The 461373-nt window shown below is 72.8% G+C and carries 381 protein-coding genes and 8 pseudogenes (2 of these 389 cut by a window edge); 221 read left to right on the top strand and 168 right to left on the bottom strand.

What is annotated here, in order from left to right:
• Nucleotides 1–257: the start of a response regulator transcription factor gene (locus tag ACQEVZ_RS45715; protein ID WP_433386089.1), read on the bottom strand. It extends 409 nt beyond the left edge of the window; only the first 257 of its 666 coding nucleotides appear in the window; it begins with the start codon at nt 255–257; its stop codon lies beyond the left edge, outside the window.
• Between the two features lie 224 nt (nt 258–481).
• Between ACQEVZ_RS45715 and ACQEVZ_RS45710 the strand changes: the two genes are divergently transcribed.
• The gene (locus ACQEVZ_RS45710) at nt 482–1162 is read left to right on the top strand and encodes a helix-turn-helix transcriptional regulator (protein ID WP_433380020.1); all 681 of its coding nucleotides are present in this window, start codon (nt 482–484) and stop codon (nt 1160–1162) included.
• 24 nt (nt 1163–1186) lie between these two features.
• On the top strand, nt 1187–1846 hold the full coding sequence (locus ACQEVZ_RS45705) for a response regulator transcription factor (protein ID WP_433380017.1): 660 nt from the start codon (nt 1187–1189) through the stop codon (nt 1844–1846).
• A 28-nt stretch (nt 1847–1874) separates the two neighbouring features.
• Here ACQEVZ_RS45705 and ACQEVZ_RS45700 read toward each other — a convergent pair whose 3' ends face one another.
• Nucleotides 1875–2963, bottom strand: coding sequence for a hypothetical protein (locus ACQEVZ_RS45700; protein WP_433380014.1), 1089 nt, complete (start codon nt 2961–2963; stop codon nt 1875–1877).
• A 98-nt stretch (nt 2964–3061) separates the two neighbouring features.
• Between ACQEVZ_RS45700 and ACQEVZ_RS45695 the strand changes: the two genes are divergently transcribed.
• Genes ACQEVZ_RS45695 through ACQEVZ_RS45675 form a run of 5 tightly spaced genes read left to right on the top strand, consistent with a single transcriptional unit; the run spans nt 3062 to nt 9539 of the window.
• The gene (locus tag ACQEVZ_RS45695; RefSeq protein ID WP_433380011.1) at nt 3062–4852 is read left to right on the top strand and encodes a hypothetical protein; all 1791 of its coding nucleotides are present in this window, start codon (nt 3062–3064) and stop codon (nt 4850–4852) included.
• A gap of 50 nt (nt 4853–4902) precedes the next feature.
• Entirely contained in the window at nt 4903–5316 is a 414-nt protein-coding gene (locus ACQEVZ_RS45690; protein WP_433380008.1) for a winged helix-turn-helix transcriptional regulator, read from the top strand.
• Nucleotides 5317–5354: 38 nt separating this feature from the next.
• The gene (locus ACQEVZ_RS45685) at nt 5355–6308 is read left to right on the top strand and encodes an AAA family ATPase (protein ID WP_433380005.1); all 954 of its coding nucleotides are present in this window, start codon (nt 5355–5357) and stop codon (nt 6306–6308) included.
• 1 nt (nt 6309) lies between these two features.
• Nucleotides 6310–7434 (top strand): DUF58 domain-containing protein, encoded by a 1125-nt coding sequence (locus ACQEVZ_RS45680; protein ID WP_433380002.1) that lies wholly within the window; start codon nt 6310–6312, stop codon nt 7432–7434.
• Nucleotides 7431–9539, top strand: a complete 2109-nt coding sequence (locus tag ACQEVZ_RS45675; protein ID WP_433379999.1) for a transglutaminase TgpA family protein — start codon at nt 7431–7433, stop codon at nt 9537–9539. Before ACQEVZ_RS45680 ends, ACQEVZ_RS45675 begins: the two co-directional genes overlap by 4 nt.
• Nucleotides 9540–9630: 91 nt before the next feature.
• Here ACQEVZ_RS45675 and ACQEVZ_RS45670 read toward each other — a convergent pair whose 3' ends face one another.
• The 5 genes from ACQEVZ_RS45670 to eccCa are packed head-to-tail and all read right to left on the bottom strand — an operon-like array spanning nt 9631 to nt 16855.
• Nucleotides 9631–10716, bottom strand: a complete 1086-nt coding sequence (locus ACQEVZ_RS45670; protein WP_433379996.1) for a hypothetical protein — start codon at nt 10714–10716, stop codon at nt 9631–9633.
• A 48-nt stretch (nt 10717–10764) separates the two neighbouring features.
• Complete coding sequence (locus ACQEVZ_RS45665; RefSeq protein WP_433379993.1) at nt 10765–11208, bottom strand: hypothetical protein; 444 nt, start codon at nt 11206–11208, stop codon at nt 10765–10767.
• A gap of 13 nt (nt 11209–11221) precedes the next feature.
• Complete coding sequence (locus ACQEVZ_RS45660) at nt 11222–12517, bottom strand: hypothetical protein (protein WP_433379990.1); 1296 nt, start codon at nt 12515–12517, stop codon at nt 11222–11224.
• 44 nt (nt 12518–12561) lie between these two features.
• Nucleotides 12562–12873: a hypothetical protein gene (locus tag ACQEVZ_RS45655; protein ID WP_433379987.1), complete on the bottom strand. Its 312-nt coding sequence runs from the start codon at nt 12871–12873 to the stop codon at nt 12562–12564.
• A gap of 28 nt (nt 12874–12901) precedes the next feature.
• The gene (eccCa, locus tag ACQEVZ_RS45650) at nt 12902–16855 is read right to left on the bottom strand and encodes a type VII secretion protein EccCa (RefSeq protein ID WP_433379984.1); all 3954 of its coding nucleotides are present in this window, start codon (nt 16853–16855) and stop codon (nt 12902–12904) included.
• Nucleotides 16856–16984: 129 nt separating this feature from the next.
• On the opposite strand from eccCa, the gene ACQEVZ_RS45645 reads away from it, so the two are divergent.
• The gene (locus ACQEVZ_RS45645; protein WP_433379981.1) at nt 16985–17326 is read left to right on the top strand and encodes a hypothetical protein; all 342 of its coding nucleotides are present in this window, start codon (nt 16985–16987) and stop codon (nt 17324–17326) included.
• A 40-nt stretch (nt 17327–17366) separates the two neighbouring features.
• Nucleotides 17367–17633, top strand: a complete 267-nt coding sequence (locus ACQEVZ_RS45640; RefSeq protein ID WP_433379978.1) for a hypothetical protein — start codon at nt 17367–17369, stop codon at nt 17631–17633.
• 61 nt (nt 17634–17694) lie between these two features.
• Here ACQEVZ_RS45640 and mycP read toward each other — a convergent pair whose 3' ends face one another.
• Entirely contained in the window at nt 17695–18981 is a 1287-nt protein-coding gene (mycP, locus tag ACQEVZ_RS45635; protein WP_433379975.1) for a type VII secretion-associated serine protease mycosin, read from the bottom strand.
• 118 nt (nt 18982–19099) lie between these two features.
• On the opposite strand from mycP, the gene ACQEVZ_RS45630 reads away from it, so the two are divergent.
• The 4 genes from ACQEVZ_RS45630 to ACQEVZ_RS45615 all read left to right on the top strand — a co-directional run bounded on the left by ACQEVZ_RS45630 (nt 19100) and on the right by ACQEVZ_RS45615 (nt 50477).
• Nucleotides 19100–19480: a YbaB/EbfC family nucleoid-associated protein gene (locus tag ACQEVZ_RS45630; RefSeq protein ID WP_433379972.1), complete on the top strand. Its 381-nt coding sequence runs from the start codon at nt 19100–19102 to the stop codon at nt 19478–19480.
• On the top strand, nt 19477–19809 hold the full coding sequence (locus tag ACQEVZ_RS45625; protein WP_433379969.1) for a hypothetical protein: 333 nt from the start codon (nt 19477–19479) through the stop codon (nt 19807–19809). Before ACQEVZ_RS45630 ends, ACQEVZ_RS45625 begins: the two co-directional genes overlap by 4 nt.
• Before the next feature lie 15 nt (nt 19810–19824).
• Complete coding sequence (locus tag ACQEVZ_RS45620) at nt 19825–49929, top strand: DUF1707 domain-containing protein (protein ID WP_433379966.1); 30105 nt, start codon at nt 19825–19827, stop codon at nt 49927–49929.
• Between the two features lie 122 nt (nt 49930–50051).
• Nucleotides 50052–50477 (top strand): hypothetical protein, encoded by a 426-nt coding sequence (locus ACQEVZ_RS45615; RefSeq protein WP_433379962.1) that lies wholly within the window; start codon nt 50052–50054, stop codon nt 50475–50477.
• A gap of 143 nt (nt 50478–50620) precedes the next feature.
• Here the strand turns inward: ACQEVZ_RS45615 and ACQEVZ_RS45610 are convergent, their stop codons facing one another.
• The gene (locus ACQEVZ_RS45610) at nt 50621–51175 is read right to left on the bottom strand and encodes a CGNR zinc finger domain-containing protein (RefSeq protein ID WP_433379959.1); all 555 of its coding nucleotides are present in this window, start codon (nt 51173–51175) and stop codon (nt 50621–50623) included.
• A gap of 78 nt (nt 51176–51253) precedes the next feature.
• Between ACQEVZ_RS45610 and ACQEVZ_RS45605 the strand changes: the two genes are divergently transcribed.
• Nucleotides 51254–52213: an EamA family transporter gene (locus ACQEVZ_RS45605; RefSeq protein ID WP_433379956.1), complete on the top strand. Its 960-nt coding sequence runs from the start codon at nt 51254–51256 to the stop codon at nt 52211–52213.
• Nucleotides 52214–52421: 208 nt separating this feature from the next.
• Here the strand turns inward: ACQEVZ_RS45605 and ACQEVZ_RS45600 are convergent, their stop codons facing one another.
• Nucleotides 52422–53420 carry an alpha/beta hydrolase gene (locus tag ACQEVZ_RS45600; protein WP_433379953.1) on the bottom strand — a complete coding sequence of 333 codons (999 nt, stop codon included), beginning with the start codon at nt 53418–53420 and terminating at the stop codon, nt 52422–52424.
• A gap of 282 nt (nt 53421–53702) precedes the next feature.
• On the opposite strand from ACQEVZ_RS45600, the gene ACQEVZ_RS45595 reads away from it, so the two are divergent.
• The 9 genes and pseudogenes from ACQEVZ_RS45595 (at nt 53703) to ACQEVZ_RS45555 (ending at nt 61594) form a co-directional block, all read left to right on the top strand.
• Nucleotides 53703–53843, top strand: a complete 141-nt coding sequence (locus ACQEVZ_RS45595; RefSeq protein WP_433379950.1) for a hypothetical protein — start codon at nt 53703–53705, stop codon at nt 53841–53843.
• Nucleotides 53840–54175, top strand: coding sequence for a hypothetical protein (locus ACQEVZ_RS45590; RefSeq protein ID WP_433379947.1), 336 nt, complete (start codon nt 53840–53842; stop codon nt 54173–54175). The genes ACQEVZ_RS45595 and ACQEVZ_RS45590 overlap by 4 nt, the downstream gene beginning before the upstream one ends.
• Nucleotides 54176–54511: 336 nt before the next feature.
• Nucleotides 54512–54664: pseudogene (locus tag ACQEVZ_RS45585) on the top strand (peptidoglycan DD-metalloendopeptidase family protein); the annotation flags it as partial.
• Between the two features lie 121 nt (nt 54665–54785).
• Nucleotides 54786–55448 (top strand): TetR/AcrR family transcriptional regulator C-terminal domain-containing protein, encoded by a 663-nt coding sequence (locus ACQEVZ_RS45580; RefSeq protein WP_433379944.1) that lies wholly within the window; start codon nt 54786–54788, stop codon nt 55446–55448.
• 363 nt (nt 55449–55811) lie between these two features.
• Nucleotides 55812–56903, top strand: coding sequence for a DUF4185 domain-containing protein (locus ACQEVZ_RS45575; protein ID WP_433379941.1), 1092 nt, complete (start codon nt 55812–55814; stop codon nt 56901–56903).
• 43 nt (nt 56904–56946) lie between these two features.
• Nucleotides 56947–58278 (top strand): ABC transporter substrate-binding protein, encoded by a 1332-nt coding sequence (locus ACQEVZ_RS45570; protein WP_433379939.1) that lies wholly within the window; start codon nt 56947–56949, stop codon nt 58276–58278.
• Between the two features lie 82 nt (nt 58279–58360).
• A complete protein-coding gene (locus ACQEVZ_RS45565; RefSeq protein WP_433386085.1) occupies nt 58361–59323 on the top strand; it encodes a carbohydrate ABC transporter permease in 963 nt (320 codons plus the stop codon).
• Between the two features lie 10 nt (nt 59324–59333).
• Nucleotides 59334–60155: a carbohydrate ABC transporter permease gene (locus tag ACQEVZ_RS45560; RefSeq protein WP_433379936.1), complete on the top strand. Its 822-nt coding sequence runs from the start codon at nt 59334–59336 to the stop codon at nt 60153–60155.
• Nucleotides 60152–61594 carry a mannitol dehydrogenase family protein gene (locus ACQEVZ_RS45555; RefSeq protein ID WP_433379933.1) on the top strand — a complete coding sequence of 481 codons (1443 nt, stop codon included), beginning with the start codon at nt 60152–60154 and terminating at the stop codon, nt 61592–61594. Before ACQEVZ_RS45560 ends, ACQEVZ_RS45555 begins: the two co-directional genes overlap by 4 nt.
• Before the next feature lie 217 nt (nt 61595–61811).
• Here the strand turns inward: ACQEVZ_RS45555 and ACQEVZ_RS45550 are convergent, their stop codons facing one another.
• Both ACQEVZ_RS45550 and ACQEVZ_RS45545 read right to left on the bottom strand, forming a co-directional pair.
• Nucleotides 61812–63380: a DUF4185 domain-containing protein gene (locus ACQEVZ_RS45550; protein WP_433379930.1), complete on the bottom strand. Its 1569-nt coding sequence runs from the start codon at nt 63378–63380 to the stop codon at nt 61812–61814.
• Between the two features lie 101 nt (nt 63381–63481).
• Entirely contained in the window at nt 63482–64579 is a 1098-nt protein-coding gene (locus tag ACQEVZ_RS45545; RefSeq protein WP_433379927.1) for a glycoside hydrolase family 172 protein, read from the bottom strand.
• 243 nt (nt 64580–64822) lie between these two features.
• Here ACQEVZ_RS45545 and ACQEVZ_RS45540 point away from each other — a divergent pair, with 243 nt between their 5' ends.
• From ACQEVZ_RS45540 to ACQEVZ_RS45505, 8 genes are all read left to right on the top strand, one after another.
• Nucleotides 64823–65794 carry a LacI family DNA-binding transcriptional regulator gene (locus tag ACQEVZ_RS45540; RefSeq protein ID WP_433379924.1) on the top strand — a complete coding sequence of 324 codons (972 nt, stop codon included), beginning with the start codon at nt 64823–64825 and terminating at the stop codon, nt 65792–65794.
• Between the two features lie 70 nt (nt 65795–65864).
• Nucleotides 65865–67382 carry an FGGY-family carbohydrate kinase gene (locus ACQEVZ_RS45535; RefSeq protein WP_433379921.1) on the top strand — a complete coding sequence of 506 codons (1518 nt, stop codon included), beginning with the start codon at nt 65865–65867 and terminating at the stop codon, nt 67380–67382.
• Between the two features lie 2 nt (nt 67383–67384).
• Nucleotides 67385–69874: a GH116 family glycosyl-hydrolase gene (locus ACQEVZ_RS45530; protein ID WP_433379918.1), complete on the top strand. Its 2490-nt coding sequence runs from the start codon at nt 67385–67387 to the stop codon at nt 69872–69874.
• Entirely contained in the window at nt 69871–71511 is a 1641-nt protein-coding gene (locus ACQEVZ_RS45525) for a fucose isomerase (protein WP_433379915.1), read from the top strand. Before ACQEVZ_RS45530 ends, ACQEVZ_RS45525 begins: the two co-directional genes overlap by 4 nt.
• Nucleotides 71512–71627: 116 nt before the next feature.
• Nucleotides 71628–73265, top strand: coding sequence for an FAD-dependent oxidoreductase (locus ACQEVZ_RS45520; protein WP_433379912.1), 1638 nt, complete (start codon nt 71628–71630; stop codon nt 73263–73265).
• Nucleotides 73262–74095 carry an alpha/beta fold hydrolase gene (locus ACQEVZ_RS45515; protein ID WP_433379909.1) on the top strand — a complete coding sequence of 278 codons (834 nt, stop codon included), beginning with the start codon at nt 73262–73264 and terminating at the stop codon, nt 74093–74095. Before ACQEVZ_RS45520 ends, ACQEVZ_RS45515 begins: the two co-directional genes overlap by 4 nt.
• The gene (locus ACQEVZ_RS45510) at nt 74092–74901 is read left to right on the top strand and encodes an SDR family NAD(P)-dependent oxidoreductase (RefSeq protein ID WP_433379906.1); all 810 of its coding nucleotides are present in this window, start codon (nt 74092–74094) and stop codon (nt 74899–74901) included. The genes ACQEVZ_RS45515 and ACQEVZ_RS45510 overlap by 4 nt, the downstream gene beginning before the upstream one ends.
• A 118-nt stretch (nt 74902–75019) precedes the next feature.
• Complete coding sequence (locus ACQEVZ_RS45505) at nt 75020–76624, top strand: diguanylate cyclase (RefSeq protein ID WP_433379903.1); 1605 nt, start codon at nt 75020–75022, stop codon at nt 76622–76624.
• 61 nt (nt 76625–76685) lie between these two features.
• Here the strand turns inward: ACQEVZ_RS45505 and ACQEVZ_RS45500 are convergent, their stop codons facing one another.
• On the bottom strand, nt 76686–77375 hold the full coding sequence (locus ACQEVZ_RS45500; protein ID WP_433379900.1) for an IclR family transcriptional regulator: 690 nt from the start codon (nt 77373–77375) through the stop codon (nt 76686–76688).
• Between the two features lie 181 nt (nt 77376–77556).
• Between ACQEVZ_RS45500 and ACQEVZ_RS45495 the strand changes: the two genes are divergently transcribed.
• The 13 genes from ACQEVZ_RS45495 (at nt 77557) to ACQEVZ_RS45435 (ending at nt 92002) form a co-directional block, all read left to right on the top strand.
• Nucleotides 77557–78495 (top strand): 3-carboxyethylcatechol 2,3-dioxygenase, encoded by a 939-nt coding sequence (locus ACQEVZ_RS45495; protein ID WP_433379897.1) that lies wholly within the window; start codon nt 77557–77559, stop codon nt 78493–78495.
• Between the two features lie 179 nt (nt 78496–78674).
• On the top strand, nt 78675–80363 hold the full coding sequence (locus ACQEVZ_RS45490) for a bifunctional 3-(3-hydroxy-phenyl)propionate/3-hydroxycinnamic acid hydroxylase (protein ID WP_433379894.1): 1689 nt from the start codon (nt 78675–78677) through the stop codon (nt 80361–80363).
• Nucleotides 80356–82071: an FAD-binding protein gene (locus ACQEVZ_RS45485; protein WP_433379891.1), complete on the top strand. Its 1716-nt coding sequence runs from the start codon at nt 80356–80358 to the stop codon at nt 82069–82071. The genes ACQEVZ_RS45490 and ACQEVZ_RS45485 overlap by 8 nt, the downstream gene beginning before the upstream one ends.
• The gene (locus ACQEVZ_RS45480; RefSeq protein WP_433379888.1) at nt 82068–82901 is read left to right on the top strand and encodes a coniferyl-alcohol dehydrogenase; all 834 of its coding nucleotides are present in this window, start codon (nt 82068–82070) and stop codon (nt 82899–82901) included. The genes ACQEVZ_RS45485 and ACQEVZ_RS45480 overlap by 4 nt, the downstream gene beginning before the upstream one ends.
• Nucleotides 82898–83761: a branched-chain amino acid ABC transporter permease gene (locus ACQEVZ_RS45475; RefSeq protein WP_433379885.1), complete on the top strand. Its 864-nt coding sequence runs from the start codon at nt 82898–82900 to the stop codon at nt 83759–83761. The genes ACQEVZ_RS45480 and ACQEVZ_RS45475 overlap by 4 nt, the downstream gene beginning before the upstream one ends.
• The gene (locus ACQEVZ_RS45470) at nt 83758–85602 is read left to right on the top strand and encodes a branched-chain amino acid ABC transporter ATP-binding protein/permease (RefSeq protein WP_433379882.1); all 1845 of its coding nucleotides are present in this window, start codon (nt 83758–83760) and stop codon (nt 85600–85602) included. The genes ACQEVZ_RS45475 and ACQEVZ_RS45470 overlap by 4 nt, the downstream gene beginning before the upstream one ends.
• Nucleotides 85599–86318 (top strand): ABC transporter ATP-binding protein, encoded by a 720-nt coding sequence (locus ACQEVZ_RS45465; protein ID WP_433379879.1) that lies wholly within the window; start codon nt 85599–85601, stop codon nt 86316–86318. Before ACQEVZ_RS45470 ends, ACQEVZ_RS45465 begins: the two co-directional genes overlap by 4 nt.
• Nucleotides 86319–86362: 44 nt before the next feature.
• Nucleotides 86363–87580 carry an ABC transporter substrate-binding protein gene (locus tag ACQEVZ_RS45460; protein ID WP_433379876.1) on the top strand — a complete coding sequence of 406 codons (1218 nt, stop codon included), beginning with the start codon at nt 86363–86365 and terminating at the stop codon, nt 87578–87580.
• Between the two features lie 40 nt (nt 87581–87620).
• The gene (locus tag ACQEVZ_RS45455) at nt 87621–88469 is read left to right on the top strand and encodes an alpha/beta fold hydrolase (RefSeq protein WP_433379873.1); all 849 of its coding nucleotides are present in this window, start codon (nt 87621–87623) and stop codon (nt 88467–88469) included.
• Nucleotides 88466–89239, top strand: a complete 774-nt coding sequence (locus tag ACQEVZ_RS45450; protein WP_433379870.1) for a 2-keto-4-pentenoate hydratase — start codon at nt 88466–88468, stop codon at nt 89237–89239. The genes ACQEVZ_RS45455 and ACQEVZ_RS45450 overlap by 4 nt, the downstream gene beginning before the upstream one ends.
• A 1-nt stretch (nt 89240) precedes the next feature.
• Nucleotides 89241–90158 carry an acetaldehyde dehydrogenase (acetylating) gene (locus tag ACQEVZ_RS45445; RefSeq protein WP_433379867.1) on the top strand — a complete coding sequence of 306 codons (918 nt, stop codon included), beginning with the start codon at nt 89241–89243 and terminating at the stop codon, nt 90156–90158.
• A complete protein-coding gene (gene dmpG / locus ACQEVZ_RS45440; RefSeq protein WP_433379864.1) occupies nt 90155–91171 on the top strand; it encodes a 4-hydroxy-2-oxovalerate aldolase in 1017 nt (338 codons plus the stop codon). The genes ACQEVZ_RS45445 and dmpG overlap by 4 nt, the downstream gene beginning before the upstream one ends.
• A 78-nt stretch (nt 91172–91249) precedes the next feature.
• Nucleotides 91250–92002, top strand: coding sequence for a hypothetical protein (locus tag ACQEVZ_RS45435; RefSeq protein ID WP_433379861.1), 753 nt, complete (start codon nt 91250–91252; stop codon nt 92000–92002).
• Here the strand turns inward: ACQEVZ_RS45435 and asnB are convergent.
• A complete protein-coding gene (gene asnB / locus ACQEVZ_RS45430) occupies nt 91975–93825 on the bottom strand; it encodes an asparagine synthase (glutamine-hydrolyzing) (protein WP_433379858.1) in 1851 nt (616 codons plus the stop codon). The two genes, ACQEVZ_RS45435 and asnB, sit on opposite strands and share 28 nt — an antisense overlap.
• Between asnB and ACQEVZ_RS45425 the strand changes: the two genes are divergently transcribed.
• From ACQEVZ_RS45425 to ACQEVZ_RS45410, 4 genes are all read left to right on the top strand, one after another.
• The gene (locus tag ACQEVZ_RS45425) at nt 93824–94132 is read left to right on the top strand and encodes a hypothetical protein (RefSeq protein WP_433379855.1); all 309 of its coding nucleotides are present in this window, start codon (nt 93824–93826) and stop codon (nt 94130–94132) included. The two genes, asnB and ACQEVZ_RS45425, sit on opposite strands and share 2 nt — an antisense overlap.
• 246 nt (nt 94133–94378) lie before the next feature.
• Entirely contained in the window at nt 94379–94540 is a 162-nt protein-coding gene (locus ACQEVZ_RS45420) for a hypothetical protein (RefSeq protein WP_433379852.1), read from the top strand.
• Nucleotides 94537–94866: an STAS domain-containing protein gene (locus ACQEVZ_RS45415; RefSeq protein WP_433379849.1), complete on the top strand. Its 330-nt coding sequence runs from the start codon at nt 94537–94539 to the stop codon at nt 94864–94866. The genes ACQEVZ_RS45420 and ACQEVZ_RS45415 overlap by 4 nt, the downstream gene beginning before the upstream one ends.
• A 119-nt stretch (nt 94867–94985) precedes the next feature.
• Nucleotides 94986–95369, top strand: coding sequence for a hypothetical protein (locus ACQEVZ_RS45410; protein ID WP_433379846.1), 384 nt, complete (start codon nt 94986–94988; stop codon nt 95367–95369).
• A 479-nt stretch (nt 95370–95848) separates the two neighbouring features.
• Here ACQEVZ_RS45410 and ACQEVZ_RS45405 read toward each other — a convergent pair whose 3' ends face one another.
• The gene (locus tag ACQEVZ_RS45405) at nt 95849–96058 is read right to left on the bottom strand and encodes a hypothetical protein (RefSeq protein ID WP_433379843.1); all 210 of its coding nucleotides are present in this window, start codon (nt 96056–96058) and stop codon (nt 95849–95851) included.
• Nucleotides 96059–96220: 162 nt separating this feature from the next.
• Here ACQEVZ_RS45405 and ACQEVZ_RS45400 point away from each other — a divergent pair, with 162 nt between their 5' ends.
• The 15 genes and pseudogenes from ACQEVZ_RS45400 to ACQEVZ_RS45330 all read left to right on the top strand — a co-directional run bounded on the left by ACQEVZ_RS45400 (nt 96221) and on the right by ACQEVZ_RS45330 (nt 120798).
• Complete coding sequence (locus ACQEVZ_RS45400; protein ID WP_433379841.1) at nt 96221–96874, top strand: choice-of-anchor M domain-containing protein; 654 nt, start codon at nt 96221–96223, stop codon at nt 96872–96874.
• A 29-nt stretch (nt 96875–96903) separates the two neighbouring features.
• Nucleotides 96904–97548 (top strand): choice-of-anchor M domain-containing protein, encoded by a 645-nt coding sequence (locus ACQEVZ_RS45395; protein WP_433379838.1) that lies wholly within the window; start codon nt 96904–96906, stop codon nt 97546–97548.
• Nucleotides 97549–97629: 81 nt separating this feature from the next.
• The gene (locus tag ACQEVZ_RS45390; RefSeq protein ID WP_433379835.1) at nt 97630–99510 is read left to right on the top strand and encodes a TIGR03773 family transporter-associated surface protein; all 1881 of its coding nucleotides are present in this window, start codon (nt 97630–97632) and stop codon (nt 99508–99510) included.
• Nucleotides 99507–101030 (top strand): anchored repeat ABC transporter, substrate-binding protein, encoded by a 1524-nt coding sequence (locus ACQEVZ_RS45385; protein ID WP_433379832.1) that lies wholly within the window; start codon nt 99507–99509, stop codon nt 101028–101030. The genes ACQEVZ_RS45390 and ACQEVZ_RS45385 overlap by 4 nt, the downstream gene beginning before the upstream one ends.
• On the top strand, nt 101030–101863 hold the full coding sequence (locus ACQEVZ_RS45380; RefSeq protein ID WP_433379829.1) for a choice-of-anchor M domain-containing protein: 834 nt from the start codon (nt 101030–101032) through the stop codon (nt 101861–101863). The genes ACQEVZ_RS45385 and ACQEVZ_RS45380 overlap by 1 nt, the downstream gene beginning before the upstream one ends.
• A gap of 26 nt (nt 101864–101889) precedes the next feature.
• The gene (locus tag ACQEVZ_RS45375) at nt 101890–102585 is read left to right on the top strand and encodes an anchored repeat-type ABC transporter ATP-binding subunit (protein WP_433379826.1); all 696 of its coding nucleotides are present in this window, start codon (nt 101890–101892) and stop codon (nt 102583–102585) included.
• Complete coding sequence (locus tag ACQEVZ_RS45370) at nt 102582–103487, top strand: anchored repeat-type ABC transporter permease subunit (RefSeq protein WP_433379823.1); 906 nt, start codon at nt 102582–102584, stop codon at nt 103485–103487. Before ACQEVZ_RS45375 ends, ACQEVZ_RS45370 begins: the two co-directional genes overlap by 4 nt.
• 27 nt (nt 103488–103514) lie before the next feature.
• The gene (locus tag ACQEVZ_RS45365) at nt 103515–103724 is read left to right on the top strand and encodes a hypothetical protein (protein ID WP_433379820.1); all 210 of its coding nucleotides are present in this window, start codon (nt 103515–103517) and stop codon (nt 103722–103724) included.
• A gap of 312 nt (nt 103725–104036) precedes the next feature.
• Nucleotides 104037–104603, top strand: coding sequence for a HEAT repeat domain-containing protein (locus tag ACQEVZ_RS45360; protein ID WP_433379817.1), 567 nt, complete (start codon nt 104037–104039; stop codon nt 104601–104603).
• A gap of 367 nt (nt 104604–104970) precedes the next feature.
• A pseudogene (locus ACQEVZ_RS45355) lies at nt 104971–105109 on the top strand (IS5/IS1182 family transposase); the annotation flags it as partial.
• 271 nt (nt 105110–105380) lie between these two features.
• Nucleotides 105381–110177: an amino acid adenylation domain-containing protein gene (locus ACQEVZ_RS45350; RefSeq protein ID WP_433379814.1), complete on the top strand. Its 4797-nt coding sequence runs from the start codon at nt 105381–105383 to the stop codon at nt 110175–110177.
• A gap of 23 nt (nt 110178–110200) precedes the next feature.
• A complete protein-coding gene (locus ACQEVZ_RS45345) occupies nt 110201–113395 on the top strand; it encodes a non-ribosomal peptide synthetase (RefSeq protein ID WP_433379811.1) in 3195 nt (1064 codons plus the stop codon).
• Nucleotides 113392–118659: a non-ribosomal peptide synthetase/MFS transporter gene (locus ACQEVZ_RS45340; RefSeq protein WP_433379808.1), complete on the top strand. Its 5268-nt coding sequence runs from the start codon at nt 113392–113394 to the stop codon at nt 118657–118659. The genes ACQEVZ_RS45345 and ACQEVZ_RS45340 overlap by 4 nt, the downstream gene beginning before the upstream one ends.
• 198 nt (nt 118660–118857) lie before the next feature.
• Complete coding sequence (locus ACQEVZ_RS45335; protein WP_433379805.1) at nt 118858–119814, top strand: cyclase family protein; 957 nt, start codon at nt 118858–118860, stop codon at nt 119812–119814.
• Nucleotides 119815–120057: 243 nt separating this feature from the next.
• The gene (locus tag ACQEVZ_RS45330) at nt 120058–120798 is read left to right on the top strand and encodes a hypothetical protein (protein ID WP_433379802.1); all 741 of its coding nucleotides are present in this window, start codon (nt 120058–120060) and stop codon (nt 120796–120798) included.
• Between the two features lie 162 nt (nt 120799–120960).
• Here the strand turns inward: ACQEVZ_RS45330 and ACQEVZ_RS45325 are convergent, their stop codons facing one another.
• The 3 genes from ACQEVZ_RS45325 to ACQEVZ_RS45315 form a co-directional block, all read right to left on the bottom strand.
• Complete coding sequence (locus tag ACQEVZ_RS45325) at nt 120961–121368, bottom strand: DNA-binding protein (RefSeq protein ID WP_433379799.1); 408 nt, start codon at nt 121366–121368, stop codon at nt 120961–120963.
• A gap of 351 nt (nt 121369–121719) precedes the next feature.
• Nucleotides 121720–122736: an FUSC family protein gene (locus ACQEVZ_RS45320; RefSeq protein ID WP_433379796.1), complete on the bottom strand. Its 1017-nt coding sequence runs from the start codon at nt 122734–122736 to the stop codon at nt 121720–121722.
• Between the two features lie 111 nt (nt 122737–122847).
• Nucleotides 122848–123723 (bottom strand): NAD(P)H-binding protein, encoded by an 876-nt coding sequence (locus ACQEVZ_RS45315; protein ID WP_433379793.1) that lies wholly within the window; start codon nt 123721–123723, stop codon nt 122848–122850.
• An 81-nt stretch (nt 123724–123804) separates the two neighbouring features.
• On the opposite strand from ACQEVZ_RS45315, the gene ACQEVZ_RS45310 reads away from it, so the two are divergent.
• Nucleotides 123805–124533 (top strand): TetR/AcrR family transcriptional regulator, encoded by a 729-nt coding sequence (locus ACQEVZ_RS45310; protein ID WP_433379790.1) that lies wholly within the window; start codon nt 123805–123807, stop codon nt 124531–124533.
• A 69-nt stretch (nt 124534–124602) separates the two neighbouring features.
• On the opposite strand, the gene ACQEVZ_RS45305 is transcribed toward ACQEVZ_RS45310, so the two are convergent.
• Nucleotides 124603–125277, bottom strand: coding sequence for an alpha/beta hydrolase (locus tag ACQEVZ_RS45305; RefSeq protein WP_433379787.1), 675 nt, complete (start codon nt 125275–125277; stop codon nt 124603–124605).
• Between the two features lie 110 nt (nt 125278–125387).
• On the opposite strand from ACQEVZ_RS45305, the gene ACQEVZ_RS45300 reads away from it, so the two are divergent.
• Nucleotides 125388–125726 carry a winged helix-turn-helix transcriptional regulator gene (locus ACQEVZ_RS45300; RefSeq protein WP_433379784.1) on the top strand — a complete coding sequence of 113 codons (339 nt, stop codon included), beginning with the start codon at nt 125388–125390 and terminating at the stop codon, nt 125724–125726.
• Nucleotides 125727–125736: 10 nt separating this feature from the next.
• On the opposite strand, the gene ACQEVZ_RS45295 is transcribed toward ACQEVZ_RS45300, so the two are convergent.
• The 7 genes from ACQEVZ_RS45295 to ACQEVZ_RS45265 all read right to left on the bottom strand — a co-directional run bounded on the left by ACQEVZ_RS45295 (nt 125737) and on the right by ACQEVZ_RS45265 (nt 133502).
• Nucleotides 125737–127326, bottom strand: a complete 1590-nt coding sequence (locus ACQEVZ_RS45295; RefSeq protein WP_433379781.1) for a dipeptide ABC transporter ATP-binding protein — start codon at nt 127324–127326, stop codon at nt 125737–125739.
• Nucleotides 127323–128624 (bottom strand): hypothetical protein, encoded by a 1302-nt coding sequence (locus ACQEVZ_RS45290; protein WP_433379778.1) that lies wholly within the window; start codon nt 128622–128624, stop codon nt 127323–127325. The genes ACQEVZ_RS45295 and ACQEVZ_RS45290 overlap by 4 nt, the downstream gene beginning before the upstream one ends.
• 20 nt (nt 128625–128644) lie before the next feature.
• Nucleotides 128645–129457 (bottom strand): ABC transporter permease, encoded by an 813-nt coding sequence (locus ACQEVZ_RS45285; protein WP_433379775.1) that lies wholly within the window; start codon nt 129455–129457, stop codon nt 128645–128647.
• The gene (locus ACQEVZ_RS45280; protein ID WP_433379772.1) at nt 129447–130391 is read right to left on the bottom strand and encodes an ABC transporter permease; all 945 of its coding nucleotides are present in this window, start codon (nt 130389–130391) and stop codon (nt 129447–129449) included. Before ACQEVZ_RS45280 ends, ACQEVZ_RS45285 begins: the two co-directional genes overlap by 11 nt.
• On the bottom strand, nt 130375–131133 hold the full coding sequence (locus ACQEVZ_RS45275; protein ID WP_433379769.1) for a DUF1684 domain-containing protein: 759 nt from the start codon (nt 131131–131133) through the stop codon (nt 130375–130377). Before ACQEVZ_RS45275 ends, ACQEVZ_RS45280 begins: the two co-directional genes overlap by 17 nt.
• Complete coding sequence (locus ACQEVZ_RS45270) at nt 131130–132764, bottom strand: ABC transporter substrate-binding protein (RefSeq protein ID WP_433379766.1); 1635 nt, start codon at nt 132762–132764, stop codon at nt 131130–131132. The genes ACQEVZ_RS45275 and ACQEVZ_RS45270 overlap by 4 nt, the downstream gene beginning before the upstream one ends.
• A gap of 108 nt (nt 132765–132872) precedes the next feature.
• The gene (locus tag ACQEVZ_RS45265) at nt 132873–133502 is read right to left on the bottom strand and encodes a GntR family transcriptional regulator (protein WP_344511822.1); all 630 of its coding nucleotides are present in this window, start codon (nt 133500–133502) and stop codon (nt 132873–132875) included.
• A gap of 155 nt (nt 133503–133657) precedes the next feature.
• On the opposite strand from ACQEVZ_RS45265, the gene ACQEVZ_RS45260 reads away from it, so the two are divergent.
• The 4 genes from ACQEVZ_RS45260 to ACQEVZ_RS45245 all read left to right on the top strand — a co-directional run bounded on the left by ACQEVZ_RS45260 (nt 133658) and on the right by ACQEVZ_RS45245 (nt 137379).
• Nucleotides 133658–134488: an SMI1/KNR4 family protein gene (locus ACQEVZ_RS45260; RefSeq protein WP_433379762.1), complete on the top strand. Its 831-nt coding sequence runs from the start codon at nt 133658–133660 to the stop codon at nt 134486–134488.
• 140 nt (nt 134489–134628) lie between these two features.
• Nucleotides 134629–135942: a condensation domain-containing protein gene (locus ACQEVZ_RS45255; RefSeq protein ID WP_433379759.1), complete on the top strand. Its 1314-nt coding sequence runs from the start codon at nt 134629–134631 to the stop codon at nt 135940–135942.
• Between the two features lie 409 nt (nt 135943–136351).
• Nucleotides 136352–136900 carry a DUF4262 domain-containing protein gene (locus ACQEVZ_RS45250; RefSeq protein ID WP_433379756.1) on the top strand — a complete coding sequence of 183 codons (549 nt, stop codon included), beginning with the start codon at nt 136352–136354 and terminating at the stop codon, nt 136898–136900.
• A gap of 125 nt (nt 136901–137025) precedes the next feature.
• Nucleotides 137026–137379, top strand: a complete 354-nt coding sequence (locus ACQEVZ_RS45245) for a hypothetical protein (protein WP_433379753.1) — start codon at nt 137026–137028, stop codon at nt 137377–137379.
• Nucleotides 137380–137398: 19 nt separating this feature from the next.
• On the opposite strand, the gene ACQEVZ_RS45240 is transcribed toward ACQEVZ_RS45245, so the two are convergent.
• Both ACQEVZ_RS45240 and paaZ read right to left on the bottom strand, forming a co-directional pair.
• A complete protein-coding gene (locus ACQEVZ_RS45240; protein ID WP_433379750.1) occupies nt 137399–138028 on the bottom strand; it encodes a TetR/AcrR family transcriptional regulator in 630 nt (209 codons plus the stop codon).
• A gap of 114 nt (nt 138029–138142) precedes the next feature.
• Nucleotides 138143–140179, bottom strand: coding sequence for a phenylacetic acid degradation bifunctional protein PaaZ (gene paaZ, locus ACQEVZ_RS45235; protein WP_433379747.1), 2037 nt, complete (start codon nt 140177–140179; stop codon nt 138143–138145).
• A gap of 167 nt (nt 140180–140346) precedes the next feature.
• Here paaZ and ACQEVZ_RS45230 point away from each other — a divergent pair, with 167 nt between their 5' ends.
• The gene (locus ACQEVZ_RS45230) at nt 140347–141822 is read left to right on the top strand and encodes a glycoside hydrolase family 43 protein (RefSeq protein ID WP_433379744.1); all 1476 of its coding nucleotides are present in this window, start codon (nt 140347–140349) and stop codon (nt 141820–141822) included.
• Here ACQEVZ_RS45230 and ACQEVZ_RS45225 read toward each other — a convergent pair.
• Nucleotides 141817–142905 carry an NADH:flavin oxidoreductase/NADH oxidase gene (locus ACQEVZ_RS45225; RefSeq protein ID WP_433379741.1) on the bottom strand — a complete coding sequence of 363 codons (1089 nt, stop codon included), beginning with the start codon at nt 142903–142905 and terminating at the stop codon, nt 141817–141819. The genes ACQEVZ_RS45230 and ACQEVZ_RS45225 overlap by 6 nt on opposite strands.
• Nucleotides 142906–143051: 146 nt before the next feature.
• On the opposite strand from ACQEVZ_RS45225, the gene ACQEVZ_RS45220 reads away from it, so the two are divergent.
• On the top strand, nt 143052–144659 hold the full coding sequence (locus ACQEVZ_RS45220) for a methyl-accepting chemotaxis protein (protein ID WP_433379738.1): 1608 nt from the start codon (nt 143052–143054) through the stop codon (nt 144657–144659).
• On the opposite strand, the gene ACQEVZ_RS45215 is transcribed toward ACQEVZ_RS45220, so the two are convergent.
• Nucleotides 144649–145221 carry a hypothetical protein gene (locus tag ACQEVZ_RS45215; RefSeq protein WP_433379735.1) on the bottom strand — a complete coding sequence of 191 codons (573 nt, stop codon included), beginning with the start codon at nt 145219–145221 and terminating at the stop codon, nt 144649–144651. The two genes, ACQEVZ_RS45220 and ACQEVZ_RS45215, sit on opposite strands and share 11 nt — an antisense overlap.
• A gap of 227 nt (nt 145222–145448) precedes the next feature.
• Here ACQEVZ_RS45215 and ACQEVZ_RS45210 point away from each other — a divergent pair, with 227 nt between their 5' ends.
• On the top strand, nt 145449–146654 hold the full coding sequence (locus tag ACQEVZ_RS45210) for an RNA-guided endonuclease InsQ/TnpB family protein (RefSeq protein ID WP_433379732.1): 1206 nt from the start codon (nt 145449–145451) through the stop codon (nt 146652–146654).
• A 14-nt stretch (nt 146655–146668) separates the two neighbouring features.
• On the opposite strand, the gene ACQEVZ_RS45205 is transcribed toward ACQEVZ_RS45210, so the two are convergent.
• Genes ACQEVZ_RS45205 through ACQEVZ_RS45185 form a run of 5 tightly spaced genes read right to left on the bottom strand, consistent with a single transcriptional unit; the run spans nt 146669 to nt 151342 of the window.
• On the bottom strand, nt 146669–148069 hold the full coding sequence (locus ACQEVZ_RS45205) for a hypothetical protein (protein WP_433379729.1): 1401 nt from the start codon (nt 148067–148069) through the stop codon (nt 146669–146671).
• Nucleotides 148066–148842: an ATP-binding cassette domain-containing protein gene (locus tag ACQEVZ_RS45200; protein ID WP_433379726.1), complete on the bottom strand. Its 777-nt coding sequence runs from the start codon at nt 148840–148842 to the stop codon at nt 148066–148068. Before ACQEVZ_RS45200 ends, ACQEVZ_RS45205 begins: the two co-directional genes overlap by 4 nt.
• Nucleotides 148839–149528 (bottom strand): hypothetical protein, encoded by a 690-nt coding sequence (locus tag ACQEVZ_RS45195; protein ID WP_433379723.1) that lies wholly within the window; start codon nt 149526–149528, stop codon nt 148839–148841. The genes ACQEVZ_RS45200 and ACQEVZ_RS45195 overlap by 4 nt, the downstream gene beginning before the upstream one ends.
• Nucleotides 149525–150046 carry an RNA polymerase sigma factor gene (locus ACQEVZ_RS45190; protein ID WP_433379720.1) on the bottom strand — a complete coding sequence of 174 codons (522 nt, stop codon included), beginning with the start codon at nt 150044–150046 and terminating at the stop codon, nt 149525–149527. The genes ACQEVZ_RS45195 and ACQEVZ_RS45190 overlap by 4 nt, the downstream gene beginning before the upstream one ends.
• A 45-nt stretch (nt 150047–150091) precedes the next feature.
• A complete protein-coding gene (locus tag ACQEVZ_RS45185; RefSeq protein ID WP_433379717.1) occupies nt 150092–151342 on the bottom strand; it encodes an MFS transporter in 1251 nt (416 codons plus the stop codon).
• 74 nt (nt 151343–151416) lie between these two features.
• Between ACQEVZ_RS45185 and ACQEVZ_RS45180 the strand changes: the two genes are divergently transcribed.
• Nucleotides 151417–151917: a MarR family winged helix-turn-helix transcriptional regulator gene (locus ACQEVZ_RS45180; RefSeq protein ID WP_433379714.1), complete on the top strand. Its 501-nt coding sequence runs from the start codon at nt 151417–151419 to the stop codon at nt 151915–151917.
• A gap of 11 nt (nt 151918–151928) precedes the next feature.
• Here ACQEVZ_RS45180 and ACQEVZ_RS45175 read toward each other — a convergent pair whose 3' ends face one another.
• From ACQEVZ_RS45175 to ACQEVZ_RS45150, 6 genes are all read right to left on the bottom strand, one after another.
• A complete protein-coding gene (locus ACQEVZ_RS45175) occupies nt 151929–152633 on the bottom strand; it encodes an MIP/aquaporin family protein (RefSeq protein WP_433379711.1) in 705 nt (234 codons plus the stop codon).
• A gap of 102 nt (nt 152634–152735) precedes the next feature.
• On the bottom strand, nt 152736–152897 hold the full coding sequence (locus tag ACQEVZ_RS45170) for a hypothetical protein (RefSeq protein WP_433379708.1): 162 nt from the start codon (nt 152895–152897) through the stop codon (nt 152736–152738).
• A 19-nt stretch (nt 152898–152916) separates the two neighbouring features.
• A complete protein-coding gene (locus tag ACQEVZ_RS45165) occupies nt 152917–153543 on the bottom strand; it encodes a TOPRIM nucleotidyl transferase/hydrolase domain-containing protein (RefSeq protein WP_433379705.1) in 627 nt (208 codons plus the stop codon).
• Nucleotides 153544–153602: 59 nt separating this feature from the next.
• Complete coding sequence (locus tag ACQEVZ_RS45160; RefSeq protein WP_433379702.1) at nt 153603–154202, bottom strand: hypothetical protein; 600 nt, start codon at nt 154200–154202, stop codon at nt 153603–153605.
• A 28-nt stretch (nt 154203–154230) separates the two neighbouring features.
• Nucleotides 154231–154788: a hypothetical protein gene (locus ACQEVZ_RS45155; RefSeq protein WP_433379699.1), complete on the bottom strand. Its 558-nt coding sequence runs from the start codon at nt 154786–154788 to the stop codon at nt 154231–154233.
• Between the two features lie 115 nt (nt 154789–154903).
• Entirely contained in the window at nt 154904–155866 is a 963-nt protein-coding gene (locus ACQEVZ_RS45150; RefSeq protein WP_433379696.1) for an aldo/keto reductase, read from the bottom strand.
• A 59-nt stretch (nt 155867–155925) separates the two neighbouring features.
• On the opposite strand from ACQEVZ_RS45150, the gene ACQEVZ_RS45145 reads away from it, so the two are divergent.
• The 5 genes from ACQEVZ_RS45145 to ACQEVZ_RS45125 all read left to right on the top strand — a co-directional run bounded on the left by ACQEVZ_RS45145 (nt 155926) and on the right by ACQEVZ_RS45125 (nt 160223).
• Nucleotides 155926–156363, top strand: coding sequence for a hypothetical protein (locus ACQEVZ_RS45145; RefSeq protein WP_433379693.1), 438 nt, complete (start codon nt 155926–155928; stop codon nt 156361–156363).
• 30 nt (nt 156364–156393) lie between these two features.
• Complete coding sequence (locus ACQEVZ_RS45140; protein ID WP_433379690.1) at nt 156394–157029, top strand: class I SAM-dependent DNA methyltransferase; 636 nt, start codon at nt 156394–156396, stop codon at nt 157027–157029.
• Between the two features lie 81 nt (nt 157030–157110).
• On the top strand, nt 157111–157662 hold the full coding sequence (locus ACQEVZ_RS45135) for a hypothetical protein (protein ID WP_433379687.1): 552 nt from the start codon (nt 157111–157113) through the stop codon (nt 157660–157662).
• Between the two features lie 726 nt (nt 157663–158388).
• Nucleotides 158389–159303 carry an NAD-dependent epimerase/dehydratase family protein gene (locus tag ACQEVZ_RS45130; RefSeq protein WP_433379684.1) on the top strand — a complete coding sequence of 305 codons (915 nt, stop codon included), beginning with the start codon at nt 158389–158391 and terminating at the stop codon, nt 159301–159303.
• Nucleotides 159300–160223, top strand: coding sequence for an RNA polymerase sigma-70 factor (locus tag ACQEVZ_RS45125; protein WP_433379681.1), 924 nt, complete (start codon nt 159300–159302; stop codon nt 160221–160223). Before ACQEVZ_RS45130 ends, ACQEVZ_RS45125 begins: the two co-directional genes overlap by 4 nt.
• Nucleotides 160224–160226: 3 nt before the next feature.
• Here ACQEVZ_RS45125 and ACQEVZ_RS45120 read toward each other — a convergent pair whose 3' ends face one another.
• Nucleotides 160227–160778, bottom strand: coding sequence for a TetR/AcrR family transcriptional regulator (locus ACQEVZ_RS45120; RefSeq protein WP_344507206.1), 552 nt, complete (start codon nt 160776–160778; stop codon nt 160227–160229).
• A 70-nt stretch (nt 160779–160848) separates the two neighbouring features.
• On the opposite strand from ACQEVZ_RS45120, the gene ACQEVZ_RS45115 reads away from it, so the two are divergent.
• A complete protein-coding gene (locus ACQEVZ_RS45115) occupies nt 160849–161814 on the top strand; it encodes an alpha/beta hydrolase (protein ID WP_433379677.1) in 966 nt (321 codons plus the stop codon).
• Nucleotides 161815–161840: 26 nt separating this feature from the next.
• On the opposite strand, the gene ACQEVZ_RS45110 is transcribed toward ACQEVZ_RS45115, so the two are convergent.
• Complete coding sequence (locus ACQEVZ_RS45110) at nt 161841–162365, bottom strand: RICIN domain-containing protein (RefSeq protein ID WP_433379674.1); 525 nt, start codon at nt 162363–162365, stop codon at nt 161841–161843.
• A 134-nt stretch (nt 162366–162499) separates the two neighbouring features.
• Between ACQEVZ_RS45110 and ACQEVZ_RS45105 the strand changes: the two genes are divergently transcribed.
• Nucleotides 162500–163009 carry a macro domain-containing protein gene (locus ACQEVZ_RS45105; RefSeq protein ID WP_433379671.1) on the top strand — a complete coding sequence of 170 codons (510 nt, stop codon included), beginning with the start codon at nt 162500–162502 and terminating at the stop codon, nt 163007–163009.
• Nucleotides 163006–163770, top strand: a complete 765-nt coding sequence (locus ACQEVZ_RS45100) for a nucleotidyltransferase domain-containing protein (protein WP_433379668.1) — start codon at nt 163006–163008, stop codon at nt 163768–163770. Before ACQEVZ_RS45105 ends, ACQEVZ_RS45100 begins: the two co-directional genes overlap by 4 nt.
• Here the strand turns inward: ACQEVZ_RS45100 and ACQEVZ_RS45095 are convergent.
• Nucleotides 163746–164684, bottom strand: a pseudogene (locus ACQEVZ_RS45095) (DUF2332 domain-containing protein). The gene ACQEVZ_RS45100 and the pseudogene ACQEVZ_RS45095 sit on opposite strands and share 25 nt — an antisense overlap.
• A 39-nt stretch (nt 164685–164723) precedes the next feature.
• Between ACQEVZ_RS45095 and ACQEVZ_RS45090 the strand changes: the two are divergent.
• Both ACQEVZ_RS45090 and ACQEVZ_RS45085 read left to right on the top strand, forming a co-directional pair.
• Entirely contained in the window at nt 164724–165092 is a 369-nt protein-coding gene (locus ACQEVZ_RS45090; protein ID WP_344507196.1) for a hypothetical protein, read from the top strand.
• A complete protein-coding gene (locus ACQEVZ_RS45085) occupies nt 165089–165853 on the top strand; it encodes a hypothetical protein (protein ID WP_433379665.1) in 765 nt (254 codons plus the stop codon). Before ACQEVZ_RS45090 ends, ACQEVZ_RS45085 begins: the two co-directional genes overlap by 4 nt.
• Nucleotides 165854–166173: 320 nt before the next feature.
• Here ACQEVZ_RS45085 and ACQEVZ_RS45080 read toward each other — a convergent pair whose 3' ends face one another.
• Nucleotides 166174–166857, bottom strand: a complete 684-nt coding sequence (locus tag ACQEVZ_RS45080) for a hypothetical protein (RefSeq protein ID WP_433379662.1) — start codon at nt 166855–166857, stop codon at nt 166174–166176.
• Between the two features lie 153 nt (nt 166858–167010).
• On the opposite strand from ACQEVZ_RS45080, the gene ACQEVZ_RS45075 reads away from it, so the two are divergent.
• Together ACQEVZ_RS45075 and ACQEVZ_RS45070 are read left to right on the top strand one after the other, a co-directional pair.
• Entirely contained in the window at nt 167011–168150 is a 1140-nt protein-coding gene (locus tag ACQEVZ_RS45075; RefSeq protein ID WP_354905295.1) for a sensor histidine kinase, read from the top strand.
• Nucleotides 168147–168824, top strand: coding sequence for a response regulator (locus ACQEVZ_RS45070; protein WP_433379659.1), 678 nt, complete (start codon nt 168147–168149; stop codon nt 168822–168824). The genes ACQEVZ_RS45075 and ACQEVZ_RS45070 overlap by 4 nt, the downstream gene beginning before the upstream one ends.
• 149 nt (nt 168825–168973) lie before the next feature.
• Here ACQEVZ_RS45070 and ACQEVZ_RS45065 read toward each other — a convergent pair whose 3' ends face one another.
• From ACQEVZ_RS45065 to ACQEVZ_RS45055, 3 genes are all read right to left on the bottom strand, one after another.
• Nucleotides 168974–170062, bottom strand: coding sequence for a hypothetical protein (locus ACQEVZ_RS45065; RefSeq protein WP_433379656.1), 1089 nt, complete (start codon nt 170060–170062; stop codon nt 168974–168976).
• Between the two features lie 359 nt (nt 170063–170421).
• A complete protein-coding gene (locus tag ACQEVZ_RS45060) occupies nt 170422–171657 on the bottom strand; it encodes a hypothetical protein (protein ID WP_433379653.1) in 1236 nt (411 codons plus the stop codon).
• Nucleotides 171645–172169, bottom strand: coding sequence for a SigE family RNA polymerase sigma factor (locus tag ACQEVZ_RS45055; protein WP_433379650.1), 525 nt, complete (start codon nt 172167–172169; stop codon nt 171645–171647). Before ACQEVZ_RS45055 ends, ACQEVZ_RS45060 begins: the two co-directional genes overlap by 13 nt.
• Nucleotides 172170–172362: 193 nt before the next feature.
• Between ACQEVZ_RS45055 and ACQEVZ_RS45050 the strand changes: the two genes are divergently transcribed.
• Nucleotides 172363–172530 carry a hypothetical protein gene (locus tag ACQEVZ_RS45050; RefSeq protein ID WP_433379647.1) on the top strand — a complete coding sequence of 56 codons (168 nt, stop codon included), beginning with the start codon at nt 172363–172365 and terminating at the stop codon, nt 172528–172530.
• Nucleotides 172531–172613: 83 nt separating this feature from the next.
• Here the strand turns inward: ACQEVZ_RS45050 and ACQEVZ_RS45045 are convergent, their stop codons facing one another.
• The gene (locus ACQEVZ_RS45045; RefSeq protein ID WP_344515840.1) at nt 172614–173795 is read right to left on the bottom strand and encodes an FAD-dependent oxidoreductase; all 1182 of its coding nucleotides are present in this window, start codon (nt 173793–173795) and stop codon (nt 172614–172616) included.
• A gap of 543 nt (nt 173796–174338) precedes the next feature.
• Here ACQEVZ_RS45045 and ACQEVZ_RS45040 point away from each other — a divergent pair.
• From ACQEVZ_RS45040 to ACQEVZ_RS45030, 3 genes and pseudogenes are all read left to right on the top strand, one after another.
• Nucleotides 174339–175064 carry a hypothetical protein gene (locus ACQEVZ_RS45040; RefSeq protein ID WP_433379644.1) on the top strand — a complete coding sequence of 242 codons (726 nt, stop codon included), beginning with the start codon at nt 174339–174341 and terminating at the stop codon, nt 175062–175064.
• A 337-nt stretch (nt 175065–175401) separates the two neighbouring features.
• Nucleotides 175402–175734, top strand: a pseudogene (locus tag ACQEVZ_RS45035) (IS1380 family transposase); the annotation flags it as partial.
• Between the two features lie 510 nt (nt 175735–176244).
• Entirely contained in the window at nt 176245–176730 is a 486-nt protein-coding gene (locus tag ACQEVZ_RS45030) for a VOC family protein (RefSeq protein WP_433379641.1), read from the top strand.
• A 152-nt stretch (nt 176731–176882) separates the two neighbouring features.
• Here the strand turns inward: ACQEVZ_RS45030 and ACQEVZ_RS45025 are convergent, their stop codons facing one another.
• Both ACQEVZ_RS45025 and ACQEVZ_RS45020 read right to left on the bottom strand, forming a co-directional pair.
• The gene (locus ACQEVZ_RS45025) at nt 176883–177218 is read right to left on the bottom strand and encodes a hypothetical protein (protein WP_433379638.1); all 336 of its coding nucleotides are present in this window, start codon (nt 177216–177218) and stop codon (nt 176883–176885) included.
• 687 nt (nt 177219–177905) lie between these two features.
• The gene (locus tag ACQEVZ_RS45020; RefSeq protein WP_433379635.1) at nt 177906–178586 is read right to left on the bottom strand and encodes a hypothetical protein; all 681 of its coding nucleotides are present in this window, start codon (nt 178584–178586) and stop codon (nt 177906–177908) included.
• A 354-nt stretch (nt 178587–178940) separates the two neighbouring features.
• On the opposite strand from ACQEVZ_RS45020, the gene ACQEVZ_RS45015 reads away from it, so the two are divergent.
• The 3 genes from ACQEVZ_RS45015 (at nt 178941) to ACQEVZ_RS45005 (ending at nt 183515) form a co-directional block, all read left to right on the top strand.
• The gene (locus ACQEVZ_RS45015) at nt 178941–180167 is read left to right on the top strand and encodes a sensor histidine kinase (RefSeq protein ID WP_433379632.1); all 1227 of its coding nucleotides are present in this window, start codon (nt 178941–178943) and stop codon (nt 180165–180167) included.
• Between the two features lie 28 nt (nt 180168–180195).
• Nucleotides 180196–180882 carry a response regulator gene (locus ACQEVZ_RS45010; RefSeq protein ID WP_433379629.1) on the top strand — a complete coding sequence of 229 codons (687 nt, stop codon included), beginning with the start codon at nt 180196–180198 and terminating at the stop codon, nt 180880–180882.
• A gap of 926 nt (nt 180883–181808) precedes the next feature.
• On the top strand, nt 181809–183515 hold the full coding sequence (locus ACQEVZ_RS45005; RefSeq protein ID WP_433379626.1) for a hypothetical protein: 1707 nt from the start codon (nt 181809–181811) through the stop codon (nt 183513–183515).
• A gap of 334 nt (nt 183516–183849) precedes the next feature.
• Here ACQEVZ_RS45005 and ACQEVZ_RS45000 read toward each other — a convergent pair whose 3' ends face one another.
• From ACQEVZ_RS45000 to ACQEVZ_RS44970, 7 genes are all read right to left on the bottom strand, one after another.
• Nucleotides 183850–184233 carry a VOC family protein gene (locus tag ACQEVZ_RS45000; protein WP_433379623.1) on the bottom strand — a complete coding sequence of 128 codons (384 nt, stop codon included), beginning with the start codon at nt 184231–184233 and terminating at the stop codon, nt 183850–183852.
• A 138-nt stretch (nt 184234–184371) separates the two neighbouring features.
• On the bottom strand, nt 184372–184665 hold the full coding sequence (locus ACQEVZ_RS44995; RefSeq protein ID WP_433379620.1) for a hypothetical protein: 294 nt from the start codon (nt 184663–184665) through the stop codon (nt 184372–184374).
• A 117-nt stretch (nt 184666–184782) separates the two neighbouring features.
• Nucleotides 184783–185247: a nucleoside monophosphate kinase gene (locus ACQEVZ_RS44990; protein WP_433386082.1), complete on the bottom strand. Its 465-nt coding sequence runs from the start codon at nt 185245–185247 to the stop codon at nt 184783–184785.
• A gap of 313 nt (nt 185248–185560) precedes the next feature.
• Nucleotides 185561–186028 (bottom strand): SAM-dependent methyltransferase, encoded by a 468-nt coding sequence (locus tag ACQEVZ_RS44985; RefSeq protein ID WP_433379617.1) that lies wholly within the window; start codon nt 186026–186028, stop codon nt 185561–185563.
• Between the two features lie 58 nt (nt 186029–186086).
• Nucleotides 186087–186464, bottom strand: coding sequence for a DUF4267 domain-containing protein (locus ACQEVZ_RS44980; protein WP_433379614.1), 378 nt, complete (start codon nt 186462–186464; stop codon nt 186087–186089).
• Nucleotides 186465–186496: 32 nt separating this feature from the next.
• Nucleotides 186497–186754: a hypothetical protein gene (locus ACQEVZ_RS44975; RefSeq protein ID WP_433379611.1), complete on the bottom strand. Its 258-nt coding sequence runs from the start codon at nt 186752–186754 to the stop codon at nt 186497–186499.
• Nucleotides 186755–186980: 226 nt separating this feature from the next.
• Nucleotides 186981–187883 carry an NADP-dependent oxidoreductase gene (locus ACQEVZ_RS44970; RefSeq protein WP_433379608.1) on the bottom strand — a complete coding sequence of 301 codons (903 nt, stop codon included), beginning with the start codon at nt 187881–187883 and terminating at the stop codon, nt 186981–186983.
• A gap of 105 nt (nt 187884–187988) precedes the next feature.
• Between ACQEVZ_RS44970 and ACQEVZ_RS44965 the strand changes: the two genes are divergently transcribed.
• Both ACQEVZ_RS44965 and ACQEVZ_RS44960 read left to right on the top strand, forming a co-directional pair.
• Nucleotides 187989–188387 carry a winged helix-turn-helix transcriptional regulator gene (locus ACQEVZ_RS44965; RefSeq protein ID WP_433379605.1) on the top strand — a complete coding sequence of 133 codons (399 nt, stop codon included), beginning with the start codon at nt 187989–187991 and terminating at the stop codon, nt 188385–188387.
• A gap of 315 nt (nt 188388–188702) precedes the next feature.
• A complete protein-coding gene (locus tag ACQEVZ_RS44960) occupies nt 188703–189311 on the top strand; it encodes a hypothetical protein (protein WP_433379602.1) in 609 nt (202 codons plus the stop codon).
• Between the two features lie 21 nt (nt 189312–189332).
• Here the strand turns inward: ACQEVZ_RS44960 and ACQEVZ_RS44955 are convergent, their stop codons facing one another.
• Genes ACQEVZ_RS44955 through ACQEVZ_RS44945 form a run of 3 tightly spaced genes read right to left on the bottom strand, consistent with a single transcriptional unit; the run spans nt 189333 to nt 193343 of the window.
• Nucleotides 189333–190562 carry an NAD(P)/FAD-dependent oxidoreductase gene (locus tag ACQEVZ_RS44955; protein WP_433379599.1) on the bottom strand — a complete coding sequence of 410 codons (1230 nt, stop codon included), beginning with the start codon at nt 190560–190562 and terminating at the stop codon, nt 189333–189335.
• The gene (locus ACQEVZ_RS44950; protein ID WP_433379596.1) at nt 190555–191943 is read right to left on the bottom strand and encodes an NAD(P)/FAD-dependent oxidoreductase; all 1389 of its coding nucleotides are present in this window, start codon (nt 191941–191943) and stop codon (nt 190555–190557) included. Before ACQEVZ_RS44950 ends, ACQEVZ_RS44955 begins: the two co-directional genes overlap by 8 nt.
• A complete protein-coding gene (locus ACQEVZ_RS44945; protein WP_433386079.1) occupies nt 191940–193343 on the bottom strand; it encodes an FGGY family carbohydrate kinase in 1404 nt (467 codons plus the stop codon). Before ACQEVZ_RS44945 ends, ACQEVZ_RS44950 begins: the two co-directional genes overlap by 4 nt.
• 113 nt (nt 193344–193456) lie before the next feature.
• On the opposite strand from ACQEVZ_RS44945, the gene ACQEVZ_RS44940 reads away from it, so the two are divergent.
• Nucleotides 193457–194038, top strand: a complete 582-nt coding sequence (locus tag ACQEVZ_RS44940) for an HD domain-containing protein (protein WP_433379593.1) — start codon at nt 193457–193459, stop codon at nt 194036–194038.
• A gap of 31 nt (nt 194039–194069) precedes the next feature.
• Here the strand turns inward: ACQEVZ_RS44940 and ACQEVZ_RS44935 are convergent, their stop codons facing one another.
• From ACQEVZ_RS44935 to ACQEVZ_RS44910, 6 genes are all read right to left on the bottom strand, one after another.
• Entirely contained in the window at nt 194070–194303 is a 234-nt protein-coding gene (locus ACQEVZ_RS44935; protein ID WP_433379590.1) for a cold-shock protein, read from the bottom strand.
• Between the two features lie 229 nt (nt 194304–194532).
• Entirely contained in the window at nt 194533–195165 is a 633-nt protein-coding gene (locus tag ACQEVZ_RS44930) for a hypothetical protein (protein ID WP_433379587.1), read from the bottom strand.
• 13 nt (nt 195166–195178) lie between these two features.
• Nucleotides 195179–195700, bottom strand: coding sequence for a DUF3592 domain-containing protein (locus ACQEVZ_RS44925; RefSeq protein WP_433379584.1), 522 nt, complete (start codon nt 195698–195700; stop codon nt 195179–195181).
• Between the two features lie 51 nt (nt 195701–195751).
• Entirely contained in the window at nt 195752–196024 is a 273-nt protein-coding gene (locus ACQEVZ_RS44920) for a dihydrofolate reductase family protein (protein WP_433386076.1), read from the bottom strand.
• 273 nt (nt 196025–196297) lie between these two features.
• A complete protein-coding gene (locus tag ACQEVZ_RS44915) occupies nt 196298–196513 on the bottom strand; it encodes a hypothetical protein (protein WP_433379581.1) in 216 nt (71 codons plus the stop codon).
• A gap of 336 nt (nt 196514–196849) precedes the next feature.
• Nucleotides 196850–197896, bottom strand: a complete 1047-nt coding sequence (locus tag ACQEVZ_RS44910) for an NAD(P)-dependent alcohol dehydrogenase (protein WP_433379578.1) — start codon at nt 197894–197896, stop codon at nt 196850–196852.
• Between the two features lie 167 nt (nt 197897–198063).
• Here ACQEVZ_RS44910 and ACQEVZ_RS44905 point away from each other — a divergent pair, with 167 nt between their 5' ends.
• From ACQEVZ_RS44905 to ACQEVZ_RS44885, 5 genes are all read left to right on the top strand, one after another.
• Nucleotides 198064–198651 (top strand): helix-turn-helix transcriptional regulator, encoded by a 588-nt coding sequence (locus ACQEVZ_RS44905; RefSeq protein WP_433379575.1) that lies wholly within the window; start codon nt 198064–198066, stop codon nt 198649–198651.
• Nucleotides 198652–198744: 93 nt separating this feature from the next.
• Entirely contained in the window at nt 198745–199272 is a 528-nt protein-coding gene (locus ACQEVZ_RS44900) for a MarR family winged helix-turn-helix transcriptional regulator (protein WP_433379572.1), read from the top strand.
• A 71-nt stretch (nt 199273–199343) separates the two neighbouring features.
• On the top strand, nt 199344–200009 hold the full coding sequence (locus ACQEVZ_RS44895; protein ID WP_433379569.1) for an SDR family NAD(P)-dependent oxidoreductase: 666 nt from the start codon (nt 199344–199346) through the stop codon (nt 200007–200009).
• 417 nt (nt 200010–200426) lie between these two features.
• Nucleotides 200427–200552 (top strand): hypothetical protein, encoded by a 126-nt coding sequence (locus tag ACQEVZ_RS44890; protein ID WP_433379566.1) that lies wholly within the window; start codon nt 200427–200429, stop codon nt 200550–200552.
• A gap of 48 nt (nt 200553–200600) precedes the next feature.
• Entirely contained in the window at nt 200601–201236 is a 636-nt protein-coding gene (locus ACQEVZ_RS44885) for a LysE family translocator (RefSeq protein WP_433379563.1), read from the top strand.
• A gap of 167 nt (nt 201237–201403) precedes the next feature.
• Here the strand turns inward: ACQEVZ_RS44885 and ACQEVZ_RS44880 are convergent, their stop codons facing one another.
• Together ACQEVZ_RS44880 and ACQEVZ_RS44875 are read right to left on the bottom strand one after the other, a co-directional pair.
• Complete coding sequence (locus tag ACQEVZ_RS44880) at nt 201404–202102, bottom strand: hypothetical protein (RefSeq protein WP_433379560.1); 699 nt, start codon at nt 202100–202102, stop codon at nt 201404–201406.
• A gap of 162 nt (nt 202103–202264) precedes the next feature.
• The gene (locus ACQEVZ_RS44875) at nt 202265–202726 is read right to left on the bottom strand and encodes a hypothetical protein (RefSeq protein WP_433379557.1); all 462 of its coding nucleotides are present in this window, start codon (nt 202724–202726) and stop codon (nt 202265–202267) included.
• 338 nt (nt 202727–203064) lie between these two features.
• Between ACQEVZ_RS44875 and ACQEVZ_RS44870 the strand changes: the two are divergent.
• Nucleotides 203065–203423 (top strand): annotated as a pseudogene (locus ACQEVZ_RS44870) (carbamoyltransferase C-terminal domain-containing protein).
• Nucleotides 203424–203433: 10 nt separating this feature from the next.
• On the opposite strand, the gene ACQEVZ_RS44865 reads toward ACQEVZ_RS44870, so the two are convergent.
• The gene (locus tag ACQEVZ_RS44865) at nt 203434–204291 is read right to left on the bottom strand and encodes a hypothetical protein (protein WP_433379554.1); all 858 of its coding nucleotides are present in this window, start codon (nt 204289–204291) and stop codon (nt 203434–203436) included.
• A gap of 270 nt (nt 204292–204561) precedes the next feature.
• A complete protein-coding gene (locus ACQEVZ_RS44860; RefSeq protein ID WP_433379551.1) occupies nt 204562–205110 on the bottom strand; it encodes a hypothetical protein in 549 nt (182 codons plus the stop codon).
• 204 nt (nt 205111–205314) lie between these two features.
• On the opposite strand from ACQEVZ_RS44860, the gene ACQEVZ_RS44855 reads away from it, so the two are divergent.
• Complete coding sequence (locus tag ACQEVZ_RS44855) at nt 205315–205797, top strand: hypothetical protein (RefSeq protein ID WP_433379548.1); 483 nt, start codon at nt 205315–205317, stop codon at nt 205795–205797.
• A gap of 248 nt (nt 205798–206045) precedes the next feature.
• Here ACQEVZ_RS44855 and ACQEVZ_RS44850 read toward each other — a convergent pair whose 3' ends face one another.
• On the bottom strand, nt 206046–206315 hold the full coding sequence (locus ACQEVZ_RS44850) for a hypothetical protein (protein WP_354902506.1): 270 nt from the start codon (nt 206313–206315) through the stop codon (nt 206046–206048).
• Nucleotides 206316–206686: 371 nt separating this feature from the next.
• The gene (locus ACQEVZ_RS44845) at nt 206687–208657 is read right to left on the bottom strand and encodes a BTAD domain-containing putative transcriptional regulator (protein WP_433379544.1); all 1971 of its coding nucleotides are present in this window, start codon (nt 208655–208657) and stop codon (nt 206687–206689) included.
• A gap of 105 nt (nt 208658–208762) precedes the next feature.
• Here ACQEVZ_RS44845 and ACQEVZ_RS44840 point away from each other — a divergent pair, with 105 nt between their 5' ends.
• On the top strand, nt 208763–209641 hold the full coding sequence (locus ACQEVZ_RS44840) for an alpha/beta fold hydrolase (protein WP_433379542.1): 879 nt from the start codon (nt 208763–208765) through the stop codon (nt 209639–209641).
• 120 nt (nt 209642–209761) lie between these two features.
• Here the strand turns inward: ACQEVZ_RS44840 and ACQEVZ_RS44835 are convergent, their stop codons facing one another.
• The 3 genes from ACQEVZ_RS44835 to ACQEVZ_RS44825 are packed head-to-tail and all read right to left on the bottom strand — an operon-like array spanning nt 209762 to nt 212072.
• Nucleotides 209762–210637 (bottom strand): hypothetical protein, encoded by an 876-nt coding sequence (locus tag ACQEVZ_RS44835; protein ID WP_433379539.1) that lies wholly within the window; start codon nt 210635–210637, stop codon nt 209762–209764.
• 10 nt (nt 210638–210647) lie between these two features.
• The gene (locus ACQEVZ_RS44830) at nt 210648–211913 is read right to left on the bottom strand and encodes a Dyp-type peroxidase (protein WP_433379536.1); all 1266 of its coding nucleotides are present in this window, start codon (nt 211911–211913) and stop codon (nt 210648–210650) included.
• Nucleotides 211914–211928: 15 nt separating this feature from the next.
• The gene (locus ACQEVZ_RS44825) at nt 211929–212072 is read right to left on the bottom strand and encodes a hypothetical protein (RefSeq protein ID WP_433379533.1); all 144 of its coding nucleotides are present in this window, start codon (nt 212070–212072) and stop codon (nt 211929–211931) included.
• A 177-nt stretch (nt 212073–212249) separates the two neighbouring features.
• Between ACQEVZ_RS44825 and ACQEVZ_RS44820 the strand changes: the two genes are divergently transcribed.
• Together ACQEVZ_RS44820 and ACQEVZ_RS44815 are read left to right on the top strand one after the other, a co-directional pair.
• Nucleotides 212250–212825, top strand: coding sequence for a hypothetical protein (locus ACQEVZ_RS44820; RefSeq protein ID WP_433379530.1), 576 nt, complete (start codon nt 212250–212252; stop codon nt 212823–212825).
• A gap of 56 nt (nt 212826–212881) precedes the next feature.
• On the top strand, nt 212882–213676 hold the full coding sequence (locus ACQEVZ_RS44815; RefSeq protein ID WP_433379527.1) for a hypothetical protein: 795 nt from the start codon (nt 212882–212884) through the stop codon (nt 213674–213676).
• Here the strand turns inward: ACQEVZ_RS44815 and ACQEVZ_RS44810 are convergent.
• Entirely contained in the window at nt 213663–214883 is a 1221-nt protein-coding gene (locus ACQEVZ_RS44810) for a M48 family metallopeptidase (RefSeq protein ID WP_433379524.1), read from the bottom strand. The genes ACQEVZ_RS44815 and ACQEVZ_RS44810 overlap by 14 nt on opposite strands.
• 222 nt (nt 214884–215105) lie before the next feature.
• Nucleotides 215106–215777, bottom strand: a complete 672-nt coding sequence (locus ACQEVZ_RS44805; RefSeq protein WP_433379521.1) for an HAD family hydrolase — start codon at nt 215775–215777, stop codon at nt 215106–215108.
• An 89-nt stretch (nt 215778–215866) separates the two neighbouring features.
• Here ACQEVZ_RS44805 and ACQEVZ_RS44800 point away from each other — a divergent pair, with 89 nt between their 5' ends.
• Complete coding sequence (locus ACQEVZ_RS44800; RefSeq protein WP_433379518.1) at nt 215867–216001, top strand: SDR family oxidoreductase; 135 nt, start codon at nt 215867–215869, stop codon at nt 215999–216001.
• A 52-nt stretch (nt 216002–216053) separates the two neighbouring features.
• On the opposite strand, the gene ACQEVZ_RS44795 is transcribed toward ACQEVZ_RS44800, so the two are convergent.
• A complete protein-coding gene (locus ACQEVZ_RS44795; RefSeq protein ID WP_433379515.1) occupies nt 216054–217442 on the bottom strand; it encodes an NAD(P)/FAD-dependent oxidoreductase in 1389 nt (462 codons plus the stop codon).
• Nucleotides 217443–217523: 81 nt separating this feature from the next.
• On the opposite strand from ACQEVZ_RS44795, the gene ACQEVZ_RS44790 reads away from it, so the two are divergent.
• Genes ACQEVZ_RS44790 through ACQEVZ_RS44780 form a run of 3 tightly spaced genes read left to right on the top strand, consistent with a single transcriptional unit; the run spans nt 217524 to nt 220058 of the window.
• Nucleotides 217524–218357: a hypothetical protein gene (locus ACQEVZ_RS44790; RefSeq protein WP_433379512.1), complete on the top strand. Its 834-nt coding sequence runs from the start codon at nt 217524–217526 to the stop codon at nt 218355–218357.
• 48 nt (nt 218358–218405) lie between these two features.
• Nucleotides 218406–219056, top strand: a complete 651-nt coding sequence (locus tag ACQEVZ_RS44785) for a HEAT repeat domain-containing protein (protein ID WP_433379509.1) — start codon at nt 218406–218408, stop codon at nt 219054–219056.
• Between the two features lie 6 nt (nt 219057–219062).
• Nucleotides 219063–220058 (top strand): HEAT repeat domain-containing protein, encoded by a 996-nt coding sequence (locus ACQEVZ_RS44780; RefSeq protein ID WP_433379506.1) that lies wholly within the window; start codon nt 219063–219065, stop codon nt 220056–220058.
• A gap of 28 nt (nt 220059–220086) precedes the next feature.
• On the opposite strand, the gene ACQEVZ_RS44775 is transcribed toward ACQEVZ_RS44780, so the two are convergent.
• Genes ACQEVZ_RS44775 through ACQEVZ_RS44765 form a run of 3 tightly spaced genes read right to left on the bottom strand, consistent with a single transcriptional unit; the run spans nt 220087 to nt 226296 of the window.
• A complete protein-coding gene (locus tag ACQEVZ_RS44775) occupies nt 220087–221691 on the bottom strand; it encodes an SCO2524 family protein (protein WP_433379503.1) in 1605 nt (534 codons plus the stop codon).
• 1 nt (nt 221692) lies between these two features.
• Nucleotides 221693–225073, bottom strand: a complete 3381-nt coding sequence (locus ACQEVZ_RS44770) for an NACHT and WD repeat domain-containing protein (protein WP_433379500.1) — start codon at nt 225071–225073, stop codon at nt 221693–221695.
• A 32-nt stretch (nt 225074–225105) separates the two neighbouring features.
• Nucleotides 225106–226296 (bottom strand): MFS transporter, encoded by a 1191-nt coding sequence (locus ACQEVZ_RS44765; RefSeq protein WP_433379497.1) that lies wholly within the window; start codon nt 226294–226296, stop codon nt 225106–225108.
• Between the two features lie 59 nt (nt 226297–226355).
• On the opposite strand from ACQEVZ_RS44765, the gene ACQEVZ_RS44760 reads away from it, so the two are divergent.
• The 3 genes from ACQEVZ_RS44760 (at nt 226356) to ACQEVZ_RS44750 (ending at nt 228286) form a co-directional block, all read left to right on the top strand.
• Nucleotides 226356–227342: a transcriptional regulator gene (locus ACQEVZ_RS44760; protein ID WP_433379494.1), complete on the top strand. Its 987-nt coding sequence runs from the start codon at nt 226356–226358 to the stop codon at nt 227340–227342.
• Between the two features lie 7 nt (nt 227343–227349).
• The gene (locus ACQEVZ_RS44755) at nt 227350–228000 is read left to right on the top strand and encodes a hypothetical protein (RefSeq protein WP_433379491.1); all 651 of its coding nucleotides are present in this window, start codon (nt 227350–227352) and stop codon (nt 227998–228000) included.
• A 103-nt stretch (nt 228001–228103) separates the two neighbouring features.
• A complete protein-coding gene (locus ACQEVZ_RS44750; protein WP_344507035.1) occupies nt 228104–228286 on the top strand; it encodes an antitoxin in 183 nt (60 codons plus the stop codon).
• 314 nt (nt 228287–228600) lie between these two features.
• Here the strand turns inward: ACQEVZ_RS44750 and ACQEVZ_RS44745 are convergent, their stop codons facing one another.
• The gene (locus tag ACQEVZ_RS44745) at nt 228601–229089 is read right to left on the bottom strand and encodes a hypothetical protein (protein WP_433379487.1); all 489 of its coding nucleotides are present in this window, start codon (nt 229087–229089) and stop codon (nt 228601–228603) included.
• 564 nt (nt 229090–229653) lie between these two features.
• Between ACQEVZ_RS44745 and ACQEVZ_RS44740 the strand changes: the two genes are divergently transcribed.
• Nucleotides 229654–230910 (top strand): LamG-like jellyroll fold domain-containing protein, encoded by a 1257-nt coding sequence (locus ACQEVZ_RS44740; RefSeq protein ID WP_433379484.1) that lies wholly within the window; start codon nt 229654–229656, stop codon nt 230908–230910.
• A 191-nt stretch (nt 230911–231101) separates the two neighbouring features.
• On the opposite strand, the gene ACQEVZ_RS44735 is transcribed toward ACQEVZ_RS44740, so the two are convergent.
• Nucleotides 231102–231290 (bottom strand): hypothetical protein, encoded by a 189-nt coding sequence (locus ACQEVZ_RS44735; protein WP_433379481.1) that lies wholly within the window; start codon nt 231288–231290, stop codon nt 231102–231104.
• Nucleotides 231291–231334: 44 nt separating this feature from the next.
• Nucleotides 231335–232129, bottom strand: a complete 795-nt coding sequence (locus tag ACQEVZ_RS44730; protein WP_433379478.1) for a FadR/GntR family transcriptional regulator — start codon at nt 232127–232129, stop codon at nt 231335–231337.
• Here ACQEVZ_RS44730 and ACQEVZ_RS44725 point away from each other — a divergent pair.
• From ACQEVZ_RS44725 to ACQEVZ_RS44680, 10 genes are all read left to right on the top strand, one after another.
• Nucleotides 232023–232427 (top strand): flavin reductase family protein, encoded by a 405-nt coding sequence (locus ACQEVZ_RS44725; protein ID WP_433379475.1) that lies wholly within the window; start codon nt 232023–232025, stop codon nt 232425–232427. The two genes, ACQEVZ_RS44730 and ACQEVZ_RS44725, sit on opposite strands and share 107 nt — an antisense overlap.
• A gap of 95 nt (nt 232428–232522) precedes the next feature.
• Complete coding sequence (locus ACQEVZ_RS44720) at nt 232523–234061, top strand: acyl-CoA dehydrogenase family protein (protein ID WP_433379472.1); 1539 nt, start codon at nt 232523–232525, stop codon at nt 234059–234061.
• A complete protein-coding gene (locus ACQEVZ_RS44715; protein ID WP_433386073.1) occupies nt 233968–234594 on the top strand; it encodes a fumarylacetoacetate hydrolase family protein in 627 nt (208 codons plus the stop codon). The genes ACQEVZ_RS44720 and ACQEVZ_RS44715 overlap by 94 nt, the downstream gene beginning before the upstream one ends.
• An 11-nt stretch (nt 234595–234605) precedes the next feature.
• Entirely contained in the window at nt 234606–235529 is a 924-nt protein-coding gene (locus tag ACQEVZ_RS44710; protein ID WP_433379469.1) for a VOC family protein, read from the top strand.
• 405 nt (nt 235530–235934) lie between these two features.
• Nucleotides 235935–236354: an AMP-binding enzyme gene (locus tag ACQEVZ_RS44705; protein WP_433379466.1), complete on the top strand. Its 420-nt coding sequence runs from the start codon at nt 235935–235937 to the stop codon at nt 236352–236354.
• Between the two features lie 53 nt (nt 236355–236407).
• Nucleotides 236408–237640 carry a vanadium-dependent haloperoxidase gene (locus tag ACQEVZ_RS44700; RefSeq protein WP_433379463.1) on the top strand — a complete coding sequence of 411 codons (1233 nt, stop codon included), beginning with the start codon at nt 236408–236410 and terminating at the stop codon, nt 237638–237640.
• A gap of 72 nt (nt 237641–237712) precedes the next feature.
• The gene (locus tag ACQEVZ_RS44695; RefSeq protein ID WP_433379460.1) at nt 237713–238228 is read left to right on the top strand and encodes a GNAT family N-acetyltransferase; all 516 of its coding nucleotides are present in this window, start codon (nt 237713–237715) and stop codon (nt 238226–238228) included.
• A 7-nt stretch (nt 238229–238235) separates the two neighbouring features.
• A complete protein-coding gene (locus ACQEVZ_RS44690; protein ID WP_433379457.1) occupies nt 238236–238541 on the top strand; it encodes an antibiotic biosynthesis monooxygenase family protein in 306 nt (101 codons plus the stop codon).
• A 321-nt stretch (nt 238542–238862) separates the two neighbouring features.
• Entirely contained in the window at nt 238863–239378 is a 516-nt protein-coding gene (locus ACQEVZ_RS44685; protein WP_354902582.1) for an RNA polymerase sigma factor, read from the top strand.
• Nucleotides 239375–239971 carry a hypothetical protein gene (locus ACQEVZ_RS44680; RefSeq protein WP_433379453.1) on the top strand — a complete coding sequence of 199 codons (597 nt, stop codon included), beginning with the start codon at nt 239375–239377 and terminating at the stop codon, nt 239969–239971. Before ACQEVZ_RS44685 ends, ACQEVZ_RS44680 begins: the two co-directional genes overlap by 4 nt.
• Nucleotides 239972–240044: 73 nt before the next feature.
• Here ACQEVZ_RS44680 and ACQEVZ_RS44675 read toward each other — a convergent pair.
• Nucleotides 240045–240230: pseudogene (locus ACQEVZ_RS44675) on the bottom strand (hypothetical protein); the annotation flags it as partial.
• Nucleotides 240231–240317: 87 nt separating this feature from the next.
• On the opposite strand from ACQEVZ_RS44675, the gene ACQEVZ_RS44670 reads away from it, so the two are divergent.
• The 5 genes from ACQEVZ_RS44670 to ACQEVZ_RS44650 all read left to right on the top strand — a co-directional run bounded on the left by ACQEVZ_RS44670 (nt 240318) and on the right by ACQEVZ_RS44650 (nt 244073).
• Nucleotides 240318–240725, top strand: a complete 408-nt coding sequence (locus ACQEVZ_RS44670) for a GntR family transcriptional regulator (protein WP_344507007.1) — start codon at nt 240318–240320, stop codon at nt 240723–240725.
• Nucleotides 240726–240736: 11 nt separating this feature from the next.
• Nucleotides 240737–241627, top strand: a complete 891-nt coding sequence (locus ACQEVZ_RS44665) for an ABC transporter ATP-binding protein (RefSeq protein ID WP_433386070.1) — start codon at nt 240737–240739, stop codon at nt 241625–241627.
• Nucleotides 241624–242565, top strand: coding sequence for a transporter (locus ACQEVZ_RS44660; RefSeq protein WP_433379449.1), 942 nt, complete (start codon nt 241624–241626; stop codon nt 242563–242565). The genes ACQEVZ_RS44665 and ACQEVZ_RS44660 overlap by 4 nt, the downstream gene beginning before the upstream one ends.
• 144 nt (nt 242566–242709) lie before the next feature.
• Nucleotides 242710–243333: a maleylpyruvate isomerase family mycothiol-dependent enzyme gene (locus ACQEVZ_RS44655; protein WP_433379446.1), complete on the top strand. Its 624-nt coding sequence runs from the start codon at nt 242710–242712 to the stop codon at nt 243331–243333.
• A 212-nt stretch (nt 243334–243545) separates the two neighbouring features.
• On the top strand, nt 243546–244073 hold the full coding sequence (locus tag ACQEVZ_RS44650) for a hypothetical protein (protein WP_433379443.1): 528 nt from the start codon (nt 243546–243548) through the stop codon (nt 244071–244073).
• A 161-nt stretch (nt 244074–244234) separates the two neighbouring features.
• Here the strand turns inward: ACQEVZ_RS44650 and ACQEVZ_RS44645 are convergent, their stop codons facing one another.
• A complete protein-coding gene (locus ACQEVZ_RS44645) occupies nt 244235–244693 on the bottom strand; it encodes a hypothetical protein (RefSeq protein ID WP_433379440.1) in 459 nt (152 codons plus the stop codon).
• 201 nt (nt 244694–244894) lie between these two features.
• Here ACQEVZ_RS44645 and ACQEVZ_RS44640 point away from each other — a divergent pair, with 201 nt between their 5' ends.
• Entirely contained in the window at nt 244895–246169 is a 1275-nt protein-coding gene (locus ACQEVZ_RS44640; protein WP_433379437.1) for an RNA-guided endonuclease InsQ/TnpB family protein, read from the top strand.
• Here the strand turns inward: ACQEVZ_RS44640 and ACQEVZ_RS44635 are convergent.
• A complete protein-coding gene (locus ACQEVZ_RS44635) occupies nt 246141–246977 on the bottom strand; it encodes a peptidoglycan-binding protein (protein ID WP_344506997.1) in 837 nt (278 codons plus the stop codon). The two genes, ACQEVZ_RS44640 and ACQEVZ_RS44635, sit on opposite strands and share 29 nt — an antisense overlap.
• A 58-nt stretch (nt 246978–247035) precedes the next feature.
• Between ACQEVZ_RS44635 and ACQEVZ_RS44630 the strand changes: the two genes are divergently transcribed.
• Complete coding sequence (locus tag ACQEVZ_RS44630) at nt 247036–247584, top strand: DinB family protein (protein ID WP_433379433.1); 549 nt, start codon at nt 247036–247038, stop codon at nt 247582–247584.
• A 164-nt stretch (nt 247585–247748) separates the two neighbouring features.
• On the top strand, nt 247749–248255 hold the full coding sequence (locus ACQEVZ_RS44625) for an NUDIX hydrolase (protein ID WP_433379430.1): 507 nt from the start codon (nt 247749–247751) through the stop codon (nt 248253–248255).
• Between the two features lie 56 nt (nt 248256–248311).
• Here the strand turns inward: ACQEVZ_RS44625 and ACQEVZ_RS44620 are convergent, their stop codons facing one another.
• Nucleotides 248312–248845, bottom strand: a complete 534-nt coding sequence (locus ACQEVZ_RS44620; RefSeq protein ID WP_433379427.1) for an IclR family transcriptional regulator domain-containing protein — start codon at nt 248843–248845, stop codon at nt 248312–248314.
• Between ACQEVZ_RS44620 and ACQEVZ_RS44615 the strand changes: the two genes are divergently transcribed.
• Together ACQEVZ_RS44615 and ACQEVZ_RS44610 are read left to right on the top strand one after the other, a co-directional pair.
• Entirely contained in the window at nt 248799–249668 is an 870-nt protein-coding gene (locus ACQEVZ_RS44615; protein WP_433379424.1) for an amidohydrolase family protein, read from the top strand. The two genes, ACQEVZ_RS44620 and ACQEVZ_RS44615, sit on opposite strands and share 47 nt — an antisense overlap.
• Nucleotides 249665–251065, top strand: coding sequence for a nuclear transport factor 2 family protein (locus tag ACQEVZ_RS44610; RefSeq protein WP_433379421.1), 1401 nt, complete (start codon nt 249665–249667; stop codon nt 251063–251065). The genes ACQEVZ_RS44615 and ACQEVZ_RS44610 overlap by 4 nt, the downstream gene beginning before the upstream one ends.
• A gap of 14 nt (nt 251066–251079) precedes the next feature.
• Here the strand turns inward: ACQEVZ_RS44610 and ACQEVZ_RS44605 are convergent, their stop codons facing one another.
• Complete coding sequence (locus ACQEVZ_RS44605; protein ID WP_433379418.1) at nt 251080–253428, bottom strand: putative bifunctional diguanylate cyclase/phosphodiesterase; 2349 nt, start codon at nt 253426–253428, stop codon at nt 251080–251082.
• A gap of 137 nt (nt 253429–253565) precedes the next feature.
• Here ACQEVZ_RS44605 and ACQEVZ_RS44600 point away from each other — a divergent pair, with 137 nt between their 5' ends.
• From ACQEVZ_RS44600 to ACQEVZ_RS44590, 3 genes are all read left to right on the top strand, one after another.
• Nucleotides 253566–254330 carry a hypothetical protein gene (locus ACQEVZ_RS44600; protein ID WP_433379415.1) on the top strand — a complete coding sequence of 255 codons (765 nt, stop codon included), beginning with the start codon at nt 253566–253568 and terminating at the stop codon, nt 254328–254330.
• A 146-nt stretch (nt 254331–254476) separates the two neighbouring features.
• The gene (locus ACQEVZ_RS44595; RefSeq protein ID WP_433379412.1) at nt 254477–257122 is read left to right on the top strand and encodes a BTAD domain-containing putative transcriptional regulator; all 2646 of its coding nucleotides are present in this window, start codon (nt 254477–254479) and stop codon (nt 257120–257122) included.
• A gap of 94 nt (nt 257123–257216) precedes the next feature.
• Entirely contained in the window at nt 257217–258173 is a 957-nt protein-coding gene (locus ACQEVZ_RS44590; protein WP_433379409.1) for a hypothetical protein, read from the top strand.
• On the opposite strand, the gene ACQEVZ_RS44585 is transcribed toward ACQEVZ_RS44590, so the two are convergent.
• Nucleotides 258146–260167 (bottom strand): LuxR C-terminal-related transcriptional regulator, encoded by a 2022-nt coding sequence (locus ACQEVZ_RS44585; RefSeq protein WP_433379406.1) that lies wholly within the window; start codon nt 260165–260167, stop codon nt 258146–258148. The two genes, ACQEVZ_RS44590 and ACQEVZ_RS44585, sit on opposite strands and share 28 nt — an antisense overlap.
• The gene (locus tag ACQEVZ_RS44580) at nt 260143–260754 is read right to left on the bottom strand and encodes an ATP-binding protein (RefSeq protein ID WP_433379403.1); all 612 of its coding nucleotides are present in this window, start codon (nt 260752–260754) and stop codon (nt 260143–260145) included. The genes ACQEVZ_RS44585 and ACQEVZ_RS44580 overlap by 25 nt, the downstream gene beginning before the upstream one ends.
• 367 nt (nt 260755–261121) lie before the next feature.
• Here ACQEVZ_RS44580 and ACQEVZ_RS44575 point away from each other — a divergent pair, with 367 nt between their 5' ends.
• Complete coding sequence (locus ACQEVZ_RS44575) at nt 261122–264694, top strand: hypothetical protein (RefSeq protein ID WP_433379400.1); 3573 nt, start codon at nt 261122–261124, stop codon at nt 264692–264694.
• A 16-nt stretch (nt 264695–264710) separates the two neighbouring features.
• Here the strand turns inward: ACQEVZ_RS44575 and ACQEVZ_RS44570 are convergent, their stop codons facing one another.
• From ACQEVZ_RS44570 to ACQEVZ_RS44560, 3 genes are all read right to left on the bottom strand, one after another.
• Complete coding sequence (locus ACQEVZ_RS44570; RefSeq protein WP_433379397.1) at nt 264711–265322, bottom strand: sulfatase/phosphatase domain-containing protein; 612 nt, start codon at nt 265320–265322, stop codon at nt 264711–264713.
• Nucleotides 265323–265411: 89 nt separating this feature from the next.
• Entirely contained in the window at nt 265412–266539 is a 1128-nt protein-coding gene (locus tag ACQEVZ_RS44565; protein WP_433379394.1) for a HAMP domain-containing sensor histidine kinase, read from the bottom strand.
• Nucleotide 266540: 1 nt separating this feature from the next.
• A complete protein-coding gene (locus tag ACQEVZ_RS44560) occupies nt 266541–267194 on the bottom strand; it encodes a response regulator transcription factor (RefSeq protein ID WP_344506965.1) in 654 nt (217 codons plus the stop codon).
• Between the two features lie 120 nt (nt 267195–267314).
• Here ACQEVZ_RS44560 and ACQEVZ_RS44555 point away from each other — a divergent pair, with 120 nt between their 5' ends.
• From ACQEVZ_RS44555 to ACQEVZ_RS44545, 3 genes are all read left to right on the top strand, one after another.
• Nucleotides 267315–268184, top strand: coding sequence for an ABC transporter ATP-binding protein (locus ACQEVZ_RS44555; protein ID WP_433379389.1), 870 nt, complete (start codon nt 267315–267317; stop codon nt 268182–268184).
• Nucleotides 268181–269179 carry an ABC transporter permease subunit gene (locus ACQEVZ_RS44550; protein ID WP_433379386.1) on the top strand — a complete coding sequence of 333 codons (999 nt, stop codon included), beginning with the start codon at nt 268181–268183 and terminating at the stop codon, nt 269177–269179. Before ACQEVZ_RS44555 ends, ACQEVZ_RS44550 begins: the two co-directional genes overlap by 4 nt.
• Before the next feature lie 70 nt (nt 269180–269249).
• Complete coding sequence (locus ACQEVZ_RS44545) at nt 269250–269876, top strand: DUF4328 domain-containing protein (protein ID WP_433379383.1); 627 nt, start codon at nt 269250–269252, stop codon at nt 269874–269876.
• A gap of 47 nt (nt 269877–269923) precedes the next feature.
• Here ACQEVZ_RS44545 and ACQEVZ_RS44540 read toward each other — a convergent pair whose 3' ends face one another.
• A complete protein-coding gene (locus tag ACQEVZ_RS44540) occupies nt 269924–271405 on the bottom strand; it encodes an MFS transporter (RefSeq protein WP_433379380.1) in 1482 nt (493 codons plus the stop codon).
• A gap of 161 nt (nt 271406–271566) precedes the next feature.
• On the opposite strand from ACQEVZ_RS44540, the gene ACQEVZ_RS44535 reads away from it, so the two are divergent.
• On the top strand, nt 271567–271983 hold the full coding sequence (locus tag ACQEVZ_RS44535) for a Fur family transcriptional regulator (RefSeq protein WP_360559461.1): 417 nt from the start codon (nt 271567–271569) through the stop codon (nt 271981–271983).
• Between the two features lie 35 nt (nt 271984–272018).
• The gene (gene katG / locus ACQEVZ_RS44530; RefSeq protein WP_433379376.1) at nt 272019–274241 is read left to right on the top strand and encodes a catalase/peroxidase HPI; all 2223 of its coding nucleotides are present in this window, start codon (nt 272019–272021) and stop codon (nt 274239–274241) included.
• A 53-nt stretch (nt 274242–274294) separates the two neighbouring features.
• Here katG and ACQEVZ_RS44525 read toward each other — a convergent pair whose 3' ends face one another.
• The 3 genes from ACQEVZ_RS44525 to ACQEVZ_RS44515 form a co-directional block, all read right to left on the bottom strand.
• Entirely contained in the window at nt 274295–275248 is a 954-nt protein-coding gene (locus ACQEVZ_RS44525) for a hypothetical protein (RefSeq protein ID WP_433379373.1), read from the bottom strand.
• Nucleotides 275249–275327: 79 nt separating this feature from the next.
• Nucleotides 275328–276647 (bottom strand): condensation domain-containing protein, encoded by a 1320-nt coding sequence (locus ACQEVZ_RS44520; protein ID WP_433379370.1) that lies wholly within the window; start codon nt 276645–276647, stop codon nt 275328–275330.
• The gene (locus ACQEVZ_RS44515) at nt 276647–276973 is read right to left on the bottom strand and encodes a PadR family transcriptional regulator (RefSeq protein WP_354903339.1); all 327 of its coding nucleotides are present in this window, start codon (nt 276971–276973) and stop codon (nt 276647–276649) included. The genes ACQEVZ_RS44520 and ACQEVZ_RS44515 overlap by 1 nt, the downstream gene beginning before the upstream one ends.
• 196 nt (nt 276974–277169) lie before the next feature.
• On the opposite strand from ACQEVZ_RS44515, the gene ACQEVZ_RS44510 reads away from it, so the two are divergent.
• Both ACQEVZ_RS44510 and ACQEVZ_RS44505 read left to right on the top strand, forming a co-directional pair.
• A complete protein-coding gene (locus ACQEVZ_RS44510) occupies nt 277170–279473 on the top strand; it encodes a cellulose binding domain-containing protein (protein ID WP_433379366.1) in 2304 nt (767 codons plus the stop codon).
• Nucleotides 279474–279660: 187 nt separating this feature from the next.
• Complete coding sequence (locus ACQEVZ_RS44505) at nt 279661–280461, top strand: leucine-rich repeat domain-containing protein (protein ID WP_433379363.1); 801 nt, start codon at nt 279661–279663, stop codon at nt 280459–280461.
• Between the two features lie 52 nt (nt 280462–280513).
• On the opposite strand, the gene ACQEVZ_RS44500 is transcribed toward ACQEVZ_RS44505, so the two are convergent.
• The 3 genes from ACQEVZ_RS44500 to ACQEVZ_RS44490 form a co-directional block, all read right to left on the bottom strand.
• On the bottom strand, nt 280514–281830 hold the full coding sequence (locus ACQEVZ_RS44500) for a PH domain-containing protein (protein ID WP_433379360.1): 1317 nt from the start codon (nt 281828–281830) through the stop codon (nt 280514–280516).
• Entirely contained in the window at nt 281743–282150 is a 408-nt protein-coding gene (locus ACQEVZ_RS44495; RefSeq protein WP_433379357.1) for a caspase family protein, read from the bottom strand. The genes ACQEVZ_RS44500 and ACQEVZ_RS44495 overlap by 88 nt, the downstream gene beginning before the upstream one ends.
• Nucleotides 282151–282229: 79 nt before the next feature.
• Nucleotides 282230–283168, bottom strand: a complete 939-nt coding sequence (locus ACQEVZ_RS44490; RefSeq protein ID WP_433379355.1) for a hypothetical protein — start codon at nt 283166–283168, stop codon at nt 282230–282232.
• Nucleotides 283169–283433: 265 nt separating this feature from the next.
• Here ACQEVZ_RS44490 and ACQEVZ_RS44485 point away from each other — a divergent pair, with 265 nt between their 5' ends.
• The gene (locus tag ACQEVZ_RS44485) at nt 283434–284648 is read left to right on the top strand and encodes a pectate lyase (RefSeq protein WP_433379352.1); all 1215 of its coding nucleotides are present in this window, start codon (nt 283434–283436) and stop codon (nt 284646–284648) included.
• A 61-nt stretch (nt 284649–284709) separates the two neighbouring features.
• Here ACQEVZ_RS44485 and ACQEVZ_RS44480 read toward each other — a convergent pair whose 3' ends face one another.
• The 11 genes from ACQEVZ_RS44480 to ACQEVZ_RS44430 all read right to left on the bottom strand — a co-directional run bounded on the left by ACQEVZ_RS44480 (nt 284710) and on the right by ACQEVZ_RS44430 (nt 299962).
• The gene (locus ACQEVZ_RS44480) at nt 284710–285699 is read right to left on the bottom strand and encodes a CBM35 domain-containing protein (RefSeq protein WP_433379349.1); all 990 of its coding nucleotides are present in this window, start codon (nt 285697–285699) and stop codon (nt 284710–284712) included.
• An 88-nt stretch (nt 285700–285787) separates the two neighbouring features.
• A complete protein-coding gene (locus ACQEVZ_RS44475) occupies nt 285788–286228 on the bottom strand; it encodes a DUF3592 domain-containing protein (protein WP_433379346.1) in 441 nt (146 codons plus the stop codon).
• Between the two features lie 162 nt (nt 286229–286390).
• Nucleotides 286391–288820, bottom strand: coding sequence for a tetratricopeptide repeat protein (locus ACQEVZ_RS44470; RefSeq protein WP_433379343.1), 2430 nt, complete (start codon nt 288818–288820; stop codon nt 286391–286393).
• A gap of 132 nt (nt 288821–288952) precedes the next feature.
• Nucleotides 288953–291544 carry a LuxR C-terminal-related transcriptional regulator gene (locus ACQEVZ_RS44465; RefSeq protein ID WP_433379340.1) on the bottom strand — a complete coding sequence of 864 codons (2592 nt, stop codon included), beginning with the start codon at nt 291542–291544 and terminating at the stop codon, nt 288953–288955.
• Between the two features lie 4 nt (nt 291545–291548).
• Entirely contained in the window at nt 291549–293669 is a 2121-nt protein-coding gene (locus tag ACQEVZ_RS44460; RefSeq protein ID WP_433379337.1) for an MMPL family transporter, read from the bottom strand.
• A 60-nt stretch (nt 293670–293729) separates the two neighbouring features.
• Nucleotides 293730–294404, bottom strand: coding sequence for a C40 family peptidase (locus tag ACQEVZ_RS44455; RefSeq protein ID WP_433386067.1), 675 nt, complete (start codon nt 294402–294404; stop codon nt 293730–293732).
• Between the two features lie 2 nt (nt 294405–294406).
• Entirely contained in the window at nt 294407–295468 is a 1062-nt protein-coding gene (locus ACQEVZ_RS44450) for a mandelate racemase/muconate lactonizing enzyme family protein (RefSeq protein ID WP_433379334.1), read from the bottom strand.
• Nucleotides 295465–296208, bottom strand: a complete 744-nt coding sequence (locus ACQEVZ_RS44445) for a serine hydrolase (protein WP_433379331.1) — start codon at nt 296206–296208, stop codon at nt 295465–295467. Before ACQEVZ_RS44445 ends, ACQEVZ_RS44450 begins: the two co-directional genes overlap by 4 nt.
• Nucleotides 296205–297953 carry an ABC transporter substrate-binding protein gene (locus ACQEVZ_RS44440; RefSeq protein ID WP_433379328.1) on the bottom strand — a complete coding sequence of 583 codons (1749 nt, stop codon included), beginning with the start codon at nt 297951–297953 and terminating at the stop codon, nt 296205–296207. The genes ACQEVZ_RS44445 and ACQEVZ_RS44440 overlap by 4 nt, the downstream gene beginning before the upstream one ends.
• 19 nt (nt 297954–297972) lie before the next feature.
• Nucleotides 297973–298959 carry an ABC transporter permease gene (locus tag ACQEVZ_RS44435; protein WP_433379325.1) on the bottom strand — a complete coding sequence of 329 codons (987 nt, stop codon included), beginning with the start codon at nt 298957–298959 and terminating at the stop codon, nt 297973–297975.
• 7 nt (nt 298960–298966) lie between these two features.
• Nucleotides 298967–299962 (bottom strand): ABC transporter permease, encoded by a 996-nt coding sequence (locus ACQEVZ_RS44430; RefSeq protein ID WP_433379322.1) that lies wholly within the window; start codon nt 299960–299962, stop codon nt 298967–298969.
• 285 nt (nt 299963–300247) lie between these two features.
• Between ACQEVZ_RS44430 and ACQEVZ_RS44425 the strand changes: the two genes are divergently transcribed.
• From ACQEVZ_RS44425 to ACQEVZ_RS44415, 3 genes are all read left to right on the top strand, one after another.
• Complete coding sequence (locus tag ACQEVZ_RS44425) at nt 300248–302212, top strand: N-acetylmuramoyl-L-alanine amidase (protein ID WP_433379319.1); 1965 nt, start codon at nt 300248–300250, stop codon at nt 302210–302212.
• 95 nt (nt 302213–302307) lie between these two features.
• A complete protein-coding gene (locus tag ACQEVZ_RS44420; protein ID WP_354903358.1) occupies nt 302308–303600 on the top strand; it encodes a C39 family peptidase in 1293 nt (430 codons plus the stop codon).
• Between the two features lie 11 nt (nt 303601–303611).
• Entirely contained in the window at nt 303612–305204 is a 1593-nt protein-coding gene (locus ACQEVZ_RS44415) for a glycoside hydrolase family 10 protein (protein ID WP_433379315.1), read from the top strand.
• Between the two features lie 720 nt (nt 305205–305924).
• On the opposite strand, the gene ACQEVZ_RS44410 is transcribed toward ACQEVZ_RS44415, so the two are convergent.
• Entirely contained in the window at nt 305925–307082 is a 1158-nt protein-coding gene (locus ACQEVZ_RS44410) for a lysylphosphatidylglycerol synthase transmembrane domain-containing protein (protein ID WP_433379312.1), read from the bottom strand.
• Nucleotides 307083–307319: 237 nt separating this feature from the next.
• Between ACQEVZ_RS44410 and ACQEVZ_RS44405 the strand changes: the two genes are divergently transcribed.
• The 5 genes from ACQEVZ_RS44405 to ACQEVZ_RS44385 all read left to right on the top strand — a co-directional run bounded on the left by ACQEVZ_RS44405 (nt 307320) and on the right by ACQEVZ_RS44385 (nt 311955).
• Nucleotides 307320–307538, top strand: coding sequence for a hypothetical protein (locus ACQEVZ_RS44405; protein ID WP_433379309.1), 219 nt, complete (start codon nt 307320–307322; stop codon nt 307536–307538).
• Between the two features lie 71 nt (nt 307539–307609).
• A complete protein-coding gene (locus ACQEVZ_RS44400; RefSeq protein WP_433379306.1) occupies nt 307610–308698 on the top strand; it encodes a hypothetical protein in 1089 nt (362 codons plus the stop codon).
• A 556-nt stretch (nt 308699–309254) separates the two neighbouring features.
• Nucleotides 309255–310091 carry a hypothetical protein gene (locus ACQEVZ_RS44395; RefSeq protein ID WP_433379303.1) on the top strand — a complete coding sequence of 279 codons (837 nt, stop codon included), beginning with the start codon at nt 309255–309257 and terminating at the stop codon, nt 310089–310091.
• A 68-nt stretch (nt 310092–310159) separates the two neighbouring features.
• The gene (locus ACQEVZ_RS44390) at nt 310160–310606 is read left to right on the top strand and encodes a hypothetical protein (protein WP_433379300.1); all 447 of its coding nucleotides are present in this window, start codon (nt 310160–310162) and stop codon (nt 310604–310606) included.
• 683 nt (nt 310607–311289) lie between these two features.
• Nucleotides 311290–311955, top strand: coding sequence for a hypothetical protein (locus ACQEVZ_RS44385; protein WP_433379297.1), 666 nt, complete (start codon nt 311290–311292; stop codon nt 311953–311955).
• Between the two features lie 360 nt (nt 311956–312315).
• On the opposite strand, the gene ACQEVZ_RS44380 is transcribed toward ACQEVZ_RS44385, so the two are convergent.
• Both ACQEVZ_RS44380 and ACQEVZ_RS44375 read right to left on the bottom strand, forming a co-directional pair.
• Nucleotides 312316–312852, bottom strand: a complete 537-nt coding sequence (locus ACQEVZ_RS44380) for an SMI1/KNR4 family protein (protein ID WP_433379294.1) — start codon at nt 312850–312852, stop codon at nt 312316–312318.
• Between the two features lie 659 nt (nt 312853–313511).
• Nucleotides 313512–314015, bottom strand: a complete 504-nt coding sequence (locus ACQEVZ_RS44375; protein ID WP_433379287.1) for a hypothetical protein — start codon at nt 314013–314015, stop codon at nt 313512–313514.
• A gap of 137 nt (nt 314016–314152) precedes the next feature.
• On the opposite strand from ACQEVZ_RS44375, the gene ACQEVZ_RS44370 reads away from it, so the two are divergent.
• The gene (locus ACQEVZ_RS44370; protein ID WP_433379284.1) at nt 314153–314662 is read left to right on the top strand and encodes a hypothetical protein; all 510 of its coding nucleotides are present in this window, start codon (nt 314153–314155) and stop codon (nt 314660–314662) included.
• A gap of 437 nt (nt 314663–315099) precedes the next feature.
• Here the strand turns inward: ACQEVZ_RS44370 and ACQEVZ_RS44365 are convergent, their stop codons facing one another.
• Complete coding sequence (locus ACQEVZ_RS44365) at nt 315100–315492, bottom strand: SRPBCC family protein (protein WP_433379281.1); 393 nt, start codon at nt 315490–315492, stop codon at nt 315100–315102.
• A gap of 46 nt (nt 315493–315538) precedes the next feature.
• Between ACQEVZ_RS44365 and ACQEVZ_RS44360 the strand changes: the two genes are divergently transcribed.
• Both ACQEVZ_RS44360 and ACQEVZ_RS44355 read left to right on the top strand, forming a co-directional pair.
• Complete coding sequence (locus tag ACQEVZ_RS44360) at nt 315539–315817, top strand: hypothetical protein (RefSeq protein ID WP_433379278.1); 279 nt, start codon at nt 315539–315541, stop codon at nt 315815–315817.
• A gap of 324 nt (nt 315818–316141) precedes the next feature.
• A complete protein-coding gene (locus ACQEVZ_RS44355) occupies nt 316142–316402 on the top strand; it encodes a hypothetical protein (protein WP_433379275.1) in 261 nt (86 codons plus the stop codon).
• Between the two features lie 166 nt (nt 316403–316568).
• Here ACQEVZ_RS44355 and ACQEVZ_RS44350 read toward each other — a convergent pair whose 3' ends face one another.
• Entirely contained in the window at nt 316569–317024 is a 456-nt protein-coding gene (locus tag ACQEVZ_RS44350) for a YybH family protein (protein WP_433379272.1), read from the bottom strand.
• An 88-nt stretch (nt 317025–317112) separates the two neighbouring features.
• Between ACQEVZ_RS44350 and ACQEVZ_RS44345 the strand changes: the two genes are divergently transcribed.
• The 14 genes from ACQEVZ_RS44345 to ACQEVZ_RS44280 all read left to right on the top strand — a co-directional run bounded on the left by ACQEVZ_RS44345 (nt 317113) and on the right by ACQEVZ_RS44280 (nt 328869).
• Complete coding sequence (locus ACQEVZ_RS44345) at nt 317113–319419, top strand: transglycosylase domain-containing protein (RefSeq protein ID WP_433379269.1); 2307 nt, start codon at nt 317113–317115, stop codon at nt 319417–319419.
• 72 nt (nt 319420–319491) lie between these two features.
• Nucleotides 319492–320049, top strand: a complete 558-nt coding sequence (locus ACQEVZ_RS44340) for a Pvc16 family protein (RefSeq protein ID WP_344506896.1) — start codon at nt 319492–319494, stop codon at nt 320047–320049.
• A gap of 1 nt (nt 320050) precedes the next feature.
• The gene (locus ACQEVZ_RS44335; protein WP_433379265.1) at nt 320051–321478 is read left to right on the top strand and encodes a phage tail sheath family protein; all 1428 of its coding nucleotides are present in this window, start codon (nt 320051–320053) and stop codon (nt 321476–321478) included.
• An 8-nt stretch (nt 321479–321486) separates the two neighbouring features.
• Nucleotides 321487–321930 carry a phage tail protein gene (locus ACQEVZ_RS44330; RefSeq protein ID WP_344506892.1) on the top strand — a complete coding sequence of 148 codons (444 nt, stop codon included), beginning with the start codon at nt 321487–321489 and terminating at the stop codon, nt 321928–321930.
• Nucleotides 321927–322313: a hypothetical protein gene (locus ACQEVZ_RS44325; protein ID WP_354903375.1), complete on the top strand. Its 387-nt coding sequence runs from the start codon at nt 321927–321929 to the stop codon at nt 322311–322313. Before ACQEVZ_RS44330 ends, ACQEVZ_RS44325 begins: the two co-directional genes overlap by 4 nt.
• The gene (locus ACQEVZ_RS44320) at nt 322310–322474 is read left to right on the top strand and encodes a DUF6760 family protein (RefSeq protein ID WP_344506889.1); all 165 of its coding nucleotides are present in this window, start codon (nt 322310–322312) and stop codon (nt 322472–322474) included. The genes ACQEVZ_RS44325 and ACQEVZ_RS44320 overlap by 4 nt, the downstream gene beginning before the upstream one ends.
• On the top strand, nt 322471–322926 hold the full coding sequence (locus ACQEVZ_RS44315) for a hypothetical protein (RefSeq protein WP_433379260.1): 456 nt from the start codon (nt 322471–322473) through the stop codon (nt 322924–322926). Before ACQEVZ_RS44320 ends, ACQEVZ_RS44315 begins: the two co-directional genes overlap by 4 nt.
• Complete coding sequence (locus ACQEVZ_RS44310; RefSeq protein WP_433379257.1) at nt 322923–323357, top strand: phage tail protein; 435 nt, start codon at nt 322923–322925, stop codon at nt 323355–323357. Before ACQEVZ_RS44315 ends, ACQEVZ_RS44310 begins: the two co-directional genes overlap by 4 nt.
• Nucleotides 323358–323384: 27 nt before the next feature.
• Entirely contained in the window at nt 323385–324134 is a 750-nt protein-coding gene (locus tag ACQEVZ_RS44305) for a LysM peptidoglycan-binding domain-containing protein (protein ID WP_344506885.1), read from the top strand.
• The gene (locus ACQEVZ_RS44300; RefSeq protein ID WP_433379254.1) at nt 324131–325696 is read left to right on the top strand and encodes a VgrG-related protein; all 1566 of its coding nucleotides are present in this window, start codon (nt 324131–324133) and stop codon (nt 325694–325696) included. The genes ACQEVZ_RS44305 and ACQEVZ_RS44300 overlap by 4 nt, the downstream gene beginning before the upstream one ends.
• 20 nt (nt 325697–325716) lie before the next feature.
• Nucleotides 325717–325992, top strand: coding sequence for a PAAR domain-containing protein (locus ACQEVZ_RS44295; protein ID WP_433379251.1), 276 nt, complete (start codon nt 325717–325719; stop codon nt 325990–325992).
• On the top strand, nt 325989–326444 hold the full coding sequence (locus ACQEVZ_RS44290; RefSeq protein ID WP_433379248.1) for a GPW/gp25 family protein: 456 nt from the start codon (nt 325989–325991) through the stop codon (nt 326442–326444). The genes ACQEVZ_RS44295 and ACQEVZ_RS44290 overlap by 4 nt, the downstream gene beginning before the upstream one ends.
• Complete coding sequence (locus ACQEVZ_RS44285; protein WP_433379245.1) at nt 326444–328348, top strand: putative baseplate assembly protein; 1905 nt, start codon at nt 326444–326446, stop codon at nt 328346–328348. Before ACQEVZ_RS44290 ends, ACQEVZ_RS44285 begins: the two co-directional genes overlap by 1 nt.
• Nucleotides 328345–328869 carry a phage tail protein gene (locus ACQEVZ_RS44280; protein WP_433379242.1) on the top strand — a complete coding sequence of 175 codons (525 nt, stop codon included), beginning with the start codon at nt 328345–328347 and terminating at the stop codon, nt 328867–328869. Before ACQEVZ_RS44285 ends, ACQEVZ_RS44280 begins: the two co-directional genes overlap by 4 nt.
• A 54-nt stretch (nt 328870–328923) precedes the next feature.
• Here ACQEVZ_RS44280 and ACQEVZ_RS44275 read toward each other — a convergent pair whose 3' ends face one another.
• Nucleotides 328924–331827 (bottom strand): BTAD domain-containing putative transcriptional regulator, encoded by a 2904-nt coding sequence (locus tag ACQEVZ_RS44275; protein ID WP_433386064.1) that lies wholly within the window; start codon nt 331825–331827, stop codon nt 328924–328926.
• 111 nt (nt 331828–331938) lie between these two features.
• Between ACQEVZ_RS44275 and ACQEVZ_RS44270 the strand changes: the two genes are divergently transcribed.
• From ACQEVZ_RS44270 to ACQEVZ_RS44255, 4 genes are all read left to right on the top strand, one after another.
• The gene (locus tag ACQEVZ_RS44270; RefSeq protein ID WP_433379239.1) at nt 331939–333282 is read left to right on the top strand and encodes a hypothetical protein; all 1344 of its coding nucleotides are present in this window, start codon (nt 331939–331941) and stop codon (nt 333280–333282) included.
• The gene (locus ACQEVZ_RS44265) at nt 333279–335543 is read left to right on the top strand and encodes a CHAT domain-containing protein (protein ID WP_433379236.1); all 2265 of its coding nucleotides are present in this window, start codon (nt 333279–333281) and stop codon (nt 335541–335543) included. The genes ACQEVZ_RS44270 and ACQEVZ_RS44265 overlap by 4 nt, the downstream gene beginning before the upstream one ends.
• A 296-nt stretch (nt 335544–335839) precedes the next feature.
• Nucleotides 335840–344659, top strand: a complete 8820-nt coding sequence (locus ACQEVZ_RS44260) for a hypothetical protein (protein WP_433379233.1) — start codon at nt 335840–335842, stop codon at nt 344657–344659.
• Entirely contained in the window at nt 344659–345675 is a 1017-nt protein-coding gene (locus ACQEVZ_RS44255) for a hypothetical protein (protein WP_433379230.1), read from the top strand. Before ACQEVZ_RS44260 ends, ACQEVZ_RS44255 begins: the two co-directional genes overlap by 1 nt.
• Nucleotides 345676–345858: 183 nt before the next feature.
• On the opposite strand, the gene ACQEVZ_RS44250 is transcribed toward ACQEVZ_RS44255, so the two are convergent.
• On the bottom strand, nt 345859–346518 hold the full coding sequence (locus ACQEVZ_RS44250) for a GntR family transcriptional regulator (protein WP_344506867.1): 660 nt from the start codon (nt 346516–346518) through the stop codon (nt 345859–345861).
• Between the two features lie 16 nt (nt 346519–346534).
• On the opposite strand from ACQEVZ_RS44250, the gene ACQEVZ_RS44245 reads away from it, so the two are divergent.
• Nucleotides 346535–349309: an FAD-binding and (Fe-S)-binding domain-containing protein gene (locus ACQEVZ_RS44245; RefSeq protein ID WP_354902010.1), complete on the top strand. Its 2775-nt coding sequence runs from the start codon at nt 346535–346537 to the stop codon at nt 349307–349309.
• Nucleotides 349310–349371: 62 nt separating this feature from the next.
• On the top strand, nt 349372–350094 hold the full coding sequence (locus ACQEVZ_RS44240; RefSeq protein ID WP_433379226.1) for a class I SAM-dependent methyltransferase: 723 nt from the start codon (nt 349372–349374) through the stop codon (nt 350092–350094).
• Nucleotides 350095–350109: 15 nt separating this feature from the next.
• On the opposite strand, the gene ACQEVZ_RS44235 is transcribed toward ACQEVZ_RS44240, so the two are convergent.
• On the bottom strand, nt 350110–350421 hold the full coding sequence (locus tag ACQEVZ_RS44235) for a DUF4387 domain-containing protein (RefSeq protein WP_433379223.1): 312 nt from the start codon (nt 350419–350421) through the stop codon (nt 350110–350112).
• Nucleotides 350421–350654 (bottom strand): hypothetical protein, encoded by a 234-nt coding sequence (locus ACQEVZ_RS44230; protein ID WP_433379220.1) that lies wholly within the window; start codon nt 350652–350654, stop codon nt 350421–350423. Before ACQEVZ_RS44230 ends, ACQEVZ_RS44235 begins: the two co-directional genes overlap by 1 nt.
• 73 nt (nt 350655–350727) lie before the next feature.
• On the opposite strand from ACQEVZ_RS44230, the gene ACQEVZ_RS44225 reads away from it, so the two are divergent.
• The gene (locus ACQEVZ_RS44225; protein WP_433379217.1) at nt 350728–350904 is read left to right on the top strand and encodes a hypothetical protein; all 177 of its coding nucleotides are present in this window, start codon (nt 350728–350730) and stop codon (nt 350902–350904) included.
• A gap of 6 nt (nt 350905–350910) precedes the next feature.
• Here the strand turns inward: ACQEVZ_RS44225 and ACQEVZ_RS44220 are convergent, their stop codons facing one another.
• Genes ACQEVZ_RS44220 through ACQEVZ_RS44200 form a run of 5 tightly spaced genes read right to left on the bottom strand, consistent with a single transcriptional unit; the run spans nt 350911 to nt 359090 of the window.
• A complete protein-coding gene (locus ACQEVZ_RS44220; protein WP_433379214.1) occupies nt 350911–351750 on the bottom strand; it encodes a hypothetical protein in 840 nt (279 codons plus the stop codon).
• Nucleotides 351741–354959 (bottom strand): hypothetical protein, encoded by a 3219-nt coding sequence (locus ACQEVZ_RS44215; RefSeq protein WP_433379211.1) that lies wholly within the window; start codon nt 354957–354959, stop codon nt 351741–351743. Before ACQEVZ_RS44215 ends, ACQEVZ_RS44220 begins: the two co-directional genes overlap by 10 nt.
• Nucleotides 354956–356080 carry a hypothetical protein gene (locus tag ACQEVZ_RS44210; RefSeq protein WP_433379208.1) on the bottom strand — a complete coding sequence of 375 codons (1125 nt, stop codon included), beginning with the start codon at nt 356078–356080 and terminating at the stop codon, nt 354956–354958. The genes ACQEVZ_RS44215 and ACQEVZ_RS44210 overlap by 4 nt, the downstream gene beginning before the upstream one ends.
• A 26-nt stretch (nt 356081–356106) precedes the next feature.
• Nucleotides 356107–357240, bottom strand: a complete 1134-nt coding sequence (locus ACQEVZ_RS44205; protein ID WP_433379205.1) for a caspase family protein — start codon at nt 357238–357240, stop codon at nt 356107–356109.
• Nucleotides 357237–359090 carry a hypothetical protein gene (locus ACQEVZ_RS44200; protein ID WP_433379202.1) on the bottom strand — a complete coding sequence of 618 codons (1854 nt, stop codon included), beginning with the start codon at nt 359088–359090 and terminating at the stop codon, nt 357237–357239. Before ACQEVZ_RS44200 ends, ACQEVZ_RS44205 begins: the two co-directional genes overlap by 4 nt.
• A 184-nt stretch (nt 359091–359274) precedes the next feature.
• Here ACQEVZ_RS44200 and ACQEVZ_RS44195 point away from each other — a divergent pair, with 184 nt between their 5' ends.
• On the top strand, nt 359275–359832 hold the full coding sequence (locus ACQEVZ_RS44195; RefSeq protein ID WP_344506844.1) for a TIGR03086 family metal-binding protein: 558 nt from the start codon (nt 359275–359277) through the stop codon (nt 359830–359832).
• 54 nt (nt 359833–359886) lie between these two features.
• Here ACQEVZ_RS44195 and ACQEVZ_RS44190 read toward each other — a convergent pair whose 3' ends face one another.
• Nucleotides 359887–360180, bottom strand: coding sequence for a hypothetical protein (locus ACQEVZ_RS44190; RefSeq protein WP_433379199.1), 294 nt, complete (start codon nt 360178–360180; stop codon nt 359887–359889).
• A 127-nt stretch (nt 360181–360307) separates the two neighbouring features.
• Nucleotides 360308–361288, bottom strand: coding sequence for an ArsR/SmtB family transcription factor (locus tag ACQEVZ_RS44185; RefSeq protein ID WP_354901989.1), 981 nt, complete (start codon nt 361286–361288; stop codon nt 360308–360310).
• Nucleotides 361289–361355: 67 nt separating this feature from the next.
• Between ACQEVZ_RS44185 and ACQEVZ_RS44180 the strand changes: the two genes are divergently transcribed.
• From ACQEVZ_RS44180 to ACQEVZ_RS44165, 4 genes and pseudogenes are all read left to right on the top strand, one after another.
• Nucleotides 361356–362594, top strand: coding sequence for an MFS transporter (locus ACQEVZ_RS44180; protein ID WP_433379195.1), 1239 nt, complete (start codon nt 361356–361358; stop codon nt 362592–362594).
• 132 nt (nt 362595–362726) lie between these two features.
• Entirely contained in the window at nt 362727–363260 is a 534-nt protein-coding gene (locus ACQEVZ_RS44175) for a hypothetical protein (RefSeq protein WP_433379192.1), read from the top strand.
• Nucleotides 363261–363309: 49 nt separating this feature from the next.
• A complete protein-coding gene (locus ACQEVZ_RS44170; RefSeq protein WP_433386238.1) occupies nt 363310–363438 on the top strand; it encodes a hypothetical protein in 129 nt (42 codons plus the stop codon).
• A pseudogene (locus ACQEVZ_RS44165) lies at nt 363378–363641 on the top strand (transposase); the annotation flags it as partial. The gene ACQEVZ_RS44170 and the pseudogene ACQEVZ_RS44165, both read left to right, overlap by 61 nt.
• A 94-nt stretch (nt 363642–363735) precedes the next feature.
• Here ACQEVZ_RS44165 and ACQEVZ_RS44160 read toward each other — a convergent pair.
• The 3 genes from ACQEVZ_RS44160 to ACQEVZ_RS44150 all read right to left on the bottom strand — a co-directional run bounded on the left by ACQEVZ_RS44160 (nt 363736) and on the right by ACQEVZ_RS44150 (nt 366783).
• Nucleotides 363736–364035, bottom strand: a complete 300-nt coding sequence (locus tag ACQEVZ_RS44160; RefSeq protein ID WP_433386061.1) for a GNAT family N-acetyltransferase — start codon at nt 364033–364035, stop codon at nt 363736–363738.
• Nucleotides 364036–364091: 56 nt separating this feature from the next.
• A complete protein-coding gene (locus tag ACQEVZ_RS44155; protein WP_433379189.1) occupies nt 364092–364535 on the bottom strand; it encodes a hypothetical protein in 444 nt (147 codons plus the stop codon).
• A 127-nt stretch (nt 364536–364662) separates the two neighbouring features.
• A complete protein-coding gene (locus tag ACQEVZ_RS44150; protein ID WP_433379186.1) occupies nt 364663–366783 on the bottom strand; it encodes a diguanylate cyclase domain-containing protein in 2121 nt (706 codons plus the stop codon).
• Between the two features lie 285 nt (nt 366784–367068).
• On the opposite strand from ACQEVZ_RS44150, the gene ACQEVZ_RS44145 reads away from it, so the two are divergent.
• The 3 genes from ACQEVZ_RS44145 (at nt 367069) to ACQEVZ_RS44135 (ending at nt 369648) form a co-directional block, all read left to right on the top strand.
• Nucleotides 367069–368451 (top strand): carbohydrate-binding protein, encoded by a 1383-nt coding sequence (locus ACQEVZ_RS44145; RefSeq protein ID WP_433379183.1) that lies wholly within the window; start codon nt 367069–367071, stop codon nt 368449–368451.
• Between the two features lie 91 nt (nt 368452–368542).
• The gene (locus tag ACQEVZ_RS44140) at nt 368543–369121 is read left to right on the top strand and encodes a copper resistance CopC family protein (protein ID WP_433379180.1); all 579 of its coding nucleotides are present in this window, start codon (nt 368543–368545) and stop codon (nt 369119–369121) included.
• Nucleotides 369122–369249: 128 nt separating this feature from the next.
• Nucleotides 369250–369648 carry a hypothetical protein gene (locus ACQEVZ_RS44135; RefSeq protein ID WP_344506819.1) on the top strand — a complete coding sequence of 133 codons (399 nt, stop codon included), beginning with the start codon at nt 369250–369252 and terminating at the stop codon, nt 369646–369648.
• A gap of 10 nt (nt 369649–369658) precedes the next feature.
• Here the strand turns inward: ACQEVZ_RS44135 and ACQEVZ_RS44130 are convergent, their stop codons facing one another.
• The 4 genes from ACQEVZ_RS44130 to ACQEVZ_RS44115 all read right to left on the bottom strand — a co-directional run bounded on the left by ACQEVZ_RS44130 (nt 369659) and on the right by ACQEVZ_RS44115 (nt 372571).
• Entirely contained in the window at nt 369659–370465 is an 807-nt protein-coding gene (locus ACQEVZ_RS44130) for an alpha/beta fold hydrolase (protein WP_433379176.1), read from the bottom strand.
• 50 nt (nt 370466–370515) lie between these two features.
• Nucleotides 370516–371676: a DUF1996 domain-containing protein gene (locus ACQEVZ_RS44125; RefSeq protein ID WP_433379173.1), complete on the bottom strand. Its 1161-nt coding sequence runs from the start codon at nt 371674–371676 to the stop codon at nt 370516–370518.
• 106 nt (nt 371677–371782) lie between these two features.
• Nucleotides 371783–371926, bottom strand: a complete 144-nt coding sequence (locus ACQEVZ_RS44120; protein WP_433379170.1) for a hypothetical protein — start codon at nt 371924–371926, stop codon at nt 371783–371785.
• A gap of 327 nt (nt 371927–372253) precedes the next feature.
• Nucleotides 372254–372571, bottom strand: a complete 318-nt coding sequence (locus ACQEVZ_RS44115) for a hypothetical protein (protein ID WP_433379167.1) — start codon at nt 372569–372571, stop codon at nt 372254–372256.
• Nucleotides 372572–372674: 103 nt separating this feature from the next.
• Here ACQEVZ_RS44115 and ACQEVZ_RS44110 point away from each other — a divergent pair, with 103 nt between their 5' ends.
• The 3 genes from ACQEVZ_RS44110 to ACQEVZ_RS44100 all read left to right on the top strand — a co-directional run bounded on the left by ACQEVZ_RS44110 (nt 372675) and on the right by ACQEVZ_RS44100 (nt 374144).
• A complete protein-coding gene (locus ACQEVZ_RS44110; protein WP_433379164.1) occupies nt 372675–373226 on the top strand; it encodes a hypothetical protein in 552 nt (183 codons plus the stop codon).
• A 74-nt stretch (nt 373227–373300) separates the two neighbouring features.
• Nucleotides 373301–373747 carry a GNAT family N-acetyltransferase gene (locus ACQEVZ_RS44105; RefSeq protein ID WP_433379161.1) on the top strand — a complete coding sequence of 149 codons (447 nt, stop codon included), beginning with the start codon at nt 373301–373303 and terminating at the stop codon, nt 373745–373747.
• Between the two features lie 4 nt (nt 373748–373751).
• The gene (locus tag ACQEVZ_RS44100; RefSeq protein ID WP_433379158.1) at nt 373752–374144 is read left to right on the top strand and encodes a hypothetical protein; all 393 of its coding nucleotides are present in this window, start codon (nt 373752–373754) and stop codon (nt 374142–374144) included.
• Nucleotides 374145–374210: 66 nt separating this feature from the next.
• Here the strand turns inward: ACQEVZ_RS44100 and ACQEVZ_RS44095 are convergent, their stop codons facing one another.
• On the bottom strand, nt 374211–375197 hold the full coding sequence (locus tag ACQEVZ_RS44095) for a zinc-dependent alcohol dehydrogenase family protein (protein ID WP_354901965.1): 987 nt from the start codon (nt 375195–375197) through the stop codon (nt 374211–374213).
• A gap of 236 nt (nt 375198–375433) precedes the next feature.
• Nucleotides 375434–375661, bottom strand: a complete 228-nt coding sequence (locus tag ACQEVZ_RS44090; RefSeq protein WP_433379155.1) for a hypothetical protein — start codon at nt 375659–375661, stop codon at nt 375434–375436.
• A 159-nt stretch (nt 375662–375820) separates the two neighbouring features.
• On the opposite strand from ACQEVZ_RS44090, the gene ACQEVZ_RS44085 reads away from it, so the two are divergent.
• The 6 genes and pseudogenes from ACQEVZ_RS44085 (at nt 375821) to ACQEVZ_RS44060 (ending at nt 384792) form a co-directional block, all read left to right on the top strand.
• Complete coding sequence (locus ACQEVZ_RS44085; RefSeq protein WP_344506801.1) at nt 375821–376579, top strand: SDR family NAD(P)-dependent oxidoreductase; 759 nt, start codon at nt 375821–375823, stop codon at nt 376577–376579.
• Between the two features lie 23 nt (nt 376580–376602).
• Nucleotides 376603–376992, top strand: a complete 390-nt coding sequence (locus tag ACQEVZ_RS44080; RefSeq protein ID WP_344506799.1) for a MerR family transcriptional regulator — start codon at nt 376603–376605, stop codon at nt 376990–376992.
• Nucleotides 376993–377418: 426 nt separating this feature from the next.
• The gene (locus ACQEVZ_RS44075; protein ID WP_433379150.1) at nt 377419–378417 is read left to right on the top strand and encodes a multicopper oxidase domain-containing protein; all 999 of its coding nucleotides are present in this window, start codon (nt 377419–377421) and stop codon (nt 378415–378417) included.
• A 23-nt stretch (nt 378418–378440) separates the two neighbouring features.
• Nucleotides 378441–382376 (top strand): ThuA domain-containing protein, encoded by a 3936-nt coding sequence (locus tag ACQEVZ_RS44070; protein WP_433379147.1) that lies wholly within the window; start codon nt 378441–378443, stop codon nt 382374–382376.
• Nucleotides 382376–383594: pseudogene (locus tag ACQEVZ_RS44065) on the top strand (cupredoxin domain-containing protein); the annotation flags it as partial. The gene ACQEVZ_RS44070 and the pseudogene ACQEVZ_RS44065, both read left to right, overlap by 1 nt.
• A 235-nt stretch (nt 383595–383829) precedes the next feature.
• Nucleotides 383830–384792, top strand: coding sequence for a hypothetical protein (locus ACQEVZ_RS44060; RefSeq protein WP_433379144.1), 963 nt, complete (start codon nt 383830–383832; stop codon nt 384790–384792).
• 41 nt (nt 384793–384833) lie between these two features.
• Here the strand turns inward: ACQEVZ_RS44060 and ACQEVZ_RS44055 are convergent, their stop codons facing one another.
• Together ACQEVZ_RS44055 and ACQEVZ_RS44050 are read right to left on the bottom strand one after the other, a co-directional pair.
• A complete protein-coding gene (locus ACQEVZ_RS44055; protein ID WP_354901958.1) occupies nt 384834–385547 on the bottom strand; it encodes a hypothetical protein in 714 nt (237 codons plus the stop codon).
• Nucleotides 385544–389503, bottom strand: coding sequence for a CHAT domain-containing protein (locus ACQEVZ_RS44050; RefSeq protein ID WP_433379141.1), 3960 nt, complete (start codon nt 389501–389503; stop codon nt 385544–385546). Before ACQEVZ_RS44050 ends, ACQEVZ_RS44055 begins: the two co-directional genes overlap by 4 nt.
• 89 nt (nt 389504–389592) lie before the next feature.
• Here ACQEVZ_RS44050 and ACQEVZ_RS44045 point away from each other — a divergent pair, with 89 nt between their 5' ends.
• The gene (locus ACQEVZ_RS44045) at nt 389593–390414 is read left to right on the top strand and encodes an NAD-binding protein (protein ID WP_433379138.1); all 822 of its coding nucleotides are present in this window, start codon (nt 389593–389595) and stop codon (nt 390412–390414) included.
• Here the strand turns inward: ACQEVZ_RS44045 and ACQEVZ_RS44040 are convergent.
• A complete protein-coding gene (locus tag ACQEVZ_RS44040) occupies nt 390405–392738 on the bottom strand; it encodes a glycoside hydrolase family 3 C-terminal domain-containing protein (protein WP_433379135.1) in 2334 nt (777 codons plus the stop codon). The two genes, ACQEVZ_RS44045 and ACQEVZ_RS44040, sit on opposite strands and share 10 nt — an antisense overlap.
• 326 nt (nt 392739–393064) lie before the next feature.
• Between ACQEVZ_RS44040 and ACQEVZ_RS44035 the strand changes: the two genes are divergently transcribed.
• From ACQEVZ_RS44035 to ACQEVZ_RS44015, 5 genes are read left to right on the top strand one after another with little or no spacing between them, the layout of a single operon-like run.
• On the top strand, nt 393065–394732 hold the full coding sequence (locus ACQEVZ_RS44035) for a hypothetical protein (protein WP_433379132.1): 1668 nt from the start codon (nt 393065–393067) through the stop codon (nt 394730–394732).
• A gap of 13 nt (nt 394733–394745) precedes the next feature.
• Nucleotides 394746–395708 (top strand): ABC transporter permease, encoded by a 963-nt coding sequence (locus tag ACQEVZ_RS44030; RefSeq protein ID WP_344506779.1) that lies wholly within the window; start codon nt 394746–394748, stop codon nt 395706–395708.
• Complete coding sequence (locus ACQEVZ_RS44025) at nt 395705–396631, top strand: carbohydrate ABC transporter permease (protein ID WP_344506777.1); 927 nt, start codon at nt 395705–395707, stop codon at nt 396629–396631. The genes ACQEVZ_RS44030 and ACQEVZ_RS44025 overlap by 4 nt, the downstream gene beginning before the upstream one ends.
• A gap of 3 nt (nt 396632–396634) precedes the next feature.
• Nucleotides 396635–398533 carry a beta-galactosidase gene (locus ACQEVZ_RS44020; protein ID WP_433379127.1) on the top strand — a complete coding sequence of 633 codons (1899 nt, stop codon included), beginning with the start codon at nt 396635–396637 and terminating at the stop codon, nt 398531–398533.
• Nucleotides 398530–400791: a glycoside hydrolase family 95 protein gene (locus tag ACQEVZ_RS44015; protein ID WP_433379124.1), complete on the top strand. Its 2262-nt coding sequence runs from the start codon at nt 398530–398532 to the stop codon at nt 400789–400791. The genes ACQEVZ_RS44020 and ACQEVZ_RS44015 overlap by 4 nt, the downstream gene beginning before the upstream one ends.
• 14 nt (nt 400792–400805) lie before the next feature.
• On the opposite strand, the gene ACQEVZ_RS44010 is transcribed toward ACQEVZ_RS44015, so the two are convergent.
• Together ACQEVZ_RS44010 and ACQEVZ_RS44005 are read right to left on the bottom strand one after the other, a co-directional pair.
• Entirely contained in the window at nt 400806–401198 is a 393-nt protein-coding gene (locus ACQEVZ_RS44010; RefSeq protein ID WP_433379121.1) for a hypothetical protein, read from the bottom strand.
• Between the two features lie 73 nt (nt 401199–401271).
• Complete coding sequence (locus ACQEVZ_RS44005) at nt 401272–401697, bottom strand: MarR family winged helix-turn-helix transcriptional regulator (protein WP_433379118.1); 426 nt, start codon at nt 401695–401697, stop codon at nt 401272–401274.
• 72 nt (nt 401698–401769) lie between these two features.
• Here ACQEVZ_RS44005 and ACQEVZ_RS44000 point away from each other — a divergent pair, with 72 nt between their 5' ends.
• Complete coding sequence (locus tag ACQEVZ_RS44000) at nt 401770–402603, top strand: SDR family NAD(P)-dependent oxidoreductase (RefSeq protein ID WP_433379115.1); 834 nt, start codon at nt 401770–401772, stop codon at nt 402601–402603.
• Here the strand turns inward: ACQEVZ_RS44000 and ACQEVZ_RS43995 are convergent.
• The gene (locus ACQEVZ_RS43995; RefSeq protein WP_433379112.1) at nt 402551–403099 is read right to left on the bottom strand and encodes a hypothetical protein; all 549 of its coding nucleotides are present in this window, start codon (nt 403097–403099) and stop codon (nt 402551–402553) included. The two genes, ACQEVZ_RS44000 and ACQEVZ_RS43995, sit on opposite strands and share 53 nt — an antisense overlap.
• A gap of 77 nt (nt 403100–403176) precedes the next feature.
• Between ACQEVZ_RS43995 and ACQEVZ_RS43990 the strand changes: the two genes are divergently transcribed.
• On the top strand, nt 403177–403917 hold the full coding sequence (locus ACQEVZ_RS43990) for an ArsR/SmtB family transcription factor (RefSeq protein WP_433379109.1): 741 nt from the start codon (nt 403177–403179) through the stop codon (nt 403915–403917).
• On the opposite strand, the gene ACQEVZ_RS43985 is transcribed toward ACQEVZ_RS43990, so the two are convergent.
• The gene (locus ACQEVZ_RS43985; RefSeq protein WP_433379106.1) at nt 403914–404348 is read right to left on the bottom strand and encodes a MerR family transcriptional regulator; all 435 of its coding nucleotides are present in this window, start codon (nt 404346–404348) and stop codon (nt 403914–403916) included. The genes ACQEVZ_RS43990 and ACQEVZ_RS43985 overlap by 4 nt on opposite strands.
• Before the next feature lie 59 nt (nt 404349–404407).
• On the opposite strand from ACQEVZ_RS43985, the gene ACQEVZ_RS43980 reads away from it, so the two are divergent.
• Nucleotides 404408–404605: a hypothetical protein gene (locus tag ACQEVZ_RS43980; RefSeq protein ID WP_433379103.1), complete on the top strand. Its 198-nt coding sequence runs from the start codon at nt 404408–404410 to the stop codon at nt 404603–404605.
• Between the two features lie 5 nt (nt 404606–404610).
• Here ACQEVZ_RS43980 and ACQEVZ_RS43975 read toward each other — a convergent pair whose 3' ends face one another.
• From ACQEVZ_RS43975 to ACQEVZ_RS43965, 3 genes are read right to left on the bottom strand one after another with little or no spacing between them, the layout of a single operon-like run.
• Entirely contained in the window at nt 404611–405633 is a 1023-nt protein-coding gene (locus tag ACQEVZ_RS43975) for a GGDEF domain-containing protein (protein WP_433379100.1), read from the bottom strand.
• A 22-nt stretch (nt 405634–405655) separates the two neighbouring features.
• Nucleotides 405656–406816 carry a methyl-accepting chemotaxis protein gene (locus ACQEVZ_RS43970; protein WP_433379097.1) on the bottom strand — a complete coding sequence of 387 codons (1161 nt, stop codon included), beginning with the start codon at nt 406814–406816 and terminating at the stop codon, nt 405656–405658.
• A gap of 45 nt (nt 406817–406861) precedes the next feature.
• Nucleotides 406862–408139: a DUF1479 domain-containing protein gene (locus ACQEVZ_RS43965; RefSeq protein ID WP_433379094.1), complete on the bottom strand. Its 1278-nt coding sequence runs from the start codon at nt 408137–408139 to the stop codon at nt 406862–406864.
• Between the two features lie 90 nt (nt 408140–408229).
• Between ACQEVZ_RS43965 and ACQEVZ_RS43960 the strand changes: the two genes are divergently transcribed.
• Nucleotides 408230–409492, top strand: coding sequence for an ROK family transcriptional regulator (locus ACQEVZ_RS43960; RefSeq protein WP_433379091.1), 1263 nt, complete (start codon nt 408230–408232; stop codon nt 409490–409492).
• Between the two features lie 173 nt (nt 409493–409665).
• On the opposite strand, the gene ACQEVZ_RS43955 is transcribed toward ACQEVZ_RS43960, so the two are convergent.
• The gene (locus tag ACQEVZ_RS43955) at nt 409666–410478 is read right to left on the bottom strand and encodes a universal stress protein (RefSeq protein ID WP_433379088.1); all 813 of its coding nucleotides are present in this window, start codon (nt 410476–410478) and stop codon (nt 409666–409668) included.
• Between the two features lie 87 nt (nt 410479–410565).
• Complete coding sequence (locus ACQEVZ_RS43950) at nt 410566–411363, bottom strand: hypothetical protein (protein ID WP_433379085.1); 798 nt, start codon at nt 411361–411363, stop codon at nt 410566–410568.
• Nucleotides 411364–411522: 159 nt separating this feature from the next.
• Between ACQEVZ_RS43950 and ACQEVZ_RS43945 the strand changes: the two genes are divergently transcribed.
• From ACQEVZ_RS43945 to ACQEVZ_RS43935, 3 genes are read left to right on the top strand one after another with little or no spacing between them, the layout of a single operon-like run.
• On the top strand, nt 411523–412734 hold the full coding sequence (locus ACQEVZ_RS43945) for a sensor histidine kinase (protein ID WP_433379082.1): 1212 nt from the start codon (nt 411523–411525) through the stop codon (nt 412732–412734).
• On the top strand, nt 412731–413375 hold the full coding sequence (locus tag ACQEVZ_RS43940) for a response regulator transcription factor (protein WP_344506745.1): 645 nt from the start codon (nt 412731–412733) through the stop codon (nt 413373–413375). Before ACQEVZ_RS43945 ends, ACQEVZ_RS43940 begins: the two co-directional genes overlap by 4 nt.
• Before the next feature lie 4 nt (nt 413376–413379).
• The gene (locus ACQEVZ_RS43935) at nt 413380–414345 is read left to right on the top strand and encodes a hypothetical protein (protein WP_433379078.1); all 966 of its coding nucleotides are present in this window, start codon (nt 413380–413382) and stop codon (nt 414343–414345) included.
• A gap of 72 nt (nt 414346–414417) precedes the next feature.
• Here ACQEVZ_RS43935 and ACQEVZ_RS43930 read toward each other — a convergent pair whose 3' ends face one another.
• Nucleotides 414418–414852 carry a VOC family protein gene (locus ACQEVZ_RS43930; RefSeq protein WP_433379075.1) on the bottom strand — a complete coding sequence of 145 codons (435 nt, stop codon included), beginning with the start codon at nt 414850–414852 and terminating at the stop codon, nt 414418–414420.
• A 93-nt stretch (nt 414853–414945) separates the two neighbouring features.
• Here ACQEVZ_RS43930 and ACQEVZ_RS43925 point away from each other — a divergent pair, with 93 nt between their 5' ends.
• Nucleotides 414946–415581, top strand: coding sequence for a 2'-5' RNA ligase family protein (locus ACQEVZ_RS43925; protein WP_354901919.1), 636 nt, complete (start codon nt 414946–414948; stop codon nt 415579–415581).
• A gap of 4 nt (nt 415582–415585) precedes the next feature.
• On the opposite strand, the gene ACQEVZ_RS43920 is transcribed toward ACQEVZ_RS43925, so the two are convergent.
• Nucleotides 415586–416632, bottom strand: coding sequence for a class I SAM-dependent methyltransferase (locus ACQEVZ_RS43920; protein WP_433379072.1), 1047 nt, complete (start codon nt 416630–416632; stop codon nt 415586–415588).
• Nucleotides 416633–416729: 97 nt separating this feature from the next.
• Nucleotides 416730–418001: a phosphopyruvate hydratase gene (gene eno / locus ACQEVZ_RS43915; protein WP_433379069.1), complete on the bottom strand. Its 1272-nt coding sequence runs from the start codon at nt 417999–418001 to the stop codon at nt 416730–416732.
• 124 nt (nt 418002–418125) lie between these two features.
• On the opposite strand from eno, the gene ACQEVZ_RS43910 reads away from it, so the two are divergent.
• Entirely contained in the window at nt 418126–419043 is a 918-nt protein-coding gene (locus ACQEVZ_RS43910) for a MerR family transcriptional regulator (protein ID WP_433379066.1), read from the top strand.
• Nucleotides 419033–420073 (top strand): trypsin-like peptidase domain-containing protein, encoded by a 1041-nt coding sequence (locus ACQEVZ_RS43905; protein ID WP_433379063.1) that lies wholly within the window; start codon nt 419033–419035, stop codon nt 420071–420073. Before ACQEVZ_RS43910 ends, ACQEVZ_RS43905 begins: the two co-directional genes overlap by 11 nt.
• Here the strand turns inward: ACQEVZ_RS43905 and ACQEVZ_RS43900 are convergent.
• The 3 genes from ACQEVZ_RS43900 to ACQEVZ_RS43890 form a co-directional block, all read right to left on the bottom strand.
• The gene (locus ACQEVZ_RS43900) at nt 420050–420976 is read right to left on the bottom strand and encodes a hypothetical protein (RefSeq protein ID WP_433379061.1); all 927 of its coding nucleotides are present in this window, start codon (nt 420974–420976) and stop codon (nt 420050–420052) included. The two genes, ACQEVZ_RS43905 and ACQEVZ_RS43900, sit on opposite strands and share 24 nt — an antisense overlap.
• Nucleotides 420977–420986: 10 nt before the next feature.
• The gene (locus tag ACQEVZ_RS43895; RefSeq protein ID WP_433379058.1) at nt 420987–425000 is read right to left on the bottom strand and encodes an NACHT domain-containing protein; all 4014 of its coding nucleotides are present in this window, start codon (nt 424998–425000) and stop codon (nt 420987–420989) included.
• 63 nt (nt 425001–425063) lie between these two features.
• Nucleotides 425064–425288 carry a hypothetical protein gene (locus tag ACQEVZ_RS43890; RefSeq protein ID WP_433379055.1) on the bottom strand — a complete coding sequence of 75 codons (225 nt, stop codon included), beginning with the start codon at nt 425286–425288 and terminating at the stop codon, nt 425064–425066.
• A gap of 224 nt (nt 425289–425512) precedes the next feature.
• Between ACQEVZ_RS43890 and ACQEVZ_RS43885 the strand changes: the two genes are divergently transcribed.
• Genes ACQEVZ_RS43885 through ACQEVZ_RS43875 form a run of 3 tightly spaced genes read left to right on the top strand, consistent with a single transcriptional unit; the run spans nt 425513 to nt 438811 of the window.
• Complete coding sequence (locus ACQEVZ_RS43885) at nt 425513–430312, top strand: amino acid adenylation domain-containing protein (RefSeq protein WP_433379052.1); 4800 nt, start codon at nt 425513–425515, stop codon at nt 430310–430312.
• Nucleotides 430299–433523 (top strand): non-ribosomal peptide synthetase, encoded by a 3225-nt coding sequence (locus ACQEVZ_RS43880; protein ID WP_433379049.1) that lies wholly within the window; start codon nt 430299–430301, stop codon nt 433521–433523. Before ACQEVZ_RS43885 ends, ACQEVZ_RS43880 begins: the two co-directional genes overlap by 14 nt.
• The gene (locus ACQEVZ_RS43875; protein WP_433379045.1) at nt 433520–438811 is read left to right on the top strand and encodes a non-ribosomal peptide synthetase/MFS transporter; all 5292 of its coding nucleotides are present in this window, start codon (nt 433520–433522) and stop codon (nt 438809–438811) included. Before ACQEVZ_RS43880 ends, ACQEVZ_RS43875 begins: the two co-directional genes overlap by 4 nt.
• Here ACQEVZ_RS43875 and ACQEVZ_RS43870 read toward each other — a convergent pair.
• Together ACQEVZ_RS43870 and ACQEVZ_RS43865 are read right to left on the bottom strand one after the other, a co-directional pair.
• Nucleotides 438778–439668, bottom strand: coding sequence for an NAD-dependent epimerase/dehydratase family protein (locus ACQEVZ_RS43870; protein ID WP_433379042.1), 891 nt, complete (start codon nt 439666–439668; stop codon nt 438778–438780). The two genes, ACQEVZ_RS43875 and ACQEVZ_RS43870, sit on opposite strands and share 34 nt — an antisense overlap.
• Before the next feature lie 7 nt (nt 439669–439675).
• Nucleotides 439676–440503: a helix-turn-helix domain-containing protein gene (locus ACQEVZ_RS43865; RefSeq protein ID WP_354905537.1), complete on the bottom strand. Its 828-nt coding sequence runs from the start codon at nt 440501–440503 to the stop codon at nt 439676–439678.
• Between the two features lie 64 nt (nt 440504–440567).
• Here ACQEVZ_RS43865 and ACQEVZ_RS43860 point away from each other — a divergent pair, with 64 nt between their 5' ends.
• The 4 genes from ACQEVZ_RS43860 to ACQEVZ_RS43845 all read left to right on the top strand — a co-directional run bounded on the left by ACQEVZ_RS43860 (nt 440568) and on the right by ACQEVZ_RS43845 (nt 444690).
• Nucleotides 440568–442208 carry an FAD-dependent oxidoreductase gene (locus ACQEVZ_RS43860; protein WP_433379038.1) on the top strand — a complete coding sequence of 547 codons (1641 nt, stop codon included), beginning with the start codon at nt 440568–440570 and terminating at the stop codon, nt 442206–442208.
• Nucleotides 442209–442276: 68 nt separating this feature from the next.
• Nucleotides 442277–443260, top strand: coding sequence for a LacI family DNA-binding transcriptional regulator (locus ACQEVZ_RS43855; protein WP_433379035.1), 984 nt, complete (start codon nt 442277–442279; stop codon nt 443258–443260).
• A gap of 94 nt (nt 443261–443354) precedes the next feature.
• Entirely contained in the window at nt 443355–444215 is an 861-nt protein-coding gene (locus tag ACQEVZ_RS43850; RefSeq protein WP_433379032.1) for an SGNH/GDSL hydrolase family protein, read from the top strand.
• Between the two features lie 34 nt (nt 444216–444249).
• Nucleotides 444250–444690, top strand: a complete 441-nt coding sequence (locus ACQEVZ_RS43845; protein ID WP_433379029.1) for a VOC family protein — start codon at nt 444250–444252, stop codon at nt 444688–444690.
• 31 nt (nt 444691–444721) lie between these two features.
• Here the strand turns inward: ACQEVZ_RS43845 and ACQEVZ_RS43840 are convergent, their stop codons facing one another.
• The 4 genes from ACQEVZ_RS43840 to ACQEVZ_RS43825 are packed head-to-tail and all read right to left on the bottom strand — an operon-like array spanning nt 444722 to nt 447561.
• Nucleotides 444722–445123 carry a PPOX class F420-dependent oxidoreductase gene (locus tag ACQEVZ_RS43840; protein ID WP_433379026.1) on the bottom strand — a complete coding sequence of 134 codons (402 nt, stop codon included), beginning with the start codon at nt 445121–445123 and terminating at the stop codon, nt 444722–444724.
• A gap of 52 nt (nt 445124–445175) precedes the next feature.
• Nucleotides 445176–445319 carry a hypothetical protein gene (locus ACQEVZ_RS43835; RefSeq protein WP_433379023.1) on the bottom strand — a complete coding sequence of 48 codons (144 nt, stop codon included), beginning with the start codon at nt 445317–445319 and terminating at the stop codon, nt 445176–445178.
• Nucleotides 445316–446260 carry a carbohydrate ABC transporter permease gene (locus ACQEVZ_RS43830; RefSeq protein ID WP_433379020.1) on the bottom strand — a complete coding sequence of 315 codons (945 nt, stop codon included), beginning with the start codon at nt 446258–446260 and terminating at the stop codon, nt 445316–445318. The genes ACQEVZ_RS43835 and ACQEVZ_RS43830 overlap by 4 nt, the downstream gene beginning before the upstream one ends.
• A complete protein-coding gene (locus ACQEVZ_RS43825; protein WP_433379017.1) occupies nt 446257–447561 on the bottom strand; it encodes an ABC transporter substrate-binding protein in 1305 nt (434 codons plus the stop codon). The genes ACQEVZ_RS43830 and ACQEVZ_RS43825 overlap by 4 nt, the downstream gene beginning before the upstream one ends.
• 316 nt (nt 447562–447877) lie before the next feature.
• On the opposite strand from ACQEVZ_RS43825, the gene ACQEVZ_RS43820 reads away from it, so the two are divergent.
• Nucleotides 447878–450106, top strand: coding sequence for a glycoside hydrolase family 97 catalytic domain-containing protein (locus ACQEVZ_RS43820; RefSeq protein ID WP_433379014.1), 2229 nt, complete (start codon nt 447878–447880; stop codon nt 450104–450106).
• A 73-nt stretch (nt 450107–450179) separates the two neighbouring features.
• On the opposite strand, the gene ACQEVZ_RS43815 is transcribed toward ACQEVZ_RS43820, so the two are convergent.
• The 3 genes from ACQEVZ_RS43815 to ACQEVZ_RS43805 all read right to left on the bottom strand — a co-directional run bounded on the left by ACQEVZ_RS43815 (nt 450180) and on the right by ACQEVZ_RS43805 (nt 452544).
• Complete coding sequence (locus tag ACQEVZ_RS43815; protein WP_433379011.1) at nt 450180–451148, bottom strand: anti-sigma factor RsbA family regulatory protein; 969 nt, start codon at nt 451146–451148, stop codon at nt 450180–450182.
• Nucleotides 451145–451945 carry an MEDS domain-containing protein gene (locus ACQEVZ_RS43810; protein WP_433379009.1) on the bottom strand — a complete coding sequence of 267 codons (801 nt, stop codon included), beginning with the start codon at nt 451943–451945 and terminating at the stop codon, nt 451145–451147. Before ACQEVZ_RS43810 ends, ACQEVZ_RS43815 begins: the two co-directional genes overlap by 4 nt.
• Before the next feature lie 197 nt (nt 451946–452142).
• Nucleotides 452143–452544 carry a CBM35 domain-containing protein gene (locus tag ACQEVZ_RS43805; protein ID WP_433379006.1) on the bottom strand — a complete coding sequence of 134 codons (402 nt, stop codon included), beginning with the start codon at nt 452542–452544 and terminating at the stop codon, nt 452143–452145.
• A gap of 237 nt (nt 452545–452781) precedes the next feature.
• Between ACQEVZ_RS43805 and ACQEVZ_RS43800 the strand changes: the two genes are divergently transcribed.
• Nucleotides 452782–453849, top strand: coding sequence for a lysylphosphatidylglycerol synthase domain-containing protein (locus ACQEVZ_RS43800; RefSeq protein ID WP_433379003.1), 1068 nt, complete (start codon nt 452782–452784; stop codon nt 453847–453849).
• Between the two features lie 27 nt (nt 453850–453876).
• Here the strand turns inward: ACQEVZ_RS43800 and ACQEVZ_RS43795 are convergent, their stop codons facing one another.
• Nucleotides 453877–454875: an intradiol ring-cleavage dioxygenase gene (locus ACQEVZ_RS43795; protein WP_433379000.1), complete on the bottom strand. Its 999-nt coding sequence runs from the start codon at nt 454873–454875 to the stop codon at nt 453877–453879.
• Between the two features lie 445 nt (nt 454876–455320).
• Here ACQEVZ_RS43795 and ACQEVZ_RS43790 point away from each other — a divergent pair, with 445 nt between their 5' ends.
• A complete protein-coding gene (locus tag ACQEVZ_RS43790; RefSeq protein WP_433378997.1) occupies nt 455321–458551 on the top strand; it encodes a GH92 family glycosyl hydrolase in 3231 nt (1076 codons plus the stop codon).
• 171 nt (nt 458552–458722) lie between these two features.
• Here ACQEVZ_RS43790 and ACQEVZ_RS43785 read toward each other — a convergent pair whose 3' ends face one another.
• On the bottom strand, nt 458723–459622 hold the full coding sequence (locus ACQEVZ_RS43785; RefSeq protein WP_433378994.1) for an alpha/beta hydrolase family esterase: 900 nt from the start codon (nt 459620–459622) through the stop codon (nt 458723–458725).
• Between the two features lie 41 nt (nt 459623–459663).
• Entirely contained in the window at nt 459664–460083 is a 420-nt protein-coding gene (locus tag ACQEVZ_RS43780) for a hypothetical protein (RefSeq protein ID WP_433378991.1), read from the bottom strand.
• Between the two features lie 112 nt (nt 460084–460195).
• Between ACQEVZ_RS43780 and ACQEVZ_RS43775 the strand changes: the two genes are divergently transcribed.
• A protein-coding gene (locus tag ACQEVZ_RS43775; RefSeq protein ID WP_344505238.1) for a PLP-dependent aminotransferase family protein crosses the window boundary here: on the top strand, nt 460196–461373 show its 5' portion. It continues 238 nt past the right edge of the window; 1178 of the gene's 1416 nt are visible here — the first part of the coding sequence; the start codon lies at nt 460196–460198; its stop codon lies beyond the right edge, outside the window.

Raw genomic sequence — 461373 nt, 5'->3', positions numbered from 1 at the left:
GCCACCCGGTCAGCGAGCGCGTCCCGCGCCGTGAGAAACAGCACCGGCACGCTCCAGCCCTGCTGACGGCGGGCGTGGACGTAGCCGATCGCGTCGCCGTCGGGCAGCATCCGGTCGAACACCAGGCAGTCGAAGTCCAGCTCGCGCAGCGCCCGGTCCGCCGTCGCGATGTCCCGGGCGACCTCGACGTCCAAGCCGTCGGCGCGCAGCTTCGCGGCCACCGCGACCCGCAGATTCTCGTCGTCCTCGACGATCATCACCCGTGTCATCGAAACCTCACGTATGCCAGCAGATTGTTGATCGTGTGCGAAACGCTTCCAGCCGGATCGGGGCCAACACCGCGCGAGGCGAACGGGTGCAGAGCAACGCCCTGAACGCTAACGCCTCCGCGGCCAGAGATCACGCCCCCAATGCGATCTGGCAGGAACATGACGGGCCGCGCCCGTGCCTGGAACCACTGTCGACGGAGGCTTCAACCACCATGAACACGCTGAAAACCCGCGCGCCCGGCCTGGTCACGGCCGGCGGTCCGGCCAATGTCCTCGGCGGCATCGACGCGCTGCTCGGCTCGGCCGTCAGCGACGTGCTGATCATGAGCAACGGCGCGTCCGCCGGGCCGATCGGCGCGTTCCGGCGGGTCGACCGCGACAACCTGCGCCGTGGAGTGCGGTACCGGGTGCTGTTCCCGGATTCGGCGCGGCTGTCCCGCAGATTGAGCAACGCGGCGCTGGCCGGTGCGGAGGTGCGCACCGACGCCGAGGTGCCGGTGGATGCCGTGGTGATCGACGGGACGACCACGCTGTTGTCCGCGGACCGGTCCAGCACCGTGGGCTCCGCCCAGGTCGCGGTCCTCCGGCTGCCCAGCGTGGTCACGGCCACGACGGAGCTGTTCGAGCGGATCTGGCCGGTCGCGGTGCCGCTCATCCCGGTGGACCTGCCCGACGGCGTGGACGGCGGCGACGGCCTGACGCCGACCGCCCGGGAGCGGGCCCTGCTCGCGCTGCTCAACGCCGGCAGCACCGACGAGTCGGCCGCGGCGCGGCTGGACATCTCGGTGCGCACGGTACGGCGGATGGTGGCCGACCTGATGAACCGGCTCGGCGCGCGCAGCCGGTTCCAGGCCGGAGCGAAGGCCGTGGGCCGGGGCTGGCTGTTGGACTGAGTGCAAGATCGGTACCGTGCCCCTGTGCGGGTACTGATCACCGAGGACGACGACAACTTGCGGATGGCGCTGCAGGTGGCGCTGCGCGGTGCCGGCTTCGCGGTCGACGCCGCGGAGGACCTGCCGGCCGCCGAGGAGGCCCTGTTCGTCAACGCCTACGACTGCGCGGTCTTCGACCGGATGTTGCCGGCCGGTGACGCGCTGCGGTTCGTGCACGGCCGGCGGGAGCAGGGCTGGCAGGTGCCGGTGCTGTTTCTCACCGCACGCGACAGCGAGTCCGACCGGATCGACGGCCTGCGCCTCGGCGGTGACGACTACCTGGTCAAGCCGTTCGCGATGGCGGAGCTGGTGGCCCGCGTGCGCAGCCTCTGCCGGCGTGGCCCGGCGGGGCGGCCGGCGGTCCTGCGGTGCGCGGACGTCGAGCTCGACGGCGGCCGGCACCGGGTGACCCGGGCCGGGGTGCTGCTGACGTTGACGCGCAAGGAGTTCCTGGTGCTGGAGCGGCTGATGTCGGCGCCGGGCCGGCCGGTGTCGCGCCAGGAGCTGATCTCCTACGCCTGGGACGAGATGGCCGACCCGGCCTCCAACGTGCTCGACGTCGTGGTCGCGCAGCTGCGCCGCAAGCTCCGCGACCCGCCCCTGATCCACACCGTGCGCGGCACCGGCTACCGCATCGGCGCGTGACGGAGCCAGACCCGCACGGGGCAAGGCTTCACCGGGCGGTGACGACGCCGAGCGGCAGGGTCGCTGCCACGCCCCAGGCGTGCCGTCCGTCGAGGCGTTCCGGGTCGACGCCGCGCTCGCGGACCAGCCGGGTCAGCTCCACCCCGGCACTGTCCAGCGCGGCCGTGCTCGTCGCCGCGATCCGTACCAGAGCAGTCACCGCGGGAGCGGTCCCGACCGGCGTGCGGTGCGCGGTGACGGCCACGGTCACCGCCGCCTGCGGCGCCGCGGTGAGCAGCCGGCCCAGCAGGTGCGTGGCGACCGCCGGGGCCAGCTCGCCCCAGCCGCCGAGCCGGAACACCGCCTGTTCGACCGGTCCGCTCTGCCACTGCCGCCACTGCTCCCGGACGGTGCTCCGGCCGCCGTTGACGTGGGCGAGCGCGGCCAGGGTGCCCAGCGCCTCGTGCTCGGAGAGCGTCCTGGCCGGCAGGCCGTCGCGGCGGAACCGGCGCTGCACCCGCCGCACGGTGTTGCCCAGCGCCTGCCCGAGGTCGGCGTCGCGGTACACCTCGGCGGTGCGCAGGGCCTGCACGGCGACCCAGATCCGCGGCGGGCGGGTCCGGTTCATCCCGGCGTGGTGGACGACCTGCACGGCGAAGGCGAACGCCTGCTCGTCGTGCGCGGGCAGCAGCGTCGCCGGCGCCGGTATCGCCTCGGTCAGGTTGTGCGCGGCCGAGGCCGGCAGCAGGACGGCGGTGATCCCTTCGGCCCGGCTGATCATGAACACGGCGGGGTCGCCGGCGCTGGTGACGCCCACGGCCTCCGGAGCGATGCGGTCCAGCAGGGCACGGCCGGTCTCACCGGCGGCGGGCAGGTCCCAGCCGCGCTCACGCATGCGGTAGCGCAGCGCGAACACCAGCCATTCGTACAGCCAGCGACCGCGCAGGCGCACAGCGGTCAACGCTGTGATGGCGACGGCGGCCGCCGCGACCGCGACGATCGTCGGCCACGACTCGTCCAGGGCCAGGGCGACGGCGATCAGGACCAGGTTCCAGCACATGAGCTGCAGCACCCCGACCCCGCCGAGCGCGGGGACGCCGGACCGCTCGCCGGTCGGGGCCAAACCGATACTCGTCACCGGCTGAGCCTGCGCGGCCGGCCCGCGGTTGCAAACGGCGCTGCAGGTTGCTGCCACGATGGGGCACACGCGGGTCGCCGGGCGTTACAGTCCGCGGTGTGGAAACGACGAGCTCACCCGTCCCCGGCCGTCGCACCCGCCTGAAGTTCACGGCCCTGGCTGTGAGCTGCGCGGTCCTGGTCGGTTTTGCGGCGATGCAAACCTCGGCGGCGTCCGACGTGGAGTTCACCCAGGTGGGCCACTGGGTGTACAACAGCACCTTCGGCTCGGCATTCCACGTCGACGGGTCGGCCGGACAGGTCGATGCGCAGGTCAAGGTGCCCGCCGGTGACCCGGGCAGCCAGGTCGTGCAGAGCGAGGACTCCGGATACGTCGTCCAACGCTCGCGGATCACCGTGTTCAGCAAGTCCACGCTGAGCGTCGAGGAGACACGCACGCCGCCGGCCACTGAGCTGCCGGTCGTGCTCGAGGTCGCGGGCGGCCCGTACCTGGTGTACCGCAACGCGGGCCAGGTGGCCAGGCTCGGCGACCCGGTCGCGACGGTGGCAGCGGGCGGGCCGCTGTCCCGGCCTGCGGCGACCGGTGACGGCACCGTCTGGCTGCACCGGATCGACAGCGGCTCGCTCTGCGAGCTGGCGCGCGACGCCAGCCGGCTGGCCTGCCACGCGCAGCTGACCCAGGGTCACAGCGGTGCACTGACCGTTGTCGACGACCACCCGGTGCTGCTCGACACCACGTCGGACGAGCTGCGCACGGTCGGTCAGGACGGCTTCGGCGAGCCGGCCGCCATCGGCGTCGACCTGCCCGCGACGGCGCAGGTCGCCAGCAGCGCCGTGGCCGACCGGCTCGCGGTTGTCGACCCCGAGCGCAGCCAGCTGCTGCTGATCGACACCGCGGGGCTGCAGAAGCGTCCGGTGGCCAAGCCGATCGTGGTCGACCTGCCGAAGGACGGCAGGTTCGCCGAGCCGGTCACCACCACGAACGTCGTCGCCGTCGTCGACCACACCCGCAACGAGGTGGTGACCTACGACCGCGGCGGCACCGTCAAGGACCGCAGGAAGCTGCCCGGCGGCGGCACGCCCGCACTGACCAAGGGCGAGGACAACCGGATCTACGCCGACAGCGGGGACGGCTCGCACGTGCTGGTCGTCAACGGTGACAACGGTTCGATCGTGAGCGTGGACGTCGACAACGCCAGCAGCACACCGCCGGCGGTGACGGCCACCAGCGACGCCGCGGCGCCCTCCACCGAGCCGTCCACTGGGCCTTCGACGGAGCCGACGACCGGGCCCGCCACGCCGCCGGCCACCGGTGGTGCGCCGGCCAACCCCGGATCAGGCACGACCCCGCGCGTCACGCTCGTCCCGGCGGCCGCGCCGGCGGTCACGGTGAGCCTTGCGTCCGGCACGTACACCGTCAGGTGGAACCAGCCGAACCTGCGCGGCGGCTCGCTCGTGCACTACGTGGTCACCGCGCAGGGGCAGGGCAGCCGCACCGTGTCGGGTCAGTCCACCCAGTACACCGGGATCTCCGGCACCGTCACGGTCCGCGCGGTGACCCGGTTCGGCTCCTCGACGGTGCAGGGCAACGCAGGCTCCGCGACGGTCCCCGCCCCGCCGGCCCCGGTGTCCGCGCCCACCATCGACATCGTCCGGGTGCGCAGCGTGTCGCTCAACCTGATCGTGAGCGTCAGCGCCACCAGCAAGGGCGGGTCGGCGACCTGCAAGGCGGCCATCGGCAGCCGGAGCACGTCGGTCGCCTGCACCGGGTCCACGGACATCACCATCCCGAACGTGTCCTGGATCGGGGCCATCACGGTCACGGCCACCATCACCAACGCCGCGGGCAGCCGCTCGGACTCCTGGACGGGCGTGCCGCAGGTCGGGTAGGTGCGGCGCGCCCGAGGATCGAACCGTCGAGGACAGAAGGAGGCACGTGCGTGTCGGTCGCCGACATCGCGGTAGGCCCGCAGACCGGCACGGACGTGCCTGCCGAGCCGCGGGCCGCGGAGGACAGCGGCATCCGCGACCTACTGGCCCGGCTGGGGGACCGGTGGACGGTGCTGGTGCTGGTGGAGCTGTCCCATGGGGTGCGCCGGTTCCGGGAGCTGGAGCGGGCGGTCCCCGGCATCTCGCAGCGGATGCTGACCGTGACGACGAAGCGGCTGTGCAGGGACGGCCTGGTGGAGCGGACCGCGTACGCGACGATCCCGACGCAGGTGGACTACCGGCTGACGCCGATGGGGCGCAGCATGGCCGGCGTCATCGACGCCCTCGCGGAATGGTCACGCGAACACATGGACGAGATCGGCGCGGCCCGCGCCCGCTGGGACGCCACGGCGTCGCCGATCTAGTCATGCCTGGAGGTAATTCTGTAGTGTACGGTACAGAAATGACCGTGACCCCCGGAGCGGCCTACCAGCTCATCGCCGACAACGTGCAACAGGTCATCCACGGCAAGCCGGACGTCGTCCGCCTGGCCGTGGCCGCGCTGTTCGCCGAAGGGCACCTGCTCATCGAGGACGTGCCCGGCGTCGGCAAGACGACCCTGGCGCGGTGCATCGCGGCCAGCGTCGGCGGCCGGTGGCACCGCATCCAGTTCACCCCCGACCTGCTGCCGAGCGATGTCACCGGCGTGATGGTGTACCACCAGAGCGACGAACGGTTCCAGTTCCATCCCGGCGGGATCTTCGCCAACGTGGTGCTGGCCGACGAGATCAACCGCGGCACGCCGAAGACCCAGGCCGCGCTGCTGGAGGTCATGGCCGAACGCAGGGTCACCGTCGACTCCGTCGGCCACGAGGTGCCGCGTCCGTTCCTCGTCGTCGCCACACAGAACCCGATCGAGCTGGAAGGCACGTACCGGCTGCCCGAGGCGCAGCTGGACCGGTTCCTCATGCGGCTGTCGGTCGGGTACCCCGACCACGACGCCGAGGCCCGGGTCGTCATGGCGGACTGTGCCGGGGTGAGCCCCGACGACCTGACCGCCGTGCTCGACATCGCCGACGTCCGGCACGTCATCGGCGAGGTGCGGAAGTCCACAGTGGACCCCGAGGTGGTGTCCTACGCGGTCCGGCTCGCCGCTGCCAGCCGGGAACACCCCGCGGTGCGCTACGGCGCCAGCCCGCGCGGCAGCATCGCGCTGATCCGGGCGGCACAGGCGCTCGCCGCGACCTACGACCGGGACTACGTGATTCCGGACGACGTGAAGGACGTGGCGCATCCCGTCCTCGGGCATCGCCTCGTGCTCACCGCCGACGCGGAGCTCAACCAGCGGCAGACCGGACAGGTGGTCGACGAACTCCTCGCCGACACCGCGGTGCCCACGGCCGCCGCCAGGCAATAGCGTGCGACTCACCCGCCGCGGCGTCGCCGTCCTCGCCGGCGCCGTCTGCAGTTACGCCGCCGGTGAGGTCGCCGGCTTCGCCTACTTCCGCGGTCTCGCCGGCGTCGCCGCCGGGTGCCTCCTCGCGGCCGCGGCCACCACGCTGCTCCGGCCGCGCGTCGAGGTCAGCCGGACCGTGTACCCGGACCGGATCGAACGCGGCCGGCCCGCACTGGCGACGCTGCTCGTGCGCAACCCGACCCCGCACAGGCAGCGCGGGTTTGCCGCCGTCGACCGGGCCGGCACCGCGGCGCACGAGATCCAGGTCCGGCCCCTCGCGGCGGGTGTGGACACCACGTACCACTACGAACTGCCCACCACCGTGCGAGGGCGGCTCCAGGTCGGCCCGCTGGCGGTGCGGCTCAGCGACCCGTTCGACCTCGTCCACGCCGAACGCGCCGTCGGCGGCATCGCGAGTCTCTGGGTGTACCCCCGCCGCCACCCGGCACGCCCTGCCCGCGTCGGACATCCACGGCACCACCATGACGGCCCGATCACCGACCCACCGCTGCGCGGCTCCGCCGACATGCGGGCCGTCCGCGAATACCAGCCCGGCGACGAGGTGCGGCATCTGCACTGGAAGGCGACCGCCCGGACGGGTCAGCTCATGGTGCGCGAGTACGCCGACCCGGCCAGGACCAGATTCACCGTCGTGCTCGACACCCGGCCGGCCGCGCTCAGCCCTGCCGCGTTCGAGGAGGCCGTCGAGGTGGCGGCGTCGCTGCTGTACGCGTCCGCCGCCGCCGGGCAGCCGTGCCGGCTGATCACACCGGCCGGCACCGACACCCCCGTCGACAGTGGCCTGCGCGTCGCCCGGACCCTGCTCGACGAGCTGTGCGTCATCGCCCAGGACGCCACGGACGAGGCGCCGCTGGTGCCACCACCGCTCGCCGCGACCCGGCCCGTCGGCGCGATCGTCGTCATCACCGGCCTCGACGCCGACCTCGGCCCGGTCCGCCGCTGGCGCCTCGACACGGTGATCCGGCTCGGCTTTTTGAAACCAGCCGCCGGCCCCGGATCGATCACCGCCGTCGACGCCACCGCCGCCATCGCCGAGTGGAACGCGTCGCGGGCAGGCACCTCATGAGACTCGCGACCGTCGGGCTGCTCGGCTCGACCGCGGCGGCCGGCCTGCTGTTCACGCCCGTGTTCGGCCTGCGGGCCCTGGCGCCGCCGATCCTCGTGGTCGTCGTGGCCGCCTACGGCTGCGTCGAGCTGGCAGCGCGCCGGCCGGGCCTGGCGTCGTGGCGGCCGCTGCTCGTGCTCGGCACCGGCCTGCTCGGGCTGGTCGAGTCGGTGCTGTTCCCGACCACCGCCGCCGGCCTGCCCACCACGGCAACGCTGCGGGCGCTGCAGCGCGGGGCAACCGAAGGCTGGCTGCTCACCCTGCAGTCCACGTGGCCGGCCCGGCCCGACCCCGAATTGCTGCTGTTCGTCCCCCTCGCCGTGCTGCTCGCGGCGGCGCTCGGCATCGAACTGCTGCTTCGGCTGCGCCTGCCCGTGGCGGCGCTGCTGCCCGGGCTGGCGGTGGCCGGGCTCGCGCAGGCGTACCAGGCCCTGACCGGCGCCACGGCGCTGCTCGTCGCGGTCTGCTACGCCGCCCCCGCCGCGCTGCTGCTGTGGGCGGACCGCCCGAACCGGCCCGCCATGCGACTGTCGCGTGTGGACATTCCGCTCGCGGCGACGACCGTCCTCGCCATCGTGGCCGGCACCGTCGCCCTCGGCAGCCTCGATCCGGCCGGGCGGACGCCGTACAGCTTGAAGAACAACCACTCGGTGCCACTGCAGTACCGGCTCAGCAACCCGCTGCAGGAGATCGCGCAGCGGCTGTCCGACCCGGACCGGGAGGTGTTCCGCTACCACAGCGACCGCTCCGCCGACCGGTGGAGCCTGGTCGTGCTGGACGGATTCGACGGCGTCAACTGGTCCATCGATGCGCGGCTGTACCGCCTCGGCAGCCACCTGCCGGCAGCTTCGGCTGGCATGGTCCGGTCGGCCGACGTGCGTGTCGGGGACCTGTCGGGGCCGTGGCTGCCGAGCCAGTCGACCCCGCTGACGGTCGACGGTCTCGCGCCGTTGGTGAACCCGGCCGCGGGAACGCTGCTGCTGAACAAGACCGCCGGCGGCGACCGCCGGTACCGGCTGACCTGGTCGGAACCCGCGGTGAACGCCACCACCCTCGGCGACGGCACCCTCGACACCACCGCCGGTGGACTCGGCCGGCCCGCCGCCGTGCCGGCAGAGCTCGAGCGGCTGGCGAAGGAGGCGGTGCCCGGCGCGCGCCCCACGTTCCAGTCCGCGCTGCAACTGGAGAAGTACCTCAGCGAGCACTACCAGGTGGTGCGCACCGGCAACGCGCCGACGGGCAACGGCTGGCCGCAGCTGCAACGGTTCCTGACCGAGAGCATGCGCGGCACCAGCGAGCAGTTCGCCGCCGCGTACGTGGCCCTCGCGCGGCTCAACGGCATCCCGGCCCGTCTCGTCGTCGGCTTCCGGGGCGCCGAGGTCGCCGGCGACACCTTCATTGTGCGCAACCGCGACGTCCTCGCCTGGCCGGAGGTACCGGTGGCCGGCGTGGGATGGGTGCCGCTGGACCCGACCGCGGCCGTGAGCGACACCGCGAAGCCCGGCAAGGCGCCGGCCCCCATCGACGCGGCGGTCGAGCAGGCGCGGGCCCAGGTCGACGCCACACCCAGCAACGCGCCCGCGCCGCCACCGCAGCAGCCCTCCGGCGGCCGGTCGGGCGGCTCCGGCGCTGCGTGGGCCGGTCTGGTGGTGGCTGCGGTGCTGGGAGGGTTCCTGGTCCTCTGGTTGTTCGGGGTGCCGCTGGCGGTGGCGGTGCGCTCGGCCCGCCGTCGCCGCCGGACCGGCACCGCCGGCGTGGCCGGGGCCTGGGCCGAGGCGCGCGACCGGCTGCGGGCGCACGGCGTGCCGTACGGGATCGGGATGACGCCGCGGGACTTCGCCGGGGTGACCGGCCGGGTGGTGGGGGAGCCGTCGGTCGAGGCGGTCGCCCGGCTGGGCAGGCTGTTGGACACGACGGTGTGGTCCGGCCGACCGGTGACCGACGAAACGGTCCGGCTGGCCTGGGACGAGGTGCAGACGGTCCGGCGGGTACTGGCCGGGCGGCCGTGGCAGGCCCGCCTTCGGGCCGCGGTGGATCCCCGGGTCCTGCGTGCTGTGTCGAGGTAGCGCCGGGCGGTTGGCTGGGGTCGCTTCCGGAAACGCATACCGGGCGGGACGCGGAGTGCGCCCCACCCGGTGTGCGTGAGCAGATTGCGGCTCAGCGGTCCTCGTCGTTGCCGGACCGGCCGCGTAGCTTCGGCGGCACTCCATCGGAGGCGGCCGCCGGCCGGCGCCGGGTGGTGGCCCGGGACGCGAGGTGCTGACCCGGACCAGCGCCCGGCCGCAGCGCGCCGCCGGCCTGCTGGCCGACCATCGCCGGCGCCACCGCCGGGGGGACCGCGGCGCCGACCGGCCGGGCCGCCGCCGGAGTGAGCACGCCGGGCCGCGCCTCGGCGGCCAGGACCGGAGCCCACCGGCCGACGACCGGATTCGCCACCGACGCGAGGCCACCGCCGGGCGCACCCGCCCAGCCGAACCCGCCCAGCCCGCCGACTCCGCCCGGCATCACCGGGTTCGCCGCCGGCGGCACCGTGCCGAGCGACAGCCCGGAGGAGAGGTCTGGCAGGGCGGCGCTCGGGGCGCCGGCCAGCGACAGCCCGCCGACGAGGTCGATCCCCTTCCCCGCCACGTCGAGGCCGGCGTCGACCAGGTCGACCCCGGCAGAGGCCGCGCCGATGTAGTCCGTCAGGCTGTTGCCCTCCTCCGACGCCACCACATTGATGGCGGGAACGGCCTGCTGCACGGCGTTGGTGATGACATCCGTCGCGCCGGCCACCAGGTCGTTGGGCAACTGGCCGAGGCTCGACGCGAGCTGGAACATCGCCCGGCCCTGCGTCGCGGACAGCGCGGCAACCTCCGCGGCGGCCGCGGTGGCGCACCCGGCGGCCAGGCCCCACGTCAGCGGATTTGCCAGGAACTCCAGGTACTTCGGGTAGAGGTCCAGCGTGATGACCGCGTGGGCCGCGCGGATCGCATTGGCCGTTTCGAGCATGGTCGTAGGCACCTGCGCCGCGTCGAGCCGCTCGGCCCAGCCCCGGAGACTGGCGATGGCCTCCTGGACCTGCACAGCGTGGGCCTGACCGTTCGCGTCGACCCACTCCGGGTCGAGGGCGCCCACTCGTTTGCTCCACTCCGACACGGTCTTCCAGAGCCAGAGACTCGTCTCCTCGAAGCCGCTCGCCGTTGTCTCGGCCCACGCGGCCCTCGGCAGCTCCGCGTTGATGGCCGCCACGATCGCTTCCATGACATTGGTCCTTTCTTCAGGCGGTAGGTTGCTGGACGCCGCTGGACCTCACGCGCTCGCGGCAGGTGTATCGGCGGTTGCGTCGGTGGAGTCGCCCGACTGACCGAGGGCGCTCGCCTTCTGGGCGAGGTCGATGACCTTCCCGCCAAGATTGACGGTCTTCGTGAGGACCCCGAGGATCTCTGTGATGTCTGCGGCACTGGGAGCGTTGATCGTGATGGCGCTGGCCTGATCGGCGGTGTCGTACTTGGTCGACGCCAGTTGGACCGTCGCGGCGTTGGCCACCGACTGCTCGATGCCCTGCACCATGCGGGCCAGGAACCCAGCGGTGGCGGCGTGGCCCACAAGGTCGAGCATGATGCCCGTGGGGATCCCGACCATGAGCGGCGGAGCTCCTGCGAGCGCCACCATCGATTCCGGCACGGGCTCAGGGGTATAGCTGCCGTACGAGGCCATCGCGTCCGGGTTGCCTTCGATGTCTCCTGTGATCATGGTCGTCTCCTCCTCAGTTTCCTGCGTGGTGGTCCGGTGTGCGGTCAGGCCGGTGTACCTGCCACAGCTCGTCGTCGAGCACCTGGTCGTCGGATGGCGCGGGCACCGCAGCCGGCTGGATGCCCTTCACCGGCCTGCCCCGCCCGGGTTGGACGATGCCGGGGGTGGCTCTGCCGGTCAGCGCCACGCCGGGTGCGCCTGCGGGCTTGCGTGCCTTGTATCCGTTGCTTTGCGCGGCTGCTCCAGGCTTGACCCCGCCCGGCTTGCCACCACCGCGCGGGTTCGCGCCCTGGGTGGTCGGCGGGTACATGCCCGGCATTCCCGACGCCATTGCCCGGCTGCCGGCCGTACCCCCGGCACCCGTCGCGGCCGACGGCACGGGGGGTGTCATCGACGCGTCGTGTGGGCCGGTGGACAGCGGGATTCCCGGTGATGCGAGGGCCGACAGTCCGCCCGCGCCGCCGATGCTGCCGCCGGCGAAGCTGGGGGAGCCGCCGAGGTCGCCGGGGGAGTACGCCGGGTCCTGGTACACGGGATCGTAGGCGCCGGCGTCGATGTCGCCGGGTGACGGTATGTTCTGGCTCTGCCCGTCCTGCGTATCCGTGCCGCCGCCACCCCCGGAGCCGGCGTCCTCGGTCGACGCCGGCGATCCGATGTCGTCCGGCTCGAACTGCTCCGGATCGCCGATGTCCTCAGGTGCGGGCGCCTCGACGTCACCCGGACCCCCGACATCGCCCCCCACGCCCCCGGCGCCGGAACCCAGCCCGCCGCCCAGGCCCGAACCGCCGCCCCCACCCAGCGAACCTCCGCCGCCGATCGGGCCCGCCCACGGGCTGCCGACCGCTGCCTTCATCGCGGTTTCAACCGCCTTGAACAGTGGTTCGAGACTCTCGGTCGCATCGGTCATCTCGTTGAGAACGGCCACGTACCAGTTGATGTCGCGCTTGTACGGGTAGCTCTCGTAGTTCCTCATGTAGTCGTCGTAGTTCTTCCAGACGGCTTCGACCCGCGGGAAGGTGGTTTCGAGGCCGGCGATCAGCGCTTCGATGTGCCGGACCACGTCCGAATCCGTGATGGTGCCGGCGATGCCGGACGGCACGTATCTGCCGGCCCAGCTGCGTATGGAGGTGATGGTCGGCGACAGCTTCTCGACAAACTCGGTGCCGGAGGTGTCCGGCCAGTGCTCGACGAGCTGATTCTGGCCGTCGCGCAGCATGTCGGCCGTGTCGGCGAGCCATTGCCTGGCACTCGTCCAGGCCGTGGCCGCGGCCCGGAGCTGCGGAATGCGCTCGTGGTATTCGGCGGCCATCTTGTAGTACATGTCATCGACAACGCCCATCTGGTCTCACCTTCTCAGCGCTGTGTGTGGTCGAACGGAGCCAGCAGGATCGCCCTGGTCTCCTCGTCGGCGTCGATGTAGTCGACCGTGCGGTCGCGTGTGAAGACGCCGATCGCCTCGATGCCTGGCTGTGCAAGCTCGATGAACGCCAGCATCTGCTGGGTGCTCAGCCGGTGCGCCGCGGTCAGGTCGGGGTGCGGGTCGCCTGCGGGCGCCTTCGGCTCATCCTGATCGAGGACCCCCGCACCGGGGCCGCCATGTTCCTGGACCAGGGCCACGAACTTCGCGACGCCTTCCACCACCATTTCGAGCCTGTCGGGGTCCATCACTCACTCCTGATCTGATTGACAGCCATCAAAATCGCCCGGGTGCGAGCCAGGTGATCTGGACGAGGTCCTTCTGGCCGCGGCGGTCGACCAGCCAGCCGCGACCGGGCGGCAGCACCTGGGCGCGCATCCCGCCGAGCAGCGGGCCCTCGTCCCGGTCGCCGGACATCATCAGGCCGGGCGAGCCGACCTCGCGGACCCGGGCGAGGAACGGTTCGAACAGGCCCCGCCCGGCCCCGCCGCTGCGCCGTGCGAGGACCACGTGCAGGCCGATGTCGCCGCCCTGCGCGACCAGCGGCAGCAGCGCCATCAGCGGGTGGTCTTTGTGCGTGGCGACCATGTCGTAGTCGTCGATCAGCACGAAGATCTCGGGCCCCTGCCACCAGCTGCGGTCGCGCAGCTGCTCGGGGGTGACGTCTGTGCCCGGCAGCCGCTTGCGCAGCGCCTGGGCCACCTCGGCCAGCAGGCCGGCGCTGTTGTCGTCGTTGGTGCCGTAGCCGAGCAGGTACTCCCCGCTGACGTCGCCGAGCAGGCTCCGGCGGTGGTCGATCAGGATGATCCGGGCCTCGGTCGGTTCGTACGTCTCCTCGATCCGCCGGGCCAGTGTCCGCAGGAACGAGGTCTTGCCGCTCTGGGTGTCGGCCAGCAGGAAGAAGTGCGGGTCGGCGGCGAAGTCCAGGCGCATCGCAGTCAGGTCCCGCTCGCGGATGCCGACGGCGAGCCCACCCTCGGTCCCGGCCTGTTCGTCGTAGGGGAGCAGGCCGGGCAGCAGCCGCACGGAGGGCGTCGGCTCGCCCGGCCACGCCGTGCTGACCGCCGTGACGAGCGCCGCGGTGGCGTCGGTCAGGTCGTCGGCGGACGGGACCCCGTCGATCCTGGGCAGCGCGATGAGCAGCTGGTGACCGCTCATCGCGATCCCACGCCCTGGTGCGTCCGCCGGTACCCGTCCCGCCGCCTTCCGGTCGATCAGGGAGTCCATCGCGTCGCCGAGGCGCAGCTCCACGCGGCTCGCGAACAGGTCTCTGGTGTTCATCCGCACGTCGAACGAGCGGGCGCAGGCGGCCACGATGTGCACGCCGTACGCGAGTCCTCGGGCGGCGACGTCGCCGATCGTTTCTTCGAGGTCGGGGAAGTCGTTGCGCAGCGTCAGCCAGCCGTCGACCACGAGGAACACGTCGCCGTGCGGGTCGTCGGCGAGCTGCCCCTGGGCGCGCAGCTTCCGGAAGGTGGCGATGCCGTCGACCCCGCGCTCGGCGAAGTCCCGCTCCCGCTGCGCGAGCAGCCCGGCGACCTCGGCGACGGTGCGCCGGACGACGCCGGTGTCCAGTCGGCCGGCCACGCCGGCGACGTGCGGCAGGCCCGCGATCGAGGCGAGCGTGCCGCCGCCGAAGTCCAGGCAGTAGAACTGCGCCTCCCGCGGCGTGTGGGTGAGCGCGAGGCTGGTGATCAGCGCCCGCAGGGCGGTGCTTTTCCCGGTCCGCGGTGCGCCCATGATCAGCACGTGCCCGGCCGCGCCGGACAGGTCCAGCTTCAGCGGGAGGCGTTGCTGCTCGAACGGGCGATCGACGATGCCGAGCACCGCCTGCAGGGCGCCGGCCATGGTCGCCGAGTCGACGGTGAGGCCCCGGTCGGGCTGCACGGACAGCGCGGGGAGCAGCTCGTCGAGCGTCGGCGACTCGCGCAGCGGCGGCAGCCAGACCTGGTGCGCGGGGGTGCCCTGCCCCTCCAGCCGGTCGACCAGGATCTCCAGGAGGGTCTCACCGATCAGCGTGTCGGCCTCGATCGGCTCCGGCGGCGCCTCGTCGTCGACCTCCGCCGCCTGATACGCGGTGGTGTAGTCCTGCAGCACCAGCGTCCTGCCGGTCGCGGACGGCACCCGGGCGCCGGCGAGGCGCTGGTACACGCCGGACACGTACGCAGAGCGGAAGCGGTCCATAGGGTCGGTGCCGACCTTGAGGTAGCCGTGGCCGGGCGCCCGGGGCAGCCGGAACGCGTCGGTCACCCCGAGCACCGCGCGGCTCTCCGACTCCGAGAACGTGCGCAGGCTGATCCGGTACGACAGGTGCCCCTCCAGCCCGCGCAGCCGGCCCTCGTCGAGCCGCTGCGACGCCAGCAGCAGGTGCACCCCGAGGGACCGGCCGAGCCGGCCGATCTGCACGAAGATGTCGATGAAGTCGGGCCGGGCCGACAGCAGCTCGGAGAACTCGTCGCAGATCACCAGCAGCGTCGGCACCTCGGGCAGCGGCGCGCCCGCCACCCGGGCCTTCTCGTAGTCGCGCAGCGACGAGAAGTGCCCCGCCGCGCGCAGCAGCTCCTGCCGGCGGATGAGCTCACCGTTGATCGCGTCGGTCATCCGGTCGACCAGGTGCAGCTCCTCGGCCAGGTTCGTGATGACGACGCTGGTGTGCGGCAACGCGTCGAGCCGGGTGAACGTGGCGCCGCCCTTGAAGTCGACGAGTGCGAAGTTCAGCGAGTTCGGCGGGTGGGTGACGGCCAGCGCCAGCACCAGGGTGCGCAGCAGCTCCGACTTGCCCGACCCGGTGGCACCGATCAGCAGGCCGTGCGGGCCCATGCCTTCCTGCGCCGACTCCTTCAGGTCCAGCTCGATCGGGGCCCCGTCGGGCCGGATGCCGAACCTGACCCGCAGCCGGTCCCGGTCGGGCCGCGGCACCCACGTCATCGCCGGGTCGTAGGCGTACGGGTCGCCGAGTTCGAGCAGCTCGGCCAGGCCCAGCTCGGCGGACATGGGTGCCTCGCCGCGCGCGCCGCCCGCGGTCAGCCGCAGCGGGGCCAGCTGGCGGGCCAGTCCCTCGGCGGCGACGGCGCCGAGCGTGTCCGCCCGGCCCAGCGGGGCCTCGCCGTCGATGGTCTCGCTGACCATGTCGCCCTGCGGGTCCAGGTGTAGCACGACGGTGGTGCGGTCCAGTGCTCTCGGCGGCGCGGTGGTCAGGTCGACGACGGTCACGCCCTCGACGCCGCCGCCGGTCATCAGGTGTTCCGAGACGGCGACCGAGCCGCCGTCGATCACGATGACCAGGTGCGGGCCGGGCAGGCGGACGTCGGAGTCCGGGTCGAACCGGGGCCGCTTCACCAGCTCGTCGTCCAGCATCGCCTCCAGCTCCAGGACCGTCGGCGCCACGAGGCGCAGCGGGCCGAGCGCGTCGGTGCGGTCCGGGTGCAGCGCGTGCGGCAACCACTTCACCCACTCCCAGTCGGTTCGCTGCTCGTCGCCGGCGCAGACCGCGATCCGCAGGTCGTCCGGTGCCTGCAGGACGGCCAGCTGGGCGAGCATCGCGCGCGTCAGGCCGAGCACCGGGGCGCGCTCGCCGCGCAGGTAGACCCGGCTGAACCCGTTGACCGCCATGGCGATCGGCAGCCCGTCGACGGTGGCGTACGTGGTGACGAACCGGCGCAGCGCCAGCGCGGACAGTGGCTCGAGCTCGTCGAGGGGCTTGGTGTCGGGCGGCACCAGCACGGTGGCGGGGCTCTGCGCGCCGCAGCCGATGCGGGCGAGGCCGAAGTCGGGGTCGTGCTTGCGCCGTTCCCACAGGCGGTGACTCGCCGCCAGGGACCACAACGTGGCCGGGTCGGGGTGCAGGTACTCCATCGCCTCGCGCTGCCGGCGCACCGAGCGTCGCAGCCGCAGCCGGTGCTGGGCCAGGTGGCGCAGGTATTGCCGCCGGGCGTATGCCATTTCCCGCCGGCTCGGGCCGCCGCCCTGCAGCAGCCCCATGCCGACCATGGCGAGCATGCCGACGCCCATGAGGCCGTACGTGATGTACCGGATCGAGCCGTTGATCGAGCCGGAGTACATCAGCATCATCGAGCCGGTCATAGCCACCATCGGCAGCACCATGAGCAGCTGCGTCCACTGCCGGGCCGGCGGCGGTGGGATCTCCGGCGGGGGCTGCAGGATCAGCTCGCCCGCCAGCATCTCCGGCGCCGGCCGGCGCACCGGTCTCCTCACCACAACTGTCGCCACGAGGGTGATCGTCCGTGAGCAGCGGCACCGGTTGGGACCGATGGCAGGAAAGTGCCGCCCAGCCGTCGCCGCGACGGCGGCGAAATACCGTTTCCGCACAGTCATACCTGAGCGAATTCGGAGGGACACATGACTGGTAGCGAAAGGGTAAGCGTTCACGGCGATTTCCTGCATCGCCTGAACACGTTCGCCGGAACCACCGCGGACGACCACCTCAGCGTCAGCCGGGTCCACAGCAAGGGCGTTCTGGACCTCCTGCACCAGGGTCTGGGCGGGACGGCGCTGCCGGCGGGCCTCAACCTCGGTGATCACCGCGACTCGGACTTCAGCAGCCGGGTCTACCAAGGGGTGCAGCGGCTCGGCGAGGTCGGCGGCCTGGCCCTGCGGTCGTACACCAACGGAGACGACGCGGCGCACGCCCAGATTCAGTCGCACGGCTTCGGCACCGACAAAGTGATCAACCCCGTCTGAGAGGAGCGTTGCCATGCATGTTTTGATCGACAGTTCACTGATGGACCTCGCAGCGTCATCCGCCCAGGACGCCGCGAGACAACTCAGCGACCAGGCGAACGACCTGTTCCGCATGGCGGCCGGCGCCGGCGAGTACTGGGACGACAAGCACCAGCTGGAGCACCTCGACAACAACCAGTTCCAGGTGAAGCAGACCGGCTACCACACCGACGGGCTGCAGACGGAGAGCGGGGGATGGAGCGGCGTCGGCTACGCCGGCCGGGAGACGTCAGCCAGCGTCGGCCGGGACATCGCATCGTTCATGTAGATCCCGCTCACTGTGTCTGGTGCCCGGTGCGCTGTCAGCGCACCGGGCATCTGCGTCCGGTTCACCGGTCGCCGATGAGAAAGATCTGCTCCGGCGGTTCGACCGGCGTCGGCGCGCTCGGCACTGCGGCGGCCCGTCCCGCCCGCCAGCGGCGCCGTCGCCCCCGCGGCAGGGTGACGGCGACCAGCAAGGTCAGCGCGATCCCGCCGGCCGCCGCGACGGCCAGCCACTTCGCCGTTGCCGCCGTGCCCAGCTCCCACGCGGCCCGGTCGATCCGCTCCTGGTCCGGTGGCCGCGGGACGAACGGGGACTGCGCCGCCGCCGGGTCGAGGTCCAGCCCGTCGGTCACCGCACGGTACGGGTTGACCAGGCCGGCGCCGTACCGGTCGCTGCCCAGGCCGCCGCGGGCCGGGCTGGCGGTGGCCATCAGCCGCTGCGCCACCTCGGGCGCGGTGAGCTTCGGCCAGGCGGCCCGCACGAGCGCCGCCGTCCCCGTCACGAACGGCGCGGCGAAACTGGTGCCGTCGTCATAGGTGTGGCCGTCGACCCTCGTCGCGGCCACCACCTTGACCCCTGGTGCGACGAGGTCCACGTACGGGCCGATCTGTGAACCGGGCGGCCGGGCACCGTCGATGTCGATCGCCCCGACGCCAAGCACGCCGTCGTAGGCGGCCGGGTACGACGGCAGCTCGGTGTGGTCGTCCTGCTGCGCGTTGCCGGCCGCAGCGACCACGAGCGCGTCGCGGGCCACCGCGTAGGCCACCGCCTGCCGGATCACCGGGAAGTCGTCGTGACCCGCGAGGGACAGGTTGATCACCTTCGCGCCCTGGTCGGCGGCGTAGCGGATGCCGTTGGCCACCACCTGCGGGTCGATCCGCAGCGACTGCCCCTGATCGCCGACGTCCCGGTCGTTGATGCGCACCGGCAGGATCTGCGCGTCGGGCGCGACGCCGTGGAAGCCGACCCCTGGGACCGGGTCGGCGGCGATGATGCTGGCGATCCCGGTGCCGTGGGACACGCAGTCGAACGAGCCCGGCAGCGCACCGGCGAGGTAGAAGTCCCGGCCCCGCAGCACCTTGCCCGGCCTGCGCAGCTGCGGATGGTCGGCGTCGACACCGGAGTCGACGACCGCGACCAGCACGCCGGCGCCCCGGCTGTGCGGCCAGGCCCGCTCCGGATCTAGGAGCTGCTGTGCCCACGGCTGCGCCTGGATCTGGTTGCGGGCCTGTTCCGGACTGTGGCAGGCACCCGCCGGTGGTGCCGCCCGCGCCGGGCTCGCGCCGCCGGCGACCTGCAGCGCTGCCACGGCCAATGCGGCGGCAGCCATGTGTACTCGGCGTCGTCTCACCCCCGGATCGTCCGGCAGGCCGTTTGCCGACATCCGCGCGTGGCCGCAACAGGCCAGGCGGCCGCAGCGGGCGGGCGCCCACGTGACACTGGCCCGGAAGCGATCAAGGGAGGGCGCCGTGGACCCGTCACAGCACCTGGACATGTATGCCGAACACAAGAAGATGGCCGAGGACATCCGGGCCATGCGGGACCGCATGGCCAAGGTCCGGGGGACCGCTGAGTCCGACGACGGCCTGATCAGTGCGACGGTGGGCGCCTCCCATGAGCTGCTGGAGCTGCACCTGGACCCGCGCATCTACCGCGCCCCCGACTCGGCCGCGCTGGCGAAGGCCATCGTCGAGACCGTGCACCGGGCCATGGCGGTCGCCCAGGGGGAGTGCTTCGCCATCGTCCAGCACTTCCTGCCGGAGGAGGCCACCCCCGAGTCCACCGACCTGCGGTTCGATCCGCTGCTGACCGCGCTCGACGAGGAGACCGCCCGAGGTGAGCAGCGGTGAGTGACGTCGACCGCAACGGCGACGGCTACATCGACATGTGGGTCGGGCCGACCGAGGCTGTCGCGGAGCAGGTGCGCACGGCGGGCACGAACTTCGAGTCGGCGCTGAAGGGCGCCCCCGCCACCAACACCGGGATCGGCGCCGGCCCGCTCGGCACCGCGTTCAAGGTGGTGATCGGCAAGCCGATTGACGAGACCAAGGACGCCGGCACCAAGGTGCCCCCCATCTACTTCACCATCGCGGACCTGCTCGGCGAGGCCGTGCACAAGTACGTGGCCGGCGACAGCTTCGCCGCTGCCGCCCTCGCCACCGACGGCGACGAGGCCTGACGTGAGGGCTGCGGCATGACCGTCACGGAACCCGGCTGCGAGCTGTGGCACCACATGCTCGAACGCAGAGGCGACCGGAAGCGCCTCTTCTGGCCGGACGACGACGTGGACGCCATCAACGCCAACGCCGACGTCTGGGACACGGTCACCGACAACGCGGCCAACGCCCTCAGCCTCGCCGCCACCGCGGCGAACAACCTCAACCAGCGCGGTGTCTGGCAGGACTCCATGGCCGCGGCCTGGAAGTCCCACATCGTCGACGTCAACACCGCGAACAAGGACTTCGTCGACGCCTTCGCGGGCATCGCCGGGTCCTACCGCAGCTATGCCACGTACGTCGACAAGGTGCGACAACAGATCAAGGACTTCGTCGACAAGCAGGACGGCATCTTCCGCAGGATCCACTGGATCGCCGGCACGGGAACGGCCATCGCCAGGGACCGGTTCGCGGAGGCTGTGGTCGGCAAGGTCGAGGCGATGGTCAAGGAAGCGGCGGGCAACCTCTACATGCCCGTCGAAGCGCCCGAGGAGCCCGAGAAGCCGGACCCGGGCCGCAGCAGCCTGCTGATGGGCATCCCTCTCGGCCTGTACGACTCGTACAAGAGTCTCATCCTGGCGACCGGCGGCCTCATCGGGTACGGCGAGGGCGGCTGGAGCTGGTACAACGCCATCACCGCCTGGGACGGGCTGTACACGCTCATCGGCGCGGCGGCCACCTACACGTCGTGGCAGGGCATTCTCCTCGACCAGACGGTCGGCTTCCCGACCTTCGCGCGTGGCGAGCTCGGCTCGGTGCTGTGGGCCACCGGCAAGACGATGACCGGTTTCGACGAGAAGGGCGCGAGCTGGACCTACCACCTGGCCTACACCGCCGCCACCATCAGCACCTTCGTCGGCACCAAGGGCGGCGCAGGCATCGCGATGCGGGTGATGCGGCCCCTGCGTGCCACCGGTCTCGGAAGCCGGGTCTACCTCGCCGCGGCCGCCGTCCGCGAGTTCCACCCCGTGCAGACCGCAGCCGTCCGCACCCTCGACAGGATGCTGCCCGAGCAGTTCCGGGCCGACGCCGGCAGAGTCCCCGGTCACCTCGACAGCGGGTCGCGGCCTGGAACTGCTGGAAGTGGAGCGGGCGCGGGCACCGACGTCCCGGCGAGGTCCGCCGCGTCCTCGGAAGCCCGCGCGCCCGGGAGTGCCGCGTCGACCACCGAAACGCCCGCCCGCCGTGCCGCTGGGGAGCCGGAGGCGGCACGGCAGCAGCGGCCCGCCACTGCGGAGGAGCCCGCTGCCGCATCACAGGCGCCATCGCGTTCGCAGAGCGGTCCGCGCCCTGGTCTGCCCGGCAACGCGGGCCCACATCAAGGCCCGGCCACGCCGGCGGTCAACGCGGGTGGCGGGGCCGGCCACGGCGCGGTGCACCCGGCCGAAGGGAATCCGTCGCCGGGAGGCGTGCCATCCGCCGCCGGGACGGGCGGTGCGCCGGCGCACGGTGGGTCCCCGGCAACGCTGTCCGGAGCTCACCTCGGCTCGGGCGCGGATGTGACGCCGGGTGCCCACCCGAGACAGCCCGGGCAGCCCGGCGGGGAGCCGTCCCGCGCGCCCGTCGACGCTGCCGCCCGACAGGTTGCCGGTGAATCTCCGGCGCGGCCGGAGCCGGTCGCGCGGCCCGAGGCGGGCCGGCCGCCGCATGCGAGCGAGCCCGGGGTGGTCGGCTCCCACGCCGCGAGCGCGGAGTCGCCTCGAGGCGGGCGGACGCCGGAGGTGGCCGGGGACGCCGCCGGCCCGGCCGCGAGGCGCGATGCGTCTGGTGGCGCGGACCGGCCGGTGGCCGCCGAAGGCGCGCGGCCGGCGGCCGAAGGGCCGGCGCGGGCCGACGACGCGGCCGTGGTGAGGGATGCGGCGAGGAATCGGCATTGGTGGTCACGGTTCCTGCCTGGCTCGCGGGGGCCGGAGGTGGTGACCGCGTACGGCGCGGAGTGGGCCCGGCAAACAGACGGCTCGTTCCGGGCGCGGGGCGAGTCCTTCCTGGACGTCGCGGGCCGGGCGGAGCCTGTGCGGCTGTCCGAGGGCGCCCTGAGCGTGATCGACCGCAACGGACAGCTGCGGCTGGTGACGGACGACGGCCACATCTACCACCGAGGACTTCCTCGGGAAGGGAAGCTGTCTGAGACGTGGTCGGAGCATGGCGCGCCGAGCGACATGGTGGTCGAGAGCATCGAGCAGGGCGTTTCCCTGAAGCTCCCCGACGGCAGCGACCTCGTGATCACGAAGGGCGACGCGATCCGTCACGTGGACGGGACGGAGCTGGTGTATCGCAGCCACGCCACCGGGCTGACGTATGTGCCGGACGGCAACGGCAGATGGGTCGACGCGCGGGCGCGCCCCGCCGAGGTGGACGCATGGCTGGCCGGCGCGCACCACAGGTTCGACACAGCGCGAATCATGCACGACATCGACGCGCAGGCGGACAGGATGCGCGGCCTGCCGCGACCGGAGCTGGGCCGGCTGGCGCGGACCGGCAACGCGGCGGAGCGCATGGCGGCAGTGTACGAACTGTTGCACCGCGCGGATCCCAAGAAGTATCCGCGGTGGACGCAGGTCGAAGCGGTCAACGGGTTCATGAACGGCCGGACCGTCAACATGCTCGCCGGCGAGGGCAAGTCGATGGCGTACCGCTTCCATGCCGTGGTGAAAGCGGCGGAAGGCGAGGTCGTGCACTTCCTGACCTCTCGTGACACGCTGGCGACGCGGGAGTTCCGCGAGTTCGAGCACCTGCTGCGGGACCTTGACTTCGACCTGCACCGGATGAACCCGGAGGGCGATGTCCCGGTGGCCAGGCGCGGCCGCCCGACTGTCTACGTCGGGACGGTGGACGACGCCGCGTTCAGCTACCTGCGGGAGAAGGAAATCCGCGGAACGCTGGCGATCGTCGATGAGATCGATGAGGTGCTGGTGTATGCCGACAGCAGGTTCGTCATCAGCGACGGTGTGCTGGTGCCGGCCACCGACGCGATCCGTGCCCAGGTGGTGTGGGCGCGGGACCTGGTCGAAAGCGGGTGGCTGACCGGGCGTGACTTCGGGCGCATGCCTGGTGACTGGGCACCGAGCCCGCTCCACCTGACCCCCGAAGGCCTGGCGAAAGTCCAGGAGGTGCTCCACGGCGCGCGGCCGACGGCCGAGCAGCTGCACCGGCTGCACAATGCGGCGAAGGCCAAGTGGGACCTCAAGGTGAACAAGCACTACCTGGTCTCCGGCATGGAGGCAGGGGAGAACCGTCGCATCATCATCATCTCCAACGCCACGCACAAGCTGATGAACGACCCGTCGGCCACGACGGCGGGCCACGGCCTGCGGGAAAGCCGGTGGAGCGATGGCCTGGCCCAGGCGGTGGAGGCCAGGGAAGGACTCGTGATCCGCGGCGACGCGCGGATCAGCAAACAGGTCACGGCTGGCGAGCTCTTCAAACGGTACGAGACGGTGGTGGGTGCCTCGGGCACCGCCATGGGTCACGGCGAGGTGTTCGGCCGCCGGGGACTGTCCCCGGTCGTTCACGATGTCCCTTCGTACTACACGTCGAAGCTGGTACGGGAATCGGACGTCGTGTCCGCGACGCGGGCGGAAACGTTCGACCGGATGGCCGAACACACCCGCGACATGCACTTCGGCGGGGAAGGCGGCAAACCAGACGGCGCTCCGCAGGTACTGATCGGCGTCGAGAACGGTGACGTCTGGCAGCTCTCCCGACGGCTGTCGGCGCTCGAGGTTCCGCACGTGGCCGTCGACGCCCGCTGGTTCGAGCTGAAGGGGGTCAAGGCCGAGGAGGCGCTGCAGCAGATCTTCGACGAGGCGGGTGAGCGGGGCAAGGTCGTCGTGATCAACATGCAGGGCGCGCGTGGCGTGGACATCAGGCCCACCGTGGCCGCCCTCGAACAGGGCGGCCTGCACGTGCGGATCTCGGGCCACTCCGAGGTGTCGCATTCCATCGACATCCAGGCCGAACGGCGCGCCGCCCGCAGCGGCGAACCGGGCCACGTCACGTTCTACACCTCGCACGAAGACGCCGTGTTCCGGCAGTCGCACCATCCCGAGGCACCCGTGGTGGTCATGGAGTTCGAGGCCGCGGTCGAGCACCAGCACGCGGTGGCCGCGGAGTACAAGGCCAACGTCTCCGAGGGCAACCTCGCCAAGCTCGACGTGGCCAACGAACGCCTCGGCATGGCGCAGCGGCGCCTCGTCGATCTCGTTCCCGATCTGCAACAGACCGCCGCGGCCATTCATCAGCACCGCATCATCGGCCTTTCCGGGGTGCCGAAGTTGGCCAACGCCGCACCGCAGCAGCAGCCTCCGCAGGCACCGGGCGTCACCGCCGGCGACCCCAGTGCGTCCACACCCCACGGCGGCACCCCCGCCGACGGCTCCGGCGTCGAGGGGGACCAGAGCCAGGCCCCAGCGCAGACCTCCGGCGACCAAACGCCACAACCCGCGCACGACTCGCCCGCCGGTACACCGCCGGCGTCTGGGGAAGCGTCCTCGGGTGCCGCCGTGGTCAACCGCCCGGTGACCGCGGCTGAGGCCCGTGCGCACTGGCACGACATGCTGCCGCTGCTCGCGGACCGGCCGGGCGCCGAGTACGCGCGGGCCGAGCTCAGGGATCAGCTGTTCGGCTGGTTCGCCGACGGCGACGAGCCCGGCCACGCGATCGCCCAGATCGCCAGGGTCATCGGCGCCGAGTTCCCCGGCAACCAGCATCCCGTGGCCGCCTCGCTCGACGTGCTCGCGGAGCTGCACGAGCTGAGCGCGGCACCGACCGCGAGGATGCCCGCGACGCTGTCGGCTGCGATCGGCGCGTCGGTGGCCGACATCCTGATGACGGCGCCGATCGCCGCTGGCCTGGTGCGGTCGGAGGCGACCCGGCGGCTCATTGCCGAGGTGCAGGAGACGGGCACCGTCGCCAAGCCGGACGGCGGCCAACTGATCCCCGTCAGCCCTGCGGTCCTGCCGCGCCGCGAACAGGCAGAGGCGGTCAACCGCGCCGCGGACCGGGCGGAGGCGAAGGGCCGGGCCGATGTCGCGCGCCACCTGCGGCAGATGGCCGCACAGGTCGCGACCGCGGCGGATCGCCGCCCCGCGCCGCGACAGGCGCCGGAAGCACCGCAGGACCAGGCCGACACCGCCCTTGTGGGGGCCGGGCCGGCCGGACCACCCATCACCGCGACCTTCGTGCCCGGCACACGAACCACGGAGGGAAGGCTGTCGCAGCCGGCCCCGGACCTGATCGCGGCGTCGTTCCGGGACGCGATGCGGCAGCAGGCCGTGAGCGACTCCGTCATCAGGGCGGTGCGGCTGGTCGAGCAGCCCGATGGGGACGGCGGCGCCCGCTTCGACGCGGCCGGCCGGGTCATCGCCGGGGTTGTGGAGGTGGAGCTGCGGGACAGGTCCGCGTTGACCGCGACGGTGACCGTCGGCGAGCCCGGGGCCAACCTGCGGGCCGGTTCGCTGCTTCCGGTCGGCCGGTCCGCGCAGGCGCTGACGTCAGACCTGACGGTGGTGCTGTCCACAATCCATCCCTACGACGAGAACCTGGTCACCACGCTTGTCCACGAGCTGTGGGAGGCCATCGCGATCCTGGGGCGCGGTCCGTGGCAGTCGGTGAGCAGCACGCCGCAGCCGGACGTGCTGACGTCATCGGTGGCGCCGCTGCCCGATGACGCGCAGCTGGCCCCCCATGACATGGGCGGCGTCGGCGACATCCAGCATTTCGTCACCCGCGTCCTGGCCGCCACCAGCCCGGCGGAGCGGGCCGCGCTGATCAGGGATCTGACCGCGCACCTCGACCACATGGGACTCGGCGAGACCGCACCGAACGCGGCCGCGTTGTGGGCGCTGATCGACGCCGTCGTGCCCATCGACGAGCTGACGCCGGAGCAGCGGCGCCTGTACCTGAGCCTGCGGACGCCGGGCTGGCAGCAGCGGGCGATGGAGGCCGGGGCCAGCGAGCACGAGGCCGTGATGAACGCGCTCGCGGAGCTGTATACCGAGCCGGGCACCGACGCCCCTGCCAGGCTGGCACTCGAGCGAGCGTTCCTCGTGCAGATGCTGTACGCCGGTGGCTGGCGGCAGGGCGGCCCGCAGCCGATGCTGTCCGAGGACGCGCAGCGGCTGTACGAGCGGCTGGCCGCCTGGCACGGCACCGGATACCGGCCGTCGACCGTGCCGCAGGAAGACCTCGCAGCGCAGACCCGCGAACCGCTGCCGGACCTGGACGCGCTGCACGAGCTGGCGGTGGCGGTCGACACCTACCGCAGTGCCAGTGACGGCGACGACGCCCAGCGCGCCCGCGCCGACTTCGAGGAGCGGCTCGACGAGTTCCTCCGCGGCAACACCACCCGGATCGCCACGACCCTGGCCGCCGACGGCGTCGCCGAGCACCGGATCGGGCTCGACGCCACGCTCCGCCAGGCGCAGCGGGAGCACCAGGGCTCGCTCCTGCTGGAGCAGTCCAGCGCCAAGCTGCGCGAGCAGGCCGTCACCGAACGGGCCGAGGCCGCACGGCTGACGCAGGACGGCGACACCGACGGGGCGCGCACACACGAGGAGCTCGCCGCCCGGCACGAGAAGCTGGCCGACCAGCACCTCGTCACCATCAACGAGCTCAGGAACAGCGTGTCCGCCGGCGTCCACAGGGCGAACGCCGAGCATCAGCGGGCAATGGCGGGGGCGCGGGAGCAGTGGCTCGGCCCGCAGCCGGCGGCCATCGACCCGCTCTCCGGGCTTGACGCCGGGCTCCAGTGGGCGGTCGCCGACGCGCTCGCCTCGATTCCGTTCGTCAACGCCCGCCCCGGCCAGCCCGGTGTGGTGACGGTGACGCTGCCCGGCCATGCGCCGATGGACCTCACGATCCGGTTCGGCCCGTCGGTCGGCGTGGGCGTGGACGTCACCGTGCCGCTCCACCCGGCCGACGCGGCCCTTCGCGACCCCCGGCGGGTCATCGCCGAGCGGACCGTCACGGCGGTCGCCGAGGCGGTCCTCGCACACGGCCCCGACGGACGCGGGCGGATCGGGGGGACCTCGACCGCGACCCTCGCCTGGGCGCTGCTGGACCAGCTGGTGCAGCGGGACGCCGCACTGCGCGCGGCCGAGCTGCTGGCCGACCCCAGGGCCCCCGCCGCCGTACGTGCGGCCACCGAGGAACTGCTGCACGAACTGCGGACCGAGCTGTACCGCAACGAACGCCGCCTGGCCGAGCAGTTGCAGGCCGCCGACGTCGCGGACCCCGCACGGTATGTGCGGCTGCGGACCGAGATCGGTGCGTGGGCGGCGCCGTCCGGCTGGAGCGCCGAGGCGATGGCGCTGCTGAACCAGATCCGAGCGGCGGGCCCGCCGGCTGCCTCCGCACAGGCCAAAGCGCCCACGCAGGCCGAAGCACCCACGCAACCGGTCACCGCAGCGCAGCAGCCGGATCGGGCGGCACCAGTCCAGCAAGACAGTGACCCGGCGGAGCCGGTAGAAGCCACCGACGCGGCGGCGCAGTCGGTCGGGCACCTGTCCGGGTTGACCGTCGAGCAGCTCGCCGACGAGATCGGTGGTCTCGCGCCGGACAGCCCGCTGCTGCCGGCGACGCGGCGCGCGCTGGCGCTCGCCGTCCTGCGCCAGGCCGTCCACGCGGCCAACCTGCAGAGCGACGCCTTCATCCTGTTCCGGCAGGACGGCACGCCGACACTCCGCGTCCGCCGGGCCCCCGCCCGAGCGGCCGGTGAACGGTTCCTCGACGCGAGCCGGCTCGTCCGGGAGCTCGCCGACCTCAGCGCCCACGTCGATCACCACCAGCTCCGCGTCACCGCCGCCGTCCGGCTCACGACGCTGCTGGGGCGCGGCCGCCCAGGCCCGTTCGGCCGCCGCACCGCCAAAGTCGAGGCTCGCACGCAGCGACAGGTCACCGCCGCCGTGGCCGAGCTGGCCGCGGATCCCCGCGCGCCGCAGCACACCCGCGACGCCGCCCGTCAGACGCTGGCGAGCCGGCTGCGGCACCGCCCCGACGCCGCCGATCCCGCCGTGCCGCCGTTGCTGTCCCCGCCGGCCCGGTCGGTGTACGAGCTGCTCTCCACGGCCGTGCGGGACCAGGCCTCGCTGACGCTGCCCGCCAGGCCCGGACCCGAGCTGGGCACCGGCGAGGTCGACGCCGCGCACGCCGAGCTCCGGCAGGCCCCGTCGGACGCGCACCGGGACGCCCTCGCCGGTGCCGTCGACCGGCTCCTGGATCGCCATGAGGTCGAGCGCGACCTGTACCTCGGAATCCTGGACGAGGCGGCCGCCGAGCACGTTCGAATGATCGAGCACCTGCGTGCGGCGCAGACCGCGGTGCGGGAGCCCGGGCAGCCAGGCCTCGACGCCGTGCTCGTCCAGGCGCGGCGGCACTGGCAAGGCGTCGAGCAGCGCCGCGCCGAGCTGTACGCGGCCGTCGAGCACGCCGACGAGATCATGGCGACGATGCGGCCGCTGCTGGCCGCGCGCCCGGGCGCCGATCAGGTGCACACCGAGCTGCGCAACTGGCTGTTCGGCGTCCTGGCCGACGGTGTGTCGCCGCAGGTCGCGGTCACCCAGTTCGCCATCGCCATCGGTGCCGCATTCCCGGGCGACGCCGACCCGGTGGTCGGTGCGCTCGACTCGCTCGCCGCGCTGCACGCGATGCCCGCGTCGCCGACCAGGGTGATTCTCGAGGCGACCGCGGAGATCCTTTCGGCGGCACCGGCCACGCTCGCCGCGGTGCGGTTGCCGGAGACCCGGAGGCTGATCACCGCCGCCGAACGGGTGGGTGCGACGGTCGATCCGTACAGCGCGCTGCGGCTCGGCAACACGGACCCGGCCCTCGCCGCCGTTCACAGCGCCGTGCAGCGGCTTTCCGACGGGGCCGACATCGCAACGCTCGAAGTGCTGGGCGGCGCACTGGCGACCGCGGTCACGATGATGACCGCTGCGGCGGAGGGCCTGCGGGTACGCCAGGCGGTCCACCAGAAAGCGGCGACGGCAGCATCCACGCCGCAGACGCCCGGCGAGAAGGAGACGCCGGAGCAGGAGGAGCAGCGGCAGAACCGCGAGCGGCACGGGCGCATGCTCCGCTGGTACGAAGCGGCGGCGGTGGAGGCCCAGACCATCGCCGACGCGCTGCGTCAGGCCCGCGACGCGTGGTATTCGACGATGGACCGGCTCGACGACCCGGCCACCGTCGCGCGCGAAACCGCGGCGATCATCGCCGCCACCGCAGTCGCACACGCGCGGTACGAGCCATACCAGCAGGCGCTGCAGCCCACCCGCCCGATCCAGGAGGCGCTGCAGTCGGCGGTGGCGCACGGGCGGCTGCCGCAGATGGCGGAGCTGGTGGCGGTCATCAACAGGTACCTGCCGGAGGACGCGCATCTGCGCCCCGAGGAGCTGGAGCGGGTGCTGCGATCGGCGTGGCGGGGCGTGGCCGGCGACGACGGTCAGATGCTGGCGATCGGCATCGACGAATCGAACATCATCGGGTTCAAGGTCCGCTTCAACCACGGTGAGCTGGTTGAGGTTGCCGACCCGATGACGACCATCACCGAGTTGATGATCGGCCAGATCCCGACCTTCGTGCAGAACAGCCGCGTCCTCGCCGACGCGCGATCCCGCAGCTTCGGCTGGTCCGGCAGGGTCGACCTGGGCGGCATCGTCGGCGACTTCCTGACGCAGGTGCAGCATCTGATTCCTGCGGAAGCCCCGTTCCAGTGGCTGCAGTGGATCCGGGCCGGCGCCATGTGGGGGGAGCTGTTCGCCAAGGACCACGTCATCGCCGAGGGCAACGCCGGCGGGTCGCGCGCGAGGTCGAAGAAGGTCGTCGGCGCCGACTTCACCATGCCTGGCGGGGTCATGGACAACCGAGGCGAGTCCACGGAGTACGACGCCGACGGAAGCTGGGAACTGCAGGTGCGGGCCGGCGAGACGCAGGCCTGGCAGGACGTGGCGTTCGAGCCGGTGGGGAAGGCCCGCGTCCAGCTCGCGATCGCGCACCCGTTCACCGAGCCGATCCAGGACGACGAGCTGGCGCCGCCGGACGAACCCGAGACGGACATCCCCGAGCACGCGGTGCTCGCGCTGGACGGTCTCAACGAACTGTACGACCAGGTGATCGCGGCGCTCGGCGACCGGGCGCCGACGGGAGGAGTCGCCCGGGAGCAGGTGCGTGCGCTGCTGCTGGAGGTGTACCCGGCGCGGCTGCAGCAGACGATCAACGGTCCGTTCGAGCTGAGCGCCGTCATCACCGACGACGGCGGGAACCCGGCGACGGTCAGCATCCGCACCGACGAGCACCGCAGCCGGGCCGAACGGGTCGGCAACCGCAGCCGGAAGGTGCATCTGGAGTGGCTGCGAGTCACCTTCTCCCAAGCGTCGGCCGAGAGCGGGCTCAGCGGTTCGTGGCAGGGGGGCGCCACCGTCGGGCTGAAGTGGGCGATGAACCAGCTCGGCGTCGCCTGGCTGGCCGAGCGGTTCGCCGGAGAGTCCGCCCGTATCGCCTTCTCGGCCGCCGGTGGCACCGGCCGGCAGGTGTCGGCCGGTGCCGGCGGGAACGCGATCCACCCGAGCGTGCAGCGCTACTCCGGGTACACGCAGACCTACAAGATCCCGGTTACGCACATCGCCACCGTCGATCTGGGCGACAGGGCACCGCAGCCGAAGCACTGCATCACCGAGGGCAGCGGGCTGTTCGTCATCCCCGAGCCGTACGCGTACCGGGCCGGGCTCCCGGTGTCCGCGGCGGCCAAGGACGAGCTCCGCAGTAAGAAGGCCGGCAAGCTCGTGCTCGTCGACGATCTGGACGAGAGCGCGCCGCCCGGGCGGCTCGGCGAGGCGCCCAGGTGGCGGACGGCCGACGGCGCGCTGATGCCCGGCGTGGGCCAAGGGCTGGCGCAGGATCTCAAGGGCGTGGACGGCGACGACGAGCTGCGCGAGCTGGTGACCAAGGGCTTGCAACCGGGCGGGAACCGGCCGGGCGGGGTCAGGCCGTTCCTGCCGTCCGATCCGAAAAAGGCGGCAGCGATGCTGCAGGAGCTGTCGGCGATGCGCCTGGAGGGCTCCTACGACCAGGCGACGCAGGACGGCGTCTTCATCGTGCTGGTCAACGAGCACGGCGAGCGCGAGACGCTGCGGGTGCAGATCAAGGAACGGCAGGTGCGGTACCTGGGGCACAGCCGCGCGTGGACCGAGGTCAACCTCGACATCGACTCGGAGTCGGCGAGCCGTGGCCGCGGGCAGACCGGGCAGCTGAAGCCGTTCGGCGTGAGCGCCGGCATGGCGGGCGATCACGCGGGCCACCGCGACGTCGACTTCGACAGCGCCGGCGCCGGGTACGGCTACACCCGTCGCCGCGGCGGCAGCTTCAACGACGGCGAGACGGCCAACCAGGTGCTGCTGGGGGAGAGCGGCGCGGACGGCACGGCGCGGTTCGAAGTGGTGATCGACATCATCGCGTCCGTGGAGCATCCGGACGGACACTGGGCCGAGCTGGCCCGCGTCAACAACCAGCAGGTCGAGCTCGTCACCTCGGTCGGTCACCTGCCGGAGGCGACGACCGAACGGGTGCTGACGCCCGAGGGCCCCGCGGTCACCCCACAGTCGGTCCTGAACCGCGCGGCGATCCGGCACCTCGACGCGACCGGGATGCTGGACGCCGGCCTGCGGGCGCTCGGTGGCGGGCCGCGCACGGGCACCGGCGCGTTCGCGCACCTGGTCTCCGCGCTGAACGTGCGCAGCCTGGTCGCCGCCGGGGCGACGCTCTTCAGCGGGGCGTTCGGCCAGGGTGTCGGCTACCGCACTGACCTCATCGGGTACGAATCGTCCGAGCGACGCAGTGGCTGGCGCAACATCGCTGACAACTCGCACGCCACTGTGATGATCGAGGCGGTCGCCGGTGCGTCGACCTTCAGCGGTGCCGGTGACGGGGTCGTCGGCGACATCCACCTGGCGCTGCGCAGCAACAGCGCCGGCATGTCGCGGGACACCGAGCACAGCGGTGACGCATCCGGCGGTCGAGGGCTGCACACCGGCGATGACCGCGTGCACGGCAACGACAGCGCTGGTATCAGCGGGAGCCGGTCGCACGGCGCCTCCCACACGCTGACCCAGATCACCGGTGAGGAAGGGCTGCTCATCTATCTGGGTCAGCACTACACGTACACCATGCCGGTCGATTTCCAGGTCAGCGGAGTGCGCCACGACCAGGGCCACGACGGTACCCGGGCGGAGCAGCTGCTGCCCCGGACGGTGGTGTACTCGCTGCCCGAACGCGACGCCCTCGACCTGTACGGCATGGGCGACCTGCCGGTGCCGCTGCACCAGTTGACCGATGCGCTCACCCGGTACGCCAACGGCAAACTGGAACTGGACCGTGCCTCGGCGGTGCGGATCGTCAACCGGTTCCAGCGGGACCTGCGCGACGCCCAGCTGCGCGTCGGTGAGAACGCCTACCCGGCCAACCTGCCCGACCCGGGCCTGCCGCGCACCGAGGAGTTCGCCACGAACCTGCACGCTCGGCTCGCCGGGCAGTTCCCGGAGGTGCCGGCCGTCGAGGGTGCCGAGCTGCCGGCGTACGCGGCGGCGCTGGAGGCGGCGATCGCCGACGATCCGCGGCTGCGGGCGATGCCGGAGGGCGGGGTGCTGCCCGAGCACCTGCTCGCCGGGGTCGGGCAGAACCGGTTCGCGCTGATCGACCTGAACGGCGAGGAACTCTTCACCGAGGTCATGCGCGGCATCGAGGCGGTCTCGCCGGGCGCCGAACGGCGCAACATCGGGCTGTGGCGCAACTTCTACGGCCGTCTCGCCGGGCGGCGCTGGTGGGGCAAGCTCGAGGACATGCTGTCCCCGGGCGGCTGGGTGGTCCCGGTGCCGGTCATGGCCGGCAACCTGACCGGCGAGGAAGTCACCGTCCGGATCAAGGCGAGCCTCGGCGACGGCGAGGCGATCGGCAAGAGCACCGACGTCGGGCGGATCCTGCAGCGGTACGCGTACGAGATGAAGGACCGCGGCGAGTCCGTCGGCTGGTCGCGCGGTGCGAACGCGAGCGGGTCGGGCGCCGGACCGAAAGGCACCGAGCCCGACGGCATCTCCGGCGGTGTGAGCGCCGGCAATTCGCGCGGCCGGCGTGGCTTCGTCGGCGAGCAGCTGACCCGGCTGCAGCGGCAAGCCTCGTTCGGCCCGGCGGTGCGGTTCAGGCGTCCCGCAACCGTCGTGGTCGAGGTCACCCGCAGCCGCCCGCAGCTGCTGGACCGGGCGGTGCTCGGCGTCGTGGACCTGCGGCACCTCCGGTCGAGGCCGAAGGCCGCGTGGCAGCGGGAATTGCGCGGCGAGGCCATCCAGCTGGTGTCGGCGGAACAGGTCGACGTCGGCACCTCGGCGCGGCCGAACCTGGCGGAGCTGGACCTCGCCGCGCCGGCGAACCCGCATGCGGTGCGGCTGCCGTACGAGTTCAGCGTCGAGAGCAGCTACAACGGCGGCCTGGCGCAGCAGATCATGCATCACCTGGGCAAGCTGGGCTGGCTCGGCTCGGACGCGAAGCGCCTCCGGCTCGACGTGGAGCGGGCGTTCCTGCCGCTGATGTACAACGCGCTGCTGGAGAAGATGCACGATCCCGGCGGGCACCTGGTGCTGCGGCTTCCGGTGCCGACGGCGCCGCTGTGGAACCAGCCGTTCAGGCGCATCGGCACGGCGACGACGGTCATCGAGATCGTGGTCGAGGCCAAGTTCCTCGACCCCCGGGTGATCCGCGAACTCGCCGAGATGATCGAGATCGGCATCGTGGACCGGGCACAGCACACCAGCGGCTGGAGCATCAGCAAGGGCTGGAGCGCCGGCGGCAGGTTCGGCTTCTCGTTCCCGGCCAAGCCCTGGAACGTCCTCGGGAAGTTCGGCTTCACGATGCCGAACTGGGGTCGCGACGGCAGCTACGGCTTCGGCGGCTCCGACGAGCACACGTGGGTCCAGGGCGACCGCGACGAGACGAGCCTGTTCGCGAAGGCGCTCGGGCACCTGCTGGCGTTCCGGGTCGATCACGTCGTGACGCTCAGGATGGTGGAGCACAAGCGCCGGGGCAGCGGGATCGAGCGCAAGGTGGCCCGCGAGGTCCAGCTCCAGCCGGCCAGCAGCGGCCGCACGTACATCACGATGTTCAGCCAGGACGCCAAGAAGTTGCTGAAGCGCTGGCAGGAGGACACGAACCGGCCGTGGCCGTGGTGGATCGCCGCGCAGCAGCCGATGCCACCCGGCCGGACCGAGCGCGTGCGGTCCTGGTTGCGCAGGGCCGACGTCGCGGTGCCCGCGTTCGACCTGACCGACCTGTTCGCCGACGCGGTCGGCCACCCCGAGTTCAGACCGGTCAACCCGCTGCCGGCGATCGTCGCCACCGTGCGGGACCGGATCGGCCGGCGCGACAGGGTGGTGCACCTGCACGCCGCGCAGCCGCCGGCCGGAGCCCTGGACCCGACCTGGGTGGCGTCCGAGATCGCCCGGACAGCCGGCGTTCACGTTGTCGTCGAGGTACGGCACCGCAACGGCCTGCTGCGCCGGTTCCGGGCGACCCCCGACGGCGGGGTGCGCCCCGAACTGCCGCTGTCCGCCGACGATGCCCTGCCGTTGCCCCGGACGGCTGTGGCGGCGCCCGTCGCGGACCCGTCGGCACGGCCGGCTGGGGGACCGCACACCCCGGCGGACCCCGGCGCGTTTCCGGCGCCCGCGCCCGCCGAACCCCGTCGCAGCCTGATCGACCGGGTGCTCGGCGGCCACCCGGTGCCCGAGCCGGACGCCGCTGCGGAGCGCCGGGCCGAGGCCGTGGCCGCGGGGCGCCAGGCCATGGCGGAGGCCGCCGTCGCCGCAGCAGTGCCCGAACTGACCGGCTCCGGCCTGCTGGACCGGGCTGACCTGGCCGATAGTGACGCGGCGGCGGTGGTCGTCCGCACGACCGACGGCGAGACCGTGCACCTGTCCGTGGCCAACGAGGTGGCCGCGCTCGCCGGCACCGACGCGGTGGGCGAGCGCCTCCGGCTCCTCGCGGTGACCATGCTGACCACAGCCGTGGCGGCCGTGCTCAACGGCCGGCTCGGCGACCCGTACCGCACCGCCGCCCAGGTGCTCATCCACGGATACGAGGCAGCGCCGGTGGAGGAGCGCGACGACTGGCGGCGCGCGCTGCTGGACCTCGCCCCCGCACTCACCTACGCGGACCTCGTCACGCTCTTGGAGCGGCCGCTCCCACGCGGGGTCGCCGAGGCATTGCGCGCGCCGACGGTCGAGGCGGCGATCACCGAAACCCTCGCGCTGTTGACCGGCCCGGGCATGCCGCTCGCCGCCGAGATCGCGCCGGGACCGGCGGGCACCATGCTGCTGACCGGGCCCGACGGCCCGGTCCGTGAGATGCGGGCTGAGCAACTCGCCGCCCTGCGCGAGCGGCTGGTGGCCCGCATGGCCCGCGGGGCCGACGTGCACCGGATCCGGGCCGACGCGGCCGCGATCCTCGGGGCCGACGCCGACCTCAACAGCGGCTCCGGCTGGTCGCGGGTCGAGGGCGCGCTGGTCGCGCTGGGCCGGCTCTGGACGGACGACCCGGGCACGGCCGCGGCGGACGTCGCGCCGGTGCCCGCGCCCGGCGACCCGCGCACGCCCGCGCAGGTGGCCGTGGAGCTGGTTGCGGCCGAGGTGCTCGCCGACCACGCGTCCACCACCTGGCGGCGGGGTGCCCTCCCGCCGGCCGCACGGGCGCTCGTGGACCAGCTGGACCCACTCCCGGAGACGGTGCCGTCGCCGGCCGCGCGGCGCTTCCACCGTCCCGGGAACCTGGCCGGCCTGACGCATCAGCGACCGTGGACGGACCCTGCCGTCGACTGGTCCGCCGCGCTGCACAGCGAGACGGCGCTGCGGGCACTGCTGCGCGAGGCGGGCCTCTCCTGGTACGACGCGCGCCTGCTGCTGATCGACCTCGGCCTGCTGCCCGCGGACGCGCGTCCGATCAGGCTGCGGGACGTGTCCAGGATCGTCGAGGCGGACAGGGTCCGCTCGGACATCGCGGCCGCGCTGCAGGCGACGGTCGACCACGCGGTGCGGGAGTTCGAACGGCTGGCACGCGGGCTCGCACCCGCGGACTCCAGCGCGCGGAGCCAGCGCCGGGCCGAGCTCATCGCCGAGCACGTCGCCGCCGGCACGATGACACCGGAGCTGCGGGCGACGTTGATCGAGCAGATCTTCGCCGACGAGATCCGCGCCCGGCAGTGGCAGATCCTCGGCCAGCACTATGGGCCGTACGAACTGCGCGCGATGCCGTCGTACCACCTGGACGGGCAGGCACCCCGCTCGGCCGATCCGGACGGCATCACCGTGCCGACTATTACGCTCGACCGGATGGTCGACGGGCAGCCGGTTGTCGTCCACACGTACCGCCTGCGCACCGGTCCCGTCACCTTCGGCCAGGACGCCACGTACCGCAGCAACACGTTCACCCGCAGTCTCTTCCGGCCGGAGACGCTCCGCCCGACCAGGACCCCGGGACCACAGCCGGTCGCCGGGCCTTCGCCGGTCGATCCGCAGATCGCGGCGACGTGGGTGCCCGGCACACTCGACACCTGGGGCATGACACCGCCGCAGGACACAATTCCCCGCGACCGCGTGCGCCGGACCGAGACGTCGGCCGGGATCGCCGAGGCACTGCAGGAACAGCTCCAGCGGGTGAACGACACCGGCTACCGCGACGCGATCATTCACGAGGTACGTCTACTCCACGCCGGCGATCATCCGACCGCGGACACCACTCACCAAGCGACCGGCGATGTCGTCGCCGGCGTGCTCGAGGTGCAGCCGTGGTCGCCGTACGCATGGAGCACCGATCGGCTGCGGGTGACGGTTGCGGTCGGCTACGCCAGTGGTAAGAGGGCGATCTCGTACGTCACATTGCCGTCCGTCGCAGGTCAGCCGGTCAATGTGACGGTGGTGCTCTCGTGGCAGCACCCCGCCGGCGACGGACTGCTCGGCACCCTCATGCACGAGCTGGGAGAGGTCGACCGACGCCTGCGTCGCCACCGTGTGTGGTGGCGGCCCGACGCCGCGCCACGAGGCAACCTGCTCGCGAAGGGGGCATCGGACGCTGAGGCCGGGCTGTCGGATCATGACTGGGGCGGCATCGCCGGCCTGGTGGAGTTGACCGGCCGGATTCTTGCCACGCCGGCTGGCAGTGCGCGCCGGGTCGAGCTGGTCGGCGACCTGGCCGCGCACCTCGAATACCTGGACCTGAGCCAGACGAACGAGGACTCGGCCGCGTTGTGGGCTCGGGTCGACGCGGAGCTGCGCATCGAGCGGCTCATACCGGCACAGCAGGAGCTGCTCCGGAGCCTGCGCGAGCCCGGCTGGCGGCACAGCGCCATCATGGCCCCGCCGGCCCCGCTTGCGCTCCCGTCCGGCGCGACGGCCCAGGACGACCTGGGTGCGCTGCCGCGGCCGTTGCCGCCGCTGGCCCACAAGCGTTCACGAGCAACCGATCTGGTCGCCGACCGGTCCACCGGGAAGCCCCAGCCGCAGGACAATCCTGGCTCCCCGGGCGATGAATGGCTGGCTGCGGTCAGCGACCAGCAGGGGTTCGGTGACCCCCCAACGGTCATGTCCCCGTGGGCGATGAACCGTCAGATGTTCACCGGCGACTACTTCGCGATCTGGCGGGGCACGATGAGCACCGCCGATACGACGGCCGCCGAGTTCAACGAGCAGCTGCGCCGCGGACCGGCGCAATACGGCGAGGCCCCGGTCAACGGCGCGCCCTACGCCTTCGTCGCTGACCCCGCCGCGGCCGCGACGGACTCGGACGGCACCGCGGGCAGCGTGGTCCGGGCGCTCCTGCCGAAGTCGGCGAAGATCGCGAGCTACGAGGCGCTCAAGGCGGTGGTCGAACCGCAACCGTATGTGTTCGGCAAGCGGATGGCCTTCGCCGACGTGGCGAGACACGCGGCGGCCGCCGGAATCGACGCGGTCGTGTTTCCGGGCGGAGTACGCCGGGGAGAACTCACCACGGACGGCATCCTGGTCGTCAACCGGTCCATCCTGATCGTGGAGGAGGAGCCGGGGAAGGCCGAGCCGGCGGGCTACGACGGCGGCGGTACCGACCGTGGAGAGCCGGCATCGGATGCCGACCGTAGGGCGGTCGAGCAGTGGTACGCGACGCTGGTCGCCGCTGGCCGGCTCACCGTGGACGAGTTCGACGTGCTGGCCGTCGCCGCGTATGCCGCCCGGACGCTCGCCGACCTTGACGTTCTCGTCCGGGACATGAGGCGTGCGCTCCGCCCGACGGATCAGGACCGCGTGGCGGCCGCGGAGCTGCTCGGTGAGCAGGTCGGGGCGGGGTGGCTCACGCTGACCGACTTCCAGAACTGGCTGGAGCTCGTCCAGGCCGCCCGCACCCTCGACGAGCTCGAGACCCTGCTCGCCGGGTTCCCCGATCTGAGCCCGCCACCGGTCGATCCGGCGCTGCCTTACAAGCCGTCCCGGGCCAGAAACCTGGTTCCCGACGAGTTCGCCGCCGACCGGCTCGACCGGCGGTTGATGCACCAACCGTACAAGTACAGCGGCGCGTGGGACTGGGACTGGCAGTACGCCATGATCGCCGCCTGGCAGGGGTTCGACGGCACCCCGACCGTCGTCGACCGGCAGACGATGAAGAGCCTGCGTCGCAGCGGCGACTTCATCGAGGTGTGGCACGGCGCGACGCGGGGGCCCGAGGGGACGGCCGCCCAGGTCCACGACGACTTCCGGCACGGTCCGGTCGCCTACGATCACACGTTCGTCCAGTACTACGGCGAGTGGCGGATCGACGGCTACCTCTGCGCCATGCGTGCCCGCCGTACCATCGCCGACCGTACACCGGACAGCAACCTCCGGGTGCTCATCCCCCGTGCGGCGAAGATCGGCGACTACCGGCGGGTCGCCTACGACTCCGGCCTGCTCGACTCCAAAGAGCTTGTCCGCTACCTCAGCCGACATGCCGCCGCTGCGGGATATGACGCGATCATCATTCCGGGGGTCACCGAAAAGGACGATGTCTACGTTCTCCTCAACCGGGAGATCGCGATCGTGGAGGAGGCAAGCACCAGGCCGGGCCCTGCGCTGCGACCCGCGGAGCCGACGGTGGCTGCGACGTGGGTGCCCGGCACGCGTGCCGAGGAACGGAGGCTGCTGCCGGGGCCGAGCGCGGTGGAGCTTGCGGGTTCGTTGCGTGCACGTCTTGCGCGGCAGCGAGTGAGCGACTCGGTGATCCGCGAGATGCGGCTCGTGGATGCTGGGGCCGGCGTCGACGCGGATGGTCGCGCGGTTGCTGGTGTGGTTGAGGTGGACCTGCGGGATGGGTCTGCGTTGACGGTGACGGTGGTGGTTGGTGATGCGGGGGAGCGGGCCAGGTCCGAGTTCCCGGAGGGGGAACGGGCGTCGGTGATGACGGCTGTCATCTCCGCGGAGCTGCTCGATGGTGGTGATCAGGTCGGTGCGTTGGTGCATGAGGTGTGGGAGGTGGTTGATCGGCAGGGGCGTTCGTGGTGGCCGGTCGGGTCGCGGCGGGACCGGTTGACGGCAGAGGGTGGTGCTCCAGGTCGGTGGGCGCGGTTGTCTGCTCATGATCATGGTGGTGTGGGTGATCTGCAGGATCTGGCTGCGCGTGTTGTCGCGTCGGTGGATGTGGTGGAGCGGGTGGCGTTGATCGCGGACCTCGCGGCGCATCTGGAGCATTTGGGGCTGGGTGCTGGTTCGCCGCGTGCGGCGAGGCTCTGGCAGCTGGTCGATGCTGAGGTGTCGACGGAACATCTGTCGCTGGCGGTGCTGGAGTTGTTCGAGAGTCTGCGTGAGGAGGGCTGGCAGGACGCCGCCAAGGCCCGGTCCGTCACGGCGTCCGCCATTGTCGGTGTGCTGCCCGACCTGATCGAAGCCGGCCTGCTGGAGCACGCCGAGCTGGGTTTCGGCGACGCGTCGATGACGGTGCGCACGACCGCCGGCGAGACCGTGAACCTCGACGTGTCCGACGAGCTGGCCGGCGCGGCGCTCGCTTCAGAGCGCGCAGTGGAGCGAGCAGTCGAGCCGGCCGAGGAGCTGCGGGTGCCGGCGGCGGCCGCGGCGCGCTTCCACGCTCCCAGGAACCGGGCTCGCTTCACGAGCACCCGGCCGTGGATCGAGCCGACCGACGAGTGGACGGCCGCGGTGCGGAACGAGAGCGCGCTGCGGGCGCTGATCCGGGCATCGGGCCGGTCGTGGTACGACGTGCGGCTGTTCTTGCTCGACCATGGCCTGCTGCCCGAGGACGCGCGTCCGCTCCGGGTTCGTGATGTGGCCAGGGCCGTCGACGCCAATGAGGTGCGCGAGGACATCGCCGGCCGCCTGCGGGCGGTGCTCGACGACGCGGTGCGGGAGTTCGAGCGGCAAGCTTTGGGGCTGCGGCCCGCGGCCACCAACGCGCGCAGCGATCGGCGGGCCCGGGCGATCGCGGAGCACGTTGCCGCCGGCACGATGACCGCGGAGTTGCGGGCGTCGTTCATCGAGCAGGTCTTCGCCGATGAGGTCCGGGCCCGGCAGTGGCAGATTCTGGGCGAGCACTACGGTCGGTACCAGTTGCGGGCGTTGCCGTCGTACGGCCTGAACGGGCGGGATCCCCGGTCGCAGTGGGCCGGTCCGACGGTCACGTTGGACCTGATGGTCGACGGGCAGCCGGTCGTCGTGCACTCCTACCGCGTCGACGCCGGGTCAGATCGGCAATGGGCGCATCAAAACGCCACGTACACCCGGGGGCTGTTCGAGGCGGACGACCTCCGCCCGACCGACCCGCCTCGGGGCGCGGAGCCGACCCCACCGAGTCGGGCCGACCCGGTCGCACCGCAGCAGCGGGCCGCGCTCGCCGAGGTGGCGGAGATCCTGTCACAGGAACCCGGCTGCCAGGCCAGTCTGACACTGGGTGACGGCACGGCGCGGCTCGAAGTGGAGGCGAAGGGCCAGCCGGTCCGCGTGGTGGTCACGCCGGACGACACAGCCGAGGAACAGCCGGGCGAGCAGTCCGGACCGGCGGTCGATCCCGTTCGTCTGCAGACGCTGCTCTACGCGATCGACCAGGCCGGTCGGCTGGAGCGTTCGCCGCTCAGGGACCGGCTGCTGGTCGGTTTCCTCGTTGAGGTGTACGCGCTGCTTCACCGAGGCCCGGGGCTGGATCGTTTCGACGCCGGGTTGGGGCCCGTCGAGCTGGAGTGGCTGCGGCAGCTGCGCCGCCCCCGGCCCGAGGGGGAGGAGTGGGCGTTCGAGTCGGAGGTGCTGCGTCATCTCACCGGCGTATCCGATTGGGCCACGGTGGGCACGACCGGCGCACTGTCGGCGCGGCTGACGGAGGTGGCCCACCGGGAGGAGCGCGACGACCAACTGCTGCGGCAGGCACGGTCGGCCGCCCAGGCGTTGTCGGCGACGCAGTGGCAGCGCGCGGCCGACGCAGCCGGGATGGACCAGTCCGACCGGACGGTGCTGCTGGACACGGTGGAGCGGGCCCAGCAGGCGTTGACCCAGGTGCAGCAGGCGTTCGCCGGGCCGGTTGGAGCGTTGGAGGCCATGCGCGCGGATGAGCGGGTGGTCACCCGGGGAGCGGTGCCGGACGCGGGGGCCCGCTCGGAGTACGAACGCACCCGGGCGGCGCTGGAGGAGTACGTCGCCGCGGCAGGACTGGCCGTCGACACCGTCGATCTGCTGGAGCAGTCACCACGCCTGCGGCGGACGGCGGCCGGTGGCGAGGCCGAGACCTGGGTGGAGGATCTGGTGTCCTCGACCCGGCAGCTACTCCTCGACGCTCTGGGTCGCCTGGGTGGCCGCGAACAGTGGCAGCTGGCGCAGCGATGGCAGCAGCTCGAACGCCTGGCGCAGGCATACCTGAGCGGCGCGGACCTGGAAGTGATCAAGGGTCTTGCCGAGTTCTACAAACACGATCCGGTCGGGCCCCGCCCGGCGCCGCCTGCAGCAGACCCGGCTGAGGAGGAGGCGGCGCGGGCCGAGTACGAGAATCACTGGCAGCGGCTCCTTGCCCGCTGGGACGCTGGGCACGCGGGGATCCGAGCCGAGCTGGCTCGCCGCGCGCAGGACGGCGAGGTGGCGGCGGCGTGGGCCGCGGAGCTCGCTGCGATCGAGGACCTGGCCGGTGTCAGGAACGCCAGCACCGTGGTCGCGGACGCCGACCAGCGCCTGCAGGAGGCGGTGGCCGCGGCGAGCAGCGCCCAGCAGGACGCGGTCGCAACGGCCCGCCGGAAACTCGACCGGGAGCTGTTCAGCGCCGGCAACGCCACCGCCAGGGCACGTCGCCACTACCAGGAGGCGGTCGCGGAGCACGCCGTGGCCGCGGACCCGGACGTCACAGCGGCGCAGGCCGCGCTCGCCCACGCGACATCGCAGCTCGACCAGGCCCGCGGCCGTCGGCGTGCCGTGCAGGCGACCCTTTCCCGTTCGCAGCACTGGACGCAGCCGGGCAGTGGCCGGCCGGCGACCAACCGGGTCGAGGTGGCGCAGCGGCGCCAGGCGGTCCGCGACGCGGAGCGCGGCCTGGAGCAGGCGCGCGCCCAGGTCGAGCAGTACGCGCTGAAGCGGCGCGACGCCGCCGTGCGGGCGGCGCAGGACGACGACGCGAAGGCACGCGAACGGTTCAACGCAGCTGTCGCGGACGCCGAGCAGCGCTACCAGGACGCGGTCCGGGCGGCCCGGGACGAGTACACCGGCCGGTTGGCGCAGCTACCGGGCGGGCAGCTGCCGATGCGGCGGCTGGCGCTGGCGGAGCACGACCTGCAGCGGCTGCGGGCCGAGTACGAGGCGGTGCGCGTGAGTGCGCAGCGCGCCCTGGATCAGGCCGAGGAGACCGCAGACTTCACTACGGGCGACGCGAAAGCCGCCTACCTCGTGGCGCTGTGGGACGCCGAGCATGCCTTCGAGCGGACCCGTGCCGACGTCGAGGCGGTGTGGGCGTCCGAGCTCGGCACCGCGCGGAACCAGCTTCGGCAGGACCGGAAGCAAGCCAAGGGGACGCCGGACCGGCGCGCCGCCCTCAGTGACGCGAACGCGCGCTATGAGAGGGCCGTGGCCGCCGCGAACGCGACGCGGATCGCGGCGCGGTCGGCCATGCACTCCACGTGGGAGCTGGCCGTCATGGACGCCGACGCGACGCGCAACGACGCGGTCGTCGCGGCCGAGCGTGACAAGCGGGCCGCGAGGGGCGCGTTCGACCGGGCGATCGAGCAGGCCGAGCGGCCGTACCGCACGGCGGAGGAGTTCGTCGCCGATGCGCGCGACACCGGGGGCGCCCCGGCCGGTCCGGCGGAGGGCGACCGGGCCGCACGGCAACGAGCCAGGGCAGCGCGGCGGGCGGCGGACGGATTGCCGGTGGGCAGCGCCGAACGGGCGGAGCGGCTGCTGGAGGCGTCGCTGGCGGAGACGTTCCCAAGCCTCGCTGGACGGGTCCTCGACCAACCCGACCACCTGCCGCTGGCACGGCACGTGTTCGGCGACCCGACGATGGTGATGGTGTCGCCGGACCGCTGGGCGCAGCTGGTCGGGTACATGCAGCGGGTCGACTCGGCCGGGTGGCGGTTCGGGCCGGTGGCGGGCCTGCGGCGCCTGGCGCGCCACGTGACGCTGCAGCAGCGCCTCCGGCGGGAACTGGCCGATGCGGACGTCCGGGCAGGGCTGCCGTTGGCGCTGGCGCCGGCCGTCGATCTGCTGGAGCCGCCGCTCACACCGGCCCGGCTGCGTGAGTGGGAGGAGCACCTCCAGGCGGCGGACCTGGCCCTGTACCTGCGCCGGCAGGGCACGCCCGTGCAGGACGCCGACGTGGCGGTGCTCGTGCGGGCGGTGCGGCTGGCGCACCAGCAGGACGCCGAGCCCGATCGGCGCAGGGCGCGGTCGCGGGCTCGCCAGCAGGCCCGGTCGGGGTGGCGGGTCCGCCCTCAGACGGTGGTCCGGGCGCGGGAGCTCGTGCGGGCGACGCCGCGCAGGGCACCCCTGCAGCGCCCGGTCACGGTGGCGGACCTGGGCGAGCTGGTGATCGCGTACCGGGGCGCGGGCACCCCGCTCACACTGGACAGTCTCAAGGAGACGGTCGAGGTCGCGCGGCGGGTGCGCAACCCGTACACGGTGCGGGGAGCGCGGATCGACTCCCGCAAGGCCCGCAACGACGAGGCCAGGCACCTGGTGGCGTGGCTCACGACGACGTCGCCGGCGCAGGCGCGGCGGCTGGTGGACCTGCGCCGCGCGCTGCTGCCGCAGCCCGAGCGCGGCTTCGACCAGGACCGGACCGCGGAGCACTACCGGCCGGTGCTGGCCAGGTTCCTCGGCCGTGCCACGGTGGCAGCGGCGGACATGCGGCTCCTGGCCGGCTTGGTCGACGCCGCCGCCCGGCACTCGCAATGGCGGGCCTGGTCGGAGGCGACGAGGCTGGCCAAGGTCGCCGAGAAGGCCGCCGAGTCGTGGGAGCGACGGCCCGCCACCACCCGGCCGGCCTTCGCGGAGGTCGGCAAGGAGGAGGCCGAGGAGGCGGACCACAGCCTGCTGCTCGGCGGTGAGCTGATCGAGCCGGAGTGGCTGGACGCGTTCGTGGCGTTCGTCAACGGGCTCCTGCCGGACGGGACGGTTGACCGTGACGCGGTCAAGCGCACCCTGGACTCGGATTTCGTGCGCGTGTTCGACGACGGCCTTGAGCTCCCGGTCGGGCCGTACACGGTCCAGATCTTCGGTCAGGCGACCGGGCAACCGCAGACCGTGCCGGACAAGGAGTCCAGGCGGGCACACGAGCGGCGCGTGTTCACCTACAGCGACGACATCCGTGGGCGCGGCAGCGCCAGCATCCGCCAGGTCGGCGGGTCGGCCGTGGTGCAGTACGGGGACGTCACGATGGCGCTGCCCACCTTCGGGCACACCTGGGGGCGCGGCCAGGGCCAGTTCACGCGGTCGACCTCCAACCACAACCAGTTCACCCGGGTCAAAGAGTCGTTCGTGCAGCAGCACATCCGGGCGGTCCTGGGCGTACGGATCGCCGCCGGGGACCGGGCCACGCCGCTGGCGCGGTTCCAAGACGGCGACGTCGGCGTCGGGTTCTGGGTGCCCGAACACCGGGCACCGGCTGAGGACCTCCGACGGATCGACGGTGCGAAGGCCGGCGACTTCGGGCGCGGGCTGCGGGCGACCGATTTCGCGACGCTGCGGGTCATGCTGCTCGCGCAGGTCAAGGACGCGCTGCGGGAACAGTTGGGCGACGCGTACGAGGCCTGGCGGGACGAGATCGACCAGAAGATTCTTCCCAACGTCGTCGGCACGTACCTGCAGCGGGTGATGCCGGGCGACCGCGTGCCGGAGACGACCCTGACCTTCCGTCTCGGGCAGGGCGCACGGCGGCTGAGCGTGGCCCTGGTCAGCACCCAGCTCAACGCGGTGACCCTGCTGGGCGGGCGCAGCAACGACGAAGCCCGCTTCGACGTGCACGACGTCGACTGGCGTACGTCCAGCGCCGAGGACACCAGCTCCCACGGCGATGCGGTCGGCGCCGAGGGCAGCTACCGCCGCTCCGGCGACGTCGCGCTCGGCGGGCGGGCGTCCGGGCGGCGGACCGTCACCCGGACCGGGCGGCAGGCACGCGCCCGGCGTTCGGCGGTCACCCGCTCCAAACGCGTCGTGGGCGACCTGGCCGTGGTCAGGCTCGATCTCGGCCTGGAGGTGCACTGTGCCACCGAGGCCGGCCGCAAACCCGTCCAGCCGATCGAGGGGCAGGCACTGATCACGCTGCCGGCCCAGGAGGTGGAGGCGCTCGGACTGCTGAGCGCACCCGACCCGGCCGCCGAGCAGACCGAGGAGGCGCGCGGCCGAGCCAGGCAACTGCAGGAACGCCGCAACCAGGAGGCCGATGACCGCGAGCCCGTCGCCGGCAAGAAGGTCTTCGGCACCGACCTCGGCACGCAGTTCCCGCTGGCCTTCTGCTACGTCGAGGGGATCGAACGCCTCGAAGACCTCTACGACGACCTCGTCCCGAACCTGGTCATGCACAGCCTGCTGCCCGAGGAGGCGCAGCCGGAAAACCAGCCCGAGGAGGCGCAGCCGGAAAGCCAGCCCGAGGAGGTGCAGCCGGAGCACCTCGCCGACGACGCACGGCCGGAGAAGCCGAGCGCGTGGCAGCACCTGGTGCGCCGCACCATGGCCGAGCCGGACCAGGCCTTCCTCAACCGCGACGATGTCCGCTACGCCAACTGGGCCAGGGTGGTCGACGCCCTCAGCCGGCACTACCTTGCTCCCCGCGCGCCGGACCTGACCAACGCCCGGACCCGTCCCGTCGTGGGGATCCAGCTCGACCGCCCCGGCAAGCCCAGCGACCCTCTCACCCTGACCCTGGCGGCCGAGCTGCATCCTGATCGCAGCACGCACCTGGGCAAGTACCCGTTCCAGCTGCAGCTGGCCCGGCTGGCCGACTGGACCACGGCCCGCCGCCTCGTCCGGGACCGCGCCACCGACGTCACCGCCGGTGGCAACGCCCGGATTCCGTGGCCCAGCAAAGGCGTGGTGTCCAGCCTGGGTGACCTCGGCAGGCTGTGGACCAGGTCCGGGATCGGCCGTCGCGGCACGATAGCGATCACCTCGCACCTGCAGGAGGTGGACGCGCAGAAGACCGATTCTCACCGCTTCGCCGTCCCCGCGACCCTCACCTGGCGGCTGGAGGGCGCCAGGCACGCGGACGGAACCGAAGGCCACGCAATGGTCGTCTTCAACGTCCTGCAACCGCACTACCTGGCCGACCCGCAGACCCCGAAGCCCGGCGACGTACGGAAGGCGATCGACGCTGCCCGCGCGGTCAACGCGACCGCACCGGACGCACCCTCGGTGCTGGCCGGTGCGGCCGCCCTGGGCGTGCTGGCCGCCGGCGGGTTCGAGCAGGTTCAGCAGCAACTCATCGAACTGCTCGGCGTCCAGCACCGCGATGCCGTGCTGGACGCCTTCACCCCGGCCGTGTGGGAGGCGATGCAGCAGCCGGGCCTGCAGACGGAGACCCAGCTGCAGGTCGGCACCCTGCCCCCGATCAAGATCCGGATCAGGCCGGCCGGGCCCGTGGTGGCGCTGGCACCGGTCGACCCGTACTACCGCGGCTTCACCGAGCGCCAGGTCGGCGACGAGGTCGCAGCAGATACCCAGGCACACCAGGGCACCCAGGTCGTCGCGGGGCTCTGGCACAAGGATCCCAAGGACCGCTTCGATCCGGACGCGCTGCGCGCGGGCTGGAACGTCGACAACACCTTCGCCCGTACCGGTGGCCGCCTGCGCTCACAGGGCCAGATCAGCACCCAGGGCGAGCTGCGTTCCCACTTCCGCGACCCGTACCAGCGTGAGCAGGACGCGCTGGTGTGGACGGCCACCTCGGTCGAGATCACCGTCCCCGGCCACCCCGGCACGGCGGCGGTGACCGCCGAACTGCTCGCGGTGGTGCCCAACCCCCACCTCCGCGACCAGGCCTTCGAGGACCCCAATGGGGTCCGCGCCGAGCTCACCAAGACCCCGGCGCAGCTGGGTGACGCCGACCTGCAACCCTCGTGGGCCTACCAGCAGGGCATGCTGGACGAGGGCAGCTTCCCGGTGCTCGTGCGCGGCGCGGCCGGCACCGAAGCCGGGCTGCACCGGCTCCGCGAGGCCGTGGAGCAGGAGGCTCGCGCCGCGGGCGGGGCCGAACACGGCGCCGAACTCGTCGGCCTGGTCAACACCGCCGGGGAGCTGCAACCGAAGTCCGCCCGCATCTGCGACGGCGGCGACTCCACCACGTACACCACCCGGTCCGGCGCGCGCTACACCGTCACGATGTCCGCGGCGGTCGGGCGGTCGCGCCGGCTGCCCCGCCGCGACCAGTTCGCCGGCGGGCAGTGGTACACCCGCAGCAATGTCACCGAGATCGAGACGAGCGGGCACGCCCGGCGCAACCGCAACACCGTGACTGCAGGCGGTGAGCTCGACGCCGGCGTGATCGCCGGCCGCGGCACGGCAAGCTGGGTCCACACCACCCGGACGGACAGCACGCGCGGCCGCTACCGCAACCTGCTGGGCATGCTCGGCCGCCGCTTCGGCGCTCTCGTCGCATTCGAGACCGAGCTCATCTTCACCATCAGCGTCTACAGGGGAGAGCCCGACCTCGAGGCGGCCCGGCGGACCGCTCGGCAGAAGCGGATCTTCGTCGAGGCCCACGTGCCGAAAGGCCTGTGCGTTCCCGCCGGAGCCACCCCCCACCGCTACGGCTTCACCCTGCCCGACCGGCTCCCCGGCGGCGCCCTGCCACCCTACGTGCTCGGCATCCGAGCCATCTGGACCCAGGCCCGCACCGTCGCCGCCCCCCGGCCCATCAAGATGAAGATCGGCGCAACGGCCAAGGTCCTCAACAAGGAGAACCTCGGCGTCCACCTCGACGCGATGCTCGACGGCGGCGTCACGTTCGACGCCGTCGAAGCGGCCGGCATGACCGTGCCGTTGCACGGCCCGATCGCCGCCCGGCTCGGCGACGTCGTCGAGATCACCTGCGCGGGCGACGGCGAGGTCGAGCGGTACGCCCACATCACCACCGGATACACCCAGTTCACCGACACCTCGACCCGTAACGCGCTCACCGGCTCCGGCCGGGTCCTGGCCGGCAGGCCCGGGCTGCGGCTCGGACCCCTCCACATCCCCTCGTTCAAGGTGGGCCTGCAGGTCAGTGCCGGCAACGAGTGGCGCAGGAACCGGTACTCGACCAAGGTGGACTACTCCGACATCCGCAACTGGGCCCGCCTCAAGGACAAGCTGTACGCCATCACCAGCGAGGTCCACTTCGAGGTCCCCGGCGGCCGCGGCCAGCAGCCGACCACGACCACGGGCCTGGTCAAGCAGATCGTCACGCTCGCGGAGGCCCTGGACATCGGTGTTCCCCTGCACGTCCTGGACTCCGTCACCTCCGGCAGGCCGGCCAGGCAGCTGCATCGGTGGATCGTCCAGGCCTACTCGACCCGCTCGCCCCAGCAGGCCCTCGCCGATGCCGCAACCGCCGCGTCGAAGGCCTGGAATCTCCGACTGCGCCCGGGCCCGGCGCCGGATCGCTCCAGAGTGGACAGGGTGGCGGCCGAGCGCCACGAACGGCTCTACTCTGCCGCCGCGCGGATGGTGGCGGCGCAGGGCCCAGCCTCCACCCGCGGCGACTGGCCGCAGGTACGCCGGGAGCGATGGCACGAACTGGAGCTGACGCTGACCGCGCCGGCCGCGGACGACCTGCCGGGCACCGCGGACCCTGCCCGGCAACTCGTCGCCCGGCTCGACGAGACCGGGCAGCCGATCGGCATCGCCGAGGCGGTCCTGGACTGGGACCGCCGGCTCGCCGGCGCCGGGCCCGCCGCGGTCGCGCTACCCGGCCCGGTGCACGCCGTCGTCATGGAACTGCTGGAGGAGCTCGTCCAGCGACTCTCACCCGGCCGGCCTCCCGTATACATGGATGCCGGCGCCGTGGACCTGAGCGGGCTCGCGCACGAACTGGCCGACCAGCTGCGATCCGGAGCACCGCCACGACCCAGGCCCCTGTGGGAGCCGCGGCCGCTCGGCGTCGCGCTGCCACTGCCGGGCGCCACCGAGCAGCTGGCCACGGCGGCCCAGCTGGCCGCGGAGGCGACCCCGACCCCGCAGGAGCTGACCGCGAGGGCCGACTTCGCGGTCCACCCTGATGCGGCGGTGGAGGCGGTCGACCTGCTCGCCGGGCACGGCTGGCGCGAGCGCCACGACGGCATCCAGCCCGGCACCCACCTGGTGTCCGCCCAGCGCTGGGAGGGCGGCGGCTGGCGGCCGGTCGGACTCGCGGAACGGGCCGCCGAGATCCGGTCGGCCCTGCGCGAGGTGCCCCTTCCACAGCCACTCGGCCCATCGACGGAGACCGGCTGGATCGCGCTGCCGGCCGAGGCGGCGCTCGTCACCGCGGAGCTGCTGGACGAGCTCGGTGTCCGGTTGCTGCCGGGGCGTTGGATCGGCACCGTCCCGCTGAGCACACTGGCCCTGCTGGAGTTCGTACGGACACGCCTGCGCCGTGCGGCGATCGAGCTGTGAGCGAAACGGAGGCGACGATGCTGGTCGCGCGTTCGGTGGCAGAGTGTCACCTGTACATGGCGCTGCACCCGTGTGAGCGGTGCGGCGAGTCGGACTTTCTGTGGTCGAGTCACGCCCGTGGGATGGACGACTCCTCGGTGTACGAGGGAGAGTGCCCGTCGTGCCGGTCGCCGCGCCGGTTCGCGTTCCAGCTCGGGCCCGACTTCGTGCCGCCGCCCGCCTACGGCGGCCCCGAGCCGTCCCGGATCATCGACCCCGCCGAGTTCCTGACGATGGGTGAACGGGCGGCGGGGTTTGCGGTGGTACGGCCCGACGCGTCGCAGCGGGACCGGGCCGGTGCGCGGGAGGCCGCCGCCGACGCGGTCGCCGCCGTCGAAGAGGTGCTCAAGTTCCTGCCGCCGTCCGCCGACGCCGTGCCCGAGGCCGCGTTCAGCTCCGATCCGGGCCGGGAGTTCTACGCCGCCGACCCCGCCCGGTTCCAGCGGGACCGGCTCGAGGCGGAGCTTCAGGAGTACCGCCAGGCGTTGAGCGCGCTGAACGACGCCTGACGGCGCCCACGCACGTCCCGGACACCGGCTCCGGCGGTCGGGCCGGGTTGGATCCCGCTCCACGCGGTCGATGCCGCGACGTTCTACCGGGCTCCGTCGACCGCGGTCCACGGATGGCGACCGGACCGGGCGGTCACGTGAGGTCAGCCGTCGGCACCGCCGGCGGCGGCCTTGCGGGCCCGGTACGCGCCGACCGCCGCCTTGTTCCCACAGCTGTTGTCGCAGAAGCGTTTCGAGCGGTTCTTGGACAGGTCGACGAAGACATCGCCGCAGCCCGGGTAGGCGCACACGCGCAGCCGGCTCAGCTCGTTGCTGCGGACCACGTCGACAAAGGCCATCGCGGCCTCGACGGCCATGCGGTCGGCCAGCGGCGCGTCGGACGGCGTGGCGTGCAGGTGGTACGCATACCCGTCGTGCTTGACCAGCTGCGGCAACGCCTGCGCCGCACGGAGCAGCTGGTTGACGATGCCGACGACGCGGTCCTCCTCGGCATGCCAGAGCTCGCGCAGCCGCGGCCGCAACGCCCTGACGTCCGCCAGTTCGGCGTCGGTGCGCTCGTGCCGGCCGGTCCAGCCCTGCTCGGCGAAGAACGCGTCGAGCGCGGCGACGTCACCCAGCAGCTCGCCGTCGCTGCCGTCGGTGTTGATCAGTGCGGCGGCAGCGATGAGCGCGATCTCGGTGTCATGAGCGAAAACCATCTTGACCCCTGTCGCCCGTGTACCTAGTGTCATGAGTGTAGCCGCTATAGATCATGACATCGACCGAGGGGAGGCGTCATGCAGCGCCGACACACCGCCGGGCTGGGACTGGCCCTGTTGTCCGCCGTCACGTTCGCGACGTCCGGCACGTTCGCCCGGTCGCTCATCGACGCCGGCTGGTCGGCCGGGGCCGCCGTCGCCGCCCGCGTCGGGGTCGCCGCCCTCATCCTGGCCGTCCCGGCCGTGCTCGCGCTGCGCGGCCGCTGGCACGTGCTGCGCCGCAACCTCAGCACGCTCGGCCTGTTCGGCATCCTCGCCGTCGGCGCCGCCCAGGCCTGCTTCTTCAACGCCGTGCAGTACCTGCCGATCGGGGTGGCGCTGCTGCTGGAGTACCTCGGGATCATCCTCGTCGTCGGCTGGATGTGGGCCGCGCACGGGCAGCGTCCCCGCCGGCTCACCGTCGCCGGCGCCGTCACCGCCGTGCTCGGGCTCGTCTTCGTCCTCGACCTCACCGGCAACGCCGACCTCGACCCGGTCGGTGTCCTGTGGGGCCTGGGCGCCGCCGTCGGCCTCGCCGGCTACTTCGTCCTTTCCGCGCGCACCGACAACGAACTGCCCTCGGTCGCGCTCGCCAGCGGCGGCATGGCAGCCGGTGCGCTCGCACTCCTCGCGCTCGGTGCCGCCGGAGCGATGCCCCTGCACGCCGCGTTCGGCCCGGTGACCTTCGCCGACCACAAGGTCAGCTGGCTGGTACCCCTCGCCGGGCTGTCGATCGTGGCGGCCGTCGTGTCCTACGTCGCCGGCATCGGCGCGGCCCGCATCCTCGGCGCCCGACTGTCCTCATTCGTCGGGCTGACCGAAGTCATGTTCGCCGTCCTCATCGCCTGGGCGGTCCTGGGCGAGTTGCCCAGCATGATCCAGCTGGTCGGCGGCCTGCTCATCATCGGCGGCGTCGTGCTGGTCCGCATCGACGAGTTCCGCACCCCCGAGCCGCGGACGCCGTCGGCAAAACCGACCGACCCGGTGCCCGTGGCCTGAGCGACGACGCCGGCATGCCGACGCGGTGCCGACCCCGATCCTGAGCCGAGCCCCACGGCCGCGTCCGTCCTGCTCCAGGTCCATCGCGCGGCTGAGCTTCTTCCACCTGGTCAGGTCGGCTCGCAGCAGCTCGTGGTGGGCGACGATGTCGCGTTCCGTGGCGGGCACCAGGGAACGCGACACCGGAGCACGGAGGCACGGCAGGCGGTCAGCCCGCGCGGCGGAGCCGGGCGAGCATGCCGTTGAGGTCCTGGGTGAACAGTTCGTGCCGGAAGTAGTGGCCGCCCGGGACCTCGTGCCACTCGTGGGGGATGCCGGCGTTGCCGAGCGCGGCGCGGAACTCGCGCTGGCCGGCGAGGACCTGGGTCTCGTGCACGATGTCGAACGCGTCGACCGGGTTGGGGGAGGTGCCGGCGGCCAGGAAGACGCGCTTGTTGTAGTAGCTGGGGATCCGCTCCATCGGGTTGTCGGCGCTGACCCGGGCCTCGTCCCAGAGCGGGGCGCCGTAGACGGTGCCGCCGCCGAGATCCAGCGCCGCGGATGTGGCGTTGGCCCAGTGGACGATGAGGCCCGCGTCGCGGCGGATGCTGGCCGGGCCGGAGTGCGAGCTCACCGAGCAGAAGTGCCCGTAGTACTTCGCGGCGTACTTCAGCGCGCCGAAGCCGCCCATGGAGAAGCCGGCGACGGCCCGCCCGTCGTACTCGGCGAACGTGCGGAAGTTCTGCTCGACCCACGGCAGCAACTGTCCGATGTGGAACGTCTCCCAGTTGCGGGGGCCGGACATGGTGCTGACAGGGTTGCTGTACCAGCCGGTCGAGGCGTCGGGCATCACCACGACGACCTCGCGGCCGGCGGTCAGGTTGACGATGTTGTCCTGCATGTGGAAGGTGCGGAAGTCGGGGCCGCCACCGCCGTGCAGCAGGTACAGGACCGGGTACCGCTTGCCGCTGGTGTGGTAGCCGTCCGGCAGCAGGATGTTGACCGCGGGGTCCCATTCGATCGCGTCGGTGGCGAAGCGGTAATACTGCAGCCGCCCGCCGTTCTCGTTCCGGTCGACGATGCGCAGACCGTGGCCGTCGCCCGCGGCGTTTGCGGCGCCCGGTCCGGCCAGGGCCCCGGCGAACGCGCCGGCCGCCGCGGCGCCGGCAGCCCCGGTGAGCAGCCGCCGCCGCGTGATGGTGGGACGGGATCCGAGATTGCTGTCCATGACACTCCAATGCTGGTCGCTACGGAGGCGCGTTGATGTACCGGAGGGACGCATGCAGCGGCTCCGGAGAAGAAATCGATTTCGCCCTCGCCTGCAAGCTAGAAGCCCGTCAATCTCCTGTCAAGGCAAGGGATTGACAGGATTCCAAAGTAGGTGGCAGCAACATGCCATTGACAACCCGCAGGGTCCCGCGCATGCTCCATGCAATCGATTGCCCTTCCGTTGAGCCGGGTGACCGCCAAACGCCCGGCTCCGGACCGCCGCATCTCGCAAGGAGTTGCCGTGCGCATCAGGGACACCCGCCATCGAACAGCCGCAGCGCTCGGAGCCATGCTGCCGACCGCCACCGCGCTCGCCGCCGTCACCACCGCACCGGCCCGCGCCGCCTGCCCATCCATCCGCCAAACCACGATCCCGCCGTGATCCGCGTCGTCTACCAGGTCGGCCTCAACCGCGGCGTCTCCGAAAGCGTCATGCTCGCTGGCTTCGAGGCCGGCTGGATCGAGTCCCACATGAACGACCTGCCGTGCGGCGACAAGGACGCGCTCGACGGCTTCCAGCAACGTCCGAGCTTCGGCTGGGGCACCCCGGAAAGGAGCACACCGATGAGCAACCTCACCCGACGACTCCTCATCCGCATGCCGCTGGTCGCCGCCGCGGCGGCGCTGATCGCCGGGCAGGCCACCGCCGCCACGGCCGCCGCACCCGAGCGCCGCGTCGTCGAGTGCGCCGCGGACCTGTTCGGACCCGCATGATGGCAACGATCCCGTGGCTCGCCGACGTCCTGCGCGCCGCCGGCGTCCAGGTCGTTGAGCACGGCGACTGGCGCAACCGCGCGGTCTACGGCAGCTTCGACCCGATCGGCGTGCTGTGGCACCACACTGCCGCACATTCCAGCGCCGACAACCCGCACCCGGCACTGGACACCTGCATCTACGGGCGATCCGACCTGCAGGGGCCCCTCTGTCACGCGGTCGTGGACTACTTCGGCGTCTTCCACGTCATCTCCGGGGGCCGGGCCAACCATGCCGGCGCCAGCCGCGGCAGCGGACCGATCCCCGCCGGCGACGGCAACACCATGCTCGTCGGCTGGGAGATCGACCAGCGATCCGGTGGGCCTGTCGACCCCCGGCCAGCATCACGTGTTCTACCGGATGGGCAACGGATCGCTCGCACACCACCATATCGACGACGGTGACGGCAGCCTGCACGCCGACAACTGGGGCGGCAACCTCGCACCCTGACACCAATCGTCCGAACGTCTGCGACCTCCGGTCCGCCCGCCACGGCCGGGCACCGGAGGTCGCTTGCGTGGGAGCGTGCCCGTCCTCTAAGTTTTGGCCCCTCACTTAGAAGGGTGCCCAGGTGAAGACTGGTGGACGAGTCGCGACCTTCACCCTGCAGGACGTGATCCGGGCAGGCGTGGACATCGGCCTGCCCGCCCTGACTGTGCAAGGGGTCGCCGACACCCTGGGCGTCAGTGCCGCGGCCGTCTACCGGCACGTGGCCGGCCGCTCGGCCCTCGAAGGGCTCGTCGGTGAAGCGATCCTGGACCGCCTCGAGATCAGCGACAATCGCGACGACCCGGCGGTCGCCCATCTGGTCGGCTTCGCCGTGCAGCTGCGCCGATTCGCGCTGCGGCACCCGGGATCGGCGCAGTACTTCCTGCGCATGTTCCCACGCGGGCCGTCCGGCACCCGGCTGCTGGAACAGCAGATCGCGGCGCTGGGCCGGCGCGGATACGATCCCGCGACCGCCACCGCGTTCAGCGGCGCGATCGCCACCCTCTCCCTCGGCGCCGTCGTTGCCGAGCAGGAGCGCGCGATCGGCCTGCGGGATCTCGAGGCCACCAAGGCTGCCCTCGCCGAGCTCGCCGGCTCGCGGGTGCTACGGCAGGCGTCGGCGGCCATCCCGGAGCACACCCAGGAGGACTACTTCGTCTTCATGCTCACCGCCGCGGCGACCGGCCTCGTCAACCAGTTTCCGCCCGGCAGGCCCATCACCGTCACCCCGAGCGACCAGCCCTGATGCGCACGGCGACGACGGCCCGTGCGGCGGGGGGCGTAATCGATTTGCAACAGAGCCCGCCGCCGCCCGGCCCGCTGCTCCGGCAATCGGCGCTGACCTCGGAATTCGCGGCCGTCCACACCTGATCGCCAGCTGGGAAACGGGCGAAACGATCCGACAGCCAACGAAAACTTGGCGCCGAGATGCAATCGGTTTCAAGCATAAAGGGCCAGGTCGGCGCGGTATTGAGGACTGGTCAAATCGGTTTCTTGACGAAACCGATTTCCGAGAGTTTACTGCTACGAAACCTGATCCGGGCAAGGAGGCGTGGAGATGCGGGCGGTTCGGCACCGTGGTCGCAGGCGCATCGCTACGTGCGCGTTCTTGCTCGTCCTGGCGGGCTGCACCAAGGAGACCGAGCCGATGATCCCGACCGGCAACCCGCCACTGGTCCTCGGTGGCGTCGTGAACGTGCGGCGGGTCGGGCAGATCACCGGGCCGGACTCGCCCAACCGCACGGACCGGTTCGAGATCGCGGGCCAGGATCTCGGGTCGATGTTTCAGGCACACGGCAGGACCTGGCTGGTCTTCGGTGACACCTTCGGCCGGCGCGAGCCGGGTCTCACCGGGGGTGGCGGGACGGAGTGGCGGTCCAACACCCTGGGGTACACCACGGACCGCGACCCGACCGACGGACTGAAGCTCGACGGCTACATCGTCGACGACATCGGCTGGGCCAAGGAGCTCATCGACTCCAAAAAGGTCGACGGGGTTGAGATGACCACCATCCCGACCTACGGCTTCACGGCCAACGGCGCTATGTATCTGGCGTACATGTCCGTGCGGCACTGGGGCGAGCCGGGGGAGTGGGAGACCAACTACGCGGGCTTCGCCAAGTCGACGGACCGCGGCCAGACGTGGGCCAAGCTGGACGCGCCGAAGTGGCCGGGCGACAGCAACTTCATCCAGGTCAGCACCGTGCAGGTGCACGACGAGATCTACTTCTGGACCGTGCCGCACGGCAGGTTCGGCGGGGTCAGCCTGATGAAGGTCCGCGAGCGGGACGTCGAGCGGCAGGACGCGTACCGCTACTTCACCGGCGTCGACGCCGACGGCGCACCGCAGTGGGCCGCCGACCCGGCCGCCGCCCGGCTCGTCGTTGACGACACGGTCGGCGAACTGTCAGTGACCTGGAATCCGTACCTGTCCAGGTGGCTGATGTCCTACACCCACGGCGGTGGCAAGGGCGCGGTGCTCCGCGAGAGCGCCACGCCGTGGGGCCCATGGGGCGACGCCATCACCCTGGTCTCCGCTGAGGAGGTCCCAGGGCTCTATGCGCCGTACATGGCATCGCATTACACGACCGACGGCGGCCGCACCATCTACTTCGCCCTGTCGGTCTGGGACCCCTACAACGTGTTCTGGTACCGGGCTGACCTGGTGCGATCCGATCGGAAACAGCCTCCACATTCCTGATTCGCGCAACACCCCGAATCGCGCAACGTACAAGGAGTGGCACGTGACTCGTTTGACGATAACGGCAGCCGTGACCGCCGTGGTGCTCGCCGCGAGCGCGCTCGCCGGCTGTAGCAGCGACAGCGGCGACGACGCGGGCAACGGCAAGACCGTCGTGACGTTCTGGCAGCAGAAGTTCGAGGACTATCAGCAGGCCTGGTTCAAGAAGTACGTCGACCAGTACAACGCCTCGCAGACCAAGGTGAAGATCGACTACCAGGTCGTGCCGTCGGACACCTGGCAGCAGAAGCTCAAGGCCGCGCAGGCCGCCGGCAAGGCGCCGGACGTCGCGACGACCAGCTACGGCAACATCGCCGCCGGTGTCGCGCAGGGCCAGTACGCCGATCTCGACGGGCTGCTGCCAGCCGACGCGTTCACCGACATCAAGGCCAACGTCAAGAGCTTCGTGACGATCAAGGGCAAGCACTACGCGTATCCGATGCTGGTCGAGCCCTCCACGGTGCTGTACTACCGCACCGACCTGGTCAAGGCCGCCGGCCTCGACCCCGCCAGCCCGCCGAAGACCTGGGCCGACCTCATCACCTGGGCCGGCAAGCTGACCGCCGGCAACGTCAAGGGCATGACGATCGCCTCCGCCGCGCCGGACCTCGGCTGGTCCAGCTGGGGCCTGCAGTACAACGCGTGTGGCCACCTGCCGATCGCGGACGACTGGTCCAGGTCCACCGCGACCGAGCCGTGCTTCGTCAAGCTGCTCGAGTTCTACAAGGCGCTCTACCAGGGCGGCTTCATGCCGAAGCAGCCGAAGGTCGGCTACGCCGACGGCTCGCCGTACGGGCAGGGTGAGGTTGCGATGATGGCCGGCGGGTCGTGGGTGATCGGGCAGCTCAAGAAGGAGTTCCCGGACATGATCGCGAAGACGGCGGTCGCGGCGTTCCCGACGATCGACGGCGACGCGACCAAGCCGACTGCCACCCTCGGCGGCTGGACGCTCACGGTGGACGGCAAGTCGAAGGCGAAGCAGCAGGCCGCGGACTTCGTGAAGTACCTGGTCGCCGGGGACCCCGCCATCATGGCCGACTTCTTCGGTGTCGGTGGTTTCTCCAAGTACACCGTCCGCACCTCGGTGGACACGGCCCTGGCCGGTAAGAGTGAGGCCACGGCAGACCCGTTCATCAAGATCATCTCGGAGCAGGTCGTCAAGTACGGCAAGCAGGAGCCCGCCTACCCGTGGGACATTGCGCTCGCATTCGGCACCGCCATCGAGTCCGCGATGAAGGGCAGCGCCGACATCCCGACGTCGCTGAAGACGGCCGAGAAGGCGATCAACGACGTGATCGAGAAGCAGCAGCTCAAGGGCACCCAACCCATCAGCTAGCCCAGCCACCCGCGTCCTGGGAGCGCACGTATCCCGCGCTCCCAGGACGCCCCGCCGTCAAGGGGAATCGCCCGTGTCGACAATGAGCCCGGCGAACATCGCGCAGGTGGCGCCGGCACCAGAAGGAGCGGCCGCGCACCGGCGCCGCCGCACCCGGCTGCGCTCCGCGCGCGGACGGGACAACCTCACCGCGTATCTGATGATCGCGCCGATGGTCATCCTGCTCGGCATCTTCGTGGTCTGGCCGCTGTGCTACTCGTTCTACCTCAGCACTTTCAAAATCAATTTCTACAAGCCGTCGGAATTCGTCGGCATCGACTTCTACAAGTACGTGCTCACCAGCCCGCGGTTCTACACGGCACTGGGCGTCGGGCTCTACTACGCCGTCATCACCGTGCCGGCCGGCCTGGTCCTCGGGCTGCTGCTGGCGAGCTTCATCAAGACGCTGAGCGGCAAGGCCGCCGCGTTCATGAAGACGACCGTCTACCTGCCCGCGGTGGTATCGACGGTGGTGGCCTCGGTGCTGTTCACCTTCATCTACCAGGACGACGGCATCGCCAACTGGCTGATCAGCTTCCTCAGCATCGGCCCGGTGTCGTGGCTGCAGGACCCCGACCTCGCGCTGCCGGCCGTCGCCCTGCCCGGCCTGTGGCTCAGCTTCGGCGTCACCACGCTCATCCTGCTTGCCGGCCTGCTCGACATCCCGCAGAACTACTACGAGGCGGCCGCGCTCGACGGCGCGAACTTCTTCCAGCGCACCTTCCGCATCACCATCCCCCTGCTGAAGAACGTGCTGCTGTATCTGCTGGTCACCGGCTTCACCCTCGCGATCCAGCTGTTCGAGCTGCCGCTGATCATGACCAGCGGTGGCCCAGTCGACGCGACGATGACGCCCAACCTGTACATCTTCAACAGTTTCCGCGACGGCACGCCCTACTCGACCAGCTTCTCGCTGACCGCCTCGCTGCTGCTGTTCGTCGTGCTGGGGCTGATCTCGCTGGGCATCTTCCGCCTGATCAACTCCGACAAGTCCCTCGACGGGTGAAAGGCCAGCGATGAAGAAGTCTCCGGCACAGCGCATCGCCTCGGCCGTCCTGATCGCGCTCATCTCGCTCAGTGTGTTCTTCCCGCTGGCCTGGATGGCGATCGCCGGCTTCAAAGGCCGCACCGAGATCCTGCGCTCACCGTTCCAGTTCTTCCCCGACATGTGGAACTTCGACAACTACGCCGACATCGCCACCGACCCGCAGTTCTCCCGCGCGATGGCCGTCACCTTCGTCGGTGCCGTCATCTTCACTGTGCTGAGCCTGGCGGTGAATTCCATGGCGGCGTACGCCTTCGCCCGGCTCGAGTTCCACGGCAAGAGCTTCTGGTGGCTGTACTGCATCATGCCGATGTTCATCCCGGCGATGGCGATCCTGCTGACGTCGTTCATGGTCGTGAGCAAGCTCGGCATGCTCAACACGATGGCCGTGCTCATCATCCCGGGCGTCGCGTCCGCCGGGCAGATGTTCTTCCTGCGCCAGTACTACCTCGGCATCCCGGTGGCGCTGGAGGAGGCGGCCCGCATCGACGGCGCCACCCGCTGGCAGATCTTCCTCAAGATCTTCCTGCCGCAGTCGGGCGCGCCGTTTGCGGTCATGGGCATCGCCGCGTACCTCGCTTACTGGAACGCCTACGTGTGGCCGATCCTCACCATCACCGACCCGAACCTGACCCAGATCATGCAGCTGCTCGGCAACTTCCGCTCCGACCGCGGCCCCGAGTGGGGGCTGCTGATGGCTGGCTCGACCCTCGCCTCGCTTCCGACGATCGCGTTGCTGCTGATCTTCCAGCGGTTCATCGTCAACGGCGTACGCATCTCGGGCATCAAATGACGGTCCCGTACGATCGTGAAGGCCTGACCGCCGGGATCGTCCACGTCGGCGTCGGCGGGTTCCACCGCGCGCATCAGGCAATGGTCATCGACCGTCTGCTGGAGCAGGGGCTGGCTCGTGACTGGGCGATCTGCGGCGTCGGCATCCTCCCCGCCGACGAGCGGATACGCGACGTCATGCGCGCTCAGGACGGCATCTACACACTGGTGACCCGCAATCCCGACGGCACCGCGGACGCCCGCCGGATCGGCTCGATCATCGAGCATCTGCACGCACCCGACGACCCGGAGGCGGTCGTCGAGCGGATGGCCGCCCCGCAGACCAGAATCGTCTCGCTGACCATCACCGAGGGCGGCTACGCCCTCGACGCTGTCACCGGACAGTTCGCGCCGGAGGACGCCCGCCTGCTCGACGAGGCCCGCCTGCGCGGCCGCGACGCGCCGCGCAGCGTCTTTGGCTTCGTCACCGAGGCCCTGACCCGCCGGCGGGCCCGCGGCGTGCCCCCGTTCACCGTCATGTCGTGCGACAACATCCAAGGCAACGGCGACGCCGCCCGGCGGGCCTTCGCCGGGTTCGCCGCCATCGCCGACCCGGACTTCGGGGACTGGATCGACCGGGAGGTCGCATTCCCGAACGCGATGGTCGACCGCATCACGCCCCGCACCACCCCCGAGGACGTCGCCGCGGTTGCCGCCGAGTTCGGCGGCGCCGACGCCTGGCCGGTCGTCGCCGAGCCGTTCTTCCAATGGGTCCTCGAGGACCACTTCCCGGCCGGGCGCCCGCCGTTCGACGCGGCGGGCGTCCACCTCGTAGCGGACGTCGAGCCCTATGAGCTGATGAAGCTGCGCCTGCTCAACGCGAGCCACCAGGCGCTGTGCTACTTCGGCCGGCTCCTCGGCCACACCTACGTGCACGAGGCCGCGCATGACCCGCGCATCGTCGCGCTGCTCACCGCCTACATGGCCGACGAGGGCGCGCCGACGCTGCAGCCCGTACCCGGCATCGACCTCGCCACCTACCAACGCACCCTCATCGAACGCTTCGCCAACGCCCACGTGCGTGACACGATCGCCCGGCTGTGCGCAGACTCCTCCGACCGGATCCCGAAGTGGCTGCTGCCGGTCGTGCGCGACCAGCTCGCCGCCGGCGGCCCGGTCCGCCTCGCCGCCGCCATCGTGGCCAGCTGGGCCCGCTACGCCGAGGGTGTCGATGAGACAGGCGCCGCCATCGATGTCGTCGACCGGGCGCGCGAGCAGGTGATGGCGGCCGCGGCCCGGCAGCGTGCCGAACCCCTGGCGTTCCTGCGCCAGCCGGACCTCTTCGGCGACCTGGTCGACAACGAACGCTTCATCCGTGAGTACAGCTGGGCGCTGGACGCACTGCACCGCCAGGGCGCCGCCGCGACGCTCGACGCCCTGAACCGCGGCAATACCTATTGATTGCGTATGGGTGTTGTGCGCGGCGGCTGCCGCCGCAGGCTGATCACGTGCAAGATCCCGGACCAGGTCGTACCACTCGGCCTGGTCTGAACCCGCCCGCAGGGCCGTCAGCTGGTCCGGGACTGGTTCGAGGTCGGCCTGTCCCTGGCCCTCTGGGGCGTCGCACACCCTCGGGCAAGGCGGCCACGCCCTCGCAGGACATGACCGCCTGCCGATTTCAGCCCTTCATGAGTCCAACGTCGTCGAGCTGGATCCAGATGTCGCCGTGGTCCGTCCAGACGCCGCCGAACACCACGACCGAGGTGCGGTTGCCACTGTTGAAGTTCACGGTGTACCGCGTCCACGGCCCCACAGCCGTGAAGTGCGACTCGGAGATGACCGCGCCGTTGGTGCCGCGGGCGCCGAAGTACCCGTTGTCGCTGTTGGGTGAGGTGCGGAGCCAGCCGCTCAGACGGTAGTTCGTGTTGGCGGTCACCGCGACGGTCTGATGGATGTCCTGCCAGCCCTGGTTGTACCGGGCGAACGCGTTGTGGCTGCCCGAATATCCCCAGAACCCGTTGTCCAAGCCGCAGTTGCCGGCGCAGGCCCAGAACCCTCCGGTACCCGAGCCGTTGAGAGCCTCACGCTCGAAGCTCGGGTCACCCATGAGGTTCGGGTTGACGATCTGCGCGGAGGTGTTGATCTGCACCTTCATCAGGTAGACGTTGTACGGGTCCCACTGCGACATCGTGAAGTAGATGGTGCCGCCGGAGCTCCACGGGTGCATGTACCCGCCGTACAGGCCCGGGTAGTCCGCCGAGCTGACCACGACCTGCGCCGCGCTCCACGGCCCCTGCGGGCTGGTCGCGCTGCGCATGATGATGTCCTCGGCCTGCAGGTACATCATCAGCCAACGGCCGCTGTAGCTGTCGAAGCGCACCGACAGCTCCGACACCGGCGCGCTCACGATCGCGGTTGCCGCCGCCTCGTTGCCGGTCACCCAGGTGCTGCCGTTCCAGTACTGGTACGCCGCCTGGTTGAGCATCTGCGCTTCGGCCACCCGGGCCACGTAGGCGCTGCCGCCGCGCCCGCTGGGGGTCCCGTAGACGTAGACGTAGCCGCCGTTACGGGCGAATGCCTGCATCTGGAAGTGGCTGTTGAAGGAGGGGTTGTCCCAGTTCGGGGTGCCTGTGTTCACCCAGGTCTCGCCGTTGTCGTCGGAGTAGGCGATGCGGGCGTAGTTGGTGTCCCATGCTCCGGGTGGACCCCAGTGGTGCACTGACATGTAGGACACGTACTGACGGGTGCCGACCGCGATGCCCGCCGTCGGGATCTTGGTGACCTCGCCGGTGTTGTCCGGCTGGTGCAGGCCCGGCAGGATCTCCCGGGCCCGGCCGTCGGGGGCGGTGACGGCGGTGTCGAAGTGCATGCCGTCGGCCAGGTTGGTGTCGCCGGAGCGCAGCAGCACGTTGCTGCGCCAGTTCAGGTCGCCGGGGCCGAACGCGGCCCCGCCGGGCCCGACCCAGCCGTCGCCGAACGTGTCGCCGAACAGGGCCATGGTCTGGCCGGCGCCGTTGTCCCACAGGATGCCGAGGTCGGTGGACTTGACGTTCCACCGGCCGTAGGTGTCGTTGGGCCCGTTCGGCCCGGTGAGCTTCTCGACCAGGCTCGACGGCGTGTGCGCCGAGGTGGCCAGGGCCGGTGCCGGGAAGGCGGTCAGCCCGGCGGCGGTGAGGGCGAGGACCGCCGTGGCGGCGGCGGCTCTTCGCAGTGTCGTGTTCTGGTGCGGGGTGGTTCCAGCGTGCACGGCGTGCTCCTTACTCGGCACGGGATCGAGCGCTACCGGATGTAGCCCTGCCGGACACGGCACGGCAGGTGCTCGACTCCCGCGGTCGGTGGAGGCGCTGCTCAGTCCGGAAGCCTCGGTGGTGTCGCGCCGAGGTCGGGTACTGCTGCGGTGCCGAGGTGGATTTCCAGGTCGTCGGCGCTCGGGGTCGGTGGTCGGTTGGTGGTGGGGCGGTCGAGGTAGAACAGGGAGGTGGAGGCGATGTCGTCGCGGAGTGGGAGGTATCGCCAGCCGGAGCGCCAGCCGAGGGCTTGGACTTCGATGCGGAGTCGGGTGGCGAAGTGGATGGGGTCGGTGATGTGCCAGCGGTAGAGGCCGAATCGTTGCTGGCTGGCGTAGAGTCCGTCGGGGCGGATGACCTGTGGCATGCCGAGGTAGGGCGTGGAGTAGGTGGTGTAGCCGTTGCCGGGAACGTCGAAGTTCCAGGCGCCGCCGAAGTAGTCTTCGGTGCCGGTGCCGCAGATGGTGGGGTATTCGTCGTCGTCGTCGAGGTAGAACTTGACTTCGCCTTCGCCCCACCAGCCGTTGCTGTTGACGCCCCAGGCGATGTAGGTGCCGACGTAGTGGCCGGTGCCGGTGATGTTGTCGAGCAGGGTGTGGGTTTTGAGGTATTCCAGGGGGTTGCTGCGCCGCCATTGGGCGTGGAAGTAGCCGTCGTCGGTGTGGTCGCCGTTGAGTTCGTAGGTGATCTGGTAGTAGATGCGGACGGGTACCGGAGACAGGTTTTCCACGGTCCAGCGGGCGCTGGTGCGGAACGGCATCGGCCAGTAGGAGTTGAACCCGCCATGTGGGTTGGCCGCGATCATGGCGGAGCTCACCTGGGCGAACTGGCCCCAGCCGTTGCAGAAGAGGTCGCCGTAGGGGACTTCGACGGCGGGTTCGTCGGCGCCGTCCCAGTAGGCGCGTAGCAGCAGGGTGCGCCAGTTGTCGGTGTGTGTGGTGATCCAGATGTGGGTGATCTTCCCGGGGCCGTCGATCTCGGCGAGGGTGAATGTGTCGCCGGGGGCGATGTCGACGCTGGGGGAGATCTTCCAGCCGGGGCCGAGGTCGCGTGCGCAGGGCGCGCCGGTGCCTTCGGTGGCGCGGCCGCCGCCGCCCGCCGACCCGTCGAAGTTCTCCGGGCTGATCGAGCGGGTGCGCACAGAGCGCAGACGCGACACAGGCGCAGGGTAAGCGGTCATGGTTTTCACGGCTCCTCGGTCGGGCAGCGTGATCGTCAGCGTGCGGGGGATGCCGTACCCTCGTACGAAGTGGGACGGAGGCCGCGTAATCGATTTCACGGCAATGTAGGCTCTTGTCACTAGCGTGTCAATGTGAACGGGTCACGGGCGGTGCGCGACGATGCGCCCGCCTGGCTCAGCATCGCCGGACCAGTCGCGCCAGGGGCGTGGATGGGGGAATTCGTGTCAACGATCTACGAGGTGGCAGCGCTGGCCGGGGTCTCCCCGGCGACGGTGTCGCGCGTGATGAACGGCATGAACGTGTCACCGGAGCGCTCAAAGCGCGTGCGGGAGGCGGCCGAGGCCCTGTCGTTCCGGCCCAACCGCGTCGCGCAGGGCCTGCGCCGGCAGCACTCCGAGGTCATCGCACTCGTCATTCCCGACATCGAGAACCCGTTCTTCACCTCGATGGCCCGTGGTGTTGAGGATGTAGCCCAGGCCGCCGGTTACTCGGTGATGCTGTGCAACACCGACGAGGACCACGACAAAGAAGCCAGATACCTCGACATCGCGGTCAGTGCCAACATCGCCGGGGTCGTCCTGGCCGCCGCCGGTGACCGCAGCGACGTCAGCGGACTGATCGAACGCAACCGGCCGGTCGTCGCCGTCGACCGCGGCCCACACGGCTTCGACATCGACGCGGTCACCGTCGACAACCGCGCCGGCGGTAAAGCCGCAACCAAGGCGCTGCTCGACAACGGCTTCACCCGCATCGCCTGCATCACCGGTCCCCGCGACGTCGAAACCGCAGCCCAACGCGCCGACGGCTGGACCGCCGCACTCTCCGCCGCCGGCCTCGCAGCAGACGAGTCGCTGCTGCGCTACGCCAACTTCCGCATCGACGGCGGCGAACGCGCCATGACGGAACTGCTGAACCTGCCCGAACCGCCCGACGCAGTGTTCGTCGCCAACAACCTCATGAGCGTCGGCGCCCTGCAGGTACTCTCCCAACACGGCATCCTCCCCCCACGGACCGGCATGGCCATCTTCGGCGACCTGCCCTTCATGCCACTCGCACCGCTCCCCATCACGGTGGTGCACCTGCCCGCCCGGCTGATCGGCACCACCGCCGCCACGCTGCTGCTGGAGCGCATCAACGGCGACGACCAACCGGCCCGCACCATCGTGCTGCGCAACCGTCTCGCGCAGCTCTGACGCCGTCCGTCCGGCACCACGGCGGTGGTTCGGCATTGACGATGAAATCGATTTCTGACATCTTGGTGCCATGTCGAACACCGCCACGATCGTCGGCATCGACGTCGGCACTTCCAGTACCAAAGGTGTGCTCGTCGCACTCGACGGCACCATCCTGGCGACCGTCTCCCGCGCCCACGAGGTCAGCACCCCGCGGCCCGGACACGTCGAGATGGACCCAGCGATCTGGTGGGACGAGGCCGTCTCCATCACTCGGGAGCTGCTGACCGCGACAGGCCAGACGCAAGGCCAGGACATCGTCGCGGTCGGGGTCAGCGGCATGGGCCCATGCGTCGTGCTCACCGACGAGACCGGCACCCTGCTGCGCCCCGGCATCCTCTACGGCGTCGACACCCGCGCGACCGCACAGATCGCCCGGCTCACCCACGAGCTCGGCGGTGCCGCCGCGATCCGTGCGCAGACCGGCTCCGCGCTGTCGACACAGAGTGTCGGGCCGAAGCTCTCCTGGCTCGCCGAGCACGAGCCCGATGTCTGGGCCCGCGCCCGACGACTGTTCATGCCGGCCAGCTGGCTCGGGTGGAACCTCACCGGCGCCTATTACCTCGACCAGCACTCGGCCAGCCAGTGCACCCCGATGTACGACGCAGCCAGCCAGGACTGGCACCAGCGCTGGGCCGCACCCCTCGCCGGCCCGCTGACCCTGCCACCCCTGGTCTGGCCGGCCGACGTCATCGGCACCGTCAGCGCGGACGCCGCGGCACAGACCGGCCTGGCGGCAGGAACCCCGGTCATCGCCGGGACCATCGATGCCTGGTCCGAGGCCGTCAGCGTCGGCGCGCAACAGCTCGGCGACCTCATGCTCATGTACGGCACCACGATGTTCCTCGTGCACACCACTGCTCTGCACAACACCTCACCGGTGCTGTGGGGCACCACCGGCGCGTTCCCGGGCACCCGCAACCTCGCCGCAGGCATGGCGACGTCCGGCGCGATCACCTCCTGGCTGCACGACCTCTTCGGTGCCCCCGGCCACCCGCAGCTGCTGGCCGAGGCGCACGAGTCCGGCGTCGGCGCACGCGGCCTGCTGATGCTGCCGTACTTCGCCGGTGAGCGCACCCCGATCGCCGACCCGGACGCTCGCGGCGTGATCGCCGGACTGACCACCGCGCACACCCGCGGCGACCTGTACCGGGCGGCGCTGGAAGCCACCGCGTTCGGCGTGCGGCACAACATCGAGGCGTTCGAGCACGCCGGTGCACGCATCGACCGGATCGTCGCCGTCGGCGGCGGCACCCGCGGCGGGCTCTGGCCGCAGATCGTCTCCGACGTCACCGGCCGCCGGCAGCTGGTGCCGGAGAAGACCATCGGCGCGAGCTACGGCGCGGCGTACCTTGCCGCCGGCGCCGTGACAGGACCCAGCGAGACGGCAGACATCGAACGCTGGAACCCGATCGTCGAGCGGCTCAAGCCCGACCCGCGGGCGACCGAGGCCTACGACCGGCGCTACCGACAGTACCTCGAGCTCTACCCGGCAACCTCGACGATCGCGCACGCACTCGCCCAGGACGAGCAACGAGGACAGTCATGAGCATGGCCACCGGTCACCGGATCCTGGACGGTACAGCAGCCGCGGCGGCGTTCCCGCTGGGCGGCATCGGCACCGGCAATGTCTCCATCGGCGCCCGCGGTGAACTGCGCGACTGGGAGCTGTGCAACGCGCCGGACAAGGGCGCCCGGCTGCCGTTCACGGGCTTCGCCATCCGCACCGCCCGGGCCGGCGCCGAACCGGTCACCCGGATCCTGGAGTCCCGCCTGCCCGCGCCGCACGACGGCGACCAGGGTTACGACGCCGGTCGGCTGGCCGGCCTGCCCCGCCTGCGCGGCAGCCGGATGCAGGGGCAGTACCCGCTGCTGCGGGTGGACTTCGACGACGACGACCTCGGCGTCGAGGTGTCCCTGACTGCGTTCACGCCGCTCGTGCCACTGGACGCGGACGCGTCCGGCATGCCGTGCGCGGTGCTGCGGTACACGGTGACCAACCCGTCTGACACCCCTGTCGACGTGACCGTCGTCGGATCTCTCGCCAACCCCGTGGGCGTCGTCGGGCGCAACGTGTTCCACTTCCCCGAGTACACCGGCCAACCGGGCAACACCTGGCGTGACGACGGGCGTCTGCGGGGAATCCTCTTCGGCACCGACCTCGGCGCGGACCATCTGCGCTTCGGCAGCGTTGCACTCACCACCACCGACACCGACACCACCGCCAAACCGCAGTGGCTGAGTGGCTTCTGGCAGGACGGCGTCCAGGTCTTCTGGGACGACCTGCGCGACGACGGTCGCCTCGACCCGGAGACCGAGTTCAGCCTCGACCCGCCACCGCACCCGGACTGGTTCACCCGGCTGCGGGTCGGCTCCCTCGGCATCCCGGCCCAGCTCGCCGGGCACGCCACCCGCGACTTCGAGTTCCTGCTCACCTGGCACTTCCCGAACCGGCCGCGTGCCTGGCAGGGCAACATCCGGCTCGACGACACCCGGGCCGGCGAGGTCGTCCGCAACCACTACGCGACCCGGTTCACCGACGCCTGGCACGTCGCGGAGCGCCTCGCCGACGATCTGCCGATCCTCGAGGCCGGCACCCGGGCGTTTCATGCCGCGCTGTTCCACAGCACCCTGCCGCCCGAGGTCGTCGACGCGGCCGCCGCCAACCTCACCGTGCTGCGCAGCACCACCTGCTTCCGGCTCGAGGGCGGAGTCTTCGCCGCCTGGGAGGGCAGCTTCGAGCACTCCGGCAGCTGCGAGGGCACCTGCACGCACGTGTGGAACTACGCGCAGACGGCGGCGTTCCTCTTCCCGGAGCTGGAGCGCAGCGCCCGGCGCACCGAGTTCCTGCACGAGACCCGTGACGACGGCCGGATGAACTTCCGGGCCAACAGCGTGTTCGGCAACGAACCATGGGACTTCCACGCCGCTGCCGACGGCCAGCTCGGCGCGGTGATCCGGCTGTACCGCGAGTGGCGCTTCAGCGGTGACGACGACTTCCTCAAGGAGGTGTTTCCCGGCGCGCGGCGGGCTCTGGACTTCGCGTTCGGTGCCTGGGACTCCGACGGTGACGGTGTACTGGACAGCAAGCAGCACAACACGTACGACATCGAATTCTTCGGCCCGAACTCGCTGTCCAACTCGCTGTTCGCCGCGGCGCTGCACGCGGCAGCCCGGATGGCGCAGCACCTCGGCGACACGGACACCGCCACCCGGTTCCGCGACGCCGCGCACCGCTGCGCCGAACGCATGGACGCGCTGCTGTTCAACGGCGAATACTACGAGCAGCGCATCGACGACGTCGACGAGCACCGGTACCAGTACGGGCGGGGCTGCCTCAGCGACCAGGTGTTCGGGCAGCAGCTGGCGCATGTCGTCGGGCTCGGGCACGTACTGCCCGCCGAGCACGCCCGGTCGGCGATCGCGGCAGTCCACCGGTACAACTTCCGTAGCGACCTGACGAAGCACTACAGCGTGCAGCGCACCTACGCCCTCGACGACGAGGCCGGACTGCTGCTGTGCTCATGGCCGCACGGCGGACGCCCGCGCATCCCGTTCGTCTACTCCGACGAGGTGTGGACCGGCATCGAATACCAGGTCGCCAGCCACCTCATCTACGAAGGCCTGGTCGAGGACGGGCTGTCCGTCGTCCGGGCGGTCCGCGACCGGCACGACGGCCGGCGGCGCAACCCGTGGAACGAGGTCGAGTGCGGCAACCACTACGCCCGCTCGCTCGCCAGCTGGGCGCCGCTGCTCGCCCTCAGCGGCGTCGACTACGACGCGCCGGCCGCCACCCTGACCATCCGCCCGCGCCTGGACACGCCGACGCTCAGGAGCATCTTCACCACCGGCACCGGCTGGGGCGAGGTCCACCTCACCCCAGCCGGCGCGCGGATGGTGCTGCACGGCGGCTCGCTCGACCTGACCAGGCTCGTCATCGAGCACGCGACGCTCGGTCGCCTGCAGGCCACCGGCGTCAGCCTCGAGGCGGGCGGCGCGCTCGACCTACCAGCACACCCGATACCCCCGGAGGAACAATGACAAGTCCCTACACGCTGCCCGTACCCCTGCGGCGGCCGGACACCGAACCGGCGACGGTGTACCTGGTGGCCAGCGGCGACCTCCGGCCGAGTGCCAACCTCCGCTGCTGGCCCACCCAGCAGCAGTTCGAGGCCGATGTCACCGCGGCGCTGGCACGGCTTGGCTGGCGGGCCGTGCGCACCCACCCGTTCGACGAGGCGAAGGGGCACGGGTTCATCGACAGCCAGCGCCTCGGCATCGAGGTGTTCAAGAACATTCCGTCGGACGCGCCGCTGATCGTCGCCGAGGCGGTGTGGCAGTACAGCCACCACGTCCTGGCCGGGCTTCGGACCCACCGGGGTCCGATCCTGGTGGTGGCGAACTGGTCGGGTGCGTTCCCGGGCCTCGTCGGTCTGCTCAACCTGACCGCCAGCCTCACCAAGGCCGACGTCCTGCACTCGGCGCTGTGGAGCGAGGACTTCACCGACGAGTGGGCGGTCAGCGGGCTCCAGGAGTGGCTGGACACCGGCACCGTCACGCACGACCTGTCGCACGTGCGCGATCTGCCGCCGCTGGACGAGCACCGGCCCGAGGTGCTGCTCGGCGCCGCCCTCGCCCGGCAGCTGCAGGACGAGAAGGCCATCATCGGTGTGTTCGACGAAGGCTGCATGGGCATGTACAACGCCATCTTCGACGACGAGCTGCTCAACCCCCTCGGCATCTTCAAGGAACGGCTGTCGCAGAGCGCCCTGGTCGCAGAGATGGCCCGGGTTAGCGACGAGGAGGCCGCGGCGGTCAAGGAGTGGCTCGATGCGCGTGGCTTCACGTTCCACTTCGGCACCGACGAGGCGACCGAGCTGACCGAGGCGCAGGTGACCAGCCAGTTCAAGATGTACATCGCGGCGGTGCGGATCAGCGACGACTACGGGCTCGACGCGGTCGGCATCCAGTACCAGCAAGGGCTCAAGGACGTGGTGCCAGCCAGCGACCTGGCCGAGGGTCTGCTCAACAACGTCGACCGGCCGCCGGTGCGCAGCCGCGACGGCAGTCGCGAACTGTACGCGGGGGCGCCGCTGCCGCACTTCAACGAGGTCGACGAGGGCGTGGCCGTCGACGCCCTCGTCACGAACCGGCTGTGGAACGCGATGGGCTTCGACCCGGCGACGACGCTGCACGACATCCGGTGGGGCGAGGAGTACGAGGGCGAGTTCGTCTGGGTGTTCGAGATCTCGGGCTCGGTGCCGGCGTCGCACAACGGCGGCTACGACAAGAGCTACAGCATGCGGCAGCCACCGATGTTCTTCCCCCTCGGTGGCGGCACGCTGAGCGGGGTGTCGAAGCCGGGCGAGGTCGTGTGGTCACGGGTGTTCATCATGGACGGCGACCTGCACGTCGACATCGGCCGGAGCACGGTACGTGGCCTGCCCGCGGACGAGACGCAGCGGCGCCTGGACGCCACCGACCGGCAGTGGCCGATCATGCATGCCGTCCTGCACGGCATTGGCCGCGACCAGCTGATGGCTCGGCACAAGGCCAATCATGTACAGGTCGCTTACTGCCCGGATGCTGACGCGGCCGACCGTGCGCTGCTGGCGAAAGCGGCACTCTTCGACGAGCTGGGCGTGATCGTGCACCTGTGCGGTGACGTCAAGATCTGACCACTGGCGGGGTTGACAACACGGTTGCATGCGTTGAGGGTGTGTAGATATAGCGCCGCGCGGAACAGTATTTGCACACCCTCTGATCCGGGTCGCAGGAACGGAGCAACCCCCATATGACCGACACCTACGATGTGGTAGTGCTGGGCACCGGCGCGGGCGGCCTGTCCGCAGCGGTCACGGCCGCCGCGCTGGGCGCGTCTGTCGGCCTGTTCGACAAAACGCCGACCGTCGGCGGGACCACCGCCGTCTCCGGCGGCGTCGTCTGGGTCCCCGCCCACGAGCGCCCCGACGCACCTGCGTCGCTGCCTGCCGAGGACGCGCTGGCCTATCTGGGCGCACTGTCCAACGGCACGATCGACGAGCAGCTCGCGGAGGTCTTCGTGCGGTCCGCCCCGGCCGCCGTCGGGTTTCTGGAGCAGCACACGCCGCTGCGGCTGTCCGTCACCGCCGGGTTCCCCGACTACAAACCCGAACTGCCGGGCGGCAAGCCGGAAGGCGGCCGGTCGTTGAGCCCCGCGCCTTTCGACGCCGCCGGCCTCGGCGAGTGGGCTGATCGGCTGACCGCATTCCCCAATGACTACAGCAACGTCGGCTTCGATGCGGAGACGCGGGCGCGGATCTGGGGCGACCGGGCCACGGCGAGCGACGGCGTGGCCGCCGACGGCAGTGACGTGAGGGTAGCCGGTGCCGCGTTGGTGGCCGCGTTGCTGCGCGGACTGCTGGACCTCGGCGTCGAGCCGCTGACCTCCACGCGGGCGGTCGACCTGGTGGTGCGGGACAACACCGTGACCGGAGTCGTCGTCGAAGGGCCGCACGGCCGCCGGGTCGTCCACGCCCGGCGCGGCGTGGTCATCGCCACCGGCGGGTTCGAATGGGACCGCACCCTGGTGAAGGCGTTCCTGCGGGGTCCGATGAACGGCCCGACCTCACCGCCGAACAACACCGGCGACGGCCTGCGGATGGCGATGAAGGCCGGCGCCGCCCTGGGTACCATGGCCGAGGCGTGGTGGGTGCCGATCGTGCGGATTCCCGGCGACACGTTCGGCGGCCAGCAACGCCACCGGAGCGTCAGGCTGGAGCGCACCCGCCCGCGCACCATCATGGTCAACCGGCACGGTCGCCGGTTCGCCAACGAGGCCAGCGACTATCACAGTCTCGGCGGCGCGTTCCATCAGTTCGATCCGGCCCGGTTCGAATACCCGAACCTGCCGGCCTGGATCGTCTTCGACCACACGCATCTGGCGCGCTACGGATTTCTCGGCGTCACCGCCGAGGATCCTGTACCCGACTGGTTCCACCGCTCCGCGACCCTCGCGGAGCTCGCCGGCGCCGTCGGCATCGACGGACCAGCCCTGGACGCGACCGTCGCGTCGTGGAACCGCGACGTCGAGCACCTGCGGGACCCCCGCTTCGGGCGCGGGCAGAGCGCCTACGACGGGCACTGGGGCGACACCACCGCCCCGACCGTCGCCGCGCGGACACTCGGCCCGGTCGACACGGCACCGTACTACGCCGTGCGCGTCGACATCGGCTGCATGGGGACGAAAGGCGGGCCGCGCACCGACGACAACGGCCAGGTCCTCAACCTAGACGGCCAGCCGATCGGCGGCCTGTACGCCGCCGGCAACGCGATGGCCGGGACCACCGGCATGGCCTACGGCGGCGCCGGCGGCACCATCGGACCGGCCCTCACCTGGGGGCACCGCGCCGCGCACCACGCCGTCACCGGTTCGAAAGCGCCGATGGCATGAGACGCGGGACGATTGTCGTGGACGGGCTCACCACCGGCTTCGTGGAGGCCGGCGAGGGTGAGCCGGTGGTGCTCCTCCACGGCGGAGAGTTCGGCGCCGATGCCGAACTCGCGTGGGAGCACACCATTGCGGCGCTCGCCGAGCGCTACCGGGTGGTGGCGCCGGACCAGCTCGGCTACGGCCGGACCGCCAAGGTGATCGACTTCGTGCACGGCAGACGGATGCGGATCCGGCATGTCGCACGGTTCTGTGACGCGCTCGGCATCGAGTCCGCTACGTTCATCGGCAACTCCATGGGTGCGGTGAACCTGCTGGTCGACGCCACCTCCGACGTCCCGCTCCTGCCGATCCGGGGCATCGTCGCGATCTGCGGTGGGGGAGAGATCCTCAGCAACGAGCACGTGGACGCGCTGTACGACTACGACGCCACCTTCCCCGCCATGCGCCGCCTGGTCGCGGCCCTCTTCCATGACCCGTCCTACCCGGCCGACGACGACTACGTCCGGCGGCGGTTCGAGTCCAGCACGGCGCCCGGCGCCTGGGAGACCATCGCAGCCGCCAGGTTCCGGCGCCCGGACGCCGCCGTTGCGAGCGGGGGACGTGCGGAGCCGGACTACGGCCGCATCACCGTCCCGGTCCTGTTCGTCGAGGGCGGCGCCGACAAGCTCAAGCCACCCGGTTGGGCCAGGCGCCTTGCCGGCCAGGTGCGCGACGGGCGCAGCACCGTCATCGACGACGCGGGTCACTGCCCCCAGATCGAGCAGCCGGCCGAGGTGAACCGCCAGATCCTGGACTTCCTGGCCGACCCGAGCGGCGGCGGTTGCGGATGAGTGGGCAGCTGCGTTCAGACGACTACACCGACCTCATCCGGCTCAACGGTCAGGTCCACGTCGTCGTCGGCGTCGGGCCGGGCATAGGCCGGGAGACCGCCGTGGCACTCGCGACCGCCGGCGCCGCCGTCGTCTGCGTCGACGTGGACGAGGCCCAGGCGACCGCGGTCGCCGAGGAGGTCGGCGGCGCCGCCGCGGTCTGCGACATCACCGCGCCCGACGCCTTCGCCCAGGTCCTGGCAGACGCCGAGCGACGGTTCGGCCGTGTCGACGGGGTCACCGACGTCGTGGGCCTCGTGCGGTGGAGGCCGCTGACCGACGCCGGTGACGACGACTGGCGATGGCAGAGCGACGTGGTCGCCGCGCAGGCCGTGCGAGTCCTGCGGACCTCGGTGCCGTATCTGCGGCGGGCCGGCGGAGGATCACTGACCTACATCGCGTCCGTGTCCGCGTTCACCAGCGCCCCGGGCCACGGCCTGTACGGGATGGCGAAGTCCGCACTGCTGTCGATGGTCCGCACGGCCGCCGTCGAACTCGGACCGTACGGAATCCGGGTCAATGCGGTGTCACCCGGAGCGACGCTCACCCCGCGGATGGCGGCCGACCCGCGGTTCGAGAGCGCGAACCGCGCGAACGCCGCGCGGACACCGCTGCGCAAGCTTGCCCGACCGCACGACATCGCGGCCGCCGTGCTGTTCCTCTCGTCCCGGCTGGCCGGCCACGTGACCGGCCACGACCTGGTGGTCGACGGTGGCCTCACCAACATCTGGCCGCTGGAACCGCCGGCCGCGGAGGGAGCTTCGTGAAGGGGCCAGCGTGGCCGCCGTTCGATCGGGTCGCGGTCAGGTATGACGCCGTCGTGCCCTTCTTCGCCGGACTTCCAGCGCCGCTCAAGTCCGTGTAGCGCTTGCCGATGTGGCCGGCATGCGCCTCGGACAAGCTTCGGCGGGCCGCCCGTCGGGCCTGGGGCGGCTGCTCATCGCCGGCCTGGTCTGCGCTGAAGGTGCGGTTGTAGCCTGCGATGCGGCTGAGGTGTTCAGTCTTGCCGCAGCGGCGACCGTCAGCTGGTGCATCATCGTCGGTAACCTGACCCTGTTCACGGTCATCTCGCACCGCGTGGTGACCGCCCTCCCTGCCGGTGACCCGCGCAGGCTGTTCTGGAAGGTGAGCAGGCTCGCCGGTGGCCTGTGCACCCTCGGGTACGCCGTCCATCTCGTGACCGTGCTGGACCGACCGGAGCAGGGACTGGGCGAGCACGGCATCGCCCAGGCCGCCGCGTTCGTCGGCATGCTGATGCTGGCGCTGGGCCTGTTGATGTTTCCGGTCGCGCGGGAGAGCAGGGCCCAGCACGGCATGTTCTGGCTCGACGTGGCCACCGTCATGGTGGCCGTCGGCGCGGGCGGGGCGTATTCGGCAATTGGTGCCACCGCCGCCGACCATACGGTCGATACCGTGTTCCGGGTCGTGGTCAGTCAGGTGCTGATGATGGTCGTGACGCTCGCGGTGGTGAAGCTGGCGGTATCCGGAACGGGCCCGCTCAGTCGCTCCGCCACCGTCTTCGCCGCGACAGCCGCGCTGCTCGGCGGTGTCTCTGGAACGCTGCACGACCAGCTCGTCGCCTCCGGGCGGTCCGGGATCTACCTTGCGATATTTCTCGCGACGAACGTTGGGCTGACAGCGGTGGCGTTGGCGCAGCAACGATCCGTGTCGTCGCCCGGTGGTGCCTCCAGACGGAGACGGCCCTTCAGCCGCTTGCCGTACCTGGCCGTGGCGTTCGTCTTTGTTCTGCTGTCCTTCTCGTTGGTCCGGGACGGCATCGGCGTACGGACATGGGTGGTGGTCGGCGCGGCGGCGCTCGTGACGGCGCTGGTCATCGTGCGGCAGCTAACCTCGTTCGCCGACAACGCCCGGCTGCTGTCCGCACTGGAGCGCAGCCTGGCCGAGCGTGAAGCCCTGACGCGGGCGCTGCACAACATGGCGTACTCCGACACCCTCACCGGTCTCGACAACCGTCCCATGTTCATGCGCACGCTGGACGCGGCACTGCAGGCCGAGCGCGACTCCGGCCGATGCGTGGCGGTGGTCCTCATCGATCTCGACGATTTCAAGCCGGTCAACGACCAGCATGGCCATGCAGCAGGAGACGCCGTGCTGCGCGAGGTGGGAGCCCGGTTGCGGGCGTGCGCCCGGGAGGAGGACGGCGTCGCGCGTCTCGGTGGTGACGAGTTCGCCCTGGTCCTGGACTGGGCGTTGACGTCCGACGCCCTGGTGGCGCTGGCCACCCGGGTCCGTGACGCGGTGGCGCAGCCGATCCAGGTGGCCTCAGGTGTCTGGACTGGCGTCGGGGCGAGCATCGGCGTCGCTACTGACCGCGGCGGCACGTGCAGCTCCGATGAGCTCCTCCAACGGGCCGACCAGGCGATGTACGTGGCGAAGCGCGGCGGTAAGAACGGCTTCCACCTGGCGGGCGCGCTGCCGCGCGACGTGGAACGGTTTGTGCCCGAGGGCGTGAGGAGCAGCCCGGTGTAGCCGTGCGCGACCCGTCCCGGCGGCTGGAACCGGGAGATGTGTCCTCCGATGCCGCCGGGCGCTATGCGGGCAGCGCCTCGCCGACCTGCCTGGCGGCGTTGAGGATGGACGCCTCGGCGGCCTTGGCCTGGTCCTCGCGGTAGGTGATGAGATTGAGGCAGGCGCGCGGGCTGCAGTTCGGGATTGGCGCCGCGACGCCGTAGCAGCCGATCTCGATCTCGCCGACGCTGGTGGCGTAGCCGCGCTCGCGGGCCAGCGCAACCTCGGCCGGCTCGCCGGCCACCTGCGGCCCGGCGGCCAGCAGCGCGTAGCCGGCCGCGCCGCGGTTGATGGGGGTGCGCATCCCGGCCTTGAAGGCGATGTGGTGCGACGTGGTCGTCGGCTCGACCAGCTCGATCGACACCGCTTCCGCGCCGTTGGCGACGAAGAGGGACACGGTGCAGCCGAGCTCGTCGGCCACCTCCCGCATGACCGGGATCGCGAGCTCCCGCAGGGTGGGCAGGTATGCGTCGGCGAGGGTGGCGAGGCGGGGACCGGCCCGGTAGAAGCTGTCGGCGCTCTGGCTGACGAAGCCGAAGTCGGCGAGGGTCTGCAGGAGCCGGTAGGCGATCGAGCGGTGGACGCCCAGCTCCGTGGCGAGCTGCTGGATGGTCACGCCGTTGGGCGACTCGACCACCGAGAGCAACGCACGCAGCCCGCGGGCGAGGGTCTGGCTGCCCACCTGGGTGCGCCCCGTCGACTGTTCCGTCATGCCACATCCCCTTGATCGAGCCGGTCCGCCGGACGCTGGCGGGCGGACCCACAGCTTCCCACGGGAGGTGTCTGCCGTTGACCGGCTCTACCGGCCGTGCGTAACCTTCGTACAAATAACGAGCAGGCTGATGTAAATAACGATACACCCCGACCCATCTCGGGTCGAGAGGGGACCCGCCATGCCACTCGCGCTGTGTACGACATCCCACTCGCCGCTGATCGGCCTCCACGACCCGGATCCGCAGGTGCGGGCCGAGGTCGACGGGGTGCTCGCCGAGGCCCGCGCGTTCGTCGCCGGCTTCGCCCCGGACCTGGTGGTCGTCTTCGCTCCCGACCACTACAACGGCTTCCTCTACGACATGATGCCGTCGTTCTGCGTCGGGGCGGCGGCGAGCTCGGTGGGTGACTACGGGCTGCCGTCGGGCCCGCTCGATGTCGACCGCGACGCCGCTTACGCCATCGCCACCGCCGTGCTCGACGCCGGCGTCGACGTCGCCGTCTCCGAGGACATGCAGGTCGACCACGGGCTCGTGCAGCCGCTGACCTTCCTCTTCGCATCCCTGACCGTCGTCCCGGTGGTCCCGATCTTCATCAACTGCGTCGCGGAGCCGCTCGGGCCTGCCGTGCGGGCCCGGCTGCTGGGTGCCGCGGTGGGGGAGGCCGCACGGGACCTCGACCGCCGCGTCCTCGTCGTGGGCTCGGGTGGGCTGTCGCACGATCCGCCGGTGCCCCGGCTGGCGGAGGCGCCGCCTGAGGTGGTCGAGCGGTTGAAGCGCGGACGCAACCCCACCCGGGAGCAGCGGGCCCAGCGCGAGGGCCGGACCATCGCGGCGGCCCGCGACTTCGCGGAGGGTCGTGGCCCCTACCGCCCGCTCAACCCGGCGTGGGACGGGTTCGTCCTGGACGTCCTCGCTGACGGCGACTTCGGTGCCCTCGACGGTCGCGACAACGACTGGTTCGTCGAGCAGGGCGGCCACTCGGCGCACGAGGTGCGCACCTGGATCGCCGCCTACGCGGCGCTGGCCGCGCAGGGTCCCTATGCGGTCCGCTCCACGTACTACCGCGCCATCCCCGAGTGGTTCGCCGGATTCGCCACCACCACGGCGCTGCCCCGCTGACCGCGGACTGACGAAGAGGACCGCCCCGTGGTCCGGCCGCGGGGCGGTGCCTGACGCTGCGTACAAAACGCCGCGTGACCTGCGGATGGCAGGCTCGAAGTGATCTCTTGACGCTGACGTAATCGCTCGTTAACGTTCGACTATCGCAACAACATGTGCGATAGATACACGAGGTGAAGATGCGCGACGTTGAGATCCCCTCCGTGACGCACGACCCCGCAGATGTCTCGCAGCCGCTGGGCACTGCCGGCGGTCGCGTCGACGTCGTCGTGGTCGGCGCCGGCCCCGTCGGGCTGACCCTGGCGAACATCCTCGGAGCGAGAGGCATCCAGGTGCTCGTCGTCGACGAGCGGGCCGCCCTGATCGACTACCCCCGCGGGGTCGGGATCGACGACGAGTCCCTGCGCACGTTCCAGTCCATCGGGCTCGCCACGCAGGTCCAGCGGCACACCATCCCCAACCAGATTCTCCGCTTCGTCAACGGCAAAGGCCGGCTGCTCGCCGAGATCGCACCCAGCGGCCAGGACTTCGGCTGGCCCAAGCGCAGCGGCTTCGTCCAGCCGCTCGTGGACGCGGAGCTGCTCGCCGGTCTGGTGCGGCACGCGTCGGTCGAGGTCGCCTGGCAGCTGCGGATGGAGTCGTACGAGGCCGGCGGCGACGCGGTGACCGTGCGGCTGCAGGGGACCGGCGGCGAGGCCCGGGAGGTGCGGGCGCGGTACCTCGTCGGCTGCGACGGCGGCCGCAGCAGCACCAGGCAGCTGCTCGGCACGACCTTCGAGGGCACGACCTCCTCGACCCGCTGGGTCGTCGTCGACATCGAGAACGACCCGCTGGGCTCGCCGAACAGCTACGTGGGCGCCGATCCGGCCCGGCCGTTCGCGTCCATCTCGATCGCGCACGGCATCCGCCGCTTCGAGTTCATGGTGATGGCCGAGGAGACCGACGAGCAGGTCGAGCGCCCCGAGTTCCTGCACCGGCTCCTCGCACCGTTCGTGCCCCGGCCGGCGGAGGTCCACATCATCCGGCACCGCGTCTACACGCACCACTCGCGCATCGCCGGCACCTTCCGCAAGGGCCGCGTCCTGATCGCCGGCGACGCCGCGCACCTCATGCCGGTCTGGCAGGGGCAGGGGTACAACAGCGGCATCCGCGACGCGATGAACCTCGGCTGGAAGCTGGCCGCGGTCGTGGCCGGGCACTGCGGCGAGGACCTGCTCGGCACGTATGACGCGGAGCGCCGGGGACACGCCAAGGCGATGATCGACCTGTCGACCACGGTCGGCCGCATCATCTCGATCCGCAGCCGCCCCCTGGCATGGCTGCGCGACCGGGTGGCCGGCGCCGCGTCGCTGCTGCCGTCGCTCAAGCGCTACATCGTCGAGATGCGCTTCAAACCCATGCCACGGTACGAGAGCGGCGCGATCGTGCCGGCGGCGAGCCCGCAGTCGCCGGTCGGCCGGCTCTTCATCCAGCCGCAGGTGGAGACCCTCGAGGGCACGGTGTTGCTCGACGACGCCCTCGGCGCCTGGTTCGCCGTGCTGTGCTGGAACAACGACCCGACGGCGATCCTCGACGACGAGGCGCTGCACATGTGGCGCGGGCTCGGTGCCCGGCTGGTCGCGATCGTGCCGAAGGAGCAGCTCGGCCGCACCGCCTTCCCGCCGGAGGTCCTCGTCGTCGGCGATCTCGGCCGCCTGAAGACGTGGTTCGACACGCACACCGAGTCGGTGGTGTTCCTGCGCCCCGACCGCTGCGTGGCCGCCGCGTCGATCGCGCAGGAGGCGTCGGAGGTGTCGCGAAAGCTCGCGAACGCGCTGGTCCTCAGCGGGCCGCGCCGTGCCACGGTGGAGGTGACCGATCATGGCTGATCGCAACGGGTACGACCACACGGTCGACGTCCTGGTCGTCGGCTCGGGTGCCGGCGGGCTGACCGCGGCGCTCACCGCCGACGCACGTGGACTGTCGACGCTGGTGGTCGAGAAGGCCGACCGGTTCGGCGGCTCCAGCGCACTGTCCGGCGGCGGGCTGTGGGTGCCGGGCGCGCCGGCGCAGACCCGGGCCGGCGTCCACCTGGACCGCGACGACGCCCTCACCTACCTGCGGCACATCACCGAGGGCACGGTGAGCGAGGCCCGGCTCCAGGCCTACCTGGAGCACGCCGCCGCCATGCTCACCTTCCTGGAGGGCACCAGCGAACACCTCCAGTTCGTGTGGAAGCCCGGCTACCCCGACTACTACCCCGAGGCGCCCGGCGGCTCCACCGAGGGCAGCGTGATCAACATCCCGCCGATCGACCTGCGTCGGCTCGGCGCGGACGCCGCGCTTCTGCTGCCCCCGCACGCCGTCGCGCCGAGCGGCTTCTGGATCGGGCCCAACGAGCTCGTCGACTTCTACCGGCTGCGGCAGACCTGGAAGGGCAAGCGGGTCTTCCTCCGCCTGCTCTGGCGGATGGTGCGCGCGCGGCTGTCCGGCGAGCGGGTCGTGACCATGGGCCAGGCCCTGATGGCCCGGCTGATGCTCGCGTTCCGCGAGAAGCGGCTCGACCTGTGGCTGGAAGCACCGATGACGTCGCTGATCACCGACGGGACCGGCCGGGTCGTCGGCGCCGAGGTCAGCCACCGCGGGACGGTGCGGCGGGTCCGGGCCCGGGGCGGCGTCATCCTGGCATCCGGCGGGTTCGACCACGACCCGGCGCTGCGCCGCGCGCACCAGCCGTTCGCCGACCCCACCCTGAGCCTCGGTGCCACCGCCAACACCGGCGACGGCATCGTCGCCGCCCAGGCTGCCGGCGCGGACACCGCGCTCATGGACAACGCCTGGTGGTACCCGGCGGTGGCCTGGGGCGGCGGGCGGGTGCAGTTCAGCCTCAACGAGCGGATGATGCCGGCCCAGTTCATCGTCAACGGCGCGGGCGACCGGTACATCAACGAGGCCGCACCCTACGAGGACTTCGGCCACGCGATGATCGCCGGCGAGGCGGCCGGCGTCCGGCACATCCCGTCCTGGCTCATCACCGACGACTGGTGCTGGCGGCGCTACGTCGTCTTCGGGCACCTGCCGCTGCCCAGAATCCCCTTCGCGCCGGTCCCGACCGGACGGAAGCTGCCCCGCTCCTGGCTCGCGTCGGGCTCGGTGGTGACCGGCCGGAGCATCGACGAGCTCGCCGAGCGGATGGGGGTGCCGGCCGACCGGCTCCGCCGCACCACCGAGCGCTACAACACGCTCGCTGAGGCCGGCCGCGACGACGACTTCCACCGGGGGGAAAGCGTGTACGACCGCTACTACAGCGACATCACCTTGCCCGTGCCCAACCTCAGACCCCTCGGCGCCGGCCCCTACTACGCCTTCGCCCTGATCCTGTCCGACCTGGGCACCAACGGCGGCGTGCTGACCGACGAGCGCGCACGCGCACTGGACACCGGCGGTGCGGCCATCCCCGGCCTGTACGCGACCGGCAACGTCGCCGCGACGATCATGGGCCGCAGCTATGCGGGAGCGGGTGCCACCCTCGGCCCGGCGATGACGTTCGCGTACGTCGCGGCCAACGACATCGCGGTGCACGGGGTGACCGGATGAGCCGGGGATACGCCGGACGGAGTGTCGTGGTCACCGGCTGCGCGTCGGGCATCGGCGAGCGCCTCGTCCATCTGCTGCACCGGCGCGGCGCCCGGGTGACCGGCCTGGACCGGACCCCGACGACAGCGCCGGTCGACCGGTTCGTCCGCGTCGACCTCGCCGACTCCGCCTCCATCGGCGCGGGGGTCGAGGCGGTCGACGGCCCCGTCGACGCGCTGTTCAACGTCGCCGGTCTGTCCGGCGCCGCCGACCCGGCAACGATCGTCGGGGTCAACTTCGTCGGCACGAGGGAGCTGACCGAGGCGCTGCTGGAGCGGATGGAGCCCGGCGCCGCGGTGGTGAGCACCGCGTCGATCGCCGCCTCGCACTACCTGGAGCGGCGCGAGCTGGTCGCGGGGCTGCTCGCCACGCGGGACCGGGCCGAGGCCACCCGCTGGTGCCGGGACCACGCGGCCGACATCGGCACCGGCTACGCCGTCTCGAAGGACGCGATCGTCTGGTACACGATGACCCGCGCCGTCGCGCTCGCCGCCGGTGGCATCCGGATCAACTGCGTCGCGCCGGGGCTGACCGCGACCCCGATCCTCGACGCCTCCCGGGCGGCCCGCGGCGACGCCTTCCTCGAGGCCATCCCGAAGCCGCTGGGCCGGATCGCCGAGCCCGAGGAGCAGGCGAGCGTCCTGGCGTTCCTCAACAGCGACGACGCCAGCTACGTCAGCGGGCAGGTGATCTGGGCCGACGGCGGATACCTGGCCGGCGTCGCCACCGGGCAACTGCCGCACCGCACAGGAAGCGTCGGCACCGCCGCACCGTCAGGAGACCGACCTTGACCGAGATCATCGCTGGACTGACCACGGGCGCGATCTACGCGATGGTCGCCCTCGGCTACAACGTGACCTTCCTGGCCTCCGGCGTGCTCAACTTCGCGCACGCCAACCTCATGGTCCTCGGGATGTTCGTGGCGTACTGGGCGCACAGCATCGGCGGCCTGCCGACGGTGCTGGTGTTCCTGATCGCCTTCCTCATCGCCGGCGCCGTCGGGCTGGTCGAGGAACGGTTCGCCATCCGGCCGCTGCGCAACACGTCCGGCAGTGCCGAACTGGTCACCATGATCGGCGTCGCCACCGTCATCACCGGGGTCATCGCCGTCACCTTCGGCACCGACGCGCTGCGCGTGCCGTTCTTCGGACCGGAACAGACCGTCGTCCTGCTCGGCGGCCGGGCACAGCCGCTCGACCTGATCATCGTCGCGGCCGCCATCGTCCTCGCGGCCGGGCTGCACCTGATCACCCACCGCACCAGGGTCGGCCTTGCGGCACTGGCCCAGACCGACGACCGCGAAGCGGCGCAGCTGCGCGGCATCAACGTCGGCGGACTGTCGATGTGGGGCTTCGCGGTGGCGTCGGCCGCCGGCGGCCTGCTCGGACCGTTGCTGGTCTCCAAGACCTTCGCCGCGACCTCGCTGGCGCTGGTGCTGGCCGTCAAGGGCTTCGTCGTGCTGGTGCTCGGCGGGGTCGGCAGCCACCGCGGGGTGCTGATCGCCGCCTTCGGCATCGGCCTCATCGAAGCGTTCGGCGCCCGCTACATCGGGCCGCTCTACCGCGACGTCGTCGTCTTCGGTGTGTTCGCGGTCGTGCTGCTGGCGTTCCCGCAAGGACTCTTCGGCGATCGGAAGGTGAGAGCGGTATGACCCAGGGCACTGCGGTACGCCCCCTGGCCGGTGCGTGGGCCGTCGCGGTCGGGCTGATCATCGCCCTGCCCTGGCTCGGCGCGAGCGGCGCGACACTGCGGCTCGTCACCCTCGTGGCGATCCTCGCCCTGGTCGTCAGCGGGCTCAACCTCACTCTGGGGTACGCCGGCGAACTGGCACTGGCGCAGGTCCCGATCTACGCGGCCGGCGCCTACGCGACCGGCTACCTGGCGACGGCGGTGATCAACGACCTGCTCGTCGCGATGGCGGCCTCCGTCCTCGTCGCCGTGCTCGTGGGCGTGGTCACCGGGCTGCCCGGGCTGCGCCTCGGCGGCCGGACCCTCGCGATCACCTCGTTCTTCGTGGTCCTGCTCATCCCGTCGATCGTCAACGCGTTCGGCGACCGCCTCGGCGGCTACGAGGGGATGATCGGCATCCCGGCACCGGCGGTCTTCGGCATCGACCTCGACGGTCCGGCGTTCTACGTCGTCGTCATCGCCGTCACCGCGCTGTGGTTCGTCATCTTCCGCAACATCGCGGTGTCCCGGCACGGCGCGTCGCTGCTCGTGCTCAAGCAGAGCCCGATCCTCGCCGCCGCCGTCGGCACCTCGCCGCACGGCACCAAGATCGTCGCGTATGCGATCGGCGCGGTCCCCGCCGGGATCGCCGGTTGCTTCGCCGCCTACGTCGACGCCTACCTGTCGCCGCTGACCTTCGGGCTCGAACTGTCGATCATCATCCTGGCCGCCGGCATCCTCGGCGGGCCGACGAGCGTGTACGGGGCGATCATCGGCGCGGCGATCATGCAGATCGGGCCGCTGCGGGTGACCGTCTTCGACAAGTACGCCCTCGTCGCGTACGGCGTCTTCCTCATCATCGGCGGGCTGCTGCTGCGCAACGGGCTCGCCGGCGTCACCACCAGGCTCGTCGGCCGGCTCAAGGTGCGCCGGCGCCGCGAGGCGGCGACCGCCGACCCGCACGCGGCCGACGGCACGGCGGTGGACCTGCCCGCCGTCGATGGTCAGCCGCTGGCGGTGCGGGGCGTCACCAAACGGTTCGGCGGCAACCTCGCCGTCGACGGGGTGTCGTTCGACGCCCTCCCCGGCCAGATCACGGCACTCGTCGGGCCCAACGGATCCGGCAAGACCACGATCATGAACCTGATCTCCGGGTACTACAGCGCCGACGCGGGCACGGTCACGCTCGGGGACCGGGTCGTCTCCGGCCTCCCCGCACACCGGGTGGCCCGGCGCGGCGTCGGCCGGACGTTTCAGACCCCGCTGATCCCGCAGGGCCTGACCGTCGCCGACACCATCATCACCGGCCGGCTCGGCAGCCACCCGGTGTCCCTGCTCGCCACCGCGCTGCGGCTGCCCCGGCACTGGAAGGCGCTGGCCGAGGAGCGCCGCGGCAGCCGCGAGATCATGCGGGCGCTCGGGCTGGACCGGTACGCCGACCTGCCGGCCGCGGAGCTCGCGCTCGGCACCCGCCGGCTGCTGGAGCTCGGCCGGGCGATCGCCGGCGGCAGCGCGCTCGTGCTGCTGGACGAGGTCGCGTCCGGGCTCGACGAGGAGGACATCCAGGGCCTGGTGCGGGTCCTGACGAAGATGCGGGCCGCCGGCGTCACGGTGGTCCTCGTCGAACACAACTTCTCACTCGTCAAAGCGGTCGCGGACAGCATCGTGGTGCTGGCCGAGGGGCAGGTCATCGCGACCGGCACACCGGCGCAGATCGCCGCCGACCCCACGGTCGTGCGGACCTACCTGGGTGCGGGCGGCGAGATCACCGGCACGCGGGTGACGGCCGAACGCACCGCCGGCGAGAAGGCGGGCCAGGCATGAGCACGTTGGAAGTGCAGGCCATCGCCTGCGGCTACGGCGACCTGCGCGTCGTCACCGACGCCACCCTCAGCGTCGACGCCGGAAGTGTCACCGCGCTGCTGGGCCGTAACGGCGCCGGCAAGACCACGACCCTGCGGGCCATCGCCGGGCTGAACAGGATCACGTCGGGCCGCGCCATGCTCGACGGCGCCGACCTCGCCACCATGCCGGCCTACCGCCGGGCCCGGGCCGGCATCGCCTACGTCCAGGAGGGCAAGCGCATCTTCCGGTCCCGCACGGTCGAGGAGAACCTGCTCCTGGGCACGTACGCGGCCAGCAGCACCACGCGCGGCCGCGAGCTCATGGGGGAGATGTACGAGCGGTTCCCGCTGCTCGCCGAGCGGCGCAAGCTCCGGGCCGCGCAGCTCAGCGGCGGCCAGCAGCAGATGCTGGCCATCGCACAGGCCCTGATCGCCGACCCCCGGGTCCTGCTGCTCGACGAACCGTCCGCGGGCCTCGCACCCGCGATCGTCGGGCAGGTTCTCGACGTCATCCGCGACCTGCGTACGCGCGGGCTCGCCGTCCTGCTGGTCGAGCAGGCGGTGGAGTTCGCGCTCGCCGCGGCCGACCGGGTCGTGGTCCTCAACCTCGGCCGCACCGTCCATTCCGGTCACGCCACCGATACGGGCCTTCGCGAGGCGATCCAGCGCGCCTACATGGCCGAGGACGTCTTGTGACGGGCCACACCCCCGCCCCCATTCCCCCCGAAAGAGGCAAGGTCATGCAGTCATCCGGAAGGTCCAGCAGATACCGCTCGCTCCTCGCCGCCGGTGCGGCGCTCGTCCTGCTCACCGCGGGCTGCGGCGACGACGCCGCCGACAAGGGCGCCACCGAGAACTTCGACGTGCTGTTCATCGGTGGTGTCACCGGCCCTGCCGCGACGACGGTCGCGGCCACCACCAAGGCGCTCGACGCGGCCGCCAAGTCCATCAACGAGAACGGCGGCGTCAAGGGCCGCAACGTGGTCATCAAGGTGAAGGACTCCCAGGGTGACGCGCGCCGCGCCGTCAGCCTCCTGCAGGAGGAGCTCTCCGGCAGCAACCTGCCCGACGTCGTGATCCCCAGCGGCACCAGCGCCGAAGCGCTCGCCATGGTGCCGCTGCTCACCCGCAGCAAGATCACGTCTGTGGCCTTCGGCGCCAGCCCGTTGCTCAACGACCCGCAGAAGTACCCGTACCACTTCCAGAGCGTGCCCAACAGCGCGGCCCAGCTGACCGGGCTGCGCAAGCACCTGGAGTCCAAGGGCGCCAAGCGCCTCGGCCTGCTCGTCTCCCAGGACGAGTACGGCAAGGGCGTCGTCCAGGCGGTCAAGACCCAGCTGGAGGGCAGCGGCATCGAGGTGAAGAACTTCGAGTTCGTGCCGACCGACATCGACCTGTCCGTCTCCTACCGGCGGATGCTCGACGCGAACCCCGACTTCGCCTACATCGACACCACCGGCGACGCGGCGACCCGGCTGCTGCAGGCGCGGGTCCAGACCGGCGCCGTGAACATCCCGACGATCGCCGGCAGCGGCATGTCGCTCACCGCGGGCGGTCCGTTCAAGTACGGCTCCCCGGAGGCCAACAAGAACCTCGAGATCCTCGTGTTCAAGGTCGAGGTCGCCGTGCCCGAGGCGCAGCAGTCCCCGGTCTTCAAGGACTTCCTCACCCGGTACTCCGGCGGCCAGCCGATCCAGAACAGCCTGTCGACGCCGTCCCTGGCCTGGGACCAGCTGCGCCTCATCGCGGCCGCCGCGTCGAGCGACGGCGCGCTCAAGGACCTGCCCACCTCGCTGGTCCAGGCCGTCTACAACCTCAAGGTCCCCGACGGGTACTGGCTCACCGAGAAGCAGTACACGTTCACGAAGGACAAGCACACGCCGACGCCGACGCCGGACGACTTCCCGTTCATTCCGTCCTCCGCCCAGGTCAACGGCCAGTACCAGGTCGGTTCCTAGCCTCTTTCCGTCCCCGTCGAAGAGCCCGGAAAGGACAGCGATGACACTCTGGACCGACCTTGCCACGACCGCCTTCCGCGTCCACACCGTCCAGGTCGGAGCGTGGTCGACGCGCGTGCTGGAGGCCGGCACGGGTGAGCCGCTCGTCCTCATGCACGGCACGGGCGGTCACCTGGAGGCGTACGCACGCAACGTGCCGGCGCTCGCCGGACGCTTCCGGGTGATCGCCTACGACTTCCCCGGCCACGGGCGCACCACCCTCGCCACCCGTGACCTCGAGATCGCCGACTACACCACGCACCTGCACGGCCTGCTCGACACCCTCGGCGTCGAGCGCGCGCACCTCAGCGGCGAGTCGCTGGGCGGCTGGGTCGCGGTCAAGTTCGCCGCGGCCCACCCGGACCGGGTCGCCCGCCTCGTGCTGAACACCCCCGGCGGGACGATGGCGACGCCGGAGGTGATGGAGCGCATCCGGACCCTCAGCCAGGCCGCGGCCGACGACCCGACCCCGGAGCGCATCCGGGCGCGGCTGGCGTGGCTGATGGCCGAGCCGGCGTCGGTGACCGAGGAGCTCGTGGCGATCCGGCAGGCGATCTACGCCCAGCCCGGGTTCGCCGCGTCGATGCGGCACCTGCTGTGCCTGCAGGACCCCGACATCCGCCGGCGCAACCTCATCACGCCCGCGGAGCTCGGCGCGGTCACGGCGCCGACCGTGGTCGTGTGGACCAGCGACGACCCGTCGGGGCCTGCCGCGGCCGGCCTGGAGATGGCCGAACAGCTGCCGCACGGCCGCTTCGCGCTCATCGACCGGGCCGGGCACTGGCCGCAGTGGGAGCAACCGGACGCCTTCCACCGCATCGTCCTGGAGCACCTGGCGGTCGCCGCATGAACCCGGTCGTCGCGGCGGCGGACCGGCTCGAGCGGGCGGCGCGCACCGGCGTGCCGTGCGAGCCGGTCACCGACCTCATCGGCGGCACCGACATCGGCGTCGCCTACACGGTGCAGTCGATCCTCACCGCCCGGCGGCTGGCCGGCGGGGCACGGATCGTCGGGCGGAAGATCGGCCTGACCTCCGCGGCCGTCCAACGGCAGGTCGGCGTCGACCGGCCCGACTTCGGGGTGCTCTTCGACGACATGCTGTGCGGGCCTTCGGTGTCGATGGAGCGGCTGCTGCAGCCCAAGGCCGAGGCGGAGGTCGCCTTCGTCCTCGCCGCCGACATCGTCGACGCCGACCCGGTGGCCGTGGCGGCGGCGGTCGGGCACGCCGTCGCGGCGATCGAGGTGGTCGACAGCCGGATCGCCGGATGGCGCATCGGGATCACCGACACCGTCGCCGACAACGCCTCCAGCGGCGTGTTCGTGCTCGGCGACATCCCGCTGCGGCTGGAGGAGTTCACCCCCGCCGACGTGCCGATGCGGATGTACCACAACGGGGCACTGGCCAGCGAGGGCGACGGCCGGGCCTGCCTCGGCGACCCGCTCAACGCCCTGACCTGGCTGGCCCGCACCGCGCTCGAACTGCACGCGCCGCTGCGCCGCGGCGACATCGTGCTCTCCGGCGCCCTCGGGCCCATGGTCGCCGTCGGCGACGGCGACCGGATCGAGGCCGAGATCGGCCCGCTCGGCCGCGTGTCCGCGACGTTCACGAAGAAAGGCTGAGATGGCTCACCACGTAGCGATCATCGGATCGGGCAACATCGGCACCGACCTGATGATCAAGATCAAGCGCGCCGGGGGACCGCTGGAGGTGGCGGCCATGGTCGGCATCGATCCCGGGTCCGACGGCCTGGCCCGCGCCCGCCGGATGGGCGTGGCCACCACCTCCGACGGGGTCGACGGCCTGATCCGGATGCCGGAGTTCGGCTCGGTCGAGATCGTGCTCGACGCGACCAGCGCCGCCGCGCACCTCGCCAACGCCGCGGCCCTGGCACCGTACAACCGGCGGATCATCGACCTGACCCCGGCGGCGCTGGGCCCGTTCGTCATCCCGCCGGTCAACCTCGAGCAGCACCTGGCCGCGCCGAACATCAACATGGTGACCTGCGGGGGCCAGGCGACGGTGCCGATCGTGGCGGCCGTCTCCCGGGTCACACCGGTCGCCTACGCCGAGATCGTCGCCACCGTCGCGTCGCGCTCGGCGGGCCCCGGGACCCGGGCCAACATCGACGAGTTCACCGAGACCACCGCCCACGCGCTGGAGTCGGTCGGCGGGGCCCGCCGCGGCAAGGCGATCATCATCCTCAACCCGGCCGACCCGCCGCTCATCATGCGCGACACCGTGCTGTGCCTCATCGGCGACGCCGACCACGACGAGGTCCGCGCGTCGATCGAGCGGATGGTCGCCGACGTCGCCGTGTACGTGCCGGGGTACCGGCTCAAGCAGGCGGTGCAGTTCACCGCGGTCGACCCGGACGAGGTGCGGCTCCTCGCGCCCGACGGGGCCCGCTGGAAGGTCAGCGTGTTCCTGGAGGTCGAGGGGGCGGCGCACTACCTGCCGGCGTACGCCGGGAACCTCGACATCATGACCTCGGCCGCGATGCGGGTCGCCGAGCGCATCGCGCTGGGGGTGGCGGCGTGACCGGGATGTATCTGCAGGACGTGACCCTGCGGGACGGGATGCACGCCATCCGCCACCGCATCAGCCCGGAGCGGGTGGGCGCGATCGTCGGCGCGCTGGACCGCGCCGGCATGGCCGCGATCGAGGTGACCCACGGCGACGGGCTCGCCGGGTCGAGCCTCACCTACGGCCCCGGCAGCCACACCGACTGGGAGTGGATCGACGCCGCCGTCGCCGCCGCGTCCCGGGCGACGATCACCACGCTGCTGCTGCCCGGCGTCGGCACCGTCGCCGACCTGCGCGAGGCGCACGCCCGTGGCGTCACCTCGGTGCGGGTCGCGACGCACTGCACCGAGGCCGACGTCGCCGCCCAGCACATCGCCGCGGCGCGCGACCTCGGGATGGACGTCTCCGGGTTCCTCATGATGAGCCACATGCTGGAGCCGGCCGAGCTGGCCGCCCAGGCCCGGCTGATGGAGTCCTACGGCGCGCACTGCGTCTACATCACCGACTCCGCCGGCCGGCTGACCACCGAGGACGTGCGGGCCCGGGTCCGGGCCTACCGGGAGGTGCTCGGCGCCGGCACGCAGATCGGCATCCACGCGCACGAGAACCTGTCGCTGTCGGTCGCGAACTCCCTCGCCGCGGTGGAGGAGGGGGTGTACCGCGTCGACGCGTCCCTGGCCGGCCAGGGCGCCGGTGCGGGCAACTGCCCCATCGAACCGTTCGTCGCCGTGGCCACGCTGCGGGGCTGGGACGTCGGCTGTGACCTCCTGGCGCTGCAGGACGCGGCCGACGACCTCGTGCGGCCGCTGCAGGACCGGCCGGTGCGGGTCGACCGGGAGACCCTGACGCTGGGGTTCGCCGGGGTGTACTCGAGCTTCCTGCGCCACGCGGAAGCGGCGGCGACGACGTACGGCGTCGACCCGCGCAGCCTGCTCATGGAGGCGGGCCGGCGCGGGCTCGTCGGCGGACAGGAGGACATGCTGGTCGACATCGCGCTGGAGATGACGGCTGTCCGCACGTCAGCCTGACGCCTGGGCGTCCGGTCCGGGCGGCGCTCAGGTGGCGGCTGTCGACCGAGGGAGTTCGTGTCGCGTACGGTCCGACGCATGCCTGCCCGCACGAGATCCGGTGCCGCGAGGTCGTCCTGGGGAGACCGGGCGGCGGTGGCGGTCGCGGTGGTGCTCATCGGGGTGGTGATGTCGGCGGGCCTGTGGCAGGTCATCAGGTTCGCCCGGATCTGGGTGAACGACCCGGGACTCGCCACGGTCTGTCTGGCGATCGGCGCCGTCGTCGTGCTGGGCCCCATGCAGGCACACAGGTGGGTCGCCGCACGCCGGCAGGATCGAGCCGACCGGTTCCGGCGGCTCACGGAACGCCCCGCCCGGCACGACCTCGACGGCTACCGGCAACTGCTGGCCGCGCTGCGCCGACGGTCACCGATCGCGCTCGCGCAACTGAGCAGCCGGCCGGCGCTGATCGACGGGCTGTTCTTCCACGCCCGGCGCGGTGACCTCCGGCGCGAGCTGCAACCCTTCGCCGACCGGCTACGCAAGCGTCCCAACCCGGTGACCCGGGCCCTCGCCAGCTTGCACCCCGACGGCCACGTGCGCGAAGCCGCAGTGTCGGCGATGGTCGAACGACCGCGGCCCGAGTACGTACCGTTCCTCGCCGAGCGGGCCGTCGAGTGGGTCGAGCCGGTGCGCCGGCGGGCCTTGGCCGGACTGCACAGGATGCTCACCGAACAGCCCGCCCGGTACCGGCCGTTGGTGGCGCGGGAACTGCCCCGGTTCGCCGCCCGTCGGCACGGCCCTGCGCTCGCGGCTCTCCTCGATCAGGTGAGCGCCAGCCGGACCGGGTAGCGGCGCAGCCACAGGTTGAGGCCGAGCAGCAGCTCGACCGACCGCCGGCTCATCCCGAACCCGCTCTCCTCCAGCGGGGCGGCCAGCGTCTCCCGGATCCGCGGCGGATTGATCAGCTCCGCGATCGGTGCCTGCGGGTCGTCGACAACCTCGATCAACGACTGGCGCAACGTCTGTTCGTACACCGGATCCTGCGTCGACGGGTACGGGCTCTTCCGCCGGCGCAGAACCGACTCGGGCAGCAGGTCGGCGACGGCGGCGCGCAGCACGCTCTTCTCCCGGCCGTCGAATGCCTTCATCGACCACGGCGTGTTGTAGACGTACTCCACCAGCCGGTGGTCGCAGTACGGCACTCGGACCTCCAGCCCGTGCGCCATGCTCATCCGGTCCTTGCGGTCCAGCAGGATCTGCAGGAATCGGGTCAGGTGCAGATAGGAGATCTCGCGCATCCGGTGCTCGGCCGGCGACTCGTCGGACAGGTGATCGACCTCGGCCAGTGCCTGCCGGTATGCGGCGTCCCGGTACCCGTCCAGATCCAGCGCGCGCTCCAACTCCGGGGCGAACAGCCCCTGTGCGCTGCCCGGTCGATCCGGCAGCGTGGTCAGCCAGGGGAACCCGTCGGCGTTGACCGCGGTGGGGTCGTGGAACCAGCGGTACCCGCCGAACACCTCGTCCGCCGACTCGCCGGACAACGCGACGGTCGAGTGCTCCCGCACCGCGCGGAAGAGCAGGAACAAGGAGGTGTACAGGTCGCCGAGGCTGGTCGGGATGTCGTTGGCGACCATGACCTCCGTGCGGTACAACGAATCCGTCAAATCGCCGCTGTTCAACACGATGTCGGCGTGCTGGGAGCCGACGTGCTTGGCGACCTCGTGGGCGTAGGGCGTGTCCGGCTCCGGCCGCATCGCGTCCGGGTGGAAGTGCTCAGTCTGCCCGACGAAGTCGACCGCGAACGAGCGCACCGACCCGAGCCCCTGTTCCCGCATCCCGAGAGCGGCGAGCGCGGTGACCGCCGACGAGTCGAGCCCGCCGGACAGCAGGGTGCACAGCGGTACATCCGCTATCAACTGCCGACGGATGATGTCTTCCAGCAGGTCTCGCACGGTGTGTACGGTCGTGTCGAGGTCGTCCGTGTGCGGCCGCGCCGACAGCCCCCAGTAGCGGCGCGTCCGAGTCCCATCCCGGTCAACGACGACAACGTGACCCGGCCGGACCTCGCGCACCCCGCGATAGACGCCGTGCCCCGGCGTTTTCACCAGCGCCAGCAGCTCCCGCAGCCCGTCAAGGTCCACCTCGGCCGACACGTCCGGATGGGCCAGAATGCTCTTCGGCTCCGAGGCGAAGAGCACCCCGTCCGGCGTCGGATGGAAGCACAGCGGCTTCACCCCCATGCGGTCCCGGACCAGCAACAGGCGCTGCTGGCGGCCGTCCCACACTCCGAAGGCGTACATGCCGTTGAGCCGTTCGGCGAAATCCTCGCCCCATTCGAGGTAGGCGTGGAGCACGACCTCGGTGTCGGAGTCGGTCCGGAAGTCGTGCCCGAGCGCGCGCAGCTCCGCGCGCAACTCCCGGTAGTTGTAGACCTCCCCGCTGTAGGTGAGGGCGACGGTCGGCTGCCGGTCCTCTTCGGCGAGCATGGGCTGGACGCCGCCCGCCAGGTCGATCACGGCCAGCCGGCGATGGCCGAAGCCGCAGTGCTGATCGAGCCAGAGCCCTTCGGCATCGGGTCCGCGGAGCGCGGCGGTGGCCGTCATGGCCCGGAGCGCCGACTGCTCATGGACGAGATTCCGGTCGTACGCGACCCATCCGACAATTCCGCACATGGTTGGCCCGTACCCGTCCAACGCCGGGCACAATCGCCCGCAACGCCTGACTTGCCACGCGCAGGCACTGGAGCGGTTGCGAGCCCTCGAGCCCGACCTCCGGCGGATGCGCGAGGCCGTGAACGGGGCCGAGGAGGTGGTGAGGCTCGCGCCGGCGCGGTGGAAACGCCGCCGCGACGTGGAGCGGTTCCGGCACGCGATCGACCACCTGGAACCGATCGTCCTGGAGTGCCGGGACCTGGCCCGGTGGGCGGCCGACGGGCGCCGCACGGCCGCCGACTACGCCGACCTCGTCCTGGCGTCCTGATCGTTGTCTGCCGGGCGGACAGGCGCTGGTGGGACGCCGGGAGCCCACCACCGCGTCATCGGGGGTGCGGCGCCGCACCCGGCAGGAGAACCCAGTCGGCCGGGCGGTGTGGAGGCAGTCCGGCCCCTGCCTCGTCGCACAACTGTCACACGAATGAGGGGTGTCCTCCATGCCGCGCGGCGAGGATCGCGACAGCGGCTCCGGGCGGAGCCACGCCGTGCAGCAAGCCCTGGGGGTGTCGACGTCATGCCGTTGATCGGCGGCCGGTACCGGCTGATCGCCGAGGTGGGCACCGGCGGCATGGCGTCCGTGTGGCGGGTCGTCGACGTCAGGCTCGAACGGACTGTTGCGATCACCGTCGCGACGGTGATCGCCGTGCTCGCCACGGACCGGGCAGACACGGCGTGACCCGCGGCCGTTCGCTACGGTTCGACGCGGTCGTCGAGGATCCCCGCGACATGGGACACCTGGCGCTGTACATCGCGATGCTCACCGGCACGCTGGGTCGGCGCCCGATCCACGTGCACGTCGACCTCGCCCGGTGCCCGTCGGTCGACGCGGCCGGCGTCGACCTCCTCGTCGAGCTGCACCGCCGGCTGCGCGACCTCGGCGGACGGCTGACCCTGCTGAGACCGTCGACGCAGATACGGCACCTGGTGCAGCTGTCCGGACCGGATGCCCTGCCCGAGATGGTCGGCGGAGGCGCGCCGGCGCCGGGTGAGCCGTCACGGTAAGCGTCGTACGATCGTCACAATTCCGATGGGCGACCGCCATGCGCTCCGGTGAGCATGACATGCACGGGGCGGATCGCCGTCGTTCGCAGACCGCCCGTGACCGGAAGGGCGGGGCTCGCATGACGGTGCTGCACACACAGGACGGCACGGACTTCAGCCTGGTGTGCGACGGCTGCGGGCTGGTTGTGGATCATCTCGGCGCCAGTCTGCATTCCTGGACACTGACCTGGAGCCTGTTCAGCCGGCACGGCTGGATCGGTACACAGACGCCCGGCGGACCGCATGGATGCCCTCGATGCGTACGGGTGACGGGACGGTCTGCTATCGACGACGAGGAATCCGAACGCATCCAGCCGCCGGATGGCGCCGGCACCGATCAAGAGGCGTCTGACAGAACCCGGAGTCCGGCGCCGTCGCGGGCACGCCGGGCAGCGTCGTCATTGTTCTCACACGGTGACCGCAGCAGCGTTGATCCGCTCATGACGCAGCTGCCGGCACCCTGACTGGCGCGAGGTTGGCTCGGCTGCGGGATGGTCCGTTGCCGCGGACGCTGCCGTTTGTCAAGCTGAGTCGCTGGTCAGAGGGCAGAAGATGCCGCTCCCGGACGTCGGCGACGACTGGCGTGAGGATGTGCGTGCGTTGACGTTCAGGTGGCGCGCGATCATGCTTCGCCATCCCTGGGCTCCGAGCCTGATCGGGAGGCCGATGCTAGGGCCTGACGTCCTCGCCATCTGACCAGCAGCCGTTGCGGCGCGGATCAGCTGAAGGATGCTGGCGCGTTACTGGCCGAGTAGTGCCCGGTGCCGCTGCCCGCAATGCCCCAACCAGCCGGGGCGGGTGTACTTGGTGCTGCGCGACGTCCGCATCGAGTTCGCCGCGGGGCTGGATTCTAGTGACGCTCCCGCTTGCCCTCCCGGGCTGATCCTGACGCGCTTGGCGTTCTGGGCCATCCGCTGATAGACCACATTGGACAATCGGCGTTTCAAGCAGCGCAGGGCTTCCAGCGCTCGAGCTGTTCTGCGTCCTGCGCTGTGATCACGTCGATCAGCACCTGCTGACGCATCCGCCAGGTGTCCGTCGCCTCGCCGATGGTGAACGGGTCATACCACGGCGGGATGAGATGGCCGGCAAGGTGGGGTGTCGGGGAACCGGCGGGGTGGCTTGTCCTGTGTGGACACTCGCCACTGGTCACGAGAACCTCCCTGGATCAGTACCCGCGGAGCCGTTCGACGCAGTTGGCCTCGCGGCGCGTGCCTCGATGCAGTGCGGAGCGCGGTGGGGGCTTGACGTCTTATTGAAAATGAATATCGTTACGGATAAGCCCGCCCCGGGCGGGGAGATGAGGAGGATTGGTATGCGGGTTCGTATCCCGTTGCTGGGTGCTGCCACGACGGCGTTGACGGTCGCGGTGCTGGCTGTCGGTACCCCGGCGCAGGCGGCCGGAGTGGTGCTGTCTCAGGGCCACGTCGACGCCGTCGACGTGGCCTTCGAGGGCGGTGCGTTCGAGCTGTCAGTGCATGACGAGACGGTCGAGCCGGATGTCGAGCGTGACCCGGCGTCCGTCGTGTTCAGGGTGCCGTCGCGGGCCGCGGTCACGGTGCCGGCAGACCCGGCCTACGCGTTCCTGGGCTCGCCGGGCTCGACCGTCTACGTGCTGCCCGAGGTGCAGGACCCGGCGCTGCTGTGGGCGGGACTCGCCACGGAGGAGCTGGAACCGGGCGTGTTCGCCGGTGACAGCGTCCGGATCCGGTTCCGGCAGGTGCTCGGCCCGGACGGGTTCAGTCTGTTCGCCACCGACCCGGCCGGCGCGCCGCTGGTCGCGGTCGACAGCGAGAACGGCCTGCCCGACATCGTGACGCTGCCGGTGGCCACTCACGCGCACTACAACTGGGCGTTCGAGCGGCCAGGCACGTACCGGATCAAGGTCGACGTCACCGCGCGGCTCGCGTCCACGGGCGCGACGGTCACCTCCGACCCGGTGTGGCTGAAGTTCGTCGTCTGCGCGTAGCCCCCGTTCATCGATCGAGAAGGAAGCTCATGAGACTGTTCCGCCGGTCCGTCGCCGTGATGGCGACCGCCGTGGTGCTGCTGGGCCTGGCCGCGACGCCCGCGGCCGCGGCCACCATCCAGTCCGGGCACATCGACGGCCTCGACATCGACTATGTCAACGGCGCGCTGAGCCTCGACATCAAGACGTACAGCCCGGTCGACGACGACCTGTCGCCGTCCGGCACGACGCTGCGGCTGCTGTCGTCGTCGGCGATCACCGTGCCGTCCGGCGCCGCTTGGTCGTGCCTCGGCACGGCCGGGTCCACGGTGTACGTGGCACCGCAGACGCAGAACGTCAACCTGCTCTACGCCGGCTGGAACGCCGAGGACGTGCCGGCCGCGCAAGGTCCGGTGAAGCTGGAGCTGGTGAGCTGGACCGCCCCGGCCGGTGGACGGTTCGCGCTGTACACGACCGCCGGTTTCCCGGCCACGCCGACGTTCCGGCTCAACACGAACGCCGCCGCCGGTTGCTCGGCGACGGTGTGGCCGGGCGGCATCGCCGCCGGTACGCACGCCCACGGCAACTGGGCGTTCTCCCAGCTCGGCACCTACACGCTGACGTTCAAGGCGACCGCGCAGAACGGCGCCGGCGCCACGTCGGGCAACGTCACCTACACGTTCCAGGTGGGCTGACCGCAACCGGTCCGTCCGGCCGCACCGGTCGGGCGGACCGGCTTCCTCCACCGAGCCCTCTGGATAGAACGGTTATTGAAAGTGAAACTCGTTTCAGTGTCGAGCAGCCGCAGGCGCTTCGGCGTGGTGCTCGCCGTTGCCGGGGCGCTGGTCGCGATGCTGGGTTCGGCGGCGGTACCGGTGAGCGCCGCCACCGGTGCACCGGCGCCGCCCAGCCGCCAGCGGACCGTGCTCAACGACGTGCACACCGACCTGCTGTTCGTGGACTACACCGACGGCGGGCTCGACGTGCGCACCCGGATCGGCAACGGCGACGCGGCGACGTTCGCCGACCCGGCCGACGTACTGGTGCAGCTGTTCGACACCGACACCTCGAGGCTGGCGGTGCCGGACCTGCCGGACTACGCGTTTCTCGGCGCCGCGGGCGAGCCGATGTGGTTGGCCCCGGAGATCCAGGACTACGCCCTGGTGTGGCCAGGTTGGTCCACCGAGGGCATCGAGCCGGGCGCGATCACCGGAGACTCCGTGCGGTTCCACCTGCGGGAGGTGCGCGGGCCCGGACGGGTCGAGATCTTCGCGTCAGGCCCGGTGGGGGAGCCGCTGCGCTACTTCAGCTCAACGGATCCGGCGTACACCAGCGGCTCGTGGCCGGTGATGACGCACGCGCACGCGAACTGGGTGTTCACCGCCCTCGGCCGGTACGTGCTCACGTTCGAAGTCACCGCGACACGCCCGGACGGCCGGACGATCAGCTCCGGCCCGGTCGAGGTCGCCTGGTACGTCGGTGGCACATCGACGGCCGACATCCCTGCCACACCGACGTCCACCAACCTCACACCGCCGCCTGCCACCTCGGTGGCAGGCGAACCGGTCACCCTCGCCGCGACGGTCGAACCAGCGGGTGCGGACGGCTGGGTCGAATACCTCGACGGCACCACCGTCCTGGGCCACCAGCCGGTCACCACCGGCGCAGCCAGCCTCACCGTCACCGGCCTCGCCGCCGGCGAACATCAGCTGGCGGCCCGGTTCGTCCCCAGGTACAGCACCGACTTCACGCCATCGGCCGCCCCGGCCGTTGCCCACCAGGTCACCGGCGGATCCCCGTCCGCCGCGCCGAGCTCGTCGCCGGTCCCCAGTCCGACGTCCTCCCACACGGCCTCGCCGGAGACGACGACCACCACGCCCGCGACGACAGTCCCGGCGACCAGCACGGCCGCGCCACGTCCGACATCGTGCGCGCCGACCACCCGTACCAGCGGCGTCGTCATCACCTCAGGACACGCCGACGTCGCCGTCCGGCTGGAGAGCGGCCGCCTCGTCACCAGGATCAAGGACGGCACCGGCGGCGGCGCACCGGTCTGGCGGACCCCGTCGGAGGTGGTGCTCCACCTCGGTGACGCGGCGACCGCGACGGTGCCGGCCGGACCGTTCGACTTCCTCGGCGGCCAGGGCGCCACCGTGTGGCAGGTGCCGCAAACCCAGAAGGCTGGCGTGCCCTGGCTCGGCTGGAACACCGAGGAAGCCGGTCAGGCCGGCGGGCCGGTCACCTGGAAGCTCACGGGCGTCGACGGCCCCGGCACGGTCGCGGTGTTCGAGTACGACGCGTTCGGCCAGCCGAAGGTCATCTTCAACAGCAAGGACGGCCTACCGGACAGCCTCGCCGTGCCGCTGGGCACGCACGCGCACGGCAACTGGGCGTTCACCAAGCCCGGCGCGTACCGGTTGTCGTTCAGCCACACCCTCGGCGGCTCGACCGCGACCTCCGTGGTGACGTTCGCGGTCGGCGGCACCGACCCGAAGACGCTGCTGCCCCGCACGACCAGCACCGGCTGCGCCGCCGCGGACGGCCGGCTGCCCCGCACCGGGACAGCGCCGTCGCCGCTGATCGGCGCAGGCGCGGCCATGGTCTGCGCCGGCGGAGTGCTGGTCGCACTGACGTACCGGCGACGGAGGACGACGTGAACGGCCGACGCGTCCTCGGCACGCTGATCATCCTGGCCTCGGTCGCCGGCTGCGGTGCCGTCCCGTCCGGCGACGCCGCCGTCAGGGTGGTCGCGACCACCGAGATCCTCGCCGACCTGGTGCGTGCGGTCGGCGGGGACCGGGTCACCGTCGACTCGGTCGTGCCGCCCGGCGGTGACCCGCACTCCTACGAGCCGACCCCCAGCGACGCGAAGACGATCGCGAAGGCGGACGTGACGTTCACCAACCATCTGCTGCTGGAAGAACACGCGCTCATCAAGGCGATCGACGCGAACGCACCGAAGGACGCACCTAACGTGTCCCTCGCCGAGTCCGCGGAGGCGTACGGCGCGCAGGTGATCCCCCTCGTGGAGAACATCGCCCTGGACGTGCCCTGGGTCGGGCTCGCGGTGCGGGGCAGCGGCGCCGCCCGCGGCGCGTCCCGCGCCTCGGAGATCAGGCTGACCGCGGCACAGCTCGACGGGCCAGGGCGGCTGGCGGTGTACCTGACGCACGCGCTGGGTCAGCCGGAGGTCTACGTCGACTCCGCCGACGGGCTGTCCCCGGCTGACACCGTGGTGCTGCCCCCCGACGCGCACACCCACGTCAACTGGGCGTTCAGCACGCCGGGGATCTACCGGCTGGCCCTGTCCGCGGCCCTGTCCAACCCCGACGGTGTCGTACAACCGGTGGCGGCGGGCACGTTCACGTTCGCTGTCGGCGTGGACCCGCACACCGTGGCGGGCGGGGCCACCGTGCTGGACCGCGGCCACACCGATGTGGCCGTCGACCTCGACCGCGGCGACATGTACGCCTGGACCGACGCGGACACGCCCGGTACGCAGCGGGCCGTGCCCGCCGCCGACGTGGTCATCGACGTGCCCAACCGTGCCCTGGACACCGTGCCGGACGACCCGCGGTTCGCTTTTCTCGGCAGGGCCGGTCAGAGCATCCACCAGCTGCCGCAGGCGGTCCTCGGCAAGCACGTCCACGGCGAGATCGATCCGCACCTGTGGCAGAACGTGGCCAACGCCAAGGCGTACGTGCAGATCATCCGCGACACCCTCGTCACCCGCGACCCGGCCGGCGCGGACGGCTACCGGCGCCGAACCGCCGGCTACCTCGCCGAGCTCGACCGGCTCGATCACGACGTGCGGGCCAGGATCGCCACGATCCCCGCCGACCGCCGGCAGCTGGTCACCACCCACGACGGGTTCGGCTACCTCGCCAAGGCTTACGGGCTGACCGTCGCCGGGTTCGTCGTGCCCAACCCGGCGCAGGAGCCCAGCGCCGCGCAGGTCCGCAAGCTCACCGAGACCATCGCCAACCTGCGGGTGCCGGCGGTGTTCATGGAACCCAACCTCTCCAAACGGGCGAGCGTGCTCACCCAGATCGCGAAGGATCAGGACATCCGCATATGCAAGCTCTACGGGGACGCGTTCGACGACCAGGCCGGAACCTACCCGGTGATGATGCGGCACAACGCCGACGAACTGGCCACCTGCCTTGGTGGTCCGTGATGGCCGCCGCCGTCTTGGCGGTGCTGCCCGCACTGCTGGGGCTGCCGGCGCGAGCGGCACCGGCGCCGGTCATCCTCACCGCGGGCCACGCCGACCTCGGACCCCGTCTCGTCGACGGCGGCTGGCAGGTCCAGGTCCGCGACGACACCGTGCGCCCGCCGGCCTGGCGGGCCCTCGACGAGGTCGTCGTCCATGCCGTCGACGCCACCCGCGCTCAGGTCCCGGCCACGACGCAGTTCGCGTTCCTCGGCGCCGCCGGCAGCGACGTGTGGATCCTGCCGCAGGTGCAGCGCCCGGACGCGGTCTGGCTCGGCTGGAACACCCAGGACCCCACCGTCGCCACGACGATCCAACGGGAGATGACCTGGCGGGTCCATCAGGTCACCGGCCCTGGAAGGTTCGCGCTGTTCCTCAATGGCAACTTCGGCGCCCCGCAGGTCGTCTTCGACAGCGGCAGACCGCTGCCCCAGGACAGCGGCGTCGAGGTGAACAACCACGTGCACGGCAACTGGGTGTTCACCGCCCCGGGCGCGTACCGCATCGACCTGGAGATGACCGCCGCCGGCAAGGCCGGGGATCAGCTCAGCGGACGCGGCACCCTGCGGGTCTACGTCGGCGCCGGCGACCCGGCGACGGCGTTCCCCCCGGCGTCCTCACCCGCGGCAAGCGCCGGCACCGGCCCGGCAGCCCCCGCAGCGGTCGCGGTGGCAGGCGACTCGACTGCGGGCCGGGCATGGTTGTGGCCCGCCGTCGGCGCCGGGGTGCTGCTCATCCTGTTGGCGCCGCTTGCCGTCGTGCTGGTGCGGCGCCGGAACCGCAGGGCCGAGCGGTGAGCCCCGCGACCTTGCTCGTTCGCGGTGTGGGGGCCCGGCTGGCCGGACGGGAGGTGCTCGCCGGTGTCGACCTGGCCGTGCACGCCGGCGAGATCGTCGGGCTGATCGGACCCAACGGCGCCGGGAAGACCACCTTGCTGCGGGTGGTGCTCGGCCTGCTCGACCGGCACGCCGGCACGGTCAGCGTCGCCGGGCAGCCGGCCGACCGTGCCCGCGGCAGTATCGGCTACGTCCCGCAACGCCACGAGTTCGCCTGGGACTTCCCGATCACCGTCGAGCACGCCGTCCGGACCGGGCTCACCCACCGCACCCGGTGGCTGGGCCGCCCGCCCCGCGAACACACCACCGCCGCCCGCGCCGCCCTGGAACGGGTCGGCATGGCCGGGCTGCGGCACCGGCCCGTCGGCGAGCTGTCCGGCGGGCAGCGACAACGGGTCCTCGTCGCCCGGGCCCTCGTGCTGCGGCCGGCGCTGCTACTGCTCGACGAACCCTTCACCGGCCTCGACCAACCGACCCAGACCATGCTCACCGACCTGCTGCGCCGCCTCGCCGGCGACGGCACCGCGCTCGTGGTCACCACCCACGACCACACCGCCGCGAACCGTCTCTGCGACCGCATCTGCCTGCTCAACCGCACCGTCATCGCCGACGCGGCCCCCGACGAGCTGCGCGACCCGGCCGTGTGGCTGCGGGCGTTCGGCGTCACCGGAGCGACCTCATGACCCTCCTCGACCTCATCACCGAACCGTGGGACCACGCGTTCATGCAACGCGCGCTGCTCGTGGCCGCCATGTCCGGCATCGTGTGCGGTGTCGTCGGCAGCCACGTCGTGCTGCGCGGCATGGCCTTCATCGGCGACGCCGTCTCCCACGCCGTCTTCCCCGGCATCGCCGTCGCCTTCGTCCTCAAGGCCGACCTCGTCATCGGCGGCGCCGCCGCGGGCCTGGCCACAGCCCTCGCGATCGCCGCTGTCGCCCAGAACCGGCGGCTCAAGGAGGACACCGTCATCGGCGTGTTCTTCGCCGCCGCGTTCGGCCTCGGGATCGTCGTCCTCAGCAGCGCCCCCGGCTACAGCGGCTCACTGGAGTCGTTCCTGTTCGGGCAGATCCTCGGCATCAGCGACCGCGACGTGCTCACTGTCGCCGGCACCGGTACGACGCTGCTCGCCGCGGCCGCGATCCTGCACAGCCGGCTGGTCACCGTGACCCTCGACCGGGAGACCGCCCGCGCCAACGGGCTGCCGGTCGCCGCGCTGGACGTCGCCCTGTACGCGATGGTCGCCCTCGCCATCGTCATCTCCCTGCAGGCGGTCGGCAACATCCTCGTCCTCGCCCTGCTCGTCACCCCGGCCGCCTGCGCCAGGCTGCTCACCGACCGGCTCGGCACCATGATGCTCGTCGCGCCGCTCATCGGCTCGCTCGGCGCTGTGTGCGGCCTGTACCTGTCGTACCACCTCGACCTCGCCGCAGGCGGGCTGATCGTGCTCGTGCTGACCGGCGTGTTCATCGGCTGCTGGCTGCTGGCCCCACGGCACGGCCTGCTGGCCCGGATGCGGCTGCGCCGGGCTCGGCCGGAACCCGAACCGGCCGGGAGGTTGCTGCCTTCCGAAACGGCGGGCCGGTGACCACCCGCGACGGTGGAGATCGCGCCGTTGGACCGCTTCGAGGTCGTCGCCGAGCGTCCTGACGGCGCCGACGGTCCGGCCCGGCTGTTGCTGTACGACATCGACGGTCGCACCTTCACGCTGATCACCGACGGGGTGGCGTCGGCGGTGGCCCGCCACGGGATGCTGTGGTGGTCGACCGGGGACCAGGACACCGCCGAGTGGCACGCCGTCGACCTGCGCACCCTGTCCGCCTGAGTCGCCGCGGCCGCCAGGAGGTCAGGACCCGTACTGCTCGGCGGGCGTGGCGATCGCCGTCGCCTCGATGACGCGAAGGTACGGGATGCTCTCGGCGTTGACCGGATCCTTGACGGTGCGGTCGTCGTGCACCCCGACGACCTCGAACCACTGCTCCTGGTTCGGAGTGGCCGGCGTCTGTTCGCCGCCGTCGCCGAGCTGACCGGGCAGGTCGCCTCCATGAGCTATTTCGCAAGTGGGTCTCCACCAACCTATTCAAGAGTTCGTATCATCCACATGGCAGGGGTTTCTGACGATGGGGGAGGTGATGTCGTGACCGGGTCTCAGGCACCTGATTCGCCGTTGCACCTGTCGACGGCGGAGCTGTTCGCCGCGGCGGAGGCCGAGGTCCGCGACGACGATCCGGAGTGGCACTGGGAGCACCTGGTGGCGCTGCACGAACGTGCCACGCCCGAGGTGTTCCGGACCGCCTGGGCGCTCGCGGGCGATGCGGACCCACGCCGTCGGGAGTTGGGTGTGCGCGTCATGCGGGAGGTCGGCCGTGACGACCCGGCCGCCGCTGATCTGCGCCGCGGGAACTGGCCGGTGCTGCTCGACCTCCTCGACCGCGAGAAGCATCCGGACGTGCTGCCGTGGGTGGTGTCGGCGATCGGCTACAACGAGGTGCCGGGTGCGTTGCCGACGGTGCTGCGGCTGGCCGGCCATCCCGACGCGGAGGTCCGGTTCCAAGTGGCGGCGAACATTCCGTGCCTCGTGGATCCGGCGGCGCCGGAGGAGGCGGCCCTCGCGGTGCTGCGGGTGCTTGCCGAGGACGACGACGAGGACGTGCGCGGGTATGCCCGCTACGGTCTGGTCGAGGAGCTCGGCGCCGACCTCTGAGGACGGACGGGCGCGCCCCGGCCGGGGCGCAGGTGCGGGCGGCGGCGCAAGGCCGCCGCGGACGATCCGCTGAAGGTTGTCGAAGGCGGCGGACAGCCCCGCGGAGGTGTCCGCCAACCGGGACCGTACCTCGCCGAACTCCTTGGGGATCATCGCCTCGGCGAAGCGCAGCTCCAGCCCGAGTGAAAGAGCCGCTGCTGGACGCGACCAGCAGGGTCTCCACGACGGTGAACCCGGCGCCGACTGCGATCCCCACGGCGGCTGACGGCTGGCTGACCCGCACCAGCCATGACGCTAGGCGTCCGTGCATCAATGTCCGCCAACTCCTCGAGGAGGGCGTACAGGTCGAGCTCCGCTGATCCACGTGCAGGGTGTCGGCGGCACCGTGCGCACACCGTTCAAACGCCACCGTCGCCGGTCAATGCTGTCGCGTCGGCAGACGGCGGTGAACAAAGGCGCGCGCGATGATCCGGGCCTGCGGCGAACGCGCGATTGCCACCCTCAAACCTCCCGCGGCACCACAACCCCAATTCGTGCCATGTGAACAGACTCGCAGGTGGGGCGATTACAGCCAAATCATCACTAGGGTGCTCGGTAGGGTTTTCCCTCGCCGCGCGCCGATCGGTGCCCGTTCTGCGAGGTGAGACGGTGTTTCCGGTGATCACGGGCCATTTGACTTCAGTGGATGCAGCCCAGAATGCCCCTTGATTGGTGCGGCATTATTTCCGGCAGGCAAACGGCTAACGCACGGCCGTCTGAAAATTGGGAGGGCTGGGCGTGTATCAGCGTGTCCACGAACAGGTCGAAGAGCAGGTAAGGCGCACACCGGACCGGGTTGCCGTGATCGCCGGCACCGTCCGGATGTGTTACGCGGAGCTCGACGCCCGCGCGAACCGGATCGCCCGGGAGCTGGCTCGGGCCGGCGCCGGTCCCGGTGAACTCGTGGGCGTGTGCCTGGGCCGGGACGAGCACCTGCTCCCGGCGTTGCTGGGTGTGCTGAAGACCGGTGCCGCCTACGTGCCGATGGACCCGGCGTATCCGGCCGAGCGGCTGGCGTACATCGCCGGCGACACGAAGATGCGGCTCGTTGCGACCACCCGTGCCTCGGCGTGGGCCGGCCTGGACGCGGTCGCGGTGCCGGTCGACGAGATCGCCGCGGACGCCGACGCGACACCGCTCGGCCGGCCCGGTGGCGGTACCGACGCGGCGTACGTCATCTACACCTCGGGCTCCACGGGAAAGCCCAAGGGCGTCGTTGTCGAGCACCGCAACACGATGAACCTGCTGCGGTACGAGGCCGAGGCGTACACCGCCGAGGAGCTGCGCGGCCTGCTCGCCACCGCGTCGATCTGCTTCGACCCGTCGATCACCCAGCTGTTCCTGCCCCTGGTCACGGGCGGCACGGTCATCCTCGCCGACAACGTCCTCGCCCTGCCGACACTGCCGGCCCGCGACGAGGTCACGACCGTCTACGGCGTGCCGTCCGCGCTCGCCGCGCTGCTGCGGTCGCCGCTGCCGGCCGGTGTGCGGGCCGTGTTCGCCGGCGGGGAGCCGCTGACCCGGGCGCTGGTCGACCGGATCTACGCCAACCCCGGCGTGCGGCGGGTCCTCAACCTGTACGGCCCGACCGAGTGCACCACGACGTGCGCGATCGCCGAGGTCGGCCGTGACGACGCCGGCGAGCCGCCGATCGGGCAGCCGATCGCGGGCGCCGTCATGTCCGTGCGCGACGCCGACGGGCAGCCGGTCGCCGACGGTGAGCTGGGCGAGCTGTGGATCGGCGGCCCGGTCGTCGCCCGCGGCTACCTGAACCGGGACAGCGGCGGGTTCGGCGACGGCTGGTACCGCTCCGGCGACCTGGTCCGCACCGACGGCACCGCGCTGCGGTTCGCCGGCCGCGCCGACGACCAGGTGAAGATCCGCGGGTACCGGGTCGAGCCCGGCGAGGTCGAGGCGGTGCTCGTGCAGCATCCGGCGGTGCGCCGCGCCGGTGTCGTCGCCGCCGCCGACGAGGACGGCGTGTCCTACCTGGTCGGGCACGTGGAGGCGACCGGCCTCGACGAGCAGAGCCTGCGCGCGTGGCTGCGCCGACGGGTGCCGGAGCACCTGGTGCCGACCCGGCTGGCGATCACCGAGCGGCTGCCGCTGAGCCCGAACGGCAAGATCGACCGGGCCGCACTGCCCGCGCTCGCGGCCCGGCGCGGGACCGAGACGGTGTTCGTCGCGCCCCGCACTCCCGCGGAGGAGCGGCTCGCCGCGATCGTCGGCGCCGTGCTGGGCATCGACGAGATCGGGGTCGACGACCGCTTCACCGACCTCGGCGGGCACTCCCTGGCTGCCGCCCGCGTCTGCGCGCTCGCCGGCCGCGAGTTCGGCACCACGGTCGCCCTGGCCGACTTCCTCGCCGAGCCCACCGTCGCCGCCCTCGCGGCCCTGGTCAACGGCGGCCGGAGGCCTGCGGCGGCGCTGGTCCGGCACGAGGGGCGGACGGAGTACCCGCTCACCGCGACGCAGCGCGGCCTGTGGACGCTGCGGCAGGTCGGCTCGGTGCCGGCCGTGACCACGGTGGCGTTCCGGGTCCGGCTCACCGGGCCGGTCGAGGCGCCCGCCCTGCGCTCGGCGCTGGCCGCGCTGGTGTCGCGCCATGAGGTGCTGCGCAGCCGGATCGTCGAGCGCGACGGCGAGCCGATCGCGGTCGTGGGCGAGTGGACAGACGTCCCCGTCATCGAACACGACCTGCGCGACCGGCCCACGGCCGAGCACGACCTGCGCGACCGGCCCACGGCCGAGCACGACCTGCGTGACCAGCCCACGGCCGACCGCGCCGGACGGGCGGACGCGATCGCCGAGGCCGCCGCCCGGCACGCCTTCGACCTGACCGGCACCGCGCCGCTGCTGCGGGTCGAGCTCATCCGGCTCGCCGCCGGGGTGTCGGAGCTGGTGGTCGTCGCCGACCACGTGGCCTTCGACGGCTGGTCCACCGGCACGTTCCTCACCGAGCTCGCGACGGAGCTGGCCGCGCCCGGGACCGTCGAGCCGCTGCCGGTGCAGGTCGGCGACCTCGCCGTCACGCCCGACGGCGCGACGGACGCGTGGCGGGACGAGCTGGCCGGCGCGTCACCGCCGAGCGAGCTGTTCTCGGGCACCGGAAGCTTCCGCGGCGAGCGGATCACCCGCCCGGTGCCGCCGTCGAGCGGCACCGCGGTCTTCGCGGACTGGCTGACGGCGCTCGGGCTGCTGCTGGCCGGGTTCACCGCCCGCCGGGACGTGCTGGTCGGCGTGGTCGCGGCCCGGCGCGCCGGACCGGAGCTCGACCGGGTCATCGGCCCGCTCGTCGACGTGCTGCCGGTCCGGCTGCGGCTCGAGTCCGCGGCCACCGTCCGGGACACGGTCGCGGCCGCGTCGGCGACGACGGCCCGCGCGCTGGACCGGCCCCGGCCGTCCACGGAGGACCTGTTCGCGGCCGTCGGCACCCAGTCGCGCGGGGCGATGCTCACCCCCGTGGTGCTCGCCGCGCAGCCGGCCGGGATGCCGGTCCGGGTCGAGCGGGGCGGGGTACGGCTGGAGCTGCTCGGCGAGCTGGGGTGCGGCGGGGCACAGAACCCGTTGACCGTCTTCGTGAACGAGACGGCCGACGGTGTCGAGCTTCAGGTGGAGTACGACACCGGCCTCACGAACCGCGAGTGGGTGGAGGCGTTCGCGGACCGGCTCCTGCGCATGCTCGCCGAGGTCACCGCGGACCCGGACCGCCCGCTGCACCGCCTGCCGCTGGTCACCGCGGCCGAGGAGGCGCAGCTGCTCGACCTGGCCGCCGGTCCGCCGGTCCCCGCCGGTGCGCCGGCCACGGCGGTCGAGGCGATCGAGCGGCAGGTGCGGGAGCGCCCCGACGAGGTGGCCGTCGTCGGCGCCGACGACGAGATGACGTTCCGGCAGCTGTGGGACGACTCGGCCGCGATCGCGGCGCTCCTGCTGGGACAGGGCATCGGACCCGGTGACGTCGTCGGCGTGTGCCTGCCGCGCGACCACCGGATGCCGGCGACGCTGCTCGGGGTGTGGCGGGCCGGGGCGGCCTACCTGCCGCTGGAGGCGGAGCTGCCGGCCGAGCGCCTGGCCTGGCTCGCCGCGGACGGCGGCGCGAAGACCGTGCTCTGCCGGTCCACGACCGCCGCCGCGGCCGGATCGGGCGCGCTGGACCTGGACCTGGAACTGGACCGGGCGCCGGCTGTGCCCGCGGCCGACTTCCCGGTCGTCGGGTCCGGCGATCGGGCTTATCTGCTCTACACCTCGGGCTCGACCGGCAAGCCGAAGGGCGTGGCCGTCGCGCAGTCCAGCGTCGCCGCGCTCACCGAGGCGCTACGCTTCGAGCCCGGCTTCGGGCCCGGGGACCGGATGCTCGCCGTGGCCACGCTCAGCTTCGACGTCTCGTGCGCGGAGATCTGGTCCGCGCTCGGCGTCGGCGCCTGCTGCGTGGTCGTCGACCGCGACAGCGCGGTGGACGGGTACCGCCTCGGCCGCCAGATGGCCGAGCACCGCGTCAACGTGATGAACGTGCCGCCGACGATCCTGCGGACCCTGCTCGCGGCGGGCTGGACGGGCGGGACGGACCTGCGCGTGTGGGCCGCCGGCGAGACACTCGACCCGGCCCTGGCCCGGGAGCTGCTGCCGGTGGTGCGGGAGCTGTGGAACACGTACGGCCCGACCGAGGCGACCGTGCTGTCGACCGCGTACCGCGTCCTCGAGGTCGGCGACGCCGTGCCGATCGGGCACGCGATGCTCGGCGAGCGGCTGTACGTCATGGATGCGCTGGACCGGCTCGTCCCGGCGGGCGTCGTGGGTGAGCTCTGGATCGGCGGCGCCGGGCCGGCCATCGGCTACCACAACCGGCCGGACCTGACCGCGGCCGCGTTCGTGCCCGACCCCGTCGTGCCCGGCGGCCGGTGCTACCGCACCGGGGACCTGGTCTACCGCCGGCCGGACGGTGAGGTCGTGTTCTGCGGCCGGCGAGACCATCAGCTGAAGATCCGCGGGTACCGCGTCGAGCTCGGCGAGATCGAGGCCGTGCTGCGCGCCCACCCCGACGTCGAGCACGCAGTCGTCACGGCGCGGGGCCAGGGTGCGGAGGCGCACCTCGTCGGCTACGTCGCGGGCCCGGTCACCGCCGGGCAGATGGCCGCCCACCTGCGCGCGAGCCTGCCCGCCTACCTCGTGCCGCACCGCTGGGTGGTGCTCGACGCGCTGCCGATGACGCCCAGCGGCAAGGTCGACCTGGGCGCGCTGCCCGAGCCCGGCGAGGACCGGCCGCACCGGCCGGCCGAGTCGATGATGGAGCAGCTGGTCGCCGACGTGTGGGCCCAGATCCTCACCACCGATCGCATCGGCGCCGACGACAGTTTCTTCGGTCTCGGCGGGCACTCGCTGGCCGCGACCCGGGCCGTCGGCCGGCTGCGCGAGACGCTCGGCTGCGCGATTCCCGTGCGGCTGCTGTTCGACCATCCGGTCCTCGCGAACTTCGCGGGGCAGCTCGAGCGGCTTGTTTTGGACGACATCGTGGCCGCACCGGCCACCGGCAACTAGAAATTAGGAAGTCAAATATGTCTATGTCTGACCAGGACACCTTACGGGCCGTCATGGAGCGGCGGGTCGCGGCTGCCCGCGCCGCCGCCCGGGCTGACGCGGAGATCCCGCGCCGGCCCGACCCGGCCGCGCCGCAGCCGCTGTCACCGTCGCAGGCCCGGCTGTGGTTCAACGCGCAGTTCGAGACCAACACGTCGATCTACAACGTGCCCACGGTGCTGCGGCTGACCGGCCCGCTCGACGCCGACGCGTTGCTGGCCGCGCTGCGCGAGGTCGCCGCCCGGCACGAGGTCCTGCGCAGCGTCATCGCGCCGCCCGGGCACGCCGTCGCCGGCCCGGCCGACCGGCTGCGACTGTCCCTGGCGGACATCGACGAGCCTGCGCTGGACGCGGCGCTGCGGGCCGAGGTGAGCCGGCCGTTCGAGCTCGACCGCGAGCCGCCGATGCGGGCCGTGCTCTTCCGGCTCGGCGCCGAGCACCACGTGCTGGCCCTGACCGTGCACCACATCGCCACCGACGCGTGGTCGCAGGATCTGATCCTCGACGAGATCGGCGCGCTGTACGCCGCCCGGCTCGGCCAGGGAACACCGCCCGCCCCGCCGCGGCTGCAGTACGCCGACATCACCGAGTGGCAGGCCACGCGGACCGCGGACGACCACGTCGGCTGGTGGGCCGAGCGGCTGGCCGGGCTCGCCCCGGCGCTCGCGTTCCCCGTCGACCGGCCCTACCCGGCAGTGGCCGACTGGAGCGGCGGCTACCTGCCGTTCAGCCTGTCCCCGGCGCTGGCCGAGCGGGTGCGCGAGACCGCCCGGGAATGCAACGCGACGCCGTTCATGGTGGTGCTCGCGGCCTGGCAGGCGCTGCTGGGCCGGCTCTGCGGCAGCGAGGACGTCGCGGTCGGCGTGCCCGAGTCCGGGCGCCACCACCGCGCGACGGAGGGCGTCGTCGGCTGCTTCATCAACACGCTCGTGATGCGCACCGACCTGTCCGGCGACCCGACCGGCCGGCAGCTGCTCGACCGCGTCCGGGAAACCACCATCGAGGCGTTCGCGCACGCCACCGCGCCCTTCGAACGGGTCGTGGAGGCCCTGGCACCCGAGCGTTCCACCGCCACGACACCGATCTTCCAGTCGATGCTGTACCTGCTGGAGACCGTCCAGCGCGACCCGGTGCTGCCGGGCGTGCGCGCCGAGCGGCTCGAGGCCCCGCTCGACTTCAACAAGTTCGACGTGAGCCTGTCGCTGGAGGCCGAGGGCGGCGGCTACGAGGGCGAGCTGCACTACCGCCGGGACCTGTTCGACCACGCGACGGCCGAGCGCTGGGCGCGCTGGCTGCTCGCCCTGCTCGACGGGATGCTGGCCGAGCCCGACCGCCCGCTCTCGCAGCTCGACCTGCTCAGCGACGCCGAACGGGCCGACCTGGTGGCCCTCGGCACCGGCCCCGGCCTGCCCGCCGGCGCGCCCGCCACGGTGCTCGACGCGGTCCTCGCCCAGGCCGACGCCCGCCCCGCGGCCGTCGCCGTCGACGCCGCCGGCGGCACCCTGACCTACGGTGACCTGGCCGGGGCCGCGGCCCGGATCGCGACCGCCCTGCGCGAGCACGGGGCCGGGTCCGGCGCGCCCGTCGGGATCTGCCTGCCCCGCGACCGGCACCTGCCCGCCGCGCTGGTCGGCGTCTGGCAGGCCGGATCGGCGTACGTGCCGCTGGAGCCCGACCACCCGGCCGAGCGGCTGCGCTACCAGCTCAGCGACTCCGGCGCCAAGGTCGTCCTCGCGGCCGCGGAGACGCTCGACGTGGCCCGCCCGCTCGTCGAGGGCACCGGCGCCGTCCTCGTCGACCTGGCCGACGCGCTGGCCGCCGAGCCCGGCGATCTCCCGGTGACCGGCGCCGACGACCTCGCGTACATCCTCTACACCTCCGGCTCGACCGGCCGCCCCAAGGGGGTGGAGCTCAGCCACGGCGCCGTCGCCGCGTTCGTCGCGGCCAACTGCGAGCTGGTGCCGGTGACGCCCGACGACGTGATGCTCGGCCTGACCGCGCTCTCCTTCGACGTGGCCGGGATCGAGCTGTGGTGCGGCCTCGGCAACGGCGCCCGGCTGGTGCTGCTGGAGCGCGGCGTGGCCGTCGACGGGCACCTGGTGGCGCAGCGCATCGCCGAGTCCAAGGTGACCGTGATGACCGCGACCCCGACCACGTTCCGGATGCTCGTCGCGGCCGGCTGGCAGTCGCCGGAGGTGCGGGGGATCGCCATCGGCGAGGCCCTCGACCCCGCGCTCGGCCGCGAGCTCACGGCCCGGCTCGGCGAGTGCTGGAACGGTTACGGCCCGACCGAGACCGCCGTGGCGTCCACGATGTACCGCCTCACCGCCCCCGTCGGCGACACCGTGCCGATCGGCACCCCGATGGCGGGGGAGTGGGTGTACGTGATGGACCCCAACTCCCCAGCTGCCGGCCGCCTCGCGCTGCCCGGGACCATCGGCGAGCTGTGGATCGGCGGCGCCGGCGTGGCCCGCGGCTATCACGGCCGGCCCGACCTGACCGAGGCCGCGTTCGTCGCCGATCCGGTCCGGCCCGGCGAGCGCTGCTACCGCACCGGTGACCTGGTCCGCTGGCGCACCGACGGGCTCCTTGATTTCCTCGGCCGCCGCGATCACCAGGTGAAGGTCCGCGGGCACCGCATCGAGCTCGGCGAGATCGAGTCGCAGCTGCGCTCGGCGCCGGACGTGGCCGAGGCGGTGGTGACCGTCGCCGACCCGACCGGCGACGCGCACCTCGTCGGCTACGTCGTACCGCGCCCGGGGTCGACGCCGGACACACAGGCCCTGGAGGCCCTGTTGCGGGCGACACTGCCCGACTACATGGTCCCGCGCCGCTGGATGACGCTGGACGCGCTGCCGGTCAACGCGTCCGGGAAGGTCGACCGCACCGCGCTGCCCGAGCCGCGGGACGAGGTGCAGCAGCGGGTCGCGCCGCGCACCGAGGCGGAGCAGCTGGTCGCCGAGATGTGGAGCGCCGTGCTGAAGCGCGATGAGCTGTCGGTGTACGACAACTTCTTCGCGCTCGGCGGGCACTCCCTGTCGGCGACGCTGGTCGTGGGCCGGCTCCGCGACGCGCTGGACTTCCCGGTGCCGGTCCGGCTGCAGTTCGAGCAGCCGGTGCTGGCGAACTTCGCCGCCGCGCTGGAGGCGCTGCTGCTGGACGAGGCGGCGCAGGCGTGACAGTCACCGACGCCCAGCGCTCGCTGCTGCAGCAGCGGCTGGCCGGGGCGCGCCGCAACGCCGCCCGCGCCGCCAGCACCATTCCCGCGTCCCCCGACCGGGACTCGCCGGCGCCGCTGTCACCGGCCCAGGCCCGGCTGTGGTTCCTGCACCAGCTGGAGCCCGACAGCGGCTCCTACCACGTGACGGCCACCGTGCGGCTGACCGGCCCGCTCGACGTGGCCGCGCTGACCGCCGCGGTCCGGGACCTCGCCGAGCGCCACCACGTGCTGCGCACCCGGTACGTGGACCGCGACGGCGAGCCGAGCGCGGTGCTGGGCAGCGCGGACGACGTGCTCGTCGAGACCGACGGGGAGATCGACGACGTCCGGCAGCGGGCGTTCCGGCTCGAGGAGGAGCCGCCGCTGCGGGCGCTGATCCGCCGCGACGGGCCGGACGAGCACGTGCTGCTGCTCGTCGTGCACCACATCGCCTTCGACGAGTGGTCCGTCGACCTTGCCCTGCGCGAGCTCGCCGACCTGTACGCCGCCCGCCTCGACGGCCGCCCGGCGCCGGACGCGCCCGGGCTGCAGTACGCCGACTACGCCCGCTGGCAGGCCGGCCGCGAGCCGTCTGCCGCGGCCCTGGACCGGTGGGTCGAGCGGCTGCAGGGCCTGGCGCCGGTGCTGGACCTGCCGACCGACCGGCCCCGCCCCGCGGTGGCCGGCCACGGGGCCGGGGAGGTGCCGGTGCACGTGCCCGCGGCGCTGGCCGGCCCGCTCGCCGACCTCGCCGCCTCCTGCGGGGCCACCCCGTTCATGGTGCTGCTCACCGCGCTCCAGGCGCTGCTGGCCCGGGTGTGCGGCACCGACGACATCCCGATCGGGGTCCCGGTCGCGGGCCGGCACCACCCCGACATCGAGAAGATGATCGGCTGCTTCATCGGTACGTTGGTCATGCGGACCGACTGCTCCGGCGACCCGACCGGACGCGAGCTGCTGAACCGGGTCCGCGAGGTGGCGATCGACGCGCTCGCACAGTCCGAGACCCCGTTCGAGCGGATCGTGGAGCGGCTGCAGCCCGAGCGCACCCTCGGCCACACGCCGATCTTCCAGGTGCTGCTCAACGTGCTGGAGCAGCCGGCCGCGCCGCCGCGCCTGCCGCGCCTGGACGCGCAGGGCGTCCTGCTGCCGACCCACACCGCCAAGTACGACCTCAACCTCACGCTGTCGCGGGTGGACGACGGCTACCGCGGCATGCTGGTGTTCCGCACCGACCTGTTCGACGACGAGACCGCCCGGCGGCTGGTGGACTGGTTCCTGGCGCTGCTGACGGGCCTGGTCACCGAGCCCGACCGCCCCGTCGGAGCGCTGGCGCTGGAGCCCGGCGTGCGGCCCGGGCCGGACGGCCCGCGGGTGTCCTACCCGCTGGACCGGCCGCTGCACGAGCTCATCGCCCGCCACGCCGGGTCGACGCCGGAGGCCACCGCGGTGGTCGCGGCGGACGGCCGGCTGACCTACGCGGAGCTGGACCGGCGCGCCGGGGCGGTGGCGGCCCGGTTGCTGGCGGCCGGCGTACGGCCCGAGGAGCCGGTCGCGGTGCTCACCGAGCGCGGGACGGCCCTGCCCGTCGCGATGCTGGGCACGCTGAAGGCCGGCGCCGTCTACCTGCCCGTCGACCCCGGCTACCCGGACGGCCGCGTGGCGGAGATCCTCGACACCGCCCAGGCCCGGTTCGTGCTCACCGAGACGGCGTTCGCGGACCGTGCACCGTGCCGTGTCCCGGGCCGCGAGGCGATCGTCGTCGCGGACGTCACCGGCGATCCGGCCGAGGCCGTGGTGGTGCCGATGGACCACCTCGCGTACCTCATCTTCACGTCCGGCTCGACCGGGCGGCCCAAGGGCGTCATGGTCGAGCACCGCAACATCGCGCACTACCTGCACGCGGTGGCGGACCGCATCGGGCACCGGAGGTCCTACGCCCTGGTGTCCACCCACGCCGCCGACCTCGGCATGACGAACCTGTTCGGGGCGCTCGCCACCGGCGGCGTGGCGCACCTCGTGGACCGCGAGACCGCCACGGACCCGGAGGCGTTCGCGGCCTACCTGGCCGAGCACCCGGTCGACGCGATGAAGCTGGTCCCGAGCCACCTGGAGCTGCTGGCCGCGCACGGCGACCTCGCCGCGCTGCTGCCCCGCGAGCTGCTCGTCCTGGCCGGCGAGCCCTGCCCGTGGGAGCTGGTCGACCGCATCGAACGGGTCCGGCCGGACCTCGAGGTCCAGGTCCACTACGGCCCGACCGAGACGACCGTCTCCGTCTTCGGCTGCGACGTGCGCGAGGTCCCGGCCGAGCGCCGCACCGGCATCGTCCCCATCGGACGCCCGTTCGCGAACGTCGAATGCCGGGTGACCGACCGGGCGGGCCGCCAGGTGCCGGACGGGGTGCCCGGTGAGCTGCGCATCGGCGGCCCGAGCGTGGCCCGCGGCTACCTGAACCTCGTCGACGACCGCTTCCAGCAGGGGTGGTACCGCTCCGGCGACCGCGTCCGCGTCGACGCCCACGGCCTCGTGCAGATCCTGGGCCGGGTCGACGACCAGGTGAAGATCCGCGGTTTCCGGGTCGAGCTCAACGAGGTCGCCTCCGCGGTGCGCGGGGTCCCCGGCGTCGGCGAGGCCGTGGTACTGCCCGTCGGCGAGGCGCACACGCGTCGGCTGGCCGCCTGGATCACGCCCGCCACCGCCGATCCCGGGCTGGTGCGGGCCGCGCTGCGCGACCGGCTCCCGGACTACATGGTGCCGTCGGCGTTCGTGGTCCTCGACCGGCTCCCGCTGACCGCCAACGGCAAGGTGGACCGGACCGCGCTGCCCGCACCGCAGCCGCCGGGCGCCGCCACCCGGGTCGCGCCGGAGTCCCCGACGCAGCTGCGGGTCGCCGCGGCCTGGGCCGAGGTCCTCGACGGCGCTGAGATCGGGCTCGACGACGACTTCTTCGCCCTCGGCGGCGACTCGTTCAAGGCTGTGCGCGCCGTGCGGGCCATCGACCCGCAGCTGCGGGTCATCGACCTGTTCACCCGCCCGACCGTGCGCGAGCTGGCCGCCTACCTCGACGGCGACACCGGCTCGACCGGGCTGCTGCACCGTCTCGCGGGCCCGGCCGACGCGACCCTGACCGTGGTCTGCGTGCCCTACGGCGGCGGCTCGGCCGCGGCCTACGGGCCGCTCGCCACCGAACTCGCCCAGCGCCTGCCGGGCGCGGCCGTGCTGGCGATCGAACTGCCCGGGCACGACCCCGCCCGGCCCGACGAGCCGCCGCTGCCGATGGCCGAGCTGATCGACCGCGTGGTCGCGGACCTGCCGACCGGCCCGGTGCTGGTCTACGGCCACTGCGTCGGCTCGGCGACCGCCACCGAGCTCGCCCTCCGACTGGAGTCCGACGGCCGCGAGGTCGCCGGGCTGGTCGTCGGCGGCAGCTTCCCGGCGGCCCGGCTGCCGGGGCGGGTGTCGTCCTGGCTGCACCGGCGCTTCCACGCCACCTGGTTCACCTCCGACCGGGCGTACCGCGACTTCCTGCGTACACTCGGCGGCCTCGACGACGACGAGGGCCTCGACGCCGACGTGATCCTGCGCAGCCTGCGGCACGACGTGGACGAGTCCCAGACGTGGTTCACCCGCGAACTGACCCGGCCCGACCGGCGGCGGCTGCGGGCGCCCGTGCTGTGCCTGATCGGGGCGCGGGACCGCTCGACGGAGCTGTACCAGGAACGCTATGCCGAATGGGGCGCCTTCGCGGACCGCGTCGCCCTCGCCGTCCTGCCCCGGGCCGGGCACTACTTTCTCAAGCACCAGGCGGCGGCCGCGGCCGACGAGATCGCCGGCACGCTGCGGGAGTGGGGCGCGGGCCGGGCGCCGGAGGTGGTCAGCACCGCGGTCACCGGCGGCCGGGCCCGGCGCGACCTGCGCGAGTTCTACGTCATGACCGCCGGCCAGACCGCCTCGCTGATCGGTGCCGCGCTGAGCTCGTTCGCCCTGGGCGTCTGGGCGTACCAGCAGAACGGCCGCGTCGCCGACTACGCCCTCGTCACCATGCTGGCCCTGCTGCCCTCGATCCTGCTGCTGCCGGTGGGCGGTGCCGTAGCGGACCGGATCGACCGGCGGCGCATCATGCTGGCCTGCAACGGGGCGGGCGCGGCGGTCATGTCCGCCGTGGTCACCCTGCTGGCGCTGGGCCGCCTGGAGATCTGGAGCGTCGGGCTGCTGGCCGGGCTGCTGTCCGCGGTGACCGCCTTCCACCGGCCCGCCTACCTGGCCGCGGTCGCGCAGCTGGTGCCGAAGCCGTACCTGGGCCAGGCCAACGCCCTCGCCAACCTCGGCCCGGGCATCGGCATGCTCATCGCCCCACTGGCCGGCGGCGCGCTGATCACGGCGCTGGGCATGCCGTGGGTGGTCGCGGTCGACGTGGTGTCGCTGCTCGTCGGCGTCGGCACGCTGCTGCTGGTGCGCCTGCCCGACCGGCTCTTCCGCCGTCAGGAGGAGACCTTCGTCCGCGCGATCGTCGGCGGCTGGCGGTTCCTCATCCGGCGCCGCCCGCTCATGGTCATGATCGTGTTCTTCGTGGTCGAGAACTACCTCGCGATGCTCGCCCTCGCCGTGACCGTGCCGACCGTGTACGCCTTCGGCGGCACGACGGCGGTCAGCGTCGTCACCGCGTTCAGCGGCATCGGGGCCGCCCTCGGCGCACTGGCCATGGTCCTGTGGGGCGGCGCCGAACGCCGCGCCACCGGCATGGTCGGCTTCGTCATCGGGGTCGGCCTCGGCGCCGCGCTCGTCGGGCTACGGCCATCGACGGCGCTCGCGGCGGCGGGCAGCCTCATCTGGTACGCCTCGCTCACCATCCTCAACGCCCACTGGCTCGCGATCATCCAGGTCAAGGTCGGCCTCGAACTGCAGGGCCGGGTGCTCGCCACGAACCAGATGCTCGCCGTGGCGATGACACCGGTCGCGTTCCTGACCGCGCCGCCGTTCACGGAGGCGGTCGCGCCGCTGCTGCGGCCGGGGGGCGCGCTCGCGGACACCGTCGGGCGGGTCGTGGGCGTCGGGGACGCCCGCGGCACGGGACTGATCCTGCTGGCCTGCGGCGTGCTGCTGGTGATCTGGGGCGCGCTGGGCCTGGCCTACCGACCCCTGCACCGGATGGAGGACGACCTGCCGGACGCCGCAGCGGGCGCCGAGATCCCCGACTCGCTGGACGAGGTCCAGGCCCAGGCCGACGAACAGGTGCGCGTGTAACCCGACGCGCTGTTCTCGACGCGGTCGTCCAACGGCAGCACGTGATCGGGAGGCCAGGCCGACCTCGCGGCAGCACCAGCGAAAATGCCGCGGGGTCCGGCCTGGCCGGCCGTCCAGGTGCGCTCGGCCGTGCCGGGAGTACGGTCGGGGTCTACCCGCGGTGCCTCGAACCGCGTGACCGGAGGAGTCGATGCTGGGATGACGGCAGGGCGACCGATGCCCACGCAGGACGAGGTGCTGGGGTACTTCAGCGCGCTGTCGAACTGGGGGCGATGGGGCGACGACGACGAGCTCGGGACGCTGAACCACATCACCGACGAGGTCCGGCTGGCGGCGGCGCGGGCCGTGCGCCACGGCAGGAGCGTGTCGTGCGCGTGGGAGGTCGCCGTCCCGGACGAGATGGAGCGGTCGACAACGACGTGCCCGTGCGCCGCCGACATGCCGGGTGCCGAGCACATGCCGCTGCCCGGATTCCGCAACGACCGGCGCTGGGGGTTCTCGTCCGAGCGTCTCGGCATCACGTTCCACGGCAACACCGTCACCCACGTCGACTCGCCGTGTCACATCTTCTGGGACGGCACGATGTACAACGGGCGGCCGCACTCGTCGGTCGACGCCGCAACGGGATCGGCGTGGGGGGCCGTCACGGCGGCGGCGAACGGGATCGTCACGCGTGGCGTCCTGCTGGACATCGCGAGGGTCCGCGACGTGCCGTGGCTGGAGCCGGGGGAGGGTGTGTTCCCCGACGATCTCGAGGAGGCCGAGCGTCGCCAGGGTGTGCGGGTGCGATCCGGCGATGCGGTGCTCCTGCGGACCGGCCAAGGCCGCGTCCGGCACGAAGCCGGTCCGGCCGGCGGTTTCACCCAGGCCGGCTGGCACGCGTCCTGCCTGCCGTGGCTGCGCGAACGACAGGTCGCCCTGATCGGCGCCGACACCCCTCAGGACGTTCAGCCGTCGGGGTACGACGACGTGTTGATGCCGGTTCATGCCGTGGGTCTCGTCGCGATGGGTCTGTGGCTGCTCGACAACTGCGACCTGGAGGCGTGCGCGACGACGGCCGCCGAGCTCGGCCAATGGGACTTTCACCTCGCTGTCGCACCGGTCCGCTTCGCCGGGACGTCTGGCAGCCCGGTCAACCCGATCGCCACGTTCTGACCGCGGTTCGCGAGGGCGTCCCGCGCTGCCCGTGTGCTGCGGGACCAGCCCCGGCGTCCACCTGACCCTCGCTTCGCGAGCATGCGAGTGAGCCACCTGCGGTCGCCAAGGACTCGGCACGGCGGTGCGGCCGGCTTTCCGGGCGCGCCCAGCAAAGAACGTTTCGGTGAATGGCGCACGGACCGACGCGCCCGTCGCGGCGCTGGCCGTGCCGCGTTGAGCCGTCTGATACAAACTATGCTTGTGGATGAATCACAGGTGCCCGGCGGGCAGGACCACGTTACCGAACGGCTCCCGTCCGGCGTGCCGCACCGCCCGGTCCGGGCGATCGGCATCTTCACCGGATCGCCAGCGGACGACGTCGCCGAGGAGTTCCACGCCCGGCGTCGTGCGCGGCTCGCCCTCACCCTGTCGACCGCTGCGGCGGTGATCCTCGGGTCGTTCCTGCTGGCGCACGATGCCGGGCCGATCGAACTGCCGAGCTCCGCAGGACGCGAACCGGGTGCGGCCGGCACCGCGCAGCCGGACGGGACGGAACCTGCGGTCGAGGCCGGCACCAGCCCGTCCCCGGGTACCGGAAGCGATCCGTCGGCGGGCAACGGCCGAATCGAGTCGGGCGGCGCGGCCGGGCGCCCGGGCAACGCCACGGACGGCGATGGACACACCGACCCGGGGCCCGCCGTCACCACCGCCCCGCAGACGGCCGGCGCGCCGGCCACCACGGCGCCGGTGACGAGCGCCAACCCCGAGGCGACGCCGGCGCTGGTCGCCGTCAGCCTGTCGACTCTCGGCGGGGTTGTGGTCGCCGGCTGCGCCGACGGGAAGGTGCGCGTCCTCGACGTTCGGCCCGCCCCAGGCGCGAAGGTCGTGAGCATGGACGGCGGCGCCCGTGACACGGCGCGCGTGGAGATCGACCTGCTGGCCGTCAAGCTCCGCCTCAACGTGCGCTGCGTCGCCGGTCTGCCGGTCGCCACCCCGGTCTGAAGCCGAGCCGTCCCGGCTGGTGCTGTGACCGCGAACGTCGGCCGGGTCGGACATGCCGGTTGACGTTCGCGGGTCGGGTCGGGGTCCGGGCTGCCGGGATGGCAGCTCCGCTCCACGGGCGCGCCGGCTCAGTGGCATCGAGCCGCTCGGGCAGATCCCCGATCATGTCGTCGGGTCGCTACGGGCCTCCAGCCGCTCGTAGCGCTGCCGGGCCGCTTGCGGGGTGCCCAGGCCGAGGCTCAGCGCGATGTCCTGCCAGGTCATTGCGCGGGCGCGGGCGGTTCTGAGCAGGTAGAGCTCCGTGGCGTCCACTTCGGCCCGCACCTCGGGCAGCAGGGTCAGCGCCGCGACCAGGTCGGACGTGTCCAGCGGGGGCTCGCCTGGGGCCGGCGGGATCGACCCGGCGGCCATCGCCGCTGCGACGCGGACCACCTCGTGCGGGGCGGCGACGTCCGCGTGGGTATGCCGCGAGCGCAGCTCCGGTGATGCGGCGTGGCGCTCGGTGAGGTGGGCCAGCGCAGCGTATACCCGCTCCGCGCGCCGTGCCCCGGGGTCGGGGAAAGTCAGCATCTCCGTCACACCTTCGGATCATGCCAGATCAACGATCTGTTTTCAACAGATTGTTCAAACCGCCGCGCGCTGGGCCTGGCCTGCCGACCCCTGCGCCGGATGGAGGACGACGTGCCGGACGCCGCAGCGGGTGCCGGGTCGCCTCGGGCGCCGCGACGACCCCGAGGTCGCTGCCCTCGAGAGCCTGCCGGATCCGTTCAGTCTGGGCTGCGTGCAGGTCACTGGCCCTGCGAAACTCGTCAAAACGCATCGCCCACACCGCCCTGCGCGCCTCGTGCGTTCTGCCATCGCGGCGCGATCCGGGCACCGACGTCCAGCAGTGCCCGGGCCGCGCTACCGCATCAATGGATGTCAGGTGGTGCCTGGGGTGCGGTAACGCCGCAGGCACGGTTGGCACAGGACGATCGCGCCGCCGATGAGGCCGCCGATCACCGTCTCGACCGCCCGGTCGAAGAGGAGCTGCCCGGCCGGGCGGGCCACCGCCAGTTGCCCCATCAGCAGCGCCATCGGGGTGATGAACAGCAGCGCCAGCCCGTAGTGCCGCCCGACCAGCAGCTCCGTGACGATCTGCAGCGCCGCCACGACCAGCACGGTCGCGTACGGCGGCAGGTGCAGCGCGAGCAGCGCCGCGCTGGGCAGCAGCCCGAGCAGCGTGCCGAGGATCCGGTGCGCGGCGCGGACCAGTTGGGCGGTGCGGCCGGGAGCACTGAGCGGAGCGACCGCCGCCACCGTCGCCCAGTACGGGTGGCCGATCCCGATCCCGGTCGCCAGGCCGCCCGCCAGCACCACGGCGAGGGCGTAGCGCACCGGCTCCCACGTCCACACGTGCGCCAGCCTGGCCGGTCGGCTCCGCTGCCGGCGGACGAGGCTGCCCGCGTTCCCGACCAGCAGCGCGAACAGGCTGCTGGCCCCGGTCACGGCGGCGGCGACCGCGACGTCCGACACGTGGTGCGGGGCCGAGGCGACCGTACCGAACGCGAAGACCAGGAAGAGCGGCCCCGGCGGGTGCCAGTCCTGCGCGGCGGCGAGCACGGCGCCCAGCGCCGCGACGAGCGCGGCGACCGGCACCGCGACCCACGCCCGCGACTCCAGCGAGCCGACAAGCACGCCGAGGACGACCGACACCGTCAGCGCCGCTGCGGCGCTCGCCTGCATCGCGGCGCGGGACAGGTGCACGTGGTTGCGCCCGTACAGTGAGGTGAACGCCCCGAAGGCGGCGTAGGCCGTCCAGCTCGGGTGGCCCAGCGCCAGCACGGTGAGCAGGGGGACCAGGACGCTGACGCCGGCCCGCAGCGCGACCCGGTGGGTGCCTCGCATCGGGCGGATGTGGAGCAGGTCCGAGAGCATCGCCCGCGCCTGCCCACCCATCCTCTTCACCCGTCTTGTTCGTATTTGCGATGCTCGCCCATCCTTCATACTGCGCCGGTCAGCTCCGGCCGGGGCAAGGGCGGAAACCGGAGTCCGGGTGTGGCCGCCGGGTCATCGAGCTGCGAGCTGCGCCGCGGTCATCGTGGCGAGGACCGCGCCGGCCGGGACGGCGGCCTGTCCGATGACGGCCTCCAGGGTCGGGTCGGTGACGGCGAACTCGCCCCGGCGGGCGGCGCGGAACATGCCGAGGGTGAAGTCGGCGGCCTGCGGTGGCATGCCGCGCTCGACCGCCGCGGCCTTCCACGCCTCGTCGTCCACGACGACCCGTTCGATGGTGCGCCCCGTGAGGTCGCTGAGGATGCCGGCGACGGCCTCGAAGTCGAGTGCCTGGGGCGCGGTCAGCGGTGCGGTGACGCCGTCGAGAGTGATGTTGCCTGCCAGTACCGCCGCAGCCACCTCCGCCAGGTCGGCGTGGTCGGTCCAGGAGACCGGGCCGTCCTGAGGCGCGACGAGCCGGCCGGTCTCCAGGGCGGCGCCGATGTAGTGGCCGAGCGTGCTGGCGTAGAACCCGTTGCGCAGGGCGGTGAAGGCGATGCCCTGTCGGGTGAGGTGCTCTTCGGTCAAGGCGTGCGTGAGCTGCGGTGCGAAGAGTGAGTCCTTCGCCGCTGCTTGATGGCTCGTGTACAGGATGCGCTGGGCTCCCGCTGCGCGTGCGGCGTCGATGGCGGCGATGTTGGCCGCGACCGCACCGGCGCCGCGGATCGAGGCGGAGATGACCAGCACCTGGCTGGCGCCCTCGAACGCGTGCTGGAGGGTGTCGGGGTCGGTGAAGTCGCCGACCCGGACGCGGACGCCGCGTTCGGCGAGCGCGGCGGCCTTGCCTGCGTCGCGGACGCTGACGCCCACGGTGTCGGGGGGGACCAGTTCCAGTAGCCGGGTGACGATCCGGGATCCGAGGTTGCCGGTGGCTCCGGTGACGATGATCATGTCGCTCCTTGTTTCCGTTGATATGAGTGCGACGTTATCAGTGATGTTCCAACGGAAACAAGTTCCTGTTATCCTCGATACGTGGAGCAGAGACTGGCCGCCGACGTCCGCGACGAGAGCCGTTCCGCCGTCCTCGAGGCGGCCGCACGGCTGCTGGCCGAGCACGGCGCCCGCGGCGTGACGACCCGGGCGGTGGCCCAGGCCGCCGGCATGCAGGCGCCGACCATCTACCGGCTGTTCGGCGACAAGGATGGCCTCATCGATGCCCTCGCCGAGCACGTCATGGCCACCTACGTCGCCGGCAAGTCGGTCTCGGCGGCCCAGCCCGGCGGCGACCCCGTGGCCGACCTGCGCGCCGGATGGCAGCTGCACGTCGAGTTCGGACTGGCCAACCCGGAGCTGTACGCACTGCTCAACACCCCCGGCCGTGGTGCGCCCTCACCGGCGACGACCGCCGGCATCGAGGTGCTGCGCACGCTGGTGCGGCGGCTCGCCGCCGCGGGCCGCCTGCGCGTCGACGAGCGACGGGCCGTGGCCATGATCCACGCTGCCGGCACCGGCACCGTCCTGGCCCTGCTGGGCATGCCCGCGGCACTGCGGGACCCCGGCCTGGCGGACGTGATGTTCGATGCCGTCGCCGACCGGATCCTCACGGCCGCACCTGCGGCGCCGGACGCCACCACGACCACGGTCACGGTCACGTTCGCCACCGTGGTGCCCGAGCTGCCCGCGCTCACCGACGCCGAGCGAGCCCTGATGACGGAGTGGCTCAACCGTTCACTCGACCAGGCGCAGCGCCAGCGAGACTGAGACCCACGAACCGCAACCGGTGCCGCCGCGCCGCGACTGGCCGACCGACCGCCGCGGAGCAGCTCGGCCCTAGTGCACCTTGAGGAGCAGTTCGGTGAGTTCGAAGGGCATGGTGATCATGCAGTCGTGGCCGGTCGGCAGCTCCCACACCTCGTCCTGCGGGGGTACGGGGCGCCGCGGTGGAGCGTCGGTGGTGCAGTGGATGTGGGTGCGTGGGATCGCGTGCGCGGCCGGATTGTCGAAGGCGACCGGCTGTTGCAGGCAGCGGACCGGTTGGTCGGACAGCATCGTGTCCAGCCAGGCGAGGTCGGCCGGTTCCGTGACGCCGAAGGAGCGGGACATCGGTGGCAGGCGCCATGGGGTGTCGGTCTGTGCCGCCCGGTCGATGAGGTGTTGGGTGGCCGGCATCACGTCGACGGCGCTTTCGCCGTTGTGGGGAACCATGGCGTCGAGGAAGACGAGGCGGGCGATCTTGTGTGGGGTGCGGTTCGCTGTCCCGGTGATGACCATGCCGGCGTAGCTGTGGCCGACGAGGACGACGTCGTCCTGGTCGTCGAGCAGCCGCACGACGTCGTCGATGTGTGTGTCGAGTCCGACCTCGGGGCTGAGGAGGTGGATGCGGTCGCCGTAGCCGGTCAGGGTCGGTGCGAGCACCCGGTGGCCGGCGGCGCTCAGCAGCGGCACGACGCGGTCCCAGGCCGCCCCGCTGTGCCACGCGCCATGGATGAGGACGTAAGTGGACATGCCTATCCTTCGCTGTGAGGGTGTTTCTTGGGAGTTCCCTCATGTTCTGACGGATGTCGTGCAGCGGGCAATCAGGCACATTCCGGTGCCTCGGTTCTCTGGAGGTAACCATGCGCAGCGGATGCCGACCGCTGATCGAGGACAAGTGGTCACTGCTCGTCATCTCGATGCTGGACGCGGGGCCGAGACGGTTCAGCGAGCTCAAGCGCGGCCTGGACGGCGTCAGCCAGCGGATGTTGACCGTCACCCTGCGCAATCTGGAACGCGACGGCATCCTCGTCCGTGCGGTGCTCGAGGTCATGCCCCCACACGTCGAGTACCAGCTGACCGAGATGGGCGTCGCCCTCCACGAAGCGGTCAAGCCGATGATCGCCTGGGGCAGGGAGAACGTGGCCGAAGTGGAACGATCCCGTGCGGCCTACGACACCCGGACCGTCGCGGAACGGTGAACGGGCTGCGCTACGGGTACACCGGCAGCGTGGGAACGGCGGCGAGCAGTTCGCGGGTGTAAGGCTCGACGGGGCGGTCGAACACGTCGTCGGCCGGGCCGCGTTCCACCACGGCGCCGTCCTTCATCACCAGCACCTCGTCGCTGATCTGCCGGATCACGGCCAGGTCGTGCGAGATGAACAGGATCGCCAGGCCGCGCTGCGCCTGCAGGTCCGCCAGCAGCGCGAGGATCTGAGCCTGGATGGAGACGTCCAGGGCGGACACCGGCTCGTCGCAGACCAGCAGCTCGGGGCCGGTGGCCAGGGCCCGGGCGATCGCGACGCGCTGGCGCTGGCCCCCGGACATCTCGGCGGGGCCGCGGGCGGCCAGTGACGCGGGCAGGCCGACGGCCTCCAGCAGCTCGCCGACGCGCCGGCGCCGGGCGGTCCGGTCGCGCTCGGACCGCAGCGCTTCGGCGATGACCCGGCCGGCGGTGAAGCGGGGGTCGAACGCGCCGAGCGGGTCCTGCTGGATGAGCTGGATGCGGCCGCGCTGCGGGCGGCGGAGCCGCTCCGGCACCGAGCTCCACCGGGCGCCGGCGAAGCGGACGTCGCCCTCGTCGGGCCGCAACAGGCCGAGGGCGATGCGGGCCACGGTGCTCTTGCCGGAGCCGGACTCGCCGACGACGCCGAGCGTGCGTCCGGCGGTGACGGTGAACGAGACGTCGCGCACGGCGGCGTGGTCGGTGCCGTCGGGGCGGCGGTACCGTTTGCTGATCCCCTGGACCTCCAGCAGTGCCGGGCGGGCTTCCCCGCCCGGGTCGCGGTGGGGCCGGCCGGTGGGAACCGCGGCGAGGAGCTGGCGCGTGTACGGGTGGCGAGCTGCCCCGAGCACCGCTGCCGGCGGTCCCGACTCCACGACGACGCCGTCGCGCATCACCAGGATGTGGTCGGCCATCCGGGCCACCACGGCCAGGTCGTGGCTGATCATGAGCAGCGCGGTGCCGCCGGCCTTCAGGGCCTCCAGCTCGAGGAGCACCTGGGCCTGGACGGTGACGTCGAGGGCCGTGGTCGGCTCGTCGACCACGAGGACCGGGGGCCCGGCGATGGTGGCAGAGGCGATCAGGGCCCGCTGGCGCAGACCGCCGGAGAGCTGGTGGGGGTACTGCTGCGCCCGCACGGCCGCCTCCGGCACCCCGGCGCCGGCGAGCGCCTCGACGACCCGGCCGGGCCGCAGCGCACGCGGGATCAGCCGGTGCCGGCGCAGCGGCTCCCCGACGTCGCGGTGGACCCGGTGCAGCGGGTTGAGCGAGCCGAGCGCGTCCTGTGGGACGAGCCCGATGTCGCGGCCGCGCAGGCGTCGCCATTGGGCCTCGGTCAGCGTGCTCAGGTCCCGCCCGCTGAGCCGCAGCGTGGCAGCGGTGACGGAAGCGGCCGGGCCGGCCAGGCCGAGCAGTGCACGGGCGGTGGCGCTCTTGCCGGACCCTGACTCGCCGACGATGGCCAGACACTGTCCCTTGTGGAGGGTGAAGGAGATGCCCCGGACCGCTTCGACGGCACCGCGAGCAGTGCGGAACGTGACGCGCAGGTCGTCGGCGGCCAGGACCGGGTCGGGGCTCATCGCGGTGCCGCCGCGGAATCCCGGCGCAGGTCGGCGATCCAGCGCTCGTCACGTCGCGACCGGCGCCGGTGCTTGCGGTCCTGCAGGATGTCGGCGGCCCGGGCGGCCTGCCCGCTGCGGGCCAGCGCGTCGCACAGCGTGTCCACGACGATGTCCTGCTGCAGGCGGCTCCCGCCGACCAGGGCCACCGCCGCGACGACACCGCCGAGGTGCCGGGCGGCCACGTCGTAGCGGCCGTCGGCGTGCGCGGCGATCCCGTCGACGACGGCGAGGACGACGTCGCGGTTGGGCCGCGCGGTCTCGGCTTCCCAGGTGGCGCGGAGCCCGGCCAGGGCCGCGCGGTCGCCGGCGGCGAGCGCGAGGGCGGCGTGGACGTCGAACAGCGCGCCGCGCGGGCCAGCCACCTGGGCGCGGGCCAGCTCTGCGACCGGCTCCCACGGCAGGCCGGGGTGGCAGTCGATGTTCAGCCGCCACAGCACGGCGGCGGCGTCGACGAGTGTGGTTCGGCGGGTGGAGATGCGAGGGTCGATGGCGGCGTGGTAGCGCCGCAGTCCGAGCTCTGGGTCGTCGTTCTCGAGGGCCACGAGCGCGTGGTGCCAGCGCAGGTGCGTCTGCAGCGGCGAGTGGGGGTGCCGGGTGCCGAACCAGCCGTTGAGGAACGACTCGACGGCACCGATGCGCCCGGTCTCGTGCAGGACGTGGACGTACCCGTGGCAGGCGGCCCGGTTGTCCGGCCGGTCCTGCAGCGAACGCTCGGCCGCCCGCTCCGCCTCGGCGAACTGCCAGGCCTCCTCCAGGTCCAGCGCGCGGATCCCGGCGACGGCCCAGTCCTGCGGGAAGGCGGTGGCCGACGCGGCGGCGAGCGCGAGGACGCCCTCGCGGCCGGTGCCCGCGGCGATCCGCCGGCCGCTGAGCAGGCCGGCGGCGAACCCGAGCACGAGCAGGTCGCCGGGGTGGGCCTCGAGATGCTCGGCGTACGCGGCCAGGTTGGCCGGCGGCGCGGTGACGAGGTCGATCTGGCGGGCCTCCCGCGGGCTGAGCCGTTCGGGGTGCTCGCGGCGGAGCCGGACGGCGGCGGTGAACGCCTCGCGGGCCTCGCCGTCCCGCCCGGCCGCCGCCAGGCTCAGCCCGAGGCCGAGGTGGGCGACGGCGAGGCCGGGATCCAGCGTGATCGCCTTGGTGAAACCGTCGGCGGCGGCGTCGTCGAGGACCAGGTACGCGTCGACGGCGTCGAAGTAGGCCGCGGCGGCCGCCGGGTCCACTGTGGACACACGCTGCCCGTAGCGGTCGGTCGGCACGGGGACACCTCCAGAAGGGTTCACGGCCGGACCGAGCCGACGCCGAAACGGTTGCGCTGATTGCGGCCGACGATGGTGACGGCGACCGCGGTGAGGGTGATGAGCAGGCCCGGGAAGACCCCGGCCCACCAGGCGACGGCGAGCGTCGAGCGGCCCTCGGCGAGCATCGCGCCCCACTCCGGGGTCGGTGGCTGGGTGCCGAGGCCGAGGAAGCTGAGCCCGGAGGCGAAGATGACGGCCACGCCCAGGCCGAGGGTGGCGGTCACCAGCAGCGGACCGGCCGCGTTGGGCAGGATGTGCCGCCACAGCGACGTCCACGGGCCGACGCCGAGTCCGGTGGCCGCCTCGACGTAGCCGGCGGTGCGGACCACGAGCAGCCGGGAGCGCAGCAGGCGGGCGTAGCCGGGCATGTCGGCCAGGCCGATCGCCAGGAGCAGGCTCAGCTCGCCGCGGCCGACGATGGTGACGACGACGAGGGCCAGCAGCAGCGCCGGGAACGACAGCAGCACGTCGAGGACGCGGCTGATGACGCTGTCGGCGAACCGGCCGCCGAGCGCGGCCAGGACGCTGACCGGCACCGCCACGAGCAGCGCGACGAGGGTCGTACCGGCGGCGATCCGCAGTGAGTGCCGGGCGCCGTGGACGGCCCGGGCGAACAGGTCCCGGCCGAGCTGGTCGGTGCCGAACCAGTGCCCGGCGCCGGGCGGCCGGAACGAGGCCAGGGGATCGGTCGCGTTCGGATCGTGACCGGTGAACAGCTGCGGCCACAGCGCGGCGGTCACGGCGGCCAGCACGACCAGCGCCGCCGCGGCGACGGTGAGCCTACGTCCCATCGCGGTGCACCCTCGGGTCGATGACGAGGTAGGAGACCTCGACGAGCAGGTTCACGACCACGAACACGGCGGCCGCCAGCATGACGACGCCGGTGACCATCGGCAGGTCCTTGTTCGTCACCGCGGTCAGCGCGACCTGCCCGAGCCCGGGCCGGCCGAACACCTGCTCGATGAGGACCGACCCGCCGAGGAGGCTGCCGATGAACCAGCCGGTGAGTGTGGTGGCCGGGACCAGGCAGTGCCGGAGTGCGTGGCCGGTCCGCACGGCCAGCGCGCCGGCGCCGCGGGCCCTGGCCGCGGTGACGAACGGCTGGGCGAGGGCGGTGTCCATCTCCTCGCGCAGCACCTGGGCGAGGGTGCCGGCGATCGGCAGGGCGACCGCGACGGCCGGCAGCACGAGGCTGCGCCAGGTGCCGGCCTCGATGACCGGGAACAGGTGCCAGCGCAGCGACAGGAATGTGATGAGCAGGATGCCCAGCCAGTACTGCGGCAGCGACACGGCGACCATCTCCAGCCCGGAGAACACCGTCCGGGCGACCCGGCTGCGCTCGGGGACCAGCACCGCCGCGCCCACCGCCAGCAGGACCGCGAGCAGCAGTGCTGCCCCCGCGAGCTCGGCGGTGGGCAGCACCTGCTCGGCCAGGGCGCCCCACACCGGCCGCTGCAGCTGGTAGGACGTGCCGAGATCGCCGCGGACCAGCTCGCCCAGCAGCCGCAGGTACTGCACCACCACCGGGTCGTCCAGCCCGTACTCGGCGCGCACCTGAGCCTTGAGCTCCGGCGACACCAGCGCCTGGTTGCCCATGATGATGTCGACCGGGTCACCGGGGATCAGGTGCAGCATCGCGAAGCACAGCGTGGCGGCGCCCCACAGCTGCACGACCGCGATCGCCGCCCGGCGGGCGAGGCGGCCGCCGTCAGACCGGGTGCGCACGGCGCTGCACCGACCGCTCGCCCGCCTCGACCGCCGTCGTCAGCACGTTCTCCCGGGGCGGCAGCGGGCAGTTGTACCAGTCGGAGAACGCGCACGGCGGCAGGTACGCGCGGTTGAAGTCCACCACGTACCCCTCCGGCGTCCCGCGGGCCTCGACGAAGCGGCCGGGCCGGTACGTGCTCACGCCGGTCGTCGCGTCGGCGAACACGAACCACAGGCCGCCATGGCCCTCGAACGCCCGCACCCGGTGCTCGGTGCCGGCGAGGGTGAACGCCAACTCGCCCGGCACGACGTGCGCGCGCAGGACGTCGTCGCGCTGGTAGGGGATCGGGGTGGCCTCGGGCACGGCGAACGGCTCGAACGTCGCCGGGACCCGGAAGCGTTCGTCGTACGGGTACCGGTCGATGCCGGCGAAACCCGTCCGGCCGGGCGCGGCGTGTTCGTACGTGCGCACCACCGGCCCGTCCTCCCGCACGAACGTCCGGATCGTCACGCCGGGCGCCTCGAGGTCGCCCTCGACGAAGGCGGTACCGGTCACCGGCACGCCGTCCTTGGTCAGCGGCGCGCCCGGCTCGACGGTGACGGCGAGCCGGCCGTCCTGGACGCTCCAGGTGCCGGGCGCGCCGTCGATGACGAGCGGATCGGCGACCGGGTACGTGCCGGTCAGGGCGGTGTGGCCGGCCGGGCCGGCCACCTCCTCGGCGCGCGCGGCCAGCCAGGACTCGAAGTCGTCGTTGCTCACTTGGTCCGCCACACGGTGTAGAAGGAGTCCGGGTACCCGGAGACGGTGAACTGCACGCCCTGCACGGCGTTGGAGGCGCCGAGGAGGTACTGCGGGACGTAGATCGGCACCGCGGCGGCGTTGTCGATGACCCACTGCTGCAGCGGCTTGTAGGCCGCCGGCCGGTCCTCCTGCCGCAGCGCCGTGGTGCCCTGGCTGAGCCACTGGTCGACCTGCGGGTCCGTGACGTTGGCGTAGTTGGCGCCGCCCTTGGTCGCCGCGAACTTCGACGACCACACGTTGTAGAGCATGTCCGGGTCGGCCCGCTGGTTGCTCTGGTCGGTGATGTCGTAGTCGCCGGCCTTGGCCCGGGCCGAGAAGGTGCCGGCGTCGAGGCCCTGCACGGTCACCTCGAAACCGAGCTTCTTGGCGTTGTCGGCGACGGCCTGGGCGACGACGTCGCGCTGCTCGCGCATGACGGTGCTGTTCTGGACCCAGACCGCGGCGAGGCGCTTGCCGTCCTTGGTGCGGTAGCCCTGCGAGTCCTTCTGGTTCCAGCCGGCCTCGTCGAGCAGCCGGTTGGCCAGCGTCACGTCCTGCGGCCAACTGTTCTCCAGCGCGCTGTCGTACGAGTACGGCGTGCTGGGCGTGAGCGGGCTCCAGGCGCGCGGGAAACGGCCCGCGTAGACCGCCTTGACGATGCTGTCGATGTCGATGCCGCGCTGGAACGCCTGGCGCACCTTGACGTCGTCGAACGGCGCCCGCGTGGTGTTGAGGTAGGCGGTGAACGGCGTTCCGGCCGCGGCCGCGCTGAGCACCCGCACCCCGCCGCCGGCCTCGAACGCGGCCGCGGTCACCGGCGGCACGTTCGCGGCGAGCTGGGCCTGGCCGCTGCTGACCGCGCCGACCCGGATCGCGTTCTCCGGCAGGAACCGGACCTCGACCTTGTCCAGGTACGCGGCGCCCTGATGCGCCGAGCCCTCCGGCGGCCAGTTGTAGGCGTCGTACCGTGCGAAGGTGAGGCTCTGCCCCTTGGAGTACGCGGCCGTGGTGAACGGCCCGGTGCCCACGGCCGCTCCCGGCCCGCCGGCGCACAGCGCGGCCTGCCCCTTCGCGAGCGCCGCCGGCGACTGGATGCCGAGCACGGAGAACGACACCAGCTGCAGGAACGGGGCGAACGGCGACTTGAGCTTGACCACCAGCGTGCCCGGGTCGGTCGCGGTCGCCGACGCGAACGGCAGCGAGCCGGCCAGCGGCGCCTTGGTCGCGGGGTCGGTGAAGTGGTCGAAGGTCGCCTTGGCGGCGGTCGCGTCGAACTTCGTGCCGTCGTGGAACGTCACGCCGTCGCGCAGGTGGAAGGTGTATGTCGTGCCGTCGGCCGAGACGTCCCACGAACTGGCCAACCAGGGGTGGAAGGCACCCTTCGCGTCCTGGTGGATCAGCGAGTCGTACACGTTGCGCTGCAGGATCTGGGTGGCGATCTGGCTCGGGGCCGCCGGGTCCAGGCAGGTGGGCTCGACGTCGGTGGCGAATACGACCGTGCCGCCGCGCACGGGGGCGCCGGACGCCCCGCCGTCGCCGGACGAGCCGGTGCTGCTGCATGCGGCCAGCAGCGTCACCGACGCCACCGCCACGACCAGCCTGCGGAACATGATTACTCCATTATTCAGACAGGATTGCTAGGAAATTAGCGCGAGCGTATACACGCGTCGACGCTCGGGCAAGAGGCTTTGACCTGTGACGTTTCTTGCTCGGCCGGACTACGCCCCGGCGGCGAGCCGCGCCAGACGGGCCTCGCGGGACCGGTCCAGGTGGGCGGCCAGGGTCCGCCGCGCCGCTTCGGCGTCACCGGCCTCGATCGCGTCGACCACCCGCCCGTGCTCGGTCGCGGCCTCATCCCGGTCGGACAACGTCGGCTCCGCGTCGTCGTACACGGCCAGCAGCGTGTCAAGCCGCTCCAGCAGCTCGATGATCGTGGCGTTGCCCGCCGCGACGCGCAGTGCCCTGTGCCAGGCCGCGTGCAACTCGCGCAGCCGCGCCGGATCACCGGCCGCGGCCGCCTCGCCGGTCAGGTGGCGCAGCCGGGCCAGATCGAACGCCGAACGCCGCCCGGCCGCCGCGGCCGCACACGTCGACTCGAGCGCGATACGGGCCTCGTAGATCTCCAGCAGCTCCTCGGGGCTCCGCGTCCGCACCCGGTACCCGCGCCGGTCCCGCTCCAGCAACGCGTCCCGCTCCAGCATCGCGAGCGCCTCACGAACCGGCGTCCGCGACACCCCGAGCCGCTCCGCGAGCACGGTCTCGAGCAGCACCGTGCCCGGCGCGATCCGACCGGCGACGATATCGCCGCGCAGCCGCTCGTACTGAGTCGAGGCCGAGTCGCGGTTCACCGGGTCTCCTTCGGGCAAGCGGCCGCCATGAGTTCGCCGATTATCCCCACCCAACCGGCCCTGGGTGTTCCCGGCCCGTCAGCCGGTCCTCGTCGATCGACGGCGCGCATTCGCCATCAACGGCCCGCAGGCTGACAACAAGCTAGGGTCGGCGGGTGGTCGACAACCCGCTGCACGAGCCGGCCGTCTGGCGTCCCTTGGTGGAGGCGCTGCTGCGCAGCTCCCCGCCCGATGTCCGGGAGACCGAGTTCGTCGGCTCCGTGTCGTCCGGCGCGTACGGCGGTTCGACCAACTACGACGGCGACCCGGGCCGGAACGGGCTGGACCTCGCCCGGGGTGAGCGGCCGATGGACGCGCTCGGCCCGATCGCCGCCCTGGTCGACGGGGCGGGCGTGGCGATCCGGGCCGTGGCCAGGAGCACCGGCGACGGGATGGTCAGCATCGTGGCCGCGGCGCCGCAGGTCACGTTCGGGATGGGCAACCAGGTCCTGGAAGTGGTCACGCTCGTGCCCGGCGCGGACCCGGAGCCGTTCCGCCGCACACCCGTGCACCACGACGGCGTCACCGTGTCGCCAGGCGCCGACCCGGACGCGGTTACGGCGCTGGTGCGCGAGCTGCTGCCGGAGGCCCGGCCGGCGAGCTTGGCGGCGCTGGCGGCGGCCGAATCGCGGCTCGGTGCGGCGCTGCCCGAGGACGTGCGGGCGCTGTACCTCGCCGCCGGCTCCGGTGAGCTGATCCTGCGGCCGCGGCAGGAGGACCGCTTCTACGGGCTGCAGATCGTCGGCCTGGAACGTCAACGGGTGGCAGCGGCTGCTGCACGCGGGACACGTCCCGCCGACGCTGCTCGCCGCCGGGCTGCGCGGCCGCGCCGACTGGCAGGCCACCGTCGACGTGCTCAACGGCCTGCTGACCCTGCGGGGCCAGCCGGTATTGGACGTGACCGACGTTCCGGTCAGTTCACCGCGACGCTGAGTACGCCGAACTGATCGCCGCGCTGAGCGAACTGTTCATGAACGAGCCAGCGCCTGCCGTCCATGGGCCGATCGCTGGAGTGCGCCTCGGCCGATGGGATGGAAGAGGAGCGGGTTGATTTGCGACTCGAAAAAAGGGTCCTACGATCCGGTGGATGAGGCGCATGATCTCCGTGGAGTTCGCGGGCGAAGGTTCCGGTGAGGACGAGCTGTCGTGGGGGCAGCGGGAGATCTGGCATGCCCTCGTCGATCAGAAGACCTGGATGCCGATCGGCGGGACGCTGCCGCTGCCCGCGGGGCACACCCTCGAGGACGCGGTCGAGCAGCTGCGGTACCTCATGTCCCGGTACCCGTCGATGCGTACCCGGCTGAAGTTCGAGGCCGACGGCACGCCCCGGCAAGTGGTGCACGCTGCCGGCACGATCGAGCTGGAGGTCGTCGACGCGGGGGACGGCGACCCCTTGGATGCCGGGCGGGCCGTCCAGCGCCGCTACGAGGAGACCGACCTCGACCTCGCCGCCGAGTGGCCGGTCCGGATGGCGGTCGTCGAGCAGCACGGTACGCCGACACACCTGGTCGCCATCATGAGCCACCTCGTCACGGACGGCGGTGGATCGGCGGTCATGCTGGCCGAGAGCGCGCGCCACGAAACCGCGCCGGTCGACGGACTGCAGGCCCTGGATCAGGTGCGATGGCAGCGCTCGCCAGCCGGGCAGCGGCAGAGCGCGTCCGCGATCCGGCACTGGGCGAACACGATGCGGGCCATCCCGCTGCGTCGGCTGACGGGCGACGGCGACCCGCGGCAGCCGCGGTACTGGCGCGGCGAGCTCACCTCCGTCGCCCTCGAACTCGCCCTCCGCACCCTCGCCGCTCGAACCCAGGTCGACCCGGCCGCGATCATGCAGACCGTCTACGCGGTGACGATGGCCCGCGTCGGCGGCGTGAACCCGGTCGCGACCCGGCTCGTCACCAGCAACCGGTTCCGCCCGGGGCTGGCCGCGGTCGTCGGGCCGGTGTCGCAGACCAGCCTGTGCAGCATGGACGTCGCCGGGCAGCCGTTCGCCGAGGCGCTGGACCGGGTCCGGCGGGCCGCGATGACGGCACACAAGTACGGGTACTACGACCGCGTCCGCCTCGAGGAGATCACCGCCGAGGTGGTCCGCGAGCGAGGCCCGGAACTCGACCTCGAAAGCTTCTACAACGACCGCCGCGGCCCGCTCCGCCCCGAGGTCGTCCACCCCGCCGACATCCGGGCCGCGCTGCCGCGCACGACGATGCGCTGGCCGATCAAGCGCGACGAGGTGTACGCCCGGATCTTCCTCAACGTCGACGACGGCACGGTATTCGGCTCGGCCGGTGAGATCCTCCTGAGGATCGAGATCGACACCCACCACGTCGCGCCCGCGACGGCCGAGGCCCTGCTCTTCGGCATGGAGGAGACGGCGGTCACCGAGGCGACCGGTCCGTAGCGCGCCGGAGCGATGTCGACACCTTTGTGACACGTAGCGATTCAAGGAGCTCATCGAGCAGTGCGGACTGCCCTGCGGCGGCTGGCGCAGCGACGTTCCCCGTCCAGCCGCCGAACTTCAACGCCAGAGGTTCGGCTCTGCAAAAGGCGGGCGTCACCCCCGCCGTCTCGGCAGCGTTCGATGCGCGGCTCGGCAGCCCCGACTTTCTTCACCGCGGAGACGCCTGATGCTGCGGTGCAGAGCCGGCGAGACCCTTCTGAGGATCGAGATCGACAGTGCCGGCCAGCCGTTTCTGGTGCTCGATGTGTGTCTGCTCGACGCCTGGCACGCCCGCTTCGCTCGCCGGCCGGTGACGTGATCGACGGTGTCGCCGCGGACCAGGGGGCTGTGGAGGCCTACGCTCACGGGCGTGAGGAACGAGCAGGCAGGTTGTCGCTGTGTCATCTGCCATGACTACGGCGACCGGGACGAGCGCGATCCGGCCGAGGCCGGCACCGTCGGGCACGTGCTGGAGCACGGCTGGAGCGTGCTCATGGTGCCCGAGGACGAGCAGGGTCCAGGGTGGGCGTACACGATCGGGCTGTGGCACAGTCACCGGCTGCCGGAGCTTGCCATGTTCGGGTTGGACGTCGAGTTGATGCGGACCTGCCTCAACGACATCGGGCGGCGGGCCGTGGCCGGTCCGCCCGTCGAGGCCGGACAGGCGCTCGACGACGTGATCGAGCGGTGGCCCGTGCACCTCAGGACCGTGAATCTGCGGTGGTTTCGCCCCTTCTTCGGCCGCGCCATCGCGTTCTACCGGCGGCCCCCGATCCCGATGCTTCAGGTCGTGTGGCCGGACCGCAACGGTCGCTGCACGTGGGACGCCGGCAGCGAGGACGTCGTGCGCGCTCGCCAGCCGCAGCTCTGGCTGCCGCCTGACGTTCATCCGAAGGGAGTGTGGACGCAGGACCTGTGAGCCGGCCGCAGCCGGGTTCTGGAGCGCCTCGGGATGGGGTCGGTGACGGACGGCGAGGCGGTCCTTTCGCCTAGGCTGCCGTGGTGCCTCGTCGGAAGAGTGCCCGGGTGCTGATGGTCGGTTCGGTGACGTACGGGTGGTCACTGGCGCATCACCACCGTGTCGAGAGTGTGGGTGGGGGGTCGCTGTACCGCGACTGCACCGAGCGGTTGGCGGTGTGGCAGGACGGGGCGCGGGGGCGCTTGGAAGTGGTGTTCAAGACGGGGACGGGGCGGCTGGTGCCGGACGGTGTCCTGCACTCGGGTGGGGTGGTCCGCGGCGAGGACTACCTGAACCTGCACCGGCCTGGAGTGGTGCGGGCCTTGCTGGATGAGGCGCTCGACCGTGGCTGGCGGCCGGCCGATGCCACGCACGTCAGATACGACGGCTGGGGCATGGTCAGTGCGGTGGCGGCCAAGCTGCGGGACTCACCGGTGTAGCAGGTCGCGGTGGCGCGGTTCAGGGGGCGGGCTGGGTGGAGAGGCCGTGCAGGGTGAGGGTGACGACGGCGGAGGCGATGTCGGGGGCGGGGGAAGGGCGGGAGGGGTCGGGGCGGTACCACTCGGTGATGGAGTTGACCATGCCGAAGAGGAGGCGGGTGGCGAGGCGGGGGTCGATGTCGGCGCGGATCTCGCCGGCGTCGGCGGCGGCGCGGACCATGGCGGCGACGCGGGTGTCGAGGTCGCGGCGGCGGTGGAGGGCGTCGCGCTCGACGGTGGTGTTGCCGCGGACGCGGAGCAGGAGGGTGACGTACGGCAGCTCGGCCAGGAGGACCTCGGCGGTGCGGCGCAGCACGTGTTCGAGACGCTGCGCCGGGCGGCCGGAGAGTGACCCGGGCTCGGCGAGCACCGCGGTGAGGGCGTCGAGGGCGCGGCCGACGCCGAGGCCGAGCAGCTCCTCCTTGCCGGTGAAGTGGTGGTAGAAGGAGGACTTGTTCAGGCCGGTCGCGCGGGCGAGGTCCTCCATGGAGGTGGCCTCGTAGCCGCGCTCGTTGAAGACCGTGACGACCTTCGCGATCAGTTCGTCGCGGCTGTACCGGGGTGGGCGGCCGCGGCCGGGGCGCTGCCCGAGCTCGACGGCGTCGCTCATGCCGCCACCCCCGCCGCGCTGCGGCGTCGACCTGAGCGGGCCGAGACGCGAAGCTGGCCGCTCATGCCGCCGCCCCCGCTGCGCTGCGGCGTCGGCCGGAGCGGCCCGAGACGCTCACCCGGCCGGCTTCGCGACCAGGGTGAGCACGTCGTACTTCGCCACGGACTCGCCGTCCTGGCGGGTGACGTCGGCGTCCCAGCGGACCTCGCCGTAGTCGGCGGACTCGCGCGGGGTGATCTGCTTGCAGGTCAGCGTCACGGTGAGCTCGTCGCCGAACTTGACGGGGGACAGGAAGCGCAGCGAGTCGACGCCGAAGTTGGCCAGGACGGGGCCCGGGTCGGGATCGACGAAGAGGCCGGCGGCGAGGCTGACGACGAGGTACCCGTGCGCGACGCGCTCGCCGAAGAGCGGGTTGGCGGCGGCGGCCTCGGCGTCCATGTGGGCGTAGAACGTGTCGCCGGTGAACTCGGCGAAGTGCTCGACGTCCTCCTGCGTGACGCGGCGCGGGCCGGCGACGACGGTGTCGCCGGGGCGCAGCTGGGCGAGGTTCTTGCGGAACGGGTGGACGTCGTCGACGTGCCGTTGCGCGCCGGCGACCCAGCGGCCGGTGACCGCGGCTAGCGTGTCCGGGTCGGCCTGGACGGCGGTGCGCTGCATGTGGTGCAGGATGCCGCGGATGCCGCCCATCTCCTCGCCGCCGCCGGCGCGGCCGGGGCCGCCGTGGACGAGCATCGGCAGCGGCGAGCCGTGGCCGGTGGACTCCTTGGCGTCGCGGTCGTTGAGGATCAGCAGTCGGCCGTGCCAGGGGGCGACGCCGAGGACGACGTCGCGGGCGAACGCGGTGTCGGCGGTGACGACCGAGCCGGCGAGGCTGCCCTGGCCGCGGGCGGCGTACTCGACGAGCTGGTCGGTGGTGTCGTAGGCCATGACGGTGGCGACGGGGCCGAACGCCTCGACCTCGTGCGGCTCGGCCCGGTCGGGGTCGCCGACGAGCAGGATCGGGGACAGGAACGCGCCGCGCCGCGGGTCGGCGGCGAGCACGTCGACCTTCTCCGGGTCGCCGTAGACGATCCGGCCGGCGCCGGTGAGCGCCCCGACGCTGCGCCGGACCTCGTCGCGCTGGTCGAGGCTGGCGAGGGCGCCCATCCGTACACCTTCCGCGGCCGGATTGCCGACGACGGTCTTCGCGAGCCGGGCGGTCGCCGCCTCGACCACGGCCTCGACCAGCCCTGACGGTACGAAGGCCCGCCGGATCGCGGTGCACTTCTGGCCGGCCTTCACGGTCATCTCGGCGACGAGAGCCTTGACGAACAGGTCGAACTCGGGCGTGCCGGGGACGGCGTCGGGGCCGAGCGCCGACAGGTTGAGCGAGTCGGCCTCGGCGTTGAACCGCACCGCGTTGCGGACCAGCGCGGAGTGGGTGCGCAGCAGCTGTGCGGTCGACGCGGAGCCGGTGAAGGAGACGAGGTCCTGGCCGGTGAGGTGGTCGAACGTGTCGCCGAGGCCGCCGGCGACGAACTGCAGGGCGCCGGCGGGCAGGATGCCGGACTCGACGATGACCTCGATGAGCTCGGCGGTGAGGAACGCGGTCGGCGTGGCCGGCTTGACGATGGTGGGGACGCCGGCCAGGAATGCCGGCGCGAACTTCTCCAGCGGGCCCCAGACCGGGAAGTTGAACGCGTTGATCTGCACCGCGACGCCGCGCAGCGACACGCAGACGTGCTGGCCGAGGAACGTCCCGCCCTTGCCGAGCGGCTCGACTGGGCCGTCGACGTACACCGTGTCGTTGGGCAGCTCGCGCTTGGCCTTGCTGGCGTACGAGAGCAGGACGCCCATGCCGCCGTCGACGTCGAACTTGGAGTCGCCGAGCGTCGCCCCGGTCCTGGCGGACACGGCGTAGAGCCGCTCCCGCTGCTCGCGGATGTGCAGGCCGAGCGCCTTGAGCAGGGCGGCGCGCTGGTGGAAGGTGAGCTCCCGCAGCGCCGGGCCGCCGGTGCGCCGGCCGTAGTCGAGGGCGGCGGCGAAGTCGACGCCGCTGGAGCTGACCCGCGCGATCTCCTCGCCGGTGACCGCGTCGTGGACGGCCTTGCCGTCGTCGTCAGCGGTGTGCCAGGCGCCGAGGACGTGGCTCCGGAGCATCGGACTGGGCATGCGGCTCTCCTCGACCAACGAGACCAAACGGAACTGGACCAACGGAAGACCAGCGGAACTGGACCAACGGAAGGCCAGCGGACAAGCAACGAAAACTAACCAAACGTTCAGTCGAATAATAGACCCCCGCCCAGGCCCCACTGTCAACGCCTTGGAAGGGTCACCGCATGACGAGCGACCTGAGCAACCCAGTCGTTGCCGGCTTCCACCCGGACCCGAGCGTCTGCCGGGCTGGCGACGACTACTACCTGGCCTGCTCCAGCTTCGAGTACTTCCCCGGCGTGCCGATCTTTCACAGCCGGGACCTGGTGCACTGGACGCAGATCGGCAACGCGCTCGACCGGCCGAGCCAGCTGCCACTGCCGCCGGGCACCCGGTCCTCCGGCGGCCTCTACGCGCCCACCCTGCGCCACCACGACGGCCGGTTCTGGCTCGTCGTCACCAACGTCAGCGCCGGCGGCAACCAGCTCTACACCGCCACCGACCCGGCCGGGCCCTGGTCGGAGCCCATCCCGCTGCCGGACGTCGCCGGCATCGACCCCGACCTCGCGTGGGACGCCGACGGCACCTGCTGGTGCACGGTCGCCGGCGTCTCCCAGGTGCGCCTCGACACCGCGACCGGGTCCGTGCTCGGCGAACCGCAGCGGATCTGGTCGGGCACGCCGGGGGCGAAGGCGCCGGAAGCGCCGCACCTGTACCGGATCGGCGACCACTGGTACCTGCTGCTGGCGGAGGGCGGCACCGAGCGCGGCCACGCCGTGTCGGTCGCGCGCGGCCCGTCGCCGTCCGGGCCGTTCGAACCGTGCCCGTTCAACCCGATCCTCACCCACCGGGGGACCGACCACCCGATCCAGAACACCGGCCACGCCGACCTCGTGCAGGCGCCCGACGGCTCCTGGTGGATGGTGCTGCTCGGGGTGCGCCCCGGCGGCGGCTCACCCGGCTGGCACGTCCTCGGCCGGGAGACGCACCTCGCGCCGGTGCGCTGGGTCGACGGCTGGCCGGTCGCCGGTCCGCTGACCCTGGACCTGCCGGCCGTGGGCTGGCCGCTGTACCCCGCCGCCGCCGAGCCGGTCCGCGACGACTTCGACGGCCCCATGCATCCGCGGTGGGTCTCGCTGCGGCGGCCGCCCTCCACGAGCCCGGACCGGCCCGGCTGGCTGACGCTGCACGCGGCCGGCGGGTCGCTGGACGACCTGGACGTCACCCTCGTCGCCCGGCGCCAGCAGCACCTCGCGTGCAAGGCCAGGACGCTGCTCGACCCGGGGGAGGGCCGCGGCGGTCTCGTGGTCCGCCTCGACGAGGCCCACCACTACGAGATCGAGGTGTTCGCCGGTACCGCGAAGGTGCTGGCCCGGATCGGGCCGCTGCGCGCCGAGGTGGCGTCCTGCCCGGTGCCGGACGGACCCGTCGTCCTCGGCGTCGACGTGGCGCCCGCATCCACCGACGACCCCCGGTGCGGACCCGACGTCCTGGCGTTCGGGGTGGAGGGCGCCGACGGGACCTTCACCGCGCTCGCCACGCTCGACGGCCGCTACCTGTCGACGGAGGTCGCCGGCGGCTTCACCGGACGGGTCATCGGCATGTACTGCGCCGACGGCACCGTCCGGTTCGACTGGTTCGACTACGCCGGCGGGCTATGAACGGGGGATCACGACGGGAACAGCCGGTCGGCCCGCGCGGTACTGCGGCGGCCACGCGACGTCGTCGCCCAGCTCCAGCGCGGCGCGCTGCGGCCACGACGGCTCGCGCAGCAGCGCGCGGCCGAGCGAGACCACGTCGGCGGACTCCTCGGCGAGGATCTTCTCGGCCTGGGCGGGCTCGGTGATGAGCCCGACCGCGCCCACCGGCAGGCCGGAACGCTCGCGGACCGCCCGGGCGAACGGCACCTGGTAGCCGGGGCCGACGACGATCTGCTGGCCGGCGTGGTTGCCGCCGCTGGACACGTCGACCAGGTCGACGCCGTGCCCGGCGAGGACGGCGGCCACCTCGGCGACCTCGTCGACGGTGAGACCACCCTCGACCCAGTCGGTGGCACTGACCCGCACGAGCAGCGGCAGCCGGTCCGGCACCGCGCCGCGGACCGCGTCGACGACCTCCAGCAGCAGCCGGGACCGGCCGGCCAGGTCGCCGCCGTAGGCGTCGGCGCGCAGGTTGGACAGCGGGGACAGGAACTCGTGCAGCAGATAGCCGTGCGCGGCGTGGACCTCGACGACCTCGAAGCCGGCGTCGACCGCGCGCCGGGCGGCCGCGGCCCAGTCCCGCACGAGCGCGCCGATCTCGCCGGTGGACAGCTCGGCGGGCGTGGCGAAGCCGTCGAACGGCACCGCCGACGGCGCGACGGTCGGCCAGCCGCCCTCGGTCGCCGGCACGCTGCCCTTGCCCCGCCACGGCGCGAACGTCGACGCCTTGCGCCCCGCGTGGGCCAGCTGGATGCCGGGGACCGAGCCCTGGCCGCGGATGAACGCGGTGATCCTGGCGTAGTCGGCGGCCTGCCCGTCGCTCCAGATGCCGGCGTCCTGCGGGGTGATCCGGCCGTCGGGGCGCACCGCGGTCGCCTCCGCGATGACCGCGCCGGCGCCGCCGCGGGCGATGCCGCCGAGGTGCACCAGGTGCCAGTCGGTGGGGTGCCCGTCGGCGGACGAGTACTGGCACATCGGCGCCGCCCAGACGCGGTTGGGGAACGTGACGCCACGCAGGGTCACCGGAGCGAAGAGTCGGCTCATGTCGCCGCCAACACACCGGCCGGCGCCGCGTCTTCCACCGTATGACGAAGGCAACACCCCGGGCGGGCGATGATCGCGAATCGCCTTCGGGCAAAGGCCGCGTTTCGTACGGTGGGGTGAGTTCATTCGTACTTCGGAGGCCCCTGGTGACTTCGCCTGCCGGAACACACAACTGGTTCACCGACCTCAGCGTCCGCGTCAAGATCCTCTTCGCGATCGGTGTCGCCGCCGTGGTCGCGCTCGCCGTCGGCGTGACCGGGCTGCTGTCGCTGTCCGACACCAGCGACACGGCGCAGCGGATCTACCGCAGCAACGTCGCGAGCGTCACCGCGATCGGGCAGATCAAGGCGTCCGCGGCGCAGGCCAGGGTCGACCTGGCCAACCAGGCGATCTCGCAGGACGCGGACACGGTGGCGAAGTACACCGGGATGTTCGAAGACGACCTGAAGGCGTTCGACGCGGCGATGGAGGCGTACCGCAAGAGCCTCCCCGCGGGCAACCCGACGACCATCGACCACCTCGCGGCCACCTGGCAGAGCTGGGTGCAGCTGGTGAAGGCGAAGCAGCTGTCCGCCGGCGTCAACAACGACTACAAGTCGTGGCAGAAGACCCGCGACACGGAGGTCCAGCCGATCGTCACGACCCTCAACAAGGACATCGCGGAGCTGAACGACGCGGAGAACGCCGACGCCGCCAAGTCCGCGGCCTCGGCCCGCTCCGGCTACGAGCGCAGCCGCCGGAACTCGATCATCCTGCTGGTCGTCGGGCTCGCGCTCGCGCTCGGCGTCGGGCTGATCGTCGCGCGGGGCGTCGTGCGGCCGCTGAACCGGGTCCAAGGGGTGTGCGAGGCACTGTCGGCGGGGGACCTCACCCGCACCACCGGACTCCAGACCCGCGACGAGCTGGGCCGGATGGGGCAGGCGCTGGACAACGCGCTGGTCCGGCTGCGGCAGACCGTGCTCACCATCGACGGCTCGGCGACGTCGCTCGCGAGCGCCGCCGAGGAGATGTCGGGCGTGACGACGCAGATCTCCACGTCGGCGGAGGAGACCTCGGTGCAGGCGCAGGCGGTGTCCGCCGCCGCCGGGGAGGTGTCCCGCAGCGTCGACACGGTGTCGGCCGGCAGCGAGGAGATGGGCGCGTCGATCCGGGAGATCTCGCTGAACGCCACCGAGGCGGCCCGCGTCGCGTCCGATGCCGTGACGATCACCGAGTCGACGTCGACGACGATGAACAAGCTCGGTGCGTCGTCGGCGGAGATCGGCAACGTCGTCAAGGTGATCACGTCCATCGCCGAGCAGACCAACCTGCTCGCCCTCAACGCCACGATCGAGGCGGCCCGGGCCGGCGACGCGGGCAAGGGCTTCGCGGTCGTCGCGTCCGAGGTGAAGGACCTCGCGCAGGAGACCGCCCGGGCCACCGAGGACATCGCCCGGCGGGTCGAGGCGATCCAGGCCGACACGACCGGCGCGGTCGCCGCGATCGAGCAGATCTCGCAGGTCATCGGCCGGATCAGCGACTTCCAGACGACGATCGCGTCGGCGGTCGAGGAGCAGACGGCCACGACCGGCGAGATGAGCCGCAGCGTCGCGGAGGCCGCCGCCGGCGTGGGCGAGATCGCCGCGAACATGACCGGCGTCGCCGAGGCGTCCCGCGTCACCAGCCAGGGCGTCACCGAGTCCCAGCAGACGACGGCCGAGCTGGCCCGGATGTCCTCGGAGCTGTCGACGCTGGTGGCGAGCTTCAGGTACTGATGTCGCGGGCGCCGCGCCACGTGAACAGGGCCGTCCCGGCGGCGAACACCAGTGCGGCGCAGACCGCACCGCCGACGTCGCCGGCCGGGCGCCCCGGCCAGATCCACGGTGTCGTCAGGGCCGGGGCGTGCCACTGGGTGTACAGGGCGTACACGCCGGCCATGGCGTAGCCGAGCGGCCCGGCCCACGCGGGGGCGCCGCCGAGCAGGACCGCGCACAGCAGGCCGACGCCGACCAGGCCGGCCAGGTCACGCACGCCCCGGAGCGTGCCGCCGGCCGCGAGCAGCGCGCCGGACGCGACCGCGGTCAGCGCGAGCGCGCTGCCGAGGCGCAGCCACGGCAGCCGGCCGCCGGCGGCGCGCTCCGGCTCGCCGAACGGGCTGGCGGCGGCGACGGCGATCGCCGCCGCGCAGCCGGTCTCGAACAGCAGCGGCAGCTGCAGCGCCCCGTAGTCCTTCCACTGCCACAGCAGCGCGACCCGCAGCCCGGCGGCGCAGGCCAGGATCACCGCGAGCGCCCCCGGCACCCGCCGCCCGACCGCGTGCAGCCACACCAGCCGCACCGCGCCACCCCCGGCGCCCCGCCACCACTGCGCTGAGCCGCGTCTGGCGCGGGATTGCCCAGGCGGGGTCATCGGATTCCTTCCGTGGATACTCCGGCCTTCAGGCCGGGGAGGAAACGGAACTCCTGCGGAGCAGGGCAGGGAAAGCCGATCCGCCGCCAAGGCGGATAGACGTTTGCCCGGGTGTCACCGCAAGGTTCACCATCCAGGCCGTTATCGTGTGGGCCGTGTCCGGGACTGTGAAGCGGGCGTTCAGGTACCGCTTCTACCCGACCCCCGGGCAGGCCGCCGAGCTTGCTCGGACGTTCGGGTGTGTCCGACTGGTCTACAACCTGGCGTTGCAGGCCCGGACCGAGGCGTGGACGCTGCGCCAGGAACGGGTCAATTACAACGCCACCAGCGCGATGCTGACCGCGTGGAAGAAGACCGAGGAACTGGCGTTCCTCAACGAGGTCTCCTGCGTGCCGTTGCAGCAGGCGCTGCGCCACCTGCAGGTGGCGTTCACGAACTTCTGGGCGAAGCGTGCCAAGTATCCGACGTTCAAGTCCAGGAAGTGGTCGCGCCGCTCGGCGGAGTACACGACCAGCGCGTTCCGCTGGCGCGACGGCCGGCTCACCCTGGCGAAGATGACCGAACCCCTGGACATCGTGTGGTCGCGTCCCCTGCCCGAGGGGGCTTCGCCGTCCACGGTGACCGTGTCCCAGGACACCGCTGGCCGCTGGTTCGTGTCCCTGCTCTGCGACGATGTGATCCCCGACGTTGCGGCCACGGGTGCGGTCGGTGTCGACGCAGGGCTCAACAGCCTGCTCTGCCTGTCCACCGGGGAGAAGGTCACCAACCCCAAGCATGAGCGCCGCGACCGGGCCGCACTCGCCCGAGCCCAACGCAACCTCGCCCGCAAGGAGAACGGCTCCGCGAACCGGGCCAAGGCACGGCTGAAGGTCGCCCGCGTCCACGCCCGGATCACCGACCGGCGCCGTGACCACCTGCACAAACTGACCACTCGACTCGTTCGTGAAAACCAAACGATCGTGATCGAGGACCTGACCGTCCGCAACATGCTCCGAAACCACCGCCTCGCCCGAGCCGTCTCCGACGCGGCCTGGCGGCAGTTCCGCACCATGCTCGAATACAAGGCCGGATGGCACGGCCGCACCCTGGTCGCCGTGGACCGCTGGTTCCCGTCGTCCAAGCTGTGCTCGACCTGTGGTGCGCTCGCTGAGCGGATGCCGCTGCACGTGCGGTCGTGGACCTGCCGGTGCGGGCACACCCACGACCGTGACGTCAACGCGGCCCGCAACATCCTCGCGGAGGGGCTCTCCGTGATCGCCTGTGGAGGCGGTGTAAGACCTCAACGAGAGTCCTCTCGGACGAGGCAGTCGTCGGTGAAGCAGGAACCCCCTGGGGTGACCCAGGGAATCCCCGCCCTTTAGGGCGGGGAGGACTGTCAAGGCAGCTGCTCCACGGTGAGGGTGCCGGCGCGCAGCGCGTCCAGGTGATCGGCGAGCCAGGCCCGTCGCGCGTCGGGCGGCAGCGCGGCGAGCCGCTGGGCCGCCGCGGCCGCGTCCGGGTCGGTCACCGACGCCGGGGTGCCGAGCAGGGCGGCGACGACCGCGTCCTGCGCCGGGGTGGCGTCGCGGGCCGCGCCGATGACCGAGGCGACGATGTCGTGGCCGGCGTCCGCCCGTACCGCCGCGGCGACCTGCTCCAGCGTCAGCGTCCGCCCCGGCAGCTGGCTCGGCAGCAGCAGCCGGTACTCCGTCGGGGTCCGGCTCCACGCCTCGCCGGATCGCGCCACGCCGATCCCGCCGGGCCCGGACCGGTAGGTCGTGGCGGCCTGGGTGACGCGGACCGGTGCGCCGGGTAGCCCGGCCATTGCGCCGAGCACCGGCGCGAGCGCCTCCACCGCGGCCGGCAGGTACACCGCGTACGCCGGATGCAGGCACACCGGGACCGGCGCGCCCCCGCAGATCGGGGTGTAGGGCACCGGCCGGTCGTCGGCGGCGCGGTGCAGGACGGGGATGGCGACCATCCCGTGCGGGTCGATCCGCGCGGTGCCGGCCAGGGCGGCGGCGGTCCCGGCGGCGAGCAGCCCGGCGGCGGTGACGGCGGCGGCGGACCGGCGCAGCCACGGCCCGCCGGACCCGGCCGGCAGGCCCACGACGCCGAGCAGCGCCGCGGTGCACCCGGCGAGGAACAGCAGCTGGGCGATCGGCAGGTCGGGCAGGTACCGGTAGAACGTCGCCACCCCCTGGTCGGCGCCGAGGTTCCAGGGGTTCGCGACCAGCGGCGAGATCTGCCAGTGCGAGCGGTCGCCGTGGATGAGCTGGACGGTGAGCTGCAGCGCGAGGAACACGCCGACGGCGGCGACGGGTGCGGTGAACCGGCTCGGGCGCAACGCCCCGGCGGCGAACCCGGCCGCGGCGAACGCCGGCAGGCTCGCGGCGCCGACGATCGCGGGCCACCACAGCGGCCCGCCCCACGCGCCCTGCGCGGCGGTCACGCCGTACAGGACGCCGACACACACCAGGTAGGCCAGCAGCGCCCAGCAGGTGGTGGCGGCCCAGGCGACGACCTGCCGGGCCCACCTCGGCCGGGCGGTGGAGGTCAGCAGGCCGGTCATGCCGTGGCGGCCCTCCCGCGACCCGATCCACGCCGCGACCCCGACGACGCTCGGCGCGAACACCGACACGGCGGCGGTCTGCATGCTCGTCGCGCGGATGTTCCACAGCGGCGGGTACGCGACGCCGCGCCGGAACGCGACGAGCCAGAACAGCAGGCCGAGCAGCGGCAGCATCCACACCATCGCGTTGCGGCGCAGCTCCAGCCGCAGCAACCGGGCCGTCACGGCCGCGCCTGCGCCGGGTCGGTGCCCGCCTGCGCGGCAGCGGCGAGGACGGCGCTGTAGCCGCGTTCGAGCGGGGCGTCGCCGGCGGCGTCGGTGCCCTCGCCCCGCGCGGTCAGCTCGCCGGGGGTGCCCCGGAAGACCAGCTTCCCCTGCCGCAGCAGCGCCACGTCGGTGCAGGCGGCGCCGACGTCCTCGACCAGGTGCGTGCTCACGATGACGGTGCCGGTCCCGCCGAGGTCGCGCAGCAGCGCCCGGAACGAGACCCGCTGCTCCGGGTCGAGGCCCGCGGTGGGCTCGTCGAGCAGGATCAGGTCGGGCTCGTTGACGATCGCCTGCGCGATGCCGACCCGGCGCAGCATCCCGCCGGAGAGCGTCCGCAGCTTCGCGCGGGCCTGCCCGCCCAGGCCGACCCGTTCGACGGCGGCGGCCACCGCGCGCGGCACGGCGGCGGCCGGCATCTCCTTCAGCAGCGCGAAGTACTCGACGAACTCCACGACCGTGAACCCCGGGTAGTAGCCGAGGTGCTGGGGCAGGTAGCCGAGCCGCCGCCGGATCCGCCGGCGCTCCCGGTGGTCGCCGGGGTCCAGGCCGAGCAGCCGGATCCGGCCCGACGACGGCGGCAGTACCGTGGCGAGCATCCGCAGCAGCGAGGTCTTGCCGGCCCCGTTCGGGCCGAGCAGCCCGACGACGCCGGGGCCGGCGGCCAGCGTCACCCCGGCCACCGCCTGGGTGCGGCCCAGCCGCCGGGTCAGGTCCGTGATCTCGACGTTCATGACGCCTCTCTCGTGATCCGGGTGGCGAAGAGCGCGACGGCCGCGCAGCAGGCGGCGACCGTCAGGTACGGGACGACCAGCGCGGCCTCGGTGACCGCGGCCGTCATCCGTCCGGCGGCGACCCGCCCCGACAGGACGGTGATGACCCAGCCGGCGACGCCCGCCGCCACGCCGGCGTTCGCCGAGCGGGCGAGCGTCGCGGCGGCGAGGGCGAGGGCGCACACCGCGGTCATCGGGACCAGCCAGCCGAACGTGACCGCCGTGGCAGTGCCGGACGCGACCGACGCGCCGAGGCCGAGCAGCGCGTTGAGCCCGAAGACGGCGAGGGCCCGGACCAGCAGCACGAGCCGGTCGCTGACCGCCATGCTGCACGACAGCTCCCACGCGGGGTCGATGCCCGGCCCGTACGCGTAGGCGATGCCGGCGGCGGCGACCGCGGGTGCGCACAGGGCGACGTACGGCGTCCCGGTCCCGCGCGTCGCCAGGACCCCGGCGGCGAGCACGACGACCGTGGCGATCACCCAGCCGAGCAGCAGCGACGGTGTGGTGACGAGGGCCCGCGCCAGCCCCGCCGAGCGCAGCAGCCGCCCGGCGAGCCGCTCCACAGGGCCCGGCCGTCGCCGCCACACCTGCGCGGCCACGCCGACCCAGACGCGACCCAGGTCGACGTCGTCAGGCTCAGTCACTGTGCACCTCCGCCCTGCAGCGCGGCCCGCAGCAGCCGGCGGATCTGGTGCGCGCGGCTCTTCACGGTGCCCGCCGGGACACCCATCAGCTCGGCCACCTCGGCCACGGTGCGGTCCTCCTCGTACATCAGCCGCCACGTCTCGCGCTGCGGGCTGCCCTCAGGTCCGAGGGTCTCGACGGCGCCGGCCAGCTCGACCCTGGACAGCGCCGCGTCGATGGGGTCGGGTTGCTCCTCGACCGTGGCGAGGACCGTCTCGGGGCGGCCGCGCCGGCGCAGCCACAGGGCGGCCTGCCGCCGGGCGATGCCCCACAGCCAGCCGCCCGCGCCCTCCCGCCGGTAGCTCCCGGCGCCCCGCCACGCGCCGAGGAACGTCTCCTGCAGCACGTCCTCGACGTCGGCGGCGGGCAGCGCCGCGCGCAGCCGGGCGGCCAGCCACGGCGCGTGCCGTGAGAACAGCACCCGCAGCGCGGTGTCGTCGCCGCCGGCTATCGCGGCGATCAGCGCATCGTCTTCCATCACCTACTCTGTTGCGTGTCGGCGGCGTCAGGTTCGCCGATGCTCTCAGTTTTCCGTTTGCCGTTCTTCCGGTTGCCGTCGCAGGTGTCGTACCGACGACGGCGCCAACGACAGGAGCACGGTGGCGGCCATGACGGTCGCCGCGACCAGCAGCCAGGTGCGCTCGCCGGCCGCCGCCGCGACGGGTCCGGTGAGCGCCAGGCCGAGCGGGCGCATCACGAACGAGCCGACCTGGTCGAAGGCGAACACCCTGGCGAGCTTGTCGGGTGCGACCTGCTGCTGGATGGCCAGGTCCCAGTTGACGCTGAACACCTCCAGGCCGAGCCCGTGCAGGAACGCGCCCGCCATCACCACCGGCAGCGGCACCGGCAGCGCCATGGCGAGGGGGAAGCAGGCGGTCAGCGCGAGGAACGCGGTGCCGGCGAGCAGCATGCGGCGCGGCCGGTACCGCAGGGTGACGACGCCGCCGACCATGAAGCCGGCCATCAGCGCGGCGAGGGCCCAGCCCCAGGCGGCGTCGCCGAACCGGTGGGTCATCAGGACCGGCCCGAGGACGCCCTGCACGCCGCCGTAGACCAGGTGGTAGATCAGCGCCTGGACCAGCAGCGTCCACAGCCACGTGTGCCGGAGGACCTCACGGGCGCCGCCGGCCAGGTCGTCGAGCATCGAGCGGGCCTCGGCCTTGTCCTGCCCCGTCACGCGCATGGCGGTGAAGCAGGCCGCGCCGGCGGCGAACGTCGCGGCGTCCACGGCGATCGCCCAGCCCGGCCCGAACAGCCCGACAAGCAGGCCCGCGAGGCTGAAGCCGAGGATCATCGCCGTGTTCTGCGACAGGCGCAGCACCGACACGGCGGTCGGCAGCGCCGCGGCCGGCACGGTCTGCGGGACGACGGCGCGGGAGCTCGGGCCGGCGACCGCGGCGAGGCCGCCGTTGAGGGCGCTCATGACGGCCAGCATCGGCACGGTCGCCGCACCGGTCGCCAGGCTCACCGCGACGGCGGCCTGCGACAGGCACGAGAGCGTGGCGGCGACCCGCATGAGCAGCGCGCGGGAGAACCGGTCGCCGAGCACCCCGGCGAACAGGGTGGTGACCACGTCGACCAGCGCGTACGCCGCCACGACCAGGCCCAGCTCGGTCGCCGACCCGCCCAGGTGCAGCACCGCCAGGGCCATCGCCACGGGGGTGATCGCCGACCCGAGCCCGATCAGCGTCCGCCCGGTGAGCAGCCACCGGAAGGGCACCGAGTCCCACGGTCTCGTCGGGTTCTTCGCCTGCATGTCGAGGACGTCCAGCATGTTCCGACGGTATTTCGCTGGCGAATTATTTGTCAACGAACTATTCGCCAGCGAACGAATGCTACGATGCCGGGATGGGGCAGGACTTCGCCGACCGTCACGTCGCCCGCTGGCGCGACCACTGGATCGACATCCCGTTCGACGACGCGATCGAGGCCGCCACCGTGCGCCTGGCCCGGATCTCCCGCCACTTCCGCGACACCATCCAGACCGCCGCGGCGGAGGTGGGGCTGCAGCAGTTCGAGTACGAGACGCTGCACCACCTGATGGTCCGCGACACCCCCGGCCACGCCTCACCGCGCGCGCTCGCCGACGACCTGGGCGTCTCCCCGGCGGGCATGACCGGCCGCCTGGACACCCTGGAGAAGGCCGGCTACATCAAGCGGACCCCCAGCCCCACCGACCGCCGCAGCGTCGACATCGAGGCCACCACCGCCGGCGTCGCCATCTGGCGCCGCGCGATGATGCTCCGCGGTCGCGCCGAGGAGGAGCTCCTCGGCGCCCTCTCCGAGCGCGAGCTCGCCACCCTCAACCGCCTGCTGAAGAAGCTCACCACCGCGACGGAGACCCAGTAGCGCCTCCGTGCCTACGGTCCGGCCTGCCGATCGGCCGCCGGGACCGTCGTGAGCTCCTCCTCGGGCACGGGCCTGGCCGGCAGCTCGTCGGGGTTCAGGGCGAGGAACACGGCGCCGGCCACGGCTCCGGCGAGCAGCTGGACGACGATGTAGAGCACGGCCGTGTACCACGTGAGCAGGCCCATCAGCCAGACGCCGACGGTGACCGCCGGGTTGAACGCGGCACCGGAGATCCGGCCGACGGCGATGGCGCCCGCGGCGACCGTGAAGCCGATCGCCAGGCCGTAGAAGGAGTTGTTCGGGTTGGTCTTGCTCGTGGCCACGTTGAGCATGACGTACACCAGCGCGAAGGTGAACAGCACTTCGACCAGCAGCGCCGTGAACAGCTCCCGGCCGGACAGCTGCAGTGAAGCGATGTTGCGCGGATTCACCACCCACCGGGTCACGACGGCGCCGACCACCGCCGCGACGACCTGCGCGACCCAGTAGGCGATCGCGTCGGGCAGCGCCAGCTTGCGCCGGACGAGGACACCGGTGGTCACCGACGGGTTGTAGTGCCCACCGGAGACGTGGCCACCCGCGTAGACCATGACCATGAGCACCGCGCCGATGGCCAGCGGAGCGAGCGGCGTCCCGGTCAACACACTCGTGCCGACCGTGAACACCAGGAAGAACGTCCCGATGATCTCCGTGATGTAGGCGGCGTGCTTGTGCATGACTGCCCTCCTCGGCACAGACGGGTCCCGCTCCGGTGCCGCGACCCAGACCGGCAGGCAGGCAGGCGGAGCGTGGTGACCTCCTGCCCCCGCCGGCCTCAGTTAGGCCAGCCAGCGCTCACGAAGTACCCAGAGCCACTCCCCGCGGTATTCGCGCCAGCCAGGATCGTCGGTGTCCACGACGCGGTAACCAGGGCGGGCGAGTTCGCTGAGCGCCGACGACTTGCCCGTTCCTGACATGCCGGTTGTCAGGATCTTCGACATCGGGACAGACGCCACCCCGTCACGGGCGGGTGTTGGTGAGGACGGCGTCGAGGGGGTGGGGGACGCGGTCGAGGTCGACCGTCTCGACGAGCAGGCCGGCGTAGCGGAGCTTGCGGCGGGAGCCGCTGGCGAAGAAGCGGCGCAGCTGCGCCTCGGGTGGGCGGTCGCGCCAGACGGGCTGGTGCTGCATGGTGCGGAACGGGCCGAGGTCGCCGTGCTCGTCCAGGAGGCCCTCGATCGCCGGTACGCCGATCGCGCGGATCAGCTCGTCCTCCAGATCGGCGACGCACACGTGGAACCCCAGCGTCGCCATCTCCGCACGCGTCGCCGGGGTGCCGATCCCTGCCCGGGCGAGGCCGCGCCGGAAGACGTGCTCCTCGCCGGCGTCGCACAGGCCCGCCAGTCGTACACCCTGCGGACCGAACCTCGCCAGGAACCTCGGGACCGCGTGCGCGCCGCCGGCCGGCAGCACCACGACCCGCTCGGCGTCAAGGTCCCGGCCCCGGCGCCTGGCCAGGGCCTCGAGGGCGATCTGGTCGCTGAGGCCCTCCACCAGCAGGATCGCCGCGGCGCCCTCGACCTTCGCCATCGCCCGGGCGGTCGCCACCACGCCGGCCTCCGGGCCGCTCAGCTCCGCGTCGTCCACCTGCTCGATGCAACGCCCGCGACCGCGGTCCGCGCCACCGAATTTTCCGGCGGCCGCCGTCAGCCCGGCCAGCCCGGCAGGGCCGGCAGGATGCGCTCGGCGATCTGGGTGGCGCGGGCCTCGTCGCCCGGGTCGTGCGACTCGCGGATGATCGCGATCGAGGCCGTGCCGCCGGGGTCGGTGGGGTCCCAGGCGACCAGCAGCGACGCGCTCTTCAGCGGGATGTTCACGATCGGGACGGGGTCGAGGAGCCAGAGCGCCGGGCGGCCCAGCACGGTCCGCGGCTGCGCCTGCTCGAACAGCCCCTGGTAGTCCGCGACCCGCAGCCGGTCGTGCGCCACGTTCAGCCGCAGCGACGCGTATTGCAGCGACACGGTGCACTGGTGGGAGTCGCCGCCCGGGTCGTACGTGGTGCCGATGCCCTTGACCTTCGCCCCCGGCTCGAGGATGTCGAGGAGCTCGCGGCGGTCGGCGAACGGGCACAGCTCCTGCGACTTGCGCATCTCCGGGTCGGTCGAGTCGACCTTCGGCACCACGTCGGCGTCGGCGCGGGTGGGGTTCGGGTCCCAGCGGCCCGTCATGACGCCGCCCGCATAGACGGCGATCGCCACGGTGATGATGGCCGGCGGGATCCAGCCGAGGAGGGCGCTGCGTCGCATGGCCGGTGAGCCTACTGGAGGGTAACCCTCAGCCGATCAGGCGGTTGATGATCTCGTCCGGCTCCTCGTCCGGGTCGGCGTCCTCGGCGTCCGCGCGGACGTCGATCTCCCAGCCGCGGACCTCGGCTCTCGCACCGGGCGCCAGGAAGTCCGAACCGCCCGGCGTCAGCTGCAGCACGACGCTGTCGTCGCGCCAGTCGGTCGTCACGGTGACGACGCCGCGGTCGCCGTCCGTCATGCACGCCGCCATCCCGCGCAGCACCGTGCACGCCCACAGCAGGGTCGGCAGCCGGAAGTCGGCCCGCGACTCGAACTCGACGACGAGCGCGGCGGTGGCTTCGTCGTACCGCAGCAGCAAACCATCCTGGACGAGGTCGAGCAGCACGTCGGCATGGTCGCCGTCGAGCCACGAGTCGCACTCGGCGATCGCGGCGGGCAGCTCGTCGCGGTCCTCCTGCCCACCGGTGACACCTGCCCACTCCGCCGGCGACCAGGCCGACGCCGGCTCGACCGGCGCGTTCAGGTACGCCCGCAGCCGGGAATGCTCGATCCTGACCGCCGCCGTCACGCAGACTGACTCTGACACGGCGACACTGTAGACCGTCACCCCCGACCGCGTCGCCGGGCACTGGGACGCCTCCGAGGACGGCGGCGTCACGTGGCGCAAGGACTTCGACCTGACCTTCGACCGGCTGTAGCGTTCATTGGCCGGCGTACGGGTCGGCCCAGTCGAACCGGTCGGCGGCATCGAGACGGGCCAGCTGGTCGGCGCTGAGCGTGAGCGCGACGCCGTCGAGCGCCGCGTCGAGCTGGTCGACCTTGCTGCCGCCCAGCATCGGCCGGAGCCCGTGGCTGAGCAGCCACGCCAGCACCACCTGACCGCGCGCGGCCCCGGTCCCGGCGGCCACCGCGTCCAGGGCGGCGATCCTCGCGGTGTTGCCCGGGTGGTCGTACACGTCGGGAATCGGCTTCATCGGGTTGTCATACGCACCGGACAGCAGCGGCGTGTACGCCCACACGTCCATGCCGTGCTCCTTGGCGTAGTCCGCCTGCTCGTCGCTGAGCACCCCGAAACGGTGCACGACCCCCGGCGGCAGCGTGCCGGGCCGCGGCCGCAGGTAGGTCGCGTTGAGCTGCAGCGCGTCGAACGGCTTCGCGCCGGTCGCTTGTGCGTGCGCGCGACCGCGCTCCACCAGCCACGCCGGGTGGTTGGAGACCCCGAACCGGTCCGCGGCCAGGCCCTGCAGCGCGTCGACGGTGTCCTCGACCCGCACCGACCGGTCCTCCTGGTGCAGCCACAGCAGGTCGACCCGCTCCACGCCGAGCCGCTCCAGGCTCCCGTCGAACGCCTTGCGCACCGCGGCCGGCGACAGCCCCGCCCGCCGCTGCGGCCACGACCCGGGCTCGACCGGCTCGGCGCCGAGCTTCGTCGCGATCCGTACCGTCGTGCCGGGCCGCGCCTTCAACCACCGCCCGATGACCCGCTCACTGTCCCCGCCGTGCCCGCTCTCACTGGCCCAGAACGCGTAGCAGTCCGCCGTGTCGACCCACACCCCACCCCGCTCGACGAACCGGTCGAGCAGCGCGAACGACGTCCGCTCGTCGATCGTCGTCCCGAACATCATCGCCCCGAGCACCAGCGGCACCTGCGTCACATCGTCCATACCGCCGACCCTGACACCTGGAGCGCGCTCCAGGTCAAGCCACGTGCGATCATGCCGCCGTGGGCTTCTTCGGTGGTTTCCTGTACGACGGCCAGTCCTGGACCGAGACCGACCGCTCCGCCGCGCGGGCACTGACCGGCCCGTGGCTGCACGTCGACATCCACGACAGCGACTTCGCCGCGCTCACGTACCGCCCCACGGGCCCGGGCACCGGCATCGCCTTCGTCGGCTACACGCCCGGCGTGTACTTCGGCATGCCCGACGCCGGCCCACCCACCGACGCTCCCCGCGAGGCCGCCGGCCTGGCGGCCTGGCGGGCGGGCCTGAACCCGTCCGCCCCGGACGCCGACCGCGACACCATGGCCGCCACCCTGCTGCCGTACCTCGCCACCGACGACCCCCAGGACGCCGACGAGGACGAGGACCGCTCCCCGTTCGTCGAGGACAAGGTGGACGACTTCCTCACCGCCCTGGGCCTGCCCCCGTTCCGCGGCTGACGGACCAGCCGTGCGGTAGCGTCGGGCGGCGTGGAGCCGGACTGGGTGACGGACACGCGGGCGTCGTACGACACGGTCGCGGTCAGCTACGGGGAGATGCTGAAGGACGCGTTGGACGGGCAGCCGGTGGTGCGGCACGTGCTGGCGATGTTCGCGGAGCTGGTGCTGAGCGCCGGAGGCGGGCCCGTCGTCGATGTCGGCTGCGGTACCGGCCGAGTCACCGCCCACCTGCGAACACTGGGCCTCGACGCGTCGGGTGTGGACCTGTCCCCGGGCATGGTCGAGGTCGCGCGGCAGGACCATCCTGGGGTCAGGTTCGACGTGGGCTCGATGACGGGCCTGGACCTCGCCGACGGGTCGGTGCAGGGCATCCTCGCCTGGTTCTCGATCATCCACGTGCCTGACGACGCGGTCCGGCAGGCGTTCGGCGAGTTCCGGCGGGTGCTGCGGGACGGCGGGGTGGTGCTGGTCGGCTTCTACGTCGGCGACACCACGGTGCTGAAGACCGAAGGCTACGGCGGCCACCCGATGAAGGTGCACGTCCACCGCCGCCCGATCGAGCGGGTCGCCGGCTGGCTGACCGAGGCGGGCCTCCACACCGACGTCGAGCTGCTGCACCACCTGACCGACACCGTTACCGGCGGCATGCTCATCGCACACGCCTGACGGCGCCGGCGATGATCTACGCTGATCCTTGTGGGCGCGGCGGAGGGTGGTCGGATCCTCGCAGTTCGCGTCAGCTTGTTGATGGGGCCGCTGGTCCTCATGTTCGGCGCCGCCGCGCTCGCCGGCATCGTCGGCCTGACCGCCGCGCGTGCGGAAGCGGTGTTTCTGGTCGGGACCATCGGCATCGTCGTGCCGATCGTCGTCCTGGCCGGGCGATGGGCCGCCCCGATGCTGGTCGTGGCCGCCGTGGTCGCCGGCTTTCTGGCGTCGGCCGTGCTGTTCACGTTCGTCCCGACGATGGTGCTCTCCGTGCGGGGGCGTCCGACGACAGCGGTGGTTGCGACGAGCACTGACGTCACGGTGCACACCAGGTCAGGCACCAGCCACGAGTGGCGGTATCAGCTCGTCGACGCGGCTGGCCGGCCGATTCCCGGTCGCCTGACCGCGACCGGACCGTACTGGCAGCCCGGCGACCAGGTCGACGTGCTGGTCGATCCCAGTGGGCGGATCGATCCGCACGAGGCCGGCGAGGTCGACGACTGGCCGTCATCGGCCGTCATCGCCGGGTCGTTGATCGCCATCACGGCAGGCCTGGCGGTGCTGGCCGCCAGGCGAGGCAGGCGTCCCTCGTAGACAAACCGGCCGGCCGGATCGAACCCACCGCAGCAGGATCGCTCAGCGGCGGCGGAAGAAGGTGCGCTTCGGCTGCACGAGGTTCTTGATGAGTGCGTGGATCGTGTCGAACGTGAGCACGGTCGGGTTCCGGTCGGCTGATGCGAGCATGCCCAGGCAGCGCAGCACGAACTCGCGGGCGCCTCGCTGGTCTGCGGTGAAGACGGGACCGCCCGCGCTTGTGCCACTCGAGGGGGTTGTCGCGCCGGCCGGAGTTGTCGTGGGCCAGGTAGAGCCAGACGACGAACGCGACCAGGGTGAGCGCCTGGGCGACGGCGATGAACTGCAGGCCGGGCTCGCCCTCGATGGACCAGCCGAGGCTGATCTGGGTCCGTTGCGCGACGACCTTGCCGGACACGTCCCCCAGGCCCCGCAGGTTCCGGACGAGGAAGAACGCGTGGGCCAGGCCGGCGATCGTCAGGGCGGCGACGGCCACCCAGCCGGGCGTCCGCAACCTGTGAGGTGCGGCGACGCGTTGCGCGCTCATTCGTCTCCCTTCGGCGCCGCTGTACGGCGCGCGGTGCCGGCTGCCGCCACATCGGCGACCGCCCGCAGCGTCGCCGGCCGCGTCCCGGGCAGGAAGGGACGTCGATCCCGGAGCATCGGGAACCGACACGGTGTCACAGGGCGGCGGGCTGTCTCGTCCCAGAGTGGAGTACAGAGGAAGCGGACGAGGAGGACGGCGTCATGCGAGTGTTCGTGGCAGGCGGGACCGGGGTCATGGGGCGGCGGCTGGTGCCGCTGCTGGTGGCGCGCGGGCACCAGGTGACCGCGACGACCACGACCGCGGCGAAGATCGGGCTGCTGGAAGGGCTCGGCGCGAAGGGGGTCGTGATGGACGGGCTCGACGCGGCGGCCGTCGGCGAGGCGGTGGCGGCGGCCGCGCCGGACGCGATCGTGCACCAGATGACCGCGCTGTCGCCCGGGCACTCCGGCAAGCCCAACCCGCGGCGACCCGACCGGTTCTTCGCGCTCACCAACCGGCTGCGCAGCGAAGGTATCGACCACCTGCTCGCCGCGGCCGAGGCCGTCGGCGGCGCGCACATCGTGGCGCAGGGGCACGCGAGCATGAACGGCGGGCGCGACGGCGGCTGGGTGAAGACCGAGGACGACCCGCTCGTGGTCGTGGAGGGGACCAAGGCGATCAACCACCTCGAGTCGGCGGTCGTCGCGGCCGGCGGCGCGATCCTGCGCTACGGCGGCTTCTACGGCGCCGGCTCCCACGACGACCAGGTCAACCTGGTCCGCAAGCGGCTCGTGCCGATCGTCGGGCGCGGCACCGGCCACTTCTCGTGGGTGCACGTCGACGACGCCGCGGCCGCCACCGTCCTCGCCGTCGAGCGGCGGGCGCACGGGATCTTCAACATCGTCGACGACGAGCCGGCCCCGGTCGCGGCGTGGTTGCCGTACCTGGCGGAGTGCGTCGGGGCCAAGCCGCCGCGGCGGGTGCCGGTGTGGCTGGCGAAGCTCGTCGCCGGGGACATGGCCGTCGGCGCGCTCGTCGAAGGCCGCGGCTTCTCCAACGCGAAGGCGAAGCGGGAGCTCGGCTGGAAGCTGCGGTACCCGTCATGGCGGCAGGGCTTCAAGGAGGCGGTGGCATGACGAAGGTCGAGGAGTTCGAGGAGTTGCGGCCGCTGCTGTTCGCGATCGCGTACCGGATCCTCGGCAGCGTCGCCGAGGCTGAGGACGCGGTCCAGGAGACCTGGCTGCGCTACGAGCAGACGGGCACCCGGCCCGCGTCGGCGAAGGCGTTCCTGTCGGCGGTGGTCACGCGGATCTCGATCGACGTGCTGCGCTCCGCGAGGGTGCGGCGGGAGGCGTACGTGGGGGAGTGGTTCCCCGAGCCGCTGCTCGCCGACCCGTACGACGACCCGGAACGCGCCGCCGAGCTCGCCGACTCCGTGTCGATGGCGGCGTTGCTGCTGCTGGAGCGCCTGACGCCGCTCGAGCGGGCGGTGTTCGTGCTGCGGGAGGTGTTCGGGTTCGGCTTCGGTGAGGTCGCCGCCGCCGTCGGCCGGTCCGAGGCGGCGTGCCGGCAGCTCACTGTGCGGGCCCGCCGCCACATGGACGTCGGACGCCCCCGGTTCGAGGCCGACCGCCGCGAACGCGACGAGCTCGCCGCCCGGTTCTTCGACGCCCTCCACGACGGCGACGTCGACGCGCTGCGCGAGCTGCTCTCCGCCGACGTGCAGATGGTCGGCGACGGCGGCGGCAAGGCACCCGCCCTGGCCAACACGATCTTCGGCGCCGACAAGGTGGCGCGCCTGCTCGCCGCGTACTTCCCGGCGGTGTTCCGCGCCGACCTGGGCGTCGAGCAGTGCGAGATCAACGGCCAACCCGGCGCCGTCTTCCGCGACGGGAACGGCAACGTCGCCGGCACGGTGTCGCTGGACGTGCTCGACGGCCGGATCCAGACGATCCGCTCGGTGGTCAACCCCGACAAGCTCACGCACCTGGGCCCGGTCGCGGACGGCTGGGCCCTCGCCCGCGAGGTGAAGCGGGCCCGCCAGACCGGACAGTAGCGCTCAGCCCAGGGCGCGCAGGACCATGTCGACCAGGGCGTCGACGTCGGTGGTGGTCATCGGCTCGCCGGTCATGCCCATGCGGTGCAGCAGGGTGCCGACGACGACGTCGATGAAGAACAGGACGCGGTGCTCCGGCTCGTCGAGGGCGTCCTGGAGCACCAGCCGGTACGGGTCCTGCAGCTGGGTGGACAGGACCTGCCGCAGCGCGGGGTCGTTGACGGCGTCGGTGAACACGCCCGCGAAGGCGGCGCCGACGCCCGGCTCGCCGATCTTCGCGGCGATCCAGCGGATGGCGTTGGCGAGGACGGCGGACCGGTCGGCGCCGGTCAGGGGCACCGGGCCGAACGCGTCGACGAGGCAGGCGGTGATCAGCGCGCCCTTGGACGGCCACCGGCGGTAGACAGTGGTCTTCGCGATGCCCGCCGCGGCGGCGATCCGGTCGACGGTCGCGTGCGCGTAGCCCAGCTCGTGGACCGTGCGCAGGGTCGCGGCGAAGACGGCGGCGTCGACGCCGGTGCGGGGGCGGCCGGGCGGTCTGGTGGAAGCGGGCATGGCCAAACCATACCCAGTTGTGCTACTTCTAGTATCGATACTTCAAGTAGCGGAATTGAGGGGGCGTGCCATGAGAGCACCGCTGGGCATCCGGGTGTTGCGGACGCTGCGCAAGGAGCCGGACTGGCTGGCGATGCCGGCCGAGGACCTGGACGCCTTCCGGACCGCGGAGAACCGGCGGCGGTCCGCGCCGCTGATCCGGGTCGTCACCGGCTTCCCCGCCCGCGGCGTGACGATCCACTGGCACGAGCTGCCGCTGCCCGGCAGGTCGCTGCGGATCCGCGTGTACCGGCCGGCGAACGACGACGCCGGGGACGCCGGGGACGCGCTGCCGCTCGTGCTCCACGTGCACGGCGGCGGGTTCGTCGGCACCGCCGTCCAGAGCGACTGGATCAACAGCCACCTCGCGGCGCGGCTGCCCGCGGTCGTCGTGTCGGTCGAGCACCGCCTCGCCGCCGCCGGGGTCCCGTTCGAGGCCGCCGTCGACGACGGGTGGGACGCGCTGCGCCACGTCCTGGACCACCCGGCCGCGCTCGGCGTCGACCCCGCCCGCGCCGCCGTCTTCGGCGAGAGCGCCGGCGGGCTCGTGGCCGCCCTCGCCGCGATCCGCGCCCGCGACGCCGGCCTCGCCCTGCGGGCGCAGGTCCTGGTCAACCCGTGCGTCGACCTCACCGAGACCGCCCTGGACTACCCGTCGATGACCGAGCACGCCGACAGCCCCACGCTGACCGTGCCGCAGCTGCGGCTGTTCCGCCGGCTCGCCGTGCCCGAAGGCACCGATGCCAGGGCTGTGTCGCCGCTGTACGCCGGAAGCCTCGCCGGCCTGCCCCCGGCGCTCGTGGTCGTGCCGACCCTGGATCCCGTGGCCGACCAGGGCCGCGCGTACACCCGCCGCCTCCGCGAACAGGGCACCCCGGCGCAGCTCACCGAGCACGCCGGGGCCCCGCACGCGTTCCTCAGCATGCCGGGCGTCGTCCCGCACGCCAGGGCCGCCCGCGCCGAGATCACCGGCTTCCTGCACGGCCGCCTGACCTGACCGCCGTGGAGGAAGCCGGCCTCACCTCACCACTTCTGGAACATCTGCTTCGTGTTGTTGGGCGCGTTGTTGGCCAGGACGAACCCGACACCGTTCGCGTCCGCCCCGGTCTCGACCGCGAGCGACAGCCCGGAGAGGTCGTTGGTGATGCGCCAGATCTGCAGCCCGTTGTCGCGGGTCAGGACCCACTTCTGGCTCGTCGTCTGGTCGCACGGGTTCTGCACCACCGGCGTCCCGGCCGTCGTCCCGAGGCCACCCTGCGTGTCGAGGCACTGGTTGCTGTACCGGTTCTGGATGGTGTACCTGTCGTTGCCGAGCGGCGTGAACATCCATCGCCCGTTGTAGGCCATGTCGTCGTACACCGCCGTCACGACCTGCTCGTCGTTCCTGGTGTACGGCGCCGGCACGGCGGCCACCCTGCCGGTGGCGAAGCTGCTGAGGCGCTCCCAGTCGCCGTCCGCCGCGTGGGCCGGTGCCGATACCGCCACCACGCCACCAGCGGCGAGGGTCACGGCGTACACCAGTCGCATGCGCTTGCTGACGATCGTCATCACTGACTTCCTTCCGTCATGCCCGCCTGCGGTGGCGGGTCATGACGGCCACTGTCGGCCGCCGACCTTCGCCGAACCTTCGGCAATCCTTCCGCCGGCCCTTGCCCGGCCCGACGGAATGGCATCATGCGGTGATGGAGATCGAGGTGGTGCTCGGGGACATCGTCGACGAACAGGTGGACGCGATCGTGACCGCGGCCAACGAGTCGCTGCTCGGCGGTGGCGGCGTCGACTGGGCCGTGCACCAGGCAGCCGGGCCGCGGCTGGCCGAGGCGGGCGCGGCGATCGCCCCGTGCGACCCGGGCGACGCGAAGGCCACGCCGGCGTTCGCGCTCGACCCGCCCGTGCGGCACGTCATCCACACCGTCGGACCGGTCTGGGACGGCGGCGCGTACGACGAGCCCGCCATCCTCGCCTCCTGCTACCGCCGCTGCCTGGCGGTCGCCGACGAGCTCGGCGTCCGCAGTCTCGCCTTCCCCGCCATCGCCACCGGCGTCTACGGCTTCCCACCGGCCGCCGCGGCCAGGATCGCGGTCGACACGCTGCGCACCACCCGCACGTCGGTCGAGCGCGTGCGCCTGGTCGCGTTCGACGAGGAGGCCATGGACCTCCTGACCGCCGCCCTCGCCCGGGAGCCGTCGTGACGCTCGAGGTGCCCGCGTGGGCGGGGGAGGTCGCCCGCGGGCTGGCGCGGCCGCTGGTGTTCGCGACCGTCAGCGGCGCGCACCTGTACGGGTTCGCGTCCGTCGACTCCGACCTCGACCTGCGCGGCGCGCACCTGCTCGCCGCGGAGGAGGTCGTCGGGCTGCGGACCGGGCCGCAGACCCTGCAGCACGCCGGGATCCGTGACGGCGTGGAGCTGGACGTCGTCAGCCACGACCTGCTGAAGTTCGCGAAGATGCTCACCGGCCGCAACGGCTACGTCCTGGAGCAGCTGCTGTCGCCGCTGGTGGTCGTGACGACCCCGGTGCACGCCGCGCTCAAGGCGCTCGCGCCGGGGCTGGTCACCCGGCACCACGCGCACCACTACCTCGGCTTCGCCGCCACCCAGGAGCGGCTGCACGCGAGGACCGGCGAGCTCAAGCCCGCGCTGTACACGCTGCGGGTGCTGCTGACCGGCATCCACCTCATGCGCACCGGCGAGGTCGAGGCGGACCTGGGCGTGCTCGGCGCTGATCTGCCCTACGTGCCGGACCTGATCGCCGCGAAGCGCGAGGCCGAGCACGGGCCGCTGCCCGACGGTGCCGCCGCGCACCTGGCCGCGGACGTCCCGCGCCTGCGCGCCGAGCTGGAGGCCGCCCGCGACGCCTCACACCTGCCGGACCGCCCGGACCCGGCGGCCGTCGACGCGCTGCACGACCTGGTGGTGCGGACCCGGCTTCAGCCGAACCAGGTCATCGCCTGACCGTGCGCCCTGGTCCACGCGAGGGGCCGCCCGTCGAGGGCCAGCACGTTGTGCAGCGTGTCGTCTGGTTCGTCCGGGATCCGCCCGTACGGCAGGACGTCCGCGCCCTCCACGGCGATCCAGTGGCCGGGCAGCCGCCGTACCACATCCGCGAACGCCAACCGGCGGGCCGACGGCACCTGGTAGAGCACCGAGGTGTGGAAGACGACGAGGGTCGCGCCGCCGGGCGCCTGCGCCGCCAGGCCCGGCAGGTCGTCGACGAGGTCACCGCGGCGCAGGACGGGCGGGTCGGCGGCGGCGACGGCGGCCGCGGCGCGCAACCGGTCGCGGCGGTGCTGGTGCTCCGGCCAGATCAGCGCCTCCAGCCAGGCGACGTCGGCCGGGTCCGTGACGTCGAGCGGGTTCAGGTCGATGCCGGCCCGCCACACCACCTCCGGCAGCCGCTGCGGCGGTGCCGTGCCGGTGAGCGCGCAGTCGAGCACCGGACCGTCCTCGCCGATGACGTCGCCGCCGTTGTACCGGTAGCGGTACCGGTCAGGGTAGAGCCCCAGACCCGCGGACGCCCCCACCTCGAGCAGCGCCAAGGGCTGCGGCAGCGCGGCGAGGACCGGCAGCAGCAGCGCACACCGCCCCGCCTCGTTCGTCTGCGTGGCCCGCCGCCGCAGCTCGGTCTGCACCGCGGCTCAGTTCGCGACCGTGAAGTCGTGGAACGCACCCGGATCGTCCACCGGCCCGCCGAGCAGCCGCACCACGCCGAGCAGCAGGTTCGGCTGCCGCTTCGGCTCCGGCACCGTCTCCAGCAGCGCCACGACCCCGGCGTCCCGCGCGATGGCGTGGCACAGCCGCTCGTACACCGGCGACACACCCCGCGCTTCCCGCTGTGCGAATTCGGTGAACCTCGATGCAGTGCTCACCGCGTGATCGTCGCACGACTCTGTGGCACGATCGAGGTCGTGGATGACGTGTCGCGGGGACCTGTGCTGGTGATCGGGCTCGACCCCGAACGGATCCCCGGCTGGGACCCCGAGCCCGTCGTCGCGGCGATCGCCCGCGGCCAGGCCCACTTCGCCGAGCACGGCATCGAGGCCGACCTGTGCCTCCTCGCCCCCGACGAGGACCCCGCCACCGCGATGACCGAGGCCCTGACCGCCAAGCCCTACACCTGCGTCGTGGTCGGCGGCGGCATCCGCAAGCACGAGCCCCTCCTGCTCCTGTTCGAGCAGGCCGTCAACCTGGTCCGCCGGCACGCCCCGGCGGCGGCGATCGCCTTCAACAGCACCCCCGAGGACACCGCCGAAGCCGCCCTCCGCTGGCTGAAGTGACGATCTGCTGGTTCCGCCCGCTCGGCGATCCGGGCGAGGACCGGGACGTGCACCCGGACGACCTCGCGGCCGTCTACGACTCCCCGGAGGCGGGCCCGGAGTCGGCCTTCCGCTGCGCCACCGCCACGGCCGCGGTGATCGTGTTCCTCGTCGGCGACGCCCACTGCCTGGTCATGCTGCGCTCGGGTGGGACCGACGAGTTCCTGGTCGAGCCCGGCAACGACGACACGTCGGTGTCCCTGTCCGGCGTGCGGACGGCCGTGCCCGCCGGCTCCGTCGTGCCCCGCCGGCGAGGCCTCGAAGCCCTTCAGGGCGTCGACGATCCGGAGCGGCTGCGGGCCGCGCACTCCTGGCGGGCGGTGCCATGCTGGCTGCACGACCCGCTGCACGAGCGGCTCGGCGACGTCGTCGAAGCCCTGATCGACCGTGCCTACGCCGCCCCACCGGACGCGCCCGCCGCCCTGCTCCATGTCAAACACCTCATGCTGTTCCACAACGAGGCACAGGCCAACGGCTTCTCGTCACAGTTGGCAGAGGACGCCGCCCTCGGCGCGGACCACCTCGACCTGCCCGATCTCGCCGCTGTCATCCGTGAGATCCACGCGGACGAGGACATCGACTGGCGGCGGCTCCACGAGAGGTACCAGGCCTGTTCAGGCCCGTTCGGCGACGACGCCGGGCTGATCCGGGCCGCGGTGGCGCGCCGGTTCGACACCTTCCCGGGCGAGTTCGGCGCTGACGACCGCATGTCCCAGCCGTAGGCTGCTGCGGTGGTCGATCTCCCGCCGTGTGACGACGTGTGCGGTGCGCTGGAGGAGCACGTCCGGCGGTTCTTCAGTCCCCGTCGCGTCGAGGTGCTGACGTGGGAGGCGGGGCCGATCCGGGCCGTGAACCCGCACTTCCGGGTGCTGCGGGTCGCGCCCGCTGAGCCCGGCGGGCTGTGGGAGTACGTGTCGACGGGCGGCTGGGCCGCCACCGCCGGGCGTGACGACGGTCTGGAGTTCGTCCTCAGCACGCCGGTCGCGACGCCGCGGCCCGGTCCGCTCCTGGCCGGCGCGTCACCGGCCAGGAGCGGAGTCCGTCACCGATCGTCGCGCAGCCAGCGCCAGGCGACCACGCCGACCCAGACCTCGAACGCGAGGGTGCTCACCGCGAGCAGCGGGAACATCGCCCCCGCCACCAGGGTCGCGCTGCCGGCGAGGCTGAGCACGACGATGACGACGCCCGTGCGGACCAGCCACGGGTTCCTGCCCCCGGCCCGCAGCGCGAGCGCGATGGCCCCCACGAAGAACACCCGGGCGAACACCGAGAACGCCAGCCCGAACGGCGCGACCGAGTCCCACCCCGCGAGGATCCGCAGGTCCGCCCCGGCGGAGGCGGTCTCGAGGGCCACGTCGTGCAGCATCCCGCCCAGCGGCCAGATCAGCGCCAGCAGCGCACCGGCCGCGACCGCGACGGTGGCGAGGGCCCCGCTGCCGTCGGCCCGCCGCAGCCGCACGTGCACCGCCCCGAGGAACCCGAGCAGCAGCGTGCCCGCGGCCATGAAGGCGAAGTTGCCGATGCGGTACAGCTGCGCGGCGTCGAACACGTTCTGCCCGCGCTCCAGCGCGGGGTCGGTCGGCGAGCCGGCGTGCGGGAGGACGAACACCGTCATCGCCACCATCACGAGCAACTGGCAGACGGTGAAGGCGATCCCGAAGCGGGTGCTGGTGCGGGTCATGTCGGCGGCCGGCGCCTGTGGACGGCCGGTTTCGGTCAAGGTCATGGTGGTTCCTCAAGGTTCGTCGGAAGGTCCGCGAGGTGCGGATGCCGCCACGGTACGAACGGCGCCGGCCGACCCGCATCGACCCACGGGCTGCTCCGACGATCAGCCCGTGGGATGAGGCCCGCGCCGCTGGTCATGGCTTACGCTCGCCGCGTGAACCCCAGGTTGGACCGGCTGCACGTGACACGGCTGGACGTCGTCCTGACCGCCGTGCTGACGGTCGCCGGGCTCGTCCAGGCGCTGGTGCTGCCGTTCGCCGCGCCGGGGGTCGGCGAGCTGTTCGTCGTCGGGTCGACGCTGCCGCTCGCGTGGCGCCGCCGGCACCCGGTCGAGGCGGCCGCGGTGTCCAGCGCGTTCTGGCTCATCACGATGGACGGGTTCCCGCTGCTGGGCTTCGTCACGGTGCTGCTGCAGTTCTACGCCCTCGGCGCCTACGGCGCGCCCCGCGCGGCGGTGTGGGCGGTGTCGGTGTGGGCGTGCGTGACGGGCGTCGTCGGCACGTTGCTCGGCCCGGAGGTGCCGACGGCGGCGATCGGCTCGGTCCTCGTCGTCGTCGCGCCGGTCCTCGCCGGGCGCATCGTGCGCCGGCAGCGGCAGCAGCACCAGGCCCTGCTGGACCTGGCCCGCGAGCTGGAAGCGGAGAAGCGCAAGGTGCAGGAGGCCGCGGTCAGCGAGGAGCGGGCCAGGGTCGCCCGCGAGCTGCACGACGTCCTCGGCCACGAGCTGACGCTGATCGCCGTGCAGGCGGAGGCGGCGTCGGCGGCGCTGCGGCTCGCCCCCGACCGGGCCGCCGCGCCCGTCGAGGCGATCCGCGAGACCGCGCACCGGACGCTGCGGGAGATCCGCGCCGCGCTGGACGTCGTGGCGCCGCCCACCGACCCCACCGACGCGACCCCCGCCGGCCTCACCGACCTCGCCCGCCGGGCCCGGGACGCGGGGATCGCCAACTCGCTCACCGTCACCGGCACGCCGTGGGCCGGAAACACGTCGGTATGGCTCGCGGTCCACCGGATCGTCCGCGAGTGCCTGACCAACGCCGGCCGGCACGCACCCGGCACGCCCGTGACGGTCGACGTGCACTGGGCCCAGGACACGGTCACGGTCACCGCGGCGAACGCCGCCGGCCCGCCGCCACGGCCCACGGAAGGCGGCCGGACCGGCGACCGGGAGGGCCGCGGCATCGCCGGCATGCGGCACCGGGCCGAGCTGCTCGGCGGCACGTTCGCGGCGTCCAAGGGTGACGGGCGCTTCGAGGTACATGTGACGCTGCCGCAATCAGGAGCGGCCGCATGACCAGCGTCGTCATCGCCGACGACCAGGTGCTGGTGCGGCACGGGCTGCGGCTCATCCTGGAGCTGGCCGGGTTCGAGGTGGTCGCGGAGGCGGCCGACGGCGCTGAGGCGGTCGCCGCGGTGGCCGCGCACGGGCCCGACGTGGTGCTCATGGACCTGCGGATGCCGGTGATGGACGGCGTCGAGGCGACCCGGCGGATCGTCGAGGACACCGGGGGACGCACGCGGGTGCTGGCGCTGACCACGTTCGACACCGACCAGCACGTCCTCGACGTCCTCCGGGCCGGTGCGGCCGGCTTCCTGCTCAAGGACGTCACGTCCGACGGTCTCAGCGACGCGATCCGCCACGCCGTCGCCGGCGAGCCCGTCCTCGCGCCGAGCGTCCTGGCCCGCGTCCTGGACCACTTCGCCGCCAGCCCCCCGGAGCAGTCGTCGTCGCCGCCGCCCGGCCTGCGCGAGCTGAGCGACCGCGAGCTGGAGGTCCTCGGCCGCATCGGCGCCGGCCTGTCCAACACGGAGATCGCCGCCGACCTGGTCATCAGCATGGCGACGGTGAAGACCCACGTCCGCCACATCCTTGCCAAGCTCGACGTCAGAGATCGCGCACAAGCCATCGTGGTAGCCCACGACGCCGGCCTCCGCCACGACCCGACCCGCTCCGCCCGCGGCGCGTGACACAGACGCGACGGACGCGAGGAGCGGCGACCCGGCCGACACCAGCATGATCGGCGTGCCGATCTACCTGGCTGAGTACCCGACCGCGTAACACCGAACGTCAGCACCTGGGCCGGCACTCCTAGGAGGGCCGGCCCGCTGCCGTCGCGTCAGGGCACCGTGTAGCCGTCCACCGGTGCGGCCTCCTCCGGCGAGCGCTGCGCGGCCGGCGCCCACGACCCCCACGTGACGTACTGCGGCCGGTGCGGCTGCACCATGAACCGCTCGCTGCGCGGATCGGCGAGGCCCGCGAGCCCGGCCAGCGTCGCGACGATGCCGACCACGACGGCCACGATCATCGGGACGACTACGGGGTCGAAGCCGGTCGGCCCGGTGGTCTCGGCCCAGACCACCCACCCGACGACGTAGATCGTGCACAACTGCAGGGCGAGCAGCAGCAGGGCCAGCGCCACCGCCGCCGCGGCACGGGCCAGCTGGGCCGCGCCGCGGCGGCGCTGCCGAGCCGTCGTCGCCGCCGCGCCCGCACCCGCGGCACAGGCGAGGACGCCGACGGCGGCGGACACGGCCATGGCTGCGCCGACTGTGTCGCCGGCGGCGACGCGCAGCGCGGCGACGCCGGCGCTGCCCGCGGCGCCGGACCCGCCGCCCACCCGGAGCCACACCGCCGCGCCCCGCAATGACGCCGGCAGCTCCGGCACGGCCACGGCGCTGGCCACCGCGCTGGCCACAGCGCTGGCCGCCGTGCCGGCCACGGCGCCGGTCTCCGGTTCGGCCGCAAGGGCCTGCGATCCGGCGAAGGCCCGGCGGGCCGGCGGGATGCCCAGGCTGACGGCACCCGCCACCAGCCCGAGCACGGCGAGCAGCGCGCCCAGCCCACCGACCCACCGCGGCGGCCCGATCCACACCTCGTGGTCCCAGTTGAACAGCACCGTCAGATGCCCCATGTAGAACAGCACCGCCACACCGATCCCCATACCGCAGAGCCACACCAGCGCGCAGCGCCCCGCGTCCCGGCCGGCCAGGGCCAGCGCCGCCCCCGCCAGCAGGCCCACGACGAGCAGGCCCGCGGGCAACATGAAGGCCAGCGCCTCGGCCGTGAGCGTCGGGAACAGGTGGCGCACCACCCTGGCGTCACGCACGCCGACGTAGGTCGCGTAGAGCAGGATCGACAATCCGGCGACCGCGGTCCCGGTCGAGGCCAGGCCGAGGACGATCGGCGGGCGCACTGTGCGTGGCATCCGCGCAGGCTACAGCCGGATCTCGTAGATCAGTTCGAAGGGCGTCTGCGCCGTGCCAGAAGTGGCTGAAGCCGGCCTCGGTCGCCGGTGCACGGGTCGCCGCCTCACCCGCCTGCGCGCCGAGGGATTGGCCCGCGTCCGCCCGGTCGGACAGGGCCGTGGCCACCCCGGTCCGGGTGATGCGGGCGGCTCCAGTTCGGATCGCCTCGGCATACGCCGCGGACCCGTCACAGCGGACGACCTGCACCCCGGGACGCTCACGCACCCACCCGGCCAACTTGTCCGCCTTCCGGTCGGGCAGCACGAGGCCGAGCTGGGCGCCTTCCCGGCCCGCTGGCGCGACGCGTAGCAGCGGGCGGCTACCGCATGAGCGGGAACTTGGTCCAGTGCCGGCCGTCCGACGACTGGTACAGCGCGTACGCCATCGTGTCGAGCGCGAAGTACCCGTCGCCACTGCGGTTCCGGCGTACAGGCATCGCCGTCGGTGGGAGGCCGTCCAGGTCCGCTGGAGCGAAGTGGCCGTTGCGCAGTTCGAGGTAGTTGAGTTCCGTGCCGACCTGCAGCGTGCGGGACGTGCCGACGAAGAGCGTGCCGTCCGCGGCGACGAACGACCTGGAGAAGCTTTCGGTGCGGGTGTACGCGATGACGTCGCCGGTGCGGGTCCAGCTCCCGTCGAGGTGCTTCGAGTAGACGTACAGCTGCCCCCTTTCGGGGTCCGCGTATATCTCGCGGTCCTCGACCATCGCGTAGAGCGTCGTGCCGTCCGCCGACGACTGGACCGAGATGCTTTCGTTGCAGTCCTTGGTGCACGGCAGATCGGTGAACGCGTGGGTCTTCCAGGTCCGGCCCCGGTCGTCGGAGAACGCGACCGCCGGCCGTCCGGTGTTCTGCGCCCGACCGGCGACCACGATGCGGTCGCCGCCAGACTGGATCTGGCCGAAGGGATCGACAAGGTTGTACGCCGACGGCATGATCGGGTCCGGTTGGTGCGCGAGCGGCGAGATCCGGCGGGTCTGCGGGTCGACCGCGGACAGCTTGCACGGAGCCAGCGCGACGGGCGCGCGGCACAGCACCGCGGCCCCGGCGGGCACGGCCGGTACCGTCGCCGATTCGTCCGCCAGGTCGGCGAAGGTGCGGCCGCCGTCGGTGCTCAGCCGCATCGGCGGTGAGTCGTCGCCGCTCGAATTTGCCCTGGTGAGCACGACACCCACGCTCAATGTCGTCACGTCCTGCACCGCGAGGCCGCTGCGCGCGGTCCAGGTCCGGCCGCCGTCGTCGGTCCCGAAGATCGTGTCCGCCGCACGGGCGTACGCGTGCTGCGAATCGGCCACCTCCGCCCAGCCCACTGTGACGGTCCGCGTGGAGATGGACGGGGACGGCGAGTTGTCGGCGGGCGGCGGGGCGGTGTGCCGCTCGGGCAGCCACACGATCGCGGCCCCCACCGCGAGGATCGGGACGGTCGCAAGCGCGGTCGCGACGACCGTCCGCCGTCGGTGGCGCCGCCGCCCGGCGTCGAACAGCGCATCGGACGTGGCGCGCGGCGCCGGTGCCGGCGAGCCCGCAAGGTCGTCCAGCAGATGCCTCAGTTCTGACACGACTCCTCCTTCAGCCCCGTGCTGAGCCGCTCCCGCAAGGCACTGAGTGCCTTGGCGGTCTGGCTCTTCACGGTCCCCTCCGAGCACCCGAGCACCGCGGCGGTTTCGGCGACGTCAAGCCCCTGGTAGTACCGGCAGACGATCGTCGTCCGCTGCCGCGGCGGCAGCTGCTGCAGCGCCGCGGCGAACACCATCCGGCTCGCGCTCGACTCGGCGCCCTCGCCGCCGGCGGCCCCGTCCGGCACGTCGGCGTACGAGCGCTCCCGCCGCCGCCACGACCTGCGCGTATCGGCGAGAAAGGTCCGGACCAGGCAGGTGCGCACGTACGCGTCGAGCAACTGCGCGTCGCGGATCCGATGCCAGCCGGCCGCGACCTTGATGAACGTCGACTGCGTCAGGTCGTCGGCCCAGTGCCAGTCGCCGCACAGCAGATACGCCGTGCGGCGGACCACGATGTGCCGCGCCGCGAAGTACTCCCCGAACCGCCGCCGGGCGTCGTCATCCAGTCGCATCCCGCCTCCTCGGCGTTTAAGTGCCTGGATCGCCCCGATGCGTTGCCCGCCGCCACAAAGTTTTTCACCGAAAGTCCGGCGTGATCATAGGCTCAGCCGCGAAGCTCTGCCCGGTGACGCCCGGCACCATGACGGCGGCAGAAGCGGGCACCTGGGTGCGATGTTGTGACCCGGAATGTGTGAGCATTCCGCGGTGGTCATGGAACCGATCCCGAGCTATGACGATCTCGTCTGGCTGTTCGAGGAAGAGCCGACCTACCCGGACGCCGCCGACGAACGTCCAGCTGACAGCCGGCACGGCTGGCGCTCTCCGTGGCCGTACACGTCGGTGACGTTCCGGGCCGTCCGGGCCGGATACTGATCAGCCTGGCGAACCAAGGCGTGGTGTCGGCCGTCCTCGACACCACCGGGTCGGGCGCCGTTGCGTTTTGTATCGACCTCGACTCAGCGGGCGTGTTCCGGGCGGAGGCCGATGCCGATCACCCGCGCCGGGAGCGCGCGCAAGGCGGGCATCCGGTCGATGATCCGCAGCGGCAGGGGCGGCCGAGTCGGGCGGCCCGAGACCGCGGGTGCGAGCACGGCGCGCTGCAGCGCCCGCTGGACGAGCTGGGTGCCTTTCGTCGGGAAGGTCCGGCGGCGCTGGACGGCGGCGAGCTCGTCCTCGGTCGGCGGGGCGCCTCGCTCGAAGGCGGCCGTGATCACGTGCGCCGCCGCGACCGCGTCCTGGATCGCCAGGTTGATGCCGACCCCGCCGACCGGTGACATCGCGTGCGCGGCATCACCGATGAGCAGGGCACCTGGCACGTGCCAGCGGTATAGGCGGTCCATCCGCACCGTCAGCTTCTTGATCTGATCCCAGTCCGTCAATTCGGCGACCCGGTCAGCCAGGTAGGGCGCCCCGGCGGCGATCCCGGCGCGGAAGGCCGCCAAGCCCCGGCTGCGCAGTTGGTCGTCGCTGCCCTTCGGTACGACGTATCCCATCTGCCAGGTGTCGCCGCGGTCGATGCCGATGAACAGCCGGCCGTCGTCGATCCGGCCGACCAGCCCGGCCGGATCGTCGTCGTGCCTCGGCAGCTTGAACCACAGCACGTCGATCGGCGTGCCGAAGACCTTCGAGCGCAGAGCGAGATCCCGCCGTACCGTCGAATCGCGGCCGTCGCAGGCAACCGTCAGCGCGGCGTCGACCCGCAGCGGTCCGTCGGGTGTGCGGGCGTCGACGCCGACGATCCGCCCTCCCGAGCGGCGCACGCCAAGCACCTCGTGCCGCCGGAGGAGTTCGAAACGGCCCTCGGAGGCCAGCAGTTCGAGGAAGTCCCACTGGGGCAGGAACATGACGTACGGATACGGGGTGTGCAGGCGGCTGAAGTCGACCGGCTGGAAGGAGCCGACGGGGTAGGTGAAGCGGAACTGCCGGATGGTGCGGTGCGGCAGGGCGTGCAGGCGCTCACCCAGACCGAGCTCGTCCATCAGCTGCAGCGTCGACGGGTGGACCGTGTCGCCACGGAAGTCGCGCAGAAACGTCTCATGCTTCTCTAGCACGACCGTGCGGATCCCGCGCCGGCCCAGCAGCAGCGCCAGGACCAGCCCGGCCGGGCCGCCGCCCACGACGCAGACGTCCGTCTCCACGCCTCAGCCCTCCAGTAGCCGTCCGATCACCTGAGGGCCTGGTCCACATCGGGCACCGTCGGCGATCGCGTTGCGTGCGGGAAACTCTCCCCGATCCGCATCAGTGCAAACGCAAGTGTGCGAGCGTTCAGCCGGTCGACGGTCCACGGCCACGGCCGCAGTTCCGGCAGGAGACGTCGACCAGGGGTGAGTTCGTTTGCCAGCCGCTTCCCGATGGCAGGTGAATCCCACACGGGAACCGCCACAGAGACGGCGTCGACCGCCTGGATCACCCAGCAGGTCACACGACGGCACCGCCGGCGAGTCGCGGATGGCGGGTCGCGGATCGCTCACGGCCCGGTGTACCGTGCCGGCGGTCGCAATGTGCTCCGAATGTGTTCGGACGTTCAGCAATTGACGAGCACGTACGGCCGCATTCCGGCACGCTGCCGCACGCCATGTTGTTGATCGTGTGGGCTTCCGGGCCGGTACGGTGCTTTGGAACTCTCCGCCTGGTGGCGTGTGCTGGCGTCGTCGGGCGGAGTCGGACTGCAAGGATGTTCCATGACCGCTGCGCAAGTGCCGTTTCTGCTGCTATTTCTGTCGTTCCTGCTCACATTCGTGACGACTCGGTCCATTACCCGGATGATTCGCGCAGGCGTCGGTCCGTTCCGCAACAACATAGCGGGTGGAGTGCATATTCACCACGCCGTGCCAGGCATCATCCTGACCGTGATCGGTGCATACACGTCAGTCGCTGCAGACGGCCGTCGCCCGTGGGCTGAGGTGTCCGGCGTGCTGATTGGCATTGGGTCGTCACTGATTCTGGACGAGTTCGCGCTGATCCTGCACCTGCAGGATGTGTACTGGTCGCCAGAGGGGCAACTGTCCGTGCAGGTGGTCGCCCTGGCCCTCAGCGGTATGGGGCTGGTGCTGCTCGGCGTGAATCCGCTGACGTCGAGCAGCGGGCTTGGCGCCGGCCACGTCGCCGTTGCCGCCTCGTGGGTGGTGCACATCATGGCGGTCTTGATCTGTGTGCGCAAAGGCAAGTACTCCACGGCGGTCCTCGGTGTCTTCCTCCCGCCGGTGGCCTGGATCGGCGCGGTGCGGCTGGCCCGACCCGGGTCGACCTGGGCTCGTCACCGTTACGATGCGGCTCGGTGCGCTCGGGCGCAGGCGCGGGCCGACGGCGTCGACGCACGGTTCGGCCACTGGGGTCTAACCATCGCTGATCTGGTGGCGGGCCGCCCGTCATCGCCTGACCCGATACCGCCTACCCGGAACTCCTGACGCCTTGGTCGGCCACCTGCATTCACGCACTCGTCGGCGCTGACCGATTTCCTCGCTGCTGCCGTAGCGCGGCCGCTCATCCGGTCGGCTTGCTTGACCGCCAGACTGGCCGAAGGTCCGCACGGCCTGTTCTGACTAGGGAGGCTGATAACGGTTCGGACGTCGTGGAGGAACCATGTCGAACGGTGGAATTTCGATCACACTGTTCGGTCTAAGCCCTGATCCACCGACGAGATTGGTGTGGCGGGGCCGGCCCGGACGCGACAATGCCCCCGCGAGCTGGAAGGATAGAGGTTCTTGAGGCTTCTATCGTCCGGTTCGAGAGGGCACCGTCCGGGTGAGAATATCGCACGGCGCGGCACGGCTGCGCGCATCGTTTGATGATCCGAATCTGGTGTCGTGTGCCGGGCTGGTGCCGGTCATGGCGCTTGCGCAGCGGTGTGACCTGCACGGGGTCATCGCCGGTCGGCTGCGGGTGCCGACGGACAAGGGTTCCAACGCGTCGGGGAAGGTCACCGCGATCGTGGCGGGTATGGTGACCGGCGCCGACTCGATCGACGACCTGGACGTAGTGCGGCATGGTGGCATGCCGATCCTGTTCGACGGCGTGTACGCGCCCTCGACGCTGGGGTCGTTCCTGCGGGCGTTCACCCACGGCCACGTCCGGCGCCAGGCCGAACCGCGCCCCCATGGACATGCCGAGATAGGCGAGCCGATCGGAATCGACCCGACCGGAGGCAACGGCGGCGTCTACGGCAGCCTGCCAATCCTCGATCATCCGGTCGAGGATCACCTCGATCCCGACCTCGGCGATTCGGGCCTGATACTGCTCGGCCGGCAGCGGGGCCGGGACCCGCTCGCCGTGGTAGGGACCGTCGATGGCGACCGCAGCGAAGCCGGCGTGCTTGATGAACCAGCGGGCATGCTCGACGACACGGACGCTTCGCTTGTGTCCGCTGCCGCCGTGGCCCAACAACACCAGCGGCACTGCGGCGGATCCCGACGGCGGCAGCCACAGCACGCCCGGAACGCGGCGGCCCGACCGCGTGATGCGAAATGATCGCTCGATGACGCCGTCGATCACCTGGTCGTCAAGCCACTCGATGTCCGGGTGCACGACACCATCCAACCATTCGGTCGACGGCTCCACGTTCCGTCGCCGCACAGCAGATCACCGTAGATGACCACCGGCCGGACATCGTTGCAGGTAACTCGCGGCTACGAGCGGACGTACGACGGTCAACAGCGCCAACACGTCACTGCGGAATCCGGCCGTGCGCCGATCGCTATGATCGATACGCTGGCCGGCACGGCCATCGCACGCTTGCCCCTCGTTGCTATCGACTGTCCCGATCCTGGTGCGCTCGCCAGGTTCTACGGTGCGATGCTGGATTGGAAGATCGACTTCTCTGCCGGTCGGGCTTCGGTCTGCCCCGAGGACGGCCAGTGCATCGCCTTCCATCGGGTGGCTGATTACACGCCGCCGACGTGGCCGACCCAGGAGCGACCCAAGCAGATGCACCTCGACATGCTCGTTGACGACCTCGACGCCGCCGAGGAGGCAGTGATCGATCTCGGTGCAACCAAACACTCGGACCAGCCCGGTACGTCATACAGGGTCTTCCTGGACCCTGCAGGTCACCCCTTCTGCCTTTGTCTGGAATGATCCAGACAAAGGCCTCGGCGTAGCGTTCGGGCTCTTCGGCACGAGCGGGCGCTGCTACTGCGGTTCGACGCACCGGACTCGCCGCACCGGAGCGTGACGATCTCCGAGTCGGCCGCCGCGCGTGGCCTGCGGCCAGAGCGGATGCCGTCTGGTTACGACATAATGCCGTCTTCGGTGTACCGCTCGCCGTCATCGCCGAAGAGGTTCGCGGCGAGGCTTGTAGCGATGGCGAGCAGTCCGGGAATGTCCTGTTCGCGGCATCCAGTGACGGTTACCTCACTGGAGTACCACGAGAGGCTGCACGGGTCGTCCCGTCCAGCAGGCCATGCGTAGATGGCTTCCCTACCGAAGTTCGTCCAATCGACCCAGCCCACTTCAGCCATGGCCGGGTGACGCCGCGCATACCCGTTCCATTCGTCGCGCCCGATCGGAAAATCCTCTGCGTCGAACGGATCCGCCGCGCGCGTGATGTGCAGGTCGTAGCCCACCGCGCATCCTCCACACCATGGCAACGGGCTGCCGGCCGAGCTTCATGCCGGACTGGCATCGTGCTCAGCGTAGCCGCGGACCGTAGGACGGTGTTGCCCGGACGCACGTCATCGGCACGACGGGAAGCCAGGGCCGGTCACCTCGGGCCTGCGGCCTACGCCAGCCAGGCGCGCACCAACGGCGGCATGAGCGCGCACGTGATCGAGGCGCTCCGGGCTCATCAGGAGGTTTGCATCGTGGTGTTATGGCCGGACCGAGGACGGCTCGGCCGTCGAGTCGGGGAGGGCCTGCGTGTGGGAACTTGGGATACGGGTCCGCTGGACAATGACACTGCCGCCGACTGGTGCTGCGTTTGATCATGGAGCGGACTCGCCGAGTTGATCTCGTTCGGTGGGCCCACTGCGGTACTACTTCACCGAGACTTCCCTCGCGACGAGTGCCCGATCCGCATGGACAATTCCGACAACCCCGCTGCCAGGTTTCCGGTCGAGCGGTGGGCCGAACTCGCCGTCACCGTTCGCGATCCGGCACCCGGGCGGCGGCCGGATCCGCGCACTCGACGAGCTCAGCCCGTCCTGGCGCAGCCGCTGACGTGCCGCCCGGCCCGGCACCTCTCGGTGCGAGCCAGCGGCCGGCGAACGCCCCAAGCGCTGCGGCGACCGCAGCTGCCTCGATGTCGGTTCCCATCATCCCTCCTCTTCGGAGGTCGATGCGTCGTCAGGACGGTCAGCTGTTCGAGCGCGCACCAGCCGTACGCCGGTCGCAAGCAGCCACACGAGCCAGGCGGCGTAGCCGGGCATCCCCACGAAGAGGAGCCCTGAGCCGTCCGCGATCGCGAGGTTGGCCGCCCCGGCGGCGAGCAGCAGGCCTCCCCCGGCCACTGCGAGCAGACGCTGCCACGGCGGCGTCAGCTGGCTCGCATGCGCCGCCAGCGCAGCGCCGATGAATGTGGTGCCGAGCGCCGGCAGCGCCAACGCGAAGGCTGCTGCATGCAATTGCCAGGCGAGCTCGAACTCCGGGCTCGGCTCGGCGAGCTCGCCGGCGGACAGCACGACACCGTTCCACAGGACGGCGTAGAGCGCAAAGACTGCCGAGAGGGTCGCGCCTGTGGCCACCGCGAGGCGCGACCAGTCTGCGCCCGCACGCCCGCGGCGCTCGACGAGCCCGTGGAGACCGGTCAGGAACCCGAGCAGCAGCGGCACGTTCAGCGCCTCCAGGCCGACCGCGATCGCGACCGCGACCCGGTGCTCCGCGTGGAAGGCGAGCACCTCCTTGATCGGGTCCCCGTAGTCTGGCGCTCCGGCCCAGACCACCACCGCGTTCTGGATCGCCACCGACGCTGCCAACGCGATCGCCGTCGCGCCCACGACCCGCTCTCGGAGCGCTCGGGTCGGGGTAGGCCCCGTCGTTGCCGCTGCCGCGCTCACGGGCACGTGCAGGGATTCCAGCGCGGTGGCGGGGTTATGCGGTGATCTCATCTCTCACTCCTTCGTTGCGGTCGGATGATCGGTGCAACACCACGTCATTCGTTGGCGCAGGAATGGTCGGAATTGGTTTCGGAGTCTTCTTTGGCTGTCCGTTCCGGTGACGTGGAACAGATTGCTGGAGCGGCCGGATACACCGCTACGAGCCAAGGTCGATGGTGGTGGGCCGAAGGTCTACACCTGGGGATCGACTTTGGTCGGATGCCGTGGGGCCCGACCCGGCCGTACCCTTTGATCATGATGGCCCCGGCGGACCCGCAGGATCGGAGCCCGCTACCGGCAGGCGTGACCAGCGATGCTGGCAACGACCCGGTGCGCCCGGCCGGGCGCACGATCCGCGGCCGGGTGGTCGACGCCCTTTGTTTCCTGCTGGCCGTCGGCCTCACGGTGCTCGCCCTGCTCGACAGCCGCGCGCAACACATCGCACCGGCGCCGCTCGCCGTGGACCTCATCCTCGGCGGGCTGTGCTGTCTCGGGGTATGGCTGCGCCGGCGCTGGCCGGTCGGCTTCGCCGTGGTCGCGGGTCTGGTCAGCGTCTACGCGACGTCCGCGGCGGGCGCGGCGCTCATCGCGCTGTTCACCGTCGCGGTGCACCGGCGCTTCGCGGTGGTCGCCCCGATCGTGGCTGGGTACGCGCTCGTCCCGTTCCTGACGCTGCTGGTTCGGCCCGACGTCCCAGTCGGGTCCGCGTCGGAGATCGTGCTGGGCGTCGTCTTCGCGGCCGCGGTACTCGCCTGGGGCATGTTTGTACGGGCCCGACGCCAGTCGCTGCGGGAGCGGGCTGGGCGGGTCGAGGCCGAACAGGAACTGCGCGTCGCCGAAGCCCGCCAGGGCGAACGCAACCGGATCGCCCGGGAGATGCACGACGTGCTCGCCCACCGCCTGTCCCTGCTGAGCCTGCACGCCGGGGCGCTGGAGCTACGCCCCGACGCCGCGCCCGAGGAGGTCGCCCGTGCCGCCGGGGTGGTCCGCGACAGCGCCTACCAGGCGCTGGAGGACCTTCGGGAGGTGATCGGCGTCCTCCGCACCGGTGTCGACCGGTCCGACGAAACGCCGGAACGGCCGCAGCCCACCCTGGCCGACCTCCCTGACCTCGTCGACCAATCGCGGCGCGCCGGGATGCGGGTACGGCTCGACTGGCAGACCGACGCGCTCTCCGCCGTACCGGCTGGTGTGGGGCGCAGCGCGTACCGGATCGTGCAGGAAGGGCTGACCAACGCCCGCAAGCACGCCCCCGACGGCGAGGTGGCCGTCACCGTCCGGGCAACCCCGGGCGACGGCGTAACCGTCGAGATCCGCAACTCGTACCCGGCCGAGACCAGCCCTGCCGGCATCCCCGGCGCCGGCATCGGCCTCATCGGGCTCACCGAACGGGCCGCCCTCGCCGGCGGACGCCTCGAACACGGCCCCACCCCCGCTGGTGACTTCCGGCTCAGGGCCTGGCTACCGTGGCCTACCCTCTGATCGGGGTCGGAACCGGCCTCCGGCCCAGGTGAGCACGGACAAGGAGCCCAACGTGAACGCACCGGTGCGGGTCCTCATCGTCGACGACGACCCGCTCGTGCGGGCCGGCCTCACCATGGTCATCGGCGGCTCGCCGGACATCGCCGTGGTGGGCGAGGCCGGCGACGGAAGTGAAGTAGCCGCCGCCGTCGACGCATACGCCCCGGACGTGGTGCTGATGGACATCCGCATGCCCACCCTCGACGGTCTCGCCGCCACCGAACGAGTCCGCGCCCGACCCGACCCACCCGAGGTCATCGTCCTGACCACCTTCGACGCTGACGAGTACGTCCTGCGCGCCCTGCGCGCCGGGGCCAGCGGCTTCCTGCTCAAACACACGCCACCCGCCGAGATCCTGCGCGCCATCGCGCGGGTTGCAGCCGGCGAACCCATCCTGTCGCCGACCGTCACCCGACGGCTCATCGCCCACCTCAGCAACACCGGCGCCGCCGCCCGGCAACAGCACGCCACCACCGCGCTGCATCAGCTCAGCGAACGCGAACGCGAGGTCGCCATCGCCGTCGGGCGGGGCAAGTCCAACGCCGAGATCGCGGGCGAGCTGTTCATGAGCGTGGCCACCGTGAAAGCCCACATTTCCCGCATACTCACCAAACTCGATCTCAACAACCGTACCCAGGTCGCCCTACTCGCCCACGACGCCGGCCTCACCGGCTGACACCGGAAACCTTCTGGCCCCCGCCCGCACCCGGCGTGGGCAGGCGAGCCGACCCGCCGGCCGGCGAGCCGGTAGCGAAGTGCTTCGTCGACGATGGCCTCGGCCGAGGCGTCCACCAGGTGGGGAGGCGGCCAGTGGATGAGGTCGCTGACTCCGGGGCGAACGGTGTTGGTCTCGAGCACGAGCAGGTAGTAATCCCTGTCGTCGTCCATCGCCTGGATGCGGCGGACGATCTCGACCAGCTCCTCTCGGCTGACGTCCGGGACCTTCGGCCCGGCCGGACGGGCCGCTTCCAGAGCGAAATCCTCGATATTGCGCCACGACTCGTACGTCATGAAGTCGTAGGGCTCGTACGTATGCCCGGTGTCCTCGTTGAACGCGGCGATGTCGGCTCTCGCGTCAGCACCCGACTCCAGAAGCTCTACGACGGTGTGGATGGCTGCGCAAAGTTGTTCGATGCGGGTACTGGGAATGACGGGTGGACTGAGTTCGGGGGCGGAGTTCCACAGCTGCACAACCTACGCCCGATGGCAAGATCCAGTGCGCTGTCATCGGCAGTTCAGCGCGCTGGCCGACGCTGGGCGTCGTCGCGCGGCGTAACGACGTGGTCGAGGTCGCGCTCGCCGTCGGCGCCAGAGGAGGATGGCGAGATCGGCGGCTTACCGTCACAGCTTTGTGGATCTGGACTCGCAGCTCCGTAAGGGTGTGGGAGTAGATGGCCGGCTCGTCGAGAAAGCGGGTGCCTGGCATTGCGTCGGTCCGACGGGGATAGCTGCAGGAGCGGGCTCAGGTCAGCGTCGCCGATGACGACTTCGTCGGTCCGCCGGCCGCGCACGCGCAACGCGCGGACATCGGGAATCGACCGCAGACCCGACACAAGCTGCGCCGGGCTTGGCATCAGCCGGCGCAACAACCATGATCACCGGGTGAGCGCATCGGATCACCCGGACGTGCCGGGCGGCGGCGAGACCGCCACTACCGTGCGGGGCCTGGTGACGTTCGCGTTGAACCGGTCCTCCAGCGCCGACCGCGCGACGGCCCTGATCGGCCTCGTGCCGTACCTGACCGACGATCAGTTGGCCGTAGTGTTGGAGGCTGGCCTCGAATTCGAAGACGAGCTGGATCGATGCCGCGTCACGGACGCCATCGCGCCACGGGCGACACCAGAGCAACTGCATCGGATCCTGGCCGGCACGCTGCGCCTGTCGACGCCCGACAACCGGCTGGTCGGGCTGGCCTCGCTGCTACCGCACCTGCCGGAGGCCTACCGTGCCGTGGCGGTCGAGGCGGCCACCGCGGCCGCCGAACGCGCGCACCCGATGACGCTCGTCATGTCCAGCGCGGTGGTGAACCTCGCACCCTGGTGCACCCCAACGCAACTGGAGCGGATCACCGCCGCAGTTGTTGGCCGTGTCAGCGACCAGGCGCTGCGCGCGCACCTGCTCACCTGGGTCGCGAAATTCCTGTCTGGCCGGCTATTGGACGAGACCGTCACGACGATCTGCGCCATCGCCGACGGGAACCTCCGAGCCGTCACGTTGACGGGCCTTGCCCCTGTGGTGATTGGCGAGCATCTCGCCGCGGTGGAGGCCGCAGCGTACGCGATCGACCACGGCGCCGCCCGCGCGCGGGCCTTGGCAGGGATCGCCCCGCATCTGCCCGGACCACGACGTCAGTCGGCGATCACCGCCGCGCTCGCCGCGGTCACCGCAGCGGACACCTACGACACGCTGCGGGGCATCGCGCTGCGCGACCTGCTTCCGCTGCTCGACCAAGATCAGGTGGCCTTGGTGCTGGACGCCGACGCCGCAGACATCGACACCCACACGCACTCGTGGCTCAAAGCCGTAGCCCCAAACGCAGCACCGGACCGGCTCGCTGCCGCGGTCGCCGAATATCTCGCACCACACCGCCTCGGCGACGCCCTGACCGGCGTTCGGCTCCCTCGGTACATGGCGGACCAACTGGCCGAGCTGGTGTCCTACCTTCCGGCCGGGCTCCGTAACGCCGCCGCGGTCAGCGCGGTGTCCTTACTCGGGCAGGTCAGTGACCGCCAATGGGGGCAGCGCCTCGGCGTCCTCGCCCCCCACCTCACCCCGGACCAGCTGAACGACGCATTCCGCATGGCGGACCCGCAACACCACCCGCTCGCGCTCTGCGACGGCGTCGAACACCTCGCTGCCCACCTCAGCGGCGACCGCCTCGACGAGGTCCTCGCCGCGGTGCTGGCGCTTACCGAAGACACACATCGCAGCGAAGCGCTCGCAGGCATCGCACCACACCTCGGCGCCACACGCATCGATCACGCGGTCAAAGCCGCAACCGACCTCCTGGATCCGCAGCTGCGCGTCGAAACCCTCGTCGCGATCCTGCCGCACCTACCACCCGGCCGGCAGCCCGCCGTGGCGCACACCGCGCTCCTCACCACAGCAACAATCGACCCGATCGAGGACCGAACCGACCTCCTGCTCCGCCTCGCCGGTGCCCTCCCGCCCGCGCACCGCGCACCGGTACTGAGTCGGGCAATCACCGCCATGACCGCAGTGCCGGACGGCCCAGCGCAGACCCGAATGCTCACCACGACAGCGGCCCTACTGGTCGCGGACCGACCTGAACTACACGCAGACGGCTAGCGTCCGAAGCCCCGCTGCCCGACCTGGATCAGCTGAGCGCTCATCGGCAGGACAGGAAGCCTTGACCTCGCCGTGCTGGTCACCAGTTGTCACGTACACGGGCTGACCGCCGCGCACCATCGGCGGCAGATGCGGAAACCGAGATGGTCGCACGGCTGGTCGTAGCCAGCTGACCTGACTTCTCGACGATGCGCAACGCTCCGGGCCGCACCGGCGGGAGCGGCACCTCGTCCGGCGACGGCCGAGTGTCGACGCCGTGGATCGGGAAGTGACCACGTGGCCATCGTGGGCTACCCCGCCGTGCACCGCGCCAACTTCGAGTCGCGCGGCTGGGTCACGGCCAGGTGTGCGCTGTTCTGGCGAACGTGTCGGGATCGCTGTGCACGGGCACCACACAGAGCAGGTGCCCACCTGGCGAGCGCATCACGAAGGCGTCCTTCCAACGGGTCAGCGACTCCGCGCCGAGCGCCGTCAGGCGAGCTACCTCTGCCGTCAGGTTGTCGGTCTCGATGTCGACGTGGTATCGCGGCGGGTCGTCGCCGACCGCCTGGACGACGGTGAAGAAGTCGGGGACGGCGCCGACGAGGGCGGTGAACTGCTCCTCACCGGGAGGCGAGTAAGTGGGGGTGCCCAGCGCCGCAGACCAGAAGTTCACCTCCGGGCCGACCTGCGCGACCGGCGTGTCGAAGACGACACCCGCCAATCGACTACGATGCATGCCGGCCAGATTACGGGAACTCGGACATCGGCGCGGCCCGTCCGCGGGTGTGAACCCGTCAGCGGCGCGGCAGTGCAATCTCCACGGCGCATGGCAAGATCGGGTGCGCTGTATTCGGCATGGTCGCGAGCCGCGGGGTTAGGTTCCGGAGGCCATGTAGGCGGCGAGGATGTAGTTGGGGTGCCGGTCGAGGTTGTTGCGGGCCCGGTCGTAGCGCATGGTCGTGCGTGGGTCGGCGTGGCGGGCGGCGATCTGTACGTCGCGGAGGCTGACCCCGGCGTCGAGCATGGTCGTGACGAAGACCCGCAGGTCGGACTCGCTGTGCTGGCGGGTCTGACCGCGGTAGCGGCCGAGGTAGGCCGCCACCGCGGCCCGCAGGACAAGCTCACCCGGCGACTCGAGCCGGGTGCTGGGGACAGGAAACGCAGCCATGTATTACGATGCGTCACCAGCCACGATGAACGCCAGAGCCCCCGGCGCGGCAGATGTGCGCACTTGATCACGTGCCGTATTCCTCTATGAGAGGACGGCAGCGCTGCTCGTGCAGTCTCACTCAAGTTCGGCGATGATGGCGAGAATCCTCCGTTCGACATCCTCGGGCTCGCCGAAGCCGGATGTGCTGCGATACGTGCCACGAGTGCGGAAACGGGAACGCACCGGCGCCATCCGCATCTCGTACCTCGGCAGGGCCTGGAGCGTGTCCTCGCGTCGATACTCCGCGAGCCGGAAGTCGGATCTGTTCACATCCTTGGCGGTCATGACCAGCTCGATGAACGCCTGCGGTTCGAAACCACGCCGCGCCAGCGCCTCGGCCTGGTCCACCGTCTTCGGGTAGTTGCACAACAGCCAGTCGTGACCCGGCTCAGGCAGGGCGGCACAGACGATGTCCGTCGGCAGATCTACGGGGACCTCCGCGCCGGCCGCGACGTAGTCCTTCAGCTGTCGTCCCTCCGGCGTGGCATGCTGCATATGCTCGCGAAACAGGTCGCCAGCGTTGACGGCGGGGAGGCTCAGCTTTCCCCGAGCTCCCAGGCCGCCGCAAGTACGCCGGGTCCGCGAACAACGGCAATCTTCCGCACCGCGCCGACATTACGCGCACGCACATCGGCAGGACCGGAAACCCGACCTCGCCGCTCCAAATCACAGACTGTGAGGCCGGTCGGCGACCGCTGCGCACCCGCAGCGCGGCATGAGAGTGCGTTCGATCACGGCCGTGCGGCCGCCTCGGGATTCTCTTTGGAAAGGCCGCTGAGTCTGGTTGGGGTCGACGAAGTTGTAAATACGAGGTCGATGCGCTCGGAAATCGGCTCCACCGTCAAGCCCTCGCTTACGGCTGGAAGTACTCCGACATCAGGCGGCTGACCCATTCCGGCTGCTGGACGTTTACCGGCAGGAACTGCGTCATCGTTGGCTTCAGGTCGATGACAGGGGTGCCCGAGACCGCGTCGAGGCCGACCACCGTCAGTTGGCGGCCGCGGACGGATTCGATAGCGCAGCACGTCACCCCGATGCGGTTCGGTCGGCGGGGACCGCGACCGGCGAAGATGCCGACGGGCGGGAGGTCGGCGCGGCCGCGGTTGGGGCGGGGCTTGCGGTAGTCGTCGTGCTCTGGGAACTGGTCGAAGATGAACAGCACGTCAACGTGGGAGAAGCCCTCCAGCCCTTGCAGACACGCGTCGCCGAAGCGCTCGTCGATGGTGATCGTGCTGCGGACGGCGCCCCAGTGGTCGGTGTGTTGGACATCCGTTCTGTCGTTTCGGACCGTACCGATTGGGTTGATCTCGAAGCTGAGCATGGAGAGCGGCTGTCCCTTCAGTGGATGCGATCTTCGGCCGAAGCGGCGTGACCCGTGGTCACGCGACGAGGAGGAGGATGCTGATCGCCACCATCACCATGGCGGTGGCCCCGTGAATGCCGTATATGGCCGCCTTGGGCCCGTTGTTGCGTGACACGATCAGTGCGTCGCCGGCGGGTATGCCGGCAGCGGCCAGCATGAACCAGCCCAGCAGGTGGGGGGTCGCTCCACCCAGCAGGATGAAGATGAAGATCCCCGAGGCGATGTCGCGCACGGCCTTGACGGACAGCCAGGCCTGGAAGTTGCGGCTCTCGGTCGGCGTGCCCGGGATGCCGAAGCCGGCTGCGGCCTGCGGCGCCCGGAAGGCGTTCACGCCCATGAAGATGCAGCCTGCGCCGATCAGTCCGGCGAGCACGTTGGCGATGGTGATGAGCATGGGCGGCTTCCTTCTTGATAACACGGGCGGCGCTAGATTTCGTAGCGCCAGTAGGTTGCCTGCGGCAGGATGTCTAGCGTTGCTAGGGTGTGGTCATGTCCGCCATCAGCGAGCGCCGCGAGCGGGAACGCGCTCACCGTCGCCAGCTGTTCGCCGAAGTCATCGGGAGTGCCTTGCACGGCATCGCCGTCCTGTCGGGCAGCGGCCGTATCCTCCTTGACGAGCAGGAGGAACGAGTCGATCTCCTGATCACCCGGATCGCCGACGGTCGATAGGACCGACCACGCCACGAAGGCTCGAGGTCAAGGATCTGGGCGGAGCGACCGAACGCACGTGCAACAGGCTGCTGGCAAAGGTCGACCCCGGTGACGACCTTTCATCTGGCCGGTAGAGGTGTTCACGGTCGATCAGGTGAAGGTGCTCGCGCCGCGCCGCGCCGCGCAGCAGGCGTGGCGGGAGCGGCGTATTCACCGTGGGGCGCGTCGGTTGATCGTGACGGCGGAGGTTTGGCTGGGGTCATGGAACGATCACCACGCCGCCGCGGATGCCGCCTTGGGCCAGCCGGTCGTGAGCGGCCGCGGCTTCGGCGAAGGGGTACACGCCGGCGACCCGAAGCGGGATGTCGCCGCTGGTAACGAGTTTGACCAGTTCACCCAGCCGCGATCCGTCCGGTGATACGTTCAGTGCGAAGGTCCGGATTCCCCGTACCGGTTCCGGGCGAAGTGGAGGCGACGCGGCCACGTAGCCGCCGCCGTCGTGGATGAGGCCCAGCAGCGAGGCACCGATCACCGCCAGGTCGATGACCGCATCGAACGTCCCCGTCGGGTCGTCGGAGCGCGACAGGAATGCCGCGCCCAGCGACTCCACGAACGCACGGTCGTCGGTTCCGGCGAGTCCCGTGGCGTGCAGGCCGGTCGCTCGGGCCAGCGCCAGGACGAACCCGCCGACCTGCCCGGCGGCGCCGGTGACGAGCACGGTCGAACCCGCCGGGAGCGCGAGCAGGTCGAGGGCCTGGGCGGCGGCGAGGCCGTTGGTCGGCAGGGTCGCCGCCTCGGTGGCGGGGACGCCGGCGGGCGCGGGGGTCAGCCAGGTTGCGTCGAGCACCACGTACTCCGCGTGGGCACCGACCGTGGTTTGCAGCCATGGCGAGAAGCCGATGGCTTCATCGCCGATCGTGAACTGCTCGACCGCCGGGTCGACCGCGTCGACGGTGCCGGCCACATCCCAGCCGGGCGTGTACGGCAAACCGGTCGGCAGCGGCGCCGGGAACCGACCGGAGCGGATCATCAGGTCGACTGGGTGGACGACGGACGCGGCGACTCTCACCCGTACCTGCCCCGGCCCCGGCTCGGGCATTGGCACGTCGGTCACGTGCAGGACCTCCGGCCCGCCGAACTGAGCGTAGCTGACTGCGTGCATCGCTGTCTCCTTGGTGAACTCTCGTGATCACCAAGACCGTACGAATTGGCGGGCACCATGAGAAAGTAGGTACCGCGAAGTACCTAGGGCACCGATGGAGGCAAGATGGCGACGACGACCGCGGCACAACGTCGCGAACAGGCCAAACGCGACTACGACGCGTTCCTGGAACGGTGCCCGACCCGCGAGCTGCTGAGCAGGCTGACCGACAAGTGGGTCGCACTGGTGATCCCAGCCCTCGCCGGCGGTCCGCAGCGGCACGGCGAACTCGCCAACCGCATCGCCGGTGTCAGCCAGAAGATGCTCACCCAGACCCTGCGCACGCTGGAACGCGACGGCTTGGTCACGCGCACGGTCACGGCCTCGGTACCGGTCCGCGTCGAGTACGAACTCACTCCGCTCGGCCATGAACTGTTTCCGGTCATGATCGCGATCAAGAGCTGGGCGGAGATGCACATGGACCGAGTCTTCGAAGCCCGCGACCAATACGACGCGCGCCCCTGAACCTCCTCAGAGACGGCGCAACGTGTCCGCTCATCGGCTTGCGCGCGACTCGCAACTACTCGTCATGACGGTCAACCCCTACTGGCAATGACTTGACGTCCTGGTTTGACTCGTCCGGTGCCTTGCATCTTGGTCAATAGCTGGTGCCTGTCGTGACGGTGGCGGGCTGCAGGAGCCGCCGGCCGTCCGCAACGGCCTGGCGGCGCTGGCTGGCGGTGGGGTTGTCACGCAGCGGACGGGGTTGGCGCGCAAAGGCGACACGGAGGCGGTGATCAGGTAACTACGATCACTGGCTCTGAGCGTCGGAGGCGTTGAATGACCGTGCAAGAGCAGACATCGACACTGGCCAGTGGGGTTGAGTGGGTCCGCAGGTTGGGGGTCGCGGTCCTGGCCGGTGGCGTTGCCGGGCTGGTCGCCGGGGGTGTCGGCGGGCGGCTGATCATGCTCGCGCTGGCCCGGATGAACCATCCCCGGGCGACCGGGGTGCTGAGCGATGACGGCTTCGTCATGGGCCAGTTCACCCTTGCCGGCACCGTCAACCTGATGCTGGTCTGCACCGTCATCGGCGCGATCGGCGGGCTGGTCTGGGTTGCCATCCGGGGTCTGCGCTTCGGTCCAGTGTGGTGGCGGCGGGTCAGCGTGCCGCTCGGAGCGACGCTCGTCATCGGGTCGATGATGGTCCACAGTGACGGTGTCGACTTCACGCTGCTCGACCCGCCGCTCGTCGCCGTGGCCCTCGTTCTCTGTATTCCGCTGCTCGCGACGGTCCTCGTCACGTGGCTCGGCGACCGCTGGATCGGCAGCGACCAGACCGTCTGGCAGCGGATGCCGGCGGTGGTCGCCTGGATCGCCAGGGGCGCCTTGGCCCTGTTCGCCGGCTGGGCGCTGGTCGACATCGCCACCAAGGTCAGTCAGATCCTCTGACGGACGCCGCCCGGAAGCCCGTCAGGAGGCGAGCGAGATGGTCACGGGGCCGCCGGTGGGGTCGGCGGCCGTGACGAGACTGAACGGGACCCGGAAGACGCGGCCGGGGGCGGCGGGCCAGGGGAGACGGGCGGCGCCGATGCGGTGGCCGTCCTGGGTGGCGAGGACGTGGGGGAAGCGGCGGTAGGTGTCGGTCCACAGCTGGAGGCGGCCGCGGACCGGGGGCGGGCCGGTCGGGTGGAACCGCTGCGGTGCGACCCAGCGCAGCGGGGGCTCGCAGGTCAGGGCGACGGGTCGTACATCAGCGGCGGCACCGGCGAGGAAGGACAGGACGGCGGGGGTGACGTGGCGGCCGTCGAGGGCGGCCAGGTCGGCGGTGTCGACGGGGTGCAGGAGGTTGCCGGCCGCGAACACGCCCGGGACGCTCGTCGCGAGGGTGGTGTCGACGCGCGGGCCGCGGGTGCCGGGGTCGAGGGCGAGGCCGCCGGTGCGGGCGAGCTCGTGCTCGGGGATCCAGTCGCCGGTGAGGACGACGGTGTCGCACGGGACCCGATGGCGGCGGCCGGTGCGCAGGTCCTCGATGTCGACGGACTCGACGCGGCCGTGGCCGTTGACGGCGGTGACGCGGGTGCGGGTCAGGACGGGGACGCCGAACGCGAGCCGGCCCGGCACGCGCAGCGTCGCGTGCGGCGACTCGGTGGTCATGAGCGCGGGGCGGCAGCCGGCGTGGCGCAGGGTGAGGGCGGCGGACCAGCTGACGAGGTCGGCGCCGACGATGACCGCCCGGGTGCCGATGTCGCGCCGGTACAGGTGGACGAGCTGCTGGAGCTGGCCGGTGGTGTACACGCCGTCGGGGCGGTCGCCGGGGATGTGCCGGGCGGGTCGCGGGCGTTCGCGGGCGCCGGTGGCGAGGACGACCGCGTCGGCGGTGATGACGAGCCGGCCGCGGGGGGACGTGACCTCGAGGGAGCGGTCACCGGTCCAGCCGGTGACGGTCGCCTCGGTCTCCAGGCGGGCGCCGGCCGACAGGGCCGCGTCGGTGAGGCGGCGGGCGTAGGCGGGGCCGGACACGAAGCGGTGGAGGTCGCGGATGCCGTACCCGAGGTGGGCGCTGTGCCTGGGGATGCCGCCGGTCGCGGCCTCCCGCTCCAGGACGAGGACCCCGTCGCCGAGCCGCCGGGCGAGGGCCGCGGCGGCGGTGAGCCCGGCCGGGCCGCCGCCGACGATCGCGACCCTGACGTGCTCACGCATGCCCACCACCGGTGCCTCCCAGCGTTTCGACCAGGTCGCGGAGCTGGGCGCCGCAGTAGAAGCCCTGGCAGCGGCCGTTCATCGCCCGTGTACGGCGGCGCAGGCCGTTCAGATCCGCCGGCGGGATCGGGGACGTGTACGCGTCGCGGATCTCGCCCATCGTGACCCGCTCGCAGAAGCACACGACGCGCCCGTACTCCGGGTCGGCGGCGATCGCGGCCGCGTCCTGGTACGGGCGGGGGAACGCCTCACCGAGGTTCGGCATGCGCGGCGGGTCCGGCAGTTCGTCGCGGGGCGTCACGTCCAGATGGCCGGACAGCAGCGAGCCGACGTGCTCGGCGATCGCCATCCCGGCGGTGAGGCCGGTGGAGCGGATGCCGCCGACGAGCACGTACCGGCGCGCAGGGTCGACGTCGATCAGGTAGTCGTCGCGGTCGATCGCGGCGCGCAGGCCGGCGTACGTGGCGGTGACCTCCTCGTCGAGGAGGCGCGGCAGCAGCGCGCGGCCCTTGTCGAGCAGGAAGTCGAGGCCCTCCGGGGAGGTGCCGGTCGCGGTGCGGTCGTCGAGGTCCTCCGCGGTCGGGCCGAGCATGACGTTGCCGTAGACCGTCGGGCTGACCAGCACGCCCTTGCCCACCTTGGACGGCACGGGCAGCACGATGCACGGCACCAGCGGCCGGGCCGCCTTGTCGAACACGAACAGCTCCCCGCGGCGCGGCGTCACGGTGAACCGTTCGTGGCCGAACAGCCGGTCGACGGTGTCCGCGCAGAGCCCGGCCGCGTTGACCACCCAGCGTGCGGTGACGTCGCCGCCCGTACACACGAGGCGAACGGCATCGGGAGTGCTGTCGACGGCCATGACGCGGTGCCCGAGCAGGAGCGTCACGCCGCGGTTGACGGCGTCGGTGGCGAGGGCCAGGTTGGTCGTCCACGTGCAGGTGATCGACTCCCCGGGCACGGTCATACCGCCGAGAGCGCCCGTACCGAGGTCGGGGACGCTCGCGTAGATGTCGGCGGCGCTGACCAGCTCGCACTCGAGGTACCCGTTGCGCTCCGTCTTCGCCCGCAGTGCGGGTAGCGTCGCGAGCTGCTCGTCGTTCCACGCGACCAGCAGCGCGCCGGTGCGTTCGACCGGGATGCCGGTGGCCTTCGCGTAGTCGCCGAGCATGGTGTACCCGCGGGCGACGAGACGGGCCTCGAGCGTGCTCGGGGTGGCGTCGAACCCGGTGTGCAGGATCGCCGTGTTGGCCTTGCTGGTGCCGTCGCCGACGTCGTCGCGGGCCTCGACCAGCGCGACGGTGAGCGAGGTGCCGCCGAGCATGCGGGCGATCGCCGCGCCGACGAGGCCGCCGCCGATGACCGCGACGTCGTAGGTGGTCATCGGTGTTCGACCGCGGCGTGGAAGCGGGCCATGTGCTCGGCGGCCCGGTCCGGCGACCATCGCGGCTCGTAGACCGCGGACGGCCGCCACCCGCCGGTCACGTCCGCCACGGTCAGCGCCGGGTCGAGGGCGAGCGCGGCGCAGGCGGCGGCGCCGAGTGGGGTCGCGTGCGGCGACGGGTACACCTCGACCGGCAGCTGCGCGAGGTCCGCCTGCGCCTGCATGAGCACCCGCGAGCGGGTGAGCCCGCCGTCGACCCGCAGTCGCGTCAGGGGCGTGCCGAGGTCGTCGCCGGCGAGCCGCGCGACCGCCGCGACCTGCGCGGCCACGCCTTCCAGGACGGCTCGGACGAGATGGCCGCGGCCGGTGCTGAGCGTCATGCCGGTGAGCTGCGCGGTCGCGCCGGCGTCCCACCACGGCGCGGCGAGCCCGGCGAGCGCCGGCACGCACAGCACGCCGCCGTTGTCGTCGGCGGCGACGGTGTCGAGCTGGTCGGCGCCGTCGATGAGCCCGAGGTCGGCGAGCCAGCGCACCGCGGACGCGGCCGTGTACACCTGCCCGTCGAGGCAGTACTCCACCCGGTCGCGCAGCCGCCACGCGATCGACGCCGACAGGCCGTGCGCCGACCTTCTCGGTGCCGCGCCCAGCTGGGCGAGCATGAAAGCGCCCGTACCGTACGTGCACTTCGCCTCCCCGGCCCGCAGACAGGCCTCGGCGAGCAGCGCCGCCTGCTGGTCGACGATGAGCCCGGTCACCGGCACCTCGCCGCCGAACGCCGTGGTCGTGCCGACGACCGCGTCGCTCGCCATGACCTCCGGCAGCGCCTCCCCACCGAGGCCGAACACGTCGAGCAGCTCCCCGCTCCACGCGCCCGTGTCGAGGTCGAGCAGCAGCGACCGGCTGGCCGTGGACGCGTCCGTGACGAACGCGCCGCACAGCTGGTGCACCAGCCACGTGTCGGTGGTGGTGACGACACCGTCGGTGGTGAGGTGCTCGCGGATCCAGCGCATCTTCGGCGCGGAGAAGTACGGGTCGAGGACCAGTCCGGTACGGGCGGCGACCGTCGTCTCGTGGGCCCGCCGCGCGTCACAGACCGCCTCCGCGCGCCGGTCCTGCCAGACGATCGCCGGCGTGAGCGGCGCGCCGGTCGCCCGGTCCCACGCGAGGACCGTCTCGCCCTGGTTGGCGAGCGCGACCGCGGTGATCCGGTGCCCCTCGGCGGCACGCCGGCCGGCGGTGAGCACCGACTCCAGCAGCGCGCCCGGGTCCTGCTCGACACCGCCGCCGCCGATGTACGAGGGCCGCAGCGGCTCCTCGGCGATCGCCAGCACCGCCCCACGGCCGTCGGTGACCACGGCCTTGGTGCCCGACGTCCCCTGGTCGACCGCGAGAATGCGCATGGTCACGTATACCAGTTCTCGTTCGCTCCCTAAAGATGAACAACAGGTGAAGCAGGCGCGAACTCCCTTTCGGGATCTCGGCACCGGGCGTTCAGCGTCCTACGGTCGTAGGTATGACGACCATGGTGCGGCAGCGGGTCGACGTCGCCGCGGCCAGGGACCTCGCCGAGGCCCTGCTCACCGACCTGCCGCAGCGCTGGGCACACACCGCGGGCGTCGCCGCCCGGGCCGTCGAGCTCTGCGCCGCCCTGGACCCCGCGATGTCCCCGGCCGACCGCGACCGCGTCGTCGCCGCCGCCTGGCTGCACGACATCGGCTACGCCGACCCCGTGCGCGACACCGGCTTCCACCCGCTGGACGGCGCCCGGTTCCTGCGCGGCGCCGGCTGGGCCGTCCGGATCAACGCTCTGGTCGCCCACCACTCGGGCGCCTGCTACGTCGCGGAGGTCCGCGGCCTGCACCACGAGCTGGCGGAGTTCCCGCGCGAGCTGTCCCTGGTCGCCGACGCCCTCACGTACGCCGACCAGACCGTCGGCCCGGACGGCACCCGCGTCGACGTCCGCACCCGCATGGCCGAGATGCTGTCCCGCCACGGCGCCACCTCCGACAACGCCCGCGTCCACCACCTGCGCGCCCCTGACATCCTCGCCACCGCCGCCCGCGTCGAACACCACCTCCACCTCGCCACCGCGTAGCGCCCTCCGCGCGGCTCAGGTCGCCGCGCGGTCACGGGACCACGCGGACGGCTCGGTAGTCGAAGCCGTCCTGGCCGGGGGACTCCCAGTCGAGGCGGACCACCTGCCCCCGCTCCAGGGCCCGGAACCCGGGCATGTCGATGGCGCTGAAGTGCGCCCAGCACCCGCCCGGCGTGTCCGGCGAGTCAAGGACACCCCAGCCCTCGTCGATCCGCCACTCCCGCGTCGTCGCCGTCGTCGTGCCGGTGCACACCTGCTCAGTCACCCGCGCAGCGTAAGCCGGACGTGCCGCCACCAACGCGGTTTCCGCAGCACGAACGACCTGGAGTGAATGGTCGTCTGTGCCACTGACAGCGACTGCCGCGCTGCCTTGCGCATGGCTCGTTGCGTAGGCAGATTCGCCGCGCAGGCCGGCCAACCGAACACGGTGCGGCGCCCGTTGGTGACAGCGATCCGGTCGCGACGCGCCGCGACCGGATCGTCCGTGCGACGCGTCAGCCGAGAGCGGCCTTCACGTCATCGAGCGTCGCCGGCGTATTCGTTTTGGACACGAACGGTGACGGACCTGCGAATTTGAGTTGTCCGCTCGCATCGACCGTGGCGATCCCGGCGACGTACAGCCCGGCGGCCTTCACCGGCACCGTGGCTGGCTTCGGTGCCGCAAAAATCGCGAACGCGGTGCCGGCCAGTTCGGTCGGACTCTTGAGCCGCGAGTCGGCCTTCTGTACGTTCGCCAACTTGTCATGGGTGTACCCCAGGCGGGGACCCTTCTTGTCTTCTTTGTTCCACTTGCCGCTCAGGTACACGATCGTGAGCGTGGCACCGGGCTTGATGTCGCCCTTGATGACGGAGTCGAGCTTGAACGAGATCGACCCGTAAACCTCTGGTCCTTCGCCGGGGATGTTGCCCTCGGCGTTCGGATCGACCGGCACCTCGTAGGCCACGTCGTTCACGGCGGTCACCGTCCCGGTCGCAATGACCGGACGCTCGGCGACGAAGGCCTTGAGGCTGTCGAAGGGCACCGACGACCCCTCGTACGCGGTCGCCACCACTGCATCGTTGCCTGCCGCGGGACTTGCACATCCGCCGAGCAGCACCACGGCCGCCGCAGCAATCCACTTACGCACCGTGGCCACCTAACTACGCGACGCGGGAGGTGCCGTAGGCGGCGCCGGCCAGGAGCACGACTCCGCCGATTCCCACCATCCAGCGGGTGCTCCCGTCGCCGCTCGGGTCTTCCACCCGGCCGGTCGGGTCCTTCGGGTCGTACCGGACCTCCATCCGCGCGCCCACCTTGACCTCGGTCGCATCGCCCGTGTTCGACACGTCGGCCTGGACGGTCCTTCCGTCGGCGGTGGTGAACCGAACTTCCGCGAAAGCGCCGCCCTTGGTGTACGACACCGACACGATGTCGCCCGTGGTGACCAGCCCACGTTGCTGCAGGATCCGATGGTCGTAGTGCATCTGGAGCGCGATGCACACGAACACCAGCCCGGCGACGGTGGCCAAGACGATGCCGGCCCACTCCTTCGTGTTGGCGTATGGCGAGCTGTGCCGTGCGCGGCGTCGCCTGGGCAGCGTGGGGCGCGTTTTCAGTCGGGTCAACCTCGTCGCCTGATCGTCCGGCCGCAACCGTCGTCGCCGTTTTCGCTCCCCGGCCATGCGCTCATTATCCGTCGCGAGGCAGCGGCCAACGTGTCAGGACGAGTCACGTCAGGCCGTTGCTCGCGTGGGCCGGTATCGCAGGGCGATCACCCCCGACCGGAACTCGTGGCGGTCCACGAGCTCGAGCTGGATGCGTTCGCGCAGGCCGGTGAGCAATGTCGGTCCGTGTCCGGCGAGGACCGGCTGTACAACGAACACGTATTCGTCGATCAGTCCCAGATCTGCCAACGCCAGGGGGAGCGTCACGCCACCCATGAACAGGCCTTCGCCTGGCTCCTGCTTGAGCCGTTGAACGGGGCGATCCCTGCCTCGTGATGACAGCAGCCGTCGAGTGTGACGTTGATCGAGTATCGAAGTGGTCTCATCTCGTTGTTCTCCCTTGATCCGCGCAGCGCGTTTTCACCGGTCCGTACTCAGACTGCTGTCGGCGCCACTTCTCATCGGCGCCCGATCCCACCTACTCAACACCGTCGTGGTGCGAACCAGACCGCAGACCGAGCGCGCGACCGAAGCGGCTCCATCGCATCGCCGACCGCCGGCACGCTGACTGGGACGCGTCGCGGCACCCCTTCAGGCCGACCGCTCCGCGGCGCTCTACTCCTCAGCTTGGGGCTGGACAACCGTGCCCGACACGTGGTTGAAGATGGAGACCGCGAGTTGCTGCCGGCCAGCAGCGTCGGCCACCGGCAGGCCGACCTGCTCATCCCGTCCGGCCATGCCCGTGCAGCGTTCCACGATCTCGCCGATCTGATACATCACCCGGCCGATCGCCTCGGCCTCGGCCCCCGAATACCAGTACGGGACCGTCACGCCGGCCTCGTCCGCGTACAGGCTGATCTGAATGCCGCTGGGCTCGTGGTCGAGCGTGCGGGGTGTGTTAGCTGGAAGCGGGCAGCAGGTCGTGCTGAGTGCTACGCGGCAGTTTGTCGCCGTTGGTGTGGACGCCGTTGGGCTGGATGGTGTCGGAGCGTGCGGCGAATCTGCTGGATAAGGCGAGGATGCCGAAGGCGCCGGCGTACAACAAGGTGCCGACGCTGAGCCAGATCAGCCTCCGCGGCGCGTTCTGCGGTCCGGCCGCTTCGTGCGGGCGCGGCTCGGGTCGGCGGGCGTCGCGGGTGCCCGCCGACCGACGCTTGGGTGGGGCGGTCAGGTCAGGGTGGCCGTGTCGATCACGAACCGGTACCGCACGTCGGAGGCGAGGACCCGTTCGTAGGCGTCGTTGACCTGCTCGATGCCGATGACCTCGATGTCGGCGCCGATGCCGTGCTCGGCGCAGAAGTCGAGCATCTCCTGCGTCTGCGGCAGCCCGCCGATGATCGAGCCGGTGAGGATGCGCCGTTGCAGGCTCAGCGAACCGGAGTGCACCTGCATCGGCTCGGGCGGTCCGCCGACACTGACCAGCACCCCGTCGACGACCAGCAGCGACAGGTAGGCGTCCAGGTCGACCGGGGCGCTGACCGTGTTGATGATCAGGTCGAACGTCCGGGCCAGGGCGGTGAACGTGTCCGGGTCGGCGGTGGCGTAGTAGCCGGACGCGCCGAGCGCCAGGCCGTCCTCGCGCTTCTTCAGCGACTGCGACAGTACGGTGACGTCGGCGCCCATCGCGTGGGCGAGCTTGACCGCCATGTGCCCCAGCCCGCCGAGGCCGACGACGGCGACCCGCTTGCCCGGCCCGGCGCCCCACCGTTGCAGCGGCGAGAAGGTGGTGATCCCGGCGCACAGCAGCGGCGCCGCGACGTCCAGGCCGATGCCGTCGGGGATGCGGCAGACGAATCGCTCGGTGACGACGACGGACTGGGCGTAGCCGCCCTGGGTGGGCCGCCCGTCCCGGCCGACGCCGTTGTAGGTGGGGGTGCTGCCGTTGAGGCAGTACTGCTCCTCGCCGCGTTCGCAGCTGGAGCATTCGCCGCAGGAATCGACGAGGCAGCCGACGCCGACCCGGTCACCGACGGCGAACTTCGTGACGTTCGCACCGACTTCGGTCACGATCCCGGCGATCTCGTGGCCCGGCACGACCGGGTAGTTGGCCGGGCCCCACTCGCTGCGCACGGTGTGGATGTCGGAGTGGCAGATCCCGGCGAACCGGATGTCGATCCGCACATCGAGCGGCCCGACATCGCGCAGTTCGATCGGGTGCGGCCTGAGCGGTTCGGTGGCGGACAGCGCGGCGTAGGCAGCGACGGTCGTAGGCATGACGAACGGAACTCCAATGAACTCGACGAACGACGGTGGCCGGCGTGCGATGGCCGACCGCTGGGCTTCTTCCAGGAAACCTGGGTCGGCGAGGCGGTGGCAGAGTCTGCGAGAGGGGTACCGCCAGTGACTCCTTCGCCGATTGCCGACCTCGTACCGTAGATGACGTGGGAGAACCCAAGAAGGTCGCCGCCGACGTGCGCCAGCAGCTGCGCGAGTTCCTGGCCACCCGCCGGGCACGGCTCACGCCCGAACAGGCGGGCCTTCCCGTCTTCGGCGGCAACCGCCGGGTCAAGGGCCTGCGCCGGGAGGAGGTCGCCACCCTCGCCGGGATCAGCGTCGAGTACTACATCCGCCTCGAACGCGGCGAAGCCCACGGCGTGTCCGAATCCGTCCTCGACGGCATCAACCACGCACTGCAGCTCAACGAGGCCGAACGCGCCCACCTCCTCGACCTGGTCCGCGCCAGCGGCGGCACCCGCCCCCTCAAGCTCGTCACCGCCCGACGAAGCCTGCGCCCACCGATCCAGCGCATCCTCGATTCGATGACCACCACCCCGGCCGTCGTCTACTCCGGCCGTCTGGATGTCATCGGCACCAACGCCCTCGGCCGTGCCCTCTACGCCCCCATGTACGACGACCCGGTCCGGCCGGTCAACACCGCACGGTTCGCGTTCCTCAACCCGGCCGCCCGCACCTTCACCTGTGATGATCACAAGACGACGTTCATCGGCCCTTGCTGTCCCTTCCAATAAACTTCAAGCGTGTACTGAACCTATGCGCAGTTTACTTCAAGCAAAGAGTAAATGCGGGTTGGAGATGCTTCACGCTTGGAGTATGTTGGGGTGATGGACGACGCCCCGGAGGTCGCAGAGCCGCAGTGGCTCGACCCCGATGAGCAGCAGCACTGGTATGCGTTCGCCTACGTGCTGACCCAGCTGCCCGCCGCGCTGGAGGCGCAGATGCAGCGGGATGCGGGCATCTCCCACTTCGAGTACGTGGTGCTGTCCGCGTTGTCGATGGCGCCGGAGCGCACGCTGCGGATGAGCGAGGTCGCCCAGTACGTCGGCAGCACGCTGTCCCGGCTGTCGAACGTGGTGATCCGGCTGGAGAAGCGCGGCTGGGTGAGCCGGCACCCCGACCCGGCCGACGGGCGCGCCACCCTGGCGACGCTCACCGACGACGGCATGGCCAAGGTCGCCATCGCCGCACCCCGCCACGTCGCCGCCGTGCGCCGGCTGGTCATCGACCCGCTGACCAAGGCACAGCAACGTCAGCTCGGCGCCGTCTCCCAGCGGCTGCTCGCCGCCCTGAACGCGCCATGCCCCACCGAATGGGCACCGCCCGGCGCGGCCGTGCCGGGCGAGCACGGCTGACCCGCCCGCGTCGCGCGTTCCCACTCACCCGGCCGTCCGGCCGGGGCTGCACCTTCTGAAGGAGCTTTGCCATGCCCACCATCGCCATCGTCGGAGCCGGGCCGGGTCTCGGTCTGTCCATCGCCAAGGTCTTCGGCGGCCACGGATTCGATGTCGCCCTCATCTCGCGCAGCAAGGACAAACTCGACGCCCTGGTCGCCGAACTCAACACCGTCGGGATCACCGCAGAGGGGTTCCCTGCCGACGCCGCAGACGCCGCCCAGGTCACCGCCGCGCTGCAGCACGCGATCACGCGGTTCGGGCGGATCGACGTGCTGGAGTACTCCCCGCACGCGGGCCTGACCATGACCGCACCCAAAGACGTGACCCTCGAATCGCTGCGTCAGCCGATCGACAGCCTCCTGTACGGCGCGGTCGCCGCGGTCCAGGCGGTGCTGCCCGCCATGATCGTGGCCGGATCCGGCACGGTGCTGTTCACCACCGGCGGCGGCGCGATCAACCCGTACCCGATGCTCGCCGACGTCAACATCGCCCAGGCCGGCCAGCGCAACTGGGCCATCAACCTGCACAACACCCTCGCCGACCAGGGCGTCTACGTGGCGAGCGTGGCCATCAACCTGATGATCGGCACCCAGGCCCCAGACGGCGTCCCCTATCGCGCGCCGGACGAGATCGCCCTCGACTACTGGACCTTGCACACCACCCGAACTCAGGCCGAGCACTTCATCGGCGCCTGACTACCTGCCCATCACCTGCCCACCGTCCTCCCGTGGTTGGTGGCGACGAGTCGGTCTCTTGCCCGGCCGGCAGATTGACCAGGATCAGGACATGATGCGCTGTGCTGCCGTCTCCGCCATCCGTCGCGCAAAGTCACACATGTACCTGCCAGACTGAGTTGGCCATTGCAACGGTGAGTTGGCCAGACAGCCCAGACTGATCGACGGGCATCGTGGATAATGTGACGGTGGACGATCCCTCGGTCTCGGTGAGGCATGCCACCAGCAGCGACGCCGCGACGGTAGCCGAGCTTGCAAGTCGGCTCGCACAGTCGTTCCCGTTCTCCCGAATGCGGTTCGATGCCAACTACGCCGCCCTGCTGAACACGGATGACGCCTGTCTGCTGCACACTGATGGGGGCATTCGAACGGTGGGCCGTGAGCCGGAACTGCAGCCTCGTCACGCTTGCCACCCGACGGGCGGCGCCGTTCTACGTCGCGCTCGGGTACGAGGAGTCGGCGGCCTATCTGAGGAAGGTGCTGCGTGAGCCCGCAGTACAGTGACGGCTCGGCAGCGGCGCGCGTCGCCGCGGAACGGAGGGAGGAACGGTGATGACAACCGCGCAGGTGCTGGCCTTCGGCGGCGTTGTCGCCCTCGGTGCCATGTCGCCTGGACCGGACTTCGCCGTCGTGATGCGCCGCTCGGCCCTTGCAGGCCGCGCGCACGGCATGGCGACAGCGGTGGGCGTCGCCGCCGGGGTCTTCGCCTGGGCGATTGCCGCCGCCACCGGCGTTGCGGCACTGGTCGCCATGAGCTCCGTCGCCTTCACCATCATCAAGCTTGTGGGCGCGGGCTATCTGGTCTACCTGGGTGTCAACGCACTGCGCTCGGCATGGCACTCGCGCGACTTCCGATCCGATCCAGACGCCGAGCGCACCGCTGGCTCAGGTCTGTGGGGATCGTTCCGTGACGGTCTGCTGTGCAACGCGCTCAACCCCAAGGCGGCGATCTTCTTTGTCGCGCTCCTGCCCCAGTTTCTTTCGGCCGATGCCGGCCTCGTCCCGATGCTGACGTTGTCACTGATCGCCGTGGTCATCACGGCCGCCTGGTTCCTCACCGTGGCGAATCTGGTCGCCGCGGCTCGCCGGGTGCTCTCCCGACCGGCCGTACGTCGTTTCATCGACGGGATGAGCGGCACGGCGCTGATCGGCCTCGGGGTCCGGCTCGCGTTCACCACCGCCAGGTAAGTCCATCCCAGTCACCCTCGCTCGATCTGCCGCTGCGCCCATCAGCTGGAACCCTCAGCTCGGACCGAGTCGAACTTCCGTCATCGGCACGAGCGGCCGGCCCATGACCCCGTCGCCGGCTTCGACGACCGCCTCGCGCAGTGTGCGTTTCCACTGTTCACATGGCATCACCAGTTGCCTGCTGGGTCGTGCCGCATGTCGACGACGAAGCTTGCCACCTGTTCGATGGCGTCCGCCGAGAGCGGCGTCAGGTCCCAGACCAGTCCACCGACGTGTGATCTGTAGTCCGGGGTGGGCTCGTTGCCTGACGGCGTGGGCACTGCACTGAGCGCCGCCAGGTCGTCGGGGCGCAGGTCGAGCACGTCGCCGAGGTAGAGCAGCCACACAGGTTTTGGGGGGACGTACCCGAGGATGAGCCGGCGGAGCAATGCTTCCGACCAGGCGATGACATTACACACGCTCGTATCGTCGAGGTTCCGGACGAGCATGAACCGTTCGAGCACCGCGCCGAACGTCACGGTCGCCGGTGGCGCTGCCTGCTGGCGCGGGTTGGGCGATGGGGCCAGGGCGCGGGCGTACTGGCGGATCGGACCTATTTCCTTGGCGGTCAGCCGGCAGGTTCCCTGGAGCACATGCTGGACCTGGCGTTTCGCGGTGGGGTCGGCCGGCATCAGATCGGCTGGTATCGGCAGGCCGGCGATCGCGAGCATGTCGGCGAGGCGCCATCCGAGGTTGTCGGCGAACTCGGGTAGCCGTTCCTGGTCCGGCACTGCGACGCCGCGGTGTGCTGCCAGCCGACGCAGTAGCACGCTGTCCACGTCGGCACGATAGCCGAACACTGTCTCGACAGCGCCACGACTGCTCATCGGCGGTTCAGTGAACGCCGGTCTTCCCCGGGCTTGCGCATCCCATACGGAGAGCCACACCGGCGCGGATGACGGCGCGCTCGTCCGGCGTCAGATGAGTGCGCGCCGTTGGGTCCTGGGAACCTGGATATCCCGTCGGCCGCACCCCGATCCCGCAGAGCGTCACTGGCGCGGGCCGGTGCCATTCTCCCGGCGCAGTCGCCCTTCACGACGCGTCATGAAGACCAAGCCTGCGACGATGACGGCGAGGCCGGTGAGCAGCAGGATCGGAACCGCGCCGCGCATCTCATCGTCGGTCTGCAGGTACACGCCGCCGGGCATGAGAACGACGGCGAACCCGACCATCAGCACCGCGAAGGGCAATTCGAATCCGCGAAGTCTTGGCGGCGTCCAGATACGTGTGACCGCGAGGACAGACAGCACCAACGTCCCGGCACCCATCAACGCCACGAGCCAGCCGGACCAGCCGAGCACCGCGGCCGCCAGGAAGACTGCACCGGTTCCCGCCGTGAGCGCCGTGTATTGGCGTTCACGGCCGCGCCATCTTTCCGGAACCCGGTATCGCATGATCGCGAGAATCGAGAGCACGAACATGATGATCGCGAACGTCCAGGCAAAGGACACGAACTCAAGCCTATCGTTCTGTGGCCCAGTGTCCCCTGCTGGAATCGGGACCGGCCGCTCCTCACAGAGTCAGGTCGCAGCGCGGCGGCCTGCGACCACCCGGCTCCGCCGGAGCCGTCGGCCGGCCAAGGCACTCTTCCGCGAGCTCCGCGGCATGGGCTACCCAGGCAGCTACAGCGTGCTGCGCGACTGCGTCCGCGCCCTGCGGCCACTCACCGCCGCTCCACCTGCAACGCTGCCGCCCAAGGTCCGCCACGTTGCTCGGCCACGCCAACTTCGACCTCCTCCGCAAGCGCGTGCTCCACACGACGTGACCAGCGGGGGCCAGATCCGATCAACTGGAGGGGGCCAGAACCACGAACGACCGCCACAGCCACGAGGACGGGACGGCCCGCGCGCAGATCGTCTCGAAGGCCGACAACTCGCTGTACCACGAGATGTTCTCGGAGTGCCACGCGCTGACCGGCGTGCCGATGGTGTCAACACGTCGTTCAACGACAACGAGGAACCCATCGTCTGCACCCCGCAGGACGCCGCGCGCTGCTACCTCAAGACCGACATGGACGCCCTCGCCCTCGGCCCCTTCCGGGCGGTCAATAGCCGGTCCGCCCATCATCGTTGCAGCAGATGGTCGATACCGCGCGGATGCGCTCGCGGGCGTCGTCGCGCGGTACACCGGCCATCAGATGAGCGATGATGGTCGCTGGTCAGGGAGCCTCCTCGACGAGCGGGCCGACTCCCGCCGCCGGTGTCGGCCAGCCCGGCGGAAGCACTGACCGCAGAACGTCGAACACCCGCCGGGCGGCGGCATGGTCGTAGTCGGCCAGCCGCCCGGTCGCCTGCGCCCAGACACCACCCGGGGGTAGCGCCACGACCTCGTGGAACGCGCCGCTGGCCCGCAACCCGGCGGCGCCACCAAGCCGCGCCGCCACCTCGGCCGGGATGATGGTGATCCAGGAGTATCCCTTGAGTCGTTCCCGCGACGGAGTCCGCCGTATCGCGTCGCGCGTCTCATTGTCGAGGCCGACCAGCAACCGCTCCAGCAGCGACTCAACGCCGTGGTGCCCGTCCAGCTCGAGCGATACCTCACCGTAGGCCGGATCGCTCACCGCTGCGACCTCCCGCAGGAACCCGCACAATGCACGCTCGGCATCCGCGGTGCCGACCAGGAACTCGGGCGACGCCGACAGTCCAAGCCGTACCCCGCCATCAACCCACGTCCGCACATGCAGGTCGGGAAAGCCGGGCATGCGCCCTTCGGGCATACGTTCCGCGCGTTGGACGACACCGGCCTGCAGATAGGCGGTCGCGCCCGGGTGCTGGTCCAGACCGTCCAGGAACACGCTCCAGCTGCGCGGATGCATCAGCAGCGCGGTAGCCACCTCGTCGTCGAACTCACCTTCGAAACGGACGAGTTCACACCAAGGCATGCCGACCGGCGGATAGGTCTCCCAGATCCGCCCGGCCATGAGCGTGCCGGTGACGTCATCACCAGCACGGGGGTTGGCGTCCAGCCCGTCATGCAGCTGAACCGCCAACCTCGACCACGCCAACTCGAACCACATCCGCGTGACACGTCCGGCATCGGGTCCGGAATCCAGACACAGGATCACATGGAGCCGGGACCTCGAAACACCTTCCATTGGTCGTCCCTCCGCTCAAGTCCGACCATCGAGCACCTCGCCGAGGTCCTCACGGACCAGCCAACCCATATTGGCTCTTCGTCAACGCTGCCACACCAGCTGGGGCCACAACAGCACGGCCGATCTAGAGCTTCACCGGTCAAGCCTGCCTGACCAGGGAGCACCCCAATGCAATGGACCCCATCAGGATCGTCAGATCCACTCGACGCCGCGGCTCTCAACGAACCAACTCGTCACATGTGCCGCCACCATGACGACACCCACCGACCACACCGACCAGGTCCAGAACGAATCCAGCGACGGCAGCACCCAGGCCAGGCCGAATACCGGCACCGCAGGGACCAGCATGAGAAACGCCATCCACATCGCGAACCGACTGCGCCACCCCGGATACATGTCCTGCGTCAGGTACCGCTGCCACCGCCACAGCCGGTCGTCGCCGGCCGTCTCGACGATGACGGGCCGGACATGTTCGTCGATGTAGGCGCCGACGCCCTTCGCGTGCATGGTGTACTGCTGGTACAGCAACCCAAGTGCGACCGACACGAACGGCGCGACCAGCAGGAGCTTCGTCGGCACAGCGTTCGACAGCACGAACCCGAACAACGCACCCGCCGCCGACACGTTCAGAATCAAGATCTGGCGCTGTCCCCGGGCGATCTCATCCAGCTCTCCGCGTAATGCCACGAACTCGGCCAACGCCGCCTCGAAACCCGTCGATCCCGCTCCTCCGGCATGCATCGACCGTATCGACCGATGTCAACGCACGATGGTGATCGTCCGCAACGGCCGGGTGTTCGTGACGTCCGCTGCCAGCGCCACCGACTCCCGCTACTGCATGAGCCTGTCAGGCACCGGTCCTGCAAACGTCGTCGAGCGCCTCGCGGCAGATGAGCGCACGCCGGTCACTGGGCGGTGTGGTTGCGCTATTGCTACATTGCGGCCGTGCATGATGAGCCGGACCCGTCCGTCGAGCCGGCCCGGTGGGTGGCGCTGGCCGAAGAACTGGCGGCGCGCCCGTTCCCGACCACGCCGACCGGAGCCGACAACTGGGTCGTCGGCCAGGCGCAGAGTGGACCGGATCGTCACTTCGCGCCGCTCGCGTCGAGCGAGATCCTTGAGGATGCGCCGGGGGAGCGGTGGGCCGAGGTCGAAGACGATTTTGAGCGGCGGCGCGGCGCGGTTGTCAGCACACTTACTGCCGCTTGGGGCGAGCCGCGGACCTATTCGTTCGATCGCGACTTCGACCGGCTCATCGCCGGCGAAGCGCTGCCGACGGTGATCCAGGACCTCACGTACTGCTCGTTCGGCCATCACGCAGACACATGGCGGCGCGGCGACCGTACGGTATGCGTCGTCCTCGGCCAGGTCGACAAGCACTTCCCGATCATGGTCCTGCTTGCGGTCATCATGCAGCCGCTGCCATGAGCCGTGGGTCGTCTCTCGCCACAGCGGCATTGAGCAGGTGAACTCGGATTGCCATGGCGCGCACCCGATCAAGTCGCGTCGCGCGCCCAGCGGCATGACAGCGCACGTGATCTCAAGGCAGCCTGCTTCGCCCACGGTCTGGCCATTGGTTGCGGTCGCAGTCTCCGCGCGCCTCGCCCGCCGCACATGCCTCGACCTCGTCGAGCTTCGCCCCGAGGTGCTCGACGGGCGCATTGCCGCCGTAGGAGTCAGTTCAGGAAGTGCAGTTCGTTGCCGTCGGCGTCGTAGGTGACGACGTTGCCGGGCGGCCAGATCGAGACACCGCCGTCCCAGTTGACGATCCGGACCTCGTTGTCGGCGCTGGCGTCCTCGACCACAGCGGTCATGGACTGGCCGCCGACCAGGTCGTAGGTCATGCCGGTCGGCTCGAACATCACCGTGAACGGCGCGTCGTGGTCGGCCTCGACCTTGATGACGAGGCCGCTGAGCGACGTTACGGGCTTGGGTTCCCGAGACATGCTCTCAACCTACCCACCGCAACCTGGCCGACCGAACGCGATCCACAAGGTGGCAGAGGGTGAGAGTCTGAACTCGCTGGGCCTGCGAACGAGCACCAGGTGCGGCCATGAGCGGACGTCACGACGATTGGCGCTACAACTCGCCGTGGCTCGAGGCGACCGTTCGCCCCCTCGCCGTCGTGAACGACCTGCTCACAGCGGCGGGCACGCCGGTTCGTGTCTTCACGCTCTCTGCGGGCGGAAACGACGGTCTGGCACTACTGCTGGACCCGGCGGTCGTTGGCGGCAGGCCGAACGCGATACGGGAGGGCCGTACTCGTGGTGGCCTGGCGATCGGGGGCGACCTGGATGTCATGGCCCAGCTGTCCGGCTCATCGGGTGTGGCTGAGGGCCGCGTTGAGGTGGTCGAGATGGCGTGCGACGGGGCCGGCGGTGAGCATGCCGCTGCCGGCCCCGGCCAGCTCGTTGGCGGCCGGCGTGAGTTCGGTCCGGGCGCGTTTCATCGCCGTCCGGTCGTCCAGGGCGATTGCGGCCTTGGCGGTGAGGCACCATAGGGCCTCGAACAGCAGATCGCGCGGCGGATCCGGGGCCTGACGCAGCGCCGCGGTGGCATTGGCCCGGCGGTCCCGGGCCAGCAGGACGAGCGGGCGCACCCAGGGTGTGTAAGGGCCCCAGTCGGTGTCATCTTCGAAGCGGATCGGCTCGCCGTGCCACACGCGCAGGCACAGCAGGGCCAGCGGTAGGAGGCCCCGCTCGACACCGGGCATGCCGGCGTTGGCGAGCTGTGCCGCGGCGTCGCGGTAGGCGGCTTCCGCGGCCTGTGGCGACGGCCCGGTCGCGGCGAGTCGCAATGCGCGGTACCACTGGGTGAACACGCCGACCAGCGGGCGGTCGTGCCGCTCGGCGAGCCGGTCCGCCGCGGCGGCGTGCTGGTCGCCGGTGGCGAAGTCCGCGAGCGCGCTGCGGGCCTGTAGCCGGACGAGATGACCGAGGATCTCGAACGTCGCCAGGCCGTGCCGGGCGGAGAGCGCGACCAACTCTGCACCGATCTCGTCCCGCTCGGGAGCCAGGCCCGCGCGGTGAAACGTCTGCATGAACGCGCCGTTCAGGGCGAAGGCCAGCAGGGCCGGGTCGCCCAGGTGGCGCGCGATCCGCTCCGCCTCCCGGGCTGCCTCGGGCCCGCGCGCCGCGCGCGTACCGCGTGACTCCACCGCGATCGTGGCCAGCAGGCGAGCTCGGGTGGTCTCAGACGAGCCGGGGTGAACGGCGGTCAGGGCCCGCTCGGCCGCGGCGACGATCTGCGCCGCCTGCGCCGGATCATCCGAGCGTGTCCAGATCGCGGGTACGTCGTAGCCGCCGATCACCCGGGCGGTGAGCTCGGTATCGCCCAGCTGCTCGGCCGCGGCGACGGCGGCGATCCGCTGCTCCCGCGCAGCCTCGAGTCCGCTCGCCCCCGTCACGGCGAGACTTCGCAGCAAACCGACGGTGGACTCCAGTCGAGCCCCGGAACCGGACGCCACGGTACGGTCATATGCCGCCGCGGTCTCCGCCCAGACCCGTTCCGGTCCCAGGGAACCGGGACCTTCGCTGACCCGGTCGGCCTGGCGGAGGATGTCGGTCTCCAGGCGACGCAGTCGCGGGCCCGGATCGATGCCGAGCTGCTCCAGGAGTAGGCCGCGGGCTCGGCGCAGTACCGCAAGTGCATCACCCTGGCGCCCCGCGCGGGACAGCGCAAGCGCCAGCAGCCGCCACGCCTCCTCCCGCCACGGATGCTCGGCCACGTGCGCGTCGAGATCCGGTACGACGTCGGAGGCACGCCCGACAGCCAGTCGCGCCTCGGCCCGCTGCTCGATCGCATTCAGCCGTAGCTGTTCGAGGCGGGAGCGCTCGACGCGGGCCCACGGCTCGTCGTCGAAGCCGGCGAACGCCGGCCCCCGCCACCAGCTCAGGGCACGATCGAGCCGCTCGAGTGTCTCGTGCGGGGGCGCCGTGGACGCGGCGGCGACCGCGTCCTCGAACCGCCAGGCGTCGACCGCGTCGGGCGCCGCCCGAAGCGCGTAGCCCGGGCCCTCGGTGACCAGCAACCGAGCCGGCTCGCGCGGTGGACGCTGCGGCTCCAGCGCGCGCCGCAGCGCCGCTACGAACGTGCGGATCGCGCCGACCGCGCCCGGTGGAGGCTCCTGCCACAGGTCGTCGACGAGGTGGCCGACCGGTACGACCCGGCCGCGCGCGATGACGAGCCGCGCCAGCACCGCGCGGTGTTTCGGCCCTTTCAGGTCTATCGGCGTGCCGCCGCCGTCCCAGGCGACAACCGGCCCGAGAACACCGAACCTGACCTGCACTGATCGAACCGTCCTTCCGCGCCTGGGCACAACCTGTCGCGCTCATCGTTTGCTCATCCGCGACCGGCACGCTGACATCGTCCACCCGACGAGAAGAGGACGATCATGACTTTTGCCATTCCCGGGTTCGGCTACCAGCGTGTCGCGGTCGACGATGACGTGACACTCAACGTAGCGGTGGGAGGTACGGGCCGCCCGATCGTGCTGTTGCACGGCTTTCCGCAGACCCACGTCATGTGGCGGCACGTCGCCGCCGACCTGGCCGCCGACCACACCGTGATCTGTCCCGACCTGCGCGGCTACGGCGCCAGCGACAAGCCCGCCGCGCGCGACGGCGACACGTACTCCAAGCGGACCATGGCCGCCGACGTCGTCACCCTCGCCGGCAAGCTCGGCCACGAGCGCTTCGCTCTGGCCGGACACGACCGCGGTGCCCTCGTCGCCATCCGCGCCGGCCTCGATCATCCCGCTACGATCACCCACCTCGCCATCCTCGATGTCCTGCCGACCCTGGACATGTGGGACATCCTGCACGGGACTACCGCCGCGGTCGCGTTCCACCTGTACCTGATGGCCCAGCCACCCGGCCTGCCCGAGCAGATGATCAGCGCCAGTGCGGACGCCTTCTTCGGCTACTTTCTCGACGTATGGGCGCAGAGCCCGCAGGCCATTCCTGCGGACCTGCGGGCGGAGTACCTGAAGGCATCCCGGGAGGCGGTTCCCTCCATCATCGCCGACTACCGCGCCTCGGCCGGCATCGACATCGAACACGACCAAGTCGACCGAGCAGCCGGGAGCCGGCTGACCATGCCGGTCACCGTCGTCCAGCAGGACTGGGGAGCCGCACTCGGCTACGACGCCGCCGCGCTGTGGCGCACCTGGGCCACCGATCTGGAGCACCGCACCACCACGGCCGGGCACTTCATGGCCGAGGAAGCACCTGACGAGATCATCAAAGTGCTTCGCTCCCTGCTCGCACGGTAGCGAATCGCCTGCACACCGACAGCGCGGTGACGCGCTCAATTCGGCGGTGGTCAACTGCTCAGGCATCGCGTCCATGATCACCGCGTTGCCGGTCTGAGCGCTGTGCGCACCACGACGCTGTTAGGTGGGTTCGGACTGGGCTGCGGTGCGGTGGCGGGCGAGGAAGGCGGCGATGGGGAGCGCGGCGACGACGCCGCTGAGGAGGATTGCGGCGAGGGCGCCGAGGATCGCCGGTGAGTTGTCGAAGGCGAGGCTGACCGCGGCGAGGGCCGGGCCTATGTTGCGGACCGCGGCGACGCCGCCCATGGTGGTGCGCCGGCGCGGGGGGCCGGTGGACAGCAGCGTGCCGAGGCCGAACGACGCTGCGGCGAACAGGAAGCCGGCCAGCAGGGTCCGGGTGCCGAGCAGGGCGACGACGTCGGCCCAGTTGCCCAGCAGCATGCCGGTGAGGACCATCAGGAACGTCGCGTCCGACACCTTGACCGAGGCAGGGTGCCAGGCGAGGGCGGTCGGCGGCGCGTACCGGCGCATCGTCAGGCCGACCGCGAACGGCACCAGCTGCAGGAGCGCGACGCTGCGCACCAGCGCGCCGACGTCCAGCGCGGCGCCGGTGCCGACGTGGGCGAACCCGAGCAGCGCGTTGGCGGTGAAGCTGAACGTGACGCTGCCGACGGCGGCGAGCAGGACCTGCATCGCGGCGGCGGTGGTGACGTCACCGGCTTGGATCATGCCGAGCTTGACGGCGAACGGTCCGCCGGGTGACGACGCGGTCAGCAGCAGGGCGACGAACGGGGCGGTGGCCAGGCCGAGCAGCGCCGCCAGGCCCCAGCCGAGCAGCGGGACGGCGACGAGGTTGGCCAGCACCACGAGCAGCAGCAGCGGCACGTCACTGAACGCCGCGCGCAGCGCGGGCAGGGTCGCGCCGAGGCCGGCGGCGAACATGGTCGCGGCGATGAAGACGACGGTGACGGCGTTGAGGAGCTGATGCAGGTCCACGGCCGCGCCCTCAAGCCCGCCGCTCGCCGAGCCAGCGCAGCGCGGTGAGGCTGGGCAGGAACGCGTACTCGCCGCCGCGGGTGGTGACGAAGTTCGGCACGCCGCGCAGCTTGCGGCGCACGGGACGCCGCAGGATCGTGGAGTCCGCCGTGCCCGGGCCGCCGGTGGCGGCGATCGGGTCGCGGGCGTCGCCGGCGCCGAAGAAGACGCCGTTGTTGAGCCACTCGGTCTGCACGAACTCGAACTGGCGCCCCAGGTGCGCGCCGACGAACGCGAACAGCAGACCCCGGTCCGCGCCGTCGTCGTCGAGGACGCCTTCGGGCAGGGGCGGGCCGTAGGCGGTACCGCGGCGGATCATGCGATGCAGCCGGACCTCTCCCGCTACGGCCGAGTCGCGCGGGTTGGCGCGGCGGATGTGGCTCCCGCCGCGGTCCTGACCGGCGAGCACCAAGGCGTCGGCACCGCACAGCGCCAGGGCGTCGCGTTCGGGCGCGAGTGCCAGCTGCGGGCCGCCGCGCCACCGGCCCATGAGCTCCTCGCCGTCCGTGTCCGCGCTCGCCCGCAGGAACCGGCGGAACGCGGCCACGTCCTGCCGGAGCTTGCGGAACGCGACGTAACTGCCGTTGCGGCCGAGGACGTCCGGGGTGGTGGTCTGCACGCCGCCGAGCTCGTCGGGGTACCCGAGCACGACCTCGCCGGCCTTGAGTGGCGTCTCGAACGGGTTCGACCCGGGGATGCCGCTGCCCTCGACGGCAGGGTGGCTGATGCCGTCGCGGACGCCGAACGGCTCGGTCCCGGCCGGCGGCGCGTGGCAGTCCTGCCGCCAGATCGCGGTGACGCCGGGCAGCCGCTCGTACGCGGGACGGGCCCGGTCGATCGCGGCGTCCAGCATCGCCGTGTCCGGTGCGAGGGCGACGAGGACGACGTGCACGGCCGGTGACCCGAGCGGCGTCTCCCACACGTCCGGCGCGCTCGGCCCGGTGTCCCCGAGCACGGTCGCGCGGGCCGCCATGCCCTGGCGGAACTCCCACGCCATCGAGTCGAGGGATTTCTCCGGTACGCCCAGCGCCCGCAACCCGTGACAGGTCACGGCGGCGCTGACCCAGGTCTCGCCGAGCGGGCCGGCCGGGTCGGCGGCGGAGGTGACGACGGCCGCGACGCGGCGCATCAGCTTCCGGCCGGCGGCGCGGTCGTCGATGCGGAACGCGAGGTACGCCGCCGCGTACGACGACGGGCGCGGGCTGAGCACGCCGCGCTGGATGTCGTGCAGGTCCATGGTCGCGGTCTCCCGTCACCCGGTGACGAGGTGAGCGGGGCCGGACACCAGGCCGAACACCGGCAGCGTGTCGGTGTCCTCCAGCACCCGCTCGTCCAGCGGCGTCACGTGCCCGGCCTGGTCGACGCGCTGGTACACCGCCGCCGGCCTGATCTCCATGCGTCCCTCCGGTCACGTCCCCCGGCTTCCCGAGCGCGACCACTGCCCCCGACCGCCACCGACAAACCCGCGACACCGCGCTTCGCCCCTCGCCCCACCACGTTGTGCCTGGCTGGTCGGCGCGAAGGCGTCCTTTTGCCGGATGGCGTCGGAGCGTTCCGTCCGTACGCTTGGTGCATGCCGCGCCCTGAGCTGATCCCGCCGCCCGCTGGGGACGCTGTGACGTTTCGCCCCGGGTTCTGGCGCGCGTTCGGTTTCGGCCTGGCGATCTCAACGGCGGCATGGGTGGTGCTCACGCTCATCCTGCTGGCCGTGACACCCCCTCCGCCGCCCGCCCGGAACCTGTTGATGTTGGGCGGCAACGCCGTTGCCGCAAGTTGTGCCTACGCCGCAGGGTTCGCCTTCTCCCGGTGGCGGTGGTGCCGGGACTGGGTGCGCATCTCCAGCGCGGGCCTGGAGCTGGCCTCCCGCGGCTCGTCCCCGATGATCGTGCGCTGGCCGGCGGTCGAATCGGTGCGCTTCACCCGCCGGTGGGGCACGCCGTTGCTGGAGGTGACACCGACCGGGCCGCACGGCGTCGCGGTGCTCACCGCCGGCGCGTCGATGCCCCCGATCCGGATCCGCGACGGACGCGACACGTTCGAGGTCGAGATCTGGCTCACCCGCCCCGGCCGCGCCGTGCTGCGCTCAGCCTTGGCAGATCACCTGCCGTCCGAGCATCCTGTACTGGCCGCGGCCGGCCCGACCCGGTAGGTCCGCTTGCCGACGCCGAGCTTCCCAGTCAGCGCCGTGCCCCCTACGCTGCCCGGATGATCTCCGCGATCCTCGCCGGCGTCGCGCGTCACCCTCGCTGGGTGCTCGGCGGCGCGGTAGCCCTTGCCGGCGTGCTCGTGGGCGCGCACCTGCTGTCGGCACCGGACAGCGACCTCAGGTACGCCATACCGACGTTGCCGCCCCTGCTCGGCCTCGCGGCACTCGTCCTGGCGGTCGTCGCGTTGACCCGGCGGCGACCGGCGGCGTTCACGGTCGATGCCGGCGCGGGCGTGTTCCGTGCCCCGTCACCGCCGAACCACGTCCTCCACGCCGCCGGCGCGGCCTTCATGAGCGCGACCATCATCATGTTCGCGGTCAACTCCCGTACGCTGCCACGCGACCGGCCGGCCGAAGACCCGGCAGGGTGGTTCATGGGTGACGCGTTGCTCGTCCTGGCCTGCCTGGTCGTCGTGTTGAGCGTCCTGCAGATCGCCGCGGCGTGGCGGGGCGTCGGTGTGCAGCTGGGACCGGACGGCGTGAAGGACCGCGGCCCGCTCGGCACGCTCACCGTTCCGTGGGACGCCCTGACGACGGCCTCGCTGCCACCCACCACACCGACGGCGCTGTCGCTGCGGCTCACGTACGCCAGGCCCGACCTGGTCCGCGCCGCCGGCCTGCCGTTGACCCGGACCCGGATCCGCACCGACACCATCGACGCGCTGTTCCTGGCCCACGCCGTCCACCACTACCTCGTGCATCCCGAGCGTCGCCAGGGCATCGGTACGGCGGCCGGATACGCCGAGCTGATGACCGTGCTGTACGGGGCACCGCCGAATCTCAGCCGTTCCTGAGGTCCCGCACCAGCCGGCGGTACATCGGCCGCAGCTCGACGTCCGTCGCCGCGGACTCGTCAGGGTCAGCCGCCGGCGTCGCCTGTGTCTCGGTGAGCATCTCGATGCGCCGGCCGAGCGGGGGCGTGACCGCGAAGGGTGACGCGGTGCGTGCCACGTCGGCGTCGCACAGCTCGGGCATCGACGGCGCGTGCTTCGCCACGAGGGCGGCGGCGAGGGCGGGCCAGCCGGCGACGACCACCTCGGGCTCGTCGCGCCGGACCACACCGGAGCGGTCACCGGCCCGCGCGTCGCGGCGCAGGACCGTCACCATCGGCTCGACGAGCAGCCGCGTGGCGAGGACCGACCGGACCTGCGGCGTGCCCGCCACCGCCGCCGCACGGGCGTCGGCGGCCAGGACCGCCCGGAGCGCCTCGGGTTGCAGCAGCGTCAGGTAGCCGAGCCGTATCAGGCCGAACCCGCCGTGCAGGAGCGCCACGAGCGGCCGTACCAGGTCGCCGGCGAGGTTCGTGTACGACTGCGCGTGCTGCTGGCCGATCCGTGTCGGGTTCGCCGCCATCATCTTGGTGACGTCGTCCTCGCGGCCGGCGTGCAGCAGCTTGTCCGCGCCGGGCTCGAAGATGGTGACCATCGTCGCGAGGGTGCGTTCGACGGTGCCGGTGAGCGCTGCGCGGCTCGGGTCGCCGCCGCCGAACCGGGCCAGTTCCAGGGCCACCAGCGCGGTGCGCTGCGCGGGGTCGAGCACCGCCCAGAGCGGTGCGCCGATGCGCAGGTACCGGCGCCGCAGGAGCCCGGCGTGGCCCGAGCCGGCGGCGAACCGGTCGTCCAGCACCACGAGGTGGGGCCGGGGCACGCCCAGTGCGGCGGCGACCCGGTCGACCAGCGCGTGCAGCGCGGGCATGTCGGCGCGGCGAGCTGTGACGACGTCGCGCGGCAGGGTCGCGGGGCGGGGCAGGGTCAGCACGCCGAAGAGGACCAGCACGGCGCCGGGCAGCAGCGCGACGCTGGGGAACCGCACCGTGCACAGCCATGCACCGAACACCAGCGTCGCGAGGGCACCGGCCTGCACGACGGCGGCGACGGCCGCGGTGGCGGCCCGGCGCAGACGGCTCGGTGCCGGTAGGGCGCGGACCAGCCGGCGCGCCCGCCGGTGCAGCCGCACATCGAGCCACCGCCAGCCGACGACATTGTCCACGCTGTCCGTCATGCGTGAATTATGTGCCGCCGTCGTCAGAAGCGCTGCCCCGAGCACCACGCTTGCCGAGAACGCCGCCGCCGCGGCGGCGACGCGGTTCCGGTCGGCGGGGACGAGCACGGGTGCAGTCACGAGCTGGCGTTCGCGCTCGGAACGGTGGAGATCGTCTGTGCCGACCTGACCGCTGAATGGCAGGACGAACAACTCTGACAGGCCGACGGGGCCGGTTGCTGCTCAATGTGACGTCGAGACGTCGGCCGCCAGTATCGCCAGCGTCTCGATCGGCCGGGTGGTGTTCGCCTGGAGGCAGAGCGCGGCGATGTGGTCGATCGCGGCGCCCGGTAGGTGGGCGGTCGGGGTGAGGTCGTCGGGCAGGTCGGGGCCGACGAACACGGACATGCCGCAGGCGCGCAGCATCGGCACGTCGCCGTGGCTGTCGCCGACCGCGGCGACGTCGGCAAGGGACCAGCCGCGGGACGCCGCGTACTGCTCGAGCAGCACCGGCTTGGACGACGGGAACACGTGCCGGAAGCCGCCTCCGGCGAGGATCTCGGTCGCGATGACCGTGGCGACGCCGAGCTGCTCGGCGAAGTGCGTGACGTGCGGGGCGAAGCCCAGCGACACGATCGCCACATCGATTCCGGCGGCGTGCAGGGCCGCGATCCCGGCCGCGGCGCCCGGGGCGAGCGGAATGTCGGCCAGGGGAGCGGTGAGCTGCTCGGGGGTCCAGCCGGACAGCAGCGCCCAGACGGCGTCGCGGATCTCGATGATGGCGTCGTCGCCGCGGGCCCGTTCCCAGATCGCCATCTGCTCGGCGAAGCCGTGCCTGGCCGCCGTCGCCTCCAGGCATGTCGGTCCCCGGGTCAGCGTCCCGTCGAGATCGAACGCCACCAACCGCACCACCATGCGACCAGTCTGTCGTACCGGCGCTGGAGAGCAACGCCGCGTCCGATCGCCGCCAGACGTGGGGCGCGCGGCGCGGAAGGCTGGTCCGCATGACGACGAACACCGCACTCGGGCACTACGCGGACCCGGCCGACGTCGCGGCGACGGTCGCGTTCCTGGCCGGCCCCGACAGCCGGTACATCACCGGCGCCACCGTCAACGTCGACGGCGGCTTCACCATCTGATCCATCTGATCCGTCGGAACCGGCTGATCCGTCGGAACCGAAGCGAGGGCGGTCAGGAGTCGAAGCCGAGACCGAGCCGGTCCAGGGTGCGCAGCCACAGGTTGCGGCGGCCGTCATGCGCGTCGGCGCGGGCGATCGACCAGCGGGTCAGCTGGATCACCCCGGACCGGACCGGCTCCGGCGGGAACGGCACCGGCTTCGAGCGCACCATCCGCAGCCGGGTCAGCGGCGTCGGCTCGCCGGACAGCAGGTCCAGCATCACCTGCGCGCCGAAGCGGGTCGCGCCGACGCCGAGGCCTGTGAAGCCCGCCGCGTACGCGAGCCGGCCGCCGTGCCCGGTGCCGAAGAACGCGCAGAACCGCGAGCACGTGTCGACGACACCGCCCCACGCGTGCGTGAACCGCAGCCCCTCCAGTTGCGGGAACGTCTCGAAGAAGTGGGTGGCGAGCTTGTCCGATGTGGACGGTCGCTGGTCGTACGCGGGACGGATCGCGCCGCCGTTGTGGTAGACGGCGTCGTAGCCGCCCCACAGGATGCGGTCGTCGTCGGTGCGGCGGTAGTAGTGGAACTGGTTCGCGGCGTCGGCGATGCCCTGCCGCCGGGCCCAGCCGATCGACGCCAGCTGCGCGGCGGTGAGCGGCTCGGTCATGAGCGCGTAGTCGTACACGGGGACGATGAACGGCCGGACCCGCCGCAGCGGCGACCGGAACGCGCCCGTCCCCAGCGCGACCTTCGCCGCGGTGACCGAACCGTCCGGGGTGCGCAGCCGCAGCCCCGCGCCGGCGGGGGAGACGCCGGTGACCCGGGTGCCCTCGTGGAAGCGCACCCCGAGCGCGGCGCACGCGTCGGCGAGCCCCCACGCGAGGCGCGCCGGGTCGAGCAGCGCCGTGCCGTCGCGGTCCCAGACGGCGGCCTCGTAGGTCGCGCCGTGGACCTCCGCGCGGATCGCGTCCCGGTCCAGCAGCTCGACCCGCCGCCCCAGCCGCTCGGACAGCCGCTGCTGCTCGAGGAGCCCCGGCACCTGCCAGGGGGCGGTGGCGACCGACAGCTCACCGGTGCGTTCGAAGCCGCAGTCGATGCCGTACCGCTGGAGCGTCGCCCCGATGCCGTCGAGATTCTCCCGGCCCAGCGCCTCGAGGGTCTCGATCTCGTCGGGGAAGCGCTCCGCGCCGTTGGCGAGGCCGTGGGTGAGGCTGCCCGCGCAGAACCCGCCGTTGCGCCCGCTGGCGGCCCACCCGATCCGGCGGCCCTCCAGCACGACGACGTCGAGCCCCGGGTCGCGCTCCTTCGCCAGCAGCGCCGTCCACAGCCCGCTGAACCCGCCGCCGACGACCGCCAGGTCCGCCTCTGCCGCCCCGCGCAGCGGGCGGTGCGGTGGCCGCTGTGGCTGGTCCAGCCAGAACGGCGTGCCGGCGGCGTCGCGCAGCGCGGGGTGCCTCATCGCCGAACTGTACCGGCGCTTCACCCGACGCCGGTGGTGTTCGTGCATGTGGGTCGTCGGGCGCGTCGATACACTGGCGTCGTGGCCGCGGACGACCTGCTGTTCGTCGTGCTCGACGGTGCCGGCGGCTGTCTCGTGGCACTCGACGAGCCGAGCTTCACCGAGCCGGTGTCCCGCACCGGCCGCGACGGCATCATCCACCTCATCCCGGCCCGCGCCGGCGCCCGTCCCGGTCCGCCCCGCCGCACCTCGCTGCGGCTGGCGACGGGCACCGCCGCCGGCGCGTCCGCCGCCGCGACCGTGCTGCTCACGCCGCTGGCCGGCGCCGCACTGGGCGCGGCCGCGCTCGCCCTGGGCACCGCCGGCGGGCGGGTGAGCTGGGAGGACCGGCGGGTGGCCCTGCGCCGGCCCGCCGACACCGCCGTGTTCGCCGAGGCGTTCAGCGCCGTGCAGGCGACCCTGCTGGTGTGGCCGCGCCTGCGTGACCTGGTCTCCGTGCCCGCCCCGAGCGTGCCGCTCGCCGGGTCGCTGTGGACCCTCGCCGGTCTCCTGCACGACCGCGCCGCCGCAGGCCGGCGACTCATCGACCTGACCCGCGCCGCAGCCGGCCTGCCCGCCGGGCCCGCGTCGGCGGCGCTGCACGCGCCGCTCGCCGACCGGCGCGCCCGCCTCGGCGAGACCCTGACCGGCCTCGACGCCGAGATCGGCCGCCGGGTGCAGGCCCTGGAGTCCCTCGCCGGGGAGTGCGTCGACCTGGTCCGCGACGAGCGGGCCGTCCGCGCCGCCGTCGACGCCGTCCGGCGGGCCGACGGCCTGCTCGACCGGCTGCACCCGGCCCGCGACCCGGGCGTCGAGTTCGCCGAGCTGACCAGCTCGATCATCGGCGCGTACCGGGACCTGACGCACCTTCCTTGACCTTGACACGGTGACAAGCCGTTCAGTGTGTCGCAGGAGGTGGTCGAGATGACCATGCAGGCCGTCCAGGCACTGGAGCACGGGAGTTCGTCGGTACGGCTGAAGGCGGCCCTCGCCGTCGGCACCGCCCCCGACCCGTCGTTCGTCGACACCCTGGTCACCCGGTGCGCGGTCGAGCCCGACTTCTTCGTGCGGGACATGCTCACCTGGGCGCTCACCCGCCACCCGGCGGCGGCGACGGTCCCCAGGCTGATCGGCGAGCTGCGGTCGGAGCGGGCGCAGGCGCGCAGCCAGGCGCTGCACACACTGTCGAAGATCGGCGACCGGCAGGCGTGGCCGGCGATCACCCGCGAGCTGCTCACCGACGCCGACGACACGGTGGCGCGCACCGCGTGGCGGACGGCGGTCGCGCTCGTCCCGGCCGGTGCCGAGGGTGAGCTGGCCGGCGTGCTGGTGACCCAGCTCGGGCGCGGCGACCGCGAGACGCAGCTGAGCCTCAGCCGGTCGCTGGTCGCGCTCGGTGAGATGATCGAGCCGGCCCTGCGCGCCGCGGCGTCGAGCCCGGTGCCGCTCGTACGGCAGCACGCCGCCGCCACGGAGCGGCTGCTGCACGACCCGGACGCCGGCTTCGCGCTCGCGGTCGAGGAGGCGAAGCGCGTCAGGGCCCTCGGCCCGGCCGCCACTGCCCAGGAGGAGTGACCCGCTTTGCTGATCGGTGACGTGGCCCGGCGGTCCGGCGTGAGCGCCCGCATGCTCAGGCACTACGAGTCGCTCGGCCTGGTGCGGCCGACCGGCCGGACCGTCGGCGGCTACCGCGAGTACTCCGACGACGACATCCGCCGGATCTTCCACATCGAGAGCCTGCGGACCCTGGGCCTGTCGCTGCGTGAGGTCGGCCGCGCCCTGGACGACCCCGGCTTCACCCCGTCGGACCTCGTCACCGACCTCATCCGGCAGACCACGGACCGCATCGCGGCCGAGACCGACCTGCTCACCCGGCTGCGCCGGATCGACGCCGCGGAGCCCGCCGCCTGGGACGACGTCCTGCAGATCGTCGCCCTCCTGCAGGCGCTGGGCTCCGACAGCGCCGGCCGCCGCCAGCGCGCCGCCCTGACCTCGGCCCCGGACGCCCCGACGGACGCGCTCGTCGAGGCCGCGCTGAGCGAGTCGGACCCGAACGTCGCCGGCGCCCTGCGCTGGGCCCTCGCCCAGTCGGGCGACGGCGGCCTCACCCTGCTCGCCGAGGGCCTCACCGCCCCGGACCCCGCCGTGCGGGACCGCGCCGTGCAGTCCATCGCCGAGATCCCGGACGCCGCGGCGACCACCCTGCTCCGGTCCGCCCTCACCGACCCCGACGTCACCGTCCGCCGGCACGCGGCCCTCGCGCTCGGCCCCCGCGGCGCCGCCGACGCGGTCCCGACCCTCATCGACATGGTCGTCGACGGCGCGAACGACGTCGACGCCGCCGACGCCCTGACCACCCTCGCCGCCGACCCCGACCTGGGCGAGCGGATCGCGACCGGCCTCACCGCCCGCATCACCCCCGGCGCGGACGCGGCACCGATCCGCCGGCGGCTGGCCCAGGCCCTGGCGGACATCCCGGGCCCCACCGCCTCGGCCGCCCTGACGGACCTGGCCGGAGACGAGGACCGCGGCGTCGCCGTCACCGCGGCCTACGTCCTGCAGCTCCGCTCCCGATGACCGACGCCCCCGGGCCGCTGGACGGCGGTCAGGTCGGGCGGTCGAGGTCGGCGACGAGGCGGTAGAGCAGCGCCGCGGCGCGGGCGGGCGCTGTGTCGACGAACCCGCGGGCGCGCGCCACGACCGGATGATCCTCACCGGCGAGGGTCTCCGCCGTCGTCAGCAGCTCATGTACGAACAGCGCCGGCGCCGGCGGAGCGACACCGGACGTCAGTCGCGTCGCCAGGGTCAGGGCGTCGACGGCGTGCAGCGTGTCGTGCCAGTTCGGCGTGTGGCCGGCCGGGAACAGCGGCAGATGCTGCCACAGCTGGTCGGCGAGGTCCTCGAACCCGGTCCGCAGCGGACCGTCGTCGACCGCGGTGGCGGCGCGGACCGCCACGCGGAACAGGATCGGGACAGTGGCGGCGGCCCGCTGCGTCGTGCCGGGCAGGCCGGGACACGGGCAGCGATGCTCCGGCAGCACCGCCGGCGGCGACGCGGCCAGCGGCGGGCGGGCGACGCCGTGCCGGGCGGCCAGGCCGGCGAGGACCCGCAGCAGGTACGCGTACGGCAGCTGCTGGTTGCCGCGCCGGGTGCCGAGCTCCACGCTGGTGATCGCGGCGACCACGGCGCTGTTGTGCAGCGACTCGTCGCCGTCGGCGGTGCGCCACGGGACGCGCTCCAGCGGCCACCGGTGCTCGCCGAACGTGGCGACCCAGGCCCAGTACGCGCCGGTGAGGTCCGAGCGCAGCTGCAGCGCCCGGGCCAGGCGCTGCTGGTCCTCGGTGAGCAGGCCGAGGATCCTGGTGCGTTCCGTGAACAGCTCGTCGACGGCATGGAGCGCGAGGAGCGTGCTGTACAACTGCGGTGCCACGGCGGGACCGGGCCGCTGCGTGATCACCACGCCGTCCGGCAACGGATCGAGATCGACGGGCAGGGCGCCGGCGACGACCGTCCAGGCCCAGCCGCACTCGAACCAGGCGCCCCGGTAGACGGCGTTGTGGTCCGGCAGCGCGCCGATACTGATCTCCCGAAGGCCCGCCTGCACCTCGACGAGTCCCGCCGCGAACTCGTCGCGGACGGCCTGCTCGTCACGCGGGCCCGGCCGCACGAGGTGCCGCAGGTGCGTGTCGTCTGCCGACGCGCGGACCGAGTACGCGCGCAGCAGGCCCGTCATCGCCGCGGTCAGCCGGACCTCGGTGAGCCGCTCGACGTCGGCGGTCTGCTGCCGGTACACGCGGCAGAACCCGAGCATCGCGAGACACAGCCGCAGGTCGGCGCTGAACCCGGCGACCGCTTCGACGGCTGGTGCCGGCGGCTCCAGCGACGGGCCACCGGGGAAGACCGGCGCGCCGGTGCCGTCGCTGTACCGGGTGAGGTACTCGCGCATCGCGACGACGAGCCGCTCGGGGATCTCGAACCGGTCCCCGAGCGCCCGCAACGCCCCGGCCGCGTCGTCGGCGGTCTCGCCGGGCACGTCCAGGCGCAGCCCGGGCAGGTTCGCGGCCGGCCCGAGGATGCACAGCAGCTGGTGCGCGTCCTCGAGCGCGTCACCGGCGGCCGGGTCGCCCCAGAGGAACCCGCCGTCGCGGAACGAGTACCGCGCCACGGCCTCCCAGACGCGCAGCAGCTCCGCCCGCGGATCCAACCGCACCTCAGCCCCCTTCCACCGGCGGCAGGCCGGCGACGTCGCGCTCGCGGGCGGTCAGCGTCCGGCGGTGATGCCGGCCGGCGATCCGGGCGAGCGCCGCCGCGTCGAGGGTAGGCCGGATCCGGAGGGTGCCGTCGCTGGACGCCACGGCGAGACCGGCGTCGCTGAAGGCGATGGCCGTGACGTCCCCGTCGAACCGGAGGCGATGGACAGGACGGCCGTCGACGTCCCAGAGCCGCACGTCGCCGCCGAGTCCACCGGAGACGAGCCGGCCGTCGGCGGCGTACGCGAGCGCGGTGATCGTCTGGCGGTGCCGCCCGATGGGACGGCGGACACGGTCGGGCCGGTCCCACACGATGATGCCGCCGTCCGAGCCGCCGGCGGCGAGCCGGCCGTCCGGTCCGGCTGCCAGTGCCTTGACGGAGCCGTCGGCCGGCACCGGGGTCGCTCCGCCCGGCGTGACGGCGACGAGCCGGGACCCCGCGACGAAGACCCGTTCTTCGGAGGCGCAGGCCAGGCCCGAGAGGCGCCCGGCCGTTGCATCGAGGCTCCACCGGCAGCGGCCGGTCAGGTCCCACACCTGCACGACGCCGTCGAGGTCGCCGGTCGCGAGCCACCTGCCGTCCGGGGCGAATGTGACCGCTGTGACCTGGCCGGCATGGGCGATGCGTCGCGGCGACGCGTCTGCGGTGTCGCTCAACAACAGGTCGCCGGTCTGCGACACGAGCGCCACCATGCCGGACGGAGACACGGTGAGGGCGCGTGCGGCACCCGGCTCGCCCGGCAACGGGACGAGAGGCCGGTCCGCACCGCACCAGAGGTGGCAGCCGCTGGGTCCGCCGATGACGAGGCGTCCGTCCGGTGTCCAGCCGAGGTGGTGGGCGGGCAGGTCGGTGACGACGTGCTCGGGCCCGTCGGCGAGGTCCCAGACGCTCGCGGTCGAGTGTTCGGTGCCGATTGCCAGCCGGCCGTCCGTGCTGCAACCGATCGAGGACGCGTCCTGACCGTGATCGTGGAAGCTGTGGGCCAGGGTTCCAGCTGCGTCCCAGACGACGGTGGCGGCCCGCGTGCCGCAGACGAGTGAGCCGTTCGGGGCGATGGCCAGCGCGGTGACGTCGGGGCAGTATGCGCGCCACGCGACGGTCGCCGAGGGCAGGTCCCACACGGTGATCGAGTTGTTGCGACCACCGGCGGCGATCCGACCGCCGGGACCCGCCGCGACCGCCAGCACCCGATTGTCGGGGACGTCGCCGGCGAGCCTGTTCGCGATGCGGCCGGCGGCGTCCCACACCAGGACGCTGCCGTCGCCGCGGCCGGCGGCGAGGCCACCGCCGGGCACGGCGCACATGGCGTAGACGGGGACATGGCCGTCGGACAGGACGCCGACCTCGCGCATGGTCGCGACGAAGCGGCGGATCCGGCCCTGCTCGTCGGCGGTGGCGAGCAGGGCGTCGTCGGTCCAGCAGACAGCGGTGACCCGGCCGTCGCCGGTGTCCGCTGTGCCCAGCGGGTTGCCGGCGGTGTCCCAGACGTGCACGACGCCTCGGGCGACCGTGGCCAGGCGACCGTCGGGGGCGAACGCGACGGGGCCGTCGCCGTCCGCGCGGAACACCAGACTTCCGTCGAGAGCCCAGACGTCGGTGACGTCCGCGGCCGTGGCGAGGCGGCCGTCGGGGGCGAAGGCCACGTGGACGGGGCGCCGCTCGTACCGGATGGACCGCAGCAGGCCGCTGGCCAGGGCCGACGAGACGGCGTGGGTGGCGAGGGGGGTCGGGGCGAGCTCGCGGTAGGCGGCCCAGGCGAGCGCGAACGCCAGCTCCGGGTCCGCGTCGAGGGTGTCGAGCGCCTGGCGGGCGACGGTGTTGGCGCGGCGTTCGAGGGCACCGGCCTGGTTGCGCTCCGACGCGTCGAGGAACTCCGTGACCTCCGCGGCGACGGTACGGCCGGACCGGGCCCAGGTGAGGGCGTCGGCGAGGCGGGCGCCGCCGATGAGGTAGTCAGGCATCCGGCCGGCGCGGATCCACGCACGGGCGAGCGGCGCCAGCTCGGTGAGGCGTCGCAGGCTCTCCTCGTGCAGGAGGATGTGCTCGGCGAGCGGGCGCCACTGGCGCAGCAGGGCCTCGTGCGCGATGTCGAAGACGGGGCTGCCGCTGGCCTCGTCGCTGGTGAGCAGGCGGGCGTCGACGAACGCGGCGACGACGGCGCGCTGCCCGTGGTCGAGGATCGCGGCGGGGACGCGCTGGCGGGTCGCGCCGCCCGGGCCGAGCGTGACGAACAGCAGCAGGGTGTCCAGGCACAGCGGCAGGCTGCCGTCGCCGAGGTCGCGGACGGCATCGTCGGCGCGCCGGCCGATGGCGCCGGCGACGCCGCCCGAGGCGTGGTACTCCCGCCGGGTGATCCGGCGGTCGGTGGCGGCGCCGCGGTAGAGGTCGTTGAGCAGGTAGCTCAGCAGCGGCAGGGCGTCGCCGCCGCCGGTGTCGCGGACGATCTCGTCGACCAGGCCGTCGTCGAACGTCACCGCGGCGAGGCGGGCCGGCTCATCCACGACGAGCCGCAGCTCATGCGGGCCCATGACGTTGACCATGAGCGGGTCGCGGAACAGGTCCCGGCCCGGCCCCTGCTGAAACTCGCCGATGGTGTCGGAGCGGACGGTGGCGACGACCCGTAGCCGCGGCTCGTGCTCCAGCAGCGCCTGGACGACCGCGAGCAGCCCGTGCCGGTCCTCCTCGACGCCCTGCGTGACGGTCTCCTCGAGCTGGTCGACGACGATCAGGACCCGGTGGGTGCCGTCGCGGCGGGCGGTGAGGGCGGCGAGCGGCGCGTCGAGGCGGGGCGGCGGGCTACCGGCGCGGGCGGCGGCGAGGGCGGTCGCGGCGGCGGCGGTCAGGTCGGTGCCGAGCGCAGCGCCGAGTTCCCCAAGTGCGTCGGTGCCCGGCGTCAGCGGCGGCAGCACGCGGTACGCGTCGCCGAGGGCCGGCAGCAGACCGGCGAGGACGAGCGACGACTTGCCGGACCCGGACGGGCCGAGGACCGGCACGAACCGGCGGGTGGCCGAGCGGGCGTCCCGGATCCGGGCCAGGAGCTGTTCCGTCTCGCTGGTCCGGCCGAAGTAGACACCGGCCCAGCGCGACGTGTACGCGGACAGGCCGGGCCACGGGTTGCCGTCCGTCCATGTCGGACGCCGGATGCCGGCCCGGCGGACGTCCCACGCCGCCTTCGCGCCGACGGCGACGACCAGCCCGGCGCCGATGGCGGGGGAGTACGTCGCGACCGGCTGCAGGACGGCCGGCCAGCCCGACGGGTCACCGGTGATCAGATTCGTGATCATGCCCATGCCGGTGCCGAGCAGGAACGTCCCGTACCCCGTGGCGCCCCACCGGCCCATGCCGCAGATGGTAGCGATCGGCGTCCAGAACGTCAGCCCACCGTCACCGGATCGGGACGTGGAGTCGCCTCGGTGGGCCTGGTCAGGCGGCCGGTGACGAACAGGGCGGTGGAGACCAGCAGGGAGCCGACGGCGAGGATGCCCATCGCGGTCGCCGGTGGGGTGTGCTGGGCGATGAGGCCGCCGAGGGTGGCGCCGACCGCCTGCATGGCGAGCAGCCCGGAGCCGAACAGGCCGAGGGCCTGGCCGTGCAGCGACTCGGGGGTGGTGGCGAGGAGGCGGTCCTGCAGCAGGAGGGTCGCGCCGTACCCGACGGAGGCGACGCCGGCGATCGCCACCGCGACCGGCAGCGGCGGGTCGAGGAAGAACAGCAGGTACGGGGCGGCCAGGAGCCAGCGCAGCGGGCCGCTGAGGCGGTAGCGCAGCCGCGGCGGCACGAACCGGCCCGCGATCGCGTCGCCGGCGAGCATGCCGATCGCGGCGGCGACGAAGAGGATGCTGGCCGCGGCGGGGGAGTACGGCACGAACAGCGCCTCGCAGCCGACGATGAGGCCGTTGGGCACCCACATGGCGATGTAGGTCGCGGGCCGCCACACCTTGCGGTTGCCGTGCCAGGTCGCCCGCACCGACGGCCGGTCCGTCGCCCGCGGCGGCCGCGCGGTCAGGCCGAACCGGGCGATGAGCGCCGACGCCGCCTGCAGGGCCGCGCCGGCGACCAGCGCGCCGCGCGGGGACACGGCCGCGACGAGGGCGCCGCCGGCGGCGAAACCGAGGATCTGCATCGCGCCGATCGACATGTTCAGCAGCGAACGGCCCAGGATGTAGCCGTCCGCCGGGAGGATCTCGGCGAGCAGCCCGTACCGGACGCCACCGCCGACCGACGCGGCGAGGCCCTGCGCGAGCACGACCGCGAACACGGCGGCGATCGGCAGGCCCGGCACGGCCAGGACGGCGGTCGTGACCGCGGCGAACACGGCGAGGCCGGTGAGCGCGGCCCGCGGCGGCACCCGGTCCGCCCACGACAGCAGCGTCGCCGCGCCGATCAGCTGCGCGAACGACGCCCCGAACATGCTCAGCGCCGACAGCAGCGGCGAGTCGGTGGCCGCGAAGACGAGGGTGCCGAGCCCGATGCCCGCCACGGTCCCCGCCGCGACCTGCCCGGACAGGGTCGCGAACAGGGCGGGGAACTCGGGCGTGCGGAACAGTTGCCGGTACGTGCGCATGATCGGCATCGTGCTGCGCCGGCACCGCCGCACGGTACAGTTTCGGGTGGAGGCGAAACGTGGGGTTCTGGCAGATCGGCACGGACGTGCTCGCCAGCAGCCGGTTCGTTGTGTCGCCGCTCGCCGAGACGGTCGCGTGCCTGTCCGCGCTCGGCGGCCAGCACGCGGTGTCGGCGCCGCAGCGGGAGTGGCTCGCCGCGCACCGGCCGGCGTTCGACGCCCACTACGCCGGCGACCCGTTCGTGCGGCCGTTCCTGCGTGCCGCGATCCGCCCCGGCTGGATCGCCGACTTCCTGGTCACGCCGCCGCAGACGCCCGGCGAGACGTTCCAGACCGAGCTCGCCCGGCTGCGCGCCACCCCTCCCGCGCTTGCCCGGGAGCACCTCGGCCTCGGCGACGCCGTGCCGGACGTGCTGCGCGCCGGTGACATCGCCGACCGCGCCGCCGACCTCGTCGAGTTCGTGTGGTCGCAGCTGGTACTGCCGGGCTGGCCCCGCCTGCGCCGCGTCTTCGAGGCGGACATCGTGTCCCGCACCGACCGGCTCAGCACCGGCGGATGGGCCGCCGTCCTGGACGGGATGCGGCCCGGCATGCGCTGGCTCGGCGACGGGCGCCTGCAGATCAACACGTACGACTACGCGCCGCTGGACGTCACCGACGCCGCGCTGCTGTTCATCCCCACGACCGCCGCCCGCGGCTGGGTCGGCTGGGACGAGGCGGCCACCTCGTACTCCGTCATCTACCCGTGCACCGGCTGGCTCGCCGACACCGGCGCGACACCCACCGACGCGCTCGCCCGCCTCCTCGGCCCGCTGCGCGCCACCGTACTGACGCTGCTGGCCGCACCGCTGAGCACCACCCAGCTGGTCGCCCTGACCGGCACCGCCCTCGGCTCCGTCGGCGGCCACCTCCGGGTCCTCCTCGACGCCGGCCTCGTCACCCGGCGCCGCTCGGGCCGCTCCGTCCTCTACTACCGCACCCCCGCCGGCGACGCCCTCCTCGACGCCGCGAAAACCCCGGGCGGACGCTCGCACGCGTCTGGATGATGGTGCCGTGACATGGACCGAGGAGACGCGGACGGGCGTCGAGGTGGCGCTGAACGAGGCAGACGTGCTGGGACTGCGGGTCTCGCCCGTGGACGACGCGGCGGAGCTGCTGCTGCACGTGTGCGCGCAGTCGGAGCAGACCGCGTCCGATCCGGACCCGCGCCGGGTGCTCCGCCTGCTGGGCGCGACCCGGATCCGGGTGCTGCTGCGCGAGGACCCGCACGGCGGGTACGGCCCGATGATTCCCCTGACCGGCCTGGACGACGTGGAGGCGTTCTACGCCGCGCTCGGCGGCTGGTACTCGATGTACGGCTGGGAGTTCCTCGACCGCCCGGCACGGACCGCCGGCTGGCCCGCCGAGCCGAGCCTCACCGTCGACCTGCGCCCGGGCCCGGCGCCGCACACGCTGTTCTGGTTCACCGAAGGCTGGAAGGCCGGCGAGGGCACCGGCTACTGCATCGAGGGCACCGTCGAGTTCGCCGGCCTCGAGGTGACCCGCGCCGACGGCACGCCCGTGCCCGTCGAGGAGTTCACCGCCGACGCGCGCCACTACTGGGACGTGCTGTTCGGCCGGCGCGGCGCGCCCCCGCAGGCGCAGGTGGCCCCGGCCGCCGCCCCCTCCTGGCGCCAGCCCGTCCCCTTCGACGACGAGGACTGAGCCCCTGGGTGTTTCGCCACCCGAAAACCTGGCCGCGGATGCATTCGCCCGGCAGGCGGCGGGTAGAGGTCCACTCCGAACCCGTACCGCCGAGGAGGATGCGATGGGCAGCTTCATGGACCGGGCCAAGGATCTCGTCGGCAAGCACGACGACAAGGTCGACGAGGGCATCGAGAAGGCCGGCGACCAGGCCGACCGGCGTACCGAGGGCAAGTACACCGAACAGATCGAGAAGGGCGTCGACGCCGCGAAGCAGCGCACCGGTCAGGGCGACACCCGGCAGTGAGCCGGGCGCCCTGATCGCGGGGCGGGCGCGGGAGTCACCGCGGCCGCCCGGCGCACGCCGTTGGACGAGCCGGGTTGCCCGGTCGGGATCCGGGTCCGGTGAGGTGCGTGGCACCGGTGCCGGCAGACACCGGTGCCACGCGCGCGTCATGCCGTCCGGGGTCCTGGCTCCGGGTGGCCCGCCGGAGGGGGACGGCGGTGACGGATCTCAGTGAACGCCACTGGACTTGTGAGCCGATTGCGGCAGGCTGTCGGCGATCCGTCACGGCGCGAAGGTCCGGCCACCACACCGCCCCGGACGCCGGTGGTGGTGCGTCAGAAGTCGAACACCTCGAACACCTCGTCCGCGGGGACTCCGGCCCGCTCGGCCAGCGCCGCGACGGCGTCGCCGACCTGCTCGCGCCGGAAGGTGTCCAGGGCGAGCAGCGACGCGTGGATGGTGTTGAAGCGGCCCACCATGGTGAGCAGGATCTGCCGTGGGTCTGCGTTGTTCGCCGCGATCGCCCGTGCCGCATCGGCGTATGCCTTGCATGCGACGGTGGCGGCGCGCGGGTGGTCGTCGGCCCAGTCGCGGAACGGGTTGTCGAGGTTCGCCGCGAGCCACGTGTCGGACTTGGCCCCGCGCAGCGTCAGCCGCACGCCGCCGTGACGGTGCCGCCGCCGCAGCCCGGCCGCTGCCGAGGCACGCAGCCCGTCGACGGTGAGCACCCGCAGTCCGGGTAGGTCCGGCAGCGTGTCGGCGTCCAACCCGTACGCGCCGGAGAGCTCGACGACGGTGACGGCACACCGGGTTCGAAGGTCCACATCCTGTGCGACCGGCGGGGTGTGCCGTTGCAGGTGCTGACCTCCGCCGTGAGCACTCCCGACGCGCAGCCGCTATTCCCGCTGCTGGACTCCCTCACATCCGTGCGTGGGCGGCGTGGCAGCGTCTGGGCCGGCACCTGTGGATCGTCGAGTCGTGCCCGTCCTGGTTCACCAACAACCGCCGCCTTGCGCGCCGCTACGAACGCAAGGCCGAGCACTTCCAAGCGATTGCCGACCTCGCCGCGATCCTCATCTGCCACCGCCGACTCGCAAGGATCACCAAGCGAGACACCGCCTTATACGCCGTCGGCGGCAACGCCGCGGTCGTCTTCCCGCTGCGCCGTCTCCTGCCGGCAAGCCTCGTGGCTAAGGCCACCCATCACCGCCACGACCTCCCCCGTTGAGCCTGGATTTCGCCATCACCAACGCCGGACGAACATCACGTCCGGCCGAATTTGCGCCTCGTCAATGGTGGTAGCGTCGATTTCGCTCTATCCGAGCAGATCATGTACGGGGGTATTCATGCACCTCTGGAAGCGTATTTCCATCGCCATTCTCGCGGCATTGTTACTGCCATTGACGCCGCTGTCCGCCGGGCGGGCGGATGCGGCGCAGGGCAACGTCCTCACGGCCCCGATCCCGGGACGCAGCTCGATCTGGTACGAGGCCAACACCTCGAACGTGAGCCTGCGCAGCGGCGAATGCCTGTACATGGAACGCTACGTGACGATCGCCGGCGTCTCGTACAGCCGTAACAGCCGACTGCCGTACCTCAACGACACGACCAACGGCGGCAAGGGCACCACCGCGTACTTCATGGGCCAGCGTCTCAACGGCTCCCATTGCCAGATCGACCGGCGGTACACGTTCTACAACTGGGACGACCACACGTGGTGGCGCTACCAGGCGGACACGATGCGCGACGGAATCCCCTCGCTCCCGGTGCAGGAAGTCTTCATGCAAGCGAGCCTCGGCAACGTGGGGGCCCGCACCGGCTGGTCGCTCGTCTACATGGAGCAGTCGATGCTCGACTTCGCCCACAACACCGGGGAAACGGCGGGCACCAGGTTCTACGACACCCGGATGTGCCCCGGCAGCAAGTACGCCGTGTACGAGACCGCCACCGCGAACCTCTGTTCCCAGCACTACTACTACATGGACAACGACCCGTCCACCAACGGCACGCCGCGCGGCATCCCCGCCTACGGCATGGGCCTGGTGGCCGGTGACGGTCCCGTGCCGACCCGCTACAACGACGCGGTCAACGCCTCCGCCCCGACCGACTTCTACCACCTGGACGAGTCCGGCCCGACCGTCACGTCGACGACCTCGGGTCGCACCGGCTCCGTCGTCGGCTCGGGCCGGCTGGTGAGCAACTCCGGACCGCTGGCCGCGCAGGACGCCAACGACGCCAGCGACCTGCGGTCCTGCGCCAACTGCTACCTGTCGATCCCGTCGGCGCCGGGGAGCGCCCTGGAGGGCAACAGCTCCGTCGAGCTGTGGTTCAGATCGCCGGGGCTCGGCCCCGACTCGGCCGTGGAGCTGATCGGCAGCGGTTCGACGGCGAAGAACGGCACGTACAACTGGGACGTGACGCTGACGGCCAACACGGGCGGCGGCGTGGTCATGTTCGGCGGCAAGCGCGGCCCGCTCAGCAGCAACCCCCTGCCGGACGTCGCTGACTGGCGGCTCTGGAACCATCTGGTGATGACCTTCGATGGCTTCGTCGGCAAGATGTACGTCAACGGCGACCTCGTCGCGACCAACGTCAACATGCCCGGCGGCTACGCGACGGTCGGCAACGCGCTGGTCGTCGGGTAATGGGTCGGCCACCCCGACTCGGACCAGACATCGCACTTCGGCGGCATGGTGCAGAGCCTGGCGACGTACAACCGCGCGCTGACCGCGACCGAGGTCGACCAGCACTACCGGGTGTCGGCGGACCACCGCCAGCAGTCCGACCTCTGAGCCACGCGCTCGCCCTCGCGGTCGTCCCTATCGCAACTGTGGGATCACCTCGAGGGCGAGCCGCTCGACCTCCTCGTGTGGAACCGGCCCGCGACGTCGTCGCCGGCGCGGACTTCGACGTTCAGCGCGCAGGTGATGTCGTCGATCGAGCGGCCCGCCTGCTCCGCGGCCGCGCCGATCCGGTCGCGCATCACGGGCAGCCGGTCCAGGGGTGCGTACCCCGGCGACGGCATCCACTCACCAAGTGGGACACCCCTGAGGCGGACGGCGGCCGGGGTCAGCCGGTCGGGTCCAGGGCGGCGGGGGCGGTCATGTTGTGTTCGCGGATAAGGGCGAGGGCGCGGTGCTCGTCGCGGGTGGCGATGGCGTCGACGAGGGCGGCGTGCAGGTCGTAGCGGCTCTGGATGTACTCGGGGAGGGGCTGGTCGCCCAGGGGCTGCACGGCGAGGGTGTGCGACTCGATGATCTCGAGCAGGCTGAGGTAGAACGAGCGGAGCATGGCGTTGGGGGTCACGTCGGCGATGCGGGCGTGCAGGGCCCAGTTGGCGTGGATGAAGGCGATGCCGTCCAGGTCGGCGGCGGCGGCGCGCATGCGGTCCAGCTCGCGGCGCATGGCGGTGACGTCGGTGGGGCCGGCGTGGCGCAGGGCGTCCTCGACGAGGAGGGGGTCGAGGGCGTCGCGGAGGCGGACGGCGTCGGCGACGGAGGCGGCGTCCTCGTCGAGGGCGAGGACCGAGTTGCCGAGGCGGACGAGCGGTGACTGCCGGTTGGCGAAGAGGCCGCCGGTGCGGCCTGGGCGGACGTCGATGACGCCGCGGGCCTGGACGAGGCGCAGCGCCTCGTTGAAGGTGCCGACGGAGACGCCGCAGTAGACGCGGAGCTCCTCCTTCGTGCCCAGGCGGGCGCCGGGCTCGACCGCCGACGGCGACGGCCCGCACGGCGCGACGGTCAGCTCGTTCGCGTCGTTGTCGCTGCGCCCGCCGCTGGTGACCGTCGCGCTGGACCGCCGCTCCGCGCTGCTGGCACGGATCCTCGGCAGCCGCCGCTTCGGGGTGAACGTGCTCCGCGACACCGACGACGACCTGGCGCTGCTCTTCGCCCGTCGCGACGCGGACCGCTTCGGCCAGGCCGACTGGCGCCCCTCGCACGGGCTGCCACGCCTGGAGACCGCGGCCGGCTGGGCGGTCTGCGAGCTGTCGCAGGTCGTGGAGGGCGGCGACCATCTCCTGCTCGTCGGGCTCGTCACGCACGCCGAGTCGAGCGGGCTGTCGCCGCTGATCTACGGGTACCGCACCTTCGGCACCCACTCCCGCTTCGCGGCCCGGCCGAGACCCCCGATCGCCGACAGCATCGCCGCCTGCGCCCGCTAGCCCGGCGCGCACCGAACCAACCCGCCGGCCCGGCACACGCCGTACACAAGCCGCCAACGCAAAGAGAAGCAACCAACACCCCACAAGGAGCTTCGATGACTGCCGTGCACACCGAACCCGTCAGCGCCGTCGAACTCGTCGCCCGCGCGAAGGAGCTGCGACCGCTGCTGGAGCGCAACGCCGCCGCCGGCGAGCGGGACCGGAGGGTGGTCGAGGAGAGCATCCAGGCGCTCACCGACGCCGGCCTGTTCAGGATCGCCGTGCCGAAGCGGTACGGCGGCTACGAGACCTCCCTGCGCACGATGCTCGACGTGTCCGCCGCGGTCGCCGAGGCCGACGGCGGGACCGCCTGGGTGCTCACCCTGACCAACGTGTGCAACTGGATGGTCGGCCTGCTGCCGCAGCGGGCGCAGGACGAGATCTTCGGCGCCGACCCTGACGCGAAGGTCTCCGGTGTACTGGCACCGACCGCCACCACCACGAAGGTGGACGGCGGCTGGCGGGTCACCGGCAAGTGGTTCTACAACTCCGGCTCCTGGCACGCCACCTGGGCCGGTCTCGGCATCCCGATCACCGACGAGTCCGGCGAGGTCGTCGACCAGGGCCTCGCGATGATCCCGCGCACCGACCTGGGCCTGGAGGACACCTGGTTCGTCGCCGGGATGAAGTCCTCGGGCAGCAACTGCCTCGTCGCCGAGGACGTGTTCGTGCCGGAGCACCGGGTGCTGCTGGTCCCGCCCGCCATCAACGGCGAGTACCCCAGCGAGCACCTGGACACCGAGGCGTTCTACCGCTCCGCGCTGGTGCCCGTCCTCGCGCTGGTCCTCGTCGGCCCGCAGCTCGGCATGGGCAGGGCGGCGCTGGACTACGTGGTCGGCAAGGCGCCCAAGAAGCCGATCTCGTACACCTTCTACACCGCGCAGACCGAGTCGGTCGGCTTCCAGCTGCAGATCGCCGAGGCGGCGCGGCTGATCGACACCGCGCACCTGCACGCGTACCGCGCCGCCGCCGACGTCGACGAGGCCGCCGCGCGCGGTGCGTACCCGGACTTCACGACCCGCGCCCGGGTGCGCTCCGACACCGGGTACGTCGCCGAGTGCATCACCAAGGCGATCGACATCCTGCTGTTCGCGCACGGCGCCGGGTCGTTCGCCGACGTCAACCCGCTGCAGCGGATCTGGCGCGACTCGGCCACCGCGGCCCGGCACGCCGTCGTGGCCCCGCAGGTCAGCTACGAGCTGTACGGCAAGGCCCTGCTCGGGGTCGAGGAAAACCATCACCCCGCTCATCTGAACAACCTGGAGCTTCCGACATGCGCATCGCCAATCTCAAGGGCCGCCTCGTGCTGGTCACCGCCGACGGCACCGGCGCCGTCGACGTGGAACGGGCCAGCGGCGGCCGCTTCGGCCCCGACCCGCAGGCCGTCTACGAGCAGTGGGCCGACTTCACCGCCTGGGCCACCGGACCGTTGCCGGCCGGTGAACCGTTCGTCGTCGAGGACCTCGGCGCGCCCGCCCCGCGGCCCCGGCAGGTCCTCGCCATCGGCCTCAACTACTCCAAGCACGCCGCCGAGTCCGGGTTCGCCGTCCCCGACGCGCCCACGGTCATGTTCACCAAGTGGCCGTCGTGCCTGACCGGGCCGGTCACCACCGTCGAGCTGCCCGCCGGCGGCAGCACCGACTGGGAGGTGGAGCTGGTCGTCGTCATCGGCGCCACCGCCCGCAACGTGCCGCAGGAGCGGGCGTGGGAGCACGTCGCCGGCCTGACGGTGGGCCAGGACCTGTCGGAGCGGGTGCGGCAGACGGCCGGCCCGTCCCCGCAGTTCAGCCTCGGCAAGTCGCTGCCGGGCTTCGGGCCGACGGGGCCGTGGCTGGTCACGCCGGACGAGCTCGACGACCGCGAGGACCTCGAGCTCGGCTGCTCCGTCAACGGTGAGGAGGTGCAGAAGGGCCGTACCCGCGAGCTGATCTTCTCGGTGCCGGCGATGGTGTCGAAGCTGTCGGCGGCGCTGCCGCTGCTGCCCGGCGACGTGCTCTTCACCGGTACCCCGGCCGGCGTCGGCATGGGCCGCACCCCGCCCCGTTTCCTCGCGCCCGGCGACGAGCTCGTCAGCTATGTCACCGGGATCGGCGAGCTCCGCCAGCGTTTCGTCGCCGCCACGAACTGAGAGGACCGCACATGGCTCTGCACCGGCTGACCCAGATCGTGATGGGCGTGCCAGACGTCGACGCCACCGCCGCGTACTACACCGACTTCGGCCTGACGCCGACCGGTGGTCATACCTTCGCCACCGCGGACGGCGGGGAGCAGCTGCGCGTCGTGCACAGCGAACGCCGCCGGCTGGGGCGGCTCGGCGTCGGCGCCGACGACCCCGACGACCTGGATCGCGTCGCGTCGTCGCTGGCCGCGCTGGACGTCGCGGTCGAGCGCACCGCGACCGGGGTCCGTGCCTTCGACCCCGGTAGCGAGGTCACCGTCGAGATCGGGATCGCGCCACGGTACGAGCAGCCGCCCACGCCCGCACCGCCGTACAACACGCCGGGGGTGAACGCCCGCGTCGGCGAACGCGCGCCGGGCATCCTCCGCGACCACCAGGTCCGGCCGCGCAAGCTCGGCCACGTCGTGCTCGGCTCGACCGACCAGGCGTTCTCGCAGCGGTTCTTCACCGACGGCATCGGCTTCAAGGTCAGCGACACGGTCCCCGGCCTGGCGGCGTTCCTGCGCTGCTCCACCGACCACCACAACGTGCTCGTGCAGCAGGCGCCGGTCGCGTTCCTGCACCACACCTCGTGGCAGGTCGACGACGTCGACGAGGTCGGCCGCGGCGCCACCGCGATGCTGGAGAAGGACCCGTCGCGGCACGTGTGGGGGCTGGGCCGGCACCACGTCGGGTCGAACTTCTTCTGGTACCTGCGGGACCCGGCCGGGAACTTCTCCGAGTACTACTCCGACCTGGACTGCATCGTCGACGACGCGCTGTGGACCCCGCAGGTCTGGGAGGGCGCGCGCGGCCTCTTCCGGTGGGGCCCGCCTCCGCCGCCGTCGTTCCTGGCTCCCGAGGACCTCGCGGAGCTGATGACCGGCGCCCACCAGCCCGGCTGATGGAGCCGATCTGGAAGCCCGCCCCGGCGACGGTCGAGGCCGCCACCATCACCCGGTTCGCCCGCCACCTGACCGGGCGGACCGGGGTCGAGTTCGGCGGCTACCGCGACCTGTGGGAGTTCTCCGTACGGCGGCTGCCGGAGTTCTGGTCCGCCGTCTGGGACTTCTTCGACGTCCAGGCCGACGGCACCCCCGGCACGGTCCTCGCCGGCGACGCGATGCCGGGCGCGACCTGGTCCGCCGGCAAGGTCCTTGCGGGCGACGCTGTGCCGGGCGCGACCTGGTCCGCCGGCACGGTCCTTGCGGGCGAGGCGATGCCGGGCGCGACCTGGTTCCCCGGCACCCGCCTCAACTACGCCGAGCACGCGCTGCGGCACGGCCCGCCGGACGCGGGGCAGCGTCGTGGTGTCGGGGCGCTCCGACTCGACGCTCAACCGGCACGGCGTGCGCCTCGGCAGCGCCGACATCTACGCCGTCGTCGACGGTCTCCCGCAGATCCGGGACTCGCTCGTCATCGGCGCCGAGCTCGGCGACGGCGCCTACTGGCTCGTCCTGTTCGTCGTCCTCGCCGGCGACGCCCCGCTCACCGACGCGCTCGTCGCGCAGGTGAAGGCCGCGATCCGGGCCCAGGCGTCGCCCCGGCACGTCCCCGACGACGTCATCGCCGTGCCCGCCATCCCGCACACCCGCACCGGCAAGAAGCTCGAGGTGCCCGTCAAGCGGCTCATCCAGGGCCATCCGCTGGAGCAGGTCGCCGCCCGGGACGCGGTCGACGACTTCGCCGCACTCGCCCGGTTCGCCGCGTACGCCGGCGGTCCCCACTGACTGGAGGAGTTGTATATTGATCCGATAGGAATAGACGGGTTATGGTCTGCGGCATGCAGACATCGATGCTCTCCCGCCGCCTGCTGCTCGCCTCCGCGGGCGCCGGCGCCGTCGGCGTCCTCACGCTCCCCGGGCGCGCCGAGGCCGCCGGCGGCCGCGTGGACACCCTGCTGGAGTGGTACGACCTGACCGCCGCGACCATCGGCGTCATCACCGGCCCGCAGCAGGTCACCAACAGCCGCACCTGGGCGGTCGCCTGGATCGCCGCCGGCCGGGCGGTCGCCGCCACGCGCAGCGAGCTGGCGCTCGCCGCCGCCGTCCACCACGCGCTCGTGACGATCACGCCGGCCGCCGCCGCGACCCTCGACGCGGCACTCGCCGCCACCGTCGCCCGGATCGGCGGCCGGCACGCCGACCGGGCCGTGCGGGCCGGCGTCGACGCCGCCACGGCCGTGCTCGCCGAACGCTCCGGCGACGGCCTCGACCTCGCCTCGGTCAACCGGCCGTTCACCGTGCCGCCGGCCGCGCCGGGCGTGTGGCAGCCGACGCCGCCCGCGTTCGCCGCGCCCGTCCAGGCCGGCCAGGGCGACGGCCGGCCGTTCCTGGTCCGCGACGTCGAGCCCCTGCAGCCCGGCCCACCGCCGGCCCTGACCAGCGCCGTGCACCAGTGCGACCTGGCCGAGATCCGGGCGGTCGGCGCCGCGGCGAGCACCGTGCGCACCGCGCAGCAGACCGCCGTCGCCAGGTTCTGGGCACAGACGTCGCTCAACGGATTCACCGGCGCGCTGCGCACCACGCTCGCGCCGCACGGCTCGCACGGCGCCGCCCGCCGCTCCCTCGCCGACCGGATCGCGCTCGTCGCGGTCTTCCACGCCGCCACCATCGACGCGCAGATCACCACGTACCGCGCCAAGTACCGCTACCTGGCCTGGCGCCCGGTCACCGAGATCCGCACCGGCGCGGTCGCCCCCGACCCGGCGTGGACGCCGCTGCTCGCCACGCCCGCGCACCCCGAGTACCCGAGCGGCCACACCACCTACGCGGGTGCCGCGCAGGCCGTCCTCGACACCCTGGCCGGCCCGCCCCGCGCGGCGTTCGACCTGACCAGCACCGCCGCTCCCGACGTGACGCTGCGCTACACCTCCTGGCACCAGCTCACCCGCGACAACATCGACGCCCGCGTCTGGGAAGGCGTCCACTACCGCACCACCGACGAGACCGGCGCCACCGTCGGCCGCCGCGCTGCCCTCGCCGCACTGTCCCGCTGGCACGGCCGCACCCTGTAACCCCTCGTGGTGTGGGCGCCACCTCCTGGCGCCCACACCGCCCGTGGCAGGAGTGTGTGATGCAATCTCGCGGTGGCTCATCAGGGAAGGGATCACGGCGTTCTCAGCGGTCGCATGGTCCGGTTGCGCCCAGTTGCTGAGGACGACTTGGATCTTCTTGCCGGCTGGTTCGGCGATCCGGGCTTCATCGACCACTGGGGGGATACGCCCCTCACGCGTGAGCAGGTGGCCGCGAAGTACATCGGACGGCGCCGACCCGAGGTTGAGTCCTTCATCGTCCTGACCGGCGACGCGCCGATCGGATACGCCCAGTACTGGCACGCCGGCGAGTTCGAGGGCGGGATCGACCTGATCCTCGAACCGCACGGGCGTGGACGCGGCTACGGACCTGACGCCGCCGACACACTGGCGCGGCACCTCCTGCAGCAGCTGCACTGGACCCGCGTCACCGCCGACCCCGTCGCGACCAACGCCCGCGCGATCCGCGCATGGGAGAAGGCCGGGTTCCGTCGCGTCGGCCAGCACGGCGAGGCGCTCATCATGGAACGCCAACGTCAGTGGACAAGCACCGACCACTTTGGAATGTAGGTACAGGATGATCGCACGGACATGGCGGGGCTGGGCTTCGCCGTCGACGGCCGATGACTACCAGCATCATTACGAGACCGATGTCGCTGAGCACCTGGGACAGGTGCCGGGATTCCGCGGTGCGCGGCTGTTGCGCCGTCGCGACCGCGGGGAAGTGCTGTTCACCTCCATCACGTTCTTCGCGAGCATGGACGACGTGCGTGCGTTCGCGGGTGAGGAGCCCGAGCGGGCCGTGGTGGAGCAGGCCGCCCGCGGTGCTCTGACACGGTGGGATGAGTTCGTGACACACGACGAGGTCGCCGTCGTCGTCTGACCATCGCTCGCTCGCTTCTGCCGCAGCGACGGACGTGCTGACGGCGAGGTGGTGCGTGGACGGTTTTCCGGCTGTCGCGCGAGTACCTTGCGGGCGCGCTCGTGGGAGCGCCGGCAGCGAGGACGGAGACCGGATGGCGCAGGTGTGGGCACTGCTTGTGGGGTTGGTTGCGGTCGGGGTGCGGGAGGCCTTCGTAACGGTGCGGCATGTCTCGGCGGTGCGGGCCGCCGAGCGGGTGGCGCGGCGATCGCGGGGGAGGTGCGCGGTCAGGTGGAGTTGTACGGCTCGGGGCGCTGAGGTGGTCGTGGCCAGGCCGGAGCGGTGAGCCGGTACGAGGGTTACGAGGCGTTCTACAAGGAGGCGTTCGCCCGGGTGCTGTTCCGGGCGCTGTGCATCACCGGCAACAAGGAGCTGGCCTGGGACGTCGCTCAAGAGGCCATGTTGGTGATGGTGGAGAAGTGGGACGAGCGTCGCGGGCGCACGTTCGACGACAACCTCAGGTACGCCGCCGGAGTTGCCGGGAAGCAGGCGCTGAGTGCTCGGCGGCGCATAGCTGTCCAGGTCAAGACTCTCATCCAGCTTGGCGGGCGGCGGGAGACGTCCGCGGTGCCCTTCGACGTCGAGGTGGAGTTCGCGCATGACCTGATGGCTGCGTTGGAGGGGATGAGCGTTCAGGAGCGGGCCGTGGCGGTGCTGAGCGCATCCGGGATGAGTACCGGCGACGTGGCGGACGCGCTCAAGATCACGCAGTCGACGGTGCGCAGCCATAAGCAGAGGATCCGGCGGGGGCTGCACCTGCCGTCGGTTGTGCTTGCCCTGGGGGAGGGGGACGCGTGAAGGAGTTCGGAAGGCTGGCCCGAGAGGCCGAGGATCGATTCGTCGAGGCGGCGTCCATCGACGCGGTGGCCGGGATCGCCGACGTCATGCGCCGACGTGCCGCGCACCGGCGCGCTGACGCGTTCAAAAGGGTCGCGTGCCTGGTGATGCTCGCCGGCATGCTGCTCCTGCCGGGGATGCGCCCCGCCCCAGGCACTGCTGCCGACGTGCAGCGCAAGGTGGACCTGTACCTCGCCGCGAATCCCGGGGGACAGCAGACGGGTCCGGGACAGGTCAGCTACAACAATGGTGCGGTGGTGATCACCGTGGCCGGCGGCAGCGCGGTCGACTGCCCGCTGGGCTCGGTGTGCTTCTACGATCGGCCCAACTTCGGGTATCCCCGGGGCGAGGTCCACGATTGCGGATGGCAGGACCTGTCGACGTTCGGCTGGCAGAACCGGATCGAGTCCGCGGTGTTCAACCGATCGCACGGGCTCGCACAGTTCTTCGACTCGGGAACGGCACTGTTCTCGGTGGGCGTCGGGTATCGGTCGGTGCCCGATGCGGGTACCGATGCCAGGAACAGGGCAGATCAGGTGTACGTCCACTGCTGATGAGGCCATGCAACTCACGAGGTGATCCGGCGGGCTCGTCGCCGGACCGTGTGCGCTTCCACATCTGGTAGCCGGGCCGGGCGCCGGCCCGCCTGGCGGCGGGCGTGGGGTGCACGACGACGATGTTGGACCGCTCGCACGCGTCGAGGCACCCGCTGACCCGCACCCTGCCTGCCCGTTGCCGGGCCACCTGCCCGGCGTGGTCCACGTCCGGGTGCTTGCGGGGCGAGCCGCAGCAGCAGTCCCGGCACACGGTCACCAGCGGTTGATCCATTCCCGAGCCTATGCCAGCACTCCTGTTGTCCTATAGTCTTAGTGTCGTAGGACAACAGGGAGGCGGGCCGGCGTGATCGAGTTCGTGCTGGACGGCCGGTCGAAGGTCAACACCTATGTACAGCTCGTCCAGCAGGTCAAACAGGCCCTGCGGGTCGGGATGCTGGTGCCCGGCGACCGGCTGCCGAAGGTCCGCGACGTCGCGCAGTCCCTGGCCATCAACCCGAACACGGTGCTGAAGGCCTACCGGGAGCTGGAGCTCGAGGGGCTCGCCGAGGGGCGGCCGGGGGTCGGCACGTTCGTCACCGGCACCCTCGCCGGCGACTCCCTCGCCAACCAGGCCGACCTGCGCACCGAGCTGCTCGACTGGCTGCGCCGGGCCCAGGCGGCGGGCCTGAGCGACGAGGACGTCAGCGCGCTCGTCGACACCACGATCCGCGCCGCGCGGCAGGCCGACGCCCTGCTGGAGGAGCTGGCATGAGAGGACACGAGATGGAGCACGTGCTGGAGGCCGACGGGCTCGGCAAGCGGTACGGGTCACGCTGGGCGCTGCGGGACTGCACCCTGCGGCTGCCGGCCGGCCGGGTCGCCGCGCTGGTCGGGCCCAACGGATCCGGCAAGTCCACGCTGCTGCACCTGGCCGTCGGCCTGCTGCGCCCCGACGTCGGCGCGGTGCGGGTCTTCGGCAACACGCCATATGAGAACACCGCCGCCTTCGCCGACATCGGCTTCGTCGCCCAGGACACCCCGCTCTACCGCGACTTCACCGCCGACGACCTCGTCACCATGGGCGGCAAGGTCAACCGGCGGTGGGACGCCACGCTCGCCCGGACCCGGCTCGCCCAGGCCGGCATCCCGCCCCGGATCCCGGTCGGCAAGCTTTCCGGCGGCCAGCGCGCCCAGGTCGCCCTGGCCCTGGCCCTCGCCAAGCGGCCCCGGCTGCTGCTGCTCGACGAGCCCGTCGCCAGCCTCGACCCCGTCGCGCGGCGCGAGTTCCTGCGGACCCTGATGGGCGGCGTTGCCGAGTCCGGCACGACCGTGCTGCTCTCCTCGCACATCCTCACCGACCTCGAGCACTCCTGCGACCACCTCGTCGTGCTCAGCTCCGGCGCCGTGCAGCTGTCCGGCGCCGTCGACGACATCGTCGGCGAGCACCGGCGGCTGGTCGGCCCGCGGCACCACGGCGAGCCGATCGGCGGCGTGGCCGCCGTCGTCCGGGCCCGCCACACCGACCGGCAGTCGACGCTGCTGGTGCGCGTCACCGGCCGGGTCACCGACCCGTCGTGGACGGTGCACGAGCTGACCCTGGAAGACCTGATCCTGGCCTACCTGTCCGACGGCGTCACGGAGGCCACCCACGAGGCATGGGGAGTCGCGGCATGATCTGGCTGACCTGGCGGCAGCACCGCAAGCAGGGCCTCTACACACTGCTCGGGCTGGCGGCCCTCGCCGCGTTCATCGTGCCGACCGGCCTGGCGATGCGCCGCGACCTCGACCGGCTCGTCGGGCAGCGCTGCGCGACCGGCGGCGAGCTGTGCGACCGCGGGCTCAAACTGTTCATCGACACCTACAGCCCACTGCTCTACGTCGCGGTGCTGCTCCTGGCCGTGCCGCTGCTCTTCGGCCTGTTCTGGGGCGCGCCGCTCGTCGCCCGCGAGATCGAGCAGGGCACCCACCGCATGATCTGGACCCAGGGCATCAGCCGCCGGCACTGGGCCTGGACCAAGGCCGGCCTCCTCGGCGGCGCGGTCGCCGTCCTCGCCGCCGGCTACGGCCTGGGCATCGCCTGGTGGTTCGAACCCCTGGAGTTCCGCGAGAGCCGCTTCACCGAGGTCTTCTTCGACGTCCAGGGCGTCGTCCCGGTCGGCTACACGCTGTTCGCGGTCGCCCTCGGCCTGTACGCCGGCACCCTGCTGCCGAAGGTCATGTCCGCGATGGCGGTCACCCTGCCGGCCTACATCGCCGCGCGGGTCGCCGTCGGCCTCTACGCCCGGCCGCGCTTCATGGCGCCGCTCACCCGCAGCCTCAGCATCGACGACCACGTCGACCTGATGGCCGGCACCTGGCTGATGTCGACGGAGGTGCGCCAGGCGGACGGCACCCGCGTCACCGGCGGCATGATGCTGTGCCGGCCGGAGGACGACGGTGGTCTATGCGCCGCGGCCCGGGAGATGGGCCTGCGCCCGGGGGCCTACAACTACCAGGTGTATCAGCCCGAGGGCCGGTTCTGGACCTTCCAGTGGATCGAGACCGGCATCTTCGTCGCGGCCGCCGCGCTGCTCGTCTGGCTCGCGATCCGCCGCGTGCGCCGCATCGCCTGACCCAATGAGCCAAAGCTGACGGAGTGCATGTATGCGAAGCCGCTCGTCTTCCCGGGGTGACGATCTGGATCGTCCTCGGATATCCGATCTCGTTGACGGCTGCGAGCAGCCACCAGGCTCGTCGCCTGTCGGTAGCATCGAGCTATGACGATCAATGATCGCCTCACGACACTCGACACACTCTGGTCGGTCTGGGCAGAACACGGGCGGGCGTTCACCGACGAGCAATGGTGCCGGCCAACCCGGCTTGGCACCTGGGACGTGCGGAGCCTGTACGCGCACGCCGGGTCATGGCCGTTCGCGTTCACAAGCCTGGTGGACCGGGTCCGGGATGCCGAACCCACGCACCCCACAGCTGCCGCGCTCCTTCGGGACTTCAACACCCCGGACGGGGTCGCCAACCGCGGGCGGGACCGGACTGCGGCCGGTGCCCGCGAAGATGCGGCCACGTACAGTACTGCGCAGATGATCGAGCAGTTCGCCAGCGCCGGACCGCAGGCGATCGCGACCGCGCGCCAGCTCGGCCCCATTGCCGTGGACTACTTCGGGTATGCGATCCTGCGCCTCGACGAAGCCGTCAGCATCGGCATCATGGAGGCGACCGTGCACCTGCTCGACCTTCAACGCGCGCTTGGCCAGCCGCCGAACGTGCCCCCCGACGGCTTGGCGCATACGACGGAGCTGCTCGCCGGGATGGCGCCGCCGGTCGACTTCATCGAGGCCGCAACCGGTCGGAGCTCGGTCCAGCTGTTCCCGGTCTTGACCTGAGCGGAACGGGCCGGCACGGCGGAGCGGGCATGCGTGGCCGGAGCGGCATGGCGCGCCGCGGACGGACAGTCAGCGACCGCCCTCCGCAGCGTCAGCCACGATCTCGCGAACGACCCGTCCAGCCGCCGGTGCGCGTACTGCTCCACGGGCGGTCGACGAACGGCTCCGCCGCGGGCGCACGCTGATCGTGACGCAGGTGTATACCTCAAGACATGCGCTGGTTGATGGGGATCTGGGGCACGTTCCTGGCGGTCGTGTTGGGGATGGCGCTGTGGCAGACGTGGGAGGACGCCCACGGCGGCGAGGCCGTTGCCACCGCGCAGCGGGTCGAGCAGCAGCCGCTCACCGTCGGCTCGGTGACCGTCGACCAGCCGCCGCGGTACGCCGCGGTGTTCGTCCTGCCTGACGGCACCCGGTGTGAGGCCACCACCAAGGTCTTCCCGGACCTCGACAACATCGCGGCCGGCGACACCGTCACCGTGCACTACTCGCGTTGGCAGCCATGCGACAACGTCCGGCGGCCCGACCAGTGGCATCCGACGCTGGCCGGGGTGCTCACCGTGGGTATCGCCGTGCTGGTCTTCAGCGGGACGGTGTTCGCCGCGCTGATCAGCCGCGCCCGGGCCCGCGGCAACGACCCGGACGCCACCTCGGAGAACGACGGCCCAGGCTTCGAGACGGGACCCGAGGATCACGGGCCAGCCGGGTTCCTGCGGAAGCTCCCAGGGTGGCACTCGTAGGGCCGGCCGGCGCCGATGTACACGAACGGCGTCCTGCGCGAGGGCGGAGGTCTGGCCGCCAAGGTCCTGCACGACCTCGGCATCAACCTGGCCGACCTCCGCCGCCGCCTGCTTGGCGGCTGCCGCACGCCGACTGAAGGCTCGGCGCCGGCGGCGAGGGGTCAGCGGATCTTCGGGCAGTACTGCTGCGCGGCCTCGACGCCCTTCTCCAGGAGGGTGACGGCGTCCCCGGAGGAGGGCTTGGTGTACCACGTGTCGACCGCGTCCAGGTACTGCTCCAGGGCAGCCCGCTGGCCGGCGTCCGGTGACTTCGCGACCTCGGCGCGGGCCGCCTTGCTCAGCCGCGGGACCATCTCCTCGAGCTTCGCCTTCAGCTCGGCGGCCTTGGTCGTGTCGCCCTGGTTCGTGGCGGTGACGTACTGGCCCCACGTGCTCGTCAGGATCAGCCGCTCTGGCGCGTAGACGTCGTCGATCGCCTGGCACACCGACGCGACGGTGACGCTGGGCGCGGTGCTCGCGGCGGGTGAGGTGACGCCGGGGGTGCCCTCGCAGCCGGCGGCGAGCGTCGCCGCGGCGGCCAGGGTGAGAGCCAGGGCGGTCAGTCTTCGGCGCGTGTGCAAGGCGGACTCCCCGTGGTTGTGGATCTCGACAGGAGGAGGATGGCACACACGCCTCGATATGACCGCACCGAAACAACGGCCGACCCGGCGATGGGTCGGCCGTTGTTGTCGTGACGGCTACCGGAATGCGGGCCAGTGCTCCGGTCTTCAGGCCGGGGGTGAAGGCCCGCGCTGGGAGGGCCGCCAGTTACCGTGCTTGTCGTGCAGCTTCGTTACAACTTCCGCGTGTATCCGACGCCTGGCCAGCAGATCGAGCTGGCGCGGGCGTTCGGGTGCGCGCGGGTGGTGTTCAACGACGCGGTCAGGCTGCGCCGGCAAGCCCGCGAGCAGGGCTTGCCGTACGTCTCGGACGCCGAGCTGTCCAGGCAGGTCATCACGGGGGCCAAGACGACGCCGGAGCGGGCGTGGCTGGGCGAGGTTTCGGCCGTGGTGTTGCAGCAGGCCCTCGCGGATCTGAACACCGCCTACCGCAACTTCTTTGCCTCGGTCACCGGCAAACGCAATGGCCGCGAGGTCGCACCGCCACGGTTCCGGTCCCGCAAGGGCAACCGGCAGGCCATACGGTTCACGAAGAACTCCCGGTTCAAGGTTCTCGACGACGGACGCCTGCGGCTGCCGAAGATCGGCGACCTCGTGGTCCGCTGGTCACGGACGCTGCCGTCGGACCCGTCCAGCGTGGCGATCATCAAGGACGCGGCCGGGCGGTACTTCGCCTCGTTCGTCGTGCAGAGTACCGACGAGCCGCTGCCCGAGCTGGACTCGGAGGTGGGCATCGACCTCGGGCTGACGCACTTCGCGGTGCTGTCGGACGGTACGAAGGTCACCGCGGCGAAGTTCCTGCGGCGCGCGGCCCGCAAGCTCAAACGGTTGCAGCAGGCGCTCGCGCGCAAGCAGCCGGGCAGCAGCAACCGCAGGAAGGCAGTCGTCAAGGTCGCTCGGGCGCACGCCCGGGTTGCCGACACCCGGCGGGACTGGCAGCACAAGCTGTCCACGACGTTGATCCGCGAGAACCAAGCGGTGTACGTCGAGGACCTGTGCGTCGCCGGTCTCGGCCGGACCCGGCTTGCCAAGTCGGTGCACGACGCAGCGTGGGCCGGCTTCACAGCCATGCTGGAGTACAAGGCCGCCCGGTACGGGCGCACCTTCGCCCGGGTGGACCGCTTCTTCCCGTCCACCCGCAGGTGCTCCGACTGCGGACGCATCAACGAGAAGATGACGCTCAACGTCCGAGCGTGGGACTGCCCCTGCGGAGCGGCCCACGACCGGGACGTGAACGCGGCGCTGAACGTGTTGGCCGCTGGACAGGCGGACAACGGAAACGACCGTGGAGCGCAGGTAAGACCGGGACTCGTCCCGGCACCGCGCGGCGAAGCGGTAACCCACCCGGACGCCGCGCGGTCCACGCGCAGCGTGGCGGGAATCTCCGTCCTTCAGGGCGGAGAGGATGTCAACGTCGGGACTTCTCCCACCACGTGAACGCCACTCGATAGGCGGACGGCGTGTCGTCCGCAGCGTGGTTGGCCAGCCCGTTCTTGCCGAAGTAGTAGTCGTGCACCTGGTTGGCCGCCCCCGTGGCCAGGTCGGTGTCGGAGATCGCGACGGCGTGAATGTGGTACGGCCAGTCTCCCTGCGACGGATTGCGCAGCCAGGCGGCGAACCCGACGGTCCGCAGCGCCTGGACGGTCTGCCATCGTTGCGTGGTGCTCAGGCTGGCTACCGAGATGTCCACCGCTCCGCCTGCGTCATGTGTACCGGCGGAGCTGGGGTTCGCCGACGTGTAGGACCCCTGGCTGAGCGTGATGCTCCAGGACAGCTTGGCATCGGCCGCGGCGAGCATGTCGCGGGTCCTGGCGTTGACCCGTTCGCCGCCGTACGAGCTGGTCCGTGAACCGGTGTTGATCGGCCTGGTGACCGTGTACCGGCCGCTGCCGAGCGTGGTCAGCGACGACGGCCCCGGATATCCGTTGGCGTCCAGGCCGGAGTATCCGAGTGAGCGCTGCCAGGCCGCGTACGCCGCGACGGTCGAGGTGCCGTAGTGCCCATCGACCGAGGCTGAGGCCAGGAAGCCCTTCGCCGACAGCGCCCGTTCGACCTCCAGCACGCTCGCCGCCGCGCCAGGAGTCTGCCCGGTGCCGCTCTTCGGCGGGTCGACCTGCGCAGCGAGCATGACCTGCTCCATGTCGACGACCGGCAGCGCCGCGGCGGCCGGTCCGCCGAAGGGCACGACGACCCCGAGCAGCGCGAACACCACCGCCCCACGGGACAGCACGGCGGAAAGGTTCATGGCGAGCTCCGATCCAGGCATCGACGGCAAGTGATGAAAAGAAGCTACAGGATCATCGATGCGTATGGAAGAAACCTGCGGAGCGGCGAATGTCGATATTGTGTGCGACGTGGCGACCGACGCGTTCTCGACCGCGACCGAGCGAGATGCTCTGTGCGGCTTTCTGGACCAGGCGCGAGATGCGTTGATCCGTAAGGTCGACGGCCTGTCCGACCAGGATGCGCGCATGGCTGCGACCGTGAGTTCTCTGTCGTTGCTGGGTCTGCTGAAGCACTCGGCTGTCTGGGAACGTAGATGGTTTCAGATCATCTTCGCGGGCCGAGACTTTCCGGACGAGTGGCCGACGGTGGCGGACGAAGGTCAGGACGCCACGTTTGCTCTCAGCGGCGATGACACGGTGGAGAGTGTTGTGGCGTACTACCTGGAGCAGATTGCGGTGTCCCGGGAGATCGTGGCCGGCGTCGACCTCGACGCGCGATGCGCACGGTCGGACCTGGTTGACGAGAACCTGCGTTGGGTGGCAATGCACCTGATCCAGGAGACAGCGCGACACGCCGGCCACGCCGACATCATCCGCGAGGCCATCGACGGCAGTCGTGGACTCTGAGCCGCAGCCGACGCCGGCACGGTGCCAGCGAACTCGTCGACAACCGTGCCGTCGGCGCCGGCCGATCGGCGCCGTGGTGGTGGCGCAGCGGACTCGCTGGCCGTGTTCAGCTGCGTCTCTCGCCGATCATTGCGGTACCACGCGCACGGAATCAGGAGTCCGCCATGTCGCTGAACCTTCGAGCCTCCGCCCGCGCGATCATCCTCGACGAAGATGACCGCGTCCTGCTGTGCCGGTTCGTCTTCCCCCACCCGGCGGTCCCGAACGGGGCGCAGGCCGTCTGGGCCGCTCCAGGTGGCGGCATAGAACCAGGTGAGGACGGGCTGTCCGCGCTGCGCCGCGAGCTGCGAGAGGAAACCGGCCTGGTCGCCGCCATCGATCCGCCGCACGTCTGGCATCAAGTAGTCGTCAGCGCAGATCATGCGCCCCGCTTCGACGGCGTCGTCAACGACTACTTCCTCGTCCGCGCCACCCACTTCGAGCCTCAGGGCCAGTTCACCGACGACCAACTTGCCGCTGATGAGCATCTCGCCGGCTTTCGTTGGTGGCGGCTCTCTGAGATCGCCGACTACACCGGGCCCGACTTGTTCTCGCCCCGTGACCTTGCCACACCGCTGGCCGACCTGCTCACCTTCGGGACACCCTCCGCCCCGGTCGCACTCGGCTTATGAAGAGTCGTCGTAGCGCAGGGCGTCCAGGTGGGTGACCGGGAGCCCGGGGCCGGGGGTCAGGTGGCGAGCTGGCGGGAGATGGCGCGGGCGACGGCCTGGACGGCTGGGATGTAGGACGACGTCGTGAAGCCTGGGCTGGGGGCGACGACCGACACCGCGGCGACAACGCCTGACGGGCCGCGGACGGGGGCGGCGACGGTGCTCATCGGCCACGGGGAGCTCTGGCGGGCGTACGCGTAGCCGCCGCGGCGGATCTCGGCGAGGGCGCGGCGCAGGTCGGCGGGGGAGTGGATGTCGTCGCCGCCGTCGTCGGGCAGGAATGCGGCGATCGCGTCCTCCTGCACCTGCGGCGGGGCCTCGGCGAGCAGGACGAGGCCCACTCCGGTCGAGGTGAGGGGCAGGCGGCCGCCGATGCGGTACCGCACGGGGCTGGCGTCGCGGGCGGACAGGCGCTCCACGAGCAGCGCCTCGCCCTCGTCGCGGACGGCGAGTAGCACGTGCTGGCGGGTCACGTGGAACAGGTCTTCCAGGTACCCCGACGGGATGCCCGGCTGGCCGTCCTGGAGCGCGGAGGCGCACCTGGAGCTCATGGACCGCGGCGGTATCGGCAGGTCGTACCTGTCGATCTCCTCGCCGGGCGTCCACTTCGGTGACGACGCCGCCGCGCGTGCCCTCGCCCGGGACGTCAACGAGTTCGGCGCGGCGTTGCGGTCGCGGCGGCCGGAGCGGTTCGGGCACTTCGCGGCGCTCCCGCTGCCGGACGTCGACGGGGCCCGGGCCGAGGCCGCGTACGCGCTGGACACGCTCGGCGCCGACGGCATCGTCGTGGAGAGCAACCACCACGGCATGTACCTGGGCGACGGCCGGCTCGAGCCGCTGTGGGAGGACCTCGACCGGCGCGGCGCGCTCGTCTTCGTGCACCCCACCTCGCCGCCGCACGCGGAGTCGGTCGCGCTGGGACGGCCGCGGCCGATGCTGGAGTTCCTGTTCGACACCGCCCGGACCGCTGCCGACCTCGTCTTCAACGGCGTCCTGGTGCGGCATCCGCGGATCCGGTGGCTGCTGACGCACGGGGGCGGGGTGCTGCCGCTGCTCGCCGACCGCATGGACATGTTCCGCGTGGCGTTCCCGATGGGAGCCGCACCCGACGCGCCCACCGCGACGAGTCAGCTGCGGCGGCTCTGGTACGACATGGCCGGCACCCCGTTCCCGCGGCAGATCCCCGCCCTCGACGCGGCGTTCGGCACCGCGCGGCTCGTCTACGGCAGCGACTACTGCTGGACGCCCGCCGCCGCGGCTCTCGCCCAGATCGCCGCCGTCGACGCCGCACCGCCGCCGCCGGACGCGGACACGGACACCTGGCGCGACCTGACCACGCGCAACGCGCACGAGCTGACCGGCGGCGCGCGGTGACCGCGCCGCTGCTGCTGCGTCGCGGCACCGTCGTCGACACCCGCGACGGCTCGCTGCGGCCGGGCACCGACGTGCTCGCCGACGGCGGCGTCATAACCGCGGTCGGCGAGGGCCTCGATGCGCCCCGCGGCGCCACCGTGGTGGACGTCTCCGGCCGGTACGTGGTCCCCGGGTACAACGACATGCACGCCCACCCGCTGGGCCACGGCGATCCCGCCCCGACCCTGGAGCTGATGCTCGCGCACGGCATCACGGGCTTCCGCCAGATGCACGGCGACCTCGGCCTCCTGCGCGCCCGGGCCGCCGGTGAACTGCGCCTGTCCGCCGCGGCGCCGGCGCTGCTGGCGATGCCGGGGCCGCTGCTGACGATGCTCAACACCGGCACCGCCGAGCAGGCCGCCGCGACCGTCCGCGAGCAGGTCGCCGCCGGCGCCGACTTCGTGAAGTCCGCCGCCATGTCGAAGGAGCGCTTCTTCGACGCACAGGCCGAGGCGCTGCGGCTCGGCGTGCCGATCGTCGGGCACCTGCCCGCCGGGATCGACGTGCTGCGTGCCTCCAGCATCGGCATGAAGTCCGTCGAACACTTCGGCTCCGGCCTCGGCGTCCTCGCCTGCTGCTCCACCGACGAGCCGGCCCTGCGCGAGGCATCCGGCGCCCGTTCGCGGCTGCGGCTGCCGCCGGCCAGGCTGCCGTTCATGGACCGGGTCGTCGCGGCGGTCATGCGGCGGGTCGTGCTCAACCCGGTGCTGCTCAACAAGGCCGAGGACGTCGAGATTCTGGACCGTGCCGTGCGCACCTTCGACGAGCACCACGCGCACGACCTCGCCGCGCGCTTCGCCGCCGACGGGACCTGGCACGTGCCGACCCTCATCCGGCAGAAGACCAGCAAGTTCTGCGACGACCCGTCGTTCGCCGCCGACGAGGACCTGCGCTACATGGCGGCCGCGACCCGCAGGACGTGGGACCGCGTCGCCGCGCGCTTCGGCAGGTTCACCCTGGCGCACCGGCACGCACCTGTCCGCGGCGCACCTGGCCGCGACGAAGGACCGCCTCGCCGGGACGGTGGTCACGTGAGCGACGTTGCCGCGGCCGGCCAGGTGGTGCTCCTGGAGCGGCAGGCCCGCGACCGCGGCTGGTGGGACCAGATGCGTGCCTGCTACTGGCCGGACTCGACGGTCGGCCTCAGCTGGTACACCGGAGACGGCCCGGGCTTCGTCGACGCCTCCCGGGCCATGGCCGCCGCCGGCAACGCCGGCGTGCACCGCCTGTCGCCGCCGGTCGTCCAGGTCGTCGGCGACCGGGCGTTCGCCGAGGTCCCCGCCGCGATCGAGGTCCGCACCGACGCCGGCCGGACCGCGGCCTTCTACGCCGACACCCTGCGCTGGCTGTCCGGCTGACCACCGGAGGCGGCTCAGCGGTCGGCGGCGGTGAGGGACTGCTGGCGGGCGAGCAGGGCGGACACGCTCTCGGCGGTCATCGGGCGGGCGAGGTGGTAACCCTGGCCGACGGTGTACCCGAGCTCGCGCAGCACAGCCGCCTGCTCGGCGCTCTCGATGCCCTCGGCGACCGTGTCGAGGCCGAGGGTGTGGGCGAGCTGGACGACGGCGCGGGCGACCGCCTGGCGGGCGTTGGCGGCGGCGGGCTGGCCGTCGTCGATCTCGACGCCGTCGACGAAGGACTTGTCGAGCTTGACGATCGCGGCGGGGAACGCGCGCAGCAGGCTCAGCGACGACTCGCCCGTGCCGAAGTCGTCCAGCGCCAGGCGGATGCCCATGCGGTCGAGGTCGTACAGCGTCCGCGACACCTGCTGCCCGCGCAGCACCGCGGACTCCGTCACCTCGAGGACGAGCCGCTCGCAGGGCAGGCCGCTGTCGGCGAGGGCGGCGGTGACGTCGGCGACGAAGTCGGGGTCGTGCAGCTGCCGCGCGGAGACGTTGGCGGCGGCCCGCTGTGGCGCGTCCGGCCCGAACTCGGCCAGCCACTTCGCCGCCTGCCGGCAGGTCTCGCGCAGCACGAACCGGCCGAGCGGGACGATCAGCCCGGTCCGCTCCGCCGCCGGGATGAACTCGGCGGGGCTGATGACGCCCCGGGTCGGGTGGTGCCAGCGGACGAGGGCCTCGACGCCGACGAGCCGGCGGTCGTCGAGGCGCAGGATCGGCTGGTACAGCACCCGCAGCTCGCCGCCGTCGAGGGCCCGCCGCAGTTCGCCGCCGAGCTGCATGTGCGCGAGGACGGGCTCGCCCATGCCGTCGACGTAGCGCACGAAGCCGGCCTTGCCGCGTTGTTTCGCGGTGTACATGGCGACGTCGGCGTCGCGCAGCACCGCGTCGACGGTGGCACCGGGCCGCACGGCGGCGATGCCGATGCTGGCCTGCACCAGCAACCGGTGTTCGCTGATCGGCTGGTCGAGCGCGGCCAGGATCCGGGCGGCGAGGTCCTCCGGGTCGGCGCCGGGGCCGGTGAGCAGCACCGCGAACTCGTCGCCGCCGACGCGCACCGGCAGGCCGGCGGTGCCGGCCTCGGCCTGCAGCAGCTGCGCGACGGAGACCAGCAGCCGGTCGCCGACGCCGTGGCCGAGCAGGTCGTTGACGGCCTTGAAGTCGTCGAGGTCGACCAGCAGCACCCACGCCGGGTCGGGGGAGGTCAGCGCCGTCGCGATCCGGCCCCGGAAGAGCGCCCGGTTGGCGAGGCCGCTCAGGGCGTCGTGGCTCACCTCGTACCGCAGGCGCTCCTCCTGGTCGCGCATGTCGGCGAGCAGCCGCGTGTTGTCCTGGAACGTGAGGTACTGCCGGGCCGTGACCAGCGCCGTCACCAGCACGGCGGCGATCACGACGACGCGGCCGGGCCACTCCAGCGGCGCGCCGAACGCCATCGCGACCAGCGGCAGGTCGACCGCGACCACCGCCAGGTAGGGCAGCCACTTGCCGCTGCGGGCGCTGTCGCGGCGCAGCCCCAGGCTGGCCCGCCACTGCGCCGCGACGCCCAGCGTGGCGAGCACCGGCGTCAGCGGCATCACGACCGCCTGCGCGGGCACGGCGGCGATGAGCCCGAACCGCACGGCGAGCACCGCGACGATCCCGGCGGTGACGCCGCCGCTGGCCGCGATGAGGCGGATCGCGGTCCGGTCGACGGGGCCGCCGGCGACGTAGGACACCTTCGTCGCGGCGCCGACCGCGGCCACGAACGCGAGCCCGACCAGCACCATCGCCTGCCGGCTCCACGGCTCGCGGGCCGACAGCATGGGCGCCAGCCCCGCGTACCAGAGGACCGCCGCGCAGCCGAGGAACCCGATCGTGCGGTCCAGCAGCATCCGCCACCACTCGACGCCGCCGGTCGGCATCACCGGCACCCGGGCCACCGCCCACAACGCGGCCAGGAACCCGATCCCGACGCTCACGGCCGCGAGGACCGGCATCGTGCGCGTGTGGGCCTCGTCGGCGTGCGTGAGCATGTCCAGCGCCAGCCACGCGTACCCGATGGTGATCAGCGCCATGGCGCCCCGCAGCCCGCGCCAGAACCGCCGTGCGATGGGGTCGAGGCCGCCGCCGAGCAGCATGTGGTGCACCGACGCGGTGGCCAGGACCCCACCGACCGGCACGAAGACGTAGGCGAACGCCTCGGAGCCGACCCAGCCGGCGAGGAACGCGGCCCACCAGACGGTCCCGAGCAGCAGGACGGCGACGGCCGCCTGCACGTACCGCCACGCGGCCACCCCCGCCACGGGACCGGCCGACGGAAGCGCCTCCCGCGTCACGGGCACGAGACTATCCTGCCTGTTACGTACCTGATCTCACCCGAACGTTCGAGGTTCACCGATTTGCGCCCCCCGTCACGGTCAGCCGGTCGTCACCGTGCGGCGGTGGATCCCCGCACGACCAGCTCGGTGGCGAGCTCGACGTGCAGCGCGTCGAGGATGGCGTGCCGGCCGCCGCCCGGGGCGACCGCTCCGAGGTCGACCTGCTGGCCGGTATCGCGCCCCACCTGCCGCCCGAGCAGCGGCCGGCCGTCGCGGCCAGGGCCACGGAGCTGGCCCTCGCCCTCGCCGCGCCCGACAGCCGCGCGAAGGCCCTGGCCAGGGCCGTCCGGCACCTGCCGCCCGAGCGGCGGGAGGCGACGATCGCCGCCGTGCTGGCCGGGGACGGCCCACGGCCCCCGTCGGTGCTGCTGGCCGCCCTGGCCCCGTACCTGCCCGCCGACCTGCAGCGGCAGGCGGTCGCCGCGGTCGCCGCGATCCGCCATCCGGAGACCCGGGCACAACGGTTCGTCGAGCTGGTGCGGCGGCTGCCGGACGAGCTGCTGCCCGACGCCGCGGCGGCCGCCGGTGCCGATCCGGGCCGGTTCTGGCGCGCCGAGCTCCTGGCCCGGCTCGCCGATCGGCTCACCCCGGAGCTGCTGGCCGCCGCCCTGCCGGCCGTGGGGCGCGGGCGCTTCCCGGCGCGGGCGTTCGCCGGGCGGGCGCAGGCGCTCGTCGACGCCGACCCGTCGCCGGAGCGCGTCCGGCTCGCGGTCGAGGTGCTGCGCCGCGCGCTGCCGGAGCACCGGACCTACGGCTCGCTCGCCGGGATCGGCGCGCTCGCCGGCACCATCGTGCGGGTGGGCGGGCCCGGCGCGGCGCAGGGGGTGCTCGACGCGATCGACGAGGTGCACGCGCGGTGGCCGTAGCCGGGCCCGCGGCGACGAGGTCCGCATAGCGCATCGGCGCGGCCGGCGCAGGCGGACTTGCGACAGACCGCCGCCGCAACCGCGGGGCGGTGCTGGTCGTCTGACCCGACGTCCGTGTAAACGATCATTCGGGTAGGTGTACGGCCATGGCAGATCCGCGGTTCGGGGTCCTGGGACGGCTGGAGGTGACGATCGCCGGCGACCAGGTGGACCTCGGCGGCCTGCGCCCGCGGATGCTGCTCGCGTTGCTGCTCAGCACCGGTGGGCAGGAGGTGCCGTTCCACCGGATCGTGGAGGTGCTGTGGGGCGCCGAGCCGCCCGCGACCGCGCTCGGCACCGTCCACAGCCACCTCGCCCGGCTCCGGCGCGCGCTCGAACCCGACCGGCCGCCGAGGTCGCCGTCGCGGGTCCTGGTGCGGGTCGGCGGCGGGTACGCGGTGCGTCCGGCACCTGGCGCGTTCGACGCCGACGTGTTCAGCGCGCTCGCCGCCGAGGGGCAGGACCTCATCGCGAACGGGCAGCTCGAGCCGGGGCGGGCCGCGCTGGACCAGGCCCTCGGGCTGTGGCGCGGTGGCGCGTACGCCGACTTTCCCGACGCCTCGTTCGCCCTGGTCGCCGGGCGCCGCCTCGAAGAGGTGCGGGTCCAGGCCCGGATCGGCCGGGTGACCGCCGACGTGGGTCTCGGGCGGCACGAGGCGGTGATCCCCGAGCTGTCGGGGCTGGCCCGCGAGCACCCCGGCCGGGAGCAGCTCTGGCAGCTGCTGGCGGTCGCGTTGTACCGGTCGGGACGCCAGGTCGACGCCCTCGACGTGCTGCGGGAGGCCCGCGAGACGCTCGCCGGCCGGTTCGGCGTCGACGCCGGGCCGGGGCTGCGCGGTCTGGAGACGGCGATCCTGCGGCACGAGCCGCTGGCCTCCGGCGGTCCGGTCATCGAGGTCACCTCCGACGTACCGCCGCAGGACACGGACTTCGTGGGGCGCGCCGCGGATCTGGTGGCCGTCGCCGACCTGCTGCGGTCGGCGCGGGTCGTCACCGTGACCGGCCCGCCGGGGGTCGGCAAGAGCCGCCTGGTGCTGGAGTACGGGCAGCGGCACGCCGACCTGACCGGGATCCCCACCGTGTGGTGGCCGGAGGAACCCGGCCCGGCGACCCGGCTGCTCGTGGTCGACGGCGCGCCCAGCCCGCGGGACGTCGCCGCCGCCCTGGACCGCGCCGCCGCCCCCGGGCTGCGGGTGCTCCTCGCCGCCCGGGAGCCGCTCGGCGTGCCCGGCGAGGCGCTGCTGGAGCTGGCGCCGCTGCCGGTCGGCGAAGCGGTCGACCTGTTCCTCACGCGGATGCCGGGCGCCGCCGCGCGGGCGCCGGGCACCGCGGACCGCCGGCTCGCCGCCGCGGTCTGCGCCGCGGTCGGGTGCCTGCCGGCGGCGGTCGAGCGGGCCGCGACGCTGTCCCGGGCGCTGCCGCTGGCCGTGCTCGCCGCGCACCTGCGGGAGGACCCCACCGCGCTGCTGGGGCCCGCCACCGACCCGCTCGGCGGGGCGCTCACACCGGCGGACGCGACGCTGCTCGGGCAGCTGTCGGTGTTCGAGGGCGGGTTCGACCTCGACGCGATGGACGCCGTCGCACCGGGCCGGCGCGGCCGGCTGCCGGGGCTCGTCGACCGGTCGCTGATCCAGGTCCACCGCGACGGCGGGACCGCGCATCGCTACCGCATGGGCCGGCCGCTGCGCCAGTACGCCAGACACCTCCTCGACGAGGACGAAGGCGCCCGGGCCGTCCGCCGGCACCGGGAGTGGGCACGGCGCATGGCCGCCGAGGCCGCGACCGGGCTGCGGACCGCCGCCGCCGACGACTGGCTGCGCCGCCTGCACGCCGAGCGCCGTAACGTGCGGGCCGCGCTGCGGAGCGCGCTCGCCGACGGGGACGGCGCCGCGGCCGTCGACATCGCCGGCGGGGTCGCCTGGTACTGGTTCCACGACGCCGCCACCGCGGAGGGCACCGCCTGGCTGCGGGCCGCGCTCGCCGCAGGCGGGCAGGACAGGTCGGCGACCGGCCAGTCGGCGCGGAGCCGGGCACTGCTCGGCCTGTCGGCGCTGCGGTCGATCGCCGGTGACGTGCCCGACGCCGTCGCCCAGGCGCACGAGGCGGTGTGGGACGCCGAACGCGCCGGCCACGACTACCTGCGCGCCGACGCGCTGTGCTGCCTGTCGTTCGTGGCGGCGGCGTCCGGCGACGCGACCTTCGCCGGCGAGGCCGCCACCCGGGCGCACCGGGCCGCGGAGCGGGTCGGCTGGCCGGACCTGCTCGCGCAGGGCCGGATGGTGTCCGGGCACGCCCGGTACCTGGCCGGCGACCTCACCGCCGCGGCGGAGCTGCTCACCGAGGCCCGCCACGCCGCCCGCGACTGCGGCTACGGCTGGGTGGTGACCGTGGCCAGCTGGCTCGGCGTCGAGGTCGCCCTCGACCAGGCCCGCTACGACGACGCCCGGCACGCCGCGCTGCGGCTCACCAGCCGCCTCGACGACGCCCCGACGGTGAGCTCGTGGCTGGTGACGTCGCTGTCGCTGGCCCGCGCCCTGACCCTCACCGGCGACGGCGAGGCGGGCGCGCTGCTGTGGGGCGCGGTCACCGGCATCGGCCGGCGCGTCGGCCTCACCGCCCAGGCCATCGGCCGCGCCAACGCCCACCGCAACCGCCACGGCGCCCCGGCCCCCCGCCACGCCGACGCCTACGTCCGCGGCCTGGACATGTCCCGCACCGAGGCCGGCGCCCTCATCGCCACCCTCACCCCATGACAGCCCGGCGCCGCCACCCCTTGGCAACTTGCGGGCATCGCGGAAAGAATGGGTGGCGATGTTCGTGTGCGGGGGTTGCGGGGCCGAGCTGACCGTGCCTGTGTCGGAGGTCGCGCTGCCGGTCCAGGCCCACCAGCACATGTCGCATGAGCTGCTCGGTGTACTGATGGAGCCCGGCACGTTCGCCGTGGATCCGGGCTCGCCCGGACCGCCCTGGCCGAGCGGCGGGCACGTGCCGGCGGTGCTGCCAGGCGGGCCGCACGGCGCGGTCGTCCTCGCTCCCGGCGACGTCCGCGGGACCGTGTTCAGCGACGTTGCCGCCGACGGGGGGTGCTTCGGCCCCGACGGCCGGGACGGACCCAACCTGGAGTGCGAACGCTGCGGCCGGCTGGTCGCGACGCGCATCGACGACTGCGGCCACTGGCAGGCGGTGTGGCTCGACCCGAGGGCGGTGCGCCACGTCAGCGGCGCCGATGCGGCGGTCCTCACCTGGGACGACCTGCGGGTGCGACGGCCCGGCGTCGGCCCGGTCGAGCAGCGCGGCTGGTGGAGTCCACTGTGGTCGGCCGCGTTCGCGGCGGCGGTGGCCCGGCTGCTGGCGTTGTCGGGCGGTGTGCCGGTGGCGGTCCAGGACCCGACGGTGGCGGGGCTGTTGCGGCCGGTGCTCGCGGCGATGCTGGCGGACGGCGCGCCGGTGAGGACGCTGACGCTGGCCGGGCCGGGCCTGCCGACCGGCGACGTGGACCTCGCGCTGGTGCCACGGCACCCGCAGACCGGCGCGGTGTGGCCGCTGCCCGGCGAGGGTGACGGTGTCCCGCTGGAATGGGATGTGTGGGCACACCTGGCGTACCGGCCGAGACGTGGACCGGTCGCACTGCCCGCGGCGGAGCGCCGTGACGACCCGGCGCCGTTGCTGCCGCACACACCGTTCCACCTCGACCGGAACGTGTTCGTGGCGACGCTGGTGCGGCTGCCCGAGGTGCGCGAGTCGTGGCTGCGGGCGGTGTACGACAAGGCCCTCGGTTACGGGCGTTTCCCGATGCTGTGGTGAGCGGGCCAGCGGGCGACGAACTCGGTCCGGTTGGTGCACTGGGTCTTGGCGAGGATGCTGCGCACGTGTGACTCGATGGTGCGCTCCGACAGCACGAGCCGGGCGGCGATCTGGCGGTTGGTGAGTGCCTCGGCGAGCAGGCCGGCGATCTCCCGCTCGCGGGCTGTCAGCGGATCGGCGTTCGCTTTCCCGACGGCGGCCGCCGCCGGGCCGGGCATGCCGAGGCGGGCGGCGAGGTCGGCCGCGTCCCGGGCGAGAGCCGCCGCCTCGGGCCCGGCGGGCAGGACCCGGGCCAGGGCCAGGCCGGTGAGCGCGAGGTCGGCGCGAGCGCCGATCGCCCGGTTGCGGGTCAGCGCCTCGCGCAGCAGCTCGACGGCGCCGGTGGTGTCGCCGGCCACCGCCGCCAGCTGGCCGAGGAAGCGGCTGACCGTGCCGTGGAAGAAGACCGTCGCCGTGCCCAGCGCGCCCGGGAACGGGCGGAACGCCAGCAGCTGGCGGTGGACGATCGCGGCGGCCTCGGCGTCGGCGAAGTGCTCGATCAGGCCGGTCAGCTGGGTCAGGACGGCGGGCCAGGCGGGATGGTCGGCGGGTAGCGGCAGCCGGGCGCGCAGCCGGTCGTACACCTCCCGGGCATCGGTGAGGGCGCCTGTCAGCAGCGCCACGTTGGCGCGCTGGACGTCGATGAGCGGATCGAGGGGCGCGCCCGCGAACGCCGCGTCGAGCCCCTCCGGCAGCGCCGACGGGTCGCCGCGGAGCACGGCGACGTGCACGCCGTGGGCGAAGTGCATCACGGTGGCGCTCGGGTCGCCGGACGCGAGCGCGATCGCCGTCGCGTGGCGGCTGTGCGCGACCGCGTCGTCGAACCGGCCGGCGAGCGTCGCCCGGCTGGCCAGCATCCGGTTGCGGTGCCACTGCAGCACAGGCAGCGGCGATCGGCCCGCCAGGTCCTCGATCGCCGCTGCCGCGGACTCGACGACGTCGAGCCGGCCGGTGAGGTACCCGCACTGCATCCGCCACTCGTGGCCGATGAGCGCCGCCAGGGGCTGCCCGAGCGCCTCGGCCCGGTCGGCGACGAGGTCACCGAGGCGGAGCCGCTCCGGGGTGTCGGCCGGGTCGACGAGGGTCATCTCGCGGGCCCGGGCGGCCTCGATCTCCGCGTGCGGGTCGCCGCACGCCGACGCGAGCGCGAGCGACTCCCGCGCGGGCGCCGCGGCCTGGCCCACCTGTCCGGCGTCCGCGGTCATCACGGCCAGCTGCGCCAGCACCCGGGCCCGCAGGCCGTCGCCGAGGTCCGGGTACGCGAGGGCCCGCTGCTGGCACAGCCGCGTGACGACGCTGCCCGCGTGCGCGTACGTCACCCCTTGCAGCACCCGGGCGCCGGCCGCGACGAGGTCCCCACGGCCCGCCTCCGCCGCCGCCCCGGCCGCGTCCACGCAGTGGTCCAGGCACCGGTCGTAGCGGCCGGCGAGGTACTCCGCCTGCGCCAGCTCGACGAGCAGCTCGGCCCGCTCCGCCGGCGGAAGCTCCACAGTGGACGCGGCGGACAGGTGGGCGGCCGCGTCGTCGTACGCGTGCGCGGCCCGGGCCTGCGCCGCCGCCCGCCGCGACCAGGCCGCCGCCGCACCGGGCACCCCGGCCTGCCGCCACAGCGCCGCGATCCGGGCGGCCGGCACCGCGCCCCGCCCGCCCGCCGCGGCAGAGGACCCCGAGCCCGACTCGAGCGCGACGGCGGCCGACCGGGCCAGCTCCCGCAGCGCGGCCGGCTCCAGGCCGGCGACGATCGTGTCGCGGACGAGCGCGTGCGCGAACCGGTACCGGTGCTCCGGCGGTGCGACGATCAGCAGGCCGGCGTGGCGGGCGGCGGTGAGGAACCCGTCCACCGGCGTACCGGCGACGACCGTGAGCAGGGCGTCGTCGACCTCCTCGCCCAGCACGGCCGCGGCCTGCACCGCGGCCCGCTCCTGCGGGCTCAGCGTGGCCAGCAGCGTCCGCACGACGGCGGGCAGGTCGCCCGGCCCCGACCCGCCCCGACGGCCGCCACCAGCAGCGGCAACCCGCCGGTCCGGGCCAGCACGGCCGGCGCCGACGCGGCGTCGACGAGCCGCGCCACCTCATCGAGGGTGAAGGGTGACAGCGGCACCCGCACCGCACCGTACCGGGCGAGATCCGCCAGCCGGAGCGCCACGGCGTCGGGTGAGGGCGACCGGACCGTGCCGACGACCGTGACACCGGCACCCGCCGCGCCCTGTGCCACGTGCCGCAGCAGGTCCAGCGACGCCACGTCGGCCCAGTGCAGGTCCTCCAGGAGGATGAGGGGCGGACCACCGGCGAGGACGGCGTCGCTCAGCCGGGCGAGCGCCGCGAACCGGGCCGAGGCCGCGGCGGTGGGCTCGAAGGGCGCCTGAAGATCAGGAGCGACGGCGCCGGGCAGGACCGCCCGCCACGGCCACAGCGGCGGCGCCGGCTCGGCGGGGCAGTAGCCGCGCACCGCGGTCGCGCCGGCCTGCCGCAGCGCCCGGTCGACCAGCGTCGTCTTGCCGATGCCGGCCGACGCCATCGACGCCGCGGTCCGGGCGGTCATGTCGACCCCGCTGCTGCCCGGCGAGGACCCGGCGCTGCTGACCGGCCCCGACCGGATCGGCGTCTATCACCTCGTGCACGCCGACCTGCCGCTCACGCCCGTGGGGAGCCCGGCATGACCACCACGACCATGACGGGCACGTGGACGGTCGCGACGCCGCTGCGCGCCGGCTTCGCCGCCCGGAACTGACGATCTCGGCGGGGCTGGTCAGGCCGGCGGCTGACGCGCCGTAGCCACCGCACGGAACACCCCGGCCGCCGCCAGATACACGATCCGGCTGGCCGACTGGCGACAGCGCCGCCGCGGGGGAGGCGCCCATAGTGAAGCCCACACAGGCTCGGACCGGGGGGACACGGCAATGGGACAGGTGGGGTTCGCTGCGGGGTTCGCGCAGAACACGACGTACGGGACGGTCGAGGTCATCGTGCCGTGGCCGGCGGGCGGGTTCGCGCTGTACTGGTTCGACCGGGGCGCCGGGCGGTGGAGCGGGCCGTGGCCGTGCGTGCCGCCGTCGGCGGGGGTCGTCGACTCGGTCAGCTGGCACGAGGGCGACTACCAGAGCCAGGACGGCGAGCACAACAACTACGAGGTGGTGACGGTCGAGTCGGGCCGGACCGTGCACTGGTTCCGCGACAACGGGCCGCCGAACCGGTGGACCCGCGTCCGCGTCGGGCTGGGCGGGGACCTGGCCGACGCGGCGAGCGCGACGCTCACCCGGACCCGGTGGGCGCCCGTCGACGGGGACAGCTCTCCGCGGCACAACCTGCTGCTGGTCACCGCACCCCGCACGGGCGGCGGGATGTATCGGCAGCACCAGCTCATGACGCTGCACTCCACGGTGTACGACTGGACCGGCGGGCCGTTCGAGGAGATCGTGCGGCTGTACGCCGTGAGCACCGACACCGAACCCGTCACCGGCCCGTTCGACGGCGTCGGCTGGGTGCTCGGGACGGTCGGCACCCACGAGACGGACTTCGAGGACAACTACCGGGGCCGGGAGATGTACGTCGCGGTCCGCGGCGACGGCACCCTGCGTACGTTCGAGGCGAACCAGTACCCGCAGGACATCGGCCGCGGGGTGCGGGGGCGGCCCGCGATCATCCAGAGCGACCGCGGCCGCTCCGACCCGTGGATGGGCTTCGGCCGGCACGGCAACTACGAGCTGTTCGCGCCGTCGCGGACCGGCGGCATCCGGCACTTCTGGCGGCCGAACCCCGGCTACGAGCACGAGAACAACGACTGGGCCGAGGCCGGCACCGTCGGCACCGGGTTCTACGACGAGGTGTCGGTCGTGCAGCTGCGCGACGAGGACAAACCCGACGGCGACAGCAGCGCGCCGCTGTGGCTGTTCGCGCGGTGCGACGGCCAGTCGTGGGTGGACCTGTTCCAGCAGCGGCACATCGGCGACGGGTTCCGCTGGGAGCAGCTGCCGACCCTCGGCGACCCGGCCCGCCCGCAGGTGCGGCTCACCGTCGAGGAGGACTTCGTCGTGGTGTCGCCGCTCAAGCGCGGCGAGGTGCGGCGGATCCGGTACACGTGCTTCGCGGGCAGCCCGATCATCTGGCTGTCCTCGGAGCCCGGCGTCTGGGTGTCGTACACGGGGGAGGCGCTCCGGGCCCAGATGCGCGCGTCGACGGTCCGTACCCGGGGCGAGGCCGCGGCGGAGGAAGGCCTGGACACGTTCGAGCGGACCGGCCACCTGGACACGCCGCTGCTGACCGCCGGCACCGTGGTGCGGGTCTGGGGCACCACCGACCCGCAGGCCGACCCTCGTGTGACGCCGCCGCCGCGGGCCGAGGTGGCGTACGTCATCGCGACGGGCCGGCCCGGGAACCTCCTCGACGAGGGCGGGGTCCACGCGTTCCCCGAAGCGGACCGGGTCCGCCTCGAGGTCACGAACGACGCGCGGCCGGTCTGCCTCATCGCCGAGATCGGCGAGGGCGCGCCGGCCGAGCACCGCCCGTACGGGCACACCTACCACGCATTCGACACCTGCGCGGGCCGCCTCGTGCTGGGCGAGCTGCGGCAGGCGTGGCAGGAGGAGCTCGTCCAGGCGCCCGGTCACGAGCTGCGCCCAGGCGCCACGTACACCGTGATCGTGAGGGTCATGGACACCCGCGGCTACTGGTCGGAGACGGTCGCGCCGGTGACGCTTCGGCAGCGGCGGGTCGACGTCACCGTCGACCGGGTCGAGATCGTCGCGTCCGGCGACTCCGGCGCCGCCGACGGCTGGTTCAGCGCCGAGGTGTACTCGGGGCTGGTCCGGCAGGGCGTCGTCGAACGGGTCCGGCGGTGGCAGTTCGGCGACGAGGACAACTGGGCGGAGCTGGAGGCCGGCGACGTCTTCGGCACCGGCGGCTCGCTGCACGCCGCCGGGCCGCCGTGGACGGCGACGATCGGGCCCGGCCCGGCCGCGGTCCGCCCGTTCGGGGTGCGGCTGGAGATCTTCGACGAGGACGGGCTGTTCGAGCCCGACGAGCACGCCAGCGGCGCCTGGGAGACCGAGGACGACCGGCCGGTCGTCGACGCGCCGTTCACCGTCCGCACCGACCGGGAGCCGTCCTACGCCACGGCGTCGGCGACCGGGCGGTACACCATCGCCTACGTCAGCCCGCCCGGCCAGCCGGACCGGCTCGACTGGCGGGCCGCGCGGGTCGACACGAGCGCGGACCTGCCCGCCGGCGCGGACTACGACGGCGACGGCGTCCCCGACCGCGGCGTGTGGCGCCCGTGGCCCGGCGCGTGGGTGATCGAGCCGTCCAGCGGCGGTCTGCGGGTGTACGACCTCGGCGGCCCGGGCGACCTTCCGGTGCCGGGACCGTACTCGGCCGCGCCGGGCGCCGAGCCGGCGGTGTGGCGCTCCGGCGTCCTGCGCACCCTGGCGGAGCCGGCCGGGACGCCGCTGGCGGACCTGACGCCGCACCGGGTCGGGGTCCTCGCCGCCTCCCTCGCCGCCCTCGTCGCGGCGCTGCACGCGGAGGGCCGCGACGCGTCCGCCGCCGAGGCCGAGCTGGCGCTGGTGGAGGGCGTCGCCTACGCGACGGTGGCGCTGTGGCTGGCTCGCGCCCAGGCGGCCCACCCGGCGGACATCCCGGCGCAGCTCGCCGCCGCCGGCAACGCGTGGGACGTCGCCTCCCGGCTCGCGACGTCGCCGACCGTGACCCCGGAGCGGCTGCGAATCCTGGTGGCGCAGCTCGACCTGCTCGCGCGGCTGCTCGCGTTCGGCTCGACCGACTCGTCGGCCGGCGTGCGCGCCGCCACCCTCGCCCGCGAGGTGCACGCCCGGATCGGCGGGCACGAGCTGGAGATCGCCCGGTCCTGGTCCAACCAGGCGCTGACCCACCACGAGGTCGCGTTCCACCCCGCCCAGCCGCACCCGCAGGAGGAGCTGGCCGCGCAGCGGGAGGCGGCCGGGCACGCCGCCGACGCCTACGCGGAGGCGCTGCGCGGGCCGCTCGACACCGCGCAACGCCTCGCCGTCGCCCGCGAGCTGGACCGGGTCGCCCGGCTGCGGGTCTTCGGCTCCGCCGACTCCGCGCCGATGGCCCCGATCCTCCAGGTGGGCCGCGCGATCTACCCGGGCCTGCCCGGCGACCACCGGGCGGACCTCGGCGCGTCCTACACCAGCGAGGCGCTCACCCACCACGAGGTCGCGTTCCACCCGCAGCAGCAGCACGCGGCGGAGGAGCTCGCCGCCCAGCGTGCCGCGGCGAGACAGGCCGCCGAGCGCTACTTCGACCTGCTGCCCGCCGCCCTCGACACGCTGCCCGACGGTGACGTGCGGGCGATCGCCGGCAACCTGCGGCAGCTCACCGGCCTGCTCGCCTTCGGCCTCGACGACGCCGACACCAGCCCGGCCGCGTCGTGGGCGCGGGCCGCGGTGGGCCGCGCCGCCGACCTCGCCGCCCAGCTCGACGGGCACCTGACACCCGCGGGGTGACCGGCCGCCGCGGGTGTTAGGCGGTCACGTGGCCGGCGGTCCAGCAGGCCTCGTGGGTGTGGCAGTCGCGCAGCCGCTGCAGCGCGGTGTGCAGGGCCGCGCGCCGGGCCGCGGGCAGCTGCGCCGCGACGTTGTTCAGCTGGTACGGGTCGGCGAGCCGGTCGTAGTACTCGCGCTCGCAGTTGGCGTACTCGACGTAGGTGTAGGACGCGGTGCGCAGCGCCTCGTAGGTGGTCGGCCTGCCGTCGCGGGCGGTCTGGGCGTCCGGGTCGTCGTCGGCGGCGTCCGGCCCATGGTGCTCGATCAGCGACGCGGTGCGCCAGTTCGCCGCCGGCTGGCCCTGCAGCAGCGGGACGATGCTGCGGCCGTTCACGTCCGAGGCGACGGTGCCGCCGGCGAGGCGCTGGAAGGTCGGCGCCAGGTCGATGTTCTGCACGATCTCCGTGCGGGTGCTGCCGGCGGGGACGGCCGGTCCGGCGATGACGAGCGGCACCCGGACGTCGGTGTCGAACGCGGTCTGCTTGCCCTGCGCCAGCCGGTACTCGCCGAGGTGGAACCCGTTGTCGGAGCTGAACACGAAGTACGTGTCGTCCGCGACGCCGCTGTCCTCGAGGGGAAAGAAGCGCATGACGCCATCGTCATGCATGTCTATTAATCCTACCTGCAAGATAGTGTTCGAGTTCTGTAAATGTTCATATAGACGTCGATTCGGAACAGTCAGGTGCGGAACGACGGGAAGGTCACCTCGACGACGAGGCCGCCGCCCGGGCGCGGGTGGGCCTTCAGGGTGGCGGCGTGCGCGGTGGCGATGGCGCGCACGATGGACAGGCCGAGGCCGTGGTGGCCGTCGTCGGCGGTGCGCTGCATGCGCTGGAACGGCTCGAAGAGCCGGTCGACCTGGTCCGGCGGGACGACCGGACCGGTGTTGGCGATCGCGAAGCTCACCCGGCCGACGAGCGCCCGGACCGCGACCTCGACCCGGCCGCCCGGCGCGTTGTAGTGGATCGCGTTGTCGCAGAGGTTCGCGACGAGCCGGGCGACGAGCAGCGGGTCGCCGTAGATGCGGGCGGGCTCCAGCGACGGCACCGCCCGCAGGCCGGCGCGGTCGAGGTCGCCGGACCGCTCGGCGAGCGCCTCGGTGACGATCGCGGCCAGGTCGAAGGGCTCGTCGCGCGGCTGGTCGTGCTCGCTGCTGGACAGGGTGAGCAGCGACTCGAGCAGGCGCGCACGGCCGGCGCTGATCTTCATCAGCCGCTGGAAGTTGGCCCGGAACGCCTCGACGTCGGCGTCGGGGTCGATGAGCGGCTCCTCCAGCAGCGCGTGCTCGACGGTCAGCGGGGTGCGCAGCTCGTGCGCGGCGTTGGCGACGAACCGCTTGTGCGCGTCCAGCGACGTCTCCAGCCGGCCGAGCAGGCCGTCGACGGTGTCCGCGAGGTCCTTGAGCTCGTCGCGGGGGCCGGTGACGGCGAGGCGCTCGTGGACGTTGCGCTCGGAGATGTGCTGCAGCCGCTCCGCCATCGTGCGGACCGGGCGCAGCAGCCGGCCGGCGATCAGCCAGCCGAACGCCAGCGACAGCGCCGTCATGATGGCCAGGGCGACGGCGGGCACGGTGAGCAGCGAGCTCTGCTCGTGCACCGGGCCGAGGATGTCCGGCCGCGCCAGCGGGCCCTGCCCCGGGACCGGCGGCGGAGCCGGCGCCTTCTGCGGCAGGAAGCCGCGGACGTCGCCGTCGAGGCCCTGGGCGATGCTGTACATGATGACCAGCAGCACCGCGCCGGACACGACGGCGACCAGGCAGATGACCAGGGTGAGGCGCCAGCGGAGGCGGTTCGGGCCGTTGCGCATCTCAGATCCGGTATCCGGCCCGGGGCACGGTCTCGATCAGCGGCGGGTCGCCGAGCTTTGCGCGCAGCCGGTTCATCGTCGCCTTCACCGTGGTCGTGAACGGGTCGGCCGCCTCGTCCCACACGCGGTCGAGGAGCTCCTCGGCCGACACGACCCGGCCGCGGCAGGTGAGCAGGTACTCGAGCACCGCGAACTCCTTGGGGCTCAGCGTCAGCCGCTCGCCGGCCCGCGCCGCGACGCGCTGTGCCGGGTCGAGCCGCAGGTCGCCGTGCGTCAGCACGGGCGGCGTCGCCGGACGTGACCGCCGGCTGACCGCCCGGACGCGGGCGACCAGCTCCGCGTAGGCGAACGGCTTCGGCAGGTAGTCGTCGGCGCCGAGCCCGAGCCCCTCGACCCGCTCGGCGATCGTGCCCGAGGCGGTCAGCATCAGTACCCGGGCGGGGGAGCCCTGCGCGACGAGCGTGCGGCACACCTGGTCGCCGTGCACCCCCGGCAGGTCACGGTCCAGGACCACCACGTCGTAGTCGACCACCGACGTACGCTCCAGCGCGGCGCCGCCGTCATAGGCGACGTCGACCGCCATGCCCTCGCGCCGCAGCACCCGCGCCACCGAGTCGGCCAGCTCCGGTTGGTCCTCCACCACCAGCACCCGCATCGGCAGAAGGTTAGCCGCGGCGCGGTCACAGCCCGGTCACAGCCGCGCGGACCGTCCCGTGACCGTCCGGCGCCTAGAACTTGACCTCGACACGATCCCATCGAGGACTAGGAGCCGGCGATGACAGCGGTCATCGAAACCCAGGCACTCGGCAAGCGCTACGGGCACGTCACGGCGCTCACCGACTGCACCCTCAGCATCCCGGAAGGGCGCGTCGTCGGGCTGGTCGGCCCGAACGGCGCCGGCAAGTCGACCCTCCTCGGGCTGGTCTGCGGGCTGATCGCACCGAGCTCCGGCAGCATCGCCGTGCTCGGCAACCCGCCCGCCGCCAGCGCGGCGCAGCTGGCCCGGGTCGGGTTCGTCGCGCAGGACGCCCCGATCTACGGCAGTCTCACCGTCGCCGACCACCTGCGCCTCGGCGCCCGCCTGAACCCGCGCTGGGACGCCGCCCTCGCCGAACGCCGAATCCGGCAGCGCAACCTCGACCCGCGGCAGAAGGCCGGGCGGCTCTCCGGCGGGCAGCGGGCCCAGCTCGCCCTGACCATCGCCGCCGCGAAACGCGCCGACCTGCTCATCCTCGACGAGCCCGTCGCCGCGCTCGACCCGCTGGCCCGACGCGCGTTCCTGCAGGACCTGCTCGACTTCGTCGGCGAGCTCGGCGTCAGCGTCGTGCTCTCCTCACACCTGCTCGGCGACCTGGAGCGGGTCTGCGACCACCTCATCGTGCTCGCCTCGGCGCGCGTCCAGCTCAGCGGCGACGTCGCCCAGCTGCTCGGCGAGCACCAGCGGCTCACCGGCACGCTGCCCGGGTTCGACCGGCTGCCCGCCGGCACCGAGATCATCCATGCCGAGCAGAACACGATGGTCGTCCGCACGACCACCCCGATCGACGGCGCAGACCGCGTCGACCTCGAGGACCTCGTCCTCGCCTACCTCACCCGCGCCGCCGGCTTCGACGGCGCCCCGATGCTCGCGGAGGTGGAGGCATGACCTGGCTTGCCTGGCGGCAGTTCCGTGTGCAGGCGGTCGTGACCGCGGCCGCCCTCGCCGCCCTCATCGTCTACCTGCTGGTGCTCGGGTTCAGCATCCGCGCCGCGTACGACACCGACATCGCCGCCTGCACCCCTGCCACGTGCAGCACGGCGGTCGAGCACTTCACCAACACGTACGACGCCCAGGTCGGCCTCGTCGGCGCGCTGCTGCTGGCGATCCCCGCCCTCGTCGGCATCTTCTGGGGCGCCCCGCTGGTCGCCCGGGAGCTGGAGGAGAAGACCGACAAGCTGGTCTGGAACCAGAGCGTCACCCGGACCCGCTGGCTCGCGGTCAAGCTCGGCCTCCTCGGCGCCGTGGCCGTGCTCGCCAGCGGCCTGCTCAGCCTCCTGCTCACGTGGAGCGCCAGCCGCTACGACCAGGTGACCGGCGACCGCTTCGCCGCGCTCAACTTCGCCGCCCGCAACGTCGTGCCCGTCGGCTACGCCCTCTTCGCGTTCACCCTCGGCGCGGTCACCGGCCTGGTCGTGCGCCGCACCCTGCCGGCGATGGCGATCACCCTGGCCGTGTTCGCGCTGGTACAGGTCGCGGTGCCCAACGGCATCCGCCAGCACATCATGCCGCCGGTCACCGAGACGGTGACGGTGGACGCGGCGGTCATGGAGCGCATCAACGGCCTCGGCATCAGGGGCTCCGAGGGCGCGTTCCTCACCGGGTACAGCGCGCCCGGCGTGTGGTCGCTCAGCGAGGAGATGAAGCTGTTCAAGCCCGACGGGTCGCCGTACCTCGAGGCCGACGCCGTGCCGTGCATGGCCGCCGGCAGCTTCGCGAAGGCCAAGGCCTGCACGGCGAGCCAGAACCTGCACTTCTCCTACGTCTACCAGCCGGGCTCCCGGTACTGGCCCTTCCAGTGGATCGAGCTGTCCGCCTACCTGGTCCTGACCCTGCTGCTGACCGCCCTCGGCTTCCTGTGGATCCGCCGGCGCCGCGCCTGACACCTTCCGGACAGGCGGCCCGCACGTGGATTGCAGGTGGGCTGCACGCGGTGCGGTGCACGCTGCCCGAATGATCGAGACGGGTACCGCTGCACCGCACCGCCTGGCGACGACGGGCTGGGTGGTGATCGGCGCGCTCGGCGTCGCCGCACTGGCGCACGCATACACCATCGTCGACTCCCTGCGCGGCCCGGTCGCCGGCACCGGCGAGGTCGTCGCGTCCGAGTCCAGCGTGACCCTCGGCATCTTCGCCAACGCCGACACCCAGTCGGTCGTGCTCAACGCCGCCCGGCTGCTGGTGCTCGCCGCCCTCATCGTCTGGCTGTACCTGGTCCGCGACAACTTCGACCGGCGCGACGAGACCAGCGTCCGCTGGCCCAAGGCCTTCACCATCGCCGGTTGGTTCATCCCCGTCGCCAACATCGTCATCCCGCAGCAGGTCGTCAAGGAGCTGTACGCCCGCAGCAACCCCGACCGCTCCTGGACCCCGACCGGCGTGGTCAGCTCCTGGTGGCTGCTGCTGCTGGTCAGCCTGTTCGCCTCCACCGAGACGAAGCTCTACGCCGACGGCTTCAAGGACGTGCACACCCCCGTCGAGGTCGCCTACGTCACCGGCGCCGCCGGCATCCTCGCCGCCCTCCTCGCCGCCTTCATCGTCCTTCGCATCACCACCTGGCAGGACGACGCTCAGTCCTGACACCGTCGTGTTCGAGCTCGACCAGGAGCAACTGACAGGCCAGTTGGTCAGTGCGGTTGTTCCGGGGCTGGGGACTGGGTCGGGGACGGCGACGGGGACGGGGTGCGGGGGAGCAGCACGGACACCAGGAGGCCGCCGACCGCGATCACGAGCAGGACCACCAGCGACGCCGCGTACGGGTGGGCGCCGGGGTGAGCGGCGGACACGATGACCGAGCCGGCCAGGGCGGTGCCCAGCGACGAGCCGAGGTTCGACACGGAGCGGGACATGCCGGAGATGTCGCTCTGGTCGCGGTCGGGGAACGAGGACTGCACCAGGTTGACGGACGCGGTGAGCATGGTGCCGAGGCCCAGGCCGGCGAGCAGCAGGCCCGGGACGGTGCGCCAGATGCCGGTGCCGGCGGCGACCAGGGCGAGCAGGGTGGCCATGCCGGCGACGGTGAGGACGAAGCCGGCGATGATCAGGGTGCGCTGGGTGCGGTTGCGGGCGAAGCGCTCGGCGGCCGCCGACGAGGCCAGGATTCCGGCGGTCGCTGGGGTGAGCACCAGGCCGGTCATGACGGCGTTGTAGCCGAGGGCGTCCTGCAGGTACACGGCGGTGACGAAGAACGTGCCCTGCATGATCAGCCACTGCACCGCCTGCGTGCCCAGGCCGAGGTTGGCGGCGCGGTCGCGGAACAGGCGCAGGTGCAGCAGCGGCTCGCGGCCACGCCGCTCGGCGCGGTGCAGGTGCCAGGCGAACGCGGCGAGCGTCAGCGCCCCGAGGGTGAGCGTCGGCCAGACGGGTGAGATGCCGCCCTCGGCGATGACGACCCAGCCGGCGACGACGACGTCCGAGCGTGCGGCGCCCCAGCCGTACGTGGTGGACAGCAGCACGCCGAGCACCACGAGCAGCAGCCCGGCGGCGGACAGCAGCGCGCCCGTCACGTCGAAGGACGGCGCCGGGCCGGTGCGGGCGGGGGCGGGCAGCCGGCGGATCAGCACGATGATCCACGCGATGACGATGACCTGCAGCAGGAACGACGCCCGCCAGCTGAACAGGCTGGTGATGAGGCCGCCGATGAGCGGGCCGGTCGCGGCGCCGAGCGCGCCGGCGCCGCTGACGATGCCGAAGTACCGCGCCCGGGTCGCGAGGTCCGGGGCCATGACGGTGACGAGGATGTAGATCGGCGGGATCATCAGCGCCGAGCCGACGCCCTCCAGTAGCGCGTTGCCGAGGATCATGACGCCGAGGCCGGGGGCGAGCGCGGCGAGGAGGGCGCCGGTGCCGTACAGCAGCAGCCCGGCGACCAGGCAGCGCTTGCGGCCCCACACGTCGGTGAGCTTGCTGCCCGGGATCATCAGGGCGGCCATGGTGAGCGTGAACAGCGTGATGCTCGCCTGGACGCCGAACACCGTGGTGTCCAGATCGCGGGCCATCGGTGCGATGGCGACGTTCATCGCGGTGCCGGCGTAGCTGCAGATGAACTGGGCCAGGGCGAGCGGCAGGATCATTGCCCGCGCGACGTCCGCGGACGGGGCGTTCGGCACCTGTCGATCGTCGGCCGCGCCGGGGCCGGCCGCGCCATCCGCGCGGGATGACCGGACGGCGCGTCCGCGGGTTCCGCGGCGTCTCATCCGGCAGGATGAAGTGCAGGGACACTCCCGGTGAAAACTTGAACTGTTCCAGACTAGTGGTCTATGTTGATCGTGTGACGTTCGACTTCGAGGCGCAGTTGCGGGCGGCCTCGTTGCGGGTGACGAAGCCGCGGCTGGCGGTCCTCGCCGCCCTGCACGAGCACCGGCACGTCGACACGGACACGGTGATCACCCTCGTGCGCGCCGAACATCCCATGGTCTCCCACCAGGCGGTCTACGATGTTCTGCGGGCGCTCACCGACGCCGGTCTGGTGCGGCGCATCGAGCCGGCCGGCAGCACCGCCCGCTACGAGTCCCGGGTGGCGGACAACCACCACCACGTCGTGTGCCGTTCGTGTGGCGCGATCGCCGATGTCGACTGCGCCGCCGGCCACGTTCCTTGTCTCACCGCCTCGGACGACCACGGCTACGTGGTCGACGAGGCGGAAGTCGTGTATTGGGGCACCTGCCCCGACTGCGCCTCGAAATGATTCGGTCCGTTCGGACGAAAGACGGAAGGAAGACCATGAGCGACACCCAGGCCACGGCAGGCGGCTGCCCAGTCGCGCACGGCAGCGAGAGCGAGAACCCGGCGATCGACTCGCCGACCCCGAAGACCGGTGGACGTCCGCGCACCAACCGCGACTGGTGGCCCAACCAGCTCGACCTTTCCGTGCTGCACGCCCACTCGTCCAAGGGCAACCCGCTCGGGGCGGACTTCGAGTACGCCAAGGAGTTCCAGAAGCTCGACGTCGAGGCCCTCAAGCGCGACATCACCGAGGTGCTGACCACCTCGCAGGACTGGTGGCCGGCCGACTTCGGGCACTACGGCGGCCTCATGATCCGGATGAGCTGGCACGCCGCCGGCACGTACCGGATCCACGACGGCCGCGGCGGCGCCGGCGACGGCGGGCAGCGCTTCGCCCCGCTCAACAGCTGGCCCGACAACGCCAACCTCGACAAGGCCCGCCGGCTGCTGTGGCCGGTGAAGGCCAAGTACGGCCAGAAGATCTCGTGGGCCGACCTGCTCGTGCTCGCCGGTAACGTGGCCCTGGAGTCGATGGGCTTCAAGACCTTCGGCTTCGGCTTCGGCCGCGCGGACGTCTGGGAGCCCGAGGAGATCTTCTGGGGCCCCGAGGACACCTGGCTCGGCGACGAGCGCTACGTCGGTGAGGCCGAGATGGCCTCCGAGGTCGGCGCGGCCGAGATGGGCCTCATCTACGTCAACCCGCAGGGTCCCCGCGGCAACGCCGACCCGCTCAACGCGGCGTACTTCATCCGGGAGACGTTCGCCCGGATGGCCATGAACGACGAGGAGACCGTCGCCCTCATCGCCGGCGGCCACACCTTCGGCAAGGCGCACGGCGCCGGCGACGCCGACGAGCACGTGGGCCCGGAGCCCGAGGGCGCCCCGCTGGAGTCGCAGGGCCTCGGCTGGCTGAGCACCCACGGCAGCGGCAAGGCCGGTGACACGATCACCAGCGGCCTCGAGGTCACCTGGACCGACAAGCCCACCGAGTGGAGCAACCGCTTCTTCGAGATCCTGTTCGGCTACGAGTGGGAGCTCACCACGAGCCCCGCCGGCGCCAAGCAGTGGGTCGCCAAGGACGCCGAGGCGATCATCCCGGACGCGCACGACCCGTCCAAGAAGCACAGGCCCACGATGCTCACCACCGACCTCTCGCTGCGGGTGGATCCGGTGTACGAGAAGATCTCCCGCCGCTTCCTCGAGAACCCCGAGGAGTTCGCGCTCGCGTTCGCCAAGGCCTGGTACAAGCTGCTGCACCGCGACATGGGTCCGGTCAGCCGCTTCCTCGGCCCGTGGGTCGCCGAGCCGCAGCTGTGGCAGGACCCGGTCCCGGCCGTCTCGGGCCAGCTCGTCGGCGACGCCGACGTCGCCGCGCTCAAGGCGAAGGTCCTGGACTCCGGCCTCAGCGTCGCGCAGCTGGTCTCCACCGCGTGGGCGTCGGCGGCGAGCTTCCGCTCCACCGACAAGCGCGGCGGTGCCAACGGCGCCCGCATCCGCCTGGAGCCGCAGCGCAGCTGGGAGGTCAACCAGCCGGCGCAGCTCGCCGAGGTCCTCGGCACGCTCGAGGGCATCCAGCAGGAGTTCAACGCCGCGGGCGGCGCGCAGATCTCTCTCGCCGACCTCATCGTGCTGGCCGGCTCGGCCGCGGTGGAGAAGGCGGCCCGCGACGCGGGCGTCGAGGTGACCGTGCCGTTCCGGGCGGGCCGCACCGACGCGAGCCAGGAGGAGACCGACGTCGAGTCGTTCCGCGTCCTGGAGCCCCGCGCCGACGGCTTCCGCAACTACCTGCGCCCCGGCGAGAAGACCCAGCCGGAGATCCTGCTCGTCGACCGCGCGTACATGCTGGACCTCACCGCACCCGAGATGACCGTCCTCGTCGGCGGCCTGCGGGCGCTGGGCAACAACGTCGGCGGCGCCGCGCACGGTGTCCTCACCGACCGCCCCGGCGTGCTCACCAACGACTACTTCGCCAACCTGCTGTCCCCGGGCACCAAGTGGAAGGCGTCGGAGTCGCAGGAGCACGTCTACGAGATCCAGGACGTGTCGACCGGCGACGTGAAGTGGACCGCCACCGCGGTCGACCTCATCTTCGGCTCCAACTCGCAGCTGCGCGCCCTCGCCGAGGTCTACGCCAGCGCCGACGCCCGCGACAAGTTCGTGACCGACTTCGTCGCGGCCTGGACGAAGGTCATGGAGCTGGACCGCTTCGACCTGTCCTGATCCTGTACTGAACCCTTGTCGGGCCCGGTCGCCGCGTGCGGCCGGGCCCGGCCTCACGGCTGGGGATCGTGTCCGTCTACCGGTGACGCCGCGTCGTCCGGTTGTGCGGCTTGTTCAGTGCCGGCCCGGCGGAGCGGGGCGCCGTCGGTGGTGGCGAGCCGGTGGGCGAAGATGCCGCCGCCGGCCGTGACGGCGAGGATCAGCGGCACCGAGTACATCAGGCCGGGGAACATGCCGACGTCCTGCAGGGTGGCGGCGATGCCCGCGTTGAGGCCGCCCAGCGCGGCGACCGCCGCCACGACCGGCAGCCCCCGCCAGGCCCGCTTGCGAGCCGCCGGCACCAGGCCGAGCAGGAGGATGACCGCGGCCGTGCCGGCGCCGGCCAGCGGCGGCAGGCCGGTGAGCGACGGGGCGGCGAGCGACGGTGGCGGCTCGTAGTAGCAGCAGCCCTCGCCGGAGTCGGGTGAGCCGAGCCGGTGCCACGCGCCCCGCACGTCCCGGTAGAGCAGCCCGTCCCGCCCGTCGGCGACGAAGACCACGTGCCCGCTCGGCACGGCGTGCACGACCAGCGACTGCGACGACAGGTGCTGGGCCGGGTCGCCGAGCCGCGGATACTTCGCGCCGAGTCTGGTGTACGCGTCGCCGCTCACCTGCCACACCGTGCCGAACGTGGTGCCGCCGTCGGTGCTCTGCTCGACCCGCAGCGCGTCACCCGGCACCCGGTAGCAGAGGTCCTGCTGGCATTGCCGGGCCTGTGGCGTACCGGCGGCGACCTCGCCCTCGATCCACTCGACGGCCGCACCGGAGTCGTCGACCCGCCACGCGGTCGTGCGCTCGCGCCGCAGCACGTGGACCACCACGGTGCCCGGCGCCGAGTCCAGGACCGCGGTCACCTCGCCGAGCTCGTCCGCGTGCTGCCCGGCGGTCCCGGACGTGCACGACCACAGCAGCCCCGACAGCAGCACGCCGCCGAGCAGGACGACCAGCACTTGCCCCCGTCTGTTCATCCGCCCAGAATCCCAGCGATCGACAACGCTCAGGCCACACCCCAGCCACGATCGCGCGCACCAACGATGCCGACGCGACCTAGACGGCGGCGGCGACGGCGATGGTCTGCATGGCGCGGACCCAGGACTCCGCGAGGGCCGGGGCGAGGTGGTGAGTGTCGAAGACGATCCGCACCAGCAGGGCGTCCGGGGTGTCCTCGACGTTCACCATGAGCGGCTCGTGCGGGTCGTCGCGGGCGACCGGCCAGTCGAAGCGGGTCGCGGCCAGCGCGGACGCCATCTGCGGCAGGGTCACCGCGGCGGGCGGTGCGGAGCGGTCGCCGGTGCGGCGGTCGTTGAAGAGCACCGACAGGTCGATGGCGGTGCCGCGCTCCCGCTCCACGCCGGCGACGGTGGCGGCGAGCTGCAGGGGGTCGAAGCTGGCGTACTTGTAGGTCGACAGGACCGCGCCACGGACCCGGTCCAGCAGCGTTGGGAACGCGGCGCCGAGCGCGTCGACGACGAGCAGGCCGGCCTGGTTGACGGGGCACACCACGTCGGCGAGGCCGGGCCAGAAGCGGTTGCCGACGATCGGGCGGATCACGACCGGGTCGACGCCGGTGACGCGGGCGGTCGCCGCCGCGAACACCGCCAGGAGCACGGTCGCCGAGTCGACGCCGTGCCGGTCGGCGAGGGTACCCAACGCCAGCCGGAGCGCGGGGGAGTGCAGTAGTCCCTCGCGGTAGCGCGGCTCGCACCTGTCGGCGGACTCCGGCACGGTACGGGCGGGCACGGTCAGCAGGGTCCGCCGCCAGTACCGCAGCGCCGCCTCGTTCTGCCGGCGGCCGGACGGGGAGCGCTGCCGCCGCACCTGCTCGAGGGGCTGCATGCCGGCGACCGGGGCGGGCTCCCGCCGGGTCACCTCGTCCATCATGACGACCCCGCCGAGCGCGTCGGTGACGAGGTGCGTGACGACGGAGACCTGGTGGGTGAGCGCGCCGCGGTGCCGCACGACGCCGACCCGCAGCGGCCAGTCCTTGACGTAGTCGTAGTCCCAGGCCCGGAACCAGTCGAAGACGGCGCCGGCGAACTCCAGCGGGTCCGCGTCGTCGGGCGCGTCGAAGACCTCGATCGTGAAGGACCCGGACGCCGACACCTCCTGCCGCACCGCCCCGTCGGGCAGGAAGCGCAGCCGGGTGCGCATCGTCTGGTACCGCCCGATCGTGTACCGCAGGTCGTCCACGATGTCGTCGAGGGTGGTGCCGGGCCGCAGGGTGCTCGGCCCGCCGATCGGGATCCAGCTGCGCTGCCGCTGCATCGCCAGCCAGATCTCCTGCTGCCCCCACGACAGCTCGTCTTCGCCGGCCCCCTCGCCGGCGAAGTCGAACCGGACCAGCTCCGCCGCCACGAGCTCGGTCATCACGCGCTCACCGCCGGGCGGGCCCGCAGCCGGCGGTCGGCCGCGGCGGCGTTGCGGTGCAGGCGGTCGGTCTCGGCGCTGAGCAGGTCGAGACCCGGCGTGGTGAGCCGGTAGTAGCGCCGCAGCCGCGAGGCGACGACCTCCTCGTGGTCCACCTCGATGAGCCCGTCGCCGCGGAGCCGGTCGAGGATTCCGTACAGGGTGCCGGGCTGCAGGCGGACCCGGTCCTCGGAGATGCGTCGCACGTCCTCCAGGACGCCGTACCCGTGCTGCGGCTCGCCCGCCAGCGCGGCCAGGATCAGGAACGTCGGTTCACGCAGCGGCATGACCGGCAACACCTTTCAGCGGGAACGGGGAGCTGCCCGACGCTAACACCGTCGATGCGTGCGCGGCCGATACAAAAACCGATACAGCGCGCGGCCGTATCGCGGCCCGTAGCGCCGGCCGTATCGCCGGTTCACCTCGCGGTACAAACGCCGCCGCTGAACCAATAGATGCACATCCACATCCTGGAGGCATCGCATGCACGTGGGAACCGGAAAGCGTCGAGCACTCGTGGCGGTGGCCGGGCTGGTCGCCGCCCTCCTGCCCGCCGCGGCCGCGCACGCCGCACCGTCCACCTTCACCCCCGCCGCCACGTACAACGGCGGCGGCACCCGCTACCTCAGCACCCAGGTCACCGCCCCCGAGGGCCAGTACCAGGTGGCGACGAACCTGTGGAACCCGGCCGTCAGCGGCGGGTTCACGATGAACTACGACACCGCCACCACCGGGTTCTCGGTCACCAACTACACCGCCAACTCGTACTTCGGCACCGACCCGAACACCGGTCCGGCCTGCACCAACGGGACCGACCCGCTCGACCCGAACTGCGACTGGGCCGGCACCGGCGACCCGTGGGTCAACCCCAACTCCGGCGTGCGCGACCAGTACGCCACGACCGGCGGCACCGCGCCGTTCGTGGCGCAGCAGCCGCCGAACGACGGCGTCAACCACACCACCGGCACCGCCAACGAGTTCAGCCACCAGATCCACGCGCCGGCCGCGTACCCGAGCATCATCTCCGGCTGCCACTGGGGCACCTGCTCGCCGTCGGGCACGACCCCGGCCGGTGCGCCGTTCCCGAAGCAGACCGCCGGCGTGGCCCGGATGGACTCGGTCTGGAACATCACCGTCCCGGCGACCCCCGGCGGCAACGAGGCCTGGGACGCGTCCTACGACATCTGGTTCGACTCCAACTGCCGCCCGCAGCCGAGCACCTGCGCGACGCAGGGCAGCACGCTGCCGACGAACCCGCAGCTGCTGAACAACCCGGGCCAGAACGACGGCGCCGAGATCATGATCTGGGTGAACAACCAGGGCTACGTGAACGCCCAGCCCGGCGACGCGCAGAACCCGACGGCGTACGCCGCCCACGCCGGCAAGATCCAGCCGGCCGGCATGCCGCTCCTCGTCGACGTGAAGATCCCCGGCATCCGCACCACGGTGAACGGCGTCGCGACCGACACCACGTTCGACGTGTGGGGCGGCCGCGTCCGCAGCTTCGACAACGGCGTGCGGTGGAACGTCATCTCGTTCGTCGCCCGTACCAAGGGCACCGGGCTCGTCGGTGACCCGGCCGTGCCCGGCACCGTCCCGGCCAACGGCGGCTTCGACAGCCACATCTTCACCAAGTACGCCGCGAGCCTCGACGACATGGGCATCTACTGCTCCACCGACCCCGGCTCGCCGATCACCCCCGAGCAGACGATCTGCCTGGAGCCGAAGTGGTGGGTCACCTCGGTGCAGGCCGGCTTCGAGATCTGGAACCTGCCGCAGACCTCGACGCTCGCCACGACCAGGTTCAGCGTGAACCCGGTCGCGGTCAGCGGCGGCATCAACACCGGCGGCCGGGCCACGCCGGACGGCACGCCGCTCGTGCACTGGGACGACGTGTTCACCATCAACGCGACCGGCTGCACCCCGGCCACGAGCGCCACGTGGACGATCGTCGGGCGCAACTACAACACGACCCCGCCGACGGAAGGGTTCCGGCTCAACGGCACCCTCACCCACGTCGGGTCCGGCAACTACGCGGCGACCGGCGTCGGCCCGCTGCGCAACCCGGCCGCCGGCTATGTCCTGCACGACGAGGCGCAGGTCATCATCACCATCGTGTGCAACGGCGTCACGTTCACCAGCACCGGCAACCTCTTCATCGACCCGAGCGGGAAGGTGTCCAACACGGCCGGTTCGCCGATCAGCGGGGCGACGGTGACGCTGTACCGCTCGGCGACGCAGACCGGCACGTACACCGCCGTCCCCAACGGCAGCACCACGATCATGTCGCCGCGCAACCGGGCGAACCCGTCACTCACCAACGGCTACGGCTTCTACCGGTGGGACGTCTCGCCCGGCTGGTACAAGGTGCGGGTGACGAAGGCGGGGTGCACCGCGCCCGGCAGTTCGCAGACGTTCGTGGAGTCGCCCGCCAAGCAGGTGTCGGCGAACCTGCCGCCGGTGACGAACCTGGACCTGACGATGTACTGCGGTGAGCAGTCCACGCTGCCCGCCACCGTCGTCGTCCGTCCGCCCGGCGTCCGCCCGGTCAGCCAGGGCGGCTACTGCGCCGACGTGTACGTCACCAACAACACCGGCGCGGCGAAGGAATGGTTCGCGACCTTCGCGATCCCGGCCGGCCAGCACATCAGCCAGACCTGGAACATGGTCCTGACCCAGCAGGGCGCGACCGCCGTCAACGCCCACGCCGACCCCGCAAACCCCTGGAACAAGATCCTCCAACCCGGCCAGACGACGAACGACGTCGGCTTCTGCACCGGCCCGTAGTCCACGCAGTCGCGGGCCCGTCCCTCACCCCGAGGCACGGGCCCGCCCGCCCGCCGCCGGCTAGGATCGCGCTGGTACGACAAGCTCCACGTCCACGTCCCCTCCGACGACCAGCCGCATCCGACGGCCACCTGAACGCGCCCCCAGCCGCCGGCCAGGACGCCGGTGCCATCGATATGCTCCCCTGATGGGCGCAGACGAGGTCATGCCGCACGTGTTCCCCAACCGGTTCGCGGACGCGGTCGGACCCGATGGGGGTGGGCCCGACCGGGACAGGTGCTTGTGCACCGGTTACCCCGACGAGACGCAGCCGGCAACCGTCTCCTTCCACGGGGATCGGCAGGACACCTCGGCGGCCGGCTGGCGGCATCTGTTGGCGCTGATCGATGAGGCGGCGGCGGACGGGCGGACGGTGTTCAAACCGTTCGTGGAGCTGAGCGCTCCCGAGCGGCGGCAGATCGTCACGCTGCCGACGGCGATCGCGAAGCTGACCGCGGTCAAACATCTGGTGCTGTACGGCACGAACCTGGTGCGCATCCCACCGGAGATCGGGGCCATGACGAGTCTTGAGATGTTCGAGCCCTACACGTCGCACCGATTGCACTGGTACCCGTACGAGCTGACCAGATGCGCGAAGCTTGCCCACAGCACGGTGAGCACGCGAGCCCTGTACGGCAACTTCAAGTACCGGTCGCCGTTTCCGGCGCTGCGGCCGCTGACCGGTGCCGGGGATGTGGACCTCGCAGTGCTCGACCCGGGTGTGTGGGGTGCCGACGCGGTGCGGATCTGCAGCGTCTGCGACGGGCCGGTCGACCGTGAGCTGCGCCAGGTCTGGATCTCTCGCTGGGTCGGCACTGACGTGCTGCCGTTGCTGGTCAATGCCTGCTCTGCGAGGTGTGTGGCGGCGCTGCCGGAGCCGCACAGCGGCTACGTCTCGACCCCGCACACCGGCGGCCCCGACGTCGTGCAGCCCGCCGCCGAGTGGTGAGGTGACGTCCGCGAATCGCTGACCCGGCGAGCTTGGCTGACGGATGTGCCGGTCAGGGGCGGGTGCGGTCCGGGCGGTGGTCGCGGACGTCGAGCGTGCGCATGTTGGGGCGCCAGCTGTCGCCGCCGAACTGTTCCAGGGCGGCCATCAGGCGGCGGGCGCTCCACACCGACAGGGCGAGGTTGCGGACCACGATGCTGCTGTCTCGGGCCGTCATCAGCCACGGTGAGTGGACCTGGCTGTCGGGCGCCAGCCGGTCGGCGATGTACAGGATCCGCCGGCCCGGCAGCCGGGTGCGCCACGGCAGCACCGCCACGTATCGCATGCCCGCCCACGGGTACTTGGTGGTGCGGAACGGGCCGGCGATCTCGATGCCGTCGGCGCCGACGCCGATGGTGCGCCAGGGCTTCTCGAACACCAGGCGGGCGAACAGCACCGCGACGGCCACGGTCACCAGCACGGCGGTGAACCAGTCGACCGTGGCGGCCAGCAGCGCCCCCACCGCGATCGTGAACAGGCGGCCGCCGAGCCGGTCCACCGGCGCCGGGAACCGCTTGACCCGGTCGTCGATCTCGTCGACGGTCAGCACCTTCCGGCCGGCGGCGGCGCTCAACGCGTGCGCGACCTGCGCGGCCGGGGCGTCCACGTCGTTGAGCGAGCACAACGTGTCCCACGCCTTGACCGTGGTCGATTTCGACGTCGTCGGCCGGTCGTCCTTGCCCGTGGTGATGGTGCTCGACGTGGTTGTGGTCTCGGTCGTCTCCGTCCGGATCTCCACGTCGTACCGCGGGAACAACAGCAGCGAGCGGGACCTCCGCAGGCGGACGCCGAGGATCTCGTCCCAGCTGTGCTGACGGTCCCAGAGCAGGCTGCGGTGGGCGATGCCGTTCGGCGTGATGCGCAGCCGCGTGGTGATCCAGAACAGTCGGTAGAGCGCGACGAGAACCCCGATCATGGCGATGACCAGCCCGGCGATGCCGGTGTCGCGATCACCTTCGGACAGCGCCACGGCGCACGCGAACGTCAGCGTCACCGTCCAGGCGACCTGCCGCATCCGCTCCCGGATCAGCTCGGCCGGCGCCCGGAACGTCGTGCCCCCGCTGGCGAGCTGGTCGGGCTCGACGGTTCCCTCGTAGCGGGCGTTGCGGAACAGTCCGACCCGGTCGATGGCGCCGCTCTGGTTGATCCGCGGCTGTCCGAGCACCGCGCGGAGGTGCTGGAACACGGCGGTGATGGTCAGCGTCGGCTCGCCGTTGTCGAGGCCCTGGCGGACGGCGCGGATCAGCGCCCCGGTGAAGAGCGTGAACCGGCCCTCGACGTCGACCGGGTTGGCGTGGAAGTTGGCGTCACCGGACGACAGGATGGCCACCCGTCGGCCTCCTGCAGGTCGGACTCGTTGTCGCCGTCGCCCATCAGCGGCAGCGCCGCGCCGCTGTAGCAGCAGTCGAGGATCAGGATCCGGTACCGCGCCCGGCTCTCCAGGATCAGGCTCCGGATGTGTTGCACGTCGATCGCCGTCGCCGGCAGGTCGTCGGGATCGGTGTCACCGACCTGGAGGTAGAGACCCCGCAGCCGGGGGTCGCGCTGACCGTGCCCCGAGAAGTAGACCACCAGGACGTCCTGCGCCTCGTCCGCGGCCCTGCGCACCGGGCCGGTCACGTCCCCTGGCCGTTGTGGGTTGATCAGCACCTGGCAGTTGCCGATTGTGCGTAATGCCGGAGACGAAGGCGGGGTGCACCGCGCCGCGCGAGCGTGCCGAGGGGCGAGGTTACGCGTGGGGGCTCAGCATGGTGAACAGGACGAGGAACGCCGCTGCTGCCAGGGCGGCGGACAGCAGCAGGAGGAACCAGGCTCGGCTCCGGCGGGCCGGTGCAGCGGGGATCGCACCGGGTGTGCCGCCGCCGGCTTCTCGTGCCGGGCGGGACTGCGGCTGCGTGGTTACCGGTGCGGGATCCGCCGCCGGCCCGGGGCCTGCGGTCCGGACAGCGAGGTAGGCCGGCGCGGGCATCGAACTGCCGAAGCGCAGGCGGGCGGTGGCGGTGGCAGCGGCCCACCCGATGGTCGAGGTCACCAGCGGCAGCGCCACAAGGTAGAACACGGCCTGGTTGCCGAGGTCGTCGGCGACGATCTGGGCGGTCGTCCATCCGTCGCTGGGATCGTGCCCGGTGGCGCCGACGACCGCGACCGCGAGGACCCCGTACAGGTAGACGGCCAGGGCGGCGGTGACGGTGGCCAGGCGTGCGGCGCGCCGGCCGACAGCGGCGCCGCCGCCCCATAGCGTGGCGCCCGCGCCGACCAGGACGGGCGTCAGGACGATCAACCACGGGTGGTGCGGGATCGGCTTGAGCCACTCCTCGAACGTGAACCCACCGACCGCCAGCCAGGCCGCGGTGACGAGCAGGGCGCCGACCAGTCCGGGGCCGGCCACACCCGGGCGGCGAAGCAACACGCCCCCGCCGAGGACGTAGCCGACCAGGAGCAGCAGCAGGATCAAGGTCCCGGCCCAGGTCCAGCCGTCGGTGTGCAGCCGGTAGTGCACGTGTGTGGCGACGTACAGCCCGCCGGCGCCGGCCGCGGCGGCCGTCATGGCCGCGAGGGCCGCGGCCGCGGGCCCCCAGGGCGGCACGACCACCGCGGCGGCGACGCAGCCGAGGGCGAAGCGCCAGCGCCGGGCCCGCCCGTCGAGGCGGTCCAGTTCGCCGATCACCTACTCAGGCAGCGGTGAGCTGCAAGACCGCCAGGGATGATCGCCGGCGAGGTACGGGCGGCGCGTCCCGTGCTGGACGCCGCCCCGCTTTCGGTGCGCCAGTCGGTCGGGGTCGGGACCCTGGAATTTTCACGGTTGGTCACGCCGATAAACGGGTGATACCGGACATCCGATTGCCTCGGCATCGGCTCGTCCCTACGTTCCCAGGAAAGCGCTTTCCCGTCATGGTCGGGAGAGCGGTCCACTCTCGGAAGGTGAGACACGGATGAGACGACCAGTCGCCGTACGGTGGCTAGCTGCGGGAGCCGCCGCGGTCGCAGCCGCCGGTGTCACGCTGACGCTGCAGATGCCCCAAGCCGCGGCAGCCGACAACCTGAGCCTCAGCGCCGGCGCCGACGGCTCCAGTAAGGCCAGCGGCACCAGCTACGGCAATGTCAAAGACGGCAACACCAGCACCTACTGGTCGCCGGACGGCTCGACCGGCTCGATCTCGATCAAGTGGGGCAGCACGACAACGGTGGCCTCGGCGGTCATCCGGCAGGCCTCGGGCGGTGGGTCCATCGGCGCCTGGCGAGTCCTGAACTACGACACGAGCGCCGTCCTGGCCAGCGGCAGCGGCAGCCCGAGCACCATCAACTTCTCGTCAGTGTCGCTGAAGAAGCTCACCTTCGAGATCACCAGCGCGTCTGGCACGCCGCGGATCGCCGAGTTCGAGACGTACGCCAGTGGCGGCTCGAACCCGACGCCGACCTCGACCGGCGGCGGCAACCCGACGCCGACCCCGACCTCGACCGGGGGCGGCAACCCGACCACGTCGTGGCCGGCGTCGCAGGGCAACGTGACGATCTCCGGCACGGTCAATGTCTCCGGCACGTTCGACGGCGGCATGAAGACCTACTGCTGCATCGGTGACGGTGGCCAGTCGGAGAGCCAGGACCCGATGTTCAAGATCGCCAACGGTGGCACCCTGCAGAACGTGATCCTGGGTTCGCCCGCCGGCGACGGTGTGCACTGCGAAGGCACCTGCACGCTCAGGAACGTGTGGTGGAACGACATCGGTGAGGACGCCGCCACGTTCAAGGGCACCGGCGGCGGCACCTCGTACGTGATCGGCGGCGGCGCCCGGTCGGGCTCCGACAAGACGTTCCAGCACAACGGCAACGGCACCGTGAGCATCAGTGGCTTCTACCTCAAGGGCACCGGCAAGCTGTACCGGGCGTGCGGGAACTGCTCCAGCTCGTACCAGCGGCACGTGCGGATCGACAACGTGATCGTCGACGACGTGGACATGGTCGCCGGCATCAACTCCAACTGGGGCGACACCGCGACGATCACGCGGGTCACGGTCTACAACGGCTCCAGCACCACGGTGTGCGGCAAGTACAAGGGCGTCAGCAAGGGTTCCGAGCCGACCTACCTCGGCGAGGGCTGGAACGACGCCAACTGCAAGGTGAACAAGAGCGACATCACCTACAAGTGACCTGACCGGCCCAGGGGCGCCCACCGGATCCAGGGGGCGCCCCTTCGCCATCGACGGCCGGTCAGGCGTCGGTCTTCTTGAGCTCGGCGTAGTCGAGCTCGGCGTAGCCGACGCCCTTCTGCAGGCGGATCCGGTTGGTGCCGGCGTTGAGCTGGACCGTCACCGGGGCGACGCGACCGGCACGGTCCTGGGTCGGGCCGTCGAACCACGCGCCGGTGCTCGGGTAGGAGACGGTGCCCGCGGCGGCGCCGTTGACGTACATCTGATGCGTGGACGTCGTGGTGGTGCCGTTGGCGTAGCCGACCTCGAGGCGGTAGGTGCCCGTCATCGGCGCCTCGACCGCGAACTCGACGGCGCTGTCCGGGAGGTCGATGCCGCCGACCTTGTCGGGGAACTCGTTCCAGCGGAAGCCGCCGATGCGGGCGTTGGTCACGGCGGTCAGCCCGCGCCGGGCCAGGCCGAGCACCCGCACGTCGACGTCGTTGTCCTCGCCGCCGACGAGGATCTGCACGGTCCGGAGCTCGTCGTCCCAGCTGGCGACGCCGTCGGAGGCCAGGTACCGTCGCGTGTCCCACCGGCTCACGTCGACGCGGGTGCCGGTCATCGCCTTGTACCAGGCCATCATCTGCCAGCCGGCGTTCGGCTTGAGCCCGGCCGACGTGCGCCGCAGCGTGTTGCCCAGCAGCCCAGGGTTCGTGTAGATGCCCATCATCGCGTGATCGACGTTGTACCGTTCGAACTCCGCCCAATGCTTGATCATCGAACCGGGCACGCCCTCGAAGTCCTTCGCGCCGCCCGAGCCGTGCTCCTCGATGACGACCGGCAGCGGCCTGCCGGGGATGCCGAGCTCGTTCTCCAGCGGGCGGTAGTACCGGCTGAGCGTCTCGGGCACGTCACCCGGGCTCGGCCCGAGGTTGTGCCAGCCGATCATGTTGGGCACGGTGCCGGTGTTGCGGGCGTTGACGAGGAAGTTGCGCATCTTCGTCTGCAGCTCGGGCTGCCAGCCGAGGTAGAACTCCCAAGTTGTCCGATGCTTCTCCGGTACCCACACCACCGTCGACCGTTTTCGAAACCCCTGCCAACGATCGGCACGAACGTCCCGGGCAGCGCCGAACTTGCACCTGCCGGTCGATCGGGTCTCACGCCCGCCGGCGCCCACGAAACAGGGTTGAGGGAAGCGCCGTGGCGACCCAGATGCCGAGGCCGCCGACCAGTGTCATGAAGCCGGCCGGTAGCAGAAGGTAGCGGGTGGCGAGGTTCGAGTCGTCGGTGTTGCCGTCGCTGGTCACGAACTCGTCGGGATGCTGCGGGTCGACCCAGATCCGCAGCATCGGACCAGGCGGTTCGGCGCACCCGCCGCTGCCGCCGCATCGCGTCTGGGCCGAATACCGCACGCCGTTGTAGGTGTACGTCAGCCTTATGTAGTCAGCGGCCGCCGTGCTGCGCTGCTGTGTGGACCAGCCGGTGACCGAGGCGTCGACTGGCACTCCGGTGGCGCGTAGCCGTTCGGCCTTGTCGTGGTTCCACGACAAGAGGACCGGCGTCCCGGCAGCGAGCGCCAATCCCGCAATGAGCAACACGGCAGCGAGCGCCAGCAGTCCCCGGTCCGGCCGTCTCCGTTGATCGCCTCGGCCGTTCACCACGGGACAGACTGCCACAGCACAGGGCCGCGAACAACGCCATGATCGACCTCCTGCCGAAGGGCGGCCGCCGCCGGGGTGGAGGTGGTGGGCACCGGCGGGTCAGCCGGTGCCCACCGGTTCGTGCTGGGCGTCCAGTCCGCCCGCCGCGCCCCGGGCCCACGCCCGGGCGACGCGTTCGTCGCCCAGGTGCCGCCGGACCACGGCGAGGTCACGCGCCTGGCAGGCCCGCTCCACCGGGTCCATGAGCACGCGTGACACCGCGGAGATCGCGCCGAAGAGGCCGGCCGCGCGTTCCAGGTCGTGTTCCACGATCGCCACGCCCGCCAGGCCGGCGAGCGAGCGCACGACCCCGTCACGGTCGGCCTCCGCACGGTTGAGGGCCAGGCAGCGCCCGAAGCACTCCCTGGCGCGTTGCAGGTCGCCGGCGGCGAGCGCGGCCCGGCCGAGGTGGGCGACCGCGGTCGACACGCCCCACGTGCTGCCGAGCTCGCCGAAGAGCTCCAGCGCCCGCGCGAAGCGCTCCTCGGCCGCCGCGTGGTCGCCCTGGACCAGGCCGGCGAGGCCGAGGTGGTCGAGGGTGATGACGGCGCCCCACGCGTGGCCGAGGCGGCCGAAGATGGTGTGCGCCGCCTCGAACAGCGCCTCCGCGCCGGTTGGGTCGTCGAGCGCGAGCCGGCCCTCGCCCAGATGGTCCAGCGACCAGGCGATGCCCTCGTCGTCGCCGAGCCCGCGGTACAGCTCCAGGCTCTCCTCGAACAGGGTGAGCGCCTGCCGGCCGGAGCCGGACGCCTGCTGCATCACGCCGACGCCGTGCAGCGCCTCCGCGATCCCGCGCGGGTCGCCGAGCCGCCGGCACAGGTTGAGGCTCTCGCCGAAGCAGGCGCGGGCCAGGAGGTGGTCGCCGCGGTCGACGGCGATCCAGCCGGCGCCGTAGAGCACGCGCGCGCGGACCGCCGGGTCGTGCTCGCCGGTCAGGTGCAGCGCCAGGGTCGTCCACCGGCCCGCCTCGGTGTGGTGCGAGCGGATGTGCCAGAACTTCCACAGCGCCGCCACGAGCCGCAGCCCGCCCTCGGCGTCGTCGCTCTGCACGTGCCACTCCAGGGCGGCGCGCAGGTTGTTGTGCTCGGCGTCCAGGCGGCTCAGCCACTGTTCCTGTGCGGCGCCGCCGAGCTGCCCGTACGCGATCTCGGCCAGGTCGAGGAAGTAGCGGGCGTGCGCGGCGCGGATCCGGTCCTCCTCGCCGGACGCGGCGAGCCGCTCCAGGGCGTACTCGCGGATCATGTCGAAGAAGACGGCGTAGCGTTCGCCGTCGCCGCGGACCTCCTGCCGGACGAGGTTCTTGTCGGCGAGGCCGGTCAGCCCGTGCAGGATCGCCCCGGGCCGCTCGCCGTCGAGGCCGGCGACCTGTTCGGCGCTGGCGACGGTGCAGCCGCCGGTGAAGACCGCCAGCCGCGCGAAGAGCCGCTGCTCTGCCGGGTCGAGCAGGTCGTAGCTCCAGTCGATGGTCCGCCGCAGCGTCTGCTGCCGCTCCGGCAGGTCCCGCGGCCCGTCGGTGAGCAGGGCCAGGCGGTCGGAGAGACGGGACAGGATCGCCGGCGGGCTCAGCAGCGTGATCCGCGCCGCGACCAGCTCGATCGCCAGGGGCAGCCCGTCGACGCCGGCGCAGATCGCGGCGACGTCGGCGGCGTTGGCGTCGGTGAGGGCGAAGTGCGGGTCGACGGCGTGGGCTCGTTCGACGAACAGCTCGACGGCGGCGGCGCGGGCGGCCGTCTCCGCGGTCAGCGCCGGCCCGTCGTCCGCCAGCCGCAGCGGCGGCACGGGAAACAGCCGCTCGCCCCGCAGGTGCAGCGGCGCCCGGCTGGTGGCGAGGACCCGCAGCTGCGGGCCGGCCGACAGCATCTCCGCGACCAGCCGCGCCGCGCCCGGCAGGTGCTCGCAGTCGTCGAGCAGGAGCAGCAGCCGCCGGGTCCGCAGGTGGTCCAGCAGCGCCATGCCGAGCGGCGTGCCGGGCACCTCACGGACGCCGAGGGCGGTGGCGATGCTCGGCACCAGCAGCGCCTCGTCGCCGAGCGGGGCGAGCGCCACGAAGTGCACGCCGTCGGGGAACAGCGGCCGTACCTCCGCCGCGACCTCGACGCTGAGCCGGCTCTTGCCGATCCCGGGCGGGCCGACGAGCGTCAGCATCCGGCTGTCCTGCCGCAGCAGCTCGGTGCGCACCGCGGCCTGCTCGTGGCCGCGGCCGATGAGCCGGGTCGGCGGCGTCGGCAGGTTGGTGGGGGTGTCGCGGTCGTCGACCCAGTCGGCCTGGCGGCGGGCCAGCCCGATGAACGCACCCTGCCGCTCGGGCGCGATGTGCAGGCACTTCGCGAGCCGCTCGGCCAGCTCGCGCGACGGCCGGCGCTCGTCGGTCTCCACCTTGCGGATGGTGATGACCGAGTAGCCGACCTGGCTGGCGAGGTCCTGCTGGGTCAGGTCGAGCGCGCGCCGCCGGGTCTTCACGAGCTGCCCGAACGTCGCGTCGACGGTCACCGTCCGCCCCCAGATGTCATCGTTTCGTCGCCGCGCGGCCGGCCCGCACGATGGCGCGGTCAGGCAGCACGACGAAACATGCTCGGCACACAGTGGCTGGGCGGTATGCGCAGCGTCATGAGTGGCGGCCACTCAGATTCGTGGCGGCGCACCACTCAGTTCGTTGCGGCCGTGCAGGCCGAGCTTGAGATAGACGCGGGCCAGGTGGTTCTCGACCGTGCGGAACGACAGCGTCAGCCGCTCCGCGATGTCCCGGTTGCTGAACCCGGCGGCGGCCAGGGAGGCGATCTCCCGCTCCCGCGGGGTGAGCCGGTGCTCGGCGTCGACCGCGGCCAGCAGCGGGGTGCGCAGCCCCGGGCAGCGTGCCGTGTAGGCGGCGACGGCGGCGGCGAGCCGGTTGACGTCCCGGACGGAGCCCTTCACCGCCCACGCGGCCGCCGCCGCGTCCGCCGCATACACGGTGAACCCGAGCTCGTCGAAGCGCCGGGCCGCCGCCTCCAGCCCGGGGCCGTCGCCGCCGGCCATCGCCCGCACGAACGCCGCGACGGCCTCGCCGAGCGGCCACCCGGGTGGGACGTCGCCGAGGATCGCCGCGGCCTGCCGGGCGCCGCCGAGCCTGGCCAGGTCGTTGCAGAGCACGACGCCGGGCAGCAGCGCGCCCCGGTCCCACCAGTGCCTGGCCCGCGCCGCGAGCCGGTGCCGGGCCCGTTCCGGGTCGCCGGTCAGCGTCTCGTGCCAGGCGAGCGCCCGGTCGATCTCGTAGTGGTACAGCTGCACCTGCCGCTGCTCGGGCCGGGTCGCGGCCAGCTCCGCCGCGATCGTCGCCGCCCGGGCCGGGTCGCCCTCGTGGACGGCGACGAGCAGCCCGATGGCGAGCACCCAGCCGAGCCCGATCGGCGAGCTGACCTGCCGGAAGTAGGCGGCGGCCTCGATCGCGTGGCCGCGGGCGGCCTCGAGGTCACCGGCCGGCAGCTCCAGGCTCGCCAGGCCGGCCGTGATCCAGGCGAGGCCGTGCGCGTCGCCCTTGCTCGCGGCGGTCCGCAGGACCGTCTCGCCGAAGCGCCGGGCGTCGGCGACGTGGCCGGCGTCGGTCGTCACCCGCACGCACAGCCCGGCGAGACCGGGCAGGACGCCGATGTCCTGGTGCGCGCGCTCGGCACTGGTCGCGAGCCGGTGCGCGCGGCGGGCCAGGCGGATCGCCTCCGGGAACCGGCCGGCCAGCATGTACGCCAGACCCCCGGCCGCCGACGCCTGCAGGGTGAGGGCACCGTCAGCGCCGAGGACCGGCTCCAGCAGGGCCAGTGCGTCGTCCGGGGCGCCCGACGCGGCGAGCAGCATGCTGCGCTGCGTGGTGAGCGCCGCCCGCCACTGCGGGTCGGTGACCACCGTCCCGGCCCGCTCCAGGGTGGCGAGGGCCTCGTCGAGCCGGCCGGCGCCCCACCCGAGGTAGAACGCCTGGGCGAGCGCGGCGCCGGCCCGGTCCTCGTCGGTGCCGGCGGTCGCGGCGATCCGGTCGAGGACCGCGTAGCCGTCGCCGGACCGCCCCGCGTCGAACTGCGCCGCCGCCAGCAGCAGCCCGGCCTCCGCCGCGCCGGTCGCCCGCCACGCGTGCCTGGCCAGGCGTTCCCGGACGGCGACCCGGGCCCGCAGCAGGGTGGCGAGGCGGGCCGCCTCGGTCATCCACGCCGCGTTGACCGGCCCGCCGCCGGTGAGCCGCCACACCGCCCAGCGCAGCAGGTCCTCTCGGCGCCGCGCGCCGGTGCGCTCCCACAGGTCGGCGAGGGTGCGGCTGTGCCGCAGACGGACCGACACCGGCAGGGTCGTGCGCAGGATCTCCCCGTACAGCGGGTGCGCGAGCGCGGCGTGCGTGCGCCGGCCGTCCTGCCGGACGGTGATCAGCCCGCGCCGTTCGAGCCCTTCGACGGCGTCGTGGTCGCTCAGCCCGTACACCTGCGAAAGACCGAGCTGTCCGGCGATCGCCAGCAGCTCCAGGGCCAGCCGCTCCTGCCGGCTCGTGCTGCGCAGCCGGGCGTTGAGCAGGTCCGTCAGCCGCGGCGACGCGGCCGGCAGCTGCCGCAGGTGCCACAGGCCGTCGACGACGGCGAGCGCGCCCGACTCCACGGCGTCGGTCAGCAGCTCGTGCACGTACAGCGGGTTGCCCGCCGACAGCCGCTGCACGTGCGCGACGGTGATGCTGGAGACCGGCCCGTCGAGGACGGCGGCGACCAGCTCGGCGACGCCCGCCGCGGTCAGCGGGCCGAGGTCGACGCGCTCCAGCCGCCCGGTGCGCATGAGCGCGGTGACGAACGCGGGCAGCTCGACGCCGGCGCGGACGGTGGCGACGACGTCCAGGAGACCGTTGGCGACGATCTGGTGCACCGCGGCCGCCGACATCGGGTCGAGCAGGTCGACGTCGTCGACGAACAGCAGCCCCCGCCCGTGCCCGGGGACCAGCGCCCGCAGCACGGCCGCGACGTCCTTCGGCGGCTGCGCCGGCAGCAGCGGGCCGAGCGCCCCGAGCGGCAGCTCCCGCGCCGCCTCCGACGCGTGCACCCGCATGGCGTGGTGGCCCTGCCGGCCGGCGGCGGTGACGACCTCGTCGGCGAGCCGGCTCTTGCCGATGCCCGCCGGGCCGATGAGCAGCGCCCCGCCGGGCTCCGCGCCGGTGATCGTGCGTTCGACGACGGCCCGCTCCGGGTCGCGGGCCACGAACGGCCGGCGCATCGTCCTACCTCCCGCTTGTCACTTCCCTGTGAGGCAAGCTCCCCCGTGAGCGAAGTGTGCCACCCGGCTTCAAGCCCGGCCGCCACCAGTTCGCGGTGCCGAGCAGCGACATGGTGGCGGGCAGCAGCAGCCCGCGGACCACGGTGACGTCCAGCAGCACGGCGACGGTCATGCCGACGCCGATCTCCTTCACCGCGATCAGGTCGCCGAGCGCGAAGCCGAGGAAGACGATGCCGATCGCCAGGGCGGCCGTGGTGACGACGGGCCCGGTCGCGGTGATCCCGGCGAGCACCGCCCGGTCGTTCGCGGCCCGGTCGTCGCCGGTGCGGGCGTCCCACTCCTCCTTGATGCGGGCGAGGAGGAACACCTCGTAGTCCATCGACAGGCCGAAGATGAACACGAACAGCAGCAGCGGCGTGGTGATGTCCAGGGCCCCCCACGGCTCGAACCCGAGCAGCGCCGACCCCCAGCCCCACTGGAAGACGGCGACGAGCACGCCGAGGGTGGCGACGAGCGTGAGGACGTTCATGCACAGCGCCTTCACCGGCACCACGACCGAGCGGGTGAGCGCGAAGAGCAGGATCGCGGTGGCGACGACGATGACCGCGATCGCGATCGGCAGCCTGGACCGGGTCGACTCGCGGGCGTCGATGAGCTCGGCGGCGGGACCGGCCACGAGCACCGGCACCTGCGCGTCGATGGCGCGCACCTGGCCGACGAGGCGCTCGCCGGACCCGGCCGGGTGCAGGTCGACCACGGTGACGCCGGCGGGCAGGCCGGTGCGCAGGTCGAGCTCGGCCTCGCCGGTCAGGGCGCGGATCCGCTCCAGCACCGGCACCACCGGCGCGTCGCCGGCGCCGCCCTCGATGAGGACCGTGACGGGCTGGGTCGTCCATTTGGCGAAGTCGCGCTCGACCGCCTCGTACGCGAGCCGCTCCTCGCTCTTCGTGGGCAGCGACCGGGCGTCGGAGTTGGCGAGGGTGAGGTGCAGCAGGGGCAGGCTCAGCAGGACCAGCCCGGCGGTCACGCCGAGCGCCACGGCCGCGGGGCGTCGCTGCGCGGATGCGGCGAGCCGCGCCAGGACTCCGGGTCGCTGTTTCCGCGTCGGTACCGCCAATGCCGGGATCCTCTGGTGCGCGACCGCGATCAGGGCCGGGACCAGCGTGAGGCCGGCGGCGGTGGCGAGACAGACGACGAGCGCGCCGCCGAGCGCCATCGCGGCGAGCAGCGGCTCCGCGAACGCGAACAGCCCGGCGAGCGCGGCGCCCACGGCGAGCCCGGAGACGAGCACGGCCCGCCCGGCGGTCGCGACGGTCGTGGCGAGGAGGTCCGGCAGCGCCGCCTTGCGGTTCGCGGCGCGCTCCTCCCGGAACCTGGTGAGGACCAGCAGGCTGTAGTCGACGGCGAGGCCGAGCCCGAGGAGGGTGACGACGTTGACCGAGTACTCGCTGACCGGCATCGCGCCGGCGAGCCCGGCCAGCGCGAGCAGCGTCGCGGCGACCGTGCCGAGCGCGGCGACCAGCGGCAGGCTGCCCGCCACGATCCCGCGGAGGATGACGGCGAGGACCCCGCACAGCACGACGAGCGCGACCCCTTCGCCGATTGCGGCGTCCTTGATCGCCTGCTCGCCGAATGTCCGCTCGGCGAGCAGCTCCCCGCCGACGAGCACCCGCGGCGCGTCGATGCGGCGCAGCGCGGCCTTGACCTTGTCCGCGACGGCGAGCGCCTCGGCGTCGGTCAGCTCCGGTTTGAGCTCGACGGTGACGAGCGAGCTGCGGTTGTCGCTGGAGACCTGGCCGGACCCGGCGGTGTAGGCGTCGGTGACCTTCGCGACCCCGGGGATGGCCCGGATGTCGAACATGACCCGGCTGGCGTTGTCGACGAGCGCGGTCGCGTTGAAGTCCCGCCCCGAGATGACCGCGACGACCCGTTCACCCTCCGGCGCGAGCCGGTCGATGCGCTCCCGCGCGACCGACGACTCGACGTCGGGGCGCAGCCCGTCCACCGACTGGGTCCGGTCGTAGACCGTGCCCCCGAACACCGCACCGGCCAGGGCGATCACGGCCCAGACGGCGAGGACGAGCATCCGGTGGTTGGCGGTCCACCGGCCGAGCAGTGCGAGCACCGCAGCCTCCTTGCGCTGCCGACATCCAACATCGACATCGACCGAACCGCAATAGGCGGATCACACGCGGTGCGCGCCGGCCAGGGTCTCGGCCCGCTCCGGTGGCATCGGCTCCTCGACGACGGCGTGCCGTCCCTGCGACGCGTGGATCAGGTGGCCGGGCGTCACCACGATGCCGACGTGGTGGGCAAGGCGGCCGGGGCGGGCGAAGAAGTACAGGTCGCCGGGGCGCTCCTCGCCGGCCGGCACCGCGACCGTGGCGGCCTGCTGCTGGTGGGCGTCGCGGGGGAGGCTGACGCCGAGGCGCCGCCAGACGAGGTGGACGAGGCCGGAGCAGTCGATGCCGTGCGTCGACAGGCCGCCCCACACGTAGGTGACGCCGATCAGGCGCCGGGCCTCGGTCAGGACCTCCTCGCCGGTCGGGGGCTTCGCCGCCGGTGCGGGGGCCTGGTCGTCAGGGGCGGGTGCGGCCGTCAGGTGGGCGGTGCGGATCCAGCCGAGGTAGTCGTGCTGGCCGGGGAGCGTCACCCTGGACCAGCCGTCGGGGCGGCTCTCCTCGACGACGACCCGGTCGCCGAGGAGGGCCTGGGTCACGACGTCGCTGCTGGTCTGCTCGTCGGGGGTCATCGCCGCGACCCAGGCGGCGTGGTCGGGCTCGTCGCGCAGGGCAGGTGCGTCGCAGGGGCGGGTCTTCGACGGCGCGGCCCACAGGGTGGCGACCGGCACGCGGATCACGTTCAACGCTGCTCCAAGGACAGGCCGAGGCCGGGGGCGTCGGGGAGGTGGACGCGGTCCCGCTCGTAGACGGGGCCGCCCTGGATGGGGGAGGACGACAGCCACCAGGCGGCGTCGAGGTCCGAGACGGCGGTGGTGCCGTAGGCGGCGACGAGGCTCGCGGCCGCGCCGACGCCGACCTGGGTCTCCATCATCGAGCCGACCAGGGTGCCCATGTCGTGGGCGGCGGCGAGGTCGAGCAGGGTGCGGGCGGGGCCGATGCCGCCGCACTTCGCGAGCTTCACGTTGACGAGGTCGGCGGCGCGGCGGCGGATCACCTCGACGAGGTCGCGGACGCCGAACACGGCCTCGTCGGCGAGGATCGGCACGCCGACGCGGTCGCTGACCCAGGCGAGCCCGTCGAGGTCATGCCGGGAGACGGGCTGCTCGACGAGCTCGACGTCGAGGCCGGCGTCCTCGATGCCGCGGATGACGGTGACGGCCTCGCGCGGGGTCCAGCCCTGGTTGGCGTCCAGGCGCAGCACCACGTCCGGACCGACCGCCTCGCGCAGCTCCCGGACGCGCGCGAGGTCCCCGCCGACGCCGACCTTGACCTTCAGCACATGGAAGCCTTCGGCGACCCGGGCGTGGGCGGCGTCCACCAACGAACCGGCGGAGAGGGTGACGTCGGTCGGCACCGACGTGGCGGTGCCCCCGAGGAACCGGACGAGGGGCAGGCCGAGGCGGCGCGCGGCGAGGTCGTGCAGGGCGACGTCGACGGCAGCCTTGGCGCCCTCGTTGCGCTGGGCCGCCCGCTGTACGAGCCGCGTATTGCCGGTCAGGTCGTCGGCGTCGCGGCCGGTGATCAGCGGGCCCAGCAGCTGCTGGACGCAGGCCTCGGCCCCGGCGACGGACCCGCCGGTCACCTGCCACACCTGCGGCGCCTCGCCGTAGCCGCTGCACCCGTCGCCGTCGACGACCTCGACGATCAGCGACTCGGCGGCGGTGGCGCGGCGCAGCGCGGTGACGAACGGCGTGTGGAACGGCGCCGACACCCGGTGCGTGCGCACCTCCTTGATCGTCACTGGCGCTCCTCCCAGGCGGTTCTCGACACGTGGGCGATGACGGTCGCGGCGTCGGGCACGCCGGTCGTGCAGACGGCGACCACGTAGGGCGGCGCGTCGGGCGGCAGCACCACGCCCGCGCTGTGCCGCACCCCGTCGACCCAGCCGCTCTTGTACGCGACCCGGACCCCCGCGGGCACCCCGAGCGCGAGATCCTCCCGGAGCTCCTGCCCGGCGAGGACGTCGAGCATCTCCGCGCACGCCGCGGGCGAGGCGACGGTCCCGGCGAGGAGCCCACCGAACAGCAGGGCGAGGTCGGCCGCCGTGACCGTGTTGGTGATCCCGGCCGCCTCGGCGGCGGCGTCCTCGATGCCGCGGCCGGTGACGCTGCGGGTCGCGCCCGCCACCCGCCACGCCTCAGCGACCGCGGGCAGCCCGACGAGCGCGAGCAGGAGGTTGGTCGCGAGGTTGCTGGACCGCACGATCATGCGGCGGGCCAGCCAGCGGGCCGGCGCCGCGCTGCCGAGGCGGTCCCAGACGTCGTGCTCGTTGTCGTAGCCGGGGTCGCAGCTGTACGAGGAGCCGGTCGCCGACGTGAACGTGTTGGCGACCGGCACCGGCGCGTCGAGGTCGAGGGTGCCGGCGTCCGCCGCCCGGTGGAGGGCGACGAACACCGGCACCTTCATCGTGCTGGCCGCGTAGTGCGGCACGTCCGCCAGGCGTGCCGCCCCGGGCCTTGTCACCGACAGAAGACCGGTCACTGCTTCACGTAGGCGTTGGTGACCGCGACGCTGCCCCAGATCGAGTCGATGAACAGGCCGCCGACCTTGGAGCCGTGGATGGTGAACATGACGTCGACGTACAGCGGCACGACCGGCGCGTGCTCCAGCATGATCTTCTCGTCGAGCTTGCCCCACTCGGCGCCCTGCTCACCGACGGGCATCGCCAGGATGCGGTCGAACTCGGCGTTGAGCGCGGGCGCGTTGAGGTAGGACGCGCCGTTGTTGCTGCCGCCGTCCTTGATGGCGCGGCCGTCGTAGAGCACCGGCAGGATCGACGCGCCGCTGGGCCAGTCAGCGCCCCACGAGCCGATGTACAGGTCCCACGGGTTGTCCTTCTTCTTGGTCTCGTCGAGGAACGTGTCGGCGGCGATCGGCTTCAGCGTGATCTTGAAGCCGGCCTTCTCCAGGTTGCTCTTCAGGGTGGTGCTGAGCTCCTGGTTGCGGGAGTCGTCGGGGAAGCCCAGGACCAGCTCGACGCTCTTGCCGCCGAGCAGCTCCTTCGCCTTCTCCGGGTTGCCGCTCTTGCCGGCCGGGTAGGCCTCGTAGTTCTTCCAGCCGATCGTCGCCGGCGGCATGAGCGTGGTGACGGCCCGCGCGACGGTGTCGCCGCCGAGGGTCTTGACGATGCCGTCGCGGTCGATGACGGTGTTGAGCGCCTGGCGGACCTTCAGGTCGGTGACCCGGTTGTTGTTGATGGTCAGCGTGTACTCGCTGGGCGTCGGCTCCTGCAGGGTGCGGGCCTTCAGCGCGGGGTCGCCGACCACCTTGGACACCAGCGAGGCGTCGACACCGTTGAACGACACGGCGGCCGCGTCGGCGCCGCTGTCGGCGATGATGCGGTTGGTCTGGGTGACGATGTTGGCGCCGAACTCGTAGACGTAGCTGTCCGGGTACTGGTGGCGCATCGCGTCGGTCGCCGGGTCCCAGAACGTGTTGCGCTCGAACGTGAGCCGGGTGCCGGCCTCGTTCTTCGTCAGCTTGTAGGGGCCGGAGGAGAACGGCTGCTTGTCGTAGTCGGTGCCGGTGTCCTTGGCCGGCGGCACGGGCGCGGTCGCCGGCAGCGACGCCGCGAACGGCAGGTCGCAGTGCGGCTTGGCGAAGGTGAGCCGCAGCGTCCTGGGGTCCGGGGCGGTGAGGCCGGGCGGCAGCGCCGTCTTGTCGGCGGCGAAGTTGAACTTCGTGTCGAACTGGGGCGAGTCGGCGAGCCACTCCTGGATGTAGGTGGGGCCGCCGGTCAGCGCGAGGTCGAAGGAGCGGGCGATGCCGTAGGCGATCTCCTTGGACGTGATGGCGCTGCCGTCCTCGAACTTCACCCCGTCCTTGATCTTGAACTCCCAGGTCTTGCAGTTCTTGTCGACGTCGGTGCCGGGCGTCTCGGCCAGGTCGCCGACGAGGACGACCTTGCCCTTGCCGTCGTCCTTGTACGTGGTGAGCCGCCGCGCGTACAGCTGCGACGCGGTCAGGCCGACGAAGGAGTACACGCGCTGCGGGTCGAGGTGGGAGACCTTGCTCTGCCGCAGGACGGTGACGGTGCCGCCCTTGCCGGCGCCGGGGATCTCCGCCGCCGGGCCCTTGGAGTCCTTCGGGTCGGTGGCGATCGAGCCGCTCGCCTGCCGGTCGGTGTCGGGCTGGGCGTCGTCGTCGGTCCGCTTGTTGTTGCTGCACGCGCCGAGCCCGGCGATGAGCGTGAGCAGTACCAACGCTGTCAAAGGTTTGCGTGGCATGGTGGCCTCCCTGGTCGTTTCACCGCAACCGGACCCGTGGGTCGATGAAGGTGTAGAGCACGTCGACGACGACGTTGGCGACGACGATGAACGCCGCCGCGAGCAGGACAGTGCCCATGATCGTCGGCAGGTCGCCGTCCTTGACCGCGTCGATCGCGGTGCGTCCGAGCCCGCGGAGCCCGAACGTGGTCTCGGTGATCACCGTGCCGCCGAGCGCGGCGCCGATCTCGACGCCGGCGGTGGTGACCAGCGGCGTGATCGCGGCCCGCAGCGCGTGGCGGCGGATGACGGTGCGGGACGGCAGGCCCTTGGCGTGCGCGGTGCGGACGTAGTCCTCCGACAGCGTCTCCAGCATCTGTGCGCGCGACAGCCGGGCGTAGACGGCGGAGAACAGGAACGCCAGGGCGCACCACGGCAGGATCAGCGCCGTCGCCCAGTCCCACGGGTTGTCCAGGATCGGCGTGTACCGCGGATACGGCAGGATCTTCAGCGTGTAGACGAAGACGAGCAGCAGGACCCCGCCGACGAAGTACAGCTGCAGCGAGGCGCCGGTCAGTGACACGCCGATGGCGAGCCGGTCGAACACGGTGCCGAGGCGCAGCGCCGACAGCATGCCCAGGCCGATGCCGACGGCGAGCCACAGCACCGACGCGGGGACCACGATGCTGAGCGTCACCGGGATGACCCGCACGATCGTCTCGGTCACCGGCTCGCTGTTGACGTACGAGTACCCGAGGCATGGCGCGTCGCAGTAGCCGCCCTGCGCGGAGCCCAGGTCCCGGCCGGCGAAGATCCCCTTCACGTAGTGCAGGTACTGCACGTACTTGGGGTCGTTGAGCCCGAGCTCGTCGCGGACGCGCTCGAGGCGGGCCGCGTCGCAGTTCTTCGGGCACATCGCGGTCGCCGGGTCGCGGGGGAGCGCGAAGAACATCAGGAACGTCAGCACGCTCACCGCGAACAGCGTGAGCACCGCCAGCAGGATCCGCCGGATCAGGAAGTTGAGCATCGCGGGCCTACCGGGTCGATCTCGGGTCGAGCGCGTCGCGGACGGCGTCGCCGAACAGGTTGAAGGCGAGGACCAGCACGAAGATCGTCACGCCGGGGAAGAACACGTACGCCGGGTCGGTCTGCAGGTAGTTGAGGCTGCGGAAGATGGTGCGCCCGAAGTCGGGCGTCGGCTCCAGCATCCCGATGCCGAGGAAGGACAGGGCCGCCTCGCTGGTGATGTACGCCGGGATCGACAGCGAGAACACGACGATGATCGGCGCCCACAGGTTCGGCAGCAGTTCCTTGAACAGGATCCGCGGGGTCCGGGCGCCGGTGGCCCGGGCGGCCTCGACGAACTCGCGCTCCCGCAGCGACAGCACCTGGCCGCGCACGAGGCGGGCGGTGCTGGTCCAGCCGAACGCGGCGAACAGCCCGATCAGCACGACGACCCGGAACCAGCCCGGCACCGCCTCGCGCGGGCCGTAGAAGGCGAGCTCCAGGGGCCGGATCAGGGCGAGGGTGAAGATGAGGAACGGCAGCGCGAGGGCGACGTCGGTGATCCAGTTGATGATCGCGTCGACCCAGCCGCCGAGGTAGCCGGAGATGATCCCGGTGAGCACGCCGAGCGTGGTGGTGACCAGCGCCGCGGCGAACGCGATGCCCAGCGAGGTGCGCATCCCGTAGACCATCTGGATGAACAGGTCCCGGCCGAGGCCGGGCTCGAGGCCGAACCAGTGGGTGCCCGTGACACCGCCGGCCACCCCGTACGGCATGCCGAAGCGGTCCAGGTCGTCCTTGAACGAGTCCAGCGGGCCGATCCCGTACGCCTTCTCGATCAGCGGCGCGGCGAGGCCCACGACGACGAGCACCGCCGACACGACGCCGCTGGCCAGGGCGGTGCGGTCGCGGCGCAGGCGCAGCCAGACCGCCTGCGTGAGCGACCGCGCGGCGATCCCGCCGGCCGGCTCGCGGTCCACGGCCGGCGGGTCCACCCGCTCCGATTCCAGTGGTACGACGCTCATGACGCCACCCACCTCCCCGGCATCGACGACATCGACTGTAGGTAACCGTCGACGTGCGACGTACCAGTGAAGGTAATCTACAAACCTTCCGCAGTCACTGGTCCGCCGTAACGGATCTGCATACCTTGCTGTCCGTTCTTGTTCATACCGTTCCGGACAAATCGGTTGAGATCGCTCCGCAATCCCGTAGGTTCCCTACGCTTTGAGGCAACTCGCCGTTAGGGATTGACGTCAAAGATTGCTATGCGTCACGCTGTGCCCAGCCATCCGCAGTCAGGAGGTTCGATGCGCCTTCGCCGCAGGTCCTTCATGCTCGGCGCCGCGGTCGCCCTGGTGTCCACCGCCACCGCGGTGCCCGCCGCCCCCGCCACCGCCGCGCCGGCCACTCGCCAGGCCGCATACGCCGACGCCTCCGCCACCTGGGGCGTCCCGGTCGGCGTCCTGCTCGCCGTGTCCTATCTGGAGTCCCGGTGGGACACCAACCGCGGCGCGCCCAGCACCAGCGCCGGGTACGGCCCGATGCACCTCACCGACGCCGCGGCGCTCGCCGCCGCTCTCACCACCACGGGCCAGCCGCACCACGACACCGGTGACGCGCGCGGCGACGACTCCCGCGCCCCGAAGACCGTCCCGGCCGTCACCTCCGGCGCGGGCGGCCCGGCGCTGCAGACCCTCGACCGGGCCGCCGAGCTCACCGGCGCGTCGGAGACGGCGCTGCGAACCGACCCGGCCGCCAACATCAACGGCGGGGCCGCCCTGCTCGCCCAGTACCAGCGCGACGCCGGCGCACCCGGAGGCGCTGCCAGCGACCCGGCCGCCTGGTACGGGGCCGTCGCGAAGTACAGCGGCGCCGACACGACCGACGCCGCGGCCGCGTTCGCCGACGAGGTGTACGCGACGCTGCGGGACGGCGCCAGCCGTACCACCGACGACGGCCAGCTCGTGACGCTCGCCGCGCAGCCCAGGATCAGCCCCGTCACGGCGTGGCTGGACCGGCTCGGCCTGCGCCGGCCGCCGGCCCGCCCGGACGGCCTCGAGTGCCCGGTGGACATCTCGTGCGAGTGGATTCCCGCACCGTACGAGCAGTTCGGCGACGGCGACTACGGCAACCACGACCTCAGCGACCGCCCGGCCCGGCAGCGGATCGAGTACATCGTCATCCACGACACCGAGGCCAGCTACGACACCACGCTGAAGCTCGTGCAGGACCCGACGTACGTCAGCTGGCACTACACGCTGCGCTCCGTCGACGGGCACGTCGCCCAGCACGTGAAGACCAAGGACGTCGCGTGGCACGCCGGCAACTGGTACGTCAACGCCAAGTCCGTCGGGCTGGAGCACGAGGGCTACGCCGCGCAGCAGGGCGCCTGGTACACGGAGGCGATGTACCGCTCGTCGGCGAAGCTCGTGCGCTACCTTGCGGCGCGCCTGGCCATCCCGCTCGACCGGCAGCACATCATCGGCCACGACAACGTGCCGGGGACCGTGCCGTCGACGGTGAGGGGCATGCACTGGGACCCGGGCCCGTACTGGGACTGGAGCCACTACTTCGACCTGCTGCACGCGCCGTTCGTCCAGTTCGGCACGCCGCGGACCGGCCTCGTCACGATCGACCCGGACTACGGGCAGAACCAGCTGCCGTTCACCGGGTGCACGGGCACGCCGGACACCCCCTGCCCGCCGCACGGCTCCTCGTCGGTGCTGCTGCGCACCGCGCCCGCCGCGGACGCGCCGCTGCTCAGCGACATCGGCCTGCGTCCCGGCGGCGAACCGGCCACGATGCAGGTCTCCGACCACGGCGCCCGCGCCGCCGCCGGGCAGACCTACGCCGTCGCCGACCGGCAGGGCGACTGGACCGCGATCTGGTACCTCGGCCAGAAGGGCTGGTTCCTCAACCCGCCGGCGCGCCCCGCGGCGAAGTGGTCGACCGGCCTCGTGGTCACCCCCAAGGCCGGCAAGGCGACGATCCCCGTGTACGGGCGCGCCTACCCGGAGGCGACCGCCTACCCGGCCGGCGTGCCGGTCCAGGCGATCACGCCGCTGCAGTACACCTTCGCCGCCGGCCAGCGCTACACCCTCGGCGGCATCGTGCCCGGCGAGTACTACCGGGCCGTGACCTTCGACGGCTCCTCGCCCGGCGACTGGACCGTCATCCGCGGCCAGAACCGGTACGCGCAGGTCCAGTTCGGACACCGGGTCATGTTCGTCAACCTGGACGACGTGCAGATCCTGCCGTCGTTCCTTCCCTAGGAGCGGTAATGAGCGGTCAGCGGAGCGGCTCGGGCCGCTCATCAGGAATGCGGGGTGGGCTCAGGCCGGCGCCGGAGCGCAGCGGAGGGGGCGGCATGAGACGCATTGTCGCCATCGTCGTGCTCGCAGCCGCGTCGCTGCTCCCGGCGGCACCCGCGGTGGCACACCCGGGCAGCCCGGTCCACGACGAGCAGATCACGTTCCACGCCTGGCAGAGCTTCCCGCAGTGGCTCAGCGGCAGGAGCGAGGGCACCCGGGCGGTGCCGGGCCGCAAGCCGTTCCTCACCATCGGCGGTGCCGCGGGGACCGCCGACGGCTGGGACTACGCGACCTGGACCTCGCCGGTGCAGCGCGTCGGCTTCGGCGCCAGCGAGCTGGTCGCGTCCTGGAACGCCGACACCCCGGCCGGGACCTGGCTGCAGGTCGAGCTGGAGGGCACCTACACCGACGGCCGGGCGACCCCGCGGTACGTCATGGGCAAGTGGGCGAGCGGTGACCAGGACATCCACCGCGCCACCGTCGACGGCCAGAGCGACGGCGTCTCGTCGATCTGGACCGACACCTTCTCCATCGACGACGCCTCGGCCGGCGTGCTGCTGCAGTCCTACCGGCTGCGGCTCACCCTGTACCGCAAGGCGGGCACGACCGCGGCGCCGCGCGTCTACCTCGCCGGGGCCATGGCCTCCAACGTGCCGGACCGCTTCACCGTGCCGGCCAGCGCCGGGCACATCGCCTGGGGCCGGGAGCTGGCGGTCCCGCGCTACTCGCAGAACATCCACGAGGGCCACTACCCCGAGTACGACAACGGTGGCGAGGCCTGGTGCTCGCCGACGTCCACGGAGATGGTCGTCGAGTACTGGGGCAAGCACCCCCGTCCGGAGGACCTCGCCTGGGTCGACCCCACCGACCCGGACCCGCAGGTCGACAACGCGGCCCGCAGCACCTACGACTACACCTACGAGGGCGCCGGCAACTGGCCGTTCAACACCGCCTACGCGGCCACCTACGGCCTCACCGGCATCGTGACCCGGCTGCACTCCCTCGACGAGGCCGAGCGCTTCATCGCGGCCGGCATCCCCGTCGTCACCTCGCAGTCGTTCCTCGCCACCGAGCTGACCGCCGCGAACTACTCCACTTCCGGGCACCTGTTCGTCATCGTCGGCTTCACCGCCACCGGTGACGTGATCGTCAACGACCCGGCGTCCTCGTCGAACGACGCGGTCCGCAACGTCTACAGCCGCACCGAGTTCGAGCAGGTGTGGCTGCGCACGAAGCGGTACCGCGCGAACGGCACCGTCGCCTCCGGCAGCGGCGGCATCGCCTACCTGATCGCCCCGTCCACCGCGCACTGGCCGCGGGTCCCGGGCTCGTCCAACTGGCTCTCGTGAAGGTGACCCTGATGTTCGCCCGTCTTTCCGCCTTACTCTGCCTGGCCGCCGCGTTCGTGGCGACCGCACCCGCCTCGGCCGCGGTCGCCACCGAACCGGTGGTTTGCGTGACGGACCCGGCCACGCCGAAGCACCAGATGCGGGCGATGTGGATCGCCAGCGTCGTCAACATCGACTGGCCCTCCGCGCCCGGCAAATCCGAGGCCGAGCTGAAGGCCGAGTACGACGGCTGGCTCGACCTCGCCGAGTCGCTCAACTACAACACCGTCATCGTGCAGGTCCGCCCGCACGCCGACGCGTTCTGGCCGTCGCCGCTGGAGCCGTGGTCGCAGTACCTCACCGGCGTCGCCGGCCAGGACCCCGGCTGGGACCCGCTCGCGTACCTCGTGTCCGAGGCGCACGCGCGCAACCTGGAGTTCCATGCCTGGTTCAACCCGTACCGGGCGAGCATGCCCGCACCCGGCGGCGCCGGCACCGACGTGTCGAAGCTGCCGGCCAACAGCCCGCTGCGGGTCCACCCCGACTGGGCCGTGCCCTACCCGGTGAACAACGCCGCCGGCCGGCTCTACTTCAACCCCGGCATCCCCGAGGTGCGCGCCTTCGTCGAGGACGCCGTCATGGACGCGGTCACGAAGTACGACATCGACGGCGTGCACTTCGACGACTACTTCTACCCGTACCCCGCCGCCGGCCAGGACTTCGGCGACGACGCGACGTTCGCCCAGTACGGCGCCGGCTTCGCCACCAAGGCCGACTGGCGTCGCGACAACATCGACCAGCTCATCCGCGAGCTCGACGGCCGCATCCACGCCGCCAAGCCGTGGGTCCGCTTCGGCGTCAGCCCGTTCGGCATCTGGCGCAACAAGGCCGCCGACCCGCTCGGCTCCGACACCAACGGCACCCAGTCCTACGACGCCAACTCCGCCGACACCCGCAAGTGGGTGAAGGAAGGCTGGGTCGACTACATCGTGCCGCAGGTGTACTGGAACATCGGCTTCGCCGTCGCCGACTACGCGAAGCTGGTGCCGTGGTGGGCGGACGTCGTCGCCGGCACCGACGTGCAGCTCTACATCGGCCAGGCCGACTACAAGGTGGCCGCCGCGGGCCAGCCCGCCGCCTGGTTCGACCCCAACGAACTGTCCAACCACCTCACGTTCAACCGCCAGTACCCACAGGTCCTCGGCGACGTGCATTTCAGCGCCGTCCAGGTCCGGGCGAACCGGCTGGGGTCCGAGACCATCCTCGCCGCCGAGCACCACACCCGCCCGGCGTTCCCGCCGGCCTGGGGTCCCGCCAAGCCGCTGCTCTTCCCGGTCATCACCGGCGCCCGGCGCACCTCGGCCGGCGCGGAGCTGCGGTGGCGCCCCACCGCGAACGGCGCCGGCCCGTTCGCCGAGGTCACGTCCTACGGGGTGTACCGCCTCGACGGCACGACCGCGGCCCGTGCCTGCGACCTGGCCGACGCCACGAACCTGATCGCCACGGTCCGCGGCACCTCGTTCACCGACACGACCGCCGAACCCGGCAAGCACTACACGTACGTGGTGACGGCGCTGGACCGCCGCTGGCACGAGAGCCCCGCCAGCCCGCCCCGCTGGATCTGACCGCACACCGTCAGGCCCGTACCCGGTCGCTGGACCGGGTACGGGCCTGACGCTTGCGACAATCTGCCGGCGGCGGGCAACCCCTGGGTGCGGTCCGGTGCACCTGAGCGGGCGAGGAGGTGCCATGCGCCTGGATGACGACGACCGTCCCGACGATCCCGTCCAGGTGCGGCGCGATCGCATCCAACGCCCGAGCCGGCCGATCATCACCGAGTGCGGCGCTGCGCCAGCTCGAACGCGCCCTCACGGCCTATCGTCGGCTCGCACTCGATGATCACTGGAACGAGATCACCACGGCGTTCGCAGCTGGCCGGGCGGTCCGGGCCCGCCAGATCGCCGACCGCGGCATCGGCTGGTTCCTCGCGCGACGGCTGGGCGCGCGCCGGCGCCGCGATCAGCCTGGACCCGTCCGAGACCTTCTACCGCTCGTTCGTCACCGCGGACAACACCCACCTGCTCGGCCTGCAAAGCGTGCCCTGGGACGCGCCGCCGCGGCTGTGGTACGTGGGATTGCGCGCGGGCGCCTACGAGCCTGTGGACCTCGACGGGCTGCCGGCGACCGCGATGCCGGTCGCCGGTCCGTGGGCGGCGTGTTCTCCGCGTTCGACCAGCCCAGCGGGGTGCTGTACCAGTCGGCGGACGGCCGGCACTTCTCCCCGTTCCCGCTGGGGTAGGTCACCCGCCGGTGGGTTGCTGCCGGGGTGGCGCAGGACGACCGCTTCACGGTGACCGGTCCGGGCGGGGGCGGCGCAGGACGACCGCGGCGGCCCCGCCGAGCGGGATGAGCAGCCAGCACGAGAGCAGGCGGTAGAGCAGGACGGCGGCGGTCGCGGCGATGGCGGTCGCGCCCGACGCGGTCAGGCCCGCGACCAGGGCGGTCTCGATCACGCCGATGCCGCCCGGGGACAGCGGCACCTGCCGGACGATCTGGACGCCGAGGTAGATGCCGGCCAGCGCGGGCAGCGCCACCGGCAGGCCCAGCGCATACGTGCAGGCGGCCAGGCAGCACAGGTCGGTCACCCAGTTCGCGGCGGCGTAGGCGATGACGGCCCACCAGTCGCGGGCGCGCAGGCCGGCACCCGCCCGCCACGCCTCCCGGGCCGAGGCGAGGAGGCGCTGCACGTACCGGCGGATCCGGCCCTTCGGCGGGGGCCTCCGCGGGTCGGCGGGCTTGGCGTCGATGAGGCGCCGGCCGAGGACGATGACGGCGGCCGTCAGGGCGACGATCCCGGCCACGATCGCCAGAGGACGCCAGGTCAGGGACGTCGTGGTGCCGTACGCGGCCAGGGCGGCGCCGCCCGCCACGTACATGAGCGCGAGGCCGCCGATCGAGGCGAGACCGGACACGATCGCGGTGACCGCGCCGAGCTCCTTGGGGGCGCCGGCGCGCTCGTACTCGCGGATCGCGTAGCCGGTGGAGACCGCGGCGCCGGCCGGGACCGAGATCGAGATCGCGGTGCGGGCCAGGGTGATCGCCAGCACCCGGCGGCGGCGGATCCGGACGCCGAGCGCCGAGAACAGGTACTGCTGCTGCCCCGCGAACGCGGCGACCGACCCGGCCTGCAGCAGCACGGCCAGGGCGACCCAGCCCCACGAGGCATTGGTCAGCGAGTTGAGCAGGTCCTGCGGGTCGGGGAGCCGCCCACGCAGGCCGATCGCCGCCAGCACCACCACGGAGACGACGACGAGCAGCAGCCGCAGCCACCGGCTCCGCCAGGTCCCGGTCGCCACCTCCTCGGGCGCCGCCACGTCGTTCTTCTGCTCGGGCGCCGCCACGGCGCTGCGCGTCGTCCTCTGGCCGGGTGTCGGGGCCGTCTCCTCGTCGGGTACTGCCAGGTCCTCGGGCGGTGTTGCTTCCTCGGGCGGTGACGACGGCATGATCCGATCTTTGCAAACGGCCCGGCCGGACCTGCCCGCACCCCCGCTGAGCAGCACCGGCGGACACGATCGTCGCGCGGATGTGTCCGATCAGGCAGCCGCCCACGGCCCGCGGGCGACCACGGCCCTGTCGAGAAGCCGAGTGTTGCATCGATTTAGCTGAGGTCGCCGGGCACGACGCCGGCATAGGCTCGGCGCCATGCACATGACAGCACCCGAACGCTGCCGACCGGTGCCATGACGGCACGCGTCTTCGTCGTCGTGCTGGACGAGCAGGACTACCGGTACGGCACCGGTGAGCTGCGCATCCGGGTCGAGTCCGTCGACCGCGCCGGCCCCATCGAGTTCGACGGCGAGCCATGGCTCCAGGTCCGCGGCGTCCGTCTGCGCCGCGACGGCACCGAGGTGGGCCGGCTCCAGGTTCTCGTCCGCGCCGCGCGACTCCCCGCGGTGTAACGCTTTCGCTCCGTATATCGCTGCGGGCCGCGGCCGTGTACAGCCGTCGATCCAGTGTTTACCTTCTTTGCATGCGCCGAATACTCGCTGTGCTCGCCGCGCTACCCATCCTGGTCACCGCCGTGCTTGTCGCGCTCGCCCGGCCGGCGGCCGCGGCGGTGACGCCACCGCAGATCTACGGCGCGTGGCACTGCGGCAACGACTTCTGCACCTGGGGCACCGCCCGGACCGTGGCGGCGTTCGACGCCCAGAACCACTGGCTGGTCGACCGCGGCGACGGCCGGCCGTCGGTCAACGTCGTGGTGCTGAGCTTCGTCGACCCGGGGAAGCTGCTGAACCTCACCGACGACGCCACGACGGTGGCCGGCGTCCCACGCGGCATGACCCCGGAGATCGTCGGCTACTTCACCGGCCGCGGGATCCGCGTCATGCTGTCGATCGGCGGCATCACGTACACCGACGCGTGGAACGCGGCCCTCACCTCGAACGCCGCACAGCTCGGCCGCAACGCCGCCGCCGTCGCCCGCCGTCTCGGCGTCGGCATCGAGATCGACTACGAGGAGAACACCGCCCCCAACCTGACCGGACTGCAGGCCTTCATCGACGCGTACCGCGCGGCCCTGCCCTACGACGCGTCCGGCGCCGACCCGGCGGCCCGCCTGACCATCGACGTCGCGGCCGGCGACCGGTGGCTCATCGCCCTCAACCGCAAGGCCACCGCCGACTGGCTGCGCACCGACCGCCCGGTCCTCGACTACGCCAACGCCATGGTCCCCTCGAAGCAACCGTCAGCGAGCGCGGCGATCGCCAACTGGCAGGAACACATCGACGGCAAACCCACCTACAACCCGGTGGTCCCGCCGCTCGCCCCCGCCAAGTTCACCGGCGGCCTGTACGTCGCCCAGGGCAGCCGCCCACTGCCCGAGTGCACCAGCTACGCCACGTCGCTGCAACGCTCCACCGGCACCTTCGTCCAGTCGGCCGCCCCGAACGGCGCCGGCACCACCGCCGGCCTGCTCGGCTACATGTTCTGGGCCGCCGAACGCCCAGCCACCCGCGGCATCGGCACCGTCCCCCCGAACACCTGCGAAGGCGGCATCGGCGCCGGCGCCACCGCCTACCAGATCCCCATCCCCATGCCCCCACTCCGCCAGACCTGACCCGCAACGGGGGCACGCGCGCGCGACCGGAGTCACCACCGGAGAGGGGGCCACCTGGCGACCCCGGTCGCGCCGCGGGCGACCTGCTCGGCGCGACCGTTGAGGGTCCAGGGTTCGAGACCTCTCAACTCGACCAGTCGCGCGATTGTGCGCTCATTGTCTGGGCCTCGCCCACTCCGGGCGGGGGGTCGTGGGTTCGAATCCCGCCGTCCCGACTTTGTAAAGGCCAGCCCGGCTGGCCATTTTGTTGACCGCGTTGAATCTTCTGATCGTGACGTCTCAGTCGATGTCCACTGCTGACGCGTTCCGGTAGCCGTAGATCACGCTGGGAGTGGGAGCGCGCCATCGTTGAACGGCTCGTAACCGTCGATGCGTTCGCACGTGGCGGTTGTGGCGGCGAGTGCGTCGAAGCAGTCGTCAATGGCGCGACCCGGGAATCGTGTGCCGTCGAGGATGAGTAACCGCATGCTTTGTCTCTACTGGGCGCTTCATCGGAGGTCAACCGATCCTGAGTGGTGAGCCTTGGCGGGCGAGCCTGCGCGACCGTCAGGGGTCGATGCTGTCGAGGTGGCCGAATGCCTCGGCGGCACCGGCTTGGACTCCTGTCCGGGCCGGCTGCCGGTCAATCCCTCGATCAGCCCTTGTATCGAGATACAAGACCTACTACCGGCCGCGGGCCGCCCCGAAGCCGAAGTTCGAGGACCTGTGCGCCCAGGCCAGGAAGGGCTCGTGCAACCCGGATCTCCTGGCGAAGACCGAGGACGTCATCCGGATCGCGGCAGAGGTCGGCGTCGATGCCGCCTACCTGCTGGCGCTGTTGATGCAGGAGGCCTCGACGTTCTACGACCGGACGATCATCGACTCGCGAGCAATGTGGGCGGCCCAGGCCAACCCGTGGACGACGACCGTCGCACTCACGGTGGGCGGGACGTTCTTCCTCGGGGGTCTCGGGACGCTTGCCGGGACGGAATTTTACCGTCGGGGGCTCAAGAAGGACTGGTTCGGTGAGCGCGGCGCATCGATCGGGATCGCGAACGTCACCAAGGAGGTGTTCAACAAGCAAGTCAGCGACAACCCGGACCAGCTTGCCGGTCGTTCGTATGAAGAAATGATCTACGACGACGAGCTGTCGATCACCGTCCTCGCCGTTCGGCTCAAAGGTAACGTCACGAAGTACAACGGGATGGCCGAGGCCGGCGGGACGGGATTGACGGCGTATGATCTGGCTGGGATGTCCCACATGCATGGTGAGCCCAAGGTAGGAGATGCGCTGACCAAGCCCGAAGAGCGGCACAACCTTCCGGGCTATGCCAATTATGCGCAGGACGTCCGGAACAATCTTCCGCTGGCGATGTATTTGGTCTGTACGCAGACGGGTGGTAGCAACTGTTGAGCGCACCTGAGCCGGTCGAGGGCGGTGTGAGGTCTCCACGGATCGGTCGCCTTGTCACGGTCCTGGCGGTGGCGGTCGGCGTGATGTTGGTCGGCGCGGTCGGGGTCTGGTGGTATGTGCGGTCGGAGCCGCCGCCATGCGTCGCCGGGCTCCGCGTTGACGGCTTCGAGGAGACGCATCGCTGGTATGACCGCGTCGAGGACGTGTCGAGGACGTACTTGGTCGGGCCGGTCGGCGTCGACCCGATCCAGGCGTTCCACCTGCACCAAGTGAAGTTGCGGGATTCGCCGCAACTGGGCAGCTACGGTGCTTACGACGCAGTCGCCAGCGGATACCAGCCCGAAGGGGTGACACCGTCCGCGTCGGTGGTCGTCTACCGGCTGGGAAAGGCCGCCGAGCTCCGCGACGATAGGCGCAAGCTCGTGTTCGAGCGCGCTGATCTGTCGGATGCGCAGCGTGCCGCGGTGCAGAACGGCACGGCGACGATCCTCCTCGTAGAGGTGCTGTGCGCTTAGCGGATATCTCCTTGTTCCATGAGCCTTCGATCTCGATGACGACGGCTACGCGGTTGGCGGTGGTTTCGTCGGTGGTCTTGGTGCGTGTTGTGGCTTCGACGAGGATGTCGGTTCGTTCCCCAGCTCCGGTGAGGGGATCCGTCGGTTTGACCATGACCTCGCGGTTCACGATGATGCCGCGTTCGGCGAGCCGAAGCGTCAGTTCGTGCGCGACCTCGCTGGGCTGGCTGCGAACGCGGTTGACGCCGCCAGCATTCGGGTCGAGCCGTCCCAGGTGTCGTTGTCCGCCAGGAGTAGGAGCCGATCTAGCAGGTCAGGGTCGTCCGCGTCACGGGCGAGGCGGACGGCCAGCCGGATCCGTGCCCAGGAGTTCCAGTCCTTCGGAGGCTTGGCGTCAGCTGTTGCCAGGATCTCCAGCAGTTGTGAGCTTCCCCCGCCTTGATGGAGCAATCCGCCCGCGCCCGTGGCTGCCGCCGAAGTCGGCGTTTGTCGGCTTCCGGTTCCCGCCGGAGGTGATCGTCGTCGCGGGTGCGCTGGTATCCGCGGTTCAGCTTGTCCTGTCGCGACGTTGAGGAACTCATGGTCGAGCGCGGCGTGCAGGTCGATCACGTCGTCGGGACGACGACGCAGCCGGTGCTCTGGGCGTTGCGGGATTCGAGGCGTCGATCGTCTAGCATTCGCGCGTGACCAGCGACCGGCGGGCCGTGGCGGACCGGCTGCGCCGGTCCGCCGGTGTCCTCACTCTCTGCACTGTCCTCGTTGCAGGGGCCGCGGCCTGCACCCCTGGCGAGGACGGCGCCGCCGGCCCGGCCCCGGCCGGGTCCAGCCCGTCCCCGGGCGCCGTGCCTGCGACCGAGTCGCCGGCCGGGACGCCGACCGCGCCGGCGAGCGCCGAAGCCCCGGCGGCGCAGGCCAGCGGCGCGCCCGCCACGCCCGCGGCGACCAGGACCACCGGGCCGGCCAAGCCGCCGGCGCAGACGACGGCGCCGGCGCAGGCCGGCGGGCACGTCACGAACGCCTCGATCAAGCTGTTGCAGAACCGGTCGGGCGAGCCGGGCGACTGGTGCACCTCCAGGACCGACGCGGTGGTGGAGTTCCGCCTCGTCTTCGACGGGCCCGGCACGGCCAGCATCCTGGTGCGCAACAGCGACGGTCTGTCCAGCGCGATTCGCGACCTTCGCAGCCTCCGTGGCGAGTCGCTGGGCGGTGGCGGGCACTACGCCATCAGCATCAGCAAGGACCAGCTGCACCGTACGGTCCAGTTCTGGGTCGAGGTCACCTCGCCCAACCGCATGACGTCACCGCGCGCTACGTACACGGTCGACTGCGCCGGCTTCGTGGATCGCTGACACCCCGGGGACGGACCGCCCGGGTGCGGCCGCGAAGCCCCCGGCTACGGGCCGGCGCCGGGTCGTCCGGTGCCGCGCAGGTACGCCAGGGTGGCCAGTGCCCGCAGGTTGACGCTGCGCGGGTCGAGGTCGGTGGCGTCGGTGAGCCCGAGCTTCTCCGCGATGACGGTGAGCTGCCGTTGAAGTCCGAATATTCGGGCAAGAGCGCAAAAGTCACGCTAGGAGGTTTTCCAAGCCTTACATCAGGTATGTCCGCTATTACGGATCGGTTGGCACCCGAATCGGCCGAACAGCTGACAACCCGCCCGTCCGTCGTGCCGTCCTGTTTCGCGGTCGGGTCGGATGACGCGAGCCCTACTCCTACTCCCACTCCACCCCACCGTCGACCAGCTGGTAGCTGTTGTCCTGCCACGGTGCTCCACCCAGCAGCGCGGACCGGAGCTCGCTGTAGAGCTCCGCAAGACCCGTCCATGACCCCATCGCATCCTCGCCGTTCTCGGGCTCCCAGAGAAAGGTTCGACCGGTGTCCACGTCTGGGGTGTGGTCGACGACCAGGTAGCCGCCGCACCGGTCGGCAGCGAGCGGCACCCAGTGCACGTCCCATGCCTCCGGGTTGGATGCGCGAGCGGTTGCCCTCAGGCGACTGGCGTCACCCGCGACACGGGCCGCGTCGGTGAGCCAGTAGGTCGGCGCCAGCTGGAAGCCGCCCATCTCCTCCGTTGCCCCGTTGTGCCAGCGCAGGGTGCTCGCGACCTCGGGCAGAAGCGCGAACCCGAGCCGCGACTCCAGCTCCTGCAGCTGCTCCTGGCTCGCCGGGGGGTGCAGCAGGGACAGTGTCCGGGGTGCGTTCACGGCGAGCCACTGGTCGAGGTCGGCGAGGATCACGGCAACCGTCACGGTTTCAGATGATATGCCCGGGGGGGGGGTGGTGGTCGGTTCGGTACGAAGGGATTGGGAAGGTTCGTCTTGGTCCTGCCCTCCTGATGGCGCCGTCGCCCAGTGCCGGCGGCGACGTCGTCAAGCTGCCGCAGACGGCGGCCTCGCTGGAGAACCTCGCGACGACGGTGTACGACGCCGCCCGGAAGTTGTCCGTGGAGTCCGGCGTGCTCGACCTCTGTACCAGGGCCGCAGCCATCCACACCGAGCATGCCCGGGCGTTCAACGAGGCGGCCCTGCTGGTCGTCCAGGCGCTGCTGACTGCGGGCCAGCCGTTCCCGCCCGACCCGGTGAAGCTGCCCGCTCCTGCGCTCGCGGCGGGTGTCGCGCCCGCAATGTTCCCCGTCGACCGCGCCTCTCCCGCCGGCGAGGGGCGGTGTGACGGCCACCCGCCAGGTGCTCCTGCTCGGCGTCGCGGGGCTCGGCGCGGCGGCGACGGCGGGGATCGGCTGCTGGTCTGGGGCGTGGTTGCGGACGCGGTGACCGTGGTCGTGGTGTCCGACGCGCGTTGCGTGGCGTTCGGGGACGCCGCCGGCGGTGCGGTGCCGGTGACCGAGTCCTTTGATCGGACGACTGCATGTCACAGAGCGGAGACACGACCTGGCGATGCGCGCTCGGTGTCAGCTGATGTATTCGCTGAAGGTGCCCCAGACCACATCGGGGACCATGCCGGTGGTGGGGTCGCCGTCGTTGAGGTCGTAGACCTTGCCGTACTGGTCCCGGGACCGATCGCAGCACAGGTAGTGCAGGTGCCGCCAGCCGTACCCACCGATCTCGAGCCAGAAGCCGGCCTTGCGCATCGACGCGATCGACGCCTTGTGCTCCCAGTCCGGAGCGTCCTCCTGCTCCGTGACGGCCCGCTCGTACAGCCCCGCGGTGGCCGCGAGCGCCGTGGAGAACCGGTGGACCTCCCAGCCGTACGGGTCCGGAGCACCGTTCTGGTCCAGGGTCCACAGGCCGCCACCATCGGTACGGACGAATTCGGCGTAGTCAGCGGGGATCTCGACCGCCGCGGCACCATGGATCGCGACGATGAGCGCGGTCAACTCGCCGGGAAGAGCGAGGGACGTCGCCCGCTCGACCGGCTTGTCGTCCCGGACGAGGCGCGGGTTGACACTGATCATCCCGCCGAGAATACGCCTCGCGGGACGAACCCGGCCCGGGCTCCCGGACCGGCATCTGCTGCCCCTGCACCCGCCGGTAGGCGGACGCCGGTTGCGTCGGCGGTCGCCTACGGCCGCCGGCGCGTAGCCTGAGCCGCATGCCAACTCACAGATCGATCGTCGATGCGCAGATGCGCACTGAGATCGCGCAGGTACTGGCAGATCAGGGCGAATCGGTACTGTTGCACCGGGTGGCCGGCGGAGCTGGGAGTCGTGCGTTGTATCTGCTTCGCTCCCTCGCCGACTTGGATCATGCGCTCCGGGCGGGGAAGCCGTCGGACTCCTACACGGTCTTCGTCCGCCCTGAATTGTCCTACCGTGGACAGGCGTCGTCCGCCCAGTTGGAACTCGCTCTCGCTCAACTTGTCGGGGATGCCGAGCTCGTGTTCGGGGTCCTCGCCGCGGACGGCCCCGAGCTCCACGACGACATGGTCGCCTGGGCGCCGGAGCCGGACACCGTGGCCGATCTGGTCGACTGGTTCGCCGAGCACGACGGGGCCACGATCGCGTTCGGTCCGTATCCGCCGTTCTGGAGCGATGATCCTGCGGTGAACCTGCAGGGCTACCTTCCTGACCCAGACGGCACGATTCGCGTCGGCGTCTATTGAGACTTCCGCGGATGGGCGGATATTTCGGTTTCGCGACAGCAGCCCATAGCGACGCAGCGGCGGCAGGACGGCCCGGCCTGGCGCACCTTGCCGAAGGTCCTACGAGACCGTGCGGGGCTGGGCTGACAGACGGACCTGGGTCCAGCCGCTGGGGTCTACGGTGCCAGCGACGGTCAGGTCCGTCGACTTGCCGCCGAGGCCGACACGGTGACGGTCTGCGTCGCGGTCTGCACGCTGAACTGAGCATCGAGCAGGACCGCGCCGCCGGGGGTCAGTACCGCAGCGGCTGGGCGGACAGCAGGGTCTGTGTCCAGCCGCTGCGGTACTGACGCCAGCGCAGCCCGCACGGTCTCGTAGGAGTCCGGCCCGACGCGCCAGGCCCGCAATCCCCACGGGCCTGGCGCGTCGGCGCGACACGGGCCGCCGACAGCGGGCGGTCACCGCATCAGCCGACGCAAGGCCAGGCGGGCGACCGGTAGGTAGGCGAGGACGGCGGGCGCGAAGCCTTCCATGGTGAGCCCCGTCCACGTGCCACCCGCGGTGGCCCGGACCGTGTGGCGGAGGTGCAACCGGACCCCGGCCGCCTTCACCGTCCACGCCCACACGCGGACCGGCCCGGCCTCGTCGACGTCAACGACCTGGAAGGGCACCCGCAGTCCGGCAGGACCGTGCACGACCCCGGACGTCCCCGGCGCCAGGCGCTCCCGGCCGTACTCAACCGAGCGGATCTGGGGCGACCACTCCGGCCATCGCGCGGGCCTGACGTAACGGTCCCAGACATCTCCGGCGTCACGCGATCCCTCCACGCCGACCTCGCGCCGCAGTGTCATCCGCCCATCATGCGCCGGGAGTCACGGCGCGGTGTATACCTGGGGCGTGACGACCGAACCGTCCCCGCCGACCGAGCCGACCGAGCGTGAGATGTTCGACGCCGCGACAGCGCTGGGGCCGTTCGTGCGCCGGTGGCGGCTACCACTCAATCCGGAGGACATCGACCAGCTCGCCTACGCGGTGCTCCGGCACGCCCGGTCCGGCGCGCAGAGTGAGTTGATCATCGCCGCGGTGGAGGCGCAGATCGACGAGCACGAGGCGCGGGCGCACGCGATGTTCGAGGCCATGCAAGCACGCATCGACCAGCGGCGAGCGGAGTCCTGAATGCGGCAGGCACCGAGGCCCGGCCGGGCGACGTACAGGCGCCGCCGGTGAACCTGGCGGGTGCCAGTGGCGGGACGACCGGTTTGTTGTTGCGATCACCGACGGCACTGTAGAGGCGGCGCCAACCGCAGCGGGCCGGCGAGCCAGCGTTTGATGGAGACCGTCCCCGCTGGAGGCGGTCGACGCCGGTCGGGAACACCACTGACACGAGGCTGCCGGCTGGCACGCGGCGCAGGCAGCCTGCTACCAGCGGGCGAACTCCGTCTCCTGGCGCCGCTGGAACGCTTCCGTCACGACGACAAGGCCAGCGGTGGGGACGGGGTGGTGCGGCTCATCGACTTCATGCCGCCGCGCGGGCAGGCGCCCGACGTGGTGCGGATCGTCGAAGGGGTCAGCGGGCGGGTGCCGATGTGCGTGGACCTGCGGCTGCGGTTCGACTACGGCAAGGTGGTCCCGTGGGTGTACCGGGAGCAGGGCGCCCTCGTCGCGGGTGGCCGAGCCGGACGCGGTGTGGCTGCGGACGCCGGTGGAGACGCACGGGGAGAACCTGGCGACCCGCGCCGAGCTCGTCGTGGCGGCCGGTGACGGCCGAGTGCCGGCTGGTTGGGAACTTCCCGCAGGCGTTCAGTCACGTGCGGCTCATCGACACCGCCCGCACCCTGTCGACCGCCCTGGCCGCGCCGCCGAGGACCGAGAGGGGGAAGGCCACAAGTAACGCCGCGGGGCAGTCGGAGGCCCGGGCCGCGAAGGCTCAAACGGCGCCGCGGGCCAGTCGGGAGAGCTGGTCGTGGTCGATGGGGTGCACGAGCGGGTCGGCGTGCCGGTGGGCGAGGGCCCACGTGTCACCCGAGCGGTGGAACACCAGCGTGACCCGCAGCGACCAGTCCTGCAGCGGCAGGCCGCCGACTACGCCGTGCTGCCGTTCGATCGCCACGATCACCGCCAGGTCGCCGGAGCGGTCGGCGCGCACGACCTCCAGCGAGCACTCGCCGCCCTGGAACCAGCGGGCGGTCGCGTCGAGGGACTCCCCGGAGTGGTCGACGCCGTGCCTGACCTCGCCGTACGGCGGCATGAGCGTGTATCCGGCCGCGTGCGGGAGCAGTTCCACGTAGCGGCGGACGTCGCCGCGGATGAACGCCGATGACGCCTCCGCGGTGCGCCCGATCAGCCTCGCGAGCACTTCGTCGTTGCTGTGTGTCACTGTCATGTACTCAAACACGCAGGTTCCCCCGGATCCGTTCACTGTCTGTACGATCTGTGGCGATCGATGGCCATTCGACGACGGGGCAGACGACATGGACGACGACCAGAGCAGCGAGCGGCCGGCGCCGAAAGCGCCTGACGCGGCCGGCACGGATGAGGCCGCAGGCGCGCCGGAGGCGGTGGACCGTGCGCCGGGCGCTGCCGGTACACCGGAAGCCGCCGGGACACCAGCGGGCAAGGGCCGGCGGAGGCGGTGGCGGAAGGTCCTGCTCAGGTCGGCGCTCGTGCTCGTCCTCATCGCCGGTCTCGGGCTGGTTGGGGGCACGTACTACTACGACAGCGTCGCCATGCCCGGCGACATCACCATGGACCGGGTGACGACGATCTACTACGCCGACGGCACGACGCCGATGGCGCGGATCGGTTCGGTCAACCGGACGCTGGTCACGTTCGGGGACATCCCCGTCGACGTGCAGCACGCGTTCGTCGCGGCGCAGGACCCGACGTTCTACACCAACAGCGGCGTCGACTACTGGGAGGCGGCCGGCGCGGTGTGGAACCATGTCGCCGGCGACGGCCGGCACGGCGGGTCGACGATCAGCCAGCAGTACGCGCGGCGCTGGGCCGAGCTCGAAGGCACGTCGTTCGCGCGGAAGGCGCGCGAGGCGGTCATCGCGACCAAGCTCAACCGGCAGTACAGCAAGGACCAGATCCTCGAGCAGTACCTGAACATCATGTACTTCGGCCGCGGCGCGTACGGGGTGCAGGCGGCGGCGCAGGCGTACTTCGGCAAGTCGGTGAAGGACCTGACGGCCGCCGAGGGCGCGGTGCTCGCCGGGCTCGTCGACAACCCCGAGGGCGACGGCAAGGGCAGCCCGTTCGACCCGACGGTCGACGCCGAGCGGGCCCACGAGCGGTTCGACGAGATCAAACGGCAGATGGTCGAGCTCGGCTTCGTGACGCCGGCCGACGCGGACCAGAAGCTGGCCTACCCGGCGAAGGTGCTGACCGCGGCGCAGGCCCGCGCGGACGCGACCAAGGTGGCCGGCGGCATGGACAAGCCCGAGGGGCTGATCGTCCACCACGTGCTCGGCGAGGTGGCGGCGCTGACCGACCCGAAGACCGGGCAGCCGCTGTACGAGGACGCCGCGCCCGACGGCAGGAAGCACTTCGACCGGCTCCGCAACGGCGGCCTGAAGATCGTCACCACGATCGACAGGACCGCACAGCAGATCGCGGTGCGCGAGGCGGGCCGCAACGCCGAGTCCAACATGGACAAGCAGCCCGCCAACCTGCAGGCCGCGCTCGTCGCGGTCGAGCCCGGCACCGGCGCGGTCAAGGCCTACTACGGCGGCGACACCGGCAACGGCGGCGACTTCGCCGGCTCCTACGCCGACCCGGTGCTCGGCGACGGCACCGACAGCTGCTGCGGCGGGCACCCTGCCGGCGCGTCGTTCGACGTGTACACCCTCGCGGCCGGCCTGAGCGCCGGATACTCCATCGACTCGTACTGGAACGGCGAGTCGCCGCAGGAGTTCCCGGGCAGCGGCCGGACGAGCCGCAACCCGATCAGGAACGCCGGCGAGAACCCCACGGCGGCGCCGGCGTGCAGCTCGGGCTCGCCGAAGTGGTGCACGCTCAGCGAGGCCACCGTCATGGCGCTCAACACGCCGTACTTCGCGCTCGCCGCGGCGGCCGGCCCCGCGAAGGTGATCGACACGGCCCGCGCCGCGGGGATCGGGAGCATGTGGGCCTCGATCGACGGCAGGTTCGTGAAGGTCGATCTGGCGAAGGCGTCGGGCAAGGACGTCTTCCCGAAGTACTTCAACACGGAGGTCGGCTTCGGCCAGTACCCGGTGACGGTGCTCGACCACGCCGCCGGCATGGCCACGTTCGCCAACCGCGGGGTCGCCACGAAGGCGCACTTCCTCAAGGAGGTGTGGACCGACGGCAAGAAGACCTACGGCGAGGTCGTCAACCCGAAGCGGATCCCGGGCTTCACCGAGGCCATGGCCGACGACCTGAACGCCGTCCTGCAGGGCGTGCCGAAGCGGTACGGCCTGCGCACCCACGACGACCGCCAGCTCGCCGGCACCGCCGGGGCGTGGCAGCTGGCCCAGACCACCGACAACGCGCACGCGTGGATGGCCGGCTACACCGCCTCCGACCCCGCCAGGAAGTCCAGCGGTCTCGCCGTCGCCGTGTGGGTCGGCAACAAGAGCGAGGAGCAGAAGATCGTCGACCGGGACGGCAGGGCGATCATCGGCGGCACGCTGCCCGGCGCGATCTGGCGCGACTTCCTCGACGCCGCGCTGACCGCGCTGAACGTCCCTGTCGCCACGTTCCCGCCCGCGACGCACACCGGCGACAAGGTGCTCGGCACGGGGGTGAAACCGTAGCGGCGTTAAGCCGGCGATGACTCGTCGATGAGGGGTGGGGTGCATGCTCACCCCCGTGACGAGGTCCGGTCGGTGGCGCCGGTGATCGCCGAGGTGGGGCGGGCGCTGAGCGCGTTGCTGTACGAGGAGCTGGGCCGCGAGGTCCAGCTGTCGCTCGACGCGCCCGTGGGGGACATGTCGGTGCGGGTCGACGTGTCCCTGTTCGACCTCGCCGAGGACGTGACGCGGCGGCAGCACGGCGCGGTCCGCCTGCACGACGAGGACGGGCGGGTCGTCGGGGTGCGGCCGCCGCCGCGGTACATCGTGCTGTCATACGCCGTGACGGCCTGGGCGGTCGACCCGCTCGCCGCGCACGGGCTGCTCGACGCGGTCCTCCAGATGGCCCTGCGCCATCCGGTGCTGCCCCCGGAGCACCTCGCGTCCATCGCGGAGCCCGTGACCATGGCGCTGCGGGACGCGCCGCCCGGGCTGTGCGCCGGGCTGGGCATCCCGCTGAAAGCGGCCGTGTGCCTCGCCGTCACCGTCCCGGTCACCCCCGACATGGCGCGGCCCGTGGGCCCGCCGGTCGGGACCGGGCTGCGGCTGAGCATCGCCGACCCACAGCACCGACCGGCTCTGACGGAGGCATGACGTGGCACCCAGCTATCTCGCGCCCGGCGTGTACGTCGAGGAGATCGAGGGCGGGAGCCGCCCGGTGGCGGCGATCGGCACCTCGGTCCCCGCGTTCGTGGGCCTCGCCGAACAGGGGCCGTTCAACACGCCGACGATGGTCGCCGACTGGGCCTCGTTCCGGCGGACCTTCGGCGACTTCGTGGCCGGCACCTACCTGGGTCACGCGGTCTACGGCTGGTTCCTCAACGGCGGCGGCGACTGCTACATCGTGCGCGTCGGCGCCGGCCGGATGGAGCTGCCGTCCGCCACCGCCGGCGAGGTCCGGTTCGTCGCCCGCGACGGGCTGAGCACCGGCCGCGTCACCGTCGAGGTCGCGGACGACGAGGTGCGCGTGTACCTGGACGACCGGCTCGCCGAGACGATCGTCGGCCCGCAGAGCGTGAACGAGGTCTCGCGCCTCGTCCGCGTCGAGTCCGGCTCGTCGCGGCGGGTCAAGCCGCGTCCCGGCCGTTACCCGCTGCACGCCGACGCGCCCGCGCCGCACGCCGACGACTTCGTCGGCGATGCCGCCGACCGGACCGGGCTCGGCGGCCTGGAGTCCGTGCCGGACGTGTCGACGGTCGTCGTGCCCGACCTGATGGCGCTGTACCAGCGCGGCGACCTCGACCTCGACGCGGTGAAGGCCGTGCAGCTGTCGATGATCGCGCACTGCGAGATGATGGGCGACCGGATGGCGGTGCTGGACCCGCCGCCGGGACTGTCGCCGATGCAGGCGCTGGAGTGGCGCCGGGACGCCGCCGGGTTCGACTCGAAGTACGCCGCCCTCTACTACCCGTGGATCCGGGTGTTCGACCCGGTCGAGGGGCGCACGCGGTCGGTGCCGCCGAGCGGGCACATCGCCGGGGTCTGGGCGCGCACCGACGCGACCCGGGGCGTGCACAAGGCGCCCGCCAACGAGGCGATCCGCGGCGCCGTCGACCTCGACGTGCGGCTGTCAGCGAGCGAGGTGAGCCTGCTCAACCCGGTCGGGGTCAACGCGCTCATGGCGCAGCCGGGCCGGGGCATCCGGGTGTGGGGCGCCCGCACGCTGTCGTCGGACCCGGCCTGGCGGCACCTGAACGTCCGGCGGCTGTTCAACCACCTCGAGCGCTCCATCCTGTACGGCACCCAGTGGGCGGTGTTCGAGCCGAACGACGCGGAGCTGTGGGCGAAGGTGCGGCGCACCGTCGCGGCGTTCCTCACGGAGCAGTGGCGCCGGGGCGCGCTCTTCGGCCGCACCCCCGACGAGGCGTTCTTCGTCGTCTGCGACGCGAGCAACAACCCGGCCGAGTCCGTCGACAGCGGCGCCGTGATCTGCGAGGTCGGTGTCGCGCCGGTACGGCCGGCGGAGTTCATCGTGTTCCGGCTGGCCCAGTCCGCGTCCGGCGCGGCGTTCCTCGAGGGGTAGGCGCGGTCATGGCACTGGCGGACTACGACGCGGCGCTCGGGCACTCGTTCGGCCTGGAGATCGACGGGATCGTCATCAAGCAGATCTCCGAGGTGCGCGGGCTGAAGATGGAGCACGACGTCATCGAGGTCAGGCAGCACACCGCCGACGGACGTTACGTGGTGCGCAAGCTGCCCGGCCGCAGTCACGGCGGCGAGCTCACGCTGGTGCGCCCGCTCACGGCCGACAACGGCTTCGAGAAGTGGCTGCAGGCGGCCAGGTTCGGCCGGATCGGCGAGGCCCGCCGCGGCGGCGCGGTCATCGTGTACGACCAGGAGGGCAGCCCCCTGAAGCGGTACCGGATCAGCGGCGCCTGGCCGCGCAGCCTCGAGATCGGCGCGCTGCGGGCGGGGGACCCCGGCGTGCTCACCGAGACCCTCATCGTCACCTACGAGCAGATGGAGGTCGAGTGAGCGCGCCCGCCGGCCTGCGGACCGAGTTCCCCTTCGAGCTGCCGCGCGGCTATGTGGACCCGGCCGGCGTGGTGCACCGCGACGGCGTGATGCGCCTCGCCACCGCGCGGGACGAGCTGGTGCCGCTGCGCGACGACCGGGTGCGGGAGAACCCGGCGTACCTGACGGTGGTGCTGCTGGCCCGGGTCGTCGTGCGGATCGGCACGGTGACCGACATCCACGCGGGGCTGGTCGAGGACCTGTTCGCCGTCGACGTCGCCCACCTGCAGGACCTGTACCGGCGGCTCAACACCGACGGCCCGCCGACCGCCTCGGTGACCTGCCCCGGCTGCGGCACCGGGATCGCCGTCGACCTGTCCGGCAGCCGCCTGGGGGAATCGTGACGTACGCGGCCGACCGGCTCCACGAGGAGACCGCGTACCTCGCCTACCACTTCCACTGGTCCCTGGACGCGATCCTGGACCTGGAGCACGCAGACCGGCGCCGCTACGCGACCGAGATCGCGCGGATCAACACCCGGCTGAGCGCGGGCGGCGCGCGGTGACCGGCCCCGCCACGCACCGGGACCCGAGGGCGCTCGCCGGCGCCGGGCCGTCCGTCGTCGACCCGCGGCCGCTGGCCGTCCTGGCCGTCCCGGCGGTCCGGGTGCGGGTGGCGCCCGGCGGCAGCCGCCGCATCCCGCTGCCCCTGGCAGTGCCCGCGCCGCCGCCCCCGCCGCGGCCCGCGGTGCTCGAGCCCGCCGGCGCCGCACCCGTCACCCGCACCGCGGTGTTCCCGCCGCCGGCGGCCTTCCCGGCGCCTCCCGCGCCCGCCGAGCGGGTCGTGGTCTTCCCGGCGCCGTCCGCCCCGCCACCGTCGCCGGGCGCCGCCGCGCCGGCGGCCCCGCCGCCGGACCTCGACGCGCTCGCCGCCCGGCTGCTGGATCCGTTGCTGCGCAGCATCACCGCGCGGCAGCGGGCCGAACGCGACCGCCGTGACGGGCACGGCCGCCGGTGAGCGACTGGAGCGACGACTACGCGGTGTACTTCGTCGTCAGCATCGACGACGAGAGCCTCGGCGCCTTCGACAGCTGCGAGGGCCTGGGCGCGGAGGTCGTCGTCGAGGAGCGGGCCGAGGGCGGCAACAACGGCTGGGTCTGGCAGCTGCCGACGGGGGTGCGGTACTCCAACGTGCGGCTGTCCCGCCCGGTCACGCCGGACAGCGCGAAGCTGGCCCGGTGGTTCACCGGCGCGCCCGGCGGCGTGCGGCGGGCCACCGCGGTCATCGAGGCGCGCGGCGCGTCGGGGGCGGTCGTCGCCCGCTGGGCGCTGCGCGACGTGCTGCCGGTGCGCTGGAGCGGCCCGCGGCTGGACCCGGGGCGCGCCGCCGTCATCACCGAGACCGTGGAGCTCGCCCACCACGGTTTCATCGGCTCCTGGGCAGGCTGAGATGACCACGGCCGGAGGTGGGTGCGTGTGACGACGCCCGTCAGCCTGAGCACCGTCCACTCCGGACACCCGTCGGCCGCGGCGCCCGCCGGTCTGCAACGGGCCTACCTGGAGCTGCGTGAGCCGGCGCCGGGCGGGACCCCCGGCGCGCCCGGCGACGCGGTGCTCGGCGTCATCGAGTTCCAGTTCAACCCGACCGAGCTGATCGTCACCAAGCACACCCGGTGGCGCCGCGACCCGCAGCGCGACGCCCGGCGCAGCGGACCGCCGCAGTTCACCGGCGCCGAGCCGAGCCGCCTGCAGGTCGAGATGTTCTTCGACGCCACCGACACGATGGACGACCGGGTCGTCGCGGCCGTCGAGCGGCTCTTCGAGTGCTGCGTGCCGACCGAGCGCAGCCGCGCGGGCCGGCGCGGATCCCCGCCGTGGGTGCTGTTCCACTGGGGCGGCACGATGAGCTTCCCCGCGTATGTCAGCAGCGTCACCGCCAGGTACAGCCTCTTCACCCCGGACGGCACGCCGGTGCGCGCCACCTGCGCGGTGACCCTGGAGGAGCTGTCCACGGAGGCGCCGTCCGGGCTGCGGCGGGCCGCGCCGCCGGGCGAGCGCGTCCACGTCGTCGCCGCCGGTGACACGCTCACGTCGGTGGCGTTCGAGGCGTACGGCGACCCGGCGGCCTGGCGGCGCATCGCCGAGGCCAGCGGGATCGACGACCCGCTGCGCCTCACGCCGGGCACGCGGCTGGTGATCCCCGGGCCGCGGGGCGGTGCGCCGTGACGTTCCTGATCGAGGTCGACGGGGTCGCGCTGCCCGACGACGTGGCGGCGATGCTGACGTACGCGCGGGTCGACGACGACACCGGGCTGCCGGCGATGTTCACCCTCCGGTTCGGCGACCCGCAGCAGGCCGCCCTCGACAAGGCCGGTCTGCGCATCGGCGCCGAGGTCTCCGTCCGCGTCCCGGTGCCGGGGCGGCCCGCCCGCACGCTCACCGACGGCGAGGTGACCTCCGTCGAGCGCGAGTTCGGGCCGGGCGGCACGACCACCGAGGTGCGCGGGCTGGACGCCACCCACCGGCTGCAGGGCGCCCGGCGGGTCGCCGCGTACCTGGGCATGAGCGTGTCGGAGATCGTCGCCGCGATCGCCGCGCGGGCCGGGCTGCGCGCCGTGCCGGTCGCCGAGACCGGCGCCGCCGCCCGCGCCGCCTGGGACGGCCAGCTCAGCCAGGACGACGTCACCGACTGGGAGTTCCTGCTGCGGCTCGGCGAGCTGTTCGGCGCGCGCCCGGCGGTCGTGGCCGGTGCGCTGCACTTCGCCCCCGCGGACGACGGCGCCGAGCCGCTGCCGCTCGCGGCCCGGTCGCTGCTCGCGCTGCGGGCCACCCGCAGCCGCCCGGCGGCCGGTGCCGTGGCCGCGCACGCGTGGGACCTGACGACGAAGCGCGCCGTGCAGGCGACGGAGCCGGTGCCGGGCACCGCCGGCGGCGTCGAGCAGCGGGTCGGCGGCGTCGCGCACCGGCCCGACCTGGTGCGCGTGGCGGCGGAGGCGGCCGCGGCCCGCGCCGCCGCGGCCGTCGAGCTGGAAGGCCTCGCCGAGGGCGACCCGGCGCTGCGGCCCGGCGTCGCGGTCGAGCTCGTCGACGCGGGCGAGCCGTTCGAGGGCCGGCACGTGCTGACCGGCGTGCGGCACACGTTCGACGCGCAGGCCGGGTACACGACCGCCTTCACCGTCGCCCGCCCCACCCCGGCACCGCGGCCGCCCGGCCCGGTGCGCGGCCTGGTCCCGGCGGTCGTCGGCGACGTGCGCGACCCGCTCGGCCTGGGCCGGGTCCGGCTGATCCTGCCGTGGCTCGCGCCCGGCTACACCACCGGCTGGGCGCGCACCGTGCAGCCGGGCGCCGGCCCGGGCCGCGGCGCGCTGGTGCTGCCGGAGGTCGGCGACGAGGTCCTCGCCGGGTTCGCGGGCGACGACCTCGACGCGCCGTACGTCGTCGGCGGCCTGCACAACGGCACCGACCCCGTGCCGCAGCTGTCGCGGGAGCCGGTCGACCCGGTGAGTGGCGCCGTCGCGGTCCGCGGGTTCGTGTCCCGGCACGGCCACCGCGTCGAGCTGATCGAGGACGGCGGGGTGCTGATCGCCACCGCCGGCGGCGCCGCGACGGTGCGCCTGGACAGCGCCACCGGCGCCGTGCACGTCAGCGGCCGCGGCGTGACCCTCGACGCCGGCACCGGCGACCTGACCCTGCGCGGCCGGCGGGTCAGCGTCGAGGCGGACGCGGACGCCGAGATCACCGCGAACGGGCAGGCCGTCGTGCGCGCGGCCGTCATCAGGCTCAACTGACCATCGGAAGGAGTGGGGCGATGCGTCCCGCGGCAAGGATGGGTGACCCCACCGGGCACCCCGGCGTGCTCGTGGGCGGGGCACCGACCGTCCTCATCGGCGGCGCGCCCGCCGCCCGCCAGGGCGACCTGCACGTGTGCTCGTTCCCGCCGCCGGCGGTGCACCCGCCGTCCCCGGTGGCGACCGGCGCGCCCACGGTGCTCATCGGGGGCCTGCCGGCGGCGCGGATGGGCGACATCACGGCATGCGGCGCGCCGATCGTGACCGGTTGGCCGACCGTCCTGATCGGCGGGTGAGGGCCGTGCACGCGGGGCAGCAGGGCCACGTCGGCGCCGGATGGGCGTTCCCGGCCGGCCTCGACGCGCTCGGCACGGTCGCGCTCGCCGGCGGCGACCGGCAGATCGAGCAGAGCATCCGGCTCATCCTCGGCACCGCGCCCGGCGAGCGGCCGATGCGCCCCGACTTCGGCTGCGCGCTGCACGAGCTCGTGTTCGCGCCCGCCGACGCGTCGACCGCCGGCCGGGCCGCGTACGAGGTGCGCCGCAGCATCGAACGCTGGGAGCCGCGGATCGCGCTGCACGACGTGACCGTCGGCTTCGAGCACGCCGAGGCCGGCATGTTGACGATCACGCTGCGGTACACGGTCGTGGGCGAGCGCGACCCGCGGGCCGTCACCGTGCCGTTCCAGTTGTTCCCCGCCGACGCGCCGGACCCCGTCGCGGCGGCGCACGAACCGGAGGGCCGCTGATGCCCACGCCCGCACCCAACCTCGACGACCGCGACTTCCAGAGCCTGCTGGACGACGCGCTGCGGCACGTCCGTGCCCGCTGTCCCGAGTGGACCGCGACCCAGCCGTCCGACCCGGGCGTCACGCTGCTGGAGGCCGTGGCGACCCTCGTCGACCAGCTGATCTACCGGCTCAACCGGGTGCCGGAGCTGCACGAGCGGCGGCTGCTCGAGCTCATCGGGATCGCCCCGTTCACCGCCCGCGCGGCGCGGACCGAGGTGACGTTCCTGCTGTCGGCGCCGCAGCGGCAGCCCGTGCGGGTCCCGGCCGGCACGCAGGTCACCGCGGTGCGCACCGGCGACGACCGGCCGCCGGTCTTCACGACGACCCGCGAGGGCGTGGTCCTGCCCATCGGGCTGACCCATGTGGTCACCGCCGCCGGCGGGCAGCCGCGCGACCGGACCGCCGAGCTGACCGGCGGGGTCGGGGTGGCCGCGTTCGGCGACCCCGCGCAGCCCGACGACGCGCTCTGCTTCGGGCTCGACGCCCCGGCCGCCGACACGGCCCTGCTGTTGCAGCTCCGGTTCGACACCCCCGGCTACGGCGTCGACCCCAACCGGCCGCCGATCGTGTGGGAGGCGTCCACCGACGACGGCTGGCGCTCCTGTGATGTCGAGGTCGACGGTACCGGCGGGCTCACCCGCGACGGTGACGTGCTGCTGCACGTGCCGGCGGGACACCACGAGCGGGTCATCGCCGACCGCCGCGCGTCCTGGGTGCGGGCCCGCCTCGTCGTCGGCGAACCCGGCTACGTCAACCCGCCGGTGATCCGCGCCTGCTCGGCCGTCGCGGTCGGGGTGACCGTCACCGCCGAGCACGCCGACGTCATGGACGCCGAACCCCTCGGCGTCGCCGAGGGCCGGCCGGGCCAGCGGTTCCGGCTCGAACGCGGCCCGGTCGTGGCGGGCTCCGCGGTGATCGAGGTCGACGAGGGCGACGGCTGGCAGGCCTGGCCGGAGGTCGCGACGTTCGCCGACGTGGACGCCGACCGGCGGGCCGTGCGCGTCGAGCACGACGAGGTCGTCTTCGGCCCGGCGATCCGCCGGCCGGACGGGTCGGTGCGCCAGCACGGCGCCGTCCCGCAGCGGGGCGCGGCGGTCCGCGCCGCCCGGTACAGCGTCGGCGGCGGCCGCGGCGGCAACGTCGCCGCCGGCATGCTCACCGTGCTGCGCGACGCGATCCCGTTCGTCAGCCGCGTGACGAACCGCCGGCCGGCCGCCGGGGGCGTGCCCGCGGAGAGCGTCGCCGAGGCCGCCGCGCGGGCGCCGGTCCACCTGCGGACCAGGGGCCGCGCCGTCACCGTCGAGGACTACGAGGTGCTCACACGGGAGGCCGCGCCGGAGGTCGCCCGCGTCCGCTGCGTGCCCGACGACAACGGCGGCGTCCACGTCCTCGTCGTGCCGGCCGTTCCCGCGGGCGTGTCGCCGCGGCTCGAGGACATGCGCGTCGACGAGGGCACCTACCGGCGGATCGCGGACTACCTGGACCGGCGCCGCTGCATCGGCGCCCGGGTCACCATCGAGCCCGCCCGCTACGCGGGGGTCACCGTCGTCGCGGCGATCCGGGCGCAGCCGGCCACGGACGTGGAGCTGCTGCAGGCGGCGGCGATCGCGGCGCTGGAGCGCTACCTGGACCCGTTGCGCGGCGGCCCGGCCGGCACCGGCTGGCCCTTCGGCCGCGCCGTCGGCCACGGCGAGCTGTTCGCGCTGCTGCAACCGCTGCCCGGCGTCGACACCGTCGACCACCTGGCCCTGCACGCCGCCGACGTGAGGACCGGGGAGCGGTCGGCGGCGCAGGACCGTGTCGAGGTGCCGCGGGACGGGCTGCTGCTGTCCTTCGGCCATCAGGTGCGGGTGGTCGTATGACGACGCTGCGCTCGCCGCATCCGGTGGCGGCGTTCCTACCGGCGGTCGTCGCCGAGGACTGGTTCATGGCCGCCCTCGCCGGCGGGATCGACGACCTGCTCGCGCCGGTGCTGCTGCACATCGACACCCTGGGCGAGTACCTGGATCCGCGGCTGGCGCCAGACGACTTCGCGGACTGGCTGGGCTCGTGGCTCGGGATCGCGCGGGACCCGGCGGTCCCGGCCGCGCGGCGCCGGGACCTCCTCGCGCACGCCGCCGACCTGTACGCGTGGCGCGGCACCCGGTGGGGCCTCGAACGGTTCCTGGCCCTCGCCACCGGCGGGCGGGTCTCGGTCGACGACGGCGGCGGCTGTGTCGTCGCCGGAGGACCGGACCGGCTGCCGTCGGGCCCGGTGCGCGTCCGGGTGCGCGTGCCGGCGTCGGCGGGCCTGGAAACCGCCTGGTACGAGCGGGCCGTCGGCGACCAGGTGCCGGCGCACCTGCGGGCGGCCGTCTCGATCGAGATCGTCGGCGAGTGGTAGCCGGGCCGGCCGTCGATGCGTCGTAGCGGTGCCGGGCGCGGGGTGCCCGCCGGGTCAGTGTGCCGGGGTGGCGTCGAGGGAGGCGAGGACGTGGGCGTACTCGCGCCTGGCCCGGGCCGCCGCCGCGAGGTTGCCCAGCTGCCGGTAGCCGTCCACGACGAGCCGCCAGCCGGCGTCGCAGTACCGGTCGATCTGCACGCAGCGCTCGGCCGCGGCGACCGCGTCGGCGGTCTCACCCGCGGCCAGCAGCGCCGTCGCCAGCTCCGTGGCGGCCTCCGCGGCGCGCCGGCGCAGCACCTCCCGCTCGTGCACCACCCACTCCGCCGGGCCGTCCTCCGGCAGCAGCTCACCGCCGTAGGCGAACAGCGCCTCGTGCAGCGCCGCCGCCCTGGCGGGGCCGTCACCGGCGACGGCCGCCCTGCGCGCCTCGCGCAGCGCCGCGGCGAAGCTGCCGATGTCGCTGTAGCCGCCGGGCGGCAGCGTCAGCTCGTACGCGTCGCCGTCGCGGGACAGCAGCCGCGGCTCCGGCGGCAGGACCGCCCGCAGGCTGGACAGCGTGACGTGCAGGCTCCGCGTCGCCGAGGCGGTGGCGACGCCGGGCCACAGCGCCTCCAGCATCGTCTCCCGGTGCAGCGGCCGGCCGGCGTGCATCGCGAGGAGCCGCAGCGCGACCCTGGTCCGCGGCTTCACCCCGGCGAGGTCGAGCTCCCGGCCGTGCAGCCGCAGCTGGAACCCGCCGAGGCAGTACACCTCGACCGGCGGTGCCTGCACCGCCGTGGCCGGGTCGCCGCCGGGCCGCTCGCCGAGCCACCGCAGCACCGCCGCGGCCGGCAGCCCAGCCTCGACCACCCGCGCGATCCCGGCGCCCTCCTGCCCTCCGCCGCCGCGCCTGGCGTTGCTCGTCTCGCGGCCTCCACGCCCGGCGGCAGCAGCTTCCGTGGGGCTGCTGCCGCCGTTGGTGTTGGGGTCAGTGGTGGCGCGGGAGGCGGCCGCGGCGGCGAGGGCGGCCGCGGCCGAGACTCCGGCGTCGCGGGCGAGGCGTTCGGCGCGGGCCGCGCTCGCCGGGGCGTCCGGGTCGCCGGCGGCGGCCTGCGCCACGCTCAGCAGCGACTCCGCCCACGCCCGCAGCACCGGGGCGTCCAGCGCCGTGCAGTGCCGCAGCAGCTCGGCGGCGTCGTCGGCGGCCGGGACCGGCGTGCCGACCAGGCAGACGAGCGCCTGCGCGAGGGCGGCGCCCCAGCGGTCGCCGTCGCGGTCGCACTCGGCGACGGCGGCGCGTGCCTCGGTCAGGCCCTGCGCGGTGCCGTCGAACGCGCCCAGCGCCCGGGCGATCCGCACGATCCACGGCTGGCCGGCCCACTCGGCGTCGGCGGCCAGGCGGTCGAGCTCGCCGCGGGCGGCCGGCCACGCGCCGACGACGTCCAGGCAGGCGTGCAGCAGCCGGACCCCGAGGTCGGCGACGCCGACACCCGCAGGCGGATCGGGCGGCAGCGCCCGCCGGGCGCCGTCGGGGTCACCCGCGAGCAGCCGCGCGGCGGCCCGCACGAGCGGCTCCCGCGTGGCGGCGGCGACCTCGGCGGGGGCGCGGCGGGTCGCGGCCCGCAGCTCGCCCGCGTAGTGCCCGGGCAGGGTGGCGCCGCCGGGCGCCCACAGCGCGGCGAGCCGGCGGGCCGCCCGGCAGAGGCCCCGGCCCTGCTCGTCGAAGAAGTGCTCCTCGGCGGCGCGCAGGCACAGCACCGCCGCCTCGATCCGCCCGCGGGCCAGCAGGTGCCGGCCCTTCGCCAGCATGAGCCACGGGTCCTCGGCGACCAGCCACTCCGGCAGCAGGTCCTGCCACGGCTCGGTGCCGTCGCCGGGGTCGTCGGCGGCCCGCCCGCCGAGCCGGTCCAGCAGCGCCCGGACCTGGTCCCAGTCCTCGGCGCGAGCGGCGGCGCGCACCGCCTCCACGAGCGCGCCCTCCTCGGCGAGGAGCGTCGCGGCCCGGGCGTGCAGGGCCCGCGCACCCGCCTCGCCGAAGCGTTCCGCGAGGGTCACCGCCAGGTGGGCGCGGAGCACCTCGTGGTAGCGGTAGCTGCGCCCGCCGTCGGTGCTGGCGGTGAAGGCCTGCCGCCGTTCCAGCTCGGCGAGGTGCTCGCGGCTGCCGCCCCCGTCGTCGAGCAGCCGCTCGCACCGCTGCGGGGTGAGCACGTCGAAGACGCTGGTGCGCAGCAGGAACTCCCGCAGCGGCACCGGCAGCTCGGCCAGGACCGTGTGCGCCAGGTACGCCCGGGTCAGCGCCTGCCGGCCGTCCAGCGCGGCGACCGCGCGGCGGCGCTCGACCAGCGGCCGGTTGTGGGTCGACAGGTGGAACATGTGCAGTCCGGCGGCCCAGCCACCGAGGCGGCGGGCGAGGGCGGCGACGTCGTCGGGTGGGAGCGGCTCCCGGTACACCTCCCGCAGCAGCCGCTCGGCCTCCCACGAGCGGAACCGGAGCTGCTCGCCGTCGACGATGCTCACGTCGGCCAGCTCGTAGCGGGCCAGGTTCAGCCCCGGCATGCGCCGCCCGGCGGCCAGGACGTGCAGCCAGGACGGCGCCCGTACCAGCAGCGTCTCCAGCGCCTGTTCGGCGTCGGGCGCGGCGAGCCGGTGCAGGTCGTCGACGATCACCAGCGTCGGCGGCCGGTCCTCGCCGCCGAGCGCGGCCGCGAGGGCCTGCGGCTCCTCCGGCAGGTGCGCCGCACCGGGGATCGCGGCGCGCATCCGGCGGGCGACGGCCGCGGCGCTCGCGTCGGCCGGGTCGACCCGCCACCAGCCGACCGGTCCCTCCCAGCGGGTGGCGTACTGGGCGAGCAGGGTGGTCTTTCCCGCTCCGGCCGGCGCCACCACGAGGGCGAGCGGCCGGGTCCGCAACGCCGCGAGCTCGTCGAGCAGCCGCCCCCGGACCAGGCCCAGCCGCTCGGCGCTGTGCAGGCCATCCATCACCGCCACCGGTCTCCGTCCGTCGGAACGCCGATACCAACCGTGTCCGCCGTGAGCTATACAAGCGGTACGCGGCCAGATGCGGAAGGTGTCAGACGGAAAGGTGTCCCCTTGGACGCGGTACACATCCGAGTGACGGAGACCGCGGAGGGCATCGACCGGCTCCGCCGCGAGATCGCCGCGTGGACCGACCGGCGCCGCGCCCGCGACCCGCGCCGGCAGTTCCACACGGCATTGACCAGCATCGACGACACCCTCGGCGGCGCCGCCGAGCGGGTGGCCGCCGCGTTCCCGGCCGCCGCGACCGGCACCCCCGGCGAGATCTTCGACGCGTGCCGCCGGTTCGAGGGCCGCGCCGCGCTCGTGCGCCGCCTGTGGAGCTGGTACGCGGCCAAGTTCGACCAGCGCGACGACCCCGCCCACCGCCGCGCGCTCGCCGCCGCCGACGAGGTCGCCTGGAGCGTCCACGCCGGGCTCGTCCGCGGCGCGCTCGCGCACGGCCTGCCCGTGCCGCCGTCGCCGGCGCCGCTGCCGTTCCTCGACCCGGTGCAGGCACCCGAGGCGACGCCCCGCGACGCGCCACCGGCCGCACTGCGCCCCGACAGCGCCGACGACCTTCTCGCGGTGCTCCTCGCCAGACTCCCGGTGCCGACCGTGGCGCTGCCCGCGGGTGCCGCCTGGGCGCCGTGGACCCTGGTGCTGCTCGGTCACGAGGTCGGGCACCACCTGGAGCACGACCTGCTGCCCGGCGGGGCGCTGCGCGACCGGGTCCGCACGGCCGTCGGCGCGGCCGGCGGCGACGACGCGGCGTCGTGGGGCGGCTGGAGTCACGAGCTCTTCGCCGACCTGGCCGGGCTCGTCACGATGGGCGCGGCGTCGGCGGAGGCGCTGCTGCCGTTCGAGCTCGGTGGCGGCCCGTCGATGCTGGACCGCGGCCGCGGCAGGTACCCGGCGCCGCTGGTCCGCCTGACCGTCCTGTCCGCGCTCGCGGACCGCCTCGGCCTGCCGCCCGTCGGCGTCCCGCTGGGCGACCCGCCCGCCACCGACCGCCGCGCCGCCGCGATCCGCCGCGACCTGGGCCGCGTGACCGGCGTCGTCGACGCGCTGCTCGGTCCGCTGTGCGGGCCGGTCGGCCTCGCGGACCTCGCCGGCTTCGACCCGTCCGAGCACCACCCGGGCGGCGCCGTCGACCTGCGCGCGGGGCTGCTGCTGCGCGGCGACGGCGCGGCGGGGGAGTCCGGCCCGCGGGCCGTGCTCGGGTACGCCGCAGCCGGCCACGTCGCCCGTTCGCGGCTCACCGACCCTGCCGCGGTGCGCCGCCTCGCCGACACGACCCTCGACGTGATCACCGCCTGCGCCGAGCCCGGCCTGCGCGACGCGGGTCCGGCCGCGCCCGCCGGCTCCGCCGTGCTCGCCGCCGAGCTGGCGGCGCTGCTGCTGCGGGACGAGCCGTGACCGCGCTGCGGATCCTCGTCGACGTCGCCCGCGACCCGGCCGGCGACGGCTGGACCGTGCGCCTGACGAGCCCCGGGCAGCCCGGCTGGTCATGGCCAGCGCCGGGCGCGCCGCCGCGGCGGATGCGGGCGGGCACCCACGCGGGCCGCCGGGTCCCGCTGCCGGACCCTGACTGGTGCACGGGCGGGCCCGAGCACTCGTTGTGCTGCGCCGCGACGGCCGAGTCGGTGGCCCGGGCGGTGGCCGCCATGGCCGTCCGCGTCGGCGCCACGACCGGCGCCGCCCTCGGGGGCTTGCTGCATGCCGCGCTCCTCGGCCCGGCCGCCACCGGCGGTGGCGGGGCATGGGCGGCGATCGGGGACCTCGTCGCGCTGCACCCCGGCGCGCCGCTGGAGCTGGCGCTGCGGTGGCCGGTGGGGGACGCCGACCTCAGCGGGCTGCCGTGGGAGCTGCTGCACGACGGGCGGCGGTTCCTCGCCACGTCCGCCGGTGGGGCGCCCGTCGCCGTCACCCGGGTCCTCGCCGGCACGCGGGGCACGGCCGAGCCGCTGCGGGTGCCGCCGCGGGTGCTGTTCGTCGTGGGGACCGCCGCGACCGACCTGCGGGTCCGGCCCGGGGCCGAGATCGCCGGGCTGCTGCGCGCCGTCCGGCAGGCGGGCGCCCGCATCCACTACCGGATGCTGCACGACGCCAGCCCCGACCGGCTCGAGGCGGCGATGGAGACGTTCCGGCCCGACGTCGTGCACATCATCGCCCACGGCGGGACCGGGCCGCACGGGCCGTACATCGTGCTGTGCGCGGACGACCCGAGGGTCAAGGAGGAGCAGCGGTACGCCGCGCAGCTCGCCGAGCAGCTCACCGTCGGCGGCCGGAAACCGCCGGTGGTCGTGCTCAGCGCGTGCGAGACCGGGGCGCTGCACGTGCCCGGGCCGGGGATGGCGACGCCGTTCGCGGTCGACCTCGTCGCCGGCGGCGTGCCGGTCGTCGCCGCGATGGCGGGCATGGTCAGCGACCGGGCGTGCCGGCTCTTCACCCGCCGCTTCGGCCAGGCGCTCGCCGCCGGCACCTCGATCGTCGCCGCGACCGCCGAGGCCCGGCGGCTCACGTTCGCCGCGGACGCCGCCGGCGGGCTGGACTGGGCGCTGCCCGCGGTGTTCCTCGCCGACGAGGACGAGCCGCTGCCGATCCGCGCCGGCGACGGCGGTGCCGGCCTCGCGGCTGGCTGGATCAGCGCGTACGGCCTCGAGGAGGACCCCGTCTTCTGCGGCCGGGAGAACGTCCTGTCCGCGTTCCTGCCGCTGCTCGCCGGTCCGGGCGGCCGCCGCACCGGCTGGGAGTCCGGGCGCGACGAGCCGCGCCGCGGCGCCCTCGCGATCTGCGCCGAGCCGTCCGCCGGGGTCGGCAAGACCCGCACCCTGCGCGAGATCGCCCGGCAGGCGCTGCTCGACGGGCACCTGCCGGTCCTCGTCGGCACCGGCGGCGGCGACCTCGTCGCGCCCCGCAGCCACGCCACCCTGTGCTCCGCGGTGTCCAACGGCATCGAACAGGTCCGGCTGCACCTGGGGCTCACCATCGACGAGCTGACCGAGTCCGCCGGCCTCGCCGACGTGCTCGCCGGCACCGCCGACGCCGACCCGGCGCTGCTCAACCCGACCGTGCGGCGCCTCGTCGGCCGAATGCCGCTCGCCGCCATGCGCATGGCGCTGCAGCTGGACCTGGCCGCGCTGCTCGCCGACGCCCGGCGGCGCTGGCCGCACCTGCGCGACGGCCGGGCCGTGCTGCTGCTCGACAACCTCGACCAGACCGCGCAGGACGTGCTCGACGCGCTGCTCGGCGGCGGCATGCTCGGCGAACACGGCCTCGGCGACGAGCAGGAACCCCTTCCCGTCGTCCTCATGATCAGCGCACCGCGGATCGTCGACGACATCCGGCAGGGCCGCCAGCGGGGGCGCTGGCTCGCCCACGTCGACCTCGCCCCGCTCAGCGACGCCGGCGACGAGGACCTGTTCGCCTACGAACAGGTCATGCTGCACCCGTTCCTGGGCCAGAAGGCGCCCGGCTTCACCGACCGGCCCTGGGCCGTGGACCGCACCCTCACCCCGGAGGAGGCCGCGCCGATCGTCGTCACCTGGCGCCGGTACATGAAGGGCCTGCCGTACAACTTCGTCGAAGGCGTCGTGTTCCCGCTCGCCATCGAGATGTCGTTCCACGCGAAGTACGTGCTGTCCGCCGACGACGACGTCACCGCGGCGGGCCTGTGAACCCGGACCAGCCCGACATCTCGGCCGCCGCCGCTCGCGACGAAGACGCCCGTGTCGCCGCCGCCCGAGACGCCCTCGCCCGCGAAGCCGCCGCCCGCGACGCCTACGCCCGCATGTCCTCTGACTTCTCCGCCGCCGTCAGTGACGCCATTGCCCGCGGCACCGCTGCTGGTATCTCGGCCGCCCGCGATGCCGCCACGCCAGATGCCGCTGCCGGCGGAGCAGGGGCTCGTGATGCGGGCGCCCGTGGTACGGGCGGTGATGCCGCTGACAGCCGTGGTGCGGTCGGTGGTGCCGTGAGCGCCCGTAGTACGGGCGGCGGTGACGCGGGCGGTCGCGGTACGGGCGGACTGGACGCGAGGGCGCTCGACGCGGGGCTCGCCGCGCGCATCGAGGCCGACCGGCGGGACCGGATCGCGCGGATCGGCGCGGAGGCCGTCGCGTGGCTCGCGCTCGCCCCCGAGTGGACCCGCCGGGTCGCCGCGGCCGCCGGGTTCCCCAGCCTCGACGCGGTGCTGACGGAGGCGGTCGAAGCCGGCTGGTGCGTCGCCGAGCGGCACCGGCTCGACCGCCGCGGTGCCCTGGTCAGGGCCCGGCTGCTCGCCACCACCATCCGCGAGCTCCCGGCGGCGACGACCCCGTGGCTGCGCCGGCAGCTGTGCGCCGAGGTGCTCGCGGCCGTGCCGCAGATCGGCTCCGACGCCACCAAGGCCACCCTCCTCGTCCAGATCGCCCGCGGCCTGCCCGGCGAGCTGACCGCCGACGCCCGTGCCGTGGCCGCCGCGGTCATGGACCCGGCCCAGCGCGCGTACGCCCTGGCCGTCACCGGCGCCGACCCGTCCACAGTGGACCCGCTCGGCGCGGAGGACCGGCTGCGCGTCGCGGCCGTCCTCGGCGACGCCGCAGGCGTGGCGGCGGCCGCGGTGGAGTGCGCGGCACCGTACGCGGAACTCGTCCAGCTGCTCGGCGACGTCGCGCCCGCCGTCCTCGCGCCGGCGGTGGCCACCCTGGAGGCGGGTCCGCCGTCCACTGAGGACGATCCCGCCGACCGGGCCGCGGTGCTCGCCGCCACGGGTGGGCTGCTGCCGGCGTCCTCCGCCGAGTTGGCGCAGGCCCGGGTCGAGGCGTCGCTCACCAGTGTCCACCCGTCGATCGGCGCCCTGATCCTCGTCGACCTGGCCGCCCTCGCCGCCGCCCGCGGCCGCCCCGATGACGCGCTCGGGTTCGCCGAACGGATCCTCGACGAGGGCCTGCGACTGGAGGCGTACGCCGCCGCCGTCCGCGCCCACCCGCCCCTCGCAGCCGCGGTCGCCGGCATCGCCGAGCCGGTCGCCCGCGCCGCCGCCGAAACCGCCGAACCGGGCCAGGAAGGCTGCGTCGCGCTCGTCGAGACCCTCGCCGCCGCCGGTGCGGGCGCCGCCGCCGAAAGCCTGGCGACCCTGCTCACCGACCGGCGCGGCCACCCCGACGCGATCGCCGCACTGGCCCGCGCCGCCGTCGCGCTGCGCAGCGCCGGCCGGGTACGGGCCGCCGACCGGATCGTACGGGCCATCGGATCCGCCGTGCTGCCGGACGACCGTACCGTGCGGGCGACCGCCAAGCTGCGGTCCCTGCCGGCCCTCGCGCCGCAGGAGGCCGCGCGGGTCGCCGAGGAGGCACGGATCGCGGCCGAGGAGGCCGAGGAGCCCGACGCCGCGGTGCTCGCCCGCCTGCTGCCCTACGTGGCCGACGCCGGCGCGCCCGCGCTGCTGCGCCGGGTGCTGGAGCTCACCGCGCCCGCCGGGAGCGACGCCGGGTTCTGGATGCCCGACGCGGCCCGCCCCGACGTGCTCGCCGCCCTCGCCGCGCAGCACGGCACGGCGTGGCTGCGGGCGGTGTCCGTCACGGCCGCGGGCAGGGTGCGGTCGCCGGAGGTGCAGGCGCTGGCCGTACCGGCGACGCTGCGGCAATGGGTGAACCTCGCCGGGACCGCGCAGGACCCCTCCGGCGCCGCGACCGCCCGGCGCCTGGAAAGCGCGTGCGGGCCGCTGCTGGAGTCCGGCGCCGTCGGCGAGGCCCTCGGCTGGGTCGAGACCGCGCGGCTGCTGCTGCCGGTCATCGGCGGCGAGCTGGAGACGAGCGTGCTGCTCGTGTCGCGGCGGGCGGAGCTGGCGCAGCGGCGCGAGCAGGACCGCCGGCACCTGGAGCGGTTCCTGGTGCGCCGCGGGCCGGTCGAGGAGTTCGACCAGCTGCTCGCCGAGCCCGACGACGGCGGCCGGTGGGCGCTGCACTACCTCGGCCAGGGCGGGATCGGTAAGACGACGCTGCTGCGGTACCTCACCGCCCGCCTCGCGCCGGAGCGCGGGATCATCACCAGCCGCGTCGACTTCGACCACCTCGACCCCGACTACCCGCTGCGCCGCCCCGGCCAGCTGCTGCTGGAGCTGCTGCAGGAGCTCGGCGCGCACGCGACCGCCGGCGGCGCCGACACGTTCTTCCGCCGCGTCGACCGGCAGCTGCGCGACCTGCGCCACTGGGCGCCCGACGACACCGCCCTCGACGCCCTCGCCGCGCTCGACTCACCCGCGATGCTCGCCGCGATCGAAGGCTTCTGCGAGTTCCTCCGCCTGCTGCCGCGCCGCGTCGTGCTCGTCCTGGACACCTGCGAGGAGGTCGCGAAGTTCCGCCCCGAGGCGGGCCGGATGCCGCAGCTCGTCGCGATGTTCACGCTCCTGGAGCGGATCCATGCGGCGGTACCGTCCGTGCGCGTCGTTCTCGCCGGCCGCCGGCCACTGGTCCGTGCCTCCGCCGCCGGCGTTGCGCCGCTGCCGTCCGGGCAGCCGTACCTGCGGGTCGCGGAGGTGCGCGGGTTCAGCCGATCGGAGGCTTCGCAGTACGTCACCGACCGGGTCGGCCTCACCCTGCCCGCCGCGGACCTCGACCGGCTGCTCGCCCTGTGCCCGGAGCCGGTCCCGCGGTCCGGCGAGGTCCGGTACAGCCCGTTCGACCTCGCCCAGCACGCCGCCGCCGTCCGCGAGGACCCCGGTTACCTGCACGCCACGGCGCAGCTGGGGGCCGACCCGTACGTCGAGCACCGCATCGTCCGGCGCCTCCGCGAACCCGCCCGCGGGCTGCTCGCCGCCGTCGTCGCCCTGCGCCGCTTCGACCGCGAGATGCTCGAGGCCGCCACCACCGCGCCGCACCGCGACCGGCTGGCCGAGGCGTGGTTCGAGCTGGCCGCCACGGAATGGCTCGAGTACCGCGTCCACCCGCCGCTCGACACGCCCTTCCTGGAGGTGCACGGCAGCCTGCTGGACCGGCTCGAGCGGTACTTCGAGCGGTACCCGCAGCACCACGAGCGGCTCGAGGCGCAGCGGGCGCTCGGGCTGCGCCTGCCCGGCCTCGTCGACACCCGCCCCCTCGACCGCCTACGCGTCGAGCACGTCGACGCCGCCCTCAGGTGCGCACCCCCGGACCGCGCGGCGACGCTGTGCGACTCGCTGGCCCGCAGGGTGGTGTCGGAGCAGGCGTGGGGCTGGGCGGAGACGGTGTTCGCGCGGATCCTCAGTACCGACGGCGCGCTGGCCGACGCCGCGCATCCCGCGACGGCGGGCGCCCGGGCACTGTACGCCGCGGCCGCCGGCAAGATCTCGGCCGCCACCCCGCTCGTGCCGATCTGGACGGAGGTCGCCGACGCCGTCGCCACCGACCCGGGGGCGGGCTGGCTGCGCCTGCGGGCCGAGCACGCCGCCATCGGGCGCGGCGCGGACCGCCGCCCCGCCCTGCATGCACTCCTGGCCGCCGCGTCGGTGGCGGTGCCGGCCGGCACGCCCCACATCGACCCCGCCCCGCCACCGCCGGGGGGCGCTCCCGCCGCCTCGGGCGGTGGCCTCGGCGGCGGCCTGGGCCTGGCGTACCACGGCGGCGGCCTGGTGGCCGGCGCCGGCGGCGTCCTTGGCCGGGGCGCCGATGGGCGGTCCCTTGGCGGCACGGGCGTCGGCACCGGCCTGGGGGCGGCCGGCGGTGGTTCGACGGCCGGCGGCGTGGCGGGCGGTAGTGGTGGCGTCGCTGGAGGTGTTGGCGGCTCGGGTCAGGGTGGTGTCGGCGGTACGATCGGTGGCGTCGGCGGGGCTGGTTTCGGCGAGGCCCTCGGCTGGGTCGGCACCGGCGGTGTGGGGGGCACCGGGGGAGCGGGCTTGCAGCCCACATCGCCGCAGCCCACACCGTCGCTGGTCGTGTCGGAGATGTCCGGCATCGGGACGGCCGTGGGCGCGACGCTGGGCATCCCGCCGGGGACGGCCGCGGGCTCGGTCCTGGGCCGCTGGGCACCCGGCAACGCTCCGGAGCCCGGAACCTCGCAGGACGGCGGGTCCCGCACCTCGCCGGGCGGTGCGGCTGGTGTCAGGCAGGGCGCTGCGGTGGGCGCTCTGGAAGGGCGCGTGGCCGGCAGAGCACCTGGTGAGCTGTCCGGGCGTGACGTGCGGCAGGCCGTTGCGCCGGGTGGGGCGGTGACGGGTGGGCCTGGTGAGCTGTCCGGGCGTGACGTGCGGCAGGCCGTTGCGCCGGGTGGGGCGGTGACGGGTGAGCCTGGTAGCGGGTTCCGTGGCCCGCTTGACGGCCGTCGATCCGGAGATGGCACGCCTGGCGAGACGGGCGCGGCCGGCGCGGCACCCGGACAGCGCCTGACGAGTGAACCGGGCAGGCACGGTGCTGGCAGTGCTGGCGGTGCAGGCGGGGCGGCGGTGCGGGCGATCGCCATCGCGGTGGGGGACGACGGGGCGGCCGTGGTGGCGGGGGATGCGGCTGGGACGTTGCGGGTGTGGGACTTCGGCAGCGTGCGGGCGGTGACGCCGCCGCGGCGGGCGCATGCGGGGGCGGTGCTGTCGGTGGCGGTGCTGCGGCTCGGCGGGCGGCCGGTGGCGGTGAGCGGTGGGACGGACGGGTGTGTCCGCTGGTGGCCGGTCGAACCCGGGCCTGCCGCGGACCTCCCGGTCCTGCGGGGCGCGGGTGCGGTGACCGGGCTCGCCGCGGTCGACGGTGCCGGTGGTCCGGTGGTGGCGGTGCTGCGGGACGGCAGGGTCAGGCTGTGGCCCGCCGGGGCGCCCGACCATCTCGCTCGTGAGGTGATCGTCCCTGGGCTGCCCGTCACCGCTCTCGCGGCCGTCGAGTCAAGTCAAGCCACGGTGGGTGCGCCACAGGACACTGTGGACAGTGGTGGGGCGGTGCTGGTGGTGGGGGCCGGGTCGGGGGTGGTCCGGGTCGATCCGCGGACCGCGACGGCCGGGGCTGCGAGCAACGGTGCCGCTGCCGTGCATGCCGTCGCCGTCACGAGCGCTGGTGGGCCGGCGTCGCTCGCCGTTGTCGCGGCCAAGGACGGGGCCCGGGTGCACGACCTCGGTGTGGGCGGCGGCGTGCGGAAGCTGGCCGGTGCGGAGGTGCTCGTCCACGCCTGCGCGGTCGCGCCCGACGGCAGGTGGTTCGCGACCGGGGACGCCGACGGGGCGGTGCGGTTGTGGGACGCGGCGAGCGGGGAGCCGTTGCGGGTGTTGCGCAGCGGCGGGGCGGTGCTCGCGTGCGCGGTGGCGCCCGACGGCACGTGGGTCGCGGCCGCCGGCGGGGACGACGCCGCCAGGCTGTGGGACGCGGCGACGGGGCGGCCGCTGGCGGAGTTGGGTGGGCACGAGGGCGGGGTGTGGGGGTGCGCGGCAGGGCCCGACGGGACGTGGGTCGTGACCGCCGACGGTGCCGGGGTCCTGCGCCGGTACGCGACCGCCGGTGGCCCGCCCGTCTGGGAGTTTCCGCACGGCGGCGGGCTGCGAGGGTGTGCGGTAACCCCGGACGGGAGAGGTGTCGTGGTGGGTGCGGCGGGCGGGGCCGTACACCTGCATGACGCGCAGACCGGGGCGCTGCGACGCACGCTTGAGGGCCACGCGGGCGGGGCGTGGGCGTGCGTGGTCGCGCCCGACGGCAGGTGGGTGGCGACGGCCGGCGCCGACGGGGCGGTGCGGCTGTGGGACGCGGAGACCGGCGCGCCGCTGCGCACCCTGACCGGTGCGGTCGGGCCGTTATGGGACTGCGCGGTCGCGCCCGACGGCAGGTGGCTGGCCGCCGCGGGCAACGACGGCGCCGTCCGGATCTGGTCCGCGACGGGCGCATCCGGGCCCGTCCTGACCGGTCACGCGGCCGGGGTGTGGGGGGTGGCGATCGCGCCCGACGGCACCTGGCTCGTCGCGGGCGGGCGGGACGTGCGCGCCTGGGACGCGGCGACCGGACGGCGTCGGCTCGCGTTGTCGGGTGCGGTGCCGGAGGCGGGCCCTGCCACCGCCGTCGCGGCCGGCACGCTCGACGGGCGGCCGATCGCGCTCACCGGTGCCACCGACGGCCGCATCCACGCCTGGGACCTGCGCGCCGGGGTGCCGCTCGGCGCGCCGATCGCCGGGCACGACGCCGCGGTGACCGCGATCGCCCTCGCCACCGTCCAGGGCAGGACCGTCGCGGCGACCGGCGCCGCCGACGGCACGGTCAGGTTCTGGGACCTCGCCGAAGGCTGGCGTCGGGCCCGGCTGCTGCTCGGCGACGCCCTCGCGGCCGTGTCCGCCCGGCTGGACCAGATCGAGCGGAGCCCGGACCGCGACGTGCGCGCGCTCGGCGTCGGCCGTGCGCAGGTCGACGAGCTGGCCGCCCTGGCCGAGGCGTGCGGGGCCGCCGCGTACGCCCGCATGCTCCGCGCCCGCCTCGCCTGGCTCTCCGGCGACGTCGACGAGGCGGACCGGCTCGCCGGGGAGGCCCTCGCCGCGCTGCCGGACGACCCGTCGGCGCCGCTGGATCCGTTCGTCGGCGCGGACTGGGACGCGCCCGCCGTCACCGCCGACCGGGTCCGCCTCGAACTCGCCCGCCTCGCCGGCCGACCCGTCCCGGTGCCGGCCCGCCCACCGGGGGAGCCGGACCGGTCGGTGACGGAGCCGGACCGGCCGCTTGCGGTCTCGGACCAGTCGCCGGCGCATCCAGAAGCGCCGCTGACGGACCCGGACCGGTCGTCGGAGGAAGCGGACCGTCTGCTGGCGGAGCCGGAGCGGATGCTCGCGCGGGCGGACCGGGTGCTGTTGCTTGACGCCGCGGGTCGGGCCGGCAATCCGGACGCCGACCGGCTGGCCTCGATCACGCTGCTGCACATGCTCGCCCACCGCGTTGTCGACCGCGGCACTGTGGTGGCGGTCGAGCAGGCGCTCGGCTCGACCGTGACGCCGCCCGCGACGGTCGCCGCGCACGAGGCGGTGCCGCCGCTGCGGGTCGCGCTCGCCCGGGCCTGGGGTGCCCTCGGCGGCGCGGCGGAGGCGCGGGCCGCGCTCGACCGGGGGCGGGTGGCGGACCGGCCCACCATGGACGTGTTCGACGACGCGCTGCTCGACCTGGCCGTGCTGCTCAACCGCGACTGGGGCCGGCACCTCCGGCAGACGTCGACGTCCCAGGCCGCGGTCCGGGCGCGGACCGTGCTCGACCCGTCCGCGGTCAGACCCCCGGACCCGTACCCACGGGAGCGCGAGGGCCCTCCGCCGCAGGAGTGGTGGTGGCGGCACCGTAACCAGCCCGACGCCGCGGCCCGGCGGGCGCTGCTCGACGCGGCGCTGTTCGGCGGCGACGAACCCCCGGCGCTGGACTGGCTGGAGCCGGCCCTCGGCGCCCGCCGGATCGCGGAGATCGCCCTCGAGGAGGGGCGGCTCCTCGCCGTGTACCGCCCAGCGGCCGGCCAACGCCTGCTGCGATGGGCGGCCGACCGGTTCGCCGTGCTCGGTGAGCAGCCGCAGCCGGCGTCGGGACACTCGGTCCAGGCGCCCGTCGCAGACCCGGTGCCGGCGCCCCCCGCGTCGCCGGTGGTGCCGGCATGGGCCGAGCGGTGGGCGGTCCGCTCGCAGGACTGGCGGCCGCTGACGACCACATGCGGGATCCTCGCGCTCGGGTTCCTCGTCGCGTTCGGGTACGGGCTGGGATTGGCGCTGCTGCCGGTCGCGGTCGCGCTCGCCCTCGTGCCGGCGGCGAGCATCGGGTTGGACTGGTTGTGGGAAGGGCTGCCCCGGTGGTCCCGCACCTGGCGCAGGACGCCCCGGCGGGTCCTCGTCAGCCTCCGCGTCGGCCTCCCCGGGCCCTGGGTGAACAGCCAGTCGCGAATGCTGGTCAGCGCCGAGTGGAAGGACCCCGCGGCAAGCGCCCGGGTCGCCGTGCCGTTGCGGCAAGGGGCGGACGCAGACGCTCCGGGATGGCCGCGCCGGCGAGCCCGCCGGGCGGCAGCGGTCCTGGCCGCGGCGGATCGGGCCGGGCTGCTGGTGCCACTGCACGTCCTCCCGTCCGACGACGGGGTGGCCTGGGAGGTGCCGCTGGCGCAGGGTGCTGGGGTCCTGCTCGACACCCGCAGGATCTGGGAAGCTCAGGGCGCGACCCTGCCGGCGGATCCGGGCTGGACCGTGCTGGCGGGGCCGATCCGGCGGACGCTGCTGCGCGAGACGATGGCGGCGCGGGACACGGTGGAGGCATCCGGCGCCGTCACGACCGGGCTGCTGGCCGTCGCGGGGCTCGCCGTCCTCGTCGACGGGCAGCCCCGCATCACGGTCGAGGCGCTGACCGTGCACCCGGACGACCTGCCGATGGACCGGCTGCGGCTGGTCCTCGTCATCGCCGACGCCACCGAGCCCGGACCGGACAACGCCCTGCTGCGCAGGTGCTGTGGCGACCTGATGCGGGCCGGTGCGGCGGCCGTGGTGCTCGTGCCGGCGATGCCGCTACAGCATCTCGGGCCGGTCCTCGCACCGTTCGCGGCGCTCACGGACGTGCCGGCGGCAGGTGCGGGACCGGCGGACGACTCGGCGGCAGGCGCGGGACCTGTGGACGACCCGGCGTCTGGCGCGGGACCGACGGACGGCCCGGCGTCAGGCGCGGAGGTTACGGACGGCCTGGCGGCGGATGGCGAGGCGGCGGCGGTGGGCGGCGAGGTCGCGGCGGGTGGCGAGGCTGCGGCGGGTGCGGGGCTCACCGGGATCCCGGCGGCGGTGCGGGCGGCTCGTGAGGAGTTGGCGCGGCGGACCGATCGGGCGTACGCGGCGGAGATGACGTTCTTCCAGGTGCAGACAGGGAGCGAGGCGTAATGGGGTTCTGGTCAACGGTGCGCACCACGGTGCGGCGGCCCGCGGAGCAGCTGGTGTTCGCGGCGCTGCCCGCCGAGGGGGCCACGCCGCTGGTGCCGCGGCAGGGGTACGTGCGGGTGTGGCTGTCGCAGATGTTCCTGCAGCACCGCTCGACGCTGCTCGCCGACTGGGTGCCGGCCGCGCACACCAGGGTCGGGATCACCGCGGGCGGGCGGACGACGCACGACTACGGGCGGGTGCTGCGGCCCGAGCCGGGGCAGCTCACCGACGGCGTGCGGCTCAACTTCGCGCTCACCGACCTCGTGCCGTACGAGGGCGGCGAGATCGAGGTGACCGCGGTGCTCTTCGGGCTGCAGTCCGGCAACCATCTCGACGTGGCCGTGGACGTGCTGTCGCTCGTGTCGCTGCTGCCCGTGCCCGCGCTGCCGGTCGCGGCGAAGGTGTCCGAGACCGCGCGTGACCTGGTCGTGCGTTCGGACGGGCGGGTGCATCTGGATCTGCATCAGACGTTCAGCGCGGACGGTGGTGGTGGCGCCGTCGTCAGCCCCGGCCACCTGGCCGTCGTCCTCACCGCGCAGCGCGACCTCGCCGCCGCGGACCTGCGGGTCGTCGGCGACCGGCTGCACGTCGTCCGGGACGGGGCCGTGGTGCCGCTCGCCGGCCACGACTTCATGCTGCTGCGCCTCGAGTGCCGCACCGAACGGCCCGACCTGAGCATCCCCGACGCCGACCGTGCCTGGGCCGCGGCGGTCCACGCCTGGAGCGAGGGCGACGACACCGCCGCCGATGGCTACCAGCGCGCCGCCCGCGCCGCGGTCCTGCTGTCGCCGCTGCTGTGTGACGGCGACCGCCGCCGCGTCGTCGCCGCGATCGCCGCGCAGTGGCAGCAGCTGCGCGGCCAGGCGCAGGGGCTGACCGCCGACGCCGTCCCGGAAGGCCTGGACGCGCTCGTCCGCCGCTGGTCGCCGGCCGCCACCAGCGACCCCATCACCCCTGCCGAGGCGTTCGCCATGTGACACCGGGACGAAGGCCCGCTTCAGTGTTCCCGCCGAGGCAATGTGGCGGCTGGATGAAGGCGGGTCTGTTCAGCGGTGGGTGGTCAGGCCACCACATGGGGGAGACCCGTCGCGGCAGGCTGCCCGAGCGGTCTTGCTCCTGGTCGGGTGGCAGGGTCGTACATTGGCGGAAAACGGGAGAAGTCAGGCAAGGTTGGCGACGAGGAGGGTGCCGGTCGCCTCGAGGTGGGTGCGCATGGCGGCTTCGGCGGCGTGGCCGTCGCGGGCGATGACCGCGGCCACGACCGGCTCGTGCTCGGCGTGGATCTGGGCCAGGGTGCGGCCGCTGGCGGTCGTCGGCGGGCCGAGCAGGGCAGTGGTGGAGCGCAGCTGGGCGACGATGGCCGCGGCGCGGGCGTTGCCGGCGGCGTGCAGCAGCAGGTCGTGCAGCGCCCTGTCGGCCGGCCAGAACGCGGCTTCGTCGCCGCGCGCCGCCGCGGCCGCCATGGTGTCCAGGGCCGCCCGGATCGCCGCGTGCTGCTCGTCGGTCGCGAGGGTGGCAGCCTTCCGCGCGGCGGGCGGCTCCAGCGCGAGCCGGATCTCGATGATCTCCTCGACGTCGTGGGCGGTGGGCAGCAGGACGCTGAAGCCGCGGTTGCGCCGGATCGCGACCAGGCCCGCCTCGGCCAGGCGGAGCATCCCCTCCCGGACCGGGCTGCGGGAGACGCCGAGCAGCTCGGCCAGCTGATACACCGAATACGTCGCGCCGGGCACGAGCTCGCCGGCCGCGATGCCGTCGCGCACCGCCTGGGCGACGGCGTCGGCGAGGGAGGGGGCCTCGGAGGGAAGTCGCAGCGACGGCATGAGTAACATGTTACTTATGACTGACGTGGTGGCGGCGCTGGAGGCGGCCGGGCTCGAGGTCCGCGCGGACGCGGGCACCCGTGGCATGTACTCCTCGGACGCCTCGCTGTACCGGATCCCGCCGCTCGCCGTGGTGCGGCCGCGGCACGTGGACGAGGTCGCCGCGGCCCTCGCCGTGGCGCGGGAGACGGGCGTGCCCGTCACGTCCCGCGGCGCCGGCACGTCGGTGGCCGGCAACGCCGTCGGCCGGGGCATCGTCCTGGACTTCTCCCGCCACCTGAACCGGGTCCTCAGCGTCGACCCGGAGGCGCGGACCGCGGTCGTCGAGCCCGGCACCGTGCACGCCGTCCTGCAGAAGGCCGTCATGCCGCACGGCGTGCGTTTCGGCCCCGACCCGTCGACCCACCCGCGCTGCACCATCGGCGGGATGATCGGCAACAACGCGTGCGGCTCGCGCTCCCTCGCGTACGGGCGGACCTCCGACAACGTCGCCGCCCTGAAGGTGCTGACGGCGGCGGGGGAGGAGCTCGTCACCGGGCCCACGGTCACCGGCGCGCAGGCGACGGTCGACGCCGTGCGCGCCGTCGTCGGCAAGCACCTCAAGACCGCCAGGACGGAGTTCGACCGGTTCGGCCGCCAGGTCTCCGGCTACGCGGTGCAGCACCTGCTCCCCGAGCGCTTCGACCTCACCCAGGCGCTCGTCGGCTCCGAAGGCACCCTCGCCGTCATCACCGAGGCGACCGTGAAGCTCGTCGTCGACGCGCCGGTCCGCGTCGTCGTGGTCCTCGGCTTCCGCGACATCGTCGCCGCCGGCGAGGCCGCCCCGGCCGTCGTCGCGCACGGCCCCACCTCCTGCGAGGGGCTCGACTCGCGGCTGCTCGACGTGCTGCGCGCCCGCCGCGGCCCAGCCGCCGTGCCGCCGCTGCCGGCGGGCGGCGCGTGGCTCTTCGTCGAGCTGGCCGGCGACGACCCGGGCGAGGTTTCGGCGCGTGCCTCGAGGCTGGCCGCCGATGGGATCGCCCCGGAAGCGCTGGTCGTCACCGACCCGGTGGTGCAGGCGCAGCTGTGGCGGATCCGGGAGGACGGCGCGGGGCTCGCCGGCCGGGCCCCCTCCGACCGGCCCGCGTGGCCCGGCTGGGAGGACGCCGCCGTGCCACCCGCGCAGCTCGGTGCCTACCTGGCGCGGTTCGACGAGCTCGTCGCGTCGTACAAGATGACGTCGGCGCCGTTCGGGCACTTCGGCGACGGCTGCATGCACGTGCGCCTCGACTACCCCCTCGACGAGCCCGGCGGCACCAAGGTCCTGCGCGACTTCCTCACCGACGCGGCCAAGCTCGTCGGCGAGTTCGGCGGCTCGCTCTCCGGCGAGCACGGCGACGGGCGCGCCCGCTCCGAGCTCCTGCCGCACATGTACTCGGCGGACGCGATCGCCCTGTTCGCCGGGGTCAAACACGCCTTCGACCCCGGTAACCTCCTCAACCCCGGTGTCCTCGTCGACCCGGATCCCGTCGACGCCGATGTGCGACCGGCGGGCCGCTTCCCACTCAAGGGGCTGGCCCTCGCCTACCCGCACGACGGCGGCGACCTCGCGCAGGCCGTGCACCGCTGCACGGGCGTCGGCAAGTGCCGCGCCGACAACTCCGCCGCCGGCGGCGTCATGTGCCCGTCCTACCTGGCGACCCGCGAGGAGAAGGACTCCACCCGCGGCCGGGCCCGGGTCCTGCAGGAGGTGGTCCGCGGCGAGCTGACCTGGTCCGACCCGTCCGTGCACGACGCCCTCGACCTGTGCCTGTCCTGCAAGGGCTGCGCCTCGGACTGCCCGACCGGCATCGACATGGCCACCTACAAGTCCGAGGTGCTGCACCAGACGTACCGTGGACGGCTGCGGCCACGCTCGCACTACACCCTCGGGAAGCTACCTCTCTGGGCGCGCCTGGCGGGGTGGACGCCGCGGCTGGCGAACCTCGGTATCCGCCTGCCCGTGCTGGGCGGGTTCTTCCTGTGGCTGGCGGGCGTCGACAAGCGCCGCTCCGTGCCCCGCTTCGCCCGCCGCCCGTTCCGGCGCACCTTCAAGCCCGAGACCAGCGAGCTCAAGCCCGTCGTGCTGTTCGCGGACTCGTTCTCCGACGCGTTCTCGCCGTCCGTGGCCGCCGCCACCGTCCGGGTCCTGCGCGCCGCCGGCTACGAGCCACGCCTGCCGTCCGGGTCGGTGTGCTGCGGCCTGACCTGGATCACCACCGGCCAGCTCGACTCCGCCCGCAAGATCCTGACGCGCACCGTGGCCGCGCTCGCCGCCGACGCCCGCGCCGGAGTGCCCATCGTCGGCATCGAGCCGTCGTGTACCGCCGTGCTCCGCTCCGACATCCACGAGCTGCTGCCGGACTCCCCGGACGCGCCCGTGGTCGCCTCGTCGGTCCGCACCCTCGCCGAGCTGCTCGCCGAGACCCCCGGCTGGACGCCGCCCGACCTGTCGGACGTCGAGGTCGTCGCCCAGCCGCACTGCCACCACCACGCCGTCCTCGGCTGGAAGGCCGACGCCGACCTGCTGGCGTCCACCGGCGCCAAGGTCCGCCGCCTCTCCGGCTGCTGCGGCCTGGCCGGCAACTTCGGCGTCGAGATCGGCCACTACGACGTGTCCGTGGCCGTCGCCGAGCAGCAGCTGCTGCCGGCCCTGGACGCCGCCCCTTCCGCGGTCGTCCTCGCCGACGGCTTCTCCTGCCGCACCCAGGTCGCCGACCTGCGCGACCGTCCCGCCGTCCACCTGGCCGAACTGCTGGACCCATCGCGCTGACCGATGGCCGCCATCGCTCATTGTCGTTTTTCGTCGACGCGGGCGGCGCTTACGGTGGATGCGTGTTCGACTACGACGCCGAGCTCCGCCCGCACACCGCCCACCTGCGCGCCGCCGCCGCGGTGGGCACCCGCGACCGGGTGCTCGACGTCGGCTGCGGCACGGGCCAGACGACCCGCGCCGCGGCCCGCGCCGCCACCGCCGGCAGCGCGCTCGGCGTCGACATCTCCGGCCCGGCGCTCGCGACGGCGCGGACGCGCAGCGCCGGCCTGAGCAACATCGCGTTCGAGGAGGCGGACGCCGCGGTGCACGCCTTCCCGCCCGCCCAGTTCGACGTGTGCCTGAGCCGCTTCGGCACGATGTTCTTCGCGGACCCGGCGGCCGCCTTCACCAACATCGCCCTGGCCCTGCGCCCCGGCGCGCGCCTGGCCATGCTCGTCTGGCAGGCGGCCGACCGCAACGAGTGGTCGACCGTGGTCGGCGAGGCGCTCTCGGCCCCGCCCCGTCCCGCCGCGTTCTCCCTGGCCGACCCGGCCTCGACGGGCACCGTCCTGACCGGCGCGGGCTTCACGGACGTCGCCTTCACCGACGTGCACGAGCCGGTGTACTACGGCCCCGACCCTTCGGCTGCCTTCGACGCCGTCATGTACCTCGAGCGGGCCGCCGGCACCGACCCGGACCCGTCCGCCCGGCGCCGCCTGCACGAGGCCGTCACCGCGCACGCCACCCCCGCCGGCGTCACGTTCGGCTCCCGTGCCTGGCTGATCACCGCCCACCGCACCTGACGCGGGCGCCCGGCGCTACCCGTCGCCGGGCAGGGGGAGCAGGGCGAGGGGGACGTGGTGCTGGCCGGCGTGGATGTCGCGGTCGTGCAGGCTGCCCTGCGAGACCGGGCGGGGGAACGAGATCTTCACGACGTTGAGCGACGGGATGTGGAAGATCTGCACGGTGGCCGGCGGCACCCCGTACAGGCGGGCGATCACCGGCGCGTCGACGAAGGCGACGGCGGCGAACCCGGCCTCGTCGCGCATGAAGAGCTCCATCGTCACCCAGAACGGGCCGGCGTTCTTGGAGCGCACCTCGATCGCCAGGTCGCCGACGGTACTGGACATCACAAGGCCTCCGGGAAAGCGATGCGGAACAGGCTGGTGGGGGAGTCCACGGCGACGACTTGGTTGAGGGCGAACTCGTAGGTGGCGCCGCGCTCGGTCTCGGCGGGTGACGTCGCGAACGCGAGGCTCGGCAGGTGCTGCATGTCCGGCGTCGGCAGGTGCAGCATGAGCGGGTTCGCCACCTTCGCGATCGCGGTGGCGGTCGCCTGGTCGGCGGCGTTGACCAGCAGCATCACGCCGACCTCGCGGGGCGGCCGGGTGTCGGGGTCCAGGGGGCCGAGGACCGCGTCGAAGCCGTAGAGGCGGATGTCGAAGGAGCTGCTGCTGCGCCGGGTCGCGGAGGACGAGTCGTTCGGCCTCGAGCGGTACACCAGCCACCGCGCCCTCGTCAGGGCCCTGCGCGCCGGCGACTCCGCCACCGCCGAACGCATCGCCCTCGAGGACTCCCAGGGTGGCCTGGCCGCCCTCCGCGACGGCCCCTGACCGGCCTCAGGCGCAGGCGGCGGCCGCTGTACCGGTGGCGAAGCGCCCCGCGTCGATGCGGGCCACGATGTGGTTCATCAGCTGGAAGGCGATGCGCAGGTCCGCCTGCTCGACGTAGGGCAGGTCCGTGTCGGCGGCCCGCAGCCGGTCGCCGTACCCCGCGACGAGCTCCTTGCGGGTCGACGCCGGATGGATGCCTTCGGCGGTCTGCGCGCTGTCGGTCACCGACACCGCGAACACCGTCCCGTCCCGGCCGATGAGCACGGTGAGCGCCGGGAACCCGGCGTTTTCGGTGACCAGCGTCGTGCAGGTGCCCGTCCGGCCGCTCTCCTGCTTCAGCGGAAACGGGGACGCGGCGCGGGCCTGCGCCTCGGTCATGCCCAGCTTGAGATCGCCGATGCCGTCGGCGCGGACGACGACCGAGAAGCCGGGCTCGTCGGGTGCCACCGTCATGCCCGCCTCCGGGAACAGCGTCGCGAGCCGGCGGGCGTCGACGCCCTCGTGCTGCCGCAGCGACTCGTAGACGAACGCCCCGCGGCTGGTCTCGCCCCACGCGATGTCCTGCCAGCGGCCGTCCTTCCACGCGAAGAAGGCCTCCTGGGTGCCGTGCACGCCGATCTCCGGCCCGGCGAAGCGGACGAACGCGAACCCTTCGCGGCAGTACGACGCCCGGATGGCGTCGGCGTGCTCGATGCTCTGCAACGCCGCGCCCTGCTCGCCCACGCACTGTGACGCCGGTGTGGCGGCGGGCGCCGGCAGCGAGGAAGGGCCATCGCATGCCGCGAGCGCGAGGACCGGGACGAGTGCGACGAGGATGCGCTGGGCGGAGGCCATGGTCACCTGCACGGGGGCTCGTAGGGTGTGGACGGGATGTAGGCGCGCCACTGCTCGGCGGTGACGAGATCGCCGGTGGTCGAGCAGATGCGGGCGATCAGCCGTTCGGGGTCGAACAGCCGCAGGGACAGGGGATCGCGGCCGCCCGCACCGGCCAGGAGCCCGACGTCGACGGGGGTGTCGCCGCTGACGTCCCAGACGTGGACGCCGTCGCCGTTCACGGTCAGCAGGTGCCGCCCGTCCGAGCTGTAGGCCAGGTCGTCCGCGGCGACGTGCGCGAAGGTCGCCGGCTCGGCGGTGCCGCGCAGGTTCCAGACGGTCAGGCCCGCCCCGGCGACCGCGACCGACCCGCCGCCCGCGGCGAACGCGACGCCGGCCGCGTCGCCCGTGAACCGCAGCTCCCGCCGCCGCTGCGGGCCGCCGACCGTCAGGTCCCAGATCTCGAGCCGGCCTCCGTCGCCGGCGCCGGCCAGGCGACGCCCCGACGGGTCGAAGGCGACGCGCGTCATCCGGCCCGGACCGGTCGCCAAGGTGACCGGGTGCTCCAGCGGGCGCGCCGCTCCCAGGTCGAACACGGTGAGCGTGTCGTTGGCGACCGCCAGCCACCGGCCGTCGGGGCTGACCGCCAGCCCGTGCACGCCCGGGGTCCGGTTCGCCCGCTCGTCGCGCCGGGTGAGCGTGTCGCCGTCGACGTCCCAGACGGTGATCCAGCCGTCGCGGCCGGCGGTGACGACGACCGCGCCGGAGGCGGACACGGCGACGGCGGACTCGCCCGTGTCGACCCGTGGCCGGTCGCTGACCGGCGCCGTCGACAGCAGCCTCGGCGGCCGGTCGGGCGCGACCGCCCACAGCCGCACCTCACCGGTGAAGTCGACGGTCGCCGCCCGGTGATCGGAGCCGCCGACCGCGGTGTCCTTGACCGACTCGGGCAGCACCGGTCCCTGAGCTGGGCAGGCCGGCGCGAGCGTCCAGAAGTTCACCCTGGACCCGGCGGAGCGGACGAGGAACCGGTTGCCGGCGGTGAACATGACGGGCCCGCCCGTCTCCGGCGCCGCGATGCACGACGGCACCCGGTCGTAGGAGAAGTCGTGGAACTCGTTCGGGCTGACCCGCACAAGGACCGGCTTGCCGGTGCGGGCGTCCCAGCTCGCCATCGTGTTGTCGGCCGGGCTGAACGCCGCGGCCGTCGCGAACCCGGCCGGCCGGTGCGCCAGCTCCTCGCCGGGCGGCCCGAGGTGCCACAGCAGCAGCCCGGACCAGGAGTCGTCGACCACGAGGGCGGACCCGTCGAGGCTCGTGGACAGCGGGGTGAGCATCCGCGGCCGGCGGGTGTCGCTCCCGGCGAGAGGCTTGGGTGCGGGGATCTCCCAGCGGCGGAAGGCGTCCCGGGTGTCCACGGCGGCGAGCGCCGACCCGCCGACGACGAGCACGCCCCGCGAGGTGAACAGCAGCGTCGGCACGGCGGGCCCGGCCGGCAGGAACTGGTGCCAGACCTCGGTGAGCGGCGCGCCGGCGGTGAGGTCCCACACCCGGACCGCGAGGTCACCGGTCCGCTGCAGCAGGGTCGCCGGACCGAAGCCGGCCGCGAGGTACCGGCCGTCGGCGGAGAACTCCAGCGCCGTCACCCGGTGCCCCTGGTGCACGACGCGGCCGGCCGGTCCCGCCGGCGACCGCACCTCGATCCCGCCGTCGGCGTCGGCGATGGCGATCAGCTTGCCGTCGCGGCTCGTCGCGACGTTGGTGACGGTGCCACCGGCCTCCGGGAGGACCCGCGTCACGCGGTGCTCGCCGAGGCGTGCGGTGTAGATGCCGCCCCCCGCGGCGACCATCACATCGTCACCACCCGGCACCGCCCGCACGGCCTGGATCTCCCCGGGGAAGGTGAGCGTGCCGCCGGTCGTGGACGCGTCGAGGACGGACCGCAGCGCCTCAGGGGTCGGCGAGATCCGGTACGCGGCGGCGGCCAGCTGGCGGGCCAGGTTCGGGTCGTCCGCCATCAGCTTCCGCGCCTGCTCCGCCACCGCCCGCGACGACGCCATCCGCCGGGTCCGCTCCGCCTCGCGGCTCTGGACGAAGTACACCGTCGCGGACACGGCCAGGACCAGCGCCACGACGGCCGCCAGCGCGCCGCTGACCCGCTGCCAGTTCGGGTGGTACAGCGTCCGCCATGCCTCGCCGACGGTCCGCACCGGGTGGACGTCGGGGCGGCCGTCCACCGTCTTCGGGCCGCCCGTCCGTGGGATGATCGCGACGAGCTTGGCCCGGCGGGCGGCGTCGAGTTTCGCGTCCAGACCACCGACGTCGCCGAACGTGCCGCCGGCGGTGAGCCTGCCGGTCACGGCGAACGGCCGGCGCGACGGTCGCAGCCAGCGCGCGGCGGTCATGACCGGCCGCCACAACCGCGCCAGCACCGCCGATCGGGTCGGCGGGCCCAGCACGGCGGCGAGCAGCACCGCGAACGCGGCGCCCGTCGAGTCGCCGACGACGTGCAGGCAGGGCTCGCCCGGCACGGTGAGCCGCCACACGACGCACGGTGCCGACTCCCGACCGGCGGTCGCGTGGCGCCAGGCCGCGGCGATCGACCCGGCGAACGCGTCGTCGCCCCGCAGGAACGCCGTCGCCGCCGGGTCCGGGTACAGCCCGGCCGGGCCGCCCGGAATCAGCGCGATCTCCAGCGTGCCGGCGACGCCCTCGCTCCCGTGCCGGCCCTGCCGCTCGAACAGCACGGCCATCCGCTGCGCCGCGCGGCGGGGGCGCACCGCCCCGGCGGCGAGCAGCGCCTGCAGCACCACCCACGAGCGCACCGCGCCGCCCGGGAGCGGCTCCACCAGCTCGGCGATCCGCTGGGCCGCCGGGTGCCGGTGCGCGGTCGGCATCGTCTCCGGCATGATGCGGGTGTCCCGCCAGTACACGACGGCCGCCGCGACATCGGCGTCGGTGCGCCCGGCGGCGGCGAGCGTGACCTGCGCGACCGCCACCGCCGCCCGGCGGAGCGCGGTGCGGTCCGCGGCGTGTCGCGGGGTCTTCTCGTCGAGCAGGCTCAGCAGCCCGGACTCCTCGTCGAGCCAGGCGTCCACCCGTCCGGGCTCGGTCCGTGCGGCGGCGGCACACGCCGCCCACCAGCCCGCGACAAGATCGTGGAACAGCTCCGTCGGCGACCCGGCCGGGTCCGTGCCGCGCCGTGCCCGGACGATCCGCGCGATCTCCGCCTCCGGAGTCATCGGTCCAGCTCCGCGTCGATGCGTTCGCGAGTGGCCGGATCCACCTCCGTGGCAAGTGCCCTCCACGCGTCGATCGTTTCGACATCTGCCGCCGCGGCGATGGAGTCGCGGATGGGGGCCGTCCTGAGCTCCGAGAACGGCTCGGTCAGCTCTTCCACCGACCAGGGGCGGTTGCCTGCGAACCCGGTCAGTTCGACCACCGCTTCGGAGACCGTGAACGGCCTGGGCCAGACGGGAGCAACGATCGTCCGGTCGCCGCCGTCCCGGCCCGCGAACCGGATCAGGAAGCACCGCACGCGATCCGCCGACGTGGTCAGTTCGACCTGGACCCGGCCACCCGGCATCTGCCGGACGGAGACCCGGACGTTGCCGCGGTCCGATTCGAACCTGTGGACCCTCTCCACCGGTGCGGCCGCGAGCACAAGATCATTCGTTCGCAGCGCGGGCAGCGTCATGATCAATTGGTCGACGTCGACGGAGAGCCCTTGTGACGCGCGGAGTATCACGCGGCTCAGATCGCAATGCCGGACCCGCCGCATCAGGGTTCGGGACGCGTCGGTCGGTGGGCTGGCTGTGTCGCGCAGTGCTGCCACCAGTGCGAATGCCGCCGCTCGAAGCCGCGGAACGCCGGCAGCGAGCGCCCGTGCCGCAACGAACGCCAGCTCGTCGAGCCGCTCATCGGCATCCGCGCGGCGCTGGATCAATGTCGCGCGCAGTGCGAGGCCGTCGGGGCTGTCGGCGATCCGAGCTGCCGTGTCGGTCGCCGTCGCGTCGTCGCCGAGCTGGAGGGCGGTGAAGCCCAGCAGCGCCAGACCAAGCGTCGGCAGGTTCGCCAGGTCGCCGCGGAGCACGTGGACCGCGGCGTCGGGCCGGCCACGTTCGGCGAGGGCGATCGCCGCGGTCGTCGGGTCGCGAACGGTCTGCGCCGGGCCGGCGAGGCGCGTGTCGCGGGATCCGGGACCGACCACGACGACCTCGTCGAAGCTGTCGGGGCCGGCGGGCAGTGGCACCGAGACGGCGTACGTCCCGGGCGGCAGCGTGATCGGCTCGCCGGTGCTGCCGGTCGCCACCACCTTCAGCCGGCTGTCGCGGACCGTCACCGGCAGGGCGACCCCGTCCATGTCGACGACCAGCGTGCCAGGTTCCGTCATCGCAGCGTCACCGTCTTGTGTGCCTTCGGCGGAGCGACCTGCACCGATGCCACCGTCTCCGGCGCGAACTGCGGGTGCGGCGGGTCGAAGGCCACCGCCAGGGTCCAGATGCCTGCCGGCACCGGCACGTCGATCACCGGCAGCGGGCGGCGTTCCAGGGCCTGGACGTCGCCCTCGAAGATGCGCGCGGTGCAGCCGACGGCGTGTTGGGCGGCGGCGGGGTCGACGAACAGCGTCACCGGCACCGACGGCACCTCGCACTCCAGGAACGCGACGTCCGACAGGTGCGAGCCGCCGACCATGACCGTCTGTTCCTCCGCGCCGAGGGCGGCCAGCTCATGTGCCCGCCGCCGCAGGTGGCGGTGCAGCGACTCGGCGGTCACGCCCCACCGCTCCTCGTCGCCGTCGAGGCGGGTGCGGGCGTCGAGGTCCAGGCACTCCAGCAGGGCCCGCACGAAGACGCTGCCCACGCCCGACTGCCAGGCCGCCGTCCCGGGCGCCGCGGCGAAGAAGATGGGCCGGTGGGCCGGGCCGGTGCCGCGACGCGGTTCGAGGGTGATCCTGCCGCGCAGCGGGCCCGCGTAGTCGTCCAGGCCGTGTGCCGGCACACGGCAGGCGTCGACGAAGTACCACTGGCGGGTCGGGCAGCCGTCGAGGCTCAGCCCCTTCCGGACGCCGGCGACGTCGACGGCCGCGTCGAACGGGTCACCGATCGCGCCGGCGTCGCGCAGCAGGACGATCGCGCCGTCGTCGGTCTCCTGCACGCCGTGTCCACAGATGTACAGGACGGCGACGTTCTCCGGCGACGACCGGCAGTCCCGCGCCCACTCGTGCAGCGCCTGGTGCACGGCCGCGCCGTCGGCCCGCGGCACGGTGTCGCCGCCGGAGACGTATGGCCGCTCGTCGTCGGTCGGCGCGAGCAGCAGCCGGATGCTGCCCAGCCGCCGGTCCCCGCCCGGGTACCGGTCGCGCATCCACCGGGCGAACAGGTCCGCCGACGTCGCGCCCGACGGCAGGTCGTCCAGGTCGGACAGTGGCCGGAACGGGTACTCCGACACGCCGATCACCAGCACGTGCGTCGCGGGTCCGGGGGTGTCGTCGCGGAACCAGCACGGCAGCGGCGCGGTCATCCCGCGGTCACCCGCCCGCCGACCATGATCCGGTCGAGGGCGCCGGCGATGACAGTCAGGCCGGCCTGTGCGCCGAACCCCCACGCGGCGACGGTCACGTAGTCGCGCCAGCCGCCGAAGGCCTGGTCGAAGTACAACGCGCTGAGCCCGGTCCAGACGGTGACGACCGCGATGGCGGCGAACACGAGCACGTTGCGGACCCGCCGCGACCGGGCGACCCGCCGGGCCGTCGCGGCCGCGCCCTCCCGCGCCTCGGCCAGCGCGAGCGCCGGGTCGGGCGGCACCGGCGGCAGCGGCACGGGCCCCGGTCCGGGGCCGGGCACGCCGGATGCGACGAGCCGCTCGCGGGACTGCAACGCGTACAGGACGACGGCCGGCGCGTCGAGGCGCTCACCGATCCGCAGCCCGGTGTACGCGGCGCCGTCGGCCGCGGCCCACATGTCCTCCAGGACCGCGTCGACCGTGGCGGCTGCCTCCGTCAGCGACCGCAGGTCGGTCGCGTCGCGCTGGGCGGGCTTCAGCCGCCGCGCGAGCGCCCGAAGGCCGTGGACGGCGGTGGCGTCGGCGGGCCAGGCCCGCAGGGCGACGGTCGTGGCGTCGATGTCGGCGATCAGCTGTGGGACCGTGTCGACGTCGTCGATCGGCCGGCCCCGCAGCAGCGCCCCGGCGTGCGTGACGAGGGCCGGCAGCCGGCCGGCCGCCGCCTGCCCGGGCCTGGCGTCCCACGGGGACGGCGGGTCGCCCGGCGTGCCGGCGACGGCCTGCTCGGCGACGGTCAGCGCGGCGAGCCGCTGGGCCGCCGCCGGCCACGCGTCGACGAGTCGCCGCAGCGCCGTCATGACGTCGAGCTGCGCCTGGAACGGGCCCTCGTCGGCGGTCAGCTCGCTGAACCTGCGGCTGAGCTTCGACAGCTCCGACCGGACCGCGGCGAGCCGCGCCTGCAGGGCGGGCAGGAACGAGTAGGCCCGCCACGGCGCGCCCCCACCGGCCTGGCGGAACCGCTGATGCGCGGCCGCCGCCTCCGCCTCGAGCAACCACGACTCCTCGACCGCCAGCGACACCGTGCTGAGCCGGCCCGCCTGCCACGCGGTCACCAGCGCGAGCGCGACACCGGCGAGCAGGACGAGCAGCGGGAACACGAAGTCGTCGGTGCTGCGCAGCGTCAGCGCCACCTCGCCGGCCGCGTCGTCGTCCGGTGTCAGATCGATCGTCCCGGTGTAGTCGCCGGCCCGGGTGGCGCCCGCGAAGGCGAGCTCGACGTCGTGCCGCCCCGCGTGACAGGTCGCCTGCACGGTCACCGCGCCGCCGCCCGCCGACGCGAGCCCGCCGACCGGGATCGTCGCATCCCCGGGCGGGCACGAGACGCCCTGGGCGAGCGGCAGCGTGGCGCCGCTGAGCCCGGTCACGAACGGGCCCCGCGACGACGTCACCCGCCACTCGGCCACGAGCGGCAGCCACCCCACCGTCTCCGGGCCGATCTCGTACGCCCGCCGCGCGACGACGGTCGGCGTCCCCGGCGCCCGGGCGACGGCGACCAGGAAACCGGACGCGCCGTCGTCCCCGGCCGGCGTGACGGTGAAGACCGCGACCCCGCCCGGATCGAGGTGCGCGCTCGCCGGTGCGACGGTGGCGGCGCCGGTCCCGCCGTCCCCGGCGACGCTCCGGATGTCGACGTCATACGGTACGCCGGCGTTGTTCACGACCGCCGCCCGCGCCGGGTTGCCGGGCCGCAGCCGCAGCACCGTCCCGTCGAGGAACTCCACGTCGGCGCCGTCGGCCAGCGCGGGCGGCGGAGCCATCGATCCGACCAGCAGCATGACCGCCGCGACGATGCCGGCTTTGCGCAGCACGTGCCCTCCCATCCCGGGTGACCGGTTGTGGTTACCCTGTCACGGTCGATGGCCGGCGTGATCGTCCGAGCGGATACGGTGCCCGGCCGATCGTGCCTCGACGCACCTGGACCACCGGCCCCCGAACGGCTGCCATCTCGTCGATGGGCCGACGCCGGCAGGCGGGACGGGTTAGCGTGGCCGGATGACTGCAGCGGAAGAACACCGGAGCATCGCCGGCACGTTCACCGACCGGGTCCGTGGCGTGCCGGCCGGCGGCTGGGACCGACCGGCACCGTGTGAGGGCTGGGTGGCCCGGGACGTCGTCGGGCACCTCGTTGAATGGCTGCCGGGGTTCCTGCGCGCCGGCGCGGGCATCGACCTGCCGAAGGGGCCGCCGGTCGCCGAGGACCCGGTCGCCGCCTGGCAGGTGCACACCGACGCCGTGCAGGCGCTGCTGGACGACCCGTCCAGCGCCGACCGGATGCTGTCCAACCCGCACATCGGCGAGCTGCCGGTCGCCACGGCGATCAGCCAGTTCTACACCTCCGACGTGTTCCTGCACACGTGGGACCTGGCCCGTGCGACCGGCCAGGACGAGCGGCTCGACCCGCAGCGCTGCGCGGTGATGCTGGAGGGCATGCTGCCGATGGACGAGGTGCTGCGCAGCAGCGGCCACTACGGCGCGCGGGTCGAGGTCCCCGCCGACGCCGACGCGCAGACCCGGCTGCTGGCCTTCATCGGCCGCGACCCTTCCCAGTAGTCGATGCCGCCCGGCCGGTCCCGGTGCGGGCCGAGACCGGCCGGGCGGCCGGATTCAGTTGAAACTCTGCTGCCACACTTCGGCGTCGACCGCGTCGTGCCAGCGAGTGAACCCGCAGGCCCAGGCCACCGGATCGGTCAACGGCGTGCCACCGAAACGCGGCTCGCCGGAGACCAGCAGCCGTGATCCGATCCCGAAAAGCGCCACTTCCAGGCTGACGCCACCCGTCGGATTCGGCAGTCCGACGGTGACGCTCTCGGCTGAGCCGCCCCGGAACCATCGGTGAACCTTGAACGTCACCGGACGAAACATGCCTGTCGCGGCATCGGTGGCGCCGATTCCGGTCACCGACCCGTCGAACGCGAAACTGCGCCGGGCAAGTGACTGTGCCGAATGTCTTGATCCTCTCCATGTCCACCAACACCCCATGCGTTACACCCACTTCACAAGCATTCAGATACCGACGCCGCCGGCGCTATCCCGGCGCTGCGACGAGTGCGTCGCCGAGCGGGGTGCGGCGGTAGAGCACGGAGCGACCCGAGCGGGCGCGGTGCACGAGGCCCGATCGGTGCAGGACGGCGAGGTGGTCGCCGACGGCGCCGGTGGCCATGCCGTACGCCCGGGCGAGCTGGCTCGTGCTGGCCGGGTCGCCGAGGGTGGCCAGCAGCAGCGCCCGGGACCGGCCGAGCAGCGCCGACAGGTGCGCGGGCGGCTCGGGCGGCCCGTGCTCGAGCAGCGTCCCGACGCCGCGGGCCGGGTAGACGATCGCCTTGGGCCAGGGGTCGTCGGCGTACACGGCGATCTCCGGCCACACGAACACCGACGGGACGAGCAGCAGCCCGTCCCCGCCGAGCGCGATCTCGCCTCTGCTGCGGACGTGCAGGTCGATGCCGCCGTCGCGCCAGCGGACCTTCCGGTGGAGCCCGGCGAGGGCGGCGGCCCAGCCCGCGCGGCCGAGCTCGCCGACGCGGTGCACGACGTCGCGCTCGCACAGCAGCCGCAGCCGTGGCCAGTCGTCTTCGAGCAGCGCCGTCCAGGCCGCGGCCAGCACGTCGGCGAGCCTGTCCAGGGCGTCCGGCGCCGCCAGCACCGCCCGCGCGGCGTCCGACACGTCGCGGCGGTGCCGCAGATAGAAGTCGATCTCCGCCCGTACGCCGTCCGCCGGCGCGGCGCGCATCGTGGCGAGGTCGTCCTCGATGGTCTGCAGCCGCGGCGGCGGGGAGAAGAACGTCGCGCCTGCCCGCGGCGTGTGCAGCGCGTCGATCGCCGCGAGCCCCGCCCCGTGCCGCCCGGCCAGCTCCGTGAACCGCGGCCGCAGCCGGGCCAGCCACGCCTCCGGCACGCCCTGCGGGTGCGGGCTCTGCAGGGCGCGGATCAGGTGGTGCAGCTCGAAGACCGGCGACAGCGCGAACCTGGTGCGCACCAGGTCCTCCGCACCCACCACGAACCGCAGCACGCCCTCGACCTTACGCTGTGTGGCGAATCATTCGTGCCGTTCCCCGCTCGCCCGCAGGCTGGTGCGCATGACTGTCGTCGACCGCCCGGCCACGTACCGCGAGGTGTTCGCGGAGCCGTCGTTCCGTGCCCTGTTCGTCGCGCGGACCCTGGCGATCGGCGCGAACTCCCTGCAGATCTTCGCGCTGTCCGTCCTGGTCTACACCGGCACCGGCTCCGCGCTGCTCAGCGCGCTCGCCTTCGGCGCGGGCTTCCTGCCGCAGGTCGTCGGCGGGCTGCTGCTCGGGTCGCTGACCGACCGCCTGCGCCCGCGGCCGCTCATCGTCGCCGGGTATGCGGTCGAGGCCCTCCTCGCGGCCGCGCTCGGCCTGCTCGACCTACCGGTCGCGGCGAGCCTCTCGCTGGTCGCCGTGGTCGCGTGCGGCACGCCGGTGTTCGCGGGCGCGGCGGCCCGCGTCATCGCCGACCAACTGACCGGCGACGCCTACGTCCTCGGCCGCTCCGTGTCCAACATGTCGTCCTCCGCCGCCCAGCTGCTCGGCCTCGCGGGCGGCGGCGTCGCGGTGGCCGCCGCGGGACCCCGCCACGCGCTGCTCTTCGCCGCCGCCTGCCACGTGGCCGCCGCCGTGCTGGTCCGCTTCGGCCTCGGCTCAGGCGGCGGAGGTGTCCGTCCCCGTGGCGGTGCCGTCCATTCCCGTGGCGGCGCTGTCAGGGACAGTCTGGCCGGGGCGTCGGCGTTGTTCGGTGACCGCACCATCCGCCGGCTGCTGCTCGCCCAGTGGCTGCCGTCCGCGTTCGCCGCCGGCGCCGAGGCCCTCCTCGTCGCGTACGCCGGCCGCCGCGGCTTCCCACCAGGCTCCGGCGCCGTCCTCATGGCCGCCCCCGCCGCCGGCATGCTCCTGGGCAACTTCGTCGCCGGCCGCTTCCTCCGCCCCACCCTGCGCGAACGCCTCGCCGGTCCCTTCCTGCTCCTGCTCGGCACCCCACTCATCGCCGTGCTCGCCGCCCCACCACTCCCGGTCCTGGCGGCGCTGCTCGTCATCGCGGGCACGGGCTTCGCGTACGGCCTCGGCCTGCAACGCGCCTTCCTCGCCGCCGCCCCCGAAGCCCGCCGCGGCCAGCTCTTCGCCCTGCTCTCCACCGGCATGATGGCCCTGCAGGGCCTCAGCCCCCTGCTTCTGGGCACCGTCGCGGAGTTGACTTCCCCGGCCCTGGCCATCGCGTCCGCCGGAGCCGCCACGGTACTGGTAGCGCCCCTACTGCTACGCGGCCGCCCCAGTGACATCCAACGCCAATCGAAGCGCTAAAGACTTGACTGCGTGCCCCCGAAGTGATTGACGCTCGCCAAGTGGTGCCGTCGGTGCAACAGTTGGGCCATGACTTGGGGAGCGGTTGCCGCCGCGGCGCTTACTGCGGTTCTTACCCTTGCGGGAGGGTTAGTGCTGTTGCAGGTCCAGACCATCACCAGGGCTGCGGAAGAACGGCGGGCAGACCGTAGACAGTGGCATGACGAGGCGGTCAATGTGATCGTTGATGTCGCAACCCTGACATTGGATGCAGGCGTGTTGGCTCTTGGCCTTCCCGTGCTGTCTGCGGATGGCACGCCGTCTGATCTCAACAGCGAATGGGCAGGCCTTCAGGAGCGGTGGATGACAGAGCTTCGACGGCGGTTGCAGAGAATCGCCCGAGGGCATCCTGACGCCGGAATGCGGCTCGAGGCGGTTCGCGTCGGGGACGCTACAATCCGCGCGCTCCAGGTCGCATTTGATTCCATCAGGGCTCCTCGTGAGCGTGACGAAGAAAATCTGCTCCGAGTCTTCGAAATGGAGATCACGCCGGCGGCGCGATCCTACGTTCGGTGTCTTCATGGCGGCGACGAAAGGGAGGATGAGCAGCCCGTGTCGACGCTACGCCGGATTCGCGACACGTACCGTGAAAGCGGCATATTCCTGCGGCCTTCCGAAATTTCTTGACAGCGCGGACACCGTCGCACAGGCACACCCAACGCCGTATCTTGCCTCAGTGACCTACTTCGCGGACCTGACGCCCTACGCGTACTCGCGCGACGACCACGACACCGTCACGCACGAATGGGGCACGCTGGACTACCGACCGCGGTACGAGCGGCTTGGCGGTACCCCTCAGACCTGACCGACGAGCAGTGGGCGCTGGTCGGGCCGCTGCTCCCAGCGCCCAAACGCGTTGGTAGGCCAGAAAAGCATCCACGAAGATCCATTGTGGACGCTGTTCTGTACGTGGTCCGCACCGGCTGTGCCTGGCGGTACCTGCCACGCGACTTCCCGCCATGGCAGACGGTCTACTGGTACTTCAAGCAGTGGGAAGAGGCCAAGGTCACCGGCTCGCGAAACATACGTGCCAACTCCACTTGCTCCGGCGCCGTCCGGCATCCGTTCAGCGTGGCGTGCAATCACGACCTGCCCGGACGCGTCACGACAGCCGCGGGGCTCCGGTGTAGCGGAAGGTGTTGGAGGCGCGGCGGGTGAAGCCGAGTCGTTCGTACAGGCGGATGGCGGAGACGCGGTCGGGGCGGGATGTCAGGTCGACGCTGCGTGCGCCTTCGGTTTCGGCGAGGTGCAGGGCTTCGCGGATGAGTGCGGCGCCGGCGCCGTGGCCTCGGGCGGACTCGTCGACGACGACGTCTTCGATCCTGGCGCGCAGGCCGGTCGGGACGGGGAAGGTGACCAGCGTCAGCACGCCGACGTCCCTGCCGACGGTCGCCCGATCCAGCTCACCCGCCAGACGGCGACCGCATCACCCCGGTGACGTCGATGGAGCCGCAGCTTTCAGGAGCTGTGGCCTTCGGATCCGTCGATGGCGGCCTCCCAGCCGCCGACGAGTCCGATCAGGAGCGAGTCGTCCACCCGACCGTCCTCGACCGATCCGACCAGCTCCGGGCCGAAGTAGACATCGAACGACACGTTGCGCCGCTCCGAGATCCGGCCGACTTCGCCCATCACCTCGTTCACTTCTTCCAGGTGGGCCCGGCGCACCTGGCCGTCCAGTTCCTCGCCCCACGGCGGCAGGGTGGAGTGGACGTACAGCGCCAATCCAGAAATGCGGGCGCCGACTACTCCTCCCGGCTCGTCGCAGAATTCAGGCGGTCCGAGAAGCCAAGACCGGCGGCCGGCGAGCTCGTCCGCCGACGAACGCAGCGCGGCCTTGACCGCATCGGATGCCTCTCCTTCGACCACGACAACCAGACTGTCGATCGGATGCTCTTCCCGCACGGTGACGCCTCCGCTGGCCGCACATGCCCGGTCCACCCGGGTTGGTTCGAACGACGCCCGTTGCTGGTGGTGTCGCCATTGTGCACGAGGACGGTACCTGTCAGGGCTTCGGCGGCGGGTAGCGTCCTCAGCGGGCGGCGGTCTTCGCCTGGTACATGGCCGTGTCGGCGGCGGAGAGGATCTCGTCGGCGGTGGCGCGGTCGCCGCACGGGGTGCAGCCGATGCTGACGCCGATCCGCACGAGCTGGCCGGCGACCGTGTAGGGCGCGGCGATCGACGCCCGGAGGCGGTCGGCGATGCTGTCCAGTCGCTCCGCCTCCGCCAGGAACACCACGAACTCGTCGCCGCCGAAGCGGGCGGCCATGTCCCCGGTGCGCAGCGACCGGCGGATGCGCTCCGCCACGTAGACGAGCAGCTCGTCGCCGGCGGCGTGGCCGAGGCGGTCGTTGACCTGTTTGAAGCCGTCGAGGTCGAGGAACAGCACGGCGAAGCGGCGGTCGGGGGCGCGGACGGCACGCGAGAGGGTCTCCACGAGCGCGGCCCGGTTGGGCAGGCCGGTGAGCGGGTCGGACAGGGCGGCGCGGCGCAGCCGCGACTCCTGCTCCCGCAGGTCCAGCCCGACGGTGAGCAGCGCCGCACACTGGTTGACCAGCTCGCGGCCGTCCTCGACCTGGCTCTCCACGACGCCGGCGACCGCGAGCAGGCCCCGGTCGCTGGCGTTGACCTTCGCCGGCACGACGAAGACCGTCTCGCCGGGACCGGCCGCGTCGATCAGCCCGGCCGGCGGGAACGCGCGCACCTCGAGGGTGCCGCCGCCGATCGCCGGGCCGGGGTGGCGGCGCCAGCCGTCCGTGACGTCGAGCCGCCCTGCCGCGGCCCAGAGTCCGAGGGAGCCGGCGGTCGCCGGGGTCACGGACAGCCAGCCGAGGTCCCGCGGGTCGGATCGGCGGTTGTAGAGCAGCGCCATCGACAGGTCGTAGTGGGCGCCGACCGTGGAGCGCAGCCGCCACCGGTCGCCGAAGTCGGCCACCTGCCGGACCCGCACGACGGCGAGGATCAGCTCCTGGACGCAGCCGTCGAGGCGCCGGGCCGTGGCGACGTCGGCGGCGGGCACCTGCTGGACGTACTCCTGCACGGCGCGGGCCACGATCCGCAGGCCTTCCGGCTGGGCCTGCAGGGCGTAGAGCGCGAGCAGCGCGGCGGTCGCGCCGGCGTGGTCCGGGGGTCGCCCGGAGGCCGCCGCGCCGGCCAGGTCGACGACCGAGTCGACGGCCTTGGCGAGGACGGTGAGGTGTTCGCCCGTCCGTACGGCACCCGGCGGCAGCAGCGCGGCGAGGCGCTCGGCGAGCCGGGCCGGGCCGGGATCCGCGACCGGCGGGGGCAGCCGCAGGACCGAGTCGGAGCAGCCGCAGGACCCGCGGGGCACGAACGCGGTCGGCACCCGCTGCGCGCCCGGCGGCAGCGGCGCTCCGGCGACGGCGCGCAGCAGCAGGTCCACCGCGCGGGCCGCCATCACGGCCAGCGGCTGGCGGACGCTGGCGAGGCTCGGGTTGAGGTACGCGGCGACCTCGATGTCGTCGAAGCCGGTGATCGCGAGGTCGTCGGGGCAGGCGAACCCGGCGGCGGTCAGCGCGGTCAGCAGCCCCGTCGCGTTGCGGTCGGTGGCCGCCACGATCGCGGTCGCGGTGTTGCGCAGGACCCGCGGGTCGACCCCGGCGACGCCGCTCTCGAGGTTGTCGGTGGCGGGCAGGAACAGCGCGGGGTCGGGCTCGATGCCGTGGGCGAGCAGGGTCCCGGTGTAGGCGTGGTGGCGTTCGGCGATGTCGGAGGCGGCGACGTACCCCGTGAACGCGATCCTGCGGTGCCCGTGCTCGATGAGGTGCGTGACGGCGTCGCGGACGCCGGCGCTGTTGTCGGCGACGACGGCGGTCAGGTCTGGTCGGCCGGCGCGGTGCCCGAGGAGCACCACGGGCTTCCCGGCGGCGTGGAGCCGGTCGAGGTAGTCGCCGGTGACGGCGTCGGCGAGGACCACGAACCCGGCGATGTGGTCCCAGGCGACCGGCGCGGTGAACGTCGGCGTGCCCCCGTTGACGGCGATGTCCGCGGCGGCGTCGAGGGTCTGCACGGCGACGGTGCGGCTGCCGGCCGCGGCGGCAGCCGCGCTGATCCCGGCGAGGATCGTGCCGTAGTAGGCGCCGCCGACGAACGGCGACAGCACACCGATCACCGCACCGTCGCCCGCGCCCATACCAGCCACCTCCGCCCTCCGTATCGGCAACCGTGGCGGCGGCATTCGTCGAACCGGGCGGGAACACCGGATCTGGGACCGGTTGCGGTACCGGTTGCGCCGCGGACCCATCCGCTCCGCGACCAGCATAGAGAGCGCTCTCTCACGCGAAGCGCAGCCACCCGACAGGTGCTTCTGTTAAGACTCTGAACAGCGGAAACAGTCATTGACACCAGGATCGCACGCTCGCTACAAAGCTTGAGAGCGCTCTCACGAGACACCCCCCGCTCTTGGAGGTTTCCGCCAATGCCCCCTGCTGTGCGCCCCCTGGCCCTCGCGGCCGTCCTGGTGGCGACCGCCGCCGTCACCGTCAACGCCTACGCCGCCGTCCCGTCGACCCCGTCCGGCTGGACGTTGCAGTGGAGCGACGACTTCACCGGCTCGGCCGGCACCCTGCCGTCGTCGACGAACTGGCTCTTCACCACCGGCACCCAGTACGCGGGCGGGCCCGCCAACTTCGGTACCGGCGAGATCCAGAGCTACACCACCAGCACGCAGAACGTCGCCCTCGACGGCTCCGGAAACCTGAGGATCACCCCGATCAGGTCCGGCTCCGGGCAGTGGACGTCCGCCCGCATCGAGACGCGCCGCACGAACTTCAAACCGCCGTCGGGCGGTGTCATGCGCATCGAGGGCCGCCTGCAGATGCCGAACGTCTCCGGTGCCGCCGCCGCGGGCTACTGGCCGGCGTTCTGGGCCCTCGGCTCGCCGTACCGGGGCAACTACTGGAACTGGCCGGGCATCGGCGAGCTGGACATCATGGAGAACGTCAACGGCGTCAACCAGGTCTGGGGCACGCTGCACTGCGGCGTCAACCCGGGCGGCCCCTGCAACGAGACCACCGGCCTCGGCGGGACCCGGACCTGCCCGACCAGCGCCTGCCAGGGCAACTTCCACACGTACGCGATCGAGTGGGACGCGAGCGTCAGCCCGCAGGTGCTGCGCTGGTACGTCGACGGCGTCCAGTTCTTCTCCGTGAACCAGAACCAGGTCGGCTCGTACTGGTCGGGCATGACCAGTCACGAGGGCTACTTCATCCTGCTCAACGTCGCGATGGGCGGCTCGTTCCCCAACGGCGTCGCCGGCTACTCCACCCCCACCGGCAGCACCGCGTCCGGCGTGCCGATGCTCGTGGACTACGTCGCCGTGTACACCAAGGGCAGCGGCTCGACCCCGACCCCGACCCTGACCCCGACCGCCACCCCGACCCCGACCGCGACCCAGACCGGCGGCGGCCGCAGCGCCTACAGCACCATCCAGGCCGAGTCCTACAACGCGCAGTCCGGCGTCGTGCCCGGCAGCGACCAGATCGGGTACCTCGCCAACGGTGACTGGGCCCGCTACGACAACGTGGACTTCGGCACCACCACGCCGAAGGACTTCCTCGCCCGCGTCTCCTCCGGCGCCGCCGGCGGCGTCAGCGGCACCGTCGAGGTCCGCCTCGACAACGTCGGCAACGCGCCGGTCGCGAGCTTCGCCGTCGCCAACACCGGCGGCTGGAGCAGCTTCCGCGAGATCCCGGGCAACCTGACGTCGCAGGTCACCGGCCGGCACACGGTGTTCCTGCGCTTCAGCAGCGGCCAGCCGGCCGACTTCGTCAACGTCGACTGGTTCGTCTTCCGCAGGTAGTACCCCATGAGCGCCGGTGGTCACAGTGGATGCGGCCCGCTGTGACCACCGGCTTCCACGTCCGCGCCGCGCCCCATGCCAGGATTGGCGCATGCGACTGCACGCGACGCTCCGCGCGACCCTGGCCGCCGCCGCGGCGACGCTCCTCATCCTGCTGCCGCCGGCCCCGGCGTGGGCCCACACGACGCTCACCAAGAGCGACCCGGCCGCGGGTGCCACGGTCAGCACGCCGGTCGCCGCGGTGACGCTGACGTTCACGGAGATGGTGAAGCAGCAGGCGAGCACCGTCGAGGTGACCGGTGCCGACGGCGTCTCGTACAGCGAGGGCACCCCCAGATCGGTGAACAAGACCCTCACGCAGGCGGTCCGGCCGCTGCCGCCGGGTCCGGTGACGGTCGTGTGGCGCACGGCCGCCGGCGACGGGCACCCACTGGAGGGCAGGTTCACGTTCACCAACGCCGCGCCGGCCCCGACGAGCGCGGCGCCGTCGCCCTCGCCTTCGCCGTCCGCCGCCCCTTCCAGCGCGGCGCCGTCGCCGGCCGCCGCCGAGCCGGCCGCCAAGGACGACGACGGCGGCGGCAACGCCGGGCTGCTGTGGGCGGCGCTGGGCGCGGCCGCGGTGGTCGCCGCCGGCATCGCGGTCTGGCAGCGGCGGCGCCGCATCAAGTGACCCTCGCCGGGACGCGGGCGGGCCGTTAGGCTTACGCCCGTCCGCATCCCCGGCTCGGCGGCCGGGGCGGGCTACCGGTGCGCGGCGCTCCGGGCCCTGCCCTGTCGTGCTCCCGTGAGGAACCCGCCGTGCCCACCACCACCGAGGTCGCGCCCGCCCGGTCGCGCGACGCCGTCTTCCGGCTCGTCGCCGTCGCCATCCTGATCGCCGCGGGCGTCGTCGCCTGGGTGCTGTTCCGCGGCGGTACCGGCGAAACACCACCACAGGACCGGTCGATCACGGTGTCGATCACCGGCGGCCGGGTCGAGCCGCCCGTCGGCCGGGTCGAGGTGGGCAAGGGCAGCACGATCCGGCTCACCGTCACCTCCGACGTGCCCGACGAGCTGCACGTCCACGGCTACGACCGCAAGGCCGTGCTGGAGGCGGGCCGGCCGGCGACGCTGGAGTTCCGCGCCGACACGACCGGCATGTTCGAGGTCGAGACGCACTCCGGTCACCTGCTGCTGGTGCAGCTGGTGGTGCGCTGATCAGCCTTGCTCAGCCCTTGAAGAACGTCAGCATCGCGTCGTTGACGGCGTCGGGCTGCTCCAGGTAGCCGTAGTGGCCGGCGGCGGGGATCTCGGCGTACTGGGCGCCGGGGATCGCGTCGGCGAGCTCACGGCCGCGGGCCGCCGGCGCCATCACGTCGTCCGCGAACGACAGCACCAGCGTCGGGGTGCCGATCCGCCGGTACGCGCCGAGCCGGTCCGTGTCGAGCTCGACGTCGAGCTGCGGGCGCAGGCCGGCGTCGGTCACGTCGGCCGGCGACATCTCGAACAGGTCGAGCCAGTCCTGCACCGCCTGCTCGTCCTGCAGCGTGCTCGGCGACAGGTTCTGCACCGCGCGCGTCGTCGCGTCGTACACGCCCGGGAGGTGGACGCGCTCGTCGTACAGTGCGCGCTCGGCGGCGGCGAGCGCCCGGGACATCGCGTCGGCGCGGCCCCGGCTCGCCATCAGCACCGCCTGGGTGGCCAGGTCGGGCCGGGCCAGCAGCAGCTCCTGCACGACGTGCGCGCCCATCGACGAGCCGACCAGCCGGCACGGCCCGCCGACGAGCCGCTCGATCAGGCCGGCCGTGTCGGCGACCAGGTCGTCGACGGTGAGCCCGGTCTTCGCCGGGTCACTCGGCGACACGCCACGGTTGTCGAAGGTCATCGCCCGGTAGCCGGCGGCGACCAGCGCGGGCACCTGGTGCAGCCGCCACGTGCGGCCGCGCGCGGCGGTGCCGGCGACCAGCACGACGGCGTCGCCGCTGCCGGACTCCTCGTAGTGCAGCGTCACGGCACCGACGTTCACGAACGGCACGGCCATCCCCCCTGTGGCGAAGTAAGGAGAGCCTAACCGATGCCGCCGCCCTACTGCTGGTAGCCGTTGTTGTCGCAGGTACGGCGCTGCAGGATGCAGTTCTTCGTGCGCTTGTTCATGGTGGCGGCGTCCCACATCACGAACGCGTCGCCGTGCATCGAGGAGGCGCTCCTGCCCTCCTTGTCCGAGGACAGGTAATAGCCCTGCTGGGTGCCCTTCGCGCCGTACTGGATGTCGAAGGTGATCGCCGGGATCTTCACCGGGTGGCTGGCCGGGCAGGCGTTGCCCGAGCCGTGCTTGACGTGGTCCTTGTGGTCGGGGCTGTCCAGGTGCTTGCCGTCCCAGCAGTCCGGGAACTGCATCATGAAGTGCAGCGTGGCGTCGCCGCCGCAGATGGGCCAGTTGCCGTTGGTGCTGCGCGCGACGCCGTCGAGGTCGCCGGGGCCGTAGAAGGCGCAGTAGAACTGGCCCTGCGCCCCGCGCGGCGTCGGCTGCCACTTCGTGGCGTCGCCGCTGATCATCCGCAGGCCGTTCGGCATCGGCAGCTGACCGGCCGACGTGTTCATCAGCGACCGGTAGTAGACCCGGAAGCCGGTGGTCTCGACGGGTTTGTTCGTCGCGGCGTCGTACAGCGTCGGCACCCAGTACGCGGAGTGGTCCTGGACCGGCTTGCACGTCGTGGCCGTGAACTTCGTCAGATCCTCGGGCGTCGTGTCAGCGGTGACGGCCTTGTTCCCGACGAACGAGTGCATGTGCGACGAGCCGGCGAGCCCGGGAAAGACGATCGGGTCGTCGGCCAGGGAGTGGCTGTACTGGCAGTCCGCCCGGAACTCGGCCAGGTTGCCCACCCCCGCCGGCACCGGGTCGGTCTTGAGCGCCTGGTACGCGTCGACCTGCGCCTTCCACGCCGCGGCGTCCACCGGGAGCCAGCCCGTCGCGGGCGCCTTGCCGGTGGCGGACTTCGACGCTCCAGCGCTCGCACTCGCGGCGGCCGACGCGGACCCCGACGGCGCGGGCGCCGCACCGATCACAGCGCCGGATTCCGCCGGTACCGGCGACGCATCCGCAACCGAGGACGGCTTCGCCGATCCGGGCGACGTGGTGAGGTAGACGACGGCCGCGCCGGCCACGACGATCAGGCCCGCCGCCGCCATCACCACCTTGCTCCGGCCGAGCCGCCAGGGAACGCCGTGGTTCGACGCGTACGACAACGGATGACTCCCCACGAGCGTGGACGGTGCACGACCGCCGTGATCGTAGGCGCCGCCGCCCCGTGCCCGACAGAGATCTAAAGCAACCTTAATCCACGACCCGAATTTAGCGGCCGTAGAACCGGTGGGCGAGCAGCTCGGCGGCCAGCTCGTCGACCGACGTGGTCGCGCCCACAGCCCACAGGGCGGCCGCCACGGGGTCGGGGTCGCCGCCCTCGCCGAACGCCGGCAGTGCCAGGAGCAGGTTCACCGGGTCGGTGGGCAGCAGTGCCGAGCTGGCCGCAGTCCCACTCGATGCGCAGCCCTTCGAGCGGCCGTTGCACCGGCCGCGCGACCTCGGCCCGGAGGTCCTCGCCGGCGAAGCCGAGCCCGCGGATCCAGGCGACGCGCGCCGCGGTGACGGGTGCGCCGTATGCCCGGTCGATCCACGCCAGCTGGAACGCGGCGTGCGCCGACGGCTCGACCAGCAGGATGCCGGCGTACGCGTCGAACGCGCCGCCCAGCGTGGTCTCGATCCGCCCGCGCAGGAACGCGTCGTCGGCGTCCTCGATCCGCCGCACGGCCCCTTCGCCCCCGATCAGTGCCCTCCCTCGTTCGCCGTAATTCGCGAAGGCCGCGATGACGGCGTTCCGACGAGCGCGGCCACCGCAGCGCACCCGGCGGGCGGCCCCACCCATTGCAGGCCGATGAGCGCCCAGTACCGCAGATCGCTGTCCCCGCTCATGGCGTCCAGCAGCAGCGGTACCGCCGCCACCCCCGCCCCGTCGACGAGCTCCCGCAGCTTCAGGTCAGGCTCATGCGGCGCCGGCGTGAAGTCGCTGTCCCGGTGCCGCTGCCCCCACAGCTCGTCCCGGAACGCGTCGAACAACCGCCGCGCCTCCGCCTCCCCGCCCACGCCCCCAACGTACGCCAGGACCTCCAGTCGTATCCCCACGTGCCGGCCGGCCGCGCGCGTATGGTCGGTCGCATCGGCCGGGTGCCGGATCGGGGGCGGTGCCGTGAGCTTTCAGCGCTGGCAGGTCTGGCTGGTGCCCGCCGCCGGGGCGCTGGTTCTGGTCAGCAGCCTCACCCCGTGGTGGACCCTGGACATCGCCGACGGTGGTGCGCTCGCCGAAGGCGGGACCGGCTCCGTCACCGCGTGGGAGACCTCGGGTTGGTGGCCGGTCGCCGTCACCATCGGACTGCTCGTCGCCGTGACCTGGACCGGGTGGCGTCTGACGCGCGGCGAGGTGCCGGGCCGCGTCAGCGGCCTGCTCGCACTGGCCAGCCTGGCACCGATCGTCCTGTGCGTGCACCAGTGGCGCGGCATCCAGCCACCGCCGCCGCTACCGGAGCCGGATGCCGCGCCGGAGCTGTCCGCCACCGCGTACATCCAGCGGGGCGACCCGTTCACGACGCCGGGCCTGGACCCCGACCACCTCTTCCGCGTCGAGGGCGGCCTGGTCCCGCAAGGCCCTGGCTGGGGTTTGTACGCCGGAATCGCCTGCCTGGCAATGCTCGCCATCGCGCTGACGCTCAACGCCGCCCGGCCGCGATCCCGCCGGAGCTGAGGCGTCCCGGCGGCCGATGGCTTGGCGAACACCACCCTGACCGCGGCCGGACCGTCCGTCGTTAGAGTGCTGCCATGGACGTTGCTGTCGAGCGCATTGCCGCCGCCACCGAAGAGACGGTCGAGGCATTCGCCCGCCTGCTGCCCCAGCTGTCCGCCTCCGCCGCGCCGCTGGACGCCGCGGCCCTCGACGCACTCCTCATCTGGCCGGGCAACCACATCCTGGCCGCCTGCGTCGACGGCAGGATCGTCGGCGTGCTGACGCTGGTCACGTTCCCCGTCCCGACCGGCCTGCGCGCCAGGATCGAGGACGTCGTCGTCGACGAGTCCGCCCGAGGCCACGGCGCCGGCGCCGCACTCATCCGCGAAGCCCTCCGCCTCGCCGAAACCGAAGGCGCCCGCAGCATCGACCTGACATCCCGCCCCGACCGCGTCTCCGCCATCCGCCTGTACGAACGACTCGGCTTCACCCGCCGCGCCTCCAACACCTTCCGCTACACCGGAGCCCCGCGGCTATCGTGACGCGATGGACGAGGCCCAGTTCTCCATCGACGGCGACGACCCGCTGCGCGACGGGATGCACCTGTCCGTCCGCCTCCGCTACGACTTCACCGTGACCGACGCCGCCCGCCTCCTCGCCGCCGCCCGCCGGCTCCACCTAGACCTGCACCCAGACGCGACACCCGAGGAGGCGGCCGCCATCGTCACCTGCGCCTCCGACGCCATCTTCACCGTGCTGGAGCACGCCGGCCTCGATGAAGCCCTCGAAGCCCGCCTCGCCGACCACACCGCCGACGGCCTGGAAGCCGGCGGCTTCCGCGCCCAGGCCGTCATCGACGAACCGGACCCCTTGCCCGCCGGCTGGGACTGCTTCCGCATCGGCGACGTCTTCGCCCTCCCACCCTCCTCGACCCCCTGACCACAGGTCCCTGCCACGCCCCCAGGTGCGTTTGCTTGCGTGAGGCGCCAGCCGGCCCTCAGAACTTCAGGCGAACGTGAACAGGACCTTTCCGCTGCGTCCCGGTGTCATCGCGTGTTCGATCGCCTCGTGGTACTCGTCCAGGCGGTAGGTCGCGTCGACCGGGACGGTCAGGTCGCCGTCGGCGACGAGGTCGTTGAGTGCCCGGTAGGTCTGCTCGATCTCGGTGCGTGGAGCGTGGCGCAGCCAGTTGAGCAGCCAGAACCCGGTGTGCGTCACCTCGTTGAAGATGAGGTCGTGGGCGCGGACGGCTGGGGGCGCGTCGGTCGCGTAGGCGTAGCTGACGATCGTACCGCCGAACCTCAGCGCCGCGGCGAGGTCGGCGACGGTTCGGCCGGCCGTGGCGTCCAGGGCGAGACCGAGCTCCGCGCCGTCCAGTGCGTCCGCGATCTGCGCGGGCAGGTCGTCCCCGGCGACGATCACCCGGTCACCGCCGGCGTCACGCACCGTCTCGGCGGCGGCCTCGCGCCGCACGATGTTGAGCGTCTTGAAGCCCCGCAGCCGGGCGAGGGCGATGACGCACAGCCCGACAGCGGAGTTGGCGGCGTTGAGGCCGACCCAATCGCCGGGAGCCAGCGTGGCGAACTTGTGCAGCAGCAGGTACGCGGTCGCCGGGTTGATCGGCAGCATGGCGAGTTGCAGCGGGTCGCCGTCCTCCCGGATCGGCACGACGTTGCGGTATCCCGTGGTCACCTGGTCCGCCCAGGTGCCCTGCTCGTAGTTGGGCAGAATGACCACCTTCCGCCCGACCAGGTGCTGACCCGCGCCCCCGCCGGCGTCGATCACCCGACCCACCCCCTCGCCGCCGAGCGGGCTCGGCAGCGACGGCCGCATCCCGTAGTCACCACGGACGAGCAGCAGGTCGGACGGATTGACCGGTGCGGCCTCCATCTCGACCAGGACGTCGTCGGTCCCCAGCGCCGGGTGGTCCGTGCGCTCCAGCGACACGGACCGGCGCGGATCGCCGTACGACGTGACAAGCAACTGCGACATGAGACCCCCAGGCCAACTGCGCGCTACCTCGACGGCATGCCCCGCCAAGACAACGGCATGCCGCGAAAGCGGGTGATCCACGCCGTCCATGGACGTCGAGGGTGGCAGCCCGGCCGAGCATCCCGTTCTGGGGTTCTCCGTCGAGACCCTTCGGGTGGATGTCATCGATCGGCCGCCGCCATCATGAGCGTGTCGGGGATGCCTCAGGGGTCGGGCGTGGCGATGGTCAGTGCCGTTCACGCCGTCGGACGGTGACCGAAGCCGGGCATCGGCACGCCGACCGCGAGCTCGTACGCCAACACGTCGGCAACGCTCACCTGCCGCCCGTCGGCGAGGCTCCGGCACGACGGCCACATGATCGACCGCAGGCGAGGATGCTCGACGGCGCGGAGCGACGCACCCGACTCCAGCGCCACCCCTTGCTCGTCGCACCATGCGACGACGGCGGTCCAGAATCGGTCCACTGTCTCCCAGCACTCCACCGTCCGCACCCCGCGCAACGGGAGCAGCGGCAGTATCGCACTCGTCTGGTGCCCGCGGAGTCCGCGCGAGCGGGCACCGGGCGCCGCTCGCCGCAGCGGCGTTGACCTTGCCGTAGGCGGCAGGGTTGCACGATGACCGCCATGGACACCACCGCATCGCAGAGCGCCAGGGTCGTCGCCGTCACCGGGGCCGGCACCGGCATCGGGCGGGCCGCCGCCCGCGCCTTCGCCGTCGAGGGCGCCCACGTGGTGGCGATCGGCCGGCGAGGCGAACCGCTCAGGCAGACCGCCGCCGGGCACGGCCGGATCACACCGCTGCCCGCCGACATCACCGCCGAGGACGGGCCCGAGCGGATCGCCCGGTCGGTGACGGAGCTGTTCGGCCGGCTCGACGTGCTGGTCAACAACGCCGGCATCGTCCACGGCGGCGTCCTCGGCAGGTTGACCCCGCAGCAGATCGCGGCGCAGGTCGCCACCAACCTCGTCGCGCCGATCCTGGTGACCCAGGCCGCGCTGCCGCTGCTGGAGGCCTCCGGCGGGGTGGTGGTCAACGTCAGCACGTCGGTGGGGCAGCGGGCCTGGCCCGGCAACTCGGTGTACGCCGCGACCAAGGCCGCCCTGGAGCTCCTGACCCGCAGCTGGGCGGTCGAGCTGGCACCCCGCGGGGTCCGGGTGGTGGCGGTCGCCCCCGGCGCGATCGACACCCCCATCGGCGAGCACCAGGGCCTGACGCCCGAGCGGATGGCCGCAGTCCGGGAATGGCAACTGGCACACACCCCGCTGGGCCGGATCGGCCGCCCGGAGGAGGTGGCCTGGGCGATCACCCAACTGGCCGCACCGGCCGCCTCGTTCGTCACCGGCGTGGTGCTCCCGGTCGACGGCGGAGCGGTCGTGGCGTGATAAGAGTGGCCACGGAGGTGGGGATGGTGCGGATCGGTGAGCTGGCCGAAGCGACCGGGACGACCGCTCGTGCGCTGCGGCACTACGAGCAGGCCGGACTGATCTCCTCCGAGCGCGCCTCCAACGGTTACCGCGTGTACGACGAACGGGCCGCGGTGCGGGTCCGCAACATCCGCTATCTGCTGGCCGCCGGGCTCACCCTGGACGACGTGCGTGTGTTCCTGCCATGCCTGGACGGCGATGTCGCCGCCGCGCCGCCCTCGCCCACGGGCCTGCGCGTCGCGCACGACCGGTTGGCGGTCCTCAACGAGCGGATCGCCGCCCAGACCGACGCCCGCGACCGGCTGGCGGCCGCACTCCGGAGCGTGGCTGTCGCCGGCTGCCTGAAGTGGCCGATCGGCGGCCAGCAGTAAGGTTGGCGAGCGCGCCGGGCAAAGGCGGATGGGAAGTCCGTTACCAGCACCTGCTGCTGACTACCGCAAGGTGTGAGCCGGTTCGAGTCCGGTAGCCCGGCGCGCCCGACCTGCCGCCCGGATTCCGCGCAGGTGTCGACCGGGTTGCCGGGGTTCGCCGGCTGCTGGCTAGGGCAAGATTTTACATATCCCGGTGTCCGGTTCGTGCACTACAGTGACTTCTGTTCATAGAGTGCCTTCTTTGTAGATACAAGTCTTTACTTTTGCTCGCCCCGTACATAAGTTGGCAGTTAATCGACAGAAGTCGATTTATGTCTCGTGACGGGGATGCCGGGTGGTGATCGACCCTGCCCGGCGCACGGCCCCTCGCGAGAGAGCGGAGGGGGATGGATGTTCCGTCGACGTACGTCGCGCAGATCGATGCTGGTGGGAGGTGCTCTGGCGGCGTCGGCGGCCGGGCTCGGCACCGCGCTGACGCCCGCGCTCGCCCGTTCCCCGCAGCAGGGCTTACCCGCGCTGGCCGTGGGGGCGACCCGCAAGGTGACGATCTACGCCGAGATGCTGCCGGGCAACCTGTACGGCTACGGGCTCGCCCCCGGACAGGCCACCGTCCCGGGGCCGACGCTGGAGATGTACGAGGGCGACACGCTCGAGGTCACCCTGGTCAACACGACGAACCAGCGGCTGTCGATCCACCCGCACGGCGTCGACTACAGCACCGAGTCCGACGGCAGCCCGCTGCACGCCTCGTTCAACGACCCCGGCGAGACCAGGACCTACACCTGGCGCTCGCACGAGATGACGGCCGCGGCGGGGCGGCGGTTCATGCCCGGCAGCGCCGGCTACTGGCACTACCACGACCACGCGATGGGCACCGACCACGGCACCGGCGGCGTGGCGCGCGGGCTGTACGGCGCGCTGACCGTCCGCCGCCGCGGCGACATCCTGCCCGACAAGCAGTTCACCGTCGTGTTCAACGACATGCAGATCAACAACAAGGTGGCGCCGGACACGCCGATGTTCGAGGCGAACCTCGGGCAGCGGGTCGAGTGGACCGCCATCGGCCACGGCAGCCTCTTCCACACGTTCCACCTGCACGCCCACCGGTGGGCGGACAACCGGACCGGGATGCTCGAGGGCCCCGCCGACCCGAGCCTCGTCATCGACAACAAGGACCTCAACCCGGGCAGCTCGTTCGGGTTCCAGGTGCTCGCCGGGGAGGGCGTCGGGCCGGGCGCGTGGATGTACCACTGCCACGTCCAGGCCCACTCCGACACCGGCATGGCCGGCCTGTTCCTGGTGCGCAACGCCGACGGCAGCATGCCGCCCGGCGCCCAGGAGGCCATCGACCGTTTCCACGGCCACGCGCACGACCCCGCCGCCGCAGCGGCAGCCCAGCCGCACGGCCACGTGCACGGCGGCTGACGACCCACCGACGAAGGAGCCTGATGAGGTTCACCCAATGGCGGCGCACGGTCGCCGCCGCCGTCGCGCTGACCCTGCTGAACACCGCCCAACCAACCTTCACAGCCGAAGCCGCGGCCGCGCCGCCCGCGGCGGCCGCCGAACAGCCGAAGGTCCTGCTGTTCCACGGCCCAGCCACCGAGCAACTGGACCCGGTGGCCCGCGCCGCCCAAGAGATCGCCGAGGTAGGAGCCGACAGCGGCATCGAGGTGACCGAGTCGGAGAACCCGGCCGTCTTCACCGCGGACAACCTCGCCAAGTACCGCGGCGTCGTCTTCCTCTCCGCCGCCGGTGCGGTGCTCAGCCGCGACCAGGAGACCGCGCTGCAGGCCTACGTCAAGGCCGGCAACGGATTCCTCGGCATCGGCGACGCCGCCAAGGCCCAGCCGGACTCGACCTGGTTCACGGGGCTCATCGGCACCCGCCCGGTCGGGGCGATCCCCAACGCGCTGCCCGTCAGCGCCGTGACCGCCAGCGCCGAGAACCCGCCGAACGAGACGAAGGAGAAGCTCACCGACGGCAACTCCGGCACCAAGTGGCTGACGTTCGCCACGACCGGCTGGGTGGCGTACCAGCTGAGCACCCCGGCGGCCGTGAACGGCTACGCGCTCACGTCGGCCAACGACTTCCCCGGCCGCGACCCGAAGGACTGGACCCTGCAGGGCTCCACCGACGGGCAGACCTGGGTCGACCTGGACCGGCGGACCGGGCAGACGTTCGCCGAGCGGTTCCAGACCCGCCGGTTCGACATCACCAACACCACGGTGTACCCGCGGTACCGGCTGAACATCGCCGCCAACAGCGGCGAGCCGAGCATCCAGCTCGCCGACCTGCGCCTCTTCGCCGGTGCCGCCGAGCCGCCCGCGCCGCCGGTCGTGCAGGCCGGCGTGGTGGACGTCCTGGACCGGCAGCACCCGGCGACCGCGTCGCTGCCGCTGAAGCTGACCCGTTCCGACCGCTGGTACAACTGGGAACCGAACCCGGTCGGCACCGTGCACACCGTCGCGCAGGTCGAGGAGTGGAAGCACGTCGCCGGCGCCGGCGCCAACGGCCCATTCCACCCGGTGTCGTGGTGCCGCGACTACGACGGCGGCCGGTCCTTCTACACGGGCATGGGCCACACCGAGGGCAGCTACGCCGAGCGGGACTTCCGCGCCCACCTCGGCGGCGCGCTGCGCTGGACCACCGGCGTCGAGCGCGGCGACTGCCAGGCGACGATCGCCGCCAACTACCGCGTCGAGCGGCTCACCGCCGCGAACCAGACCGGGCAGCTGGACCAGATCGGCGAGGCGCACGGCCTGACCGTCGCCCCGGACGGGTCGATCTTCTACGTCGGCAAGGCCGCCTGCCCGAGCGGGCCGGTCGTCGACTGGGCCAACCCCGATGTCGGTCTCGGCTGCGGCACCATCCACCGGTACGACCCGGCGGCGAAGACCGTGAAGCTGCTGACCACCCTGCCGGTCATGGGCAACCGCGGCAGCGGCTCGGAGCTGGTGAAGAACGAGGAGGGGCTGCTCGGCGTCGTCGCCGACCCCGGCTTCGCGCAGAACGGCTGGCTGTACGTGTACTGGATGCCGCACGCCTCCATCAACCGGGAGACCAGGATCGGGCAGCGGACGATCTCGCGGTTCACCTTCGACAAGGCGGCGCAGAGCATCGACCAGGCCACCCGCAAGGACCTCATCCAGTGGCCGGTGCAGATCCACAGCTGCTGCCACGCCGGCGGCGGGATGGCGTTCGACGAGGCCGGCAACCTGTACGTCGGCTCCGGCGACAGCAACTCCTCCGAGGGCTCCAGCGGCTACTCCGGCAACAACTGGACCGCCGAGTTCGCGGGCACGTCGTTCCAGGACGCGCGGCGCACCGCCGGCAACACCAACGACCTCAACGGCAAGATCCTGCGCATCCACCCGGAGCCCGCCGGCACGTACACGATCCCGTCCGGGAACCTGTTCGCGCCCGGCACCGACAAGACCCGCCCCGAGATCTACGTGATGGGCGTGCGCAACATCGCCCGGCTGCAGTGGGACCCGGTCCGGAACTGGCTCACCGCCGCGTGGGTCGGCCCGGACGCGGCGGCGCCGAGCCCGACGCTCGGCCCGGCCAAGTACGAGACGGCGACCATCATCACCGAGGCGGGCAACCACGGCTGGCCGTACTGCATGGGCAACGGGCAGCCGTACCGCGACCGCAGCGACACCGACGCGACCGTCCTCACCGGCTGGTACGACTGCGCCCACCCGCGCAACACCTCGCCCCGCAACACGGGCCTGGTCGACCTGCCGCCGGTGAAGAACAACATGATCTGGTACTCGCCGGACGGCGGCGGCCCGGTCTTCCCCCTGCGCGCCGACGGCAGCGGCGTCCCGACGTACGTGGCGGCCGACGCCACCTACACGCAGCCCTACCTGCGCGGCGGCGGGCAGGCGGTCATGTCCGGCCCCAGCTACCACCGTGAGCTGGTGAACCAGAACAGCGGCGTCGCGTGGCCGGCGTACTGGGACGGCAAGTGGTTCATCGGCGACGAGTCCAACGCCAGCAACCGGATCGCGGTCACCGTCGACCCGGCCGGGGTGGCCGCGGCGGCGCCGCCGGTCTTCGCCGAGTCGCTGCGCGCCATCATCCCGTCCGGCAGTGGCGACAACCGGCTGCAGAGCTGGATGGACGCGAAGTTCGGCGCGGACGGCGCCCTGTACATGCTCGACTACGGCGGCGGCTTCTTCAGCCTGCACCCCAACCAGAAGCTGATCCGGGTGGCGTACCAGGGCGGCCCGGCGACCCCGGTGCCGGCGGTGAGCGCGGTGGCGGTGCACAACAAGCCGCTCACCTACGCGTTCAACGGCCTGCGCTCCGGCGGCGTCTCGTGGCGCTGGGACTTCGGCGACGGCGGCACGTCCACCGAGGCGAACCCGCGGCACACGTATGCGAAGGTCGGCTCGTACACCGCGAAACTCACCGTCACGTACGCCGGCGGGGCGACGGTCGAGGTGCGCACCACCGTCGACGTCGACTGTGCCGTGCCGGACAGCGGCGCCACGGTCCGCCTGGGCGACACCGACACCGGCGTCGCCAACCGCACCGCCGGCGGGCACTGCACCATCGACGACCTCATCGACGACGAGAGCACCTGGGCCGACCACGACGGCTTCGTGCGGCACGTCTCCGCGGTCGCCGACCGCCTGGTTGCCGCCGGGGTGCTCAACGGGCGGGAGGCGGGGACGCTCACCCGTACCGCGGCCGCCGGACCGATCGGACGGACCGGCAACACCGGCTATGACGCGATCTTCGACGGCACCCCCGAGTCGCTGCGCGGATGGGTGCAGGCGCCGTCGGGGCAGTTCGTGCTCCAGGCCGACGGGACGCTGCGCACCGACGGCGGGCTCGGGATGCTCTGGTACGGCGCCCGCGAATTCGGGGACTTCTCGTTCAAGCTCCAGTTCCGGGACATGGCCCCAGGGACGGCCCGCGCCAACAGCGGCGTCTTCGCCCGGTTCCCCGACCCGCGGACACCCCTGGAGCAACGGCCGGCGGGCAGCTGCGGGACCGTCGGCTCGGCCCGCACGTCCCAGGCCTGGGTCGCCATCTACTGCGGGCACGAGATCCAGCTGTACGACGGCGACACCGGCGAACCGCAGAAGACCGGATCCATCTACAACTTCGACCCGGTGCCGACGACCGGGGGCGCGACCGCGAAAGGTGTGTGGAACGAATATGAGGTCCGCGTCGTCGGGCAGCACTACACGATCGCGCGCAACGGCGTGGTGATCAACGAGTTCGACAACACGCCCGGCAAGCAGTCCTCCCGCGCCGGCGACCCGTCCACGGATCTGCGGCAGTTCACCAGCGGCTTCCTCGGCCTGCAGAATCACGGCACGACCGACGTCATGGAGTTCCGCAACCTGCGGGTGAGGTCGCTGTGATGGCGCGTCGTGTGTTTCTGAGCGTGCTTCTGGCGCTGCTGCCGATGCTCGTGGTCGGACCTTCGCCCGCGCGTGCCGCCGACCAGGTCCTCACCTGGACGACCGACGGGGAGATCACCCGCTACAAGACGGCGCCCACCGAGGCGGTGGCCGGGCCGGCGACGATCGTGTTCGAGAACAGCGCGGCGACCGGCAACACCACCGGGATGCCGCACACGCTCACCTTCGACACCTCGACGGAGGGGTACAACCACGACGTCAGCGTCAACATCCTCGCCAACCCGTTCGACGCCAGCAACGGCCGGCACGAGGTCGCCGTCACGCTGACGCCCGGCCGGTACCGCTACTTCTGCTCCATCCCCGGGCACAGCCTGATGGTCGGCGAGCTCGTGGTCACCGGCGGCGGCGGTGGGGACACCACCCCGCCGACGGTCACCGCGACCGTCACCGGCACCTTCGCCAAGACGGTCACGGTCACCGCGACCGACAGCGGGTCAGGGGTGGCGTCGGTGGAGTACCAGCTCGACGACACGAGCTTCCAGCCGTACACCGCGCCGGTGGTGGTGACCGCGGCCGGCGACCACTCGGTGCAGTACCGCGCCACGGACGTCGCCGGCAACACGTCGGCGACCGGGTCGGTGTCGTTCAGCGTCACCGAACCCGGGCCGGTGGACACCACGCCGCCGACCGTGACCGCCGTGGTCGCCGGCGACGGCACCAGGTCCGCGACGGTGACGGTCACCGCCACCGACAGCGGATCCGGGGTCGCCACCGTGGAGACGCAGCTGGACGGCGGTGCCTGGGTGCCGTACACGGCGCCGGTGACCGTCACCGCCCCGGGCGCGCACATGCTGCACCACCGTGCCACGGACGTGGCCGGGAACCGCTCGCCGGAGGGGATGGTGATGTTCACCGTCACCGAGCCGCCGGTGGAGGACACCACGCCGCCGACCGCGACCGCGACGGTGACCGGGACCAGCCCGGCGACCGTCACGATCACCGCGACCGACAGCCAGTCGGGGGTCCGCTCGATCGAGTACGCCCTCGACGGCGGGGCCTGGACGGCGTACAGCGCTCCGGTCGTCGTCAGCGCCGCCGGCACGCACAGCGTCGCCTACCGGGCCACCGACCAGGCGTCGAACGTCTCGGCCCCGCAGACCGTGACGTTCACCGTCGTGCCGCCCGGCACCGACGCCTGCCCCAACTCCGACGACCGGCCGACGGTCGTCATCGGCGGGGTCGACTCCGGGGTCGCCAACGTCGACACCGGCGACGGCTGCACCGTCAACGACCTGATCGCCGAGCACGCGGGCTACCCGTCCCACGCCGCCTTCGTCCGGCACGTCGACGCCGTCACCGCGCCCCTGGTGACCAGCGGCGTGCTCACCCGCCGGGACCAGGGCGCGATCGTGCGCGCCGCCTCCCGTTCTTCCGTCTCATGAGGAGCCGTTCCATGCGTCGTTCTGTCATCACGGTCGCCGCCTTGTCGCTCGTCGCGGTGTTCGCCACCCCCGCGGCGCAGGCGAACGCGGGCCTGATCACGTACTGCGTCGGCACCGGCGGCGCCGTGACCGTGCCCAACGACCTCTACGTGCCGGCGGGGGAGTCCTGCTCCCTGGAGGGCACGACGATCACCGGCAACGTCCAGGTGGCGGCCGGCGCCAACCTGGTCGTCTCCGGCGGCACGATCAGCGGCGAGGTCCGGATCGCCGCCGACGGCTACCTGGACGCCACCGGCACCAGCATCGGCGGCCAGGTCGTGCTCGCCGCCGGCGGGTTCGGCGTGTACCTGCGCCAGGGCAGCAGCGGCACGGTGACGGTGCGCCCGAAGGGCACCGCCACCGTCGAGGGCTTCCTGTTCGTGGAGGGCACGAAGGTCAACGGCAGCGTCAGCGTCAACGTCGGCGAGGCCCGCCTCGACCAGCTGACCGAGGTCACCGGCAACGTCAGCAGCAGCGGCGCGTACTACACCGACGTGCACGACTCGTTCGTCGACGGCACCCTGTCGGTGCTGAACAACTCCACCGGCAGCGTCGTCTGCGGCAGCGCCGTGAAGGGCAAGGCGACGTTCGCCGGCAACCTCGGCGGCGTCCAGCTCGGCCCGAACGGCACCCTCGACGGCTGCGCGTCCGGCGGGTACTGGGGCCGCGACGTCAGCATCACCAACACGACCGGCGGCGTGTCGCTCGAGGACAACATCATCAGCGGCCAGCTCCAGCTCGGCGGCAACACTCCGGCGGCGCGGGTCGGCGCCGACAACCGTATCCGCGGCGGCGTGACCGGCGAGCAGTCCCAGGCCGCGGCCCGCGCCTCGCTCGTCGCCGCCGACCGTGTGTCAGTGGGTGAGACCCACGCGACGACCCGCCGCACCGGCGCCGTCGACGAGGCGGTCGCATCGGGCCCCGCCGCCCTCTGACGCACCATCGGGAAGGGCCGCGGGCATCGCGCCCGCGGCCCTCAGCCGAAGGCGACGCTCGCCGCCGCGGGCACGTCGGTGACGGCGGCGGTGTAGCGGAACACCTTCAGGCGGCGGCTGCGGATCGTCGCGCCGATCTGGATCGAGGCGGTGCCGCGGGCGCCGGCGGCGATGTCGGCGACCAGGCAGAGGGTGTGCACGCCGCGGATCTGCAGGGCGTCGGTGCGGTAGAACACCCAGCGCGGGTCGCTGGTGCCCTCGTTGAGCGCCTCCAGGGTGACGTCCTGGCGGGTGTAGGTGACCTGACGCTCGGTGCCGCCGCCCGCGCCCGCCTCGAGGTTGGCGCCGGGGACGCCGAGCTTCAGGGTCGGGCTCAGCGTCACCTTCCGGCTGACCGGGACCGGCTCCGCGGCCGTGCGCGGCCGCATCGACCAGGCGACCGGCGGCTCGCCCGCGGCGCCACCGTCGCGGCGGAGGCTGATATCCACCCAGGCCGACTCGAAGGGCTCGCCGTCGTCGTGGGTGAAGCTGGTCGTGATGGTGAGCAGATGGAAGGTGGACCCGGTGCGGGCCCGCAGGAACGGCCGGGTCTGCTCGTCGACGGTGTCGACGGTGAGCGGCAGGACGACGGGCAGGCCGACGGCGAGGCGGCCGGTCCGCGGTGCGGGCGGGTCGCCGGGGCCGAGGACGGGTCGCTCGTGCGGGTCCAGGCGGACGGCGTGCAGCGGCGCCTCGGGCAGTTCCACGATGGTCATTCGTCGTCCTCACGCCCGGTCATCGGGTGATGTCCTCCGGTCAGGTAGAAGGCGCCCCAGTCCCGGTACTCCGGGTGGTGCCGCCGCGTCGCCAGCTGGGCGGTGCGGAACGCGTCCGCGACGGTGGCGCCGCCGTGCAGCGCGCCGTAGAGCGCGGTGAAGAACGTCGTGCTCGCGTCCGCCGCGACCACCCACAGCGTGCCGATGACCGCGTGCGCGCCGGCCGTCAGCAGCGCCGCCGACAGTCCCCGCAGGTTGTCGCCGGGGTCGATGCGCCCGAGCGACGTCTCGCAGGCGCCGAGCGTGACCAGCTCCAGCCCGCGCAGGTCGAGGGGCACGATCTGGTGGGCGAGCAGCCGCCCGTCACCGCCGTCCGCGGTCGACAGGAACACGGTCTGGAACATGGGCGCGTCGGCGTCGTGCCGGCCGTGCGCCCGCAGGTGCACCCAGCGGCGCTCCCGCAGCGCGGCGAGCACCGCCGCCGGGGTCGCGGCGGCGTCGAGGACGGGGTCGACGCCGAGGATCGCCCCGATCGCGAACCCTTCGGCCGCCGACGAGGCCAGGGTCGGCAACGCCGGCTGGTCCTCGTAGCCGAGGGCGAACACGGCCGCCCCGTCGCGGCGAGGCCCGGTGCCCGCGACGTGGAACAGCTGGGCGAGGTTGGCCAGGTAGCTCACGGCGAACCGGTCGGCCAGCGGCTCCCCGTCGGCGCCGGCCAGGTGCAGCGGCGCGAAGTGCAGCGCGCCGTGCGGGTTGACGAGCAGCCGGGCGATCCCCGCGTCGCGCAGCTCGCCGGCGGCGTCGTGCACGGCGCGCAGCGCCCAGGCGTCGAGCCGCGCGAGCTGCTCGGCACCGTCGCGGCTGACCGGGCGCGGGGCGGGCTCCTCCTGCACGGCACGGCGGACGGCGTCGACCTGAAACCCGAGGTGCGGCACGTGGACGCGTTGCCGGCCGTCGTGGCCGAGGGCGATGACCGGCTCGGCGAGGTGCGGCGCGTCGCCGACGGTGATGCTCAGGTGGCACCGGTCGCGGGTGAGCAGCAGCCCGTACATGGCGGATCGCCCGTCGTGGGCGCCGTCGTAGAGCACCAGCAGCGCCGTCCGCGCGTCAAGGGCTGCGGCGACGTCGCCCAGCGCCGGGACCGCGCCGGAGGAGCCGTGCGGGGTGACCGCGGCGAGGATCTGCCGCTCGGCCGCCCGCCGCAGGTTGGCCAGCGCGCCTGCGGGGTTGTCCGTCGCCGAGGTCTCGTAGTCGCTCGTGTACGCCGTCAGCGTCAGCCCGGCGTCGATGTGCTGCTCCGGCGCGGTGGCGGGCAGCAGCGCGGCCCGGGAGACCTCCTCGGCGAGCATGGCCCGCAGCAGCGGGTCGGGCGTCCAGCCGGTCGTGCCGCCGGTCAGCTGCGCGGCCGTCCGTCGCCCCTTGGCCGTCAGCAACAGCTGCAGCACCACCTCGACGTCGAACTCGTCGCGCGTCGCGGCCGGCAGCAGGAGCCCGATGAGGCTCTGGATCGCGGCCGGTCCGGCTTTGGGCGCCGCCAGCTCCACGCGCAGCGCTCCCGCCGCGCACCACCTCGCGACGGCGGGCAGGTCCACCGGGTGGCCGTCGCGCATCAGGTCGGTGGCGCAGGTGACGGCCCGCAGGACCTCGCCGGCCACGGGCACGGCGGCCGCGGCGTCGGCGGCAGCCAGGAACCGCATGACGGCCGCCGGGTGGTCGCCGTCGCGCTCGTGGGCGAGCCCCTGACCGAGCAGCAGCTGTCCCTCGACGAAGCCGTACGCCTCCGCGCGGGCGACCGTCGCCGATGGGGCCGCCGCCCGCAGCGCGGCCAGGGCGCGCAGCCCCGTGGCGTCCTCGTCGTGCCGCACCGCGGCGACGGCCAGCAGCGTCAGCGCGGCGGGCGACCGGTCCGCCAGCACCTGTTCCCGCGCTTCCCGCAGTCGCTCCGGCGAGTCGAGCACCGTCCACAGCGCCGGTGGCGTGCCGGCCCGTGCCAGCAGGGCGAGGGACCTGATGTAGTGGGCGGTCCGGCGGCCCTCGTCCTCCCAGACGACGGCCAGGTCCCGCTGCCGGTCGAGCAGCCGCAGCGCGCGGGCCGGGTCGGTCCGCTCCAGCACGGCGGAGGCCGCGGTGGCGGCGTCCCACGCGTGGACGGGCCGGACCGTGTACGCGTCCCAGCCGGTCTCGAGCCGGTCGACCAGGTCCGCGACCGCCGGGTCCACCGCACCGGCGGCGCGGGTGAGCGTGGCGGCGACCGCGAGGCGCAGCGGGACGTCGTCGGCGGGCAGCGCCGCGAGCGCCCGCCGGCAGACGTCGGCCACCTCCGGTCCGGCGGCCGGGCCGCCCAGCCGCTCCCGCCAGTCGAGGGCCTCGCCGAGCGCCTTCAGCACCGGCCCGCGCCGCTGCGGCGTGACCAGGAGCAAGGCGGCGCGCAGGTCGTCCGCGGCGGCCGTCAGCGCCTCGACCGGGTCGGGCCAGCGCAGCGGCGGCGGCTGCCGCTCCGGCCCGGGGCCGAGCGTCTCGGCGACCGCCAGCTTGAGCCCGGGATCGGGGTCGGCGGTGTACGCGCCGGCCACCCAGTCCTGAAACGCCTGGGCGTGCAGGCCGTCCGGGCCGCGCCCGTAGCAGTCGAGGACGAGGGCGCCCCGTCGCTGCAGCACAACGCCGCGGGCCTGCGGCAGGCCGAGCTCGTCGGCGAGGTCGAGTGCCTCCCGTGCGGCGTCGCCGGCCGCCGCGTAGAGCCGGATGTCGCCGCCGCGCTGGAGCAGGGCGTGCGCCTCGACGATCAGGTTGGCATCGGCCTGCAGCAGCACGAACCCGGACTCGCGCCGGTCCGCCACGCCGGACCGGTGGGCGCCGCGGACGGCGGCCGCGGCGACCCGCCCGAGCCGCCAGGCCGCCACCGGGTCGGCGCCGACGAGCTGGAAGGCGGCGTCGGCCTCCGACGACAGCAGCTCGATCGAGTACGCGCCGGCCTCGCCGCGCTGCCGGGCGATGTCGCACGCCTCGTCCAGCGGCACCTCGCCGCTCGCCACCGCCGCGACGATCGCGTCGAGGCCTGCGGCCGGCCGCACCGAGCGCAGGAACTCCAGGGCGGCGAGCCGCTCCGGCAGGTCCGGGTCGTCCGAGGGGGTCGCCTCGATCGAGCGCCGGGCCGCGTCGATCGCGTCGTCCAGGTCGGCCGGGTCGTCGCAGTGGTCCGCCCGCGTCCCGAGCGCCAGGGCCAGGTTGAAGAGCCTGCCCGCGTACACCGGACCGGCCGGCTCGGTGCCGTCGACCGCGGACCGGGCGGCCCGCACCGCGCCGTCGATGTCGGCCTGGTCACCGGCCTGGTCACCGGCCCGGTCGCCGGCGCCGACGAACCGCGTCCGCAGCACGTTGGACAGCAGCGACAACAGCCGGAGCCGGCCCGGACCGTCCGCGTCGCTCGCCGCAGCGGCGGACCGGAAGGCGTCGGCGGCGGCGTCGAGGTCGTCGCGGGCGAGGTCGCGCCCATACCGGCGCCAGAGCGCCTCGCCGAGCTCGCCGAGGTACTGCCACCGGTAGCGGTGGCCCGGCGGTGTAGCCGCCACCGCCTGCCGCGCGGCGGTCACCGCGCCGTCGACGTCGCCGCCGGTGAGCGAGGCCCTGCTCAACGCCGCCAGCATACGCGGCAGCTCGGGGTCCGCCGGGTCCGCGGCGGCGACGGCCCGCGCGGCGGTGTCGACCATGGCGGCCAGGTCGGCGGGGTCGCCGTGCTCCTGAAACCGGGCCTGCAGGCAGAGCCGCAGCAGGGTCAGCCGGGCGGCGAGCTCGGGGTGACCGTCCACAGTGACCGCGACCGCCCGCCGGAGCGCGTCGGTAGCGGCGTCGAGGGCCTCCGGCCGGTCCGTCCGCCAGTACTCCGCGAACGCCGCCGTGCCCTCGGCCACGAGCGTCTCCGCCGGGTCCCCGACGTCGGAACGTGTCCGCTCAGTCACGATCACATTCTCGACGGTGCATCGACGTTCGGGCAATGCACCGGAGCGACTTCCATTGGATACGCTGTTTCCCTTCAGGGAGGGTGCGGATGCGGTACGTCGTGATCGGGTGCGGCAACGTCGGGATGGAGCTGGCCGGGCGGTGGTCGGCGGCGGGGCACCACGTCGTCGGGACCACCACGTCGCAGCGGCGGGTCGCCGAGGTCGGAGCCGTCTGCGCCGACGTCGTCGTCCTGCGCGGCAGCGACGAGGGCGCGGTCCGGCGGGCGACCCGGGACGCGGATGCGGTCGTGCTCACCGTCAGCCCGCGGGTCAGCCGAGGGTTCGACGCCCGCGAGCGGGTCGCGGAGTACGCCGACACGCTCACCGCCTCGGCGGCGACCGCGGCCCGCGTGCACCCGCGGGTCGTGTTCACCAGCTCCGTGTCCGTCTACGGCGCCGGTGAAGGGGCGGTGGTCGACGAGGAGAGTCCGCTGACCGTCAGCGACGACGCGTCGCCGCGCAACTTCATCGCCGCGGAGCGTGCCGTGCTGGGCGGCGACAACGGCGCCGTGGTGAGGATTCCCGACGTGTACGGGCACCCCCGCGACCTCGACTACCCGTCGCGGGTCAGGATGGCGCACGAGCTGCTCGGCGGCAGCGTGCCGTTCGCGCCGGACGCGCTGCTGTACCGCATCGACTACCGCGACGCCGCCGCCGCGCTGGACCTGGTCGTGTCGGCGGGGCTCGCGGGCGTCTACAACGCGGTGCCCGACGCGGTCCTCCCGCCCACGAACCGGGAGGCGTTCGGCGCGATCTGCGCCGCCGAGGGCCGGCCGGACCTCACCTACCGGAGCGAGATCTGGACCCCGGTCGTGCCGGTGTCGTCGGCGAAGCTGCGCGCTGAAGGCTTCGCCTTCACCTACTCCTGAACCGTCACGGTGCGGCTGGTGGCGGGGCCGGTGTGGAACGTGTACTTGCCCGGCGGGGTCACGAAGCCGCCGGACCAGTACGCGAGCGCCGTCAGCGGCACGTCGAAGCGGACCTCGCGGGACTCGCCCGCCGCCAGCGGCACCCGCTCGAAGCCGACCAGCTTCCGCGCCGGCGCCGGGACCGGCCAGCAGTCCGGGGTGACGTAGAGCTGCACGACCTCGTCGCCGGCGCGGTCGCCGGTGTTGGTGACGGTCACCGTGGCGGTCAGGCCCGCCTCGGCCGCCACGCCTGACTCGGCCGGCGTGACGTCGAGGGTGTGGCTGAAGGTGGTGTACGACAGGCCGTGGCCGAACGGATACAGCGGCTCGCCGCGGTGGTACTGGTAGGTCCAGCGGGACCCGATGATGTCGTAGTCGGCGGGGTCCGGCAGGACGGTGTCCGCGCGGTACCACGTCTGCGGCAGCCGGCCGCCGGGGTTGTGAGCGCCGAGGAGGGTGCCGGCGACGGCGGTGCCGAGCTCCTGGCCGGCGTGTGAGGTCCACAGGATCGCCGGCACGTGCTCCTGCGCCCAGTCGATCGCGTACGGGTAGCTGGACACCAGCGCCAGCACCGTGTGCGGGTTGGCGGCCGCGACCGCCCGCAGCAGCCGCTCCTGCTCCGGCGGCAGGGCGAGCGAGTCGCGGTCGACGGTCTCGCGGCCGTTGATGTGCGGGTCGTTGCCGAGCACCACGACGACCCGGTCCGCGGCGCGGGCGGCGGCGACGGCCGCGTCCACGCCGGACGTCACCAGCTCCCGGACGAACCGCAGCGCACCGTCCGTCGCGCCCGCGACCAGGCGACCGTCGGGGCCTTCGCTCACGTACCGGCCGAGCGCGTTGGACCAGAGCAGGAACTCGCCGGGGCCGGCGGGGTGCAACTCCCACAGCTCCCGCACCACCCACCCGTCGGGAGTCACCGCGGTGGCGGCGACCGCGTCGTCGTCGCCGACGGTCAGGTAGCGGCCGGAAACGGTGTCCTGCAACGTGTGCACGGCGACCGGGCACTGCACGCTGGTGCCCCAGTCGTGGTGCGCGAAGACCGTCCCCTCGCCCAGCGTCCCGTCCGCGCCGAGGTGCCGTCCGTCCGGTGTGGACAGCCTGACGTGGTCGGCGCCGTCCACCGTGGATGCGGCGCCGAGGGCCGACGCGACGGTGACCGCGTAGGGGAGGGTGCCGCTGTACCAGTCGGTGAGCACCCGGTCGCCGAGGTGCCCGATGACCGCGACGTGGCCGGGATCCGCCCACGGCAGCGCGCCGGGGGAGTTCTTCAGCAGCACGATCCCCGCGTGGGCGGCGCGAGCGGCGAGCCGGGCGTGCGTGTCGCAGGCGATGACGTCGCGGCGGATCCCGCTGTACGGGTCGTGCGCCGGGTCGAACTCGCCGGTGCTGGCCCGCATCCGCAGGATCCGGCCGACCGCGGCGTCGACGTCGGCCTCCGTGATCAGACCCTGCCGCAACGCCGACGTGAACCGGGCGATCGTCGGGCCGCTGTCGGGCCCGTTGTCGGTGTAGCTGTCGACCCCGGCGCGCAGCGCGGCGGCGTGCGACTCGGCGTGGCTCGTGAAGTAGCGCTCGGTCTCGACGAGGTTCGACGGTGCCTGCGCGTCGGAGCACACCACCAGGTCGGGCGCCGCCGCGCGCAGCACCGACGCAAGCAGCGGGTGCACGTGGTTCGGGACGCCGTTGACGAGGTTGTAGGCCGGCATCACCCCGGCGGCCGCGCCCGCGCGCAGCGGCGCGAGGAACCCGGGCAGCTCGTACTCGTGCAGGACCCGCTCGGGGACGGTGACGTCGACCAGGTCCCGGGCGGTCTCCAGGTTGTAGGCGAGGAAGTGCTTGAGGACCGGCGCGGTCCGCCACACCTCGGGGTGCGGGCCGCGCAGCCCTGTGCAGAACGCGACCGCGAGCTCGGCGGTGGCGAACGGGTCCTCGCTGTAGCCTTCCTCGTTGCGCCCCCACCGGGGGTCGCGCAGCAGGTTCACCACCGGCGCCCACACGTTGAGCGAGGCCCGCCGATGCGGCTCCGGCGGGTCGTGGTGGAAGGCGCGGACCTCCGTCGAGGCGGCCTCGCCGACCGCGCGCACCAGGTCCCGGTCCCAGCTCGCGCCGAGCCCGACGGCCTGCGGGAAGACGGTGGCCCGGCCGAGCCAGGCGACGCCGTGCAGCACCTCGCAGCCGGTGTGGAACGCGGCGATCCCGAGCCGCGGCACGGCGGGCTGCGACTGGTGCAGCATCGCGATCTTCTCCGCCAGGGTGAGCTGCCGCAGCAGGTCCGGCTGAGTCATGGGTCCCCACTCTGCAGGAAGACGGGCGCTGTCGAAGCGCTTCGATGATCGGCCGCCTGGCGGCGGCTGTCAAACGACACGAAACTTTCACGCTCCGTGGCACGGTTCGCGCGGTGGGACGGGGGTCGGCGTCGATGTCCTTGTCGGACGCCGATCGATGCCCTACGGTCTGGCAGTCGAACGTCGTCGAAGCGCTTCGACAGCGCCCAGCAGCACCTCGGCAGCACTTTGACGGCAGTCCGTGCGCACCGTGCCCCCGATCGCCCATCGTGCACCTCGATCACCCGGAGGGTGGAACCACCATGCAAAGCGGAGCGACCCCGGGGATGAGCCGGCGAAGCCTGCTCACCTCCGCCGCCGTCATCGCGGCCGTGCCGCTGCTCGACGCCTGCGGCAGCCCCAAGGAGAAGGCCTCGGGCACCACCGGCGAGGGCGACCTGGCCAAGGCCCTGCCCGCCCACGCGGCGAGCGACCTGGTCAAGCCCGACATCCCCGTGGTCGCCGGCGCCAACGGCGCGTCCACCGACCCGGCGTTCCTCGCCTACCCGGCCAACCCGCCCAAGACCGTCACCGGCCAGGTCGGCAAGGGCGGCACGTACGTGACGATGACCCCGCTGTGGGGCGCGATCCCGCCCTCCAGCGGCAACGCCTACTACGACGCGGTCAACAAGGAGCTCGGCGCGACCGTGAAGCTGCAGCCGGCGGACGGCAACACCTACGCCGACCTGCTACCGCCGCTGTTCGCCGCCGACAAGCTCCCCGACTGGATCAACATCCCGACGTGGACCATGACGAAGCTCAACTTCGGCGAGGCGGTCCGCACGAAGCTGGCCGACCTGACCCCCTACCTGGCGGGCGACAAGATCAAGCAGTACCCCAACCTCGCCGCGCTCTCCACCAACGCGTGGGTCGCCGGGGTGTGGAACGGCAAGCTCTACGGCCTGCCGATCTACTCCTCCAACGCCGTCATCGCCGGCATGTACTACTACCGCAAGGACCTCTTCGACAAGGCCGGCGTCTCCGCCGACGTCAAGAGCATCGCCGACCTCGAGGCCGTCGGGAAGGCGCTGACCAACGCGAGCGCCGGGCAGTGGGCGTTCGACGACCTGTTCGGCAACGACGCCGCCTACATCTGCCAGCTCTTCGGCTTCCCCGCCACCGGCTACCCATGGACCGCGGACTCCGCCGGCAAGCTGCAGCACCGGTACGAGACGGAAGGCATCGTCGAGGCGCTCAACTGGCACGCCAAGATGGTGAAGGCCGGCTACCTGCACCCCGACGCCGTCGCCAACAACAGCCAGAACGGCAAGCAGCGCTTCTGGAGCGGCAAGGTCGCCGTCTGCGCCGACGGCACCGGCGCCTGGAACGGCGACGACGCCAAGTCCGGCGCGGCCGCCACCCCCGGCTACAACCGGCAGGCGTTCAAACTGTTCAGCGCCAACGGCGGCAAGCCCACCGTCGACCTCGGCAACGGCGCGGGCATGTACAGCTTCTTCAACAAGAAGCTCAACGACGGCCAGATCAAGGAGCTGCTGGCGATCGCCAACTACCTCGCCGCGCCATACGGCTCCGCCGAGTGGCTGACCGTCAACTTCGGCACCGCCGGGACCCACTACACGATGACCGACGGCAACCCGCTGCTGACCGAGAAGGGCAGCAAGGAGATCGCCACCACCTACCAGTTCCTCGCCGGCCCGGCGTCGGCGAGCACCGTGCAGTCCGGCGCGGTGCAGGTGACCAAGGACGCCGCCGCGTGGCAGGCCGACATGGTCAAGTACGTGGTGAAGCCTCTGTTTTACGGCATGAACGTCAGCGAGCCGGCCCAGTTCTCCTCGCTCAACCTGCCGATGATCGACACGATCACGGACGTGAAGCTCGGCCGGAAGCCGATCTCGGCGTGGACCGACGCCGTCGCGAGCTGGCGCAAGCAGGGCGGCGACGACCTGCGCAAGTTCTACGACGGCATCCGCGAGAAGTACGGCACCGGCAAGTGAACGCAGGGACCCGGTGACGCTCACCAGGCCGGCCGCGGTGACGCGGCCGGCCACCGTCGCGCGGCCGGAGAAGCAGTGGCGGATCCGGCTGCGCCGCGACCGTTCACTGCTGCTCATGACGCTGCCCGCTGTCGCGCTGCTCGCGGTGTTCGCCTACGCGCCGATGTTCGGGCTCGTCACCGCGTTCCAGAGCTACGACATCTACTCCGGGTTCTGGTACAGCCCGTTCGTCGGGTTCGACAACTTCGAGCGGCTCCTCACCGACTCGATCTTCTGGCACGCGCTGAGCAACACCCTCGTCATCAGCGCCGTGCAGCTCGTCCTGTACTTCCCGGTGCCGATCGCGCTCGCCCTGGTGTTCAACGAGGTCACCAACGCCCGGATCCGCTCGTTCGTGCAGTCCGTGGTGTACCTGCCGCACTTCTTCTCCTGGGTCCTGGTCGTCACCGTCTTCCAGGAGATGCTCGGCGGCGCCGGCGCGCTCAACACGATGCTGCGCCGGCACGGCTGGGCGACCTGGGACATCATGACCAACCCCGACGCGTTCAAGTACCTCGTCACCGCGCAGGCCGTGTGGAAGGAGGCCGGCTGGGGCATCATCGTCTTCCTCGCCGCGCTCGCCGCCATCGACCAGAACCTGTACGAGGCGGCCGCCGCCGACGGCGCCGGGCGGTGGCGCCGGCTGTGGCACATCACGCTGCCCGGCATGCGCGGCGTCATCATGCTCATGCTCGTCCTGCGCCTCGGCAACGCCCTCACCGTCGGCTTCGAGCAGATGCTGATCCAGCGGCAGGCCGTCGGCCGGGACGCCTCCGAGGTGCTCGACACGTTCGCCTACTACTACGGCGTCGTCAACAACAACTTCAGCTACGGCGCCGCCGCCGGCCTGTTCAAGGGCGTCCTGTCACTGATCCTGGTGCTCGCCGCCAACAAGCTCGCACACGCCTTCGGCGAGGACGGACTGTACCGGAAATGACCGCTGTCACCCCGAGGCGCCGACACGCCGGACCCGTCTGGGAGGAGCCGCCGACCGCGGCCGGCAAGGCCGGCAAGGGCGTCGTGCTGCTGCTCGTCGTGGCGGTGATCCTGGTGCCGCTGTACTCGATCGTGCTCACCAGCTTCTCCACCCAGGCGGCGATCAACGAGGCCGGCGGGCTGGTCACGGTGCCGGCGGAGCTGACGGTGGAGGCGTACCGGCAGATCTTCACCAACCAGCTCGTCACCCACTCGCTCCTCGTCAGCCTCGTCCTCACCGTCGTCGGCACGGCCCTGTCGATGGTGGTGACCGTGCTGTGCGCCTACGGGCTGTCGCGGCGCGGGTCGCTCGCGCACCGCGGCATCCTGCTGTTCCTCGTCGTCACCATGTTCTTCAGCGGCGGGCTCATCCCGTCGTTCCTCGTCGTCACCGCCCTGGGCGGCTACGGCGAGTACTGGACGATGGTCCTGCCGGCCGCGGTGTCGGTGTTCAACATCCTGGTGATGCGCGGCTTCTTCAGCAGCACCGCGCCGGAGCTCATCGACGCGGCCCGCATGGACGGCGCGGGGGAGTGGCGCATCCTGTGGTCGGTGGTGCTGCCGACGTCCCGGGCGGTGACCGCCGTCATCGCCCTGTTCTACGCCGTCGGCTACTGGAACTCGTTCTTCAACGCGCTGCTCTACCTGCCCGACAACGGCAAATGGCCGCTGCAGATGATCCTCTACACCTACACGTTGCAGGGCAGCGCGATGCCCGGCGGCGGGGTCACCGGCACCGGGCAGTACGCCGGCCATCAGCAGATCGCCCAGCTGTCGCTGCAGATGGCGGTCGTCACGCTCACCCTCATCCCGATCGTGGTGGCGTACCCGTTCGTGCAGCGGCACTTCACCAAGGGCATGCTCACCGGCGCGATCAAGGGCTGAGCGGTGCCGGGACTGCACGACGTCACGCGCGGGCGGCTGCTGTACGGCGGCGACTACAACCCCGAACAGTGGCCGCCGCACGTGTGGGCCGACGACGTGCGGCTCATGCGGGAGGCCGGCGTCAACCTCGTCACCGTCGGCGTCTTCGCGTGGGCGGCGCTGCAACCCGCCCCGGACCGCTACACGTTCGACTGGCTCGACACGGTCCTGGACCTGCTGCACGGCGGCGGCATCGGCGTCGCCCTCGCCACGCCGACCGCCTCACCGCCGCCGTGGCTGGGGCACCGGCACCCCGACACGCTGCCGCAGGGCCCCGACGGCATCCGCCGCCTGTACGGGTCGCGCAACCAGTACTGTCCGTGCGCCCCCGCGTACCGGTCCGCCGCCCTGGAGATCAGCGACGCGGTCGCGGCCCGCTACGCCCGGCACCCGGCGCTGCGCCTGTGGCACATCGGCAACGAGTACGGAACCGTCTGCCACTGCGGGCACTGCGCCGGCCGGTTCCGCGGCTGGCTGCGCGACCGGTACGGCGACCTCGACGGCCTCAACGACGCGTGGGGCACGGCCGTGTGGTCGCAGCGGTACGGCGACTGGGCGGAGGTGCTGCCGCCGCGGCGCGTCCAGTACGTCATCAACCCGCTGCAGGACCTGGACTACCAGCGCTTCTGCGACGACATGCTGCTGGAATGCTTCACCGCCGAACGGGACGCGGTCCGCGCCCACAACCCGGCGGTCCCGGTCACCACCAACTTCATGGACCTCTACCGGCACACCGACGGCTGGCGCTGGGCGGCGGCCGAGGACCTCGTGTCGCTGGACACCTACCCGGACCCGAACGACCCCGCCGCCGCGATGCGCGCGGCGATGTCGAAGGACGTCGTGCGGTCCCTCGGCGGCGGGCCGTGGCTGCTGGCCGAGCAGTCGCCGGGCGCCGCCAGCTGGCGGCCGGTCGCCACCCCGAAACGCCCGGGCCTCAACCGGCTGTGGTCGATGCAGGCCGTCGCCCGCGGCGCCGACGGCGTCCTGCACTTCCAGTGGCGCGCCTCCCGGCAGGGCGCCGAACGCTTCCACGGCGCGATGCTCCCGCACGCCGGCCCCGACTCCCGGGTGTTCCGGGAGATCTGCGCGCTCGGCCGGGAGCTCGCCGGGATGTCCGGGGTCGCCGGCACGCCCGTGTCCGCGGACGTCGCGATCGTGCTGGATTGGGATGCGTGGCGGGCCGTCGAGCTGGACCACCTGCCGCACGCGGAGTTCCGCTACACCGACCGGCTCACCGACTACTACGCTCCACTGTGGAGCGACAACGTCACGTGCGACTTCGTGCCGGGCACGGGCGCGCTCGGCGGCTACCGGCTGGTGCTGGTGCCGAACCTGTACCAGGTGAGCGCCCGCACCGCCGCGCACCTGGCGTCCTACGTCGCCGGCGGCGGGACGCTGGTGGTGGGGCCGTTCAGCGGGGTCACCGACCCGTTCGAGCGGGTGTACACCGGCGGCTGGCCCGGACCGTGGCAGGACCTGCTCGGGGTACGGGTGGAGGAGCACTGGCCGCTGGACGCGCCGATCGCGGTGACGTCGTCGTCGCTCGGCGACTTCACCGCGACGATGTGGGCGGAGTGGACCGAGACGCGCGGCGCGGAGACGGTCGCGGCGGTCGCCGGCGGCCCCCTGGACGGGCGGCCCGCGGTGCTGCGCAACCGCTTCGGCGCGGGGACCGCCTGGTACGTGGCCACGATCCCGGCGCCGGATGGGATGTGCCGGCTGCTGCGCCGGGTCTGCGCCGAGGCGGGGGTGGCGCCGGTGCTGCCGGACCTGCCGCCGGGCGTGGAGGCGGTGCGCCGCGGCGACCTGGTGTTCCTGCTGCACCATGACACCGGCGAGGTCGAGATCCGGCGGGCGTCGTGAACCGGCACCAGCTGTCGTCGCCCGCGCCCGCCGCGGAGTTCCACGACGGGTTCCCCCTCGGCAACGGCCACCTGGGCGCGATGCTGCACGGGCGGCCCGGCACCGAGTGGATCGACCTCAACGCCGACACGTTCTGGTCCGGCGGGCCGCTGCCGGCCGCGCCGGGGCCCGACCCTGGCGTGCTGCCCCGGCTGCGGGAGGCGATCGCCGCCGGGGACCACGCGGCGGCCGAGGTCCTGGCCGGGCAGCTGCAGGGGACGGCGTGGACCCAGTCCTACCAGCCCCTCGGCCGCATCGAGTGGGACTATGCCGCCGCCGACGACGTCACGGAGTATGGGCGCGAGCTGCACCTCGCCGACGCGCTCGCCGTCACCGGCTACGAGACCGGCGGCGACCCTGTGCGGCTCGCCGCGTTCGTCTCGGCGCCCGACGGCGTGCTGGTCGTGTCCGCGACCGGACCCGGCACCCTCGCCGCGGCCGTGCCACCGCGGCTGCGCACGCCGCATCCCGTGACGCCCGCCGTCGTCGACGCCGGCGCCGGGCCGTGCCTGGTGTGGACCGGGCGGGCGCCGGCGCACGTGCTGCCCAACTACGTCCCGGCCGACCCGGGCGTCGAGTACGCCACCGACCCCTGCGACGCCGACGGCACCGTCGCCGCCGGGATGGGCTTCGCCGTCGCCGCCGCCGTCCGGCACACCGCCGGCGAGACCCGGCTCGTCGTCGCGGCCGCCACCGGCTTCCGCGGCCCCTTCGAACGGCCCAGCGCCGACCTCGCTGCGATCGCCGGCGCGGCCCTCGCGTCGGTGACCGCCGCGCTCGGCGTGCCGACGCCGGTGCTGCGGGCGCGGCACGTCGCCGACCACCGCCGGTACTACGACCGGGCCGACCTGGAGCTCCCGTCCGTCGACCGGTTCTTCCACCTCGGCCGGTACCTGCTGATCGCCGGCTCCCGCCCCGGCACGCAGCCGCTGAACCTGCAGGGCATCTGGAACGCCGACGTGCGGCCCGGATGGAGCAGCAACTGGACCACGAACATCAACGCGCAGATGAACTACTGGGCCGCCGAGCCGACCGGCCTCGCCGACCTGCACGAGCCGCTGCTGACGCTGACCCGCGACCTCGCCGCCGCGGGCGCCGCCACGGCCTCCGGGTATTACGCCGCCCGCGGCGCCGCCGCGCACCACAACACCGACCTGTGGCGCTTCACCGCGCCCGTGCCGGGCGACCCGCAGTGGGCGAACTGGCCGTCGGCGCTGCTGTGGCTGTCCGCCCACGTCTGGGACCACCACGACCACGGCGGCGCCGCGGACGTGCTGCCTGTCCTCGAGGCCGCCGCCCGGTTCACCCTCGACATGCTCGTGCCCGACTCTTCCGGCGCCCTGGTGTTCAGCCCGTCCACGTCCCCGGAGCACCACTTCCGGCACGCCGGCGGGCACGCCGCCACGTCGTGGGGCTGCGCGCTGGACCAGGAACTCGCGCGGGAGGTGCTCACCCGGTACGCCGCCCTGACGGGCTCCGCCGAGGCGGTCTCGGCCCTGCGGGCGCTACGACCCGTCCAGGTCGGCACCGACGGATGTCTCCTGGAGTGGTACGACCAGCGCCCACCCCGCGAGCCCGGGCACCGGCACCTGTCACACCTGTACGGACTGTACCCCGGCACGCGGATCACCGAGACCGGCACGCCCGCGCACTTCGAGGCCGCCCGGCGGGCGCTGCTGCTGCGGCTCGCGCACGGCACCGGGCACACCGGCTGGAGCCGCGCCTGGGTGCTGTGCCTGGCCGCCCGGCTGCGCCTCGCCGCCCTCGCCGAGCAGACGCTGACCGCGTTCGCCACCGACCTGTGCTCCGCGTCGCTGCTGAGCCTGCACCCGGACGCGGGCCGCGCCAGCGGCTGGATCTTCCAGATCGACGGCAACCTCGGCGTGGCCGCCGGCATCGTGGAAACCCTGGTGCAGAGCCACGCCGGCGCCGTCAGCCTCCTGCCGGCGCTGCCCCCGTCGTGGCACACGGGCCGCCTGCGCGGTATCCGCTGCCGGGGCGGTCACGTCGTGGACCTTGGCTGGTCCGACGGGCGCCTCTCGGCGGCCCGGATCGTCGCCGGCCGCACCGGCCCGCTCGTGGTGGAGCTGCCGTCACGGCTCGCCGTCACGACCGCGGCCGGCGGCCCGGTGCCCGTGACCGGCGCGCCCGGCGCTCCGGCGGACAGGTGCCGGGTGCGGTGGCCGGCCGTCGCCGGGCAGGAGTACCGGCTCGCCTGACTGCTCGAGTGGTCTCAGGCCGACGGCCAGGCGGGCGGGGGCGGGGCCTGGGTGGGGACGACGGGGCTGCCGGGCGGCACGGGCCGCGGCGGGAACGGGGGCTGGCCCGGCACCGCGAACGGCACCGGCGGGGCGGCGGCGTCGCGCCGGCCGCCGATGGCGCACGCGGCACCCGCGATCATCAGCTCGATGCCGGCCAGGATGAAGTTGGTCGCGATGGTGAGGTCGCCGCCGGACAGCTCACCGCGGCAGTTCTGCGCATCGCCCTGCCGCGCCGGCGGGTAACACGTCCACTGCGCGTTCTTCTTGTCGTCGCCCTCGGCCATCGAGCCGAGCGTGCCGAACGCGATGGCGATCGTGCCCGCGATGATGAACAGGATCTGCATAGCCTTGGCGCCTGCTGACATTCCCGCGACCTTAGAGCAAACCGCCACGCACCGCTGCCCGCCTCGGGGGGCGGAGGCGTCCTGACGGCCGCCGTCAGGACGCGTGTGCGTCGATGCGGGCCAGCAGGTCGCGCAGGGTGTGCCGCTCCGCGGCGGTGAGGTCGGCGAAGACCGGGTTGTCCTCGGCGGTCCGGGCCATGAGGCGGTCCCGCAGGGCCTGACCGTTTCCGGTCAGCGTGATCGCGCGGGTGCGGCCGTCGCCGACGCCCGCGTCGGGGCCGCTGCGGCGCTCGATCAGGCCGCGGGTGACGAGACGGTTGACCAGGTTGGTGGTGTTGGAGCGGTCGGCCCAGATGCGCTCGGCGACGGTGCTGACCGGGACCGGGGTGCCCGGCTCCAGCGCGAGCAGCGCCTTCGCCTCGGCACGGGAGAGCCCGAGTTCGTTCAGGCGGGACGCGTAGTGCTCCGTCAGTCGCTCCACCAGTCGGTACGCGAGAGCGACAAGGTCATCGTCGGCCATGCCGGCACAGTACCGCGCGGCGGAGTGGTATTAATAGTTGTACTACTACCACTAGTTTGGAGCGAACCCCTCGTGCGGACCATCCTCATCACCGGCGCCACCAGCGGCGTCGGCTACGCCACCGCGGCCGCCCTCGCCGGACCCGGCACCCACCTCGTGCTCGCCGGCCGCGACCCGGACCGCCTCGCGGCCGCCCGGGCCCGGCTGCTGCCCGCCAGCGGCCAGGTCGACCACGTCGCGGCCGACCTGGCGGTGCAGGACGACGTGCGGCGGCTGGCCGCGGCCGTCGCCGGGCGGCACCCGGTCCTGCACGTCCTGCTGAACAACGCCGGCGTCACGCTGCCGCGGCGGCAGGTCACCGCGGACGGGTTCGAGACGACGTTCGCGGTCAACCACCTGGCGCCGTTCCTGCTGACGGCGCTGCTGCTGCCGCAGCTGCGGGCGGCCGGCGCGGCGCGTGTGATCGGCGTGACGTCCGCCGCGCACCGGGCCGGCCGCATCGACTTCGACGACCTGCACGGGGTTCGCCGGTACAGCCAGCACAAGGCCTACAACCAGTCCAAGCTCGCCAACGTCCTGTTCGCCCGCGAGTTCGCCGCGCGCACCGAGGGTGCGATCAGCGCCGTCGCCGTGCAGCCCGGGTTCGTGCGCACGGCGATGGTGCCGCCGTTCCCGTTCAACCTCGCCGGCTTCCTGCGGTCGGAGCCGGAGCGGCCCGCCCGTGCCATCGCCGCGATCGCCACCGCGTCCGACCTCGCCGCCGGCAGTGGTGCGGTGTTCGGCGGCGACGGCCGTCCGGTGCGGCTCACGGGCCGGGCCGCCGACCCGTCGACCGCCCGCCGGCTGTGGGACGTCAGCGCCGAGCTGACCCGGCTCGCCGGATCGCGGCCGAGCCGAGGTCGTTGAGGACCGTCATGTCCGCCGCCCCCAGCCGGGCGTCGGACATGATGACGACCACGACGTAGTGACCGGCGGCTGCGACGAAGTACCCCACGTAGCGGTCGCCCTCGTCGTAGTTGCCGGCGAACAGGGCCATGTCCGGCCCCAGGTGGTCCACGGCGACCGGGTCGAAGCCGTTGTCACCCCCGCCGACACCGCAGCGGTCCAGCTGTGCCTTGAGCTCCGTCACGTACGAGCGGGCGCCGTCACCCCGGTAGCGCACGACGTTCTCGTACACCCGGAACCGGTCGCCGTAGTCGGCCGCCTGGCTGTGGCCGGCCACCGGGCGGGGCACCGGCGTGTCCGCGCACGGCTGTGGCAGCAGCGGCCACGCGAAGCCGGCCTCGACCGGCCCGGGCACCGCGCCACCGAGATCGGCCGGCTGGAGCATGACGCGCTGCGGCACCAGCCGGGGCGCCTTCGGTGCCGCTGCCGCGACCTTTTCCGTCGGTGCTTTCTGCATACCCGTACAGATGCCGCAGGCGCCCCGTTCGTTGCGTCGCTTGACAATAGGCAGGTAAAAACCTGCATAATGGGGTCGTGGACCTGGTGTTCAAGGCCCTGGCCGACCCGACCCGCCGGAGCCTGCTCGACAGCCTGCGCCGGCAGGACGGGCAGACGCTGAGCATGCTCTGCGCCGGCCTGTCGATGGCCCGCCAGTCCGCCACGCAGCACCTGCAACTGCTGCAGGACGCCAACCTCGTCACCGTCGTGCGCCGGGGGCGCGAGAAGCTGCACTACCTCAACCCCGTGCCGATCCACGAGCTGCAGCGCCGGTGGATCGCGGCATACGAGGAGCCCCGGCTGCGCACCCTGGACGCCGTCAAACACCTCGCGGAGGGAAGTCCGATGAAGACCGAGATTCCGACGTACGTGTACGTCACCTACATCAAGGCCACCGCTGAGCAGGTGTGGCACGCCCTGACCGACGCCGACCTGACCGCCGAGTACTGGGGGCACGCCAATGTCTCCGACTGGCAACCCGGCTCGACGTGGGAGCACCGCCGCACCGACGGCTCCGGCGTCGTCGACGCGGGCGGCACGATCCTGGAGGCCGTCCCGCCGACCCGCCTGGTCATGACGTTCGACAACTCCACCGTCACGTTCACCGTCGAGCCGAGCCAGGACATCGTCCGGCTCACCGTGACCCACGAGAAGCTGGCGACGAAGGAGGACCTGGACGCGATCTCCCTGGGCTGGCCCGCCGTCCTCGCCAACCTCAAGTCGCTGCTGGAGACGGGCCGCCCGCTGCCGCAGGCCCCGTGGGAGATGCCCGCCTAGCGGGTCTGCGGATCCCTGCCGATCGTCATGAACGGAAACGGGCAGTCGGCGCAGCTGCAGTTGGTCAGGCTGTCGCAGCGGGCGTCGACGACCTCCGCGAGCGTGGCCCGGATCGCGGCGAGGTCGGCGATCTTCGCGTCGACCTCGGCGATCTTGTCCAGCGCGCGCTGCCGGAGGTCCGGGGTCGGGTGCCGGCGGCTCCCGGCGTCGAGCAGGTCGGCGACCTCGTCGAGGGTGAACCCGAGCCGCTGCGCGGCCTTGATGACCGTGAGCAGCGCGACGGTGTCCGGCGGGTACAGCCGGTGCCCGCCGTTGGTGCGGACGGGGTCGGCGAGCAGCCCGCGGCGCTCGTAGTACCGCAGCGTCTGGATGTTCACGCCGGCCTGCTCGGCGACCTCGCCCGAGCGCAACCCCGCCCGCTCCTGTGGCATGGTTGGAGCGTAAACCCGTACCCAGGTACCGGATGCAACCAGCCACGGAGGTCGGGGCGATGGTGGACGAGAGACGGGGACGGGCGAGCCGTGAGCTCGTGTATCACAGCCCGGATGAGCTGATCCCGCCGCCGTGGCCGCCGCAGGAGGGCCTCGATCCGCCCGGTCCCGGCGACGCGTCCGGCGATGCGTCCGGTGCTCGCGAGCCCCGCCGGCCGGACCCGCGCGACGGCTGGCCCTCGACGGGCGGAGCGTAGCCGGGTCAGGGCGCGCGGCGGGCGCGCTTCGCGGCGTACAGGGCGGCGTCCGCGCTGGTGTACAGGTCGCGGGCGGTGTGCGCCTGGCTCGGGGCGTGCGCCGCGCCCGCGCTGATCGACACCGGCACGACCCGCCCGTCGGGGAGCGTCAGCGGGCGGGCGCGCACCGCCTCGACGAAGTCCTTCGCGCGGGCGACGGCGATGTCGAAGGAGCAGCCGGGCATCAGCACCGCGAGCTCGTCGCCGCCCAGCCGGGCCACCACGTCGACGGCCCGGCACCGCTCGCACAGCGTCGCCGCGATGTGCGTGAGGGCGTCGTCGCCGACGGCGTGGCCGTACGTGTCGTTGATCTCCTTGAACCAGTCGACGTCGATGAGCACCAGTGCGGTCTCGGCGGCGTCGCGGTCGACGGCGCGCTGGACCGCGTCGTCGAGGATCCGCCGCGTCGCCAGGCCGGTCAGCGGGTCGACGTCCGCCAGGCGCCGCAGCCGGCCGACGAGCCGGTCCTGGGCGACACCGGCCCGGGCGAGCGCGGCCGCCATCAGCGTGAGCGTGCTGCCGACGAACGCCAGGTCGAGGGCAGCGTCGCCGGCCGGCAGCAGCGACAGCGCGACGACCGCCTCACCGGCGAGCGCCGCGGCGGTGACGGCGACGACGCCCGGGATGCGCAGGTGGACGGCGGCGAAGAGGACCGGCAGGTAGAAATACAGCAGCCCGGTGACGCCGGCGTTGCCCGTGCCGAGGTCCAGCAGGACGATCGAGCCGCACCCGATGACGGCGGAGGGCATCTGCAGCAGCCCGACCGCCCGGCGCGCGCCGGCGAAGAGGAGCACGGCGCACACGGCGGCGAGCGCGGCGCCGAGCGTGGTGAGCACCGGATCGACCGCCCGCGGGCCGAGGACCGCCTCGCCGACGAAGATGACCGACGGCGTCGCCGCCAGCAGGCCCGTCGCCAGGTTGCGCTCGGGGCCGCCGCGGCGGGGCCCGGCGGCCCGCAGCACGGACCTGACGCGCGCGGATGCCGTCACACCTTCAGACGTCTTCACGCCTTCAGATGCGGAATGTGGCGACGACGGTCCGCAGCTCCGACGACATGCGCTCCAGCTCGGCGTTGAGGCGCAGCGCGCCGGAGACGCCGTCCTGGGTCGTGCGGGCCGCGTCCGCGACGCCCGTGATGCTGCGGGCGATGTCCGACGAGCCGGTGGCGGCGGCGTTGACGCTGCGGTCCATCTCCGCGGTCGTCGCCGCCTGCTCCTCGACGGCCGCCGCGATCGTCTGCTGATACTCGTTGATCTTCGAGATGATCCCGGTGATCTGCCCGATCGCGTCGACCGCGTTCTGCGTGTCCAGCTGGATCGCCTCGACCCGGCGGGAGATGTCCTCCGTCGCCTTCGCCGTCTCCTGCGCGAGGTCCTTCACCTCGCCGGCGACGACCGCGAACCCCTTGCCGGCGTCCCCGGCGCGGGCCGCCTCGATCGTGGCGTTGAGCGCGAGGAGGTTCGTCTGCTCGGCGATCGACGTGATCACCTTGACGACGTTGCCGATCTGGGTGGACGACTCGCCGAGCCGGGCCACGGTCGCGTTCGTCGACGTGGCCGCCTGCACCGCGTCGTCGCCGACCCGCACCGCCTGCGCCGCGTTCTGCGCGATCTCCCGGATCGACGCGCTCATCTCGTTGGACGCGGTGGCGACCGTGTCGACGTTGCGCGACACCTGCTCGGCGGCGGTCACGATGCCCTGCGCCTGGCTGCTGGACTGGTTGGCGTTGCGGGCGAAGCCCTGGCTCACGTCGCGCAGCTCACCGGACGCGCCGGACAGCGCGTTGGCCGACGCGTCCAGGGTACGGACGACGCCGTGGATCGACCCGGTCGCCTGGTTCAGCGCGTCGGCGATGAGCCCGAACTCGTCCTTGCGGTTGAGGTCGAGCCGGCGGGTCAGGTCGCCGGTGACCATCGCGTCCAGGTGCGCCAGGACCTTCCCGGCGGCCTGCAGCAGCGGCCGGATCCCGAGGTACGCCGCGAACGCGTTCATCACGGTCAGCACGGCGATGAACGCGACCGCCGTGCCGAAGCCGATCTCGACCGCCCCGGTCGCGTCCAGGAGCCAGAAGCCGAGGGCGCCGACGCCGATGGTCGACACGGCCTGGCCCATGACCCCGACGAACATGATCGACCGGGCCGGCCGACGGGTCTGCTGGAAACTGTCCGGCACAGCGCTCTCCTCCGCACGACGTGACCCTCGGCGGATCGGCAACATTCAGCCCGCGTTGAGGAAATCCAGCCCGAGTCCTCGCCGGCCGATCTCGTTCAGGTCCGCCTCCTGGAAGCGGTTTGGCCAGTCCTTCTCGTAGTGCTCGGCGGGGAAGTCGCCGGGGCTCTCACCGGTGCGGAACGCCTCGCGGACCGACGCCGCGTAGCGCTCGTTGCGCGGGCACCAGGGAGCGGCCGGGATGTACATGACGTTGCCCCAGCCGCGCTGCGCCTCGACCGGCGCCACGCTGTGGATCATGTCGCAGTGCCACCAGACGGAGTCGCCGGCCTGCACGTCGGGGATCCCGGACAGCGCCTCCATGAGCGGCGCGTGCCACTTGTGCCCCGCCGGGAAGACCTGGTTGACGGTCACGCCGCACATGTCGTCGTCCGGCACGTCCGGCAGCAGCGGGCGCAGCATCAGGTACGCCATCGCCTCCGGGATCGGCACGGTGTGCAGCACGCCCTGGTCGTGGTCCATGTCCGACAGCGCCGTCCAGCCCTGGAACGTGCGGAACGCCGAGCACATCGTCGATCCGGGGTACTGCGGCCCGGCGGTGCGGTGGGCGGCGTCCCACGGGTCGTACTGCTCGACGCTGCCGTCGAACAGGTGCCGGAACGCCTGCTGGTAGGCCTGCGTCATCCACAGGTCCAGGGTGCCCGGGTCGAGGTGCGTGCCGAGGCCGGCGGAGTCGGCGCCCTCGGGCCGGCGGCGGATCCGGTCGGGGTAGAGCGAGTCGCGCCCCGGGTCGAACCACCGAACGCCGTCCGACTCGTGCTTCCACTGGCCGTTCAGGAACGCCTGCACCGTGGCCATGCGCTCGCTCTGCCGCGCCTGCATCTGGGCCGGGGACCAGTAGATCGGGTAGATCTCGGGCTTGGAGCCGACGCTGCCGAAGAAGTCGTCGCCGGGGCCGCGGTACAGCTCGAAGAACCGGTTGCTCTCCACGTAGTCGACGATGTCGCGGTCCCAGCCGAGGGCCTGCTCCCGCGCGAAGTGCCCGCGCACGACGAGGCAGCCGCGCCGCTTGAGGCGGGCCAGGTCGGCGGGGGAGACGGCGCCGGCGGCGATGTCGGCGTAGTCGATCACCGGCCAGATCGTCTCGCCGCGCCGGCGGGCCGCGGCGATCTCGTCGACGGCGTCCTGCACGCGGCGCTCGACGACGGCGAACACCTCCTCGACGGTCCGGCCGGATTCGGCGATGCGCTCGCGCAGGGCCGTCTTGATCTCGCGGGTCGCCGCCCTGAGATCGGCGGGCGTCTCCTCCCAGTGCGGCAGTGCCACGGTCGTCCCCTTTCTAGGTAGGTGCCTTTACTAGTAGCACTGTACGACCGGGCACAATTCCAGGCAAGGCTCCTGACTAGAATGCGGGTCGTGGATCTGGTCCGTTCGGTGACCGACGAGCACGTGCTGCGCGCACTCATGGAGCACCGCCGCCTGACCAGGGCCGAGCTCGCCACGGCGATCGGCATCTCGAAGCCGACGGCGGGGGAGAGCGTGCGCCGCCTCGAGGAGCGCGGCCTGGTGTCCGACACCGGCGAACGCACCCCGGGCGGCCGCGGCCGTGGCCGGGTGGGCTCCTACTACGCGCTCGCTCCGGGCGTGGGGCTGGCCCTCGCGGTCACCATCGCGCCGGAGGGGGTCGTGGCGGCGTGCCTGAACGCGCACGGCGACACCCTGGCCCGCGACACCCGCCCGATCGGCCGCCCCGCCCACCCCGATCAGGTCGCCGCCGCCCTGCGCGCCGCCGTCTCCGCGGTCTCGTCCGCCGCGTCGGCGTTTGCGGCCGATGTACCGGCGGCCGCGCCCACCTCTGCCGCCACCGCGTCTGATGCCGGCGGCGCGCCCGGCGCCATCGGTGCGTCCGGTGCGTCTGGTGCGCCTGGTGCGTCCGGCGGTGCCGGTGGCTCCGGCGGCGGTGGTGGCTCCGGCAGCGGTGGTGGCGGGCCGGTGCGGGTGGCCGTGGTCGGCGCGGCCGACCCGGTTGACCGGGCGACCGGCCGGCTGGTGCAGCTGCCCGACGCGCCGTTCCTCGTCGGCGAGCTGGACCCCGTCGCCGTCCTGACCCCGTTCGTGACCGGGCCGGTGATCGTCGACAACGACGTCAACTGGCTCGCCCGCGCCGAACGCGACCGTGCCGGCGACCGCGGCGACTTCGCCTACCTGTACCTCGGCGAGGGCCTCGGCTGCGCGATCGTCAACGACGGCGAGATCCGCCGCGGCCGGACCGGACTGGCCGGCGAGATCGCCCACCTGGTGACCACCGGACCGCGGGGCCGCGCCGTCCGCTTCATCGAGCTGTTCGCCGAGCTCGGCCTGCGCCGGGACGGCTCCACCGCCATCGACGTCGACCAGCTCCTGGACCGTTGCACCCCGGGCTCGCCGGCCGCCACCGCCGTGTGCGACGCGGTCGCCGGCGTCGTCGCCGCGACCGTCGCCCTCGCCGACCCGCAGGAGGTCGTCATCGGCGGCACGTGGGGGCCGGCGCTCATCGAAGGCATCCGCGCCGCGACCGCCCGCACCCCCCGCCCCGTCGACCTCCGCCCCGCGACCGTGACCACCGACCCGGTCCTGACCGGCGTCCGCGCCGAGGCGCTCGCCGGCCTCCGCGCCGCCATCACCGCCGCCGCGCTGTAAGCGATGGGTGCCGCCGGCTGCCCAGCCCGCGAGAAGGAGGCGTTCGCCGGCCTCCGGTCCGCTATCACCGCCGCCGCGTTGTAGGAGCCGTCACCGCTGCTGCGCATTGGGGCTGCACCGCCGCCGCGCCCGCACGTGGCTGCCATCTCGTCGTGTGCGTTCCCGGCCGGTTGTCAGAGGGTGTCGCGCAGGAGCAGGACGGGGCAGTCGGCGCGGAGCAGGAGGTGGTGGTTGACCGGGTCCAGGGACGGGGCGGAGCCGGCGTCGAGCACGACGAGCTGGGCGCTGCGGGACGCCGCCACCAGGACGTCCGCCGGGTTTCCCGTGGTGAGCTCGACCTCCACCGGCACCGTCGGGAACAGTGTCCGCAGGCGGGTGACGGTCTCGCTCACGTCGGCCCGGACCAGCGTGCCCAACCCGGCCGGAGAGGCTTTCGCCGGCGTCGGGGTCGGGGCGTGGACCGCGACGAGGGCGCAGCCGCGCCGGTGCGCCTCCTCGAAGCCGGTGGCGAGGACCCGCTCCGCCGATGCGGGGTCGCCGATGCCGGCGACCACCGTCCCGATCGCGGTGTCGGCGCGGCCCCGGACCACGACGACCGGGCCGGTCGCGTACGTGGCGACGTGCACCCCGACCGACCCCAGCAGCGCCGACGCGAGCGCGCCGCGGCCCTGCGAGCCGACGACGAGCAGCGCCGCCGACCGCGTCTCGGCCAGCAGCACGTCACCCGGGGCGCCGGGCAGTGCGCTGCCCCGCACGTCGAGCGCCGGCCGGCCGCCGCGGGCGTCGGCGACGGCGGCGGCCACGACGGCCCACGCCCGCTCGCGGCCGCTCACGTCGGGGCCGGTGGGCGTGCCCGGCTGGCGGTGGTGGACGGACACGACCCGCAGCCGCGCGCCGGTCCGCGCCGCCTGGCTCGCCGCCCAGCGGACGGCCCACGCCCCGCCCGCCCCGCCGTCGGTCCCGACGACGATGTCGTTGTGCTCCATCGGTGCTCCAAGGTGGTGGCGGCGGTTGGCTCCTTCACCCTCGCCGGTGGCAACCGGCACCGGCAGGGCCGAAGGTCCCGTGCCGCGTCACCAGCCGCCGTCGATGAACGCCGCGAAGGCGGGGTCCGGGTCCAGGGCGGTGCCGACGTTCGCCGCGACCACCACCGCGAGGGCGAGCGCCACGACCGCGAACAGCACGGCGTGCGCGGCGAGGACCCGGCGGGCCGGTCCCGAAGGCCCGCGGCGCCGCCAGAGCACCACGCCGACCGACAGCAGGCCCGCGGCGACGACCGCGGCGATCACCGCGATCACCCAGTGGTACAGCGCGTAGTCGTCGATCATGCGGGCCAGCGCGGGCGACGGTGCCTGGTGTGCGTGCACGACGCCGGTCAGCTGCTGCCGGACGTCGGACAGCACGGCGGCGAGCGGGGCGTCGGGCGGGGTGTCGACGAGCAGCGGCAGCAGCGACGCGAACGGGGCCGCCGCGCCCTGCAGGTTGGCCATCACGAGCACCAGCGCCGCCAGCGCGAGCCCGGTGACGAGGACGCCGCCGAGGAGCAGCCGGCGGCGCGGAGCGCCCACGTACATCCGCCACAACCGCACACCGAGCGGCACCAGCACGGCGAGCAGCACCGCCGCGATGACCGCCTTGGCGAGGTGGTAGCGCAGCCAGTAGTCGGCGATCCGCCGCATCGCCGGGGTCAGCTCGCCGCCGCCGGACCCCCAGAACCCCGCGAACGCCCCGCGGACCGCGCCGCGCAGTGCGCCCTCACTGGTGTGGTCGCCGCCGGCGAGGTGGGCCGGAGCGACGACGAACAGGACGACGAGTGTCGCCGCCGCCGCCACTGTACGGGCGGGCCGTAGCCGGCCATCGGTGCTGCGCAAGGTGTGTCCTCCGGTCTCGTTCGGTCGTGTGACTCGACGGTATGAGCGGCCCGCGGGCGCTCCCTCGGCCGCGTGGACGATCCGCGCGCAACTTTGGATTCCTTTCGCCGGGACCGCCCGCGCGGCGGTCTAGGGTGGGTCTGCGAACGGGAGGTGATCATGGAACTGCTGCGCAGGCCGCGGGTGGCCGACGCGCTGCTGGCCTGCGGGCTCGCCGTGGCGATGGTCCTGCTGCGGCAGAGCGCCGGCCCGCCGGACTGGCCGCGGGCGCCGTTCTCGCCCGCCGACCCCGTCACCGCCGCCGCGCTGTGGGCGCTGCTCGTCGCGCAGGCCGCGCCGATGCTGTGGCGGCGCACGCACCCGTGGGCGGTGATGGCCGCGGTCAGCGTCGCGTACGTCGCGTTCGAGCTCGTCGACCCCGCCATCAGCTTCCGCGACGGGCTGCCGCTCGGGTTCGGGGTGTACGCCGTCGCCCGGTACGCGCCGCCGCCGGCGAGCCTGCTGTCCGTCGCCGTCGCGGGGCTCGCCATGTTCGGCCACGACCTGCTGCTCCGGCCGATCACCGGCCCGCCGCTGCCGCCGGCGCTGCGCCCGGGGGTCATCGAGGTCACAGTGGCGGTCGGGCTGGTGGCCGGGCTGTGGCAGCTGGGCAGGTCGCAGCGGCACATCCACTCCGACGCCGCCGCGCTGCGGGACCTGACCGCGCTGCTGCGCGCCGAGCAGCAACGCAGCGCCGCCCGCGCCGTCACCGCCGAGCGCGCCCGCATCGCCCGCGACCTGCACGACCTGGTCGCGCACCACGTCAGCGCGATCGCCGTGCAGGCACGGGCCACGGCCGAGGCGCTGCCCGAGGACACCGCGCTCGCCGGCCGCGGCGTCGCGGGCATCGGGACCGCCGCCGACACGGCGCTGCTGGAGATGCGCCGGCTGCTGCGGCTGCTGTCGGACGACGACGCGGCGCGGGACCTCCTGCCGGAGCCGTCGCTCGCCCACCTGCGGCAGCTGACCGGCGTCGCGGCCGCCGCCGGGTGCGAGGTCGACCTGGACGTGTCGGTCGGCCCCGACGTCCCCGCCGCCGTGCAGGTCTCGGCGTACCGGGTCGTCCAGGAGGCGCTGACCAACGCGCTGAAGCACGCGGGTCCCGTGGCGGTGCGGGTGGCCGTACACCAGCGAAAACACCAACTGGAGGTCGGCGTCGTCAACGATCCGCCGGTCGCCGGCCACCAGCCGATGCCGGGCGCGGGGCTCGGCCTGATCGGGATGCGGGAGCGGGTCGCCCTGTTCGGCGGCACCCTGTCGACCGGCCCGCTGGCCGACGGCCGCTGGCGGGTCGAGGCGACATTCCCATGGGAAGGGGAGGGCGGGCCGTGACGGTCACCGTGCTCATCGCCGACGACCAGGACATGGTCCGCGCCGCGCTGCGCGCAATCCTCGACCGGCGGCCCGATCTGGAGGTCGTCGGCGAGGCGGCCGATGGCGAGCGGGCCGTCGCCCTCGCCGCCGAGCTGCGCCCAGACGTCGTGCTCATGGACGTGCGCATGCCCGGCCTGACCGGCGTCGAGGCGACCAGGCGCATCCTCGGCGCGGCGGTGCCGTCGAAGATCCTCGTGCTGACGACGTTCGACCTCGACGAATACGTGCAGTCCGCGTTGCGGGCGGGGGCGAGCGGCTTCCTGCTGAAGAACGCGTCGCCCGAGCAGCTCTGCGACGCGGTCCGGGCCGTCGCGGCGGGCAACGCGGTGCTCGCGCCGGCCGTCACCCGCCGCATCGCCGAGGCGTTTCAGGCGCCACCGGCGAAAGCGGCGGTCGACGGCCTCACCGCCCGGGAGCTGGAGGTGCTGGTGCTGGTCGGGCGCGGGCTGTCCAACGCGCGGATCGCCAGGACCCTGGACCTGTCGGAGTCCGGCGTGAAGAGCCGCGTCAACCGCATCCTCACCCGGCTCGGGCTGGAGAACCGCGTCCAGGCCGCGCTCCTCGCCCGCGAGGCCGGCCTGCTCGACGAGCTACCCTGACGCGATGCCCATCGATGAGACGCTCGGCGTCCTCGCGCACCGCGGCGGGCTCGTCGTGCGGCGGCCCCAGCTCAGCGTCGGCATCGTCGGCGCCGTCTCCCGCACCACCGGCCTCGAGGTGGAGCTGCTCGCCCGCCGCCCACTCGACCGGCGCGGCGCGACCGAGCGGCAGGCCGGCATCCGCGCCGGACGGGACGGCGTCGTGCCCGCGCCGCGGCGCCTGCTGCCGGCGTACGACGAAGGCCTCGACCTCCGCGTCGGCCGGCTCGACCCGGACGGGCGCGCGCACTGGGTGTTCGGGTCGCGCACCAGCTCCAGCAGCGGCGACCACTCCGGCGGCACCCACGGCCCGAGCCTGCGCACGACGGTGCGTTTTCCGCCACTGTACGACCATGCCTCGCTCGTCCTGGCCTGGCCCGAGATCGGGTTCCCCGAGTCCATTGTGGACCTTCCGCTGCCGCCGCGGGACGCCGTGGAGCGTGGCACGGTCCCGATCTGGGACGCACCGGTCGACGCCGGGCCCGTGCCTGACTCGCTGCGCCGCCGCACGCACGACGCGCCGCACCCCGGGCCGGCGGTCGAGGCGGGCCGGATCGTCGCCGGGCCGCGGGTGCTCAGCCGCGGCGCCGACGCCGTGGTCGCACTGACCCGTCTCACGGCCGTCGACGGGGTCCTGTCGGCGGAGGTGCTGAGCGTGGCCCGGGGCCCGCGGGCGGGCGCCATGTCCGTGGTCCCGGGCCCCGGCCGCCCACCGGGCCTGCCCGGCGCCACGGTCGCCGTCGTCCACGACGGGGAGGCGGTCTGGGCGCCGCACGGCAGCGGCGGGTCCAGCGGCGGCCCCGACGTGTTCCGGTCCCGGATCGAGTTCGTCCTGCCCGACCCCGGCGGCTCCGAGCTCGGCCTCGTGGTCGCGTGGCCGGCCGCCGGCCTGCCCGACGTCCTGGTCCCGCTGTCGCTCGACGCCCGCTGAGCCCCACGGCGACCGGTTCGAGCAGCAGACCTCCTACGCGGTCGCCGTCGCCAGGCTCGCCCACGGCTGACCTCAGACGACGCAGAACTCGTTGCCCTCCGGGTCGGCCATGAGGACGTGGCTCGGCACGCCGCCGACGGCCGCCTCCCGCACCACCGTCGCGCCCGCCGCGACCAGCCGCTGCACCGTCGCGGCGACCGCCGGCCACCGCTGCTCCTGCGGCCGGTCCCGGCCACCCACCTTGAGGTCGAGGTGCAGGCGGTTCTTGACCACCTTCGCCTCCGGCACCTTCAGGAACGTGAGGCTCGGCAGGACCCCCCGCGGATCGTGCAGGTAGGCCGCGTCACCCCACTCCTCGGGCGGCACCTCCCACCGGGTCAGCCACTCCTCCCGGCTGGCGAACCCCTCCGGCACCGGCGCGTCCACGTACCCGAGCGCCTCCCGCCAGAACGCGGCAAGGCGCCCCGGGTCGGCGCAGTCGACCGTGACTCCCCAGACGACAGTCATGCACCATCGATACCGCACTCCGCCACGCCGCGCCCGGTGAACCACCGGACGTGCGACCCTGGATCGGGCTTCCGGACGGGGAGAAGGCGGCGGATGGAACGGTTCATCACGGCGGAGCGGACGTGGGCCGAGCGCAGCCGCTGGCACGTGTACGTGCTGCCCGACCTGGACGCCGACCCCGACCTGCGGCAGCTGGTGCGGCAGAGCGGCGAGGTCCTGGAGCGGTACCCGGCGGCGATGTCGATCGTGCCCGACCCGTGGCTGCACGCCACCATGCAGATGGTCACCGGTCTGGCCGGTGACGACGTCGGCGAGGCGCGGCGGGCGGCGCTGATCGGGGCGCTGCACGACGAGGTCGGCGCGCTCCCGGCGTTCACCGCGACCGCCGGCGCCGTGCAGGCCGGGCGGGTGGGTGTCGCGGTCGACCTGGACCAGGACCTGCCGGGTGAGCCGTTCGCGGTGCTCGGCGATCGGGTCCGGGCCGCGATCCGGGCCGTGTTCGGCGACGACGGACTGCGGTACGACCCCGGCATCCCGCACATCAGCCTCGCCTACGGCACGGGCGCCGCCGACTCCGGCGAGATCCAGGAGCACCTGCGGCGGACGGTGCGGCCAGCCAGGGCGCGGCTGACGGTCGGGGCGGTCTGGCTGCTCGACGTCGTCCAGGACGCGGCCCGCAGCCAGTACCGGTGGCACGAGCCGCTGGCCCGGATCCCCCTGCGGGGCTGAGCCGCTACGCGGCGGTGCGGCGGACCGCGACGGCGTGGAAGCGGTGCGGCGGGTCGTCGTAGCTGGTCAGGAGCCAGCCGGCGGCGGCCGCCGAGGCGCGCAGGACCGGCTCGGCGAGGGGCTCGTCGGGGCGCAGGGCGCGGCCGTGCCGGGCGGCGAGCGCGGCCCGGCCGGACGGGTGGAAGAGCACCAGCCGGCCGCCGGGCCGGGTGACGCGGGCCAGCTCGGCCAGGCCGGCGGCGGCGTCCGGCAGGTGGGTGATGAGCCCGGCGGCGAAGACGCCGTCGACGGTGGCGCCGGCGAACGGCAGGTGACGGGCGTCGGCGAGCAGCAGCGACGCGTGGCAGGCGCGGGCGCGGTCCGCGGCGGCGGCGAGCATCTGCGGAGTCAGGTCGACGCCGATCACGGTGCCGTGCGGGCCGGTGGCGTCGCGCAGCGCGGGCAGGGCGCGACCGGTTCCGCAGCCGACATCGACCACCGTGTCACCCGGGGCGAAGCCGGACCGGGCGACCGCGGCCACATAGGCGGGCAGGTCGTCGCCGAACCTGGTGTCCCAGGTCGCGGCCCGGCCGGCGAAGAACGCCTGGGACTCGCTGCGGTGCCACACGTCGCCGTCGACCAGCCGGGCGTCGAGGTGCCGCAGCACCGGCCACGCGGCGTCGTGCAGGTCGATGACGGCGTCGGTGTCGTCACCCCGGAATCCACCGGAAGCGCTGGAAGCGCCGGTGGTGGCAGCCGGTGGCGTGCGCACCCAGACCGTCAGGTGCCACGACGCGGCGGGGAGCCGGCGCCGCCAACCTGGTCCGTCGGCGATGACGACGGTGTCTGGGGTTCTGGTGTACCAGCCGTCGCGGTCGCTCGTGCAGGCCGCCGCGGTCAGCCGGACGCAGTGCCGCCCGCCGGCGTGCAGGTGGGCGGCGAACCGGTCGGCGACCTGGGCGGCGCGGCCGTCACCGCCGTCGACGACCACCCTGGCCGCCCCGCGGGGCAGGGCCGCGGCGAGGTGCCCGAGCACGGTGTCCCAGCGGCGCCGCTGGTCGTCGGCGGTCATCCCCCCATCATGCAGGTGCGGGCAGGCCGCCGGTAGAGGACGGTGTAGATGCGAGCCGGAAGACCGGCATCTGCTCGCAGATGCCGGTCTCGCAACGTTACGAGGCGGCCCGTCCCGCGTAGCGGGCGCTGCTGCCCAGCTCCTCCTCGATGCGCAGCAGCTGGTTGTACTTGGCGGTCCGGTCCGAGCGGGACAGCGAGCCGGTCTTGATCTGGCCGCAGTCCAGGCCGACGGCGAGGTCGGCGATCGTCGTGTCCTCGGTCTCGCCGGAGCGGTGCGACATCACCACCCGGTAGCCGGCCCGCTGCGCGGTCCGGACCGTCTCGATCGTCTCGGTCAGCGTGCCGATCTGGTTGACCTTGACGAGGACCGCGTTGGCGTAGCCGCCGTCGATGCCGGCGCGCAGGCGGGCGGGGTCGGTGCAGAAGACGTCGTCGCCGACCAGCTGGAGGCGGTCGCCGGCGCGGGCGGTGAGCCGCGTCCAGCCGTCGATGTCGTCCTCGGCCATCGGGTCCTCGATGGAGGTGATCGGGAAGCGCTCCGACAGCTCGACGAGGTACTCGATGTGCTCGTCCACCGACCGCTTGCGGCCCTCGCCGGCGTAGTCGTAGACGCCGTCGCGGTAGAACTCCGAGCTGGCCGGGTCGAGGCAGATCGTGATGTCGGCACCCGGCCGGTAGCCACTGTCCTCGACGGCCCGCAGCACGAAGGTGAGCGCCTCCTCGGCCGTGGCGAAGTCCGGCGCGAAGCCGCCCTCGTCGCCCACGTTGGTGCTGTGCCCGGCCGACGCCAGGGACCGTCGCAGGGTGTGGAAGACCTCGGAGCCCATCCGGACGGCCTCGGCGAAGGTCGGCGCGCCGATCGGGGCGATCATGAACTCCTGGAAGTCGAGCGGGTTGTCGGCGTGCGCTCCGCCGTTGACGATGTTCATCATCGGCACCGGCAGCAGCCGCGCCCCGACCCCTCCGACGTAGCGGTACAGCGGCTGGCGGTGCGCGGCCGCGGCGGCCTTCACCGTCGCCAGCGACACGCCGAGGATCGCATTGGCGCCGAGGCGGCGCTTGTCCGCCGTGCCGTCCAGCGCGATCATCGTCTCGTCGACCAGCGCCTGGTTCTCCGCGTCGAGGCCGGTCACCGCCGCGGCGAGCGGGCCGTTGACCGCGGCGACGGCCCCGGTCACCCCCTTGCCGTGAAACCGCGCGGGATCGCCGTCGCGCCGCTCGACCGCCTCGTTGGCGCCCGTCGACGCGCCCGACGGCACCGCGGCCCGGCCGGTCGCACCGTCGGCGAGGACCACGTCGACCTCCACCGTCGGGTTGCCCCGGCTGTCCAGCACCTGCCGTCCGATGACCCGGCTGATCGCCGTCATCGATCCACCTCCCGTGTTTCGTCGCTTGCTCGACCGGGCCCAGACTGGCAGACGGCGGCGGCCTTGCCACCGCGACGATCAACACGTTGACCTGTACCCCAGGGTCCGGGTTTAAGGTCGCGGGATGCGGGTGGGTGAACTGGCGCGCCGGACCGGGACGACCGTGCGGGCGCTGCGCTACTACGAGTCCGCGGGGCTGGTCGTCCCGCGGCGGCTGAGCAACGGCTACCGCGAGTACGAGCCGATCGCGGTCCGGCTCGTCGAGCAGATCCGGCAGCTGACCGCGCTCGGCCTCACCGTCGAGGAGACCCGCCCGTTCGTCGACTCGATCGTGGGCGGCGCCGACGACACCGACGTGTGCGCCGCCGCGCTGGCGACCTACCGCAGCACCATCGCCACCCTGCAGGACCGCATCGGCAGGCTCACCGCGCAGCGCGACTCGCTCAACAGCCGCCTCGACACCGCCACGGCACGCGTCGCCACCGGCGCCTCGTCGCCCGGCGCGGACCCGTCCCGCCTCGTCGGCGACCGCCTGCCGGGCCTCACGTTCTACTGCACCGACGGCCGCCCCGTCGACCTCGGCGCGCTCGGCCCCGGCCGGACCGTCATCTTCGTCTACCCGCTCACCGGCCGCCCTGGCGTCGACCTGCCCAAGGGCCTCATCGAGGTGCACGGCGCCCTCGGCGGCACCGAGCAGGCGACCTGGGTGCGCGACCACCACGCGGAGCTGCGCAACGCCGGCGTGGACCGGGTCTTCGGCCTCTCCGCGCAGTCGACCGGATACCAGCGCGAGCTCGTGCACCGCCTGCGGCTGCCGTACCCGCTGATCCCCGACCCCCGGATGACCCTCGCCGCCGCGCTGGAGCTGCCGACCTTCACCGCCGGTGACATGACCCTCTACGAGCGCCTCACCCTCGTCGTGACCGACGACGCCGTCGAACACGTCTTCCACCCGATCCCCGAACCCGCCTCCCACCTTCTCGCCGTCATGCAGTGGCTCACCAGATCCTCCCGGTCTGGTAGAGAAGGGCATGGCCATTGACGGACGACTCGCGCGGCAGCTCAGCGAGGCGCTGCTGGACGCCTTCAGCCCGGAGCGTCTCGACGAGATGCTGTACTACCGGCTGTCCAAGCAGCGGGCCCGGATCACCATGGCCGACAACCTGGAGACGCGGGTCTTCCACCTGATCAGGGCCGCCGACTCGGAGGGCTGGCTGGACCAGCTCGTGGTCGCGGCGCGCCAGTCCCGGCCGGAGCACGCCGGTCTGCGGCAGGTGGCGGAGGTGCGGTCCCTGACGCCCGGCACCGGCGGGCTGGAGACGATCCTCAGCGCCGGCGACGTCGACATCCACCCGGCGCCGTGGCGGACGCGGCTCGGGGTCCTCGAAGGACAGGTCGGTCTGGTGGAGATCGCCGGCGATCCGGCCGGCACGTGCTTCCTCATCGGCCCGGACCTGTGCATGACCAGCCACCACGTGGTCGCCGCGGCGCGGCGCGACGAGGTGCGGATCGTGTTCGACCACAAGCGGGACGCGGCCGACCAGGAGGTGTTCGCCGGCACCGCGGTCGAGCTCGCCGACGACTGGCTCGCCGCGTCGGCCCCGAACAGCCCGTCCGAGTGGTCGCGCGGCGGCGGCGCCGACCTGCCGGACCGCGCCGAGCTGGACTTCGCCGTGCTGCGCCTCGCCGAGCCGATCGGCGAGATGCCCGTCGGCGGCACCGGCGAACCGGCCTCGGCCGACCGCGGCTGGATCGACGTCGCCGGCCGCCGTCCGCCGCGCCCCGGCGACGGCATCGCCGTGCTGCAGCACTTCGGCCGCCGGCCGCTGCAGCTGCGCTTCGGCAAGGTGACCGAGGTCAACGCCAACGGCACCCGCCTGCGCCACACCGCCGACACCGACGGCGGGTCGTCGGGGTCGCCATGCTTCACGCTGGACTGGCGGCTCGTCGCGATCCATCAGGCGGGCGACCCCGCCACCGAGTCCTGGGAGGCCCGGACGGGCAACCGCGCCGTGCCCATCCTGCCCGTACTGGGCCTGCCGGCGGTGTCAGCACTTCTCCACCGGCGCTAGGCTGCTCACCTGCACCTCGGCGACGGTGCCGTCGGCACGCCGGACCCGGACGGCGCCGGGCGTGCCGGACTTCAGCAGGGTCCCGCACACGATCGACTGGTCCTGCGACGTCACCTTCACCAGCGGCGAGGCGGGCTCCGCCGCCGGCATGAACCAGGTGAGCCCGATCGCGACGACGAGCGCGCCGAGCGACGTCGCGGACGCCCGGGCCGCACCGCGGAGCCGCCGGCCGATCGCCTCCGGCAGGTCCTGCTGGGCGGTGTACCAGGCGAGCAGGTCGGCGTCGTCGGCGATGGTGCGGGTCTCCGGCTGTCCGTACGCCGCGCGGTACGCCTGCTGGATCGCGACCGCGGCCGCCCCGACCGCCACCACGACGGCGACGGCGGTCCACACCTTGCCGGCCACGTCCAGTGCGGCGACCTGGTCGGCGCCGAGGCTCACGCCGACGATGCCGAGCACCCCGAGCAGCGCGGTGGTCCCGGCGATCCACTTCTCGGCTCCCGCCTTGAGCCGGTCGACCCGCCCGGCCTGCGCGATCCGGTACGCCTCCGCCGCCTCGGCGAGATACGGGTCGTCCGCCGGCCGGAGCGTCACCGTGCCGTCCTCCGCGACCTCGGCGTGCCCGGTCCACGTCCGTCCGCAGCCCTTCGGCGGGGACGCCGGCTGCCCCGCGTGCTCCTGCCCGCAGGTGCAGGCGAACCCGGCGGTGACCGAGGTCGCTCCGCCAGGGTCGAACCCTTCGAGGTCGGTGGCGCGCAACGAGACGGTCGCGGTGCACGCGTGCCGGCACACGGGGCACGGCCCGGCGAGCCGCAGCGTCGACCCGACCTGGCTGCCGTGCCACTGCCGCAGCTGCGCGTCCAGCACGGTCACCCGCGCGGCGCGGTGGGCCAGCTCCGTCATCCGGACTCCTTCACAGGTAGGAATGCCTGCGGATCGCGGCGAGGGTCGGCGCGACCTCGTTCAACGGCGGGATCTCGGCGTCGTCGTCCTCGTCCGCGTCGGGTGGTTCGGCGGGCAGCCCGAGCACCAAGGCTGGGACGACCGGCTCGGGCAACGAGTCCCCGGGGCTGGATTCGTCCGGCTCGTCATCCCAGTCGTCTTCGTCTTCCCAGTCCTCGTCATCCCATCGCTGGAAGTCGGCGAGCTGCTGGTCGGAGTATCCGAGGTCCCACAGTTCGTCGTAGGAGACGACGCCGAGATCCGCCGGGCGGTTGAGCTCCTCCAGCGTGCCGATCATCCAGCCGTCGAGGTACCGCCCGGAGTCCGTGGCCTCGCCGGAGTCGGGGAACGTGGTCAGGTAGTCCCGGAAGTCCTCGTCCTCGAAGTCGTGCGGCGGCAACGGAACCGCCCCGTCGAGGTCGGCGCCCGGCCGGACGTCGTCGGGATGCTCGTGCGCCGCCAGGAACACGTCGCCGAGGTCCAGGTCGGTGGCGGCGAGCAGCTCCTCGCTCACCTGCAGCTGGTCACAGCCGCCGAGTCCGATGTCGGTGAGGGCCGGTAGGTGCGCGACGGCCCCGATGTCGACGAGCCGCGTCGAGCCGGACACATCCAGGAACTGCAGCTGCTCCATACGTTCGATGCCGCTCAGGTCGACGACCGACGACCGACGCAGCGTCAGCGACTGCAGATTGACGCAGTCGGAGATGGCGAGCAGATCGTCAACGTGGAAGTCCTCGATCGTCAGCTCGGTGAGAAAGTAGCCGGTGAGCCGTTCGGTGTGCCAATCGACACGGACACCACCGGCCAACGTCAGCTCCCGAATCGGGTTCCGGGTCAGCGCGTGGACGTTCCGGAGAATGACTGGGCCTAGGATCGTCAGCGTCTCGAGTTCGATGAACTGGAGGAACACCCAGCAGTTGACCTCGGCGAGGGGTAGGCGGTCGGCGAAACTTAGCGTCAGGCGACGGATCGTCTCGTTGGCAGGCCCGTCAACCGGGTCGAACCGATGCAGCTCGTGAATCTCGACCTCGGATGCCATCACAGTCGGCAGCCAGTCGAGCTCCATGTCAGCCGGCCATGCCGGGATCGTCAGCGACCTGACACGGGCGCGCGCGACGTGGTCGGCGAAGTCGGCGGTGATCACGTCCGGCACGAAGTGCAGGTCGAGGTTGAGTTCGTAAGGAATGAACGGCAGGACGGTCGGGTCGCGGACGACGACCGTTGAAACTGTGCCGTCCGGAATCGCCTGCAGCACCGCCCTGCCGTACGCGCCGGGCGTGAACCCGCTCCACGCGTCGACGAGCTCCTGCGCCAGCTCGTGCCCGAAGCGCTGGGCCGCGGGGACCAGCGCCTCGATCGCGCGCTCGCTGCCGATGCCGACGATGGCCCGCACGCACAGGGACGCGGTGGCGGCGTCCTGCACCGTGTGCTGCAGGACGCGCCGGAGCAGGGGCAGCGCGGTCTGTCCCATCGCGACGACCGACTTCACCTCGTCGCGGCTGAGGGGCGGGATGCGCTGCTCCAGGTAGGCGGTGGCGCGCTCGTAGCTCTCCCGCTCCACCACCACGGACATCTCGAAGCACTCCGCCAGGAACTCGCGCAGCGGGGACCGGCCGGACGAGACCGAGTCGTCGGCGACGATCGCGTCGACGATGCCGTCGGTGAGGCGCCGCCACTCGACGGCGGACGTCTTCGAGGCCCAGCCGACCGCCATGCTGATGACGCCCTGCCAGTCTGCGTCGCGGACGTGGTCGAGCATGATGCGGGTGGAGCACCCGGAGACGAGGTGGCGGGCGGCGAGGAACTCCTGGAAGGTGCGGTGGACGAAGTCGATCGTGCCCGGGGCCGGCTCGCGGAGCACACCGGAGCGCTCCAGCAGGTCGTCGAGGATCTGCCCGCCGGTCCAGTCGACGCCGCGGAGCATGCCGGCGACCAGGCCCAGCTGGCTGCGCACGTCGTCGCGGGGCGCCTCCGAGAGGCCGGAGACGACGTACCACTGAGCGAGGGACTGCAGCACGGCGGTGCGTTCCTCGGCGCCGACGCCGGTGGGTTCCACGCCCTTCTCGTGTTCACGGCGGCCGAGCATCATCTTCAGCGCGTCCTCGTACAGCGTGATGCGCTGCTTGGGCAGGCCACCGGGGCTTTTGTAGTTGAGAGCGCAGATGACCGCGCAGAGCAGGGGCGTGCGGGCCAGGTCGCGCAGTGACGGCGACCCGTCGATCTCGATGATGAGGTGTTCGGCGCGGGCCCGGTGGGAGTCGTGCTGGTCGGGCGGGAGCCGCTCCAGTGTCGCCGCGTGCCAGTCCTGGATGAACCGGAAGATCTCGCGGAAGCTCATCGTGGTCAGCGTGAGCGGGGTGAAGCGGCCGAGGTCGTAGGTGCCGCCGCGGGCGGCGGCCGGGCGTGAGGTGACGACCAGGGTGTTGTGCTGCTCGGTGACGGCGTGCCAGGTCAGGTCCTCCAGCCAGGCCTGGACCGTCGCGCGTTCGTCCGCCCGGACCTCGTCGAGGCCGTCGATCAGCAGGACCGCCCGGCCCTCCTTGAGGACCTTGGCGACCCAGCCGGCCGGCTGGCGCGAATGCAGGGACGCTCCGGCCACCTCGCGGGTGAGCTCCTCGATGGTGGGCAGGGCGCGCTTGACGTACCGCCGCAGCCGGACGAACAGCGGAATCCGGCCGTGCCAGGGATGCAGGTCACCGCCGGGCAGCTCGCCGCGGGCCATGCTGACGGCGGCCCACTGCAGGACGGTGGTCTTGCCGGAGCCGGCCTCGCCCTCGATCAGGACCAGCCGGCCGGCCGTCTGCAGCGCCGCGTCCACGGGCTGCGCGTCGTAGCCGACGGTGCCCTGCGCGGTCGGGCGCGGGACGGTGGCCTCGAGGGTGACGTAGGCGGTGGTCAGGCTGTAGCGGCGGACCTCGGTGAGCAGGTCGATGCCGAGGACCTCGAGGGTGTCCAGCGTCCGGGTGACCATGCGCAGGTACTGGACGGCATAGCTGTCGTTGGGGCGGCCCGAGTCCTGGTCGCGCTCCTGCGGCATCCGGCTGATCGCCATCCGGATCGTCGCGGCGGCGCCGCCCGACGCCGCCAGGTCGTGCAGGCCGGCGAGCGTCAAGCCGGGCTCCGCGAGCGCCGCCTCGGCCAGATAGGAGACGATCGCGCCGATCAGCGGCTGGAAGGGCGGGAGGCTGGTGGGACCGTGGTCCCAGGCCGGGCGTCGCCGGTCGGACTGCTCGGTCAGCAGACGCAGCAACAGATCCGGTTCGGTGCGCATCTCCGCGGTGATGGCCGGCCCGGCCAGGCGGAGCGTCGTGGCCACCGCGAAGGTGACCGCGTCGACGATGTCCACTACCTGCGTCGACATGAGCGGGATCAGATGGAGCACCTGGTCCTCGACGTACTCCAGCAGGAGGTCCGTGACCTCCCACAGCTCGCGCCGGACGACGCGGGCGGTGGCGGCGGTCGACCCCGCGGCCGCGAGCGCGTCGACGGACCGGGCGGCGAGGACCTGCCCGTTGCCGGGGTCGTTGAGCAGCAGCAGCGTCCGCACCAGGTCGGCACCGAGGTTGCTCTCGATGCGGTCGTGAACGGTGCGCTTCCGTCCGACCGGCACCCGGCCCGACCGGCCTCGGCCCGCGTAGTCGTGTCCGGTCCCTTCGGCGAGCAGGGCGCCCTCGAGGGCACGCTGCTCGGCCTTCCGGTCGACCACGTGCGGGTGCCGCTCCGCCCACCTGGACAGCAGGGTCGCGCGCGGGACCCGCTTGAGCGCGGCGGCGACGAGATCCGGCAGCCAGCCCTGATCGTCGGCGTCGGTGATGACCCGGAACACGACGTCGTCCATGCCGACCACGTCGCCGACCATTCGGGCGAGCTTGATCTCCAGGTCGTACCAGAGCATCTGCTCGAACGGGCTCCGGGTCGGGAACGCGTCCAGCATCGCCTCGGCGAGGTCCTCGGAGCTCTTGCCCGAGAGGGACGGGACGGGCATCACGCTCCTGGGCGGCATTCGACCGGACCGATGTAGCGCGAGTATAGGACCGGCGACGGTCGGTCAGGCGCGATCGGCCCGGCGCCGTCCGGCCGGACTCAGCTGTCCGTCCGGCCGACCGGCGCCACCCGGTCTGCAGGAGCCGAAGTTGACCAGCCGGGCGCCGTCGACGGTGACCGTGCGGCCGTCGAGCGCGTCGTCCTCGGCGACGTTGTGCACCAGCCCGCGCCGTACGCCGTCGGAGATGAGCTCGTCGAACGTCTGCAGCATGTCGTCGGCCTTCGCCATGGTCGCCCCTTCACCCAGGTGGTCCGTGCCGGGGACCATCGGTGCCCCGGGCGCCGGCATGAGCCGACGTGATCCGCCCCACCGCGCCCCCGGACCCGAAACGCGAGGGTGATCAATGGGGCATCGGTGACCGTGCGTGCGGTTTCGAAGCACAGATAGATGCGGCATGATTTCCCGGTAGGCAACGCTGCGGCATCGGTGCCGCGGGCGGGGGAGGACCGCGCGTGTCTCATCGTGTCCATGTCGCGTTCGAGGAGCAGGCTCGGCGCACTCCCGACCGGGTGGCCGTCATCGCCGGGCAGGTCCGGATGCGGTACGCGGACGTGGCCGACCGCGCGAACCGGATCGCCCGTGAGCTGCGCCGCGCCGGCGCCGGACCCGGCGAGCTCGTCGGGGTGTGCCTGGGCCGGGACGAGCACCTGCTGCCGGCGCTGCTGGGCGTGCTGAAGACCGGCGCCGCGTACGTGCCGATGGACCCCGCGTACCCGGCAGAGCGCCTCGAATACATCGCCGCCGATGCCGGCGTGAACCTGATCGCGACGACCACGGCGACGGCGAAGGGCACGCTCGCGGTCGACGAGATCGGCGCCGACGCCGACAGCACCCCGCTGGGAGGCGAGGGCGACGAGGGCGACGAGGGCGACGAGGGCGACGGCAGCGACGCGGCGTACGTCATCTACACGTCGGGCTCCACGGGAAGGCCCAAGGGCGTCGTCGTCGAGCACCGCAACACGATGAACCTGCTGCGGTGGGAGGCGGCCGCGTACACGGCCGAGGAGCTGCGGGGCATGCTCGCCACCGCGTCGATCTGCTTCGACCCGTCGATCACCCAGCTGTTCCTGCCGCTGGTCACCGGCGGCACCGTGATCCTCGCCGAGAACCTCCTCGCGCTGCCCACGCTGCCCGCCCGCGCCGAGGTCACCACCGTATACGGCGTGCCGTCCGCCCTCAGCGTCCTGCTCCGCGAGCCGCTGCCGGACGGCGTGCGGGCCGTGTTCGCCGGTGGTGAGCCGCTGACCCGCGGGCTCGTCGACCGGATCTACGCCAACCCCGGCGTACGGCGGGTGCTCAACCTGTACGGCCCCACCGAGTGCACCACCACCTGCGCGGTCGCGGAGATCGGCCGGGACGGCACCGACGAGCCGCCGATCGGGCGCCCGATCGCCGGCGCGGTGATGGAGGTCCGGGACGCCGCCGGCCAACCCGTGGCGGACGGCGAGCTGGGCGAGCTGTGGATCGGCGGCCCGGTGGTCGCCCGCGGCTACCTGGGCGACGACCAGCGAGGCGCGTTCGTCGTCGAAGCGAGCGGCCGGATGTACCGCACCGGCGACCTGGTCCGCGGCGCCGGCGGGGTGCTGCGCTTCGCCGGCCGCGCCGACGACCAGGTGAAGATCCGCGGCTACCGGGTCGAGCCGGGCGAGGTCGAGGCGGTCCTGGCACGCCACCCGGCCGTCCGCCGCGCGTGCGTGCTGGCCGTCGCCGACGCCGACGCCGATGGGGTCAAGCACCTGGTCGGGCACGTGGAGGCGGCCGGCGCCGACGAGCGGACCCTGCGCGCCTGGCTGCGCCGGCGGGTGCCGGACCACCTGGTGCCGACCCGGATCGGCGTCGCCGACCGGCTGCCGCTGGGCCCGAACGGCAAGGTCGACCGGGCCGCCCTGCCCCCGCTGCCGCCCGGCCGCCCGGCGGGGACCGGCTTCGTCGCGGCCCGTACACCCGCCGAAACCACCATCGCGGCGATCGTCGGTGACGTGCTCGGCATCGCCGGGGTGGGCGTCGAGGACCGCTTCACCGACCTCGGCGGGCACTCCCTCGCCGCCGCCCGCGTCTGCGCCCTCGCCGGCCGCGAGTTCGGCACCACGGTCGCCCTGGCCGACTTCCTCGCCGAGCCGACCGTCGCCGCCCTCGCGGCCCTCGTCGGGGTGGCGCGCGAGACGGCGGGCAGGCCGGTCCGGCACGCGGGGCGGGCGGAGTACCCGCTGACCCCGACCCAGCGCGAGCTGTGGACGCTGCGGCAGATCAGCCCCGTGCCGTCGGTGACGACGGTCGCGTTCCGCGCCCGGCTGACCGGCCCGGTCGAGCCCGCGGCGGTCAGGTCGGCGCTCGCGGCGATGGTCGCCCGGCACGAGGTCCTGCGCAGCCGGATCGTCGACCGTGACGGCGCTCCGGTAATCGTTGTCGGCGTCGGTACGGCGGTGCCGCTGGCCGAGCACGACCTGCGCGACCGGCCCCCGGCGGCGCGGCGGGCACGGTCGGACGAGATCGCCGCCGCGGCCGCACGACACGCATTCGACCTGTCCGGGACCGAGCCGCTCCTGCGGGTCGACCTGATCCTGGTTGCCGCGGAGGAGTCGGAGCTGATCGTCGTCAGCGATCACGTGGCGTTCGACGGCTGGTCGACCGGCACGTTCCTCACCGAGCTCGCCGCGGACCTGGCCGCGCCCGGCAGCGTCGCCCCGCCACCGGTGCAGCTGGGCGACGTCGCGCTGATGCACCCCGTCGCCGGCGGAGAGGAAAACCCGTGGCGGGACGAGCTGGCGGGCGCGTCGCCGCCGGGCGAGCTGTTCACCGGCAGCGGCGGGTTCCGGGGCGAGCGGCTCACCCGGCCCGTGCCGCCGGACGTCGTCACCGGGCTGGCCGAGGTGTGCACGGCGAGCGGCGCCGCACCGTTCGCCGGCTGGCTGACCGCTCTCGGCCTGCTCCTCGCCGGCCTCACCGCACGGGCGGACGTCCTCGTCGGCGCGGTCGTCGCCCGCCGCGCCGGACCCGAGCTCGACGGCGTCATCGGCCCGCTCGTCGACGTCCTGCCGGTCCGCCTCCGCCTGGACGCCGCCGCCACCGTCCGCGACACGATCGCCGCGGCCTCGGCGACGACCGCCCGCGCGCTCGACCGGCCCCGGCCGTCCACCGAGGACCTGTTCGAGGCCGTCGGCACCCAGCCGCGCGGCGCGATGATCACCCCGGTGGTGCTGTCGGCGCAGCCGGCCGGCCTGCCGGTGCGCGTCGAGCGGGGCGGGGTCCGCCTCGAGCTGCTCGGCGAGCTGAGCTGCGGCGGCGCGCAGAATCCGCTCACCGTCTTCGTCAACGAGACCGCCGGCGGCGCCGAGCTGCAGCTGGAGTACGACCTCGACCTGACCGACCGGGCGGCGGCGGCCGCGTTCGCCGACCGGCTGCTGCTGGTGCTCGCGGAGCTGACCGCCGACCCCGACCGCCCGCTGACCCGGGTCCCGCTCGTCACCGCGGCCGAGGCGGCGGACCTGCTGGGCCGGGCCGCCGGCCCGCCGCTGCCCGCGGACGCGCCCGCGACCGTGGTCGACGCGATCGCCCGGCAGGTCCGGCAGCGCCCCGGCGACGTCGCCGTCGCCGGCGCGGACGGCGAGCTGACCTACCGGCAGCTGTGGGACGCCTCGGCCGAGGTCGCGTCGGTGGTGCGCGGCCACGGCGGGGTCGTCGGCGTGTGCCTGCCGCGCGACCACCGGCTGCCGGCGACGCTGCTGGGGGTGTGGCGGGCCGGCGCCGCCTACCTGCCGCTGGAGCCGGAGCTGCCGGCGGAGCGCCTCGCGTGGCTCGCCGCCGACGGCGGGGTCCGGACCGTGCTCTGCCGCACCGCGACCGCCTCGGCGGCGGGGACGGTGGCCGGCACCCGCGTGCTCGACCTCGACCAGGTTTCGCCCGCCGCCGATGTACCGCTGCCGCCCGTCACACCCGGCGACCTGGCGTACCTGCTGTACACGTCCGGCTCGACCGGGACACCCAAGGGGGTGGCGGTCGCGCAGGGCGGGCTGGCGTCGCTCACCGAGGCGCTGCGGCTCGAGCCCGGCATCGGGCCGGGCGACAGGATGCTCGCCGTCGCCACGGTCAGCTTCGACACCTCCTGCGCGGAGATCTGGGCCACGCTCGCCGCGGGCGGCACCTGCGTCGTCGTGGAGCGCGACAGCGCCGTCGACGGGCACCGGCTCGGCGAGCGGATCGCCGAGCACCGGATCAACCTGATGAACGTGCCACCGACGATGCTCCGCACGCTGCTCGCCGCGCGCTGGACGGGCGCGCCGGACCTGCGGGTGTGGGCCGGCGGTGAGGCCCTCGACCCCGCGCTGGCCCGCGACCTGCTGCCCAGGGTCGCGCAGCTGTGGAACGTCTACGGCCCGACCGAGGGCACGGTCCTCTCAGCCGTGCACCGCGTGACCTCGGTCGGCGACACCGCGCCGATCGGGCACCCGATGCGCGGCGAGCGCCTGTACGTGATGGACCCGCTGCACCGGCTCGCGCCGCCCGGTGTCGCCGGCGAGCTGTGGATCGGCGGCGGCGGCCCCGCGCTCGGCTACCACCGCCGGCCGGAGCTGACCGCCGCCGCGTTCGTGCCCGACCCGTTCGTGCCCGGCGGCCGCTGCTACCGCACGGGCGACCTGGTCCTGTGGCGACCCGGCGGGGACCTGGAGTTCCGCGGCCGGCGGGACCATCAGCTGAAGGTCCGCGGGCACCGCGTGGAGCTCGGCGAGATCGAGGCGGCGCTGCGCGACCACCCCGGCGTCACGCACGCCGTGGTCACCGTGCGGGGCACGGGCGCCGAGGCGCATCTGGTCGGCTACCTCACCGGCACCGCCACCGGCGAGCAGGCCGCCGGAGAGCTGCGGCGCCGGCTGCCGGAGCACCTGGTGCCGCACCGGTGGGTGGTGCTCGACGCACTGCCGGCGCTGCCCAGCGGCAAGGTCGACCTGGCCGCGCTGCCCGACCCGGACGACACCCGGCCGCACCGGCCCGCCGAGTCGATGATGGAGCAGCTCGTCGCCGACGTGTGGACGCAGGTCCTCGCCACGGACCGGGTCGGCGCCGACGACAGCTTCTTCGGCCTCGGCGGGCACTCGCTGGCCGCGACCCGCGTCGCCGGCCGGCTGCGCGACACGCTCGGCTGCGCGGTGCCGGTGCGGCTGCTGTTCGACCATCCGGTGCTCTCGGACTTCGCCGAGCGGCTGGAGCGCCTTGTCATGGACGAAATTCGGGGGAATGACTATGACCTTGTCTGAGCAGGACACGCTGCGCGCTCTCATGGAGCGGCGGGTCGCGGCCGCGCGGGCCGCCGCCGCGGACGCCGCGGCCGGGTCCGAGCCGGAGATCCCGCGCCGGGCCGACCCGGACGCGCCGCAGCCACTGGCGCCGTCGCAGCGCCGGCTGTGGTTCAACGCCCAGTTCGAGCACAACACGTCGATCTACCACGTGCCGGCGGTGCTGCGGCTGACCGGCCCGCTCGACGCCGACGCCCTGCTGGCCGCGCTCCGCGACGTCGCCGCCCGGCACGAGGTCCTGCGCAGCGTCGTCGTGCCGGCCGACCTGGTCGCGGTCGCCGTGCCCGCCGACCGGATCGAACTGTCCATCGTGGACGCGACCGAGGCGACGCTCGCCGAGTCGCTGCGGCTCGAGGTCAGCCGCCCGTTCCAGCTCGACCAGGAGCCACCGATGCGGGCCGCGCTGTTCCGCCTCGCCCCGGAGCACCACGTCCTGCTGCTGACCGTGCACCACATCGCCACCGACGCCTGGTCGCAGGACCTGATGCTGGACGAGTTCGGCGCCCTCTACGCCGCCCGCCTGCACGGCACCACCCCGCCGGCGCCCCCGCGCCTGCAGTACGCCGACGTCACCGAGTGGCTGGCGGCCCGCCCCGCCGACGACCACGTCGGCTGGTGGGTGCAGCGCCTCGCCGGGCTCGCCCCGGCCCTCCCGTTCCCGGTGGACCGGCCCTACCCGGCGGTCGCCGACTGGACCGGCGGCTACGTGCCGCTCACCGTGCCGCCGGCGCTCGCCGCACGGATCCGCGCGGCCGCCCGCGACGGGCAGGCGACCCCGTTCATGGTGCTGCTCGGCGCGTGGCAGGCGCTGCTCGGCCGGCTCTGTGGCAGCGACGACGTCGCCGTCGGCGTGCCCGAGTCCGGGCGGCACCACCGCGCGACCGAAGGCGTCGCCGGGTGCTTCATCAACACCCTCATCATGCGGACCGACCTGGCCGGCGACCCGACCGGCCGGCAGCTGCTCGACCGGGTCCGCGAGACCACCCTGGAGGCGTTCGCGCACGCCGAGGCGCCCTTCGAGCGGGTCGTCGAGGCGGTCGCGCCGGAGCGCTCCACCGCCACCACGCCCATCTTCCAGTCGATGCTGTTCCTGCTGGAGACGCCGCAGCGGGACCCCGTCCTGCCGTCGGTACGGGCGCAGCGCCTGCCCTCCCCGCTGGACTCCAACAAGTTCGACGTGAGCCTGTCGCTGACCGGCCGCGACGGCGGATACGACGGCTTCATCAGCTACCGCAAGGACGTGTTCGACCAGGCCACCGTCCAGCGGTGGGCGCGCTGGCTCCTGGCGCTGCTCGACGGCATGCTGGCCGACCCGGACCGGCCGCTGTCCCGGCTCGACCTGCTCGCCGACGCCGAGCGGGCCGCGCTGCTCGCCCAGGGCACCGGGCCCGACCTGCCCGCGGGCACGCCCGCGACCGTCCTGGACGCGGTGCTCGCCCAGGCCGCGACCCGCCCCGACACGGTCGCGGTCGACGGCGGCGACGGCACCCTGACCTACGGCGACCTGGCCACCGCCGCGAAGCGGATCGCGACGGCACTTCGGCGCTGTGGCTCCGGGGGCACCGGGGGCTCCGGACCGGTCGGGATCTGCCTTCCCCGCGACCGCCACCTGCCGGCCGCGCTCGTCGGCGGGTGGCTGGCCGGGTCACCGTACGTGCCGCTCGAACCCGACCATCCGGTCGAGCGGCTGCGCTACCAGCTCACCGACTCGGGCGCCGGCGTCGTCCTCGCCGCCGCCGAGACGCTCGACGTGGCGCGCCGGATCGCCGAAGGCACCGGAGCCGTCGTCGTCGACCTCGCCGCCGCCCTCGCGACGGAGCCGGGCGAGCTGCCGCCGGTCGGGCCGGGCGACCTCGCGTACATCATCTACACCAGCGGCTCGACGGGCCGCCCCAAGGGCGTGGAGCTGACCCACGGCAGCCTCGCCGCGTTCGTCGCCGCGCAGTGCGAGCTGATGCCGGTCACCCACGACGACGTGATGCTCGGCCTGACCGCGCTCTCCTTCGACGTCGCCGGCCTCGAACTGTGGGTCGCCCTCGGCCACGGCCTGCGCCTCGCGCTGCTCGAACGCGGCGTCGCCGTCGACGGGCACCAGGTGGCGCGGCGGATCACCGAGGCGGGGGTGACCGTGATGACGGCGACGCCGACCACGTTCCGGATGCTCGTCGCCGCGGACTGGCGGGCGCCGCGGGTGCGGGCCGTCGCCATCGGCGAGGCCGTCGACCCCGTCCTCGCGCGGGAGCTGACGGCCCGGCTCGGCGAGTTCTGGAACGGCTACGGCCCCACCGAGACCGCCGTGACGTCCACCATGCACCGGGTCACCGCCCCCGTCGGCGACACCGTGCCCATCGGCACCCCGATGGCGGGGGAGTGGGTGTACGTGATGGACCCCAACTCCCCAGCTGCCGGGCGGCTCGCGCTGCCCGGGACCGTCGGCGAGCTGTGGATCGGCGGGGCCGGTGTGGCGCGCGGCTACCACGGCCGGCCCGACCTGACCGACGCGGCGTTCGTCGCCGACCCGGTGCGCCCGGGCGAGCGCTGCTACCGGACCGGTGACCTGGTCCGCTGGCGCACCGACGGGCTCCTCGATTTCCTCGGCCGCCGCGACCACCAGGTGAAGGTGCGCGGGCACCGCATCGAGCTCGGCGAGGTCGAGGTGCGGCTGCGGGCCGCGCCCGGCGTCGCCGAGGCCGTGGTGACCGTCGCCGGCGGCGCCGACCCGCACCTCGTCGGCTACGTCGTGCCGGGACCCGGGTCGGTGGTCGACCCGCCCGGCCTCGAGACGCTGTTACGGGCGGCGCTGCCCGAGTACATGGTGCCGCGCCGCTGGATGACGCTGCCGTCCCTGCCGGTCAACGGCTCCGGCAAGGTCGACCGCGGCGCCCTGCCCGAGCCGCACGACGAGGTCCGCGAGCGGGTCGCGCCGCGCAGCGACGCCGAACACCTCGTCGCCGACGTGTGGGGCGCGGTGCTGCACCGCGACGACCTGTCGGTGCACGACAACTTCTTCGCCCTCGGCGGGCACTCGCTGTCCGCGACGCTCGTCGTCGGCCGGCTCCGCGACGCGCTCGACCTGCCGGTGCCGGTGCGGCTGCTGTTCGAGCAGCCCGTCCTCGCGGGCTTCGCCGTGGCCCTCGAGTCGCTGCTGCTGGCCGAGGTGACGCGGGCGTGACGGTCACCGACGACCAGCGCTCGCTCATCCGGCAGCGCCTGGCAGCGGCCCGCGCGGTGACGAGCCGTGCCGCCGCCCACACCGCCACCAGGATCCCCGCCACCGATCCGGGCGTTCCCGCGCCGCTGTCCCCGGCGCAGGCGCGGCTGTGGTTCATGCACCAGCTGGAGCCCGACAGCGCTGCCTATCACGTCACGGCCACGGTACGGCTGACCGGCGCGCTCGACGTGGCCGCCCTGACCGCCGCGGTCCGCGACCTGGCGACGCGGCACCACGTGCTGCGCAGCCGGTTCGTGGACCAGGACGGCACCCCCACCGCGGTCGTCGGCGCCGCCGGCGACGTGCCCGTCGAGACGGCGGGCACGCTCGACGCGTTCCGGGACCGGGCGTTCCGGCTCGCCGAGGAGCCACCGATGCGGGCGCTCATCTGCCGCACCGGCCCGGACGAGCACCTGCTGCTGCTGGTCGTGCACCACATCGCCTTCGACGCGTGGTCCGTCGACCTGGCCCTGCGCGAGCTCGCCGACCTCTACGCGGCCAGGGTGGAGGGCCGGCCCGTCCCGGCCGCGCCCGCGGTGCAGTACGCCGACTACGCCCGCTGGCAGGGCGGCCGGGAGCCGTCCACAGTGGACCTCGACTGGTGGGTCGAGCGCTTGCGGGGCCTCGCGCCGGTGCTGGACCTGCCCGCCGACCGGCCCCGCCCGCCCGTCGCCGGCGCCGAGGCCGGGCAGGTGCCCGTGGAGGTGCCCGCCACGCTCACCGCCCGCATCGACGGCCTCGCCGCGGCCGGCGGCGCGACCCCGTTCATGGTGCTGCTCGCCGCCTGGCAGGCGCTGCTCGCCCGGGTCTGCGGCACCGACGACGTCGCCGTCGGCGTCCCCGCCGCGGGCCGGCACCACCCGGACGTCGAGACGATGATCGGGTGCTTCATCGGCACGCTGGTGCTGCGCACCGACTGCTCCGGCGACCCGACCGGCCGCCAGCTGCTGGCCCGCGTGCGGGAGACCGCGATCGACGCGCTCGCCCACGCCGAGACCCCGTTCGAGCGGATCGTCGACCGGCTGCAGCCCGAGCGGAACCTCGCCACCACCCCGATCTTCCAGGTGCTGCTGAACGTCCTGGAGCAGCCGCCCGCGCCGATGCGCTTCCCCGGCCTCGACGCGCACGTCGTCGACCTGCCGATCCGCACCACGAAGTACGACCTCAACCTCGCGCTGTCCCGCACCGCCGACGGCTACCGCGGCTCGCTCGTCCACCGCGCCGAACTGTTCGACGACGACACCGCCCGCCGCCTCACCGGATGGTTCCTGGCGCTGCTGGACGGGCTGACCGCCACCCCCGACGTGCCGGTCGGCCGGCAACCGCTGGAGCCGGGCGCGCTGTCAGGACCGGCCGGCCGCCGCGTGTCGTACACGATGGAACAGCCACTCGATCAACTGATCGCGCGCCACGCGGCGCTCACGCCCGACGCGACCGCGGTCGTCGCCGCCGACGGCAGCCTGACCTACGCCGAGCTGGACCGGCGCGCGGGCGTCGTCGCGGCGCGGCTGCTCGCCGGCGGGGTGCGGCCGCAGGAGCCCGTCGCCGTCCTGACCGAGCGCGGCGTCAGCCTGCCCGTCGCGATGCTCGGCGCGCTGAAGGCCGGCGCCGCCTACCTCCCGATCGACCCCGGCTACCCGGACGGGCGGGTGGCGGACATCCTCGACGCGGCCGGCGCGCGGTTCGTGCTCACCGAGGCGGCCTTCGCCGGCCGGGTCGCGGACCGCCGGGCGCTCGTCGTCGCGGACCTCGCGGGTGAGCCGGCGCAGGCCGTGCGGGTGCCGATGGACCACCTCGCGTACGTCATCTTCACGTCGGGCTCGACCGGGACACCCAAGGGCGTCGCCGTCGAGCACCGGCACATCGCGCACTACCTGCACGCGGTCGCCGACCGCATCGGGCGGCACGCGTCCTACGCGCTCGTCTCCACCCACGCCGCCGACCTCGGCATGACGAACCTGTTCGGGGCGCTGACCACCGGCGGCGTCGTGCACCTCGTCGACCGGGAGACCGCCACCGACCCGGAGGCGTTCGCCGCCTACCTCGCCGCGCACCCGGTCGACGCGATGAAGCTCGTCCCCAGCCACCTGGAGCTGCTCGCCGCCCACGGCGACCTCGCCGCCCTGCTGCCCCGCGCGCAGCTCGTCCTGGCCGGCGAACCATGCCCGTGGGAGCTGATCGAGCGCATCGAGCGGGTCCGCCCCGACCTCGGCGTCCAGGTCCACTACGGCCCGACCGAGACCACGGTGTCGGTGCTCGGCTGCGACGTGCGCGAGATCCCCGCCGGGCGCCGCCACGGCATCGTTCCGATCGGCCGCCCGTTCCCGAACGTGGAGTGCCTCGTCACCGACCCGGCCGGCCGGCCCGTGCCCGCGGGCGTGCCGGGGGAGCTGCACATCGGCGGGCCGGGCGTCGCCCGCGGCTACCTGCACGGGCGCGACGACCGGTTCACCGGCGACCGCTACCGCTCCGGCGACCGCGTCCGGGTCGACGCGCACGGCCTCGTGCACATCCTCGGCCGCGTCGACGACCAGGTGAAGATCCGCGGCTTCCGGGTCGAGCTCAACGAGGTCGCCGCCGCCGTCCGCGCCGTCCCCGGCGTCGGCGAGGTGGTCGTGCTGCCCGTCGGCGAGGCGCACACGCGGCGGCTCGCCGCGTGGGTCACGCCCGCGACCGCCGACACCGGCGTGATCCGGGCCGCGCTGCGGGACCGGCTGCCCGACTACATGGTGCCGTCGGCGTTCGTCGCGCTCGACCGGCTGCCGCTGACCGCCAACGGCAAGGTCGACCGGGCCGCGCTGCCCGCCCCCGCGGCACCGGCGGCGGCCACCCGCGTCGCGCCGTCGACACCGACGCAGGTGCGGGTCGCGGCGGCCTGGGCGCAGGTGCTCGACGACGCCGACCCCGGCCTCGACGACGACTTCTTCGCTCTCGGCGGCGACTCGTTCAAGGCCGTCCGCGCGGTCCGCGCCATCGACCCGCAGCTGCGCGTCATCGACCTCTTCACGCACCCCACCGTGCGCGAGCTCGCCGCGTACCTCGACGGTGACACCGGATCGTCGGGGCTGCTGCACCGCCTGGCCGGGCCCGCGACCGGCACGCTCACCGTCGTGTGCGTCCCGTACGGGGGTGGCTCCGCCGCCGCGTACGGCCCCCTGGCGACGGAGCTGGCGCAGCGGGTCCCCGGCGCGGCCGTCCTCGCCGTCGAGTTACCCGGGCACGACCCGGCCCGCCCCGACGAGCCGCCGCTGCCGATGTCCGCGCTCACCGACCGGATCGTCGCGGACCTGCCGCCCGGGCCGGTGCTCGTGTACGGGCACTGCGTCGGCTCCGCGGCCGCCACCGAGCTGGCGCTGCGCCTGGAGGCCGAGGGCCGCGACGTCGTGGGGCTCGTCGTCGGCGGCAGCTTCCCCGCCGCGCGGCTGCCCGGCCGGGTCACCGCGTGGCTGCACCGGCGGATCCCGGCCACCTGGTGGACCTCGGACCGGGCGTACCGGGACTTTCTGCGGACCCTCGGCGGCCTCGACGACGACACTGGGCTTGATACTGGACTGGACACCGAAACGATCCTGCGCGGGCTGCGGCACGACGTCGACGAGGCGCAGACCTGGTTCACCCGCGAGCTGACCCGCCCCGACCGGCGCCGGCTCCGCGCGCCCGTGCTGTGCCTGATCGGTGCCCGGGACCGCTCCACCGAGCTGTACGAGGAGCGCTACACCGAGTGGGGCGCGTTCGCCGACCGGGTCGCCCTCGCCGTCCTGCCCCGCGCCGGGCACTACTTCCTCAAGCACCAGGCCGCGCCGGCCGCCGAGCGCATCGCCGGCGCCGCTCGGGACTGGCGGGAGGGGCGGCCACCGGAGCCGGTCAGCACCGCGGTCACCGGCGGGCAGGCCCGCCGCGACCTGCGCGACTTCTACCTCATGGCGGCCGGGCAGACCGCGTCGCTGATCGGCGCGGCGCTCAGCTCGTTCGCCCTCGGCGTGTGGGCCTACCAGCAGCACGGGCGGGTCGCCGACTACGCGCTCGTCACCATGCTGGCGCTGCTGCCCTCGATCCTGCTGCTGCCCCTCGGCGGCGCCGTCGCCGACCGGCTCGACCGGCGGCGCATCATGCTCGCCTGCAACGGTGCCGGCGCCGCGGTCATGACGGCCGTCGTGACCCTTCTCGCCCTGGGCATGCTGGAGATCTGGACCGTCGGGCTCCTCGCCGGGCTGCTGTCCGCGATCACCGCGTTCCACCGGCCCGCGTACCTGGCGGCGGTCGCGCAGCTCGTGCCGAAGCCGTACCTCGGGCAGGCCAACGCCCTGGCCAACCTCGGGCCCGGCATCGGCATGCTCATCGCGCCCCTCGCCGGCGGCGCGCTCATCACCGCGCTCGGCATGCCGTGGGTCGTCGCCGTCGACGTGGTGTCGCTGCTCGTCGGCGTCGGCACCCTGCTCGTCGTGCGGCTGCCCGACCGGCTGTTCCGCCGGCAGGAGGAGACCTTCGCCCGCGCCATCGCCGGCGGCTGGCGGTTCCTCGTCCGGCGGCGCCCGCTCATGATCATGATCGGGTTCTTCGTCGTCGAGAACTACCTGGCGATGCTCGCCCTCGCCGTCACCGTCCCCACCGTGTACGGCTTCGGCGGCACCACTGCCGTCAGCGTCGTCACCACGTGCAGCGGCGTCGGCGCGGGCCTCGGCGCGCTCGCCATGGTGCTGTGGGGCGGCGCCGAACGCCGCGCCACCGGCATGGTCGGCTTCGTCATCGGAGTCGGCCTCGGCGCCGCACTCGTCGGGCTGCGGCCGTCGACCGCGGTCGCCGCCGCCGGCAGCCTCATCTGGTACGCCTCCCTGACGATCCTCAACGCCCACTGGCTCGCCATCATCCAGGTCAAGGTCGGCCTCGAGCTGCAGGGCCGGGTCCTCGCCACCAACCAGATGTTGGCGGTCGCGATGACCCCGCTCGCGTTCCTGACCGCGCCGCCGCTCACGTCCCTCGTCACGCCGCTGCTGCGCCCCGGCGGCGCGCTCGCCGGGACCGTCGGCGAGGTGGTGGGCGTCGGCACCGACCGGGGCGCCGGGCTCGTCCTCGTCGCGTGCGGGGTGCTTCTCGTCGTGTGGGGCGCGCTCGGGCTCGCGTACCGGCCGCTGCACCGGATGGAGGACGACCTGCCCGACGTGTCCGCCGGCGCGGAGATCCCCGACACGCTCGACGAGGTGCAGGACGCGCTGCTTCAGCGGGAGTTGGCGGACCGCCAGGCGACGTAGTCGGCGACTGCGGCGGCGATGTCGAACTCGGGCTTGAAGCCGGTGTCCTCGGTGAGGCGGCTGATGTCGAGGTACGGGTGGGCGCCGCCGCCCCCGGGCCGCGCCTCCGCATCGAGAGCGTCCGCGACCTCCCGGTAGGTGAACGGTCGGCCGCTGGACACGTTGTATGTGTCGTGCCGCAGGCTCGGGGCGGTCATGAGCAGGGCGATCGCGCGGCCCGCGTCCGGCGCGTAGCAGGTGTCGCCGCCGTCGCCGGCGTGCAGCGGCGGCGGCTCCTCGCCGCGCAGCACGGCGCTGATGTACGGCGGGATCGGGTTGAACGGCGACTCCGGGTCCATGAGCGCCCCCCAGGTGCTGCCGATCCGCAGCAGCACGGGCTGGACGCCGGTGCCCTGCAGGGCGTGCGTGACGACCGGCTCGACGGCCTTCTTGAACGCGACGATCAGGTGCGGCAGGAGCGCGGCCGGCAGCGGCAGCTCCTCGTGCCAGGGGATCTCGGGCCGGCCGATGTACACGCCGATGCTGCTCGCGACGGCGAACCTGCGCACCGACCGCGCGCGGGCCGCGTCGAGGGCGTTGAGCAGCCCGGCCATGTCTGTGCGGAAGTACGCCACCGGGTCGTCGCCGGGGATGGAGCCGGCGAGGTGGACGATGCCGCTGATTTCGTGGCGGTCGGCGAGGGCGAGGAACGCGTCGCGGTCGGTGACGTCGAGGGCCTCGACGGTGACCCGGCCGGCGAGGAACGACGGCACCTCCGCCCGCCGGTGCGCGGTGACGACGACCTGGTGCCCGAGGTCGGCGAGCGCGCGGGCGGTGTGGGCGCCGATCATGCCGAGCCCGCCGGTGACGAGGATCATGGCTTGATCAGATCCCGCGGGCGCCGGCCGGGTCTTGAACGAATCGCGCACGGCCTCGGAGGAAGGGCTCGTAGGACGCGGTGTGGTCGTGGCCGCAGCAACAGCGGTCGACCTCGCCGCCGAGCAGGTCGCGCGGGGTCAGGCCGGTCAGCCGCAGGCACTCCCGGCTCAGATGCGCCTGGTCCGCGTAGCCGAGGTCGGCCGCGAGGCCCGCGACGCCGGCCGCGCCCGACTGGGCCAGCGCCAGGAACCCCTGGAACCGCAGCGTGCGCTGCAGGACCTTCGGACTCAACCCGACCGCCCGCAGGCAGCGGCGGCGCAGCTGGCTCACCGACAGCGCCAGGTGGCCGGCGACGGCGTCGACGGTGACCGGCGACCACGGCATCAGCGCCCGCACGGCCTCCCGTACCAGCGGATCCACGCTCGCATCGCCGCGGAACTCACGCAGGAGGTGCCGCTGCAGCAGCGCGAGCGCCCGCTCGGGCGTCCGGGCGCCGGCCATCGCCTCCGCGAGCCGGTCGGCGGTCCCGCCCCACAGGTCCGCCAGGCCCGGGCGCTGGTCGAGCAGCTCGTCGAGGGCCACCGGCAGGGGCGGCGGGGTCCCGGGCAGGAACCGCACACCCACCACCGTGGTCCGCGCCGGGATCACCTCGACCTGCGGACCGGTCAGCGGGCCGAGCAGGTGCGGGCGCCCGCCGATCGGGAAGTGCAGCTCCACGCCGCCGGCCGGCAGGTGCCGCTGCGCGTACGCGACGTCGCCGGTGCGCTGGACCCACACCGTCCGGACGACGTGCGCCAACGCGGCCACCGGCGGGTGCTCGACGTACGACTCCATCACCCGCCATCCTCGCACTCCGGTATCTTGCTGCGACGTCCGCCCGCTACCAGGAGGCATGCACATGAGCTCGGTCCCAGTTCCCGACGCGCAGACGCGGTACTCGTCGCGGCGGGCCGGCGCGCCGGACGAGGCCCAGGCGTGGCCGGCGTTCGGGGCGGAGGACCGCGCGCTGCTGGAGGCGGCCGGGGAGGTGGTCCGCCCGTCGCGCGGCGAGGTGCTGTGGGAGGGCGGTGAGCCCTACGACCTGTACGTCGTGGAGACCGGCGGGCTGTGCCTGGTGGACCGCCGCGACGACCGGGTCGTGGTCGTCGTGGAGCCCGGCGACTTCGTCGGCGAGCTCGGCATGCTGATGGGGCAGCCGGCGTTCCTCGCCGGGGTGGCGATGCCCGGCACCACGCTGCTGCGGGTGCCCGTCGAGGAGCTGCGCCGGCTGATCGCGACCACCGTGGACCTGGGCGACCTGCTGATCTCCGCGTTCGACGCCCGGCGGCGCATGCTGAGCCGCTGGGGCGAGGGCGGCCTCGTCCTCGCCGGCGACGACGACCACCACCTGCGCCGGCTGCGGGAGTTCGCCGCGCGCAACCACGTCCCGTTCCGGGTCGTGCTGCGCTCCGACCCGTCCGCCTGGGACGAGGTCGCGGCGGCGTGCGCGCTGCCGGAGCAGGGTGCGGCGGTGGTGACCGGGGCGGGGCGGGTCCTGACCGACCCGAGCCCCCGCGACCTGGCCACGGCCGTCGGGCTCGACCTGTGCGGGCTGCCCGAGGGGGCGCGGTGCGACCTGCTGGTCGTCGGCGCCGGGCCGGCCGGTCTGGCCGCCGCCGTCTACGGCGCCTCCGAGGGCCTCGACGTCGTGGTCGTCGAGGACGTCGCCCCCGGCGGGCAGGCCGGCACCTCGTCGCGGATCGAGAACTACCTGGGCTTCCCACGCGGGATCGCCGGCGGCGAGCTGGCCCGCTCGGCGATGCTGCAGGCCGTCAAGTTCGGGGCGCGGCTCGTCTCGCCCCGATCCGTCACCGGCCTGACCCGTGACGCTGACGGGTTCCGGGTCAGGCTCGACGACGACACCGACGTGGCCGCCCGCGCCGTGGTCGTCGCCAGCGGTGTCCGGTACCGGCGGCTGACCGTCCCCGGCGTCGCCGACCTCGAGGGGCGGGGCGTCTCGTACGCGGCCACGGAGATCGACGCGCGCGCCTGCCTGGGCCGCGACGTCGTGGTCGTCGGGGGCGCCAACTCGGCCGGGCAGGCCGCCCTGTTCCTGGCCCGGCAAGCCGGTCACGTGCACGTCCTCATCCGCCGCGACGACCTGACCGAGACGATGTCGGACTACCTCGCGCAGCGGCTCCTGCACCACGAGCGGATCACCGTCCACCCGCGGTCGGAGCTGACCGGCGCGCGCGGCGGCGACCGGCTCACCCACCTCACGTGGCGGGACGGGGCGACCGGACGGGAGGTCGAGGTGGCGGCCGGCGGGCTGTTCCTGATGATCGGGGCGCAGCCGCGCTCCGCGTGGCTGCACGACGTGGGCGTCGAGCTGGACGAGAAGGGGTTCGTGGTGACCCGCGGCGCGTTCGAGACCTCGGTGCCGGGGCTGTTCGCCGTCGGCGACGTCCGGGCCGGGTCGGTCAAGCGGGTCGCCTCCGCCGTCGGTGAGGGCTCGGTGGTGGTCTCGGCGGTGCACGCGTACCTGGCGGCCACCGGCTGATCGTGGCTTGACATCGATCGCAGTGGACCAGAGACTGCGTGACAACGTTGACATTCGGAGGGGGACCGATGCCGGCGACGATCTACGACGTGGCCAGGGCGGTGGGGGTGTCCGCGTCGACCGTCAGCCGGGCGCTGTCCGTGCCGGACATGGTCAGCGCGGCGACCCGGGAGCGCGTCCGGCAGGCCGTCGCCGACCTCGGCTACCGGCCCAACCGGGCCGCCCGCGGGCTGATCACCGGCCGCACCGGCAACATCGGCCTGCTCGTCACGGACCTGACGAACCCGTTCTTCCCCGGCGTCGTCAAGGGCGTGCAGGCCGGTGCGAGCGCCGCCGACCTGTCGGTCCTGCTGATGGAGTCCGACGAGGACCCGGGCGCCGAGACCGGCCTGGTCCGGGCGCTGCGCGAGCAGGTCGACGGGATCGTGCTGTGCGCGCCGCGGATGAGCGAGGCGGACCTCCGATCGGTCGCCGCCGACACGCCCCTGGTGCTGCTCAACCGCCGGGCGCGCGGCGTGCCGTCGGTGACGATCGACAACCTCGAGAGCAGCCGGCTGGTGACCGCCCACCTGCGCGAGCTCGGGCACCGGCGGGTCGCGTACCTGGTCGGGCCCCGCACGTCATGGTCCAACCGGGAGCGGCTGCGGGGGCTGCGGATCGGCGCGTCGGCGGCCGGGTTGGACCTCGTCGAGCTGCGCTCGGCCGCGCCGACGTTCGGCGCCGGGGTCGACGCGGGGGAGCTGGTCCTGGCGTCGGGTGTGACGGCCGTGATCGCCTACAACGACCTGATCGCGCTCGGGCTGCTCAACCGGTTCCGGGCGCTGGGGGTCGCGGTGCCCGCCGACGTCAGCGTGGTCGGGTGCGACGACATCGCCTTCGCCGGGATGGTGAGCCCGTCGCTGACCACGCTCGCGCAGCCGAAGGAGTCGCTCGGCCGGGCCGGCGTCGACCTGCTCCTGCGGGTGCTCGACGGCACGGCGCCGGTCCGCGGCACGGTGACCTCCCGGCTGATCATCCGCCAGTCGACCGGACCGTGCCGGCCGGGCGCCTGAACACGTTCTCACAACCATCGCCAGCCATTGACCGATGTCGCTGTCGCTGGCAGAATTCGGTCCCCGCGCCATCCCTTCCGCCAGGGGGACCGCCATGAGACTGGCCCTGCTCGCCACCGCGCTGCTGACATCCGGGTTGGTGCTGAGCACCCCGGGCCCCGCCCACGCCGCCGCGCCCACCGGACGGTACGTGGCGCTCGGGGACTCGTACACCTCCGGACCGCTGATCCCGGACCAGGTCGACCTCAACTGCGTCCGCTCCAACCGCAACTACCCGTCGCTGGTCGCCCGCGCGATCGGCTCGGCCGCCCTCGTCGACGCCAGCTGCGGCGGCGCCACCACCGCCGACATCCTCAACCCCGGGAAGGGCACCCTCGGCCTGCCCGTCCCCGCCCAGATCTCCGCCGTCACCGCCGCGACGGCGCTGGTCACGATCGGCATCGGCGGCAACGACATCGGCTTCACCGGCATCGTGACGGCGTGCGCCCAGGACGGCGTCGGCGACCCCTTCGGCACGCCTTGCCGCGACCGGTACACCGCCGGCGGCACCGACCAGCTCCAGGCCCGGATCGCCGCCACGGCCCCGAAGGTCACGGCCGTCATCCAGGCCGTGCGCGCAGCCGCGCCCGCCGCCCGCATCGTCGTCGTCGGCTATCCGGCGATCGTGCCCGACCGCGGCTACGGCTGCTGGCCGGCGGTGCCGTTCGCGTTCGGTGACGTGCCGTACCTGCGCACGGTGGCGAAGTCGCTCAACGCGATGCTCGCCCAGACCGCCGCGTCGAACGGCGCCGAATACGCCGACACCTACACGCCGTCGGTCGGCCACGACGTCTGCCGCTCCAAGAGCGTCCGCTGGGTGGAGGGCGTCGTCCCGGAGAACGCCGCCGCCCCGTTCCACCCCAACGCCGCCGGCGAGCAGGCGATGGCCACCGCCGTCACGACCCGCCTCGCCTGAGCGTGCCCCCGTCGTTGCCCATATGCTCGGCAGCATGACGATCAAGCGCATGGACAACGTCGGCATCGTCGTCGACGACCTCGACGCCGCCGTCGCGTTCTTCGCCGAGCTCGGCATGGAGCTGGAGGGGAGGATGCCGATCGAAGGCAGCTGGGCGGGGAAGGTCGTCGGGCTCGACGGCATGCGGAGCGAGATCGCGATGATGCGGGTCCCGGGCGCCCCGGGCCGGCTCGAGCTGGCGACGTACCACAGCCCGAAGTCGATCACCCCCGAGCCGGCGGTCACCCCGTCGAACACGCTTGGCCTGCACCGCGTCATGTACGCCGTCGACGACATCGAGGACACCCTCGCCCGCCTCCGCCCGCACGGCGCGGAGCTCGTCGGCGAGGTGACCCGCTACGAGGACGCCTACCTGCTGTGCTACCTCCGCGGGCCGGGCGGCATCATCCTCGCGCTGGCCGAAGAGCTGAACTGAACTGTGCAGGGCTGGGCAGAGCTGAGCCGCATCAGCCCTGCAGGGTGATCCGCAGCATGACCCGGTCCCGCCGGCCGAGGGTGGCGAGCCGTTCGACGAGCATCACCAGGCGGTACTCGAGGCCGTACTTGCGCCGGACCAGGCCCGTCAGGCGGGCGGTCTCGCGCGGGTCGGTGACGATCTCGGCGGTGCCCTCGACCGGCGGGGTGCTGGCGTGGACCTTGCCGGTGCGGGTGCAGGGGACCAGCCGCACGCGGGGGTCGCGGCGCAGGCGCTTGACCTTGTAACTGGCGGCGAGGGTGGTCACGACGAGGGCGTCGCCGTCCGGGGTGATCCACACGGGCGTGGCGACCGGGGTGCCGTCCTTCCTGAACGTGGTGAGCGAGACGCAGCGCTGCGCGCCGAGCGACGCCGTCGTGGAGCCCTGGGTCATCCTCTCCGGGTACCCGGAGAGGACCGGGTGATGCGCGTCGCCGCGGCGGGGATCAGGTGGGGCTCAGCCGCCGGCCGTGGGCGATGACGGGGTGGACGCCGGCGAGGGTGAGGTCGTCGCGGAGCTCGGAGCGGACCCGGGCGTCGACGAGCATGAACGCCTGCGCGGCGACGCTACCGAGCCGGGAGGGCTTCATCGCGGGGACTCCTCACGGCGGAACGCCTGGTGGAGAAAGATCGTGATCGGGATCAGGGAGATGACGAGCAGGATGACGCCGAGCGTGGAGCCGAAGCCGATGCGTTGGGTCTCGCCGACGATGTTCTGGGTGACGGCGACGGACAGCAGTTCCAGACCCTTGAGCGGGTTGCCGCCGGAGGTGATGTACACGAGGTCGAAGGCGCGCAGCGACTCGATGACGGTGACGACCATGACGACGATGTTGATGGGGCGCATGGCGGGGAAGACGACCCGCCAGGAGGTCTGCCAGGCTGACGCGCCGTCGACGAGGGCGGCTTCGCGTAGGGCTGGGTCGACGGCTTTCAGCCCGGCGAGGTAGAGGATCATGACGTAGCCGGCCTGTCGCCAGCTGGCCTCGGCGAGGAGGGCCCAGAGGTTGAGGGACGGGTCGCCGAGCCAGTCGATGAGGTTGTCGTCGCCGGTACGGTGCAGCAGCGAGTTCACCAGGCCGAAGTTGGGCGAGTAGATGAGTTCCCAGATGATGCCGATGAGGGCGAGGGAGAGCATCACGGGCAGGAACAGGATGCTCTGGTAGATGCGGGAGCCGCGGATGCCGCGGTCGATGACGACGGCGAAGAGCATGCCCAGTGGGGTGGCGAAGCATGCGAAGACGAGCAGCCAGATGATGTTGTGCTGCACGGCGGGCCAGAAGTCGGGGTAGGTGGTGAACGCCTGCTCGTAGTTGCGGACGCCGTTGAGGCAGCCGGGCTGCGGGATGCCGGGCACGGACGGCAGTGAGTCGCAGGACTGCAGCCGCACGCCGCCGACGCCGGTCCACTTCGTGAACGACAGCCCGACCGAGGCGAGGGCCGGGCCCCAGATGAAGACGACGTCGATCAGCAGCGGGATGCCGAGCATCGCCGCGACGACGAAGCCGTCGCGGCGGGCGAACGCGTTCACTTGGTGAAGATCGTCTTGGCCTGGTCCTCGGCGCTCTTCTGGATCGACGCGATCGTCTCAGACGTCGGACTGTCCACAAAGGTCTGGATGAGCTTGATGACGGCGGTGGCCATGTCGGGCACGGTGTCACGGTCCATGAACTGGGACACGTTCTTGCACTTGGCGATCTCCGCGACGGACTTCTTCTGGATCTCGTTGTAGGTCGGCGCGACCAGACCGTTGGCGAGCCCGACGTCCCAGTGGTCGGTCTCCAGGAACTTGGTCTCGGCGGCGGCAGTGCCGATGTACTCCAGGACGGCCTTGGCCGCCGCCGTGTTCTTGCCCTTCTTCGGCAGGATGAAGCCGTCGGTCGGGGCGTCCATGTAGTACTGGCCGTGCTCGGGGTTGATCGCGGGGTAGGGGAAGAAGTCCAGGTCGGCGAGGTTTGCGGGGGAGTAGTTCGCGGCGACCTGGTTGGAGCCCTGGAACATCATGCCGGCCTGCTTGTTCTCCAGGGTCTTGGCCGCGTCCTGCCAGGTCCGGCCGTTGGCGCCGTTCTGCAGGTACGGCATCAGCTCCCGCCACTTGTCGAACACGGCGGTGACGCCCGGGTCGGTCCACGGCACCTCGTGCTTCATCAGCCGCATGTGGAAGTCGTAGCCGTTGACGCGCAGGTTGAGGATGTCGAACGTGCCCAGCGCCGGCCAGCCGTCCTTCTCCGCGAACGCGAGCGGGATCAGCCCGTCGGTCTTCATCTTCTTGCACAGGTTGATGAAGTCGTCCCAGGTTGCGGGCACCTGGTAGCCCTTCGCGGCGAAGACGCTCTTGTTGTAGAAGACGACCCACGGGTAGTTGTACAGCGGCACGAGGTAGTGCTTGCCGTCAATGCCCTTGGAGAGGCTGCGGGCGGCGTCGTTGAACGTGCCGCCGATCTTCTCCCACACGTCGTCGATCGGGGTGAGCAGGCCCTGCGCGGCGAAGAACTGCAGCCGGTAGCCGGCGAACCAGGTCGCCAGGGAGTCCGGCGTGCCCTGCAGGTAGCTGCTGATGTTGTTCTGGAACGTGTTGTGGTCGGTGGTGTTGACCGTGATCGGCACCTTCGTCGCGGCCGTCGCCGCGGACGTCAGCGCGGCGAACGCCTGCTTGGTGGCGTCGTCGGAGTAGTTGGACCCGAACGTGATCGGGTCCGTGGCGGAGCCGGTGGCGGCGGGCGCGTCCGCGTCGTCGCCGCAGGCGGACAGCAGCGCGGAGGCGCCGAAGAACGCGGGTGCCGCGGCGAGGCCCCGCAGGGCGGCACGGCGGGACAGCCGGAAGTCGGTCATGGGACTTCTCCAGGGGTGAGGGGGTGTTGGAACTTGAAACGGGCATTCAACAAGTTCCAACTCGGAGACTCAAAAGTCACCACAGCAAATCGACAACATGTCATCGTTGTCGAGCGGTCGGAGAAGATCGACTTCGACGAATTTTGCGTGGCAAAGCCGATCCTTGACACTGCCATGATCAAGATGTTCAATGTCCGCAGAGTCGCGCATGTATCAACGTAAGTCAACGCCGCCATGGTTGACAACGTTGACATCTGCAGTGACGACAGCTCGCCCCCGTCCGAGGTTCCGCCAACCCCTTCCGGAGGACGACCCCATGCGACATCACAAGTCCCTGCTCCGCGGCACGCTCGTGCTCGCGGTGCTGACCGCCGGCATCGCGTTCGCGATGAAGCCCGCGGCGGCCGCCACCAGCTGGACGGTCACCGGACCGTCCGCCGGCTCCCCGACGTCGGCCCAGGTCACGCTCAACGACAACGGGACCCTGAGCTTCTCCGTGGCCAACCAGGGCCGCACGATCCTGTCCCCGTCGGCGATCGGCATCGTGACCGGCGCCGCCGACCTGACGAAGGGCCTGACCTTCACGACCCGCACCAACCGGACCGTCACCGAGGCCTACTCGATGACCACCGGCAAGCAGCGCAACCGGTCGACGACCTACTCGGAGTCGACGCTGTCGTTCACCGGCGCCGGCGGTGCCCGGCTCGACGTGGTCGTCCGCGCCTCCGACACCGGTGCGGCGTACCGGTACGTGCTGCCCGGCAGCGGGACCGTGACAGTGCAACGCGAGGCGTCGTCCTGGACCGTGCCGACCGACACCAACACGTGGCTGGTGCCGTCACACCGCGAGGACCAGGGCTACTGGTTCCAGACGACCGCCGGCGCGGCGGCGACCGCCACCTTCCGCAACCCGGCGCTGTTCGACGTCGCCGGGACCTACGCGCTGGTCGCCGAGGCCAACCTCGACGGCCGGTACGCGGCGATGAGCCTGGCGCACCAGAGCGGCTCCGGCACCTACACCGCCTCGCTCGGCGGCGCGATCACCACCAGCCTGCCGCTGTCCACGCCGTGGCGCACCGCGGCCGTCGGCTCGCTGGCCAGCGTGACGACCTCGACCATCGTCGACGACCTCTCCGCGCCGTCCCGGGTGGCCAACCCGTCGTGGGTCAAGCCCGACACCGTCACCTGGTCCTGGCTGACCGAGCACGCCAGTCCGTCGGACGCCGACCGGCAGAAGCAGTACGTCGACTTCGCCGCCCGCAACGGCTGGGGCTACGTGCTCATCGACGAGGGCTGGCAGTCCAGCTGGGCGCCGGACGTGGTGTCGTACGCCAGGGCCCGCAACGTGCAGGTGATCCTGTGGTTCAACTCCAACGCCCTGTGGACCTCCCAGCAGCGCGAGCAGTGGCTGCCGCTGATCAAGAGCTGGGGCGTGGCCGGCGTGAAGGTCGACTTCTCCTTCGAGTTCACGCAGCCGACCCTGCAGTGGTACGACGCGATCCTCGCCCGCACCGCGGAGCTCCAGCTGATGATCAACTTCCACGGGTCGGCGACCCCGCGCGGCATGCAGCGCACCTGGCCGCACGTCATGACGGCGGAAGCGGTGCACGGCGCCGAGCAGTACCTGCGCGCCGGGCTCAACACGATCCTGCCGTTCACCCGCAACGCGATCGCCAGCATGGACTTCACGCCGGTCATCTTCAGCCCCTACAACCGGGACACCACCAGGGCGCACGAGCTCGCGACCGCGATCGTCTTCGAGTCCGGCTGGCAGCACCTCGGCGACAACCCGGAGAACTACGAGTCGCAGCCCGAGGCGATGCGGATCCTCAACCAGCTGCCGACCGCCTGGGACGAGACCCGCCTGCTCGGCGGCAGCCCCGGCCGGGAGGCGTACTTCGCCCGGCGCAACGGCGGCACGTGGTACCTCGGCGGCATCTCCGCAATCGCCGCCAAGACGTACCAGACGCCGCTGAACTTCCTCGGCGCCGGCCAGTGGTTCCTGGAGACCGTGCGGGACAACGGCGGCAACCTGCTGCGCGAGACCCGGACCGCCACCAGCGCCGACACCCTGTCGGTGCCGCTGCTGGAGCGGGGCGGGTTCGCGTCGGTGGTCTGCCCGTACACCGCCGGCATGACCACCTGCGGGACCCCGCTCAGCGGCTCCGTCATCCGCGGCGTGCAGTCCGGACGCTGCGTCGACGTGCCCAACAACACCACCACCAGCGGCACCCCCGTCGCGCTGTGGGACTGCAACGGCGGCGCCAACCAGCGATGGGTGGCGACGGGTTCGCGGCAGCTGCAGGTGTACGGGACCAAGTGCCTGGACGTGGTGGGCGCGTCGACCGATGACGGGGCGGCCGTGCAGATCTGGGACTGCAACGGCGGCGCCAACCAGCAGTGGACGCTCAACGGCAACGGCACCATCGTCGGCACCGGCTCCGGCAAGTGCCTCGACGCGTTCGACAACGGCACCACCAACGGCACCAAGCTGATCATCTGGCCGTGCAACGGCGGCACCAACCAGCAGTGGACGAGGAGCTGACCTTCCCGTCACGACCCCGGCCGGGCAACCACCGGCCCGGCCGGGATCGACGCGGGCCCGTCTGCCGGCCGGCTCAGCCGGTGTACGGCGGGCCGGCGGTCATGCGGACCGTGTAGCCGGTCGCGGCCCGGTGGAGCGTGATGTGGCTGCACGACTGGTGGGCGATCCACAGCCCGAGCCCGGCCGACGTGGTGCTGCTCGTCGGCAGCAGGCCGGCGAACGGGTTCCTGGGGCCGGGCCCGCCGTCCTCCACCGAGACGACCATGCGGCCCCGGCCCGCCCAGATCCGCATCCGGACCGGCGGCAGGCCGTGCACGTATGCGTTGGTGACGATTTCGCTGACCGACAGCACCAGCTCATCGACCGGCCGGCCGGCCAGGCCGTCGCCGGCCGAGGCCGCGGCGGTGCGGACCGCGACGCGCGCCTCCAGGGGCCGCGGGTCGAGCAGGTCCGCGACCGGCGGCGCGTGCTCGATCGGGTCGGTGACGGCCGGCCGGTCCTGCAGCAGGAACTCCTCAGGGGAGACGTACTGCGGGCTCGGCACGTGCCGGTCGTGCGGCAGCGCGGTGCGGGGGTGGGTGCGGGCGACGTCGGCGAGGACTGCCGGCGGGGTGGTGCGCTCGTCGTAGGCGCACATGCTCCACAGCGGGAACTCGTCGTAGGCGTGGTTGATCGCCGACTCGTACCGCGCCCACGCGTCCCAGGTGGCGCCGAACTGCGCCGCGGACAGCTCGCCGACGATGCGGATCTGGCCGGCGCCGGCGCCGACGTGCTCGGCGAGGAGGTTGCGGTAGGAGCGGATCGCCCCGACCGGCCGGGCGTAGACGTCGCCGCCCTCGAGGAACGTCACCGGGCACCCGGCCGGCAGCGCGGCGCGGACCAGCTCGGCGTTGCGCTCGCCGAAGGCGACCATGGTCGGCTCGCCGGCGGTGACACCCCCGAGCAGGAACGGCAGCACGACCGCCAGGAGGTGCTCGTCGGAGTCGTAGCGGATCGCCTCGTGGAAGTAGCCGGTGTGCCCGGCCGCCGCGCCGGTCCTCACCGGACCCGCTCCACCCGGACGCGGCCCGCGCCGACCATGGCGGCGAGCTCTGCGACGGTGCCCAGCGACGTGCGCAGGACCGCGTCGGCCCCCGCGCGCTCCGCATACCGGTGCAGGTGCAGCAGCGCGTGGTGGTCGATGAACCGCAGGCCGGCGGCGTCGAAGACGATGGTCCCGCCGGTCGGCTCGGGCCGGACGTGGGCCAGGGCGGCCGGGAACAGCTCCTCGGCGGCCACGTCGAGCTCGCCGGAGAGGATCGCGGCCGGCCCGTCGGGCGGTCCGGCTCGCAGCGTGAAGGACACGCCGCCGGCGTTGCTCGCCGGGTGGAGGCAGGCCAGCTCGGCGATCGCCCGGTCGCCGAGGACGCCGCGGTCGAACCCGCACACGGCGTGCACCGGGGCGGTCGCGATGAAGCGGTCGACGAGCGCCTCGTAGGCGGCGAACACGGACAGCAGGTCGGGGGTGGCGACGAGCGGCGTGCAGTCGGCGACGACCCGCAGCCCGGCGAAGCCGTCGACCACCGCGGTGGCCGACGCGACCGTGAAGGTGCCGACCTGCGCCGGCGGGTCCAGCGGCTGCCCGACCTGGTACGTCTCCTCCAGCGGCACGAACCGGACCGCGCCGGGATGCGCCAGCGCTGCCTCGTCCAGCCAGCCGCCCAGCCCACCCGGGCCGTCGGCCCGCGCGTACCAGATCCGCTCACCGGCGGCGAGACCCTCGGCGAGGAACGTCCTGGCGGACGCTTCGAACTGCCGCTGGTCCTCATACGACCAGCAGGAGTGCTTCGCCGTCGCCACCGCCGTCACCGGGTGCGCCGCCCAGGTCTCATTCCCGAAGCATAGCCGCTGATCAGTGACGCGCTCGCGGGCGATGAGCGACCGGCACCTTCAGCCCAGGCGCCGCAGGTGATCGGCGGTGCCGTCGTCGTCGTCCCACTGGGCGACCTGCCTGCTGTCCTGCGGCGCCCCGGCTTGACGGCCTGGTGGCGGATGGCTCACGGGCGGGCGTGGTGGGGGCAGGCGTGGTGCTTGAAGTCGCCGACCTCGGCGAAGGTCTCGGTGCCCGGCAGCAGCAGATCGCCGGCCGGCGCGCCGTTGAGCAGCAGGCGGGTCTGCTTGTCGCCGAACGGCGACCGGTACCGCACGCTCAGGTCGAACAGCCCGCCCGGCCCGCCGGGCACGGTGATGGTCACGGTGTCGGCCGGGTCGTCGAAGCCGGCCACGTATCCGGTGCCGGAGAACCCCGGCACGGTGTCGGCGACGGTGACACCTTGCAGGGTGCCGCTTTCCGCCTCATAGGTGGTCGACGCGGTGGCCGCGGAGGCGGGCGGGCCGGCGACGGCGACGGTGGGCAGCACGAGGGCCGCGGCGAGCACGATCGAGATATGAGGCCGCACAGAACGCTCCCGAGATCCGACACCACCGAGCTGAATCGATCGGGGTCGAACCGCATGGGTGAGTTTTCCGGACGGTCAAGGTGGGCGGAAGGATGGTCCGAAACGCCGCACGGATCGCATGAAAGTTACGGCGATCGATACATTGCCGCCGTGGCGACAGCGGGTGGCTGCGGCCTTGATGTCGACGCGACTCGTCGCGTTCAACCGGTCCTCATCTCGCCGGCGCACTGTACGCGCATGTGGCTGCGGGAGTGGCGGCGTTGGCTGGGGGTCGCCCTTACCGTGGCCGCGGCGGCGGTGGCGTTCATGCTGCTGCGCGGGTCGCTGCCCGCTCCGGGCACCGTGCTGCGGTCGCTGCTGGCGGCCCAGTGGTGGTGGCTCGCGGCGGCACTGCTGGTCCAGGCCGGTTCGGTGCTCATGTACGCGGTGCAGCAGCGCCACCTCCTGGCCGCCTACGGCGGCGCGATGTCGACCGGCCGGGCGGTGGGCGTGTCACTCGCCCGCACCGCCCTGTCCACGGCGATGCCGGCCGGGGGCCCGGTGTCGACCGCGTTCGCCGTCCGCCAGTTCCGCGCGCACGGCCTGACGAGCGCGGCCGCCCTCGCCACCACGGTCCTGGCCAGCATCCAGGCGAGCGCGGCGATCGTCCTCGTCTACCTCGCCTGGTGCGCGGTGGCCGTGTCCACCAGCGCGACCGGCCTCCTGGCGGTGTCGGCCGCCGGGGCGCTGCTCGGCGCGGCCGCGGTCGTGCTCCGCCGCCGGCTCCGCGGCATCCGGCCACGCACCGTGCCGGAGCACCCCGGCGCCCCGCCGGCCGGGGGCAGGCGTGCCCTGATCCACACCCTGGTCCGCCTCGGCGTGGACACGACCCGGGCCTGCTGGTCGCTGCCGGCCAGGTGTTGGCTCACCGCCGGCGGCGCGGCCGCCGCGCGCAGGGTGTGCGACCTGGCGTGCTTCGTCGCGGTCGCCCAGGCGTTCCGTCTCGACACCGGCACGATGGCGCTCGTCGGCGCCTACCTGACCGGGCAGCTCGTCCGCCAGATCCCGCTCGTCGCCGGCGGCGCCGGCCTGGTCGAGGCGAGCCTGCTCGCGTCGCTGGTCGCCGCGGGTGCCGGCGACTCCGCGGCCGCCGCGGCCGCCGTCCTGACCTACCGGCTGCTGTCCTGCTGGCTCATCGCGCTCGTCGGGCTGCCGGTCGTGGTGGGCCTCAGCGCGACCGGGCAGCCCGCCGCCCTGCTCCAGCGCCCTCGCGGCCTGCGCTCCCGCCTGTCCGCGCCGCTGGCGGTGGGCGACAGCAGCGCCTAGCGGCTCGGTGGTGGGCGGCGGTAGTGCCTAGCGGCTCGGCGGCGGACCGCTCGGGCGCGGGCCGCCGGGGCCGCCCGAGCCGCCCGGGCCGCCGCCGGGAGGGGCTCCGGACGGGGCGCCGTCACCGCCGCCGGGAGGGGCGCCGCCACCGGTCGGGGTCGTCGTGGTGTCGACCTTCGCCGTCAGGGAGACCGCGTAGCCGGCGGTGACGTCGCCGGTGACGGTGCCGAGCTGGAGGGCGCCGCCGTCGTTGCCGAAGACGTTGTCGTTCTGCAGGGTCACCTGGGACAGGTTCTGCACCGAGGCGGAGTATCCGGTGGTGGCGTACACCTTGTCGCAGACGTCCTTCGGCAGGGCGACCTGGGAGGTGGCGATTGCCTTGGACGCGTCGGCGATGCTCGCCTGGTCCGGGTACACCTCGAAGTGGATGTGCGGCCAGCGGCCCGAGTAGCAGGCGGGGAAGACGCTGGTGAACTTCACCTTGCCCTGCGCGTCGGCGATCTGCACGCCGCGCAGGTAGTTCTGGTCGGTGACGCCCTCGGAGTACAGCGAGTACCGGCCCTCCCGGTCGCAGTGCCAGACGTACACCGCCACGCCGGCGAACGGCGTGCCCGCGCCCTTGGCGAGGTCGACGATGCTGAGCTCCAGCGTCATCGGCACGCCCGCCGCGGTGCCGCTCGCGGTGCCGAAGGACGAGCGGATGTCGCTGCGCACGACGCCGCTCGTGGTGAGCACGTTCGGCCCGTTGGAGCCGTCGCCCGGGTACGGGCCGGCGGTCTCGTCAGGGATCTCACCGGTGGTGGACGTCGCACCCGACGAGCTCGCGCCGGCGCTGGGCGTGCCACCGTCGCCGCCGGAGTCGCAGGCGGCGGTCAGGCCGATCGCCGCGGCGCCGAGGCCGAAGACCCGCAGCAGCTGCCGGCGCCGCACCATCGTGCCGAGGTCGAAGCCCAGCCCCTGGTCGTACAGGTCCTCCTCGGGCCGGGTGAACGCGCGTCCTTCGTATGACGGTGCCTGCTGTTCCACGATCGAAACCTCCCTGACGGTTGTCTGCCCCCACAACCTGACCGTCGAAGCTGGCAGCCACCTGGCAACCAGCTGCGACCGGCCTGCTTACCGTATTGGGTGATTTGCGAATTTTTGTGTGGTACGGCGAATGCCGTCGCTCCGATGCGGGTCGGACGACTTGCAGGCGGCCCGAGTATGCATCAGTTCCGTCAAGATTTGACAGAGATGCTTGTGGATTTGATCGAAATGCCTTCCGCGGTGTTGGAAAGTGTTGCAATTGACGTATTGACTTGAACGGATCGTCACCGCTCAAGTGCCTCGCGTACCGATCTTCCAGTACTGCGGCGCATTCATCAGGCATTCCATCGGTCTTGACGGCGGTGAACGGTTCTGTGCAATCTTTACGGAACATGCGCGTTCATCGGCCGTCCGCCAACCCGCCGACACCCCCAGAGGTCTGACCATGTCGCAGCGCAGCCGTGCCCGGAGCTGGGTGGCCCTCGCCGCCCTGTCCGCGGGCCTGTTCACCGTCCTGTCCGCCGCGCCCCCGGCGAACGCCGCCGCCACCGGCTTCAGCTCCAGCTTCGAGGCCGGCGACCCGCAGCCCACCTGGACCAACAGCGTCGACACCAGCGCCGGCGTCGGCGGGTACTGCTGCGGCCTCACCGGCATGGAGAGCGGCACCCGCAACGAGTCCGCGCACACCGGCACCGCCGCGCTGATGTACTCCGGCGCCGACACCAGCGCCACGACCAGCTACTCCTACAACCGGGTGTTCGACGTCGACATCGCCGTCGGCGCGGCCACCACGCTGTCCTACTGGGTGTTCCCGCAGAGCGGCGGCAACCTCGACGTCGCCGTGGACCTCGTGTTCACCGACGGCACCCGGCTGCGCGACTCGGGCGCCGTGGACCAGCACGGCGTCCGGATCCACCCGCACGACCAGGGCACCGGCTGGGTCCTCAACTTCGACACGTGGAACTACGTGACGTCCGACATCGGCGCGAAGGTCGCCGGCAGGACCATCGACCGGATCCTCGTCGGCTACGACAAGCCCGAGGGGACCGGCACGTTCCGCGGGTACTTCGACGACATCACGATCGCGGCCAACACCGCCGGGCGGCTGTCGGACCTCGTCGACACGCGCCGCGGCTCCGACTCCACCGGCGACTACTCGCGGGGCAACACGTTCCCGGGCGCGACCGTCCCGCACGGGTTCAACTTCTGGACGCCGGTGACCAACGGCAACAACGACGGATGGCTGTACGAGTACAAGGCCACCACCGTGCAGGGCTTCGCGATCAGCCACCAGCCGAGCCCGTGGATCGGCGACTACGGCCAGCTGCAGATCATGCCGATGACCGGCGCGCTGAAGACGACGCCGGACGCCCGCAAGTCCACGTTCAGCCACGCCAACGAGGTCGCGAAGGCGCACTACTACAAGACGCGCCTCGACACGTACGGCATCACCGCCGAGATCGCGCCGACCGACCACGCCGGCGTCCTGCGCTTCACGTTCCCCGCCGCGTCGGACTCGACGATCCTGTTCGACGTCGTCGACAGCGCCGCCGGCTCGTTCGCCGTCGACACCGCGAGCCGGACGATCTCCGGCTACGCCGACCACCGCGGCGCGAAGCTGTACTTCTCCGCGACCGTCGACACCGCGATCGCCGCGTCCGGCACCGGCGGCACCGGCTGGGTCCGCTTCGCCACCGGCGCGAACCAGCAGGTCACCCTGCGCGTCGGCACCAGCTGGATCAGCGTCGCGCAGGCCGCGGCGAACCTGAGCCAGGAGGTCGGCGGCAAGTCCCTGGACACCGTGCGGGACGAGGCGCAGGCCCAGTGGGACGCGACGCTGGGCAAGATCCGCCTCGAGGGCGCGTCCGGCGACCAGCTCGTCACGTTCTACTCCAACCTGTACCGGACGTTCATGTACCCGAACAACCGCGCCGAGATGGTCGGCGGCGTGCGGCGGTACCACAGCCCGTACGACAGTCAGCTCCACGACGGGCAGATGTACGTCAACAACGGCTTCTGGGACACCGCCCGCGCCGAGTGGCCGCTGCTGACGCTGCTGGAGCCCACGCGGGCGGGGGAGATGCTCGACGGGTTCGTCAACGTGTACAAGACCGTCGGCTGGACGCCGAGCTGGTCGGGGCCGTGGAACCGGGCCGCGATGCCGGGCACCAACCAGGACCTCGCGTTCGCCGACGCGTACATGAAGGGCGTCCGCAACTTCGACGTGAACGCCGCTTACGCGTCGATGGTGAAGAACGCCACCGTGTACTCGCCGATGATCAACGGCCGGGTCGGGCTGGACGTGTCGACGTTCAAGGGCTACCTGCCCTCCGACGTCCGCGGCGACTCGGCGTCGTGGACCCTGGAGAGCGCCACCAACGACTTCGGCATCGCGCAGATGGCGCAGGCGCTCGGCCGCACCGACGACGCGGCCTACCTCCGCAACCGGGCCCTCGACTACACGAACCTGTACTCGCAGTCGGTCGGGTTCTTCCGCGGCAAGCAGAGCAACGGCGCGTGGCGCACCAGCGACGCCGACTTCAAACCCAACCTGTGGGGCTGCGAGTTCGTCGAGGGCGCGCCGTGGCACTACGCGACGCCGGCGCCGCAGGACCCGCAGGGCATGGCCAACCTGTACGGCGGCCGCGCCCAGCTCTCCGCGAAGCTCGACGGCATGCTCGCCGCGCCCCGCGACTACCTGCCGGGCTGCTACGGCGGCACCATCCACGAGATGCGCGAGACCTACGACGCGAACATGGGCCAGTACGCGCACGCCAACGAAGAGACGCACCACATGCTCTACATGTACAACTACGCCGGCACCCCGGCGAAGACGCAGAACGCGGTCCGCACCACGCTGCAGCGCTACTACAACTCCGGCGCCGGGACCGGTGGCGGCTACCTCGGCGACGAGGACAACGGGGAGATGTCCGCCTGGTACATCTTCTCCGCGCTCGGCTTCTACCCGGCCCGCATGGGCAGCACCGACTACACGATCGGCGCGCCGCTGCACGCGAAGGCGACGGTCAACCTGGAGAACGGGCGCACGTTCACCGTCAACGCGCCCGGGGTCAGCGACACCAACCGGTACATCCAGAGCGCCACCCTCAACGGCGCCACCTACACGAAGAACTACCTGACCCACGCCGACCTCCTCGCGGGCGGCACGCTGAGCTTCGTGATGGGGCCCAACCCGTCCTCCTGGGGCACCGGCGCCAACGACGTCCCGGCGTCCATGACCACCGGGAGCGCCGTGCCGGTGCAGCAGAAGGACAAGGCGACCGGCAGCACCGTCACCGTCACCGGTGAGAACCCGCCGGGTGAGAGCAAGGCCGCCCTCACCGACGACAGCTCGATGACCAAGTGGCTCGCCTTCGCCGCCACCGCCACCATCACCTGCCAGCTGTCCGGCGCGACCACGGTCCGCCAGTACACCCTGACCTCCGCCGACGACCTGCCCGGCCGCGACCCCAGGAACTGGGTGCTGCAGGGCTCGAACGACGGGGTCACCTGGACGACGGTGGACGCCCGCGACAACGTCGACTTTGCCGACCGTCGACAGACGCGGGCGTTCACCGTCCCGGCCACCGCGACCTACTCGCGGTTCCGCCTGCAGATCACCGCCAACCACGGCGCCGCGGAGACCCAGCTCGCGGAGCTGCAGCTGCTCGCCTGACCCGGGCCCGACCGCGCCGGCCGTGCCCGTCAGCCGGCCGGCGCGGCGCGCTCGGACCCCACCGATCCGGTCAGCTCTGCGGTGGGATCGCACGGACCCGTGGCGAAGTCCGCCGACGCGGAGGCCCTGCGGGTGCTGCAGGGCCCCGCCCTCGTGCCGTGACCCGCGCGCCTACCGGGACTGCGCCAGCAGGTGGTCGAGGACCGACGCGGAGAACGTGGCGGACAGCGCCGGCACGTGCCCGCCGTCCTTGATCGTCCACAACGTCACCAGGCTGCCCTGCCGGCAGCCGGCCTGATACGTCGTCACCGTGGTCTCCGCTCCGGGGAGCGTGGCGTCGAGGTCCAGCGGCGCCGACGCGGCCGCGGCCTGGTCCGTGCAGCCGTCGTACTCCCGCCACCGCTCGACCGAGGCCGCGGCGGACGGGTATGCCTGGCCGCCGTTCGTGCCCCCGTCGAAGCGGATGGTGTCGTCCGCGGTGCCGTGGATCTGCAGGACGCCGACCGGCCGGGACGGCGCGCACCCGGCGGCGTCCAGGTCCACGGCCCCGGCGAGCGAGACGATCGCCGTGACACTGTCCGCGTGCTCACACGCGATGCGGTACGCCATGAACCCGCCGTTGGAGTGCCCGACGAGATAGACGCGGCTCGCGTCGACGGGGTGCGCGGCCTTCACGGCGTCGATCAGCCGTTGCAGGTAACCGGAGTCGTCGACGCCGGAGCGTTCGAAGTCGCAGCACGCGCTCGTCGCGTTCCAGAACCGCTGGCCCCGGGCGTTCCTGGTCCCGTCCGGCACCGCGAGGAGAAACCCGCGCCGGTCGGCCTCGGCGGTGAACCCGAAGTACCGCTCCGCCTCGGCCCCGCCGGACCGGTACCCGTGCAGCAGCACCACCAGCGGCAGCTTCGTCCCCGTGGCGTACGAGGTGGGCAGGTGCAGCTGGAACGGCCGGCCGTCGGGGGCGACGGTCAGCGTCGCCCCCGGCCCGTCCGCCGGTCGCTCGACCGCCGGCGCCGCGGAACACGCCGCCAGCCACCACACCAGAGCGACGATCAGCACCCCGACTCTCGTCATTCCGCCGATCCTGCCCGGCCGGACGAGGTCAAGGGAAGCCCTTACCGGGTCAGCAGCTCGCCGGTCGTCCATTGCGTGTTGCCGATCCGCATGTGCCCGACCCAGCACGAGTTGTACGAGATGTACTTCGCCCGGCTGCCGTACCTGGTGCCCGGCACGGTGATCGAGCCCTGGTACACGAGCTCCTTCGCCGTCCCGCACGCCGACAGGTACAGGCTGATGGAGCGGTCCGGGCCGGAGTTCTTCTGGTACGACGTCATCACCGTCGCCGTGCTGTTCAGCGCGCCGTTGACGCTGATGCACAGGGGCGAGCCGGAGATGTCGTTGCACCTGGCCCAGCCCGCGGCGACGGTGACGTCGCCGGGCTCCGCGGCGTGGGCCGGCGTCGCGAACACGGTCAGCGGCAGGACCGCCGCCGACATCAGGGCGACCGCCGCGCGGGCGCCGGTGTGCGGTTTCATGATGCTCCGTCCTGTGGTCCGTCGAGGTCGTGACCACGACGCTACGGTGGGGACTTGGACGTCCATCAGGTCCAAGTCCGCAGGGTTCGACCAGACCAAGTGGAGGTGGGCGGTGGAGCTCTTCCTCGACCCGGACGACCCGCGCAGCAACACCCGGCAGCTGTACGAGCAGATCCGCGACGCGATCGACAGCGGCGGGCTCGAACCCGGCGACCGGCTCACCCCGACGCGGACCGTCGCCGCGGAGTTGAGGATCGCGCGGTCGTCGGTCACCGAGGTGTACGAGCGGCTCACCGCCGAGGGACACATCGAGGGCCGCGCCGGCGGCGGCAGCTTCGTGCTGGCGGGCGCCGACCCGGTCCCCAGCGGGCCGCCCCCGGCCGCCCTCGAGCCGACGCCGCTGGCCGCGTCGCTGCGCCGGTACGACCAGCGTCCGGAGACCGTGGCGCGGTTCGACCTGCGCTCGGGCCGGGTCGACCCGGCGCTGTTCCCGACCGCGGCCTGGCGGCGCTGCGTCGCGGCCGCGGCGCACGGGCCGGCGACGCATCACGGCGACCCGGCCGGCAACGAGGACCTACGCGCGGCGATCGCGCATTGGATCGGCATGTCCCGCGGCGTGACGGCCGGCCCGGAGCAGGTCGTCGTGACGTCCGGCGCGGCGCACGCCGTCGACCTGGTGACCCGCGTCCTGGCCGAGCCCGGCGACGTCGTCGCGATCGAGGAGCCCGGCTACCCGCCGGTGCACGAGCTGCTGCGCTCCCACGGCGCGGACGTGGTGCCGGTGCCCGTGGACGACGACGGCATCGTCGTCGACGCGATCCCGCCGGCGGCGCGGCTCGTCTACGTCACGCCGTCGCACCAGTACCCGCTCGGCGTGGTCATGGCCCGGTCCCGGCGGGCGCAGCTGCTGCGGTGGGCCGGCGCGCACAACGCCGCCGTGCTCGAGGATGACTACGACACCGAGTTCCGGCACACCGCCCGGCCACTGGAGCCCCTGTTCCGCATGGACCGCGACGGCCGCGTGATCTACATCGGCACGTTCAGCAAGACGCTCGGCGCGGCCGTGCGCGCGGGGTTCCTGGTCACCCCGCCGACCCTGGCACCGGCGATCACCGCCGTCCGGCAGGCCGTCGACTGGTGCCCGCCGCCCCTGATCCAGGACGCGCTCACCGCACTCATCGCCGGCGGCCACTTCGGCCGGCACCTGCGGCGCGCCCGGGCCGCGTACAGCCGCCGCAGGGACCGGCTCTGCCGCGAGCTGCGCGCCCGGCTCCCGGCCGGATACCACCC

This window comes from Dactylosporangium sp. CA-152071, from assembly GCF_050936335.1.
Classification (GTDB): Bacteria; Actinomycetota; Actinomycetes; order Mycobacteriales; family Micromonosporaceae; genus Dactylosporangium; species Dactylosporangium maewongense.
Note: the sequence above shows the minus strand (reverse complement) of the source record. Positions and strands in the feature narration are given on the sequence as shown.

Bases quoted from the DNA above. Each gene is read 5' to 3' on its own strand.
- ACQEVZ_RS45710 (WP_433380020.1), top strand. From the start codon at position 482: ATGAACACGCTGAAAACCCGCGCGCCCGGCCTGGTCACGGCCGGCGGT.
- ACQEVZ_RS45685 (WP_433380005.1), top strand. From the start codon at position 5,355: ATGACCGTGACCCCCGGAGCGGCCTACCAGCTCATCGCCGACAACGTG.
- ACQEVZ_RS45675 (WP_433379999.1), top strand. From the start codon at position 7,431: ATGAGACTCGCGACCGTCGGGCTGCTCGGCTCGACCGCGGCGGCCGGC.
- ACQEVZ_RS45670 (WP_433379996.1), bottom strand. From the start codon at position 10,716: ATGGAAGCGATCGTGGCGGCCATCAACGCGGAGCTGCCGAGGGCCGCG.
- ACQEVZ_RS45665 (WP_433379993.1), bottom strand. From the start codon at position 11,208: ATGATCACAGGAGACATCGAAGGCAACCCGGACGCGATGGCCTCGTAC.
- ACQEVZ_RS45660 (WP_433379990.1), bottom strand. From the start codon at position 12,517: ATGGCCGCCGAATACCACGAGCGCATTCCGCAGCTCCGGGCCGCGGCC.
- ACQEVZ_RS45655 (WP_433379987.1), bottom strand. From the start codon at position 12,873: ATGGACCCCGACAGGCTCGAAATGGTGGTGGAAGGCGTCGCGAAGTTC.
- ACQEVZ_RS45645 (WP_433379981.1), top strand. From the start codon at position 16,985: ATGACTGGTAGCGAAAGGGTAAGCGTTCACGGCGATTTCCTGCATCGC.
- ACQEVZ_RS45640 (WP_433379978.1), top strand. From the start codon at position 17,367: ATGGACCTCGCAGCGTCATCCGCCCAGGACGCCGCGAGACAACTCAGC.
- ACQEVZ_RS45620 (WP_433379966.1), top strand. From the start codon at position 19,825: ATGACCGTCACGGAACCCGGCTGCGAGCTGTGGCACCACATGCTCGAA.
- ACQEVZ_RS45615 (WP_433379962.1), top strand. From the start codon at position 50,052: ATGGACGACTCCTCGGTGTACGAGGGAGAGTGCCCGTCGTGCCGGTCG.
- ACQEVZ_RS45610 (WP_433379959.1), bottom strand. From the start codon at position 51,175: ATGGTTTTCGCTCATGACACCGAGATCGCGCTCATCGCTGCCGCCGCA.
- ACQEVZ_RS45605 (WP_433379956.1), top strand. From the start codon at position 51,254: ATGCAGCGCCGACACACCGCCGGGCTGGGACTGGCCCTGTTGTCCGCC.
- ACQEVZ_RS45600 (WP_433379953.1), bottom strand. From the start codon at position 53,420: ATGGACAGCAATCTCGGATCCCGTCCCACCATCACGCGGCGGCGGCTG.
- ACQEVZ_RS45565 (WP_433386085.1), top strand. From the start codon at position 58,361: ATGAGCCCGGCGAACATCGCGCAGGTGGCGCCGGCACCAGAAGGAGCG.
- ACQEVZ_RS45560 (WP_433379936.1), top strand. From the start codon at position 59,334: ATGAAGAAGTCTCCGGCACAGCGCATCGCCTCGGCCGTCCTGATCGCG.
- ACQEVZ_RS45555 (WP_433379933.1), top strand. From the start codon at position 60,152: ATGACGGTCCCGTACGATCGTGAAGGCCTGACCGCCGGGATCGTCCAC.
- ACQEVZ_RS45535 (WP_433379921.1), top strand. From the start codon at position 65,865: ATGTCGAACACCGCCACGATCGTCGGCATCGACGTCGGCACTTCCAGT.
- ACQEVZ_RS45530 (WP_433379918.1), top strand. From the start codon at position 67,385: ATGGCCACCGGTCACCGGATCCTGGACGGTACAGCAGCCGCGGCGGCG.
- ACQEVZ_RS45525 (WP_433379915.1), top strand. From the start codon at position 69,871: ATGACAAGTCCCTACACGCTGCCCGTACCCCTGCGGCGGCCGGACACC.
- ACQEVZ_RS45520 (WP_433379912.1), top strand. From the start codon at position 71,628: ATGACCGACACCTACGATGTGGTAGTGCTGGGCACCGGCGCGGGCGGC.
- ACQEVZ_RS45515 (WP_433379909.1), top strand. From the start codon at position 73,262: ATGAGACGCGGGACGATTGTCGTGGACGGGCTCACCACCGGCTTCGTG.
- ACQEVZ_RS45510 (WP_433379906.1), top strand. From the start codon at position 74,092: ATGAGTGGGCAGCTGCGTTCAGACGACTACACCGACCTCATCCGGCTC.
- ACQEVZ_RS45505 (WP_433379903.1), top strand. From the start codon at position 75,020: ATGCGCCTCGGACAAGCTTCGGCGGGCCGCCCGTCGGGCCTGGGGCGG.
- ACQEVZ_RS45500 (WP_433379900.1), bottom strand. From the start codon at position 77,375: ATGACGGAACAGTCGACGGGGCGCACCCAGGTGGGCAGCCAGACCCTC.
- ACQEVZ_RS45495 (WP_433379897.1), top strand. From the start codon at position 77,557: ATGCCACTCGCGCTGTGTACGACATCCCACTCGCCGCTGATCGGCCTC.
- ACQEVZ_RS45490 (WP_433379894.1), top strand. From the start codon at position 78,675: ATGCGCGACGTTGAGATCCCCTCCGTGACGCACGACCCCGCAGATGTC.
- ACQEVZ_RS45485 (WP_433379891.1), top strand. From the start codon at position 80,356: ATGGCTGATCGCAACGGGTACGACCACACGGTCGACGTCCTGGTCGTC.
- ACQEVZ_RS45480 (WP_433379888.1), top strand. From the start codon at position 82,068: ATGAGCCGGGGATACGCCGGACGGAGTGTCGTGGTCACCGGCTGCGCG.
- ACQEVZ_RS45470 (WP_433379882.1), top strand. From the start codon at position 83,758: ATGACCCAGGGCACTGCGGTACGCCCCCTGGCCGGTGCGTGGGCCGTC.
- ACQEVZ_RS45465 (WP_433379879.1), top strand. From the start codon at position 85,599: ATGAGCACGTTGGAAGTGCAGGCCATCGCCTGCGGCTACGGCGACCTG.
- ACQEVZ_RS45460 (WP_433379876.1), top strand. From the start codon at position 86,363: ATGCAGTCATCCGGAAGGTCCAGCAGATACCGCTCGCTCCTCGCCGCC.
- ACQEVZ_RS45455 (WP_433379873.1), top strand. From the start codon at position 87,621: ATGACACTCTGGACCGACCTTGCCACGACCGCCTTCCGCGTCCACACC.
- ACQEVZ_RS45450 (WP_433379870.1), top strand. From the start codon at position 88,466: ATGAACCCGGTCGTCGCGGCGGCGGACCGGCTCGAGCGGGCGGCGCGC.
- ACQEVZ_RS45445 (WP_433379867.1), top strand. From the start codon at position 89,241: ATGGCTCACCACGTAGCGATCATCGGATCGGGCAACATCGGCACCGAC.
- ACQEVZ_RS45435 (WP_433379861.1), top strand. From the start codon at position 91,250: ATGCCTGCCCGCACGAGATCCGGTGCCGCGAGGTCGTCCTGGGGAGAC.
- ACQEVZ_RS45425 (WP_433379855.1), top strand. From the start codon at position 93,824: ATGGTTGGCCCGTACCCGTCCAACGCCGGGCACAATCGCCCGCAACGC.
- asnB (WP_433379858.1), bottom strand. From the start codon at position 93,825: ATGTGCGGAATTGTCGGATGGGTCGCGTACGACCGGAATCTCGTCCAT.
- ACQEVZ_RS45420 (WP_433379852.1), top strand. From the start codon at position 94,379: ATGCCGTTGATCGGCGGCCGGTACCGGCTGATCGCCGAGGTGGGCACC.
- ACQEVZ_RS45410 (WP_433379846.1), top strand. From the start codon at position 94,986: ATGACGGTGCTGCACACACAGGACGGCACGGACTTCAGCCTGGTGTGC.
- ACQEVZ_RS45400 (WP_433379841.1), top strand. From the start codon at position 96,221: ATGCGGGTTCGTATCCCGTTGCTGGGTGCTGCCACGACGGCGTTGACG.
- ACQEVZ_RS45395 (WP_433379838.1), top strand. From the start codon at position 96,904: ATGAGACTGTTCCGCCGGTCCGTCGCCGTGATGGCGACCGCCGTGGTG.
- ACQEVZ_RS45380 (WP_433379829.1), top strand. From the start codon at position 101,030: ATGGCCGCCGCCGTCTTGGCGGTGCTGCCCGCACTGCTGGGGCTGCCG.
- ACQEVZ_RS45370 (WP_433379823.1), top strand. From the start codon at position 102,582: ATGACCCTCCTCGACCTCATCACCGAACCGTGGGACCACGCGTTCATG.
- ACQEVZ_RS45345 (WP_433379811.1), top strand. From the start codon at position 110,201: ATGTCTGACCAGGACACCTTACGGGCCGTCATGGAGCGGCGGGTCGCG.
- ACQEVZ_RS45335 (WP_433379805.1), top strand. From the start codon at position 118,858: ATGACGGCAGGGCGACCGATGCCCACGCAGGACGAGGTGCTGGGGTAC.
- ACQEVZ_RS45325 (WP_433379799.1), bottom strand. From the start codon at position 121,368: ATGCTGACTTTCCCCGACCCCGGGGCACGGCGCGCGGAGCGGGTATAC.
- ACQEVZ_RS45320 (WP_433379796.1), bottom strand. From the start codon at position 122,736: ATGGGTGGGCAGGCGCGGGCGATGCTCTCGGACCTGCTCCACATCCGC.
- ACQEVZ_RS45315 (WP_433379793.1), bottom strand. From the start codon at position 123,723: ATGATCATCGTCACCGGAGCCACCGGCAACCTCGGATCCCGGATCGTC.
- ACQEVZ_RS45305 (WP_433379787.1), bottom strand. From the start codon at position 125,277: ATGTCCACTTACGTCCTCATCCATGGCGCGTGGCACAGCGGGGCGGCC.
- ACQEVZ_RS45300 (WP_433379784.1), top strand. From the start codon at position 125,388: ATGCGCAGCGGATGCCGACCGCTGATCGAGGACAAGTGGTCACTGCTC.
- ACQEVZ_RS45295 (WP_433379781.1), bottom strand. From the start codon at position 127,326: ATGAGCCCCGACCCGGTCCTGGCCGCCGACGACCTGCGCGTCACGTTC.
- ACQEVZ_RS45285 (WP_433379775.1), bottom strand. From the start codon at position 129,457: ATGGGACGTAGGCTCACCGTCGCCGCGGCGGCGCTGGTCGTGCTGGCC.
- ACQEVZ_RS45270 (WP_433379766.1), bottom strand. From the start codon at position 132,764: ATGTTCCGCAGGCTGGTCGTGGCGGTGGCGTCGGTGACGCTGCTGGCC.
- ACQEVZ_RS45255 (WP_433379759.1), top strand. From the start codon at position 134,629: ATGAGGCGCATGATCTCCGTGGAGTTCGCGGGCGAAGGTTCCGGTGAG.
- ACQEVZ_RS45240 (WP_433379750.1), bottom strand. From the start codon at position 138,028: ATGAGCGACGCCGTCGAGCTCGGGCAGCGCCCCGGCCGCGGCCGCCCA.
- paaZ (WP_433379747.1), bottom strand. From the start codon at position 140,179: ATGCCCAGTCCGATGCTCCGGAGCCACGTCCTCGGCGCCTGGCACACC.
- ACQEVZ_RS45230 (WP_433379744.1), top strand. From the start codon at position 140,347: ATGACGAGCGACCTGAGCAACCCAGTCGTTGCCGGCTTCCACCCGGAC.
- ACQEVZ_RS45225 (WP_433379741.1), bottom strand. From the start codon at position 142,905: ATGAGCCGACTCTTCGCTCCGGTGACCCTGCGTGGCGTCACGTTCCCC.
- ACQEVZ_RS45200 (WP_433379726.1), bottom strand. From the start codon at position 148,842: ATGAACGTCGAGATCACGGACCTGACCCGGCGGCTGGGCCGCACCCAG.
- ACQEVZ_RS45190 (WP_433379720.1), bottom strand. From the start codon at position 150,046: ATGGAAGACGATGCGCTGATCGCCGCGATAGCCGGCGGCGACGACACC.
- ACQEVZ_RS45185 (WP_433379717.1), bottom strand. From the start codon at position 151,342: ATGCTGGACGTCCTCGACATGCAGGCGAAGAACCCGACGAGACCGTGG.
- ACQEVZ_RS45180 (WP_433379714.1), top strand. From the start codon at position 151,417: ATGGGGCAGGACTTCGCCGACCGTCACGTCGCCCGCTGGCGCGACCAC.
- ACQEVZ_RS45175 (WP_433379711.1), bottom strand. From the start codon at position 152,633: ATGCACAAGCACGCCGCCTACATCACGGAGATCATCGGGACGTTCTTC.
- ACQEVZ_RS45170 (WP_433379708.1), bottom strand. From the start codon at position 152,897: ATGTCGAAGATCCTGACAACCGGCATGTCAGGAACGGGCAAGTCGTCG.
- ACQEVZ_RS45160 (WP_433379702.1), bottom strand. From the start codon at position 154,202: ATGCGACGCAGCGCCCTCCTCGGCTGGATCCCGCCGGCCATCATCACC.
- ACQEVZ_RS45150 (WP_433379696.1), bottom strand. From the start codon at position 155,866: ATGGACGATGTGACGCAGGTGCCGCTGGTGCTCGGGGCGATGATGTTC.
- ACQEVZ_RS45135 (WP_433379687.1), top strand. From the start codon at position 157,111: ATGGGGCCGCTGGTCCTCATGTTCGGCGCCGCCGCGCTCGCCGGCATC.
- ACQEVZ_RS45130 (WP_433379684.1), top strand. From the start codon at position 158,389: ATGCGAGTGTTCGTGGCAGGCGGGACCGGGGTCATGGGGCGGCGGCTG.
- ACQEVZ_RS45125 (WP_433379681.1), top strand. From the start codon at position 159,300: ATGACGAAGGTCGAGGAGTTCGAGGAGTTGCGGCCGCTGCTGTTCGCG.
- ACQEVZ_RS45120 (WP_344507206.1), bottom strand. From the start codon at position 160,778: ATGCCCGCTTCCACCAGACCGCCCGGCCGCCCCCGCACCGGCGTCGAC.
- ACQEVZ_RS45115 (WP_433379677.1), top strand. From the start codon at position 160,849: ATGAGAGCACCGCTGGGCATCCGGGTGTTGCGGACGCTGCGCAAGGAG.
- ACQEVZ_RS45110 (WP_433379674.1), bottom strand. From the start codon at position 162,365: ATGACGATCGTCAGCAAGCGCATGCGACTGGTGTACGCCGTGACCCTC.
- ACQEVZ_RS45105 (WP_433379671.1), top strand. From the start codon at position 162,500: ATGGAGATCGAGGTGGTGCTCGGGGACATCGTCGACGAACAGGTGGAC.
- ACQEVZ_RS45080 (WP_433379662.1), bottom strand. From the start codon at position 166,857: ATGACCTTGACCGAAACCGGCCGTCCACAGGCGCCGGCCGCCGACATG.
- ACQEVZ_RS45070 (WP_433379659.1), top strand. From the start codon at position 168,147: ATGACCAGCGTCGTCATCGCCGACGACCAGGTGCTGGTGCGGCACGGG.
- ACQEVZ_RS45065 (WP_433379656.1), bottom strand. From the start codon at position 170,062: ATGCCACGCACAGTGCGCCCGCCGATCGTCCTCGGCCTGGCCTCGACC.
- ACQEVZ_RS45055 (WP_433379650.1), bottom strand. From the start codon at position 172,169: ATGCGACTGGATGACGACGCCCGGCGGCGGTTCGGGGAGTACTTCGCG.
- ACQEVZ_RS45040 (WP_433379644.1), top strand. From the start codon at position 174,339: ATGACCGCTGCGCAAGTGCCGTTTCTGCTGCTATTTCTGTCGTTCCTG.
- ACQEVZ_RS45030 (WP_433379641.1), top strand. From the start codon at position 176,245: ATGACCACCGGCCGGACATCGTTGCAGGTAACTCGCGGCTACGAGCGG.
- ACQEVZ_RS45015 (WP_433379632.1), top strand. From the start codon at position 178,941: ATGATGGCCCCGGCGGACCCGCAGGATCGGAGCCCGCTACCGGCAGGC.
- ACQEVZ_RS45000 (WP_433379623.1), bottom strand. From the start codon at position 184,233: ATGCATCGTAGTCGATTGGCGGGTGTCGTCTTCGACACGCCGGTCGCG.
- ACQEVZ_RS44995 (WP_433379620.1), bottom strand. From the start codon at position 184,665: ATGGCTGCGTTTCCTGTCCCCAGCACCCGGCTCGAGTCGCCGGGTGAG.
- ACQEVZ_RS44985 (WP_433379617.1), bottom strand. From the start codon at position 186,028: ATGCTCAGCTTCGAGATCAACCCAATCGGTACGGTCCGAAACGACAGA.
- ACQEVZ_RS44980 (WP_433379614.1), bottom strand. From the start codon at position 186,464: ATGCTCATCACCATCGCCAACGTGCTCGCCGGACTGATCGGCGCAGGC.
- ACQEVZ_RS44970 (WP_433379608.1), bottom strand. From the start codon at position 187,883: ATGCACGCAGTCAGCTACGCTCAGTTCGGCGGGCCGGAGGTCCTGCAC.
- ACQEVZ_RS44965 (WP_433379605.1), top strand. From the start codon at position 187,989: ATGGCGACGACGACCGCGGCACAACGTCGCGAACAGGCCAAACGCGAC.
- ACQEVZ_RS44960 (WP_433379602.1), top strand. From the start codon at position 188,703: ATGACCGTGCAAGAGCAGACATCGACACTGGCCAGTGGGGTTGAGTGG.
- ACQEVZ_RS44955 (WP_433379599.1), bottom strand. From the start codon at position 190,562: ATGCGTGAGCACGTCAGGGTCGCGATCGTCGGCGGCGGCCCGGCCGGG.
- ACQEVZ_RS44950 (WP_433379596.1), bottom strand. From the start codon at position 191,943: ATGACCACCTACGACGTCGCGGTCATCGGCGGCGGCCTCGTCGGCGCG.
- ACQEVZ_RS44945 (WP_433386079.1), bottom strand. From the start codon at position 193,343: ATGCGCATTCTCGCGGTCGACCAGGGGACGTCGGGCACCAAGGCCGTG.
- ACQEVZ_RS44940 (WP_433379593.1), top strand. From the start codon at position 193,457: ATGACGACCATGGTGCGGCAGCGGGTCGACGTCGCCGCGGCCAGGGAC.
- ACQEVZ_RS44925 (WP_433379584.1), bottom strand. From the start codon at position 195,700: ATGGCCGGGGAGCGAAAACGGCGACGACGGTTGCGGCCGGACGATCAG.
- ACQEVZ_RS44910 (WP_433379578.1), bottom strand. From the start codon at position 197,896: ATGCCTACGACCGTCGCTGCCTACGCCGCGCTGTCCGCCACCGAACCG.
- ACQEVZ_RS44900 (WP_433379572.1), top strand. From the start codon at position 198,745: ATGGACGACGCCCCGGAGGTCGCAGAGCCGCAGTGGCTCGACCCCGAT.
- ACQEVZ_RS44895 (WP_433379569.1), top strand. From the start codon at position 199,344: ATGCCCACCATCGCCATCGTCGGAGCCGGGCCGGGTCTCGGTCTGTCC.
- ACQEVZ_RS44885 (WP_433379563.1), top strand. From the start codon at position 200,601: ATGACAACCGCGCAGGTGCTGGCCTTCGGCGGCGTTGTCGCCCTCGGT.
- ACQEVZ_RS44880 (WP_433379560.1), bottom strand. From the start codon at position 202,102: ATGAGCAGTCGTGGCGCTGTCGAGACAGTGTTCGGCTATCGTGCCGAC.
- ACQEVZ_RS44865 (WP_433379554.1), bottom strand. From the start codon at position 204,291: ATGTGGTTCGAGTTGGCGTGGTCGAGGTTGGCGGTTCAGCTGCATGAC.
- ACQEVZ_RS44860 (WP_433379551.1), bottom strand. From the start codon at position 205,110: ATGCATGCCGGAGGAGCGGGATCGACGGGTTTCGAGGCGGCGTTGGCC.
- ACQEVZ_RS44850 (WP_354902506.1), bottom strand. From the start codon at position 206,315: ATGTCTCGGGAACCCAAGCCCGTAACGTCGCTCAGCGGCCTCGTCATC.
- ACQEVZ_RS44840 (WP_433379542.1), top strand. From the start codon at position 208,763: ATGACTTTTGCCATTCCCGGGTTCGGCTACCAGCGTGTCGCGGTCGAC.
- ACQEVZ_RS44830 (WP_433379536.1), bottom strand. From the start codon at position 211,913: ATGGACCTGCACGACATCCAGCGCGGCGTGCTCAGCCCGCGCCCGTCG.
- ACQEVZ_RS44825 (WP_433379533.1), bottom strand. From the start codon at position 212,072: ATGGAGATCAGGCCGGCGGCGGTGTACCAGCGCGTCGACCAGGCCGGG.
- ACQEVZ_RS44820 (WP_433379530.1), top strand. From the start codon at position 212,250: ATGCCGCGCCCTGAGCTGATCCCGCCGCCCGCTGGGGACGCTGTGACG.
- ACQEVZ_RS44815 (WP_433379527.1), top strand. From the start codon at position 212,882: ATGATCTCCGCGATCCTCGCCGGCGTCGCGCGTCACCCTCGCTGGGTG.
- ACQEVZ_RS44810 (WP_433379524.1), bottom strand. From the start codon at position 214,883: ATGACGGACAGCGTGGACAATGTCGTCGGCTGGCGGTGGCTCGATGTG.
- ACQEVZ_RS44805 (WP_433379521.1), bottom strand. From the start codon at position 215,777: ATGGTGGTGCGGTTGGTGGCGTTCGATCTCGACGGGACGCTGACCCGG.
- ACQEVZ_RS44800 (WP_433379518.1), top strand. From the start codon at position 215,867: ATGACGACGAACACCGCACTCGGGCACTACGCGGACCCGGCCGACGTC.
- ACQEVZ_RS44795 (WP_433379515.1), bottom strand. From the start codon at position 217,442: ATGAGGCACCCCGCGCTGCGCGACGCCGCCGGCACGCCGTTCTGGCTG.
- ACQEVZ_RS44785 (WP_433379509.1), top strand. From the start codon at position 218,406: ATGACCATGCAGGCCGTCCAGGCACTGGAGCACGGGAGTTCGTCGGTA.
- ACQEVZ_RS44770 (WP_433379500.1), bottom strand. From the start codon at position 225,073: ATGGGCCGGTGGGGCGCCACGGGGTACGGGACGTTCCTGCTCGGCACC.
- ACQEVZ_RS44765 (WP_433379497.1), bottom strand. From the start codon at position 226,296: ATGCGCACGTACCGGCAACTGTTCCGCACGCCCGAGTTCCCCGCCCTG.
- ACQEVZ_RS44750 (WP_344507035.1), top strand. From the start codon at position 228,104: ATGGGCAGCTTCATGGACCGGGCCAAGGATCTCGTCGGCAAGCACGAC.
- ACQEVZ_RS44735 (WP_433379481.1), bottom strand. From the start codon at position 231,290: ATGCCGTCGCCGGGGTACGCACCCCTGGACCGGCTGCCCGTGATGCGC.
- ACQEVZ_RS44720 (WP_433379472.1), top strand. From the start codon at position 232,523: ATGACTGCCGTGCACACCGAACCCGTCAGCGCCGTCGAACTCGTCGCC.
- ACQEVZ_RS44710 (WP_433379469.1), top strand. From the start codon at position 234,606: ATGGCTCTGCACCGGCTGACCCAGATCGTGATGGGCGTGCCAGACGTC.
- ACQEVZ_RS44700 (WP_433379463.1), top strand. From the start codon at position 236,408: ATGCAGACATCGATGCTCTCCCGCCGCCTGCTGCTCGCCTCCGCGGGC.
- ACQEVZ_RS44690 (WP_433379457.1), top strand. From the start codon at position 238,236: ATGATCGCACGGACATGGCGGGGCTGGGCTTCGCCGTCGACGGCCGAT.
- ACQEVZ_RS44665 (WP_433386070.1), top strand. From the start codon at position 240,737: ATGGAGCACGTGCTGGAGGCCGACGGGCTCGGCAAGCGGTACGGGTCA.
- ACQEVZ_RS44660 (WP_433379449.1), top strand. From the start codon at position 241,624: ATGATCTGGCTGACCTGGCGGCAGCACCGCAAGCAGGGCCTCTACACA.
- ACQEVZ_RS44655 (WP_433379446.1), top strand. From the start codon at position 242,710: ATGACGATCAATGATCGCCTCACGACACTCGACACACTCTGGTCGGTC.
- ACQEVZ_RS44650 (WP_433379443.1), top strand. From the start codon at position 243,546: ATGCGCTGGTTGATGGGGATCTGGGGCACGTTCCTGGCGGTCGTGTTG.
- ACQEVZ_RS44635 (WP_344506997.1), bottom strand. From the start codon at position 246,977: ATGAACCTTTCCGCCGTGCTGTCCCGTGGGGCGGTGGTGTTCGCGCTG.
- ACQEVZ_RS44630 (WP_433379433.1), top strand. From the start codon at position 247,036: ATGCGTATGGAAGAAACCTGCGGAGCGGCGAATGTCGATATTGTGTGC.
- ACQEVZ_RS44625 (WP_433379430.1), top strand. From the start codon at position 247,749: ATGTCGCTGAACCTTCGAGCCTCCGCCCGCGCGATCATCCTCGACGAA.
- ACQEVZ_RS44615 (WP_433379424.1), top strand. From the start codon at position 248,799: ATGCCCGGCTGGCCGTCCTGGAGCGCGGAGGCGCACCTGGAGCTCATG.
- ACQEVZ_RS44620 (WP_433379427.1), bottom strand. From the start codon at position 248,845: ATGAGCTCCAGGTGCGCCTCCGCGCTCCAGGACGGCCAGCCGGGCATC.
- ACQEVZ_RS44595 (WP_433379412.1), top strand. From the start codon at position 254,477: ATGGCAGATCCGCGGTTCGGGGTCCTGGGACGGCTGGAGGTGACGATC.
- ACQEVZ_RS44580 (WP_433379403.1), bottom strand. From the start codon at position 260,754: ATGACCGCCCGGACCGCGGCGTCGATGGCGTCGGCCGGCATCGGCAAG.
- ACQEVZ_RS44570 (WP_433379397.1), bottom strand. From the start codon at position 265,322: ATGCGCTTCTTTCCCCTCGAGGACAGCGGCGTCGCGGACGACACGTAC.
- ACQEVZ_RS44565 (WP_433379394.1), bottom strand. From the start codon at position 266,539: ATGCGCAACGGCCCGAACCGCCTCCGCTGGCGCCTCACCCTGGTCATC.
- ACQEVZ_RS44560 (WP_344506965.1), bottom strand. From the start codon at position 267,194: ATGCGGGTGCTGGTGGTGGAGGACCAACCGGAGCTGGCCGACTCGGTG.
- ACQEVZ_RS44555 (WP_433379389.1), top strand. From the start codon at position 267,315: ATGACAGCGGTCATCGAAACCCAGGCACTCGGCAAGCGCTACGGGCAC.
- ACQEVZ_RS44550 (WP_433379386.1), top strand. From the start codon at position 268,181: ATGACCTGGCTTGCCTGGCGGCAGTTCCGTGTGCAGGCGGTCGTGACC.
- ACQEVZ_RS44545 (WP_433379383.1), top strand. From the start codon at position 269,250: ATGATCGAGACGGGTACCGCTGCACCGCACCGCCTGGCGACGACGGGC.
- katG (WP_433379376.1), top strand. From the start codon at position 272,019: ATGAGCGACACCCAGGCCACGGCAGGCGGCTGCCCAGTCGCGCACGGC.
- ACQEVZ_RS44525 (WP_433379373.1), bottom strand. From the start codon at position 275,248: ATGAACAGACGGGGGCAAGTGCTGGTCGTCCTGCTCGGCGGCGTGCTG.
- ACQEVZ_RS44520 (WP_433379370.1), bottom strand. From the start codon at position 276,647: ATGACCGAGCTCGTGGCGGCGGAGCTGGTCCGGTTCGACTTCGCCGGC.
- ACQEVZ_RS44515 (WP_354903339.1), bottom strand. From the start codon at position 276,973: ATGCCGCTGCGTGAACCGACGTTCCTGATCCTGGCCGCGCTGGCGGGC.
- ACQEVZ_RS44510 (WP_433379366.1), top strand. From the start codon at position 277,170: ATGCACGTGGGAACCGGAAAGCGTCGAGCACTCGTGGCGGTGGCCGGG.
- ACQEVZ_RS44505 (WP_433379363.1), top strand. From the start codon at position 279,661: ATGGGCGCAGACGAGGTCATGCCGCACGTGTTCCCCAACCGGTTCGCG.
- ACQEVZ_RS44485 (WP_433379352.1), top strand. From the start codon at position 283,434: ATGAGACGACCAGTCGCCGTACGGTGGCTAGCTGCGGGAGCCGCCGCG.
- ACQEVZ_RS44465 (WP_433379340.1), bottom strand. From the start codon at position 291,544: ATGCGCCGGCCGTTCGTGGCCCGCGACCCGGAGCGGGCCGTCGTCGAA.
- ACQEVZ_RS44440 (WP_433379328.1), bottom strand. From the start codon at position 297,953: ATGCCACGCAAACCTTTGACAGCGTTGGTACTGCTCACGCTCATCGCC.
- ACQEVZ_RS44435 (WP_433379325.1), bottom strand. From the start codon at position 298,959: ATGCTCAACTTCCTGATCCGGCGGATCCTGCTGGCGGTGCTCACGCTG.
- ACQEVZ_RS44430 (WP_433379322.1), bottom strand. From the start codon at position 299,962: ATGAGCGTCGTACCACTGGAATCGGAGCGGGTGGACCCGCCGGCCGTG.
- ACQEVZ_RS44425 (WP_433379319.1), top strand. From the start codon at position 300,248: ATGCGCCTTCGCCGCAGGTCCTTCATGCTCGGCGCCGCGGTCGCCCTG.
- ACQEVZ_RS44420 (WP_354903358.1), top strand. From the start codon at position 302,308: ATGAGACGCATTGTCGCCATCGTCGTGCTCGCAGCCGCGTCGCTGCTC.
- ACQEVZ_RS44415 (WP_433379315.1), top strand. From the start codon at position 303,612: ATGTTCGCCCGTCTTTCCGCCTTACTCTGCCTGGCCGCCGCGTTCGTG.
- ACQEVZ_RS44410 (WP_433379312.1), bottom strand. From the start codon at position 307,082: ATGCCGTCGTCACCGCCCGAGGAAGCAACACCGCCCGAGGACCTGGCA.
- ACQEVZ_RS44405 (WP_433379309.1), top strand. From the start codon at position 307,320: ATGACGGCACGCGTCTTCGTCGTCGTGCTGGACGAGCAGGACTACCGG.
- ACQEVZ_RS44400 (WP_433379306.1), top strand. From the start codon at position 307,610: ATGCGCCGAATACTCGCTGTGCTCGCCGCGCTACCCATCCTGGTCACC.
- ACQEVZ_RS44395 (WP_433379303.1), top strand. From the start codon at position 309,255: ATGCTGTCGAGGTGGCCGAATGCCTCGGCGGCACCGGCTTGGACTCCT.
- ACQEVZ_RS44375 (WP_433379287.1), bottom strand. From the start codon at position 314,015: ATGATCAGTGTCAACCCGCGCCTCGTCCGGGACGACAAGCCGGTCGAG.
- ACQEVZ_RS44370 (WP_433379284.1), top strand. From the start codon at position 314,153: ATGCCAACTCACAGATCGATCGTCGATGCGCAGATGCGCACTGAGATC.
- ACQEVZ_RS44365 (WP_433379281.1), bottom strand. From the start codon at position 315,492: ATGACACTGCGGCGCGAGGTCGGCGTGGAGGGATCGCGTGACGCCGGA.
- ACQEVZ_RS44350 (WP_433379272.1), bottom strand. From the start codon at position 317,024: ATGACAGTGACACACAGCAACGACGAAGTGCTCGCGAGGCTGATCGGG.
- ACQEVZ_RS44345 (WP_433379269.1), top strand. From the start codon at position 317,113: ATGGACGACGACCAGAGCAGCGAGCGGCCGGCGCCGAAAGCGCCTGAC.
- ACQEVZ_RS44330 (WP_344506892.1), top strand. From the start codon at position 321,487: ATGGCACTGGCGGACTACGACGCGGCGCTCGGGCACTCGTTCGGCCTG.
- ACQEVZ_RS44295 (WP_433379251.1), top strand. From the start codon at position 325,717: ATGCGTCCCGCGGCAAGGATGGGTGACCCCACCGGGCACCCCGGCGTG.
- ACQEVZ_RS44285 (WP_433379245.1), top strand. From the start codon at position 326,444: ATGCCCACGCCCGCACCCAACCTCGACGACCGCGACTTCCAGAGCCTG.
- ACQEVZ_RS44280 (WP_433379242.1), top strand. From the start codon at position 328,345: ATGACGACGCTGCGCTCGCCGCATCCGGTGGCGGCGTTCCTACCGGCG.
- ACQEVZ_RS44275 (WP_433386064.1), bottom strand. From the start codon at position 331,827: ATGGATGGCCTGCACAGCGCCGAGCGGCTGGGCCTGGTCCGGGGGCGG.
- ACQEVZ_RS44255 (WP_433379230.1), top strand. From the start codon at position 344,659: ATGGGGTTCTGGTCAACGGTGCGCACCACGGTGCGGCGGCCCGCGGAG.
- ACQEVZ_RS44250 (WP_344506867.1), bottom strand. From the start codon at position 346,518: ATGCCGTCGCTGCGACTTCCCTCCGAGGCCCCCTCCCTCGCCGACGCC.
- ACQEVZ_RS44245 (WP_354902010.1), top strand. From the start codon at position 346,535: ATGACTGACGTGGTGGCGGCGCTGGAGGCGGCCGGGCTCGAGGTCCGC.
- ACQEVZ_RS44235 (WP_433379223.1), bottom strand. From the start codon at position 350,421: ATGTCCAGTACCGTCGGCGACCTGGCGATCGAGGTGCGCTCCAAGAAC.
- ACQEVZ_RS44230 (WP_433379220.1), bottom strand. From the start codon at position 350,654: ATGCTGCTGGTCAACGCCGCCGACCAGGCGACCGCCACCGCGATCGCG.
- ACQEVZ_RS44225 (WP_433379217.1), top strand. From the start codon at position 350,728: ATGTCGAAGGAGCTGCTGCTGCGCCGGGTCGCGGAGGACGAGTCGTTC.
- ACQEVZ_RS44215 (WP_433379211.1), bottom strand. From the start codon at position 354,959: ATGACTCCGGAGGCGGAGATCGCGCGGATCGTCCGGGCACGGCGCGGC.
- ACQEVZ_RS44210 (WP_433379208.1), bottom strand. From the start codon at position 356,080: ATGGACGGGGTCGCCCTGCCGGTGACGGTCCGCGACAGCCGGCTGAAG.
- ACQEVZ_RS44205 (WP_433379205.1), bottom strand. From the start codon at position 357,240: ATGACCGCGCCGCTGCCGTGCTGGTTCCGCGACGACACCCCCGGACCC.
- ACQEVZ_RS44195 (WP_344506844.1), top strand. From the start codon at position 359,275: ATGACTGCAGCGGAAGAACACCGGAGCATCGCCGGCACGTTCACCGAC.
- ACQEVZ_RS44180 (WP_433379195.1), top strand. From the start codon at position 361,356: ATGACTGTCGTCGACCGCCCGGCCACGTACCGCGAGGTGTTCGCGGAG.
- ACQEVZ_RS44150 (WP_433379186.1), bottom strand. From the start codon at position 366,783: ATGGGCGCGGGCGACGGTGCGGTGATCGGTGTGCTGTCGCCGTTCGTC.
- ACQEVZ_RS44145 (WP_433379183.1), top strand. From the start codon at position 367,069: ATGCCCCCTGCTGTGCGCCCCCTGGCCCTCGCGGCCGTCCTGGTGGCG.
- ACQEVZ_RS44140 (WP_433379180.1), top strand. From the start codon at position 368,543: ATGCGACTGCACGCGACGCTCCGCGCGACCCTGGCCGCCGCCGCGGCG.
- ACQEVZ_RS44105 (WP_433379161.1), top strand. From the start codon at position 373,301: ATGGACGTTGCTGTCGAGCGCATTGCCGCCGCCACCGAAGAGACGGTC.
- ACQEVZ_RS44100 (WP_433379158.1), top strand. From the start codon at position 373,752: ATGGACGAGGCCCAGTTCTCCATCGACGGCGACGACCCGCTGCGCGAC.
- ACQEVZ_RS44095 (WP_354901965.1), bottom strand. From the start codon at position 375,197: ATGTCGCAGTTGCTTGTCACGTCGTACGGCGATCCGCGCCGGTCCGTG.
- ACQEVZ_RS44085 (WP_344506801.1), top strand. From the start codon at position 375,821: ATGGACACCACCGCATCGCAGAGCGCCAGGGTCGTCGCCGTCACCGGG.
- ACQEVZ_RS44080 (WP_344506799.1), top strand. From the start codon at position 376,603: ATGGTGCGGATCGGTGAGCTGGCCGAAGCGACCGGGACGACCGCTCGT.
- ACQEVZ_RS44070 (WP_433379147.1), top strand. From the start codon at position 378,441: ATGAGGTTCACCCAATGGCGGCGCACGGTCGCCGCCGCCGTCGCGCTG.
- ACQEVZ_RS44060 (WP_433379144.1), top strand. From the start codon at position 383,830: ATGCGTCGTTCTGTCATCACGGTCGCCGCCTTGTCGCTCGTCGCGGTG.
- ACQEVZ_RS44055 (WP_354901958.1), bottom strand. From the start codon at position 385,547: ATGACCATCGTGGAACTGCCCGAGGCGCCGCTGCACGCCGTCCGCCTG.
- ACQEVZ_RS44045 (WP_433379138.1), top strand. From the start codon at position 389,593: ATGCGGTACGTCGTGATCGGGTGCGGCAACGTCGGGATGGAGCTGGCC.
- ACQEVZ_RS44040 (WP_433379135.1), bottom strand. From the start codon at position 392,738: ATGACTCAGCCGGACCTGCTGCGGCAGCTCACCCTGGCGGAGAAGATC.
- ACQEVZ_RS44035 (WP_433379132.1), top strand. From the start codon at position 393,065: ATGAGCCGGCGAAGCCTGCTCACCTCCGCCGCCGTCATCGCGGCCGTG.
- ACQEVZ_RS44025 (WP_344506777.1), top strand. From the start codon at position 395,705: ATGACCGCTGTCACCCCGAGGCGCCGACACGCCGGACCCGTCTGGGAG.
- ACQEVZ_RS44010 (WP_433379121.1), bottom strand. From the start codon at position 401,198: ATGTCAGCAGGCGCCAAGGCTATGCAGATCCTGTTCATCATCGCGGGC.
- ACQEVZ_RS44005 (WP_433379118.1), bottom strand. From the start codon at position 401,697: ATGGCCGACGATGACCTTGTCGCTCTCGCGTACCGACTGGTGGAGCGA.
- ACQEVZ_RS43995 (WP_433379112.1), bottom strand. From the start codon at position 403,099: ATGCAGAAAGCACCGACGGAAAAGGTCGCGGCAGCGGCACCGAAGGCG.
- ACQEVZ_RS43985 (WP_433379106.1), bottom strand. From the start codon at position 404,348: ATGCCACAGGAGCGGGCGGGGTTGCGCTCGGGCGAGGTCGCCGAGCAG.
- ACQEVZ_RS43980 (WP_433379103.1), top strand. From the start codon at position 404,408: ATGGTGGACGAGAGACGGGGACGGGCGAGCCGTGAGCTCGTGTATCAC.
- ACQEVZ_RS43955 (WP_433379088.1), bottom strand. From the start codon at position 410,478: ATGGAGCACAACGACATCGTCGTCGGGACCGACGGCGGGGCGGGCGGG.
- ACQEVZ_RS43945 (WP_433379082.1), top strand. From the start codon at position 411,523: ATGGAACTGCTGCGCAGGCCGCGGGTGGCCGACGCGCTGCTGGCCTGC.
- ACQEVZ_RS43935 (WP_433379078.1), top strand. From the start codon at position 413,380: ATGCCCATCGATGAGACGCTCGGCGTCCTCGCGCACCGCGGCGGGCTC.
- ACQEVZ_RS43930 (WP_433379075.1), bottom strand. From the start codon at position 414,852: ATGACTGTCGTCTGGGGAGTCACGGTCGACTGCGCCGACCCGGGGCGC.
- ACQEVZ_RS43925 (WP_354901919.1), top strand. From the start codon at position 414,946: ATGGAACGGTTCATCACGGCGGAGCGGACGTGGGCCGAGCGCAGCCGC.
- ACQEVZ_RS43920 (WP_433379072.1), bottom strand. From the start codon at position 416,632: ATGACCGCCGACGACCAGCGGCGCCGCTGGGACACCGTGCTCGGGCAC.
- eno (WP_433379069.1), bottom strand. From the start codon at position 418,001: ATGACGGCGATCAGCCGGGTCATCGGACGGCAGGTGCTGGACAGCCGG.
- ACQEVZ_RS43910 (WP_433379066.1), top strand. From the start codon at position 418,126: ATGCGGGTGGGTGAACTGGCGCGCCGGACCGGGACGACCGTGCGGGCG.
- ACQEVZ_RS43905 (WP_433379063.1), top strand. From the start codon at position 419,033: ATGGCCATTGACGGACGACTCGCGCGGCAGCTCAGCGAGGCGCTGCTG.
- ACQEVZ_RS43900 (WP_433379061.1), bottom strand. From the start codon at position 420,976: ATGACGGAGCTGGCCCACCGCGCCGCGCGGGTGACCGTGCTGGACGCG.
- ACQEVZ_RS43895 (WP_433379058.1), bottom strand. From the start codon at position 425,000: ATGCCCGTCCCGTCCCTCTCGGGCAAGAGCTCCGAGGACCTCGCCGAG.
- ACQEVZ_RS43890 (WP_433379055.1), bottom strand. From the start codon at position 425,288: ATGGCGAAGGCCGACGACATGCTGCAGACGTTCGACGAGCTCATCTCC.
- ACQEVZ_RS43880 (WP_433379049.1), top strand. From the start codon at position 430,299: ATGACCTTGTCTGAGCAGGACACGCTGCGCGCTCTCATGGAGCGGCGG.
- ACQEVZ_RS43870 (WP_433379042.1), bottom strand. From the start codon at position 439,668: ATGATCCTCGTCACCGGCGGGCTCGGCATGATCGGCGCCCACACCGCC.
- ACQEVZ_RS43865 (WP_354905537.1), bottom strand. From the start codon at position 440,503: ATGGAGTCGTACGTCGAGCACCCGCCGGTGGCCGCGTTGGCGCACGTC.
- ACQEVZ_RS43860 (WP_433379038.1), top strand. From the start codon at position 440,568: ATGAGCTCGGTCCCAGTTCCCGACGCGCAGACGCGGTACTCGTCGCGG.
- ACQEVZ_RS43855 (WP_433379035.1), top strand. From the start codon at position 442,277: ATGCCGGCGACGATCTACGACGTGGCCAGGGCGGTGGGGGTGTCCGCG.
- ACQEVZ_RS43850 (WP_433379032.1), top strand. From the start codon at position 443,355: ATGAGACTGGCCCTGCTCGCCACCGCGCTGCTGACATCCGGGTTGGTG.
- ACQEVZ_RS43845 (WP_433379029.1), top strand. From the start codon at position 444,250: ATGACGATCAAGCGCATGGACAACGTCGGCATCGTCGTCGACGACCTC.
- ACQEVZ_RS43840 (WP_433379026.1), bottom strand. From the start codon at position 445,123: ATGACCCAGGGCTCCACGACGGCGTCGCTCGGCGCGCAGCGCTGCGTC.
- ACQEVZ_RS43835 (WP_433379023.1), bottom strand. From the start codon at position 445,319: ATGAAGCCCTCCCGGCTCGGTAGCGTCGCCGCGCAGGCGTTCATGCTC.
- ACQEVZ_RS43825 (WP_433379017.1), bottom strand. From the start codon at position 447,561: ATGACCGACTTCCGGCTGTCCCGCCGTGCCGCCCTGCGGGGCCTCGCC.
- ACQEVZ_RS43820 (WP_433379014.1), top strand. From the start codon at position 447,878: ATGCGACATCACAAGTCCCTGCTCCGCGGCACGCTCGTGCTCGCGGTG.
- ACQEVZ_RS43800 (WP_433379003.1), top strand. From the start codon at position 452,782: ATGTGGCTGCGGGAGTGGCGGCGTTGGCTGGGGGTCGCCCTTACCGTG.
- ACQEVZ_RS43790 (WP_433378997.1), top strand. From the start codon at position 455,321: ATGTCGCAGCGCAGCCGTGCCCGGAGCTGGGTGGCCCTCGCCGCCCTG.
- ACQEVZ_RS43785 (WP_433378994.1), bottom strand. From the start codon at position 459,622: ATGACGAGAGTCGGGGTGCTGATCGTCGCTCTGGTGTGGTGGCTGGCG.
- ACQEVZ_RS43780 (WP_433378991.1), bottom strand. From the start codon at position 460,083: ATGAAACCGCACACCGGCGCCCGCGCGGCGGTCGCCCTGATGTCGGCG.